General features: G+C 73.5%; 372 protein-coding genes, 5 pseudogenes and 5 riboswitches (1 of these 382 cut by a window edge). Of the genes and pseudogenes, 184 read left to right on the forward strand and 193 right to left on the reverse strand.

The features are described 5' to 3' along the window. Window positions 1-409, reverse strand: partial view of a multicopper oxidase family protein gene (locus AB0I60_RS00770; RefSeq protein ID WP_360724697.1) — the 5' portion only. The gene continues 1,655 nt to the left of window position 1, outside the view; the window shows 409 of its 2,064 coding nt (coding positions 1-409); it begins with the start codon at window positions 407-409; the stop codon falls past the left edge of the window. Further along, window positions 406-822 (reverse strand): DUF6220 domain-containing protein, encoded by a 417-nt coding sequence (locus AB0I60_RS00775; RefSeq protein ID WP_360724699.1) that lies wholly within the window; start codon window positions 820-822, stop codon window positions 406-408. The genes AB0I60_RS00770 and AB0I60_RS00775 overlap by 4 nt, the downstream gene beginning before the upstream one ends. Before the next feature lie 164 nt (window positions 823-986). On the opposite strand from AB0I60_RS00775, the gene AB0I60_RS00780 reads away from it, so the two are divergent. Further along, a complete protein-coding gene (locus tag AB0I60_RS00780) occupies window positions 987-2,246 on the forward strand; it encodes a sensor histidine kinase (RefSeq protein WP_360724701.1) in 1,260 nt (419 codons plus the stop codon). Next, window positions 2,243-2,920 (forward strand): response regulator transcription factor, encoded by a 678-nt coding sequence (locus tag AB0I60_RS00785; protein ID WP_360724703.1) that lies wholly within the window; start codon window positions 2,243-2,245, stop codon window positions 2,918-2,920. Before AB0I60_RS00780 ends, AB0I60_RS00785 begins: the two co-directional genes overlap by 4 nt. A 10-nt stretch (window positions 2,921-2,930) precedes the next feature. Here AB0I60_RS00785 and AB0I60_RS00790 read toward each other — a convergent pair whose 3' ends face one another. The 7 genes from AB0I60_RS00790 to AB0I60_RS00820 all read right to left on the reverse strand — a co-directional run bounded on the left by AB0I60_RS00790 (window position 2,931) and on the right by AB0I60_RS00820 (window position 11,315). Next, the gene (locus tag AB0I60_RS00790; RefSeq protein ID WP_360724705.1) at window positions 2,931-4,304 is read right to left on the reverse strand and encodes a cation:proton antiporter; all 1,374 of its coding nucleotides are present in this window, start codon (window positions 4,302-4,304) and stop codon (window positions 2,931-2,933) included. Window positions 4,305-4,414: 110 nt separating this feature from the next. Further along, window positions 4,415-4,699: a hypothetical protein gene (locus AB0I60_RS00795; protein ID WP_360724707.1), complete on the reverse strand. Its 285-nt coding sequence runs from the start codon at window positions 4,697-4,699 to the stop codon at window positions 4,415-4,417. A gap of 163 nt (window positions 4,700-4,862) precedes the next feature. Further along, window positions 4,863-6,080: an aminotransferase class I/II-fold pyridoxal phosphate-dependent enzyme gene (locus tag AB0I60_RS00800; protein ID WP_360724709.1), complete on the reverse strand. Its 1,218-nt coding sequence runs from the start codon at window positions 6,078-6,080 to the stop codon at window positions 4,863-4,865. A 70-nt stretch (window positions 6,081-6,150) separates the two neighbouring features. Continuing rightward, a complete protein-coding gene (locus tag AB0I60_RS00805; protein ID WP_360724711.1) occupies window positions 6,151-7,278 on the reverse strand; it encodes an acyl-CoA dehydrogenase family protein in 1,128 nt (375 codons plus the stop codon). 283 nt (window positions 7,279-7,561) lie between these two features. Then, on the reverse strand, window positions 7,562-8,323 hold the full coding sequence (locus AB0I60_RS00810) for an SDR family oxidoreductase (RefSeq protein WP_360724713.1): 762 nt from the start codon (window positions 8,321-8,323) through the stop codon (window positions 7,562-7,564). A 140-nt stretch (window positions 8,324-8,463) separates the two neighbouring features. Next, window positions 8,464-9,363 carry a ParB/RepB/Spo0J family partition protein gene (locus AB0I60_RS00815; RefSeq protein WP_360724715.1) on the reverse strand — a complete coding sequence of 300 codons (900 nt, stop codon included), beginning with the start codon at window positions 9,361-9,363 and terminating at the stop codon, window positions 8,464-8,466. Between the two features lie 164 nt (window positions 9,364-9,527). Next, window positions 9,528-11,315, reverse strand: coding sequence for a carbamoyltransferase C-terminal domain-containing protein (locus AB0I60_RS00820; protein WP_360724717.1), 1,788 nt, complete (start codon window positions 11,313-11,315; stop codon window positions 9,528-9,530). 189 nt (window positions 11,316-11,504) lie between these two features. Here AB0I60_RS00820 and AB0I60_RS00825 point away from each other — a divergent pair, with 189 nt between their 5' ends. Further along, window positions 11,505-12,989, forward strand: a complete 1,485-nt coding sequence (locus AB0I60_RS00825) for a salicylate synthase (RefSeq protein WP_360724719.1) — start codon at window positions 11,505-11,507, stop codon at window positions 12,987-12,989. A 71-nt stretch (window positions 12,990-13,060) separates the two neighbouring features. Here AB0I60_RS00825 and AB0I60_RS00830 read toward each other — a convergent pair whose 3' ends face one another. The 4 genes from AB0I60_RS00830 to AB0I60_RS00845 form a co-directional block, all read right to left on the reverse strand. Continuing rightward, entirely contained in the window at window positions 13,061-14,335 is a 1,275-nt protein-coding gene (locus AB0I60_RS00830; protein ID WP_360724721.1) for an isochorismate synthase, read from the reverse strand. A 447-nt stretch (window positions 14,336-14,782) separates the two neighbouring features. Continuing rightward, window positions 14,783-15,388, reverse strand: coding sequence for a response regulator transcription factor (locus AB0I60_RS00835; RefSeq protein WP_360724723.1), 606 nt, complete (start codon window positions 15,386-15,388; stop codon window positions 14,783-14,785). A gap of 313 nt (window positions 15,389-15,701) precedes the next feature. Continuing rightward, window positions 15,702-18,521 (reverse strand): AMP-binding protein, encoded by a 2,820-nt coding sequence (locus AB0I60_RS00840; protein WP_360724725.1) that lies wholly within the window; start codon window positions 18,519-18,521, stop codon window positions 15,702-15,704. Window positions 18,522-19,252: 731 nt separating this feature from the next. Continuing rightward, complete coding sequence (locus tag AB0I60_RS00845; protein WP_360724727.1) at window positions 19,253-21,502, reverse strand: BTAD domain-containing putative transcriptional regulator; 2,250 nt, start codon at window positions 21,500-21,502, stop codon at window positions 19,253-19,255. 1,077 nt (window positions 21,503-22,579) lie between these two features. Here AB0I60_RS00845 and AB0I60_RS00850 point away from each other — a divergent pair. Next, window positions 22,580-23,263 carry a TetR/AcrR family transcriptional regulator gene (locus AB0I60_RS00850; protein WP_360724729.1) on the forward strand — a complete coding sequence of 228 codons (684 nt, stop codon included), beginning with the start codon at window positions 22,580-22,582 and terminating at the stop codon, window positions 23,261-23,263. 30 nt (window positions 23,264-23,293) lie between these two features. Here AB0I60_RS00850 and AB0I60_RS00855 read toward each other — a convergent pair whose 3' ends face one another. The 14 genes from AB0I60_RS00855 to AB0I60_RS00920 form a co-directional block, all read right to left on the reverse strand. Further along, window positions 23,294-23,938 (reverse strand): ScbR family autoregulator-binding transcription factor, encoded by a 645-nt coding sequence (locus AB0I60_RS00855; protein WP_360724730.1) that lies wholly within the window; start codon window positions 23,936-23,938, stop codon window positions 23,294-23,296. A 148-nt stretch (window positions 23,939-24,086) separates the two neighbouring features. Continuing rightward, a complete protein-coding gene (locus AB0I60_RS00860; RefSeq protein WP_360724732.1) occupies window positions 24,087-24,701 on the reverse strand; it encodes a class I SAM-dependent methyltransferase in 615 nt (204 codons plus the stop codon). A 32-nt stretch (window positions 24,702-24,733) separates the two neighbouring features. After that, window positions 24,734-26,911 carry an aminotransferase class III-fold pyridoxal phosphate-dependent enzyme gene (locus AB0I60_RS00865; RefSeq protein WP_360724734.1) on the reverse strand — a complete coding sequence of 726 codons (2,178 nt, stop codon included), beginning with the start codon at window positions 26,909-26,911 and terminating at the stop codon, window positions 24,734-24,736. 245 nt (window positions 26,912-27,156) lie between these two features. Beyond that, the gene (locus AB0I60_RS00870; RefSeq protein ID WP_360724736.1) at window positions 27,157-28,893 is read right to left on the reverse strand and encodes an ABC transporter ATP-binding protein; all 1,737 of its coding nucleotides are present in this window, start codon (window positions 28,891-28,893) and stop codon (window positions 27,157-27,159) included. Next, the gene (locus AB0I60_RS00875; protein WP_360724738.1) at window positions 28,890-30,644 is read right to left on the reverse strand and encodes an ABC transporter ATP-binding protein; all 1,755 of its coding nucleotides are present in this window, start codon (window positions 30,642-30,644) and stop codon (window positions 28,890-28,892) included. Before AB0I60_RS00875 ends, AB0I60_RS00870 begins: the two co-directional genes overlap by 4 nt. Window positions 30,645-30,857: 213 nt before the next feature. Then, window positions 30,858-31,628, reverse strand: a complete 771-nt coding sequence (locus AB0I60_RS00880; protein WP_360724740.1) for an SDR family NAD(P)-dependent oxidoreductase — start codon at window positions 31,626-31,628, stop codon at window positions 30,858-30,860. Beyond that, window positions 31,625-33,274 carry an AMP-binding protein gene (locus AB0I60_RS00885; RefSeq protein ID WP_360724742.1) on the reverse strand — a complete coding sequence of 550 codons (1,650 nt, stop codon included), beginning with the start codon at window positions 33,272-33,274 and terminating at the stop codon, window positions 31,625-31,627. The genes AB0I60_RS00880 and AB0I60_RS00885 overlap by 4 nt, the downstream gene beginning before the upstream one ends. A gap of 13 nt (window positions 33,275-33,287) precedes the next feature. Beyond that, a complete protein-coding gene (locus tag AB0I60_RS00890; RefSeq protein WP_360724744.1) occupies window positions 33,288-34,088 on the reverse strand; it encodes an alpha/beta fold hydrolase in 801 nt (266 codons plus the stop codon). Further along, window positions 34,085-35,221: a saccharopine dehydrogenase NADP-binding domain-containing protein gene (locus tag AB0I60_RS00895; RefSeq protein ID WP_360724746.1), complete on the reverse strand. Its 1,137-nt coding sequence runs from the start codon at window positions 35,219-35,221 to the stop codon at window positions 34,085-34,087. The genes AB0I60_RS00890 and AB0I60_RS00895 overlap by 4 nt, the downstream gene beginning before the upstream one ends. Continuing rightward, the gene (locus tag AB0I60_RS00900) at window positions 35,218-39,351 is read right to left on the reverse strand and encodes an amino acid adenylation domain-containing protein (protein WP_360724748.1); all 4,134 of its coding nucleotides are present in this window, start codon (window positions 39,349-39,351) and stop codon (window positions 35,218-35,220) included. Before AB0I60_RS00900 ends, AB0I60_RS00895 begins: the two co-directional genes overlap by 4 nt. Then, a complete protein-coding gene (locus tag AB0I60_RS00905; protein WP_360724750.1) occupies window positions 39,348-47,015 on the reverse strand; it encodes an amino acid adenylation domain-containing protein in 7,668 nt (2,555 codons plus the stop codon). Before AB0I60_RS00905 ends, AB0I60_RS00900 begins: the two co-directional genes overlap by 4 nt. A 168-nt stretch (window positions 47,016-47,183) precedes the next feature. Continuing rightward, window positions 47,184-48,800: a tryptophan 7-halogenase gene (locus tag AB0I60_RS00910; RefSeq protein ID WP_360724752.1), complete on the reverse strand. Its 1,617-nt coding sequence runs from the start codon at window positions 48,798-48,800 to the stop codon at window positions 47,184-47,186. A 74-nt stretch (window positions 48,801-48,874) separates the two neighbouring features. Continuing rightward, window positions 48,875-49,444 (reverse strand): flavin reductase family protein, encoded by a 570-nt coding sequence (locus AB0I60_RS00915; RefSeq protein WP_360724754.1) that lies wholly within the window; start codon window positions 49,442-49,444, stop codon window positions 48,875-48,877. A 104-nt stretch (window positions 49,445-49,548) separates the two neighbouring features. Then, the gene (locus AB0I60_RS00920; RefSeq protein ID WP_360724756.1) at window positions 49,549-51,156 is read right to left on the reverse strand and encodes a radical SAM protein; all 1,608 of its coding nucleotides are present in this window, start codon (window positions 51,154-51,156) and stop codon (window positions 49,549-49,551) included. 187 nt (window positions 51,157-51,343) lie between these two features. Here AB0I60_RS00920 and AB0I60_RS00925 point away from each other — a divergent pair, with 187 nt between their 5' ends. The 3 genes from AB0I60_RS00925 (at window position 51,344) to AB0I60_RS00935 (ending at window position 59,007) form a co-directional block, all read left to right on the forward strand. Further along, window positions 51,344-52,318 carry a GNAT family N-acetyltransferase gene (locus tag AB0I60_RS00925; protein WP_360724758.1) on the forward strand — a complete coding sequence of 325 codons (975 nt, stop codon included), beginning with the start codon at window positions 51,344-51,346 and terminating at the stop codon, window positions 52,316-52,318. A 138-nt stretch (window positions 52,319-52,456) separates the two neighbouring features. Beyond that, a complete protein-coding gene (locus AB0I60_RS00930) occupies window positions 52,457-56,653 on the forward strand; it encodes a CHAT domain-containing protein (RefSeq protein WP_360724760.1) in 4,197 nt (1,398 codons plus the stop codon). 233 nt (window positions 56,654-56,886) lie between these two features. Next, window positions 56,887-59,007 carry an acyltransferase family protein gene (locus tag AB0I60_RS00935; RefSeq protein WP_360724762.1) on the forward strand — a complete coding sequence of 707 codons (2,121 nt, stop codon included), beginning with the start codon at window positions 56,887-56,889 and terminating at the stop codon, window positions 59,005-59,007. Window positions 59,008-59,022: 15 nt separating this feature from the next. Here the strand turns inward: AB0I60_RS00935 and AB0I60_RS00940 are convergent, their stop codons facing one another. Then, the gene (locus AB0I60_RS00940) at window positions 59,023-59,469 is read right to left on the reverse strand and encodes an ArsI/CadI family heavy metal resistance metalloenzyme (protein WP_360724764.1); all 447 of its coding nucleotides are present in this window, start codon (window positions 59,467-59,469) and stop codon (window positions 59,023-59,025) included. 81 nt (window positions 59,470-59,550) lie between these two features. Here AB0I60_RS00940 and AB0I60_RS00945 point away from each other — a divergent pair, with 81 nt between their 5' ends. Both AB0I60_RS00945 and AB0I60_RS00950 read left to right on the forward strand, forming a co-directional pair. Next, the gene (locus AB0I60_RS00945; RefSeq protein WP_360724766.1) at window positions 59,551-59,931 is read left to right on the forward strand and encodes a metalloregulator ArsR/SmtB family transcription factor; all 381 of its coding nucleotides are present in this window, start codon (window positions 59,551-59,553) and stop codon (window positions 59,929-59,931) included. A 35-nt stretch (window positions 59,932-59,966) separates the two neighbouring features. Then, window positions 59,967-60,989, forward strand: a complete 1,023-nt coding sequence (locus tag AB0I60_RS00950) for an LLM class flavin-dependent oxidoreductase (RefSeq protein ID WP_360724768.1) — start codon at window positions 59,967-59,969, stop codon at window positions 60,987-60,989. 37 nt (window positions 60,990-61,026) lie between these two features. On the opposite strand, the gene AB0I60_RS00955 is transcribed toward AB0I60_RS00950, so the two are convergent. From AB0I60_RS00955 to AB0I60_RS00965, 3 genes are all read right to left on the reverse strand, one after another. Continuing rightward, the gene (locus AB0I60_RS00955; RefSeq protein WP_360724770.1) at window positions 61,027-61,278 is read right to left on the reverse strand and encodes a hypothetical protein; all 252 of its coding nucleotides are present in this window, start codon (window positions 61,276-61,278) and stop codon (window positions 61,027-61,029) included. Between the two features lie 179 nt (window positions 61,279-61,457). Next, window positions 61,458-62,933 (reverse strand): phytoene desaturase family protein, encoded by a 1,476-nt coding sequence (gene crtI / locus AB0I60_RS00960; RefSeq protein WP_360724772.1) that lies wholly within the window; start codon window positions 62,931-62,933, stop codon window positions 61,458-61,460. Between the two features lie 187 nt (window positions 62,934-63,120). Continuing rightward, window positions 63,121-64,206 carry a polyprenyl synthetase family protein gene (locus AB0I60_RS00965; RefSeq protein ID WP_360724774.1) on the reverse strand — a complete coding sequence of 362 codons (1,086 nt, stop codon included), beginning with the start codon at window positions 64,204-64,206 and terminating at the stop codon, window positions 63,121-63,123. A 142-nt stretch (window positions 64,207-64,348) separates the two neighbouring features. On the opposite strand from AB0I60_RS00965, the gene AB0I60_RS00970 reads away from it, so the two are divergent. Continuing rightward, entirely contained in the window at window positions 64,349-65,275 is a 927-nt protein-coding gene (locus AB0I60_RS00970) for a phytoene/squalene synthase family protein (RefSeq protein WP_360724776.1), read from the forward strand. A gap of 110 nt (window positions 65,276-65,385) precedes the next feature. Further along, window positions 65,386-66,360 (forward strand): DUF5914 domain-containing protein, encoded by a 975-nt coding sequence (locus AB0I60_RS00975; RefSeq protein ID WP_360724778.1) that lies wholly within the window; start codon window positions 65,386-65,388, stop codon window positions 66,358-66,360. Between the two features lie 21 nt (window positions 66,361-66,381). Here AB0I60_RS00975 and AB0I60_RS00980 read toward each other — a convergent pair whose 3' ends face one another. From AB0I60_RS00980 to AB0I60_RS01005, 6 genes are all read right to left on the reverse strand, one after another. Continuing rightward, window positions 66,382-67,914, reverse strand: coding sequence for an FAD-dependent oxidoreductase (locus AB0I60_RS00980; protein ID WP_360724780.1), 1,533 nt, complete (start codon window positions 67,912-67,914; stop codon window positions 66,382-66,384). Next, on the reverse strand, window positions 67,911-68,630 hold the full coding sequence (locus AB0I60_RS00985) for a class I SAM-dependent methyltransferase (RefSeq protein WP_360724782.1): 720 nt from the start codon (window positions 68,628-68,630) through the stop codon (window positions 67,911-67,913). Before AB0I60_RS00985 ends, AB0I60_RS00980 begins: the two co-directional genes overlap by 4 nt. Further along, the gene (locus AB0I60_RS00990) at window positions 68,627-68,935 is read right to left on the reverse strand and encodes a lycopene cyclase domain-containing protein (RefSeq protein WP_360724784.1); all 309 of its coding nucleotides are present in this window, start codon (window positions 68,933-68,935) and stop codon (window positions 68,627-68,629) included. Before AB0I60_RS00990 ends, AB0I60_RS00985 begins: the two co-directional genes overlap by 4 nt. Beyond that, complete coding sequence (locus AB0I60_RS00995) at window positions 68,928-69,263, reverse strand: lycopene cyclase domain-containing protein (RefSeq protein WP_360724786.1); 336 nt, start codon at window positions 69,261-69,263, stop codon at window positions 68,928-68,930. The genes AB0I60_RS00990 and AB0I60_RS00995 overlap by 8 nt, the downstream gene beginning before the upstream one ends. A gap of 87 nt (window positions 69,264-69,350) precedes the next feature. Then, window positions 69,351-69,620, reverse strand: a complete 270-nt coding sequence (locus tag AB0I60_RS01000; RefSeq protein WP_360724789.1) for a DUF3040 domain-containing protein — start codon at window positions 69,618-69,620, stop codon at window positions 69,351-69,353. Window positions 69,621-69,697: 77 nt separating this feature from the next. Beyond that, window positions 69,698-69,934 carry a DUF6480 family protein gene (locus AB0I60_RS01005; protein WP_360724791.1) on the reverse strand — a complete coding sequence of 79 codons (237 nt, stop codon included), beginning with the start codon at window positions 69,932-69,934 and terminating at the stop codon, window positions 69,698-69,700. A gap of 181 nt (window positions 69,935-70,115) precedes the next feature. Here AB0I60_RS01005 and AB0I60_RS01010 point away from each other — a divergent pair, with 181 nt between their 5' ends. Next, window positions 70,116-70,568 carry a DUF4383 domain-containing protein gene (locus tag AB0I60_RS01010; RefSeq protein WP_360724793.1) on the forward strand — a complete coding sequence of 151 codons (453 nt, stop codon included), beginning with the start codon at window positions 70,116-70,118 and terminating at the stop codon, window positions 70,566-70,568. Window positions 70,569-70,575: 7 nt separating this feature from the next. Here the strand turns inward: AB0I60_RS01010 and AB0I60_RS01015 are convergent, their stop codons facing one another. Further along, window positions 70,576-71,400, reverse strand: a complete 825-nt coding sequence (locus tag AB0I60_RS01015) for a GAF and ANTAR domain-containing protein (protein ID WP_360724795.1) — start codon at window positions 71,398-71,400, stop codon at window positions 70,576-70,578. A gap of 320 nt (window positions 71,401-71,720) precedes the next feature. On the opposite strand from AB0I60_RS01015, the gene AB0I60_RS01020 reads away from it, so the two are divergent. The 3 genes from AB0I60_RS01020 to AB0I60_RS01030 all read left to right on the forward strand — a co-directional run bounded on the left by AB0I60_RS01020 (window position 71,721) and on the right by AB0I60_RS01030 (window position 73,708). Then, window positions 71,721-72,734 carry a DUF4073 domain-containing protein gene (locus AB0I60_RS01020; RefSeq protein ID WP_360724797.1) on the forward strand — a complete coding sequence of 338 codons (1,014 nt, stop codon included), beginning with the start codon at window positions 71,721-71,723 and terminating at the stop codon, window positions 72,732-72,734. A gap of 141 nt (window positions 72,735-72,875) precedes the next feature. Continuing rightward, a complete protein-coding gene (locus AB0I60_RS01025; protein ID WP_360724799.1) occupies window positions 72,876-73,322 on the forward strand; it encodes an ATP-binding protein in 447 nt (148 codons plus the stop codon). Continuing rightward, entirely contained in the window at window positions 73,319-73,708 is a 390-nt protein-coding gene (locus AB0I60_RS01030; protein WP_360724801.1) for an STAS domain-containing protein, read from the forward strand. Before AB0I60_RS01025 ends, AB0I60_RS01030 begins: the two co-directional genes overlap by 4 nt. 15 nt (window positions 73,709-73,723) lie before the next feature. Here AB0I60_RS01030 and AB0I60_RS01035 read toward each other — a convergent pair whose 3' ends face one another. The 3 genes from AB0I60_RS01035 to AB0I60_RS01045 all read right to left on the reverse strand — a co-directional run bounded on the left by AB0I60_RS01035 (window position 73,724) and on the right by AB0I60_RS01045 (window position 75,733). Next, on the reverse strand, window positions 73,724-74,620 hold the full coding sequence (locus AB0I60_RS01035; protein ID WP_360724803.1) for a glycosyltransferase: 897 nt from the start codon (window positions 74,618-74,620) through the stop codon (window positions 73,724-73,726). 52 nt (window positions 74,621-74,672) lie between these two features. Then, window positions 74,673-75,014 carry an STAS domain-containing protein gene (locus tag AB0I60_RS01040; RefSeq protein WP_360724805.1) on the reverse strand — a complete coding sequence of 114 codons (342 nt, stop codon included), beginning with the start codon at window positions 75,012-75,014 and terminating at the stop codon, window positions 74,673-74,675. 356 nt (window positions 75,015-75,370) lie between these two features. Further along, complete coding sequence (locus AB0I60_RS01045) at window positions 75,371-75,733, reverse strand: STAS domain-containing protein (protein ID WP_360724807.1); 363 nt, start codon at window positions 75,731-75,733, stop codon at window positions 75,371-75,373. Window positions 75,734-75,938: 205 nt separating this feature from the next. Between AB0I60_RS01045 and AB0I60_RS01050 the strand changes: the two genes are divergently transcribed. Beyond that, entirely contained in the window at window positions 75,939-76,298 is a 360-nt protein-coding gene (locus AB0I60_RS01050) for a hypothetical protein (protein WP_360724809.1), read from the forward strand. A 64-nt stretch (window positions 76,299-76,362) separates the two neighbouring features. Here AB0I60_RS01050 and AB0I60_RS01055 read toward each other — a convergent pair whose 3' ends face one another. Beyond that, window positions 76,363-76,758, reverse strand: a complete 396-nt coding sequence (locus tag AB0I60_RS01055) for a ChaB family protein (RefSeq protein ID WP_360724811.1) — start codon at window positions 76,756-76,758, stop codon at window positions 76,363-76,365. A gap of 240 nt (window positions 76,759-76,998) precedes the next feature. On the opposite strand from AB0I60_RS01055, the gene AB0I60_RS01060 reads away from it, so the two are divergent. The 6 genes from AB0I60_RS01060 to AB0I60_RS01085 all read left to right on the forward strand — a co-directional run bounded on the left by AB0I60_RS01060 (window position 76,999) and on the right by AB0I60_RS01085 (window position 84,524). Beyond that, window positions 76,999-77,925, forward strand: coding sequence for a UDP-glucuronic acid decarboxylase family protein (locus tag AB0I60_RS01060; RefSeq protein ID WP_360724813.1), 927 nt, complete (start codon window positions 76,999-77,001; stop codon window positions 77,923-77,925). 30 nt (window positions 77,926-77,955) lie between these two features. Further along, entirely contained in the window at window positions 77,956-79,569 is a 1,614-nt protein-coding gene (locus AB0I60_RS01065) for a carbamoyltransferase C-terminal domain-containing protein (RefSeq protein WP_360724815.1), read from the forward strand. Next, window positions 79,566-80,519, forward strand: a complete 954-nt coding sequence (locus AB0I60_RS01070) for a glycosyltransferase (RefSeq protein ID WP_360724817.1) — start codon at window positions 79,566-79,568, stop codon at window positions 80,517-80,519. Before AB0I60_RS01065 ends, AB0I60_RS01070 begins: the two co-directional genes overlap by 4 nt. Continuing rightward, entirely contained in the window at window positions 80,516-81,379 is an 864-nt protein-coding gene (locus AB0I60_RS01075) for a glycosyltransferase family 9 protein (RefSeq protein ID WP_360724819.1), read from the forward strand. Before AB0I60_RS01070 ends, AB0I60_RS01075 begins: the two co-directional genes overlap by 4 nt. Next, on the forward strand, window positions 81,337-82,587 hold the full coding sequence (locus AB0I60_RS01080; RefSeq protein ID WP_360724821.1) for a UDP-glucose/GDP-mannose dehydrogenase family protein: 1,251 nt from the start codon (window positions 81,337-81,339) through the stop codon (window positions 82,585-82,587). Before AB0I60_RS01075 ends, AB0I60_RS01080 begins: the two co-directional genes overlap by 43 nt. A 371-nt stretch (window positions 82,588-82,958) precedes the next feature. Continuing rightward, complete coding sequence (locus AB0I60_RS01085) at window positions 82,959-84,524, forward strand: hypothetical protein (protein WP_360724823.1); 1,566 nt, start codon at window positions 82,959-82,961, stop codon at window positions 84,522-84,524. A gap of 222 nt (window positions 84,525-84,746) precedes the next feature. On the opposite strand, the gene AB0I60_RS01090 is transcribed toward AB0I60_RS01085, so the two are convergent. From AB0I60_RS01090 to AB0I60_RS01120, 7 genes are all read right to left on the reverse strand, one after another. Then, window positions 84,747-86,003, reverse strand: coding sequence for an aldehyde dehydrogenase family protein (locus tag AB0I60_RS01090; protein WP_360724826.1), 1,257 nt, complete (start codon window positions 86,001-86,003; stop codon window positions 84,747-84,749). Window positions 86,004-86,070: 67 nt separating this feature from the next. Beyond that, window positions 86,071-86,751 carry an SDR family oxidoreductase gene (locus AB0I60_RS01095; RefSeq protein ID WP_360724828.1) on the reverse strand — a complete coding sequence of 227 codons (681 nt, stop codon included), beginning with the start codon at window positions 86,749-86,751 and terminating at the stop codon, window positions 86,071-86,073. Then, window positions 86,751-88,034: a D-glycero-beta-D-manno-heptose 1-phosphate adenylyltransferase gene (gene rfaE2 / locus AB0I60_RS01100; protein ID WP_360724830.1), complete on the reverse strand. Its 1,284-nt coding sequence runs from the start codon at window positions 88,032-88,034 to the stop codon at window positions 86,751-86,753. Before rfaE2 ends, AB0I60_RS01095 begins: the two co-directional genes overlap by 1 nt. Next, the gene (locus AB0I60_RS01105) at window positions 88,031-88,606 is read right to left on the reverse strand and encodes an SIS domain-containing protein (protein ID WP_360724832.1); all 576 of its coding nucleotides are present in this window, start codon (window positions 88,604-88,606) and stop codon (window positions 88,031-88,033) included. The genes rfaE2 and AB0I60_RS01105 overlap by 4 nt, the downstream gene beginning before the upstream one ends. Then, on the reverse strand, window positions 88,603-89,817 hold the full coding sequence (locus tag AB0I60_RS01110; RefSeq protein WP_360724834.1) for a glycosyltransferase: 1,215 nt from the start codon (window positions 89,815-89,817) through the stop codon (window positions 88,603-88,605). The genes AB0I60_RS01105 and AB0I60_RS01110 overlap by 4 nt, the downstream gene beginning before the upstream one ends. Next, complete coding sequence (locus tag AB0I60_RS01115; protein ID WP_360724836.1) at window positions 89,814-90,689, reverse strand: glycosyltransferase; 876 nt, start codon at window positions 90,687-90,689, stop codon at window positions 89,814-89,816. Before AB0I60_RS01115 ends, AB0I60_RS01110 begins: the two co-directional genes overlap by 4 nt. Then, window positions 90,686-91,675, reverse strand: coding sequence for a glycosyltransferase family 9 protein (locus AB0I60_RS01120; RefSeq protein ID WP_360724838.1), 990 nt, complete (start codon window positions 91,673-91,675; stop codon window positions 90,686-90,688). Before AB0I60_RS01120 ends, AB0I60_RS01115 begins: the two co-directional genes overlap by 4 nt. A 163-nt stretch (window positions 91,676-91,838) precedes the next feature. Here AB0I60_RS01120 and AB0I60_RS01125 point away from each other — a divergent pair, with 163 nt between their 5' ends. Continuing rightward, the gene (locus tag AB0I60_RS01125; protein ID WP_360724840.1) at window positions 91,839-92,357 is read left to right on the forward strand and encodes an HAD-IIIA family hydrolase; all 519 of its coding nucleotides are present in this window, start codon (window positions 91,839-91,841) and stop codon (window positions 92,355-92,357) included. A 131-nt stretch (window positions 92,358-92,488) separates the two neighbouring features. Here AB0I60_RS01125 and AB0I60_RS01130 read toward each other — a convergent pair whose 3' ends face one another. Then, the gene (locus tag AB0I60_RS01130) at window positions 92,489-93,376 is read right to left on the reverse strand and encodes a glucose 1-dehydrogenase (protein WP_360724842.1); all 888 of its coding nucleotides are present in this window, start codon (window positions 93,374-93,376) and stop codon (window positions 92,489-92,491) included. A gap of 262 nt (window positions 93,377-93,638) precedes the next feature. Here AB0I60_RS01130 and AB0I60_RS01135 point away from each other — a divergent pair, with 262 nt between their 5' ends. The 3 genes from AB0I60_RS01135 to AB0I60_RS01145 are packed head-to-tail and all read left to right on the forward strand — an operon-like array spanning window position 93,639 to window position 96,639. Then, the gene (locus AB0I60_RS01135) at window positions 93,639-94,940 is read left to right on the forward strand and encodes an extracellular solute-binding protein (protein ID WP_360724844.1); all 1,302 of its coding nucleotides are present in this window, start codon (window positions 93,639-93,641) and stop codon (window positions 94,938-94,940) included. After that, window positions 94,937-95,836 carry a sugar ABC transporter permease gene (locus AB0I60_RS01140; protein ID WP_360724846.1) on the forward strand — a complete coding sequence of 300 codons (900 nt, stop codon included), beginning with the start codon at window positions 94,937-94,939 and terminating at the stop codon, window positions 95,834-95,836. Before AB0I60_RS01135 ends, AB0I60_RS01140 begins: the two co-directional genes overlap by 4 nt. After that, window positions 95,833-96,639 carry a carbohydrate ABC transporter permease gene (locus AB0I60_RS01145; RefSeq protein ID WP_360724848.1) on the forward strand — a complete coding sequence of 269 codons (807 nt, stop codon included), beginning with the start codon at window positions 95,833-95,835 and terminating at the stop codon, window positions 96,637-96,639. Before AB0I60_RS01140 ends, AB0I60_RS01145 begins: the two co-directional genes overlap by 4 nt. Window positions 96,640-96,745: 106 nt before the next feature. Here AB0I60_RS01145 and AB0I60_RS01150 read toward each other — a convergent pair whose 3' ends face one another. The 3 genes from AB0I60_RS01150 to AB0I60_RS01160 all read right to left on the reverse strand — a co-directional run bounded on the left by AB0I60_RS01150 (window position 96,746) and on the right by AB0I60_RS01160 (window position 98,423). Further along, window positions 96,746-96,976, reverse strand: coding sequence for a hypothetical protein (locus tag AB0I60_RS01150; RefSeq protein ID WP_360724850.1), 231 nt, complete (start codon window positions 96,974-96,976; stop codon window positions 96,746-96,748). A 114-nt stretch (window positions 96,977-97,090) separates the two neighbouring features. Further along, complete coding sequence (locus tag AB0I60_RS01155) at window positions 97,091-97,831, reverse strand: GAF and ANTAR domain-containing protein (protein ID WP_360724852.1); 741 nt, start codon at window positions 97,829-97,831, stop codon at window positions 97,091-97,093. Between the two features lie 196 nt (window positions 97,832-98,027). Then, the gene (locus tag AB0I60_RS01160) at window positions 98,028-98,423 is read right to left on the reverse strand and encodes a RidA family protein (protein WP_360725740.1); all 396 of its coding nucleotides are present in this window, start codon (window positions 98,421-98,423) and stop codon (window positions 98,028-98,030) included. A gap of 135 nt (window positions 98,424-98,558) precedes the next feature. Between AB0I60_RS01160 and AB0I60_RS01165 the strand changes: the two genes are divergently transcribed. From AB0I60_RS01165 to AB0I60_RS01180, 4 genes are all read left to right on the forward strand, one after another. Beyond that, complete coding sequence (locus tag AB0I60_RS01165; RefSeq protein ID WP_360724854.1) at window positions 98,559-99,527, forward strand: WYL domain-containing protein; 969 nt, start codon at window positions 98,559-98,561, stop codon at window positions 99,525-99,527. 141 nt (window positions 99,528-99,668) lie between these two features. Beyond that, window positions 99,669-101,072 carry a neutral/alkaline non-lysosomal ceramidase N-terminal domain-containing protein gene (locus tag AB0I60_RS01170; RefSeq protein WP_360724856.1) on the forward strand — a complete coding sequence of 468 codons (1,404 nt, stop codon included), beginning with the start codon at window positions 99,669-99,671 and terminating at the stop codon, window positions 101,070-101,072. A gap of 326 nt (window positions 101,073-101,398) precedes the next feature. Continuing rightward, window positions 101,399-101,779, forward strand: a complete 381-nt coding sequence (locus tag AB0I60_RS01175) for an RNHCP domain-containing protein (protein ID WP_360724858.1) — start codon at window positions 101,399-101,401, stop codon at window positions 101,777-101,779. Window positions 101,780-101,802: 23 nt separating this feature from the next. Then, on the forward strand, window positions 101,803-102,231 hold the full coding sequence (locus AB0I60_RS01180) for an RNHCP domain-containing protein (protein ID WP_360724860.1): 429 nt from the start codon (window positions 101,803-101,805) through the stop codon (window positions 102,229-102,231). Window positions 102,232-102,292: 61 nt separating this feature from the next. Here AB0I60_RS01180 and AB0I60_RS01185 read toward each other — a convergent pair whose 3' ends face one another. After that, entirely contained in the window at window positions 102,293-102,754 is a 462-nt protein-coding gene (locus AB0I60_RS01185; RefSeq protein WP_360724862.1) for a VOC family protein, read from the reverse strand. 248 nt (window positions 102,755-103,002) lie between these two features. On the opposite strand from AB0I60_RS01185, the gene AB0I60_RS01190 reads away from it, so the two are divergent. Together AB0I60_RS01190 and AB0I60_RS01195 are read left to right on the forward strand one after the other, a co-directional pair. Then, complete coding sequence (locus tag AB0I60_RS01190) at window positions 103,003-104,415, forward strand: FG-GAP-like repeat-containing protein (protein WP_360724864.1); 1,413 nt, start codon at window positions 103,003-103,005, stop codon at window positions 104,413-104,415. 50 nt (window positions 104,416-104,465) lie between these two features. Further along, window positions 104,466-105,875, forward strand: coding sequence for a VCBS repeat-containing protein (locus tag AB0I60_RS01195; protein ID WP_360724866.1), 1,410 nt, complete (start codon window positions 104,466-104,468; stop codon window positions 105,873-105,875). 93 nt (window positions 105,876-105,968) lie between these two features. Here the strand turns inward: AB0I60_RS01195 and AB0I60_RS01200 are convergent, their stop codons facing one another. Together AB0I60_RS01200 and AB0I60_RS01205 are read right to left on the reverse strand one after the other, a co-directional pair. Next, window positions 105,969-107,126, reverse strand: coding sequence for a radical SAM protein (locus tag AB0I60_RS01200; protein WP_360724868.1), 1,158 nt, complete (start codon window positions 107,124-107,126; stop codon window positions 105,969-105,971). After that, on the reverse strand, window positions 107,123-107,365 hold the full coding sequence (locus AB0I60_RS01205) for a hypothetical protein (protein WP_360724870.1): 243 nt from the start codon (window positions 107,363-107,365) through the stop codon (window positions 107,123-107,125). The genes AB0I60_RS01200 and AB0I60_RS01205 overlap by 4 nt, the downstream gene beginning before the upstream one ends. A gap of 287 nt (window positions 107,366-107,652) precedes the next feature. Between AB0I60_RS01205 and AB0I60_RS01210 the strand changes: the two genes are divergently transcribed. Both AB0I60_RS01210 and AB0I60_RS01215 read left to right on the forward strand, forming a co-directional pair. Continuing rightward, window positions 107,653-109,314: a serine/threonine-protein kinase gene (locus tag AB0I60_RS01210; protein WP_360724872.1), complete on the forward strand. Its 1,662-nt coding sequence runs from the start codon at window positions 107,653-107,655 to the stop codon at window positions 109,312-109,314. Window positions 109,315-109,368: 54 nt separating this feature from the next. Then, window positions 109,369-109,821, forward strand: a complete 453-nt coding sequence (locus AB0I60_RS01215; RefSeq protein ID WP_360724874.1) for a VOC family protein — start codon at window positions 109,369-109,371, stop codon at window positions 109,819-109,821. Between the two features lie 10 nt (window positions 109,822-109,831). On the opposite strand, the gene AB0I60_RS01220 is transcribed toward AB0I60_RS01215, so the two are convergent. Continuing rightward, complete coding sequence (locus tag AB0I60_RS01220) at window positions 109,832-113,281, reverse strand: hypothetical protein (protein ID WP_360724876.1); 3,450 nt, start codon at window positions 113,279-113,281, stop codon at window positions 109,832-109,834. A gap of 348 nt (window positions 113,282-113,629) precedes the next feature. On the opposite strand from AB0I60_RS01220, the gene AB0I60_RS01225 reads away from it, so the two are divergent. Next, on the forward strand, window positions 113,630-113,956 hold the full coding sequence (locus tag AB0I60_RS01225) for a hypothetical protein (RefSeq protein WP_360724878.1): 327 nt from the start codon (window positions 113,630-113,632) through the stop codon (window positions 113,954-113,956). 125 nt (window positions 113,957-114,081) lie between these two features. Continuing rightward, window positions 114,082-114,663, forward strand: a complete 582-nt coding sequence (locus tag AB0I60_RS01230; protein WP_360724880.1) for a hypothetical protein — start codon at window positions 114,082-114,084, stop codon at window positions 114,661-114,663. Here the strand turns inward: AB0I60_RS01230 and AB0I60_RS01235 are convergent. After that, window positions 114,576-115,688, reverse strand: coding sequence for a hypothetical protein (locus tag AB0I60_RS01235; protein ID WP_360724882.1), 1,113 nt, complete (start codon window positions 115,686-115,688; stop codon window positions 114,576-114,578). The genes AB0I60_RS01230 and AB0I60_RS01235 overlap by 88 nt on opposite strands. A gap of 235 nt (window positions 115,689-115,923) precedes the next feature. Between AB0I60_RS01235 and AB0I60_RS01240 the strand changes: the two genes are divergently transcribed. From AB0I60_RS01240 to AB0I60_RS01255, 4 genes are all read left to right on the forward strand, one after another. Next, window positions 115,924-116,610, forward strand: coding sequence for a hypothetical protein (locus AB0I60_RS01240; RefSeq protein WP_360724884.1), 687 nt, complete (start codon window positions 115,924-115,926; stop codon window positions 116,608-116,610). A 131-nt stretch (window positions 116,611-116,741) separates the two neighbouring features. Beyond that, window positions 116,742-119,522 carry a BTAD domain-containing putative transcriptional regulator gene (locus AB0I60_RS01245; protein WP_360724886.1) on the forward strand — a complete coding sequence of 927 codons (2,781 nt, stop codon included), beginning with the start codon at window positions 116,742-116,744 and terminating at the stop codon, window positions 119,520-119,522. 160 nt (window positions 119,523-119,682) lie between these two features. Next, complete coding sequence (locus AB0I60_RS01250; RefSeq protein ID WP_360724888.1) at window positions 119,683-121,152, forward strand: MFS transporter; 1,470 nt, start codon at window positions 119,683-119,685, stop codon at window positions 121,150-121,152. Window positions 121,153-121,260: 108 nt separating this feature from the next. Then, window positions 121,261-121,872 carry a TetR family transcriptional regulator C-terminal domain-containing protein gene (locus AB0I60_RS01255; protein WP_360724890.1) on the forward strand — a complete coding sequence of 204 codons (612 nt, stop codon included), beginning with the start codon at window positions 121,261-121,263 and terminating at the stop codon, window positions 121,870-121,872. A 13-nt stretch (window positions 121,873-121,885) separates the two neighbouring features. On the opposite strand, the gene AB0I60_RS01260 is transcribed toward AB0I60_RS01255, so the two are convergent. From AB0I60_RS01260 to AB0I60_RS01285, 6 genes are all read right to left on the reverse strand, one after another. Next, window positions 121,886-123,376 carry a SulP family inorganic anion transporter gene (locus AB0I60_RS01260; protein ID WP_360724892.1) on the reverse strand — a complete coding sequence of 497 codons (1,491 nt, stop codon included), beginning with the start codon at window positions 123,374-123,376 and terminating at the stop codon, window positions 121,886-121,888. Window positions 123,377-123,699: 323 nt separating this feature from the next. Continuing rightward, window positions 123,700-125,172, reverse strand: coding sequence for a UbiD family decarboxylase (locus AB0I60_RS01265; protein ID WP_360724894.1), 1,473 nt, complete (start codon window positions 125,170-125,172; stop codon window positions 123,700-123,702). Continuing rightward, a complete protein-coding gene (locus AB0I60_RS01270) occupies window positions 125,169-125,654 on the reverse strand; it encodes a flavin reductase family protein (RefSeq protein WP_360724896.1) in 486 nt (161 codons plus the stop codon). The genes AB0I60_RS01265 and AB0I60_RS01270 overlap by 4 nt, the downstream gene beginning before the upstream one ends. After that, window positions 125,651-126,415 carry a catechol 1,2-dioxygenase gene (locus AB0I60_RS01275; RefSeq protein WP_360724898.1) on the reverse strand — a complete coding sequence of 255 codons (765 nt, stop codon included), beginning with the start codon at window positions 126,413-126,415 and terminating at the stop codon, window positions 125,651-125,653. The genes AB0I60_RS01270 and AB0I60_RS01275 overlap by 4 nt, the downstream gene beginning before the upstream one ends. 72 nt (window positions 126,416-126,487) lie before the next feature. Further along, the gene (locus tag AB0I60_RS01280) at window positions 126,488-127,999 is read right to left on the reverse strand and encodes a 4-hydroxyphenylacetate 3-hydroxylase N-terminal domain-containing protein (protein ID WP_360724900.1); all 1,512 of its coding nucleotides are present in this window, start codon (window positions 127,997-127,999) and stop codon (window positions 126,488-126,490) included. Further along, complete coding sequence (locus tag AB0I60_RS01285) at window positions 127,996-129,618, reverse strand: aromatic amino acid ammonia-lyase (RefSeq protein WP_360724902.1); 1,623 nt, start codon at window positions 129,616-129,618, stop codon at window positions 127,996-127,998. The genes AB0I60_RS01280 and AB0I60_RS01285 overlap by 4 nt, the downstream gene beginning before the upstream one ends. Window positions 129,619-129,929: 311 nt before the next feature. Between AB0I60_RS01285 and AB0I60_RS01290 the strand changes: the two genes are divergently transcribed. From AB0I60_RS01290 to AB0I60_RS01320, 7 genes are all read left to right on the forward strand, one after another. Further along, the gene (locus tag AB0I60_RS01290) at window positions 129,930-130,550 is read left to right on the forward strand and encodes a response regulator transcription factor (protein ID WP_360724904.1); all 621 of its coding nucleotides are present in this window, start codon (window positions 129,930-129,932) and stop codon (window positions 130,548-130,550) included. A gap of 2 nt (window positions 130,551-130,552) precedes the next feature. After that, on the forward strand, window positions 130,553-131,164 hold the full coding sequence (locus AB0I60_RS01295; RefSeq protein WP_360724906.1) for a UbiX family flavin prenyltransferase: 612 nt from the start codon (window positions 130,553-130,555) through the stop codon (window positions 131,162-131,164). Window positions 131,165-131,201: 37 nt separating this feature from the next. Continuing rightward, the gene (locus tag AB0I60_RS01300; RefSeq protein WP_360724908.1) at window positions 131,202-132,326 is read left to right on the forward strand and encodes a histidinol-phosphate transaminase; all 1,125 of its coding nucleotides are present in this window, start codon (window positions 131,202-131,204) and stop codon (window positions 132,324-132,326) included. Continuing rightward, on the forward strand, window positions 132,311-132,862 hold the full coding sequence (locus AB0I60_RS01305; RefSeq protein ID WP_360724910.1) for a pyridoxamine 5'-phosphate oxidase family protein: 552 nt from the start codon (window positions 132,311-132,313) through the stop codon (window positions 132,860-132,862). Before AB0I60_RS01300 ends, AB0I60_RS01305 begins: the two co-directional genes overlap by 16 nt. A gap of 45 nt (window positions 132,863-132,907) precedes the next feature. Then, window positions 132,908-133,477 (forward strand): hypothetical protein, encoded by a 570-nt coding sequence (locus tag AB0I60_RS01310; protein ID WP_360724912.1) that lies wholly within the window; start codon window positions 132,908-132,910, stop codon window positions 133,475-133,477. Window positions 133,478-133,511: 34 nt separating this feature from the next. Further along, a complete protein-coding gene (locus AB0I60_RS01315; RefSeq protein WP_360724914.1) occupies window positions 133,512-139,481 on the forward strand; it encodes an amino acid adenylation domain-containing protein in 5,970 nt (1,989 codons plus the stop codon). Between the two features lie 81 nt (window positions 139,482-139,562). Further along, a complete protein-coding gene (locus AB0I60_RS01320) occupies window positions 139,563-140,834 on the forward strand; it encodes an NAD(P)/FAD-dependent oxidoreductase (RefSeq protein ID WP_360724916.1) in 1,272 nt (423 codons plus the stop codon). Window positions 140,835-140,913: 79 nt separating this feature from the next. Here the strand turns inward: AB0I60_RS01320 and AB0I60_RS01325 are convergent, their stop codons facing one another. From AB0I60_RS01325 to AB0I60_RS01345, 5 genes are all read right to left on the reverse strand, one after another. Beyond that, entirely contained in the window at window positions 140,914-141,987 is a 1,074-nt protein-coding gene (locus AB0I60_RS01325) for a LysR substrate-binding domain-containing protein (RefSeq protein ID WP_360724918.1), read from the reverse strand. 409 nt (window positions 141,988-142,396) lie between these two features. Next, the gene (locus AB0I60_RS01330; protein WP_360724920.1) at window positions 142,397-143,824 is read right to left on the reverse strand and encodes an aldehyde dehydrogenase family protein; all 1,428 of its coding nucleotides are present in this window, start codon (window positions 143,822-143,824) and stop codon (window positions 142,397-142,399) included. A gap of 22 nt (window positions 143,825-143,846) precedes the next feature. After that, complete coding sequence (locus AB0I60_RS01335; protein WP_360724922.1) at window positions 143,847-144,038, reverse strand: 2-hydroxymuconate tautomerase; 192 nt, start codon at window positions 144,036-144,038, stop codon at window positions 143,847-143,849. Between the two features lie 33 nt (window positions 144,039-144,071). Continuing rightward, complete coding sequence (locus tag AB0I60_RS01340; RefSeq protein WP_360724924.1) at window positions 144,072-144,803, reverse strand: hypothetical protein; 732 nt, start codon at window positions 144,801-144,803, stop codon at window positions 144,072-144,074. Beyond that, a complete protein-coding gene (locus AB0I60_RS01345; protein WP_360724926.1) occupies window positions 144,800-145,759 on the reverse strand; it encodes a methyltransferase domain-containing protein in 960 nt (319 codons plus the stop codon). The genes AB0I60_RS01340 and AB0I60_RS01345 overlap by 4 nt, the downstream gene beginning before the upstream one ends. A 351-nt stretch (window positions 145,760-146,110) precedes the next feature. On the opposite strand from AB0I60_RS01345, the gene AB0I60_RS01350 reads away from it, so the two are divergent. From AB0I60_RS01350 to AB0I60_RS01360, 3 genes are all read left to right on the forward strand, one after another. Further along, complete coding sequence (locus tag AB0I60_RS01350) at window positions 146,111-146,368, forward strand: hypothetical protein (RefSeq protein ID WP_360724928.1); 258 nt, start codon at window positions 146,111-146,113, stop codon at window positions 146,366-146,368. Next, window positions 146,365-147,075 (forward strand): 4'-phosphopantetheinyl transferase superfamily protein, encoded by a 711-nt coding sequence (locus tag AB0I60_RS01355; RefSeq protein WP_360724930.1) that lies wholly within the window; start codon window positions 146,365-146,367, stop codon window positions 147,073-147,075. The genes AB0I60_RS01350 and AB0I60_RS01355 overlap by 4 nt, the downstream gene beginning before the upstream one ends. 193 nt (window positions 147,076-147,268) lie before the next feature. After that, on the forward strand, window positions 147,269-147,607 hold the full coding sequence (locus tag AB0I60_RS01360; RefSeq protein ID WP_360724932.1) for an STAS domain-containing protein: 339 nt from the start codon (window positions 147,269-147,271) through the stop codon (window positions 147,605-147,607). 135 nt (window positions 147,608-147,742) lie between these two features. On the opposite strand, the gene AB0I60_RS01365 is transcribed toward AB0I60_RS01360, so the two are convergent. From AB0I60_RS01365 to AB0I60_RS01375, 3 genes are all read right to left on the reverse strand, one after another. Then, window positions 147,743-148,186 carry a DUF3592 domain-containing protein gene (locus AB0I60_RS01365; protein ID WP_360724934.1) on the reverse strand — a complete coding sequence of 148 codons (444 nt, stop codon included), beginning with the start codon at window positions 148,184-148,186 and terminating at the stop codon, window positions 147,743-147,745. A 101-nt stretch (window positions 148,187-148,287) separates the two neighbouring features. Next, window positions 148,288-149,247: a hypothetical protein gene (locus AB0I60_RS01370; protein WP_360724936.1), complete on the reverse strand. Its 960-nt coding sequence runs from the start codon at window positions 149,245-149,247 to the stop codon at window positions 148,288-148,290. A 146-nt stretch (window positions 149,248-149,393) separates the two neighbouring features. Next, on the reverse strand, window positions 149,394-150,542 hold the full coding sequence (locus tag AB0I60_RS01375; RefSeq protein ID WP_360724938.1) for a hypothetical protein: 1,149 nt from the start codon (window positions 150,540-150,542) through the stop codon (window positions 149,394-149,396). Between the two features lie 254 nt (window positions 150,543-150,796). Here AB0I60_RS01375 and AB0I60_RS01380 point away from each other — a divergent pair, with 254 nt between their 5' ends. Then, the gene (locus tag AB0I60_RS01380) at window positions 150,797-151,942 is read left to right on the forward strand and encodes a hypothetical protein (RefSeq protein ID WP_360724940.1); all 1,146 of its coding nucleotides are present in this window, start codon (window positions 150,797-150,799) and stop codon (window positions 151,940-151,942) included. 45 nt (window positions 151,943-151,987) lie between these two features. On the opposite strand, the gene AB0I60_RS01385 is transcribed toward AB0I60_RS01380, so the two are convergent. The 5 genes and pseudogenes from AB0I60_RS01385 to AB0I60_RS01405 form a co-directional block, all read right to left on the reverse strand. Beyond that, window positions 151,988-153,394: a caspase family protein gene (locus tag AB0I60_RS01385; RefSeq protein ID WP_360724942.1), complete on the reverse strand. Its 1,407-nt coding sequence runs from the start codon at window positions 153,392-153,394 to the stop codon at window positions 151,988-151,990. Continuing rightward, window positions 153,395-153,774, reverse strand: a pseudogene (locus AB0I60_RS01390) (hypothetical protein). Between the two features lie 165 nt (window positions 153,775-153,939). After that, window positions 153,940-155,067: a chromate efflux transporter gene (gene chrA / locus AB0I60_RS01395; RefSeq protein WP_360724944.1), complete on the reverse strand. Its 1,128-nt coding sequence runs from the start codon at window positions 155,065-155,067 to the stop codon at window positions 153,940-153,942. After that, window positions 155,064-155,723, reverse strand: coding sequence for a helix-turn-helix domain-containing protein (locus tag AB0I60_RS01400; RefSeq protein WP_360724946.1), 660 nt, complete (start codon window positions 155,721-155,723; stop codon window positions 155,064-155,066). The genes chrA and AB0I60_RS01400 overlap by 4 nt, the downstream gene beginning before the upstream one ends. A gap of 369 nt (window positions 155,724-156,092) precedes the next feature. Next, complete coding sequence (locus AB0I60_RS01405) at window positions 156,093-156,569, reverse strand: hypothetical protein (RefSeq protein WP_360724948.1); 477 nt, start codon at window positions 156,567-156,569, stop codon at window positions 156,093-156,095. Between AB0I60_RS01405 and AB0I60_RS01410 the strand changes: the two genes are divergently transcribed. After that, a complete protein-coding gene (locus AB0I60_RS01410) occupies window positions 156,559-157,140 on the forward strand; it encodes a hypothetical protein (protein ID WP_360724950.1) in 582 nt (193 codons plus the stop codon). The two genes, AB0I60_RS01405 and AB0I60_RS01410, sit on opposite strands and share 11 nt — an antisense overlap. 17 nt (window positions 157,141-157,157) lie before the next feature. Next, window positions 157,158-157,310, forward strand: a complete 153-nt coding sequence (locus tag AB0I60_RS01415; protein ID WP_360724953.1) for a hypothetical protein — start codon at window positions 157,158-157,160, stop codon at window positions 157,308-157,310. A gap of 46 nt (window positions 157,311-157,356) precedes the next feature. Here the strand turns inward: AB0I60_RS01415 and AB0I60_RS01420 are convergent, their stop codons facing one another. Continuing rightward, window positions 157,357-158,661, reverse strand: coding sequence for a glycoside hydrolase family 18 protein (locus AB0I60_RS01420; protein ID WP_360724955.1), 1,305 nt, complete (start codon window positions 158,659-158,661; stop codon window positions 157,357-157,359). A gap of 193 nt (window positions 158,662-158,854) precedes the next feature. Continuing rightward, a complete protein-coding gene (locus tag AB0I60_RS01425; RefSeq protein ID WP_360724957.1) occupies window positions 158,855-159,436 on the reverse strand; it encodes a helix-turn-helix domain-containing protein in 582 nt (193 codons plus the stop codon). A gap of 148 nt (window positions 159,437-159,584) precedes the next feature. Here AB0I60_RS01425 and AB0I60_RS01430 point away from each other — a divergent pair, with 148 nt between their 5' ends. The 4 genes from AB0I60_RS01430 (at window position 159,585) to AB0I60_RS01445 (ending at window position 163,140) form a co-directional block, all read left to right on the forward strand. Continuing rightward, complete coding sequence (locus AB0I60_RS01430; RefSeq protein ID WP_360724959.1) at window positions 159,585-160,517, forward strand: alpha/beta hydrolase; 933 nt, start codon at window positions 159,585-159,587, stop codon at window positions 160,515-160,517. 64 nt (window positions 160,518-160,581) lie between these two features. Beyond that, on the forward strand, window positions 160,582-161,919 hold the full coding sequence (locus tag AB0I60_RS01435) for a serine hydrolase domain-containing protein (protein WP_360724961.1): 1,338 nt from the start codon (window positions 160,582-160,584) through the stop codon (window positions 161,917-161,919). 71 nt (window positions 161,920-161,990) lie between these two features. After that, window positions 161,991-162,503, forward strand: coding sequence for a hypothetical protein (locus AB0I60_RS01440; protein ID WP_360724963.1), 513 nt, complete (start codon window positions 161,991-161,993; stop codon window positions 162,501-162,503). Between the two features lie 310 nt (window positions 162,504-162,813). Further along, window positions 162,814-163,140 carry a hypothetical protein gene (locus tag AB0I60_RS01445; protein ID WP_360724965.1) on the forward strand — a complete coding sequence of 109 codons (327 nt, stop codon included), beginning with the start codon at window positions 162,814-162,816 and terminating at the stop codon, window positions 163,138-163,140. 63 nt (window positions 163,141-163,203) lie between these two features. Here AB0I60_RS01445 and AB0I60_RS01450 read toward each other — a convergent pair whose 3' ends face one another. Then, a complete protein-coding gene (locus AB0I60_RS01450; protein WP_360724968.1) occupies window positions 163,204-163,548 on the reverse strand; it encodes a hypothetical protein in 345 nt (114 codons plus the stop codon). A gap of 283 nt (window positions 163,549-163,831) precedes the next feature. Here AB0I60_RS01450 and AB0I60_RS01455 point away from each other — a divergent pair, with 283 nt between their 5' ends. Further along, the gene (locus tag AB0I60_RS01455; RefSeq protein ID WP_360724970.1) at window positions 163,832-164,656 is read left to right on the forward strand and encodes a hypothetical protein; all 825 of its coding nucleotides are present in this window, start codon (window positions 163,832-163,834) and stop codon (window positions 164,654-164,656) included. An 85-nt stretch (window positions 164,657-164,741) separates the two neighbouring features. Here AB0I60_RS01455 and AB0I60_RS01460 read toward each other — a convergent pair whose 3' ends face one another. The 5 genes and pseudogenes from AB0I60_RS01460 to AB0I60_RS01480 all read right to left on the reverse strand — a co-directional run bounded on the left by AB0I60_RS01460 (window position 164,742) and on the right by AB0I60_RS01480 (window position 171,640). Next, window positions 164,742-165,953 carry a hypothetical protein gene (locus tag AB0I60_RS01460; protein WP_360724972.1) on the reverse strand — a complete coding sequence of 404 codons (1,212 nt, stop codon included), beginning with the start codon at window positions 165,951-165,953 and terminating at the stop codon, window positions 164,742-164,744. Between the two features lie 135 nt (window positions 165,954-166,088). Then, complete coding sequence (locus AB0I60_RS01465; RefSeq protein WP_360725761.1) at window positions 166,089-167,747, reverse strand: hypothetical protein; 1,659 nt, start codon at window positions 167,745-167,747, stop codon at window positions 166,089-166,091. 270 nt (window positions 167,748-168,017) lie between these two features. Beyond that, window positions 168,018-168,179 (reverse strand): annotated as a pseudogene (locus tag AB0I60_RS01470) (transposase); the annotation flags it as partial. A gap of 16 nt (window positions 168,180-168,195) precedes the next feature. Next, entirely contained in the window at window positions 168,196-169,092 is an 897-nt protein-coding gene (locus AB0I60_RS01475; RefSeq protein WP_360724974.1) for a hypothetical protein, read from the reverse strand. 73 nt (window positions 169,093-169,165) lie between these two features. Beyond that, window positions 169,166-171,640, reverse strand: a complete 2,475-nt coding sequence (locus AB0I60_RS01480) for an SdrD B-like domain-containing protein (RefSeq protein ID WP_360724976.1) — start codon at window positions 171,638-171,640, stop codon at window positions 169,166-169,168. A gap of 122 nt (window positions 171,641-171,762) precedes the next feature. Between AB0I60_RS01480 and AB0I60_RS01485 the strand changes: the two genes are divergently transcribed. Then, on the forward strand, window positions 171,763-172,527 hold the full coding sequence (locus AB0I60_RS01485; protein ID WP_360724978.1) for a hypothetical protein: 765 nt from the start codon (window positions 171,763-171,765) through the stop codon (window positions 172,525-172,527). Window positions 172,528-172,585: 58 nt separating this feature from the next. Here the strand turns inward: AB0I60_RS01485 and AB0I60_RS01490 are convergent, their stop codons facing one another. After that, on the reverse strand, window positions 172,586-173,920 hold the full coding sequence (locus AB0I60_RS01490; protein WP_360724980.1) for a right-handed parallel beta-helix repeat-containing protein: 1,335 nt from the start codon (window positions 173,918-173,920) through the stop codon (window positions 172,586-172,588). Window positions 173,921-173,984: 64 nt separating this feature from the next. Here AB0I60_RS01490 and AB0I60_RS01495 point away from each other — a divergent pair, with 64 nt between their 5' ends. Then, complete coding sequence (locus AB0I60_RS01495) at window positions 173,985-175,118, forward strand: Dyp-type peroxidase (RefSeq protein WP_360724982.1); 1,134 nt, start codon at window positions 173,985-173,987, stop codon at window positions 175,116-175,118. A gap of 33 nt (window positions 175,119-175,151) precedes the next feature. Here the strand turns inward: AB0I60_RS01495 and AB0I60_RS01500 are convergent, their stop codons facing one another. The 3 genes from AB0I60_RS01500 to AB0I60_RS01510 all read right to left on the reverse strand — a co-directional run bounded on the left by AB0I60_RS01500 (window position 175,152) and on the right by AB0I60_RS01510 (window position 180,978). Next, window positions 175,152-176,759 carry a LuxR C-terminal-related transcriptional regulator gene (locus AB0I60_RS01500; protein ID WP_360724984.1) on the reverse strand — a complete coding sequence of 536 codons (1,608 nt, stop codon included), beginning with the start codon at window positions 176,757-176,759 and terminating at the stop codon, window positions 175,152-175,154. 306 nt (window positions 176,760-177,065) lie between these two features. Beyond that, on the reverse strand, window positions 177,066-179,903 hold the full coding sequence (locus AB0I60_RS01505) for a S8 family serine peptidase (protein ID WP_360724986.1): 2,838 nt from the start codon (window positions 179,901-179,903) through the stop codon (window positions 177,066-177,068). Window positions 179,904-180,075: 172 nt separating this feature from the next. Next, window positions 180,076-180,978, reverse strand: a complete 903-nt coding sequence (locus AB0I60_RS01510) for an XRE family transcriptional regulator (protein ID WP_360724988.1) — start codon at window positions 180,976-180,978, stop codon at window positions 180,076-180,078. A 120-nt stretch (window positions 180,979-181,098) separates the two neighbouring features. Here AB0I60_RS01510 and AB0I60_RS01515 point away from each other — a divergent pair, with 120 nt between their 5' ends. Then, window positions 181,099-182,064 (forward strand): helix-turn-helix domain-containing protein, encoded by a 966-nt coding sequence (locus tag AB0I60_RS01515; protein WP_360724990.1) that lies wholly within the window; start codon window positions 181,099-181,101, stop codon window positions 182,062-182,064. A 57-nt stretch (window positions 182,065-182,121) separates the two neighbouring features. Here AB0I60_RS01515 and AB0I60_RS01520 read toward each other — a convergent pair whose 3' ends face one another. Further along, the gene (locus tag AB0I60_RS01520; protein ID WP_360724992.1) at window positions 182,122-185,808 is read right to left on the reverse strand and encodes a hypothetical protein; all 3,687 of its coding nucleotides are present in this window, start codon (window positions 185,806-185,808) and stop codon (window positions 182,122-182,124) included. 322 nt (window positions 185,809-186,130) lie between these two features. Between AB0I60_RS01520 and AB0I60_RS01525 the strand changes: the two genes are divergently transcribed. After that, the gene (locus AB0I60_RS01525; protein ID WP_360724994.1) at window positions 186,131-187,129 is read left to right on the forward strand and encodes a hypothetical protein; all 999 of its coding nucleotides are present in this window, start codon (window positions 186,131-186,133) and stop codon (window positions 187,127-187,129) included. 33 nt (window positions 187,130-187,162) lie between these two features. On the opposite strand, the gene AB0I60_RS01530 is transcribed toward AB0I60_RS01525, so the two are convergent. After that, window positions 187,163-188,098, reverse strand: a complete 936-nt coding sequence (locus AB0I60_RS01530) for a hypothetical protein (RefSeq protein WP_360724996.1) — start codon at window positions 188,096-188,098, stop codon at window positions 187,163-187,165. 244 nt (window positions 188,099-188,342) lie between these two features. On the opposite strand from AB0I60_RS01530, the gene AB0I60_RS01535 reads away from it, so the two are divergent. Continuing rightward, window positions 188,343-189,104: a trypsin-like serine protease gene (locus tag AB0I60_RS01535; protein ID WP_360724998.1), complete on the forward strand. Its 762-nt coding sequence runs from the start codon at window positions 188,343-188,345 to the stop codon at window positions 189,102-189,104. 237 nt (window positions 189,105-189,341) lie between these two features. On the opposite strand, the gene AB0I60_RS01540 is transcribed toward AB0I60_RS01535, so the two are convergent. Both AB0I60_RS01540 and AB0I60_RS01545 read right to left on the reverse strand, forming a co-directional pair. After that, window positions 189,342-190,808: a trypsin-like serine protease gene (locus AB0I60_RS01540; RefSeq protein WP_360725000.1), complete on the reverse strand. Its 1,467-nt coding sequence runs from the start codon at window positions 190,806-190,808 to the stop codon at window positions 189,342-189,344. Window positions 190,809-190,857: 49 nt separating this feature from the next. Continuing rightward, the gene (locus AB0I60_RS01545; RefSeq protein WP_360725002.1) at window positions 190,858-192,384 is read right to left on the reverse strand and encodes a S8 family serine peptidase; all 1,527 of its coding nucleotides are present in this window, start codon (window positions 192,382-192,384) and stop codon (window positions 190,858-190,860) included. Window positions 192,385-192,636: 252 nt separating this feature from the next. Here AB0I60_RS01545 and AB0I60_RS01550 point away from each other — a divergent pair, with 252 nt between their 5' ends. Continuing rightward, on the forward strand, window positions 192,637-195,474 hold the full coding sequence (locus AB0I60_RS01550; RefSeq protein ID WP_360725004.1) for an AAA family ATPase: 2,838 nt from the start codon (window positions 192,637-192,639) through the stop codon (window positions 195,472-195,474). 46 nt (window positions 195,475-195,520) lie between these two features. On the opposite strand, the gene AB0I60_RS01555 is transcribed toward AB0I60_RS01550, so the two are convergent. From AB0I60_RS01555 to AB0I60_RS01565, 3 genes are read right to left on the reverse strand one after another with little or no spacing between them, the layout of a single operon-like run. Then, window positions 195,521-196,324: an NmrA family NAD(P)-binding protein gene (locus tag AB0I60_RS01555; protein ID WP_360725006.1), complete on the reverse strand. Its 804-nt coding sequence runs from the start codon at window positions 196,322-196,324 to the stop codon at window positions 195,521-195,523. A gap of 55 nt (window positions 196,325-196,379) precedes the next feature. Further along, window positions 196,380-197,549 (reverse strand): MFS transporter, encoded by a 1,170-nt coding sequence (locus AB0I60_RS01560; RefSeq protein ID WP_360725008.1) that lies wholly within the window; start codon window positions 197,547-197,549, stop codon window positions 196,380-196,382. Next, window positions 197,546-198,619: an alkene reductase gene (locus AB0I60_RS01565; protein WP_360725010.1), complete on the reverse strand. Its 1,074-nt coding sequence runs from the start codon at window positions 198,617-198,619 to the stop codon at window positions 197,546-197,548. Before AB0I60_RS01565 ends, AB0I60_RS01560 begins: the two co-directional genes overlap by 4 nt. A gap of 108 nt (window positions 198,620-198,727) precedes the next feature. Here AB0I60_RS01565 and AB0I60_RS01570 point away from each other — a divergent pair, with 108 nt between their 5' ends. Further along, the gene (locus tag AB0I60_RS01570; protein WP_360725012.1) at window positions 198,728-201,331 is read left to right on the forward strand and encodes an AAA family ATPase; all 2,604 of its coding nucleotides are present in this window, start codon (window positions 198,728-198,730) and stop codon (window positions 201,329-201,331) included. 9 nt (window positions 201,332-201,340) lie between these two features. On the opposite strand, the gene AB0I60_RS01575 is transcribed toward AB0I60_RS01570, so the two are convergent. Both AB0I60_RS01575 and AB0I60_RS01580 read right to left on the reverse strand, forming a co-directional pair. Next, window positions 201,341-202,975, reverse strand: a complete 1,635-nt coding sequence (locus AB0I60_RS01575; RefSeq protein ID WP_360725014.1) for an amidase family protein — start codon at window positions 202,973-202,975, stop codon at window positions 201,341-201,343. A gap of 138 nt (window positions 202,976-203,113) precedes the next feature. Further along, on the reverse strand, window positions 203,114-203,710 hold the full coding sequence (locus tag AB0I60_RS01580) for a helix-turn-helix domain-containing protein (RefSeq protein WP_360725016.1): 597 nt from the start codon (window positions 203,708-203,710) through the stop codon (window positions 203,114-203,116). 96 nt (window positions 203,711-203,806) lie between these two features. On the opposite strand from AB0I60_RS01580, the gene AB0I60_RS01585 reads away from it, so the two are divergent. The 3 genes from AB0I60_RS01585 to AB0I60_RS01595 all read left to right on the forward strand — a co-directional run bounded on the left by AB0I60_RS01585 (window position 203,807) and on the right by AB0I60_RS01595 (window position 206,634). Then, complete coding sequence (locus tag AB0I60_RS01585) at window positions 203,807-204,937, forward strand: NADH:flavin oxidoreductase (protein WP_360725018.1); 1,131 nt, start codon at window positions 203,807-203,809, stop codon at window positions 204,935-204,937. Between the two features lie 122 nt (window positions 204,938-205,059). Next, a complete protein-coding gene (locus tag AB0I60_RS01590; protein WP_360725020.1) occupies window positions 205,060-205,422 on the forward strand; it encodes an STAS domain-containing protein in 363 nt (120 codons plus the stop codon). 438 nt (window positions 205,423-205,860) lie between these two features. Then, complete coding sequence (locus AB0I60_RS01595; RefSeq protein ID WP_360725022.1) at window positions 205,861-206,634, forward strand: GAF and ANTAR domain-containing protein; 774 nt, start codon at window positions 205,861-205,863, stop codon at window positions 206,632-206,634. Between the two features lie 14 nt (window positions 206,635-206,648). On the opposite strand, the gene AB0I60_RS01600 is transcribed toward AB0I60_RS01595, so the two are convergent. The 6 genes from AB0I60_RS01600 to AB0I60_RS01625 all read right to left on the reverse strand — a co-directional run bounded on the left by AB0I60_RS01600 (window position 206,649) and on the right by AB0I60_RS01625 (window position 211,817). Beyond that, window positions 206,649-207,077, reverse strand: coding sequence for an ATP-binding protein (locus AB0I60_RS01600; RefSeq protein WP_360725023.1), 429 nt, complete (start codon window positions 207,075-207,077; stop codon window positions 206,649-206,651). Window positions 207,078-207,200: 123 nt separating this feature from the next. After that, on the reverse strand, window positions 207,201-208,157 hold the full coding sequence (locus AB0I60_RS01605; protein WP_360725025.1) for an acyltransferase domain-containing protein: 957 nt from the start codon (window positions 208,155-208,157) through the stop codon (window positions 207,201-207,203). Continuing rightward, window positions 208,151-209,425: a beta-ketoacyl-[acyl-carrier-protein] synthase family protein gene (locus AB0I60_RS01610; RefSeq protein ID WP_360725027.1), complete on the reverse strand. Its 1,275-nt coding sequence runs from the start codon at window positions 209,423-209,425 to the stop codon at window positions 208,151-208,153. Before AB0I60_RS01610 ends, AB0I60_RS01605 begins: the two co-directional genes overlap by 7 nt. 34 nt (window positions 209,426-209,459) lie before the next feature. After that, on the reverse strand, window positions 209,460-209,705 hold the full coding sequence (locus AB0I60_RS01615) for an acyl carrier protein (RefSeq protein WP_360725029.1): 246 nt from the start codon (window positions 209,703-209,705) through the stop codon (window positions 209,460-209,462). Between the two features lie 91 nt (window positions 209,706-209,796). Further along, the gene (locus tag AB0I60_RS01620) at window positions 209,797-211,344 is read right to left on the reverse strand and encodes an AarF/UbiB family protein (RefSeq protein WP_360725030.1); all 1,548 of its coding nucleotides are present in this window, start codon (window positions 211,342-211,344) and stop codon (window positions 209,797-209,799) included. A 218-nt stretch (window positions 211,345-211,562) separates the two neighbouring features. Continuing rightward, window positions 211,563-211,817 (reverse strand): hypothetical protein, encoded by a 255-nt coding sequence (locus AB0I60_RS01625; RefSeq protein WP_360725032.1) that lies wholly within the window; start codon window positions 211,815-211,817, stop codon window positions 211,563-211,565. Window positions 211,818-212,521: 704 nt separating this feature from the next. Here AB0I60_RS01625 and AB0I60_RS01630 point away from each other — a divergent pair. The 7 genes from AB0I60_RS01630 to AB0I60_RS01660 all read left to right on the forward strand — a co-directional run bounded on the left by AB0I60_RS01630 (window position 212,522) and on the right by AB0I60_RS01660 (window position 225,682). Continuing rightward, complete coding sequence (locus AB0I60_RS01630; protein WP_360725034.1) at window positions 212,522-213,910, forward strand: wax ester/triacylglycerol synthase domain-containing protein; 1,389 nt, start codon at window positions 212,522-212,524, stop codon at window positions 213,908-213,910. A 27-nt stretch (window positions 213,911-213,937) separates the two neighbouring features. After that, window positions 213,938-214,762: a glucose 1-dehydrogenase gene (locus AB0I60_RS01635; RefSeq protein ID WP_360725036.1), complete on the forward strand. Its 825-nt coding sequence runs from the start codon at window positions 213,938-213,940 to the stop codon at window positions 214,760-214,762. A 27-nt stretch (window positions 214,763-214,789) separates the two neighbouring features. After that, window positions 214,790-216,238 carry an acyltransferase domain-containing protein gene (locus AB0I60_RS01640; RefSeq protein WP_360725038.1) on the forward strand — a complete coding sequence of 483 codons (1,449 nt, stop codon included), beginning with the start codon at window positions 214,790-214,792 and terminating at the stop codon, window positions 216,236-216,238. Further along, window positions 216,235-222,093: an SDR family oxidoreductase gene (locus AB0I60_RS01645; protein ID WP_360725040.1), complete on the forward strand. Its 5,859-nt coding sequence runs from the start codon at window positions 216,235-216,237 to the stop codon at window positions 222,091-222,093. Before AB0I60_RS01640 ends, AB0I60_RS01645 begins: the two co-directional genes overlap by 4 nt. After that, entirely contained in the window at window positions 222,080-223,822 is a 1,743-nt protein-coding gene (locus AB0I60_RS01650) for an acyl-CoA dehydrogenase (RefSeq protein ID WP_360725042.1), read from the forward strand. Before AB0I60_RS01645 ends, AB0I60_RS01650 begins: the two co-directional genes overlap by 14 nt. 165 nt (window positions 223,823-223,987) lie before the next feature. Next, window positions 223,988-224,353, forward strand: a complete 366-nt coding sequence (locus AB0I60_RS01655) for a response regulator transcription factor (protein ID WP_360725044.1) — start codon at window positions 223,988-223,990, stop codon at window positions 224,351-224,353. 171 nt (window positions 224,354-224,524) lie between these two features. Next, a complete protein-coding gene (locus tag AB0I60_RS01660) occupies window positions 224,525-225,682 on the forward strand; it encodes a hypothetical protein (protein WP_360725047.1) in 1,158 nt (385 codons plus the stop codon). 46 nt (window positions 225,683-225,728) lie between these two features. Here AB0I60_RS01660 and AB0I60_RS01665 read toward each other — a convergent pair whose 3' ends face one another. Together AB0I60_RS01665 and AB0I60_RS01670 are read right to left on the reverse strand one after the other, a co-directional pair. Then, window positions 225,729-227,783: a TIR domain-containing protein gene (locus AB0I60_RS01665; protein WP_360725049.1), complete on the reverse strand. Its 2,055-nt coding sequence runs from the start codon at window positions 227,781-227,783 to the stop codon at window positions 225,729-225,731. A 168-nt stretch (window positions 227,784-227,951) separates the two neighbouring features. Further along, window positions 227,952-228,734 (reverse strand): MBL fold metallo-hydrolase, encoded by a 783-nt coding sequence (locus tag AB0I60_RS01670; RefSeq protein WP_360725051.1) that lies wholly within the window; start codon window positions 228,732-228,734, stop codon window positions 227,952-227,954. A 91-nt stretch (window positions 228,735-228,825) separates the two neighbouring features. On the opposite strand from AB0I60_RS01670, the gene AB0I60_RS01675 reads away from it, so the two are divergent. The 4 genes from AB0I60_RS01675 to AB0I60_RS01690 all read left to right on the forward strand — a co-directional run bounded on the left by AB0I60_RS01675 (window position 228,826) and on the right by AB0I60_RS01690 (window position 232,883). Then, complete coding sequence (locus tag AB0I60_RS01675; RefSeq protein WP_360725053.1) at window positions 228,826-229,419, forward strand: CGNR zinc finger domain-containing protein; 594 nt, start codon at window positions 228,826-228,828, stop codon at window positions 229,417-229,419. Between the two features lie 176 nt (window positions 229,420-229,595). Beyond that, entirely contained in the window at window positions 229,596-230,015 is a 420-nt protein-coding gene (locus AB0I60_RS01680) for an STAS domain-containing protein (protein ID WP_360725056.1), read from the forward strand. An 82-nt stretch (window positions 230,016-230,097) separates the two neighbouring features. Further along, on the forward strand, window positions 230,098-230,460 hold the full coding sequence (locus AB0I60_RS01685; RefSeq protein WP_360725741.1) for an STAS domain-containing protein: 363 nt from the start codon (window positions 230,098-230,100) through the stop codon (window positions 230,458-230,460). Continuing rightward, the gene (locus AB0I60_RS01690; RefSeq protein WP_360725058.1) at window positions 230,457-232,883 is read left to right on the forward strand and encodes a SpoIIE family protein phosphatase; all 2,427 of its coding nucleotides are present in this window, start codon (window positions 230,457-230,459) and stop codon (window positions 232,881-232,883) included. The genes AB0I60_RS01685 and AB0I60_RS01690 overlap by 4 nt, the downstream gene beginning before the upstream one ends. Before the next feature lie 75 nt (window positions 232,884-232,958). On the opposite strand, the gene AB0I60_RS01695 is transcribed toward AB0I60_RS01690, so the two are convergent. Both AB0I60_RS01695 and AB0I60_RS01700 read right to left on the reverse strand, forming a co-directional pair. Further along, window positions 232,959-234,743, reverse strand: coding sequence for a trypsin-like serine protease (locus AB0I60_RS01695; protein ID WP_360725060.1), 1,785 nt, complete (start codon window positions 234,741-234,743; stop codon window positions 232,959-232,961). Between the two features lie 213 nt (window positions 234,744-234,956). After that, entirely contained in the window at window positions 234,957-236,405 is a 1,449-nt protein-coding gene (locus tag AB0I60_RS01700; protein WP_360725062.1) for an APC family permease, read from the reverse strand. A gap of 138 nt (window positions 236,406-236,543) precedes the next feature. Between AB0I60_RS01700 and AB0I60_RS01705 the strand changes: the two genes are divergently transcribed. Continuing rightward, window positions 236,544-237,404, forward strand: a complete 861-nt coding sequence (locus AB0I60_RS01705) for an alpha/beta hydrolase (protein WP_360725064.1) — start codon at window positions 236,544-236,546, stop codon at window positions 237,402-237,404. A gap of 19 nt (window positions 237,405-237,423) precedes the next feature. On the opposite strand, the gene AB0I60_RS01710 is transcribed toward AB0I60_RS01705, so the two are convergent. From AB0I60_RS01710 to AB0I60_RS01725, 4 genes are all read right to left on the reverse strand, one after another. After that, entirely contained in the window at window positions 237,424-238,956 is a 1,533-nt protein-coding gene (locus AB0I60_RS01710) for an alpha/beta hydrolase (protein WP_360725066.1), read from the reverse strand. A 140-nt stretch (window positions 238,957-239,096) separates the two neighbouring features. Next, a complete protein-coding gene (locus tag AB0I60_RS01715) occupies window positions 239,097-239,636 on the reverse strand; it encodes a DinB family protein (RefSeq protein ID WP_360725068.1) in 540 nt (179 codons plus the stop codon). 197 nt (window positions 239,637-239,833) lie between these two features. Further along, window positions 239,834-240,046 carry a hypothetical protein gene (locus AB0I60_RS01720; protein WP_360725070.1) on the reverse strand — a complete coding sequence of 71 codons (213 nt, stop codon included), beginning with the start codon at window positions 240,044-240,046 and terminating at the stop codon, window positions 239,834-239,836. Between the two features lie 127 nt (window positions 240,047-240,173). Continuing rightward, the gene (locus AB0I60_RS01725; RefSeq protein ID WP_360725072.1) at window positions 240,174-240,815 is read right to left on the reverse strand and encodes a hypothetical protein; all 642 of its coding nucleotides are present in this window, start codon (window positions 240,813-240,815) and stop codon (window positions 240,174-240,176) included. Between the two features lie 148 nt (window positions 240,816-240,963). On the opposite strand from AB0I60_RS01725, the gene AB0I60_RS01730 reads away from it, so the two are divergent. After that, a complete protein-coding gene (locus AB0I60_RS01730; RefSeq protein ID WP_360725074.1) occupies window positions 240,964-241,902 on the forward strand; it encodes a LysR family transcriptional regulator in 939 nt (312 codons plus the stop codon). Window positions 241,903-241,933: 31 nt separating this feature from the next. On the opposite strand, the gene dnaE is transcribed toward AB0I60_RS01730, so the two are convergent. Together dnaE and AB0I60_RS01740 are read right to left on the reverse strand one after the other, a co-directional pair. Beyond that, entirely contained in the window at window positions 241,934-245,494 is a 3,561-nt protein-coding gene (gene dnaE, locus AB0I60_RS01735; RefSeq protein WP_360725076.1) for a DNA polymerase III subunit alpha, read from the reverse strand. Between the two features lie 174 nt (window positions 245,495-245,668). Continuing rightward, entirely contained in the window at window positions 245,669-245,953 is a 285-nt protein-coding gene (locus AB0I60_RS01740; protein WP_360725078.1) for a hypothetical protein, read from the reverse strand. A 735-nt stretch (window positions 245,954-246,688) separates the two neighbouring features. On the opposite strand from AB0I60_RS01740, the gene AB0I60_RS01745 reads away from it, so the two are divergent. The 7 genes from AB0I60_RS01745 to AB0I60_RS01775 all read left to right on the forward strand — a co-directional run bounded on the left by AB0I60_RS01745 (window position 246,689) and on the right by AB0I60_RS01775 (window position 251,983). After that, window positions 246,689-247,180 (forward strand): hypothetical protein, encoded by a 492-nt coding sequence (locus tag AB0I60_RS01745; protein WP_360725080.1) that lies wholly within the window; start codon window positions 246,689-246,691, stop codon window positions 247,178-247,180. A gap of 99 nt (window positions 247,181-247,279) precedes the next feature. Next, complete coding sequence (locus AB0I60_RS01750) at window positions 247,280-247,696, forward strand: DUF3592 domain-containing protein (protein ID WP_360725082.1); 417 nt, start codon at window positions 247,280-247,282, stop codon at window positions 247,694-247,696. A 261-nt stretch (window positions 247,697-247,957) separates the two neighbouring features. After that, window positions 247,958-248,479, forward strand: a complete 522-nt coding sequence (locus tag AB0I60_RS01755) for a hypothetical protein (RefSeq protein ID WP_360725084.1) — start codon at window positions 247,958-247,960, stop codon at window positions 248,477-248,479. Beyond that, window positions 248,452-248,592 carry a hypothetical protein gene (locus AB0I60_RS01760; protein ID WP_360725086.1) on the forward strand — a complete coding sequence of 47 codons (141 nt, stop codon included), beginning with the start codon at window positions 248,452-248,454 and terminating at the stop codon, window positions 248,590-248,592. Before AB0I60_RS01755 ends, AB0I60_RS01760 begins: the two co-directional genes overlap by 28 nt. 446 nt (window positions 248,593-249,038) lie before the next feature. Next, window positions 249,039-250,190: a hypothetical protein gene (locus AB0I60_RS01765; RefSeq protein ID WP_360725088.1), complete on the forward strand. Its 1,152-nt coding sequence runs from the start codon at window positions 249,039-249,041 to the stop codon at window positions 250,188-250,190. Between the two features lie 9 nt (window positions 250,191-250,199). Then, complete coding sequence (locus tag AB0I60_RS01770) at window positions 250,200-251,351, forward strand: ATP-binding protein (protein ID WP_360725090.1); 1,152 nt, start codon at window positions 250,200-250,202, stop codon at window positions 251,349-251,351. After that, a complete protein-coding gene (locus AB0I60_RS01775; RefSeq protein ID WP_360725092.1) occupies window positions 251,348-251,983 on the forward strand; it encodes a response regulator transcription factor in 636 nt (211 codons plus the stop codon). The genes AB0I60_RS01770 and AB0I60_RS01775 overlap by 4 nt, the downstream gene beginning before the upstream one ends. A gap of 76 nt (window positions 251,984-252,059) precedes the next feature. Here AB0I60_RS01775 and AB0I60_RS01780 read toward each other — a convergent pair whose 3' ends face one another. From AB0I60_RS01780 to AB0I60_RS01800, 5 genes are all read right to left on the reverse strand, one after another. Then, on the reverse strand, window positions 252,060-253,280 hold the full coding sequence (locus AB0I60_RS01780) for a VWA-like domain-containing protein (protein ID WP_360725094.1): 1,221 nt from the start codon (window positions 253,278-253,280) through the stop codon (window positions 252,060-252,062). Then, complete coding sequence (locus AB0I60_RS01785) at window positions 253,277-254,521, reverse strand: MoxR family ATPase (RefSeq protein WP_360725096.1); 1,245 nt, start codon at window positions 254,519-254,521, stop codon at window positions 253,277-253,279. The genes AB0I60_RS01780 and AB0I60_RS01785 overlap by 4 nt, the downstream gene beginning before the upstream one ends. A gap of 69 nt (window positions 254,522-254,590) precedes the next feature. Then, the gene (locus AB0I60_RS01790) at window positions 254,591-255,946 is read right to left on the reverse strand and encodes a hypothetical protein (protein WP_360725098.1); all 1,356 of its coding nucleotides are present in this window, start codon (window positions 255,944-255,946) and stop codon (window positions 254,591-254,593) included. Window positions 255,947-256,067: 121 nt separating this feature from the next. Continuing rightward, a complete protein-coding gene (locus tag AB0I60_RS01795; RefSeq protein WP_360725100.1) occupies window positions 256,068-256,418 on the reverse strand; it encodes a hypothetical protein in 351 nt (116 codons plus the stop codon). Between the two features lie 684 nt (window positions 256,419-257,102). Further along, complete coding sequence (locus AB0I60_RS01800; protein WP_360725102.1) at window positions 257,103-258,023, reverse strand: LysR family transcriptional regulator; 921 nt, start codon at window positions 258,021-258,023, stop codon at window positions 257,103-257,105. Window positions 258,024-258,039: 16 nt separating this feature from the next. Here AB0I60_RS01800 and AB0I60_RS01805 point away from each other — a divergent pair, with 16 nt between their 5' ends. The 3 genes from AB0I60_RS01805 (at window position 258,040) to AB0I60_RS01815 (ending at window position 263,317) form a co-directional block, all read left to right on the forward strand. Next, window positions 258,040-261,336, forward strand: a complete 3,297-nt coding sequence (locus AB0I60_RS01805; RefSeq protein WP_360725742.1) for a tetratricopeptide repeat protein — start codon at window positions 258,040-258,042, stop codon at window positions 261,334-261,336. A gap of 248 nt (window positions 261,337-261,584) precedes the next feature. Continuing rightward, the gene (locus tag AB0I60_RS01810) at window positions 261,585-262,409 is read left to right on the forward strand and encodes a hypothetical protein (protein ID WP_360725104.1); all 825 of its coding nucleotides are present in this window, start codon (window positions 261,585-261,587) and stop codon (window positions 262,407-262,409) included. A gap of 311 nt (window positions 262,410-262,720) precedes the next feature. Next, a complete protein-coding gene (locus AB0I60_RS01815; RefSeq protein WP_360725106.1) occupies window positions 262,721-263,317 on the forward strand; it encodes a hypothetical protein in 597 nt (198 codons plus the stop codon). Here the strand turns inward: AB0I60_RS01815 and AB0I60_RS01820 are convergent. Further along, complete coding sequence (locus AB0I60_RS01820) at window positions 263,274-263,957, reverse strand: response regulator transcription factor (RefSeq protein WP_360725108.1); 684 nt, start codon at window positions 263,955-263,957, stop codon at window positions 263,274-263,276. The genes AB0I60_RS01815 and AB0I60_RS01820 overlap by 44 nt on opposite strands. Before the next feature lie 219 nt (window positions 263,958-264,176). On the opposite strand from AB0I60_RS01820, the gene AB0I60_RS01825 reads away from it, so the two are divergent. The 6 genes from AB0I60_RS01825 to AB0I60_RS01850 all read left to right on the forward strand — a co-directional run bounded on the left by AB0I60_RS01825 (window position 264,177) and on the right by AB0I60_RS01850 (window position 267,992). Further along, window positions 264,177-264,365, forward strand: a complete 189-nt coding sequence (locus tag AB0I60_RS01825; protein ID WP_360725110.1) for a hypothetical protein — start codon at window positions 264,177-264,179, stop codon at window positions 264,363-264,365. An 87-nt stretch (window positions 264,366-264,452) separates the two neighbouring features. Continuing rightward, window positions 264,453-264,827, forward strand: coding sequence for an ATP-binding protein (locus tag AB0I60_RS01830; protein ID WP_360725112.1), 375 nt, complete (start codon window positions 264,453-264,455; stop codon window positions 264,825-264,827). Between the two features lie 375 nt (window positions 264,828-265,202). Next, window positions 265,203-266,564: a HAMP domain-containing sensor histidine kinase gene (locus tag AB0I60_RS01835; RefSeq protein ID WP_360725114.1), complete on the forward strand. Its 1,362-nt coding sequence runs from the start codon at window positions 265,203-265,205 to the stop codon at window positions 266,562-266,564. Window positions 266,565-266,640: 76 nt separating this feature from the next. Further along, window positions 266,641-266,919: a hypothetical protein gene (locus tag AB0I60_RS01840; protein ID WP_360725116.1), complete on the forward strand. Its 279-nt coding sequence runs from the start codon at window positions 266,641-266,643 to the stop codon at window positions 266,917-266,919. 84 nt (window positions 266,920-267,003) lie between these two features. Then, complete coding sequence (locus AB0I60_RS01845) at window positions 267,004-267,222, forward strand: three-helix bundle dimerization domain-containing protein (protein ID WP_360725118.1); 219 nt, start codon at window positions 267,004-267,006, stop codon at window positions 267,220-267,222. A gap of 341 nt (window positions 267,223-267,563) precedes the next feature. Beyond that, window positions 267,564-267,992: a hypothetical protein gene (locus tag AB0I60_RS01850; RefSeq protein ID WP_360725120.1), complete on the forward strand. Its 429-nt coding sequence runs from the start codon at window positions 267,564-267,566 to the stop codon at window positions 267,990-267,992. A gap of 120 nt (window positions 267,993-268,112) precedes the next feature. Here AB0I60_RS01850 and AB0I60_RS01855 read toward each other — a convergent pair whose 3' ends face one another. Then, the gene (locus AB0I60_RS01855; protein WP_360725122.1) at window positions 268,113-268,430 is read right to left on the reverse strand and encodes a PASTA domain-containing protein; all 318 of its coding nucleotides are present in this window, start codon (window positions 268,428-268,430) and stop codon (window positions 268,113-268,115) included. Window positions 268,431-268,636: 206 nt separating this feature from the next. After that, window positions 268,637-269,056: a MarR family transcriptional regulator gene (locus AB0I60_RS01860; RefSeq protein WP_360725124.1), complete on the reverse strand. Its 420-nt coding sequence runs from the start codon at window positions 269,054-269,056 to the stop codon at window positions 268,637-268,639. A gap of 56 nt (window positions 269,057-269,112) precedes the next feature. Between AB0I60_RS01860 and AB0I60_RS01865 the strand changes: the two genes are divergently transcribed. Then, a complete protein-coding gene (locus AB0I60_RS01865; RefSeq protein WP_360725126.1) occupies window positions 269,113-269,628 on the forward strand; it encodes a DUF6790 family protein in 516 nt (171 codons plus the stop codon). Window positions 269,629-269,695: 67 nt separating this feature from the next. Continuing rightward, window positions 269,696-270,430, forward strand: coding sequence for a class I SAM-dependent methyltransferase (locus AB0I60_RS01870; protein WP_360725128.1), 735 nt, complete (start codon window positions 269,696-269,698; stop codon window positions 270,428-270,430). Window positions 270,431-270,817: 387 nt separating this feature from the next. Here the strand turns inward: AB0I60_RS01870 and AB0I60_RS01875 are convergent, their stop codons facing one another. From AB0I60_RS01875 to AB0I60_RS01885, 3 genes are read right to left on the reverse strand one after another with little or no spacing between them, the layout of a single operon-like run. Next, window positions 270,818-271,756 (reverse strand): aminoglycoside phosphotransferase family protein, encoded by a 939-nt coding sequence (locus tag AB0I60_RS01875; RefSeq protein WP_360725130.1) that lies wholly within the window; start codon window positions 271,754-271,756, stop codon window positions 270,818-270,820. Window positions 271,757-271,765: 9 nt separating this feature from the next. Continuing rightward, window positions 271,766-272,194, reverse strand: a complete 429-nt coding sequence (locus AB0I60_RS01880) for an SRPBCC domain-containing protein (RefSeq protein WP_360725132.1) — start codon at window positions 272,192-272,194, stop codon at window positions 271,766-271,768. Next, the gene (locus tag AB0I60_RS01885) at window positions 272,191-272,511 is read right to left on the reverse strand and encodes a metalloregulator ArsR/SmtB family transcription factor (protein WP_360725134.1); all 321 of its coding nucleotides are present in this window, start codon (window positions 272,509-272,511) and stop codon (window positions 272,191-272,193) included. The genes AB0I60_RS01880 and AB0I60_RS01885 overlap by 4 nt, the downstream gene beginning before the upstream one ends. A 77-nt stretch (window positions 272,512-272,588) precedes the next feature. Between AB0I60_RS01885 and AB0I60_RS01890 the strand changes: the two genes are divergently transcribed. Next, on the forward strand, window positions 272,589-272,984 hold the full coding sequence (locus AB0I60_RS01890; RefSeq protein WP_360725136.1) for a glyoxalase superfamily protein: 396 nt from the start codon (window positions 272,589-272,591) through the stop codon (window positions 272,982-272,984). Window positions 272,985-273,138: 154 nt separating this feature from the next. Here the strand turns inward: AB0I60_RS01890 and AB0I60_RS01895 are convergent, their stop codons facing one another. Then, window positions 273,139-273,879 (reverse strand): class I SAM-dependent methyltransferase, encoded by a 741-nt coding sequence (locus AB0I60_RS01895; protein WP_360725138.1) that lies wholly within the window; start codon window positions 273,877-273,879, stop codon window positions 273,139-273,141. A gap of 115 nt (window positions 273,880-273,994) precedes the next feature. Here AB0I60_RS01895 and AB0I60_RS01900 point away from each other — a divergent pair, with 115 nt between their 5' ends. Together AB0I60_RS01900 and AB0I60_RS01905 are read left to right on the forward strand one after the other, a co-directional pair. Next, window positions 273,995-274,150 (forward strand): hypothetical protein, encoded by a 156-nt coding sequence (locus AB0I60_RS01900; protein ID WP_360725140.1) that lies wholly within the window; start codon window positions 273,995-273,997, stop codon window positions 274,148-274,150. Window positions 274,151-274,160: 10 nt separating this feature from the next. Beyond that, a complete protein-coding gene (locus tag AB0I60_RS01905) occupies window positions 274,161-276,758 on the forward strand; it encodes a lanthionine synthetase LanC family protein (protein ID WP_360725142.1) in 2,598 nt (865 codons plus the stop codon). 6 nt (window positions 276,759-276,764) lie between these two features. Here AB0I60_RS01905 and AB0I60_RS01910 read toward each other — a convergent pair whose 3' ends face one another. From AB0I60_RS01910 to AB0I60_RS01925, 4 genes are all read right to left on the reverse strand, one after another. Beyond that, complete coding sequence (locus AB0I60_RS01910; RefSeq protein ID WP_360725144.1) at window positions 276,765-277,544, reverse strand: SDR family oxidoreductase; 780 nt, start codon at window positions 277,542-277,544, stop codon at window positions 276,765-276,767. 276 nt (window positions 277,545-277,820) lie between these two features. Continuing rightward, on the reverse strand, window positions 277,821-279,197 hold the full coding sequence (locus AB0I60_RS01915; RefSeq protein WP_360725146.1) for a hypothetical protein: 1,377 nt from the start codon (window positions 279,195-279,197) through the stop codon (window positions 277,821-277,823). Between the two features lie 139 nt (window positions 279,198-279,336). After that, window positions 279,337-281,046 (reverse strand): aminotransferase class V-fold PLP-dependent enzyme, encoded by a 1,710-nt coding sequence (locus AB0I60_RS01920; protein WP_360725148.1) that lies wholly within the window; start codon window positions 281,044-281,046, stop codon window positions 279,337-279,339. A gap of 205 nt (window positions 281,047-281,251) precedes the next feature. Next, window positions 281,252-283,051 carry a S8 family serine peptidase gene (locus tag AB0I60_RS01925; protein ID WP_360725150.1) on the reverse strand — a complete coding sequence of 600 codons (1,800 nt, stop codon included), beginning with the start codon at window positions 283,049-283,051 and terminating at the stop codon, window positions 281,252-281,254. Between the two features lie 252 nt (window positions 283,052-283,303). Here AB0I60_RS01925 and AB0I60_RS01930 point away from each other — a divergent pair, with 252 nt between their 5' ends. Both AB0I60_RS01930 and AB0I60_RS01935 read left to right on the forward strand, forming a co-directional pair. After that, window positions 283,304-283,591 (forward strand): hypothetical protein, encoded by a 288-nt coding sequence (locus AB0I60_RS01930; RefSeq protein WP_360725152.1) that lies wholly within the window; start codon window positions 283,304-283,306, stop codon window positions 283,589-283,591. Window positions 283,592-283,807: 216 nt separating this feature from the next. Continuing rightward, complete coding sequence (locus AB0I60_RS01935) at window positions 283,808-284,191, forward strand: DUF1360 domain-containing protein (RefSeq protein ID WP_360725154.1); 384 nt, start codon at window positions 283,808-283,810, stop codon at window positions 284,189-284,191. A gap of 210 nt (window positions 284,192-284,401) precedes the next feature. Here AB0I60_RS01935 and AB0I60_RS01940 read toward each other — a convergent pair whose 3' ends face one another. Beyond that, a complete protein-coding gene (locus AB0I60_RS01940) occupies window positions 284,402-285,025 on the reverse strand; it encodes an LmbU family transcriptional regulator (protein ID WP_360725156.1) in 624 nt (207 codons plus the stop codon). Between the two features lie 241 nt (window positions 285,026-285,266). On the opposite strand from AB0I60_RS01940, the gene AB0I60_RS01945 reads away from it, so the two are divergent. Further along, entirely contained in the window at window positions 285,267-289,223 is a 3,957-nt protein-coding gene (locus tag AB0I60_RS01945) for a WD40 repeat domain-containing protein (RefSeq protein ID WP_360725158.1), read from the forward strand. A 27-nt stretch (window positions 289,224-289,250) separates the two neighbouring features. Here AB0I60_RS01945 and AB0I60_RS01950 read toward each other — a convergent pair whose 3' ends face one another. The 7 genes from AB0I60_RS01950 to AB0I60_RS01980 are packed head-to-tail and all read right to left on the reverse strand — an operon-like array spanning window position 289,251 to window position 294,825. After that, entirely contained in the window at window positions 289,251-290,801 is a 1,551-nt protein-coding gene (locus AB0I60_RS01950; protein WP_360725160.1) for a long-chain-fatty-acid--CoA ligase, read from the reverse strand. Continuing rightward, entirely contained in the window at window positions 290,792-291,280 is a 489-nt protein-coding gene (locus tag AB0I60_RS01955) for a 3-hydroxyacyl-ACP dehydratase FabZ family protein (RefSeq protein ID WP_360725162.1), read from the reverse strand. Before AB0I60_RS01955 ends, AB0I60_RS01950 begins: the two co-directional genes overlap by 10 nt. Continuing rightward, complete coding sequence (locus AB0I60_RS01960) at window positions 291,277-291,636, reverse strand: hypothetical protein (RefSeq protein ID WP_360725164.1); 360 nt, start codon at window positions 291,634-291,636, stop codon at window positions 291,277-291,279. Before AB0I60_RS01960 ends, AB0I60_RS01955 begins: the two co-directional genes overlap by 4 nt. Beyond that, window positions 291,633-291,893: an acyl carrier protein gene (locus AB0I60_RS01965; protein ID WP_360725166.1), complete on the reverse strand. Its 261-nt coding sequence runs from the start codon at window positions 291,891-291,893 to the stop codon at window positions 291,633-291,635. The genes AB0I60_RS01960 and AB0I60_RS01965 overlap by 4 nt, the downstream gene beginning before the upstream one ends. 51 nt (window positions 291,894-291,944) lie before the next feature. Continuing rightward, the gene (locus AB0I60_RS01970; protein WP_360725168.1) at window positions 291,945-292,736 is read right to left on the reverse strand and encodes an alpha/beta hydrolase; all 792 of its coding nucleotides are present in this window, start codon (window positions 292,734-292,736) and stop codon (window positions 291,945-291,947) included. Further along, window positions 292,733-293,692, reverse strand: coding sequence for a beta-ketoacyl synthase N-terminal-like domain-containing protein (locus AB0I60_RS01975; RefSeq protein ID WP_360725170.1), 960 nt, complete (start codon window positions 293,690-293,692; stop codon window positions 292,733-292,735). The genes AB0I60_RS01970 and AB0I60_RS01975 overlap by 4 nt, the downstream gene beginning before the upstream one ends. After that, a complete protein-coding gene (locus AB0I60_RS01980; protein WP_360725172.1) occupies window positions 293,689-294,825 on the reverse strand; it encodes a beta-ketoacyl synthase N-terminal-like domain-containing protein in 1,137 nt (378 codons plus the stop codon). The genes AB0I60_RS01975 and AB0I60_RS01980 overlap by 4 nt, the downstream gene beginning before the upstream one ends. A gap of 327 nt (window positions 294,826-295,152) precedes the next feature. Between AB0I60_RS01980 and AB0I60_RS01985 the strand changes: the two genes are divergently transcribed. After that, entirely contained in the window at window positions 295,153-297,015 is a 1,863-nt protein-coding gene (locus tag AB0I60_RS01985) for a transcriptional regulator (RefSeq protein ID WP_360725174.1), read from the forward strand. A gap of 74 nt (window positions 297,016-297,089) precedes the next feature. On the opposite strand, the gene AB0I60_RS01990 is transcribed toward AB0I60_RS01985, so the two are convergent. From AB0I60_RS01990 to AB0I60_RS02010, 5 genes are all read right to left on the reverse strand, one after another. Next, window positions 297,090-298,859, reverse strand: coding sequence for a fatty acyl-AMP ligase (locus tag AB0I60_RS01990; RefSeq protein ID WP_360725176.1), 1,770 nt, complete (start codon window positions 298,857-298,859; stop codon window positions 297,090-297,092). Window positions 298,860-298,909: 50 nt separating this feature from the next. Further along, window positions 298,910-302,902 carry an alpha/beta fold hydrolase gene (locus AB0I60_RS01995; protein ID WP_360725178.1) on the reverse strand — a complete coding sequence of 1,331 codons (3,993 nt, stop codon included), beginning with the start codon at window positions 302,900-302,902 and terminating at the stop codon, window positions 298,910-298,912. A gap of 35 nt (window positions 302,903-302,937) precedes the next feature. Continuing rightward, window positions 302,938-307,842: a type I polyketide synthase gene (locus AB0I60_RS02000; protein ID WP_360725180.1), complete on the reverse strand. Its 4,905-nt coding sequence runs from the start codon at window positions 307,840-307,842 to the stop codon at window positions 302,938-302,940. A gap of 33 nt (window positions 307,843-307,875) precedes the next feature. After that, window positions 307,876-313,083 carry a type I polyketide synthase gene (locus AB0I60_RS02005; RefSeq protein ID WP_360725182.1) on the reverse strand — a complete coding sequence of 1,736 codons (5,208 nt, stop codon included), beginning with the start codon at window positions 313,081-313,083 and terminating at the stop codon, window positions 307,876-307,878. A gap of 83 nt (window positions 313,084-313,166) precedes the next feature. Next, on the reverse strand, window positions 313,167-314,210 hold the full coding sequence (locus AB0I60_RS02010) for an LLM class F420-dependent oxidoreductase (RefSeq protein WP_360725184.1): 1,044 nt from the start codon (window positions 314,208-314,210) through the stop codon (window positions 313,167-313,169). Window positions 314,211-314,852: 642 nt separating this feature from the next. Between AB0I60_RS02010 and AB0I60_RS02015 the strand changes: the two genes are divergently transcribed. Further along, window positions 314,853-315,635, forward strand: coding sequence for an ABC transporter ATP-binding protein (locus AB0I60_RS02015; RefSeq protein ID WP_360725186.1), 783 nt, complete (start codon window positions 314,853-314,855; stop codon window positions 315,633-315,635). Between the two features lie 31 nt (window positions 315,636-315,666). Here the strand turns inward: AB0I60_RS02015 and AB0I60_RS02020 are convergent, their stop codons facing one another. Continuing rightward, the gene (locus tag AB0I60_RS02020) at window positions 315,667-318,477 is read right to left on the reverse strand and encodes a BTAD domain-containing putative transcriptional regulator (protein ID WP_360725188.1); all 2,811 of its coding nucleotides are present in this window, start codon (window positions 318,475-318,477) and stop codon (window positions 315,667-315,669) included. Between the two features lie 644 nt (window positions 318,478-319,121). Here AB0I60_RS02020 and AB0I60_RS02025 point away from each other — a divergent pair. Next, window positions 319,122-321,524 carry a helix-turn-helix domain-containing protein gene (locus AB0I60_RS02025; RefSeq protein ID WP_360725190.1) on the forward strand — a complete coding sequence of 801 codons (2,403 nt, stop codon included), beginning with the start codon at window positions 319,122-319,124 and terminating at the stop codon, window positions 321,522-321,524. A 13-nt stretch (window positions 321,525-321,537) separates the two neighbouring features. On the opposite strand, the gene AB0I60_RS02030 is transcribed toward AB0I60_RS02025, so the two are convergent. Then, the gene (locus AB0I60_RS02030) at window positions 321,538-322,110 is read right to left on the reverse strand and encodes a sigma-70 family RNA polymerase sigma factor (RefSeq protein WP_360725192.1); all 573 of its coding nucleotides are present in this window, start codon (window positions 322,108-322,110) and stop codon (window positions 321,538-321,540) included. Window positions 322,111-322,400: 290 nt separating this feature from the next. Here AB0I60_RS02030 and AB0I60_RS02035 point away from each other — a divergent pair, with 290 nt between their 5' ends. Next, complete coding sequence (locus AB0I60_RS02035; RefSeq protein ID WP_360725194.1) at window positions 322,401-324,143, forward strand: helix-turn-helix transcriptional regulator; 1,743 nt, start codon at window positions 322,401-322,403, stop codon at window positions 324,141-324,143. 325 nt (window positions 324,144-324,468) lie between these two features. Here the strand turns inward: AB0I60_RS02035 and AB0I60_RS02040 are convergent, their stop codons facing one another. Both AB0I60_RS02040 and AB0I60_RS02045 read right to left on the reverse strand, forming a co-directional pair. After that, complete coding sequence (locus tag AB0I60_RS02040) at window positions 324,469-325,974, reverse strand: alpha/beta hydrolase (RefSeq protein ID WP_360725196.1); 1,506 nt, start codon at window positions 325,972-325,974, stop codon at window positions 324,469-324,471. A gap of 42 nt (window positions 325,975-326,016) precedes the next feature. Continuing rightward, window positions 326,017-327,123 carry a serine hydrolase domain-containing protein gene (locus AB0I60_RS02045; RefSeq protein WP_360725198.1) on the reverse strand — a complete coding sequence of 369 codons (1,107 nt, stop codon included), beginning with the start codon at window positions 327,121-327,123 and terminating at the stop codon, window positions 326,017-326,019. 339 nt (window positions 327,124-327,462) lie between these two features. Between AB0I60_RS02045 and mtnA the strand changes: the two genes are divergently transcribed. Together mtnA and AB0I60_RS02055 are read left to right on the forward strand one after the other, a co-directional pair. After that, window positions 327,463-328,416, forward strand: a complete 954-nt coding sequence (gene mtnA / locus AB0I60_RS02050; protein WP_360725200.1) for an S-methyl-5-thioribose-1-phosphate isomerase — start codon at window positions 327,463-327,465, stop codon at window positions 328,414-328,416. After that, entirely contained in the window at window positions 328,397-330,319 is a 1,923-nt protein-coding gene (locus tag AB0I60_RS02055; protein WP_360725202.1) for a bifunctional aldolase/short-chain dehydrogenase, read from the forward strand. The genes mtnA and AB0I60_RS02055 overlap by 20 nt, the downstream gene beginning before the upstream one ends. 52 nt (window positions 330,320-330,371) lie before the next feature. Here AB0I60_RS02055 and AB0I60_RS02060 read toward each other — a convergent pair whose 3' ends face one another. Next, window positions 330,372-331,079, reverse strand: a complete 708-nt coding sequence (locus AB0I60_RS02060) for a hypothetical protein (protein ID WP_360725204.1) — start codon at window positions 331,077-331,079, stop codon at window positions 330,372-330,374. A gap of 257 nt (window positions 331,080-331,336) precedes the next feature. Then, entirely contained in the window at window positions 331,337-333,793 is a 2,457-nt protein-coding gene (locus AB0I60_RS02065) for a hypothetical protein (protein WP_360725206.1), read from the reverse strand. 561 nt (window positions 333,794-334,354) lie between these two features. Here AB0I60_RS02065 and AB0I60_RS02070 point away from each other — a divergent pair. Further along, the gene (locus tag AB0I60_RS02070) at window positions 334,355-335,443 is read left to right on the forward strand and encodes a BMP family ABC transporter substrate-binding protein (protein WP_360725743.1); all 1,089 of its coding nucleotides are present in this window, start codon (window positions 334,355-334,357) and stop codon (window positions 335,441-335,443) included. Between the two features lie 22 nt (window positions 335,444-335,465). Next, window positions 335,466-335,975 (forward strand): HAD domain-containing protein, encoded by a 510-nt coding sequence (locus AB0I60_RS02075; RefSeq protein WP_360725208.1) that lies wholly within the window; start codon window positions 335,466-335,468, stop codon window positions 335,973-335,975. A gap of 57 nt (window positions 335,976-336,032) precedes the next feature. Here AB0I60_RS02075 and AB0I60_RS02080 read toward each other — a convergent pair whose 3' ends face one another. The 3 genes from AB0I60_RS02080 to AB0I60_RS02090 all read right to left on the reverse strand — a co-directional run bounded on the left by AB0I60_RS02080 (window position 336,033) and on the right by AB0I60_RS02090 (window position 338,645). After that, complete coding sequence (locus tag AB0I60_RS02080; protein ID WP_360725210.1) at window positions 336,033-336,500, reverse strand: GNAT family N-acetyltransferase; 468 nt, start codon at window positions 336,498-336,500, stop codon at window positions 336,033-336,035. A gap of 117 nt (window positions 336,501-336,617) precedes the next feature. Continuing rightward, window positions 336,618-337,340 carry a barstar family protein gene (locus tag AB0I60_RS02085; protein WP_360725212.1) on the reverse strand — a complete coding sequence of 241 codons (723 nt, stop codon included), beginning with the start codon at window positions 337,338-337,340 and terminating at the stop codon, window positions 336,618-336,620. A 900-nt stretch (window positions 337,341-338,240) separates the two neighbouring features. After that, the gene (locus AB0I60_RS02090) at window positions 338,241-338,645 is read right to left on the reverse strand and encodes a spore-associated protein A (protein WP_360725214.1); all 405 of its coding nucleotides are present in this window, start codon (window positions 338,643-338,645) and stop codon (window positions 338,241-338,243) included. Window positions 338,646-338,817: 172 nt separating this feature from the next. Between AB0I60_RS02090 and AB0I60_RS02095 the strand changes: the two genes are divergently transcribed. Further along, entirely contained in the window at window positions 338,818-339,729 is a 912-nt protein-coding gene (locus AB0I60_RS02095; RefSeq protein ID WP_360725216.1) for an NBR1-Ig-like domain-containing protein, read from the forward strand. Here AB0I60_RS02095 and AB0I60_RS02100 read toward each other — a convergent pair. Continuing rightward, entirely contained in the window at window positions 339,726-340,931 is a 1,206-nt protein-coding gene (locus AB0I60_RS02100) for a GAF domain-containing SpoIIE family protein phosphatase (protein ID WP_360725218.1), read from the reverse strand. The genes AB0I60_RS02095 and AB0I60_RS02100 overlap by 4 nt on opposite strands. 193 nt (window positions 340,932-341,124) lie before the next feature. Between AB0I60_RS02100 and AB0I60_RS02105 the strand changes: the two genes are divergently transcribed. Then, window positions 341,125-341,670 (forward strand): hypothetical protein, encoded by a 546-nt coding sequence (locus AB0I60_RS02105; RefSeq protein ID WP_360725220.1) that lies wholly within the window; start codon window positions 341,125-341,127, stop codon window positions 341,668-341,670. 90 nt (window positions 341,671-341,760) lie between these two features. Here the strand turns inward: AB0I60_RS02105 and AB0I60_RS02110 are convergent, their stop codons facing one another. Then, a complete protein-coding gene (locus AB0I60_RS02110) occupies window positions 341,761-342,915 on the reverse strand; it encodes a glutamate--cysteine ligase (RefSeq protein WP_360725222.1) in 1,155 nt (384 codons plus the stop codon). 615 nt (window positions 342,916-343,530) lie between these two features. Here AB0I60_RS02110 and AB0I60_RS02115 point away from each other — a divergent pair. The 7 genes from AB0I60_RS02115 to AB0I60_RS02145 all read left to right on the forward strand — a co-directional run bounded on the left by AB0I60_RS02115 (window position 343,531) and on the right by AB0I60_RS02145 (window position 352,201). Beyond that, entirely contained in the window at window positions 343,531-344,556 is a 1,026-nt protein-coding gene (locus AB0I60_RS02115) for a serine hydrolase domain-containing protein (RefSeq protein WP_360725744.1), read from the forward strand. 200 nt (window positions 344,557-344,756) lie between these two features. Beyond that, window positions 344,757-345,935, forward strand: a complete 1,179-nt coding sequence (locus AB0I60_RS02120; RefSeq protein ID WP_360725224.1) for a cytochrome P450 — start codon at window positions 344,757-344,759, stop codon at window positions 345,933-345,935. A 67-nt stretch (window positions 345,936-346,002) separates the two neighbouring features. Then, the gene (locus tag AB0I60_RS02125) at window positions 346,003-346,197 is read left to right on the forward strand and encodes a ferredoxin (RefSeq protein WP_360725226.1); all 195 of its coding nucleotides are present in this window, start codon (window positions 346,003-346,005) and stop codon (window positions 346,195-346,197) included. A 6-nt stretch (window positions 346,198-346,203) separates the two neighbouring features. Then, window positions 346,204-348,348 carry an aminotransferase class III-fold pyridoxal phosphate-dependent enzyme gene (locus AB0I60_RS02130; protein WP_360725228.1) on the forward strand — a complete coding sequence of 715 codons (2,145 nt, stop codon included), beginning with the start codon at window positions 346,204-346,206 and terminating at the stop codon, window positions 348,346-348,348. Between the two features lie 307 nt (window positions 348,349-348,655). Further along, a complete protein-coding gene (locus tag AB0I60_RS02135) occupies window positions 348,656-349,354 on the forward strand; it encodes an antibiotic biosynthesis monooxygenase family protein (protein WP_360725230.1) in 699 nt (232 codons plus the stop codon). Between the two features lie 48 nt (window positions 349,355-349,402). Then, on the forward strand, window positions 349,403-350,602 hold the full coding sequence (locus AB0I60_RS02140; RefSeq protein WP_360725232.1) for an FAD-dependent oxidoreductase: 1,200 nt from the start codon (window positions 349,403-349,405) through the stop codon (window positions 350,600-350,602). Between the two features lie 102 nt (window positions 350,603-350,704). After that, the gene (locus tag AB0I60_RS02145) at window positions 350,705-352,201 is read left to right on the forward strand and encodes an MFS transporter (RefSeq protein ID WP_360725234.1); all 1,497 of its coding nucleotides are present in this window, start codon (window positions 350,705-350,707) and stop codon (window positions 352,199-352,201) included. A gap of 282 nt (window positions 352,202-352,483) precedes the next feature. Here the strand turns inward: AB0I60_RS02145 and AB0I60_RS02150 are convergent, their stop codons facing one another. Continuing rightward, complete coding sequence (locus tag AB0I60_RS02150) at window positions 352,484-352,909, reverse strand: nuclear transport factor 2 family protein (protein ID WP_360725236.1); 426 nt, start codon at window positions 352,907-352,909, stop codon at window positions 352,484-352,486. A gap of 483 nt (window positions 352,910-353,392) precedes the next feature. On the opposite strand from AB0I60_RS02150, the gene AB0I60_RS02155 reads away from it, so the two are divergent. The 9 genes from AB0I60_RS02155 to AB0I60_RS02195 all read left to right on the forward strand — a co-directional run bounded on the left by AB0I60_RS02155 (window position 353,393) and on the right by AB0I60_RS02195 (window position 362,552). After that, window positions 353,393-353,722, forward strand: coding sequence for a TcmI family type II polyketide cyclase (locus AB0I60_RS02155; protein ID WP_360725238.1), 330 nt, complete (start codon window positions 353,393-353,395; stop codon window positions 353,720-353,722). Further along, on the forward strand, window positions 353,719-354,990 hold the full coding sequence (locus AB0I60_RS02160) for a beta-ketoacyl-[acyl-carrier-protein] synthase family protein (protein ID WP_360725240.1): 1,272 nt from the start codon (window positions 353,719-353,721) through the stop codon (window positions 354,988-354,990). The genes AB0I60_RS02155 and AB0I60_RS02160 overlap by 4 nt, the downstream gene beginning before the upstream one ends. Continuing rightward, window positions 354,987-356,198: a ketosynthase chain-length factor gene (locus AB0I60_RS02165; RefSeq protein WP_360725242.1), complete on the forward strand. Its 1,212-nt coding sequence runs from the start codon at window positions 354,987-354,989 to the stop codon at window positions 356,196-356,198. Before AB0I60_RS02160 ends, AB0I60_RS02165 begins: the two co-directional genes overlap by 4 nt. Before the next feature lie 32 nt (window positions 356,199-356,230). After that, window positions 356,231-356,488 carry an acyl carrier protein gene (locus AB0I60_RS02170; protein WP_360725244.1) on the forward strand — a complete coding sequence of 86 codons (258 nt, stop codon included), beginning with the start codon at window positions 356,231-356,233 and terminating at the stop codon, window positions 356,486-356,488. Between the two features lie 14 nt (window positions 356,489-356,502). Beyond that, the gene (gene fabG, locus AB0I60_RS02175) at window positions 356,503-357,282 is read left to right on the forward strand and encodes a 3-oxoacyl-ACP reductase FabG (RefSeq protein WP_360725246.1); all 780 of its coding nucleotides are present in this window, start codon (window positions 356,503-356,505) and stop codon (window positions 357,280-357,282) included. A gap of 24 nt (window positions 357,283-357,306) precedes the next feature. Continuing rightward, entirely contained in the window at window positions 357,307-358,263 is a 957-nt protein-coding gene (locus AB0I60_RS02180; RefSeq protein ID WP_360725248.1) for an aromatase/cyclase, read from the forward strand. Beyond that, entirely contained in the window at window positions 358,260-359,735 is a 1,476-nt protein-coding gene (locus tag AB0I60_RS02185; RefSeq protein ID WP_360725250.1) for an FAD-dependent monooxygenase, read from the forward strand. The genes AB0I60_RS02180 and AB0I60_RS02185 overlap by 4 nt, the downstream gene beginning before the upstream one ends. Next, window positions 359,735-361,204 (forward strand): FAD-dependent monooxygenase, encoded by a 1,470-nt coding sequence (locus AB0I60_RS02190; protein WP_360725252.1) that lies wholly within the window; start codon window positions 359,735-359,737, stop codon window positions 361,202-361,204. The genes AB0I60_RS02185 and AB0I60_RS02190 overlap by 1 nt, the downstream gene beginning before the upstream one ends. Before the next feature lie 658 nt (window positions 361,205-361,862). After that, window positions 361,863-362,552 (forward strand): response regulator transcription factor, encoded by a 690-nt coding sequence (locus AB0I60_RS02195; RefSeq protein WP_360725254.1) that lies wholly within the window; start codon window positions 361,863-361,865, stop codon window positions 362,550-362,552. A 97-nt stretch (window positions 362,553-362,649) separates the two neighbouring features. Here AB0I60_RS02195 and AB0I60_RS02200 read toward each other — a convergent pair whose 3' ends face one another. Next, window positions 362,650-363,645, reverse strand: a complete 996-nt coding sequence (locus AB0I60_RS02200) for a hypothetical protein (protein ID WP_360725256.1) — start codon at window positions 363,643-363,645, stop codon at window positions 362,650-362,652. Between the two features lie 130 nt (window positions 363,646-363,775). Then, entirely contained in the window at window positions 363,776-364,738 is a 963-nt protein-coding gene (locus AB0I60_RS02205) for a phosphotransferase (RefSeq protein WP_360725258.1), read from the reverse strand. Between the two features lie 39 nt (window positions 364,739-364,777). On the opposite strand from AB0I60_RS02205, the gene AB0I60_RS02210 reads away from it, so the two are divergent. Further along, a complete protein-coding gene (locus tag AB0I60_RS02210) occupies window positions 364,778-364,924 on the forward strand; it encodes a hypothetical protein (protein ID WP_360725260.1) in 147 nt (48 codons plus the stop codon). A 108-nt stretch (window positions 364,925-365,032) separates the two neighbouring features. Here AB0I60_RS02210 and AB0I60_RS02215 read toward each other — a convergent pair whose 3' ends face one another. After that, window positions 365,033-365,167, reverse strand: coding sequence for a hypothetical protein (locus tag AB0I60_RS02215; protein ID WP_360725263.1), 135 nt, complete (start codon window positions 365,165-365,167; stop codon window positions 365,033-365,035). After that, window positions 365,164-366,780, reverse strand: coding sequence for a carboxypeptidase-like regulatory domain-containing protein (locus AB0I60_RS02220; protein ID WP_360725265.1), 1,617 nt, complete (start codon window positions 366,778-366,780; stop codon window positions 365,164-365,166). The genes AB0I60_RS02215 and AB0I60_RS02220 overlap by 4 nt, the downstream gene beginning before the upstream one ends. Window positions 366,781-367,175: 395 nt before the next feature. Between AB0I60_RS02220 and AB0I60_RS02225 the strand changes: the two genes are divergently transcribed. From AB0I60_RS02225 to AB0I60_RS02235, 3 genes are all read left to right on the forward strand, one after another. After that, the gene (locus AB0I60_RS02225) at window positions 367,176-367,634 is read left to right on the forward strand and encodes a VOC family protein (RefSeq protein WP_360725267.1); all 459 of its coding nucleotides are present in this window, start codon (window positions 367,176-367,178) and stop codon (window positions 367,632-367,634) included. Window positions 367,635-368,089: 455 nt separating this feature from the next. Next, window positions 368,090-368,515, forward strand: coding sequence for a hypothetical protein (locus AB0I60_RS02230; RefSeq protein WP_360725268.1), 426 nt, complete (start codon window positions 368,090-368,092; stop codon window positions 368,513-368,515). Then, complete coding sequence (locus tag AB0I60_RS02235) at window positions 368,506-369,387, forward strand: helix-turn-helix transcriptional regulator (RefSeq protein ID WP_360725270.1); 882 nt, start codon at window positions 368,506-368,508, stop codon at window positions 369,385-369,387. Before AB0I60_RS02230 ends, AB0I60_RS02235 begins: the two co-directional genes overlap by 10 nt. Window positions 369,388-369,430: 43 nt before the next feature. Here AB0I60_RS02235 and AB0I60_RS02240 read toward each other — a convergent pair whose 3' ends face one another. Further along, window positions 369,431-369,628, reverse strand: coding sequence for a DUF397 domain-containing protein (locus tag AB0I60_RS02240; RefSeq protein ID WP_360725272.1), 198 nt, complete (start codon window positions 369,626-369,628; stop codon window positions 369,431-369,433). A 204-nt stretch (window positions 369,629-369,832) separates the two neighbouring features. On the opposite strand from AB0I60_RS02240, the gene AB0I60_RS02245 reads away from it, so the two are divergent. Genes AB0I60_RS02245 through AB0I60_RS02260 form a run of 4 tightly spaced genes read left to right on the forward strand, consistent with a single transcriptional unit; the run spans window position 369,833 to window position 374,961 of the window. Further along, entirely contained in the window at window positions 369,833-371,230 is a 1,398-nt protein-coding gene (locus AB0I60_RS02245) for a BTAD domain-containing putative transcriptional regulator (RefSeq protein WP_360725274.1), read from the forward strand. Then, window positions 371,220-373,547 (forward strand): hypothetical protein, encoded by a 2,328-nt coding sequence (locus AB0I60_RS02250; protein WP_360725276.1) that lies wholly within the window; start codon window positions 371,220-371,222, stop codon window positions 373,545-373,547. Before AB0I60_RS02245 ends, AB0I60_RS02250 begins: the two co-directional genes overlap by 11 nt. Continuing rightward, a complete protein-coding gene (locus AB0I60_RS02255; RefSeq protein WP_360725277.1) occupies window positions 373,544-374,560 on the forward strand; it encodes a hypothetical protein in 1,017 nt (338 codons plus the stop codon). Before AB0I60_RS02250 ends, AB0I60_RS02255 begins: the two co-directional genes overlap by 4 nt. Continuing rightward, window positions 374,557-374,961 (forward strand): hypothetical protein, encoded by a 405-nt coding sequence (locus tag AB0I60_RS02260; RefSeq protein ID WP_360725279.1) that lies wholly within the window; start codon window positions 374,557-374,559, stop codon window positions 374,959-374,961. The genes AB0I60_RS02255 and AB0I60_RS02260 overlap by 4 nt, the downstream gene beginning before the upstream one ends. An 8-nt stretch (window positions 374,962-374,969) precedes the next feature. On the opposite strand, the gene AB0I60_RS02265 is transcribed toward AB0I60_RS02260, so the two are convergent. Both AB0I60_RS02265 and AB0I60_RS02270 read right to left on the reverse strand, forming a co-directional pair. Continuing rightward, entirely contained in the window at window positions 374,970-375,632 is a 663-nt protein-coding gene (locus AB0I60_RS02265) for a response regulator transcription factor (RefSeq protein ID WP_360725281.1), read from the reverse strand. Continuing rightward, window positions 375,629-376,870, reverse strand: a complete 1,242-nt coding sequence (locus AB0I60_RS02270; protein WP_360725283.1) for a histidine kinase — start codon at window positions 376,868-376,870, stop codon at window positions 375,629-375,631. Before AB0I60_RS02270 ends, AB0I60_RS02265 begins: the two co-directional genes overlap by 4 nt. 288 nt (window positions 376,871-377,158) lie before the next feature. Between AB0I60_RS02270 and AB0I60_RS02275 the strand changes: the two genes are divergently transcribed. Further along, the gene (locus tag AB0I60_RS02275; RefSeq protein ID WP_360725285.1) at window positions 377,159-378,607 is read left to right on the forward strand and encodes a hypothetical protein; all 1,449 of its coding nucleotides are present in this window, start codon (window positions 377,159-377,161) and stop codon (window positions 378,605-378,607) included. Between the two features lie 77 nt (window positions 378,608-378,684). On the opposite strand, the gene AB0I60_RS02280 is transcribed toward AB0I60_RS02275, so the two are convergent. Together AB0I60_RS02280 and AB0I60_RS02285 are read right to left on the reverse strand one after the other, a co-directional pair. After that, the gene (locus tag AB0I60_RS02280) at window positions 378,685-378,933 is read right to left on the reverse strand and encodes a hypothetical protein (protein ID WP_360725287.1); all 249 of its coding nucleotides are present in this window, start codon (window positions 378,931-378,933) and stop codon (window positions 378,685-378,687) included. A gap of 349 nt (window positions 378,934-379,282) precedes the next feature. Then, the gene (locus AB0I60_RS02285; protein ID WP_360725289.1) at window positions 379,283-379,996 is read right to left on the reverse strand and encodes a helix-turn-helix transcriptional regulator; all 714 of its coding nucleotides are present in this window, start codon (window positions 379,994-379,996) and stop codon (window positions 379,283-379,285) included. Between the two features lie 262 nt (window positions 379,997-380,258). Here AB0I60_RS02285 and AB0I60_RS02290 point away from each other — a divergent pair, with 262 nt between their 5' ends. From AB0I60_RS02290 to AB0I60_RS02300, 3 genes are read left to right on the forward strand one after another with little or no spacing between them, the layout of a single operon-like run. Then, a complete protein-coding gene (locus AB0I60_RS02290) occupies window positions 380,259-381,683 on the forward strand; it encodes an AprD4 family radical SAM diol-dehydratase (protein ID WP_360725291.1) in 1,425 nt (474 codons plus the stop codon). Beyond that, window positions 381,680-382,381 carry an SDR family NAD(P)-dependent oxidoreductase gene (locus AB0I60_RS02295; RefSeq protein WP_360725293.1) on the forward strand — a complete coding sequence of 234 codons (702 nt, stop codon included), beginning with the start codon at window positions 381,680-381,682 and terminating at the stop codon, window positions 382,379-382,381. The genes AB0I60_RS02290 and AB0I60_RS02295 overlap by 4 nt, the downstream gene beginning before the upstream one ends. Next, a complete protein-coding gene (locus AB0I60_RS02300; RefSeq protein WP_360725295.1) occupies window positions 382,378-383,523 on the forward strand; it encodes an MFS transporter in 1,146 nt (381 codons plus the stop codon). The genes AB0I60_RS02295 and AB0I60_RS02300 overlap by 4 nt, the downstream gene beginning before the upstream one ends. A gap of 38 nt (window positions 383,524-383,561) precedes the next feature. Here the strand turns inward: AB0I60_RS02300 and AB0I60_RS02305 are convergent, their stop codons facing one another. Further along, entirely contained in the window at window positions 383,562-385,949 is a 2,388-nt protein-coding gene (locus tag AB0I60_RS02305) for a polysaccharide lyase 8 family protein (RefSeq protein ID WP_360725297.1), read from the reverse strand. Between the two features lie 128 nt (window positions 385,950-386,077). Further along, the gene (locus AB0I60_RS02310) at window positions 386,078-387,391 is read right to left on the reverse strand and encodes a hypothetical protein (protein WP_360725299.1); all 1,314 of its coding nucleotides are present in this window, start codon (window positions 387,389-387,391) and stop codon (window positions 386,078-386,080) included. Window positions 387,392-387,586: 195 nt separating this feature from the next. Here AB0I60_RS02310 and gdhA point away from each other — a divergent pair, with 195 nt between their 5' ends. Then, complete coding sequence (gdhA, locus tag AB0I60_RS02315) at window positions 387,587-388,933, forward strand: NADP-specific glutamate dehydrogenase (RefSeq protein WP_360725301.1); 1,347 nt, start codon at window positions 387,587-387,589, stop codon at window positions 388,931-388,933. Between the two features lie 87 nt (window positions 388,934-389,020). On the opposite strand, the gene AB0I60_RS02320 is transcribed toward gdhA, so the two are convergent. Further along, entirely contained in the window at window positions 389,021-389,842 is an 822-nt protein-coding gene (locus tag AB0I60_RS02320; protein ID WP_360725303.1) for a serine protease, read from the reverse strand. Between the two features lie 210 nt (window positions 389,843-390,052). On the opposite strand from AB0I60_RS02320, the gene AB0I60_RS02325 reads away from it, so the two are divergent. From AB0I60_RS02325 to AB0I60_RS02365, 9 genes are all read left to right on the forward strand, one after another. Then, window positions 390,053-390,631 (forward strand): BTAD domain-containing putative transcriptional regulator, encoded by a 579-nt coding sequence (locus AB0I60_RS02325; RefSeq protein WP_360725745.1) that lies wholly within the window; start codon window positions 390,053-390,055, stop codon window positions 390,629-390,631. 430 nt (window positions 390,632-391,061) lie between these two features. After that, window positions 391,062-391,754, forward strand: a complete 693-nt coding sequence (locus tag AB0I60_RS02330) for a GntR family transcriptional regulator (RefSeq protein WP_360725305.1) — start codon at window positions 391,062-391,064, stop codon at window positions 391,752-391,754. 109 nt (window positions 391,755-391,863) lie between these two features. Beyond that, complete coding sequence (locus AB0I60_RS02335; protein ID WP_360725307.1) at window positions 391,864-392,103, forward strand: hypothetical protein; 240 nt, start codon at window positions 391,864-391,866, stop codon at window positions 392,101-392,103. A gap of 72 nt (window positions 392,104-392,175) precedes the next feature. Continuing rightward, window positions 392,176-392,321, forward strand: a riboswitch (adenosylcobalamin (AdoCbl) riboswitch). 4 nt (window positions 392,322-392,325) lie between these two features. Then, window positions 392,326-394,857 carry a hypothetical protein gene (locus tag AB0I60_RS02340; RefSeq protein ID WP_360725309.1) on the forward strand — a complete coding sequence of 844 codons (2,532 nt, stop codon included), beginning with the start codon at window positions 392,326-392,328 and terminating at the stop codon, window positions 394,855-394,857. After that, a complete protein-coding gene (locus tag AB0I60_RS02345) occupies window positions 394,854-395,714 on the forward strand; it encodes an ABC transporter substrate-binding protein (protein ID WP_360725311.1) in 861 nt (286 codons plus the stop codon). Before AB0I60_RS02340 ends, AB0I60_RS02345 begins: the two co-directional genes overlap by 4 nt. Then, window positions 395,711-396,664, forward strand: coding sequence for an ABC transporter substrate-binding protein (locus AB0I60_RS02350; protein WP_360725313.1), 954 nt, complete (start codon window positions 395,711-395,713; stop codon window positions 396,662-396,664). The genes AB0I60_RS02345 and AB0I60_RS02350 overlap by 4 nt, the downstream gene beginning before the upstream one ends. Before the next feature lies 1 nt (window position 396,665). Beyond that, window positions 396,666-397,790 (forward strand): energy-coupling factor transporter transmembrane component T, encoded by a 1,125-nt coding sequence (locus AB0I60_RS02355; protein ID WP_360725315.1) that lies wholly within the window; start codon window positions 396,666-396,668, stop codon window positions 397,788-397,790. Beyond that, window positions 397,787-399,388 carry an ATP-binding cassette domain-containing protein gene (locus tag AB0I60_RS02360; RefSeq protein WP_360725317.1) on the forward strand — a complete coding sequence of 534 codons (1,602 nt, stop codon included), beginning with the start codon at window positions 397,787-397,789 and terminating at the stop codon, window positions 399,386-399,388. Before AB0I60_RS02355 ends, AB0I60_RS02360 begins: the two co-directional genes overlap by 4 nt. Further along, complete coding sequence (locus tag AB0I60_RS02365) at window positions 399,385-400,251, forward strand: ECF transporter S component (RefSeq protein WP_360725319.1); 867 nt, start codon at window positions 399,385-399,387, stop codon at window positions 400,249-400,251. The genes AB0I60_RS02360 and AB0I60_RS02365 overlap by 4 nt, the downstream gene beginning before the upstream one ends. Before the next feature lie 46 nt (window positions 400,252-400,297). Here the strand turns inward: AB0I60_RS02365 and AB0I60_RS02370 are convergent, their stop codons facing one another. Beyond that, window positions 400,298-401,296: a prenyltransferase/squalene oxidase repeat-containing protein gene (locus AB0I60_RS02370; RefSeq protein WP_360725321.1), complete on the reverse strand. Its 999-nt coding sequence runs from the start codon at window positions 401,294-401,296 to the stop codon at window positions 400,298-400,300. 55 nt (window positions 401,297-401,351) lie between these two features. Beyond that, a riboswitch (cobalamin riboswitch) is annotated at window positions 401,352-401,489 on the reverse strand. Window positions 401,490-401,609: 120 nt separating this feature from the next. After that, window positions 401,610-401,795, forward strand: a riboswitch (cobalamin riboswitch). A 175-nt stretch (window positions 401,796-401,970) separates the two neighbouring features. Between AB0I60_RS02370 and AB0I60_RS02375 the strand changes: the two genes are divergently transcribed. From AB0I60_RS02375 to AB0I60_RS02410, 8 genes are all read left to right on the forward strand, one after another. Further along, the gene (locus AB0I60_RS02375; RefSeq protein WP_360725323.1) at window positions 401,971-403,476 is read left to right on the forward strand and encodes a CoA-acylating methylmalonate-semialdehyde dehydrogenase; all 1,506 of its coding nucleotides are present in this window, start codon (window positions 401,971-401,973) and stop codon (window positions 403,474-403,476) included. Between the two features lie 4 nt (window positions 403,477-403,480). Next, window positions 403,481-404,617: an acyl-CoA dehydrogenase family protein gene (locus AB0I60_RS02380; protein ID WP_360725325.1), complete on the forward strand. Its 1,137-nt coding sequence runs from the start codon at window positions 403,481-403,483 to the stop codon at window positions 404,615-404,617. Further along, window positions 404,617-405,627, forward strand: coding sequence for an enoyl-CoA hydratase/isomerase family protein (locus tag AB0I60_RS02385; protein WP_360725327.1), 1,011 nt, complete (start codon window positions 404,617-404,619; stop codon window positions 405,625-405,627). Before AB0I60_RS02380 ends, AB0I60_RS02385 begins: the two co-directional genes overlap by 1 nt. Then, the gene (gene mmsB / locus AB0I60_RS02390) at window positions 405,624-406,493 is read left to right on the forward strand and encodes a 3-hydroxyisobutyrate dehydrogenase (RefSeq protein ID WP_360725329.1); all 870 of its coding nucleotides are present in this window, start codon (window positions 405,624-405,626) and stop codon (window positions 406,491-406,493) included. The genes AB0I60_RS02385 and mmsB overlap by 4 nt, the downstream gene beginning before the upstream one ends. Continuing rightward, a complete protein-coding gene (locus tag AB0I60_RS02395) occupies window positions 406,490-407,266 on the forward strand; it encodes an enoyl-CoA hydratase (protein ID WP_360725331.1) in 777 nt (258 codons plus the stop codon). Before mmsB ends, AB0I60_RS02395 begins: the two co-directional genes overlap by 4 nt. Window positions 407,267-407,803: 537 nt before the next feature. Then, the gene (locus tag AB0I60_RS02400; RefSeq protein ID WP_360725333.1) at window positions 407,804-409,357 is read left to right on the forward strand and encodes an aldehyde dehydrogenase family protein; all 1,554 of its coding nucleotides are present in this window, start codon (window positions 407,804-407,806) and stop codon (window positions 409,355-409,357) included. After that, a complete protein-coding gene (locus AB0I60_RS02405; protein ID WP_360725335.1) occupies window positions 409,354-410,634 on the forward strand; it encodes an aminotransferase class III-fold pyridoxal phosphate-dependent enzyme in 1,281 nt (426 codons plus the stop codon). Before AB0I60_RS02400 ends, AB0I60_RS02405 begins: the two co-directional genes overlap by 4 nt. Next, window positions 410,631-411,929 carry an aminotransferase class III-fold pyridoxal phosphate-dependent enzyme gene (locus tag AB0I60_RS02410; RefSeq protein WP_360725337.1) on the forward strand — a complete coding sequence of 433 codons (1,299 nt, stop codon included), beginning with the start codon at window positions 410,631-410,633 and terminating at the stop codon, window positions 411,927-411,929. The genes AB0I60_RS02405 and AB0I60_RS02410 overlap by 4 nt, the downstream gene beginning before the upstream one ends. A 190-nt stretch (window positions 411,930-412,119) precedes the next feature. Here AB0I60_RS02410 and AB0I60_RS02415 read toward each other — a convergent pair whose 3' ends face one another. Beyond that, window positions 412,120-412,527: a hypothetical protein gene (locus AB0I60_RS02415; RefSeq protein WP_360725339.1), complete on the reverse strand. Its 408-nt coding sequence runs from the start codon at window positions 412,525-412,527 to the stop codon at window positions 412,120-412,122. A gap of 951 nt (window positions 412,528-413,478) precedes the next feature. After that, window positions 413,479-413,653, forward strand: a riboswitch (cobalamin riboswitch). 131 nt (window positions 413,654-413,784) lie between these two features. Between AB0I60_RS02415 and metE the strand changes: the two genes are divergently transcribed. From metE to AB0I60_RS02430, 3 genes and pseudogenes are all read left to right on the forward strand, one after another. Next, complete coding sequence (metE, locus tag AB0I60_RS02420; protein WP_360725341.1) at window positions 413,785-416,100, forward strand: 5-methyltetrahydropteroyltriglutamate--homocysteine S-methyltransferase; 2,316 nt, start codon at window positions 413,785-413,787, stop codon at window positions 416,098-416,100. 77 nt (window positions 416,101-416,177) lie between these two features. Beyond that, a pseudogene (locus tag AB0I60_RS02425) lies at window positions 416,178-417,047 on the forward strand (methylenetetrahydrofolate reductase); the annotation flags it as partial. Then, entirely contained in the window at window positions 417,047-417,355 is a 309-nt protein-coding gene (locus tag AB0I60_RS02430) for a hypothetical protein (RefSeq protein WP_360725343.1), read from the forward strand. The pseudogene AB0I60_RS02425 and the gene AB0I60_RS02430, both read left to right, overlap by 1 nt. A 66-nt stretch (window positions 417,356-417,421) precedes the next feature. Here AB0I60_RS02430 and AB0I60_RS02435 read toward each other — a convergent pair. After that, window positions 417,422-418,194, reverse strand: a pseudogene (locus AB0I60_RS02435) (short-chain fatty acyl-CoA regulator family protein); the annotation flags it as partial. 72 nt (window positions 418,195-418,266) lie between these two features. Between AB0I60_RS02435 and AB0I60_RS02440 the strand changes: the two are divergent. Continuing rightward, window positions 418,267-419,580 (forward strand): annotated as a pseudogene (locus tag AB0I60_RS02440) (malate synthase A). Here the strand turns inward: AB0I60_RS02440 and AB0I60_RS02445 are convergent. Beyond that, complete coding sequence (locus tag AB0I60_RS02445; protein ID WP_360725345.1) at window positions 419,562-420,965, reverse strand: short-chain fatty acyl-CoA regulator family protein; 1,404 nt, start codon at window positions 420,963-420,965, stop codon at window positions 419,562-419,564. The pseudogene AB0I60_RS02440 and the gene AB0I60_RS02445 overlap by 19 nt on opposite strands. 136 nt (window positions 420,966-421,101) lie before the next feature. Between AB0I60_RS02445 and AB0I60_RS02450 the strand changes: the two genes are divergently transcribed. Both AB0I60_RS02450 and AB0I60_RS02455 read left to right on the forward strand, forming a co-directional pair. Further along, a complete protein-coding gene (locus AB0I60_RS02450; RefSeq protein WP_360725347.1) occupies window positions 421,102-422,583 on the forward strand; it encodes an MmgE/PrpD family protein in 1,482 nt (493 codons plus the stop codon). 16 nt (window positions 422,584-422,599) lie between these two features. Next, window positions 422,600-423,727, forward strand: coding sequence for a bifunctional 2-methylcitrate synthase/citrate synthase (locus tag AB0I60_RS02455; protein ID WP_360725349.1), 1,128 nt, complete (start codon window positions 422,600-422,602; stop codon window positions 423,725-423,727). On the opposite strand, the gene AB0I60_RS02460 is transcribed toward AB0I60_RS02455, so the two are convergent. Continuing rightward, entirely contained in the window at window positions 423,679-424,527 is an 849-nt protein-coding gene (locus AB0I60_RS02460) for an isocitrate lyase/PEP mutase family protein (RefSeq protein WP_360725351.1), read from the reverse strand. The two genes, AB0I60_RS02455 and AB0I60_RS02460, sit on opposite strands and share 49 nt — an antisense overlap. A 240-nt stretch (window positions 424,528-424,767) precedes the next feature. Here AB0I60_RS02460 and AB0I60_RS02465 point away from each other — a divergent pair, with 240 nt between their 5' ends. The 7 genes from AB0I60_RS02465 to nrdR all read left to right on the forward strand — a co-directional run bounded on the left by AB0I60_RS02465 (window position 424,768) and on the right by nrdR (window position 433,534). After that, entirely contained in the window at window positions 424,768-425,682 is a 915-nt protein-coding gene (locus tag AB0I60_RS02465) for a metal ABC transporter substrate-binding protein (protein ID WP_360725353.1), read from the forward strand. After that, window positions 425,679-426,407 (forward strand): metal ABC transporter ATP-binding protein, encoded by a 729-nt coding sequence (locus AB0I60_RS02470; RefSeq protein WP_360725355.1) that lies wholly within the window; start codon window positions 425,679-425,681, stop codon window positions 426,405-426,407. The genes AB0I60_RS02465 and AB0I60_RS02470 overlap by 4 nt, the downstream gene beginning before the upstream one ends. Beyond that, the gene (locus AB0I60_RS02475) at window positions 426,404-427,276 is read left to right on the forward strand and encodes a metal ABC transporter permease (protein ID WP_360725357.1); all 873 of its coding nucleotides are present in this window, start codon (window positions 426,404-426,406) and stop codon (window positions 427,274-427,276) included. The genes AB0I60_RS02470 and AB0I60_RS02475 overlap by 4 nt, the downstream gene beginning before the upstream one ends. Before the next feature lie 27 nt (window positions 427,277-427,303). After that, the gene (locus tag AB0I60_RS02480; protein WP_360725359.1) at window positions 427,304-427,978 is read left to right on the forward strand and encodes a metal-dependent transcriptional regulator; all 675 of its coding nucleotides are present in this window, start codon (window positions 427,304-427,306) and stop codon (window positions 427,976-427,978) included. A 707-nt stretch (window positions 427,979-428,685) separates the two neighbouring features. Next, a riboswitch (cobalamin riboswitch) is annotated at window positions 428,686-428,902 on the forward strand. A gap of 116 nt (window positions 428,903-429,018) precedes the next feature. After that, on the forward strand, window positions 429,019-431,865 hold the full coding sequence (locus AB0I60_RS02485) for a ribonucleoside-diphosphate reductase subunit alpha (RefSeq protein ID WP_360725361.1): 2,847 nt from the start codon (window positions 429,019-429,021) through the stop codon (window positions 431,863-431,865). Further along, window positions 431,862-432,932, forward strand: a complete 1,071-nt coding sequence (locus tag AB0I60_RS02490) for a ribonucleotide-diphosphate reductase subunit beta (protein WP_360725363.1) — start codon at window positions 431,862-431,864, stop codon at window positions 432,930-432,932. The genes AB0I60_RS02485 and AB0I60_RS02490 overlap by 4 nt, the downstream gene beginning before the upstream one ends. A gap of 116 nt (window positions 432,933-433,048) precedes the next feature. Next, on the forward strand, window positions 433,049-433,534 hold the full coding sequence (nrdR, locus tag AB0I60_RS02495; RefSeq protein WP_360725365.1) for a transcriptional regulator NrdR: 486 nt from the start codon (window positions 433,049-433,051) through the stop codon (window positions 433,532-433,534). 15 nt (window positions 433,535-433,549) lie between these two features. On the opposite strand, the gene AB0I60_RS02500 is transcribed toward nrdR, so the two are convergent. From AB0I60_RS02500 to AB0I60_RS02520, 5 genes are all read right to left on the reverse strand, one after another. Next, the gene (locus AB0I60_RS02500) at window positions 433,550-434,299 is read right to left on the reverse strand and encodes an aminoglycoside adenylyltransferase family protein (RefSeq protein ID WP_360725367.1); all 750 of its coding nucleotides are present in this window, start codon (window positions 434,297-434,299) and stop codon (window positions 433,550-433,552) included. A 126-nt stretch (window positions 434,300-434,425) separates the two neighbouring features. Then, a complete protein-coding gene (locus AB0I60_RS02505) occupies window positions 434,426-434,980 on the reverse strand; it encodes a barstar family protein (RefSeq protein ID WP_360725369.1) in 555 nt (184 codons plus the stop codon). 13 nt (window positions 434,981-434,993) lie between these two features. Then, the gene (locus AB0I60_RS02510; protein ID WP_360725371.1) at window positions 434,994-435,608 is read right to left on the reverse strand and encodes an AAA family ATPase; all 615 of its coding nucleotides are present in this window, start codon (window positions 435,606-435,608) and stop codon (window positions 434,994-434,996) included. A gap of 8 nt (window positions 435,609-435,616) precedes the next feature. Then, on the reverse strand, window positions 435,617-435,979 hold the full coding sequence (locus tag AB0I60_RS02515) for a hypothetical protein (protein WP_360725373.1): 363 nt from the start codon (window positions 435,977-435,979) through the stop codon (window positions 435,617-435,619). Window positions 435,980-436,027: 48 nt separating this feature from the next. Continuing rightward, a complete protein-coding gene (locus tag AB0I60_RS02520; RefSeq protein WP_360725375.1) occupies window positions 436,028-436,627 on the reverse strand; it encodes an HSP18 transcriptional regulator in 600 nt (199 codons plus the stop codon). A gap of 102 nt (window positions 436,628-436,729) precedes the next feature. On the opposite strand from AB0I60_RS02520, the gene AB0I60_RS02525 reads away from it, so the two are divergent. Both AB0I60_RS02525 and AB0I60_RS02530 read left to right on the forward strand, forming a co-directional pair. Next, entirely contained in the window at window positions 436,730-437,173 is a 444-nt protein-coding gene (locus AB0I60_RS02525; protein ID WP_360725746.1) for an Hsp20/alpha crystallin family protein, read from the forward strand. A gap of 199 nt (window positions 437,174-437,372) precedes the next feature. Next, window positions 437,373-437,801: a DUF6292 family protein gene (locus AB0I60_RS02530; protein WP_360725377.1), complete on the forward strand. Its 429-nt coding sequence runs from the start codon at window positions 437,373-437,375 to the stop codon at window positions 437,799-437,801. On the opposite strand, the gene AB0I60_RS02535 is transcribed toward AB0I60_RS02530, so the two are convergent. The 8 genes from AB0I60_RS02535 to AB0I60_RS02570 form a co-directional block, all read right to left on the reverse strand. Further along, window positions 437,798-439,114: a tetratricopeptide repeat protein gene (locus AB0I60_RS02535; RefSeq protein ID WP_360725378.1), complete on the reverse strand. Its 1,317-nt coding sequence runs from the start codon at window positions 439,112-439,114 to the stop codon at window positions 437,798-437,800. The two genes, AB0I60_RS02530 and AB0I60_RS02535, sit on opposite strands and share 4 nt — an antisense overlap. Further along, on the reverse strand, window positions 439,111-440,349 hold the full coding sequence (locus AB0I60_RS02540; protein WP_360725380.1) for an ATP-binding protein: 1,239 nt from the start codon (window positions 440,347-440,349) through the stop codon (window positions 439,111-439,113). The genes AB0I60_RS02535 and AB0I60_RS02540 overlap by 4 nt, the downstream gene beginning before the upstream one ends. Then, on the reverse strand, window positions 440,346-440,777 hold the full coding sequence (locus AB0I60_RS02545; protein WP_360725382.1) for a hypothetical protein: 432 nt from the start codon (window positions 440,775-440,777) through the stop codon (window positions 440,346-440,348). The genes AB0I60_RS02540 and AB0I60_RS02545 overlap by 4 nt, the downstream gene beginning before the upstream one ends. Window positions 440,778-440,891: 114 nt before the next feature. Then, window positions 440,892-442,172: a SpoIIE family protein phosphatase gene (locus tag AB0I60_RS02550; protein WP_360725747.1), complete on the reverse strand. Its 1,281-nt coding sequence runs from the start codon at window positions 442,170-442,172 to the stop codon at window positions 440,892-440,894. After that, a complete protein-coding gene (locus tag AB0I60_RS02555) occupies window positions 442,172-442,981 on the reverse strand; it encodes an alpha/beta hydrolase (RefSeq protein ID WP_360725384.1) in 810 nt (269 codons plus the stop codon). Before AB0I60_RS02555 ends, AB0I60_RS02550 begins: the two co-directional genes overlap by 1 nt. Window positions 442,982-443,094: 113 nt before the next feature. Beyond that, complete coding sequence (locus AB0I60_RS02560; RefSeq protein ID WP_360725386.1) at window positions 443,095-443,505, reverse strand: ATP-binding protein; 411 nt, start codon at window positions 443,503-443,505, stop codon at window positions 443,095-443,097. 118 nt (window positions 443,506-443,623) lie between these two features. Beyond that, window positions 443,624-444,268, reverse strand: coding sequence for a transcriptional regulator (locus AB0I60_RS02565; protein WP_360725388.1), 645 nt, complete (start codon window positions 444,266-444,268; stop codon window positions 443,624-443,626). Then, a complete protein-coding gene (locus AB0I60_RS02570; RefSeq protein WP_360725390.1) occupies window positions 444,265-444,660 on the reverse strand; it encodes a DNA-binding protein in 396 nt (131 codons plus the stop codon). Before AB0I60_RS02570 ends, AB0I60_RS02565 begins: the two co-directional genes overlap by 4 nt. 59 nt (window positions 444,661-444,719) lie before the next feature. Between AB0I60_RS02570 and AB0I60_RS02575 the strand changes: the two genes are divergently transcribed. The 3 genes from AB0I60_RS02575 to AB0I60_RS02585 all read left to right on the forward strand — a co-directional run bounded on the left by AB0I60_RS02575 (window position 444,720) and on the right by AB0I60_RS02585 (window position 447,083). Next, window positions 444,720-445,868 carry a PEP/pyruvate-binding domain-containing protein gene (locus AB0I60_RS02575; RefSeq protein ID WP_360725392.1) on the forward strand — a complete coding sequence of 383 codons (1,149 nt, stop codon included), beginning with the start codon at window positions 444,720-444,722 and terminating at the stop codon, window positions 445,866-445,868. 66 nt (window positions 445,869-445,934) lie between these two features. Further along, complete coding sequence (locus tag AB0I60_RS02580; RefSeq protein ID WP_360725394.1) at window positions 445,935-446,537, forward strand: histidine phosphatase family protein; 603 nt, start codon at window positions 445,935-445,937, stop codon at window positions 446,535-446,537. Window positions 446,538-446,615: 78 nt separating this feature from the next. Then, window positions 446,616-447,083 (forward strand): RICIN domain-containing protein, encoded by a 468-nt coding sequence (locus AB0I60_RS02585; RefSeq protein ID WP_360725396.1) that lies wholly within the window; start codon window positions 446,616-446,618, stop codon window positions 447,081-447,083. A gap of 55 nt (window positions 447,084-447,138) precedes the next feature. On the opposite strand, the gene AB0I60_RS02590 is transcribed toward AB0I60_RS02585, so the two are convergent. From AB0I60_RS02590 to AB0I60_RS02605, 4 genes are all read right to left on the reverse strand, one after another. Next, on the reverse strand, window positions 447,139-447,606 hold the full coding sequence (locus tag AB0I60_RS02590; RefSeq protein WP_360725398.1) for an SRPBCC family protein: 468 nt from the start codon (window positions 447,604-447,606) through the stop codon (window positions 447,139-447,141). A 215-nt stretch (window positions 447,607-447,821) separates the two neighbouring features. Beyond that, window positions 447,822-448,031: a DUF2795 domain-containing protein gene (locus AB0I60_RS02595; protein ID WP_360725400.1), complete on the reverse strand. Its 210-nt coding sequence runs from the start codon at window positions 448,029-448,031 to the stop codon at window positions 447,822-447,824. An 85-nt stretch (window positions 448,032-448,116) separates the two neighbouring features. Further along, window positions 448,117-449,433, reverse strand: coding sequence for an MFS transporter (locus AB0I60_RS02600; RefSeq protein ID WP_360725402.1), 1,317 nt, complete (start codon window positions 449,431-449,433; stop codon window positions 448,117-448,119). A gap of 188 nt (window positions 449,434-449,621) precedes the next feature. Beyond that, window positions 449,622-450,551: an RNA polymerase sigma-70 factor gene (locus AB0I60_RS02605; protein WP_360725404.1), complete on the reverse strand. Its 930-nt coding sequence runs from the start codon at window positions 450,549-450,551 to the stop codon at window positions 449,622-449,624. A 177-nt stretch (window positions 450,552-450,728) separates the two neighbouring features. Between AB0I60_RS02605 and AB0I60_RS02610 the strand changes: the two genes are divergently transcribed. Continuing rightward, complete coding sequence (locus AB0I60_RS02610) at window positions 450,729-451,226, forward strand: carboxymuconolactone decarboxylase family protein (protein WP_360725406.1); 498 nt, start codon at window positions 450,729-450,731, stop codon at window positions 451,224-451,226. Between the two features lie 14 nt (window positions 451,227-451,240). Continuing rightward, the gene (locus AB0I60_RS02615) at window positions 451,241-451,993 is read left to right on the forward strand and encodes an NAD(P)H-binding protein (RefSeq protein ID WP_360725408.1); all 753 of its coding nucleotides are present in this window, start codon (window positions 451,241-451,243) and stop codon (window positions 451,991-451,993) included. 103 nt (window positions 451,994-452,096) lie between these two features. On the opposite strand, the gene AB0I60_RS02620 is transcribed toward AB0I60_RS02615, so the two are convergent. The 3 genes from AB0I60_RS02620 to AB0I60_RS02630 all read right to left on the reverse strand — a co-directional run bounded on the left by AB0I60_RS02620 (window position 452,097) and on the right by AB0I60_RS02630 (window position 458,549). Further along, window positions 452,097-452,513, reverse strand: coding sequence for a hypothetical protein (locus tag AB0I60_RS02620; RefSeq protein ID WP_360725410.1), 417 nt, complete (start codon window positions 452,511-452,513; stop codon window positions 452,097-452,099). A 70-nt stretch (window positions 452,514-452,583) separates the two neighbouring features. Next, window positions 452,584-457,317 (reverse strand): SDR family NAD(P)-dependent oxidoreductase, encoded by a 4,734-nt coding sequence (locus AB0I60_RS02625; RefSeq protein WP_360725412.1) that lies wholly within the window; start codon window positions 457,315-457,317, stop codon window positions 452,584-452,586. After that, window positions 457,317-458,549: an acyltransferase domain-containing protein gene (locus AB0I60_RS02630; RefSeq protein WP_360725414.1), complete on the reverse strand. Its 1,233-nt coding sequence runs from the start codon at window positions 458,547-458,549 to the stop codon at window positions 457,317-457,319. Before AB0I60_RS02630 ends, AB0I60_RS02625 begins: the two co-directional genes overlap by 1 nt. A gap of 269 nt (window positions 458,550-458,818) precedes the next feature. Here AB0I60_RS02630 and AB0I60_RS02635 point away from each other — a divergent pair, with 269 nt between their 5' ends. Beyond that, window positions 458,819-459,178 carry a hypothetical protein gene (locus AB0I60_RS02635; RefSeq protein ID WP_360725416.1) on the forward strand — a complete coding sequence of 120 codons (360 nt, stop codon included), beginning with the start codon at window positions 458,819-458,821 and terminating at the stop codon, window positions 459,176-459,178. 238 nt (window positions 459,179-459,416) lie between these two features. Here the strand turns inward: AB0I60_RS02635 and AB0I60_RS02640 are convergent, their stop codons facing one another. Next, window positions 459,417-459,794 (reverse strand): hypothetical protein, encoded by a 378-nt coding sequence (locus AB0I60_RS02640; protein WP_360725418.1) that lies wholly within the window; start codon window positions 459,792-459,794, stop codon window positions 459,417-459,419. 505 nt (window positions 459,795-460,299) lie between these two features. Here AB0I60_RS02640 and AB0I60_RS02645 point away from each other — a divergent pair. Both AB0I60_RS02645 and AB0I60_RS02650 read left to right on the forward strand, forming a co-directional pair. Next, window positions 460,300-460,626, forward strand: coding sequence for a hypothetical protein (locus tag AB0I60_RS02645; protein WP_360725420.1), 327 nt, complete (start codon window positions 460,300-460,302; stop codon window positions 460,624-460,626). Between the two features lie 347 nt (window positions 460,627-460,973). Then, window positions 460,974-461,339 carry a hypothetical protein gene (locus tag AB0I60_RS02650; RefSeq protein WP_360725422.1) on the forward strand — a complete coding sequence of 122 codons (366 nt, stop codon included), beginning with the start codon at window positions 460,974-460,976 and terminating at the stop codon, window positions 461,337-461,339. The last annotated feature ends 34 nt before the right edge of the window (window positions 461,340-461,373 follow it).

Consider the following 461,373-nt stretch of genomic DNA (forward strand, 5'->3'; position numbering starts at 1 on the left):
TCAGCGCGGTGCCGGGGGTCAGCGGGTAGCCGCCGAAGTACGTCACCGCGAAGCCCGCCACTGCGGCGAAAGCGGGGACGAACAGCGCAACGACGCCGGCGGCACCGATGCGGCCCGCCGACCGCGCACCGGACCGCAGCCGAGGGCCGGCGACCAGTGCGGCGGCGACCGAGGCCACCACGAGCACCGGCAGCCCGAACAGCGCCTTCTCCTGCACGAACCACCAGCCCCGGCCCGCCAGCACCGCCACCGACGCCACCCTCAGCGCCGTCACCAGCAGCGCCACCGGCAGCAGCACCCGGACGAGCTCGGCCCGCCCCGCTGCGGCCGTGGCACCGGCCGCGAACCACGCGACCGCGCACAGCAGCGCGGCGGCGTGGTCCAGGACGATCAGCGCGGACGTCGTCACGGCACCGGGTGCTTCGCCACGGCCGGCGGCCACGCGAGCTGCCGGGCCTGCCGCACGACCAGCGAGGTCAGCCCCAGGATGGCCAGCCCGTTGAGGGCGTGCACGCCGAAGACGAAGTGGCCCGCGGCGGCCCCCTCGCCCAGCGCCTCGGCGACCTCGCGGATCAGCGACTGGAGGACCACCAGCGCCGCGACCAGCCCGGCCTGCCCGATCACCCGGCCGGGCACCCTGGCGATCGCGGCGGCGATCGCCACCAGCGCGGAGAAGGCGATGACGGCGTTGCCGAGCAACCGGTGCAGCTCGAACGCCTGCTCGTTGGGCGCGGAGTCGAACGCGCCGGTGGCGGCGAGGTAGAACTGGGTGACGACGGCCAGCAGCAGTAATGCCGCCAGAACGGTGAATGCTTTTTTCACGCGCCGATGGTCCCGCCGGGCGGGACCACCCCGCTTCCGGCGAGGGCCGGCTCCGACTACCGCGAATCGCGTACGCGGGGCGTCGCCGAATACGTCGCGGGAAGTACCCGGTCGAGCGATTCGACGCTATTCGCGCGGGCCCGCGACCGCGCTACGATCCCCGAATGGACCTGCGGTTATCGTCGCGCCAGCCAGCCACCCGGTTCTCGCGCCGGTTCCCGGATCGGCCGGCGTGGCTGCCGGACGTCCTGCTGGCGCTGTTCGTGACCGCCGTCCAGATCCAGAGCGTCGAGGTGCAGATCCAGGGCGTCGCGGCCTACACCGAGTCCGGGCCGGTCATCCGGCTGTCGGACCACGGCAACCTGGGCTACGCCCTGCTGGTGGTCAGCGGCCTGGCGCTCGTCGTCCGCCGCCGGCTGCCGGTCGCGGTGTTCGCGGTCACCGGCGCGGTCAGCCTGGTCTACCACGGGTTCGGCTTCCCCGACCAGCTCTCCAGCCTGGCACTGTTCGTCGCCGTGTACACGCTCGCCTCCTCCGGTGACGGCCGCCGGTCGCTGCTGATCACCGGCGCGGGCACCGCCGTGCTGGGCGTCGGCTGGCTGGTCGCGGCGGCCGACATCGAACCCCGGGTGGCCGTCGGCTGGGTGTTCTTCCGGATCGGCGCGTCGGTGATCAGCATGACCCTGGGCGAGTCGGTCCGGTCCCGCCGGGTGATCGCCGCCGACGCGCAGGAGCGGGCGGAGTTCGCCGAGCGCGCCCGCGAGGAGGAGACGCGGGCGCGGGTGGACGCCGAGCGGCTCCAGATCGCCCGCGAGGTGCACGACACCGTGGCGCACGCCATCGCCATCATCAACGTCCAGTCCGGCGTCACCGCGCACGTGCTGGACAAGCGGCCGGAGCAGGCCCGCGAGGCGCTGCGCACCATCGAGCAGACCAGTTCGCGGGCGCTGCACGAGATGCGCGCCATCCTCGGCGTGCTGCGCGACGGCGACGAGCGCGAGCCCTACCCCGGCCTCGACCAGATCCACGAGCTGACCGGCAAGGCGCGCGACGCCGGGCTGGACATCGCGTTCGAGCAGCCCTCGCCGGCGGCGCCGCTGCCCAGCGCGGTGGGCGGTGCCGCGTACCGGATCGTCCAGGAGTCGATCACCAACGTGATCCGCCACGTCGGTCCGACCCGGGTGACGGTGACGCTGGAGCTGCTGGTCGACGCGCTGCGGATCAAGGTGGTGGACGAGGGCAGGCGCGGCGCCGGGCACGTCCCGTCCCGCGCCGGCCACCCGTCGCCGGTCGGCCGGGGCATCGTCGGGATGCGCGAGCGCTGCCAGCTCCTCGGCGGCGAGCTGGACGCCGGGTCGCGCCCCGGTGGCGGGTTCGAGGTCAGCGCCCGCCTGCCGCTCGCGCCGGTCGGGGCGCACCGGTGAGCGCCGGACCGCCGATCAAGGTGCTGCTCGCCGACGACGAGCGCCTGGTCCGCTCCGGGTTCAAGGTGCTGCTCGACCTGGAGGACGACATCGCGGTGGTCGGCGAGGCCACCAACGGCGCGGAGGCCGTCGAACTGGCCCGCGCCACCCGTCCCGCCGTCGTCCTGATGGACATCCGGATGCCGAAGCTGGACGGCATCCGGGCCACCCGCGAGATCGCCGGGGCGGACGGGCTGGACCAGGTGCGGGTGCTGATCCTCACCACCTACGACACCGACGAGAACGTGTTCGAGGCGTTGCAGGCGGGCGCGAGCGGGTTCCTGCTCAAGGACGCGGGCCCGGCCGAGCTGCTGCACGCCATCCGGGTGGTCGCCGCCGGCGACGCGCTGCTCGCGCCGAGGATCACCCGCCGCCTGATCAGCCAGTTCACCGCGCAGCGCCGGGCGGCGAAGTCGGGCGAGGACCGGCTCGCGGTGCTGACCGACCGCGAGCGCGAGGTGCTCGCCCTGGTCGGCCGGGGCATGAGCAACACCGAGATCGGCACCGCGCTGTTCCTCAGCCCGGCCACCGCCCGCACCCACGTCAGCCGGATCATGGGCAAGCTGTCCGCCCGGGACCGGGCGCAGCTGGTCGTGGTCGCCTACCAGACCGGCCTGAGCCAGTCGACCGCCTGACCCGCCGGTGTCAGTCCTGGGCGGTGTCGGCCCGTTCGACCGGGCGGGCCGGTCTCGGGGGCTCGTCCCGGGCCGGGTCCGGGGAACGGCGCAGGGACCAGCGGACGAGGGGGGCCGTGGCCGCCGTCGTGGTGATCGCGACCAGCACCAGGATGGTGTAGGCGAGCTGGTTGATCAGGCCCGCCTGGTAGCCGATGGTCAGCACGACCAGCTCGGTCACGCCCCGGCAGTTCATCAGGAACCCGAAGCGCAGCGCGTCGTCCGCGGGCAGGCCCGCCAGGCGGACCGCGCCGCCCGCGCCGACGACCTTGGTCGCCACCGCCGCCACCAGCACCACGGCCAGCACCAGCCAGGCCACCGGGTTCGCGCCGAGCAGGCCGACCGACATCTTCAGGCCGACGCCGGCGAAGAACAGCGGCATCAGGATGATGAGGGTGAAGCCCTCCAGCTGCCGGCCGATCCGCTCCACGGCGGGGCTGTCGCGCGGGACCGCGACGCCGAACAGGAACGCGCCGACGACCGGGTGGAGCTGGATGGACTGGGTGAGCACCGCGTAGCCGATCGCGCCCGCGATCAGCACCACCGTCAGCGACTGGCTCGACCCGAGCCGGCGGACCAGCGCCACGAGCAGCGGGCGCACGCACAGCGCCGTGACCAGCACGAGCGCCGTGGCGAGCAGCACGATCCGCCACCCCTGGTCGCCCGCGCCCTGGCCGGCCAGCAGGAACGCCAGGATCAGCCACGCCAGGCCGTCGCCGATGGCGGCGGCGGACATCGACAGCGCGCCCACGCCGGTCCGCTCCAGGCCGAGGTCGGCGAGGATGCGGGCCAGCACCGGCAGCGCCGTCACCGCCATGGCCAGCCCGACGAACACCACCGTCTGGACCGGCGAGGTGGTGCTCGGCCCGGCGAACAGGTCACCGGTGGCGAGCACGATCCCGACGCCGGCCGCGTACGGCAGCGCCATGCCGCCGACCACCGCCGCGCCGACCACGCCCTTGCGCGCGATCCGGTCGGTGCGCAGCTCGCAGCCGAGCAGGAAGACGAAGACGACGAGACCGAGCTGCGCGGCCTTGTCCAGGCCCTCCAGGACCGGCGGCGCGAACAGGAACGCGCTGCCCTGCGGCCAGAGCGCGCCGAGCAGCGTCGGACCCAGCAGCAGGCCGCCGACCATCTCGCCGAGGACCGGCGGCTGGCCCGCCCGGCGGGCCAGGGCGGCGAGCGCCTGGCAGGTCACCAGGATCACCGCCACCGCCAGCAGGAAGTGGGTGACGGAGTCGACGTGCCCGCCGTTCGCGGTCCACAGCGGCACCGTGCCCGCGAGCACCGCGAGCCCGGCGGCCACGCCGAGCGCGGTCCGGCCCCGGCGGGGCGCGGAGATCATCGCCGCGCCCCGCCGGGACCCGCGCCCGGCCGGTGCGGCACGGCCGTCCGCCGACCGGTGCGCGGTCGGGCGGATGGCCCGCTGCCGTGTGCGTGTTCCACCAGGACCCCCTAAGGGTGCTGTCGACGCCCGGACCGGCCGGACCTCTCGTACCGCTCCCGGCCGTCGACCTCGCGCACGGCGTAGGTCGCGGCGGTCACGGCGGCCCGCGCGCAGCTCATCACTTCCAGCGCGGTGCCCGGCTCGGGCTCCTTGAGCAGGGTCACCGCCTCCAGGGCGCACTCGACCAGCCGCGTGGTGGCGGCGGTGAGCGGCTGGTCCCCGGAGACCAGGGCCAGCTTCTCGCAGGCCGTGCGGAGCAGTTTCTCGGTTTCGGTGAGAAGGGTGTCCGTCATGGTCTGCGGCCACCTTCAGGACGCGGTCTCATCGAACTCCAGGCTCTCGTTGTCGAGGGTGGGGCGGGCCCGCCGGTCGCCGGCCGGCGTCGGACCGCCGCCGCCCGGGAGCCCGCCGGGGTGCGCTGACCGGGGCGGGCTCCCGCGCGGCGACGGGACCGGCTCAGAGATCCGCCGTGGCGTCCAGCGCGTTGCGGATCACGTCGGCCACCTTGGCCAGGTCGTCCGGGGAGTGCGCGGCGGACACGCACACCCGCAGCAGCGCCCGGTCGCGCGGCACGGCGGGGTGCATCGCGACCCCCACGTACGCCCCGCCGCGCAGGATCTCGTTCCAGGTGGCGATCGTGCGCGCCTCGCTGCCGATCAGGACCGGCAGGATCGGCGACCACTGGCCGTTGGTGTTGCTCTCCACCTTCACGCCGCGCTCGCCGAGCAGCGCGGCGAGGGTGCGCGAGGACTCCTGGACGTTGGCGGCCAGCACCTTGCCCTCGTCGCTCATCGTGATGCGGATGGCCTCGTTCGCCGCCGCGACGCTGGAGGGCGTCGCCGACGTGCTGAAGATGAAGCTGCGCGCCGAACCCCGCAGGGCGACCATCAGCTCCTCCGGGCCGACGATGAAGCCGCCGGTGCTGCCGAGGCCCTTGGACAGCGAGCCCATGAGCACGTCGACGTCGTCCAGGACGCCGCACTCCTCGGCCCAGCCGCGCCGGTTCTCGCCGTAGATGCCCAGCGAGTGCGCCTCGTCCACCATGATGGCGGCACCGTTCTGCTTGCACAGGTCGACGATGTCGGCCAGCGGCGACAGGCTGCCCTCCATGGAGTACAGGCCGTCCACGATGACCAGGACGTCGCCCGAGCCCTCCTTCGCCTCGGCGAGCACGGTGCGCAGGCTGTCGACGCTGTTGTGGTCGAACCACAGCAGCCGCGCGCCCGACAGCCGCACGCCGTCGATGATCGAGGCGTGCGCGTAGGCGTCCACGACCACGGTGTCCCGGCGGCTCATCAGCGCCGAGATCGTGCCGACGTTGGCGGTGTAGCCGGAGGTGAACGCGAGCGCGGCCGGAGCGCCGTACCACTGCGCGATGCGCTCCTCGATGTCGACGTGCAGGCGCACCGACCCGTTGAGCAGCCGGCTGCCGGTGGTCGCGCTGCCGAACTCGTGGATGCCCCGGTTGGCGGCGTGCAGCACCCGGGAGTCGGCGGCCAGGCCCAGGTAGTTGTTGGAGCCGAACATCAGGACGCGCTGGTCTTCCAGCATCACCGACGCGCCGGTTTCCGACTGCATCGTGCGCATGAACGGCGACTGCTCTTTGCGCTTGAGCTCGGCGATCAGCTTCGGCAGGTGCCGGGCCGCCGCACGCTGGATGATCTTGTGGGGCATGTTCAGCTCACGCTTTCACTCGGTTGTGGACGGGAACCGTGCGCCCGGCGACCCGGAGTCGTCGCCGGGGTCACACGAGCCGGAATTCGCGTTCGCCGCGCAGCCAGGCGACGAGGTGCTCCCCGGAGTCGCGCATCGACGGCGGGTGGAAGCGGTGGACCGTGCACACCTCGGCCAGGTAGCCGATGTCGGGGTTGCGCATGTAGCTGATGCCGCCCGCGGCCATCTTGACCTTGCCGACCAGGACGTCGACGCACTCGTCGAACGCCTCGCGCAGGGCGAGCAGCTCCCCCGCGCCGTCCGCCGTGACCGGCTCGGCGTCGAGCTCGGCCGCCAGTGCGAGCAGCGAGCCCTCCACCGCGCGCAGGAAGCCGGACATGGCGGTCACGCTCTTGGGGTCGATGCCGCCCTGCTTGGCCAGCGCGTCGGCCAGCAGCTTGTGGGCCGCACCCAGGTAGGTGCCGAGGATGAGCAGGCCGAACCACTGGTAGCCGAGCAGCTCGGTGGCACCGTCGGTGTCGTCCAGCGCGGCCGGCACCACCAGGTCCCCCGGCACGAACACGTCGTTCAGCTCGACCAGGCACGACTCGGCCCCGCGCAGCACCCCGGCCTGCCAGAACGGGCCGACGGTCAGGTTGTCCGACTTCGCCGGGACCAGCGCGACGGCGCGGTCGCCGGACTCCAGCTCGACGCTGGCGACGATCATGTCCATCGACTCGGCCAGCGAGCACGGCGCCTTGCGGCCGGTGAGCAGGTAGCCGCCCTCGGTCTGCACCGCGCGCATCGTCGGGCGGAAGATCGAGCCGCCCGGCCGGCCCTCGGAGAAGCCCGAGGCCAGCACGGCGCAGTCGGCCACGAGCTGCCGGATCAGCTCCCGCTCGGACTCGGCGGCGGTCTCGGCGAAGACGACCAGCGCCGCGCCGGACAGGTAGTGCATGGTCGTCGCCGCGCCGAGCGCGGGCGCGATCGAGCCGATGGCGATGTGCACCTGGACCGCCTCGACCGCCGTCGCGCCGAGACCGCCGAGGGACTTCGGCGCCACCAGCCTCGGGCCGTCGTTGCGGACCCAGGTCGGGATGAGACTGCGCGCGTCGCGCTCGGCAATCGTCGCGCCACTCGCCTCGAGCTCGTCGAGCAGCCCGGGCAGCAGCCGTTCGGTCGTCGCGCGAGCCGAGGCCAAGCTGGACTTGGCAGCCATTCGTGATTCCCTCTCTACCAGCCGGATGTTCTTCTCTGATTGATTACCGCCAGCATAACCACGGATTGTTCGGCGGCACTGGAGTTCTGCTCCGCAGGCGACCACAGGAATCATTCCGCGAATCGTCGGCAGGTATTCACCCGGGCGCACGGCGAAAAGGCGTCGGCGTCCCGGGCGGGCTTTTCCGGCGCGGTCGTCGGAATCGGCGTCGGCGGTGTCCGGCCGCGGCGGGTGCGGGCGCTCCGCACCCGTCCGGGCGGACGGGCGGTTCGGTGTCCGGTCGTCAGCGCACCGCCGCCGTCCCACCGTCGACGGGCACGACGGTGCCGGTGATGCCGGCCGAGGCCCGCGACCCGAGGAAGCGCACCACGCCCCGCACCTCGTCGATCCCGCTGTGCCGGCGCACGAGCGAGCGGGTACCGGGCGCCAGGGCCAGGTCCCGCTCGACCACGGCGGACGCGAACGGCCCGAGCGTGATGGCGTTGACCGTGATCCGGGGTGCCAGCCGGTGCGCCAGGTGCCGGGTCAGGTCGCGCACCGCCGCCTTGCTCGCGCCGTAGGAGTACGCCTCGGTGTGCGGGGCGGGCAGCCCTTCCACCGAGCCGACGTTGAGCACGCGGGCCGGGTCGCTCGGCGTGGACGCCGAGGCCAGTTGCGGGCGCAGGAACTTCGTCAGGTGCACGGCCGCGTCCAGGTTGACCGCGAGCGCGTTGCGCCACCCGGTCTCGCCGGACTCGTCCAGCGAGGTCGAGTGCAGCACGCCCGCGTTGTTCACCAGCACGTGCACCGCGTCCGACTCGCGGCCGAACCGCTCGGCGAGCGAGCGGCACCCGACCTCCGAGGACACGTCGGCGGCCAGCGACCGGCAGTCGCCCAGCAGCGACAGCTCGGCCGCCGCCTTCTCCGCCAGCACGCCGTCGGGTGCGGTGACGTACACCCGCGCGCCGGCCTCCACGAGCGACTGCGCGACCAGCGCGCCGATGCCGCGCGCGCCGTCGGTGACGAGCGCGACCTTGCCCGCCACCGAGAACAGGTCGTCGGTCATCGTGCCTCCTCCTGTGCCGCCCACCGGCTCGACGCCCCCTGCTCGACTGCCGCACCCGGCGGTGCCGGCCGCGCGCGGCCGGGGAGCACCGCCGGTGCCCGGACGTCCGTGTCGTTCATCGGGTACGGGTCCCGTCCGCGTCAGCAGGCGGTCGCGCTGCGGTTCTCCAGCGCGGCGGCGAAGCGCAGCCAGTCCTCGGCGCACATCCGGGCCAGCTCGGCGACGACGTGCTTGCAGTGCCCCGGCACGCTCCCCGCGAGCGCCACCCACTCCGCCGGGTCGGTGCCCGGTCCGTCCAGCCGGCGCAGGAGGGTGCGGCCGGACTCGGAGAAGCGCATGGACGGGTCGGCGCGCAGCCGGCGCGCGATGGTCCGCCGGTCGGGCGAGGGTGCGCCCACGGGCGTGGCCGCCCGGCCGCCGGACAGCCGGGCGCGGTGGGTCTCGGGCACGGGGTCCTCGCCGCGCCGCACCCGGGCCCGCACGTCCTTGGCCGTGGTCGCGGAGATCCCCGCGACGCGGGCGACCTCCAGCGGCGACGCCTTGGGGTTGCGCGCGAAGATCTCGCCGGCGCGGAGCCGACCGGCGACCCGGTCGCGCGGGTAGTAGCGGCCGTCGCGGCCCAGCCGCTCGAACGGCGGCGTGGCACCGGACTCGCCGCGCAGCGCGGCCACGGTCTTGTCCGAGACGCCGACCACGGCCGCGATCGCGCGGTCGGACCACTGCGGGTGGTACCCGATGACGCGCTGCGCGGCGGCCTTGCGCTCGGCCAGCGTCAGCGGCAGGCCGTGGGCGGTGTTGAGCCGGACGGCGAGCACGAACGCGTCGCGCTCGTCGCCGTCGAAGAACCGGACCGCGATGGTCCGGTCACCGCGCAGCCGGGCGGCGCGCAGCCGGTGCGCGCCGTCGATCACGCGCATCGACGCGCGGTGCACGGTGATCGGCGGCAGCGGGGCCCCCACCGCCGCGAGCTCCTCGACGTGCGCCGCGCTCGCGTCCTTCCTCGGCGAGTCCCCCGGCAGCAGGCGCGAGACGGGGACCACGGTCACACCGTCCTGTGCGGGCACTTCTCTCGACTCGGTGCAGGTGACAGCTCCCACCGTTCTCCCCCAGTGTTGCGATCGTTGCCCGGCGGACCCCCGGTCGGGGGGGTCGTCGACGTCGCCGGTGCCGCGAGCGCACCGGCGACGTCGATGTCTCGAAGGCGTCAGGCGGCCTTCCGGATCAGCAGGCGACCCAGGATCAAGCAGTCGATCTCGGTGCCCAGGAAGCAGTTGATCGCGTCCTTCGGCGAGCCGACGATCGGCTCACCCGCGACGTTGAACGACGTGTTGATCAGGCACGGGATGCCCGTGGCGCGCTCGACCTCGCGCAGCAGGTCGGCGAGCAGCGGGTTCTGCGCGTCGGTCACCGTCTGGACCCGCGACGTGGCGTCGACGTGGCAGGCACCCGGGATCTTGTCCTGGTACTCCTCGCGCACCGGCACGACGAACGTCATGTACGGCGAGTTGGGCAGCTTGCCCATCTCGAACAGCTTCTCCGCCGCCGACTCCAGCACCACGGGCGCGAACGGCCGGAACGGCTCGCGGTGCTTGACGCGGATGTTGATGATGTCCTTGATGTCCTCGAACATCGGGTTGGCGAAGATGCTCCGCGCGCCCAGCGCCCGGGGGCCGTACTCGGCGGCGCCCTGGAACCAGCCGACGACGACCTTCTCCGACAGCAGCTCCGCCGCCTTGACGGCGACCTCGTCCGCGTCCCACTCGGTGATGGTGACGCGGTCGCCGTACGAGCGCGCGGCTTCGAGCATCTCCTCGTGGGTGAACTCCGGCCCGAGGTAGGTGCCGCAGGCGGTCGGCGTGACGCCGCCGAGCGTCTGGCCGACGTAGGCCGCCGCGCCGATCGCCAGGCCGGTGTCGCTCGCGCCGTAGCTGACGTCCATGCTGGAGAAGGAGCCCTCCTCCAGCAGCTTCGTGTTGTTGACGCAGTTGAGCGCGACGCCCCCCTCGAAGACCAGGTGCGACTGGCCGGTGGTCCGGGCCAGCGCGGCGACCTGGTGGGCGGTGGCGATCTCGGTGAGGTCCTGCGCCGCGCGGGCGACCCGCGCCCGGAACTCGAAGGACTCGCGGTTCTCGTCGTTGCCGCCGAAGATCGCGTCGAAGTACTCCCGGTACGGGTGGTCGCCGCGCGCGCTGTCGGTGGTGACGTCGAAGGCCAGCCGGCCGTCGTCGAGCAGCGTGACCAGGCGGTCGATGACGCTGCGCTCGGTGGGCGTCTGGCAGTACGCCGACAGCCCCATCACCTTGTACTCGTCGTTGTTGGGCAGGAAGCCCAGGTACCGGGTGATGTTGTTGTAGAACAGGCCCACGGAGTTCGAGCTGTCCAGCGTGAGGTGGTCGAAGACGGTGATCTTGCCGTCCACGACCTCGCCGGCGATGGACGAGTTGCGCTCGCCCCGGCCGTCGCTGATGAAGAACGCCGTGTCGCCGCCGCCGCGCACCTGGTAGCCGCACATCAGGTGGGCCAGGTGGTGCGGCACGAGGATCACCTTCTCCTCGGGCACGTCGAACCCGGTCCGCTCCCGGAAGTCCTGCACGACCGCCTCGGGCGTGAGCAGGTTGGTGTAGAGCGCGCCCAGCTCCGACGCCAGGGCGAACGAGATCGTGGGGTTCGGCGCGAGGGTGAAGATGTCCTGCACCAGGGCCCGGACCACATCGTCGGTGAGGGCCCAGGGGAAGGCGAAGTAGTCGACGTCCTTGAGCTCGACGCCGCTCTTCCCGAGGCACCACTCGATGGCGTTGACCGGGAACGAAGGCGTCTTCTTCTCCCGGTTGAGCCGCTCCTCCTCGACCGCCGCCACGACCGTGCCGTCGATGATCACCGCCGCCGCTGCGTCGTGACCGAGCACGTTGTACCGGTCGATGTCGCTCGTGCCGTGGTCGGAAATCTTGAAATCCCGACTGCGGGTAAATCCGTTGTACCCCAGAACGATCATGGATTCTCCTACGTTGTCCGGCTCCGGGCACCGCAACGCCCGAACCGCCCCAGACGGCCGAATCAACCTTTGCGCCAAGGCGAATTACTCGGAGACGGTACCAACCCCGGACCCGGCTCCGACAGGTTGGTTCCGCATAACAACACGTGCGTTCCGCATATAAGCGACAACTGCGGATGAGCAATGCACATGACCGGCGTGAAAATCGCACGACCCCCCGTACAGGACGCACCGGAAGCGCGGACGAATGTCGTCTTGCCACTTCTCGACGCGCCGTGGAACACTGCGGTCAGGCTGGCAGCACAGGCCGAATTAGTCCATACCGGCCGCGTCAGTCGCTACCTTCAGGAGTCTGACGAGATGACGTCGAAAAATTCTCTCCGGTACCACCGGAGAACCGACGCGTTCGCCGGCGACCCGATGCACGCCGCGGCCGGTCTGGCCGCCTCCGGTCGGCACGACGAATACGTCCTGTACGAGGACGCGGCGCACTGGACCTACGCCGGCGGCGTACTCGCGGAAATCTACGCCGACGCGGACGGGATCCACCTGCGCGGGGTCGCGGAAGAGGACCTCCCCTGGGACGACCGGCCCTTCGAGCGCGTCCAGGCCCTGCTGCGCGCGCTGCCCGTCGACGGCTGGCACGCCTACGGCTGGGCGGCCTTCGAGCTGCACCACGCGTGCGCGCACGGCACCGCCCGGGGCGACGGGCGCTACCTCCACCTCGTCGTGCCGCGCACCGAGGTGCGCATCCGGGCAGGTCAGGCCCACCTGCGGTCGGTCGACCCGGACGACCTCGAAGCGACCTCGGCGGTCCTGTCACGGCGGGAGGTGCCCGATCGGAGCGCCGCCGCCCCGATCGCCGTGCGCGAGTACGGCGCGGCCGACTACAAGGACCGCGCGCAGCGCGCCGTCGACCTGATCAACTCCACCGCCATCGAGAAGATCATCCTGTCCCGCAAGATCCCCGTGGAGCGCGGCGTCGACTTCGTCGGCACCTACCTCACCGGCCGGGCGGGAAATCGGCCGGCGCGGTCTTTCCTGCTCGACCTCGGCGGTGTCCAGGCCGCCGGTTTCTGCCCGGAAATCGTCGTGCAGGTCGACACCGACCGGCACGTGACGGTCCGACCGCTGGCCGGCACCCGCGCGTTGACCGGGGACCGGGAGGAGGACGCGCGGCTGCGCGCCGACCTGGTCGGCGACCCGAAAGAGGTCTACGAGCACGCGGTTTCGGTGAAACAGGCGTGCGAGGCGGTGAGCGCGGTGTGCGCATCGGTCGTGGTCGAGGAATTCATGGCGGTCCGCGAACGCGGTTCCGTGCAGCACCTCGGCTCCACCATCACCGGTGAGCTGGCACCGGACCGGTCGGTGTGGGACGCGTTGATGGCCGTGTTCCCCTCGGTCACCGCCTCGGGAATTCCGAGGGAGGAGGCGTGCGCCGCGATCCGCGACCTGGAAACGCAGCCGCGCCGGCTCTACAGCGGTGCGGTGCTGTCGATCGACCAGGACGGGACTTTCGATTCCGGACTGGTGCTGCGCGGCGTCTACCGCGAGCACGGCGCGACCTGGCTCCAGGCGGGCGCCGGGATCATCGGCCAGTCCACGCCCGACCGCGAGTTCGAGGAGACCTGCGAGAAGCTGGACAGCGTCGCCCGGTTCGTCGTGCACTCCTGACGCGACCCGGGGTCGGGGTGCTCGGAGCGGACCACGCCGCTCCGAGCACCCCTCCGGCGTCCGGGCGGGTGCTACGGCCGCGCACCGCTCGCACCGGACGCCGCCGCGACCGCGCCCTGCGCGGCTTGCTCGACGAGCGCGTGGTCCAGGCCGAGGGCCGACATGAACCGCTGGAACTTGGCGCTGGTCTCGGCCAGCTCGGCGCTCGGGTCCGACCCGGGCACCACGCCCGCGCCGGCGTAGAGCCGCAGCCGGTTGTCCGCGATCTCCGCGCAGCGCAGCGCCAGCACCCACTCGCCGTCGCCCTCCGGGTTCATCCACCCGATGAGACCGCCGTAGTAGCGGCGGTTGAAGCCCTCCGAGCGGGTGATGAACCGGTGCGCCTCGGCGGTCGGCCAGCCGCACACGGCGGGCGTCGGGTGCAGGGCGGCGGCCAGTTGCAGCGCGTTCGGCACGGGCGTGGTGAGCACACCCCGGACCTGGCTGGACAGGTGCCACATGGTGGGGGTGGCGATGACCGAGGGCCGGCGCGACACGGTCAGCGCGGAGCAGAAGGGGCGCAGCGCGTCCGCGATCGCGTCGACCACGATCCGGTGCTCGCGCAGGTCCTTCTCCGAGGTGGACAGCTCACGCGCGCGCCGGCGGTCCTCGTCCGGGTCGGCGCTGCGCGCGGCGGAACCCGCCAGCGGGTTCGACACGACGCTGCGCCCGAACTTCCGGATGACCAGCTCCGGGCTCGCGCCCACCAGGACGCGGTCGCCGCCGCCGTCCGGGGTGCGGGCGCCCAGCCGGGTGGCGAAGACGTAGGAGTCCGGGTCGCCGGCCGCCAGGCTGTGGACGATCTCCGAGGTCCGGACCGGCTCGTCGGCGATCAGGTCGATGGCCCGCGCCAGCACGACCTTGTCCAGCCTGCCGGCGTCCATCTCGGCGAGCGCGCGCCGCACGCTGTCCAGGTACCGGGCCGGCCACGGCACCAGGTCCACGCGGCGGACGTCGGCCCGCAGCGGCGGGGCCGCGACCTGCTCGCGCGGCGCGGTCGGCACGCGCCGCACGTCGCGCACGGCCACCAGGCGGGCCGGGGCGGAGTCGCCGAACGGGACCGCGCCGATCAGCAGCGGCGCCCCGCGCGCGTGCTCCCGGGCGCTCACCGCGCGGGAGGCACCGGCCAGCAGGTCGCCCGTCCGCTCGGCGACCACCCGCAGCGGCTCGCCGTCGCGCGCGTCCACCTGCCCGATGACACCGCTCGCCGCCAGCGTCTGGTTCGGGCCGACGAGCACGAACTCGCTGTGGTCGATGTTGTCGATTCCGGAGGTGAAGAATTCACGTTCGAGCGCATCGATACTCATGGCCAGCCTTCCATCAGGCAGGAAAAACCACATTGACCGAACGCGACGCTAGCACTCCCCGAGTGACCCACCCAGCCACTCGCGGAGAGAGGTGAGGATCACGCGCGGCAGTATTAGGAACTCATTCCGATATCAGCAACCATGACTTCCCCGGGCCATTGCGCACCCGGTACGGTCGGTGCTGCCCCCGGTTCGCGGGCTGCCACCCGCGCATCGGGCCGGGAGCCGTTCGCAGTCGGCCGAGGAAAACGACCCCGACCGACTGCGAACAGTTGCCCGCCGGATCGACCCGATGATAAGATCGACCCTCACATCACACTTTCCGCACACCGTTCCCACTACCCCGGGAACGGTTTCCGGACGCGTGCGGCGCACGATCCACCGCACCACCACCCCGGACGGCGGTCCACCAGGCGCCCCCACCCGGGCACCGCCGCGACCGGGGCGTCAGATCCAGTGCGAGTTCTGGGCGATCCGCAACGCGTCGATCCGGTTGCGGGCCCCGAGCTTCGCCACGGCCGACGAGAGGTAGTTGCGCACGGTGCCCTCGCACAGGTGCAGCCGGGCGGCGATCTCCACCACCGTGTCGCCCCGGGAGATGTACTCCAGGACGGACAGCTGCCGCAGGCTGAGCGGGCAGTCGCCGTTGCCCAGCGCCGCGACCGTCAGCTCCGCGTCGAACACCCGCTCACCCCGGTGGACCCGGTGGATGGCCTCGAAGAACTGGCGCGGCGGCGCGCTGCGCTGGACCATCCCGTCGATCCCGCCGGTGAACGCCTGGCGGACGACCGACCGGGTGAACGCGGTGGCCAGCAGCAGGCTGCGGCAGCCGGGCAGGCCCGCGATCTTCTCCGCGATCGTGATCGCGGGGTTGTCCGCACCCTCGAAGCTCATGATCACCACGTCCGGCCGGTGCGCCTGCGCGAACTCCAGGGCCGCCGGCCCGCTGTTCGCCGCGCCGACCACCTGGATCTCCTCACTGCGCTCCAGTAACGCGGTGAGGGCCAGCCTGGACAGTTGCAGATCATCGGACACGACAACGTCGATTGACACCTGGTCCCCCATGTAATTCTTTTTTACCAGGACATGCACCAGTGGGCGCTCCGACCGCGAGCCCGGCCGACCCCGGCCACCTCGGAAGTCGCCCCCTGGCACTCAACCGTACCCGTTCGAAATGTCGGGTTCAATGTGTTCAAACCCGGAATCCCGAACCCCCGCACCGCACCGCCCGCAGCGCCGGACCGACCAGGCCGGACCGGCGGAACAGAACGGAACAATGCACGCCGCGCACTCGTCGCGCACGGCAGACCGGTGGTCGAACGTTCAAGCATTTGCGGGCACGAATGGTCCGCGAATGCCCGGCAATTCACCTCCGGCGCGCGTTACCCGACAGTTCCTCGACATCAAGCGGTTCCAGCGCGCCGTCGTGCCGGAACCGCCCGAGGTCGCCGGTGCGGTACCACCGGCGGCCCTCCCACCACACGAACGCCGCCGACGACCGCACCGGGTCGCCCCGGTAGCCCTCGGCAACGCCCAGCCCGCCGATCCACAGTTCGCCGGGCACCCGGTCCGGGCAGTCCCGGCCGGCCGGGTCCACCACCCGGTACCGCTGGTTGCGCAACGCGAAGCCCCACGGCACCGGACGCCCGTCCGGCACCCCGTCGACCTCGAAGGCGCTCGACCAGATCGCCGCACCCGCCGCACCGCCGAGCGCGACGAACCGCCCCTGCGGGCAGCGCGCGCGGAAGCGGGCAGGCAGGTCCGACCCGACCCGGCCGCCGGAGACCAGGGCCAGCCGCAGCCGGTCACCGCTCCCCCGCGCAGCCGAGAGGTACCCGGCGAACCGCTCCGGCGTGCTGTTCCACACCGTCACGCCGTGCCGCTCGCACAGCTCGGCCCACCGGCCCGGGTCAGCGCGCCCCCCGTCGTCCGGCAGCACGACCGCGCCGCCGGAGCCGAGCAGGCCGAACAGGTCGAACACCGCCAGGTCGGACCCGACCGGCGACACCGCCAGGACGCGGTCCCCCGCACCGACGCCGAACCGCTCGGTGACGTCCTCCAGCGTGTTCACCACCGACCGGTGGGACACCTCCACGCCCCCCGGCCGCCCCTCGGGACCGGTGAGCAGGACGTAGGCCGGGTCGGTCGCCCGGACGCCGACCGGACGCGGCAGCGGCGCGTGCCCGCAGGCCGTCGCCGGCACCACCCGGACGTTCGCGGGCCAGGGCCCGCAGCCCGACTCCGAGACGGCGAACGCCGCCGAGGCGATCTCCACCGCCCGCCGCCGGTGGTCGGGAGGCGCGTCGACCGCCACGGGCACGTACACCCCGCCGGCCGCCAGCACGCCCAGCGCCGCCGCGACCAGGTCGGGTCCACCGGGCACGGCCACGACGACCGCGTCGCCCGGCCGGACCCCCCGGCCCGCCAGCGCGCCCGCGATCCGCAGCGACCGGTCGGCCAGCGCGCCGAACGACAGCTCCGCGCCGTCGCCCGAGACCACCGCCACCCGGTCCGGCTCCGCCTCCGCCCACTCGTAGAAGCCCTCGTGCAGCAGCCGTCCGCTCTCCAGCCCGGCGGTCTCCGCGACGACGGCCCGGACCACCCGCTGGCTCTGCGGCAGCCCCACCGGCGGGGCCACCGACCAGTCGCCGCCGAGCAGCCACTCCAGCAGGTCGCGGTAGACCTCGAACATGCCCTCGACCACGCCGGTCTCGAACAGCCCGGCCACGTGGTCCCAGGTGAGGTACAGACCGCCGTCCAGCTCCACGAGCCGGTGGTCCAGCCAGGCCCCCGGGGTCTGCGAGATGGCGTGGCCGAGTTCGCCGAAGGACTCGCGGAACCGGTCGCCCAGCAGCTCGCCGCCGCCCATGTCCCCGGTGAACAGCACGGGCGCGGCCGGGCCGTCGTGCCCCAAGACCTCGCGGAGCACCTCGGCGGCGGAGCACGCGCCGTGCGAGGCGTCGGCCTGGAACCGGCGCTGCACGGCGCGGACGCGGTCGGCGAAGGACTCGCCGGACAGGTCGACGTCGAGCAGCACGTGGTTGGTGAAGGCGCCGATCACCCGCGGCACGTCGTCGTGCAGGGCCACCCGGTCGAACACCGGCAGGTCGAGCAGCACCCGGGTCTGCCCGCTCCACCGGCCCAGCACCTCGGCGAACGCCGTCGCCAGCACCATCGCGGGCGTCACCCGGTGGCGGCGGGCGAGCGCGACCAGCCGCCGGTACCGGTCCGGGTCCACCCAGTGCGCGAGCCGGCGGAACACCGGCTTCCCGATCTGCGCCGGGTCGCACGCCAGCGGCAACCGGGGCGCGGGCGGCAGGTCGGCGATCCGGGACATCCAGTACTCGCGGTCCCGCTCGCGCACCGGGCCGCGCGAGCGCTCCAGGTCCGCGCGGTACTGCGGGAACGTGTACGTCAACGGCGGCAACGACTCCGCCCCGCCGGCGTAGCAGGCCGCCAGGTCGTGCAGGAACACGCCGAGGCTGAGCACGTCGGCGACCAGCGAGTCCAGCTCGACGTGCAGGCGGGTCCGCCCGCCGGGCAGCGACGACAGCCGGACGTCGAACACCTCGCCCCGCTCGACCGCCAACCGGCGGTGCGACAGCTCCGACCGGACCCGGTCCAGCTCCCGCCGCACGCCGTCCTCGTCCAGCGCGCGGAGGTCGTGGTGGGTCAGGCCCGTCCACGCCGGCTCGGGCAGCACCTGCTGGGTGCCGTCCGCCAGGAACCTCGCGCGCAGCATCGGGTGCCGCCGCACCACGGCGAGCACCGCGCGCCGCAACGACTCCGCGTCCACACCGGAGCCGTCCACCTCCAGGTAGACGTGGCAGCCCACGCCCCCGAGCACCTGACCGTCCGCGCGGCCCGCCCAGTACGCGCGCTGGACGGGGTCCAGCGCGAACGGCGCGCTCGGGTCGACCTGCGGCCAGGGCACCTCGACCGGCCCGGAGACCGCGCGCCCGCCGACCAGTTCCCACCACTGCGCGAGGGTCGGCCGCTCGGACAGCTCGCAGAACTTCACGGCGAGGCCCTGGGCGTGCCAGGAACCGATGATCCGCATCATGCCGAGCGAATCGATGCCGTACTCGATCAGGTTCTCGTGCTCGTCGACGTCGTGGGGCAGCTCACCCACCACGGACGCGACCAGCGAGCGCAGCTCGCCCTTGCTCGACGGAATCCTGTGCACGATCTTGCCGGGACCCAATTTACCGGCATTTATCATGAATTCCCACCCCAGAATTCATCATGAGCGCCTAAGGCAACCAGGACAACACAACTTCCCCAGAACGACAACGCGCGACCACGCCGCCCCCGTGGTCCGGGCCGGGCCCCCAGGGACCGACCGGGCGGGTGCGCGGAACGCCTACCTCCGACCCGCGGCGCGTCGCAGCGCCGGTGGTCGCACGATTGCGGTCGAACTCACAGCTCCCCAGGCCACCGAGCTCAACCCGCCCCCCTCGCACAACGGTCCACCGCTTTATCCGATGGTGCGCGACCATATTCCAGGTCAGCACTCATGACACTCCTACCACCTTCCGACACCCGTCGCAATCCTGCCCCAATCGAGACGGAGGGGGAGCGTGCTACGCGGTTCGGCCTGGGCACGCGGATGCCCCGACCATGATCTTCAAGAATTTTCACGTTTGGCCGCCGGCCGCCCCCGCCCGCTGCACGGAGACCGAGATCCACCCAGTTAACAGACTACAACTGGCGCGACTATACACGTATAGATAGGTCCCCGGAAGGCCGGCCGCCGGTCTGCGGGAAGAGATTACCCGGCCAGGTCGGAGACGCCGGCGGGACGACAGCGGAATGCACAAGACCACCGGACTTCGTATAGACGACCCGGTGGTGGTGCCGCCGGCGGCGACCGGCGGCGCCCCCGGCAGGAGCAGCCCGGTACGCCGTCCGGTGCCCTCAGCCGACCGGGGAACCCGCCACGCCGGCGGACCTCCGCGCCGGCGGGGCGCCGTCCCGGTCCGCGTCGAGGTGGACCACCGCCACGTCGGCCGCCCGCACGGCGGACAGCAGCGCCGAGGTCTCCTCGCCGGCCCGCCCGTCGACCGCGAGCACGACCACGGTGGCGTCCGGCCGGTCACCGGTCAGCGCGCGGACCGCGACCCGCAGCCGGGAGGACAGGTCCGCGCCGCCGTCCGCCAGGCGGTCGTCCGCCAGCGCGACGACGACCACCGGCGGGGTGCCGGCACCGGTCCCCCGCCCGTCGCCGGCCGGCGAGCCGGCCTTCGGCTCGTAGGTGGCGTGCAGGCGGGCGGAGGCCGGGAAGGGCAGCACGCCGTCGGGCAGGCCGGGCGCGGGGCGGGCCGGTTCCCGCGCCGCCACGGCGTGGAACGGGCCGGTGATCCGCACCGGGGCCGGCCGGTGGGCGCGGGTCCGGCCCGGGTGGTCCGCGCGGGACCTCTCGGCGACCGGCGCGGCCGTGCCGGACGGACCGGTGCCGGCGGAGCGCAGCCGGGCGACCGGCGGCAGCTCGTCGGCCCGGTGCCGGCGCTTCGCGTAGCGGTCCGCCAGCTCGGCCGGCGTCAGGCGCGGGTTCGCCGACAGCGCCTCCGCCGCGACCCGCAGCGCAAGCGGCAGCCGCCCGCACAACCGGGCCAGCCGCGCCGCCGCGTCGGGCTGCGCCGCGACCCGCTCCGCGCCGGCCAGGCAGCCCAGCAGGTCGAGGCACTCGTCCTCGGCCAGCCGGCCCAGCCGCACCCGGTGCGCGCCCTCGTGCACGGCGAGCTCCACCTGCCGCCGCCTGCTGGTGACGATCAGCCCGGACGGGCCGGGCGGGATCAGCGGGCGCACCTGCTCGGCGTCGACCGCGTCGTCGAGCACGACCAGCACGCGCCGGCCGTGCAGCAGGCTCCGGTAGAGCGCGGCCCGGCTGGTCACGTCGGCGGGCAGCCGGTCCTCCGCGACGCCGAGCCCGACCAGCAGCAGGCCGAGCGCCTCGGGCGGGGCCACCGGCGCGCGCCGGGAGCTGCTGCCGCACAGGTCGACGTACAGCTGGCCGTCGGGGAACCGGTCGGCCAGCCGGTGGGCCGCGGCCAGCGCGAACGCGCTCTTGCCCACGCCGGCGACGCCGTGCACCACCGCGACGCGCGGCGCACCCCGCCGCTCCTCGCGGGTGAGCAGGTCGGCCAGCGCGTCGGCCTCGGCCTGGCGGCCGACGAACCCCCGCGCGGTCGGCGGAAGCTGGGCCGGTCCCGGCAGCCCCAGCCGGCCGGCACCCTCCCGTGCGGCCACCGCCGCCGAGGCGGTGCCCTCGGCCACGGGCGCGGCGACCTCTCCGCCCGACGACTGCGGCTCGCGCGGTTCCCCGGTTTCCGCACCAGTCGTACGCAGTTCTGCCGTGCGCGGTGCTGCCGTGCGCGGCTCCGGTGCGCGCAGCTCCGGGTCGCCGGCGAGGATGCGCTCGTGCAGCCGGGTGAGCTGCTCGCCCGGCTCGATGCCCAGCTCGTCGGCGAGCAGCACCCTGGTCCGCCGGTACACCTCCAGCGCGTGCGCCTGCCGGCCGCACCGGTAGAGGCCCAGCATCAGCAGCGCCGGCAGCCGCTCGCGCAGCGGCTCCTCCGCGATGGCCCCGGTCAGCACCTCGACCACCTCGGCCCGCCGGTCCAGGCCGAGCATGTCCGCCGCCCACTCCTCGACGGCGGTCAACCGCACGTCCCGCAGCCGGGCGCGCTCGACCAGCGCGAACGGCCCCGGCACGCCGGCGTAGGCGTCGCCGCGCCACAGGTGCAGCGCCGGGTCCAGCGCGGCCACCGCGCCGGCCAGGTCGCCCGCCGCGCGCAGCCGCCGGGCGGTGCCGTGCCGCCGCGCGAGCACGTGCACGTCGACCCGCTCGGGGTCCAGCTCCAACGAGTAGCCCCGGGCCGTGGACACCAGCACCGAGCCGGCGTCCTTGCGCGACCGGGCCGGTTCCAGCGCCCGGCGCAGCCCGGCGACGTAGGTGTGCACGCCGTTGCTGCACGACTTCGGCGCGTCCTCGCCCCACACCGCGTCGATGATCTGGTCCAGGGCGACCACGTCACCGACCCGGCTGGCCAGCAGGCCGAGCACCGCGCGCTGCTTCGGCGGGCCGAGCGGGACCTCGACGCCGTCGTGCCACGCGCGCAGCGAACCGAGCAGTTCGACGCGGATTCCCTCCGAATTGGCCCCCATGGCCCTGCCTCCGAATCGGATGTGGACTCTCGGATCCCGCCGGGGCGGTCGACGCGCGTGCCCGGCCGGGTGGTGCGAGGTCGGGCGGGCGGAACCGGGCGCGCGCCGCGCCGGCCCGGTCCCGGTGGACGGCGGTCACGGCCGGGCGCGAGCGGCCTCGGCTCCCGCGCCGCGCCGGGTCACCCGGCGGGGCCGGGCGCGGCGCCCGCACGGGGCCGGTGGCCGCGACGGGGTTCCCGGCGCGTGGACCGGTCGCGCACCGGAGGTGGACACGGCACCGCCCGCCGAGCGCGGTCGGGGGACCGGCCGGCGGGCGGGGTGGTCGGCGGGAACGCGGAGGTCGGACCCGGTGCGGACCCGGGTCTGCGGCGCGCGCGGCATCGAGCGCGGGCCGGGGGTTCGCCGCACGCGGCCGGAGCCGTCCCGTGCGGTCGTGCCGGAGGGGTGGTGCCGGGAGGTCGCCGGCGCGGTGCGCGCAGCGGGCCGAGCGGGCGGGTCGGCGCCGGTGACGGCGGCGGGCACGCCCGGGGAGGTAGTCGCGTCCCGGAACGGGTCGAAAGTGCGAAATTCTTTCCACGTTGCCAAGTCAATTCCCCCCGGAATCGTGCCGCCGTGACCGCCGGCATTACCCGACAAAGATCCGACCGGGCCGACGACAACGGGAAACTACCCAGCGGCCGACGTGGGTGTCAAGGACCGCAGGACGAGCGCCGAACCGCCCCGTGAAGAATGCGCACACCCATGTGCGATCTTCACGACCGGTCCCGCTCCGGGATGATTCCGGATTTACGCGGCGATCGCGGCGGAGGAGGGCGAAAGGATTCGGCACCATCGAAAGCGCAGGTCGTCCGCCGACTCGCCACCGGCCATCCGGACCAATATAGCGTGATCAACGGGAAAATCGGACATCCGTCCCGGAGTCGCCCCGTGAATTCTCTCACGTGTTATCTTTTCCGGGCACGCAGGCCCTCCCGGTGACAACGGGAAATCCCCACCCGGGGCAGCGGCACCGGCCCCCGCCGGTGCCGGCACCCGCCGGGTCTGCTCCCCCCTGAGGCGAGCGGCGAGGAGTTGTCGATGGCGAACGGGACGAGCGGCAGCGGTTCGGGCCATCGCGGGCGGCTCCCCCGGCTGTCCCAGGAGGCCATAGTCGACGCGGCCCGGACCATCCTCGAGCAGGAGGGGGTCGGCCACCTGTCCATGCGGCGGCTGGCGAAGGACCTCGACTCGACCCCGATGGCGCTCTACCACCACGTGCGCAACAAGGACGAGCTGTTACTGCTGCTGCTCGACGAGCGCGCCCGCAAGTTCACCCGGCTCGCCCTGCCCGACGACCCGCACGACCGGCTGCTGACCGCCGCGCAGGCGCTGCACGACGTGCTCGCCACCTGCCCGTGGATTGTCGAGGTACTGGCGTCCGACGACCTGATGGCCGTCTCCGCGATGTGGATCGTGGAGGACATCGTGGACGCCGCGATCAACTGCGGCATGAGCCCGGAGGACGCGATGTACGCCTACCGCGTCATCTGGTACTACACGGCCGGGCAGCTGCTGATCAACTTCACCCGGGACCGGCGGCGGGCCCAGGCCGGCGACGCCACCTACCGGGAGCGCACCTTCGCCTCGCTCGACGCCGAGGAGTTCCCCCGGCTGGTCGCCCTGGCCGAGCGGTGGCCCGAGCTCGACACCCGGGACACGCACCGCAAGGGTCTGGAGGACATCGTCACCGGCCTGATCGCGGGCAACGCGCCCGCCGGCTGAGGGCCGCCCGGGTCGGGCGGCCCCCGGCGGTCACACCAGTCCGCGCGCCCGCGCGCCCAGCAGCTCGGCCACCTTCCACTGCCGGTCGGCCGGCACCAGCCCGAGCAGCAGCACGTTCCACATCTCGTCCACCCGCCGGTCCAGGTCGCTGCGGCGGGACAGCACCGACGAGACCATCTGGATGCCCGCCAGGCCCGAGATCACCAGGTACGCCACGGCCTGCGGCGACACCGACGCGACGATGTCGCCGTCGTCGATCGCCCGGCGGACCAGGTCCTCGCACGCCTCGATCCACACCCCGTAGGAGATCGGCGGGGTGCCGGTGTAGGTCAGCTCCATCAGCAGCCGCGTCCCGGCGCGCACGATGGGGTCCTGGTCGATCTGCCGGGCCGTGGTCTCGGAGATCCGCACCATCTGCTCCAGCGCGCTGGCGTCGTTGTGGGAGATCCCCTCCACCACGGCGGACATCCGGCGGTTGTGCTCGTCGAGGACCGCCGTGGCCAGGTCCTCCTTGGTCGGGAAGTGGAAGTGCAGGGCACCCCGGGTCGTCCCCGCCAGCTTGATGATCCGGCCGAGGCTGGCACCCGCGAACCCGTCGCTGTCGAACACCGCCGCCGCGCTGTCGACGATGTGCTGCCGGGTCGCGATCGCCCGTTCCTGCCGAACCTCTCTCATCCGCTGAAGGCTCCCCACCGTGACACCACGACTCGACACAACTCCATCCGGACCAGGGAAGCGCGGACCGCTCCGCGATACCCGCGCGACCGGCATTCTACCAGGTCACCGTGGTCGCAACCGCGATCCGCGACGCCGGCGGCCCGCGCTACTTGGTGGCGACCAGGCGTTCCACGTGCCCGCCCTTGATGCGCTCGGACTCGCTGATGGTGAACCCCGCCGCGCGGACGTTCAGGATCGGCCGGCGCCGCTGGTGCTCACCGGCAGACGGCACGCTGAACCGCTCGATGAAGCCCTGGATGAGCCGCAAGATCCAGAATGGACTGACCACGTGGTCGACCATCACCAGCCGGCCGCCGGGCCGCAGCACCCGGTGGATCTCCCGCACCGACCGGTCCACGTCGGGGATCGCGCACATGCTCAGCGTGCACACCACGGTGTCGAAGCTGTTGTCCTCGAACGGCAACTGGTGCGCGTCGCCCTTGCGCAGGTCGACCTCGCGGCCGAGGTCGTCGGCGCGCAGCCGGGCCGCCTCCAGCATCCCGTCGCTGATGTCGATCCCGGTCAGCTTCACGTCGTCCGGGTAGAGCGGCAGGTTGAGGCCGGTCCCGATGGCGACCTCCAGCACCTCGCCGACCGCCCGCTCGCAGACCCACTCGCGCTGGCCCGCGTAGAGCAGCCGGTCCCAGAACTTCATCTCGTCGTCATAGCCGGCCGCAGACTTGTCCCAGTAGCTGCGCCACTTCTCCTGCTGTTCCGCCACGTTCCCCACCCGCTCCCGTCTGCTGGTCCCTGTCACTTGCCCGAGGTGTAGCGGGGCCGCGCGAGCCGGCCGGCCACGAGTTTCGACAACCCCTTCGCCGACATGGCGAAGAGCATCCTGCTGGCCATGAAGCGGTAGACGTGCCGGGGCCGGACACCGCGCATCCCGACCTCCAGGCGGCGCACCACCTCGCGGGCGTCCTCCTCCGTGGTCGCGGTCCGGTGCAGGAACCGCAGCAGGAACACGAAGATCCCGCACCGCTCGAAGACCAGCTGCGCGGTGGCCATCTCCAGCAGCACGCCCGGCTTGGACCGCTGGTCGAACGGGAAGGACCTGCGGTCGAGCATCAGCCGCAGCATCGCGCCCCGCCCCTCGACCTGGCCGAAGACCTTCGACTCGGCGGCGAAGCGCCGGACCCCGTCCTCCAGCACGCGCTGGGCGGCCATCGCCTGCCGGTGCCGCACCGGGTCGGTGAGCTGCCGCAGCGCGTGGTGGGCGAGGTGCGCGGACAGCGCGTTGCGGAAGTACCGGCGGCGCATACCGACCTGGCCCGCGTCGGTGGCCGTCGCCCGGTCGAACACCTCCTGCGTGCACAGCACCGACGAGACGGGGAACAGCATGTCGGTCATGGACTTGCCGATGGCCACCAGGTCGACGTGGTCGAGCATCCGGGAGTTGGCCAGGTAGTCCTCCCCCGTGCGCCAGCCGCCGGAGAGCACCTCGTCCACGCCCACCAGGTAGCCGCCGGACACGCGGTGCCGCTCGACCGCGCGCAGGACCGCGTCCGGCAGCGCCTGGCACAGGCCGCCCCGGACGACCTCGAACCACACCAGCGCCACCTCGCCGGAGGCGAGCACCTCCTCCAGCCGCCGGACCGCGTCCTCGGCGAACGGGTCGACGTAGACCAGGTCGTGGTAGTAGGGCCGGAAGGCGTCCGGGTCGGACTCGGTGACCTGCGGCCCCTGCTTGCTCAGGTTGATGGCGAACAGCGACTTCCCGGCGAAGTTTCCGGTGAAGGTGACCACCTTGGTGCGCGTCGGGTTGGCCAGCATCGCCAGCGCGGCGGCCTGGTCGACGGCGGTCGCCCCGCTCACGGCGGGGAACGCCTTGGCGAAGCCGGTGAGCCCGGTCAGGAACTCTTCCAGGTCGGCGTAGTAGTCGTGCTCCGGCCGGTGCACCGCGAGCACCTCGGCGGGCACGTCCGGCGGGTTGTGGCCGCGCAGGTTGCTGCCGAAACCGCCGCAGCAGTCCAGGACCTCCCGCCCGTCGTCCAGCCTCAGCCGCGCGCCGGACGCCCGCTCGACCTCCAGGTCCATGCCGACGATGGGTTCCATCTTCGCCATCGACGGGTTGACGTACCGCGCCCAGTGCTCGCGCATGACGTCCTTGTCGGCGTCGATCGCGGCCATCGCCGCGCGCTGCGCGTCGCCGACCAGGCCGTGCTCTTCGAGGGCCGCGAGCACGACCTCGGCGCAGAAGGTGTTGCCGCCGAAGGTGGAGGTCTGGGCGTAGCAGTCGACGTCGTTGTTCCAGATCTCGTACGCCGCCTCGGTCATGGTGAAGCAGCCGAACGGGACCTGGTGACCGCCCAGGTTCTCGCCGTAGACCAGGACGTCGGCGCCCAGCGGGTCGGTGAGCAGGCGGTCGTCGCCCAGCTCCAGGGCGGCGTCGCACACCACGACCATCCCGGACTGCTCGCGCACGGTGCGCAGCAGCGGGGCCAGCTCGCCGAGGACCGACTCGGTCATCGACTCGTCGCGCACGACCACGACCGCAGACCACTCGTGCTCGGGACCGACCCGCACCGCCTGCGCCACGTCGGACACCACGACCACGTGCGGCGTCATCGCCTGCTCGACGCCCTTGGAGGTCGGGTCCACGAAGGACGCGAGGTCGCCCTTGCCGTCGACCAGCAGCACCCAGCCGCCGTTGTCCCGCTGCCGGCGGACCGAGGTCTGGCGGGCCAGCTTCACCGCGCCGGACAGCGCCTCGACGGTGGAGTTGATGAGGAAGCTCCGGTAGAGCGCGGCACCACCACGCGCGGTGAGCGCCGAGCTGAGCAGGTACGCCAGCTTGGTGCTCGCCGCGTTGATGTAGTTGCTGGACGTCAGGAACGTGCACCGCTGTTCGGCGATTCGGCGGTCTATTCGATCCAACAGAGCAGTGGTCGCCGGTTTGAACACCGAACCCTCAGTCCACTGTCGGTCCACCGGTACTCCTCGAATTATCCGGAATGACGAGACGGCACGATCAGCAGGAGTCAGCCCGCTGGCCAAGATTTTCGCACACCCGATCGAGGAAGAGGCGGCCCGAGGAAAGTGGTGAGATAATTTGAAGCGATTGTGCGAAATGCACATCCGATCGTGCACCGGTAAACCGCGCGCGCCCCGGCGGGCTGCCGGGAACCGCGTTCGGGCGGTTCCCGGGCCACACCGGGGCGGCGCGCTGTCACCGGTCAGCGGGTGGCGGCCCCGGTCAGGCGCCAGCCCTGCGCACGGCGGCGCTCGCGCCAGAAGTGGGCGTACCGGCCGTCGCGGGCCAGCAGCTCGTCGTGGACGCCCTCCTCGACCGCGCGACCCCCGTCCAGCACGACGATGTGGTCGGCCTCGCGCAGGGTGTTCAGCCGGTGCGCGATCACCAGCACGGTGCGGTCCCGGGACAGGGCCGACATCGCCTGCTGGAGCGCGTGCTCGTTCTCCGCGTCCAGCGCGGCGGTCGCCTCGTCGAACAGCACGATCGGCGTGTCCTTCAGCAGTGCCCGCGCGATGGAGATCCGCTGCCGCTCGCCGCCGGACAGCCGGCCGCCGCCCTCGCCGACCGGTGCCTCCCAGCCGCCCTGGAGGCGTTCGGCGATGTCGTCCACCCGCGCCGTGCGGGCGGCGGCGTAGACCTCCTCGTCGGTGGCGTCGGGCCGGCCCAGCCGGATGTTGTCCAGGATGGAGCCGTCGAACAGGTAGACGTCCTGGAAGACGACCGAGATGACGGACGTGAGGTCCTCGGTCATCATCTCGCGCACGTCCACGCCGCCGACCCGCACCGCGCCGGCGTCGGGGTCGAAGAACCGCGCGATCAGCTTGATCACGGTCGTCTTGCCCGCGCCGGACGGCCCGACCAGCGCGGTCATCCTGCCCTGGGGCACCCGCATGGACAGCCCGTCGAGCACGCGGGACCCCCGGTAGCCGAAGGTCACGCCGTCCAGCTCGATGTCCGTGGAGCCCGCGCGCTTGCCGACGGCGGGCTCGGGCAGCGTCTCGGTGGCGAGCAGGTCGTTGATCTCGGTCAGCGCGGTCTCGGCCACCCGGATCGCGCCGCCCAGCTCGGCGGTGAGCATGATCGGTTCGACGAACCGCGCGGCGAGCACCAGCAGCGCGATCAGCTCGGCGGTGCCCAGCGAGCCGTCCAGGACCAGGTAGGTGCCCAGGCCCAGCAGCGCGATGAACGCCGCCTGCGCGATGAACACCAGCCAGACCACGCCGGGCATCCCGGCGCGCAGCATCCGGCGGCCGGCCGCGTGCTGCGCGACCAGGGCGTCGTCCAGCGCGGCGTGCCCCTCGACCGTGCGGCCGAAGGCCCGCAGGACCGGCTGGGCGCGGGCGAACTCGACGATCCGGCCGGCGGCGTCGGCGTGGATGCGGTCGGCCTCGCGGTCGGCGATCTGCATCCCCCGGCCCGCGACCCGGTAGACCACCGCCACCGCCACGGCGGCGACGGTCATCGAGATGGCCAGCCGCCAGTCGAACAGGAACATGCCCAGCACGACCACCAGCGGGGTGACGAACGTGTCGACCAACTGCCGCAGCAGGTGGGCGGGCACGCCCATGATGTCGACCACGCGCTGGGCGGCCATCCGCCCGAGGCCGCCGACGCGGTCGACGGTGAACCAGGACAGCGGGAGCTGCGCGACCTTGTCGCCGATCCGGTGGTGCAGGTCGCGGCACACGTTGGCCGCGGCGCCGTAGCCGCGCAGCGTCGCCGGGTAGCTCACCAGGGCGTAGCCGACCCACAGGACGGCGAGCGCGATCACCCACGGCCAGGCGCGGTCGGGCTCGGGCCCGAGCAGCTCGCGCAGGGCGGGGACGAGCAGGACGAACGCGATGCCCTGCATCAGCGCCGCCGCGCTGAGCCAGGCGAGCAGCTTGCGCAGCGGGCGCGCGTGGTCCGGGCCCAGCGCGGTGAACAGTCGACGGATCATCGTCCGGCCTCCTTCACGGCACCGGTCACGGCGTAGGGGTGGGGGTCGGTGTCGCCGGGCTGCGACTGCTCCTGGAGCCGCCACATCCGCGCGTACCGCCCGTCGGCGGCGAGCAGTTCCTCGTGGGTGCCCTGCTCGACCACCCGGCCCTGCTCCAGCACGACGATGCGGTCGACGCCGACCACCGAGGCGAGCCGGTGCGCGACGACCAGGACGGTGCGGCCGGCCGCCAGCTCGGACAGGGCGTCCTGGATCAGCGCCTCGGACTCCGGGTCGGCGTGCGCGGTCGCCTCGTCGAGCACCACGATCGGGGTGTCGGCGAGGATCGCCCGCGCGATGGACAGCCGCTGCGCCTCGCCGCCGGAGAAGCGGACGTCGCGCCCGACCATCGCGTCGTAGCCCTGCGGGAGGGCGGTGACGCGCTCGTCGATGGCCGCCGCCCGCGCCGCGCGCCGCACCGACTCGTCGTCGGCGTCGGGGCGGGCGAGCCGGATGTTGTCGCGCACGCTGGCGTCGAGCATCTGGACGTCCTGCAGGACGAACGACACCAGCCGGTAGAGCTGGTCCGGCGCGATCTCGCGCAGGTCGACGCCGTTGATCGAGATCGAGCCCGCCGTCGGGTCGAAGAACCTCGGCAGCAGCTTGGCCAGCGTCGTCTTGCCCGAGCCCGACGACCCGACCAGCGCGGTCACCGTCCCCGGTTCGAGCACCAGGTCGACCTCGCTGAGCACGGGCCGGTCCTCGTCGTAGGCGAACTGGACGCCGGACAGCTCGACCCGGACGCCACCGTCGCGTTCAGGGCTGCGCGGCTCGTCCGGCACCGCCAGCTCGGGCGCGGCGACGAGCGCGCCGACCCGCTTGGCCGCGAGGCCCGCCATCTCCAGGTCGGTGCCGTGGAAGTCCAGCGCCGCCAGGGGCGCGGCCACGCCCAGGCCGACGATCGCGAACGGCAGCAGCTCCTCCGGCGCGAGCGACCCGGAGGTGATCAGGGCCGTGCCGCCGACGAGGACGCTGAGCAGGATCGTGATGGGGCTGACCATGAGCGCCGACGCGGCGGTCTTGCGGTAGCCCTTGGAGATCCAGGCGATGAAGAACGTCGAGAAGTCGTCGGCGGCCTGCGCGAACTGCCGGTGCGCGCGCTTGGCCTCGCCGAACATCTTGACCACCGCGATGCCCTCGACGAACTCGATCACGCGGCTGCTGATGCGCTCCTGCGCCTCCTCGTAGGCGGCGGTCTCCGCGTCGAGGGTGGTCATCATCTTGATGAACAGCGCCACGCCGATCACCACCGGGATGAGCAGGATGAGCGCCATCCGCCAGTCCACCAGGAACAGGTAGACCAGCGTCGCCAGCGGCGTCACCAGGCTCGCGGTGAGGTTGAGCAGCGAGTGCGCGACCAGGTGGTGCATCGCGTCCACGTCGTGCTGCACGGCCTTGCCGATGCCCCCCGCGCCCTTGTCGGTGAACCACCCGAGCGGCACCCGGCCCAGCCGCTTGACCAGCCTGCGCCGCACCGAGAGCTGGAAGTCCAGGTCGGCCGAGTGGGCCAGCGCCCCGGCGGCCGTGGTCAACGCCAGCCACACCACCAGCGCGCCGGCCGCCACCGAGGCGACCGCCCACGCCCTCCCCTGGTCGACCGGCCCGTCCGCGAGCAGCACCTCGGCCAGTTCGGCCACCGCGACGAACGGGACGACCGCGGCCACCGCGCCGAGGGCCTGCAACCCGATCGCCACGCCCAGGCGCGACTTCACGGGGCGCAGCAGATCCCCGAGACCTATGGCTTCCGCCGGTTCCGCCTGAGCCGTGTTCATCGTGCCCCTGTCACTTTCCATAGCCCCTCGACCCCCGCTCTGCCCTCTGCCGGAACAGTTCGACCAGAGCACCTGGACCGGCACTCTCCGTGCCCGGGAACAGCGTAGCAGGAAACAGGTCAACCCACCTGTTTATGGGTCCGGTACCGCCTCTCACCTGGTCGCGGACAGTCCGCCGTCGAACGGGATGACCGTGCCGGTCAGGTACGCGGCGGCCCGCGAACCGAGGAAGCCCATGATCCCGGCGAGGTCGTCGATCCCGCCCGGCCGGCGCATCGGCGAGCGCAGCCCGATGTCGGCGGCCAGCTCGTCCTGGAGCATGTCCGACTCGAACGGGCCCAGCGCGATGGCGTTGACCGTCACCCTCGGTGCCAGCCGACCGGCCAGGTGCCGGGTCAGGTGGTGCATGGCCGCCTTGCTCGCCGCGTACGAGTAGATCTCGGCGGACGGCACGTGCAGGCCGTCGACCGACCCGATGTTGACCACGCGGGCCGGGTCGCCCGCGACCGAGGCCCGCTCCAGCACCGGGCGCAGGAACTTGGTCAGGTGGAAGACCGCCTTGAGGTTCACCTGGAGCACGGTGTCCCAGCCGGCGTCGTCGAACTCGTCCAGCGGCGCGGTGTGCAGCGCGCCGGCGTTGTTGACCAGCAGGTGCAGCCGGTCGACCCGGCCGGACAGCTCCTCGGCCAGGCCCCGGCAGCCCTCCTCGGTCACGAAGTCGGCGGACAGCGCGGAGCAGTCGCCCAGCACGGACAGCCGCGCGGCCGTCTTCTCCGCCGCCTCCAGGTCGCGCGAGGTCAGGTAGACCGTGGCACCCGCCTCCACCAGCGCCTGCGCGATCAGCGCGCCGACGCCCTTCGCCGCGCCGGTCACCAGCGCGGTCTTCCCCTCGACCGAGAACAACCCGGACCCGTGCTGGGTCATGACGACCGCCCCTCCTTGACCGCGAACTCGGCGGCACGTGCGCGCAGAGCCTTCTTGTCGACCTTGCCGACCGCCGTGAGCGGCAGCTCGTCGGTGAACTCGAACCGATCCGGGATCTTGTAGCCGGCCACGCCCCGGTCGCGGAGGTAGACCTTGAGCACGCGGCTCTTCAGCACGACGTCCCGGGTGACCACGAACGCGCAGATCCGCTCGCCCAGCAGGTCGTCGGGCTCGGCGACGACGGCCGCCCGGCGCACCTGCGGGTGGCTCATCAGCTGCTCCTCGACCTCCCCCGCCGAGACCTTGTCGCCGCCCCGGTTCACCAGGTCCTTGGCCCGGTCCACGACGACCAGGTGCCCCGAGGGCAGCCGGCGCACGATGTCGCCGGTGCGGTAGAAGCCGTCGGCGGTGAAGGCGCGCGCGTTGTGCTCGTCCGCGCGGAAGTAGCCCCGGATCGTGTACGGGCCCCTGGTGAGCAGGTGCCCGGGTTCGCCGTCCGGCACCGGGCGGTCGTCGTCGTCCACCACCAGCACCTCGTCGGCGGCCGACATCGGCACGCCCTGCGTCGTCTCCACCAGCTCGTCCGGGTCGTCCAGGCGGGTGTAGCAGATCAGCCCCTCCGCCATGCCGAACACCTGCTGCAACCGGCAGCCGAGCACCGGCCCGACCCGGGCCGCCGCCGCCGGCGTCATCCGGGCGCCGCCGACCTGGAGCACCCGCAGGCTGGACAGGTCGTGCCGGGTGTCGCCGGCGGCCTCCAGCCACAGCAGCGCGACCGGCGGCACCACGGCGGTGACGGTGACCCGGTGCCGCTCGACCAGCGGGAACACGTCGTCCACGCTCGGGCTCGGGGACAGCACGACCGTCGCGCCGGCGTCGAGCACGCCGATGATGCCCGGCGCGCAGAGCGGGAAGTTGTGCGCGGCGGGCAGCACGCACAGGTAGACGTCGTCCACGTCGAGCGGGCACGCGCCGAGGCTCGCCCGCGCGTTGTACAGGTAGTCGTCGTGGGTGCGCGGGATCAGCTTCGGTATCGCGGTGGTCCCGCCCGAGAGCTGGAGCGCCGCGATCGAGCCGGGGTCGGGGTCGGGCAGCGGCACCGGGTCGGCGAACAGGCCCTCCAGGGTGCGGTACGGCCCGGGGTCGCCATCCACGACGACCGTGCGCAGCGTCGGGCAGTCCGCCTGGACCCGCTCCGCCATCGCCCGGTGGTCGAACCCCGAGCGCTGGTCCGGGATGACCAGTGCGACGGCCTCGCTCTGCCGGCAGAGCTGGCGGATCTCGTGCTCGCGGTGCGCCGGCTGGACCAGGACCGGCACCGCGCCGACCCGGAACAGCGCGTAGCACAGCAGCACGAACGACCCGGTGTTGGGCAGCTGGACGATCACCCGCTCGCCGGCGGCGACGCCCGCGCCGTGCAGGCCCGAGGCGAGGCGGTCCACCTCGTGGTCCAGCTCGGCGTAGGTCCAGCTCCGGCGGTCGTCGACCAGGGCGGTGCGCCCGCCGTGCCGCGCGGCGGCGTCGCGCAGCGCCCGGCCCAGCGTGGTGCCGCTCCACAGCCCCTCGGCGCGGTAGGAGGCGGCCAGTTCCTCGGGCCACGGCGTGAGCTCGCGCTGCCGGACCTCTTCGGTCACCGGAAGGTTCATGGTCTGTTCCTGTTCAGGGCGTGGAGGGCCAGCTGGGCGGGTCGACGCGCACCTGGGTCAGCAACCACCGCACGAACTCCTCCTCGTGCTCGACCAGGTGGAAGTGGCCGCCGGGCATCTGCCGGAACTCGAAGCCCGCGCCGGTGCAGTCGCCCCAGCCGCGCGCCTCGTCGGCGTCGACCTCGACGTCGTCGTCGTTGATCACGGCGGTGATCGGCGCGCGCACCCGGGCCGGCGCGTCCGGGCGGTAGGTCTCGATGAGCCGGTAGTCCGCCCGGATCGTGGGCAGCACCAGCTCGCGCAGCGCCGCGTCCTCGAACCGGGCGGCGGAAGCGGCGTCCTGGGCGACCACGTCGGCGATCAGCCCGTCGTCGTCGCGCAGGTGCACCCGGTTGGGCCGTTGCCGGTGCGGGCCGGGGTGGGCCGAGACGATCAGCCGGGTCAGGTCCTTGCCCCGGTTCTCGACGCGCCGCGCCACCTCGTAGGCGACCGCCGCGCCCATGCTGTGCCCGAGCAGGGCGGTGGGGCGGTCCATCGCCGGCACCAGGGCGTCGGCCAGCTCGTCGGCGAGCAGGTCGAGGCGGTCGAACTGCTCGTCGCCGAACCGGTCCTCGCGGCCGGGGTACAGGGCGATGGCGAGCTCGACCCAGTCCGGGAGGTGCTGCACCCACCGGCGGTAGAAGCTGGGGCTGCCCCCGGCGTGCGGGAAGCAGACCAACCGCAGCCGCGCCGCCCGTTGCGGGCGGTACACGCGGTAGCAGGTGGCGTACCGGGCCGTGCGGCCCGGTGACGCGGTCCGGAACGGGCTCGTCATATCGCTCCTTCGTCCAGCGGCACCAAGTGGTCGAGCGGAACGTCGTGGACGCTCAGCTGCACGACGCCGGGGTCCTCGGCCAGCGTCGCGGTGGCGCGGTCCGGGTCCAGCACCTCGGCGGCGAAGTGCACGCCCGCCGGCACGGTGCCGTCGAGCACCTCGTCGAGCGTCGCCGCAGCGGCGGCGGCGACCAGTTCGGCCGCACCGGTCGCCCGCAGCACCAGCGAGCGCGTCAGCGGTCCGCCGGGCCCGGTGCCGTCGAGCTGGCAGAGCACCCCGACCTGCGGGGTCCGCCCGAGCACGTCGAAGTCGGCGGCGCGGTGCAGCCGCTCCGCCGTCGGCGCGAGGTCGGCCTCGGTGAGGGCGGGCAGCCCGCCCAGCACGGTCGACACCCGCCCGTCGAACAGCACGGTGTGCCAGTCGCCGTCGCGCAGGCCGAGCCGCTGCGCGGTCCGGCGCGCTTCCGGCGACAGGTAGGGGTGCACGGTCACCGGCTCGGTGAAGCCGGGCAGCGCCCGGTTCACCGCGCGCCGGGCGACGCCCGAGCGCGCCGCGCCGGAGCGCCAGCCCGCGAGGGACTCGTCCCGGCCCTCGATGATGCCCGCGACCAGGTCGTAGGCGCCGGACCAGCCGATCCTGTCCCGCACGCCGTGGTGCACGGTGAGCCGGTCGACCCCGGTGAACCCGCTGCCCGCGAGGTGGCGCGGGAGCAGCCCGGTCAGCCCGGGGATCATCCCGGCGGAGAGCACCGCCGCGACCGGGCACGGCGGCGCACCGGGACCGGTCATCACCTCGTGCAGGGGGTCGTCGCCGCCGACGTCCACGTAGTGCGCGCCCGCCCGGACGGCCGCCGCCGCGACGACGTCGCCGATCACCCGGGACGGGCCGGCGCAGTTGACCACGACGGTCGCGTCGGCGCAGAAGTCGCGCAGCGACGCGGGGTTGCGGACGTCGACCACGCCGGCCCGGCCGGTGCCGCCGAGCACGCCGGCCACCACCGCCTCGGCCGCCGCCAGGTCGCGCCCGCCGATCAGGACGTCCTCGACGCCGCGCGCGCGGAGCCGGGCCGCCACCTGCCTGCCCACCGCGCCGGAGCCGCCGAGCAGGCCGACGCGGTGCCGGGTGCGGGTCACCGGGCCGGCTCTTCCAGCAGGGCGGCCAGCGTGCCCATCACCGGCAGCGCCTGCCTCGGCACCACCTCCAGGTCGGGGCAGCCCGCCAGTTCGGCGGCGAGCGCCTTGCCCAGCGGTTCGCACACCGCCCCGGTGTCGATCAGCCGGACCGGTCCCGGGTACGGCTCGGGCCGGTGGCCGCGCAGCGCGCCGACCGTCTTGCGGAAGATGTCGAGCCGCGTGGTGATCGGGGTCTGCGAGCGCAGCCGGGCGGCCCGGTTGAGCGCTTCGAGCCGTTCCGAGCGCGGGCGCAGGCGCACCGGGTGGTCCTCGGGCAGCACGCCGTCGGCCGGGTAGCCGAACTCCTCGCCGCGCAACCCCAGCTCCATGGCGAACAGGGCTTCCAGCCGCAGCTCGTCGGTCACCGGCTCGTCGAAGCGGTAGCCGTCGACCAGCACCACGTCGTGCACCTCGACGCCCTGCGCGAGCAGCGCGTGCGCGAACTCCAGCGCGAGCACCGCCGCCGCGCCCGCGCCGACGACCTTGACCGGGCCCGGCCGCTCCGCGCGCACCAGGCGCGCGTAACCGGTCGCCCGCCGCCGGACCAGCGCGTCGTCCGCGACCCGCAGGTAGCCCTCCGCGTGCCCGGCGAACAGCCCGAAGACCTTGCGCGACGGGTCGAACAGGTCGCCGAGCTGCTGGTAGCGGTCGATCTCGCCGGTGGCGTCGTGCACCAGCAGCACCGTCGGCCCGGTCTCGCCGGTGCCCAGCCGGTGCAGCGGGGAGGCCGTGCGGGAGCTGTCGGCCACCTGCGGCGCGCTGTCCACCTGCGACTCCAGGTACCGGGCCATGGCGGCCACGGTCGGCTCCGGCAGCAACTGGCGCACCAGGGTGTCGAAGAACATGCCCGCCGCCTGCGGCACGCGCGCCCGCAGCTCCGCGACGAGCTGGGTGGACAGCAGCGAGTTGCCGCCCAGCGCGAAGAAGTCGTCGTTGCGCCCGACCCACTCGATCTTGAGCAGCTCGGCCCACAGCTCGGCCAGGGTCGTCTCGAGGCCCTCGCGCGGCGAGTCGCTGGCGGGCACGGCGGTCCGGTCGCCCAGCTCGCCCAGCCGGGCGGTCAGCGCGCGCCGGTCGACCTTGCCGTTGCCGGTGATCGGCAGCGCGGGCAGCGCCTGGACGAGCGCCGGGCACATGTACTCCGGCAGCAGCTCGCGCAGGTGGTCGTCGATCCGCAGCTCGTCCAGGTCCGGCGTCGGCCGGTCGCACTCCACGAACGCGACCAGCCTGCGCCGCAACGCGTCCGCGCCGTCCGCGAGCACCACCGCGCCGCGCACGGCCGGGTGGGTCAGCAGCGCCGCCTCCACCTCGGCCAGCTCCACCCGGTGGCCGCGCACCTTGACCTGGTGGTCCTCGCGGCCGAGGAACTCGATCGCGCCGCTGGGCAGGTAGCGGCCGAGGTCGCCGGTCCGGTAGAGCCGGCGGCCGGTGACCGGGTGGGTCGGGAACCGCTCGCCGGTGCGCCGCACGTCGTTGAGGTAGCCGGTGGCCAGGCCGTCGCCGCCGATGTACAGCTCGCCCGCGACCCACTCCGGGCAGTCGCGCAGAGCGTGGTCGAGGACGTGGAAGGTCTGGTTCCGCAGCGGGTAGCCGTACGGGATGCTCGGCGCGGAGGTGTCCACCTCGTCGATCGGGTAGTAGATCGACCAGATCGACGCCTCGGTCGCCCCGCCCAGCGAGACCAGCCGCACGTCGGGCACCCGCGCGCGGATCTCGTCGGGCAGGGTCACCGGGATCCAGTCGCCGGACAGCATCGCCAGGCGCAGCGAGCCGGTGCCGCGCTCGGGGTGGGCGCCCAGGTAGTGGCCGAGCATCTGGAGCTGCGCGGGCACCGAGTTCCACACCGTCACCGCGTGCCGCTCGACCAGCTCCGCCCAGTGGCCGGGGTCGCCCCGGCGCTGCGGGTCGGGCAGCACCAGCACGGCACCGAGCCCGAGCGGGCCGAAGATGTCGTACACCGACAGGTCGAACCCGAGGTTGGCCAGGCCCAGCGCGCGGTCCGAGCGCCCGACGCCGAACCGCTCGTTGATGTCGGCGACGGTGTTGGCCGCCGCCTGGTGGGTGATCATCACGCCCTTGGGCGTGCCGGTCGACCCGGACGTGTAGATGACGTAGGCGAGGGTGTCGGGCCCGACCCGGCGCACCGGGGCCTCGGGCAGCCCGCCGTCGGCCGGGACGTCGTCCAGCGCGACCACCCGCACCTGGTGCGGCACGGTGTCGTCGGCGTGGGCGCAGAGGATGAACCCCGCGCCGGAGTCGTCCAGGATGAGGTTGCGGCGGGCGGTCGGCTGCCCCATGTCGATCGGCAGGTACGCGGCGCCGGCCGCGAGCGTGCCGAGGACGGCCGCGACCTGGTCGATCCCCTTGTCCAGCGCGATCGCCACGAGCGCGCCCTCCGCGCCGACCGCGCGCAACGCCGTCTCGACGGCGCTCGCCCGCCCGCACAGCTCGCGGTAGGTGTGCTCGCCGGCGACGTCGACGACCGCCGTCCGGTCCGGGTGCCGCCGCGCGGCCTCGAACACGGGTTCGTGCAGCAGGGCGGTCGGCTGCGGGCCGCTGGTCGCGTTGACCTCCAGCCGCCGCCGGGCCTGCGCGGCGGGCAGCGGCACCGGGTCGGTCTCCGCCCAGGCGCCCCGGCCGCCGGCCAGCCGCCGCAGCAGGGCCTCGAACGCCTCGAACATCGCCTCGACCAGGCCGGGCGGGAACACGTCGTCGCGGACGTTCCAGTTGAGCAGCAGCGTGCCGTTGCGCTCCATCACCTGGCAGTCGATCCACACCTGCGGCGTCTGGGTGATGCTGAAGCCGACCTGGCCGGTCGCCCCGTCGTCCTCGCCGCCGCCGATCGCGCTGGTGTACACGACCGGCATCACCGCCTCGTCGCGGCTGCGCCGCCGCACCAGCTCGCGGATGACCTCGATGCCCGAGCAGAGCCGGTGGTCCATGTCGTCGAAGAGCTGCTGCCCCAGCCGGCGTGCCCGCTCGGCGAACGACTCCTCCGCCGCCGGCCGCACGGCCAGCAGGATCACCGAGGTGAAGTCACCGAACAGCGCGTCCACCTGCGGGTGCAGCGGCAGCCGGTTGTGCAGGGTCAGGTTGAGGGTGAACTCCGGTCGCCTGCTCCACCGCCCGACGACCTCGGCGAACGCGGCCAGCACCGCGCCGGACGCGGTCAGGCCCGCGGCGGCGGCGTGCTCCTTGAACGCCGACCAGTCGCCGGCCGCCAGCACGCCCGCGTGGCCGTGGAACGTCGGTGCCGCGTCGAGCTGGGTCGACGTCGGCAGCTCCGGGGCGGGCGGCAGGTCGTCCACGCGGGCCAGCCAGTACGCCCGGTCGCGGTCGTAGCGCGCGGACTCCAGCAGCCCGCGCTCGGCCAGCACGTAGTCCCGGTAGGTGATCCCGCACGGCGGCAGCTCGTGGTCCGGGTCGGCCTGCAACCGGTCGAGCGAGCCCAGCAGCCGCTGGATGCTCGTCCAGTCGGCCATCAGGAAGTCCAGCGACAGGTGCAGGACCGCCCGGTCCGGGGCCTGCGTGACGCACAGCTCGAACAGCGGCCACCGGTCGACCGGGTGCACCTGGTGGCCCAGCTCGTCGCGCACCTTGCGCAGCCGCGCGTCGACCGCGTCGGCGCTGTCGGCGCGCAGGTCCGCGACCGGGATCCGGTAGTGCGGGACCGTGCGCTGCACCTGCTGGTAGCCCTCCTGGTGGACCACCACCCGCAGCATGTCGTGGTGGGCGATCAGCCGGTTCCACGCCTGCTCGGTCCGCGCGGGGTCCAGCTCGGGGTACTCGACCTCCAGGTAGATGTGGCAGGCCACGCCGCCGTAGGCGTAGCCGTGCTGGCGCCCGACCAGGTACGCCGCCTGGACGTCGGTCAGCGGGAACGGCTCGTAGCGGTTCTCGGTGTCCGCGACGATGGTGGGCAGCCGGTCGACGCGCAGCGCCTCCAGCAGCTCCTCCTTCGCCGCGCGCATCCTGGCGACGCGCTCGGGCGTCAACGTCCCCTTGGGTGCCCGGTAGCGGAGCTGCCCCGCGTCCTCCCACAGGCGTACGCCCGCCGCAGCCAACTCGGCGATCAGCTCGTGAGCGCTCATAGGGTCCCGTCCTCCATCGAATCGTCTGCCGCCTCCACCGCGTCCAGGCTCGCGGCGATCGACGCCGCCACGGCGGCGACGGTCGGGTCCTGGAACATCTGCCGCAGCGCCAGCTCCACGCCGAACCGCGCGCGGATCGCCTCGGCGAAGTGCGTGGCGGACAAGCTGTCGCCGCCGAGCGCGAAGAAGTTGTGCGCCCGGCCGACCTCGGTCACGTGCAGGAGCTGCGACCACATCTGCGAGACGGTCTCCTCCATCGCGGTGCGCGGCGGCTCGCCGCCGTCGCCCGCGTCGGCCTGGTCGGCGAACAGCGCCGCGATCCGGCCCCGGTCGACCTTGCCGTTGGCGCTGAGCGGCAGCGCCGGCAGCACGGCCACCCGCTCGGGGACCATGTGCGCGGGGAGCTGCGCCCGGACGTGCGCGGTGACGTCGTCCTCGCGGACCACCGGCAGGTCGGGCGCGGTGCGCGCAACCAGGAGCAGCAGCGAGGTGCCGTCGAACCGGGTGGTGGCGACCTCGCGCAGGCCGGCCTCGTCCAGCACGTCCACCCACTCGGCGCCGTCCCGCAGCGGACCGCCGGGCCGGGCCCGCTCGCCGGAGGTGGGGGCGAAGCCGTACTCGATCAGGCCGGCGGTCAGCAGGCCGATCGGGGCCAGCTCGCGGTGCTCCAGGCCGATCAGCAGGCCCCGGGGCACGAGCAGCTGCCGGGCCAGCGCCGCGCCGGTGACCGGGTCGGCGTAGCGGTGCAGCGAGTGGTTCGCCAGCACGACGTCGAAGGCGTGCCGCAGCCCGTCGGGCAGCACGTCGTCGCGCACGACCTGGAACGTCGGGTCGTGCGGCAGGTCGGCGAGCCGCTCCTCGGCCGCGTCGAGCAGGCGCGGCGCGGCGTCGAGCAGGGTCAGCTCGACGTGCTCGGGGGCGACCGACTCCAGCAGCCGCCGGGCCGCGACGCCGGTGCGGCTGCCCAGCTCGGCCACCCGCACCGGCCGGCCCAGCTCGCCCGCCAGGGCGGTGATGGTCGCCGCCACCCCGCACAGCGCGCTGTCGGTGTCCGGCCGGGTGGCGACGGCGGCCTCCGGCGACAGCACCGGGTCCTCCAGCAGCACCAGCGGGTCGCGCTCGCCGCGCAGGATGCCGGCGACGGTGTCGGTCAGCTCGACCAGGCGGTCGGCGGTGGCGCGGACCGGCGCCCCGGCGACCGCGCGCCCGGCCTGCCACGTCGCCGGGTCCAGCGCGGCGTCCCGGCGCGGTCCGGCGGCGTACGCGTCGCCGTCTGCGGTGAGCACGTCCCGCTCGACCAGCCAGTCCAGCCAGAGCCGCAGCACGCCGCGCAGCTCGTCGGCCGCGCCCAGGGTGCGGGCCACGTCGTCGAGGGTGGTGGGGCCGTGGCCGACGCCGGCCTGCACCAGGCCGGTCACCCACGCCTCGATGAGCGTGGCCTCGACCTCGGCGTCCCCGGCGGTCGCGGCGACGGTGGCGCGGACGGCCGGCGTGAGCGCGGCCATGCCGCCCGACGCGATCGGCCCGCCGCACGGGTCGGTGACGACGGCGGCGGTGATCTTCTGCTGGGTACCGGTGCCGGTGGTGGTGACCACCGCGCGCCCGACGTGCGGGTGCGCCTCCAGGACCGATTCGATCTCGCCGAGTTCGATGCGGAACCCCCGCACCTTCACCTGGTGATCGGTACGCCCCAGGAACTCCAACGTCCCATCAGCCCAGAACCGACCCAGATCACCCGTCCGATACCACCGACCACCCTCCCACTCGACGAACTTCTCCGCCGAACGGACCGGATCACCCCGATACCCCTCCGCAACACCCACCCCACCGATCCACAACTCACCCGCAACCCAATCAGGACAATCCCGACCCGCCCCGTCCACCACCCGATACCGCTGATTCCGCAACGCAAAACCATACGGAACCGACCGCCACTCACCCGCCACCCGGTCCACCTCGAAAGCATTCGACCAGACAGCACCCTCGGTCGCCCCACCCAACGCCACAAAACGACCACCCGGACACCGCGCCGCAAAACGACCCGGCAAATCCAGACCAACCCAGTCACCCGACACCAACACCAAACGCAGACGATCAGCCAGACCCCGCGCCTCCGCCACCGACAAATACATCTCGAACAACGCCGGCACACTGTTCCACACCGTCACACCATGCCGACCGCACAACTCCACCCAACGCTGGGCCTCCCGCCGGTCACCCTCCTCGACCAACACCAGAGCCCCACCCACACCCAACAAACCAAAAATGTCATACACAGACAAATCGAAATCAGCAGCAGACACCGCCAACACCCGATCATCCGCATCCACACCAAAACGATCGTTCACATCCTCGACCGTGTTCACCGCCGCCCGGTGCGACACCTCCACACCCTTCGGCAACCCCGTCGAACCCGACGTGAAGATCACATAGGCCGAATCGGAGGTCGAGCGCCCGACGGGAGCCGGCAGCGCGTCGGGACCGACCTCGGCCAGCGCCACCAGGTCCACGCCGGCGGGCCACTCGCCGCCGGGCTCGTCCACGACCGCGCACCGCGCCTCGGCCGCTTCCAGCATCAGCGCGCGCCGGGCCGCCGGCTGGTCCACGCCCACCGGCACGTAGACACCGCCGGCCGCGAGGACGCCGAGGATGGCCGCGATCTGGTCCGGCCCCTTCGGCACCGTCACCGCGACCGCGTCACCCGGCGCGACCCCGCGTGCCACCAGCGCGGCGGCGACCCGCCGGGCCTGAGCGGACAGCTCGCCGTAGGTGCGGGTGCCGTCGTCACCCCACAGCAGCGCCGTGCGGGACGGGTCCGACTCGGCCAGCTCGAAGAACGCCTGGTGCAGCAGGTTGCCGCTCTCCGGTGCCTCGGTGGCGCCGACCCGGTCGCGCACCGCCCGCTGCGCGGCGGGCAGCGCCACGGGGGCCGTGGCCGACCAGTCGCCGTCGGCCAGCCACTCCACCACCTCGCGGTACGCCTCGAACATCCCCTCGACCACGCCCTCGGGGAACAGCCCCTCGACGAAGTCCCAGTTGAGGTAGATGCCGTCGCCGTACTCGCGGACCTGGTGGTCCAGCCACACCTGCGGGGTCTGCGAGATGCCCCAGCAGGCGTCGGCGTAGGCGTCGGCGCGCAGGTCCGGCAGGTCCTCCACGATGCCCAGGGCGCTGGTGAACACCACCGGCATGGCGACCTCGGCGGCACCGGCGCGGCGGGCCATCTCGCGCAGCACCCAGGTGGCGGGCACGGCCTGGTGGTCGAGGTCCTGCCACATCCGCTCCTGGAGCGCACGGGCGTTGTCCAGCAGCCCGGCGCCGGCCTGCGGCTGGTAGGACACCAGCAGCAGCGAGGTGAAGTCGCCCAGGATGTTGTTGATGTCGGGGTGCACCTCGCGGCGCTGGAACGTGGTCAGCACCAGCGTCATGTCCGGCCTGGTGCTCCACGCGCCGAGGACCTCGGCGTAGCAGGCCAGCAGCAGCGCCGACGGCGTCAGCTCGTGCTTGCGCGCCCGCTCGGTGATGCGGTTCCACCGGTCGATGTCCAGCCACACCTCCTTGCGCGCGAACCGGGGCTGCCCGATGCGCGCGGGGTCGGTGGCCAGCGGGAGCTGCGGGGCGGGCGGCAGGTCGTCCAGGCGGGACAGCCAGTACTCGCGGGCGGTGTCGACCTCGGTCGGCGACGGCTGCGCGTTGAGCTGGTAGTCGCGGAACGACACGCCGACCGGGCGCAGCTCCGCGCCCGGGTCGCGGTAGAGCTGTTCCAGCTCGGTCATCAGGATCAGCACGCTGAGCGCGTCCAGGACCAGGTTGTCCAGGCCCACGCCCAACCGCGTCCGCTCGCCGTAGCGCACCGCGCGGACGTCGAACAGCGGCCAGGCGGCGGGGTCGAAGACGCGGTGCGACATGGTGTCGCGCAGGCGGTCGAGCGCGGGGCCGGCGTCGGCGGCGGGCACGTCCTCGACCGGGATGGTGAACCGGGGCACGGCCGGCTGGACGCGCTGCGCGCCCTGCTCGTCGAAGACCGCGCGGAGGATGTCGTGCCGGTCGATCAGCGTGTTCCAGGCGCGTTCGAGCCGGTCGAGGTCGACGTCCACGCCCTCGAACTCGGTGTAGAAGTGGCAGCCGACGCCGCCGAGGGTGTACTCGGGCCGGCGGCCGATCAGGTAGGCGCGCTGCACGTCGGTGGTCGGGAACGGCTCGTACCGGGCCGCCTCGTCGGCGTGGAACTCCACGGGCGCCGGGGCGTCGTCGTCGAACCGGAGCTGCGCGGCGAAGTCGGCGAGCACCGGGTTGGCGAACAGCAGCCGCAGCTCCGCGCCGGCGATGCCCTCGGTGATCAGGCCGGCGATCAGCCGGGTGCCGATGAGGCTGTCGCCGCCGCAGTGGAAGAAGTTGTCCGTCCGGTGCACCTGCTCCAGCGGGAGCAGCTCCACCCAGATCTCGGCGAGCGCCTCCTCGATGGGCCCGCGCGGGGGCTCGGCGGCGACGTCGGCGGCGACCTCCTGCTCCGCGAGTTCGGCGGCGACCTTCGCGCGGTCCACCTTGCCGTTCGCGGTCAGCGGCAGGTCCGCCCGGACGGCCAGGTGGTCGGGCACCATGTGGCCGGGCAGCCGGTCGCCGGTCCAGGCGCGGACCTCGTCCACGTCGACCGTGTCGGCGGGCCACTCGGCGGTGACGGCCGCGACCAGGCGCTGCTGCGTGCCGGTGCCCGCCGTGGTCACGACGGCGCGTCCGACGTGGGGGTGCGATTCGAGCACGGACTCGATCTCGCCGAGTTCGATGCGGAACCCCCGCACCTTCACCTGGTGATCGGTACGCCCCAGGAACTCCAACGTCCCATCAGCCCAGAAACGACCCAGATCACCCGTCCGATACCACCGACCACCCTCCCACTCGACGAACTTCTCCGCCGAACGGACCGGATCACCCCGATACCCCTCCGCAACACCCACCCCACCGATCCACAACTCACCCGCAACCCAATCAGGACAATCCCGACCCGCCCCGTCCACCACCCGATACCGCTGATTCCGCAACGCAAAACCATACGGAACCGACCGCCACTCACCCGCCACCCGGTCCACCTCGAAAGCATTCGACCAGACAGCACCCTCGGTCGCCCCACCCAACGCCACAAAACGACCACCCGGACACCGCGCCGCAAAACGACCCGGCAAATCCAGACCAACCCAGTCACCCGACACCAACACCAAACGCAGACGATCAGCCAGACCCCGCGCCTCCGCCACCGACAAATACATCTCGAACAACGCCGGCACACTGTTCCACACCGTCACACCATGCCGACCGCACAACTCCACCCAACGCTGGGCCTCCCGCCGGTCACCCTCCTCGACCAACACCAGAGCCCCACCCACACCCAACAAACCAAAAATGTCATACACAGACAAATCGAAATCAGCAGCAGACACCGCCAACACCCGATCATCCGCATCCACACCAAAACGATCGTTCACATCCTCGACCGTGTTCACCGCCGCCCGGTGCGACACCTCCACACCCTTCGGCAACCCCGTCGAACCCGACGTGAAGATCACATAGGCGGAGTCCGTGCCGACCCGGCCCACCGGGACCGGCAGCGCCGGTGCGCCCAGCTCGCCCAGCACCACCACGTCGACACCCGACGGCCACTCGCCACCCGGCCGGTCCACCACCACGTGCGCCGCCTCGGCGGCCTCCAGCATCAACGCGCGCCGCGCCGCCGGCTGGTCCACGCCCACCGGCACGTAGACAGCGCCCGCCGCCAGCACGCCGAGGATGGCCGCGATCTGGTCCGGCCCCTTCGGCACCGTCACCGCGACCGCGTCACCGGGCCGCACGCCGCGCGCGACCAGGCCCGCCGCGACCCGCCGGGCCTGGTAGGACAGCTCGCCGTAGGTCAGGTCGCCGTCGTCGCCCCACAGCAGCGCGACCCGCGAGGGCTCGACCTCGGCCCGCTCGAAGAACGCCTCGTGCAGCAACTTGCCGCTCTCCGGCGCCTCCGTCGCGCTCACGACCTCGCGGACCACCTGCTGGCTCTCCGGCAGCGCCACGGGGGCGCGCACCGACCAGTCGCCCTCGACCAGCCAGTCCAGCACGCCGCAGTACGCCTCGAACATGCCCTCGACGACCCCGGCCGGGAACAGGCCCTCCACGAAGTCCCAGTTGCAGTACAGGCCGCCGTCCATGTCCATGATCTGGTGGTCCAGCCACACCTGCGGGGTCTGGGTGATCGAGTACCCCAGCTCGCCGAAGGACTTGCGGAACCGGGCGCTGAGCAGGTCGCCGCCGCCGATGTTGCTGGCGAAGACCACCGGCGCGCTGCCCGCCTCCGCGTCCGCCTGGCGCGCGATGTCGCGCAGCACCTCGACGCCCGAGTAGGCGCTGTGCGAGATGTCGGACCGGAAGCGGCGCTGCACCGTGCGCACGGAGTCCACGAAGGACTCGTCGGACAGGTCGACCGACAGCAGCACCAGGTTGGTGAAGTCGGCGATGACGCCGGGCACGTCGTCGTGCAGCGACACCCGGTCGAACACCGGCAGGTTCAGCAGCATCCGGGTCTGCCCGCTCCACCGGCCGAGCACCTCGGCGAACGCGGTGGCCAGCACCATGGCCGGGGTGAGCTGGGCGCGGCGGGCGAGCTTGACCAGCCGCTCGTAGCGGTCCGGGTCCACCCAGTGCGCGAGCCGGCGGAACACCGGCGTGCCGATCTGCGCCGGGTCGCACGCCAGCGGCAGCCGGGGCGCGGGCGGCAGGTCGGCGATCCGGGACATCCAGTACTCGCGGTCCCGCTCGCGCACCGAGCTGCGCACGCGCTCCAGGTCCTCGCGGTACTGCGGGAACGTGTACGTCAACGGCCGCAGGGTCTCGACGCCCTCGGCGTAGCAGGCGGCCAGGTCGTCCAGGAAGATGTTGAAGCCCAGGACGTCGACCACCAGCAGGTCCAGCTCGACGTGCAGGCGGGTCCGGCCGCCGGGCAGCGACGACAGCCGGACGTCGAACACCTCGCCCCGCTCGACCACCAGCCGGCGGTGCGACAGCTCGGACCGCACCCGGTCCAGCTCCCGCTCGACGCCGACCTCGTCCAGGGCCCCCAGGTCGTAGCGGGTCAGGCCGGCCCACACCGTCTCCGGCATGATCTGCTGGGTCCCGTCCTCCAGGAACCGGGCGCGCAGCATCGGGTGCCGCTCCGCCATCGCGTACACCGCGCGCTCCAGCGCGTCGGCGTCCACCCCGGAGCCGTCCACCTCGATGTAGACGTGGCACCCGACGCCACCGAGCACCTGCTCGTCGGCCCGGCCCACCCAGTAGGCGTGCTGGACCGGGCCCAGCTCGAACGGCGCGCCCACGTCGACGGTCACCGACTCGTCGTCGGCCGCCTCGGAGGGCACCCGCCCGTGCAGCAACTCCCACCACTGGGCGATGGTCGGCTGCTCGAACAGCTCGCCGACGTTGACCTCCAGGCCCTGCCGGTTCCACACGCCGACGATGCGCATGACCGAGATGGAGTCGATGCCGTACTCGATCAGGTTCTCGTGCTCGTCGACGTCTTCGGGCTCTTCATCCAACAGAGCGGCAACCAGCAGCAACAATTCATTCTTGCTCGCCGGGATGCGGTACGCAGCCCCGTTGTCGAAGACGGCTGCACCTGCGTCTGCCATGCCATACTCCAAGAATTACGAGGAACGGACCCGCCCCCGACAGTAACGAGCCGGTGACGCGACTGTCGAGGATTCGGATCCATTCCAAGCCGACTGCTGCGAAATGGATGAGGAGGCCGTGAGGAATGCACTCCGCCCGAGTACGGGCAAACCGGCCGGGCGTTGTCCCTAGCCGAAGATGCCCTTGATCCGGCCGGGTGCCTCGTGCCGACCCCAGTCCCGCACCCGCTGCATCAGGTCGGGGGTCGCCTCGAAGCAGCGGTTGTCGGGCGCGCTCAGCTCGAACGGCGCCGGGATGATGTCGGTGTCCCGCACCCGGGCGAGGATGCGGTCCGCCGCGTCCCGGGTGGTCACGGTGCCGGCCTCGACCTGCTCGCACAGCTCCCGGGTGTAGGTGAGCAGCTCGACGAGGTCCTTGCCGACCGGTGCCGGCAGCCCCGGCGGGTCGCTCTTCTCCAGCTCCCGCAGCACCCGGTCGTCACGCTTTTCCAGGAATACCCGGAAGGCGCGTTCCAGGGCCAGCGAGGGCAGCAGGCTGATGGATTTCCAGACCCGCGACACGGCGTTCCACAGCTCGTAGTCGCGGAAACCGACGAACGAGCTGTACACCAGGTCGTCGTGCACGTCGAACAGGCTCTGCTGGAGCTTGTCGACGTACTCGAAGCGCTCGGTCGACCAGTCGCCGTCCCGGGACGCCTCGATCAGCCGCCAGGCCAGCGCGTTGACCACCTCGAAGGTGTTGTTCAGGCCGCGCGAGTAGAGCGCGTCGATGAACCCCGCCGCGTGCGCGGTCAGGCAGTAGCGCTCGCCGACCGTGCGGGTGGCCGAGTACTGCAACCGCCCGGTGCTGACCCACGGGCGCACCACGCCCGCGTTGGCGAACTGCTCCGCGATCTGCGGGAACCGCGCGAGGAACGCGTCGAACTCCTCCTGCGGCGAGGAGTCGGGCTTGGGGAAGACCCGCTCGTCGAGCGTCAAGCCCACGCTGCACAGCGTGCTCAGCGCCCCGTCGTGGTTGTCGAACGGGATCACCCACAGCCAGCCGCCGTCGAACACGTGGTGCAGGGTGCCGTTGTGCCAGGGGCTGGGCTGCTTGTGGCCCGCCGCGCCCTCGCAGTCGTCGAACGGCTTGACGCCGACCATGTGCGTGAACAGCGTGCGCGAGTGGTGCCGCGCGCGGGTCGGCTCCTCGCGCAGGCCGAACTTGTCCGCGACCGGTGAGCGGAAGCCGCTGCCGTCGACCAGGTACTCCGCGCGGAACTCCTCGCCCCGGTCCGAGCGCAGCACGACCCCGCCCGGGCCGGTGTCGATGTCCTGGATGCGGGTGGCCAGCCGGCCCTCCGCGCCGTAGGAGACCGCGAGGTTGAACAGGTAGGCGTCGGTGTCCTGGCGGAACAGGTGGCTCTCGGTGCTGTGCCACTCCGGGATCATGAGCTGGTTGACCTGCTCCGGGTCCTGCGGCTCGCCCTCCCGGTGGTAGACGAACCCGAAGTGCTGCTTGCGGCCGCTCATCGGGGAGATCTTCTTCTGCACGCCCCGGTAGCTGGCCAGCGGCGCGATCTCGGGCACCTGGTAGCGGTCGGCGATGACCTTGATCATGGTCGAGGTGTAGGGGATGGTCGACTCGCCCACGGCGAAGCGCGGGTGCACGCCCGCGTCGATCACCAGCACCTTCACCCCGTGCCGGGCGAGCACGGCGGCCAGCGTCCCGCCCGCCATCCCCGCGCCGAGGATGGCGACGTCGTAGCGCTTGTCGTCCTGCGGTCCGTTGTCCGTCGTGTTCACGGTTCACCTTTCGGGAAGAGCAGTCTGTGACGGTGTTCTGCTGGTGGGGTGCGGCCGGCGCGGTCAGCCGGCCGTCACGTCGCGGCCTGGACGAAGCCGTTGCCGTCCACGACCCGCTGGGCGCGCGCCTCGTCCTCGCCGAGCGAACCCATCCGCCCCTTGAAGAAGACCAGCGGCTGCCGGCGCGGCTCCGGGACGCCCAGGTCCACCACCTCGCCGACGAAGATGGTGTGGTCGCCGATCTCCGAGGTCTCGGCCAGCCGGCAGGACAGGTACGCCAGGGCGTCGGTGAGCACCGGGACGCCGGTCGCGGACGGCCGGTGCCCGACGGTCTCCATCGACGCCGTCGCCCGGTTGGCGAAGGCCCACGCCAGCGCCTTCTGCCGCTCGGCGAGGAAGTTCACGACGTACGCGCCGGTCTCCCGCACGACCGCCCGCAGGCGGGAGTCCGCGTGCAGGCAGACCAGCACCAGCGGCGGGTCCAGCGAGACGGAGGTGAACGAGTTGACCGTGGTCCCGGCGGCCTGCTCGCCCCGACCGCTGGTGACGACCGTGACACCGGTGACGAAGTGCCCGCAGACGCGGCGGAGCGCCATCGGGTCGACCGGGCCGGCCTCGTTCGTTTCGGGGATGTCCGACGGCATCGGGTTTCTGCACCTCTCGGGTTGGGGAAGCGGCCCCGCCTGCCACGGCGGGGCCGCGCGCGTCGCCCGCGCGGCGGCGTGGTGGGACCGCCGCGCGGACGACCTCAGATCGCGTCGCGGCACAGCTCCCGGGACTCCGGGGCCACCGCGACGCCCAGGTCGCGCAGCCGGTCCACCTGGGTGCGCATCGCGTGCGCGCCCTCGTCCAGGTCCGGGTAGTCGACCGGCGCCATGCCGAGCCGCTCGACGCACTTCTCGACGGCGATGTTGGCCCGCCGGTCGTTCTGCGGCATCAGCCAGTGCTGGTAGTCGTCCTGCCACGCGTGCATGACGGCGGTCTCGCTGCGCGCCCGCACCTTGTCCAGCGTCTCGGTCTGGAGCCGGGCGGCCTCCACGCTGTCCATGCCGATGTGCGACCACGGCGCGAGCGTGTCGGTCGGGTCGGTGGCGACGATCTTCAGCTCTTCGCGGTCCTCCCACAGCGGCATGTTCTCGTCGCTGATGGAGAACTTGTTGACGTAGTAGTGGCCGACGAACTCCTCGACGAGGTAGTCGAGGGTGTCCTGGTACATCTCCGGCGTCTCGCCCGGGTAGCCCGCGATGAAGAAGATCGAGTAGGTGACGTCGCTGTCGGACAGCAGCTCGGCGGCCTTGCGGTTCTGCTTGGCGGAGACCCGCTTGCTCATCCGCTTGAGCGTGGCGTCGTTCATCGACTCGAAGCCGATGTAGAGCCGCCGGCAGCGCGCGGCGGCCAGCTTCTCCACCACCGCCTCCGAGTCGATCGTGTTGGCCCGGCTGAAGCCGTCCCACGGCGGGGTGTCGGACTGCGGCAGGATCTCCAGCAGCTTGCGCAGCCGCGTCGGCGGGATGGTGAACGTCGAGTCCATCGCGTACATCAGCGACGCGCCGTTGAGCTTCGCGTAGCTCTGCCAGTCGTCCCGGATCTTCTCCGCCGACTTGTAGCGCCACTTCGGCGACGCGGCGGGGAACGAGCAGAACTTGCAGTCGAACGGGCAACCGCGCATCGACTCGTACGGCACGATCGCGGCGTTGCCCAGCACGCTCGGCGAGGGGAAGCCGTCGATGTCGATGTACTCGATGGGGTTGATCCTGATCCGGCGGTCCTCGCGCCACACCAGGTTGGGGATGTCGCCGAGGAACGCGCCCTTCTCCATGGCGTCGAGCGTCATCGGCAGCGACTGCTCGCTGTCGCCCCGGATCACCGCGACGATCTCCGGGTGGTGGTTCATGGCGGGCATGTACTTGAGGTTGGTGTACTGCCCGCCGGCGATGATCCTCGTACCGGGCAGGTTGTCGGTGATCCAGCGGATCGCCTGGTCGAGGATCTGCGGGTTCCAGATGAACGTGGTGGACAGCAGCACCAGGTCGAAGTCGCCGGCGGGCGGGACGGCGGTGCCCGTCCACACCCCGTCCAGGCCGAGCATGTCGTAGCTGTGCCCGCTGGACTCCAGGATCGACTGGAGGGTCACGGTGGTCAGGTGCGGCGGCATGGTGTTCGACGCCGGCCGCAGGAGCCCGTACCGGGTGCCGGCGTGCTCGAACGCGAACTGGTCGAGGCTCAGCTCGGGGAGGCCCGCCCGGCGGAGCATCTCCCGGGCGCGCTCGTCGAAGGACGGCTGGAACAGCGAGCCCTCCAGGTAGGTCTCGTGCAGTTCCGCAGGCCCGAGCCCGCTCATCAGCAATACGCGCATAGTTGAGGTCGCTCCCCATGTCGACACCGGTGCGGGCACTTAGAGCACAAGTGCCGAGTCTCCGCCGGGTGCCCTGCACAGACTCTGGACGAGTTCTGTACGTCCCGACCGGCCGCGGGACCGCGCGCCGGCCGGGTCCGGGAAACTCCGGAGACAGGCCGCGCGCCCGGGATTACCGTGCGGTCGCATGTCCGGAGAACGCAGCACCCTCGCGTGGCGACCGCTCGCCCGGCACGACGCCGTCGCGTCGGCCGACCTGCTCAACGCCGTGGAGGCCGTCGACCGGATCGGCGAGAACTACACCGCCGAGGACACCCTCCAGGAGCTGGTCGACCCGTACGCGGACCTGGAGCGCGGGAGCCTCGCCGCGTTCGACGGCGACGTGATGGTCGGTTACGTGAAGGTCCGCTTCAAGCCGTCGGCGGACGTGGTGCACCGGGTGTTCCTGGACGGCGCGGTCCACCCCGACTACCGGCGGCGGGGCGTCGGCACCGCGCTCGTGGACGCCGGGGTGGCGGCGGCGGAGGTGCTGCACGCCGCGCACCACCCGGCGGCGCGGCTCGTGGTCGACGTGCACAAGTGCGAGCACGTCGCCGGCGTGGCCGAGCTGCTGCGCTCCCGGGGTTTCGCGCCGGTCCGCCACTTCCAGCGCCTGGAGCGCGCGCTCACCGGCACCACGCCCGACCCGGCGGTGCCGGCCGGGCTGCGGGTCGAGCCGTGGTCGGAGCAGGTGGACGAGGACTTCCGGGTCGCTCGCAACGAGGCGTACCGGGACCACTGGGGCGCGGTGCCGATGCCGGTGGACGCCTGGCGCAACAAGGTCGTCAACCAGACGTTCCGGCCCGGGGCGAGCTTCCTGCTGCGCGAGGTCGCCACCGGTACCCCGGTGGCCGTGTTGGTGACCGCGCACTGGGAGGCCGACGCGGAGACCACCGGCATCCGGGACGCGCACTTCGTGGTCCTCGGGACGTCCCCGGCCCACCGCAGGCGCGGTGCTGCCGGGGCGCTGCTCGCGCACGCGCTGCGGGCCGCCGCCGAGCAGGGCCACCACCGCGCGAGCCTCACCGTCGACTCGGCCGCACCCTCCGGGGCGTCGGGCGTCTTCGCGCGTGCCGGCTTCGCCCCTGCGGCGCGGTACGTGCGCTGGGCCCTCGAACGCTGACACCGGCCGCACCGCGTGCGGTGAGCACTCGCCCCTCGCCGGACCCGCGCTGCACCGCACCCGGCACCCGTGGCACGGCATACTGGCCGCCATGCTCAAGCCCGACGGGCCGTTACCCGGCCGCCTCGGCGGTGGTCCGTGCTCGTCCTGAGGGCGGAGCGGTTCACCGGCCCGGGGCGGTGGCGGTGGGTGCTCACCGACGCCGGCCGGTTCGTGGCCGACCACGAGGTGTCGCTCGACGAGGCGTGCTGGCAGCACGAGGCGTTCGCCGACGTGCACGGCTACCTCCGGGTGCACGCCGCCGCCGACGAGCGCACCGCGTCGGAGGCCCGGATCGTCGCGCGGCTCGGCCGGTGGATCGGTGAGCGGGTGCTGGGGCCGGTCGGTCCCGCGCTGCTCGCCCGCGCACCCACCACCGTGCTGGTGGCGATCCCCGGCCCCGCCCGGGTGCTCGCGTTCCGCCCGCTGGAGTTCGCCGTGGTCGACGGGCAGGCGCTCGCCCTGGCGCGGATCGCGTTCGTCACCCACCTGGAGACCGCCCCGGCGCGTCCGCCGCGCGCCGAGGTCGACCCGGCGCGGCCGGTGCGGGTGCTCGGCGTGTTCAGCCTGCCCGCCGGCACGTCGGCGCTGAACCTGCGCCGCGAGCGGCACGAGGTCGCCGCCGTGGTGCGGGAGGTCGCCCAGACCCAGGACCTGGCGATCGACTTCCGCGTCGCGCAGCACGGCGTGACCCGGCACCGCCTGCGCGAGGTGCTGGAGGACGCCGACGGCTGGGACGTCGTGCACGTCTCGGCGCACGGCTCGGGCGGCGGCCTGCTGCTGGAGGACGTCGACGGCACCCCGGACCCGGTCACCGGCCGGGAGCTGGTCGACCTGCTGCTGGCCACGGCGCACCGGGTGCGGCTGGTCGTGCTGTCGGCCTGCTCGTCGGCCGCGCCCGTCCTGGCCCACCAGCGCACCCGGCTGGGCCTCCGCCCCGCCCCCGACCCGGGGCCGACCGCGACCGACCAGGGGCCCGACGCGCTGTCCGCGCTGGCGCTGGAGCTGGTCGACCGGCTGGACACCGCCGTCGTCGGGATGCGGTTCCCGGTCACCGACGACTTCGCCATCGGGCTCTCCCGCGAGTTCTACCGGCGGCTGCTCGGGCGCGGGCAGCCGGTCGCCCAGGCGCTGGCGCTCGCGCTGCCCGACGCGGTGGGGCGCGCGGCGACCCCGTCCCGGCCCGCCGCCTCGCTCGGCACGCCGGCCGTCTTCGGCGCGCGGGCGGTCGACACGGCGGTGCGGGCCCCGCGCGCCGGCCCCGTCGTGTTCGACGAGGCGCAGGCCCGCCGGACGGCCCACCTGCCCGACCCGCCGGAGCGCTTCGTCGGCCGGTCGCCCCTGCTGACGGCGGCGGCGGGCGTGCTGGCCCCGCGCAGCCGCCGGTCCGGCCTGCTGCTGCACGGGATGGCGGGCATCGGCAAGACGGCCGGCGCGGTGGAGCTCGCGCACACCCACGGCGACGGCTTCCGCACCACCGTCTGGTACCGGGCGCCCAACGACGGCGACCGGACCGCCGACGCCCTCGCCGACCTGGCCGAGCGGCTGGAGTCCGCGCTGCCCGGCCTCGACCTGCGGCACCGGCTGGGCGACCGCCGGGAGTTCGACCGGTTCCTGCCGGTGCTCACCCGGTTCTGCGCCGCCACCCGCGTCCTGTTCGTGCTGGACAACCTCGAATCGCTGGTCACCGACGACGGGCGGTGGCGCGACCCGGGGTGGGCCGGGCTGGTCGCCGCGCTGACCGACCACACCGGCCTGTCCCGCGCGCTGCTCACCTCCCGGCGACCGATCGCCGACCTGCCCGACGCGGTGGTGAGCCGCCTGGTCGGCCCGCTGCCGCTGGACGAGTCGCTGCTGCTGGTGCGCGAGCTGCCCCGGCTGGGTCCGCTGGTGGACGGCGCGGTGCCGGGCGTCGGCGCGGAGGACGGCCGGAAGCTGGTGGCGCGGGTGCTGATGGCCGCGCAAGGCCACCCGGCACTGCTGGAACTGGCCGACCGCCAGGCGTCCGACGCCGACGGGCCGGCGGCGCTGCTCGCCCGGCTGGCCGACGCCGAGCAGGCGTGGACCGGCACGCCGACCCCCGTGCGGGACTTCTTCGAGACCGGCGACACCGCCGCCGACGCCGACCACCACCTGGGCGTGCTGCGGGCCTGGACGAGTGGCCTGGTGGCCTCGCTGCCCGAGCACGAGGCGGCGCTGTTCACCGTGCTGTGCCTGCTGGAGGACGGCGACCAGTTGCACCCGGTGGTCCTGGGGGTCTGCGACCGCCTGCCGGACACCGACGCCGCGCGGGTCGACGCCGCGCTGGCCGTGCTGGCGGGCGTCGGGCTGGTCACCACGACCCGGCTGCCCGACCAGGACGTCCCGGTCCACCTGGTGCACCCGGCCATCGCCCCGGTCGGGCGCGACCTGGCCGACGCCGGGTTCCGCGCGCGCGTCGACCGGGCCGCCGCCGACACGTGGTCGTCGAGCCTGCTGCTCGCCGTGCGGCACGAGGACGAGCCCACCCCGGACTGGTGGGTCGACAGCGGGTGGCTGGTCCGCCGCGCAGGCCGGGGTGCCGTGCCCTACCTGCTGCGGCTGGGCGACGCCCGGACGGCCCTGGCCGTGGTGGAGCAGTTCCTGGTGCGCGACATGTCACCCGCCGCGATCCGCAGCGCGCTGCCGGCCGTGCGGGCGCTCGCCGGACTGGCGCGGGGCACCGAGGTGGAGTCGCACGTCGACGCGCTGCTCGCGTCCCTGCTGTGGCCGAGCGATCCCGTCGAGGCGGAGCGGGTGTTCCACGACGCCCGCGCCGGGTCGGCGGTGCTCAAGGCGACCTTCCAGCTCGCGCACGGCTGCTTCCGGACCGGTCGGCTCGCCGAGTCGCTCGCCCTGACCGAGGAGCTGCTCGGCCACGACGTCGGCCCCCGGACGCGGGTGTCCCTGCTGGCGGACCGGGTGCTGTGCCGCGTGGAGCTGCGCGTCGAGCAGGACGGCGTGGCCGAGATGCGCGGGCTGCGCGACCGTCTGGCGGACCTGCCGGAGGACGAGTCGGACGGGCTGTTCGCGCCCTGGCAGGTGCGCGAGCACGTGCACCACGTGTCGTCCGTCGTCGCCACGCGGGCCGAGGACTGGGCGGAGGCGTTGGCGTGCAACGAGGTCGTCGCGGAGTCGGAGCGCCGCCGCGACGCGCCGCCCCTCGTCCGCGCCATCACGCGGTTCAGCCGGTACGGCCCGCTGCTGTCGCTCGGGCGGGTCGGGGAAGCGCGCGGAATCGTGGTCGACTGCCTCCAGGTGTTCGACCGGGAGGGCGACGCCGAGCACCTGGGCAAGGCGTACGGCGCGCTGGGCGACCTGGAGTTCGAGCGCGGGCACCCCGATGTCGCCCAGGAGCACCTCCGGACCGGCCTGCGCCGCCTCTACGCGACCGGCAACGCGCTCGCCGTCGCCGACAGCCACCGGGGCCTGGGCCGGCTGCTGCACCTGACCACCCCGGACCACGCCGCCGCAAACCTGCACGGGATGGCCGCGCTGCTGCTGAAGACGCTGGCCGGCGTGGCACCCGACGACGGGTGGCTACGCCTGCTGGCCACCGGTATTCGTTGGCACACCGACGTGCCGGCTTCGGTGGGTGCCCTGGTGAGCGGACTGGCCCGGGTCGACGGCCCCCGGTTCGGCGAGCTGCTCACCCGTCACGCGGAGCCCCACCGCGTCGAGGAGGCGTTCGGCCGGGCGTTGGACGCCGTGCTGGCCAAGGCCGCGACCCACGACCCCGACCTCCTCCAGTTCCTCGTCACGTGGGAGCCGGTGGTCGCCGCCATTGCCGCCGCCGCGCACGGGAACCCGCAGGCCGGCACGCTGGCGGACCGGATCCTCGAGGACTACGCGACCCGGTCGGCGACGTGGCGGTCGCTCGCCGCGACCCTGGCCCGCGTCCGGTCCGGCGAGCGCAACCCCTCGCCGGTCCGGGGCGACCGGTTCGACGTCGCCATCACCCGCCGGGCGCTCGCCGCTCTGGACGACGAAACGCTGGTGGAGCGGGAGTTGTGGCCGTTGAGCGGCTTCGGCACCGGACTCGGCCTCCTGGCGCGAGCCGTCCACGACGGGGACCGGGAGGCCGCCCGGACGGCAGCGCGGGGCCTCACCACCGAGGAGGCGATCCGCGAGCTGGGCCTGACGGACGTGGTCGAGGCGCTCGCCGTGGTGCCCCCGGCCGCGATCACGGTCGTCGGCGGCAACGCGGTGGCGATGGCGTTGGTGGCGACGTTCCGCCGCTCCCTGCCCCAGCGTGAGCCCGGCCGCGCGCGCTGGTGACCACCTCCCAGCGGTCGACCGGGGTCCGGTGGACGTGCAGGTGCCCGACCTGCCGGAGCGCGGCGTGCCTGGCGAAACCGCTTCGGCCGGCGACGTCCGACTACCGATCGTTCCGAGCGGTGACGGATTGTGTTCTGTGGGTTGGATTTCCGCGTCGAGGCGGTGGATGGGGCGTGCCCGTCGATCTCGTAGACTGCCCGACCGGATCGGATCGAACCTGGGGGCACAGCACAGTGACAGCGAACACGCACGCCGCAGCGACCGCTGTCGCCCCCGAGCAGGTGCCGCCGGCGCGGCGGGCGTTCCGGACCGACATCCAGGCGTTGCGGACCATCGCCGTGATGGCCGTGGTGCTCAACCACATCTGGCCCACCTGGCTGACCGGTGGCTACGTCGGCGTCGACGTGTTCTTCGTCATCTCCGGCTTCCTCATCAGCTCGCACCTCGACCGCGAGATCGTGCGCACCGGCCGGGTCCGGCTCGGGCGGTTCTACGCGCGCCGGGTCCGGCGGCTGCTGCCGGCCGCGTTCCTGGTGCTGGGCGTCAGCCTCGCCGCCGCCTACGTCCTGCTGCCGTACCCGCGCTGGGAGACCAACGCGCACGAGGCGCTGGCCGCCGCGCTCTACGCGGAGAACTGGCTGCTGGCGGTCAACTCGGTCGACTACTCGGCGTTCACCGCCGTGGCGAGCCTGGCCCAGCACTACTGGTCGCTGTCCGTGGAGGAGCAGTTCTACCTGCTGTGGCCGCTGCTCCTGGTGCTGCTGTTCAAGATCAGGCGGCGCACCGCCCAGGTGGTCGGCATCTGCGCGGTCGGTGTGGCCTCGCTCGCGTTCTGCGTCTACTTCACCGAGGTCGCCAAGAGCCAGGCGTACTTCGTCACGCCCGCGCGGGTGTGGGAGTTCGCCATCGGCGCGCTGATCGCGTTCGGCGGGGCGAAGCTCGCCCTGCCCCGCGTCACCGCCGGGCTCGCCGCGCTGGCGGGGCTGGTGCTCATCGTCGGTTCGGCCGTGCTGTTCGACCACCACACGGCGTTCCCCGGCTACCTCGCGCTCGTGCCGACCGTCGGCACGGCGCTGGTGATCCTCGCGGGCACCGGCGGCGGGCGGCAGTGGCACACGCCGGTCTCGGCCTCGGCACCGGTCCAGTTCCTGGGTGACATCAGCTACTCCCTGTACCTGTGGCACTGGCCGCTGATCGTGCTCGCGCCGTTCGCGCTGGCGGACACGCTGGTCGAGGGCAGGATGACGCTCGTGCACCAGGTGGGCGTCCTCGTGGTCGCGGTCGTGCTGGCCTGGCTGTCCAAAGTCCTGGTCGAGGACCGGGGCATCGCCTGGCGACCGCTGGCCGACAGCACCCGGAACACGTTCGTCGCCATGGTCGCCGGGATCGTCGCCATCGGACTGGTCGCGGGCACGCTGCTGTGGACCTTCGACCGGCACGTCGCGCAGGCGGCCCGGGAGCAGGCGCAGCAGGTCGAGACCGAGTGCCACGGCGCGGGGGCGCTGGTCCCGGGGCGGCAGTGCGCCGACCCGTTCGGACCGGCCCGGATCGCCCAGCTCGGCCCGGCCAACGCGCCGTGGGGCGCGGGCGCGGACTGGTGCACGGCCGTCGACCGGCACAAGGTCGGCGACCGCCAGACCACCTCGGTGTGCGACTTCAGCGGCGGCGCGGCGGACCCGACCTCGGTGTGGCTGGTCGGCGACTCGCACGGCGAGCAGTGGCAGGCCCCGTTGCTGGACCTGGCGCGCGAGCGCAAGTGGCGGGTCACCATGAGCCTGCTGGGCGGCTGCCCGTTCGCGAAGATCCCGTTCGTCGGCTACCAGGGCGTCGAGTCGCCCGAGGACGCCGAGCGCTGCCAGGACTGGGTCGCCGAGGTCTCCGCCGAGATCGGCAGGACCAAGCCGGACACGGTGTTCATGTCGTTCTACGCCCGGCAGCAGCTCGCGCGCGACGCGTCGGGCCGCACGCAGGCCCAGTACTACCGCGACGGCCTGGAGCCGTTCTGGGAGCAGTGGACCGGCGCGGGCGCGAAGGTCGTCGTGCTGGGCGACCCGCCGCTCAACGGCGAGGTCAGGGCGCTGGACTGCGTCGGGCTGAACCCGAGGAACCCGGCGGCGTGCGCGGTCGACCGCAACCGCGCCCAGCCCGCCGACCCGCTCGCGGAGGCCGCGCGGGCGACCCGGACGGCGGGGGTCACCTACGTCGACACGACCGACTACTTCTGCGACGACCGGAAGTGCTACGGCGTGGTCGGCGGTGTGGTGGTGTACTTCGACGCCAACCACCTCAACCGCGAGTTCAGCCGCACCCTGCGCCCGGTCATCGCCGAAGCCCTCGGTATCGCGCCGAAGTGAGCCACCCCGGCCCGGTCAGGCGCAGCAGCCGGCGGGCCGGGCCCGGTCGTCGGTGCAGCACGCGGCAGTCGTCGTGGGCTCCGCGCCGAAGGTGGCCGAGTCGTCCTTGACGACATAGACCTCCCACGGTTCGCCGCCGGGACCGTGCACCCAGACCTTGTCCTGGACGGCGTAGCAGCAGGTGGTGTCGTTCTGCACGTCGGTGAACAGCCCCAGGGCGGACAGGCGTTCGGTGGCCTGCTCGACCTGGTCGGTGCTCCCGACCTCGACGCCGAGGTGGTCCAGCACGGTGTCCTGCCCCGCCGCGCCCTCCAGCAGGACCAGCTTGAGGGGCGGTTCGGTCACCGCGAAGTTGGCGTAGCCGGGGCGCAGCTTGGCCGGTTCGACGCCGAGCAGCTTGGTGTAGAGGGCGATCGAGGCTTCCAGGTCGGCCACGCGCAGGGCCAGTTGGACACGGGACACGGGTGCTCCTTGGATAGATGAACGTCTAATCAGGGCGCCGCTCCGGTCACCTCCTGATTCGATGGATGTCAATCTAGATACATGTCGAAACAGCTTCCGGTGGTCGCAGCGGGGCCGCCGTGCTGCTCCCCGCTCGTGCGCGAGCCGCTGACCGCCGAGCAGTCCACCGGGTTGGCGCGGATGTTCAAGGCACTGGCCGACCCGGTGCGCCTGCGCCTGCTGTCGATGATCGCCTCGCACGACGGCGGGGAGGCGTGCGTGTGCGACCTGACCGACGCCTTCGACCTGACCGGCCCGACGATCTCGCACCACCTGAAGGTCCTGCGCGAGGCGGGGATCATCGACGGCGAGCGCCGGGGCACGTGGGTGTACTACCGGGCGCTGCCGTCCGCGCTGCGCACCCTGTCCGACGTGCTCACCACACCCGACCGGGCCGCGAGGGCCGTCCGGCACAGTAGTTGAGGAATCAACCAAAGCTCCGGATTGTTCCACCGGACGTGAAGAAAATCGGATTCCTGTCGTTCGGGCACTGGTCGGACAGCCCGCACTCGCGGGCGAGGACGGCCGGGGACACCTTGACCCAGTCCATCGACCTCGCGGTGGCCGCCGAGGAGCTCGGGGCGGACGGTGCCTTCTTCCGGGTGCACCACTTCGCCAGGCAGCTCGCGTCGCCGTTCCCGCTGCTGGCCGCCATCGGCGCCAAGACCGACCGCATCGAGATCGGCACCGGCGTGATCGACATGCGCTACGAGAACCCGATGTACATGGCCGAGGACGCCGGTTCCGCCGACCTCATCTCCGGCGGCAGGCTCCAGCTCGGCCTGTCCCGGGGGTCGCCCGAGCAGGTCGTCGACGGCTGGCGGCACTTCGGCTACCGGCCCGCCGAGGGCGACACGGAGGCCGACATGGCGCGCAAGCACACCGACGTGCTGCTCACCCTGCTGGAGGGCGAGGGCTTCGCCCAGCCCAACCCCCGGCCGATGTTCCCCAACCCGCCGGGCCTGCTGCGCGTCGAGCCGCACTCGCCGGGCCTGCGCGACCGGATCTGGTGGGGCGCGGGCTCCAACGCGACCGCCGTCTGGGCGGCCCGGCGCGGGATGCACCTCATGAGCTCGACGCTGAAGAACGACGAGGGCGGGGCACCGTTCCACGTCCAGCAGGCGGAGCAGATCAGGGCCTACCGCAAGGCGTGGTCGGAAGCCGGGTGGCCGCACGAGCCGCGCGTCTCGGTGTCCCGCAGCATCTTCGCGCTGACCTCGGACCTGGACCGCGCCTACTTCGGCCACGACGGCGGCAGCACCGACAAGATCGGCTACATCGACGCCGACACCAGGGCTGTCTTCGGCCGCACCTACGCCGCCGAACCCGACGTCCTGGTCGAGCAACTGGCCGAGGACGAGGCGATCGCGGAGGCCGACACCCTGCTGCTGACCGTGCCGAACCAGCTCGGCGTCGACTACAACGCGCACGTGCTGGAGAGCATCCTCACGCACGTGGCCCCGGCCCTCGGCTGGCGCTGACCGGCACGAGCCCTGACCGGCACGAGCGCGGAGCGGGTCAGCCCGGGGTGCGGTCGAGCGCGCCGGAGAGCACCTGGGCGGTCTGGGCGAGGCGGTCCTCGGTGACGGGCAGGCCGCCGGTCCGGCACAGGAGTTCGTCGCGCGACACGACGAGCGTCGCGCCCCGGTACCGGTCCGCGTCGAGGTCTTCCTGCATCACGACCTCCAAGCGGTCGGCCACCAGCACGAGCGCGGCGTCGGGCAGGTCGGAGTCGAGCAGTCGGCGCAGGTCTGCGACGTGGACGGGCACGGCACCTCCCGGGAGTGCGGGTTCTCCCGGCGGGGTGCCCGCCCCGCCGGCGTTCCATGCGGCGGTCCGCTGACGGCGGCGTGAACGCCGACCGGCGGACCGGCGCCGGCGGGGTGGAAGCCACCGGCGGACCGGTGGCGGGCGGGGTGGGGGCGATCGGTGAGCCGGCGGCGGTGCGTTCACCGGCGAGCCGCTGCCGGCGCGAAGTGGTCGCGCAGGCGGTGGGCGGCCAACCGGCCGGAGATGAGCACCGGCGGGATGCCGACGCCCGGGGTGGTCCCGCTGCCGGCCAGGACCACGTTGCCGCGCCGGAAGGGCAGGTTGCGCGGGCGGAACGGGCCGGTCTGCCCGAACGTGTGGGCGGCCGAGAACGGGGTGCCCGCCGCCTGTCCCCCGGCGGCCCAGTCGTCGGGGGTGGTGAGCGCGAGCCGGGTCACGTCGTCGCCGGAGGTGATCAGCCCGCGCCGCACCAGGGTGTCCACCAGCCCGTCCGCGTAGCGGGAGCCGTGCAGGTCCCAGCGCAGCGGCTTGCGGTCGAGGTTCGGGCACGGTGCCAGCAGGTAGTGCAGCTCGCGGCCCGGCGGGGCCAGGGCCGGGTCGGTCCGGGTCGGGGTGGTGAGCAGCAGGGACGGGTCCGACATCAGCTCGCCCCGGGTGATGATCTCGTCGAACGTGGTCTCCCACGCTTCGCCGAACGAGATGGTGTGGTGCGCGAGCCCGTCCACGACCCGCCGGGCGCTCAGGTGCGCGACCACCGCCGAGGGCGACCACCGCAGCGTGCGCCGGGGCCGGCCGCGCAGCAGGCGGGTGGTCTGCGCCGGTCCGGTCGCCAGCACGACCGCCCGGCACGGGATCCGGTCGCCCTCGACCCGCACCGCCGTGACCCGGTCCCCGGTCCGCTCCAGTGCGAGCACCTCGGTGCCGTAGCGGAACCCGACGCCGGCGGCGCGCGCGGCGTCCGCCAGGGCGGCGGGTACCTGCCGCATCCCGCCGCGCGGGAACCACACGCCCGCCACGGTGTCCATGTACGCGATGACGGCGTAGGCGGCCAGGGCGTCCTGCGGCGCGACCCCCGCGTAGAGCGCCTGGAACGTGAACACCCGCTGCAAGCGCGGGTCCCGCAGGAACCGCCCCACCGCGCCGGACAGCGAGCCGAACCCGCCGAGCCCGGCCAGCACCGCGAGGTCGCGGCCGACGAGGTCCAGCGGCGAGTCGAAGTTCGCGCCGATGAACCGGTCCCGCTGCACCTCGTACAACCGGGTCAGCCACGCCCGCAGCCGCCGGTACCCGTCGGCGTCGGCACCGCCCGCGAACTCGCGCACGGCCTGCTCCATCGCGGCGGCGTCGGTGTGCACGTCGATCGCGCTCCCGTCGGCGAACGCCGCGCGGTACGCGGGCCCGAGCGGCAGCAGCTCCAGCCGGTCGGCCAGGCGCTCTCCCACGGCCCCGAGCGCCTCTTCCACGAGGTCGGGCATGGTCAGCACGGTCGGCCCGGTGTCGACGCGGTGCCCGTCGAGGTCCAGCCTGCCCATCAGCCCGCCGGGGTGGGCCGCCTGCTCGACCACGACGACGTCGTGCCCGTCACCGCGCAGGTGCAGCGCGGCGGACAGCCCCGCCAACCCCGCACCCACCACCACGACCGGCCCGGGGCTCACCGCTTCCTCGCAACGGAGGCCGCAGACCGGTGCGCGGCGGGCGCCTCTGGCCGGCGTACGGCGGAGTGCGCCGCGCCATCCCGGTCGCCGCCCGTGGACCGCCGGCTCGCAGCAACCACCCCACCGCCCGCGGACCGGCCGGCGGCGGCGTGTGCCCCGTCACGCGGGCCGCTGCCCGTGCCGGGGTTCACCGCTTCCTCGCCGTCGCGCGCTCCGCCAGGCCGACCAGGTGGTCGCGGGCGGCCGGGAGCAGGTCGCCGTCGTCGAGCGCGCGCAGCCCCGAGGCGGTGAGCGCCGCGATGCGCTCCTCGATCGCGGCGACCGCGCCCAGCTCCACCAGCAGCGCCCGGACCTCGGCCAGGTGCTCGTCACAGGCGCCGCCCTCCAGGCAGTGGCGCAGCGCCCGGACGGCGTCGGTGCGGCCGGCGGCGCGGGCCAGGTCGAGCGCGGTCGCCATGAGCGGGGTCCGCTTGCCCTCGCGCAGGTCCTCGCCCACGGGTTTGCCGGTCAGCTCCGGGTCGCCGAACACGCCCAGCAGGTCGTCGCGGAGCTGGAACGCCACCCCGACGTCACGGCCGTAGGAGCGCAGGCACCCGACCAGGTCCGGCGGCGCGTCGGCCACCGCCGCGCCCAGGTGCAGCGGTCGTTCGACGGTGTAGGCGGCGGTCTTCAGCCGGGCCACCCGCAGGCCCGCCTCGACCGACTCGCTGCGCTGCGCGCCGCCGAGCAGGTCGAGGTGCTGGCCCGCCATCATCTCCGCCCGCATCGCCTGCCACGGCCGCCACGCGCGGGCCAGCGCGGGCCCCGGCAACCCGGCGGTGACCAGGGCGTCGTCCGCCCACACCAGGGCCAGGTCGCCGATCAGGATCGCGGCGCAGTCGCCGTAGTGGGCGGCGTCGCCGGCCCAGCGCTCACGGCGGTGGCGCGCGGCGAACGCGTGGTGCGCCGTGGGCCTGCCCCGCCGCGTGGCGGAGCGGTCCATGACGTCGTCGTGCACGAGCGCGCAGCCCTGCAGCAGTTCCAGCGAGACCAGGGCGCGCACCACCGCGTCGGCGTCGGGTCCCAGGGCCGCGCCGCCCGCCGCGCGCCAGCCCCACCACGCGAACGTGGGCCGCAGCCGCTTGCCCCCGCGCAGCACGAGGTCGCTGAGCGCGTCGACCAGTTCCGGTGCCAGGTCGACGTCCCGGCGCAGCGCCAGGTACTCGTCCAGCGCCTCCCCGAGGCGGCGAGGCAGGTCGTCGTCCACTATCGGCACGACGGCGGTGAGCGACATGCGGCCTCCTCGCAGAGTGGGGTGTCCCCGCCAACCACATCAGCCCTGCCCGGCTCCCGCACGACGAGCGCCTGCCGTGCGAGCGGGTCTGCGTGGATCTAGCGTGGGTCCCGGGTGCCCGAGGACGAGGAGTCGAACCCTGATGTCTGCGGATCGAGAGCTCGACGCGGCGAAGATCACCGCGCCGGGGCTGCGCGCTGCCTACCGGCACTGCCGGGCGCTCAACGCCGAGCACGGCCGGACGTTCTACCTGGCGACCCGGCTGCTGCCGGCCGACCGGCGGCCGGCGGTGCACGCGCTGTACGGGTTCGCCCGGTGGGTGGACGACATCGTGGACGAGGTGCACGACGGCCGCACCCCGGCCGAGCGCGACCGCGAGCTGGCGGTGGTGGAGCAGCGGCTGGCGGACGGCCTGGCCTCCGGTGCGAGCGACGACCCGGTGATCTCGGCGTTGCTGGACACCGCGCGGAAGTACGAGATCCCGCCCGCGCACTTCGCCGACTTCATGGTCTCCATGCGGATGGACCTGACGGTCACCGACTACCCGACGTGGGACGACCTCGCGGTGTACGTGCACGGTTCGGCGGCGGTGATCGGGTTGCAGGTGCTGCCGGTGCTGGGCACGACCGTGCCGCGCGCCGAGGCCGAACCGGCGGCGGCGGCGCTGGGCGTCGCGTTCCAGCTCACGAACTTCCTGCGGGACGTCGGCGAGGACCTCGACCGGGGCCGGGTGTACCTGCCGGCGGACGAGCTGGCGGCGTGCGGTGTGGACCGCGAGCTGCTCGCCTGGTCGCGCCGGACCGGGCGGGCCGACCCGCGCGTCCGGGCCGCGGTGGCGGAGCAGGTGCGGCGGGCCCGCCGCGCCTACGACGACGCCGCGCCGGGGCTGGCGGTGCTCGACCCGCGCTCGCGGCCGTGCGTGGCGACGGCTTTCCGCCTGTACGGCCGGATCCTGGACCTCGTGGAGCGCGCCGAGTACGACGTGCTGACCCGCCGGGTGGTGGTCTCGCAGGGCCGCCGGCTGGTGGTGGCGCTGCCCGCCCTCGCCCGAGCCGCCCTCGCCCGCTGACCCCACCCGACCCACCGAACCGACCCGAACCGAACCGCCGACCCGATCCGCGCCGATCCGCCGGTTCCGCACCGGCGGGTGCCGATCCCGACACGTTCCGGGGAGAACACGTGCCGAACCTCCCGCTGCGGCTGTTCCGCAGCCGCCCGTGGCCCGAGCAGGAACCGACCTGGCGGGCCGCCGCGCCGGGGGTGATCGACGCCGCGCTGACCCGTGCGACCGCCCGCCCCTCGGGCAACTGGTTCACGGTGTGCGCGAGCCGCGAGGTGCCCGACGACCGGCCGTTCGGCCGGGTGGTCGCCGGGCGCGAGGTCGTGCTGTGGCGCGGCCCGGACGGCGGCCTGCGGGCCGGGCCGGGCGTGTGCCCGCACCTCGGGGCCCCGCTGCGCGACGGCGCTGTGCACCAGGGCCAGGTGGTGTGCCGCTGGCACGGCTTGGCGTTGGGCGGCAAGAAGTTCGGGGCCTGGTGCCCCTACCCGGCGCACGACGACGGCGTGCTGGCGTGGGTGCGGCTGGACGACGTGGGCGGCGAGGAACCGCTGCCCGCGCCGGTCCTGCCCCTGCGCCCGCCGCGCGGCGCGATCGACGCGGTCACCACGGTGATCGGCCGGTGCGAGCCCGAGGACGTGGTGGCGAACCGGCTGGACCCGTGGCACGGGGCGTGGTTCCACCCGTACTCGTTCGCCAACCTGCGGGTGGTGGACACGCCGACCGACGACGAGGACCGCTTCCTGGTCGAGGTGACGTTCAAGGTCGCGGGCCGGGTCGGCGTGCCGGTGGTGGCGGCGTTCACCTGCCCGGAGCCGCGCACGGTGGTGATGCACATCGTGTCGGGCGAGGGAGAGGGCAGCGTGGTGGAGACCCACGCCACCCCGCTGGGCACCGGCCCGGACGGCGCACCGCGCACGGCGGTGATCGAGGCGACGGTGGCCCACTCGGCACGCCGGGGCTTCGCGCTGGCCCGCCCGGCCGCCCCGGTGATCCGCCCGCTGATGAGGTGGGCGGCGGCACGGCTGTGGCGGGACGACCTCGCCTACGCCGAACGCCGGTACGCGCTGCGGCACAAGGAAGTCACCCTCCCCTGACCACCCGCGCCGGAGGAAGCGCTACGCCAACGGCTGGACCGGTTGGCGGCCCCACTTGCGGGCCACGGCGCGCAGGAGGACGCCGCGTCCCCTCGTCGGCACGCTCCACAGCGGAGTCCCCCGCACGCCCCACCGGCCCAGCAGGTGGTTGGCGGCGGTGAAGCCGGTCGTCGCGGCTCGTTCCATCAGGGCCACCGGCAGGTCCACGCGGACCAGGTCGCCCGCCAGCACCAGGCCGGCTTCCGGGGTGACGACGGTCGGCCGGGTGCGCCAGCCGCCGGGCGGGAACAGCGGGCAGTCGGCGCGCAGCTCGTGGCGCTCGTCGACGATCCCCGCGCCGCGCGTCTCCGGGTACACCTCGTGCAGGTGGCCCAGCAGCCGCTTCTCCGCACCGTCCACGTCGGACAGCGCGTAGCCGTGCAGCTCCACCACCGAGCCACCGGTCCGGGCGGCCCACGCCCTGGCCTCGTGCTCGTAGTGGTCGAGCACCGAGATGTTGTCCAGCGCGCCGTAGCCGCTGGTGCCGAGGAACCCCGGACGGTCGGCGCGGACCGGGCGGTCGAACCAGTAGCGCGACACCAGGAACGGCGGCGCGGTCTCCAGGGCGGCGATCGACTCCCGCCACTGCGGGGTGCCGAGGTCCGGCGACGCCGCCACCACCGCGCGCAGGCCGGGCACCTCGGCCGCGAGCACGACCGCGTCGACCTCCACGTCGTCGGACGCGTGCACCACGAACCGCCGCGACCCGCCGCGCGACACGGCCTCGACCGGGGAACCCGTGCGCACGGTGGCGCCCAGGTCCGCGAGCCGCCGGGCGAGGGGCTGCCACAGGCCGTGCGGGAACGGGTCGGCGGCGACGTCGAACAGCAGGCCCTCGGACGAGCCGAGGAAGTAGATGTGGAACATGGTCACCAGCTCGGCCGCCGACATCCGGCCGGGGTGGGCGAAGAAGCTGCGCGAGAACACCTCGAACGCCAGCGCGTGCGCGGGCTTCGGGAACCGGACGTGCTCCAGGTAGGTCGCGGCGTCGAGGTGGTCGAGCTGGTCGTAGGTGTCGGGCACCGCGACGTCCAGCATCGGCAGCGCGGCGCGGGCGTCCACGTCGGGCAGGTCGCGCCACGCGAACGTGGGGCTGCGGTTGAGGAACGCCAGGGCGTTCCACGGCACCGCGCGGGGCAGCCCGGCGAACCCCTCGCGGTGGCCGCCTGCGTGCCACAGCGGGTAGTCCGGCAAGCCGACCAGGGCCGTGCCGGCGGGGTCGACGCGGGCGATGAGCGCGCGCAGGTTGTAGTACTGGCGGAAGAACGCGTGGAAGCCCCGGGTCATCGTGACCCGGCTGCCGTCGGCCAGGCGGGTCGGCCAGCCGCCCACCCGTCCGCCGAGGTGCTCCTCGCGCTCGTGCAGCACGACCCGCACGCCGCGTTCGGCCAGCGCGGTCGCCGCCGCCAGGCCCGCCACGCCGCCGCCGACGACCGCGACCACCTTCGTCCCGTCGCCGGACGGCTCACCGGGCGACGGGTCGATCCGCACCGCCCGCCGGTCGCGTCCCCTCACCGGGACTCCGGCGCGCGACCGAGGAACGTGTGCGTGATGCCGCGCTGCCAGCCGCCCGCACTCCCCCGGCGCACACCGGTGAAGCCGTTGCGGCGCAACCGGTCGCGGAACGCGTCGGCGTCGTCGAAGTCCAGCGCGCTGCGCCACAGGTAGGTGTAGAGGCTGCGGTCGCGGGTCACCGCCCAGCCGGCCGGGATCACCACCGACCAGCACACCGCCGTCCAGATCGCCCGGCGCAGCGCCGAGTTCGCTATCGAGTAGTCGTGCGCCACGAAGGGCGCTCCAGGGGCGAGCAGGTCCCGGACGTGCCGCAGCACCGGGTCCGGGTCGGGCAGGTTGCGCACCAGGTAGGCGGCGAACACCGCGTCGAACGGCCCGGTGACGCCGGCGGCGGCCAGGTCCTCGGCGCGCGAGTGGACGAACTCGACGCGTGCCGGCCACCGCTTGCGGCGCGCGGCGGCGAGCATCCCGGCCGACGCGTCGACGGCGACCACCTCGGCTTCGGGCGCGGCCTCCAGCAGCGCGGCCGTGGACGCGCCCGTGCCGCAACCCAGGTCCAGCACCCGCGCGCCCCGTCCCCGATCCGGCAGCCGCAGCGCGCGGGCCGCCGCGCGCAGCGCCGCGTGGTAGCCGGGGTTCAGGCCGACCAGCAGGTCGTAGCCGGGCGCTCCGGCGTCGAACGCGCCCGGCACCGTTCCGGGCGTCACCGTCGTCATCGCACGGCCTCCTTGCGGCGCTCCCACAGCAACAAAGTCAACGTGACCATCGAGAACCCGAACAGGAAGTCCTCGACGGGGATGTCCCACGGCACCCGGAGCCCGCTGATCGCCCAGTCCGCGTAGAGCACGACGGGGGCGTCCAGCTTGGTGAGCCAGCCGTCGACCGGGACCTGGAAGGCGAGGACGACGGCGAGCGCGAACCAGTAGGCGGGCTTGCGGAACAGCCCGGTGCGCAGCACCGCCGCTTCCAGCACGACCACGACCACCACCGACAACGACGCCGCCAGCAGGTACTCAGGCACGCACGCTCCCCACCGCCACGCGCCGGAGCACGCCGGTCACCGCCTCGTAGGTGGACAGCGCGCACAGCGGGATCACGAGGAAGAACAGCAGTTCCTCCACCGGCACCCCGCCGGGCAGGAACACGCCGGTGATGAACTCCGACCCGAACGTCCAGTGACCCCGGGCGATCGCCACCAGGTCCCAGGCGCCGAACACCAGGACCACGGGGAACAGCGTGCGGGCGAGCGCGCCCGCGCCGTGCCGGTACACCCCGGCACCCAGCGGTTCGAGCGGCACGGTCACCACCAGGCACAGCGCCATCAGGGCCGCGTACTGCCACCGGTCCACGTCCACCTCCGTCGTGCGATCACCTCGACCGTATGGGCCTCGCGGGGTTCCCGCACGTTCGGTGGCGGCGCACGCCGCGCCGGGTGGTCATTCCCGGCTCGCGCGCTCCTTGTGGGACACGTGCGCGCCGACCGTGCAGGCGAACGCGACGACGCTCCAGAAGACCAGCGAGAACGTGACCGTCACCAGGCCCAGCACCAGCAGCAGCGCGCCGAGGAACCACCCGGCGCGAACCGCCGCGGCCCTCGCCCGCGACGGTCGCCGGCCGGTCCGCAGCACCTCGGCGAAGGCGGGGTCGGACTCGGTGAGGCCCCGTTCGATCTCGGCGAGCCTGCGCTTCTCGTCACGGCTGAGCATCGCGGGCTCCCACCATCCGACGCCGACCTGGTCCCCCTGAGTACCCGGCGACCCCGCGCGAAAACCGGGCGGGGTGGTCAGAACAGCTTCGTCCACCCCAGGATCTCGGCAACGATGAACGCGAGGGCCAGCACGGTCACGATCAGCACCGCCACGAGCACCACGACCTGCGGCTTCCGGGACGGCATGGGCTGGGGGTGCGACAGCCCCGACGTCTGACCGGAGTCGGGCGGCGTGTCACCGGGCGTGACGCCGCCACCCGGTTCGAGGCCGGGCGTGCGGGCCGGGTCTGGGTCGGGAGGGGTCGCTGTCATGGGCTCCGGATACCCGCGCGGCCCGGTGTCAAGCACGAGGGGCGCAGCGGCCCGTCCGCCGATCGCGGGAGGGGTGTGGTGCCGGAGGGCGAGTGATCCGCTCCGCACGGGGTAGTCGACGTGGACTGCGGCACGACGGCGGGTGGTTCGCCGGGTCGTGCCCGACCGGCTGGGAGGTGCCATGACGACGGCTACGGGGACCACGCGGACACCTGTCCAGGTGGCGGCGCTGGTGGTGGGTGCGGTGTTCCTGCTGGTGGGGGTGCTGGGCTTCATCCCGGGGGTGACGCAAGGCGACATCGGGGCCGCCGGCCATTCGCGCGCGCTGCTGTTCGGCGTGTTCGCGGTGTCGGTGCTGCACAACTGCGTGCACCTGCTGTTCGGCGTCGCGGGGGTGCTCGCGTCCCGGGCACGGGGCGGGTCGCGGCTGTTCCTGATGGCGGGCGGCTTCGTGTACCTGCTGCTGTGGGTGTACGGGTCGGTCATCCACGACGGCGGGCCGCTGCCGGTCAACGCGGCGGACAACTGGCTGCACTTCGCGCTGGGAGCCGGGATGGTGCTGCTCGCCGTGGCGGCCACGGCCGGGGAGCGCTCGCGCGGTCGCTACCCCGGCCCGGAGCAGCGGGGCCGGTGACGCGCGGTCACCGGTCCGGTTCGTCGGGGAGGTTCAGCTCGGCGTGATGCCCGGCGACGGTCTCCGCGAGTTCGACCAGCTTCACGTTGAGGGTCTGCGAGGTGCGCCGGAGCAGGTCGAACGCGTCGTCGGCGCTCATCCCCCGACGCCCCATCAGGACGCCCTTGGCCTGCCCGATCACGTCCCGGGAGTCGACCGCCCGGCGAAGCTGGCTGACTTCGAGCTGCGCCGCCTCGATGGCCTGCGTGTGCGCCAGGGCCAGGGACGCGTGGGTGGCCAGCAGCAGCGTCACGGCCTGGTCGGCTTCGTCCAGGCCGTGCGGGGTGCGGGAGTAGACGTTCAGCGCGCCGGACAGGCGGGGCGGCTCGGCGTCGGGCAGGAGCGCCGTGGACAGCACCGCGCCCACGCCCCGCTGCGCGGCGGCCGGGCCGAACCGGGGCCACTCGGGCTCCACCGCCAGGTCCTGGCTCACGGCGACCGCAGGCCCCGACGCCATGGCCGCGTCCAGGCACGGCCCCTCCCCCAGGTCGTACTGCACCTGGTCCAGCTCGGCCGCGACGGCGTCGGTGTGCACGGGGGTGTGGAACCGCCCGTCCGGCGCCCGCAGCGTGATCGACACCAGTTCCGCGCCGGGCACCAGCCGCAGCGCAGCGCCCACCACCTGGTCGAGCACCCCGGCGACCGTCTCGGCGTCGAGCAGCGAGTAGGTGAGGGTGGCGAACTGCTGGGCCAGCGGACCCAGCGGGAAGCCGTGGTCGCGGGACAGCCGGTCGGCGGCGAACCGGGTCTTGTCGGCGGCCCAGTCCAACGCGGACGGCGGCATGTCGGGCATGTGGTCCTCTCGTCGCAACCCCCGCCCGTCGCGGGTGGAGGGGTGACCGGCGATCCCGGCCCTACGCTGCTGAACGCCGGACTGCCCGACCACCGGCCACCCCTCCCGACCGGCACGACGACAGCTTCGCCCGACCAGCCGCTGGGGCGAATCTACCTCGTGCCACCCGACCCGGGACGGCAGCGCCCGGTCGGGCGGGCCGGCCGGAAACTGGAGTTACCCTCGCGTACACGTCCAGGCCGGCGCACCGCCACCGGCGGGCACCGCAGACGTCCTACGTTCGGCCCGTTCGTTCCGACCAGGCTGAATGTGGGTGTCCGATGGATCGCAGGTCGTTCATGCTGGCCACGGGTGGCGCGGTCGCCGCGACCACCGCCCTGTCCACCCCGGCCCAGGCCACCGGCGGCCGGGACCCGATCGGCCCGGCCGTGCGGTTCAACATCATCAGCGACATCCAGGGCGACCTGGCCGACTTCGGCAAGGCCCTGGACGACATCAAGGCCACCAACCCCCGCAGCGCCGGCCTCGGCATCGCCGGGGACATCACCCCGCGCGGCTACGACTTCGAGTACGCCCAGGTGCGGGCCGTGCTGGACAAGCACCCACACCCGCGCACCGTCGCGTGGGCCATCGGCAACCACGAGTTCTACGTGCCGAAGTGGCGCGACCCCGACACCCTGGCCCAGGAGACCTGGCCCAACGGGACCACCGAGGACTCCCTGTTCCGCAGCTTCTACAACTTCGCCGGGCGCAACACGGTCTACTCGGAGACCTCGTTCGGCGGGGTGCCGGTGCTGACGCTGGGCACCGAGCGCTACGCCCGATACCACGACCCGAAGCTCTGGGACGAGGTGTGGCTCAGCGACCAGCAGTTCACCTGGCTGGAGCAGCGGCTCGCGCACTGGGACCGGTGGCGCAAGCCGGTGGTGGTGTTGACCCACCACCCGCTGCCCAACACCGTGTCCGGCACCCACAACAAGCTCTACCTCAACGACTACCTCCAGGCCGACCGCCTGCTCGGGGTGCTCGGCAAGTACCGGGACGTGTTCCTGTTCTCCGGCCACACCCACTGGGACCTGACCCTGTCCGACTGGGTGGTGCGCCGGGTCGTCCCGGGCACCGGCAACCTCGAAGGCTTCACGGTGGTCAACACCGGTGCCGTGCAGACCGGCTGGGTGGACGACGGCAAGGGTGGCGAGTCCTCGCTCGGTGGCAGCTTCAACCAGGGCCTCCAGGTCGAGGTGCACCCCCGGGCCGTGGTGATCAAGGCGCGGGACTTCACCACCGGCACCTGGCTGAAGCAGGTGACCGTCCCGCTGCGCGACAGCCTCTGAGCGCCACCCCGTTCTTGCCCGCGCAGGACCTCCCCCCGCGCCGCCGCCCACCCGTCACCTGCCGGGTGGGATTGCGCGGCGCGGCAATCGGGTAGCCGCATCTCGATTCGAGTCGGAACACGACTGGACAGGGAGTGGTCGATGTCCTCGCAGCAGCGCAAGTCAACTGGTCAGGACACCGGGCAGCGGGAAGTCACCCGCGATCTCGCCGACACGCCGGACCGCGCGGTCCGGGCGCTGGTGGGCGAACTGCTCGGCGGGCACGAGGGCGTGCTCGCCGACGACGCCGTCCTCGCGGCGGACGAGCTGGTCGGCAACGCGCGGCAGCACGGGGTGCCGCCGTGCACCTTCCGGGCGATCCTCGACCCGGGCCGGCGGCTGCGCGTCGAGGTCGACGACTGCTCGCCGGACCTCCCGCACAAGCGCCCGCCGGACGAGGACGGCGGCCGGGGCCTGCGCCTGGTGGAGAATTTGGCCACGGCGTGGGGCGTGGACGCGCACGAGGACCACAAGACGGTGTGGGCCGAGTTCGCCCTCGACCACCTCACCAACGACGCGCCGCACCTGACCGGGGTGGAGCCGTCATGACCTCGGTGCAGAAGGCGCTCTCGCCGCCACCGGACGGCGCGCTGTCGTGCACCGTCCGCCGCGTCCCGGACGGCACGCCGGTCGTGGAGGTGCTGGGCGACGTGGACGCGGTCACCGCCCGGGAGCTGCGGACCGCCGGCGTCGCGGCGGTGGACGACGCCGGCGGCGGGGTGTGCGTGCTGGACCTGTCGGCGGTCACGTTCCTCAACGCGGCGGGCCTGTCGGGCCTGGTGTCGGTGGTCGGGCACGCGCGCGCCCGGGGCCGGGTGGTCCGCATCGTGGTGGACTCGAACCGCCGGGTGATCCGCCCCATCGAGGTCACCGCGCTGGACCACGCCCTGTCGCTGTTCCACACCGTCGAAGAGGCCCTGGCCACCACCGCGTGACGACCCCGCGCCCGGTCAGGTCGCCGCGCGCCGGCTCGTCCTCCGCCGGGCCGGTGGGTCAGCGCGCGACACCGCCCTGACCTGCTGTTCGACGTCCGGGGGCAGCACGCGGCGTTGCCGGACCGCAGCCGGCAGCCGCACCAGGGCCGCGCCCAGGGCCGCGCGGGCGTCCCGGTCGACCAGCGCCCGCCCGACCAGTTCCGCCGTGGCGGACCACGCCGCCGCGCGTGGGCGGCGCAGCCACGTGGTCAGCAGGTCGTTGCGCAGCTCGACCCGGTGCCGGGCCGCCGCCGGACCGCGCGCGGTGGAGGGCAGGTGGTGGGCCCTGACGTCCTCGACGTAGCAGCACGCGAACCCCGCCGCCGCCAGGTCCCAGGAGAACAGCCGCTCCTCGCCGCAGAAGAACAGCAGCGGGGCGAACCCGCCCACGGCCAGGAAAGCGTCGCGGCGCACCACCGCACCGCAGCAGATGAACCCCAGCACTGACGGACCGGGAAGGCGGGGGTCGGTGCCCAGCGGCGACACCGCCATCGACCCGCAGACCGGGTCGAGGCTGCCGGAGGGCTCGACCACCACCCGTGCGGCCACCAGTCCCAGCCTCGGATGGGCGTCGAACAGCGCCTCGGCGCGAGGGAGGGCGTCGGCCGCCCACCACGAGTCGTCGTCGCAGAACGCCACGTACGGCGTGTCGGCGGCGCGGACCCCGGCGTTGCGGGCTGCCGCGCCGGCGTTGCGCTCCAACGCGATCACGCGCACTTCGGGGAACTCCCGGCGCACGCGCGGCACGGTGTCGTCGGACGAGCCGTTGTCCACCACGACCACCGGAAAACCCAGCGGGCGCACCGACTCCAGGGTGCGGACGAGACCACCGACCCGGTTGCGCGTGGCGACCACCACCGTTGTCCGCGTCATGCAGTAGATCTACCCCGCCGTGCGCAGGCCACACCGCAGGCGCGGGACACCGTCAACCGCAGCCGGCCAGCGCCTCGTCGACCGTGGCGAACACCAACATCGACCGCCGCACCGCGAACTCCACGACGGAGCGCAGGGCACCGTCCAGCACGGCCGCCACCCGCACCCCGCGCTGCGCGCAGGAGCGCGCGAACCGGCCCAGCACGTGGATCCCGGCTGCCGCGAGGAGGTCGAGCCCGCTCAGGACGACCACGACGAGCGGTGGCGGCGGCATCCCGGCGATCGCCCGGTGGAGGTGCGCGGCCGTGCTGTCCGCGTGGGCGGCGTCGAACACACCGGTCAGGTGCAGCACGACCGCTTTGCCGCCGCGTTCTTCGACTACTCCGACAGGCACCGTCCGTGCCCCTTCCCTGCGGGGAACTCCGCTCGTGGCGCGGGACGGGCAGGCCGGACGGCAACGCGGAATTTTCTACCGCCTGCCGACCCGCGTACCCGTTGTGGGGCGCAGCGACACTTCTTCGGGAACCTCGGTGCGGGAAGTGCCCCTACCGTTATGTCGTCCCGGCCACCACGGGTAGGTCCGGTCTCGGGAACGCGCGGACGCCGAACCGGCCGGGCTCGGACATCACGTCGACTGCGCACCGGTTTCCGGGGTGGCGGGCGGGTCCGCCGCGCAGGAGTCGGGCCTGGCGGCGGTCCAGTCGTTCGGCGGTGTCGCGGTGGGCGCTCCCGGCGGCGGCTTCGACCGGGTCACCGGCGGTCGGCCGGGCCGTCGAGGGCTTCTTCCAGCGTCGGCACGACGGTCAGCACGGACAGCACCTGCGTGAGTTCCAGCGGGCGCAGCACGGCGCGGTGGTCGGCCACGACGCGCAACCGACCGCCGTTCTCGGCGCACAGGCGGTTCAGGCGCACGAGCAGCGCCACGCCGTGCGAGCCGAGGAACCCCACGCGGGTGAGGTCCAGCACGACCGGGGTGGCGTGGGCCGCCACGTCCCGCGCGCGGCTCTCCAACTCTTCCGCCGTTCTCATGTCCACGTCGCCCTGCACGCGCAGGACGACACCCGCTGCGCGGGTCTCGCTGTCCACGGTGAGCATCCAAGGGGAATCGATCACGTCGAACCGCCTGTCCCGACTTCCGGCCGTGCGCCGCTGGTGGTCAGGCTGGTGACTCAACCTCTCCCCGAACCGTACTCCCCGCATTCGCCACCGTCGAGCTCCGCCCCGGCGCGTCGGGTGGCCCGGCGCGCGCCGGGATCGCGGTTTCCCGGGGTGATCAGGGGTATCCGGGGATGACCCGTCACCCGAGGGAAGGACCACGATGGCTGCGCTCACCCGGCTCCTGGGAGCCGCCACGGCGGCGTACGGTGCCGCGATCATCGCCGAACCCAAGCTGCTCGCCCGCCCGTGCGGGCTGTCCGACGCGCACGGGCGGGTCGAACCGGCCGTGCGGACGCTGGTCGGCGGGATCGGCGCGCGGGACGCCGCCATCGGCCTGGCCATGGTGCTCGCCCCGGCCGGCACGGCGCTGAAGTGGGCGGTGGCCGCCCGGGTCGTGTCGGACGCCGCCGACGCGGTGGTGTTCGGCCTGACGCTGCCCGATCGGGCCGCCCGGCGCAAGATCGCCGCGTTCGCGCTGTCCTGGGCCGCCGCGTGCGCGGTCTCCGCCCTGGGCAGGTAGCGCTGCCGTCTTACCGGGCAGGCGACGGTGCCGGCCACCGGATCCGCGGATCCGGTGGCCGGCGTCACTCCCGGGCCGCCCTCGTCTCACGCTGGTTGGCCTTGTCGATCGCATCCACCAGCTCCTCCTTGCTCATGGTCGACCGGCCCGGCACGTCCAAGCGGCGCGCGATCTCGTAGAGGTGGCGCTTGCTCGCGTTGGCGTCGACGCCGCCGGCCGTCTTCCCCGCCTCGGGCGTGCTGCGAGCGGCCTGGTCGTCGGACGGGCCCTTCTGCTCCTTGGCCTCCCAGTGGTCGCCGACCTTCTCGAAGGAGTGCTTGAGCGCGGAGAACGCGGTGCGGTGCGCGCGTTCGCCCTCTCCGTAGGTCTCCACCGCCGAGTCGTGCGTCTTGCTCCACGTGCGCTGGGCCTTGTCGGACGACCGCTCGACCGTGCTGGGCATGTCTCGTCGTGCGGGCATGGCACCTCCTGGTTGCGCGCGGACCACCGGGTTACCCCCGGCACCGCACGACAACCGTCCGGGCCGCGCGCGCCGGCCCCGGCTCCCGGGCCCCGGAACCGACACGACCGGGTGAGCGCCGCTCCTCACCGACCGTTGTCACTCGATCGGGACAGGGCTCGGAGCAGGGAGAAGCGCTGCTCTGCGTAGTCCGCCGGCTCCCCGGTGCATGAGTCGCTTCGACCGGGGTAGCTGGGAACCATGGGTTTCCGACGAGTGGTGGTCACCGGTGGCGCGGGCTTCATCGGCTCGCACGTGTGCGAAGCGCTGCTGGAGCGCGGTGCGCGCGTGGTGTGCGTGGACGACTTCCGGACCGGCTCGCCGGACAACCTGCCCGACCACCCGCACCTGGGCGTCGCGCCCGGTGACGTGACGCGGCCCATCGACCTGCTCGGCGACGTCGACCTGGTGCTGCACCTGGCCTGCCCGGCGTCCCCGGTGGACTACCTGCGGATGCCGGTGGACACGCTGCGGACCGGCGCGCTGGGCACCCTGCACGCGCTGGAACTGGCGCGGCGCAAGGGGGCCAGGATCGTGGTGGCCTCGACCAGCGAGGTCTACGGCGACCCGCTGGAGCACCCGCAGCGCGAGGACTACTGGGGCAACGTCAACCCGATCGGGCCGCGCAGCGTGTACGACGAGGCCAAGCGGTTCGGCGAGGCAGCGGTCGAGGCGTTCCGCCGCGAGTACGGCACGGACACCGGGATCGTGCGCATCTTCAACACCTACGGCCCCCGGATGCGGCCCGACGACGGCCGCGTGGTCCCGACCTTCCTGCGGCAGGCGCGCGCCGGCGAGCCGCTGACCGTGCACGGGGACGGCAGGCAGACCCGGTCGCTGTGCCACGTGGACGACCTGGTGCGCGGGCTGCTGGCCATGGCGGAGTCCCCGCACCACGGCCCGGTGAACCTGGGCAACCCGCACGAGGTGACCGTGCTGGAGATCGCGGAACGGATCATCGCGCTCACCGGCTCCACGTCGGTGGTCGAGCACGGGGCCGGGATGGTGGACGACCCGAAGCGGCGCAGGCCCGACATCTCCCTGGCGCGCGAGGTGCTCGGCTGGGAGCCGGAGATCTCGCTGGACGAAGGGCTCCGACGTTCGTTCGCCCCGCATCCCGTCGGGTGAGCGTCCACACCGGACGAAAGGAGGCGCGCTGTGCGCGTGCTCGGCATCAACGCGGTTTTCCACGACCCCGCCGCCGCGCTGGTGGTCGACGGCCAAGTCGTCGCCGCAGCGGAAGAGGAGCGGTTCTCCCGGCGCAAGCACGGCAAGCGGCCGGTGCCGTTCTCCGCGTGGGAGCTGCCCGAGCAGGCCGCCCGGTGGTGCCTGGAGCACGCCGGGCTGGGCCCTGCCGACCTGGACGCGGTGGCGTATTCCTACGACCCGGCTTTGGTGGCGGCGGACACCGCGCCGTGGGAGGAGCTGCGCACCACCTACGCGCGCCGCGCGCCGCAGTTCCTCGCCACCGCGCTGCCCGGCCTCGACCCGGACATCGTCCGGTTCGTCCCGCACCACGTGGCGCACGCGGCGTCCACGGGCCTGGCCGCGCCGTTCGACGGTGACTGCGCCGTGCTGGTGGCGGACGGTCGGGGCGAGTGCGGCTCGCACCTCTCCGGGCAGTACCAAGGCCACAGGTTGACCACGCTCGCCGCGCAGGACCTCCCCCACTCCCTCGGACTGCTCTACGAAGACCTCACCGAGCACCTGGGCTTCCTGCGCTCCAGCGACGAGTACAAGGTGATGGCACTCGCCTCCTACGCGGAGCCGGTGCACCTGGAATTGTTGCGGCAGCACGTCTTCGCCCGCCCGGACGGCGGTTTCGAGGTGCGGCCGGTGGACTGGGCGGCGCTGGCCAAGCCCCGGGGCGCGGCCGACGAGGTGACCCGGGAGCACGCGGAGCTGGCCGCGAGCGTGCAGACGCGGGTCGAGGAGGTGCTGCTGGACCTGGCCCGGTGGCTGCACGAGCGGACCGGGCAGCGCCGGCTGGCCATGGCGGGCGGCGTCGCGCTCAACTGCGTGGCCAACACCCGCATCCTGGACGAGGGGCCGTTCGACGAGGTGTGGGTGCAGCCTGCCGCCGGCGACTCGGGCACCGCGCTGGGCGCGGCGCTGCACGTCGCGGCGGAGGGCGGCGAACCGGCGGCGGCCATGCCCGGGGCGGACCTCGGGCGCGGCTTCTCCGACGACCAGGTCGAGGAGTTCCTCAAGCGCGCGGCGGTCTCCTACGAGGAGCCCGACGACATCGCCGAGGTCGTCGCCGAGGCGTTGGCGGCCAACCAGGTCGTCGCGTGGTTCCAGGGGCGCAGCGAGTACGGGCCGCGCGCGCTGGGGCGGCGGTCGCTGCTGGCCAGCCCCTGCCACGCGGAGAACCTGGGGCGGCTCAACGACGTGAAGGGGCGCGAGCAGTTCCGCCCGGTCGCGCCGATGGTGCTGGAGGAGCGGGCCGCCGAGCTGTTCGCGCGGGGACCGATCCCCAGCCCGTACATGCTGTTCGTGCACGACGTGCGCCCGGAGTGGGTGGACCGCATCCCGGCCGTCGTGCACGTCGACGGCACCGCGCGGGTGCAGACCGTCGCGCCGGACCGGGAGCCGCTGATGGCGCGCGTGCTGCGCGGGTTCGAGCGGCGCACCGGGGTGCCCGTGGTGGTCAACACGAGCTTGAACACCGCCGGCCGGCCGATGGTCGACGACCCGCGCGACGCGCTGGAGTGCTTCGGCTCGGCACCGGTCGACCTGCTGGCCATCGGCCGGTTCGCGGTGCGCCGGTGAGCGCCGACTACGCCGTGGTGATCCCCACCGTGGGTCGGGCGAGCCTGTCGGCGGTGCTGGACGCCGTCGAGCACGGCGAGGGGCCGCCGCCGCGCGAGGTGATCGTGGTGGACGACCGGCCGGTTCCCGGCCCGCTGCCCCCGACGCACTCGGCGCGCGTGCTGCACAGCGGCGGGCGCGGCCCGGCCGCCGCCCGCAACACCGGGTGGCGGGCGACGTGCTGCGAGTGGGTGGTGTTCCTGGACGACGACGTGGTGCCCGGCCCGGACTGGCGCGCGCTGCTCGCCGAGGACCTCCGGGACGCACCCCTCGACCTGGGTGCCTGCCAGGCCCGGATCGTGGTGCCGCTGCCCGCCGGCCGCCGGCCGGACGACTGGGAGCGCGGCACGGCCGGGCTCGCCGGCGCCAAGTGGATCACCGCCGACATGGTCTACCGGCGGGCCGCGCTGGTGCGGGCGGGCGGGTTCGACGAGCGGTTCCCGCGCGCCTACCGGGAGGACGCCGAGCTGGCGGTGCGGGTGCTGGACCACGGCTACCGGATCACCACCGGGCGGCGCACCACCACGCACCCGGTGCGCGAGTCGGACTTCTTCGCCAGCCTGCGGCAGCAGCGGGGCAACGCGGACGACGCCCTCGTGCGGCGGCTGCTCGGCCCGGGGTGGCGCGCGCGGATCGGCGGCCACCGGGGACGGCTGAAGTGGCACGCGGCCACGACGGTGGCCGGCGTCGCGGCGGTGGTGGCCGCGCTGGCGGGTCGACGCCGGCCCGCGCTGGCCGCCGGCGCGGTCTGGGCGGGGCTGACCGCCTGGTTCGCGGCCCAGCGCATCGCGCCCGGCCCGCGCACCTCCGGCGAGGTGTGGCGGATGGCCGTGACCAGCGCCGCCATCCCGCCGGCCGCGTGCTGGCACCGGCTGCGGGGCGAGCTGCGCTTTCGGGGGGTGCGGCGGTGAACGTGCTCGTGCTGCGCGCCCTCGGGCTGGGCGACCTGCTGACCGCCGTGCCCGCGCTGCGCGGCCTGCGCCGGGCGTTCCCGGCGGCGGTGATCACGCTCGCCGCACCGGCCTGGCTGGCCGACGCGGTGGCGCGGATCGACGCGGTCGACCGGCACTTGCCCGTCGCCGGGCTCGACCCCGTCCCGTTCGAGCGGCCGGACCTCGCGGTGAACCTGCACGGCCGGGGCCCGCAGAGCACGGCGCTGCTGCGCGCCACCGACCCCGGCCTGCTGATCAGCGCGGAGCACTGGGACGACGAGCAGCACGAGGTGCTGCGGTGGTGCGAGCTGCTGGACCGGCACGGGATCGCGTGCGACCCCGACGACCTGCGGCTGCCGCCCGTCGAGCGCAACGACCACGTCGTGGTCCACCCGGGGGCGAGCCACGGGGCGCGGCGGTGGCCGGTCGACCGGTGGGCCGCCGTCGCGCGGGCGCTGGGGCCGTCGGTCGCGGTGACCGGCAGCGAGGCGGAGCGCCCGCTCGCCACCGCCGTGGGCCGGCCCGCGATCGGGTCGCTCGGGTCCTTCCTGGACCTGGTCGGCGGCGCGCGGGCGCTGGTGTGCGGCGACACCGGCGCGGCGCACGTCGCCACCGCGTACGGCACCCCGTCTGTGGTGCTGTTCGGGCCGGTGCCCCCGGCGCGCTGGGGACCGCGCGGCGGGCCGCACCGGGCCCTGTGGCACGGCCGCGTCGGCGACACGTTCGCCGACGAGCCCGACCCCGGGCTGCTGGAGATCGACGTCGCCGAAGTCCTGACCGCACTGGGAGGTGTGCCGTGGCGCGAATCGGTGTCATCGGAGCGGGCTACGTCGGCCTGACCACCGCCGCGTGCTTCGCGGAGCTGGGGCACGACGTGGTGTGCGCGGACGTGGACGAGGGTCGGGTGCGCGCGCTGCGCCGGGCCGAGGTGGCGGTGCTGGAACCCGGGCTGACCGCGCTGGTGGAGCGCGGCCTGGCCACGGGACGCCTGCGGTTCGTGCGCGGGAACCGCGACGCGCTGGCCGGCCGGGACTTCGTCTTCCTGTGCGTGCCGACCCCGACCGGCGGCGACGGCGCGGCGGACCTCTCGGCCGTGCACGCGGTCTTGGGCGAGGGTCACCTGCTGTCGCCGGACAGCGTGCTGGTGCTGAAGTCGACCGTGCCGCCGGGCACCGCGGACACCGTCGCCGACGTGGTCGACGTGCCGGTGGTGTCGAACCCGGAGTTCCTGCGCGAGGGGCACGCGGTCGAGGACTTCCTGCGCCCGCAGCGGATCGTGGTCGGCGGCCCGGCGGCTCGGCGGGTGTCGGCGCTGTACCGGGCCGAGGGGGTGCCGGTGGTGGTGACCTCGACCGTGGGCGCGGAGCTGGTGAAGTACGCGAGCAACTGCTTCCTGGCGGTGAAGCTGTCGTACGTGAACTCCCTGGCGGAGCTGTGCGAGCAGGTCGGCGCGGACGTCGAGGACGTGACCGCCGCGATGGGCCTGGACGACCGGATCGGCACCGCGTTCCTCGCGCCCGGCCCGGGGTGGGGCGGGTCGTGCCTGCCCAAGGACACCCGGGCGCTGCTGGCCGCCGCCGAGCGGGCCGGCGTCGACTTCCCCCTGCTGGGCGCGGCGATCAGCACCAACGACCACCAGCCGCACCGGGTGGTGGCCAAGCTCCGCGACGTCGTCGGCCCGCTGGAGGGCGCGCGGATCGCGTTGCTGGGGCTGGCTTTCAAGGCTGGCACGAACGACCTGCGCGACTCACCCGCCCTGGCCGTCGCCGACCTGCTCGCCGCCGAGGGCGCCGACCTGGTGGCCTACGACCCGGGCGTGCTCGCGGCGGCCGGCCTGCGGGTCGTGGAGTCGGCCCAGGACGCCGCGCGCGGCGCGCGGGCGCTGCTGGTGCTGACCGAGTGGCCGGAGTTCGCCGAGCTGGACTGGCCGTCGCTGGCCCAGGACATGAGCGACCCGGTGATCGTGGACACCCGGAACCTGGTCCCGCCGGACAAGGTGGTGGAAGCCGGCTTCCGCCTCGTGGGCACCGGTCGCCGCAACCCCTGACCCCGCGCCGGTGGGTGGCTGACCGATGCGGCACCACCGGGCGATCGGTGCAGGCTCAGAACAGGAATCCACCTGGCCAGGTGTTGTCGACGCCCTTCCGGGCACAGTCCCGCGCGCGCAGCGCGACCACCAGGTAAGCCGTTTGGTGAAAATCAGATCGGACGGGTGAGGAACAGGGCCGCCTGCGCTGGCTGCCCGATCCGCATTCACGGGTGCGGACCACGTTCTCGGTCGGGGCCGGCGCATCGCGTGCTTTTCGAAGGCTTTCGTGGGTAACCGGACGCACTATCGGGCGGATCGCGCAGACATCGGGTTTCACCACCCGTCAAGGTGTGGTCTATTGGCTCCCGTTCTGCGGAATCGCGACCGGAATGGAGACCGAAGTGGCGCACCGCAACCTCTACACCTCGATGGACTACTACCGGGCCCTCGCCGAGAAGTCCCGCACCCTGACGGAGATCAAGGACGCACGCCCGGTCAACGTCGGGACGGCCGGTGGGTTCCCGTTCTACTTCAGGGACAAGTCGAACTGGTTCACCGAACTCGCCTGGACGTACCTCAACTACCGGCCGACCCCGAGCAGCACCGTTCCGGGCGAGTACCTCCTCGGGGCGGAACTCGCGAGCACCCGGTACCTCACCTACCTGCGCGACGTGCAGTGGCTGCTCAGCAGCGCGGACGAGCAGGCGCTGGAGCAGGGCGAGATCGACCACCAGGAAGCCGCCCAGATGCTGGTCAACGACTACGAGCGGGCGTTCGGCGAGATCACCGACGACGAGTTGGAAGCGGCGGGGTCGAGGACGAAGGTCGGGTACATCCTGGACGTCCAGATCCCGATCTGGGCGGACAAGCCGAACTTCAAGTTCCAGACCGGGAACGTGGACGACCTCGAAGAGGCGCTGCCCAACCGCCCCTCCGAGTCGGACGGCATCCTGGTGGCGCTGTGCGAGTACATCAACGCCCTGGAGAAGTACCTCCCGATCCTCAACATGCAGGGCGCGGCGCGGGGCCGCCGGAACCAGGCCATCAAGAACACCGAGAACCCGACGAAGGAGAACGGCGGCCTCAGGACGGTCGCCCCCGACGGGAAGACCACGAAGTACCGGGTCGCCTACCAGCCCTCGCGGGAACCCAAAGCGATCCGGGCGGACCTGGAAAAGGCCGCCAAGTCGTCGGTCACGATCACCATCAAGGCCCGGCACTACCAGCAGGGCGAGGCCAGTCTGGAGGTCGACGGCAGGGCCGGCGGCGTCATCGGCTGGGGCGGGCTGCTGGCGTTCGGCACGAGTTCGGCCAGCTACTCGGTGGACAGGTTCGCCGCCTCGCAGGTGTCGATCGACATCGCCATCACCATGCGGGGGCTGTCGTGGGTGCAGGCCGCGCCCGCGCTGCTGTCGGAGGACGCCAAGACCGGCTGGTTCGCCCCGGACATCCTGGAGGAGGCCGTCAAGAACGACGGCAAGGACGTCACCGGCTACCACCTGTTCCACTACCCCGCGAGCGAGGTCGCGGAGTTCTGGATGCAGCAGGGCCTGGTGCTCGGGTGCCTGCCGTCGATCAAGGTGACCTACCACGCGGGCCGGTGGAACCAGGCGGGTGAGGAGCTGCGCCAGTCCGCCGACCTCGGGGTCTCCCTGTTCGGCATCCCGCTGACCGTCGCGCACAACCGCTACAAGAAGGCGAACTTCGAGCGCAGCGTGGACGGCAAGAGCTTCACGCTGACGATCGAGCCCCCGTCCGGGTCGGAGGTGCCGAACCTCACCGACCACCGCGCGCACGTCCTCGGCGTCCAGGTGCACCAGCCGTTCAAGCCCCAGGAGACGCCCAAGGTCCCGGAGTCCCGGCGGCCCGACCTGGCGGTCGAGTTGACCACCGACCCGAAGGGCGGGCCGGCCACCGACCTGAAGGGCGAGCCCGACGCGCTCACGCCCGCCTAGCAGCCGCCGACGCGGGACGGGCTTCGTGCGCTCGGCAGCGGTGCTCGTCAGCGCCCTGCCGGTGTTGGTTCCGCTGGGCGGTTCCCCGCCGCAGCCGTCGAGCACTGCGGGAAGCAGGCGGTGGAGGGTGTGCCCTGCCGGTAGGAGGACGGGCACACCCGGCCGCTCGTCGCAGGTCGGGGTGGCGGCGGGGCCGTCGTCGGCGGGCGGCCACCGGATCGGTCAGGTGCAGGTCGGTGTGCCCAGGTGCACGACCTTGGTGGTCGTCATCTCGTCCAGCAGCTCCGGCCCGTAGCCGTAGCCCGTGCCGGACGCCCCGCGCGGCTGGGCGGCACCGCCGGGTGCGCCGCCGAACACCGCGTTGACCTTCACCGTGCCGACGGGCAGGGCCCGCCACGCCCGGTGCGCGTGGGCCATCGACGCGGTCAGCACGGTCGCCGCCAGGCCGTGGTCGCCGGCGGCGGCTTCCTCCAGCGCACGGTCGAAGGACGGCACCACGCGCACCGGGACCACCGGGCCGAATGTCTCCTCCACCATCACCCGCATCTCCGGCGTGCAGCCGGTGAGCACGGTGGCCGGGTGCACGCGGACGTCCGGCGCGCCGCCCACCAGCAGCTCCGCGCCGGCCTCGACCGCTTCGGCGACGTGCGCGTGCACGGCGGCGGCGTGGCGTTCGTCCACGAGCGGCTGGGGGTCGGCGTTCCACTCCCGCGCCAGGTCGCACAGCGCGGCCAGGAACGGTTCCGCCACCGCCTCGTGCACGTAGACCCGCTCGACCGACGTGCACAGCTGGCCCGCGTTGGTGAACGCGCCCAGCGCGGCCTGGCCGGCCGCCCAGACCGGGTCCACGTCCGCGTCGACCACCAACGGGTCGTTGCCGCCGTTCTCCAGCAGCAGCTTGGCGCGCGAGGCGGCGGCGATCGCCCGGCCCGTGGCCGTCGACCCGACGTGCGCCACCACGTCGACGTCGGGGTCGGCGGCGAGTGCCGCGCCGACCCCGCCACCGCCGTCCACGGTCTGCAACACGCCCGGCGGGAAGTGCGGTGCCAGCACCTCGCCCAGCAGCCGGCCGGTGCGCGGGCACCGCTCGCTGGGCTTGTGCACCGCGGCGTTCCCGGTGACCAGGGCCGCGCCCAGCAGGCCGCAGGCGATCGCCACCGGGTCGTTCCACGGGGTCAGCGCCACCACGACGCCGCGCGGCACGGGGATCATGAAGTCGGCCGCGCCGGGCGATCCGTGCAGCGACCGGCCCCGGTGCACCGGGCCCAGCTCGGCGTACTGGGCGAGCGTGCCCGCACCGGCCAGCACGCCCTCCCGCGCGGACGCCGCCGGCCGTCCCGTCTCCTCCTCCTGCACGGCGGCCAGGTCGTCGGCCCGCTCCTGCACGGCCTCGGCGGCGGCGCGCAGCGCGGCCCCGCGCTCGGCGGCCGGTGTGCTGCCCCAGCTGTCCTGGGCCTTCCGCGCGGTGTTCACGCTCATGTGGCCTCCTCTGCGCCAGACTTCCGGGTGCGCCGTCCCGGGCGAGCCGGCGCGGGGGGTTCTACCGTCACGGCCAGGACCCCTCTTCGGCGTGGGCGACGACCAGTTCGCGGATCTCGCAGCCGGCGGGCTGCCGCAGGGCGAACAGGATCGCGTCGGCGACCCGCTCGGGCGGGTTGAGCCTGCTGTCGTCGGGCGGGCGGTACTGCTCCTCGCGGTCGTCGAAGAAGTGCGTGCGCATCCCGCCCGGGATGACCAGGGTGACCCCGGTCCGGCCGGCGGTCTCGGCGGCCAGCGCGCGGGTGAAGCCGACCACGCCGAACTTGGACGCGCAGTACGCCGTCGCGTCGCTGACCGCCTTGATGCCCAGCGTGGACGCGATGGTGACCACCCGGCCGCCGTCGAGGTGCGGCAGCGCCGCGCGCACGACGGCGGCGGTGCCGAGCAGGTTGACCAGCACCACCCGGTCCCAGTCGGGTCCGGGCACGTCGACCAGCCGGCCGCACGCGTCCGTGCCCGCCGCCGTGACGACGGCGCGCAGCCCGCCGTTGCGGCCGGCGATCGCGGCGACCGCCTGTTCGGCGGCCCGCGTGTCGGACAGGTCGACCGACTCGAAGTCGGCCACCTCGTCCGACGTCGGCGCCGCCTTGTCCAGCACCAAGGGCGTGCCGCCCGCCTCCCGCACCGCGCTCACCACCGCCGCGCCCAGCCCGGACGCGCCACCGGTCACCAGCACCTGACCCAGCATCAAGCCCTCCTCGCCAGAATCCCCGTCGTGGACCGGCCCCGGTGGTAGGGCACCACCACGGTCCGGCCGCCCCAACCGCGCACCAGGTCCGCCTCCGGCAGGGACTCGGCGGAGTAGTCCCCGCCCTTGACCCACACGTCCGGCCGCAGCGCCCGCAGCGCCTGTTCCGGGGTGTCCTCCTCGAACACCCGCACCTCGTCCACGCAGTCCAGCGCGCGCAACAGCTCCGCGCGGTCCTCCTGACCGGTCACCGGGCGGTCCGGTCCCTTCAACCGGCGCACCGAGGCGTCGGAGTTCAGGCACACCACCAGGCAGTCGCCCAGCGCCCGCGCGGCGGCGAGCGTGCGGACGTGCCCGGCGTGCAGCAGGTCGAAGCACCCGCCGGTCGCCACCACCACGCCGCCGCGCGCCCGAACGGAGTCCACTGTGGACGGCGGGGCCACGGCGCGGAGGCCGGCGACGCCGCCCCGGGCCAGGAAGTCCGCCGCCGCCGCGACCCCGGCCGCGACCGCGTCGTCCGGCGCGGCCCCGGCCGCCAGCCGCGCGGCGGCGGTGGCGGCGAACCGGTCGCCCGCCCCGCACGGGTCGGTCACCGCGATCGCCGGTGCGGGCACCACGGCGGGTGCGCCGCCCTGGTGCAGCAGTGCCCCGTCGCACCCCATCGTCACGACGACCGCCCGCGCCCGCCACCGGTCCCGCAGCGCTTCTGCGGCGGCGTAGGGGTCGGAGGTGCCCGCGAACGCGGTCGCCTCCGCCAGGTTCGGCGTGACCAGCCGCGCGTCGGGGGTCGGCGCCGGGCCGCGCGGGTGCGGGTCCCACACCACCGGGACCCGTCCCAGCACCGCCCGCAGCCGCTCGTCGCGCACCAGCCCGCGCCCGTAGTCCGAGACCAGCACCAGGTCGGCGGCCAGCACCGCGTCCAGCATGTCGTCGGTCGCCCGGGGCGTGCCGGGCCCGCCGCCCCGGTCGACCCGGGCCACGGACGTGCCGCCGCTGCGCAGCCTGGTCTTGACCGGCGTCGCGGCGGGCGACCCGCCCAGCACCGCCGGCACGTCGAGCAGGGCGCGCAGCCGCGCGCCGTCCTCGTCGTCGGCGACGGCGCTGACCAGCGTCACGTCCACGCCGTCCGCGCGGGCGAACGCCGCCGCCAGCGCCGCGCCACCGGCTCGGGCGCGTTCGGCGGTCACGTCCAGGACCGGTGCCGGTGCGTCCGGGCACACCCGTTCCACGACGCCTTCGACGTCCACGTCGAGCAGTGCGTCACCGACCACGACCAGCTTCACGACGCCCTCCGCTCCGACGCGGGCAACGCGCTCTCGAACGCCTCGCACAGGGCGTGCACGGCGACCAGCTGGGCCTCCTGCACGTGGCAGGCCGGGCCGGGCAGCGCCAGCACGTCGTCGGCCACGTCCGCCACCGGGTTGGGCACCGCACCGGTCAGCGCCCACACCAGCGCGCCCACCTCCCGGCCGGCCTGCGCGGCGCGCACCAGGTTCGGGCTCCGGCCGCTGGTGGACAGGAGCACCAGCACGTCGCCGGGCCGGGCGTGCGCGCGCACCTGGCGGGCGAACACCTCCTGGTAGCCGTAGTCGTTGGCGATGGCGGTGACGCTGGAGGTCTCGGCGCACAGCGCGATCGCGGAGAACGCGGCCCGGTCGTCCCGGTAGCGCCCGACCAGCTCGGCGGTCAGGTGCTGCGCCTCGGCGGCCGACCCGCCGTTGCCGGCCGCGAGCAGCCGCGCCCCGCCCGTCAGCCGCCGGGCCAGGGTCGCGCCCCAGCGGGCGACGCGCGGGCCGTGCGCGCGCAGGCCGACCAGCGATTCGGCCAGGCCGTCCAGGTGGGCGTCGACGCTCATCGGGCACCTCCCACGGCCAGGTCGACCGGTTGTCCGGCACCGGCGAGCAGGTAGACCCGCTCGGTGTCCTGGGCGATCCGGTCCCACGTGTAGCGCGCCGCCACCCGGTCGGCACCGGCGAGGCCGTACGCCTCGCACCGGCCCGGGTCGGTCAGCAGGGAGGTGAGGGCCTTGGCCAGCGCGCGCCGGTCGCGCGGCGGCACGAGCACCCCGGTGACCCCGTCGACCACGGTGTCGGTCAACCCGCCCACGGCGGTGGCCACCACGGGCACGCCGCACGCCATGGCCTCCAGCGGCACGATCCCGAACGGTTCGTACCACGGCACGCACGCGACGACGTCCGCCGACCGCAGCAGCGCGGGCATCTCCGCCCGGGACACGCGCCCCACCGGCAGCACCCGGTCGCGCACGCCGCAGCGCTGCGCGTGCGCCAGCAGCCGCCTCGCCTCCGGGTCGTCCGCCAGCAGGCGCTCCTCCGGGCCGCCCGCGATCACCAGCTCGGCGCCGGGCACCGCCCGCAGCGCGCCGATCAGGTCGCCGAACCCCTTGCGCGGCACCAACCTGCCGACCGACACGATCCGCTTGCGGCCGGTCCCGGCGCGCATCCCGCACGGCGTGAACAGGGTCTGGTCGACGCCGCACGGCACCACCGACACCCTGGACCGCGGCACGCCCATCCGCACCAGCTCGGCCAGCTCGTCGGCGCAGGTGGCCAGCACCCGGTCCGCGTCGCGCCCGACCGCCCGCTCCAGGCCGAGCCGCTCCGGCGGGCTGGTGTCGGCCGCGCCCTGGTGGCGGCGCTTGACCGAGCCCAGCGCGTGGTAGGTCTGCACGACCGGCACGCCGACCGCGCGCGCCGCCGACAGCGCGACCACGCCGGACATCCAGAAGTGGCCGTGCACCACGTCGGGTGGCTCGGCGGTCCACTCCCCGGCCAGGAAGTGGGCGAAGTCGCCCAGGTGGGGCAGCAGGTCGTCCTTCGGGATGCGGCGGGCCGGCCCGGCGGGCACGTGCACGACCTCGTACCCGTCGGGCGAGCGCACCCGGTCGGGCAGGTCCGGCGAGTCGCGCCGGGTGTAGACGGTGACGTCGTGGCGCAGCCGGGCCAGTGCCGCCGACAGGGCGGCGACGTGCACGTTCTGGCCTCCCGCGTCCACCTCGCCGAGTTCCGCCAAGGGGCTGGCGTGTTCGGACACCATCGAGATCCTCATCCGGTCACCTCCGCCAAGATCCGGTCCCAGTCGCCCAGGAACGCGTCGATCCCGTAGCGCTCCAGGGCGAATTCCCTGGCCCGCGCGCCTTGCTGCCGCGCCAGCGCCGGGTCCGCCACCAGTTCGGCGACCCCGCGCACCAGCTCGTCCAGGTCGGTCGAGAGCACGCCCGCCCCGGGCGGCACCGCGCGCACCGCCTCCGTGCAGGCCAGTACCACGACCGGCATCCCCAGGTGCATGGCCTCGATCAGGGACAGCCCCAGCGACGTCCACCGCGCCGGGTGGACGTAGACGCGTCGCCGGGCCAGCTCGCGGTGCAGCGCCGGCAGGCCGTGGTCGCCCCTCCCCCACGGGAGCTGCTCGGTGCCCATGCCGAACACGTCCAGCGGCGCCACCTCGGCGAACCTCGGCAGCAGGTCGGTGCCGACCACGCGGCCCCGGCGGACCGGCTCGTTCACCACCACGGCGGCCCGTGCCAGCTCGCCGGTGTAGAGCGGCCCCGGGTCGACAACGCCGTGCTCGACGACCACCGTGCGGGTGGTCCCGCAGTCCCACATGAGGTCGTTGAAGTGGGTGACGTGCACGATCAGGCCGACCCGGTCGGCGGCCGGGTGGTCGAGGTTCGGCCGGGCCGGGGTGTTGTGCTCCAGGTAGACCACGGGCACGCCGGGCGGCACCAGGTCGAGCTGGTCGACCTCCTGCACCACGGCCACGTCCGGCTCGGCCTCCGCGAGGGCGACCTCCCGGGCGTCCGGCCAGTCGCGCCCGAGCAGGCCCTTGCCGTCCGGCGGACCGACGACCAGGTAGTCGTGCCCGCCCTGGACGAACGCGTGCGTCCACGACCCGTGCACGTGCCACAGCAACACCTTCACGCGCGCACTCCCGTCAGCTCCGCCACGGCCGCCACCACGGCGGCCGGTGTCACGTCGTCCAGGCACGGGTGGCCGGGCACCGGGCACTCCCTCGCCCGGGTGTCGCGGCACGGCGCGTGCTGGTCGCCCAGCAGGACGTGGGTGCCGTGCGGTGCCCACCTGACCGCCGGCACGACCGGCGCGAACAGCGACACGACGGGCGTGCCGACGGCGACCGCGAGGTGGGCGGGCCCGGTGTTGCCGACGACGACCGCGTCCGCGCCGCGCAGCACGCCGGCGAGTTCGGCGAACGTGGTGCGCCCGCCCAGATCGACCCCGTGCTCCCCGGCCACGCGCGCGGTCAGCGCCGTCTCACCGGGGCCGCCGGTGACCAGGACGCGGTGCCCGGCCTCGGCCAGCGCCGTCACGGCCCGCGCGCACCGGTCGGGCGACCAGGTGCGGGCGGGGGCGGTGGCACCGGGGTGCAGCACGACGTAGGGGCCGGGCAGGTGCGGTTCCGGGGCGTCGACGCGCAGCCGGCCGTCGTCGCCCGGCGGCAGCTCGAAACCGGCCGCCCGCGCCACGGACAGCGCGCGTTCGGCCTCCGGCACGTCCGGGTCGTCGCGCAGCCGGACGTCCAGCAGCGCGCCCGCGTAGTCGGTCGACCGCGCCACCACCTTCGGCACGCCCGCCAGCTTGAGCAGCAGGGCCAGCGGCAGCGGGCTCTGGTGGAACGACGTGAGCACGAGCGCCACCTCCACCTCCAGCCCCGCGAGCACGGGCACCAGCGATTCCACCTCGGCCGGCGAGAACTCCCCCGCCGGGTGGGCGATCCACGGGCAGTGCCACCGGACGACCCGGTCGACGCCGGGCAGCAACGACGCCGCGCGCTCGCCGTTCGGTCCACAAAGGACGACCACGTCGCCGGCAGCCGACGCGGCCCGGATCGCCGGGCCGGCCAGCAACACGTCACCGTCGTTGTCCAGCCGGGCGACCAAGGTCTTCATCGAACTGCCCCGCCCAAGAACTCCACACAGGAGTGTTAGCCGGCAAAACGACGGACAAACGCTTCCGGGAGAACCGGTTCTCCTACTGGCCGGTAGTGCCGCCGGAGGTGGAATTCCCCACCCGTGGTGGTTTAGCGCGCCGTTCGCGGGTTAGCACAAGCTGGTGACCTTCGACGCGGTTCTGTTCGACCGGGACGGGACGCTCGTCCGCGACGTCCCGTACAACGGCGACCCCCGGCTGGTGGAGCCCATGCCGGGTGCTCGCGAGCTGCTGGACCGGCTGCGCGCGACCGGCGCGCGGACGGGCGTGGTGAGCAACCAGTCCGGAATCGGGCGGGGCCTGCTCACCCGCGCGCAGGTCGACACCGTCAACGCGCGCGTGGAGCAGCTGCTGGGCCGGTTCGGCACCTGGCAGGTGTGCCCGCACCGGCCGGAGGACGGGTGCCCGTGCCGCAAGCCCCGGCCCGCGATGGTGGTGGCGGCGTGCGCGGCGCTGGGCGTGGCACCGGAGCGGACCGCGCTGGTCGGCGACATCGAGGCGGACGTGCTGGCCGCCCGCGCCGCCGGCGCGCACCCGATCCTGGTGCCGACCCCGGTGACCAGGCCCGAGGAGGTGACCCGGGCACCCGTGGTGGCGGCCGACCTGCGCGCGGTGATGGCCCTGGTGTGCCGCAAATCCTGAATACGACCGAATCGAGTGCGGCATTTGTGCATTCACCGCCGCGGTCAGCCCATCAGGCCCCTACATTCATCCGATCGTGAATGGCCGACCGGCGACCGGTCACCGCGCGGTGACCGGTCGGGCCGCCGGGCTCACGACAGCGGCGTGCCGCCGGTGACCGCCAGGACCGCGCCGGAGACGTAGCTCGACTCCCCCGAGGCGAGGAACACGTAGGCGGGTGCCAGCTCGGCGGGCTGCGCGGCACGACCGAGCGGGGCCTGCTCGCCGAACGAGTCGACCGCTTCGGGCGGCATGGTGGCCGGGATGAGCGGCGTCCACACCGGTCCGGGCGCGACGGCGTTCACCCTGATCCCCTGCTCCGCGAGGTCCTGCGCCAACCCCTTGGTGAACGTGACGATGCCGCCCTTGGTGGTCGCGTAGTCCAGCAGGCCCGGCGAGGGCTGCGACGCCTGGATCGACGCGGTGTTCACGATCGCCGCGCCCTTCGCCATGTGCGGCACGGTCTCCTTGCAGAACCAGAACATCGCGTACAGGTTCGTCTTGAGCACGCGGTCGAACTGCTCGGTGGTGATGCCGGACAGCCCCTTGTCCTGCGACATCTGGTAGGCGGCGTTGTTCACCAGCACGTCGACCCCGCCCAGCTCGCCCACCGCGAGCCGGACCACGTCGGCGCAGTGCGCCTCCTCGGTGATGTCGCCCGGCGCGAGCACCGCCCGCCGGCCCGCCGCGCGCACCCACTCCGCGGTGCGCTCGGCGTCCTCCTGCTCCTCCTCCAGGTAGGACAGCACCACGTCCGCGCCCTCGCGGGCGTAGGCGATGGCCACCGCGCGGCCGATGCCGGAGTCCCCGCCGGTGATCAGGGCACGCCGGTCGGTCAGCTTGCCCGTGCCCCGGTACGTGCGCTCGCCGTGGTCGGGCTGCGGGTCCATGGCCCGGCCGGTGCCGGGCGGCTCCTGGCCGCGCGGCCGCTGCTCGTCCGGGCGCGGGTACTCGTCGTGGACGCTGTGCTGGTCGGCCATTCGGGTCTACCTCCCGGTGGGGGTCGTCCTCCCAGGCGTTCCCGCGAGGAGGCCGGTCAACCCGATTCCCGGTCCCCGATTCGCGGTGACCGCGCCCGGAGGACGCACGTCGGGTGAGCGGACCGGTGTGCCGCCGCGCGGAGCACGCCGTTCACTCGCACCGCGTAGTCGACGGCGGCTCGGCTGACCCGTTCAGGCGACTCCGGTGTGGTGGCGGCCCGGGCGTGGAATGCAGGGGTGCCGCGACCGGGAGGAGCACGCCATGCGCCGGACCGCCCTGCTGGCCGCCACCCTGCTCCTCACCGCGTGCGGCGGGCTCGGACCTTCGCCGGCCGACGCGCCGAACGCCCTGGTCACCATGGGGTTCGGCCTGCCCGACGAGCACGCGACCGCGCGCGTCGAGGTGTACCGGCGGGCCCACCCCGGCACGGCGCTGCACATCGCCGAGGGCGCGTTCGACGAGCAGCAGTTCCTGTCCTCGGTCGCGGCGGGCGACCCGCCCGACGTCGTCTACGCCGACCGGCGCAAGGTCGGCGGCTTCGCCGCCCGGGGAGCGGTGCTCGACCTCTCCGACTGCCTGCGCCGGCACGGCGTCGACCCCGGCCGGTTCCGGGAGGCCGCGATGCGGCAGGTGACGGTCGGCGGCAGGCCGCACGGCCTGCCCGACTTCTCGTCGGTCCGGCTGCTGATCCTCAACAACCCGGTGCTGCGCGCCGCCGGCATCGACCCGGCGGCGGTGTCGACCACCGACTGGACCGCCGTCTCCCGGCTGGCCCGGGTCGCCGAGGTGGCCGGACCCGAGGTGCGGCGGATCGGCTTCGACCCCAAGGTGCCCGAGTTCCTGCCGCTGTGGGCCAAGGCCAACGGCGTGAGCCTGGTCGACACACCCCTGGACGACCCGAAGGTGGTCGAGGCGGCGGAATTCACCGCCGACCTGGTCCGCGCACAGGGCGGGTGGGCGTCGTTCAAGGCGTTCCGCGACACGTTCGACCTGTTCGGCGCGGGCAACCCCTTCGCCACCGGGCAGCTCGCGGTGATGCCGATGGACTCCTGGTACGTCAACACCATCGCCACCGTCACCCCCAACGCGGACGTCACCGTCACGCCGTTCACCGACCGGGAGGGGCAGCCGCTGACCGACTCCGGCGGGCAGGCGTGGGGCATACCCAAGGGCGCGCGGCACCCCGACGCGGCGTGCGACTTCCTGGTCGCGATGACCGACACCGACACCTGGGTGACCGCCGCGACCGCGCGCCGGGATGCGCTGGCCCGCGGGGGAAAGCCCTACGGCGGCACGTTCACCGCGAACCGCGAGGCGGACGAGCGGATCTTCCGCGAGGTCTGGCGCCCCGGTGGCAACCGGCTGCTCGACCAGGCGGTGCCCGTGCTGCTGTCGTTGCAGGACAAGGCGTTCGCACTCCCCGTCAGCCCGGCGGCGAGCGACCTGGTGCGGGCGTGGGAAGGCGGGGTGAACCGCGTGCTGTCCGGATCCGACCCACCCGGCGAGGCGATGGCCCGGGCGCAGCGGGAAGCGGCCGGCGCGGTGCGGCGGGTGACGCGATGACGTCCACGTCGGGGCGGGAGGCCAGAGCCGGGTACCTGTTCCTGCTGCCGTGGGTGATCGGGTTCCTGGCGTTCACCGCCGGGCCGATGGCGTTCAGCCTGTGGTTGTCGTTCACCCACTACGACATGCTCACCCCGCCCGAACCGATCGGCCTGGACAACTACCGCGAGCTGGTCGACGACGACCGCACCGCCACCGCGCTGGGCAACACGCTGTACTTCACCGCGCTGCACGTCCCCGCGCAGGTCGTGCTGGCGCTCGCGCTGGCGGTGCTCATGCAGCGCGCGGGACGGGCCGCCGGCTTCTTCCGCACCGTGCTGTACCTGCCGGTGATGACGCCGCCGGTCGCGTTGGCGGCGCTGTTCCTGTTGCTGCTCAACGGTCAGCGCGGCGCGGTCAACGCGTTCCTCGGCTGGTTCGGCTTCACCGGGCCGAACTGGACCACCGACCCGGCGTGGGTCAAACCGGGGCTCGTGGTGATGAGCCTGTGGACGGTCGGCAGCACCGCCGTGCTGTACCTCGCGGCGCTGACCCGCGTGCCCCGCGAGCGCTACGAGGCCGCCGGGCTGGACGGTGCCGGGCCGTGGCGGCAGTTCTGGCACGTGACGCTGCCCGGCATCAGCGGCACCGTCTACTTCACCGCCGTGGTGAACACGATCGCGTCGCTCCAGGTGTTCACCGAGGCGTACACGATGTACTTCGGCGCGCGGGCGACCCGGTCCAGCCAGGACGACGCGGCGCTGTTCTACGTGGTCCACCTGTTCCAGGAGGCGTTCGGCTCGCTGCGGATGGGCTACGCCTCCGCGCTGGGGTGGGTGCTGTTCCTGCTCATCGCCGCCGTGACGGTCGTGCAGGTGCGGTTGTCCCGGCACTACGTCCACTACGAGGGGTCATGAGGCGCATCCCGGCGGTCCTGGCGCTGCTGGTCGTCACGGCCGCGTTCGGCTACCCGTTCTGGTGGCTGGTCAGCGCGTCGCTGAAGGACCGGGCGCACGTGTTCGACAACGCCCTGCTGCCGACCGCGTTCTCCCCCGGCAACTACGTCGAGGTGTGGCAGGCGGTGCCGTTGCTGACCTGGGTGGGCAACAGCGTGGCGATCGGGCTGGCGGCGGCCCTGGCGGTGACGCTGTCCAGCGCCGTAGTGGCCTTCGGGTTCGCCGTGTTCCGCTTCCCCGGCCGGTCGGCGCTGTTCGGCGTCGTGCTGGCGACCATGATGCTCCCGGCGGCGGTCACCCTCGTTCCGGTGTACCTGGAGTGGCACGCGGTCGGCCTGGCGAGCACCCAGATCCCGCTGTGGGCGCAGAACCTGTTCGGCTCGGCGTTCTCGGTCTTCCTGCTGCGGCAGTTCTTCCTGGGCCTGCCGCGAGAGGTGTTCGACGCCGCGCGGGTCGACGGCGCAGGCCCGTGGCAGCTGTTCACCAAGATGGCGCTGCCGCAGTCCTGGCCGGGCCTGGTCGTGGTGTTCGTGTTCGAGCTGAAGGCGTCCTGGACCGACCTGGTGAAACCGCTGGTGTTCCTGCGCGACCCGGAGCTGTACACGCTGCCGCGCGGCCTGAAGGCGGTCCTCGACCGGTTCGGCGAGGGCGGTGAGGCGCAGTGGGAGCTGGTGATGGCGGCGAGCACGGTCGCCACCGTGCCGCTGATCCTGCTGTTCCTGGTGGCGCAGCGGCACTTCGTGCGGGGCGCGGTCGTGGGCTGAACCCGGTCGTGGGTTGGGCCGACGGGTCGAGGCCCGGACGCCCCGTGGTGCCCGCTGTCGCGAGACTGCGGGCACCACGCACTGGGGGTGCTGTCGAACGCGGGGCTCAGCCCTTCAGGCGCTCGGCGAGGAGGGCCTTGCCCTGCTCCGCGCCCTTGCGGCTCTCGCCCTGGGCGCGGCGGAAGAAGTCCGCCAGTTCGGCGTCACCGGCCCGCTCGGCGTCGGAGATGTAGTTCTCCAGGCGCAGCGCGTTGCTCAGGCACGCCTCGACGAACCAGATGATGTTGTAGTCCTTGTCCTGCGTACCGGTCGCCTGACCGGTCTCGCTGGTCGACATCGCTCCTCCTCGGTCGCTGTGCTTGCCCACCAGGTGTTCCCGCACGGCCGGTGCCGACACATCCACCACCCGGACGGCGTCGGCCCTGCGCCGGCACGCCCCCGCGTTCACGCGTCACTCGACCGGTGCGGTCCCGGTGGTGCGCGCGACGAACTGCACGGCGAGGTCGCGGACCTTGACGTTCTCCCGCTGCGACTGCTCGACCAGCAGGGTGAACGCCTCGTCGGCGGAGATCTGCCGCAACGCCATGAGGATGCCCTTGGCCTGGTCGATCACCGCCCGGTTGGCCAGCGCGGCGCGCAACTGCTCGGAGGTCTCGCGGGCCTGGAGGTAGCGGCAGTACACGCGCAGCGCGGCGGTCGTCGCACTGGTGTAGAGGTCGAGCAGCTTCCCGTCCAGTTCGGCGAAACCCCGCTGGTCGGCGGCGTAGCAGTTGATCGCGCCCGAGTGCACGCCGTCGACCGGCATCGGCGCGGACAGGAAGCTGCCGAAGCCCGCCTCGGCGGAGCGCTGCGCGTAGACCGGCCAGAGGTCGGTGATGTCGGTGATGGCCACCCGCACGACGTCCCCGGTGCGCGAGGCGCGCAGGCACGGCCCGTCACCCTGGGCGTACTGGATCGCGTCCAGCTCGACCACGTGCTCACCCGTTCCGGCGACCGTGTGCGGTCTGCCCTCGGTCAGCAGGGTGATGGTGGCGTCCGTGACACCCGGCACCGCCTGGGTGACCTGCTCGCACACCAGGCTCAACAGGGCTTCCAGGTCTTCTGCGCTGTCCAAGGCCACCGTGAGGACGTCCAACGCCCCGGTCACCTCGTCCAGCACCACGGGCCACGATTCGTTCGTCCGCTCCTCCACAGGCATTCCTCCCCGGGTAGAGAGATCGATGCTCCGCTGTGTACCCCTGTCCGGGAAACCTACTCATCACCGTCACCCCGGGTACCGGCAGCGGCGGTCCGGGAGCCGGTCAGACGTCCACAGTAGACAGTGCACCCCGCCTGCGTCGACGCTGCACGGGCAGCGGGCGGTACCGACGCCCGCTGCCCGTCCCGCGCTACGCCACGGCCGTCCCCTCCAGCTCGACCACGAGCCCGGGGACCGCCAACCTGGCCACCCCGAGCATCGTGGTGGTCGGTGCCACCCCGGCGGCACCCAGCCGTGCCGCCAGGACGCCGTAGTGCTCGAAGAGCCCGTCGACGTCGGTGGTGTAGACGGTCAGCCGGACCAGGTTCGCCAGCGCCATCCCGGCCCCGTCCAGGACCGCCTCCAGGTTGTCCAGGCTCAACGCCAGTTGCGCTGCCACGTCACCCGCGTGCCGGGGCGTGCCGTCGCCGCCCATGGCGGCCTGCCCGGAGCAGTACAGGGTGCGGGTGTGCCCGGAGACGACCTCCCCCTGGTGGTAGCCCAGCTCCACCGACCAGGGCCACGGGTTGACCGCCGTTCGCTCCACTGCCACTTCAGCTCCATCCGGTTCATCGACGCGACGCACGTCCGCCGGCTCGGCAGCCGCCGGTCCGGCGTCGTGCTCAGAGCCTCGCAACGAATCACGACACCCTCTGTCGTGTATTCCCGTAGGATTTCGGCCGTGCGCGCCGACCGCCTGGTCTCGCTGGTGCTCCTGCTGCGCCGGCACGGCCGGCTGTCCGCGACGGTGCTGGCCCGCGAACTGGAGGTGTCCACGCGCACCGTGCTGCGCGACGTCGAGGCGCTGTCGGCGGCCGGCGTCCCGGTCTACGCCGAACGCGGCCGGCACGGCGGTTTCGCGCTGCTGCCCGGCTTCCGGACCGAGCTGACCGGCCTGAACCACGACGAGGCGCTCGCCCTGCTGGTCGCCGGGTCGCGGCGCGGCGCGCAGGCGTTCGGCCTCGGCTCCGCGCTCGCCTCGGCCGTGCTCAAGGTGGTCGACGCCCTGCCCGAGAGCCACCGGCACGCGGCGGCCGGCGTGGCCGAGAGGCTGCTCGTCGACCCGGAGACGGACCTGCTCTCGCGCCGCGCGGTCGTCGACGAGGTGCCCGACGCGATCGTGGCCGAGGTCCGCCGCGCGGTGTTCGCCGGGCACAAGCTGCGCATCCGCTACGCCGCCGCCGGGCAGGGGCCGCGGTGGCGCACGGTGGACCCGATCGGCCTGGTCACCGTGCGCGACCAGGGCTACCTGCTGGCCACCCGGTCCGGTGAGGACCGCACCTACCGGCTGTCCCGGCTGACCGCCGCCGAGGAACTGGCCGAACCGGCGCAGCGGGCGGACCGGGTCGACCTGGGCCGGGCCTGGCAGGAGCGCGGCACGCGGTTCCGGACCGGCGGCGACACGGTGGCCGTGCTGGTGCGGCTGCACCCGGCGCGGCGGGAGGAACTGGTGGGCACCGCGCTGGCCGTGCACGGCGAGGAGGCCGAGGAGGACGGCCGGCTGCGCCTGGAGGTCACCTTCCAGGACCGCCGGCACGCCGAGTGGGCGCTGTGGCAGCTCTCCACCGGTGCCGAGGCCCTCGCCCCGGAGTGGCTGCGCACCGCCCTGCACGACCGGGCGACCGCGATCGCCACCCGCTACCGGGCGTGACCCCGGGGTACGACGGGCGGCGCTGGTCCGGATCGGACGGCACCGCCCGGCGTACCGCTGATCGGGTGGTCGGCACCCGAGCCGCGCCGCGCGCCACCCGCCCTCGCGCATCCTGGACCGACCGAGGACGGGAGGACCGAGATGGCCTACGCAGCGGGCGCGGCGAAGGTGGACCTGACGCCGCCGACGACCATCCCCTACCTGGGAGGTCTCCCCCGGCACTCGCCGTACGCCGGCGTCCACGACGCGCTGCACGCCCGCGCCGTCGCGTTCGGCGAGACCGGCGGCGAGACGGTGGTCCTGGTCTCCGTGGACGCTCTCGGCATCAACAACGCCATTCTCGGCCCCGGCAGGCACTTCACCGACGAGGTGCGCGCCGCGATCGAGGCGGCCACCGGCGTGCCGCCCTCGCACGTGATGGTCACCAGCTCGCACACCCACTCCAGCCCGGAGACCGCCGACTTCCGCCCGCTGCTGGACACCCCCGGCGCGGGCGCGTGGCTGGAGGGGTTCGCCGGCTCGCTGGTCGACGCGGCGGTCCGGGCGGTCGAGGACATGCGCCCGGTCACCGCCCGGCGCGGCACCGGCGAGGTGCTGCGCGGCACCCTGGCGATCAACCGCAACTCCTGGTCGTACCCGGACCCGGACGCCGCGCCGGACGACCCCGAGCTGGACGTGCTGGTGCTGGAGGCACCGGGCTGGAGCGCGGTGCTCTACAGCTTCGCCACGCACCCGGTGATCGTGCAGGTGCAGCCGTACGCCTCCGCCGACTTCCCCGGCGTGGCCTCGGACCTCGTCGAGCGCAACGTGCCCGGCTGCCGCGCGGCGCTGTTCCTCCAGGGCGCGTGCGGCAACCTCGCGCCGCCGCCCGACCCGCTGACCCACGACGAGAACGGCTCGTGGCGGTCGCCGTTCGACGCGGAGCACGAACTGGTGCCCGACAACGTGCTGGACGCCTTCGCGCACGCCGAGCGGATGGGCATGGCGCTGGGCGTGCGCGTGGTCGAGGTGGTCGAGGAGGCCGACCACGTGGTGTCCGGGCCGGTCGCCGCGCGGTCGCAACGGATCGACGTGGCGTCGCGGGACCTGCCGGACCGGGCACCGTTCCAGGCCGAGCTGGAGGCGCGTCGGCAGGCGCTGGCGGAGGCCGTCGCGTCCGGTGCGCCCCGGCTCGCCGTGGTCGCGCTCACCGAGCAGGTGCAGAGCACCGAGGAGGAGCTCGTCGCCATCGACCGGGGCACCGACCCGATCCCGGCGGAGGTGCAGGTGCTGCGCCTGGGCGACGTCGCGTGCGCCGGCCTGCCGGGTGAGCCGTTCGTGGAGCTGGGCCTCGGCCTCAAGGCCCTGTCCGACGACGGGCGCCGGGTGCTGGCCGTGGGGTACGCCAACGACTACCTGGGCTACCTGACCGACCCGGACGCGTGGGACCGGCCGCTCTACGAGGTCAGCCTCGGCGCGTGGACCCGCGTCGGCCGGACCGGCGGAGCCGAGCTGGCCGGGCTGGCCGCCGCGCTGGTCGACCAGCTCTGGTCCGACGTCGGGTGACCGGCCCCGCCACGGCCGGTGCGCGCGAAAATGCGTTGGCCGGTGGCGGAGCCGGTCGGTACCGTCCCCGCGTCCGACCGGAACTCGTGGGCGTCCGCCCGGGAAAGCAGATGATCTATGCCCCAGCACGGGCCGAGCGTGCCTCGCCACCGCACCTCGGCCGGGTTCTCCCGCTGACCGCTCCCGCGCGTCGGCCTCCCCGGCACCCCCCGGTGCGGCTCCGGGCTGCCCGTCCTCCGACGCGGCCCGCCCACTGAGCGAGGACTTCTCGGCCCCCTCCGGCCCTCGACCGTACGAAGTACGAGATCCGGCTAGGAGAGTTCCGGGTGTCCAACACCGACAAGACCACCGACCCGAACCGTTCGCGCACGTCCACGGAGACCTTCGTCTGCGTGTGGTGCGGCCTGACGGTCGCCGCTTCCGGCCCTGACGGCAAGCGGCGCAACCACTGCCCGAGCTGCGTGCACTCGCGGCACGTCCACGACCACGTCGAGGGCGGGCCGTCCGAGTGCCGGGCGCGCATGTCGCCGATCTCGATCGCGGTGCTGCGCAACGGCGACTGGAAGGTCATCCACCGCTGCACGCGCTGCGACGAGCTGACCGCGAACCGCGTGCAGGGCGACGACAACCAGCTCATCCTGATGCGGCTGGCCGTGCGCCCACTGGCCCAACCACCGTTCCCGCTGGAGCTGTTCGGCGACCTGTGAGGTCGTCGGGAACGGAGAGGACCATGCCACGCCACAACTCGCGGCACACCGACCGGGGCGTGCAGCGGCGCGTCCAGCGGCGCAAGGAGGCCCCGCCGGGCACCGACCGGCGACCCGGCGGCACGTTCCGCTGCGCGGGCTGCCGCCTGGACGTGCCGCTGGCCGCACCCGGCACGGCGCACCGCAACCACTGCCCGCAGTGCCTGAGCAGCCGGCACGTGGACGGCCGGGTACCCGGCGACCGCGCGGCCGACTGCGGCGGGCGGATGGAGGCGCTGAGCCTGTCGAGCCGACCGGACGGCGAGTGGCTGCTCGTCCACCACTGCCTGCTGTGCGGTGAGCTGAGCACCAACCGCATCGCCGGCGACGACAACCCGCTGGCCCTGCTCAAGCTGGCGGTCCGACCGCTGTCGGACCGCAGGGTCCCGGCACGGGCGCTGCTGGCGCTGTAGCACCCGGAGCCCCGACGTCACCCCCCGGTCGACGTCGGGGCTCCACCCGTGCCCGCCCGGGCTAGTCGAGGCAGAACTCGTTGCCCTCCGGGTCGGTCATCACGATGAAGCCCGACTCCATCGGCGGGGCGGGGTCGACGCGGCGCACGCGGGCGGCTCCCAGGGCCACCAGGCGGGCGCACTCGGCTTCCAGCGCCGCCATCCGCTCGTCGCCGGCGAGGCCGGGGGCGGCGCGGACGTCGAGGTGCACGCGGTTCTTCACCGTCTTGCTCTCCGGCACCTGCTGGAAGAACACGCGCGGGCCGCGCCCTTCCGGGTCCTCGATCGCCGCGCGGCTGTTGCGCTGGTCCTCCGGCACGCCCGCGCGGGCCAGGAAGTCGTCCCACGCGGTCAGCGGGTCGGTCCCCTCGGACAGTTCGACACCGGGCGGTCCGGGGTGGACGTACCCGAGCGCGTCGCGCCAGAAGGACGACAGGGCGCGCGGGTCGCGGGCGTCGAAGGTGACCTGCACCTGGCGGCTCATCGTGGTGCTCCGTTCGTCGGGTGGTCTTCGGCCCCAGCATCGCACCCCACGCGGACAGCCACTGTCCGCGATTGCGCGAGAACACGCCCGCACGGGTGCCCGTGGCGCGGCCCCGAGCACGACCAGCACCCCCTCAAAGAAGTCTGAAAAGACCTCGGCGGCCACTTTCAGGATTCCTGGAGAGCCCCTGCCTAGCGTTCCTCAGCACTGGCACGGACCACGGAAAATCGAAGCAGGGGGATTCAAGGATGGCTGGGATGAAACTGCTCGCCCGCCGGGCGGGCGCTGTCGTGGCGCTGATCGCGGCGACCACGACCCTCTCCACCGGACCGGCCGCGTCGGCCGCACCGGCCGGGGGCGGGCACGTCGGGCCGGGGCTGGTGGCGGACCGGTCCGCCGACGTCACCGAGGCGACGGCGGGCACGTCGCCGGAGGGCGTCGAGTCGTCGGCTCCCCGGATCATGGCGAACAACCCGATCGACCGGGCCGAGGTCCGCAAGCGGGCGCAGACGTGGATCGACGAGCAGGTGCCCTACAGCCAGTCGCTGTACCACTCGAACCAGTACGGCACCTACCGGCAGGACTGCTCGGGCTACGTCTCCATGGCGTGGGGCATGGACAACAGCTACACCACCTACTCGCTCCAGCCGTTCATGGACACGATCAGCAGATCCGACCTCCGGCCGGGTGACGTGCTGTGGCGGCACGACACCGCCGTCCAGCACATCGCGCTGTTCATGGGCTGGGCCGACACCGCGCAGACCCGCCCGGTCGTGTGGGAGGAGTACGACTACGGCCACTTCGCCGAACAGCGCGTGTGGGCCCAGAGCTGGGCGGACACCTTCGTCCCCAAGCGCTACAAGAACATCGTCGAGACCCCGTCCAGCCGGGCCGACCTGGTGCGGATCGAGGCCGACGGCTCCCTGACCGGCTGGTGGAACAGCAACGCGTTCGCCGGGCAGTGGAACGCGCCGGCCGGCATCGGCGGCGTCGGCAGCACCGACCACACCCGACTCCGGTTCGGCGACCTCGACGGCGACAGCCGGGACGACCTGGTCCGCATCGAAGCGGACGGCACGCTCACCGCGTGGCGCAACAACAACGCCTTCGCCGGCCAGTGGAGCGCTCCCGCCACCATCGGCGGCGTCGGCAGCACCGACCACACCCGACTGCGCCTCGCGGACCTCGACGGTGACAAGCGCGACGACCTGGTCCGCGTCGAGGCCGACGGCACGCTCACCGCGTGGCGCAACAACAACGCGCTCGCCGGCCAGTGGGGCGCACCGGGCACCATCGGCGGCGTCGGCTCGACCGACCACACCCGACTCCGGTTCGGCGACCTCGACGGCGACAACCGCGACGACCTGATCCGCGTCGAGGCGGACGGCCTGCTCACCGCGTGGTGGAACCACAACGCGCTCGCCGGCCAGTGGAACTCCCCCGTCATCATCGGCGGGGTAGGCACCACCGACCACACCCGCATCGAATTCGCCGACCTCGACGGCGACAACCGGGCCGACGCCATCCGCGCCGAAGCCAACGGCACCCTCACCGCCTGGTGGAACAACAACGCCTTCGCCGGCCAGTGGAACTCGCCCACGAACATCGGCGGCGTCGGCACCACCGACCACACCCGACTGCGCTACCCCGACCTCGACTGACCGGTCGCACTCCACCCACACCCACCACAACGTCGGAAAAGAGCGGGGACATGAACAACTCGACCACACTCGGCCGGATAGCGTCGGCAGCGGCGGTGGCGGCGGTGCTCGCCGGCATCGCCACGGGGACCGCGTCGGCGGCTCCGCCGGAGGACCCCACCGAGATCTGGCCGGCCCAGGTCAGCGCGAACTTCACCGCGCTGCCGTGCGTCGCGGGCGGCCCGAGCGCTGCGGACGGGGCGGCGGCCACGGCGCTCAACCCGCTGCTGAACAACAAGATGCGCGGCTACATGACCGCCTACAACACGTCCTGCGCCCGTGCGGTCGTGCAGAGCGTGAAGGCGCGGGGGCTCAACGAGCGGGCGGCGGCGATCGCCATCGCCACGACCATCGTGGAGACCAGCAACGCCAACCTGGACGGCGGCGACCTGGACTCGGTCGGCCTGTTCCAGCAGCGGGCCTCGTGGGGCAGCTTCGCCGAGCGCACCGACCCGGTGATCGCCACCGGCAAGTTCCTCGACGTGATGCAGAACTTCTACCCGGGCGGCTCGTGGAACACCGCGCCGATCGGCGACGTGGCCGCCGACGTGCAGCGCCCCGCCGCGCAGTACCGCTACCGGTACGGCGTCGAGGCGTCCGACGCGGTCACCATCGTCCAGCACCTGTGGAACTCCCCCGGCCAGGGCCGGGCGGACCTCGTGCGGATCGAGGCCGACGGCTCCCTGACCGGCTGGTGGAACAGCAACGCGTTCGCCGGGCAGTGGAACGCGCCGGCCGGCATCGGCGGCGTCGGCAGCACCGACCACACCCGGCTGCACTTCCCGGACCTCGACGGTGACGGGCGGGACGACCTGGTCCGCGTCGAGGGGGACGGCACGCTCACCGCGTGGCGCAACAACAACGCCTTCGCGGGCCAGTGGAGCGCACCGGCCACCATCGGCGGCGTCGGCTCCACGGACCACACCCGGCTGCGGTTCGGCGACCTCGACGGCGACGGGCGGGACGACCTCGTCCGGTTCGAAGCGGACGGCACGTTGGCCGCGTGGCGCAACAACAACGCGCTCGCCGGCCAGTGGGGCGCGCCGGGCACCATCGGCGGCGTCGGCTCGACCGACCACACCCGGTTGCGTCTCGCCGACCTGGACGGTGACGCCAGGGCCGACCTGGTCCGGGTGGAGTCCGATGGGCTGCTGACCGCGTGGTGGAACAGCAACGCATTCGCCGGCCAGTGGAACTCCCCCGTCACCATCGGCGGGGTAGGAACCACCGACCACACCCGCATCGAATTCGCCGACCTCGACGGCGACAACAAGGCCGACGCCATCCGCGCCGAAGCCAACGGCACCCTCACCGCCTGGTGGAACAACAACGCCTTCGCCGGCCAGTGGAACTCGCCCACGAACATCGGCGGCGTCGGCACCACCGACCACACCCGACTGCGCTACCCCGACCTCGACTGACCACCCGACCGACACGGCACGCGCCCGCCGGTGACACCGGCGGGCGCGTGCCGTTCCCGGAGGAGGTGGGCGCGGGTCCGCCCCCTCCGGTGGTCAGAAGGCGACCGGTTCCGCCTGCCCGGCCGTCCACCTCGGGGCCAGGTCCGGGATGTCGCGCAGCCGCCACGCGATGTGCTCGATGACCGCGCGCTCCACCACGCACGCCCGCACCGCCCCGTCCGCGAGGTCACGGGCGGACGTCTCGCCGTCGGCCACGTAACTGCCCGAGCACGCGCCGAAGAACGGGCAGGACACGCAGTTCGCCGCCATCCGCAGCTCCGCCGCCGACGCCGACCGGTCGTAGCCGGGACCGGTGAAGACCTCCCGCAGCCCGGTGGTGAAGGCGTTGCCCAGGCTGTGCCGCGGGTCGTCGAACGGGTCACCGAAGGCGTAGACCTCGCCGTCGGTGTTGACCAGGATGACGTCCAGCCACTCCCGGCGGTTGTAGTACACCGGTTCCGCGCCGGTCAGGTGGCGGATGGCGCGGTCGGTGTACTCGTCGAGCGGCGACACCTGGATCGCGCTCGGGCTGGCCAGCCACCGGTCGAACAGGCGGGTGAGCGCCGAGACGATGGTGGCGTTGTCCACGTCGTACCCCGCGTGCTGGTCGGCGAACGCCCCGTCGAACAGCGGCAGGACGCGGAACGAGGTCCCCTGCCGCTCGTAGAAGTCGAAGATCTCGTCCACCCGGTGCGCGTTCGCCGCCGTCAGGACCGTGATGCAGCCGAACCGGACGCCGTGCTCGCGCAGCCGCAGCATGTTCGCCGCGACCCCTCGGGTGCTGTCCCGGCCGGCGAGGTTGACGCGCAGCCCGCCGACCACGTCGAAGGACACCCCGATGCTGTCGAACTCGTCGCGCAGCAGGGCCAGGCGGTCGTCGTCCAGCCTGGTCAGGTTGGTCTGCACGACGTGCCGGTGGGTGCGCTCGCCGAACACCGCGCGGAGGTCGGCGAACGCGGCCCGGTAGTACCCCGGTTCGAGCATCAGCGGCTCGCCGCCGTGCCAGATGAAGTCGACGCCGGTCCGCGCGCCGTCCCTGGCGTCCACCTCGGTGAGGTGCTCGTGCAGGGAGGTGAACAGCGCGTGCAGGCGGTCCGGGTCGATGCGCTCCCGGTTGCCCAGTTCGTCGTACTCGTAGCAGTAGCGGCACCGCAGGTTGCAGAACTTGGACACCTTCACGACGACCTGCAACCGCCGTTGGACGGTGGTCACGCCAGTTGGTCGTCCAGGCGCGGCGCGCACTGCGGCCAGTCCGCCTGGCACTCCAGGAACCCGCCGGCGACGTGCTGGTCGCCCACCGACACCTGCTCCAGGTGCGCGATCTTCACCTTGGCCACGTCCACCGGTCCGGTCGCCGCGACGGCGACCGGTGCCGCCGCGACCGCCGTGCCCGTGGTCGCGGCCAGCGCGGCGAGGTAGGCGAGGTACTTGCGGCCCTGCTTCGTGCTCATCGGAAATCCCCCTTCGGATCCACTGACCAGCGCACCGTATGCTCGCGCTCCCGATGCCCACAACCGTTGTGGCACAACGGCTTCCGAAGTCCATCCGAAGGTCTTCACCGGGCTCCCCACGGCGGGTGAGGGCATTCGGGCCCCGCCCCGTTGGGCCGAACGCCCGCCCGCCCCGGCCGGGCGGACCCCCGACGTCCGTGGCGGGTCGGTCACGCGGTGCCACCACCGGTGCCCGGGAAGTGCCTCCTATCACCCGGTCGCCGGTCGCCGGTTGCTAGCGTGTCGCCGTGTCTGAGCGAGAGCACACCGGACGAATCCTCGACGGCCGGTTCGAGCTGCTGGAGAGGCTGGGCAGCGGCGGCATGGGGACGGTGTGGCGTGCCCTCGACCTCGGGCTGCACCGCGAGGTGGCCATCAAGGAGGTCCGCCCGGCCGACGCCGACCAGATCGAGGGCAACCCGGCGATGGCCGCCCAGCTCCGGGAGCGCGTGCTGCGCGAGTCCCGCGCGCTCGCCCGGCTGCAGCACCCGAACGTCGTGTCGATCTACCAGATCATCGAGTCGCCCGACTCGCCGTACCCGTGGATCGTGATGGAGCTCGTCCGGGGCACGTCGCTGGACGCGCGGCTCGCCGAGGGCGTGCTCACCCCGGCCGAGGCGGCTCGGGTCGGGCGCGACGTGCTCGCGGCGCTGCGCTCGGCCCACTCGGCGGGCGTGATGCACCGCGACGTCAAGCCCGGCAACGTGCTGCTGCGCACCGACGGCAGCGCCGTGCTCACCGACTTCGGCATCGCGGCCCTCCAGGGCTCGTCCCAGCTCACCGCGACCGGTGACGTGATCGGGTCGCCGGAGTACATCGCGCCGGAGCGGCTGCGCGGCGACGAGACGAACACCGCGTCGGACTTCTGGTCGTTGGCGATGCTGCTCTACGTGGCCGTCGAGGGCAGCCACCCGATGCGCCGCGCGACCACGATGGCGACGCTCGCGGCCGTGATGACCGAGCCGGTCCCGCCGCCGCGCCGCGCGGGAGCCCTCGCGCCCGCGCTGAACGCGGCCCTGCGCTCCGAGCCGGCGACCCGGCCGACCGGTGACGTGCTGGACCGGATGTTCGCCGTGGCCGAGCGCGAGCCGGCCCCGCCGGTCGGGCCGCCCACCCCGGCCGGGTTCCCCGTCGCGGGGCCGCCGAGCGGCCCCCAGCCGCAGCCCCACTACCAGTGGGCGTCCGGGCCGACGCCGGTCGGCGGGCCGCCCGGTCACCCGTCCTACCCGACCCCGCTGCCGGGACCGCCGCGCAGGCGGACCGGGGCGGTGGTGGCCTCGCTGGTCGGCGTGGCGCTGGTCGTCGCGGCGACGCTCATCGCGGTGAAGGTGATCGGCTCGGAGAGCGCGGCGGGCTCCGGCACGGGCTCCGGCTCGGCGACCACGCCGGTGACCACCCGGCCGGTGGTCGACCCGCCCACGGTCGCGCCGACCACCGGCCCGACGACCACGGCGGCCACCCCGGCGAAGGACGACCTGCTCACGCCCGCCGGCGCGCGCAAGGCGGTCGGCGCGCTCAGCGAGGTGATGGGCGGCACGAAGGTCTCCGAGCTGACGCTGTGGTCGGACCGCGCCACGGCGACCGCCCCGACGGCGGCGGTCGCGCACGGCTTCGACAACTTCGAGTACCGCAACGGCACGGCGAGCCGGCAGCGCCCGGACGGGGTGGACGCCGACCGGGCCGTGCTCGACCTGGACGACGTGGCGTGGGACGCCCTGCCCGCGCTGTTCGAGCAGGCCGACAAGGAGTTGGGTGTCCCGAAGCCGACCGCGCGGTACCTGATCATCGACACGGGCCTGATCGACAAGGTGCCCTCGGTGCGGTTGTACCTGGCCGACGACTACGGCGGCGCGTACCTCCAGGCGACGCTGAAGGGCGAGGTGCAGAAGACCTACCCCCGCGACAAGTGACCCGCCGCACGGCCCGCCCCGCTCCGGGCGCGGCCGGCGTCGCGGGACCGCAGAATGGTCGTGGAGGTGATCGTCTTGACCGAGCCGGAAGCCGTGCCGAGGCTGTGCCAGGTGGTGCTCGACTGCACCGACGCCCGAGCCCTGGCCGAGTTCTACCGCCGCCTGCTCGCCCTGCACTACCGCGCCGGGGACGAGCCGCCGGCCGCCGGCACGCGGGACGAGCGCGGCGCGGACTGGCTGGTGCTGCGCAACCCGGGAGGCGTCCAACTGGCCTTCCAGCAGGTCGACCGGCTCCCCCAGCCCACCTGGCCGGAGCCGGAGCCGGTGCCGCAGCAACTGCACCTGGACCTGACCGTGACGTCGACCGACCAGCTCGACGCCCAGCACGAGCGGGTCCTGTCCCTGGGCGGGAAGCTGCTGCTGGACCGCCGTGACGACCCGGACGAGCCCCTGCGCGTCTACGCCGACCCGGCGGGCCACCCCTTCTGCATCTTCGTCTCCCGCTGAACCACCGGCGTCAGGCGCGTCGCCGGGACAGCGCCGTCGCCTCCTCGAACAGTGCGAGCGCGGCGCGCGCCGAGACCTTGCACAGGTCCTGCGGTGCCGCCTGCCAGTGGCCGGTCCGCAGCGCCGACACGGCGCAGGCGACGGCCAGGTCCTCGGGGCCGCCGGTCGCCACGGCTGCCGCAGCGGCCATCCACGCCTGGCCGCGCCGGCGGGGATCGGCGATCGACCGGGCGACCTCGATGGCCAGTTCGTGGTCACCCCGCTCGGAGAGCGCGGCCACGAGCAGGACGAGCGCGCGCCCGTGCTGGTAGGGGTCGGTGACCGAGCGGAGGGCCTCGATCGCCGCCTCGTAGGCACCGGCCCGACCGAGCACCGCAGCGGCCGAGATCAGGATCTCCCCCCGGCGGTAGGGGTCGCCGTGGGTGCGCGCGAGGTCCACCACCTCGACCGCCAGCCGGGTGGCCCGGTCCGCGCGCCCCACGTCCACCGCCAGGTCGGCGACCGCCACCACCGTCCGGCACCGCTGGTCGAGGTCCGGGTTCGCCCGCGCGAGGTCGATCACCTCGTGCGCCAGGTCGGCGGTCCGGCCACCGCGCCCCGCCTCGCGCAGCGCCGCGCCCACCGCGAGCAGCGCCCTGCTCCGCTGCTCGGGGTCGGCGACGGCGCGGGCCGTGCCGACCGCGCCCGCGCGGTCGCCGAGCCGGGCGAGCGCCGCCGCCACCGGGAGCACGGCCTCGGCCCGCTGGTAGGGGTCGGTGATCGACCTCGCCACGGCGAGCGCCTCGTGCACCAGGTGCCCCGCCCGGTCGGCGTGGTCGGCTTCGGCCACGCCCACCAGCGCCCTGCTCGACTGGACCGGGTCCGCCAGGGACCGGGCCGTGTCGCACGCGCTCTCGTGCGCGCCGGCTCGCGCGAGGACGGCCGCCGCCGACGCCTGGACCGCGCCCCGTTGCTGGGGCACCGGCAAGGTGGCGGAGATCCGCACCGCCGACCGCGCCAGCGCGACCGCCCGGTCCCGCGCGCCCACCCGGGCCACCACCCCGGCCGCCGACAGCAGCACCTCGCACTGCCGGTAGCGATCGGCTGCGGCGCCGACCGCCTCGACCGCGCCCTCCACCAGCTCCAGCGCGCGCCGCGCGTGACCGGCCGCCGCCAGCGCTTCGGCGCCCGCGACCAGCACCCGGCCGTCCTGGACGGGGGTGGCCACCGCGTACGCCCCGGCGATGGCCTGCTCGACGAGTTCGGCGGCCCACTCCAGGTAGCCGACGCGGGCCACCGCCTCCGCCACGAACATGAGCGCCTGGTTCTGCTGCGGGGAGCGCGTCGGCGCGCGGAACAGCTCGATGGCCTGCTCGACCAGACCCACCACGTCCGGGCTCCCCTCGCGGGCCAGTGCCTCCGCCACCAGCAGCAGGGTCTCGCCGCGCTGGTGCGGGTCGCCGATGGACAGCGCCGTCCGGGTGGCCAGCGCGTGCTCCCCCTTCCTCACCAGCAGCTCGGTCACCACCGCCAGTGCCCGGTGCCGGCAGTAGGGGTCTTCGGCGGAGCGGGCCGCCTCGACCGCCAGGTCGTGCTCACCGACCCGCACCGCCACCTCGGTGACCGCGAGCAGCGCGTCCGCCTGCCGGTGGACCTCGACCGTCGACCGGGCGGTGTCGATCGCCGCCCTGATCAGCCGCCCCGCGTGCTCGCGGTGGCCGCCGGCGACCAGCGCCCCGGCCGCCGCCGCGAGGCTCTCGGCCTGGCGCTCCAGCTCGTCCGGGACGTGCGCGGCAGGCCCGGGCACGACCCCGCCGCGCGCGGTGGACCACGCCGCCGCGCTCTCGCGTGCGACCGAGCCGGCCGCGCGCCCGGCGTCCCGGACCGTGGCGAGGGCGCGACCCAGCTGGTGCGACGCGTGGTCGGAGCGGGCCGCCCGGATCGCCGCCTCCATCAGCTCCGCCGCCTCGTCGGCGCGGCCGGCCTTGTCGAACTCCCCCGCCACCTGCGCCAGGACCTCGCTCTGCCTTTCGGTGAGCGTGATGGCGCGGGCCAGCGCGAGCGCCCGGTCGTGGCGGCCGATGCGGGCCAGCAGGACGGGCGCTCCCGGCGGGATGCGGGTGATGCGGTCGCGGAGGTGGTCGCGGTGCGCCGCCAAGCGTGCCACCGCCGCCAGGTCGGCGGCCGGCGCGGCGGCGCGGGCGTCCAGGGTTGCGGTGACCTGCGTCAGGGCGGTGGCGTCGCTCCCGGTGGCGGCGAGCATCCGCTCGTGGCGCAGCGGGTCGGTGCACAAGGCCGTGGCCCGGTCCAGCTCCCCGGCCGCCACCAGCATCGCGTGGTAGCCCCGGAGCAGGTACTCGGGCGTGCCGGCCGGCCACCCGCGCCGGGCGTGGTCCCGCGCCCAGGCGTGCAGGCGGTCGCGGTGCTCCGGCAGCCGGTCGTGCACCAGCTCCGCCGCAGCGGCGCGGAGGTCGTCGTGGCCCAGCAGGTACACCTCGGTCCTCGGCACGAGGTCCCCGGCTCGCCGGGTGAAGCTCCGGCCGGCGACCGTCTCCAGGTGCTCCCGCACCTGCCAACGGCTCGCGCCGGTCAGCCCGGCCAGGTCGTCCGCGCTCAGCCCGCCGCCGGAGACCACCAGCAGTCCGAGCAGGTCCCGCTCCAGCGACGTGCCGGCGAGCAGCCGCTTGAGGTCGCGCTCCACCTCCCCGCGCGACGCCCGCGCGTGCGGCGAGGGGGCCAGCGCGCGCACGACCCCGGCGCACCGCAACGGGTGCCGGTCGCCGAGGTCCTCGGGCAGGGGCGGGTCGGGGCGGCCCGCGACCACGACCCGGACCCCCGCCGGGAGCGTCGCCGGCAGCAGCGCCGCGACGCTGTGCGCGTCGTGGCGGGTCGTGTAGCCCCGGTCCTCGTCCAAGCCGTCCACGACCAGCAGCAGCGCCTCACCCCGGTCCCGGCAGGAGGCCGCCGCCTCCGCCAGCAGCCCGTGCAGGTGCGATTCGCGCGTCGCGTCGGACAGCAGCGGCGGCACGCCCCGGTCCAGCAGGGTCAGCAGTTGTTCCAGCAGCGCGTCGACGAACGCGGCCCGGTCGGCCTGCCCCGGGAGGCGGGAACTGACGAAGAACGACACGACCCGCACGCCCTCGGGCGGGTGCAGCACGAACCACGACAGCAGCGCCGTCTTCCCGGTCCACGGCCCGGCCCGCCACCACCGGTAGCGGTTCGCCGCCTGCGGCGAGCGGGCGAAGTCGGCCAGTTCCGCCAGTTCGGCCTCCCGGTCGAGCAGGCGCTCCGGCGCGATCCGCTCCACCTGGTGGCGGTAGCACGCCCGGACCGGCGACCCGGCCGCCAGGGTGACGTCGCCGACGACCACGTCCCGGCCGGACTGCACGACCACCGAGCCGCCGGCGGCACCCACCCGCTGGTCGATCCCGGACAGCCCCCACCCCCGCTCTCCCGGCGCGTTCCACCCGACCGATTCCACACCGATCCGCATTACCCGTGAATCGGAAGGAACTTCGGCCCGCAATGCACGGCGGACGGATGGCGCGGAGTCGCCGAAGTATTCGACACCATTGCACTTCCCCTCGGAGAGACCCCTTCGCCGAGCGAAGTAGACAATAGCGCATTCACCGTCGTGCGGAAGACCTCCGAGGAAACCGAACCACTTGTGCGGCAAGACGAAAGGGTCTCATCTTGCGTGCACCGTCGAATGCCGGCGCTCTTTCCGCAGCATTCGAGACCATGGGGTGAACTCCCGCGCTCCCCCGCGCGCGGCCCTCGCACCCGTGATCCCATTCACGGCGAATCGATTGCGCACCGAGGAGGAAACGTGATCGGTCGGACCGCCTTCGTCCTCGCCGCCGCCGCCGTCGTGTCGACCGCTCCGGCGGCCCCGGTTTCCGCGTCCAACCCCGGCGTGCCGGCGTCGTTCACCCAGGACGAGGTCCGCATCCGGTCGGGCCCGCGCCTCGGCGCCGCCGTGCAGGGGCTCGGTCGCCGGCACCACCGGGTCACCGTCTGGTGCGAGGAAGCCGGCGACCCCGTCACCGACAACCCGTACTGGTTCCTGCTGACCGACCACACCACCGGCGCTCGCGGGTACTCCTACAGCGTCTACCTGGCGCTCGACGCCGCCCGACCGGTGCCCGAGTGCTGACCGTGAGACTCCGGGCCTGACCGCGCGCCGGAACCGCCATTCGGCGGACCCGGCACTACCGGACGGACCAGCACCACTCGCTCGGGGCAATCACAATCCGTGATCGTTTTGGGACACTGGGCTGCGTGGGACGCACTCGGGGGGCCCGGAAGCAGCACCGCAGCACCACCGCTCCGCGCAGGCGGCGGGGGTGGTGGGCGCGCCAGAGCCCCGCCAACAAGATCGCCTGCGTCGCGCTCGGGGTGGCCGTCGCGGCCTTCCTCGGCGGACTGGTCAGCTTCACCGCCGACGGCCTGACGATCATCGACAAGCTGTCCGGCGCCGCAGCGCAGAACGCGGCGCAGCACCCGGTGCCGACGTCGACGTCCCGCCCGCCGCCGCCCGACATGCCGCTGCCCACGTGCGCGACCTGCACGTCGAACGTGACCTTCACCGAGCACGCGAGCAGGTCCGCCGCGCGGACGTTCCGCGATCCGAGGGCGTTCAAGGGGGCCGGCGAGAAGCTCACCCCCGGCCAACAGGTCGAGGTGGTGTGCCGGTTCCACGACCCGGACGCGCCGCCCAGCGTGCAGCCCGGCTGGTGGTACCTGATCGCCAGCCCACCGTGGAACCGGCAGTACTACTCCCCCGCCAACTCCTTCCGCAACGGCGACCCTCCGGGCGGGCCGTACCTGACCTCCGTGGACAGCGCGGTGCCCGTCTGCTGAAGCGCCTCGCGCGGCCGGCCGCCGGCGCGGATCACCTCGTCGTAGAACGAGATCAGGCGCGCGGCAGCGGCGTTCCACGTCGGCGGGCGCTTCGGCGGGTGGGGTGCGCGGTGCGCCACGGTCAGCCAGTGCCCGATCGCGGTGACGTCGTCCCACGGCTCGACCTCGACCACGTTCGGCCCGAACGAGAGCGCGTCGGTCGGCCTCGGGCACAGGACGGGGCGGCCCGCCTGCACGGCGGCCACCAGCACGCCGCTGGAGTAGACGTGCCGGTAGGGCAGGGCCACCCAGTCGACGCCGTGCACCAGGTCGGTGAAGCTCTCGTCGTCCAGGAACCCCGGCCGGTAGGTGATGGCCGGGCACGACGCGGCCAGCCGCCGCAGCTCGCGGTCCAGCTCGACCGTGTGCGGTTCGCCGGCGACCACCAGCCGGTAGCCCGCCGGCGCGGTGCGCGCGAACGCCGCCGCGAACTCGGCGATCCGCTTGTAGGGCCGGATCCTGCCCAGGCACCCCAGCACCACCTCGCCACCGGGCGCGCGCCGCGCCGGGCGGCCCGAGGCCGGGAACGCCGGGTGCGGCAGGAGCGCCCGCCGCGCCGGCAGCTCCGGCCGGTGCAGCCGCGCCTGCCGCTCGTGCTCGGCGGAGAAGAAGTGCACCCCGGCGGTGAGCGCGTCGACCTCGCGCAGGTAGGCCGTCAGGTCGGCACCGGGCTCGTGCGGCCGGAGGTCGTGGACGGTCTGCACGACGTGCGCGCCCCGCGCGACCAGGTCGCGCAGGATCGCCAGGGCCCGGTCGACCCCGTACCGGGCGGCCAGCATCTCCGGCCAGTGCACGTGCACGACGTCCGGTCGCGGCTCGACCCGGGCGTCCGCCGGGGGTCCGGGCGGATCGGGCTCATCCAGGCACAGCCCCGGCCGCAGCACCTCGACACCCCGCGCCCCGAGGTGCTGCCCGGCGAGCGAGACGTACCGGTTCCAGTGGCAGGTCTCCGGGACCTGGAGGACCGCCCGACGATGGCGCACCACGACCGCCCTCCTGACCGCTCCACAAAGGACGCTGCTCGGACCCGCTGTGCCACAACGGTAGCCGGGCCGCCCGGTGCTGCGGACGTGCCCGCGCGAGCCGTGCCCGTTCAGGCAACGACGGTGCACCAACCTCCCGCCGAACGTGTGGATCGCTCGGCTTGATCGGGTCGAACCCTGTGTCACAATTGAAAAATCAAGCAACTGACAGTCCGCCCCCGCAGCGACGGAGCCGCCGATGACCGATTCCCGGTTGAGTGGAGTGGTCCGCGCGCTCGGGCGGACGGCGGGGACCGCGCTCCCCCGGTCGGTGGTCGCGCTGCTGCGCCGGGAGCGGGACGGTCTGCGGGCGATCGCCTCGTTGGTGCGCGGCAGGAAGGACGTCCCGGCGGGGGCCACCGCGATTCCCTGCGGCTCCGCCCAGAAGACGTTCCTGGTCGTGATGATGGTCCTCGGGCCGGTGGAGCTGGTCCTGGTCGACCTGCTCGTGCCGTGGCCGTGGTTGCGGGTGGTGCTGCTCGTGCTGGCCGTCTACAGCACCGTCTGGATGCTCGCGTTCTACGCCGGCGTGCACACGCGGCCCCACTACGTCGACGACGACCGGCTGGTCGTCCGGTTGGGGCACTTGGTGTCCGTCTCCGTCGACGTGGGCTCGGTCCGGGCCGTGCGGCGCGAGAACCACGACAGGTACACCGGTGCGGAGTACCGGGGACTCGTCACCGTCACGGACGACTTCGTGGCGGTGCCGGGGATGAGCGGCACGACCGTCACCGTGGTGCTGGAGCCCGCGACACCGGTCACCGTGCAGGGTCGGGGAACCGTTCGGGTGGCCGGGATCCGCTTCGACGCCGACGCGCTCGACGCCGCCGTCACCGCGATCGGGGAGCGGGTGCGGGAGGGCGGCGAGCAGTGCCGCGAGAGCTGATCGGGTAGTCGCCGCAAGTGCAACCCGGTGCTGCTGGGCTGTTCGTGGGAACGCGTCGCGGACGTCCTGTCGCCACCGGTCGTCGTCTGGTATCCCGGCGCGGGGCGTCAGGCGCAGGAGGTGGGTTCGTCATGGTGTGGCTGCGGTTGTTGGGCGAGATCGACGCCGAGGTCGGTGGTGCGCCCGCGAAACTGGGCTCGGCCAAGCAGCGCGGGGTGCTGGCGGCGCTGGCGGTCGAGGCCAACCACGTGGTGGGCGTCGACCGGCTGCTGGAGCACGTGTGGGGTGGACTGGTACCCGCCCGCGCCCGCAACTCGTTGCACACCTACGTCTCCGGCCTGCGCGCGGCGCTGTCCGGGCTGCCGGACGTGCGGCTGGAACGCCGGTCCGGCGGGTACCGGCTCGCCCTGGACGACCAGGGCGTGGACCTGCACCGGTTCCGGCACCTGCTGGACGAGGCCCGCGCCGAGGACGGCGCGCGGGCGGAGGCGCTGCTGGAGCGGGCGCTGGGGCTGTGGCGCGGCGAGCCGGTGGCCGACCTGCACACGCCGTGGGCCGAGGGCCTGCGGGCGACCCTCGACCTGGAGCGGCTGGCCGCCGAGCTGGACCACGCGGAACTGGCGCTGCGCCGGGGCCGGCACGCCGAGCTGCTGCCCCGGCTGACCGGCCGGGCGCGCAGCCACCCGCTGGACGAGCGGGCCGCCGCGCAGCTCATCCTGGCCCTGTACCGCAGCGACCGGCAGGCCGACGCGCTGGAGCACTACCGCCAGGTGCGCGCCCGGCTGATCGACGAGCTGGGCACCGACCCCGGCCCCCGGCTCCAGGACCTGCACCGGCAGATCCTGAACGCGGACCCCGGCCTGACCGCGCCGGCCCCGGACGTGGCGGCCCCGGTGGTCGTGATGCCGCGCCAGTTGCCCGCCCCTCCCGCGTCGTTCGCCGGCCGGGCCGGCGAGCTGGCCGCGCTGACCGCTGCGGCGGACGCCGCGACGCCCGGTGCGGCGGTGGTGATCTCGGCGTTGTCGGGGGCGGGTGGGATCGGCAAGACGTGGCTGGCGCTGGCGTGGGCGCACCGCAACCTGGAGCGGTTCCCGGACGGGCAGTTGTTCGTGGACCTGCACGGCTTCAGCCCGACCGACCGCCCGACCGCACCCGCCGACGCGCTGCGCGCCCTGCTCGACGCGCTCGGTGTCGCCTCCGACCGCGTCCCGCACGACGTCGACACGCAGTCCGCGCTCTACCGCAGCCTGGTCGCCGAACGGCGGATGCTGGTGGTGCTGGACAACGCGGCCACCGCCGAGCAGGTCGCGCCGCTGCTGCCCGGCGGCGCGTCCTGCATCGCCCTGGTGACCAGCCGCAACCGGTTGTCGGCGCTGGTCGCCCGGCACGGGGCCCGCCCGCTGCCGCTGGACGTGCTCGCCGACACCGAGGCCCGCGCCCTGCTCACCACCGCCCTGGGCACCGCCCACGCCGACGAGCCCGCGATCGCCGAGCTGGTCGCGCTGTGCGGCGGGTTCCCGCTGGCGCTGGGCCTGATCGCCGCGCGGCTGCACCACCTGCCGCCGGCCGAGGTGGTCGCCGAGCTGCGGGAGTCCGGCCTGGAAGCCCTGGACGACACCGACGACCTCGCCACGAGCCTGCCCGCCGTGCTGTCCTGGTCGTTGCGCAGGCTCAGCGAGCAGCAGCGCACCGCGTTCGCCCTGATCGGCATCGCACCAGGGCCCGACGTCGACCTGCCCGCCGCCGCGTCCCTGATCGGCCTGCCCGAAGCGCAGACGCGCAAGGTGCTGCGCGTGCTGGAGGACCACTCGCTGCTGGACCGCAGACCCGGCGGCCGGTACGCCATGCACGACCTCGTCCGCGCCTACGCCGCCACGACCGCCGACACCCTGCCCGACACCGACCGCCGCGCGGCGCTGGAACGCGTGGTCGACTTCCACCTGCACACCGCCGACGCCGCAGACCGCTTCCTCAGCACCCACGACGCGCCGCCCCCGCTCGACCCGCCCGCGCCCGGCACGCGCCCCACCCCGCTGCCCGACCTGCCGGCCGCGCTGGAGTGGCTCGACACCCACCACCCGCACCTGCTGGCCGCGCAGCACACCGCCGCCGGCCTCGGGCGGCACCAGTCGGTGTGGCAGCTCGCCCGGACCCTCTACACGTTCCACCACTGGCGCGGACACCTGCTGGACGAACTGGCCGTCGGGCAGGCCGCCCTGGAGGCCGCCGCGCACCTGCCCGACCCCGCGATCAGCATCCGGGGCCACCACTTCGTCGGCCGGGCCTACGCCGACCTGGGGCAGCACGACGAGGCCATCGCCCACCTGCACCAGGCACTCGCCCTCGCCGAGCACCACGACGACACCCTCCACCGCGCCAACACCACCCGCGCCCTCGCCCGCGCCTGGGAACAACGCGGCGACGACCACCGCGCCCTCGAACACGCCCTGCTCGCCCTGGAGCTGTACCGCCGGGTCGAGCCGCCGGTGTCGGAGTCCACCGCGCTGGCCACGGTGGGCTGGCACGCGGCACAGGCCGCCGAGTACGACACCGCCCGCACCCACTGCCGGGCCGCCCTGGACCTGTTCCGCGAGGAGCGCGACCCGGACGGCGAGGCGGCCACCCTGCACAGCCTCGGCTGGATCGACCAGCACACCGGCCACCACGACCGGGCCGTCGAGTACTACGAGCAGGCGCTGACCCTGTTCCGCACCCACGGCAACAACCGCCAGGCCGCCGCCACCCTCGACAACCTCGGCCACCCCCACCTGGCCCTGGGCCACGCGGAGCAGGCGCGCGCGTCGTGGCGGGAAGCGCTGGCGCTCTACCGGGAGCAGGGCGACGAGGCCAAGGTCGAGGAGGTGCTCCGACAACTCGACCTCCTCGACCGGGGCACCGCCGAGGTCCGCTGACCGCGCCGCACCACCGCGCCGCCACGACTCGCCGCCACGACTCGCCGCCACGACTCGCCGTCCGCCGAGCCGCCCTCGACGCCCGACCAAATCAATGTGATCACATTGATTTGCGGTACGGTGGGGCCGACCGCCGACGACGAGCGATCGGACGCCGTGCATGGACGCCCCTTCCCCCACGCCCTCCCGGTCACCGGGCCGCGCAGGGCCGTCGACCGGCGGGCCGGTCCTCGCGTTGGCGTGCGCCGCCCAGTTCATGGTGGTGCTGGACGCCTCGGTGGTGAACGTCGCGCTGCCCGCCGTCCGGTCCGACCTCGGCTTCGACCGGACGGGCCTGCACTGGGTGGTGAACGGGTACGCGCTGGTGTTCGCGGGCTTCCTGCTCCTGGGCGGGAGGCTGGCCGACCTGTACGGGCGCAAGCGGGTGTTCACCGCCGGCCTCGCGCTGTTCACCGCAGCGAGCGCGGCCGGCGGCCTGGCGGGCACCCCGGGGACCCTCGTCGCCGCGCGGGCGGCGCAGGCGCTGGGCGCGGCGCTGCTCGCCCCGGCCGGCCTCACCATCCTGACCACGACCTACCCGGAGGGTGCCGCGCGGGTGCGCGCGGTGGCGATCTGGACCGCGCTGGCGTCCGCCGGCGGTGCGGCCGGCAGCCTGCTGGGCGGCGTGCTCACCGAGTACCTGACGTGGCGCGCGACGCTGCTGGTCACCGTGCCGCTGGGGGTGCCGGCGCTGGTGCTCGCGGCCCGGTGGCTCGTCGCCGACCACCTCCCCCGGCCGGCGCGGACCTCGGGGGCGGCACGTCGGCTGGACGTGCCGGGCGCGGTGTCGGCCACGCTGGGGATTACCGCGCTGGCGTTCGCGCTGTCCGGGGTGGAGGAACGCGGCTGGGGCGATCCCCGGACCTGGGGCGCTCTGGTGGTCGCCGCAGCCGGTCTGGCGCTGTTCACCGCCGACGAGCTGTGGCTGTCGCGGTCGCCGCTGATCCCGTTGCGGCTGTTCCGCTCGCGGGCGATCGCCCTGGGCAACACCGCGATGCTGCTGGCCGGGGCGTGCCTGGTGCCGATGTGGTACTTCCTGTCGCTCTACGTGCAGGAGGTGCTGCACTTCTCGGCCGTGGCGACCGGGGTCGGGTTCCTGCCGCACACGCTGGTCACCGTCGTGGTCGGCGCGCGGCTCGCACCCCGGCTGCTCGACCGCTGTTCCGCCCGCGCGCTGGTCGCGGCCGGCGCGCTGGTCGCGGCGGCCGGGTTCTGGTGGCAGAGCCTGCTCGACGTGGACGGCACCTACCTGTCGGCGGTGCTCGGCCCGGCCGTGGTGGTGTCGGTGGGCACCGGCCTGCTGAACACCCCGCTCACCACGGCGGTCACCTCGGGGGTGCCGGCCGGCGACGCGGGCGCGGCGTCCGGCCTGGCGAACACCGCCAAGCAGGTCGGCGGCGCGCTCGGCCTGGCCGCCCTGGTCGCCGTGGCCGCCCCGCCCGGTCCGGACGCCCACGGGTCGCGGGAGCGGCTCGTGGCCCTCACGCACGGCTTCGGGACGGCGTTCGCGGTGGTGGCGGTGGTCATGGCGGCCGTCGCCGTCCTGGCCCTGGCCCTGCCCCGCACCCGGGACGCCGCTGCGGTGGGGTAGGCCCGCCTGGCCGACGGGTCGTCGGGCCGACGGGTCGTGCTCACCGCGCTAGGATCGCCGCGACCATCCGTGCGGAGCGGGCGCGCGTGGAGTGGAGGCCACCCGACGATGGCGAGACTGCGCGGACTGGGCGCGCACCACGAGCAGCGGCGTGACGACATCGCGTCGGCCGTGCTGGAGGTCGTGGCCGACTCGGGCCTGGCCGCCGTCTCGCTCAGCTCCGTCGCGGCGCGGGCCGGGATCTCGCAGGGCCGGGTCCAGCACTACTTCCCCACCAAGGAGGCCCTGCTCGAAGCCGCGTTCGACCACGCGAACGCGCGGAGCGCGGCCCGGATCAGGGCCGAGCTGGGCGAGGAGGCGGAGACCGCGCCGCCCCGGCAGGCGCTCACGGTCGTGCTCACCGAGCTGATCCCCCACGACGCGCAGTCGGCGAACCACCTCCGGGTCCGCCAGGCGTTCGCGGCGCTGGCGCTGCACCGCGAAGCCATCGCCGACCGGATGCGCGGCGAGTACGAGCGCCTGCACCACCACCACCTCGCCGACCTCGTCCGCCGGGACCAGGCCGCCTCGGCCCTGCCGCACGACCTCGACGCGGCCGACACCGCGCTGTCCCTGGTGGCGTTGGCGGAGGGGTTGGCCTACCACGTCCTCATCGGCACCTGCCCCGGCCCCACGGCCCGGCGCCTGGTCCGGGAAGCCGTCGACCGCCTCTACAGCTGACCGGCTGACGTGGTCAGTGGCTCCCGGCGCGGTCACCGGAGAGGCGTCGGTGGATCGCCGCGCTCGGGGCGTTGAGGCCGACGATTTCCACCGCCGTGCCCCTGCGTTCGTACTTCGCGGTGATCGCGTCGAGCGCGGCCACCGAGGACGCGTCCCAGATGTGCGCGCCGGTCAGGTCCACCACCACCCGGTCCGGGGCGGCGGCGTAGTCGAACCGGTGGACCAGGTCGTTGGTGGAGGCGAAGAACAGCTCGCCCGTCACCCGGTAGACCACCTGCCCGCCGTCGACCTCGGCGGTGACCTCGACCAGGTGCGCGACCCGCCGGGCGAAGACCACCACGGCGGTGAGGGTGCCGAGCACCACGCCGATCGCCAGGTTGTGGGTCACCACGACGACGGCGACGGTGACGACCATGACGCCGATCTCGCCCGGCGGCATCTTCTTCAGGGTCGCGGGGGCGACCGAGTGCCAGTCGAAGGTCCCGACCGCGACGAGCACCATCACCGCGACCAGCGCCGCCATCGGGATGTCGGACACCAGCGGCCCGAACACCACGCACAGCACCATCAGGAAGACCCCGGCCAGGAACGTCGACAGCCGGGTCCGCGCGCCCGACGTCCTGACGTTGATCATCGTCTGGCCGATCATCGCGCAGCCGCCCATGCCGCCGAACAGGCCGGTGACGACGTTCGCGACGCCCTGGCCGATGGACTCGCGGGTCTTGTCGGAGCCGGTGTCGGTGATGTCGTCCACCAGCTTGGCGGTCATCAACGACTCCATCAGGCCGACCAGCGCGAACGCGAGGGCGTAAGGGGCGATCAGGGCCAGCGTGCCGAGCGTGAACGGCACGTCGGGCAGGCCCGGCACCGGCAACGACGTCGGCAGCGCGCCCTTGTCGCCGACGGTGGGCACCGCGATCCCCGCGCCGACCGTCAGCGCGGTCAGCACCACGATCGACACCAGCGGGGCCGGCACGGCCCTGGTGACCCGGGGGAACAGCACCACCAGCAGCAGCCCGCCGGCGAACAGCGGGTAGACCGGCCACGGCACGTCGAGCAGCTCGGGCACCTGGGCGAGGAAGATCAGGATCGCCAGGGCGTTGACGAAGCCGACCATCACGCTGCGCGGGACGAACCTCATCAGCCGGGCCACGCCCAGTGCACCGAGCACCACTTGGACCAGCCCACCGAGGATCACCGTCGCCACGAGGTAGCCGAACCCGTGCTCCCGGGCCAGCGGGGCGACCACCAGCGCGATCGCACCCGTCGCCGCCGAGATCATCGCGGGCCGCCCGCCCACGACGGAGATGACCACCGCCATGGTGAACGAGGCGAACAGGCCGACGCTCGGCTCCACGCCCGCGATGACGGAGAACGAGATCGCCTCGGGGATCAGCGCGAGCGCGACCACCAGCCCGGCGAGCACCTCGGTGCGCAGCACCTTCGGCGACAACCAGGGGAGGCGTCGCCGGAGCCCGGCGGCCGAGGACTGCGAAGACGTCAACGCGGAACCTGTCGTGTTCTGGACGCGCCGGGGCGTCGCGGGGCCTGCGGATGGGATCGGGGAGGTGCCGGCGGCGTCGCCACCCGGCCGACCGACTGCACGACCCTACTAGCCCGTGCGGGGTGGAACGGAGGGGGTGTGGCTGGTGACACCCTCCCGCCCGCGCCGGGGCGTGAACCGCCAACTCCACCGCGCGCGAGTCGCGGTCGCCCTCCACTCGGTCCGCATCCGCGCCGACGTCCGAGCGCCCGGCCGGCGCCGGCGGCAGGGCCGGCCCCGGCCGCGGTCGCCGCTCCGCCCGGACCCGGAACCCCCTCCAACCCTCACCCCGGACGGTCACCGGCCGGTCGGGGCAGCAGGCCGTCGAGCACGGCGGTCGCGCGGGCGCGGACGGTGGGTGGGTACAGGTCCTCGAACGACAGGACCGTCGGGCGCGGGTCGGGGAGGAGGCAGTCGTAGACGGCCCGGTCGGCGTGGCCGGCGGCGCGTTCCTCCGGCGTGTAGCACGCCAGCAGGCGCAGGACCGGGCCGTCGTCGGTGATCGCCCGGACCGGGTGCTGACGGGTGCCGACCGCCCACAGCAGCTCGTCCACGTCGGTCGGGTCGACGTCGTCGTCCAGGAGGTAGATCTTCGGCACGGTGAACCCGAACTTGGTCCGCCACACGACCTCGCCGACGCGCCGGCACAGCGCCGCGCGGTCCGGGAACGCCGACCGCCGATCCCGGTCGACCGTCACGACCATCCAGTGGTTCGCGGTCTCGAAGGGGATCCACACCGAGCCGACCGGCAGGCCCGCGTCCCGGAGCAGGCCCAGCGCCTCGGCGGAGAAGCACACCCCGGCGACGGTGTGGTACTCGTCCACCGGTTTGCCCTCGGCGACGAACGGGAGCACGGGGTCGTCGCGGTGGGTGATCGCGGTGAGCGTGTACACCGGTTGGGTGCCCGTGCCCGACGAGGCGTAGCCGGGGAACTCCCCGAACGGCCCCTCCTCGACGCGCCGGTCGACCGACACGTGGCCCTCGAACACGATCTCCGCCGACGCGGGCACCTCCAGGTCCACCGTCTCGCACCGCACCAGCTCGACCGGTTCGCCGTGCAGCGCGCCCAGGTAGGCGACCTCGTCCACGTAGTCGCCCAGCGGCATCCCCGACACGAACGGCGCGGCCGGCGGGCCGCCCTGGAACAGCGCGAACGGCATGGGCTCGCCGCGCTCGGCCCACATCCGCCAGATCCGGGTGAGGTGCTGCCCCGGGACGAACAGGCCGGTCATGGTCGTGCGGCCGAGCTTCTGCACCCGGGAGATCGACCAGTTGGTCCACGCGCCGTCCGGCGTGCGCGCCACGATCGTGCCCCACGTGTTCACGTACGGGCCGCCGTCGCCGGGGTGGATCAGCGGGATCGGCCACCGGTCCAGGTCGACGTCCTCGGCCGCGACGACGTTCTCCTTGCACGGCCCGGTGGGCACGACGACGGGCGCGACGGGTGCCCGCGACCGCACCGCCGCCAGCGCCTCCACGATCTCGCGCCCGCCCGTGCCCGGGTCCAGGCCCAGTGACAGGGCGACCCGGGCCAGCGGCGCGTCCGGCCGGCTGCTCAACGCGGCGGGTCCGCCGAGCAGGCGGGCACCCTCCAGGTCGCAGACCGGGTTGGCCAGCAACGGGGCCGGGGCGCGGTGCTCGCAGCAGTACCGCACGACCGCCGCCGCCTCCAGCTCGGGCGAGACCGGCGCGGACACCACCACCAGGTCGCCGGCGGCCTGGAGGGCGTCGAGGTGGTCGCGGAGGTCGTTGATCACCGCAGGTCCCCTTCCCGGGTGGTCGGCGGCCCGGTCAGCCGGCCGCGCCAGAAGATGAGCGGGTCGCCCGGGAACGCCCGGGACGAGGTCACCCGGCCCACGTGCAGGACGTGGTCCCCGCCGTCGTAGCGGGCCCAGGGCACGCAGTCGATGTGGGCCAGGCAGCCGTCCAGCCACAGCCCGCCGCCGCCGTCCCGCCAGGCGGGGTCGAGGGCCGAGGGCCGCCCCGCGAAGTGGTCGGCGACCCCGCCCTGCCCCGCCGCCAGCACGTTGACCGAGAAGGGCGAACCGGCCATCGACCGGTTCGCCCGGCTGTCGCGCGCCAGCGAGACCATCACCAGCGGCGGTTCCAGCGACACCGAGGTGAACGAGTTCACCGTGATGCCCCGGACCCCGGTGCCGCTGCGGTAGGTGGCCACGGCCACCCCCGTGGCGAAGTGCCCGAACGACTCGCGCAGCGCCCGGTGGTCGGTGACGGTCACGGCCGGCTCGACCCCGGCGCGAGCACGAAGTCGTAGTCGGCCGCCACCGCCTTGTCGCCGACCACCGCCGGCCGCAGCACCAGCTCGTCCTTGACGCCGTTGGCGACGTCGGTCTCCAGCCACGGGTCGCCGGCGAAGTAGAGCTGGGTGGTCAGCGGCTCGTGGCCGGGCGCGGTGATGATGAAGTGCACGTGGGCGGGCCGCCAGGCGTGCAGGCCGAGCAGCGCGAACAGCCGCCCGGACGGGCCGTCGACCGGCACCTGGTACGCGCCGGGCACGATCGTCCCGATGTCGAAGCGGCCCTCGTCGTCGGTGACGACCCGGCCGCGCAGGGCGAAGTCCGGGATGCCGGGCGCGAAGTGGGAGTAGAGGCCGAACTCGTCGGACTGCCACACGTCGAGCACCGCGCCGGCCAGCGGCGTCCCGTCCGCCGACCGCACGCCGCCGGTCAGCCGCAGGGTCTCCGCGTCCCCGCCCCCGGCGCGCGGCAGCGAGCAGCGGGCGGGCAGCAGCGGTGACTCCGGGACGTAGAACGGGCCCTGGACCGCGCCGGGGCTCGCCGCGCGGTTGGCGTTGTGCACCTCGACGGTCGATTCGAACAGGATGTCGAGGAGGAGGTCCCACTCCCCCGCCTTCCCGACCGCGACGATGCCGCCCTTGATGCGCTCGTAGTCGTCGTAGCCGATGTCGTGCTCCACCAGGAGCGCCCGCGTGCGGGAGATCAGCTCGTCCAGGAACCCGGCGATCCGTCCTTGAGTCATCTGCACCCTCCGTGGCGCGTGGTTTCGGTGTGCGGTCCGGCGATCGGGTTCGCCGGGCGGTCCGGGGCCGGGTCAGAACAGGTCCGGGACGGTCCAGCCGTCGAGGTCGTACTCGGACAGGCACCGGTCGACCAGCTCGTCGAAACCGGTCAGGGCCCCGCCCGCCGTCATCGCCTTGACGATGTCGAGGCGGACGCTCTCGTGGTTGCCGGCGTAGTTGCGCTCGTAGAGCTCGTGGCGCCCGGCGAACTCGGTGCCGACCGAGTCCCACAGCAGCTTCATGACCTTCACGCGGTCCTGCGCGGTGTGCCCGTCGCTGCCGCGCAGGTACTTGTCGAGGTACGGCCGGAGCGAGGGCTCCCGGAAGTCGCGGACGCTGGAGTTGACGTAGATCAGGCCGCTGCCGACGTCCTGCTGGACGATCTCGCGGACGCGCGGGTAGCCGACGGTCATGAACCACCGGTAGGCCATGCCGTACTCGGGGTTGGGCAGCACCGAGCCGTCGTTCCACGGCACGGGGTCGCGCGCCATCCCCGCGCTGAGGCCGGCGAACAGGTTGCGCCACGCCAGGACCTCGCCGAGGCGGGTCTGCACGCCCCGGAAGTCGGCGGTGCCGGTGATCCTGAGCGCCTTGGCCAGCAGGCCGGCGATGAACTCCAGCTTGACCGTCAGGCGGACGCAGCCCTGGAAGGTGAACCGGGGCACGAAACCGGAGCGGGGGAAGAACGCGTTGCACTTGTCGACGTCGCCGTGGACGAACACGTTCTCCCACGGGACGAGGACGCGGTCCAGGATGAAGATGGTGTCGTTCTCGTCCATCCGGGAGGACAGCGGGTAGTCGAACGGGGCGGAGGTCGCGGAGGCGGCGGTGTAGGACGGGCGGCAGACGAGTTTCACGCCCGGCGCGTCGACCGGGACGGTGAACACCGCCGCGTACTCGGGGCGCTGGATCGCCAGCCCGTGGTGGGCGACGAAGTTGTAGTGGGTGAGCGCGGAGCCCGTGGCGACCACCTTCGCGCCGCTGACCACGATGCCCGCGCCGGTCTCCCGCTCGACGTGGACGAAGGTCTCGCCCACCTCGTCGGGGCGGCGGGAGCGGTCGGTCGGCGGGTGGATGATCGCGTGGTTCCAGTACAGGACCTTCTCCTGCGACTCCCGGTACCAGCGGCGGGCGTTGTCCTGGTAGGGGTCGTAGAAGTCGGCGTTGGCGCCGAGGGTGCCGAGGAAGCTGGCCTTGTAGTCGGGGCTGCGCCCCATCCAGCCGTAGCTCAGCCGCGCCCACGCCCCGATCGCCGCCCGGTCCCGCACCAGGTCCTCGGCGCTGCGGGGGACGCGGAAGAACGAGTGGGTGCGGCCCCCGCTGCCGGTGTCGGTCTCCGCGGTGAGGACGGGGGCCAGGTCCGGGTCGTGCAGCGCGTCGTAGAGCCGGGCCACCATGCGGGCGGGGTTGCGGAACGCGGGGTGCGCGGTGACGTCGGCGACGCGCTCCCCGTCGAACCAGACCTCGCGGCCGTCGCGCAGGCTCTCCAGGTACTCGTCGCCGGTCAGCGGGCGCGTGGTCGCCCCGGTGTGCGCTCCGGTCACGGCTGCACCGGCGCCTCGACCGCCACGGCGGCGCGCAGCCGGCCGGAGGTGATGAGCTGCTCGACCGCCGCGATGTCGTGGTCGAGCCGGCGGTCCGCGCCGACGAACGGCGAGACCTCGCGGATGGCGGCGTGCGCCCGCCTGGCCGCCGGTCCCGCCAGGTCGGCGCCGCGCAGGTCGACGGCCTGGGCCAGCGCCACCAGGTGGATGGCGCAGACCTTGCGCGTCAGCTCCACGATCGTGCGCGCGTCGCGCGCGGCGATCGTGCCCATGCTCACCTTGTCCTGGTTGTGGGCCTCGGTGGAGCGGGAGAAGACCGAGGCGGGCGCGCTGGTCTTGAGGATCTCGGCGGTCACCGCCGACGCGGCGATCTGCATCCCCTTGAACCCGTGCTCCAGGCCGGCTTCGCGGTCGTCCTCGGGCGTGGCGGCGAGGTTGGCGGGCAGGCCCCGGTTGAACTTCTCGTCCACGACCAGGGCGAGCTGGCGGTCCAGCAGGTCGGCGACGTTGGCGACGGCGACCTTGAGGCTGTCCATCGCCTGCCCGACGTGCCCGGCGTAGAAGTTGCCGCCGTGGTGCACCAGCTCGTCCTCGCTGGAGAACAGCGGGTTGTCGGTGCTGGAGTTGATCTCGGTGGTCAGCCACGGTCCGACCCAGTCCAGGGTGTCGCGCAGGACGCCGTTCACGTGCGGCGCGCAGCGCACCGAGTACTTGTCCTGGACCTTCTCGGCCTGCCGGACGAATCCGCGCCCGCCCAGGGACTGCGACCGGTCCACGATCTCCTCGTAGGACGAGGTGAGCCGCGACCCGTCGAGCAGCGCCCGGACCAGTGCGGCGCTGGTCCGCTGCCCCCGGTGGGGCTTGGCGTCGTGGACGAACGGGTGGAAGTGCGAGGCGTTGCCGCGCAGCGCCTCGCACGTCAGCGCGGTGCACAGGTCGGCGACGAAGGCCAGCTCCGCCGCGTCGGAGTGGGCGAGCGCGGCGAACGCGGCGGTGAAGGAGGTGCCGTTGATGAGCGCGAGCCCCTCCTTGGGCTCCAGCGCGAGCGGGGTGAGCCCCTCGGCGGCCAGCGCCTCGGCCGAGGGGCGCAGCTCGCCCCGGTGGCGCACCTCGACCTCGCCGAGCAGCGCGGCGGCCACGTAGGACAGCGGCACCAGGTCGCCGCTCGCGCCCAGCGACCCCAGCTCGGGGACCTGGGGGACGATGTCGTGCTCCACGCAGCGCAGCAGGAGTTCGACCACCTCGGGGCGCACCGCCGACGCGCCCCGGGCCAGCGAGTTGGCGCGGATGAGCATGGTCGCCCGCACCACGTCCCCGTCGGCGACCGGGCCGACGCCGTTGAGGTGGTAGCGCACCAGGTTGTGCTGGAGGCGGGCGGCCTTCTCGGCGGAGATGTGCCGGTCGGCGCTGTCGCCGAACCCCGTGGTCACGCCGTAGACCGGCGTGCCCTCCTCCAGGAGCTTGTGCCGCAGGCGCAGCGAGTCCTCCATCGCCAGCACGGCGTCGTCGGCGAGCCGCAGGTCCTGCCTGCCGCGCGCCCTGGCCGTGGTCACGACGTCGGCGACGGACAGGCGGTGGCCGTCCAGTTCGATCGCCCGGGTGTCCGACGGGTTCGTCATCGTGGTCCTCCTCCTCGACCCTTCACGAGCCGGAGCGGCGCCGTTCGCCGTTCGCCGCGACACGGCCGCCGGAAGAATGCTGCCGGCGGCGCGGGCGACCCGCCTCGGCCTCCGGTAGCGCTTTTCAGAGCAATTCCGCGTTGGTTTCAGCCCTGCTTGCCGGTTCACTCAGCAGGTCTGAAGACAAGTGACCTGGACGCGGCGGTCGGATTTCTATAGCGTACGACAAGGTGAAAGACGGAATGGCCGGTCCCGCAGCGGGGCGGGTACCGCGCCGGGATCGCCGCAGGACCGTCCCCATTCGACCGGCGGTGTTCCTCGTCGCCGGTTCGAAAGATCTGCCACTGGGTCGCAGGCTGCACGCGGCGAGCGGTGGCGGATTTGTCCACGTCACCGCCGAGGTGGCCTTCCGGCCAGTGGTCGGATTGGCTTCCCGACTCGGTGCGGATGTCGTCGTGTTCGATTCACGCGACAATGTCCGAACCATTCTCCAGACCATTGTCGAATTGCGCGGGAAAGGACCGGGGAACGTGGGTTCGATCCTGGTCGCCGACGATGCCGCCTCGGTGCCGCAACTCCTCGCCCACGGCGCGCGCACCCTGCTGACCAGGGCGGCGAGCCGGGAGGAGATCCTGCTGGCGACCGCCGCCGCGCTCCGGGGGGACGTCCTCGTCCCGGCCGAGCTGGCACCGCGGTTCCAGGAGGTGCTGCGCTCGCCGCCGGCCTGGCGGATCGGCGCGCAGCGGTTGACCCCGCGCCAACGGGACGTCCTCGCCCTGCTGGCGAAGGGCGTGTCGAACTCCGAGATAGCGGCGGCGTTGTCGCTGAGCGAGAAAACCGTCAAGACGCACGTCTCGAACATCCTCAGCGCGCTGAACCTGACCACCCGCACGCAGGTGGTGGCGACTCTACTCCGTGGGGACCTGATCTGAGCATGGACGAACGCAGACGACTCGTCGTGGGCGTGAGCGGGGCGACCGGCACCGCCTACGCGGTGCGGGTGCTCGACGCGTGCCGCGCGGCCGGGGTGGAGACGCACCTCGTGGTGAGCAGCGCGGGCGAACTGACCCGCGCGACGGAAACGGACCTGGACCGGTCGGCGCTGCACGGTCGCGCGGATTTCAGTTATCGGCCGAACGATTTCACGGCGGCCATTGCCAGCGGTTCCTTCCCGACGATCGGGATGGTGGTGGCGCCGTGCTCGGTGCGGACGCTGTCGGCGATCGCGTACGGGATGAGCGACACCCTCCTCAGCCGCGCGGCGGACGTGACCCTGAAGGAGCGCCGCCGGCTGGTCCTGCTGTTCCGGGAGACGCCGCTGACGCTGGGCCACATCCGGGCGATGGCGGCGGTGACCGAGTCCGGCGGCGTGGTGCTCCCGCCCGTGCCGGCCTTCTACACGCGCCCCACGACCTTGGGCGACGTCGTCGACCACACCGTCGCGCGGGCCCTGGACCTGTTCGGCCTGCCGGACGCCCTGGACGTCCCGAGGTGGGGTCTGGGCGAACTGGCCGCTCGCAACGGCGCACGGGATGCGCACCACTAGTCGTCGGCACCACTTCACCGGCAGGAGGGACCACGTCATGCAACGCCGCACCGGGGCAGGACCGCCGCAGGTCGGCCGGCCGCCGCGCGGGCCTGCGGGCTACCGCGCGCCCGTCCTGCCCCCGGGCAGCATCGTGCTGGCCAACAACGAGGTCCCGGACGGTCCCCCGCCGGGCGTCCTGGAGGCGATCGGCGCGGCGGCCCGCACCGCGAACCGCTACCCCTCCCCCCACGCCGACGCCCTGGTGGAGCGGCTGGCCGAGCGGCTGGGCGTGCCGCCGGAGCACCTCGTCGTGGGGTGCGGCTCGGTCGACGTGCTGGGCCGGGCGCTGCGGGTGGTGTGCCGCCCCGGTGACGAGGTGGCCTTCGCCTGGCGGTCGTTCGACCTCTACCCGGACCTGGTGGACGCGGCGGACGCGACCGGCAGGCCGGTGGACCTGGGCCCCGGCGGGGTGCTCGACCTCGCGGCGCTGGCGGGGGCGGTCGGCGACCGGACCCGGGTCGTCCTGCTCTGCAACCCGAACAACCCGACCTCGACGGCGGTCGAGGAGGCGGACCTGGTCGACTTCCTGGGCCGCGTGCCGTCCGACGTCCTGGTGCTGCTGGACGAGACCTACCGCGACTTCTCCGCCAACCCGCGCCTGCCGGACGGCGTGCGGCTGGCCGGGGCGTTCCCGAACGTCGCCGTCCTGCGCACGTTCTCCAAGGCGTACGGCCTCGCCGGGCTGCGCGTCGGCTACGCCGTGCTGCCCGCGCACGTCGCCTCGGCGGTCCGGCGCGCGGGACCGCCCTACGCGGTGAACGCGGTCGCCGAGGCCGCCGCCGTCGCCGCGCTGGACGCGCACGGCGAGGTCGCCGAGCGGTGCCGCCGGACCATCGCCGAACGGGATCGCGTCCGCGCCGGCCTGGTACTGCTCGGGTACCGCCCGGCGCGCAGCGAGGCGAACTTCGTGTGGCTCCCGCTCGGACCGGGCAGCGCCGCGTTCACCCGGCACTGCCGCCGCGACGGGATCGTCGTCCGGTGCTACGACGGCGAGGGGGTCCGCGTCACCGTCGGCTCCCGCGCGGAGAACGACCACTTCCTGGCGACCGCCGCGAAGTTCGAACCCGGGTCCGGGGCACCGGCCCGCGCAGGAGGGGACCAGCCGTGGGCGACGACGTAGCGGACGTGGTGGAGCGGGCGGCGGACCTGCTGCTGTCGTCGCGCTTCCTGGTGCTGGGCACCGCTTCCGGCGATCCCGCCGGGGACCCGTGGGTCGCGGCGGTCAACCACGTGGTGGCCGACGACGGCCGGCTGCTGTTCTGCTCCTCGCCGGCCGCCCGGCACAGCGGGCACGTGGCGGCCCACCCGGTCGTCGCGGTCACCGCGTACCGCGTCGGCCCGGCACCGGGGGACGTGGACGGGTTCCAGGCGCGGGGCCGCTGCGCGGTCGTTCCGCCGGACGAGCTCGCCGCGCGGCACCACGAGTTCTTCCTCAAGGACTTCCCCGACCCGGCCGTCCGCGCCCAGGTGCTCATCGACCCCGCCCGGTTCGCCGAGGGCGGCACGCACCGGCTGTACGCGGTGCGGTTGGACGAGTGCTGGGTCCGCGACCCGCACTCGTGGGGCCGGGACCAGACCGACCGGCGGCTGCCGGTGCCGGTGCCCGACCTCGTCCGGCGGCTCGGCGAGCGCGCGAGGTCCGCCTACACCGCGTGACCGGCCGCCGACCGGACGGCCGACGAGACGACGGGAGGACCCCGGATGACACCGGACCGGCACGGGCCCGACGGGCTGATCCTGGCCGAGCGGCACCCGCCGGCCGCCGCGCTGGAGCGGGCGCGCGCGGCCCGGCTCCGCCGGCGGGAGGACGACCTGTTCTGCACGCGGCAGGTGGTGATCTCCGCGCTGCCGCACGAGGTCTTCGCTTACCTGCGCGAGCCGGAGCACCTCGCCGAGTGGACCTACAGCCTGCGCGGCCTGGCCCGCGCGGCCGGGCCCGACCTGTGGCGCGCGACCGACCTGCTCACCCCCGGCTCGGAGGTCTTCCTCCAACTCGTCGCGCACGAACCGGCGCTGGCGGTGGACCTCCGCGCCGGGGCGGCCGACTACCTGTGGATCACCTCGTCGCTGCTCGTCCGCCCGGCGGGCGAGCTGCTGGCGAAGCCGGGGTCGGTGGTCTTCTGGTCCACCGCCCGGCACCCGAACTACGACTCGTTCCCGCTCGCGCCGACCCCCGACGACGTGTGGGCGTCGGTGGCGGGCTTCCACGACCTCGAACTGCACAACCTCAAGTCGATCCTCGAATCCGGAGCCGGTGCCCGGCGGGCGTGACGCCGCCGGACACCGGGAGCCACCAGGGGGGACCATGCCACCGCACGCGGACACGACCCGCGAAGACCGGCGCCTCGAAGCCCGACTGCGGGACCTGCCGACGATCGTCCACCTCGCGCGGGACCGGGCCGCCACCGCCGGGCACCGGACGGCCCTGGTCGCCGGCGGGGTCGCGCTGACCGCCGCCGAGCTGGACCGGCGGGCGAACGGGATCGCCCACGGGCTGCGCGCGCGAGGTCTGACCACCGGCGACCTCGTGGCCGTGGCGTGCCCGCCCGGCGCGCTGCCGCTCGTGGCGGTCCTGGGGGTGCTGAAGGCCGGCTGCGCGTTCCTGCCGGTCGACGTGGACCTGCCCGACGACCGCGTCCGGCACTTCCTGGCCGACGCCCGCCCCGCCCTGGTCGTCGGGACCGACGCGGCCCGCCTGGCGCGGTTCGGCGTGCCGCACGCGGCACCGGACGCCCTCGCCGAGGGCCGGCCGACCACCGACCCCGGGGTGCCCCTCACCAGCTCCGACCTGTGCTGCGTGATCTACACCTCCGGTTCGACCGGCACGCCCAAGGGCGTGCGGATCGGGCACGCGGGGGTGGCCAACTACGCCACCCCGTTCCGCGCGAACCAGGACGTGGCGGCGGCGGTGCGCCACGACGTGACCGCGATCGGCGTGGCGTCGATCGGCTTCGACGCCTTCTTCGCGGTGGCCTTCACCGCGCTGGCCAACGGGCTGCGGCTGGTGCTGCCGGCCGACCGGGAGGCCGAGGACCCGGTGCGGCTGGCGGAGCTGATGCGGCGCGAGGGGGTGACGTACCTGAACGCGACGGCGTCGCGGCTCGACGAGTACGCCCGCGCGCCGGAGTTCCTCGACGCGCTGCGCGCGTGCCGGGTCGTCGTGCAGGGCGGCGAGCCCTTCCCGCCCGCGCTGTTCGCGAAGCTGCGGGCGGCCACCGACGCCGAGGTCTACAACGCCTACGGGCCGACCGAGGCCACCATCGGCACCCACGTCCAGGAGATCACCGACGGGGCGGAGATCGGCGTCGGCCGGCCCGTGCACGCGGTCGGGCACCTGGTCGTGGACGGGCGCGGCCGGCCGCTCGCCACCGGCCTGGAGGGCGAGCTGCTGGTGTCCGGGCCGGGCCTGGCGCTGGGCTACGTCGGGGACCACCACGCCGGGCAGCGGTCCTTCGTCGTGGTCGACGGCGTGCGCCACTACCGGACCGGTGACCTGGCGCGGCTGGACGCGGCCGGCCGCGCGACGGTCCTCGGCCGGGTCGACCGGCAGGTGAAGGTCCGGGGCGTCCGGGTCGACCCGGCGGAGGTGGCGAACGCCGTGCGGACCGTGCCCGGGGTGGACCAGGCCGTGGTCGCGCCGTCCGGGGCCGGTGACCGCCTGGTCGCCTGGTACACCGGGTCGGCGGCGCTCACCCCCTCGGACCTCCGGGAGGGACTGCTGCGCGTGCTGCCGGCCGCGCTCGTGCCCTCGGCGTTCGTGCGGCTGGCGGCGATCCCGACGACGGGCAACGGCAAGGTCGACCACGACCGCCTCCCGGAGCCGGCCACCGCGCCGGGGCCGGCCGCGCGACCGGCGACACCGCTGGAGGGCAGCCTTCACGACATCGTGGCCGCCGCCGTCGGCACCGCCGGGTTCGGCACCACCGACAGCCTGGTCGAGCGGGGCATGACCTCGCTCACCGCGATGACCATCGCCGCCGGCATCGGCCGCGCGCACGGCAAGGCGGTGTCGATGCGCGACGTCGTCGCCGCCGACACGGTCGCGCGGCTGGCGGCGGTGGTCGGGCGGGCACCGGACCGGACGGCCGACGTGCCCGCCGCCGGCCGCGCCGACGCGCCGCTGACCGCCGCCCAGCTCGGGGTGTACCTCGAAGCGGAGCGGTCGCCGTCGCTGCGGTACAACCTGCCCGCCCGGATCGACTTCGGCCCGGCCGACCGGAGCGCGGTCGTCGCGGCGCTGGAGGCGACCTTCGCCCGGCACCCCCACCTGTCCACCCGGCTGGAGCAGCGCGCGGGCGTGCTGGTCCAGGTCGCGGCGGACGACCCGGCACCGGAGATCACCGTCGTGCCAGACGGGGACGCCGACGCGCTCGCCGAGGGGTTCGTGCGGCCGTTCGACCTCGTCGGCTCCCCGCTGCACCGGGTGGTGGTCGTGGAGTCGGCGGGCGAGGTGGTCGTGCTGGTCGACTTCCACCACGTGATCTTCGACGGCCGGTCCTGGTCGATCTTCGTGGAGGACCTGCTCGCCGCCTACGAGGGGCGGCCACCCGCCCCGGCCGGCCCCACGGCGCTCGACCTGGCGCACCGGGCACCCGACCGGCGCGAGGCCGACCGGCGCTGGCACGCGGACCGGATCGGCGACGGCGAGGGGGCCACCCGGCTGTCCAACGCCGAGCTGCGCGGCGAGCCCGGTCCCCGCGAGCGGGCCGACGCACGGGTGGCGCGCGCCGCCGTCGCGGACCGGGCGTCGCTGATGGGCGTCACCGCCGCGACGTTCTTCCTCGGCGCCACCGCGCTGGTCGTGGGACGCCTGGGCCGCACGGCGGACGTGCGGATCGCCACCGTGTGCGACGCCAGGCCGGACGAGCACGCGCGGACCGTGGGCATGTTCGCCACCACCGTCCCGATCGTCCTCGACGCCGCCGGCGGCCGGTCCGTGCACACCTACCTGCGCGACGTCGGGCAGCGGCTGCACGAGGTCACCGGCCACCAGGACTACCCGTACGCGGACGCCGTCCGCGAGTTCGGCTACGAGCCGCAGGTGCTGTTCGCCCACCAGGACGACCACCGGGCGGCCCACCCCACCTCGCGCGGGGTCGTCCGCGTCCGGTCGCTGTCGGAGCGCGCCACGAACTTCCCGCTGCTGGTCGCGGTCGGCTCGGACGGCGACGACGTCACGGTCCGGGTGGAGACCGACACCCGCGCCTTCCCCGCCGGCACGGCGGCCACGATCGCGGAGTGCCTGGTGGCGGTGTGCGCGGCGTTCACGCGGGCCGATGCCTGGCAGCGCCGCCTCGGCTCCGTGCCGATCTCCTCGGCCGCGCAGGTCGAGCGGGTGCGGCGGTTCGGCGACGGCGGCGAGACGGCCAACCGGGACCGCAGCGTGGTGGACCTGCTCCAGGAGCACGTCGAGCGCACGCCCGACCGGGTCGCCCTGATCACCGGGGCGGAGACCCTGACCTACCGGGAGCTGGCCGAGCGGTCGGACCGGGTGGCGCGCGGCCTGGTCGACCGGGGCATCGGCCGGGGCGACTGCGTCCCGCTGGTCCTCGAACGCACCTCGGCGCTGGTGGTGGCGATGATCGGGGTGATGAAGGCGGGTGCGGCGTTCCTGCCCGTCGACCCGAGGCTGCCCGCCGACCGGACGGCCCGGTTCGTGGCGGACACCGGGGCGGTGGCCGCGCTGACCGACGAGGCGAACCGCAGACCGGGCGGCGTCGTGGTGGACGTGCTGCTGCGCGAGCCGGCACCGGGCGGCCCGCGCGTCGACGCGCGCACCGCGCCGGACGACCCGTGCTGCTACATCTTCACCTCCGGGTCGACCGGGACACCCAAGGGCGTGGTGCTCACCCACCGCAACCTGGTCAACTACGTGTCGCCCTACCGGAAGAACACCCACATCCGGCTGTACCGGGACATCCGGGCGGTCGCCCTGTCGATCATCACCGTGTCGTTCGACGGGTTCCTGCACGAGTGCTTCTCCGTGCTGGCCAACGGGCTCACGTTCGCGCTGGCGGGCGACGACGCGGTGCAGAACCCCGCGCTGCTCGCCGAGTTCGGCCGGCGCAGCGGGGCCAACGCGATGGCCTTCACGGCGTCGCGGTTGCGCGAGCTCCTCGGCTACGCGGAGCTGCGCGACCTGTTCGCCGGCCTGGAACTGGTGGTGCAGGGTGGCGAGCCGTTCACCGACGACCTGCTCGACGCCGTGCGGCGGCGCTCGGCGGCCACCGTGCTCAACATCTACGGCCCGACCGAGGCGTGCGTCTCCACCAACCAGGCCGTGCTGGTGCCGGGCGCGGCCATCACGGTCGGACCGCCGCTCAACGGCGTCCGGGAGCAGGTCGTGGACGCGGAGGGCCACCCGCTGCCGGTCGGCGTCACCGGCGAGCTGTGGATCGCCGGCGACTGCGTGTCGCCCGGGTACGTCAACCGGCCCGACCTCAACGCGCGCAGCTTCACCGACCGCCTGGGCGAGCGCCACTACCGGACCGGCGACCTCGCCCGGTGGACGCCCGGCGGCGAGGTGGTGGTGCTGGGCCGGGTCGACCGGCAGGTGAAGCTGCGGGGCGCGCGGGTCGAACTGGAGGAGGTCGAGGCCGCGATCCACCGGCTCGACGCGGTGGCCGACTGCGCCGTCGCCGTCCGCGACGTCGCCGGGCGCGAGCACCTGTGCGCGTGGTTCGTCACCGGCTCCGCCGACCTGACCGGTGCCGACCTCAGGACCCGGCTCGCGGCGAGCCTGCCCAGCTACATGGTGCCGACGCAGTTCGCGCGCGTCGCGGCGATCCCGCGCAGCCCGCAGGGCAAGGCCGACGTGCGGTCGCTGCCCACCCCGGCCGAGGACGCCTCCCGGGTCGAGTTCGCGGAGGCCGCCGACGAGGTGGAGAAGTTCTTCTGCCGGCTGTTCGAGGAGGTGCTGTCGGTCGACCGGATCGGGGCGACGCACGACTTCTTCGAGTGCGGCGGCACGTCGCTGGACGTCGCGCGGATCACCCTCGCCGCCTGGCACCGGGGCCTGTCGCTGACCTACGCGGACGTGTTCGCCGCGCCGACCGCACGGGCGCTCGCGCGCACCGCGCAGGACAGGGCCGAACCGGGGCCGGCGCGGCCGGAGGCCGGGCACGACGACCACGGGCGCGTCGCGTCGCTGCTCGCCGCGCGCGGTGCCCCCGCGACGGTGGCCGACGCGGAACGCCGCCCGATCGGCGACGCGCTGGTGCTGGGCGCGACCGGTTTCCTGGGCAGCCACGTGGTGTTCGAGCTGCTGCGCGACCCCGCGCGCACGGTGCGGTGCCCGGTCCGGCCCCGCCCCGGGGCGTCCGCCGGGCAGCGGCTGCGCGACCGCCTGGACACCTACTTCGGCAGCGGGTTCCACGACTCGGTGCGCGACCGCCTGGAGGTCGTCGAGGCCGACGACCTCGCCGACCTCGGCCCCCTCGCCTGCGACACGGTGTACAACTGCGCGGGCTCGGTCAAGCACTTCTCCGCCGCCGACGACATCGAGTCGACCAACCTGCGGACCACCCGCGCGGCCGTCGCGCTGGCCGCGCGGCCGGGGCGCCGGCTGGTGCACGTCTCCTCGATCAGCGTGGCGGGCGACGCGCGGCGGGCCACGACCGGCACGTTCACCGAGGCGCACTTCCACGTCGGGCAGGACCTGTCCAACCAGTACGCCCGCAGCAAGTTCCGGTCCGAGCAGGTCGTGTTCGAGGCCGTGCTCGACGGGCTGGACGCGCAGGTGATGCGGGTCGGCAACCTGATGCCGCGCTTCTCCGACGGCACGTTCCAGGTCAACGGGGCGGAGAACCGGTTCGCCGCCGGCCTGCGGGCGCACGCGCTGCTCGGCGTCGTCCCCGCCGGGTCCCCGGCGGAGGCGGTCGAGCTGTCGCCGGTGGACCTGACCGCGCGCGCGGTCGTCCTGCTCTCGACCGCCTCGGCCGGTCCGCTGGTGTTCCACCCCTTCAACCCAACCTCGACCGTCCGGGCCGAGGTCCTGGCGAGCCTGGCCGAGGCGGGCCGGCCCGTCCGCCCCGTCGACCCCGGGGAGTTCGAGGAGGCGTTCGAGCGCCTGTCCCGCGACCCGGCGCACGCGGCGGACCTGGCACCGCTGATCGCGTTCCGGGGATCGGCCGGGGACGGCGGGCACGGCGTCGAGTTCTCCTGCGCCGCGACCGACCGGCTCCTGGCGGCGTGGGGCTTCCGGTGGCCCGTCCTGGACCGCCGCTACCTGTCGTCGTTCGTCGCCGGGCTGGCGGCGTCGGGCGCGCTGCGCTGACGGGGTGGCGGGCAGCGCCGCCCGCCACCGCACCCACTCCCGGTCCGTCCGCACCCTTCTCGCGAAATGAGGATGAGTTTGATGAATCTGTCGAAGTACGACGTCGTGGTCCTGGGCGGCGGACCGGCGGGGTCGGTCGCGGCGCGGCAGTCGGCGCTGTCCGGCCTGACGACCCTGCTGGTGGAGAAGGCGGAGTTCCCCCGGTTCCACATCGGGGAGTCGCTGCTGCCGCACATGATGGCCATCCTGGAGCAGCTCGGGCTGCTGGAGGCCCTGCGCGCCGAGGGCCACCCGGTCAAGCGCGGCGCGGAGTTCTGCGACAGCTCCGGGCGCGACTTCCGGGTGGGGTTCGACCTCCAGGGCCCCGGCCGCCACCACAGCGCCGTCCAGGTGGAGCGCGCGCGGTTCGACAAGCTGCTGTTCGACTCCGCCTCGGCGGCGGGCGCCGAGGTGGTGTCGCCGGTCGAGTCCGCCGACGTAGAACTCGCCGAGGGCGACGCGGACCACCGGGTCACCGTGCGCCTGCCCGGTGGCGAGCAGGTCGGGGTCGCCGCCCGGGTCGTGATCGACGCGACCGGGCGCGCGGGGCTGATCGCGAAGAAGCTGAAGCTGCGCCACCGGGTGGAGCGGCTCAACAACATCGCCCTGTTCCGGCACTTCCACGGTGTCGACGAGGCGGACAACCCCGGCGTGCGGGGCGACATCCAGGTCGGGCTGCACCCGGACGGCTGGGTGTGGGCCATCCCCATCAGCGAGGACGTGCTGAGCATCGGGACGGTGATGCACCGGACGACCCTCGGGCGGGGCCGCTCCTACCAGGAGGTGTTCGACCGGTTCCGGGTCCGGGTGCCCCGGATCACCCAGCGGCTGGGTGCCGCCACCGCGACCGGCCCGGTGCGCATGGAGGTCGACTTCGCCTACTTCGCCGAGCACGCGGCGGGCAACCGGTGGTTCCTGGCGGGCGACGCGGCGGCGTTCGTGGACCCGGTCTTCTCCGGCGGCGTCTACCTGGGGATCGCCACCGGGCGGCAGGCCGCGCTGGAGGCCGCGCGCGTCCTGTCGGGCGAAACGCCGGTCGCCGTCGCCGGCGCGCGCTACGACTCGTTCTACAAGACCGGGTACGACACGTACTTCCGGCTCGTCCAGTCGTTCTACGAGCACAAGTTCGACTTCTGGGCCTTCATGGACACCTTCGGCGACATCGTGGACGACGAGGCCGCGTCGCTCATGCTGAGCGGTGACCTGTGGCGCGAGGAGAACGTGTTCGCCAAGCGGCTGCGCACCATCGACCGGCTGGCCGTGTTCCCGCCGTTCGAGCTCTACACCGGCTGCCCGGCCTACCCGGGCGTCTGACGCCGGCGTCGGTCCCGCTGTGCGGTGGCTCCGGTCCGGGTGGCGGTCACGACCGGCCCGGAGCCAGCACGGCGGGCCGCTACCCCGCCGAGGACCGGACGAGCAGGTCCTCGGCGCCGCCGAGCAGGTCCTGCATCGCCAGGACCGGCACCGACGTGGACGGCACCGACGCCGTGGCGGTGTAGAGGGTGCGCACGACGGGGTCACCCGCCAGCGGCACCACCACGACGTCGCTGCGCAGGCTGGAGCGCGACAGGCTCGACGTCAGCGCCACCCCGACCCCGGCGGCGGCGAGACCCGGCAGGTCGGTCTCGTCGTCGCACTGGAGGACGACCCGGGGCGCGAACCCCGCCGGGCGCGTGGCGCGGGCCAGCACGTCGAGCGTCCACTTGCCGGTGCAGTGGATCCACGACTCCTCCGCCAGCTCGGCCAGGGCGACCTCCCGGGCACCCGCGAACCGGTGCCCCTGCGGCAGGAGCACGTGGAAGCGGTCCTCCATCAGCGCGGCCAGCTCCACCCCGGCCGGGACCGTCAGCTTCTCGCCGCAGAACTCGTGCACCACGGCGATGTCCAGCTCGCGGTCGACGACCAGGTCGAGGGCCGCCTCCGACTCGACCCGCCGGACGGAGATGTCGACCGACGGGAAAGCCGCGCGGAAGCGGGCCACGGCGGTGGCGACGATCGTGGCGTTCGCCTCGGCGAAGGCCCCGATCCGCACCAGGCTGCCGGTGCCCAGGTTCACCCGCTTCACGGCCTGCCGGGCCGACCGGTACTCGTCCAGGATCTTGTCGACGTGGGCGAGCAGCACGTTGCCCGGTTCGGTCAGCGTGACGCCCCGGGGCATTCTGTGGAACAGCGGGGCCCCCAATTCCCGCTCCAATGCGGACAGGTTCTGGGAAACGGCCGAGGTGGTGTACATCAGGTCCTTCGCCGCGCGCGTCAGCGAACCGTGGCGCGCGACCGACCGGAAAACCTCCAGGCGAGCGATCGTAGACAATTGACCCCCGGTTGTGTGCCACCAACTGTCACATCGTTCGTTCAGCAGTCCAGCAGGAGTCCGCCCGCCGGACCGAACGGCACGGCGGGCGGTTCGACCGTCAGCGGTCGGTCCGGCCTGCGATTTCGCGGCCAGTGGCCGCACGAGCACCGACACCCCCTGTCAGCGACGCCGTCGACCGGCGGGAACGAGGCCGCCCGGAATGGGCCGGCGAACAGCGGAACTGCTGTCGGTCGACGTAGGCGGAACGGCGTCGAATCGCGTTCCGCGCGGTGGCCCCCTGCCCCGCGGTTCCGAATCTAGCGAAACACCGGGCGTTCGGCCAGATCCGTCGTGGGGTTTCCCGAACCGGCCCACCTGGCGGAACGTCAATACCCCGACCGATTCAGGAATATTTAACGCGACCCGGGTGGTACCATCCGCCGGAACGTGCGACGACGCCGGGCGGTGATTTTCCCACCGTCGACAAAGGGCGTCGCCGGGGTCCGGGTCGGCAATGCGCGGAGCCCGGGGCGGCTGGGCAGCGCACCCCGGGCTCCGCGCCGACGCGTCGGCCGCGTCCGGCTCAGCCGGGCACCGCGATCGTCACGGTCTTCGGCTCGGTGAAGAAGTCTCGGCTGTAGGAGCCGCCCTCGCGGCCGATGCCCGAGGAGCCCGCACCGCCGAAGGGCGCGCGCAGGTCGCGGACGAAGAAGCAGTTCACCCACACCGTGCCCACGCCCAGCTTGCCCGCGACCCGGTGGGCGCGCGCGACGTCCGTGGTGAACACCACGGCGTTGAGCCCGTACCGGGTGTCGCCGGCCAGCGCGACCGCCTCGTCCTCCGAGTCGAACGCGGTCACCGTCGCCACCGGCCCGAAGACCTCCTCGCGCCACACCTCCGAGCCGGTGGCGCCGCCGAGCAGGAGGGTCGGCCGGACGAACCGGTCGTCGTGGCCCGCCCCGATCGCGGTCCAGCCGTCGGCCGCCGCCCGGTCCAGGTGACCGACCACCTTCGCGTGGTGCTCGGCCGTCGCCAGCGGGCCGACCGCCGTGGCGGGGTCGCGCGGGTCGCCGGTGGCGCGCGAGGCCGCCGCCTCGGCGAGCCGCTCCACGACCACGTCGAACACCTCGCGCGCCACCAGGATGCGCGACCCGGCCAGGCACATCTGGCCGGCGTTGCCGAACGCCGCCTCCGCCGCGCGGTCGACGGCGACGTCGAGGTCCGCGTCCGCGAAGACCAGGGCGGCGCCCTTGCCGCCCAGCTCCATGCTCACCGGGGTGAGGTTCGCCGCCGCCGCCGTCGCCACGGCCCGCCCGGTGGTGGAGGACCCGGTGAACGTCACCCGGTCCACGCCCGGGTGGCCGACCAGGTGCTCCCCCGCGCCGGCCCGGCCGTGGCCGTGCACGACGTTGAGCACCCCCGGCGGGAACCCCGCCTCCAGCGCCAGCGCGGCCAACCGGGTGACCGAGCCGGGCGACTGCTCGGCGGGCTTGAGCACGACCGCGTTGCCCCACGCCAGCGCGGGCGCGATCTTCCACGACGCCAGCATCAGCGGGTAGTTCCACGGCGACACCGCCGCGACCACGCCGGCCGGCTCGTGCCGGGAGTAGGTGTGGAAGCCCGCGTCGGACGGGTAGCGCTCGGCGGTGCCCAGGCGCGCGTGGTCGGCGAAGAAGCGGAAGTTGCGCGCGGCGCGCGGGACGTCGTGGTCCCGGACGGCGGCCAGCGGGCGGCCGACGTCGGAGGTGTCCGCCTCGGCCAGCAGCCCGCCGTCGCGCACGACCAGGTCCGCGAGGGCGTGCAGCAGCGCGCCGCGCTCGGCGGACCCCATCCTCGGCCACGGCCCCCGGTCCGCCGCCCGCCGGGCCGCGCCCACGGCGGCGTCGACGTCGTCACGGCCGCTGCGCGGCGCTCGTGCCCACGCGGTCCTGGTCCACGGGTCGATCGAGTCGAAGAGCCCGCCGGCCGAGTCCCGCTCCCGGCCGTCGATGATGTTCGGGAGAAACCGCATGGCTCGCTCCTGGTCGAGTGGTTCACTTCCGCCGGTCGGAGAGGATCACCCCGCCGGCGATGACAGCGGAGGGGTCGACCTCGGTGATCCACGCCCGGACCGACTCCCGGGGCGTCCCGGTGGTCTCGTGGACGGCGTCGGCGACGGCCGCCAGCAACGCCCGCTTCTGCTCCGGCGTGCGCCCGGTGGCCATGGTGATGTGGATGAACGGCATGTCCGGTCCCTCCCGTGCTCGGTGGTGCGCGCTTCAGCGGAACCCGACCTCGATCTCGGTGCCGAACCCGACGACCCGGACCGCGCCGGGCACCACCGGGGTGGCGGGGACGGGCGACCCGAGCAGGACCACCTGGCCCGCCCGCAGCCCGCCGGTCGCCCCGGCCAGCCACGCGAGGTTCTCGCCGACGTCGGTGACCCGCCCGCCGCCGAGGCGGGTGCCGTCCAGGTGGACCTCCAGCACGCCGTCGACGCCGTGGACGGGGACGGACCCGCAGACCGCCACCCCGCCCGAGGCGTTGTCCGCGATGACGTGCCCGATCCGGAACCGGTAGTCCCGCCACACGCTGTCCAGCACGTCGAGGGCGAGGACGAAGTGGTCCACCGACCGCAGCGCGTGGCCGGGGTCGGCACCGGGCGGGACGTCGCGGCCGAGCCACGCCGCCGGTTCCGGTTCGAAGCGGGGCTGGATGAAGCTCCCGACGTCCAGCCGGGTGACCCGGCCGGGTTCGGCGCGGACCACGTCACCGCGCGAGAGCCGGCCGTGGATCGGCTGCGACAGCCCCATCTGCTCCTGCTTGGCGCGGCTGAGCAGGCCGAGCTTGTAGCCGACGAGGTCGTGGCCGAACAGCTCCCGCTGCACCCGGTAGGCGTCCTCGACGCCCGGCGCGACCTCGGGTGCCTCGACCGTCGTGCGCGCGGCGCGGGCCGCGCGCACGGTCTCCCGCAACCGGTCCACCTCGTCGCCGCCCGCCACCGCGCTCACCGGGCGTTCCCGGCCAGCAGCAGGAGCCCGCTCGGCATGGCGCAGTCCTGCTCGCGCACCACGCGGAACCCGCCCTCGGCCAGCACCGCGAACCACTCGTCCCGGCCCAGCAGCGTCTGCCCCATCATCGAGTGCACGAGCGTGAACTCGGGTGCGAACGGCCCGGAGTGCGCGCCCTCGGCCGGGGCGACCTCGGCGATGAGCAGGTGGGCCGACGCGGGCAGCCGGCGCGACAGGCCCCGCAGGTAGCGCACCAGCGCGTCGCGGCCGGACGCCAGGATCTCGTGCAGCAGGAAGAACGCGATCACCAGGTCGAAGCGGTCGGCGTCGAGCACGGCGCCGACCTCGGCGGCGTCGGCCCGGACGATGCCCACCCGGTCGGCGAGCCCGCGGGCGTCCACCTCCCGCCCGGCCTCCGCGCACGCCTCGGCGTTCTCGTCCACCCCGACCCCGGTGATGCCGAACCGCTCGCAGACCGCCATCAGCAGGTGGGCGTTGCCGCAGCCGAGGTCGAGCGCCCGGGAGGGTTCGACCGTGCCCAGCAGCTCCATCGCCTGCGGCACCAGGTCGCCGCGCCCCACCACGGCCGAGCCGACCGCGACCGCGCGCCCGTCGCGGCCCGCGTGGTCGCCCGGCGCGCGGGCCCCGGTGACGAACGACGCCGCCGAGCGCAGCGGCACGCCGTACCCGCCGGACAGCCAGATCAGGTACCCGATGTCGGCCCGCACGCACTCGCCGAACGCCGTCAGCGCGTGCCCGTCCCCGCGCTCCTCGGCGATGCCGCGCTGGACGAGGTAGCGGAGCACGGCGTCGGGGAACCCGCCCGCCGGGTCGTCGACGAGGCGGCCGGTGCCCGCCAGCCGGTCCAACAACCCCTCGATCTCCAGGGAGGACAGCACGGCGGACAACGCGAACCCCTCGAAGAGCTGGAAGGCCAACCGGCCGTCGGCGTTCATTCCCACCTCGCAGAAGAATGGGGAAGGCTTTGTGGCCAGATTACGACCGGCCGGCACCGGCGACAATTTAGACCTCATTCAGGCAGCGTTGAGCACGACTTCAACCGACCACCCGATCGTTGAGCCGCCCTTCACACCGGTTGCGGAGTTCTTCACACCTCGCACCCCGCGCCGCCCGGTGACACGTCCGATCCGTGCTGCTAGCGTGGACGTGTGGCAAACACGCAATCACCCGAAACCGCCTTGGTGGTGGCCCACCACCGTGCCCTGCAATCCTGGCTGAACAATTCCGACGAAGCGGGACTGCGCCGTTTCACGGAGGCCCACGACCCGGAATTCACCCTGGTCGACGTGGAGGGCGCCCGGATGGACCTGGCCCGTTTGGGCGAACTGCTGCGCAGCGTCGGCGGGAAGATGCCGGACCTGGTCATCGACATCTCCGAGGTGACCGTGCTGGCCGAGTCGGGCGGCCTGAAGCTGATCAGGTGGGAGGAGCGGCACCGGGGTGCCGGCGACGCCACGGCCCGCATCGCCACTGCGGCACTCCGCGACGACAAGTGGCTTTCCGTGCACGAGACGTGGGCGGGCTCCGGTACCGTCGCCCCATGAGCCAGGAGCCGACCGCGCCCTCCCCGGTGGCCGCGCACCCGCGCCTGCTGTCGGTCATCACGCCACCGGGGGTGGCGGCGGCCGAGCTGTTCGAGGACCCGCCGGGCCTGTTCTGCCACCCCGCCGAACTGGCCCAGGTGGAGAGGGCCGTGGCGAAGCGCAGGAATGAGTACATCTCGGTCCGGCACTGCGCGCGGGTGGCCCTGTCCGCCCTGGGTCACGAAAGCGCGGTAATCCTGAAAGACGCCGACGGTGCGCCCGTCTGGCCGCAGGGGGCGGTGGGCTCGCTGACCCATTGCGCCGGTTACCGGGGAGCGGTGGCGGCTCCCGCCGGGTTGGTGCGCGGAATGGGCATCGACGCGGAACCCAACGTGCCCCTGCCGGACGACGTGCTGCCCGCCGTGAGCCTCCCACCGGAACGCGCTTTCATCGCCGGCGCGACCGTCTCCGGCGTGCACTGGGACAAATTGCTGTTCTCCGCGAAGGAATCCATCTTCAAGACGTGGTTCCCGCTGACCCGCCGGTGGCTGGGTTTCGACCAGGCGGAAATATCTTTCACCGCGGAAGCGGCCGACCGGGGCACGTTCGACGCCACGATCCTGGTGGACGGGACGACCACCGACGACGGCCCCCCGCTGACCCACCTGTCCGGCCGCTGGACCGCGACCCGGGACCTGCTGGTCACGTCGATCGTGCTGCTCCGGTAACCCGCCCTTCCAGGCCACCCCGTCCCCGCACCAGCCCGGAGCGCGACCCGCCCTTCGGGATGCGGGCGTGGCGCGTTTGGCGGTGGGTGGGACGGGGAACGGGTACGGCGATGGCGGTCTCGCCTTCGGGTGGCGTCGGCGTGGTGGCGGAGGGGCTCAAGTGGGACTGCGGGTTGACGTTGACGGTGTGGTCGTGTCGCTCGAACAGACGGGGACCGTGGCGGTGCTGGCCGTGCGGGGGTGCCTCGACTCCGGGACCGCCCCGGTCGTGCGCGGGCGCGTGGAATCGGCGTTGGAGGGGTCGCGGGGGGTGGTGGTCGACCTGAGCGAGGTCACCTTCTTCTCCGCCGACGCCGCGACCGCGCTGGCGGCGGCGAGCCGGCGGGGGCGGCTGCACGTCGTGGTGACGCCCCTGGTCCGCCGGGTCCTGGACGCGGCGGGCGCGACCGGCTCGCTCGACCTCCACGACTTCCCGGCCGAGGCCCGGGAGGCGGCCGAGGCCACCGCCCGGCCGTTGCTGATGGTCGGCTGACCGGTCCGGGCGTGCTCGGGTTCGGGCGTGCTCGGGTTCGGGCGTGCTCGGGTTCGGGTTTGCTCGGGTTCGCCTCGGCCCGACCCCGATCGCCCGCATCCGCTCCACGTGACGGTCGGGGCCCGGCCGGGGACGTCAGGCCGAGGTGCTGCGGCGGCGGCTCGACGACCGGGCGAGTCGCCAGGTCACCACCGGGATGGACAGCGCGGCGGCCAGGGTGACCCCGAACATCAGGAACGTGACCGAGTGGTCGTCCCGGGCCCGCACGTCGTCCACGTCCGACGTCGGGTCCGCCGGGTCGTAGACGATCTCGACCTGCTCCCCCACCGCGAGCTGCGGCCCCGACAACCGCTGGCCGATCAGGGCGTGGACCTGCTCGCCGTCGGCCGTGCGGAACTCGACCTCGTCGCGCTTCCCGGTGTCCACCACGCGCGCCGACGTCTGCTGCCCGCGTTCGGACAGCGCGACGTCGTTGCGCCACATCGTGAAGGTCGCGTAGGCGAAGCCCGCGATGACCACCGCCCCGACCAACCCGAACAACCACGCCGGCGGACGCTTCTTGGACACCAAGATCCCCATGGGACTGCATTCCTCGCCGCGGGGTCCGCCAAACCCCGCCACGCCAGGCGACCGAGTGCGACGAGACCCGGGCGAGGGCGGGAAGCGGGCGGGGCGCGGACCTAGCCGGGCAGGCCGGCCCACTTCCGGGCGGCGGCCCGTACCTCGTCGCCGGCCGGCACGTCCAGGCGGTGGACGGTGCCGCGCTGGTCGCGGAAGGTGGCGATGACCCCGGCGTTCTCGGCCGCGACGGCGACGTGCTCCATGCCGAGTTCCAGCTCGTCGAGCGACGGGCGCCGCGCCCCGAGGATCGCGGTCGCCTTGTCGACCACGTCGACCACGTGCCGGCGCATCGCCTCCATCACCACGTGCAGCGGCTCCACCCGGTCGACCTCCTCGCCGACCTGGACCACGGGCGAGTAGGCGAAGGTGGGCACCAGGTTGACGCTGCGACCGCCCACCGGCCGCTTGAACGTCAGGCGCGCGACCACGGCGTCGTCCTCGACGGGCCCGGTGAACCGGGCTTCCTCGACCATCTCGTACCGCTCGCCGTCGAAGATCACCGGTCCCATGTCGAACGCCATCTGGCCGATCACCCGGACGGCGCGGTGCTTGTCCGCGTTGGACACCCAGCGCAGCCACTCCAGGGGCTCGTCCATGGGCCGCTCGGAGCGGAACGGCTGGACCGCCTCCACCAGTTCCCAGAACTCCGGCGCGACCAGCGGCCTGAGGTTCTTCACCTTGTCCTTGAAGATCTTGTCGTGGGCGACGGACAGCGGGAAGGTCACCAGCTGCGGCTTGGGCGGCATCCCCGTGTGCGCCATGACGGCGGCCCAGAACGTGTGGTCCAGGGCCGCGCGCAGGTTGGTCAGCACGTCCCCGACCACCGCGCCCCACCGCTCGGGGAAGGGCTCCAGGACCTTCAGCCGCCACTGCACCCGCACCACCGGGTCGGCGACGTCCCCCACGTTGTCCGTCCGCTCGTAGGCGTACGCCTTGCTGAAGTCGAACTCCCGCACCGCACGGGCGAGAACCTGCTGGTGCTCCACGCCGCGAGCCCACTTGATCCACGCCGACCGCATCGCACCATGCTTCCAGACCACCTCACGCCGACCCCGCCGGTGGACGGGACTTCACCCGTCAGGTTCGGAAAGACCGCCCGGTCGGCAGCCCGCGCGGCGTGCGGCACTCGATCGGGGCGGCCGTGCCCACCACCGCGCGGCGCGGGTCAGGTGTTCGGGAAGAGCCTGGCCATCTCCGGGTCGCCCATGTGCTGCCACGCCTCGCGCCCGTACCAGCTCGGGTTGGCCAGCGCCTCCGGCGTGCGGCTGCCGCCGAGGTTGTACTCGGTGGCGATGATCTGCGCGGCGCGCTCGGAAGCGCCGAACACGGCGCGCGGCAGGCCGGGGTAGCGGTGCACGCGGTTCTTCAGGCCGGCCAGGAGTTGCGCGGCGATGGCGATGTTGGACTTCGGCCAGCTCAACAACGTGACCAGGGTCCGCTGCCGGGCCGGGGCCAACGCCATGAAGCCCCGCTGGATGCGGTCGCGGCCCGGGGCCCGGTTGGCGCGGTCCTGTTCGATCGGCGGTGTGTCGCCGAGGAGCATGGCCGCCGTGCTCGGCTTGACCTGGCCGACGCCGATCGACGCGTCGAGCTCGCCGGCGGGCACGTCCTCGCCGGCTTCCCGCCTGCGGACGGCTGCCTGCGACCGGGCGACCTCGCGGTCGCGTGCCGCCGTCGGCGACATCAGGGGCAGGGGCGCGGTGTTGCCGATCTCGATGCGCAGCACCGAGGCCAGGAAGCGCGCGGTGATGCCGTTCGGGCCGGTGGCCGTCGCGGCGTCCAGCACGTACTGGGACAGTTCGTTGGCCAGTTCGTCCAGCGCGGCGGTGTCCTGCCCCCCGCTCCCGGAGACCCTGACCCGGGCGCGGGTGTCCTGGTCGAGCGACACCCGGGTCAGCTCCGTGCGCCCGTGCGTGACCGCGCACGTGATCCGGTAGCGCGCGACACCGGGCAGGCGCAGGTCGACCACCGGCGAGGCGCTGTTCAGCAGCCGCACGACCGTGCCCGACGACCGGTCGGTCACCGTGAACCGGAACCCGGTGAAGCCCGGCACGGGCAGCGGTTCGGCTTCGTAGCGGACCAGCGCGTTCGCGGGCACCGGGGACGACAGGGACGCGGTCAGCCCGACGACCCCGTTGCCGACGTGCTGCCCGTGCTCGTCCCCGAGCCGCTGCACGCCGGCGATCCGCCCGGCGACTGCGCGGTTGCCGGCCTGCCGCTGCAACGCCGACAGGCCGTGGGCGTCCCGGGAAGCGCGCCGGTCGGGCACGTGGTCCCCGGTGCCCACGCACCGGGCTGCGCGCGCTCGCTCCATGCGGCGACGGTAATCGCCCCGTGCGGGCACGAGCGGCCCGTCCGGGCAGCCGCGAGGGCGGCGTGCGGTGCCCTCGCGGCTGCCCGGACGGCTCGTCAGGCGAGGTGGCCGATCCGGTGGTGCGCGCAAGGGGCTCGTGCGGGAGTTCGTGCGGGCAACGAGAGTGCCCGGAAGTACCGGCGGAGGGTGATAGTCCGCGCTTTTCGGGTTTCCCGGACCACGATCGGTCGCGTCGAGACAGTGAAGGGGGAACCGTGAACAGACGAGTGCTGAGGCGGGGCGCGGCGTTGTTCGCCTGCGTGCTGGCCATGTCGGGGGTGCAGGGGGCCGACGCGTCGACCGCCGTGGTCAGGACGTCACCCGCCGGCGTGATCTGCGAGGGCGACGGGACCACGGGCAAGCGGGTGCAGCTGATGTACGTGCACGCGACGGGCGAACCGGACCGCTTCCCGGAGGTGGAGCCCCTCGTCCAGGAGTGGGCGGACCGGATCGACGCGGCGGTGCTGGAGTCCGCGCAGCGGACCGGCGGGGTGCGGCACATCCGGTTCGTGCACCACGCCGACTGCCGGCCGGTCGTGCTCGGCGTCGCCGTGCCGGCGTCGGAGATCGACGACGCGGAGCGGATCGCCACCGCGCTCAAAGCGCAGGGCCACGACCGCGTGGACCGCAAGTACCTCGTGTTCGACGACGGGTCGCACGACTGCGGCCTGGGGTGGAACGACCCGGGCGACCGGGACGAACCGGGGCCGGACAACCCGCTCAACTCCGGTCCGGGCTGGGCCGTGCTCGACCGGGGCTGCTCGGACTGGGCGCCGGGCGGTCACGAGCTGCTGCACGCCCTCGGCGCGGTCCAGAGCAGCGCGCCGCACGGGACGCCGATCGGGCACTGCTGGGACGACCAGGACATCCTCTGCTACGACGACGACAGCCTGCCCGACCACGGGCTGAAGATCGAGTGCCCGTCGGCCGACGAGGACATCGTGGACTGCAACAACGACGACTACTTCAACACCGCGCCACCGCCGGGCTCCTACCTGTCCGACCACTGGAACCTGGCGAACAGCCACTTCCTCACCGCACGGGGTCCGGGCGCACCCGTCGCCACGACCAGCCGAACCGTCACCACGGCCCGTGCCGGGGCGACGGCGAACGTGACGAAGTACCGCCTCCCCGACGGCCGCTGGACCGCGAAGGCGGCGATCTCCACGAGCGCCGGGAGCCCGTTCCCGTCGTCGGTGCTGGCGGTGCGCACGTCGACCGGAACCCGGTACGTGCCGATATCCGGAGTGCCCCGGGCCACCACCACGCACGTCACGGTGGAGGCGAACGACGTGGTGCAGGTGAAGCTGTGCGAGGGAACCCAGGCCGCACCACGGGGGTGCACCGCCACCTGGTGGTGACATCTCGTCGGCTGTAGAGGTGAGGCCCGGTCGTGCGGCCGGGCCTCACGCGGGACTGCTTTCCCCCATTGCCCGTCTCCGGTTGCGGATCGACAGGACGAACAGGGCCGCCAACCCGAACAGGATGCCGGTGCTCGACACGGTCGTCGCCACAGCGCTTCCCGAAGTGGCGGCCGGCGCGGACGAGGACCCGGCGACCATCGCCGTGGCCGTGCCCAAGAGGATCAGCAGCGCGATGACCGACAGGAAGACCGGTATCCGCACCAACGGCCGGAACAGGACGACGTCGAGGGCTTGCTCGTGGGTGAGCGGCCACCGACCGGCGCGCAGGTGGGCGATCGGCCAGCGGAGGACCACGGCGCAGAACAACCCGAGCAACAGCACCGCGAAGCCCATGCCGAGGTCGTAGGAAGCGGCCTTGCCCGCCGGCGGGTCGCCGAAGAGGAAACCGAGCACCCCGCCGACCACGGCGCTCACACCGCAGACCACCCCGAGCCACAGCGGGATCAGCAGCACCCCGCTGACCACCCGGGACGCTTTTCTGGTGAAGCCGGACAACTCGCCGCGCCGCGGGGCGACAGCGCTCGCGGCCGGCGGTCCGAGAAGTACCGAGCTCGAGCCGGGGACGACCGGTGGTCCGGGATCGGGCCGGAGTTCCGCCGGCGGGACGGCCGGTGCGGTGGGCGAGGTGGGAGCGGTCGGTGCCGGTGCGGTCGGCATCTCCTTGCGCAGCAGGATGTCGGCGCTGGTGTCGGTGCACTTGAACTTCGGTTCGGGGAGACCACGGACGGCGGCGACGGCCCGCAGGGAGCGGTAGAGGGCGCTGACCGTCAGCGGTGAGCCGGGCAACGAGGTGCCCCGGTGCAGCAAGGTGATCAGCTCCGACGTGAAGGCGGTGTTGCGCGCGCCGGGCGGGGCGTGGGACACCGCGTTCATGGGTGACGACGTGATGACCGACGTCCCGGCGATCTTGATGTCCCGCGTCCCGATACCGTTGCCGGACATGGCACCGAGCGCCGTTCCCGAGTAGCAGCAGTCCAGGATGAGCAGCTTGACCCGGGCCGGGCTGTCCGCCAGCACCTCGCGCACGAAGTCGAACGGGACGGCCGAGCCGGCCAGGCCGTCGCGGTCGGTGTGCCGGACGGTGAGGTACAGCTCGTCGCGGGTGTCGTGCCGGACGCCGTGCCCCGCGTAGTAGACGATCAGGAGGTCCTCGGCCTGGTTGACCGACTGGCGCAGGCGTTCCATGAAGCTGCTCACCGAGTCGGGCGAGTCGATGACGACGCACTGCTGCCACCCCAGGATGCCGGTGTCGGCGGCGGACAGCGCCGACACCAAGTCGAGGAGGTTGTTGCGCACGGCGGGCAACGCGGGGAACTGGTCGGCCCGCCGGAAGTCGCTCGTGCCGATCAGCACGGCCCGGGAGCGCGCAGCGTCGGGGAGGATCGCCACCTATGCCTCCAGGAGGTCCTGCACCGCAGCCAGCGCCGCCCGCGCGTCGTCGCCGGAACCGCAGGTCAACTCCAACTCCCGCCCCTTGTCGTCGCGGACCTTGAGGATCACCTTCGCTGTCGTGCGCCGGTGCGCGAGGTAGGTGAACACCGACTTGACGAGGATCGGCCCGGTGCCGCTGGACAACACGATCACGGCTGCGTCGACCACCGCGCCATCTCCCCCTGAGCCGGGGGTTTCGCCGCCAGGCTGACCCGTCCGCGCAGACCGTCTTCGTCGCGCAGCCAGCGCACCAACGCACGAAGGTCCTCATCCGGGTTTTCCGTCACGAGACTCGCCGTTGCGGTCGCCACGCTGCCACCTCCCGTCGACGGAGCCACCCGCTCCGTTCGGACCAACGATGGTCGTCGGCAGCTATGTCGCGTGCGAATCAGGTGACGTTAGCCCCCGATCGGGTGATGCGGCCCCGCTCGACACCGCCGACCAGATGCCGCCGAAGCCATCCACGCCGTGCCCCGCACCCGCCCCCTCAACCGACAACCGCCTCACCCCACCAACGTGATCAGGGCTCCGATCACGCCCGCCCCGACCAGCGCGGTGACCACGCCTCGGCGCAGTGCGAGCAGCCAGACCAGGGCGGCGGCAAGGAGGGCGTACTGCCACGGGGTGTGCAGGGCGGCGGTCAGCGGGAGGGTGGTGCCCGCGATCGCGCCGATCGCCGCCGCGCCCGCTCCGGTGAGGAACGCCTGGGCCTTGGCGTTGTCGCGCAGCCTCTCCAGGCGCGGTCCGGCCAGGATGATCATCGCGAACGACGGCGCGAAGGCCACGAACGCGGCCAGCAGGCCGCCCCACACCCCCGCTGCCGCGTAGCCGACCACGGCCACGGTCTGCACCACCGGGCCCGGCGTGATCTGGCCCAGTGCCACCGCGTCCAGGAACTGCGCGTCGGTCATCCAGCCGTACGTGGTCACGGCGTCGTGCCGCATCAGCGGGATGATCACGAACCCGCCGCCGTAGGACAGCGCGCCGACCTTGGCCGCCACCCACGCCACGGCGGGCAGGCCCCCGGTCGCGGCCGGCAGGGCGAGGACGGGCAGCACGGCCTGCGCACGGCCGGACGGCACGCGCACCGCGACCTCGACCAGGCCCGCGACGACGAGCACCAGCACCAGCCACGGCCCGGTGACCGCCGCCGCCACGACGCCGACCAGCACGTAAGCGCACCACCGCGCCCGCGCCGGGGTCCCGCTGCCCGCGCGCTGCCAACTGCCGGGGATCAGGCCCCACGCGGCGTGCGCGGCCACCGCCGGCACCGCCGCGCCCGCGCCGGCCGCCGCGCCCAGCACCCACGGCGGCGGCTGGGCGGACAGGAAGAGCGCCGCGAGGGCCAGGATCAGCACCAGGCCGGGCACGATGAAGCAGAAACCACCGACCAGCGCACCGCTCGCGCCGCGCAGCCGCCACGCGCACAGGATCGCCAGCTGCGTGGACGCCGGGCCGGGCAGCAGGTTGGTGACCGCGATGCCGTCCTCGAACTCCTTCTCGCCCACCCACTCCCGCCGGCGCACGCACAGGTCGCGCAGCAGGGCGATGTGCGCGGGCGGGCCGCCGAACCCGGTGCAGCCGATGCGCCCCCACTCACGGGCGATGGTGGCGAGGCCGACCCGCTTCACGACGCCTCCGCGATGGCGGCCAGCCGGTCCACGCGCTCGGTGAGCAGGGCGAGCACGTCCTCGAACACCTCGTCGGTGTCGACCGGCCCGGGGTCGGGCACCGACCAGTGCACGCACCGGTCCGACGGTCCCATCTCCTCGTACGCCCGGTCGCACACCGCGACCACCAGGTCGTCCGGCTCGACCACGTCGCCGACGTGGGCGGTGGTGCCGCGCCCCAGGGTCAGGCCGTGCCGGCGGGCGGTGGTGATCGCGCGGGGGTTGAGGCGCGGGCCGGGGTGGGTGCCGGCGGAGGTGGCCGGGATGCGGCTGCGCGCGCTCCACGCCGCTGCGGCCAACGGCGAGCGCGCGGCGTTGCGGGTGCAGACGAACACGACCCTCGGCGCGGTGACGGTCGGGGTGGGCCGCAGGCCGTCGAGCGCGGCGGGCAGCAGCCGGACGTATGCGCGGCGACCGTCCGCGTAGGACTGCGCGCGGGCCACCAACCCGACTTCGCGGAGCACCTTCAGGTGGTGGGCCAACAGGTTCGAGGTGAGGTCGAACCGCCGCGCGAGCTCGCCCGGCGAGCGGTCGCCGACGGTGAGCAGGTCGACGATCCCCAGGCGGACCGGGTCGGACAACGCCTGGTGCACGGCGGCCCGACTGCGCAGAGTCATGTCGATCTCCATTGAGGCAATCCTCGTTGAGGTGCTCACACGAGTCAACAGCGGTCAACCCCCGGGAGGCCCCAGGCAGCCGACCCCCTCGGAACTCCACACGCCGCACGCGCCCTCGCGGACCACCGGGTCGCCCGGGGCCGGCGGGGGCACGCCCACGGCCGGGCCGCCGGAACACCCCCTGCCGAATGGCGTGCGAATCACGCCCGCGCCTCGCGGACGCAGACCGCCGCACGATTCGGAATACCCGCTGGACCTTTTTCCCTTAGCAACCGAGTACCTCGGCCACGGCTGGGCCGGCCTGAGCCGGTCGCGGGCGTGGCTGCCCTATTACGACCTGTTCGGCATCTCCGCCGACGCGGCGGTCGACTACCTCATGTACGTCACGGGGCGGTCGACATCACCGTCGGCTTGGTCGTGCTGTTCTTCCCTCTGCGGATCGTGCTGCTGCACGCCACGGTGTGGGGCGTGTTCACCGCCCTGCTGCGGCCGACCGTCGGCGAGGGCTGGTGGGAATGCCTGGAGCGCGGCGGCAACTACGAGATGCCCCTGGCGCTGCTGGTGCTGGTCGGCGGCGGCGGGTGGTCGCTGCGCCGCTGGTTCACCCGCGCCGACGCCCCGGACGTCGTCCCCGACCGCGCCGTGGTGATCTCGCACTGGGCCGCGCGGGGCGGGCTCGCCCTGCTCCTGATCGGCCACGGCGGGTTCGCCGCCTTCGAGGACAAGCCCTACTTCTACCAGTACTTCGCCTTCTTCGGCCTCGACCGGGGCACGGTCGAAGCCCACCACCTGATGCCCGCCCGCCTCGGCCGGCGCCGCGAAGGGGCGGCCGGTCGTGCTGGGCACGATCCCGACCGGCCCCGACTCGCGCATGGTCGCCTTCACCTCCGACCACGAGCCGGCCTACGTCGCCAACGGCGGCTCGGACAGCGTCTCGGTCCTCGACCCGCGCCGCCGCACCGAAGTCGCCAGGATCCCGGTCGGGAAGTTCCCGTACGGGGTCGTGTTCGACCGCCACGGCGAGCACGCCTACGTCTCCAACCGCGATTCCAACGAGGTCAGCGTCATCGACACGGCCGCGCGCTCGGTCGTGAAGACCATCCCGGTCGGCACCGCGCCGCGACTGGGCGCCCTCGAACCGGGCGGGGGCGAAGTCTGGTTCAGCAGCACGGCCTCCAACGCGGTGACCGTGATCAGCACCCGGTCCCGGACCGTCACCCACACCATCCCGGTCGGCAAGGCCCCGCGCGGCATCGCGTTCACGCCCGGCGGCCGGCACGCGTACGTGGCGGACTCGGACTCCGACACGATCTCCGTGGTCGACACCGCCCGGCACGCGGAGATCGCCACCATCGCGGTCGGCCGCACGCCCCGGGCATCACGCTCGCCGCCGGCGGCCGGATCGCGTACGTGGTGAACTCCGGCTCCAACTCGGTGAGCACCTTCGACACCCGCACCAACCAGGTGCTGGGCGAGGTCGCCGCGGGCGTCGACCCGCACTGGTCCGCGCCCGGCTCCGGCCACCGCTACGTCCTGGTCGCCAACTCCGGCTCGTCCACGGTCTCCGTCGTGGCGCTGGACTGCTGACCGGACCGTGGGGCGGGCCGCGCCCGCCCCACGGTCACCGGTCGGCTCAGCGCCGGCGCAGGCCGGCGTCCAGGGCCTTGATCAGCTCGCCCTGCGGCGTGTCGCCGTCCAGCGACCAGATCATCGCGCCGCCGAGCTTGCGGTCGCGGATGAACTTGCCCTTCCGCTTCAGCTCGGTCGGGTCGTCGTAGGTCCAGAACGTGGTGCCGTCGAACAGCCAGGCGTGGCCGGCCTTGTTGTCGCGGTGGAGCTTGTACTTGCCGCCGGCCAGCAGGGTTTTGAGGGTGCGGTAGTCCTCGAAGCCCGCTTCGTAGGAGCCGGGAGCCGCGCCGGTGGACTGCTGGAACAGACCGTTGTTCTGGTTGGTCACGCCGGTCCAGCCGCGACCGTAGTACGGCACGCCGAGCGTGATCTTGTCACGCGGTGCGCCGCGCTGGATGTGCGCGTCGACGACGATCTCGCTGCTGTCCTTGGGCGTGGTGGGGTCGCCGTCGGGCACGCGGATCGCCGACTGCTGGTTGGTGGTCTTCTCCCAGGTGCCGTGGTAGTCGTAGCCCTGCACGGTGGCGAAGTCCAGCAGCTTGTAGACCTCGGCCAGCTCGTAGCCCCGGTCCATCGCCTCGCGGTTGGCGGGCAGGAACGCGGTGAGGGCGTAGCCCCGGCGGTCCTTCGCGCCCTGCTTCGAGAGCTGCGAGCGGTACTCGCGCAGGAGCTGGGTGAAGTTCTGCTTGTCCTCGGGGCGCACGACGTTGCCGGCGTTGCCCTCGGTGGCGGGCCACTCCCAGTCGAGGTCGATGCCGTCGAACACGCCCTTGGCCGCGCCGGCGGGCGCACCGGGCAGGTTGCCCTTGAGCCACAGGTCGATGCACGACTTCACGTGCGCGGCGCGCGACTGCGGGGTGAGGGCGGCGTTGGAGAAGTACTTCGAGCCGGTCCAGCCGCCGAGCGAGATGTAGACGCGCAGCTTGGGGAACTTCTGCTTGAGCTGCTTGAGCTGGTTGAGGTTGCCGGCGAGGGCCTGGCCGGGCCGGTCGGCTTTGCCGCTGACGGACTGCTCCGCCGAGAACGGCCGCTGGTAGTCGGCGTACGGGTCGGAGCTGACGCAGCCGCCCTTCTCGTCGAGCAGGCCGAAGGCGTAGTTCAGGTGCGTGAGCTTCGCCGCCGTGCCGTTCTCGACCAGGTAGCGCACCGGGATGCCGCGATCGGCGACGCTCCACTGGGTGTAGTACCCGACGGTGCGCACGGCACCGCCGCCGTGGTGGTCATGGGCCTGGGCGGGCGCTTGGCCGACCGCCAACCCGACGGACAAGGCACCCGCCAGCACGGCGGCACCCCACCTCTTCATCGACATCGTTCTCCTCGCGCAGACAACGGCGGTCACTGGTGCAGACCACGCTAGATCGAGGTCTAGACCACTGGTACGCCCAGATGGTGCAACCGGCGCCATTCACCACCAAACGGGACGGAACCGGCGGTACAGCCGGACGATCGCGGCCGTCCTGACAGGGTGGGCCGGCCGTCGCGGCGCAGACGCTTCCCACGCCCTACGACCGGCACCCGTCGAGCAGCAGGCGGACGGTCAGGCGCGCGTCGTAGTCGGGATCGACCCGTTCCGCACCTGCGCAGATGTCGCCGACCGCGCGGAGGAGCTGGTGGGCCGTGACCTCGGCGGTCACCTCCCCCGCGTCGCGGGCGGCGGCGAGGACGTCGGCCAGGACCGGCACCAGGCGGTCGAGGAAGAGTGCGTGCAGGGCCGCGAAGCCGTCCGGGTCGTCGCGCATCGCGGCGGGGAGACCGTGCTTGGTCACCAGGAACTCCACGAACAGGTCCACCCACCGGCACAGCGCCGCGAACGGTGACGACGCCGTCGCGAGCAGGGCCGGCCCGGCTTCGGCGCAGGCGTCGACCTGGTGCCGGTAGACGGCCACGACGAGGTCTGCGCGCGTGGGGAAGTGCCGGTAGATCGTCCCCATGCCCACGCCTGCCTCGGTCGCGATCCGACGCACCGGCGCGTCCACCCCGTGGGTGACGAACACCGAAGCCGCCGCGTCGAGCAGCGCTTTCTCGTTCCGACGGGCGTCCGCGCGCTTGGTCGGACTCCCGGGCGACGGGTTCTGCGCACCCACGTGGCACTCCTCTCCCTGCTGGCGGGCTTGCCAAAGCGGAACACTGCTCCGTATATTCGGAACAGCGCTCCGCTTGAGAGCCTACCCCGAACCCCCTCGACTCCCGCGCCGACGTGGCGCCCCCGAGCGACCCAGGGAGAAGCCGCACATGCCCGCACCCGCCCCCACCGCCGTGCCCGCCTTCACCACTCCGATCGTCAGCGTCACACCGGTCGTCCTGCCCGCCCCGGAACGCGGTGACGACCTCCAGGTGCGCGTGGCGGCACCCGTCTCCGGCACCGACCTCCCGGTCCTCGTCCTCGCGCACGGCTTCGGCAAGTCGATGCTGTCCTACGCCCCGCTGGTCGACTACTGGGCGGGCAACGGCTTCGTCGTCGTCCAACCCACCTTCCTCGACTCCCGCACCCTCGGCGTCACACCCGACGACCCCCGCCACCCGGACATCTGGCGCGTCCGGGTCCACGACGTCGTCCGGGTGCTGGACGACCTGGACCACGTCCTCGCCGCAGTACCCGGCCTCGGCGAGCGGGTGGACCGCGAGCGCATCGCCGTCGCCGGCCACTCCTGGGGCGGGCAGACCGCCGGCGCGCTGCTCGGCGCGCGCGTCGTCGGCCCGGACGGGCTGCCCGGCCCCGACCTGGCCGACCCGCGCGTCAAGGCCGGGGTGCTGCTCGCCACCGCCGGCCTCGGCGACGACCTGACGCCGTTCGCCAGGGAGAACTTCGCCTTCATGCGCCCGGACTTCACCGGCTTGGCGACGCCGACCCTGGTCGTGGCGGGCGACCGCGACCAGTCGGCGCTCTCCACCCGTGGCCCCGACTGGTTCACCGACGTGTACCGGCTGGCTCCCGGGGCCCGCAGCCTGCTCACGCTGTTCGGCGGCGAACACCTGCTCGGCGGCATCCACGCCTACGACGCCGCCGACACCACCGACGAGAGCCCCACGCGCGTCGCGCTGATCCGCCGCGCGAGCCGGGCGTACCTCCGCAGCGCCCTGGGCATCGACCGCGACGGGTGGGAGCAGGTGCAGACCGAACTCGCGGCGGCCGACGACCCGGTCGGGCGCATCGACAACAAGTAGGATGGAGCGCGCCGTCCATCCACAAAGGACGGTTGACGGCTCGTGCGGATGCCAGGGGGTTTCGATGCGACCGGGGGAATGGCCTGCGGCACTGGAGCGGTTGGACCGCCAGTCGAGGTGGCTCGGCCGCTCGCCGGACCGAGTCGGTCTGGCGGAGCTGATGCGGCTCTACGACGTGCCGGCCGTGAGCATCGCCGTGCGGCAGGACGGCTCCGAGCCCTGGGAGCACGCCTACGGGACGACCGGTGCCGACGTCCCCGGCGCGGTGGGCCCGAGGACGCTGTTCCAAGCCTGCTCGATCAGCAAGCACGTGGCGGCACTGGGCGTGCTCCGACTGGTCGACCAGGGCGTCCTGGACCTCGACGGGGACGTCGACCGGTACCTGGTTTCGTGGCACCTGCCGCTGTCCGACGGGTGGCGACCGGTGATCACGGTCCGCCAGCTGCTCGCGCACACGGCCGGGCTGTCCTACAACTGGTTCCGGGGTTTCGGCCGGGGCGAGGCGGTGCCGACCACAGCCGACGTGCTGCACGGCCGAGGGCCCGCGACGAGCCCGCCCGTGCGCGCGGCCATGCTGCCGGGCAGCGGGTTCCGCTACTCGGGCAGCCACTACGCGGTGCTCCAGCAACTGGTGGAGGACGTCACCGGGCAGGGGTTCGCCGACCACCTCCGGTCGTCCGTGCTCGACCCCCTCGGCATGGCGGACAGCAGCTACGACCAGGACTTCCCGCACCGCCGCGAGGACGTGGCCCGGGGGCACCACCTGGACGGCACGCCGCTGCGCGGCGGGTGGCGGGTGCAGCCGGAACTCGCCGGTGCCGGGCTGTGGACGACGCCGGCGGACCTGTGCCGGGTGGGCGTCGAGGTCGCCCGCGCGGCGGCCGGGCGGTCCGCGTTGCTGTCCTGCCGCCTGGCGACGGAGATGACCACGCCCCAGGTGCCGGGCGGCTTCGGCCTGGGCACCTCGGTGCACACCGGCCTGAGGTTCGGGCACACCGGCGGCAACGCGGGCTACGGCTGCTGGCTGTTCACCTGGCCGGCGACCGGGACGACCATGGCCCTGATGGCGAACAACGAGCTGGCCGACGAGGTGCTGTGGGCCGTGCTCGCCGCCGCCGACCACCACCACGGCGGGACCGCCGGGCCGCCGCACCCCGACCCGGCCGACCTCGCGGGCGCGTACCGCCTGCGGGACGACTACACCGTGGAGATCGCCACCGACGGGCAGACCATCACCCTGCACGCACCCGGCCAGCCCCCGCTCCCCATGCACCCGCTCCCGGCGGGCCGCTACCGGACCACGGCGCTGGACTGCGAGATCACCCTCGACACCGAAGGCGGCGAACGAGTCCTGCGCCTGCGGCAGCAGAACACCACCCAGACCGCGACCCGCATCCCCTGACCACCCGCGTCGCCGATCTCGGCCTGCAACGGCCGGAGCGGTGCCGGCGATACAGGGACCGGAGGGGTGCCATGGCGTGGTCGGACAGGCTCCTGGACGAGACGGGCGCACGGCCGGTCGCGGTGACGTGCGCCGCGGTGCTCGGTGCGGTGACCGGGTTCGGCACGCTGATGGGCGGGGCGCCCTTCCTGCTGGTCGTGCCGGCGACGGGGTGGGCCGGGTCCCTGTTCGGGCCGCTGGTCGCCGGTCACGCCGCCGCAGCGGTGCTGCTGGTCGCCGGCGCGGCGCGGATCGCCACCGGGGCCGGGCGTGCCGCGCTAATGGCCGGGGCCGCCCTCGAACTGCCGGTGTGCGCGGTCCACCTGCTCTACGCCGTGACCGCCGCCGCGCCGAGCGCCGACACCCCGGCGCTCACCTCCTCGGTCATCGTCGCCGTCCCCCTGGCCGTCGCCGCGATCACGACGACCACCCTGGTGCTCGCCCGGCACCCCACGACGACCGGCTACCTGCGCCGGCGGGTGGACGAGCGACCGAGCACGGCGCCACGCGAGCCGCTCGCAAACACCGACCACCCGGGACGGTAGCCGGCCGGGCGCGGAGGCGGTCGACGGGCACCCGCTGTCAGGGGGCCCTCGGGTGAGACCACCCGGAGGGTTGGTTTGCTTGTGCGGCAACCGGGTCAGCGCTTCCGCGCCGGGTGACGGGGGCCGCGCCCCCGACGTCCGGTCACCGGATTCCCGGCGGGGTGAGGACTTCCACTCGCACGTGTGGTGTCCGGAGCGGACGGGCTCCGGCGGTGGTGTGGTGGGTCGGGGACCGAGGGTTCCCGGCGCGGGGCGGTGCCTCGCGCCTCACCGGGTCCGCATCCGGGCCCGTCACGGAGGAGTGGTGCACATGGACAAGTCCCGACTGGTCGCGCGCGTGATCCGGCAGGCCGGTGCCGCAGCGGCGATCGCGGCGGCGGCGACCGCCGTGCTGGTCGTGCCGGCCGGCGCGTCCACCGGCACGGCCAGGACCGCCGACCCGGGCCCGGAGATCGTCTGCCAGCGGGTCGCCGGCCCGGACGACGGCATGATCCGCGGCTTCGCCTGCCGACCCAACCCGCGCGAGGAAGAGGAGGGCGTGATCGTGCGGGACTCCCGCCGGAGCTTCTTCTGCGAAGTGGTCCGCCCCGTCAACGTCCGGGACCTCGTCGGCGAGGGGTGCACGCAGATCAACTGACCGCCGGGTCGCGCGGGCCGGCCGGGCGCGCAGCACCCGGCCGGCCCACCCCCGGGGTACCGGTCACCTGCTCCGGCGGCAGTCGTCGCCGCGCACCCACAGGGAGCCTTCCGCCCACCCCTGGCGGCACCGGTACGCCTGACCGTTCGCGCCGGTGAGGGTGAAGGACGCCAGTCCGCCCCAGTGCTCGGTGTCGCAGTCGTAGCCGAACACCGTGCGGCCGTCCGCCTCCAGCTCACCGCAGGCCAGGTCGACGCTCGCGGGCAGCACCACCTCCTGCGCGACGGCCTCGGCCTGGGTCTGCGTCGCCGCCCCGCTCCCGGGCACCAGCGCGGTGATCGCCACCGCCGCCACCCCGACGGCCCAGACCCGCGCGCGCCGACCGCCGCTCCCCTGCGTGTTCTCCATGGTCTTCCCCCTTTGCTGCGCTGGACGAGTTCTGCCAGGCCGGTCGGCCGGCAGCCCCGGTCACGGTGCGCACCAGCGCACCACTTCGCCGTGGGACAGCGGAAGCCCACTGCGCGGGACCGGTCCGGAGGGGAAGCCGGGATAGCCGTTCGGGCAGCTTTCCCCCGTCCACAACAGGAACGTTGCCCGAAAGGGAAGCGGTCGTTGCCCGATCTTCCCCCGGTCTGCGACAGCTCCCACCCGCGCCGACCCGGCGTCCTGGGGTGCCGGCACGACCTCCGGGATGGTGGACGGGTTCGCGCCCTTCCGCGAAGAAGCGCTCAGACAAGGCATTCCCCTCCCCGACGTCGAGCGGTGGATCGCCACCGCCCGGCCGTGCGCGACACTGGCACCGACCGGCGACGGTCCGGTGGCCGCCCGGTTCGGTGGCCCCGCGCTGCTGCCCGCCGACGCCCCGGACCCGTGGTTCCCCCTCGTCGCCACGATCGACTGCGCGGCCCTGCCCCCGGACGCCACGGACCTGCCGCTGCCGTCCGACGGGCACCTGCTGCTGTTCGCGTTCCCGGACGTCTCCGGCCCGGACGACGCCGGCTCGGGGGGCACCGCCGCGTACGTCCCCGCCGGGACGGCCGTCGAGGAACGCGCCCGGAACCCCTACTTCCACGGCGAGGTCCCCGACTACCGCCGGATCACCGCCGCGTACCCGGAAGGCCCCCTCCGGGCGTCGGTGAACTGGTCGCTGCCCTACCACGGCGGGGTGGAGATCCCCGAACCCCCTTACCTGGCACCGCTTCCCGGCCACCCGCACTCCGAGCGGCTGCGGGACGTGTGGCTGGAGGTGTCCGGCGAGATCGCCGGGGACGGCCCGTTGCAGGTGGGCGGGTACGCGCTGGAGGAGTCCCTCGAAGCGGACCCCGTCCCCCCGTCGCCGCCGGACGCGCGGTGGACCGGGACCGGCGACGAGCAGGACGAGTGGGCGTTGCTCGCCGACTGGTACGTCGACATCCCGGGACGGGAAGGTGCGGCGGTCCACTGGGTGGTGCGCCGCGCGGACCTGGCCGTGCAACGCTTCGACCGGGTCTTCGCCGGCCTGGCGTGGAACCCCTGAGCCGTGGCGGACCCGGCGCGCGGAAGCCCTGGGCGGCACCGGGTCGGCACGGTCCGCCGCGCCGACCCGGTGCCGTGCCGCCAGGTCAGTCGCGCGCGGGGATCAGGCCCCGCAACTGGATCGCGTAGATGCCGAGCGGACCGCACTCGGTGACCCACGGGCACCGCTCCTCCACCACGGCCACCCGCGCGTCCCCGCTGATGGTGGGCGAGATGATGAACGCCGTGCCCGGACGCGGTTCCGGCAGGGTGATCTCCCGGCCGGTCCGCCGGTCGTGGACCAACGCCCGGGAGTCGGCGAACGTGTCCTGGGCGCGGCTGAGCCAGTAGTGGCCGACCAGGTCGCCGGTGCGGTCGGCCGACGTCACGCCCGCCGCCCAGGTCGCCGTGTCCTCCGCCCACGTCCGCAGGACCACCGGGGTGGCACCGGGCGCGGTGGAGACCTTCTTGAGCTCGAAGTGGTATTCGCCCGTGCGCACCACGGAGAAGATCCACGCGCCGTCGCCGCTGAGGGTGTACGAGCCGCTCTCCGGCAGCGAGTGCAGGGTCCCGGTGACGGCGTCGAGGACCGTCAGCACCAGGGGGTCGCCGGGCTTGGCCCGGTAGCGGAACAGCAGCTTCGTGCCGTCGTCGGACACCAGCGGGCCGTCCGAGCGCCAGCAGCCGCCGAACGGGACGGCGGCGTCGCACCGGACCGGGACGGTCGTCTCGCCGGACGTGAGGTCGTGGCGGTAGATCCGGTTGTCGCGCCCCTCCTCCTCCAGCCCGGACCAGGTCAGCCAGCGCCCGTCCGCCGACAGGTCGATGGCGTCGAAGTACCAGCGCCCCTCCATGGTCGCCACGCGGTGGACGCCCGTGTCCAGGTCGCGGTGGAACACGCCGCCCTCGTAGCCCGGGTCCAGCCCGCTGATGCCGGTGGCGTAGGCGAACGTGGTGCCGTCCCACCCGATCGCGGAGTAGCGCCACTCGGCCCGCAGCGGGCTGCCGTCCTCCTTCACGCTCACCAGCAGGGTGCCGCCGGTCCGCAGGTCCTTGCGCACCAGGAACGTGCCGAGCGGGCGGTCCGTCCGGTGCGGTTCGGGCACCATGTTGCTGTCGCTGCGCACCGAGAACAGCGCGTACCGGCCGTTGCCGGACAGCTCGACGAACGTCCGCTCGCCCGCCGACTCGGGGGCGCCGCCGGCGTCGGTGTCGATCCTGGTGAACCGGGGCCGGGTCTCGGCGGCGGCCTGGGCGGTGGTGGCGATCCCCGCCGTGGCGGCGACCAGCGCGACGATGATCTTCCGTAAGATCCCCATGGAAATCCTCTCGGGAGCCGTGCGGCGGCAGACGAGAGTCTGGCAGCACCACCGTTGCCCGAAAGTGCACACTTTCCCGGGGGGGGGGGGACGGCAGGATCGGTCCGCGACGCGCGGCCGCCGGGTCGGGCGGTGTCAGCCCGGCAGGTCGAAGTGCGTGCCCTCCTCGCGCACCCGCCCCAGGTCGGCCTCCGAGAAGCCCCTGCCGACGAAGCGGGAGATGACCGTCAGCCCCATGGCGAGCCGGTACCGGTGATCCGCGAAGTCCATGCCCTCGGCCTGCGGCGGGCTCCCGTCGTAGACGGGGTCGCCCTGGTAGACCAGCTCACCGCCTTCCGCGAGCATCAGCCGGTAGTTGCCGTTGACGTTCCAGTACAGGCACCCCGCGCGGCCCGCACCGGACAGCGCGGGCAGCCGCACGTGGTCGGCCGCGCGGAAGTTGTTCTCCTCCACCACGAGCACGTGGCCGTCCACCTCCAGCACGGCCTGCAACGGCTGGTAGCCCACTCCGGCGGGCTCGGCTCCGCGCGGGCGGGCGTCGAGCACGCCGAGCACCTCCTCCGGCGCGAGGCCGCGCACGACCGCGACCGTGGCGGCCACCTGGAGCGGGCTCTCCCCGATCCAGCGGTGCACCGCGTACGGCGGGACCACGATCGGCGGTTCGGGCTCGCCGCGCAGCCGGTGGCCGAGCCGGTCGGTCCGCCGGTGCACGACGCCCGGCGCGGCCGGTGCCGGCCAGATGTTGAGGTGGTAGTACTCGTCCTGCCCGTCCGGCTCGTCGCGGCCGGATGCGTGCACGCGCACCCGGTACTCCCCCGGCCACGGTGGCGCTTCCCACCACGTCGAACGCGGGAGGAACGGGCTGGTGGGCCCGTCCGGCATCCCCTGCACGCGCGCGCCGCCCTCCGGCGCGGCCCAGCCGACCTCGGCGACCTCGTCCCACCCCACCGGGTCCACCTCCTCCGGCGGGCCGGCGAGCACCGCGACCGACACCCGCACGTGCCCCTCGGCGAGCCCGGTGCGGACCGCCACGCCGCCCTCGACCGCCGCCACCAGACCGTTGCCGGAGAAGTCGACCTCGCCGGGCACCCGGCCCTCGGTGATCAGGAACCGGTGGTCGACCACCGGAGCCGACGTCGAGGAGCGCCTCGGGACCCGGTACTCGGCACGCCGCTCGGCCAGCACGGCCGCCGGGTAGGCGGCCGGTTTCGGCGCGTGCGGCAGCACCAGCACGGCAGCGCCCAGCGCGACGCCGACGACCGCCGCCGGCCCGGCCACCGGCAGCGGTCCGAGCGAGCGCAGCACGGCCGCCGACACGACCACCGCGAGCGCGAGGTGCGCCGCGCCGTGCCGGGCCGCGATCTGCTCCTCGTCACCGGTCGCGTCGGGCACCGAAGCCCTGTCCCGCAGTGCTTCCACCAGCTCCAGCACCTGGTCGGAGGCTCCGGGCCGGAGCTGCTCCACTGTGGACGCCGCGCGTTTAACAGCGCTTCCCCCCTCCCCCACCCACCCCATCACGAACCCGTACCCGTCCGGCGGCGGCACGTCGGCCACCAGCGCCGGCGGCACGTGCACGGTCAGCCTTTCGAGCGCCAGTTCCAGCGCGCCGAGCACCCGGTCGGCCAGTGCGTCGTCGACCCCCTCGACGGCCGACCGCACGCGCGACCCGTGCTCGTGCCGCGCCCGGCCCGCCTCCCACCGGCCCAGGCGGGCAGCGGGTTCGGTCGGCACCAGCGCGGCGATCCCCGGCAACGCGGCCGAGACGGTCTCAGCGAACTCCTCGATGTTCCCCACCGCGCCATGGTGCCGGCGGGCACCGACAATTCCCGTCGACGCGGCCGGCCCCCGTGGACACCGGTTCGTCCGGCACCGGTCGGCGGGGTGCGGGGCTCCGGGCGGCGACCCGGTCCTGCGTCGAGGCCGGGGCACCAGTACCGCCGACAGGAAACCGACGGTGGCGGCGGCGCGCACCGACTGCGAGTGCACGATCGCCGCCGACGGCGCGGCCGTCCGACCATTCGAGAGCAGGGCCCGGTCACGCAACCCGTCGAGCAACCGTTGTGTGGCACCGGCCCTCTCCCAGAGGGTGAAACGCTTGTAGACCGCAGGCCAGGGCGGGAAATCCACGGGCAGGGCACGCCACTTGATGCCGTTGTCGACCACGTAGAGGATCGCGTCCACGATCACCCGGCGGCAGTGTGCACCGAAACCCCTCCACCAGCCCAAGCCCGGAAACGGGCACTCAGAGCCCGCCCAGGCCCGGTGAGTCGAAGTTGAAGTCCGGCGGTGGTTGGCGGACCGGTTCCGGCTCGGCCGGTCGGGGTGGGGCCGGCGGGCCCGGTGCGGGGCGGAGCGGGTGGTCCTCGGGCAGGTGGTCGAGGCCGAACAGGGCTACTTTGCGGACCAGGTCCTCCTTCCCCGTCAGGGGGCGGTTCCTGGCGGAGTCGACCATCGCGCGGCGGAACCTCAGCGTGGCGCCGTTGGGGTAGAAGCGGTTCCGCGACACCGGGATCGCCACCGCCAGGAGCACCGCGTGCACGATCAGCGGCAACCACGAGCCGAAGACCACCGCGACCGGCACGCCGAGGCCGAAGAACACCGGCGGGACGCCGGACGCCACGACCACCAGCCGCTGCCGCCGGACCCACCACGCGTCGATCGCGTCCTGGTCGGTCACGCCGGGAGGCGGCTCGCCGGCGACGAGCCCGTCGGCGAGCAGGCGGTGCGGCACGGCTCGCACGCGCGGGTCCTTCCCCAGCGCCCACTCCCCCTCTCGCGTGAGCACACCGCCGTGCTCTTCGAGGTGGTCGAGCACGGCGGCTTCCTCGTCGTCGCGCGGCACCCGGTCGACGACCTCGAAGCGGTACTCGCGGTACTTCTTCGACACGACCCGGAGCCGGCCTTCGGTGTGCATCCGCGCCAGGGCGACGTGCACGACGTCGTCGGACGAGTACCCGAGCCGGGTGAGCGTGGCCAGCTCGTAGAAGTCCAGCCCCGCCTCGAACGGCCGGCGCGGCCCGGCGGTGGCCGCGAGCGCCCGCCAGTCCCGGTAGCGCCACGCCGCGCAGCCCAGCACCACGAGGAGCGAGGCGATCACCAGCACGCCACCGACGAGGTCACCCGTCGAACCGTCCGTCATGCGCCCTCCCCGCGTCGGGTCCTGTATAGCGCACCCCGACGTGGTCCGGGACCACCCGACTGCGGACCCGCGCTCAGTTCCGCTTCACGCGGCGCTTGCGGCTCAGGTACGCGAGCACCGCGCCCACCACGACCGCCAGGCCGCCGGCCAGCAGCGCCCACGGCAGGCCGGAGACGCCCGTGTCCGCCAACGGGTCCCGGGGTCCGGGCGAAGCCTGGGCCGTGGTCGTCGGGGGCGTGGTCGGGTCGGACGTCGCCGGCGGGGTCGTGGTCGGGTCCGGCTGCGGGATGTGGACGCCCGCGTCGATCGTGTGGTCGACCTCCCCCGCGTTGGCCGGTGCCGTGACGGGCGCGACACCGCTGCACAGCTGCCCGGTGGTGGGTGGCACGACGTTGGAGTCGTGCACCCGGTCGTCGCCCACCACGGGGAGCGTGAACCGCAGGTCGGTGGCGGCGGGCCGGCTCGGCACCTTGTCGGTGTTCGCGGTGCAGACGTCGAACTGCACCGTGTAGTCCGCGCCGGGGGTGAGTTCGTACGCGGCACCGACTCCGCCGAAGTAGTACTCGCCGGCCGCGTCGGTCTTCGTCGTGGCGACCTGCTTGCCCGAGGTGTCCAGCAGGGTGATCGTCGCACCGGGCAGCCGCACGTCCGCCGGGTCCTGGACACCGTTGCGGTCGCCGTCGAACCACACCAGGTTGCCGATCTGGATCGGCGCGTTCGCCGCCTGGTACGCGATGGCCCCGAGCCCGCCGGCCTTGCCGAACCCGTTCTGGTTCGACGCGACGAACTCGTAGGCGTTGGCCCGGGGGTTGTGGCCCGGCCCCTCACCGCTCGTGACGCCGTAGTAGCCCGTGCCGCCGGTCGCCACGTTGACCGTCGGGTCCATCTGGGTGCTCACGACCCACTGCTGCTGCGGGATGTAGGCCACCGACCCCTGCGCGGCCTCCTGGTGCGCCGCGCGCCCCGCCGGGCCCTGCTGGGAGAAGTAGTCCCCGGGGAAGTACTCGACCACGCTCGCGGCCTGGCCGCCGTCGTTCAGCCCGCCCGCGTGGTCGGGGCACGTCCCGGTGCCCTCCCAGGTGTACCCGCCCGCCGGGTCGGCGCACGCCATGCTGATGTCCCCGCCGGAGAAGCCGTTCTCGGTGGAGTCGTCACCCGGCCTCGGGTCCAGCGCGCCCCAGCCCACCACGTCCATGAACCGGTCGCGGAAGCCGAGGACCATCGAGCCGTCGCGGGTGAACGCCACGCTCGCCACCTGCGGCTGCGGGTCGATCAGCACACCGCTGCCGCCCACCTCGTGCGAGTTCCAGGTCGCCAGGTCGGTCTCCCACGGGTTCCAGCCGTTGGTCTGGCCGGGCGCGGACCGACCGGCCAGGACCTCGCCGCGCTCGTGGTCGAGCGGCCGGCTGAGCACCTCGGTGAACTTCGCGCCGTCGTAGGCGTATACGACCGCTTTCAGGTCCGCGCGGTTCTGCGTGCTCTCCGCGCTGCACACGCCGCCGACGTACAGGGCGGCGTCGTGCGCGTGAACGGCGAACGGCCGCCAGTCGGACGCAGCCGCGCAGCCCGGGTCCGGGATCGGCACCGTCGCCGAGGGAGCCGCCGCCGTGGCCGCCGTGGCGTCGAAGCTGACCAGCGAGCGGGTCAGCAGGTTCACGGCGTGCAGCGTGGCACCGTCCTCGGACAGGGCCAGCCCGCCGATGCTCTCCTTGCCCGGTGCCTGGGTGAACCCGGCGTCCTTGATCGTGTTCGCGGTGTCGTGCGGCGTCACCGACGCGCCGGGCACCGTGGCGAACGGGGTCGGTGCGCCGCCGTCGAGCGGCACGGCGTAGATCGCGTCCCCGCCGCCGGGGCCGTAGAGGGCGTGCCGCCGCGCGAACGCGCTCTGGAACAGCCGCTTCCGGTGCCGGTCGTAGGCCAGGCCGAACGTCGTGCCCACCTGGGCCTGGGTGGCGAGCGCGGTCGGGCACCCGACGTCGCCGGGGCACGTGCCCCGGGTGTCCACGCCGAACGCCACCAGGGCGCGGGTGTCCCTCCCGGCGGCGCCGTTCTGGACCGGCACGAAGTACCGGGTGTCCGGCAGGGTGTAGTGCGCGGGGTTCCACACCCCGGTGATCACCGAGTCGTCCCGGCCCGCCGACACGTCCACGAACGTCGTGAAGCTGTCGAAGTGGTTCTCCGCCGTCGAGGCGGGCGCCGCGCGCAGGTAGGCGCTGTAGGGCGCGGGCACGGTGACGTCGACGCGGTAGTGCCCGCCGACCAGCTCCCGGGACGGCGGCACCACGACCTTCCCGGTGGCGTCCGTGACGCCCGTGACGTGGTGGCCGGCGCGGTCGGAGACGTCGACGCGCATCCCGCGCTGCGGCACGTCCATCGCCGTGTTGATCACGCCGGTGCCGAAGAAGTCCCGCAGCACCTGGACCGTCAGCGTGCCGTCCTCGGCCGCCGACGCGGCGGTCCCGGCGGTCAGCCCGGTGACGGCGCTGCCCGCCAGCAGCAGACCGGCCAGCCCCACCCGGGCCGTTCTGCTCCTGCGCCTCCGGCTCATCGCCATCCCCTCGCCGAACGTCGTCGTGAACCGAACCAGGAAACCAGAACGGCGTTCGCGCGTGGCCGGGGTCGTCGGGTGAATCAGGGGGTGAAACGGGGGTCCTGTTAGGGTCCGGCCGCGTGCCGAACACACGAGTCCCGCACCGCCTCCGGTGGTCCCGGTCGCGCCTGGTGGTGGCCGCCTGCGGCGCCGTGGCGGTCGCGGTGGTGGCGTTCCTGGTCGTCGGCCCGGGTGAGGAGCCCGCCGGGCCGCGCGCGCTGACGTCGGACGAGGCGAACCGGCTGGCGATCACCCGGTACCGCAACTACGAGGCCGGCGGGCGCGCGCTGACGATCACCGTGCCGACCACCGGGGGCGGGCTGGTCGTGACCGGGTCCGTGGACTACCGGGCCGGCCTCGGCTACGCGGTGGTGCGCGGCACCGGGCGCGACACGTCCAGCGACGGGCTGGTGCAGTGGAACACCACCACCGTGTTCGTCCACCCGCTGGCGGACGCCCCGGCCGAGCCGCCGGCGGACCCTCCCGGGACGGGGTGGCACCGCCGTCCGCTCCAGCCGGCCGGCAGCGCGCTGGACAGCGCGCTGGCGATCGCGCTGGGCCTCGGCAGCGACCGGCCGGACAACGCCGGACTGCTGCCCCAGAACGGGGCCGCGTGGGTCGGCCGGGAGGAGGTCGGGGGCCGCCAGGTCGACGTCCTGAGCGGACCGGCCGCCCGGGGCAGGCCCGGCACGGCCGGCAACGTCCGCTACTGGGTCGACGCGGACGGCACCACGCACCGCGTGCGGGCGGACGTGGCCTCCGAACCGGAGCCGGTCGTCCTCGACTTCGACGCTCGACCGTACGTCCCGGTCCGGCCCGCACCCGGCGTGGCTCCGACGCGGTAACCGCCGATCGGCGGTTCTGCGGCAGCACGATCACCGCTGATGTGCGGTCACCGTCCCATCAGGACGTCTGCACCACCGCGCGGTCGGCCAGCAGCGACAGCGGCGGCAGCACGACCTGCGCCACGGCCGGCAGCACCGGCACCTCGGCAACCGCCGTGGCACGAGCCGTCGTGGCGTTCGGGAACTCGGGCTGTGCAGCGGGACCGGCCACCTCGGAGAACGGGATGCCGCGCGGTGGTCGGGGGCTCGGCCACGTGCCGGACGGGGACTCGTCGGCGATCGGGCAGGCGGCGTCCGTGGCGAGCTGCGCGGGCGCCGTCGCGGTGAGGTCGTTGTCGCGCAGGCAGTTGTCCCGGCCCCGGGTCGCGGTCGGGAAGGTCCAGCCGACGTCGACACCGTTGCCCGCGAACGAGTTCTCCACGATCCGGTTGCCGTTCGGCGGCAGGTCGGCGGTCGCGGTGAGCACCAGGCCCGCCGTGGCGTTGCCGGTGATCCGGTTGCGGACGACCTGGTTGCCGCTGCCGCCGTCGATGCCGATACCGACGCCCCACCCGCCGTCCGCCTGCTCGGGCGTCGGAGCTTGCTGGTTGGCCGCGACCAGGTTGCCGGCGACCACGGCGTCCTGCTGCGGCAGCAGCTTCTCCTGGTGGTCGGAGCTTATGGTGAGCCCGACCCGGTTGCCCACCAGGCGGTTGCCGACCACGTACACGTCACCGCTGGCGTTGGTGCCCTCGTAGCCGACCGCGTTCAGCTCGGCGACGTTGTCGCGCACCACGATGCGGCAGGGTTTGCACTGGCCGACGTAGATGCCAGAGTCGGCCGACCCGGACGCGTAAGAGTGCTCGATGACCCCGTCCTGAGCCGAGAACGCGTAGATGCCGTACAGCCCGTTGCGGGTGGCGGTCACGTGCGACACCGCGAACGACTTGAGGAAGGTGACCGGCTCGTCCCCCGTGTCGTAGCCGCCCTCCCCCGGCGTCCCGGAGGCCGCCTTCGCCGAACCGGTGAGCAGCACGCCGTTCTGCGTGTTGTGCCGCACGGTCAGGTTCTCCACGGCAACCCCGGGCGCGGTGACGACGATCCCGTTGGGCTGCCGCAACCTGCCGTCGATGACGACGCCGTCGCGGGACTCGCCGCGCAGCGTGACCCGGGGCCGGTCGACCTCCACCGACTCGTGGTAGACGCCCGGTGCCACCAGCACGAGGTCGCCGGGCTCGGCGAGGGCCACGCCGGCGGAGATGGTCGGGGCGTCGGCCGGCACCCGGATCGTCACGTCGGCACCGGCCGGTCGGACGCCGGCCGGGCGCGCGTCGGCACCCGGCCCGCCGTCGCCGCAGCCGGCGAGCACGAGCGCCGGCACCGCCACGACCGCGGCAAGTCGGGGACGAAGCATGGGGCCAGTGTGGCACGGCCGGCGGATTCGCCTGGGGCAGGGCGGTTCTGGCACCCTCCACCCCGTGCGCCGAGTCGAGGACCACCCGTCGCGCCGCGCCTTCCTCGGCGCCGGTGCCACCGCGCTGGCCGCCGGTCTCGCGGGCTGCGAACCGGGTGTCACCCGACCGGAGCAGCGCGCGGCGGGCGTGCCGCCCACGGGTCGGCACCAGGCCGGGGTGGCGCTGCCCCGCGAAGCCCAGCCGCACCTGCTGGTCGTGGTGGCCGACGTCGGCGACGGGGTGGCGGTCGGCCCGCTGCTGGCCGACCTCGGCGCGGCCGTCCTCGACCTCGCCGCCGGCGCGGACGCGCGGCTGCTGGGCCTGCCGCCGGGCGACCTCACCGTGACGGTCGGGGTCGGTCCCCGGCTGGTCCGCGCGGTCGACCCCGCCCTGCCCGGCGCGGCGGACCTCCCGGCGTTCGCCCACGAGCGGGTCGTGCCGCAGGCCCGGGGCGGCGACCTGCTGGTGCAGCTGTGCGCCGGCGACCCGGTCGTCCTGCCGGTCGCGGCCGGCGCGCTGCTGGCCCGCGCCGGCGACCGGGTGCGCGAGCGGTGGCGGCAGTCCGGTCGTCGCGGTTCGACCGTTCCGGTGAACCAGGAGGTGTCCGCGCCACGCAACGTGTTCGGCTTCGTCGACGGCGTCGTCGGCCCGCACACGGCGGAGCGGCAGGAACGCGACCTGTGGCTGGCCGGACCGGGCCCGGTCGCCGGCGGCACGCTCGCCGTGCTCCGGCGCATGGAACTGGACCTGGCGCGGTTCGCCGCGCTGCCCGTGGCCGCCCAGGAGGCCGTCTTCGGCCGGCGGCGGGACACGAGCGCACCCCTGTCCGGCGGCACCGTCGCCACCGACCCGGACCTCAACGCCAAGACACCGGACGGCCGCTACCTCATCCCTGCGGACGCCCACCTGCGCCGGGCGCACTCCGCAGCGGTCGGCGTGGGCCTGATGCTGCGCCGTTCCTACAGCATCGACGAACCGTCGCCCGGCCTGCTGTTCATGAGCTTCCAGAACGACATCCGGACGTTCACCAGCACCCTCACCCGGATGGAGAACGGCGACGCGCTGCTCCCGTTCACCACCACGACCGCCACCGCGACCTTCCTGATCCTGCCCGGTTTCGACCGCGACCACCCGCTGGGCGCCGCGCTGTTCGCCTGACGCACCGCAACGGCGGTCGAAGTGCGCGGCGCGCTAGAGCACGCCGAGTTCGTAGGCGCGCATGAGTGCACCCTCGCGGTTGGACGCGTGGAGTTTGCGGTAAGCGCTTTTCACCTGTGTGCGCACCGTGTTGACGGATACGACGAGCTTGCGCGCCACCTCCCCGAGGGTCAGACCGGCGTCCAGTTCGGCCAGCACCACCTGTTCCCGGGTGGTCAGCTCCACCAGCTCCACCCGGTCGGGGAACACCGGCCGGGCGCGGGACAGGCGGTCGGCGGCCTCCTCGGTCAGCGGCAGGTCGCCGAGCCCGATGACCTCCTCGCGGTCGGCAGCCGGCAGGGAGGCCAGCGACAACACCTCGTCCGGCGCGCGCACGCGGCGGACGAGCAGCAGCGCCCGGCGGGCCTCGTCCCGGTCGCCCATGCGCAGCGCGGCGACCGCCTTGAGCAGCAACACCTGCCGGACGTCGCGGCGGGACGCGGTCTCGTGCCAGGACGTGCGCGCGGCCGTCGCGCGGACCGCCTCGTACTCGCCGTTGAGCAGGCGGAGCCGGGCGGCGGGCAGCGCCAGCCACGTGCCGTGCGGGTCGGCCTCCCTGATCACCCGCAGGGCGCGGGTGGCCTGGCCGGTGGCGATGAGCAGGTCGACGTGGGCGCGGCGGAGCACCCGGGCGGCCGTGCCCTGCGCGACCAGGGCGGGTGCGTGGCTGAGCGGGAGCGCGCCGAGGTGGGCCAGCGCCGCCGCCGGGTCGCCCAGGTGCACCCCGTGCGCGGAGGTCAGCGCCGCGACGAACGGCCACACCTCCAGCGGCCGGGTGCCGTCGCCGGTGACCTCCAGGCACGCCGCGAGGCGGGGCCCGTCGTGGCGGTCGAGCGCGTCCCAGCCCTCGGCGATCGTGCCGCCCACGGTGAGCAGCAGCCGGACCCGCTCGGAGGGCGGCTCGAAGCGCCGCATCCGGTCGAGCCACTGGCGGGCGGGTGCGTCGTGGCCGAGGTGCGCGAAGATCATGGCCAGGTGCGCGGCGGCGTTGATCGCGGTGGCCTCCGCCGCCGGTTCGACCGTCGCGCGCTCGTACGCCTGGCGGGACAGCTCCACCGCCGCCGGGAAGTCGTCCATCAGCGACCGGGTCAGGCCGCGCTGCATGGCCAGCCACCCGGTGCGCGGTTCCGCGTCGCCGCCGGGCAGCGCGCACAACTGCGCCGCGCGGGTGGTGAGCCGCTCGCCCAGCTCCTCGGCCTCGGCACCAGCGCCGCGCAGGCGCAGCCCGACCATGGCGGCGGTGCCGACCGCGACGAGGGTCGCGGCCGAGGTCTCCTGCCCGACGTCCATGCCCGCCGCCAACCTGGTGCCGAGTTCGGCGTAGTGGCGCAGGTGCGGCCTCAGCTCGCCGGCGTCGGACCCGTTCGTCGCGTAGTAGGCACCGATCCACGACAGCATCAGGCGCGGGCGGGCGCGCAGCTCCTCATCCGGCACCTGGCCGAGCACGACGAGGAGCCGACCGGCCAGTTCGCCCTCCACGGCGAGGATGTGCCGGTCGCACAGGGCTTCGAGCGCCGTCCAGTCGCGCTCGTCGGCGATCCGGGCGAGCGCCGCCGGCAGGTCGGTCCCGGGCCGTCGGCCGGGCTTCGTCTCGGGCAGCACCGCATCCGCCCCCCGAAGGCCAGGCCGGTGGAACTCGGTCGCGGAGCGGGGCGCCGCGCCCCGCCCACCGATGTGGACAAGACATCACCTTGGCACCGTGGGACAAACCCGTCATCCCCGACAACCGGGTGAACTTGGCCACCACCAGGTGAACACGCGCCGGGGTAGTCGAGCACCCCTCGACTCCGGACAGGACGGTCGCCGCGTCGGCCCGGCGGCCCGGCGGCCCGGCGGCCCGGGACCGACGCCGGACCGGCCCGTGACCGGGGTGGTCACGGGCCGGCCGTCCGATCGGGACGTGCCCGGTCAGGCGGGGAACACGAACCAGTAGAACGACACGGCGGCCTTCGCGCCGGAGCTGTCCACCACGGTCACCGTCGGGTGGTAGTTCGCCCACGTGCTCGGGCTGCCGCTGATCACGCCCGTCGCCGCGTCGACGGAGAGGCCGGCGGGCAGGCCGGTCGCGGTGAAGCGGTAGCCGCCGCTGCCGCCGGTCGCGGTCATCCGCAGGGACACCGGCTTGCCCTTCGCGGTGGTCTGGGTGCCGGGGTCGGCCAGGGCGATCTTGGTGGTGCCGCCCCCGGTCACCGTCAGGGTGTAGGTGGTCTGCCGGGTGACCGTGCCGCGCGTGCCGCTGATCGTGACGCGGTACTCGCCGGCCGGGGTGGACGCCGACGTGCCGATCCGCAGGGTCGAACTGCCCCCGGCACCGATCGAGGACGGGGTGAAGGCGGCCGTGGCACCGGAGGGCAGGCCGGTGGCGGACAGCGCGATGTCACCGGTCGGCGGGGTGCCGCCGATCTGCTCGTTGGCCCAGTCGCCCATGACGCCCCACAGCTTGCCGTGCGCGTTGTAGGCGGCGCAGTCCGTGCGCAGCCACGAGAACACGCCCCAGATCTTGCCGTTGGCGTAGTACGGACCGCCGGAGTCGCCCTGGCACAGCCCGGCGCTGCCGTTGCCGTAACCGTCGCAGAACATGTACCGGGCGTCGAACTGCGAGTTGATGCTCTTGCAGTTCTGGTCCTCCACCGTGGGCAGGACGACCTCGCGCAGCTTCGTGTTGCGCTGGGCGTCCTGCGCGTCGGTCTTGCCGTAGCCGATGGCGGTGCCCCGGGTGCCCAGCGGCAGGGTGTCGCCGGAGCGGGCGATGGCCGGGTAGGCCGTGCCGGGCGGGACCGGGATGTCGGTCCTGGTGAAGATCACCGCGACGTCGTGGCCGGTGCGCCACCCGTCGGCGGGGTCGTAGTCCGGGTGCACCCGGTACTCCTCGATCTCGACCCGGGTCCCGGCGGAGGTGTCCGCGAGGTCGTCGCGGCCGTAGACGAGGTACTTCGGGTCGCCCTGGGAGAACTTGCAGTGCGCGGCGATCAGCACCGCGCGCTTGGCCACGACCGAGCCCGTGCAGGACTGCTCCTGCGGGCGCGCTCCCCCGGTGCGGTGCTGCGAGATGATGAACGGGTACTTCGCCACGGTGGTGGGCGTCCCGCCGATGACGGCGGGGCTCGCACCCGGTTCGGAGCGGGTCACCGGGCTCGCGCCGACCGTGGTCGACACCGACGAGCCCGCCGGCACCGAACCGGCGGCCGGGTCGGCGGTGAGCCGGAAGTCGTCGGGCACCTGCCCGGTGACGGTGAGCGTCACCTCGGCGCTGCGGGTGGCATCGGCGCCCTTGCCCGTCACGCCGACGCGGTACGTGCCGGGGCTCGCCGAGGCCGCCGCCGTCAGCGTGAGCCTGGCCGAGTCGCCGGCCGTGACCGAGTTCGGCTCGAACGCCGCCGTCACGCCCTGGGGCAGGCCGGTGGCCGTCAGCGCCACGGTCTGCGCCGACCCCCGCGTGACGGTGGTGCCGATGGTGGTGGACACCGCCGTGCCGGGGTCGGTGCGGACCGACGACGGCGTGGCCGTGACCGCGAAGTCGTTGCCGGGCTGCGGCGCGTTCGGCACGTGCAGCAGCCGGTTCGGCGTGCCCGACCGGATGTTGGTCATCTTGCCGGTGGTGGCGTTGTCGACGACCCACTTCTTCAGGTCCGCCGGCGTGGCCGAGGGCTGCTCGGCCAGCCGCAGCGCCATCGCGCCCGCCACGTGCGGGGCGGCCATGGAGGTGCCGGACTTCTGGCCGTAGGAGGTGTCCGAGGTGTTGACCGACGAGTCGATGTTGCTGCCCGGCGCGAACAGGTCGGTGCACGGGCCGTCGTTGGAGTCGCCGGCGCGCTGGTCGGAGCTGGTCGAGTTGGCGACCCGGACGCCGGTCTCGACGCGGCTGCCCGGCCCGTAGTCGCACGAGTTGCCGCCGTTGTTGCCGGTGATCAGCGACCACTGCACGCCGGAGGCCACCGCGCCCTTGATCGCGGCGACGCCGACCGTCGGGTCGTCGGCGTACACGCTCATGTTCACCACGGCGGGTTTGACCGCGTTCTTGGCGATCCACTCGGCGGCGACGACGATGTCGGTGTCCTTGCCGCTGGACTGGCAGTTGAGGATGCGCACCGCCCAGAGCGTCGCCTTCTTGGCCACACCACGGGTCTTGCCGCCGGCGATGCCCGCCACGTGCGTGCCGTGGCCCTGCTTGGCCGAGTCGCAGTCGTTGCCGTTGGTGGGCGGCACGACGAAGTCGGCGGCGTACTTGGCGCGTCCCTCGAACTCCTGGTGGCCGAACCGGATCCCGGTGTCCACGACGTAGATGTTGACGCCCGCCCCGGCGTTGCCGGGATAGCTGTACTTGCGGTCCAGCGGCAGGTCCCGCTGGTCGACGCGGTCCAGGCCCCAGTTCGGTGGGTTGTCCTGGACGTCGGCGGCGCGCGCGGTGCCGGACTGGGTCACCGAGGCGACGTCGGGGTGCGCGGCGAGGCGGCGGGCCTGCCGCTCGTCGAGGCCCTCGGCCACGAAGCCGCGCATGACCTTGTCGAGCACGTGGGTCGCGGTACCGCCGTAGCGGCGGGTCAGGGAGTCCGCGCTGCCCGCCGCGCCGGCGCTGCCGACGCGGTCCTTCAACGAGACGAGGTAGACGCCGGGCACGGGGTTCTTCGCCGCGACGCGCACCTCGCCCTCGGGTTCGGCCGCCGAGGCGGGTGCGGCGAGGGCCGTCATGGCCAGCACGGCCAGCACGGTCACCAACGCCGACGTCGAGCGTGATTCGCAGGGCATGGATCCACTCCTCTTCCGGCTCCGCACCGGTGTTCGGCGCGGAGCGTGGGAAGCGGAAGGTAATCCGGGGGCGGTCGGCGGGTGAAGGTATCTGTTCCCGGTCGGCACCGCGCACCGAAGCGCGGCGTCGCCGCAGGTCAGGGGGTGTGCGACGAAACAGAGTTACGGTGTTTCACCACTCCCACCGGATGCCGACGGTGCCCGGCCGGACCGACGGGCTGACCAGCGCGGTGGCCCCGGTCGCGCCCAGCCACAGGTCCTCGACGTGCCGCTCCGGGCCGCGCAGCCCCAGTCGGTCGTAGCGGCGCACGCGGCCCGGCGAGCCGCCCACGAACCTCAGCTGCACGGTGTAGAGGCCCACCGGGCGCGGGAACCGCCGGTAGAAGTGGTCCAGCGGCAGCCCGTCCGGCAGGCGCATCTCGTACTCCAGCACGGTGTGCTCGCCCCGGTCGAGCGGCCGGTCGAACAGGAACTCCACGACCACCGACCGGCTCGCCGGGTCGCGCCGGACCCGACCGCGCCGGGCGTGGGCGACCCCGACCAGCTCCGGTGCCGGGAACGCCGCGTCGTCCACCTCGTGGCACACCAGGTGGCGGTCGACCCGGTCGGCGGTGGCGCGCGCCACCAGCCGGGTCCGCTGCCGGCGCCGGCCGGTCTCCTCGTCCACGACCAGCGCGTCACCGACGCTGAGCAGCTCCAGCCGGCCGTCGCCCGACGCGTCCAACCCGGACAGCAGCGGCCCGCACGCCGGCCACAGCGCGCGCCGCGACAGCGTGCCCGGCGGGCGGGCGGCCGGTCGCCCGCGCGGTCGGCGCGCTCCCAGCAGGACGACCAGGGACGCCGGCGGCAGGCCGAGGACCCGCTCCAGCCCGCTCAGCGCGGCCAGCGACTCGGCGCGCTCGGGGCGGCTGCGACCGTTGCGCCAGTAGGAGATCGCCGTGCGGCTCACCGTGACGCCGCCGTCGGCCAGCCGGCCGCACAACCGGTCCAGGGTCAGCCCGGAAGCCTCGATGGCCGCGTCGAGCGCCACCTCGAACGGGCCGGTGCGCAGCAGCCGTCGCAGTTCTCTGTCCATCGTCTTCCGTTCACCGTCGGTACCCGCAGGCGGAAGAGGTGTCCAAGGTAGACCGCGCGCGGACCGCCGGGAAGGGCACAGCCGGCCACTGGCCACAAGTGGCCGCTTAGACTGGGCCGCGTGGACACCGTCGACGCCGGGTTCCTGGAACCGGTCGGGCTGGGCGCGACCGAGGGCGCGGTCTACCTCCGGCTGCTGCGCAGCCCCCGGTCCGACGCGGGCGAGCTGGCCGGGGCGCTCGACCTGCCGGCCGGCCGGGTGGCCCGCGCCGCCGCGAACCTCATCGCGGCCGGGCTGGTCACCAAGCTCGCGGGCCGGCCCGTCCGGTACGTGCCCGCGCCACCGCAGGTCGCCCTGGACGCCTTGGCGCTGCGCCGCGCCGAGCAGCTCGACCGGCTGCGCGCGACGACCCACCGCCTGGCCGCGCAGTACGAGGACGCCCCGCGCGGCGAACCCGGCGACCTGGTCGAGCTGCTCGAAGGCGGCCCCGCCGTGCGGCACCACATCGCCCAGCTCCAGCTCTCCGCCCGCGAGGAGGTGCGGCTGGTCGACTGCCCGCCCTACCTGGGCGGCGTGCCGGAGCACAACGTCGCGGAGTTGCAGGCGCTGCGGCGCGGCGTCGCGTACCGCACGATCTACCACGTGCCCGCGCTGGACAACCCGGCGCGGCTGGCCGAGATCGCCGCCTACACCGAGGCGGGCGAGGAGGCCCGTGCCCTGCCGGACGTGCGGATGAAGATGATGATTGCCGACCGGCGGGTGGCGCTGATCCCGCTGAGCTTCGAGGCGTCCGAGACCGGCGTGCGCATCCTGGTGCACCGCTCGCCGCTGCTCGACGCGCTGATCACCTGCTTCGACCTGCTGTGGGAGCGCGCCACGCCGATCGGCACGGCCCTGCGCGGCACCCACCGCGACAAGGAGGTGCTCGCGCTGCTGGCGGCGGGGATGAAGGACGCCGCGATCATGCGCTCGCTGGGCATGACCCAGCGGACCCTGACCCGCCGGGTGGCGGCCCTGCTGGACGACCTCGGCGCCACCACGCGCTTCCAGGCCGGCATCCACGCCGCGCGCCGGGGCCTGGTCTGACCGTCCCGCCACGCGGCGGCGGGCCGGCTCTCCGCCGGCGCGGTCGCGGTGGCGGGCTCAGGGGCAGGCGCGGGTGGCACCCCGGCGCACCAGGTCGCACAGCCGCTCCTGCCAGAGCCGCTCGTCCACCACCGCCGGGCCGTCCTCCAGCAGGACGGTCGAACCCCGCAGCGCCTCGGCCCGCACCGGGAGCTTCAGCTCCTGGTAGACCACGGTCCCGTCCCCGTCGATCTCCGCCAGCGCGGACGAGCTGATCCAGCGGAGGTGCCCGCCGCTCGCGTCCATTCTCGCCCGCACCGACTTCTCCCGGCCCTCGTCCTCGCCGAGCAGCAGCCACAGCGGGGGCGCGTCGGACCACAGCTCGACGTAGGAGCGGGGGCCGCCGTCCCGCACCACGACCAGCACGCCGCCCGGGGCGGCCACGTCGAGGACCGGCAGCCCCCGGTGGCTCTGCCCGGGACCGGCCCGGCCGGTGGTCAGGTCCCACTCCCGCACGCCCTCCCGATCGGCGGTCACCACCACCGCGCGGTCGTCGGCCAGCAGGTCGAAGCGCACCTCGCCGTGCCGGTCCGCCGGGACCGCCACCCGCCGGGGCGGCGCGGTGCCGGTCGGCTCCCACGTCGTGATGGCCGCGGAGTGCCCGACGTGCAGGCGGTCGCGCTCGTCGAACCGGAGCACGGGGAAACCCCGAGCGCCCTCCAGCGGCAGCGCGGCGACCAGCGCCAGGTCGGCCGCGCTGCGGACCTCGACCCGAGCCCGGTCGGTGAAGCCGACGGCGACGTACTGCCCGGAGGGCGACAGCCAGGCGGTGTCGACGTTGCCGTCGGTGCGCGCGACCGCCTGCCGCCGCTGGTCGGACGTCCGCCACAGGGCCAGTTCGTCGTCCCGGTCGCGGCGGTGGACGGTCAGCACCCGGTGGCCGTCCCGGCTGAAGTGGGCCGCCCGGACCGGCGCGGCGGAGTCGGCGAGCTCGTCGGGCGAGAGGTACTCGGCCACGACGGTCGAGGCGGACCGCCCGACGACGAGCAGTCGGCCGTCCGGGCCCGTGACGAGCGCCTGCGGCTCCTGGTCGGCGCGCAGCACCGCCGTGGCCGTGCCGGTCGCCAGGTCGACCAGGGTGGGCGGGTCGGCGTGCAGGGCGGTCCGCCCGTCCGGGGCGAGCACCTCCGCGCACTGCGGGTGCGGGCCGGTGAACTCGGCGACCCGGTCGCCGGACGGCAGGGCGAACACCGCCGTGGACACCGGGGAGCCGGCCGCCGAGCCGACCCGGCGGCAGGTGGTGGCGACCGTGCCGGCCGCGTTCACCGCGACCGCGACCCGCCCGGTGCCGAGCAGCGCGCTGCCGCCCGTGGCCAGGTCGACCAGGTACAGCCGGGGGTCGTCACCGCGCTGGTGCACGAGCAGCCGGTTGCCCGCGACCAGGTGGAACCCGACGTCGGTCCGGCTGCCGCCGAGCGGCACGGCGCCGGCGGGCGTGCCGTCGCGGTGCCACAGCAGCACCTGCGAGTCCCCGCTCCGCCAGGTCGCCACCCGGTCGGGGGCCGGTGCGGCGACCACCGCGCCCGGCCCGCCGGGCACCACGAACCCGCCGGCGGGCGTGCCGTCGCGGTGGACGAACCGGACGCCGTCCTCGTCGGCGAAGGTGACCCCGGAGCCGTCCGGGTCGATCCCCGCGACCCGGCCACCGGTGTGCACCACCACGGGGGCCGGTGCGCCGACCGACCACAGCAGGGCACCCGAGCGGGTCCCGACGGCGACGAACGAGCCGTCCGGGGCGGCGAGGACCGGGCCGGTGCCGCGCCCGCCCGGGTCGGGCACCGTCCACGCCACCCGGCGGGTGCGCAGGTAGGCGGCGAACAGGTTGTGCCGGGCGGTGTCGACGTCCGGCCGGTCGCGGTACCGGGTCAGCACCTCCCACAGCGCCTCGTCGGACAGGTCCGGGGCCAGGTGGTAGTCGCCCCGGAACACGGTGGGCGCTCCCCTGTCGTCGTCGACCAGCAGCGACAGGGCCGCGTACGGCAGACCGACCACGAGGGCGATCACCAGCACCACGGCCGCGCGGCGGTGCCAACGCCGGTCGTGCGCCCGGCGGGCGTCGGCCGCGCGCCGGGCGAACAGCCGCTCGTCGTCGGGGAGGTCGTGCTCGCGGTCGGCCAGCCAGCGGGCCGCGTGGGCGGCGCCACCTCCGGCGCGCAGGACCTTGTCGGTGGGCGTCGCGCCCCACCGGGCGCGGTCGCGGCGCAGCTCCGCCCGCCACAGCTCGAACTCCCGGTCCTGCTCCACCGACTCGCGCAGGCGGTGCCACAGGGTGATCAGCGCCTCGTGCGCCAGCTCCACCGTCCCGTCCCGCCCGCCGACCAGCAGCCCGGCCGCCAGCAGGCGGTCGGCGAGCCCGCGCTCCGGGCCCGTCAGGTCGGCGGCGGTGGCGGCGGCCCGCGTGGTCGGCAGGTCGTGGGTGACCCGCACCAGGCGGGAGAACAGCCTCGGCGCGACCGCGCGCTCCGCCTCCGGCAGCCGTGACCAGACCTCGTCCTCGGCGTAGTGCGCCAGCGCGCCGCCCGCCTCGCCGAGCTGCTCGTAGGCCGCGTGGGTCAGCACGCCGGCGACCTGCCGGTCCCACAATCGCTCCAGGGTGAACTGGAGCAGCGACAACTGGCCCGGCGCGTGCTCGACGTCCCGCGCGATCCGCCCCGCCAGGCCCTTCTCCAGGCGCACGTCGACCGGCAGCGGGCCGGTGATCGCCGACAGCAGCTGCTCGCGGGTCAGCACCCCCAGCGTGTCGCACGAGCGCAGCACCCGCGCCAGGTCCGGGTGGTCCAACGCCGGTTCGAGGAAGTCCGAGCGCAACGCCACCAGCAGCTTGCCCGCCGCGCCGCGCGCCAGAGCGGCGAAGGCGTCGTCGGACGATCCCACCAGCTCCTCCGCCTGGTCCACGACGACCAGCGCGTCGGCGGCGGTCGCCGGCACCGGGTCGCCGGGCCGCCACACCACCACCGGCAGGTCTCCCAGCCTCGGCAGCACACCCGCGAACACCAGCGACGACTTGCCCCGCCCCGAAGGCCCGACCAGTGCCACGACCCGCTCGGCCCGCACCTTCGCCGCGAGGTCGTCGGCCATCCCGTCCCGGCCGAAGAACCGGCCCGAGTCCTCGAATCGGAACGGCCGGAGGCCCCGGTAGGGGTTGGCACCGGGCGTGCGCGGCGGCAGGCGCGCGATGACCGCCGTGCTGGACAGCAGGAACGCCGTCCGCGCGGACGCCCGGCCCGCCACCTGCACGACCACGCCGACCACACCGCCCGCGACCGGGTCCCACGCCGGCCCCCCGCTGAACCCGGGCGCCACGGCGAACCCCGCCACCCGGTCGTCCTCGACCACCAGCAGCCCGCGCGCCTGCCGGCCCAGCACCGACCCCGTGGCCCACACCCCGTCGTCGTACCCGGCGGGGAACCCGAAGCAGCGCACGGGCGTGCCCCAGGCGGGCGGCACGGGGAGCAGCGGCAGCGGGGTCACCCCGTCCGGCAGCGCCCCCGGCCGCAGCACGGCCAGGTCGTCGGCGGCGAACACCGCGACCGGCTCCACCTCCACCCGGTGCGCCCCGTCCACCGTGCTGAACACGGCGCCGTCGAGGACGTGCTCACACGTCAGGACGCGGGGGCCGTCCGAGGTGTCGACCACGAACGCCACGCCGACCGGCCGCATCCGACCGTCGAGGACGCGCAGCAGCGCGGAAGTGGATAAGTCCACGCGACCCAGCCTAGGTGGTGTCCCCCGGACCGTCGATCAGACCCGCGTGGTCACAGCGAGCAGACGGAGGCGGGACGGCGGGCACAGGTCGGGCGCGGCGGAGCGCGGCCGGCGGACGCGGGCGAGGCGGTGCGTGGCGCGGGACCGGAGGGGGCGCGGGGTGCCGCCGTGGAAGACCACGCCGCCTCATCCGGTGCGGGCACCGGGTTGCAGCGGTTCACCCGTGGCGGGTGTCGCCCGTCCCCCGCGCCGGCCGCGACGCTCGACGAGGCGGGTCGACACCCGCCGCCACCTGGTACCCGGACCGAAGGAGACGACACCCGTGCGCAACCCCACGTTGCTCGGCAGGCGCGACTTGGTCGACGTGGTGCGGCCCGTGCACCCCGTCGCGTCCGTCCACTTGGGACCCCCGTCGGACGTGCCGTGGCCGGACCGGCTCGACGCGGTGGTCGGCGAGCTGCGCCGGGACGGTGCGGACGAGGCGACGGTCCGCGACCTGCACACCGCCGTGCCGACCGACCCGGGCACCCCGGTGGTGGTGTTCGCGGACGGCGGGCACGTCCCGGCCGTGTACGCCACGCCCGGCCGCACCGGGCCGGACACCGCGCGCTTCACCGCTCCCGCCCACGTGCTGCCGCTGATGGCGTGGTCGCAGGAACGGCCGCCGTGCGTCGTGGTGGTGGCCGGGCGCGACCACGTGAAGGTCTCCACCGCCGGCGACGGCGTGGAGCCCGGACCCGTGCGGTGCGCGCCGGCCGACGTGCCGGAGGTGTCCCGGGCCGCCCTGGACCGCATCGGCGCGCGGCTGGTCGTGGTGTGCGGCGACGACCTGCTGGTCGGCGTGCTGCGCGCCGCGCTGGCGCCGGACGCCACCGTGCGGCGCACCGCCCGGCCGTGGGGTGAGCGGCTCGCCGACGTGGCGCGCTCGACCTCCCGCCTGTGGACCGCGCAGAGCCTGGCCGACCTCGCCGGGCAGTCCCCGGAGCGCGCGGTGCGCGGCGTGGAGGCGACGCTCGACGCGCTGGCGCGGAGCCGGGTGCGGGAACTGCTCGTGGTGAGCCCGCCCCCACCGGGCGGCACCGCGTGGTTCGGGTCCCGGGCCGCGCAGGTCGCGCGCCGCACCGCCACGCCCGGCACGGGCGCGGTGGTCGACGTCGCCCCGCCGTGGTCGCGCGGCGAGGGCACGGCGGTCGACGTGGCGGTGCGCTCGGCGCTGGTCGGCGGAGCGTCCGTGCGGGTGCTGCGACCGGGCACGCCCGGCACGCCGGTCGGCGGCATCGGCGCGCTGTGCCGGTTCCCGCTCACCGTGGTGCGGCCGTGAACCCGGCGGCCGGACCACGCCCGCCCGCCGGGTTCACGGCCACTCCCAGCGGACGCCCCGGATGCCCGGTGCCACGTCGGTGGCGAACACGTGGGCCGGGATGCCGGGCGCGAAGGCCAGGTCGGTCACCTCGCGTTCCGGGCCGGTCCGCGAGGCGAGCTGGTAGGAGTGGCAGGAAAGCGGCTGGGCGTCCGGCGCGAAGCGGATTTCCAGCAGGTGCGTGCGCAGCGGATAGCGGAACAGGCGGTTCGTGGTGGTGTCCGGCTCGTCCCCGGTGTAGTCGTACTCGTATTCGACGATCGCCGTCTCCCCGCGCGCCAGCGGGCGGGGCAGCAGCAGTTCCATGATCGTGAATCCCTGGTCGGGCAGCGTTTCGACGCGGCCCGGCGCGCAGTAGCGGGTCGCGGCCAGCCGGGGCGCGCGCCCCGGGCCGCCCCGCGTCGGGACCACCCGCTTGTGGGCGTCGTCGGCGGTGGCGCGCACCACCTCGCGGACGCGGTGGCGGCGCTGCAACCGGTCGGCGTCGACCTCCACGGACTCCCTCAGGTCCACGACGACCAGCGGCAGCTCCTGGGTGCCGGTGAGGGAGGCGAGCAGCGGCAGCACCCCGCTGTGGCTGCCCCACAGGCGTTCCTCGCCGACGACGCGGCGCGGGAGGTCGGCGTGGCGCGGTCCGGCGTGGTCGAGCAGCGCGGTCAACGACCCGGCGGGCAGGCCGAGCACGGCTTCCAGGACGCCGACCGCACGGCGGGAGCCACCGCGCGCGGGCGCGGTCCGGCCGCACCGCCAGTTGCTCAGCGTCGTGACGCTGACCGGCACGCCCGCCCCGTCGAGCCGGTGCTTGAGCCGGGCCAGGCCCAGCCCGCTGCGGTCGATCGCCAGCGACAGCGCGTGGTGGAACGGCCCGTCGGCCAGCGCGCGGTCCAGGCGCTCGCGCGGACCCGGCCAGGGCCTGCTGATGATCGTCATACCGCCTCGTCCACGCGTCGGGAAGCGGCCCCGCTGCCACTTCCGCGCACTCCTTTTCGTGCTACCACGGCGAATCCGGGGCGACAACCCCGCGTACGGCTGGCCGTTTTCAGTTGAAGGCGGTGCGACTTCCAGCGGGGTCATTCCCGCCGGCCACCGACCTACGGTGGACCGGTCCCCACCGGATCACCCGATCCGGACCCTGCACCCTGCACCCTGCGGGTCACCACTCCGAGGAGAACCCATGCGTGAGTCTCATGGGCGGTTCGTCCGCGCGGCCACCCTGCTGGCCGTCGCCGCTGCCGCGCTGAGCACGCTCACCACCGGTACCGCCGCCGCCGCGCCCGCGCCGCCGACGGTCCCGTCGGAGCCCGCCATCATCGGCGGCAGCACGGCCCAGAACCCGGGCTACATCACCAGGTTCAACGGCCACTCCGGCAACTACACCTTCTTCTGCACCAGCACGCTCATCGCCTCGCGGTGGGTGCTGACCGCCCGGCACTGCCTGTTCGACGACAACAACCGCCAGATCACCGACATCGACCTCTACGTCGGGTCGAACCAGTCCAACGGCGGGCGGCACGTCAAGGCGTCGGCCACCTACCTCTACAACCGGGGCGACCTGGCCCTGCTCAAGCTCAACGCCGACGGCGGCAGCACGTTCGCCAAGCTGGCCGCGAGCAGCGCCGACGCCAAGGTCGGCGACGCCGCCACCGTCTACGGCTGGGGCGCGACCAGGAAGGACAACGAGGGCTCGAACCAGTCCCCGGTGCTGAAGAAGGCCGAGGTGACCATCTCCAGCGTCAACTCGCAGGACTTCGTGGGCGGACCGTCCATCCAGGCCCGCACCCCGAACGGCGCGGTGGCGGGCGGTGACTCCGGCGGCCCGATGCTCGACAAGGGCGTCCAGGTCGGCGTCGCCTCCACCAGCAACCGCTCCAGCGTCACCGACTACGCCTCGGTGAGCGCGGCCCGGAGCTGGATCCGCCAGATCTCCGGCGTCTGACAGGTCTTCGCGGTCCGACAGCACTGAACCGCGCCGTGGGGTGGATCCGCACACCCCACGGCGCTTCGGCGTGCCCGGCCTGGATTGCGGGCCTTCGCCATCGGGGCTCCACGTCGGCAAGAAGGTCGATTCCCCGGTACGGCGGGGAAAGCGTCGAGCCCGTGGCCGCCGAAGCGGTCACGGGCTCGACGGGGCCGGGTGGCCGCGCCGGGGTCTCCGGCACGGCCACCCGGTGCGTCACCGCACCGTGAGGGTGTACTCGGCAGTCCCTGTCCTGCCGGTGCTGTCGGTCGCGGTGACGGTCACCTTGTAGGTGCCGCGCTGGTACGGGCCCATCACCGTCATCCGGGACGTGCCGCCCGGGTTGACGCTCTGCGGCGAGAACATCGGCGCGTGGGTCAGGCCGGTGCCGGTGAGCCGGATCGGGCCCTTGCCACCGGTGACGGTGATCGTCGCGTTGGCGTACCCGCCGGGCGGCACGGTGCCCGAGGCCGGCGAGACCGACGGCTTGGGGCCGTCCGTCGTGCCGCCACCGCCGACCGTGAGCGTGTACTCGGCGGTCTTGGAGCCGGAGGTGCCCTTGGCCGCGACGGTCACCTTGTAGGTGCCCGCCGGCGTGCTCGCCGAGGTCTGGAGCGTCAGCTTGGCCACCTCGCCGGAGTTGACGGTGGTCGACGGCTGGAAGGTGGCCGTCGTGCCGGCGGGCAGGGTGGACGCGCTCAGCTCCAGCTTCTCCGGGCCCTGGTCGCCCGCCGTGGTGGTCACGCTGGTCGAGACGTGCTTGCCGGGATCGGCCTTGCCCGACGACGGCGACAGCGCCACCGCGAACTTGCCGTCGCCCGGCTGGGTCCCGCCGATCTCGGCGCGGGCCCAGTCGCCCATCTCGTTGGTCAGCCGCGCCATCATGCTGTAGCGGTCGCACTTGCTGGAGCCCCACGACGAGACGCCGACGATCACGCCGTCCACGATGAACGGTCCACCGCTGTCACCCGAGCAGTTGGCGGTGCGGCCGTCGTTGTAGCCGGCGCACACCATCAGGTCGCCGTTGACCGTGATGTCGAAGACCTGGCAGCCGCCGGGGTCGTTGACCGGCAGCGTGGTCTTGCGCAGCTCGCCGGAGCCACCGCCGGACGAGGTCTTGCCGTAGCCGATCGACGTGCCGGACTTGCCGGGCTTGGTGAGCGCCACGTCGGCGGAGCCAGCGACCTTCGCCCACTGCGCCTGCGGCACCGGGAGGTCGTCGGCGGTGGTGACCACCGCGACGTCGTATCCGGTCCGCCAGCCGCCCGAGCCGGTGTACTTCGGGTGGGTCTTGAACGAGGCGACGGCCGTGCGGAACGTCTCGTCGCCCGGCGTGTTCAGGTCGTCGTCGCCGTAGATGTAGCTCTTATCGCCCGTGGCGTCGATCATGCAGTGCGCCGCCGTGAGGATCTTGCGCTTGCCGACCACGGAGGCGGTGCACGACTGCCCCTGCGGGCCGCCGCCGCCGACGCGCATCCCCGCGATGATGAACGGGTGCTCCTTGACGGTGGTGCGCTCGCCGTTGACGATCCGGGTCCCGACGTCGCCGGTGTGCATTTGGTCGGTCGGGGTCGCCGCGATGCTGGTCCCGCCGGCCGGCGCGGCGCCGGCGGCGGTCGTGACCGGCAGGGCCACCGCGACCAGTGCCAGCGCGAGCGCCGGGGCGAAGCGTGGTGCTTTCATCGTTCTCCTTCAATGGCAGGGGTGGAGAGAGGTCGTGCGTCCCGAGTGGTCAGAACGTGATGGACCAGCCGGTCAAGGTGCCGACGTCGAACCGGTAGATGTCTCGGACCGAGAGCCGCCACGTGCCGTTGGCGTCCTCGCGCGAGGCGTCCACGGTGAAGCTCTGGTGCACGCCGCCGGACTCGCCGACGCCGCCCGCGCGCTTGAGCGGGTAGGACGTGCCGCTGGGCCCGACCAGGTCGACGGCGAGGTCGCCGGTGTAGCCGTGGTCGATGTCGACCCGGACCGCCAGCGCGGCCGACGCCTTGCCGGGGCAGGAGTCCTGGCTCACCGAGGTGCCCACCGCCGTGCCGTCGTCGGGGACGGCCACGTCCTCGTCGTTGGCCTCGGCACCGCACTCGGACGGCGTGCCGCCGCCGATGTCGCCGACGTAGAGCACCTTGTTGGGCGAGCCCGTGCCGGGGTTGGTGACCAGGTCCGGGCTGGCGCTGCGCACCAGCGCGTCGCCGACCTGCTGCGGGGTGGCGTCGGGCTTCGCCGCCAGGTACAGCGCCGCCGCGCCCGCCACGTGCGGGGACGCCATGGACGTGCCGCTGGCGGTGCGGAACGAGCCGCTGTTGTCGCTGGAGTAGATGTTGCCGCCCGGCGCGAACAGGTCGACGCAGCGGCCGTAGTTGCCGCCCCGCGTGCGGTCCTTGTTGAACCAGCCGACGGTGAGTGCCTCGGGGACGCGCGCCGGGCTGACGCCGCACGCGTCCTTGCCGTCGTTGCCGGCCGAGACCGCGACCACGAGACCCTTGGCCACCATCGCCTTGATCTGCTCGTCGCCGACGCCGAGGGTGTCCATGCCCAGGCTCAGGTTCACCACGGCGGGCCGCACGGCGTTCTTGGCCACCCACTCCATCGCGGCGACCGTGGCCGAGTCCGGGCCGGACCCGCTGCAGTTCAGCGAGCGCACGGCCACGACCTTGGCCTTCTTCGCCACGCCCACGGTCTTGCCGGCGATGGTGCCCGCCACGTGCGAGCCGTGCCAGTAGCAGTCGCTCGCGTCGGCGTCGTTGTCGAGCACGTCGTACCCGTAACCGGCCCGGCCCTCGAACTCCGGGTGCTGCTTGTCGATGCCGGAGTCGATGACGTAGGCGGTGACGCCCTCGCCCTGGTTGGGGTAGGTGTACTTCTTGTCCAGGGTCGCGGTGCGCTGGTCGACCTGGTCCAGGCCCCACGACGGCGGGTTCTGCTGCTCGCCGGTCGCCCGGGTGGTGCCGTCCTCGTGCACCGAGGCGACCGCCGGGTCGGCGGCCAGGCGCCGCGCCTGCTGCTCGGTGAGGTTGCGGACCGCGAAGCCGTTCAGCGTCGCCGAGTACGTGGCGGTCACCTCGCCGCCGTAGCGCTGGGCGAGGCTCGCGGCCTGGCCGTCCGCCGCGGCGCGGGCCCCGCCGCCGAGCACGACGATGTACTGCCCCGGGTAGTGCTGCCGGGCCTGGACGACGGGCGCTTCCTCCTGTTGCGCCACGGCCCCGCCTGCGGTGGCCGTCACCGCGACGGCGGCCACCGCCACGGTGAACAGGCCCGACATCCATCGTTTCCTGCGCGCTTGCATCGGTTCCTCCACGGTGCTGTCGAGCGGCCGGTGCAGGGTTGGTACGTCAGGCCGCTCGGGGATCACCATTCGGCTTGGCCGGTGGGGGAACAAGCGTGGTCGTGACCCGTAGGGGTACGGGATCGTGCGCCGCGCAGGTGCCGTAGCCGGCAGGGGTTACCCCGCCGCGCCCGGCCGACCTATCGTGTCGGTTATTCCGCTGCGGGTGGATCACCGACAGGAGCGAGCATGGGCGATGTCCGCGTGAACCCCCTCGCCGTCCGGTCCGGCGCGGTGCCGATGGTCGGCCGGGACGCGGAGCTGGCGGCCCTGCTCGACGCGGTGCGGCGCGCGCCGGCGGTCGCCTTCGTGGAGGGCCAGGCGGGGGTGGGCAAGTCGCGGCTGGTGGCCGAGTTCGCCGCCGTGGCCCGGGGCGAGGGCGCGTGCGTGGTGGTGGGCACGTGCCAGCCGCTGCCGGAGCCGTTCCCGTTCGGGGTGCTCCTCGACTGCCTCAGCCGGTGCGGCGACCGGCTGGTCGACCCGGGCCCGGTGACCGGCGCGCTGCGCGACCACCTGCCCGAACTGGCCGACCGCCTGCCGCCCGCGCCGCGCGCCCTCGGCGACCCGCACGCCGAGCGGCACCGGGTCTTCCGGGCCGTGCGCGACCTGCTCCGCTGCCTGGGGCCGACCGTGCTCGTGCTGGAGGACCTGCACTGGGCGGACGAGGAGACCCGCCGGGTGCTGCGGTCCGTGGTGGGCGACCCGCCGCCGGGGCTGTCGGTCGTGGCGACCTACCGCCGCGAGGACCTGCCGTGCCCGGCCCCGCTCGGCCGCACCGTCCACGTCCCGCACGGCGTCACCGGGGTCGACCTGGTCCTGCGCCCGTTCGGCGCGGCCGACGTGCGTGCCCTGGTGGACGCCGTCGTCGGTGCCCCGGTGACGTCGGAGCGGTTCGCCGAGGCCGTCCTGCGCGAGACGGCCGGGATCCCGTTCGTGGTCGAGGAGACGGTGCGCGGGCTGCGCGACCCGGTGCGGGACGTGCGCGCCGAGGGCGACCTCGCCGCGCGGCTCCTCGACGGGGTCGGCGTGCCGGCGCTGGTCGCGGACGCGGTCCGGGAACGGGTGGGCGCGCTGACCGCCGCCGCGCGGTCCGTCGCCGAGGCCGCGTCGGTGCTGGGCGTGCCGGAGGCGGCCGACGTCCTGGGTGCCGTGGCGGGGCGGCCGGCGGAGCACCTGACCGCGCTGGTGGAGTCCGGCTTCCTCGTGGAGGGGCCGCCGAACAGGTTCGGCTTCCGGCACGACGCCGCCCGGCGCGCGGTGTGCGCGGGGCTGTCGGGCCTGCGGCGGCGGGAGCTGCACGAGCGCGCCGTGCCCGTGCTGGCCGCGCTCGACCCCGTGCCGGCCGCGCGGGTGGCCGCGCACGCCGGGGCGGCGGGGATGAAGGCCGAGTGGCTGCGGTACAGCGAGCTGGCCGCCGACGCCGCCGAGGAGGCCAAGGACGTGCCCACGGCCGTCGACCTGCTCTCCGGCGTGCTGGCCGACCCGTCCACCGGCCCCGAGGACGCGAACCGGCTGGCGGCCAAGCTGTGCGGCTACGCCCTGACGGGGCTGCCCGGCGGGGTGGTGACCGCGCGGGTCGAGGGCCTGCTGTCGGACCCGAGGCTGGCGCCGGGCGTCCGGGGCCAGGTGCACCTGTGGTTCGGGCTGCTGCTCCAGCGCGAGACCGGCGGGCTCGACCGGGGTGCCGAGGAGATCGCGCACGCCCTGGACCTGCTCGGCGACCAGCCGGAGCGCGCCGCGCGCGGCCTGGCCGCGCTGGCCGGGCCGTACCTGGGCACCGCGTCGGTCGCGGAGCACCGGGCCTCGCTCGGCCGGGTGGAGGGCATCGCCGACCACCTGCCCACCCAGGCCCTGCGCACCGCCCTGCTGGCCACGACGCTCGGCGGCCGGCTCGTGGTCGGCGACCCGAGCGCGTGGGACCGCATCGGCGACCTGCCGTCCCCGGCGGACGTGCGCGACCCCGAGGAGATCCACCACCTGGCCCGCGCGCACTGCAACCTGGCGGACGCGTGCTCGTGGATCGGGCACTACGCGCGGGCGCGGGAGTTCCTGCGCAAGGGCGTCGCGCTGGCCGAGCGGGTCGCCGCCTCCTACGTGGTCGGCACGGCCGAGGCCACGGCGGTCCGCCTCGACTGGCTCAGCGGGCGGTGGTCGGGGCTGGGCCGGCGGATCGACCGCCTGGTCGGCACCTACGCGGACCTGCTGCTCACCACCGACCTGCACCTCACGCGCGGCTGGCTGGCGGCGGCACGCGGGGAGTGGGTGCTGGCCGAGGGCGCGTTCCGGGCGGCGGCGGGACCGACCGCGCAGGTGTTCCCGGTGGGCGTCTCGGCGGCCGGCGGCATGGCCGGGATGCTGCTGAGCCGGGGCCAGGCGGCCGAGGCGGAGGAGCACGTGGAGCGCGGGGTGGCGGTGCTGCGGGGCAAGGGCGCGTGGGCGTGGTCGGGCGACATCCTGCCGCAGGCCGTCGACTGCTACCTGGCGGTCGGCCGCGCCGACGCCGCGCGGTCGCTCGTCGCGGAGACGGCCGCCGGCCTGCGCGGGGTGGACGCCCCGCTGGCCGGCGCGGCGCTGACGGCGTGCCGGGCGCGGCTGGCCTCGGCGGCCGACGACCACGACGAGGCGTCCCGGCTCTACCGGGAGGCGATCGACCTGCACCGCGAGCTGGGCCTGTCCTACCGGGCCACCCAGCTCGCCGAGCAGGCCGGGGCGGACGCCGACACCGACGCCGGGGCGCTCGACGCGCTGGCCCGGTCCTACGACTCGCTGGGGGCGACGGTGGACGCCGCCCGCTGCCGCCACCGCATCCGGAGCACGGGCGCGACCACCCCGTCACCGCGCGGGAGGCGCGGCTACGGCAGCGAGCTGTCCCCGCGCGAGCGGGACGTCGCACGCCTGCTGGCCGGCGGCCACACCAACCGGGAGATCGCCCAGGCCCTGTTCCTGTCCCGCCGCACGGTGGAGGAGTACGTGGTGAAGGTCCGCCGCAAGCTCAACGCCCCCTCCCGCCACGACGTCCACCTGTGACGCGGGCCGCCGGGGCGTGGCCGGACCGCCACGTCCCGGCGGTCCGTCACCGGAAGCGGTCGACGTGCTCGTCCACCCACTGCGCGAACGTGCGGGCGGGGCGGCCGGTCACCCGCTCCACGGTGTCGACCACGCGGCTCGCCTCAGGTGGCGGGTCGGCGTGCCAGCCGACGACGTACTCGGCGTCCGCGCGGGTGACGCCCTGGGCGAGCAGGCGCTCCACCGCCTGGTCGTGGGTCAGCTCGACGAACCGGATGTCCCGCCCGAGCGCGGCGGCGAGGACCGCAATCCGTTGGCGTGGCGTGAACACCTCGGACCCGGTCAGGGTGTAGGCCCGTCCCGAGTGCCCGTCCTCCACGAGCGCGGTCGCCGCGACGGCACCGATGTCGGCCTCGTGCACGACCGCGCCGGGGAGGTCGTGGGGCTCGCGGACCACGCCCTCGGTCCGGATCGAGTCGACCCAGGTGAGGGTGTTGGACATGAACTCCTGCGGTTCCAGGCGGGTCCACTCCGCCCCGGAGTCGGCCACGGCCTGCTCGGTCGGCCCGACGTACCCGCCCCACACCACCGTCATCCGGCGCACGCCGGCGCGCACGGCGCGATCGACCAGCTCCGCCCCGACGTCGGCGAGCCCGGCCGTGACGGTGATGTGCAGCCGGGTGACGCCGCGCAGGGCGTCGGTCAGGGTCGCGGGCGCGGTGTGCGTGCCCTCGACCAGCTCGACCCCGGCCGGGAGCCCGGCGCGGGCGGGGTCGCGGGTGAGGGCCCGCACGCGCTGCCCGCGCCGCACCAGCTCGGAGACCACGTGCCGACCGGTGTTGCCGGTGGCTCCTGTCACCAGGACGGTCATGCTCAACTTCCTTTCGCAGCAACGGGAGGATAACGCGTGAAGGCCCCTGCCGGGCTCACAGGAGCGCGGCGATCGCGGGTCCGAACGCGGCACCCAGCAGGTAGGACAGGTTGAACAACCCCATCGCCGCCGGGCGGTGCGGGCCGGCGGCGTCCCCGGCGCGCACGGCGTAGACGCCCTGGCCCGACGCCGCCGCGAGCGAGGACAGCGCCTGCGCGGCCAGCAGCACGACCGGGGCGACGCCCAACGCCGCGAGCACCAGCCCGCCGGCGGCGAGCGCCGGGAACAGCACCGCCACCACCCGGAACGGGGTCCTGGCCGTGGCCGCGACGACCGCGTAGGACGCCAGCCCGCCGAACAGCATCGGCCACAGGACGGCGAACCCGACCTCGCCGCTGGTCCAGCCGGAGTGGTCGGTCAGGCGCGGCGGCAGCACGTACATCAGCCCGAAGTTGACCACCGCCAGCACGAACGCCACCCCCGACGCGACCAGGAAGACCGGTGTCCGCAGCAGCGCGGCGGGCACGAACCCGTCCGGGCGCGACCGCAGGTGCACCGCCGGCGCCGCCGCGACGACGACCACCGCGATGCCCGCCGGCAGCCACGCGTGCGGCACGAACACCAGCGCGGTGACCAGCGCCGTCACCAGGACCGCGCCGACCGGGTCGACCCTCGGCGGTGCGACCGGCGCCCCCGGTGCCGACCTGAGCGCGGCGGGCACGGCGAGCAGGCTGAGCACGGGCAGCGCCAGCGCCCGCTGCCAGCCGAGCGCGTCGCCGACCAGGTCGCCGACCAGCGGCGAGGTCGAGCCGACCACCGCCAGCGACGCCGTCACCAGGCCCATCGCCCGCGCCGACCCGGCCAGGCTCATCGCCACCGTGGTGAACCCGGCGGTGCCCAGCCCCTGCACCGCGCTGCCCGCCACCAGGACCGGCAGCCACGCGACGGTCGCCACCGCGACCGCGCCCGCCGACACCAGCGCGGCGCAGGTGAGCAGCGCCGCCCGGACGCCCCGCCGGCCCTGCAACCCGGCCAGCAGCGGCGTGCCGACCGCGATCCCCCAGCCGAACGCCGTCACCACCCACGTCACCTCGGCGGTGCCGGTGCCCAGCGCCGCCGCGGCGTCCGGCAGGATCAGCGCCGGCCCGGCGATGCCGAACGACAGCGGGCCGGCCAGCAGGGCGAGCCACGGCCCCGGGGTGCGGGCGCGCACCGGGGCGCTCACCGCGCGGCCAGGGTCGGGTAGTCGGTGTAGCCGACGTGGTCGCCGCCGTAGAACGTGCCGGGGTCGGCCCCGGTGAACGGGCCGCCGGCGGCGACCCGCGCGGGCAGGTCCGGGTTGGCCAGCCACAGCCGGCCGAAGCTGATCGCGTCGGCGACGCCCTCGGCCAGCGCCTCCAGGCCGTACCCGACGGTCGCCGGTTCCGGGCTCGCCGGGTGCGGGTTGAGGATCAGGGTGCCCGGCCACTCGGCCCGGATGAGTTCGGTGGTGTCCCGCGTGCCGAACTCCGAGATGTGCAGGTAGGCCGCTCCGCCCGGGACGAGCGCGCGGACGAGCGCCGGGTAGAGCAGGTCGGTGTCGCTCTCGCGGGTGCCGTTGAGGGTGGAGCCCGGCGACAGCCGGAGGCCGGTGCGGTGCGGGCCGATGGCGTCGCCGACCGCCCGCACCACCTCCACCGCGTACCGGATGCGGTTGTCGATCGTGCCGCCGTAGGCGTCGGTGCGCCGGTTGGTGTTGTCGGCCAGGAACTGGTGGATCAGGTAGCCGCTGGCGCCGTGCAGCTCGACGCCGTCGAACCCGGCGTCGACCGCGAGCCGCGCGGCGGAGGTGAAGTCCTCCACGGACCGGGCGATGTCCGCCGAGGTCATCTCCCGGGGCCTGGGGTGGCCGAGCGGTCCGTCCGGGGTGTGGAGGCGCTCGCCCGACGGGATCGCCGACGGGGCCAGCGGCAGGCTGCCGTCCGGGTACAGGCACGGGTGCCCGATCCGACCGGAGTGCATGAGCTGCACGAAGATCCGGCCCCCGCGCGCGTGCACGGCCCCGGTGACCGCCCGCCACGCCTCGGCCTGCTCCTCGGTGTGCAGGCCGGGGGTGTCGATGTAGCCCTGGCCGATGACGCACGGCTGGGTGCCCTCGGTGATGACCAGCCCGGCGCCCGCCCGTTGCGCGTAGTACTCGGCGGTCAGGTCGGTGACCAGGCCGCCACGGGCGCGGCTGCGCGTCATCGGTGCCATCACCAGGCGGTTCGGCAGGGGCAGCGGGCCCCCGGTGAGCGGGGTGAGCAACGCGTTCATGCCGTCCAGGCTGGTCGGGGCGGGCGCGCACCGAATCGGTAAGGTTTCGGTACCGGGTACTGGTGTCCGACCGCGTGCCCGTTCCCGTACTCGGATCCGGGGGTCTGCGTGCTGTACGGCCGGGCCGGCGAGCAGGCCGCGATCGAGGCGCTGCTCGCGGCGGCCCGCGCCGGTCGCAGCGGCGCGCTGGTGCTGCGCGGGGAGGCCGGCATCGGGAAGTCGGCCCTGCTGAGGTGGGCGGCCGACGCCGCCGCCGGGCTGCGCGTGCTGTGGGTGACCGGGATCGAGGCCGAGGCCGACCTCGCGTTCGGCGGGCTGGTCCAGCTGCTGTGGCCGGTGCAGGACCGGCTGGCGGCGCTGCCCGGCCCGCAGGCCGAGGCGCTGCGCGCGGTGCTCGACGCGGACCGCACCAGCGGGCAGGACCGGTTCGTGTCCGGGCTCGCCGTGCTCACCCTGCTCGCCGACCTCGCCGACGACGGCCCGGTGCTGTGCCTGGTGGACGACGCGCAGTGGCTGGACCGCGCGACCGCCGACGCGCTGCTGTTCGCCACCCGGCGGCTGGCCGCCGAGCGGGTCGCCGTCCTGTTCGCCGCGCGGGACACCGGTTTCGCCGCGCCGGACCTGCCGGAGCTGCGCCCGGCCCGGCTGGGCGCGGCGGACGCCGCGCGGCTGCTCGCCGAGCGCGGGCAGGCACCGCCGTCGCCGGAGCGGGTGATCGCGGAGTCGGCGGGCAACCCGTTGGCGCTGCTGGAGTTCGCCGCCGCGCAGCCGGAGCACCACGTCGTCGCCGGTCCGCTGCCGGTCGCCGACCGGGTGCTGGCCGGCTTCCGCGCGCAGATCAGCGCGCTGCCCGAGCGCACCCGGCTGATGATGCTCATCGCGGCGGCCGAGGGGCGCGGGCACCTGCCGACCCTGCTCGGTGCGGCCGACGTGCTGGGCGTGGGCATCGACGACCTGGCGCGGGCCGAGACCGCGCGGCTGCTCGACGTCGCCGGGACGGTGATCACCTTCCGGCACCCGCTGGTCGGCACGGCCGCCTACCAGGGCGCCGTGCTCGCGCGCCGGGTCGCGGTGCACCAGGCGCTCGCCGACTCCACCACCGACGCCGACTGCCGCGCGCGGCACCTGGCCGCCGCGACCACCGCACCCGACGAGCAGGTCGCCGCCGAGATCGCGCGCTCCGCCGGCCGCGCGCGGGCCCGCACGGCGTTCATCGCCGCGTCCGGGCTGTACCGGCAGGCCGCACACCTCACCGCCGACCCCGGCGTGCGGGCGGCCCGGCTGGCGGAGGCGGCGTCCCTGGCGCTCGCGGCCGGGTACGGGCCGCAGGCCGCCGAGCTGGTGCGGCAGGCGGAGCCGCTGACCGAGGACGCCGAGGCGCGTGCCGGGCTGGTCCAGGTGCGGGCGGCGGTGGAGTTCGAATCGGGCGACGGCCGCGCGGCGGCGCGGCTGCTGGTCGAGCAGGTCCGCGCGGCGGGACCGGGCACGGCGGTGGCCATGGCGCGCAGCGGCGCGCGGTACGCCTGGTTCTCCGGCGACCGGCAAGCCGTGCGCGACGCGGACGCGGCGCTGGGCGGCGGCGACCCGCTGGTGCGGGGCATGGCCGCGCTGGTGGACGACGACTACGCGACCGGGCTGCCGCTGCTGGCCGGTTTCGTCGCGCGGGCACCGGCTTCCGACCCCGCCACCACCTACAGCGCGATGATCCTCGGCGACGACGCAGCGGCCCTGGCGCTCGCGTCCGCCGAGGTGGCGCGCTGCCGCCGGGAGGGGCGGATCGGCGAGCTGCCCCAGGTGTTGCAGGACCTCGCGGGCGCGCAGGTGTCGGCGGGGCTGCACCGCGACGCGGTCGTGGCCGTGACCGAGGCGGTGCGGATCTCCCGGGACACCGGGTCGCACCAGCGGCTCCCCCGGCTCAACGCGGTGCTGGCGCGGGTGGCGGCGATCGAGGGCGACGAGCAGCGCTGCCGCGCCCTGGTGGAGGTGCCACCGGACGCGGGCGGTGCGGCGAGCACGGCCGCGCTGGCGTTGCTGGACCTCGGCCTCGGTCGGCACGAGTCCGCTGTGGACCGGGTGGAGGCAGTGCGGCGCGGGCCGCTCGGGTACACGACGGCGGTGGTCGTGGCCGCACCCGACCAGGTGGAGGCGGCGGTGCGCCTGGGCGACCCGGACCGCGCCGAACCCGCGCTCCGCCGCTTCGAGGCGTGGGCGGAGGCGGGCGGCCAACCGTGGGCGGAGGCGGTCGCGGCCCGCTGCCGCGCCCTGCTGGGCGACGACGAGTCGCTCTACCTGCGGGCGCTGGACCTGCACTCGCGCGGCACCCGGCCGTTCGAGCAGGCGCGCACGCAGTTGCTCTACGGGGAGTGGCTGCGCCGCGTCAAACGCCGCAGCGACGCCCGGGTGCCGCTGCGCGCGGCGCTGGAGGCGTTCGGGCGACTGCGCGCGACGCCGTGGGCGACCCGCGCCCGGACCGAGCTGGACGCCACCGGGGAATCGGGCCCGCCGGCCGTTCCCACCGCCGACAACCCGTTGGACCGCCTGACCTCACAGGAGCTCCAGGTCGTCCGGCTCGCGGCGGAGGGCGGCACGAGCCGCGAGATCGCCGCCCAGCTGTTCCTCAGCCCCCGCACGGTGGAACACCACCTGTACCGGGCCTACCCGAAGCTGGGCGTGCGCTCCCGCCGCGAACTGTCCCGCCTCGACCTGGGCTGACCGCCCGGGTCAGTGGACCAGCGGCGGGGTGGTCGGCGGGGGACGTCGGTGGTGGGTGGCGCGCTCGTAGGCGTGGCCGAGGCCGAGCAGGGTCGGTTCGCTGAACGGCGTGCCCAGCAGTTCCACGCCCACCGGCATCCCGTCCGGGGTGAAGCCGGCCGGGACGGTGAGGGCCGGGAAGCCGGTGTTCGCGGCCAGGGCGCAGGACCTGCCGCCCGGCTGCGGTTCGCCGACCCGGGCGGCCTGCTGCGGGACGGTCGGGTAGACCAGCGCGTCCAGGTCGTGGTCGGCCATCAGCGCCCCGAGCAGCCGTTGGGCCTCCGCGCGCAGGGCGAGCCGCTGGTGGTACTCGTCCTGCGGGCCGGTCGAGCGGCCCAGGCGGATGCGCAGGCGCTCCAGCACGGTCGGCGTGACCTGGCCGGAGGTGACGATGTCGGCCAGGGTCACCACGTCCGCCGGCGGTTCCAGGCGGGCCAGGGAGCGCGGGAAGCGGGAGCCCGGCGCCGCCAGGTAGCGGTTGAGATCGCGCTCGTGCTCGTCGTTGATCAGCCACGACCCCTCTACGGCCGCCAGCAGCGCGGGCTGGGACGGCACGTCCACGACGGTCGCGCCGCGCGCCGCCATGTCCGCGACGGCCGACCGGACCAGCGCCGTCGTCGGCTGCTCCGGGGCCGACGTGCCCAGGTAGTCGGTGAACACCCCGATCCGGGCACCGGTCAGCGCGGTGTCGCGCAGCCCGGTGGTGTAGGTGCGCGGGACCCGGCCGAGGGACGCCCGGGTGGACGGGTCGTCCGGGTCGTAGCCGGCGGTGGCGTCCAGGACCAGCGCGACGTCGCGGACCGACTTGGCCATGGGCCCGCCGACGTCCTGGGTGTCCGAGATGGGCGCGATGCCGTCGCGGCTGGACAGCCCCTGGCTCGGCCGCAACGCGACCAGGCTGTTGTGCGCGGCGGGGCTGCGGACCGAGCCGCAGGTGTCCGAACCGAGCCCGACCGCGCCGAAGGCCGCCGCGAGCCCGGCGCCCGTGCCGCCGCTGGAGCCGCCCGGGTTGCGGGACTGGTCGTAGGGGTTGCGGGTCTGCCCGCCGAGCGAGCTGATCGTTCCGACGCCGCTGGCGAACTCGTGCAGGTTGGTCTTGGCGACGACGACCGCGCCCGCCTCGCGCAGCCGCGCCACCTGCTCGGCGTCGTCGGCGGTCCGCCAGTGCCGCAGCGCAAGCGACCCGTTGGACGTGGGCAGGTCGGCGGTGTCGTAGTTGTCCTTGATCAGGATCGGGATGCCGTGCAGGGGGCCGCGCACGTGCCCGCGCCGGCGCTCGGCGTCGAGCCGGGCCGCGACGGCGAGGGCGTCGGGGTCCTCGCGGATCACCGCGTTGACGCCGGGCTGGTCGCCGTAGGGCTGCTCGTAGGCGTCGATCCGCGCCCGGTACGCCTTGACCAGGTCGACGGAGGTGACCCGGCCGTCGGCCAGCAGCTCGCCCAGCGCGGTCGCGTCGGCGTCCACGACCCACCGGGCGATCCGGTCCGCCGGCACCCGGCCCGCGTCGCCGGCCGCGCCGGCCGGGAGGGTGGGGGTGGTGAGGACGACGACACCCGCGACGAGTGCCGCCACGCGGTTGCGCCGACCGTGCGGTCGCTGTGCCATCCCGGTCCCCTCACCGCCGCTCGGCCCTCGGGCAGCCGCCGGCCGCTCGCCGGACTGCCGGGCCACGAGTGGTAACGACCGATTCTGACCCGACCCGCGCTGTGCGGACCATCCGGCAAACGGGGTCCGCGCGGGGCGCTACGAGGTGGGCAGCGGTGGGCCGTCCAGCACGCCGAGGCCGTCGAGGGCGATGCGCAGCTGCCGCCGCCACACCCCCGTGCTGCCGGCCACCAGTTGCACGGTGTGGCTCAGCGTGGCCAGCAGCAGCGCCAGGTCGCCGGTCGTCACGTCGGCGCGCAGCACCCCGGCGTCCTGGGCGCGGGCGCGCAGGTCGTCCAGCACGGGGTACAGCAGGCGCGTGCAGTCCGGGGCCGGACCGCTCCAGGTGTCGCCGTACGCCTCCACGACGGCCCGGTGGTACGCCTGGGTGGCGAGGGCGTGCTCGTAGAACCCCTCCAGCGCGTCCCGGGGGTCGTCGGTGGTGTCGGCGGCCTGGCGCGCGGCTCCCGCCCACGCGGTGAACTCGCGGTCGAGGACCGTGCCGAGGAGGTCGTCCTTGGTCGGGAAGTGCCGGTAGAGCGTGCCCATGCCGACGCCGCTGCGCTGGGCGATCTCCCGGACGTCCACCGCGCTGCCCTGCTCGGCGAGCACCTCGGTGGCGGCCTCGATGATCGCCGCGCGGTTGCGCTCGGCGTCCGCGCGCAGCGGTCGACGGGACGACGGTTCGGTCACCACCAGGTCAGCATAGTCGCCCGGCTCATAGCGGAGCACGCGCTCCGCTTGTGCTAGCGTCAAGAGGAGCAAGCGCTCCGCTTCGACCCGAGGATGGACATGACCGTGCCCACGCGCACCGCCGTCGACACCGCGCCGCTGTTCCGCCCCTTCGCCGTCGGCCCGCTGCACCTGCCGAACCGCGTCGTGATGGCTCCCATGACCAGGCAGTTCTCCCCCGGCGGCGTCCCGGGCGAGGACGTCGCCGGCTACTACGCCCGGCGCGCGGCCGGCGGCGTCGGCCTGATCGTCACCGAGGGCACCTACGTCGGGCACCCCAGCGCCGGCGAGAGCGCCGACGTGCCCCGCTTCCACGGCGAGGACGCGCTCGCGGGCTGGGCGCGCGTGGTCGACTCGGTGCACGCCGAGGGCGGCCGGATCGTGCCGCAGCTCTGGCACGTGGGCGCGTCCCGCAAGCCCGGCGCACCACCCGTGCCGGAGGCCCCCGTCTTCACGCCGTCCGGCCTCGACCTGACCGGTGCCCCGATCGGCGAGGCCGGCCCGGTGCCGGCCACCACCGACCTGGACGCCGTCGTGGCCGCGTTCGCCGAGGCCGCCGCGAACGCGCGCCGGCTCGGCTTCGACGGCGTCGAGCTGCACGGCGCGCACGGCTACCTGCTCGACACCTTCCTGTGGGAGGTCACCAACCGCCGCACCGACGGCTACGGCGGCAGCGCGGTCGCCCGGACCCGCCTGGTCGCCGAGGTCGTGGCCGCCGTGCGCGCGGCGACGGCACCGGACTTCCCGGTCGTCCTGCGCCTGTCGCAGTGGAAGCCCGGCGCGTACGACGCCAAGCTCGCCGGCACGCCGCAGGAGCTGGAAGTGCTGCTGGCACCGCTGGTGGACGCCGGCGTGGACGTCTTCCACGGCTCGACCCGCCGCTACTGGGAGCCCGAGTTCGAGGGGTCCGACTTGAACTTCGCGGGCTGGATCAAGAAGCTCACCGGTCGACCCGTGATCTCGGTCGGCTCGGTCGGCCTGGACGGCGAGTTCCTGGGCACGTTCGCCGGGCGCGACCCGTCGCCCACCGGCATCGACGGGCTGCTGGAGCGCCTGGGCGCCGACGAGTTCGACCTCATCGCCGTGGGCCGCGCGCTGCTGGCCGACCCCGAGTGGGCGCGCAAGGTCGAGAAGGGCGACGTGGCGGGCGTCACCCCGTTCACCCGGGACGCGCTGACCACCCTGGTCTGACCGGCCTCGCCGCCCACGACGTGCGACACCTCGACCACCACCCGCCGATCTCGCCCGGGTCGGCGACGCCCTTCACTGCATCGGTCTAGCAGGACAGCGCCCAAGGAGTCAGAATGCGCACTATGAGTAGAGCGGATGCCACACCGAACGGCGTAACCGCCGGGGCACGGGACGACGTGGCCCTCCTGCACGTGGTCGGCGAGGTCGACATGTCCAACAGCGACGACCTGCGCGACCGGGGCGCGGAGCTGCTGGACGGGTCGCCGGCCCTCGTGCTGGACCTGTCGCAGGTCACGTTCTTCGCCTCGTCCGGGATCGCCGCGCTGGCGCACCTGCGCTCGTTGGGCGGAGACCCCGGCCCGCAGCGCGTCCACGTCGTGGCCAGCGACGCCGTGCGGCGGTCGTTGGAGGTCACCGCGATGACCACCCTGCTGCCCCTGCACCCCTCGGTCGACGACGCGGTCCAGGCCGCCCGCGCGACCTGACCTGACCAGGCCGGAGGCGGGCCGCCGGCGCGGCGTTGTCGATCGTGCGGTGATCGTCGCTTAGATCGGTCGGCGGCGGGGTACGTGACTGGTTACCGTCAAGACGACGTCTCAACGGTAGGCCCGTCCACGGCACTTCTGGCGGACGGGCCGGGGCCGGACCGGCCGGGACGTTGAATCCACCAGCGCCCGGCCCGGTCCGGCTTTTCCGTTGCACCCCGTCCGCGCCCGCTGCCCACCCGGGCGGTGGCCGACCGGCGGCAGAACCCGCCGACAGCCGACCCCGGCGGCGGCCACCGGGCCGGACGGCAGGGTCCGCCGACCCGGCCGGGGAACCCGCCGGCGGTCGTGCCGTAGAGTCCGTGCACCGGATGTTCAGCAGTGCAGCATCCCCGCAGCAGTGGTCCGGCCGACCGGCCGGTGACGGGGAGGGCGCTCGTGGTGGAGTCCGTGGTGACGTTGGCCCAGGACCTGGTCGAGGTGTCGCGGCTGGTCGAGGACGACGACATCGACGCGGTCACCGGGCGCTTCCTGGAGCGCGTGGTGCGCACGGTGCCGGACTGCGACCGCGCGACCATCACCGTCGTCGGCCGGGACGGGGTCCTGGAGGTCGCCGCCGTGCGGCCGGGCGCCCCGGTCGCGCCCGACGCGGACCCGACCTCCGGTGACGAGGACTCGGACCTCGTCGCCGACGGCCCGGTGGCGGAGGCGCTGCGGTTCCGCGAGCCGCGCCGGATCGCCGACGTCGAGGCGGAGACGCGCTGGACGGCGTTCACGGGCGCGCTGGCCGCACGCGGCTGCCGGTCGGCGATGGTGCTGCCGATCCCCTCCCGGCACGGTCCCCCGACGGTGCTGACCCTCACCTCGCGCAAACCGCACCGGTTCGACGACCACGCCTTCGACGTGGTCCTGCTGCTGACGCTGCACGCCGGGGCCGCCTTCGACAACGTGCACGTCTACGACAGCAGCCGCACGCTGGTCGGCCACCTGACGACCGCCTTGCGCAGCAGGCACGTCATCGGCCAGGCGCAGGGCATCCTCATGCGCCGGTTCGCGATCGACGCCGAGGGCGGCTTCGCGGCGCTCAGGCGGGCGTCGCAGCACCGCAACGTCAAGCTCCGCGACGTGGCGCGGGACGTGGTCGCCGCGCAGGAAGCGGGCGACCTGGACGCCGCGCTCGTCCGGTACGGCGTGCTCGACGCAGGTCGCTGACCGCCCGGTGGGTGCTACCGGCTCCCGGCCGCGTCGGCGGACGGGACGGGGTGCAGCGGCAGGTCGGCCCAGACGGTCTTGCCGTCCACCCGGCCGGTGGTGCCCCAGTCGCCGGACAGCGCCGCCACGATCAGCAACCCCCGACCCCGGCTGTCGGCGATCCGGGACCGGCCCGGCACCGGAGGGGCGGGCGAGCTGTCGTCGACCTCCACCCGGACCCGGCCGGGCCACCTCGTCAGGCGCAGGGCCCCGGGCTGGTGGCCGTGGTCGTAGGCGTTGCCGACCAGCTCGGTGACCAGCAGCAGCAGGTCCGCGAGCAGGTCGTCCGGCAGGTGCGGCACGGCCCGCTCGGTCCAGCGGCGCACCGCGCCGATCGCGGGCCGCTCCCCCAGGTCGAGCACGTGCGGTTCGCCGTCGGGCGCGACGTCCGCCTCGGCGGTCACCTCGGCATCACGGTCTGCTCCCCCGGTCGGCGCGGACGGGTCTCCGCGTCCCGTCCTCCCGGGTAATCGGTCGCCCCGGTCCCGGTGTTTCACCGACCGCCGCCGGCGGCCCGTGCGGTCGGGTCACGCGGTCGCCCCGAGCACGGCGGCGAGCCGGTCCACGGTCGTGCTCCGGGGCAGCACGGACACGGCGCGCGCGCCGGGGACGGTCGCCCTGGCCAGGGCGGTGAGGACGTTGCGCGGGCCGGTTTCCAGGAACGTCGCGGCCCCCGAGGCGTGCAGGCCCTCCAGGGCCCGCCGGAAGTGCACCGGCCTGGTCAGGTGGTGCGCCGCCGCCTCCCGCAGCTCCGCCGCGCTGCGGTAGGGGCGCAGCAGCGGCGCGGAGTACACCGGGGTGTGCGGCGGGCGGACGGTGACGGAGGCGATGCGGGCCAGGAAGTCGCGGGCCGCGCCGGCGAGCGCCCGGTTGTGGAACGTGATCGCGGTGGCCAGCCGCGCCGTCCGCCGACCGGCCCGGACCGCCGCGTCCGCGAGGGCCGCCAGCTCACCGGCCTCGCCCGACACGACGCACTGGTCCGGCGCGTTGTCGCAGGCCCGTTGCAGCGACGGCAGGTCGACCTCGGCGAGCAGCCGGTCCACCTCGGTCGCGGACGCGCCCACGACGACCAGGCCGCCCGGCGGCGCCGCGCTCTCCGCGATCGCGGCGTCCCGGGCGAGGACGACGCGGGCCCCGTCGCCGACGTCGACGCCCCCGGCGGCGGCCAGGGCCGCGATCTCGCCGGCGCTGTGGCCCACCACCGCCCGCGCGCGCACGCCGAACCTCCGGCGCAGCAGCGCGGCCACGGCCACGGCCGCGGTGTAGACGGCCAGGTGCGCGGCGGTCGGGTCGTGCACCGCCAGGTGGCGTTCGTCCGGGGCGCCGGGGTCGAGCAGCAGCCGGGGCACCCCGTGCCGGCCGTGGTCCGCGCGGTCCACCGCGTCGACCACCGAGTGGACCTCCGGGACGTTCCCCAGGCCGTGCAGGACACCCGGGCGGTAGGAGCCCACTCCGGGCAGCAGCAGCACCGGCCCGGTCAGCACGAGCGCAGCAGCAGCGACACGTCGTGCCCGCCGAAGCCCATCGCGTTGTTCAAGGCGGTGATCGGCCCGGCCGGCAGCGGGCGCGGGACCGGGCCGACGACGTCGAGGCCGACTGCGGGGTCGAGGTCCACGAGGTTCGTGGTCGGCGGCGCGACGCGGTGGTGCACGGTGAGCGCGGCCAGCACCGACTCGACGCCGCCGGCCCCGCCGATGAGGTGTCCGGTGGAGGACTTGGTGGCCGAGACGCACGGCACGTCGGCGTGCCGGCCCAGCGCCCGGCGGATCGCGCCCGCCTCGGCCACGTCGCCCAGCGGCGTGGAGGTCGCGTGGGCGTTGACGTGGGTGACCTCGGCGGGCGGGGTGCCGGCGTCGCGCAGCGCGGCGGTGACGGCCCGCGCCACGCCCGCGCCGGAGGGGTCGGGCTGGGCGATGTGGTGGCAGTCCGCCGCCAGGCCGTAGCCGGCCAGCTCGCAGTAGACGCGCGCGTTGCGCGCCCTGGCGTGCTCGGCGTCCTCCAGCACCAGCACGCCCGCGCCCTCGCCGAGCACGAACCCGTCGCGGCCGGTGTCGAACGGGCGGGACGCGGCCGGCGGGTCGTCGTTGCGGCAGGACAGCGCTCCCATGCGGGCGAACCCGGCCAGCACCAGGGGGTGGATCGTGGCGTCCGCACCACCGGCCACGACCACCTTCGCCCGCCCGGACCGGATCATCTGCACGCCGTAGGCGATCGCCTCGGCCCCCGCCGCGCAGGCGCTGACCGGCGCGTGCACGCCGGCCCGCGCGCCGACCAGCAGGCCGGCCTCCGCGCTGGGCGCGTTCGGGATCATCATCGGGATGCAGTACGGCGACACGCCGTCCGCCCCCCGCTGCACCAGCAGCTCGTACTGCCGGACCATCGAGGTGAGGCCGGCCATGCCGCAGCTCACCACCGCACCCACCTCGACGGGGTCCAGCGGGCTGTCGCCGCTGGAGGCGGGTGCGGTGAACCCGGCGTCGGCCCACCCCTCGGCCACCGCCACCAGCGCGAGCTGCGTCGCCCGGTCGGTGTGCCGGACCTGCTTGGGCGACAGGGCGGCGGACGGGTCGACGGCGACCGGCGCGACGATGCGCACCGGGAGCTGGTCGGCCGTCCAGGGCGGCGGGACGTCGAACGCGCCGATGCCGCTGTCGCCGGCGAGGAGGGCCGACCACGTCGCGCGGGCGTCGCCGCCCAGCGGGGTGGTGGCCCCCACTCCGGTGACGACGACCTGGGTGGCGGTGCCGGGCATGGGGACTCCCTCGTGTCGGATGGCCGCGCGCCGGTCAGACCCTGCGGCGGAGGTAGGCGACGATCTCGCCGACGGTGGTGAGCGCCTGGGCGTCCTCGTCCGGGACCTTCACCCCCCAGCGGGACTCGGTGACGTCGAACAGCTCCACGATCGCCAGGCTGTCGACGTCCAGGTCGCCCTTGAGCGTGGAGTCGTCGTGGATCCTGTCCTCGGGGACCTCGGCGATCTCGGACAGCAGCTTGACGAACTCGGTGGCAACGGTGTCGGGGTCGATCGGCATGGGTCAGCGCCTCCCGCGCGTCGGGGTGCACGGACCGGGGCGGCCGTGCACGGTGGACTTGTCTTCCGGCGACCGCGCGGTGCGGTCGCGCTCACGGCGCGGACGGCCCGGGGGCCGCGCGCGCCCGTTCGCGGGCCAGCAGCCGGGCGAAGCGCTTCTGGCCGGACCACAGGAAAGCGCCGGCGGCGACGGCGGCGAGGGTGCGCCTGCCGCGCGTGCGGCGGTCGAGCCGGCTGGCCTGCTCGACGCGGAACACGAACTCGCCGCCGATGAGCTGGCGCAGGGCGGTGTGCACGTACTGGAGGGTCTGGGTGCCGTTGGTCAGCAGCTCCAGCGTGACGTCGGCCCGCCGCGCCTCGGAGACGGTCTCGTCGGCGATGTCGATCATGATGTCCTGGAGCTGGTCCTGGAACGTGCCGACGACGCTCAGCTCGGGCGCCAGGTAGCGGATGGAGCCCTCCAGGTTGGCGAAGGACTTGCCCAGCACCGCGATGGCGGGGTTGGTGCGGATGCCGTGCCGGGTCGAGCTGCCCAGCACCGAGGTGAAGGTCGCGCCGAAGTTGAGCCGGTCGAGCGTGACGGCGGTCAGGGTCGGGACGAGCAGCTCCATGTCGTTGCGGAACGCGGCGACGTCCGCGCGTTCGGTGGCACGCCCCATGTCGACCCACGCGCGGGTCACGCCCAGGGCGTCGTTGAGGGCGACGTTGAGCAGCACCCGCAGGATGCCCAGGCTGGTCCGGTGGTCGATGCGGCCGACCATGCCCCAGTCCAGCAGCGACGCCTTGCCGCCCGGCTGGACGAACACGTTGCCCGGGTGGGGGTCGGCGTGGAACACCTTGGTGCTGAAGTAGCCCCGGAACATGAACGCCATCAGGTCGCGGCCGATGCCGGTGCGCTCGGCGGTGGTGAACTCCTCGGGGCGGGCGTCGCCGATGGAGCAGCCCGGGGCGAGGCTCTGCACCATCACCGTCGGGGTCGCCTCGTAGACCTCGGGGACGTCGAGGTGCTTGAAGTCCTGCACCTCGGCGCGGGCCCGGTCGGCCTCGGCGGCCTCGCGGGTGAAGTCCAGCTCCGCGCCCATGGCCTCGAACAGCATGTCGAGCATCGCCCGCACGTCGACCAGTTCGGTGAACTCGGGCGCGGTCACGGCCAGCAGCCGGGCGGCGCGGCGCAGCAGCGCCATGTCCTCGGCGATGAGCGGGGCGATGCCCGGGCGCTGCACCTTCACCGCCACCGGCCGCCCGTCGACCAGGGTGGCGGCGTAGACCTGGGCCAGCGACGCGGAGCCGATCGGGTGCTCGGTGTCGAAGTCGGCGAACATGCCGCGCCACCCCCGGCCGAGGCCGGCCCGCAGGACGGGCTCGAACTCGCCGAAGGGGCGGGCCGCGACCGTGTCGTGCAGCCCGCGCAGCTCGTCGGCGGTCGCCTGGGAGACGATGTCCGGCCGGGTGGACAGGATCTGCCCGACCTTGATGTAGAACGGTCCCAGCCGTTCCAGCGTCGACCGCACCCGGCGGGCGCGGGCACCGTCCGCCGATCCGTCCCCGGACGGGGTCCCCCGGCCGGTGCCGGGGACCAGCTCCGACCGCAGCAGCGACAGCAGTGCCCGGGCGAGTTCACCGACGCGGTGCCGGCCCATGCCATCCCCCTCCTCGCTGCACGCTGCCCACCCCACGCCGCACCGGGGGACCTGTCGGGAGCCGCCGCACCCGTGACGGCGCTGTCGCGGGTGCGGCCCCTGCGCGGACCCACGGCCCGCCGGTGGGCGGGCCAGGCCACGTGCAGGTCGGGACGCCGGGCCGGCACGACGCCGGACCCCCGTACCGCGACCGGTCGCCGCCGTTCGGGGCCTGCTTCCTACTTCTTGTCCGCGAGCTGCCGGCTGCCGAGCTGGTCCAGCTTCGCCGACAATTCGTCCAGCGAGGTCTTCAACGCCCGCAGGTCCCGGTGGATCGCCGCGCGGTCGTCCTGTTCCAGCCTTTCCCGCCTGCCGTCGTACGAGTCGTCGTCGTCGCGGTCGAGGATGTCGTCCACGAAGTCCTTGGTGTCGTCGACCACATCGCCCAGGTACCGGAAGAACCCGATCCCGTTGCGCCGCCTGTACCGGCCCATCACTTCCTCCGTCTCCGCACTTCTCTCGGTTCCACCGCGATCACCTGTTTCACTGCCATTCCGGAAAAGACCGGCCCACACCCCTGTTGCGGACGATTCGACCGATCATTTCCCGAGGAGCGGAGCACACCGGGTTCGGCCGCCCGATCGCGTTTTCCGGCCGGCTCGACCGCTGCCCGGTCACCGCTCCCCGGCCCGCCCGGCTGCCGCGACCACCGCCGCGAACCGCCGTGCGAGCACCGGTTTCGGGTCCGAGCCTGCCTCCGGGACTGGCCCCTTGCTACGGGACTTTCGGACCACTCGGCTCCCCGGGCCGATCGGGTGACGGTGAATCGGACCACGAATTCGATGGATTTCACCCGCACGCCACTTGCGAGACGAACCGGTCTTGCGATGCGCACGGACCGTGAAGGCGCTGATCGGACCACTCGCCCATCCGGGCGGTGAACGCTTGTCCGCCGCCACACGATGGGCCATGCCCAAAAGTACCTGCCGAACGGTCGGACCGGCGTCCGGACGGAATTCGCATCACACCGATGGGGGTACACATCGGCGGCGGATGTATGTGAGATGCGAATGTTGCCGTGTTCGCGCCGTCGACCGCGAGTCACGTCGGACGACCCATTCCACCGAGCGTGAGGATAGCCATGCCCCATCGCGGCACCGATCTGCCCCACCACGGTATCTGGCGTTCACCGAGTGAGATGAACGCGCTGGAAACGCTGTTCTGGCGCGCGGAGAATTACCCGGGAATGCGGTCGAACATGGTCGGCGCGTTCGTGCTGGACCGGTGCCCGGACTGGGACCGCTTCGTGGCCCGGCACGAGTGGGGCACCCGCATCGTGCCCCGGCTGCGGCACCGGGTGCTGGAACCGCCGCTGCGGCTGGGCCGGCCGTTCTGGGTGCCGGACCAGACCTTCGACGTGCGCAACCACGTGCACCGGGTGCGGCTGCCCACCCCCGGCACGACCCGCCACCTGCTCGACCTGGTGCGGGCGGTCGCCTCCCGCCCGCTGGCCCCCGAACGCCCGCTGTGGGAGGCGACCCTGGTCGAGGGCCTCGACGACGGGCACGGCGGGAAGGCCGCCTACCTGCTCAAGCTGCACCACAGCCTGAGCGACGGGGTGGGCGCGGCGCAGCTCGTGTCCGTGCTGCTGGGCGAGTCGCCGGCCTCGGCCGCCGAGCCGGCGCTGCCGCCCGCCCACACCCGCCGCGCCGCGCCCGCCACCGCGCTGCTCGCCGGACGCCTCGGCCGGCTGCTGCTCGCCCTGCCCCCGGCCGCGACCCGTGCCGCGCGGAATGCCCGCGCGGCACGGATCAAGGTGCCCTCGGCCAAGCGGGTCGTGGACCGGGTGGTGTCGTTCGCCAGGACGACGCTCGTGCCCCCGGTGCCCGCCTCGCCGCTGCTGCGCGGGCGCAGCCACGCCGTCCACCTCGACGCGCTCGACTTCCCCCGGCGGGCGTTCCGGGCGGCGGGCCAGGCCGGCGACGGCACCCTCAACGACGTGTTCGTGGCCGGTCTGATGGGCGGGTTCGACCGCTACCACCGCCGCTTCGGCGTCGACCTGCCCGAGCTGCCGCTGCTGATCCCGATCAGCGTCCGCAAGCGCGACGACCTCCCGGCGGGCAACCGGCTGGCCAGCACGCGGCTGGCCATGCCGGTGTCCGGCCCGGACCCGCTCCGGCGGATCGCCGAGGCCGGCCGCCGGATCGCCACCGTGCGCACCAAGCCGACGCTGCGGGCGCTGGACCTGCTCACCCGACCGGTCACGCCCCTGCCGGGCCCGCTGGTGCGGTTCGTCTTCACCCAGATGTTCCGGGGCAACGACCTGATCGCCACCAACTTCACCGGCCCGCCCGGCCCGCTCTGCCTGGCCGGCTCCCGCGTGCTGGGCATCCTGCCGTTCCCGCCGCTGCTGCGCGGCGCGACCAGCATCGCGCTGACCACTTACGGGGACCGCTGCCACATCGGGATCACGGTGGACACCGGGGCGTTCACCGACCCGGACGCCTTCGTCGCCTCGCTGCGGGAGAGCTTCGAGGAGCTGTTCGCGCTCACCCCGCGCAGCCGCGTCACGCCCCTGACCGCGTGACCGCCACCGCACCCGTCTGGAGGACCGATGTCGTCCGCGTTGGACCTGTTCGACCTGAAGGGCAAGACGGCGCTCGTCACCGGGGCGTCGAAGGGCATCGGCCGCGCGATCGCCACCGGCCTGGCCGAGGCGGGGGCCGACGTCGCGCTGCTCGCCCGCAGCACCACCGCGCTGGAGGAGGTGGCCGGCGAGGTCGAGGAACTGGGCCGTCGGGCGCTCGTCCTGACCTGCGACGTCACCGAGGGCGAGCAGATCCGGGCCGCCGCCCGGACCGTGCTCGCCGAGTTCGGCGGCCTGGACGTGCTGGTCAACAACGCCGGCGGCATCGGCCACGCGGGCCCGTTCCTGGACCTGGAGTTCGACGACTGGACCCGGGTGCTGCGGCTGAACCTGGAGTCCACCGTGCACGCCTGCCAGGTGTTCGGCCGGCACATGGTCGAGCGGGGCACCGGCTCGGTGGTCAACCTCTCGTCCATCGCCGGGCTGGGCGGCACGCCGATGCTCTCCCACTACGCCGTCACCAAGGCCGCCGTGGTCTCGCTGACCCGGACGCTGGCCGCCGAGTGGGCCCCGGCCGGGGTGCGGGTGAACGCCCTGGCGCCGGGGTGGGTCCGCACCGACCTCACGTCCACCTTCTTCGCCGACCCCCGGGCCACCGAGAACCTGCTGGCGGCCGTCCCGTCCGGCGCGTTCGGCGTCCCCCGCGAGGTGGTCGGCTCGGCCGTGTACCTCGCCGGCGACGCCTCCCGGGGGGTGACCGGCAGCTGCCTGGTCGTCGACGGCGGCACGACCTGCTTCGTCGGCGGCCCGCAGATGCTCGGCTTCCTCCAGCACGGCCGCATCCCCGCCTGACCCCACCACGCACCCGGAGGACCCACCGTGCCCGATCGCCCCGTGTTCCTGTTCCCCGGCCTCGGCGCCTACTCGCCGGGGGTGCTCCGGCAGGCCAGGAACTCCTACGACGAGGTCGACGCCACCTTCGAGGAGATCGACGCCGCCGCCGCGCGGCTCGACGTGCCGCCGGTGCCCCCGGTGCTGTTCGACGGCGAGCCCCGCTCGATCCGGCGGCTGCTGGCCGAACCCGCCGAGGTGCTCCAGCTCGCCATCTTCGGCGTCTCGGTGGCCGTGCACCGCATCCTCACCGCGCGCGGGGTGCAGCCCCGGCTGCTGGTCGGCCACAGCTTCGGCGAGATGGCGGCCCTGGTCGCCGCCGGCGCGTTCAGCCTCGCCGACGGCGTGCGGATGGTGTGCGCCCGCGCGGCGGCGCTGCGGCCGTGGGAGGGCCGGGGCGGGATGGCCGCCATCGGCGTGGACCACGGCACCGCCGGGCACGTGGCCGGCGTGCTGGACGAACCGGACCTGGTGGTCGCCTGCCTCAACGCGCCCCGGCAGACGGTGCTCGCGGGCCCGCTGCCGGCGCTCGACCGGGCCGAGCGGCTGGCGACGACGCTCGACGTGCTGTTCGCCCGCCTGCACCTGCCCTACGCCTCGCACCACCCGTCCATGCGGCCCGCAGCGGCGGACTTCCTGGACAGGATGCGCGGAATGCGCCAACTGCCGCTCCAGCACGCCGTCTACTCGCCGATCCACGGCCGCCGCTACACCGACGACGACGACCTCAAGGCGGCCCTGGCCGAGTGCCTGGTGCTCCCGGTGCGGTTCACCGACGCGGTGCGCGAGCTGCACACCAAGGGCTGCACCGCGTTCGTCGAGAGCGGGGCGCTCAACGCGCTGACCAAGTGCGTCGAGCAGACCGTCCCGGGCGTGCGGACGGTCGCGCCCCTGGTCGACCCGGAGGAGGAGGTCGAGGGTCTGCGTGCCGCCGTCGACGGCACGGCGCAGCCGCCGACGCGCGCGTCCCGCAACGGCCGTTCCCGACCGGACCCCTCGCCACCGGAGGTCCAGGTGGTCGGCGTGGTCGGCGACGACCCGCAGCCCGCCCACCCGCGCACCGCCGGGCGGGTGCCGGAACCACGGGACGTCCGCGCGCGGGTCCCCGAGGACCGGGACGTCGATGCGCAGCCCGGGGAAGGGATTCGACCGTCGCAGCCGGCACCGGTCGGCCCGGAGGCGGGCGCACCCGACCGGCACCGGGTGCTCGCCGAGCTGCGCGAGCTGTACGCCGACGCGCTGGAGTACCCGACCGACCTGCTGACCGAGGACGCCCTGCTGGAGGCGGAGCTGGGCGTGGACTCGCTGAAGCAGACCTCGCTGCTGGGCCGGGTAGTGCAGCGGTTCGACCTGCCCGAGCGCCCGGCCGAGCTGCCGGTGTGGGAGCTGCCCACCCTCGGGCGCATCGCCGACTACGTCACCGGGGCGTCGCGGTGAGCGGCGCGTTCGACGGCCGGGTCGTGCTGGTCACCGGGGGCGCGCGAGGGGTCGGCAGAGCCGTCGTCACGGCGTTCGCCCGGCGGGGCGCGCACGTGGTCGTCAACCACTTCCACACCACCGCGCAGGCCGCGCGACTGGTCGAGGAGCTGACCGCGCAGGGCGCGTCGGTAAAGGCGCTGCGCGCGTCGGTGGCGGACCGGGAGCAGGTCGACGCCATGTTCGACGAGGTCGAGCGGCGGCACGGCGCGGTGGACGTGCTGGTGAACAACGCGGCGTCGGGGGCGCTGCTCCCGCTGGACCGCCTGCACGAGTCGCACTGGCAGCGGGCGGTGGACACCAACCTGCGCGGCAGCCTGTGGTGCGCCCGGCGCGCGGCGGCCCTGATGGCTCGGCGCGGCGGCGGGGCGATCGTCAACCTGTCCTCGATCGGCAGCTCGCTGGTGATCGGCGACTACGCCACCGTCGGCACGACGAAGGCGGCGGTCGAGGCGCTGACCCGGTACCTGGCGGTGGAGTTCGCGCCCGACGGCACCCGGGTGAACACCGCCTCCGGCGGCCTGCTGGACGGCGCGGTCGCCGGCCTGTTCCCCGAAGCGCGGCGGCTGGCCGACCGGGTCCGGGAGGCGACCCCGCTGGGCCACCGGCTGGGGCGGGAGGAGGAGCTGGCCGAGCTGGTGGTGTTCCTGGCCTCGCCGGCCGCGTCCTGGATCACCGGCCAGACCGTGGTGGCCGACGGCGGCCTCTCCCTCGGCGCGGCGATGCTCGCGCCACCACGCGAAAACCCCGCCCCCGCAACGGAGTCCGCCCCGGCCGGTGAGCCCGCGCCACCACCGGGACCCGTCTCGTCCCGGACGGCGGGCTCACCGGGACCGACCGGGTCGCGGGAAGAAGCCCGCCCGGCCGGGAAAGTGCGCGCGACAGTGGAAGTGCGTGCGGTGGGGGAAGCGCGGCCGGCGATGGCGGTGTCACGCCCGCGTGCGACGCCCGACCTCGACGCCGCCGTCGCCGTCGTCGGTGTCGGCGTGGTGACCCCCGGCGCGAACGACCCCGAGCAGTTGCGGCGGCTGCTGGCCGACGGGCGCAACGTGTTCCGCCGTCCCGTGCTGTTCGACGTGGAGTCGTTCTACTCCGCCGACCCGTCCGCCGAGGACCGGACCTACTCGCCGGAGTCCGGTTTCATCACCGACTTCCGCCCGCACCCGGAGCTGGCCGCCGAGCTGGCCGACGACCCCGCGCTCAGCCGGGAACCCACCACGCTGTGGCTGCGGCACTGCCTGCGGTCGGCGCTGGGGCACGTCCGGCGCGACGCGCGGGACCGGTGCTTCGCCGCGTTCGGGTACACCGCCGACGGCAGCCAGGACCTGGAGGCGCGGCTCGTGCTGACCGGCTACCTCGACCGCTTCGGCGACCGCCTGCCGGACGCGGCGGCCCGCGTGCTGCGCGAGCGCTACGACCGCCTCGGGCAGCCCGCTCACGAGTTCCTGCCGCACCGGGTCGGCCGCAACGCCGTCGCCGGGCTGCTGCCGGACGACACCGAGGTGGTCATGGTGGACACCGCCTGCTCCTCCTCGCTCTACGCCCTCGACCTCGGCGTCAAGGCGCTGCGCGAGGGTGCGGCGGAACTCGCCGTGTGCGGCGGCGCGTTCGCCTACAGCGCGCGCAACCTCGTGCTGTTCTCGAAGCTCCAAGGGCTCTCCCGGTCCGGCACCGTGCGCTGCTTCGACCGCGCGGCGGACGGCGTGCTGTTCTCGGACGGGGCCGGTGCCGTGGTCCTCAAGCGGCTGGACCGCGCGCACGCCGACGGCGACCGCGTGCTGGGCGTGGTGGAGGGCGTCGGCCTGGCGGGCGACGGCCGGGGCAAGGCCATCTACGCGCCCAACGCCGAGGGGCAGGCGATCGCCCTGCGCCGCGCCTACCGCGCGGCCGGAGTCGACCCGGCGGACGTCGGCTGGGTCGTCGCGCACGCGACCGGCACCCGGGCCGGCGACAGCACGGAGGTGGCCGCGCTGCGCGAGGTCGCCGGGCGCGGCGAGCCGGCGCTGCTGTCGTCCAACAAGGCCGTGGTCGGGCACACCGGCTGGGCGGCGGGGCTGATCTCGGTCAGCCACGCGCTGTCCGGGCTGGTCCACGACGACGTGCCCGCCCAGCCGTACCTGCGCGACCCGATCGACGCGGTCGCGCAGGGCCGGTTCGCGCCGCCGGCCGGCGGGGCGAGCGCCGTGCCGAGGCGGAACGGGCAGCGCCACGTGGGCATCTCGTCGTTCGGGTTCGGCGGCACGGACGCGCACCTGGTGCTGGGCGACGACCGGCCCGACCGGACGAACCGCGCCACCACCGCGCCGGACGACGACGTCGTGGTCGTGGCGTGGGCCGCCGACCTGCCCGGGGGCGACCCGACCGCCTGGCTGCGCGGCACCGGACCGGCTCCCGCGCCGTCGTTCGGCGACGACTACCCGCTGCCGGGCTGGCAGGAGGTGAAGCTGCCGCCCGCGACCCTGCGCGGCATGGACCGCACCCAGATCATGGTCCTGCGCGCGACGGCCGCGCTGCCGGCCGCGACGCTGAAGGCGTTGGAGGAGCTGCACGACACGACCGGTGTCGTGGTCGGGCACATGGGTCCCACGCGCCGTGCGGTGCACTACGCGCTGCGGTGCTACCTGGGCGACCTCGACCGGGCCCTGGACGACCACACCGCCGCGGACGCCGACCTGGCCGAGTCCGTGGCGCGGCTGGGCGCGGACGTGCGCGCCCTGGTCCCCGCCGCCACCGAGGACTCCTTCCCCGGCATCATGCCCAACATCATCCCGTCGCGCGTGGCCGCCGTCCGGAACTTCCGGGGGCTCAACGCGACGGTCGACGGCGGCCCGGACTCGGGCCTGGACGCCCTGCGCACCGCCGAGCGGTACCTGCGCCACGGCGACCTGGACGCCGTGGTCGTCGCCGGGGTCAACGGCAACACCACCCCGGAGTTCCGGCACGTGCTGGAGTCGGCGGGGCGGACCGACCAGCCGGCCGAGGGCGCCTTCCTGGTCGTGCTGGCCCGGGGGTCGACGGCGCGGGAGCGCGACCTGCCGGTGCTGTGCCGGCTGCGGACCCGCCTCGGCCCGGCCGACCCGGCAACCAGGCCGCACCGGCACGCCCCGCTGGCCGGCTCCGGCCGCACCTACCCGGGAGCCGACCCGCTGCTGGCCGTCCTCGCCCACCTGGCACGCGGTGGCGGCGACACGACCGTCGGCTCCTCGGCGGACCACGGCCCCCAGCTCGACCTCACCACGGCCCCCGAGCCCGATCCGACTGCCGCCGCCACAACTGATCCCGCCGCCACCGGACCCACGGCCGCCGAGCCCGCCACCACCCAGCCGGCCGGCATCGGCACCGCCACCGCCGGGTCCACAGCCACGAACCGCGCCGCGACCCGGCCGGCCGGCGCGAGCGCCGACTCCGGCGCGGCGGTCCCCGGTGCCCGGCCCGGCGACGTCCCGGTGCCGAGGTCGGAGCCCCGTCCCGCGCCGACCCGCGTGGTCCGCCGGCTGCTGCCCACCGCGCCGCGCCGGCTCCGGTCCGCGCTGCCGGCCGTGCCGCCGGGCAGCCTGGTCGTGCTCTCCCACCCCGACCTGGCGGAGTGCGTCGCACTGCTCCGGGACGCGCACGTCGTCGTCGCACCCGCCGTCGAGCGGGGGCGGGTGCCGGCGGCCGACGACCTGGCGGCCCTGCTGCCCGCCGCGAAGGTGCCCTTCGACCACGTCCGCGTCCTGGTCCGGCCGGACGGCCCGGCGACCGACCTCTCCGGCCTGGACCGGGTGCGCGGTGCGCACGACCTGGCCTTCCTCGCCGCCAAGGCGTGGCACGGGCGCACGACGTCCTCCTACGCGGTGCTGCTGGCGGGTGCCGTCCGCGCGGGCGTCCCGCACCCGGCGACCGGCCCGTTCACCGGGCTGGTCAAGGCGCTCGCCCGCGAGGCGCCGCAGTCCCTGGTGTTCGCCGTCGCCACCGACCTGTCCGGCGCGGCGGCGGCGGACCTGCTCGCGCAGGAGTCCGCACGGGCGCACGACCTGGCCGTGGTGGTGCACGCGGGCGGCCGGCGCCAGGAGTACCGGCTCGTCGAGGACGCCGGGCCGCCCGGCGGCACCGCCCTGTCGCCCGGCGGGGTCGTGGTGGCGGCGGGCGGGACCCGGGGCCTGACCGCCCGGCTGCTCGCGCGGCTCGCCGAGGAGACCCGCCCGGAGGCGGTGTACCTGCTGGGCCGGCACGCCCCCGAGGCCGGCGGGCTGCCGCCCCGGGCCGCGTTCCTGGCCGAACGGCGCCGGGAGGACCCGATGGCGGCGGTGGCGGTCCTGTCCGCCGAGTACGACCGCCGTGCGGCGTCGGCGCGCGCGGCCCGCACCGTCGAGGAGCTGGCGGGCATCCTCGGCGCCGACCGGGTCCACTTCGTCCGGTGCGACCTCACCGACGCCGCGCAGACCCGCGCCGCCGTCGACCGGGTGCACGCGGCGCACCCGACAGTCGACCTGCTGGTCAACGCGGCGGGCACGCACTCCGGCGGGCGGGTGGCCACCACGTCGCTGGACACCGCGCGCGCCGTGCGCGACACGAAGCTCCTGACCTACCTCAACCTGGACGCGGCGTTCGAGGGCCGCCCGCCGGCCCGCCGGCTCAACGTCGGGTCGCTGCTGGCGGTGCTGGGGTGGCCCGGGGAGGCGGCCTACTGCGCGGCCAACGACGTGCTCGGCGCGGCGGCGCACTGGCGGGCCGCGCTGCGCGGCGGCGCGGAGACCACGGTCGCGTCGCCGCTGTGGGACGAGTCCGGGTTCGCCGCCGAGCCGGTGGTGCGCGACCTGCTGCGCCGGCAGGGCGCGCTCACCGGGGTGTCCGACCGGGAGGGCGTCGACCTGGTGCTGGGCGAGCTGCGCCGGGGGCTGCCCGACCCCGAGGTGACCTTCCTGGGCACCGCCGAGCGGCGGTTGCTCGCCACCGGCAGGCGGCACGCCGTCGAGGTGGTGCCGGGCGTCGACGGGCGCACCGCGGTCTGGTGCCCGGACCCGGAGGAGGACGGCTACTTCCGGCAGCACCGGCTGCACGGGGTTCCGACGCTGCCCGGCGCGTGGGTCACCGAACTCGCGGTGGCCGCGAGCCTGCGCGGCGACCGCGCCGGCGTCCCGGTCGCGGTGAGCGGACTGGAGTTCCACGTGCCGCTGACCGTGCTGGGCCGGGCGGGCCGCGCGTGCTCGGTCGAGGTGTCCGACGACGGACGCGACCGGACCCGGGTCCGGGTGCTCGCCGACGTGGTGGCACCCGGCGGGCGGGTGGTGCGCCGCGACCGCGCGCACGCGCAGGCCGTGGTGCACTTCGGCCCGCGCCTGCCCGCTCCGCCACCGCGCGTGCCGCCCGGGGGCTCGGTGCCGGAGTCGGGTTTCCGCTACGACGCGGTGGGGCCGGTGGAACTCGGCGTGCCGTTCGCGTGCCTCGCGGACGTGCGCGCCGGCGGGGGTCGGGCGCAGGCGCGGTTCCGGCCCGCGCCGGGCCGGTGGGCCGAGCGGCTGGCCGGGCTGCGGCTGCCCGTGCTGCTCGTGGACGCCCTGATCCAGTGCTCGCTGATCCGGGACGTGCTGGGCACGGGTGACCACGGGGCCGCAGGGCCGTTGCCGGTGCCGGTCGGCGTGGACCGGGTGGAGCTGTTCACCGACGCCAACGACGTGGGCCTGCTCGACCGGCACGGGGACGGTGTCGCCGTGGTCGCGGACGGCGGCGGTGCCGTCGCCGTGGCACCGGACGGCACGCCCCTGGTCCGGCTGACCGGCGTGCGCGCCGCGAGCCCGACGCCCGCCCGGGAGGTGAGCCGTGCTGCCCGATGACGACTTCCGCGAGGTGCTGGCGAAGCTGTTCCGGCACGAGGTGTTCCGCCCGCGCACCGGTTTGGACTACCAGGCTCGCTGCGAGCTGACCTACGAGCGGCTCCGCGTGGTCGGCGAGCACCTGCCGCCCGGCAGCGAGCTGCTGCGGGACCTGCGCAAGCTGTTCGCCGCGCTGGAGTGGGCGGCGGTCGCCGACCCGCCGCTGTTCCTGGCGCTCACCCTGCACGTGTGCCTCGGCCTGGGCGCGGTCGTGGAGTTCGGGGGCGGCCGGGCCGAGCGGCACGTGCGCGAGCTGGACGACATGACCGCGTTCGGGGCGCTGCTGGTCACCGAGGTCGGGCGCGGCAACAGCCACCTCGGCATCCGCACCGTGGCCGAGCACGACCCGGAGACCGGCGGGTTCCGGCTGCGCACCCCGGACGGGGCGGCGCGCAAGTTCATGCCCAACGTCGGCCTGGCGCACGTGCCGAAGACCGGCGTGGTGTACGCGAGGCTCCGCGCGGCGGGACGGGATCACGGCGTCTTCCCGTTCGTCACCCCGATCCGCACCGCCGACGGCACCCCGGACGGCATCCGGGTGACGCCGCTGCCGGAAGCACCGCTGCTGCCGCTGGACTACGCGGTCATCGAGTTCGACGGCCTGCTGCTGCCGCCGTCGGCGCTGCTGTCGGACACCGCCCGCTTCGACCCCGGCGGGACGGTGGACGACCCGCTGGGCGACCCGCAGCACCGGCTGCGCCGGTCGCTGGACATCCGGCACAACGCCTGGGTGGCGTCGGCGGCGGCGCTGGCCGCCGTGGCGCGGGCGGGCGTGGTGAACGCCCTGCGGCACGCGCGGACGAGGGACACCGTGTCGCCGTTCACCGGCGAGCGCAACGTCCTCGACCACCGCGCCCACCAACGCCCCCTGTTCGGCGCGCTGGCCGACTGCTACGCGCTGAGCTGCGTGGTGGACAAGGTGAAGGAAGCGCGGGTCCGGTCGCAGCAGCCCGGGACGACCGGGGAGGACGATCCCGCGTGGACGCCCGGACCGGCGTTGAACCGGGTGTACGGGCTGGTGAAGGCGTACGCGAGCGACGCGGCGGGCAGGATCGTCACCGAGTGCGGGCACCGGTGCGGGGCGCACGGCGTGTTCGCACCCGGCCGGTGGGTGGAGTACCAGGGGATGGCGCACATGCTGGGCCCGGCCGCCGGCGACGGCCACCTCATCGTCCTGGAAGCGGCCCGCGCCCTGGCGTCCGCCGACCACTACGAGCCCCCGCCCGACGAGCGCATCGCCCACGACCCGCTCGACCCCGCCGCGTGGCCGGGCCTGTTCCGCGCCCGGGAGCGCGTGCTGCACGGACGGCTGGTCGAGCGGATGGCGGTGGCCCGCCGGCGCGGGCAGACCGGGTTCGAGGCGTGGAACAACCGGGCCTCGGCGGGGGTCGAGTTCGTGCAGGCGCACGTGGCCCGGCTGGTGCTCGACGCCGTGCGGGAGGCGCGGGCGGCGGTGCCGGCCGGACCGGCGGCCCGCCTGGCGGACGCGGTGCAGGAGGTGCACGCGGTGCGCGGGCTGGTCGCGCACGCCGGCTTCCACCTCCGGGAGGGCCTGCTCACCGCCGCGCAGCTCGACCGGCTCGCCGAGCGCGACAACGAGCTGTGCGACCGCGTGCTGGCCGACCTCGCGGCCGTGCCGCAGCTCCTGGACGCACCCGAAGAATTGCTCGGCCACCCTTTGTGGCACTGAATTCGAGGAGACCCGAATGTCTGCCCGCCGTCCCGGGCATTCGTCCTGGGGAGTCATAGCGGTTTACGTGAACGACCGAATGGAGGATTACTCGGATCCCACCGGCGTGGGACACTTCTCCGACAGGGGCAGGATCGGGCTCTGTGCGGTCAAGGGGATTCGCTCATGTCTCCACACGCCTCCGAGCAGGACGACGGGAATGCACACGACCTGGGGGAACTGCTCCGACAGGCACGCGCCCACCAGCGGGCGGCCCACCAGTTGATAGCCCGTGCGGAAGAACTCAGCCAACGGGGTTCCGCCACCGTCCGGAGCCCGCCGGACTGCCGTGGCAGCGCCGCGTGGGACCGGTTCACCGAGCGCGAGACCGGGGTGGCCGAATTGCTCACCCAGGGCATGTCGAACCGCATCATCGCACGCCGCCTGGACATCTCCGAGCGGACCGTGAAGAACCACCTGAACTCGATTTTCCAGAAACTGGGCGTCGCCGACCGGACCCAGGCCGTGATCGTCCTCATGCGCGGGGCCTGACCCGGGGCCGCCACCCCGGCCGCAATTCACCCGGTCGGCGACGATGCCGCGATTACCCCGATCGTCACCATTCGAGCCGAAACACCGTGCCGTAACGTTGTCGGTCGAGAACGGCCGACGAGTTAGCCCGTCCCCCGCTCGTCGGATTCCCCGGCCAAAGGTGCGTGATCGATGAGCCGACGATTGATGATCGCGGTGGCGGCGGGGGTGGTCGCCGCGCTCGTCCCGGTGCCGCCGGCTGCCGCCGGCGCACCCGTGATCACCGTCCTGGGCATCCTGCCCGGCCACACCGACAGCAGCGTCTCGGGCCTCACCGACACCGGCACGGTCATCGGGCAGTCGTTCGACGGGCTGTGGTGGAACCCCAAGACCGCCCGCGCGGTGAAGTGGAGCCGCACCGGGGCCGTCACCGCCCTGCCCACCCCGCCCCGCGACCCGAACCCGCACAGCAGGGCCGTCGACGTCAACGAGGCGGGCACCGCCACCGGGTACACCTACGGCGGGCCGGACTACCACGGCCTGCGCTGGAACGCCGACGGCAGCTACACCGAGCTGCGCCCGCTGCCCGGCGACAACTCCAGCCGACCGGTCGCCATCTCCGCCGACGGCACCGTCATCGGCGAGTCGTTCGGGCCGTACCGCTCGTACCGCGCGGTGCGCTGGGCACCCGACGCGACGGTCGCACTGCTGCCCGTCCCACCGGGGCAGACCGACTCCAGGCCCGAATTCATCGACGACCACAACACGATCGTCGGCGGCTCGTACAGCTGGGAGCAGCGGTCGTACACCCTGCGGTGGGACCCCGACGGCACGTACTCCGACATCAGCGGGCTGATCTCCGGCCCTCTGGCCATGAACAACGCGGGCACGATCACCGGCTTCCACGCGGGCCGGGGCTACACCGAGACCGTCCGGGTGCACGCGGACGGCAGCCGGGACGAACTCGGCTGGTTGGCGGCACCGGTCGCCCTCAACGCCGCCGGCACGGCCGTGGGCGGCTACGAGGGCGACGAGGAGTACGGGCACGCAGTGCGGTGGGCAGCCGATGGCACCGTGACCTCTCTGCCCGAGCTGCCTTCCGACACGGACAGCTGGGCGAACGCCGTCAACGACGCGGACATCGCGGTCGGCACGTCTTCGTTCTCCCTGGACGAGCACAGTGTCGAATCGCACGCCGTGTTCTGGGATGCCGCCGGGAAGGTGACCGCACTGCCCCTCCTGCCCGGGGGGAAGGCCGGGAACGCGAGCCACATCAACGCCTCGGGCACCATCGCCGGCGGGGCCAACACGACGAGCGGGCACCTGCGGGCCGTCCTCTGGCGGCGGTGACCCCCGAGCAGTCGGTCGCGGCGCCGATCCCACCCGGCGGACGCGGTCAGCTCGACAGCCAGAGGCGCACGGCCGTGGGCAGGGGGACCTCGATCGTCGTGTCCTCGGTGCCCTCGTCGAGGTCCCACACGACGACCGACCTCGGCCTGGCCTCCACCAGGCGGGTCGGATCGGGTGCCCAGCCGAGCAGGGGGCTCGCGTGGTTGTCGGTGCTGCGGGGGACGTCGGCGACCTGGGTGCCGTCCGCGACGCGCCACGCCTTGATCACGTCGCCGGTCGAGCCGACGACGCTCGTGCCGTCCCGGGCCCAGGCCACCGCCGGGGTGCCGCCGGCCGCGCCCTTCTGCAGGAGCAGCGTGGACGGTGCGCTCGGGGCGTCGACGCGCCACAGCCACACCTTCACGTCGAAGCCCTCGGTCACGGCGGCCAGCGCTCGGCCGTCCGGTGACCAGACCGCATCCTCGACCACGCCGGTCGAGCCGACCACGTCCGTGCGGCCGGTGCCATCCGCGTCGAGCAGGACCAGGTGCGGCGAGCCGCCCTGCCGCACGAGGAGCCGCTCGCCCGTGGGCGACCAGGTGATCGACACGGCCTCGACGTCCGGGACGGGCTGCGGGTCCGTCGCGCCGAACCGGGTGACGACCAGCCCGCCGAGGGTGTCGACCGCCGCGACCAGGTCCGGTTGGCGGGGAGCCCAGGCGAGCAGGCTGATCCCGATGGGCGCGACGCGGAAGGCGGCCACCGGTCGTGAGCTCTCCCGGGTCCACACCCGCACGACGCCCTTGTCGTCGCCGACCGCCAGTCGCGTGCTGTCCGAGGACCACGACAGGGCGCGCACGGTCTCGGCCTGGCCGGGGAACTCCTGAGCGGTCAGCGTGTCGCGGTCCCAGACCACCAGGCTGCCCAGGACGCCGCCGGTGGCCAGCCACCTGCCGTCCGGCGACCAGGACAGCGCGGCGACCGTGGCCAGCGGCGGGCTTTCGCGGACCAGGTCGCCCGTCGTGGTGTCCCACAGGCGCACGGTGGTGCCGGCGGTGGCGACCAGCCCGCCGTCCGGTGCCAGCGCGGCGTTGTGCAGGTCCCGGTGGGAGCTGGTCGCCTCCTGGAGGCCCAGCAGCGCCGGCTGGGCCACCACGGTGACCGCCACCAGCGCCACCCCGAGCCGCCAGCGCAGCCGTCGCCGGGGCGCGTCCCGGAACGAGGTCCGGACGTGCACCCGGAACCGGTCCTCCAGGCGCCGCGCCAGCTCGCCGACCTCGCCCGCGATCGCGTCCGGTGCCGAGGCCAGCACGCGCGCCTGGAGGTGGTGCAACGGCCGCAGCGGCTCCGGCAGCGCGTCCGGTCCGGGCAGGGTCGCGCCACCCACCAGCAGCGGCACCACCGGCAGGCCGATCGCCAGGGCCGTCCCGATCTCCAGGCGCACGTAGTCGGCGGGGTCGTCCAGCCGCCGGCCGCCGTCGTCGGCGGGGGCGTCGAGCCAGTCCGGCCCGATCACCGCCAGGACCAGGTCGGTGCGCCGCAACGCGGTGGCCAGCTCGGCGCGGAAGTCCTCCCCCACGGCGATCGACTCGGTGTCGACGAACACGTTGCGGGCACCGTACCGCCTGGCCAGCAGCGGACCCAGCTCCGCGACGAACTCCCGGGAGTCGTCGCGCCGGTAGGACACGAACACGCGCGGCGCGCGGCGCAGTTGGACGAGGTCGCCCAGCCAGAACACCGCCGCCACCGCCGCCGCCCCGACCACGACCCCGGCGGTCAGGCCCTCGTCGGTCTCGCCCCGGGACATCGTCCCCCACACGCCGCCGCACACCACCGGCACGACCACGTTGGCCAGCACCAGGCTCAACGGCCGCAGCAGACCGCGCAGCCAGGTGACCTGGACGAGCACGAACAGGCCGGAAACGGCGAGGATGAACGCGACGAGCCCGTCCACGTCGCTGCCCCGCAGCCCCTTGGCGGTGTAGGACCACGACAGCGCCGTGTAGGGGACGAGGACCAGCGCGACCCGCCACGGCAGGGTGGGCCCCGGCACCGGGACGATCCCGTCCCGCTCCCCCAGCTTGGCCGGCATCGCGGGCGCACGGCGTTCGTCCACGGCCATGTTCGATCGCTCCTGTCCGGCGAAAGCCCGTCAGCGACCCTTGCGCACCGCCGATCGCGTCACAGTAGCCAACCCGCCGCGCGAGCGGGAACGACTGCGCCACAACGGCTTCGTCACCGCACTACGGCGGTCGCACGAGCCGCCCGCCGGAAACCTGCACGCCGTCGCTCAGCCCACGTCGAGGCGGTCGACCAGCCCGGCGGCGGTGAAGGCGGCGACCAGGTCGTCGATGCCCTCGGTGAAGTGGGACCAGCTGTTGTGGTGGACCGGGACGACACGGCGGGCGGCGAGGATGCGGGCGGCCTCGGCGGCCGACGCGCTGTCCAGGACGAGCGCCGCGCCGTCGAACACGGCGGGGACGCGCGGAGCGCCGGCGAACAGGATCGCGGTGTCGATCGACGGGAAGCGCTCCGCGACCTGCCGGACGGCGTCGAGCGAGGCGTTGTCGCCGCTGACGTAGACGGCGGGCAGGTCCGGCGCGGTCAGGACGAACCCGACGACCTGGCCGGTGACCGGCTCGACCTCCTCCCGGCTGCCGGGGCCGTGCACGGCCGGCACCGCCGTCACGGTCACCGCGCCGCCGTCGGGCCGGGTCAGCTCGACGGCCTCCCAGTCCGCCAGGCCCCGCGCCGTCCCGCCCAGCCGCTGCCCGCCGCCGGGGGTGGTCAGGGTGAGCGGGACGTCGGCGAGCAGGGCGCGGCCGGCGTGGTCGAGGTTGTCCGGGTGCTCGTCGTGGGACAGCAGGACGACGTCGACGCGTCCCAGCTCGGCCGGGGTGACGGCGGCGGGCGCGGTCTTGGACAGCTCGCGGCCGGTGCCCGGGAGGTAGGTGCCGGGGCCGTCGAAGGTCGGGTCGGTGAGGAAGGCGAGGCCGCCGTAGGTGAACAAGGCGGTCGGGCCGCCGAGCACGCGGACGGGGACCTGCTCGGCGGTTGCGTCGGTGGACGTCACAGGACTGAGTCTCCTCACGGATGGGTGGGTACTTATCCGTGAGGAGACGGTAGTGGCTCTCACGGATGGAAGCAAGCTCTACCATGAGGACATGCACGAGGACGTCGACGCCGCGGTCCGGCCGGCACCGGGCGCGGAGCAGTACCCGGCGCTGGACTTCGCCAACAGCGCGATGGCCCTGCCCGGCGGGCAGTACACCGACCTGCTCGGCACGCCCGCGTCCGCCGACCGGTGGCTGACCGACCACGACCTCGCGCCGCCGGACGCCGGCCTGGCCGAGATGTGCACCTCCCAGCTGCGCTCCCTGCGCGAGCAGGTCAGGTCGCTGCTCGCCGCCCGGGTGGCCGGCGTGCCGGCCCTGCCCACGGCGGTGGCCGCCGTCAACGACGCGCTCACCCGCGTCCCGACCGCCGCCCTGCTGCTGTGGGACGAGAAGACCGGCCCGCACCGCGCGGCACCGCACCCGGTCAACCAGGTCCTCGACCACGCCATGGCGGCGCTGGCGGCCAACGCGGCGGACCTGCTCACCGGCCCGGACGCCGCACGCCTGACCGCGTGCGGCTCCCCGCCGTGCAACCGCTTCCTGCTGCGCCACGGCCGCCGCCACTGGTGCTCCACCCGCTGCGGCGACCGCGCCCGGGCGGCCCGCGCCTACGCCCGCCGCACCCGACCCCCGGACGACTGACCCGCGCCGACGCGGTCCGGCCGCACCCTCGACGTGATCGACCTGCGGTGGGCCGCCGGCGGGCCGCCCCGGCGTGCGCGCTACCGTCACGGGCATCCGGGGTGGGTTGAGCAGCGAGCCCGACCGGCGCACGCGGCGGGCGTCCGCCCGCCGTGCCGCGACCGTGGGGAGTTCCCGTGCACCGCTGCACCGACCGCGTCACACCCGCCTCCGTCCGGGCCGAGGGCCCCGTGGCGTTCCTGCGCGTCCTCCAGCAGCTCCGGGACGGTGTCGTGCACGTGCGGGTGGTGGGCGAGGTCGACCTGGCCACCGCGCCCACGCTCGACCGCTGCCTGCACGCGGCGCGCTCGCACGCGCCCGACCCGGTCGTGCTCGACCTGACCGGGGTCCGGTTCCTCGGCACGCCGGGCCTCGACGTGCTGGCCGAGCACCACCACGGTTGCGCCGCCCGGGGCTCGGTCCTGCGGGTCGTGGCCGCGCACCGCCCGGTGCTGCACCCGGTCCGGCTCAGCGGCCTGGACCGGCTCCTGCACCTGTTCCCGGACCTGCACCGCGCGACGACCGCCCCGCACACCCCCGGGCAGCCCGACGCCTGAGCCCCGGGCACCGGGCCGCACGTCGGCTGCCGGTGCCGGTTCGTCACCGGCCGGCGGATGTAGGAGAGTTCTTCACGTGTGGATGCCGGAGGAGGCGTGGGTGGACGAGGCGCTGCCGTTGCAGGTCGACGTGCGTGATCGCGCGAGCGACACCGTGGTGGTCGTGTCCGGCGAGCTGGACTTCGCCACCACCCCGCACCTGTGGGAGGCGGTGGGGCCGCTCGCGCGCTCGGGACGGCCGCTGGTCCTCGACCTCGCGGCGCTCTCGTTCTGCGACTCCAGCGCCCTGAGCATCCTGGTGCGGCTGCACCGGACCGCGCAGGGCAGCGGCGGCTCGCTGGTGCTGGCCGCGCCGCAGCCTCAGGTCGAGGCCGCGCTCACGGTCACCATGCTGCACCGCCTGCTGACGATCCGGCCCGAGCAGCCCGACGGGGACCCGGTGTGACCGGCCGGACACCGCGGGCCCAGCCCGACCACGACATCGCCCGGTTCGGCCCGCCGGAGATGGTGCGCCTGGCCGCCGAGCTGCGCACCGTCGCCGAGCACGCGACCGGTTTCGCCGACGCGGCGCGGCGGGTGGTGCGCCGCCTGTGCGACGGGTTCGCCGACGAGCACGGCGAACCCGTCGTCCTGCGGGCCGGGCTGTACACCGTCCGGACCTCCGCCGCGCTGGGTGCCGCGCTGCGCCGGCACCTCCCCGACGACGCCGACCCGGCCAGGCGCCACCTGGTGCCCGAGGCGTCGTGCGGGACCGGCGCGCGGGGCCCGGCGGCCGACGAACCGGCCCTGCCGACCGGCGTGGTCGCACTGGACGACCTCGCCGTGCCGAGCGCCCCGGCGTCCACCGGCCCGGTCGCGGACCTGGTCACCGGCCTGGTCGCGGACCTGGACGCGCGCGCCGCGCCGGGCCTCGCGGTGTCCGACCGGGTCGGCGTGCGGCACGTGCCCGGGATCGCGTCCCGGGGTGGCGCGCGGTCGGTCTTCGGGTTCGGCGGCGTGCTGGACGACGGCACGCTGTTCTGCGTGGCGCTGGTCGTCGCCGTGCCGGTCCCCGCCGCGACCGTCGAGCTGTTCCGGGCGGTGGCCGTGAGCGTGCAGGCGGGCCTGCTCGTCCACCCGCACGCCGACGGCACGCCGGACCCCGCCGCGCGGCTCGACGCCCTGCACGCCCACCTGCGGACGCTGGAGCAGGTGTCCGACGACCAGGCCGCCGCCCTGGACACCGTGGTCGGCCGGCTGAGGGCCGAAGCCGGGCTGGTCGACACGTTGCAGGTGGTCGGGCAGCGGCTGACCGCCCAGCTCGACCTGGACGTCCTGGTGCAGGAGGCCACCGACGCGGCCACCAAGGCGACCGGGGCGGCGTTCGGCGCGTTCTTCTACAACCTGATCGACCAGTACGGCGAGTCCTACACCCTCTACACGCTCTCCGGCGTGCCCCGGGAGGTGTTCTCCCGGTTCCCCATGCCGCGCAACACGGCCGTGTTCGCCCCCACCTTCACCGGCGAGGGCACCGTGCGCTCCGACGACATCACCCGGGACCCCCGGTACGGGCGCAACGAGCCCCACCACGGGATGCCGGAGGGCCACCTGCCGGTGCGCAGCTACCTCGCGGTGTCGGTGGTCTCGCCGTCCTCCCAGGACGTGCTGGGCGGCTTCTTCTTCGGCCACCACGAGACCGGCCGGTTCACCGCCCGGCACGAGCAGCTCGCCGAGGGCATCGCGGGCTACGCCGCCATCGCCTTGGACAACGCCCGCCTGTTCGCCGCGCAGCGCGCGACGGCCGCCGAACTCGCCCGCAGCATGTTGCCGATCGTGCCGCACGTCCCCGACCTGCGCATCGCCTCCCGCTACCTGCCGGCGGCGACCGGGTCCGAGGTGGGCGGCGACTGGTTCGACGTGATCGAACTGCCCGCCGGGCGCACCGCGTTCGTGATCGGCGACGTCGTGGGGCGCGGGGTGAAGGCCGCTGCGGTGATGGGCCAGATCCGCACCGCCGTGCGCTCGTACGCGATGCTCGACCTGCCGCCCGGCGACGTGCTGCGGCACGTGTCGGCGCTGGCCGCCACCGTCCCGGGGGCCACGTTCGTGACCTGCTTCTACGCCGTGCACGACCCCGTGGACAACACGCTCACCTACGCCAACGCCGGCCACCTGCCCGCCGTGCTCACGCACCCGGACGGCGCGGTCGACCTGATCGGCGAGGGCCTGGACATGCCGATCGGGGTCGGCGAGACCTTCACCCAGCGCCGGGCGTCGTTCCCCGGCGGCGCGCGGCTGACCCTCTACACGGACGGCCTGGTCGAGAGCCGCCGCCGGGGGCTGACCGACGGCCTGCGGGAACTGGTCGCGGGCCTGCGCGACTTCCCCGGCGGGCTCGACCTGCAAGTGGCGTGCGACAAGCTGATCGACCGCCTGACCGACGGCAGGCACGACGACGACGTGGCCCTGCTGCACGTCCACCACCAGCCCACCCACCGCCGTGCCGCCACGACCCCGCTGGAGCGGGGCCCGCTCGTCGCCGCCAAGGCCCGCGCGTTCGTCGCCCGGCACCTGGCGGAGTGGGGCTTGACCGGGGTCAGCGACACCGCGCTCACCGTGACCAGCGAACTGGTCACCAACGCGGTGAAGCACGCCGACAACCCCGGAGTGCTGCGCCTGCACCACGACGGCACCCGCCTGACCGTGGACGTGGCCGACACCGGCACCTCCACACCCCGGGTCCTGGAGACCACCCTGGACGAAGAAGGAGGCCGGGGCCTCTACCTGGTCAACGCCTTGACATCGCGCTGGGGCACGCGCGGCACCCCGGACGGCAAGGTGGTCTGGGCCGAGATCCGCACCCCCGCACCGCCACGACCGGAGGCGTGAGCCGAACCGTTGCGGTGCAGGGGTTCCGGGCACGGCCGGACGCTCACCGGCTGCTGATCACCGGGTCACCGGGCTTCACCACGTGCTCGCGCCGGCCGGGATCTCGCTTCCGGCGGCGAAGAAGCCGTGCCACCACCGGGCGACGCCGAAACCCGTGCGAGTGCTCACCGCCACCCACACGTCCGCACTCTGCCCCCGCTGGAACGTCACGACGTCGTCCATCCCGTCGCCGTCGAAGTCGCCCACGCCGGGGATCTCGCTGCCCGCCGCGAAGTAGCCGTGCCACCACTGGGGCGTGCCGAAACCGGTGCCGGTGCTCAACGCCACCCACACGTCCGCACTCGACCCCCGCTGGAACGTCACGATGTCGTCCCTGCCGTCACCGTTGAAGTCCCCCACTGCGGGAACCTCGCTGTTGACCGCGAAGTAGTCGTTCCAGTTCGCGGCGGTACCGAAGCCCTGGCCGTTGCTCAGCGCCACCCAGACGTGCGCCCCCGGCCCCCGGGTGAAGGTCACGATGTCGTCCTTGCCGTCGCCGTCGAAGTCCCCGACTGCGGGAACCTCGCTGCCTGCGGCGAAGTAGCCGTGCCACCACCGTGCCGTGTCGAAACCCGAACCCGTGGACAACGCCACCCACACATCAGCACTCGCCCCCCGCTGGAACGCCGCGATGTCGTCCTTGCCATCGCCGTCGAAGTCCCCGACAGCGGGTATCTCGTTGCCTGCGGCGAAGTAGCCGTGCCACCACCGCGCCGTGTCGAAACCCGAACCCGTGGACAACGCCACCCACACATCAGCACTCGCCCCCCGCTGGAACGCCGCGATGTCGTCCTTGCCATCACCGTTGAAGTCCCCGATCAGCGGGACTTCTTCGTTGGCGGCGAAGTAGCCGTGCCACCACTGGGCCGCGTCGAAACCCGTCGCGCGGCTCAACGCCACCCACACGTCGGCGCTCTGACCCCGTTGGAAGGTGACGACGTCCTTCCTGGCGTCCCCGTCGAAGTCACCGCTGCGGCTGATCGCGCCGTCGTTGGCCAGACCGGGGATCTGCTCGACGACGAACCGGGACAGGTCGCCCTCGCCGACCCGCGCGTAGACGCCGGGCCGGTTCACCCCGGCGCACCCCCTGCCCCAGCTCACCACCCCGACCTGCCGGAAACCCAGGTGCGAGGAGGCGAACAGCGGACCTCCCGAGTCGCCCTGGCAGGAGTCCCGGCCGCCCGCCAGGACGCCGGCGCCCACCATGGTCGCCGGGTGGAACGCGCTGCCGTACACCGTGGACGACGCCATCGTCGCGTCGTCGATGATCGGCACGGTGACCTTCAGCAGGTCGTTCGAGCGCCCACCTCCGGACGACGTGGCACCCCAGCCGATCACCTGGGTGCTGTCGCCGGCGTCCCACAGGTCCCGGTTGGAGCCGAAGGCCAGTGGGATGGTCTGCCGGGTCGACGGTCTGGACAACCGCAGCAGCGCCACGTCGGCGTCGTAGGTGGATGCCGAGAAACCCGAGTGCTGGACGACCTGCGCAACCGCCCGGGTCTCGCCGGCGACGTCGGTGAGCCGGGTGCGGCCGATGACCACGGTGAACTCCGAAGCGGGCAGCCCGTTCGTGCAGTGCGCCGCGGTGAGCACCCAGTTCGGGTCGATGAGCGTGCCGCCGCACCAGTGCTTGGCGAAGTCGTCGCCCGACCAGGAGTTGCGCTGGATCGAGGCCATGAACGGGAACTCGCCGTTCACGGCGGGTGTCCCGCCCACGATGTCGGGCCCGACCCCGCCGGCCTGCGCGACCGGTGCGACGGGGAGGAGGAGGATGGCGGCCAAGGCCGCGCCGAAACGGGAACTGCGGTGCGGTGTGCGCATTCGCGTGCCACCTCGGTTCGCGGTGTCGATCCGGGCGATCTCCCGGATTGCTAGAGGTTGGCACCGGCGAACCCGCCCGGGGTAGCGCCCGTCAGGCCAATCGCACGTGGGCAACGATACCCAGGCCGCCCGGGACGAACAGCGGTGTCGCACCTGATCGGCGACCTCGCCGAGGCGGGAAGTCGACGGCAGGTGGGCGGCGGCGGGCGACGGTCACGGTCGGGGCGGGTCGCGTTCCAGGTCCGCGCTCAGCGACTCGTAGACCGACGGGCGGTGGTGGCGCAGCCACCAGGCCGTGGCCAGGCCCGCCACCGCGACGAGCGGGAGCAGCCACGGCAGTCGGGCGACGACCGGGTTGTCCGAACCCGCCAGGGTCGGGAAGTTCAGCACCGCCAACCCCACGATGACGGTCAGGCCGAGCGCTCCCAGGCCGGGCGCGAGCACCGTGCGCGCGATGCGGCGGTCGCCGACCCGGCGGAAGTGGACCACGATCGCCACCGCCGCCAGGAACTGGAGGGCGAGGATGCCCAGCGTGCCCAGGCCGGTCATGCTCGCGGTCAGGGCGGTCACCGGGTCGAGGTCGGCCAGGCGGAAGGCCAGCGCCACCAGGGAGGCGAACAGCAGCTGCGCGATCGCGGCGCGGCGGGGCACGCCGGTGCCCGGGTGGGTGCGCCCCAGCCGGCGCGGCAGCACGCCCACCCGGCCCAGCGCGTACAGGTAGCGGGTCGCCGAGTTGTGCAGCGCGAGCAGCGCGGCGAACAGGCTGACGACCAGCAGCACGGTCATCACCCGGGTCAGGCCGTCGCCCAGGTACTCCCGCGACACGGAGAAGACCAGGTCCCCGGTCGACAGGTGCGCGACGGCGACGTCCTGGGCCTGCGCGACGCCGATCGCGCTGACCACGGCCCACGTCGTGACCGCCGCGAAGACCCCGATGAACCCGATCGCCAGGTAGGTCGCCCTCGGGATGGTCCGGTGCGGGTCCTTCGCCTCCTCGCCGAACAGCGCCGTGGCCTCGAACCCGATGAACGCGTTGGCGGCGAACAGCAGGGCCAGCCCGCCCGCGCCCTGCGCCACCACCGACGGGTCGAACACCGACAGCGAGAAGCCGTGCCGGACCAGCACGCTGACGTCCAGCACCAGCAGGATCGACACCTCCAGCACCAGGCACACCGCGAGCACCCGGGCGCTGACGCCGATCCCGCGCCGGCCCAGCAGGAAGACCAGCACCACCGACAGCGCGCTCCACGCGATCCAGTCGAGTTCCGGCCCGAACACCTCGGCGATCCCGGTGGAGGTGAAGAACCCGCTGGTGCCGATCGCGCCGGCGACGAAGCAGTTGTAGCCCAGCATGGCGACGAACCCGGCGACCAACCCGAACGTCCGGCCCAGGCCGCGCACGACGAACGCGTAGAAGCCGCCCGCGTTGGTGAGGTTCTTCGACATCTGCGCGTAGCCGACCGCGAACAGCAGCAGCACGACGGTCGCCGCGACGAACGCCACGACCATGCCGCCGCCGTTGCCCAGCGCGATACCGAGCGCCGCGATCACGACCATCCCGGTCAGGGGTGCGACGGCGGCGAGCACGAGGAAGACGATTCCGGGTACCCCGAGCACGTTGCGGGCCAGCGCCGTGTCGTCCCGGGACTCGCTGCGACTCATGGCTGGCGAGTATCCAACCGGTCACCGCCCGCAGCCTTGCCCCTGCGCGCACACGTCTTGCTCCTACGCGACCCGCACGCCGTCCCCTGCGCCACCCGAAAACCCCGCCGCGCCACGGGGCGCTTGCTACGGTGACCCATGCTGTCGGTGAAAGCCAACGACGTCGAAATCGGTGTGGAGACCTTCGGTCGCGACACCGACCCACTCGTGCTGCTGGCGGGCAGTACCACGATGCTGTCCTGGCCGGACGCGCTGTGCGAGCGGCTCGCGGCCGGTGGGCGGCGCGTGGTCCGCTACGACCTGCGCGACTGCGGCGGCTCCACGACCGTCGACCCGGAGCAGCCCGGTTACACGCTGCGCGACCTCGCCTCGGACGCGGCGGCGCTCGTCCCCGCGCTCGGGGCCACCACCGCCCACCTCGGCGGCATCGGGGTCGGCGGGATGGTCGCCCAGGTCGCCGTGCTCGACCACCCGGCGGTGTTCTCGGCGCTGACCCTGGTCGGCACGCGCCCGGTCGCGCCGGGCCCCGTCGACGACGACCTGCCCGACCACGACGCGAAGGCGATGAGCGGGGTCTTCTCGCTCACGATGCCGGACTGGCACGACCGGGCCGCCGTCGCCGCGTTCGCCGCCGAACGGGCCGTGCGGCTCGGTGACGACCCGGAGCAGGCGCGGGTGCGGGCGGGCCGGATCTGGGACCGCACCACGCCGGGCACCCCTGCGGCACACGCGGCGAACCAGCTCGGGATGGTGTTCGCGCGGCTCGACTGCACACCGCGCTGGCGCGAACGGCTCGCCGACGTGGCCGTGCCGACGCTCGTCGTGCACGGCCGCGACGACCGCTTCTTCCCCGCCGGCAACGGCGAGGCGCTCGCCGCCCAGATCCCCGGCGCCCGGCTGCTCGTCCTGGACGGCGCGGCCACCGCGCTGCCCGACACCGCAGCCGACGAGGTCGCGGCTGCGATGCTCGACCTGCGGGGCGGTTCACCGGGCGCGTGACCGGTTCCCCGCCCCGGGGTCACCACCCGGTGCGGACGGGGCGGGGTGCCGTCGTCCTCGCGGACGTCGGGATGGGCAGTTCGGGCGATTCGGCGGGCGCGCACCGGGTGCCGTCGGCTGGGGTGCGCAGTGAGATCAGGTAGCGGTCGGCCGTGTCGCGCACGCAGTCCGTCCGGATGTACGAGCCGTGGCCCCAGCCCTCGTAGGTCAGCAGCACGGTGTCGGGACGGGTCTGGCGGTGCAGCGACTTCGCCCAGCCGTAGCCGGTCGACGGGTCGTGGAGGTTGTTCAGCAGCAAGACCTTCGGCGCACCGTCGAAACGCGGGCGTTGCTGCGGGTTGGTCGCGTCCGGCAGACCGACGCAACCGTGCCGCACCTGGTGGCCGAGGAAGGCCCGCGACATGTGCGGCGCGAGTTCGTCGGCGCGGCGCAGCAGGCTCGTGTACTCGCGCAGGGAACGCGGCCGGATCTGCCAGTCCTGGCAGAACGTCGGGATGAACGGGAACGCCACGACCTCGTCGGTCCGGGCCGCCCCGGGAGCGTCGGCGGGCCGGGCGGTGGCCGTTTCCGCGCGGGCGACCAGCCAGTGCGAGAGCTGGGTCCAGCTCGGGTCGTAGAAGGACAGCAGCGCGTAGTCGACGATCTGGTCGGCCGTCACCGGTCGCGTCGGGTCGCCCGGTTCGGAGATCTCGCCCCGGTCGGCGCGGGCGATCAGGTCGTCCCAGAACGCGCCGACGTCCCGGCCGTGCAGCGCGCAGGTGACCGTGGTGTCGCACCACCGCACGAACTCGCGGAAGGAGTCCTCGGAAGCGGTCGCAGTGCCCTCGTTGAACTTCCACGCGTCGGTGCCGTGGTCCAGGTTGGAGTCGCCGACCATGGCCCGGAGGTTGCGGCCGTACCGCTCGGCGTACTGCTGGCCGACCAGCGTGCCGTAGGACAGGCCGTAGTAGCTGATCTTCCGCTCGCCCAGCGCGCGGCGGAGGGCGTCGATGTCCTCGACCACCGACCGGGAGTCGGCGTGGTCGACCACCGGCCCGCTGCGCGCGCGGCAGTCGGCGAGCAGGTCGCGGTTGTACCGGCCGAGGGCCTCGAACCCGGCCTGCGTCGTCGGGTACGTCGAGGGCCTGCGGGCGACCAGGTCCGCCGAGCACGTGATCGGACTGCTGCGCCCGACGCCGCGCGGGTCGAAGCCGATGATGTCGAACCGCTCCGCCAGGCGCGGGCTGAACCAGCCCGGCGCGGCGAAGGCGAACTCGACGCCGGACGTGCCGGGGCCGCCGGGGTGGATCACCAGGCTGCCGATGCGCTTGGCCGGATCGGTCGCCTTGCGCCTGGCCAGCGCGAGGTCGAACTTCGCGCCGCGCGGCCGGGACCAGTCCACCGGGAGCCGCAGCGTGCCGCACTCGACCTCGGGCAGTTCGGGGCACGGCGACCAGTCGACGGGGGCCGGCCGGAAGTCACCCTCCGGCGCGGCCGAAGCCGTCGTCGTCATCCCCGCGACGAGCGCGACTGCCGCAACCAGGACGCCGAACGTCCGGGACGTCGTTCTCACGGGCTTCCTCCTGAACTCCCTGATCAAGCCCACGCAGTGTTCAGGAGTGCGCAAACGGGCACAATCGGCCTAACGGACTCATCCGCAGGAGTGAGGTGCCCTGGTGGACGCCCCGGTGACGGGCGGCGGCAGCCCCTCCCCTACGCCGGACGCCCCGCCGCCGCGGGCCGAGCGGTGCCGCCGGGCACGGGCTGCTGCACGGCCCGGTCGAGCTGCTCGCGCAGGATGTCGCCGTGCCCGGCGTGCCGGGCGAACTCCTCGACCATGGCGAGCAGCGTCCACCTCATGCTGATCGTGCCCTCGGACGGGATGTCGAGCGTGTCGTCCAGGTCGAAGCGGGCGGCGATCTCCCGTGACCGGCGGCTCGCGCGCTCGAACTCGGCGATCACGTCGGCCAGGGTCTCGTCGTCGTCGACCGAGAAGGTGCCCTCGTCGCGCTTCGAGTAGCCGTCGCACGCGGACTCGTCCAACCCCGCCCAGAACCGCTGGAACCAGATCCGCTCGGCGGCTGCGGCGTGCTTGAGCAGGGAGATCGGCGTCGTGAGCGACGCGACGAGCCGGCGGCGGGCGTCGACCTCGGAGAGGCCGCGCACGGTACTGATGAGGGCTTCCCGGTTCCGGTCGAGCATGTCCTCGATGATCGTGCGCTCGCTGCCATTGGTGATCCTGGTGGTGCTCAAGGGTTCCGCTCCGTTCTTGTGGCGCGCGCTCGAACCCGCACCTCGTCACGTCCGACCGGTGCGGTCGGTGACGAGGGCGCGGTTCAACGCGGGGTTCCGGGAAGAGGCGACCCGTCCGAGAGGCGGACGAAGCCGAAACGTCGAGACACTCGACGCACACACCGCTGTGGGTGAGCGGGCAACAGCATCCTACCGCGCTACCGCACGCGGCGTCGACTCAACCGGAGAACACCAGACGCCGCCTGGAGCGGCTGTGGCTCAGTCGGCGTGCTTGACGCCTCCACGCAGAGCACCCCGCCGTACAGCTTCCCCAGGCTCAGGTCGACCGACTCCTCCGCCACGAGCAGGTAGCCACCCGGCTTCCGGACCACCTCGACACCGTCCACGCCGCCCACCGCCTGCCTCCCCACCCGTACTCCCCGGATCACGCCCCAGCGGATCAGCGCACTGCCTGCCCGGCGTCCTCCCCGCAGCCGACCGGATGCCGGGTGCCGGGTGCCGGGTGCCGGGTGCCGGGTGCCGGGTGCCGACAAGCTCTCATTCAGGCAGCGGAACGGTGTCGCGCGGTGGTTCGATTTCGAGGTGGGGTGCCGGGCCTCCGGCCAGTTCCTCGCGCCGGGTGATCGTGTGGTCGAGTTGCTTCGCCAGGCGGGGAATCGCCGTGGCGGCCAGGTACGTCTCCGCGCCCGCGTCGAGCAGTCGGCGGATGGGGCCCGGGTAGCTGATGCCCGACGCCCTGTCCTCGAAGTCCGTGACGATGACGCGGGCCTTCGGGAACAGGGCGCGGAGGTGTCCGATCAGCTGGGGGCTGATCGGCGGCACCAGCAGCACGTCGGCCGTCTTCGGGGCCGCGTCCAGGTCGAGCACGATGTAGTCCGGGCCGAGTTCGGCCGACAGCGACGCGCGGGCGGACGCCGGCAGCTTCATCGCCGTGGCCACGACGGTCACGTCGTCGTACGCCACCGCCGGTCGCTGCGCGGTCTCGTCCGGACGGCCGGGTGCGGAGACGGCGTCGTCCAGCCCGTCATAGGCGCTCGAAATCGTCGCTATCGCGTTGCCGTCCCGCGTGACGATCACGTCTTCGCCCGGCCTCAGCGCGTTGATGAGCGCCACGACGTCCGCAGGCAGGCGCGTCACGTCGATCCGTCTCGCGGACGGCGCGGTGCGGTCGTCCGTCATGGCGAAGTCGGCTTCGTCGTCATGACACCCGATCTTCCCACAACGGCCGGAACACCGTCCCGGGCGAGCGGCGCGGGGGTCGGCGGTTGTTAGGGTGGCCGCCGACCTGGGGGCGCGTGCGGGTCGACCGGTGGCCGGGGAGGCGTGGATGGCGGAGTTGGACCTCGGGTCGGTGCGCGCTTTCGTGGCGGTCGCGGACAACCGGCACTTCGGTGAGGCTGCCGCGCAGTTGGGCATCACGCAGCAGGCGGTGTCCAAGCGGGTTGCCAGGCTGGAGTCGACGGTGGGGTCGGTGCTGCTGTCGCGCCTGCGCGCCGGGACCGGGCTGTCGCGCGCGGGAGAGGTCTTCCTGCCCCACGCGCGGGCGTTGCTGGCCGCTGCGGACCACGCCCTGGTCGCGCTGTCGGGGCGGGACCGGCCGCTGCGCGTGGACGTGCTCGACACCCGGTTGGCGTCGGCCGACCTGGTGCGCGAGTTCTACGCCGCCGCCGACCGGCCCGCCGTCGACATCGTCACGTCCACCGGGCTGCAAGCGGCCCGCCCGGCGCTCAAGGCGGGCGCGATCGACGCGGCGTTCGCCCGGTTGACCGGTGCCGTCGGGGACGGGGTGCGCGGCATTCCCGCGCACGTCGAGCGCACGCTCGTCGTCGTGGGCCGGGGCCATCCGCTCGCCGGGCGCGACCGGGTGGGCATGGCGGAGCTGGCCGGTGCCACGGCGTGGATGCCGGGCAACGCGCCGGACAGCGAGTGGGCCGAGTTCTGGGACGAGGTGAGCGCCGCGTTCGGCGTGCGGATCGACACCACCGGGCCGAACTTCGGCTACGAGCACTTCGTCGGCGGGATCGCGGCGGACACCGACCGCATCGGGTTCATCGGCGAGCAGTGCCGGGTGCCGGACCACCCCGACGTGGTGCGGGTGGCGATCACGCCGCCGTTCCCCGCCTACCCGTGGTCGGTGCTGTGGCACCCCGACAACGGGCACGCCCTGCTGCCGGACCTGGTCGAGCACGTCCGCAGGCGGTTCCGCGCGCGCGACCTCGCCGGCGCCTGGCTGCCCGAAGGCGACCGGGCGGCGTTCCTCCGCTGACGCTCACGGCCCGGCACAGCCCGGCTCGGGTTCAGGGCGTCACGCGCACCCCGGCGATGGACCTCAGCTCGGCCAGCAGCGCCGGGGTGACCGACACCGGGTAGTCGTCCACGGCGAGCGTGACCGCGCGGTCGCCGCTGCCCACCACGACGTGGACCGGCGTGCGGCCCCGGTGCGACTGCAAGGTCGAGCGCAGCTCCAGCACGCTGTCCGCCGACGTCGCCGCCACCGCCACCGCCAGCACGAGCGGGGGCTCGCCACCGTCCGGTCGGACGCTGCCCAGGTCGAGCGGAGCCACGTCCGAGCCGAAGACGGACATCCTGTCCTCCCGCCAGTTCACCCGGCCCTTCACCACGACCGCCGCGTGCTCCACCAGGTCGTCGGCCAGCACGCCGTAGCTCTTGGGGAAGAACAGCACCTCGACGGAGGCGTCCAGGTCCTCGACGGTGGCGATCGCCCACGTCTCGCCCTTCTTGTTGACCCGGCGCTCCAGCGCGGAGATCATCCCGGACACCACCAGCTCCCCTTCGCGCGGCGGGTGGGCGAGCACCGCGCCGATCGACCGGGGCGCGGCCCGGCGCAGGACGTGCTCGGTGCCGTCGAGCGGGTGCGCGGAGACGTAGAGCCCGAGCATCTCCCGCTCGTGGGCGAGCACCTGCTCGCGCGGCCACTCCTCGGCGTCGAACCTGAGGTGCGCCAACGGAGACGTCCCGGGGTCGGGATCCTGCCCGTCGTTGGTGCCGAACAGGTCGAACTGCCCCATGGCCTGCTGCCGCTTGAGGCCGACGACCGCGTCGACGGCTTCTTCGTGCACGTCGAGCAGCGCCCGCCGGCCGTGGCCGAAGGAGTCGAACGCGCCCGCTTTGATCAACGACTCGACGACCCTCTTGTTGCAGCACACCAGCTCGGACTTCTCCATGAAGTCGGAGAAGGAGGTGTAGCCGCCCTTCTCCCGGCGGGTGGCGATGATCGAGTCGACCACGTGGGCACCGACGTTGCGCACCGCGCCGAGGCCGAAGCGGATGTCGTCGCCCACTGCGGCGAAGCGCAGCGACGACTCGTTGACGTCGGGCGGCAGCACCTTGATGCCCAGCCGCCGGCACTCGGCCAGGTAGACCGCCGACTTGTCCTTGTTGTCCCCCACGGACGTCAGCAGCCCGGCCATGTACTCCGGCTGGTAGTTCGCCTTGAGGTAGGCCGTCCAGTAGCCGACCAGGGCGTAGCCCGCCGCGTGCGACTTGTTGAACGCGTACCCGGCGAACGGCAGGACCGTGTCCCACAACGCCTGCACGGCCCCGTCGGAGAAACCCTTGGCGCGCATGCCGTCGCGGAACCCCTCGAACTCCTCCTCCAGCACCTCCTTCTTCTTCTTGCCCATCGCGCGGCGCAGCACGTCCGCGCGGCCCATGGAGAACCCCGCGACCCGTTGCGCGATCTGCATGATCTGCTCCTGGTAGACCACCAGGCCGTGGGTCTCGGCGAGGATGTCGTGCAGCGGTCCGGCCAGTTCGGGGTGGATCGGTTCGACGGCCTGCCGCGCGTTCTTGCGGTCGGCGTAGTTGTTGTGCGTGTTCATCGCCATCGGCCCCGGCCGGTACAGGGCGTTGACGGCGACGATGTCCTCGAAACCGGTGGGCCCCATGCGCCGCAGCAGTTCCCGCATCGCGCCCCCGTCGAGCTGGAACACGCCCAGCGAGTCGCCCCGGGCGAGCAGGGCGTAGGTGGCGCGGTCGTCGGTGCCCAACCGGTCGAGGTCCACCACCTCGCCCCGGTTGGCCTCGACGTTGTCGATGGCGTCGCCGATCACGGTGAGGTTGCGCAGCCCGAGGAAGTCCATCTTCAGCAGGCCGATGGCCTCGCACGACGGGTAGTCCCACCCGGTGATCACCGCGCCGTCGTCGCGCCGCCAGAGCGGGATCACGTCCACCAGCGGCTCCGACGACATGATGACCGCGCACGCGTGCACGCCGGCGTTGCGGATCAGGCCCTCCAGTCCGCGCGCGGTGCCGAAGATCGTGGCGACCTCGCGGTCGGACTCGACCAGCGCCCGCACCTCGGCGGCCTCCGCGTAGCGCTCGTGGCCCGGGTCCACGATCCCGCCGAGCGGGATGTCCTTGGCGGCGACGGGCGGCGGCAGCGCCTTGGAGATCCGGTCCGCGATGGCGTAGCCGGGTTGACCGAAGTGCACGCGGGCGGCGTCCTTGATGGCCGCCTTGGTCTTGATCCGGCCGAAGGTGATGACCTGGGCGACCCGGTCGGCCCCGTACTTCCCGGTGGCGTAGCGGACCATCTCGCCCCGGCGGCGGTCGTCGAAGTCCATGTCGATGTCGGGCATGGACGTGCGCTCGGGGTTGAGGAACCGCTCGAAGAGCAGGCCGTGCGCGATCGGGTCGAGGTTGGTGATGCGCAGCGCGTACGCGACCAGCGACCCCGCCGCCGACCCCCGGCCGGGCCCGACCCGGATGCCCACCTCGCGGGCGTGCGCCATCAGGTCGGCGGTGATCAGGAAGTAGGCCGGGAAGCCCTTCTGCACGATCACGTCGACCTCGAACGCCGCGCGCTCGACGTACTCCGGGGGCACGCCGCCGGGCAGCCGCCACTCCAGGCCGCGCCGCACCTCGGCGCGGAACCACGAGTCCACGTCGTGCCCGTCGGGCGGCGTGAAGACCGGCATCCGGTCGCGGTGCTCCCACACCTCGGCGTAGGACTGCACCCGTTCCGCGACCAGCAGGGTGTTGTCGGCGGCGCCGGGCACCTCCGCGTCCCAGTAGGCGCGCACCTCCTCGGCCGGCTTGAGGTGGTAGCCGTCGCCGTCGAACTTGAACCGGGTCGGGTCGCCGAGGGTCTTGCCGGACTGCACGCACAGCAGCGCCGAGTGCGTCTCCGCCTGGTCGCGGGTCACGTAGTGGGAGTCGTTGGTCGCCAGCGGCGGCAGGCCGAGCCGGCGGCCGACGTCCAGCAGCCCCTCGCGCACCGAGCGCTCGACGGGCAGGCCGTGGTCCATCAGTTCGAGGAAGAAGTTGCCACGGCCGAAGATGTCCCGGTAGTCGGCCGCCGCGGCGACCGCCTCGGCGTGCTGCCCGAGTCGCAACCGGGTCTGCACCTCGCCGGACGGGCACCCGGTGGTGGCGATGATCCCGGTCGCGTGGTCCGCCAGCAGCTCGCGGTCCATGCGCGGTTTGCGGTAGTGCCCTTCGAGGCTCGCCAGCGAGGACAGCGCGAACAGGTTGCGCAGACCGGTGGCGTCCTCGGCGAGCATGGTCATGTGGGTGTAGGCACCGCCGCCGGAAACGTCGCCCCCGACCCCCTCGTCCGTGGTGCCGCGCTGCCCGGACCGCCCCCAGAACACCGGTTTGCGGTGGTGCCTGCCGGCCGGCGCGAGGTACGCCTCGATGCCGATGATCGGCTTGACGCCCGAACTGCGGGACAGTTGGTAGAACTCGTCCGCCCCGTACACGTTCCCGTGGTCGGTCATGCCGACGGCCGGCATCCCGAGCCGGGACACCTCGTCGAACAACGGCCCGATCTTCGCCGCTCCGTCGAGCATCGAGTACTCGGTGTGCACGTGCAGGTGGACGAATGACGACGACACGACTCCCCCGGTGCTTTCGCTGGATTGACCGGCACCATCCCAGCGAAATGACCGGAGAACGGCAAACAAACGACACGCGTGGGTTGACAACCAGCGGTTGTCAACCCACGGGGAATGGCTCCCCCGCCCTCGCGGGACGACACCCGGGTCGTCGAGGACGCGTGCCGGGTCGGGTCAGGCCACGCAGATCGCGCTCGCCCGGACGGTCGCGGTGTACAGCACCACGCTCGGGTGTTCTTCCAACTTGACGATGGCGTACCGCCAGCCGACGCAGTCGATGCCGTCCGCGAGGACCGCGCCGCGCGCCAGCGCGCCGGCACCCTCGATCGCGGCGCTGCTGCTGCGCGCGCTGGCCATCTGGGTGGCGGAACGGGGCACCGTGTAATCGGCCGCAGAAGCGGACGCCACCGGGAGCAACAACGCCGCGAAGACGGTTGCCGAGAGCAGGAGTGGTTTCATGAACGCGATCCTGACAGCCCGGCCCCCGGCGTGAAACGGCCGTTTCGGGCAATGGTCGGCACCGATTCAGGGGAGGTCCTGTTGCGATCTCCGCGTCGGCACCGCGATCCGGCACGGACGAATTCCGCCGCGTCCCGTGGAATGGTGATCACCCCCTGATCCCACGGGTCACCCCGGGAGCGCGATCCCGGGTTCGGCGAGGATCGCGGTCAGCGCGGGCCCCGGCTCCGCGCCCTCGGCACGCGGCCACTCGGCAACCGGCGTCACTTTGACCACTACGACGGTGGTGGGCCACAATTCCCGCCCAGAGGGGAGTACCCGCTCGGCTCGTGATCGTCATTCCGGTCGCTCCACGGCGACCCGGTCGCGGCACCACCGCTCCGGTGGTCGGGGAGACCTCGGTTCGCACCAGGAACCGGAGGACCCCGCCATGCTCCCCGCACCCCTTCCCGCTCCCGCAGCGGTTTCCGGCGTCCGCCGACCGCAGGACGCCCTCCGCCGTGCCGACACCGCGTCGCCGACCTATTCCCGGACCGGCCGCGCGGTGCCCGCCCCGGACCGGATCGGCACCGCGTCGCCGGTCTGATCTCCGCACGGACTCCCGGGTCCGCCGGACCCGGAAGCCGGTTCGGCGCCTGCTGAGCGCCCGGACCGGATCCACCCACACCCGATCTCCGCCGGCGGGACGACGTGCGGTCTTCCCGTGCTCCCCGGCGCGTCAACCAAGGGGGAATCGTGAAACACAGTGCCCGTGGACGTCTGCTGGGCGTCCTGCTCTGCGTCCTGGTCGCAGCGGGGTGCGCCTCGCTCGCCGCACTGGGCGACCTCAGGAACCGCGTCCAGGACGACGGCTACACCAGCGTCTCGGTCGAGCACAACACCCGCAACGGTTTCGACACGCCGGCGGTCACCGCCTACCGGACCGACCGGCAGACCGATGACGGGGAGGCGATCTTCCGGCTCGTCCGGGACACCTACCCGGAAGAGGTCGACCGGGTCGTGGTGGTGGTGAACGACAAGGTCAGATCCGCCACGGCGGCCGAACTCGACAGGGTGTTCGGGCCGCGCAAGGTGCAGCCTTCGGGCAGTTCCGGGGCGGGAACCGTCATCGCGGTCGTCGTCATGGTGGTCCTGTTCATCATCGGCATGACCGCAGCGGTGGTCGTCCGCCGACGCCGACGCCGCGCGCAGGCGCAGCCGCCCTACCCGCAGCCCTACCAGCCTTAACGCACGGGGGTTCGGTTCCGCCTGCGGTGGAACCGAACCCCTGCTCCGCGACTGTCACATTTGGACGCGGCGCGGCGATGAGCGGGAGAAGGAGGCGTGGTGGCGAATTCACTGAAGTCGCGGACGGGCCGGTTCATGGCCGGGGTCGTGCTGGTCGGCGCGATCGCGGGACTGGTGCTCGTGATCCGGTCGTCGGCCGAGCAGCGGTCGTGGGCCGGTACCGAGGGGACCGTGCAGGAGAGGATCCGGTCGGGGAAGAGCTTCTCGGTCCGGGTCGAGTACGCGCTGCCCGACGGCGCGCGGCAGGAGGCGACCCTGTCGGAGAACGGCCCGGCCCGGCACCCCGGAGACCGCGTCACGGTCCGCTACGACCTGGAGGACGGCCGCGTGGTGGACGCCGCCCTGGCCGACAACGACCAGGCGCACTGGGTCACTGGCGGCATGTTGGGCGTCGTCGCCCTCGGCGGGCTCTACCTGAACTTCCGGGCGTGGGCATCCCGACGCCGACCCGAGTAGCGCCCCGCCCGAACGTGGCGAAACCCGGCACGGTCCCGCTCACCGCGAATCGCTGGACCGATCGGCCCCACGGCGGGAGCACGATCCGTTCGGTTCTTCGACCCTGCCGGCCGACCCGGGGCGCGATGACCGACAGTCACCGGCGAACGGCTGCCAGATCCGCGTGGGACGCGGCGACGTACCGCACGACCCGGCCCGGCTCGCGGTCCCCCCTCGACCGCGAGCTGCCCGGATCTCCCACGAACGGAGGCAGGAGAAGCCATGTCACGGACGAAATCCCGGTCCGCGTTGGCCGCCGCGATCGCGCTGCTGCCGGCGGTGGTGCTCGCCCCGCCGGCCGAGGCGTTCACCACCCGGGAGATCTGCTGGAAGAAGTGGACCAACCCCTACGTCCCGGACGTCGTCTGCACCTGCTCCGTCGAGGTCGAGTGGATCTTCGACCCCTTCCCCGACCCCGGCGTGTGCCCGCAGTGCGGGATCGCCTTCGACTGGGCGTACCGCCCCGAGATCTCCGTCAGCCGCCGTGACGTCTTCGGGGACCGGGTCGTCAACGGCCTGGCCCTGCTGGGCGCCTCGGCCCGCGCGGGCACACCCGCCTGGCGGGCCGAACTGCGGGCGGCGGCCACGCAGTCCTTCGTCGATGCCTCGACCGCCGGCGTGTCCACGAGGCTGGTCACCCTCCAGTCGGTGGGCTGGGCCGACGCCGCGCACGACACCTGCACCCGTCGGGCGGCCCCCTGCCGTGGGTGGCCGCCGTGGGCAAGGACCTGGTCGACGGGCTGACGCTGCTCCAAGCCGGCGGTGGACCCCCACCCGGCACCGGGACCGCGCGGGCGATGGAGCAGTTCGACGAGGCGTACGCGGAGTTGGCGCAGCAGCGCGTGATCGGCAACTGAGCCCGCCACCGTTCGCCCGATCCCGTTGTGGGTGGACGCACCCACCGGCCGCTGAGGTGGACGTCGCAGTGGCCCCGATGAACCGGAGCAATTCCGGCCGGAACGCTGATCCGTTGGAGTGCGAAGGGATTCGCGCACCTTGCCTGCGGTGCGCGGTGACGTGACGATTGCGCCGTCCCCGGGACCCGCCGAGGGACGGCAGACCACGTGGAGGAGCGTCCCGTGCCGAAACCGAGTCCGCCTCGCTGACACCCGCAGCGGCGCACCCCGGCGCGACGCCGCACAGCCCACGGGGAGGGACGGGGTCCGGCCCGGTCGTCGCCGCGACCGGACCGGACCCCGGCACCGCCCTACGCCCGTCCGGGCGAGTGCGGTCCGGGCGGTGACCGCCCAGACTTGGCGCCGTGGGGTCGATCGGGTCGTCGGACGCCGTTGCCGGGAGACCGGTGCTCACCGAAACCCTGGGAGCGCAGGTCGCGTGGTGGCAGCTCGGGTTCGCCGCGCGCCGGGAGGTGCTGCGGGCCGCGCGCCTCGGGTGCCGGGTGGCCGACCCGGACGTCCGGCAGGTGTCCGCCGACTGGGCGCGGCAGTGGCTGACCGCCCCGCGCTGGTGGTGGGCGGTGCGCGGGGTCGGCACGGCGGTGGTCGCGGTGGTGTGCCCGGCCGGCGCGGCGATCTCGCTGGTCGAGGTGGACGGGCTGGTCGCGCTGCTCGGCGCGGTGGTCGGGTGCGGGCCGCCGTGCGCCTGGTGGTTCGCCCGGCAGTCCCGGAACGCCCGCGCGATCGTGCGGGCCCACCGCGACCCGCAGGTCGAACCGGTGCCCTCGCCGGGCCTGGCGCTGCGCGCGGCGGCGGTGGTGGTCGCGGTCGGCGCAGCGGTGGCGTCGCTGGCCGTCGCCATCACCTACAACCGGTCGGTGAAGCCGGAGTGCCCGCCGTTCGCCGTCGACCAGGAGGTGCGCGAATGGCGGGAACGCGACCAGTTGGGCTGCCCGACCGGCGACACCCTGGTCGGGCCGGGCGGCGTGCGCCACACCCCGTGGGCGCACCCGGACGAGCCGATCCACCCGAAGGACGACGTCGTCTACGTCACGCCGGATGCCGGCCCGGTCCTGATGCCCGCCCCCATCTTCCACGCGTGGACGGCCACCGGCGGTCCGGCGGGACCGCTCGGGGAGCCCGAGGAGGGCGCGGACACCGGATCGGTGACCTACTTCAACTTCCGGGGCGGCTCCGTCCTGTTCCCGCCGGGCGGGCAGCCGGAAGTCCACAGAGGACGGAAGCACTCGTGGGACCGCGCACCGGGCGGGCCCTGCGAGCAGCACGACCGGCCCTGCGTCACCGACGCCCGCGCCGACGGCACGGACGTCCGCATCTCCTGGCGGTACGGCACGGCGGACGCGTTCAACGTCCGCTGGGGGCCGAGGGACCGGCAAGGCGCCATGGTCCAACGGGAGTCGGCCGGCTTCGAGTTCACCCTGCCCGACCTGGTCCCCTCGACCGCGTACGTGGTCACGGTCTCGGCGTGCCGCAAGCAGTTCCTGCGCCGGTCCGTGTGCACCCCGTTCTCGGTGCCGGTGATCGTCCGGGCCGGTTAGGCGCCGGCGGTGCGACCCGGGCACACCGCGCCGATGCTGCTCGTGCTCGCCCTGCGCTGGCTGGCGTTCGGCTGGATGCTGCTGCTGGCGCTGCTGGGCGGGCAGGTGCAGCGCCCGGTGGAGGCGGGCGTGGCGCTGGTCGTCACCGGCTGCTGGACGGCCTGGCTGACCCTGGCGGCCGTGCGGCGGACCGAACTCGTGCTCGTGGCCGACCTCGCGGTCGCGGTGGCCCTGATCCTGGTGTACGGCCACGTCTACCCGGCCAACGCGCTGCTGACCAGCCACCCGTCGTTCATGGGCGCGTACCCGACCGCAGCGGTCGCCGCGTGCGGCGTCGCGTACCGGATGCGCGGCGGGGCCGCCGCCGGCGCGCTGCTCGGGCTCTCGCTGCCGTTCGCCTACGCCACCAACGACGTCGCGCTGGCGGACGTGTCGTTCCTCCAGGTGCTGGCCATGCTCGGGTGGGGGTTGTCCTACGTCCTGCTGGGCAGTGCGGTGGGCGCCGCTGCGGCCCAGGTCGACGCGCTGCGGGGACAGGCCGCGCGGAGCAGCGAACGCGCCGCGCGGATGGCCGAGCGGCAGCGGCTCGCCGCCCAGATCCACGACGACGTGCTCCAGCAGCTCGGCCGGCTGCGGGCCCGGATCGGCGAGCTGTCCGACGACCCCGGGCTGGACGCCGTCGCGGAGGGCATCGCCCGGCAGGAGCACGCCCTGCGCGACCTCGCCCGCCACGACCCGACCCCGCCGCCGCAGGGCAGCACGTCGTTGCGGGACCGGTTGACCGCACTGGCCGAACGGCTCACCGAGGTCCCCGTCCGCCTCATCGCGAGCGGCACGGTCGTGCTGCCGTGCGACGTGGTGGACGAGATCGGCGCGGCGGTGCGGGAGCTGCTGACCAACGTGGTGAAGCACGCGCAGGCGCGGCAGGTCTGGCTGACCGTGGTGGACGACGGCACGGAGGTGGTGGTGAGCGTGCGGGACAACGGCGTCGGGTTCGCGCCCGACGACGGGACCGACGGGCTGGGGTTGCGGCTGTCCGTGCGGGCCCGGGTGGAACGCCTCGCCGGGCGCGCGCACGTGCGCAGCCGACCCGGCCACGGCACCGAGGTGGAGCTGCGCGTGCCGGTCGGCGCGCGCCGGACGCGGGGAGGGGCGGGGTGACCGAGGCGGTGCGGGTGCTCGTCGTGGAGGACCACCCCGTCACCCGGGACGGGGTCCGGACCGGCCTCGAACGCGGCGGGCGGGTGGTGGTCGTCGCCGAGGCCGTGGACGCGGCGTCGGCGTGCGCGGCGGCCGACCGGGTGCGGCCCGAGGTCGCCGTCGTGGACCTGCGGCTGCGGGACCGGCACGGGCGGCCCGCCGGGCACGGCACGGACGTGATCCGCCACCTGCGGCGCACGCTGCCCTCGGTGCGGGTGCTCGTGCTGTCCCAGGCGGACCCCGAGGAGGTGGTGGCCGCGCTCCGGGCCGGGGCCCACGGCTACGTCGCCAAGACCGCCACGTCGGCGGAGCTGGCGCGGGCGGTGGAGGCGGTGCTCACCGGCCCGGTGCTGCCGCCCGAGCTGGCCGCGCACCTGATCGGCGAGCTGAGGCAGGAGTGCCGGCCGCTCACCGGGCGGGAGCGCGAGGTGCTGCACTGCCTGGCGAAGGGCTGCGACAACCGCGAGATCGCCGAGGAGCTCGGCATCGCCGTGCGCACCGTCAACCGCCACCTGGAGAACATCCGCGGCAAGCTCCGCTCCCGCCGCCGCTCACACCTGATCCGCCTCGCCCGCGACCTGCGCGACGACTGAGCCGACCGCGCTGCCGCGATCCGGGGTGTTCCTCGGGCAGCACCCCGGATCGCGGCGGACGCGCGTGGTCGCCGCATCAGCCGATGGTGACCACCCGTGCCCAGGTCGGTGGTACGTCGGGCACGGGGTCGGCGTCGTGCTCGTCCCACCGGTCGTCACGGGGGAACAGGCCCACCACCGTGCGGCACGGTGGTGCTGCGTCCGGCCACGGCGTCTGGCCGTCGGTCAGCACGACGACGACGTCCGGGCGCGGACCGGTGCGCAGGGCCTGGGCGAAGCCGCTGCGCAGGTCCGTACCGCCGCCGCCCACCAGCGGGATGCCCTCCGCCCGGCACAGCGGGTGGGTGACGTGCGCGGCGGCGTCGCACGACAGCACCGAGACGAGGTCGCGCCCGCCGCCCACGGCGTGCACGATCGCGGCGATCTCGACCAGCGCGCTGCCCAGCTCGGCGTCGCTCACCGACGCGGAGGTGTCGACGACCACCCGGACGCGCGGCGGGCGTCGGCGCAGGCTGGGCAGGACGACGCCGGGCAGGCAGGACGACCGGCGCGCGGGCCGGCCGTAGGTGTAGTCCTCGCCCGCGCCGGAGCCGGCGACCGATGAGCGGACCGCCGCGCCCAGCAGGTCCCGCCACGGCTGCGGCGGGTGGAACGCCTCTTCCGCCCACCGCTGCCAGCGCTTCGGGACGCTGCCCGGTCGGGCGGTGATGCCGTGCGCCACCCGGAAGCGGACGGCGTCCCGCTCCTGGTCGCTGAGCCCGTGCGCGCCACCGGGTCCGACGTCCCACTCCCGCTCCAGGCCGTCGGCACCGCTGCCGCAGTCCAGCCAGGAGAAGCCGTCGGTGCGCGGCCCGAGCCGGAACTGCCGCAGGTAGTCTTCCATGAGCTGCCCGCCGGGCAGCGTGAGCATCTCCGGCCGGATCGCGCCCCGGGGTTCGGCCAACCCGTCGCCGAACACGTCGTCGTTGATCTCGAAGTCGGCCGCGAAGTTCATCCGCAGTCGCTCCCCCGGCCCGCTCAGCCCGTGCTCCACCGCGAACCGGTCGCTGCGCCCGTGGTGGTCGCGCAGCAGGTGGGACACCTCGTGCACCCACGCCCCGGCCAGCTCCTCCACCGGGGTGCGCGCCACGAACGCCGGCGAGGCGTAGCAGCGCCAGTGCCGGTCCACGGCCATCGTCGGGACGTGCCGCGACTCCACCACGTGCAGCGCGAACAACGCGGTCGCCAGGTACGGCCGGCACCGGACCGCGTGCAACCGGGCGGCGTAGAGCTTCTCCTCGTCCAGGCCCCGCGTCACCGGCGGACTCCCGCTCCGGCGGCGGCGCGGTCGGCCCGCCGGGACAGCGACACCGCGCCCGCCAGCCGCTCGACCGCCGCCGGGACCTGCCAGCCGTCACGGCGCAGCGCGGCGAGGGTGGCCGCCGGCACGACCACGAGGTCCGGTGCCCCGGTGTCCAGCGCGCGCACCAGCAGCGCCCACGCCGCGTCCCAGCGGTTCTGGTCGGGGCGTGCGCGCACGGCCTCCACCACGCCGTCGAGCACCACCTGGCGCAGGTCGCCGCGTTCGGGCAGGACGGCCGCCGCCGGGTCCGCGAGCAGGGTCTCGGGGTCGGGCAGGTCCAACCGGTCCATGCCGGCCGGCAGCTCCAGGCCCGGCCCGTCCCCCACCGTGCCCCGCACCAGCGTCGACAGCACGTCCCGGGAGGTGCCCGCCGCCGTGGCGAAGGCGACCAGCCGCAACGCCATCTCCCAACTGCGCGGTGAGGGCCACGGGCCGCCGCGGCCGGCCTCGTTCTGCGGCAGCCGGTGAACGAGCCCGGGGCGCGCGGCGAGCAGCGCGCACACCGCTCGACGGGCGAACGCGACGGCCTCGGGCAGCCGTGCCGGGTCGAGCACCGGCAGCGCCGACCGTGGCCACGTGCCGCCCAGGCCGCGCACGACGACCTCGTGGTCGTGGGCCCACTGGAGGTGGACGAACCGGTTGGCCAGCGGGGCGCTGAGCTCCCAGCCGTCGGCTGCCGAGGAGCGCGGGTTGGCGGCGGCGACGATCCGGACGCCCGGTGGGAGCCGCAGGGCGCCGATCCGGCGTTCGAGGACCACGCGCAGCAGCGCGGCCTGGACGGCGGGCGGCGCGGTGGACAGCTCATCCAGGAACAGCAGCCCGTGGCCGGCCCGGACCAGGCGCACGGCCCAGTCGGGCGGGGCCATCGGCACGCCCTGCACGGCCGGGTCGTCGCCGACCACCGGCAGGCCGGCGAAGTCGGAGGGCTCGTGCACGCTGGCGATCACGGTGGTCAGCGGCAGGTCCAGCGCGTCCGCGAGCTGGGTCAGGGCCGCGGTCTTGCCGATCCCCGGCTCACCCCACAGCAGCACCGGCAGGTCGGCGGACACGGCCAGCGTGAGGGCCTCCAACCGGGGGTCGGCACGCGGCTCGGTGGAGGTGTCGCGGAGCAGGGCGAGCAGGTCGGCGGCGGTGTCGAGCGGTCGGGCGGGAGCCGCCTCGGACGGGGAGTCCACTGCGGCGAGGTGTGCGGACACGGGTGATCACCTTAAGGTCTGTCGTGGGGCCGTGCGTCGGCCCGAGCGGGGGTACGGCGAGGTTCGAGGTCAGCGACGGGTCGCGTGACGCGGGCGGGCGCGGAGGTCACGGCGGTCCGCGTCCCGGGTGGACGGGACCGGCCCGGGACCCGCGAGCCCCGTGCGGTACAGGCCGTGCGCGACTCGGCGGCGTACCGCCGTTTCCAGCGCGTCGCGCAGCGGGCCGTCGCGCAGGAGCGCGTCGGGACCGAGCAGGTCCTCGACGGCGGCCAGGGCTCCGGCGGTGTCGCCGTGGTCCAACCGGGCCTGGACGTCCACAAGGGACTCCGGCGTCCGGTGCACGTCGTCGATCGCCCGCAGGCACGGCAAGGGCGTGCCGCCCAACGCGACCAGCAGCTCTTCGCGGCGGATCTCGTCGGGGTCGTGGTCCAGCGGCACGAGCACGCCGCCCGCCACGCCGATCCGGTGCGTGGCACCACGGCACTCGACCAGGCGCGGGCCCTCCGGGCCGTCCGGGCTCCGCGCCGCACCGGTCGGCAGCCGCTCCGGCAGGAGTGCTTGCACGACAAGGGGATGCAGCCGGTCGACGTCGACCAGCCCGGCGTGCAGCAGCTCCAGGTCGGGCAGGACCCAGGTCGCGGCGTCGGGCAGGACCGGCCGGCCACGGTCCCGGTCGGTCGGAGCGGTCGCCGTGAACTGCCCGGCGGGTCTCCCCGGTACCACGACCACCTGGTGCCGGTGGTCGAGCCGCACGGTCACGCTGCCGTCCGCAGACGCTTCCGCACGCAGCACCAGCGCGGCTTCCGCCGCCCAGCGGTGCACGGCGCAACCGATGCCTCCGAGCCCGGCGGGCGTTGCGGCGTCAGGGCTTCGGGGCCACTGCCCGGCCCCGCTGCGCTCCGCCAGCTCACCGGCCCTGCGGGCGTCCCACAGGTGGCGGTGCAGGTCGAGGCGGAACCGCCGGTGGGGCCGGGGGTGCGGGTGCCCGCGCGCGGTGGCCACGGCCGGTTCCCACAGCGCGAGGCCGATCCGCTGGCCAGCACCCGCCCACGCCGGCGGCGTGCGCGCCACGAGGTGCACCTCGTGGCCGTCGTCGGTCGGCGGCGCGTACCGGGCCAGGGAGACGGTGAGCCCCGGCCGCAGCAGTCCGTCCGGGCGGACCCTCGGGAAGTGCCAGCGCAGCAGGTCGGGGGCCAGGTGCCGGAGGTCGGCCCGGACCTGGTCCGCGAGCCGCCGGCCGTGCGAGCGCCGCACGGCCCCGAGGGAGAGGTCCACGTCGACGCGCGCGGCGGCACAGGCCCCGGCCCAGTCGCCCACCGCCCGGCGGGCAGTGGCCGCGTCGATCGTGGAGGATGGCACGGCGAATTCGCGCACGTGCGACCAGAACAGCAGGCGGGAGTTCTCGTTCGCGGTGGTGGGGTGCATCAGCACTCACCTTTGGCGAACGAAACCCCCGATCCGATCGAGTGGGTAGTCATCGTGGGTGAGCGCAGCAAAGGATCTTCGCGGGGCACGCCCCTCGTCAGACCACGACCGGGGTGGCGGGCTACAGGTCGGCCCACGACCTCGACCCCGTGGCGTCCTCCTGCCACGGGGCCCACCGGACGACGCCGTGGTCCGACGCGAACACGTCCAGGTGGTCGGCGTACCGGGCGACCGCCGTCACCGTCGCCCCCGGTGCGGCAGTGCCGCCGGGGCCGGGGATCCAGGCGTGCCACCGCTCGGCGAGGTTCCCCCACGTGGTCCGGGCGTTGCCGCCCGGGTCGACGGTGACCAGGTCCAGTTGCAGCGGGTTGCGGGCCACGACCGACACGGTCGCGCCGGGCGGGGCGACGCCGTCGGTCACCTGCGGCCAGTCGACCCGGCGGTGGAAGCACACCGGCAACTCGGAGTGCACGAGCAGGTTCGGCGAGCCCGCGCCCGGGTCGCGGACCTGGTGGAGCGTGACCTTGGCGAGCAGGGCCTCCTTGACCTGGCGCGGGTCGCCAAGGGGCTGAGGGTCAGGTAGCGCGCGACGACGCCCGCGACGTGCGGGGAGGCCGTCGACGTCCCGCTGAGCACGGCGGTGTCCCGGTCGTGCCGGTTGTACACGGGCACAACGTTGACGCCGGGCGCGAACAACGCGACGCACGGCCTTCGGCACCCGCACCGAGACCAGGCAAACGTTCTTGGCGACGCCGTGGGTCCTGCCGCCGAGGGTGCCGGCCACGTGCGTGCCGTGAGTCCGGCAGTCCTGGCCGCCGCCGGTGGCGTTGTGGCCGTTGATCGCCCGGCCGCCGAAGTCGTGGGCGTACGACCGGGACAGCGGGAGTGCGCGCTGGTCGACCCGGTCGAGGCCGGTGTCGGCACGGCTCGACCAGGCGCGGCGACAGGGCGGCGGCCCGCGCCTCCGGTGACCGCGCGCCCGGCGGTTCCCGGAGCACGACGAGGAAACTGCCGACCACGGACCACATGAGCACTCCTGTCCGGCAGGGAGAACCACCGGAGATCGGGGTCCACCCGGCCGGCCGGCGCTGTCCAAGTCGTGGTTCCGATGCGCGCAGAGGTCGGCGCTGTGCGCGTGGCCGGCCCTCGGCCGTGGTCAGACCTGCGGCATCAGGCTGCGGGCGACGGTGGCGGCCACCTCGTAGAAGGCGGTGACGTGCCGCCGGTGGTCGCCTTTGCGCCGGGCGATCACCGCTTCGCTCAGGCCCGCCTCGGGCACGTCGAGGAACCGCAGCGGGGCACCCGGTGCCGGCGGCCGGCTGCGCGCGATCTCCGAGCACATGGCGATGACGTCCGGGTTGTGCGCGAGGGTCTGCGCGATCTCGGGCACCGACCACGCCTCGGTGACGTACTGCGCGGGCGCGTCCCCGTTGCGGAAGTCGTTGAGCAGCCAGTGGTCCCCGACCTCCGGCGGGGTCCGCGCGGGGCGGGCGGCCAGGATGGTGAGCGGCAGGACGTCGGCCAGGGCGACGGACCCGGCGTCCGCGAGCGGGTGCCGCTCGTGCACGACGACCACCCGGCGCTCCCGGTACAGCGTGTGCCACGAGTGCCGCGCCGGGTTCAGCGGCAGCCTGGTGAACGCCACGTCCACCTCGTCCCGCACCAGCGCGGTGTAGGCGCGGGCGACCGGCAGCTCGGCGCGGAAGTGCAGGCGGACGTCCGGGAACGCGGCGGCGAACGCGGCCAGGATCGACTGGGTCAACGAGCCCGCCGCCGCGTAGATCATGCCCACCCGCAGGTCGCCGGACGCCTTCATGGCGGCTTCCCGCGCGGCGCGCACGCCGTCGTCCACGGTGGTGAGCGCCCGGCCGGCCGGTTCCACCAGCGCCCGCCCGGCCGGGGTGAGCCGGGGACCACCCGGCAGCCGGTCGAACAGCGCGTGCCCGAGCACCCGTTCCAGGGCGCGGATCTGCTGGCTGAGCGTGGGCTGGCTGACGTGCAGCCGGGCGGCGGCGCGGGTGAAGCCGTTCTCCTCCACCACGGCCAGGAAGTAGCGCAGGTGACGCAGCTCGACCATGATCATCCCCCTGCGGATGCGGCCCTGCGCCGACAGTATCGGCCCGAGCTGCCGACGAACCCGGCCTATCGGCGCATTGTCGCCACCTCTCCACCTCCCCCCTGCCGGTGGCACCGCTCCCCCGCCCGGCTGTCCCGCAAGTTCCCTTGACCCGTCCGGTGGCTACCGCTATGCCTGTCCGGGGGATACCGACCACAGGGGGGACGTCGGTGGTGGAGTTCCGTTTGCTCGGCGGTGTCGCGCTGCACGTCGACGGCCGCGAGGTGGACCTCGGTCCCGCGCGGCAGCGGTGCGTGCTGGCGGTGCTGCTGGTCGAGGCCAACACCACGGTGTCGGCCGAGAACCTGATCGACCGGGTCTGGGGCGACCGGCCGCCGGTGCGCGTGCGCGGCGCGCTGCACAGCTACGTGGCGCGGCTGCGGCGCGCGCTGGCCCCGGAGTGGGCGACGATCAGCCTGCGGAGCGGCGGCTACCTCCTGACCGTGGACGAGCAGACCGTGGACGTGCACCGGTTCCGCCACCTGGTCGGCCAGGCGCGCGCGGCGACCGACGACCGGCAGGCGTCGAACCTCGGCGGGCAGGCGCTGGAGCTGTGGCGCGGCGACCCGTTCACCGGGGTGGAATCGGCCTGGCTGGCGTCGGTCCGCGTCACCCTGGAGCGGGAGCACTTCGACGTCCGCCTGGACCAGTACGACCGGCGGTTGCGGGTCGGCGGGCACTCCGCGCTGCTGCCCGCGTTGCGGCCGAGGTGGGCGCGCACCCCCTGGACGAGCGGCTGGCCGGGCAGCTCATGCTCGCGCTGTACCGGAGCGGGTGCCAGGCCGAGGCCCTCGACGTCTTCCAGGAGACCCGGCGGCGGCTGGCCGACGACGTCGGCGTCGAACCCGGCCCGGACCTCCAGCGCCTCCAGGCGCGGATCCTGCGCGCCGACCGCGACCTGACCGCGTCGCCCGCCGGGGAGGTGCGGCGGCACAACGACCTCCCCGGCGACCTGCCGGACTTCACCGGGCGGGAGGAGGAGATCGCCGCGCTGCGGTCGCTGCTGCCGACCGGCGACGGCCGGGGCGGCGCGGCGGTCGTCGTCGCCGTCGACGGCATGGCCGGTGTCGGCAAGACCGCCTTCGCCGTGCACGTCGCCCACGGCCTGGCCGATCGCCACCCCGACGCGCAGCTGTTCCTGGACCTGCACGGCCACACCGCCGGGCGCGAGCCGCGCGACCCCTCGGACGCGCTGGACGCGCTGCTGCGCGGGCTCGGCGTGCCCGGCAGGAGGATCCCGGACGACCCGGAGGCGCGGGCGGGCCTGTGGCGGTCGGTGCTGGCCGACCGGAAGGCGGTGGTGGTCCTCGACAACGCCGTCAGCACGGCGCAGGTCCGGCCGCTGCTGCCGGCCAACCCGGACTGCCTGGTGCTGATCACCAGCCGACGCCGGCTCACCGACCTGGAGTCGACCCGCACGCTGAGCCTGGACGTGCTGCCGCCGGGCGACGCGGAGGCGCTGTTCGCCCGGATCGTCGGCGACGACCGCGCGGTGGCCGGGTCGCGGGCGGTCGGCGAGGTCGTGCGGCTGTGCGGCCGGCTGCCGCTGGCGGTCCGGATCACGGCGGCCCGGCTGCGCTCGCGCCCGGCCTGGACGACCGCGCACCTGGTGCAGCGCCTGCGCGAGGAGCGGCGGCGGCTGGGCGAGCTGACCACCGGCGACCGGAGCGTCGCCGCCGCGTTCGGGCTGTCGCACCGCGACCTCGCGCCGACCCACCAGCGGCTGTTCCGGCTGCTGGGCACCCACCCCGGCACCGACTTCGACGCCCACCTGGCCGCTGCCGTGGCGGATTCCGACCTCTACGAGGCCGAACGGCTGGTGGAGGACCTGCTCGACGTCCACCTGCTCCAGCAGCGCACTGCGGGCAGGTACCGCTTCCACGACCTGCTGCGCGCCTACGCCGCGCAGTCGACCGCCGACACCGACAGCCCGGACGTCCGGCACGCGGTGCTGACCCGCATCCTGGACTACTACCTGCACACCAGCTCCGCGGCCATGGACGTCGTCGCCCCGGAGAAGCGCGGGATGCGACCCGGTTCGCCGATGCCCGCGACGCCGGTCCCTCCCGTGTCCGACCACGAGCAGGCGCTGTCCTGGTTGGAGGGCGAGCGGGCCAACCTCGTCGCGGTCGCCACGCAGGCCGCCGACCACGGCCGCCCGACCCAGGCGGGCCACCTGTCGGCGACGCTGTGGCGCTACCTGCTGGTCGGCGGCTACTTCGACGACGCCCTCGCCCTGCACACCGTGGCCATCACGACCGCGCGCAGCACCGGAGACCGGTTCCGGGAGGGTGAGGCGCACTTCCACATCGGGTTCACCTACTGGCGGCTGGGACGCTCCGAGCAGGCGCTCGCCCACCTGGAACGGGCGCTGGTGCTGGCCGAGGAACTGCGCGACCACGCCCTGCACGCGCGGGCGCTGTTCGGCATGGGCCTGGCGCACTGGGGGCTGGGCCGCTACCACGAGGCGCTCGACCGCTACACGCGCGGGCTCGCCCTGGCGCGGCAGCTCGGGGACCGGGGACTGGAGGGCCAGGCGCTGGTCGGCATGGGGTTCAACCACTGGGGCCTGGGCCGGTTCGCCGACTCGATCGAGCACCACCGGCAGGGCCTCGACGTGGCCCGCGACACCGGCGACCGGGGCCTGGAGGGCTACCCGCTGGTCGGCACGGGGCTCGCGCTCGGGAGCCTGGGCCGGTACGAGGAGGCCCTCGATTACCACGTGCGCGGGCTCCGCCTGGCGCGGGAAGCCGGCGACCGCAGCCTGGAGGGACGCGCGCTGACCGGCTCGGGTGCGGCCTGCCGGGGCCTGGCGCGGCACGAGGAAGCCCTCGACCACGACCTGCGCGGGCTCCGCCTCGCCCGGGAGATCGGCGACCGGAGCCTGGAGGGGCGCGCGCTGACCGGGCTGGGCTCGACCTGCCGGGGCCTGGGGCGGCACCGCGAGGCCCTCGCCCACTTCGAGCAGGCGCTCGACCTGGCCCGCGCGACCGGCAACCGCAACCTGGAGACCGAGGCGCTGAACGGACTGGGCGAGACCACGCGCGGCACCGCCGACCCGGCCGCCGCCCTGGCCCACCACCGGGAAGCGCTCGCCCTCGCGTGCGAGACCGGCAACCGGGCCGAGCAGGCGCGCGCCCACGGGGGCATCGCCCACGCCCACGACGACCTGGACCGGCCCGACGAGGCCCTCCGGCACCGGCACCGCGCTGCGGCCCTCCGGCACGAGCTGGGCACGCCGGACACCGACGGGACCCGCGTCCTGAAGGGGTGAAGCCGACCCCCGGACGTGTCGGGTTGTGCCGAACGGGACCGGGAGGCTCACCGCCGGTCGATCTCGCCGGCCCGGGGCGCAACGCCATCGGGCGGTCGGCCACCACGTCCGGTCGACGCCCCTCGACAGGGCCGTCGCGCCACCTCCACCCTGGTCGGCGCGCGGCCACGCCCGGACCGCGCCCAGGACGCGCGGGTCGGCCCGCGCCGGTGCCGGGAGGAGGGGACGTGGTCGCTACCCTGCGCCGCGTGACCACCGACGACGCCGTCACCGAGCGGCCCCCCGCCCCGTCCGCCGAGGTCCCGCCGACGGCGGACGGCAGAGCACCGCACCCGTTGGTCGGCCTGGTGTCGGTCACCGGGGCGCGACGCCCGCGCAACTGCGACCGCGCCGCGCACGAGGTGGTCGGCGGGGTGGTGGCCGGCGCGGTGGTGGACGGGTCGGGTTCCACGCCCGAGTCGGCGCGGCTGGCGGCCGACGCCGCCCCGGTCGCCGCACGCGTGACCGCGCGCCGCCGCAGCCCCGTGCACGGCATCGCCACGGCGTCCGAGCTGTGCTTCGACCCCGACGACCCGCTGTCGGGTGCGACGGGGGCGATCGTGGCCGCCGTGTCCCGCCCCGGCCTGCGGTGGCTGGTCGGCTGGGCCGGTGACAGCACCGCCACCGCCGTGCGCGACGACGGGCGCGCGCACCGGGTCACCACACCGCACACCTACGGCCAGAAGCTGCGGGCACGCGGCGAGCAGGAGTCCGTCGCGCGCACGCACGACCACCGGCTGGTCAACGACCTCGCCCGGGTCGGCTGGTACGGCGTGTCCGGCGTCGAGGTCACCAAGCCCACGCCGGTGCTGGTGCTGGCCTCCGACGGGCTCAAGATCACCGTCGAGCAGGTCGCCGGGATCGCGGCCGACCACCCCGCCGACCCCGGCGCGTGCGCCCGCGCGCTCGTGTCGGCCGCCCAGGCGGCGGGGTCGGGCGACGACATCACCGTGCTGGTCCTGCACCACCCAGACCACCCGGGCGACGGTTCCGGGTCGGAGCGCACGACCGAAGTGGAGAGGGACGGGACATGACGAGCAGAGCAGGCCGCGAGGACGACACCGAGGACACCGTCGAGTTCGAGGGCAACAACGAGATCACCGACGTGTTCCCCGTGGTGGAGGGCGACTGACCAGCACCACCGACCGGTCCGGGGACGGGACCGCCGGTCCTCGCCGCCCCGGGCCTCCTCCGCCGCCGGGGCGGGAGCGCCGGGCGCCGGGTCCGCGCGAGGGGTTCCGGCGTTTGGCGGTCCACCCCGGCGGGGATACCCGGGTGCACGGACGTGCGCTCGGGGGGCGGGATGGACGACGAGGTTCGGCGGGCTCGTGACGAAGTGACCAACATGGTCGCACTGCGCCCGGACGTCACCAGAGCACGGGAGCCGGTGCCCCGTGGGCTGCTGTGGCGCGACATCCGCTGGGCGCTGGCGGCCGGCGTCCTGGACCTGTCGGCCGGGGCGGCGGTGGTCGCCACCGGAACGGACACGTGGCACACGTCCGCCGCCGGTACCGTTCTGGGCATCGCGGGCGGGCAGGCGATCATCGAGGGCTTCCACGAAGTGCACCGCCGGACCCGGCACGCCGCCCGCCTGCGGGAGCACGGCCCGGACGCGGCCGACACCCTCCTAGCGCTCCAGGCCGACCGCCCGTTACCGCGCTGGGCCTTGGCCGTGCGGGTGGTGTACGAGCTGCTGCTGACCGTCCTGGCGGTGATCGCCCTGTTCCACGCGTGGCCCGAAGGCGCTCCCGGCTGGGCGCTGACCGCTGCGGTGCTGACCGGTCGGCTCGCCGCCGCCGCCTCGCACGCCCACTACGTCCGGCGCGGGCGCCTCTGGTACCGCGACTTCGCCCGCCTCGACGGCATCGCCCTGCCGCCCCTGCCGGACCGCTGGCGCGTCATCGCCCGACCGCGATCCGGTAGCCCGAGCCCCGGACGGTGAGCACCAGCGTGGGGTCGTCGGGGTCGGGCTCGACCTTGCGGCGCAGCCGGCGGATGTGCACGTCGAGCAGCCGGGTGTCGCCGAAGTAGTCGTAGCCCCAGACGCGTTGCAGCAACTGCTCCCGGGTGACGATCCGGCCCTGGGCGGCGGCCAGCTCGACCAGCAGCCGGAACTCCGTGCGGGTGAGGTGCACCTCGACGCCCGCCCGGTGCACGGTGCCCGCGTCCGGGCGGACCTCCAGGTCGCCGAACCGCAGCACCTCGTCGTGCCGGCCGCCGCCGCGCCGGCGCAGCAGCGCCCGGATGCGCGCCGCCAGCTCGCCCGCGACCAGCGGCTTGGTCACGTAGTCGTCGGCACCGGCCTCCAGGCCGGCGATCACGTCGGCGGTGTCGGTGCGGGCGGTGACGATGATGATCGGCAGGTCGCCACGCGCCCGCAGGGTGCGGCAGACCTCCAGCCCGTCCACGCCGGGCAGCATCAGGTCCAGCAGCACCACGTCGAACGTGCCGTGGTCGAGCGCGCGCAGGGCGTCCTCGCCGGAGACCGCGTCGGAGACGGCGAACCCCTCGTCGCCCAGCGCGAGGCCGAGCGCCTGCCTGATGTGCTCGTCGTCCTCGACCAGCAGTACCGAGTGGTCCATGTCCCGCCGATCCTCGCCCGTGGGCCGCACCCGACGCCACCCCCGCCCGCCGGCGACCGGGGATCGCAAGCCGATCGCAAGGTTGCGCCACGGGGTCGTCTGCCACTGTTGACGCCGGCAGCCGCCACGATCGCAGGCGCTGCTCCCGTGCCGGCCGCCGAGGCGTGCCGGCGCGTGCCCGACACCCCCCGGACCGTCCCGAAAGTCGATGCTTCCGCTGTGACCGCCATCCCCGGTGAACACGACCCCTCCACCCTGCTCCTGATCTGCGACAGCTGCGGTCAGGCGTTCCACGGTGACCCCCACCCGCGCACGTGGGAGGCGCTGTGGGCCAGAGCGGTGGGGGTGGGGTGGCGCGGGCACGACCGCCGCGTCGGCCCGCACAGCTGCCTGCGCTGCGTCGCCTGACCCCGTGCCGCCGGATTCCGTACCGCCTGATTGCGTGCCGCACCGCACCGGAGCGGCACCACGGACCCGCACGGAAGGGATCGCGCGGTGACCGCCCACGAAGACACCGCCATGCTGGTGATGGTCGAGCCCGGGACGCCGTCGTCCGACGAGGTGACCCGGTGGCTGCGGGAGCGGCTGCACGGCCGGCCCGACCACGAGGTGACCCGGGTCGGCGTCGTGGCGGGCGAGCTGGTCGACAACGCGTGGCAGCACAGCGGTCCGCCCTACGTCCTGCGGTTGACCTGGGCCCCGGACCGGGACGTGCTGGTGGTCAGCGTGTTCGACCACCCGACCACGCCCATCGGCCCGTGGCGGCCCGGCGCGGGGCTGGCCCTGGTCGAGGTCCTGTCGGCCGGCTGGGGCGTGGAGACCGCCGGCAACGGCGCGGTGGTGTGGGCCGAGCTGCGGTTCGAGGACTGACTCCGCGCGGCGGCCCGGCCACAGGTGCCGGCCGCGCCTGTGCGGCCGGCACCTGGTCCTGCACCCGGAAGGCTCGTGGCGGTGCGGTGCGCCGGTGGTGCTCTCGTGGCGGTGGGCTCGTGGCGGTGGAGTCCACGGTGGCGGACAATCGCGCTGCGGGACCTTGCGATCGGCTTGCGATCGGCGTGAGCCGGTGGGACGCGTTCCCGCTCCACGTGAAGATCGGGAGGCCATGGACCGTCGCACGCCCTCCACCGAGCACGTCGGGCACGTCGGGCACGTCGGGCACGTCGGGCCGGCACCCGGCCGGACGGCGGCGGCTCCGGGCCCCGGCGGTCCGAGGGGTGCCGCCGGGCCGGGCCGATCGGCGGCGGCGTGCCCAAGCTGACGTTGCGCTGGCGGGTGGCGGTCGTCCTCGGCGTCGGGTCGCTGCTGCTGACCAGCACGCTGGCGATCGCCGTGTGGAACCTGTCGTCGGGCTACCTGCTGCGCCAGCGCGAGCAGGGCGCGAGCCGCCAGGCCGAGGTCAACGCGCGGCTGGTCAACGAGTCGCTGCGCACCGGCTCGGACGGGCTCAAGGAGCTGCTGACCGGCCTGACCACGGTGGCCGACTCGACCGTGCTGCTGTTCCGCCCCGGCGAGGTGCTGACCAGCGGGCGGCAGATCGACACCGCCGAGGTGCCCCGACGGCTGGTCACCCTCGGCCGGGACGGCGTGCCGGCGTCCCAGCGCCTCGTCGTCGGCGGCATCCCGGTCCTGGCGATCACCCTGCCGATCACCGCCGCCGACGGCGCGTACGTGGAACTCGCGCCCCTGACCCAGCTCGACCGCACGTTCCGGTTCCTCAGCGCGGTGCTCGTCGCGGGGACCGTGGTCAGCGGGCTGCTCGGGGTCGCGCTCGGGTCGTGGGCGTCCCGGCGCGCGCTGCGGCCGTTGCGGGAGCTGACCGACGCCGCGTCCCGGATCGCGGGCGGCGACCTGCGCGCCCGGCTGCCCACCCAGACCGACCCCGACCTGACACCGCTGGCCACCACCTTCAACGCCACCGCCGAGGCCCTGGAGCGGCGGGTGGTCAAGGACGCCCGGTTCGCGGGCGACGTCAGCCACGAGCTCCGCTCCCCGCTCACCACCATGGTCAACGCCGCCGCCGTCCTGCGCCGCCGCCGCGACGAGGTCCCCGGCACCGCCGGCAAGGCGTTGGAGCTGCTCACCTCCGAGGTCGACCGGTTCGCCCGGATGGTGGTCGACCTGCTGGAGATCTCCCGGGGCGACCAGCGGCCGGACGACGAGGCGCTGGAACCGATCGACGTGGCCGTGCTGGTCCACAACGTGATCGCGTCCCGGCCCGGCGCGGGGGTCGGGGTGGAGGCCGACTCCCCCGCGCCCCAGGTGCTCGGCGACCGGCGGCGGCTGGACCGGGTCGTGGCCAACCTGCTCGACAACGCCGACCGGCACGCCGGCGGCGCGGTCCGGGTCGCGGTGACCCGCCGCGCGGGCGCGGTGCGGCTGGAGGTGGACGACGCCGGCCCCGGCGTGCCCGCCGACCTCCGCGACCGCATCTTCGACCGGTTCGACCGGGGCCACCGCGCCGGCAGCCGAGGGGGCGACACCGGCAGCGGGCTCGGCCTGGCCCTGGTCGCCCAGCACGTCCAGCGGCACGGCGGCCAGGTCCGGGTGGAGGAACGCCCCGGCGGCGGCGCCCGGTTCGTCGTGGAGATCCCGGAGTCGGAGCGGTGACAGGCAATGATCAGGAGCGGTGGCCGGGGTGTCCGGGGTGATGGTTCGGTGCGTTGAACGGGGAGGTGGTCGGGCGGTGAGGAACCTCGTGGTGCTGCTCGCGGCGGCGGCGGTCGCCTCGGGCGTGCTGGGCGGGTGCGGGGTCACGACCCAGGACGAGCCCCAACCGCTGGTGACGTCCACCGCGAACCCGGCGGCCACCCCGACCCTGACCCAGCGCCCGGACCCGCCGTCGACGTCCTCGACCACGACGACCCCGGGTGAGCCGACCGACGGGTCCGCCACGGCGGCCGGGGCCGCGTCGAGCACCCCCGCCGCGCCCGGGGTCGTGACCCCGCCGCCCCGGCCGGGGTGACCGATCGTCAGGGAGTCGTCAGGTCCCCCACCTGCCGCTTCCCGCACCATGGTTGACGATCGGTCCCCCACCGCCGGGAGAAGCATGAACCCCCACGACGACGATCCGGTGTGCAGAGACGTCGCAACGCGCCTGGCCGCGCAGTTCGGCGGAACCCTGTCCGGCCGGACCGTGACCACGACCGTCCGCCAGGCCCACGCCGACCTGCGGGGGCAGATCGTCCCGGAAGCGCTCGGCGAGATGCTGCACCGACTGGCGCACCACCGCCTCAACGACCTCTGCCGGACCGCGCGGAGCCGATGACCCGCGTAGTGGGCTGATCGCGCACGAACGGTCCGCAGTCGGCCTCCGCCACCGCCCGCACCGAATCCGGACAGGGTCGCAAACCATCCGTTGCGGTGCTCTTGGCTGACCGCCCGTGCCTGTGGTCATTGTGGGTTACCGCCACCTCCGCAGTGAGGTGACGGCAGCCGGGACACCGTCCCCCTCCGCCAGATCCGGGAAGCACCCGATACCGGCAAGAGTTGCAAAAGCCGTGAACCGGGTGACAGCCCCGAATCCGCCTTCCGCGCCCGGTGCTCGGCGACTGCACTGGTCGGCGAGGACCCCGGTCAGCCGGGGTCGACCACCGGAGAGGACGGAAGATGCCCATTCTTCGCAAGGTCGTGACCAGTGGGGTCGCGGTCGTCGCAGCACTGGCCATGGTGACCGGTACCGGTTCCGCCGCACCGGCGGACGAGCTGGACCACCAGCTTCCCGCCTGCAACGTCAAGAACTTCCCGAACCAGGTCTGGAAGACGGTGTGGACGGACGCGCCCGCCTACTACCTGCTGGGCAACGGCAAGAAGGAGAAGAAGGGAACCCTGACGAAGGGCAACCGGTACGTCTACTGCCAGAAGAACTGGGGGAAGGACTACCGGCAGTCGGTGACGGACGGTACCGGCAGGACTTACACGAACACGTGGTGGGCGCTGACGAACATCCCCAACGTGCGGAACGTGTGGGTGAACGTGATCTACCTCAAGGGCGGCAACAACGACCAACCCGAACCCGGCGTGCCCCAGGGCAGCTGAACACCCGGCGTCCCGGGGGCGGGGCCTTCCTCGCCCCCGGGCGGGAGTCGGTCGCAGCCGTGGAACTCGCGCCCCCGGTTCCTGCGACGGGTACTTGCCGGTGATCAGCTCAATCCAGGATCACGGGCAGTGCTGGCCTGGAGACGGCTGCCGGTTCACCCGCAGGGTGACGGTCGACCCCGACACCGCCGCAGAGCCGCCCGCCGGGGTCTGGGACTGCACGTAGGGCGGGCCGCAGTCGACGTAACCCGGAGCGGACCTGGCCACGAAACCCGCGGCTCGGACCGCTGCGACCGCGTTGGCGAGGTCCTGCCCCACGACGTTCGGCACGATGCCCGTCGAGTACGGCGACGTCTCCTGCGCGGCCTGCGAGACCCCCGGTGACGGGCTCGCGGACGCAACACCGCCCGGCACCAGCAACGCCAGGGCGGCAATCACCGCAGCCGCACCACCGGACAACCGTCGGCGACCTGTTCCACGCATGGGCGCACTCCTCTTCTACAAGTGACGAGCCGCAACCATTCGACGTTCCGCCGTGCCAGGCGCGTAAATCGTGCCGTGGCCACGTGTTTCATCGTACGGGGCCACGGCGGTGTGATCGGCCGCCACATGGAGCCACCACCTTGCGCCGTTGTAGCGAATGCTCAGCCCGACGCGAGGAAGTCGGCCAACCGCTCGGTGTCCTCGAGGTAGCGCTCGTACGGGAAGCCGGCCGCGACGAGCCCGGCGCGGAGCTCGTCGTAGAGCGGCTTCCCGGCGGTGTGGAAGGCTTTCCGGCCGGCTTCGGTGAGGCGGACCAGCCGCCGCCGCGCGTGGTCGGGGTCGGTGGTGATCTGCACCAGGCCGTCGGCTTCGAGCGGTCGCAGTGCGCGGCTGATCGCCGGGTCGGACACCGACAGGGCCTGGGCGAGTTGGTGCTGCGTCGCCGGCTCGACGCCCTCCAGCGTGCCCAGCAGCCGCAGTTGGCTGTAGCTCAGGCCGTCGAGGTCGTCGACGCGCCGTCGGGCCGCGTCGCCCAGCAGCATGACCACGCGGTGCAGCAGGTCTGCGAGTCCGTCATCCACGGCACCACCCTACCCTAGTGTTGACTGATTAATATTAACTAGGTAAGACTGACGTCGTGGACACCTTCTCCTTCCTCGCCCGCTCCGCCTTCCCGCTGGTCTGGATCGTGGTCCCAGCCATCGGGGCGTACCTGCGGACCCGCCGCTCCCCGTCACCCCGGCACGCGCTGGAAACCTGGCAGCGCTGGTGGGCCATCGGTGCCTTCGGCTTCGGCAGCCTGTGGATGACCGTCGCGTTCCTGACCGTCCCCGACGAGATGGCGGCGGTGATCGGCTTCGAGCGGACGCCCTTCATGACCGAGATCGCCTTCGCCAACCTGGCGCTGGCCGTCATGGGCTTCCGGGCCGCCTCGGCGTCCGCGCGGGAACGCATCACCATCGGGCTCGGCGGCGGGATGTTCCTGTGGGGAGCCGCGATCGGCCACTTCCACCAGTGGTTCGCCAACGGCAACCACGCCCCCGGCAACACCGGTGGCGTCATCGTCAACGACATCCTGATCCCGGCAGTCATGATCGTCCTGGCCATGCGCTCCCGACGACTGGCGGCCACACCCCAGCCGGCAACCGCCTGACACCGGGCGAGCCGGCCTCGGTGACGATCTCCTGGCGGCCCGGTTGATCACTCGGCAGTATGGGACCATGCCAGCCGATCACCGGAGTTCTCCCGACGTGGCCGTGGAGAACGACTACGACAGCTTCGCCGAGGCGTACACGGTCGAGAACGACACCAGCCTCATCAACGCCTACTACACCCGGCCCGCGATCGTGGACCTGGCCGGGGACGTGGCCGGTCGGCGGATCCTCGACGCCGGGTGCGGCTCCGGCGCCGTGTCGGTGGCGCTGCGCGAGCGCGGCGCCCTCGTCGCCGGCTTCGACCGCAGCGCGAAGATGGTCGAGGTGGCCCGGCAGCGGCTCGGCGCGGACGCGGACCTGCGGGTCGCCGACCTGACCGGCCCGCTGCCGTACCCCGACGGCGCGTTCGACGACGTCGTCGCCGCCCTGGTGCTGCACTACCTGGAGGACTGGACCGCGCCGCTGGCCGAGCTGCGGCGGATCCTGAAGCCCGGCGGCCGGCTGATCGTGGCCGTCAACCACCCCATCGTCCTGAAGATGGCGCACCGCGAAGCCGACTACTTCGCCACCACCAAGTGGTCCGACGAGTACACCTTCAACGGCCAGAAGGCCGTGCTCACCTACTGGCACCGACCGCTGCACGCGATGACCGACGCCTTCACCGCCGCCTGCTTCCGCACGGCCGTCATCAGCGAACCGCCGCCCGCGCCGGAGGCACACGACCTGTTCCCCGACGAGATGGCGAGGTTCCCCTCCGGTTCGTTCCTGGGCTTCCTGTTCTTCGTCCTGGAGGCCGCCTGAGTGCGATACGGCCCGCCCTCGGGAGGACGTGCCCGCGCAGGGACGTCTTCGCGAGGTCGCCGCTCCGGATGGCGCGGGCCGCCCTCTGGTCCAGCGGGCGGCCTTCCACGACCTGACGACCGCACCGGCACTCGGCCACGAGGAACGCCGGCAGCAGGCCGCCGGATCCGACAGCGTCGACTGCGGGCCGGATCCGCAAGCGTCGGCACCGGCTCAGGCGTGCCCCACGCGCTGCCCACCGCTCTCCCCCGACCGGCGTGCCGGCCGCGACGCCGGAGTCCTGCCGGCCGAGCGGGAAGCGCGTCCGTCGCGCCGCTCATCCCCGAGTTGCCGACACGCGCCCGGAGACGTCAACCGGTCGTCAGCCTCCGGGCCGATCGGCCCGGTTCACGCCGAGGAGCTGTCCGCGCCCGGCCAGACCTCACCGGCACGCCAGGTTTCCAGCGACGACGACAGGCCGTCGACCAGCAGCGGGAGCTGTGGGGCCAGGGCCAGGCAGGCGACCATCTGGAGGTCGCGCAGGCGTTCCATCGCCCGCAGCACGCCCGGGTCGACCGCGCGCAGGCCGAGGTCGACTGCGGCGGCGTCGTAGGCCGCGATCGCTTCCTCGCCGGTGTGCGCGAGGTCCCACTCGACCGGGGCGACGCCGACGTGCTCGTAGTCCGAGTACAGCAGGGCGTCGGCGGTCTCGATCACGTTGAAGAACGGGGCGTCGCCGTGCACCACCTGGACCGACACGCCCGGGAACGCCTGTGCGAAAGCGGAAGGCGACGTGACGACCGGCGACAGCACGGCCCACTCGGCACGGGCGCGGGCCAGGTCGGCGGCGGGCAGCAGGTCCTCGCGGCCCTCCAGGTCGTCGAACGCGAGGTCGACGTAGCCCTGCATCCCCGGGAAGAAGCCGGTCTCACCGGGGTACTCCGCCAGGATCGAGTGCAGGCGGGCCACGGTGGGCATCTGCCTCAGCGCGTTGTAGTCGCCGGGGACCACGCCCTCGACCTTCTCCCAGAAGGTCATGGTGAACCCGTCGCGCTCGACGGGCTCCGCCGGGACCAGCGCGCTGGGCACGACGGTCGGTTCGCCGCGCGACGCCATCCACCTCGACACCGCCAGCTCCGTGCGCTGGAAGCCCGCCGAGGTGACGCCGCGCGGGGTCACCACCGGCACGCGCGCGACGACCGGTGACGGTGCGAGGTCCACCACCACCGAGAAGACGTCGTACAGGACCTTCGCCTCGGACGCGTCCAACCCCAGCGCCGTCGCGGCGGCGACAGCGGCGTCGCGGGCACGGTGCGAACGAGCGGCGCGCTCTTCCTCGGTGATCACGAGGACACCTTAAGTCCTCGGTCCACCGCTTTCCGCGAGGTGGTCGGCCAACCTGGCGAGCACCGCGCTCCGCCAGCCGCCGCCCATCCCGTTGAACGCCCGTCGCTGCGCGGGGTCGTCGAGGTCGAAGCCGTGGTGTTCCAGCAGGACCCGGGTTCCGGTCCCCTCGGGCACGAGCCGCCAGGTGACGACCGTGTCGAGTGGACCGTTGCGCCACGTGTAGCGGAGCAGCCTCTCCACCTCCACGGCGGTCACCACGCACCGGGTCGCACCCCATGGTCCGGTGTCCAGCGTGAAGTGGTGCCCGACCTCGGGGCGGAAGTCGGTGGCCACGAACCACCGGGCGAGTTCGCCGGGGTCGACCAGCGCGCGCCACACCCGCCGGGCCGGGTGGGGCAGGAACTCGTCCACCTCGATGGTGCGCACTCCGGCGGTCACGGCTCGGGGTTCCGGTCGAGGTGGGCGCGCAGGTCGCGGAGCGCGTCCCGCCAGTACGCCTCGTAGGGGGTCAGCCAGTCGGCCACCGGGCGCAGGCGTTCGGCGTCCACCCGGTAGACGCGTTCCCGGCCGTGGCGCTCCTCGCTGACGAGTCCGGCGTCCCGCAACACCTTCAGGTGCTCGGACACGCTGGGCCGGCGCATGTCGAAGTGCGCGGCGAGGGCGTTGACCGACTGGGGTTCGGCCAGGAGCAGGTCGAGCAGGCGACGGCGGTGCCGGTTCGCCACGGCGGCGAACACGTCGTCCGTGGTGGGCATGACCGCACCCTACCGGTAGGTGATAGCCTACCGGTAAAGCGTAGGAGATCCCCTACGCGTTCAGGAGGAGGTAGTCGATGCTGACGCACGTGCAGGTCGTCCACATCCCGGTGTCGGACCAGGACCGCGCCAAGGAGTTCTACGTCGACCGGTTGGGCCTGGCGGTCGTCGCCGACCTCCCGGGAGGCCCCCATGGCCGCTGGCTCCAGGTCGCCCCGCCGGGTGCCGCCTCCACGCTCGCCATCGTGCCGGGCAGCGGCGACAACCAGCCCGGGAGCGCGGCCGTCGTGTTCGAGACCGACGACATCGAGGCCGACGTGGCGGCGCTGCGCGGGCGCGGGGTGGACCTCCCCGAGCACGTCGAGGAGATGTGGTGGGCCAGGTCGGTCCGCTTCACCGACCCCGACGGCAACCACCTCGCACTCCAGACCCGCACCACCGCGCAGCAGGCCCGCACCACCGCGCAGCGCTGAACCGGGCGGGGAACGGCGCGGTGCGGCGACGAGCACGCGCCGGTGGCGGACGGGGCGCGACCGATCACGCGGCATTGTCCTGAGCGGGCGGTGGATTCGTCGGAAGGGGCCGGAAACGCTCGCACCCCGAAGGAACGCACCGCATTCCGCCGGTTCACGTCTTCCGGTACACCGACACGTGCCTGCCGATGGCCGGGTCGAACGCGCCACCCGTCCAGTCGCTGTGCCGGGCCGCCGGGACCAGGCCCGCGAGGGCCGCCATCAGGTCCAGCTCCGGCAGGTAGACCATCCGGTGCGTGGTCGGCATGACCTTGATGCCGTCCGCGCCGATGAAGATGTGCCGGTAGTGCACGAGCTGGTTCACCACGTCGTACTTCAACGCCTGCAACGACACCTCTTCCAGGTCGTCCAGCGGCCCGACGAACAGGGGCCTGCGGTCGGCGAACAACCAGTTCGGCAACGCGGCCTCGACCACCAGCCGACCACCCGGCCGCAACAACTGCGCGGCGGCGCCGACGCACGCCACCTGCGATTCCTGGGTGGTCAGTTCGAACAGCGAGTTCGCTATCACGTAAATGAGGTCGAAATCGCCGTCGACGGCCGGTTCCGCCATATCGGAGAGAACCGTGCGCACGGTTGCGCCGACGTCTTTCGCGCGGAGCACGTCGAGCATGTCCGACGACGCGTCGAGACCGGTGACGTCGCAACCGCGTGCAGCGAGCGGGATCGCGACCCGCCCCGTCCCGACGGCGAGTTCGAGCACCCGACCGCCGTCCGCGAGTTCGTCCAAAAAGGACACGGCCGCTGCGCCGTCCGCGTCGAACGGGTACAAGCGGTCGTACCGCGCGTGCAGTTCCCGGTATCGCTGCTGCGCCGTGCCGTGCACGTCCGACATCCGCCCACCCTTCGCCGGTGACTCCGATCGAGGTATACCCGCTCCGGGTGCGCGGTGCTACGGTCGAAAACAGGAGGATCACGGGGAGCTTTCTTGACACGAGAAAGGATCGACCATGCCCGCACTGCTGGAGATCGAGCCTCGGGACGCCGGCACCGAAGTGGTGGAACCGGACGTGGAATTCGAGAAGAAGTGGGATCGCCTCCCGGTCGACTGCGCGGTCAGCTCACCGCACCAGACGGTCCCCGTCACATCGCCGATCTGCTGCTGACCGGCCGCGCGTGATCTCGGGGGACCCGGCCACCGGCACGGTCGAGGCGGGTTCCCGGGCCTGGGTCGAGCGGCTCGTCCGGGACGCGGTGGGCACCGGGTACTCGGTCGCGGTCGGCTCCGCCTGGGTGGTCGCCCGGCCGGCCGGCGCGTCCCTCCCCGACCAGGGGTGGAAGCTGCACGTCTCCTCGCGGGTGTCGACCTTCCCGGCACTGGTGGCGAAGCTGGTGCCGCTGCTCGCGGCCGAGGGGTGCCTGTTCAAGCTGGCGTGCTCGCAGGAGGTCCTGCGCGACCTCAACGGCGGGCTGGTCGCGCCGGCGGCCGTCGGCAAGGCGTTCACCGTCTACCCGGCCGCGTCCCGGGTCCGGGAGCTGGGCCTGGCGCTCGCCCGCGCGCTGCGCGGCCACGAGGGCCCGCGCGTGCTCAGCGACCGGCGGGTGCTGGCGAACTCCCCGGTGTACTACCGGTACGGGTCGCTGGCCGAGGCGCTCGGCCGGGACCGGCTCGGGCGGCCGGAGATCCGGTTGCCCGGCCCGGCCGGCGAGGAGTTCGACGGCGTGGCGGGGCTGAGCTACCGGCAGCCGCCCTGGGCCGTCGACCCGTTCGCCGGTGCGGGCACCGCGCCGGTCGGCACGGACCTGCTGCTGGGCGGGCGCTTCCGGGTCACCGGCGGCATCCGGCAGGCCGCGCAGGGCAACGTCTTCCGCGCGGTCGACACCCGCGACGGCCGCCCGGTCGTGGTGAAGCAGGCGCGGGCGCACGTGGCGGAGTACGGCGAGCGCAACGACGCCCGCCTGCGGCTGCGCAACGAGCGCCGCGTGCTGGCCGTGCTCGCCGGGGTCGACGGCGTGCCCCGGTTCGTCGACCACTTCCGGCACGGTGACGACGAGTTCCTGGTGACCGGCGACTGCGGGCCGCGCACGCTGGCCGACGACGTGCAGCGGCACGGCCCGTGGCCGCCCGGCGGCGGGCCGCGCGGGTGGGACCGGCTCGCGGCCGACCTGGCCCGCGTCCTGGCCGCCGTGCACGACCGGGGCGTCGTGATGCGGGACCTGTCCCCCAACAACGTCGTGGTCGGCGATGGGATCCGGCTGGTCGACTTCGGCCTGGCCGCCCACGACGGCGTGCACCTGCCGGGGAGCACGCCGGGCTACGCGCCGGCCCGGCAGGCGCGCGACGAGCCACCGCAGGACACCGACGACCTGCACGCGCTCGGCGCGGTGCTGCTGTTCGCCGCGACGGGTCTGCACCCGGTCACCCTCGGCACGGACCCGGACCTGCCGCGAACCCGTGCCCTGCAAACGATCCGCCGCCGCTTCGGCCCCGCGCCGCACGGTGTCGCGGGTGCGGTGGTGGACCTGCTCTCCGGTGACGCCGACCTCACGCGCGACGCGGCGCGCGGGCTGGCCGCCGGCGGGCACCGCCGCTCGGTCGCGTCCATTCCAGTGCCGGCTGTGCCGGCGGTGGCTGTGTCGGTTGTGAGTGTGCCGGCTGTGCCCGAGGTGACGGTGGACTTGGCCGCCGACCTGACCGGACGCCTGCTGGACGACCTGCTCGGACTGGTCGACCGGGTGGTGCACGCGCCGGAGCACACGCTGGCCGCCAACGACGTCAGCGCGTACACCGGCAGCGCGGGAATCGGGCTGGAGTTGATGCGCCACTTGGAAAGCCGGCCGTCCGTCGGGCCGAGAGCCCGCGAGCTGGCCGAGTTCACCCTGCGGGTGGCCGCGCGAGCCGACCGACCACCCGGGCTCTTCGGTGGCTCGACCGGGACGGACCTGTTCCTGTCCGAAGCGGCGCGGCGCGGTCTGGGCGCGAAGGGCTGGTCTGGTCGTGGCCTGCCGGCTGACGACCCGGCGGATGACGGGGACGTGCCGCCGTGCGACCTGGTCGACGGGCCGGCGGGGGTGGGCCTGGGCCACCTGCACCTGCACCGGCTCACCGGGGGCGCGGCGGACCTGGAGGTGGCCCGGCGGTGCGCCGACGCCGTGCGCGCGGATCCGGTGGCCGGCCGGACCAGCGCTCCCGGTGAGGCGGACGCGGGACTGGGCCGTGCGCACGGCCTCGCCGGCGGGATCGCGCTGCTGCTCGACCTCGGGCACTTCGCCGACCAAGGTCTACTTGAGTGCGCGGCCCGCCGGGCGCACCACCTCGCCGGGTTGGCCGACACCCTCGTCGCGGAGGCGGGAGCGCCCGGTGCGGAGCCGATGACGGTCTCCTGGTGCCGGGGGCTGGCGGGCATCGGCCGCACCCTGGCGCACGCGGGCGCGGTGCTGGACGACCGCCGGCTGACCGCCGTCGCCCACGCCGCCGCCGACGCGTGCGCGGCGCGGGTGCCGGGACTGGGCACGCTCGGCCGCTGCTGCGGTGCGGTGGGCGTCGGCGAGTTCCTGCTCGACCTGGCCGACTCGGAACGTCACCGGCAGGCGGCGTTCGACGTGGCGACCCACCTCCTGCTGCGCAGCAGCGGCCCACCCGACCACCCCGGCTTCACCGCCCCGCAGGCGACCGTCACCAAGGCGCTGTCGTGGGCCCACGGCCTCACCGGCATCCTGGCCTTCTTCCGCCGCCTGTCCACCGAGTCCACCGACGGCCACCCCTTCACGTGACGGGGATCAGGCCGACGAGGACGGGCCGCCGACGAGCACGCCGAAGCCGGCGTCGACGCGCAGCAGCCCGCCGGTGACCGCGCGCAGGCCCGGCTGGACCAGCAGGGCGATGGCCGAGGCGACGTCCTCGGGCTCGACCAGGCGGCCCAGCACGGAGTTGTCGGCGAGGTAGCGCTTGCGGTCGTCGGTGAGGACCTTGGCACTGGCCTCGGTCAGCACCGCGCCCGGCGAGACGGTGTTGACCGCGATGCCGTCGGCCGCCGCCTCGGCGGCCACGTGGCGGGCGAAGGTGTTGAGCGCGGACTTGGCGGTGGACTGGGTGATCCGGCCCGAGCCCACGTAGTCGGCGGCGGTGCTGGAGATGTAGACGATGTGCCCCGCGCGGCGCGGGCGCATCACGTCGAGGGCGGCCCTGGTGACGAAGAAGGCGCCGGCGAGTTCACCGGTCACCTTCCCGATGAAGTCCCGCCAGTCCAGCGCGGCGAACGGCTGGAAGCTCGGGTTGACCGTGTTCGCGTTGCACACCAGCACGTCCAGCCGGCCGTGCTCGGCGACAGCGGCCTCCAGCAGCGCCGTCACCTGGACCTCGTCGGTCACGTCGGCCGCGATGGCCGTGGCGGAGCCGCCCTCGGCCGCGATGCCCTCGACCACCGACCGGGCGGCGTCGGCGTCACTGCGGTAGTTGACCACGACGTGGTACCCGCCACGCGCCAGCTCGCGGGCGGTGGCGGCACCCAGGCCCCGACCGCCACCGGTGACCAGCGCTACCCGGGTCGTTGCCCCCACGGTGCTTCCCTTCGGGTTGGTTCCGGGCGCGCTGCGGCGTGACCGGAGTGCGGCTGCGGACACGCTGCGGCGCGGCCAGTGCACCGAACGTAACAGGAGCTTGTCCACGATGTGGGTGGGGGGAGGGTTTCAGGGCGGCGCTCGCCGCGCGGCAGGCCGCCAGGGGAGGGCGTCGCGGGAGGAAGCGCAGCTGGGGGGTGGGGGTGCAACCTGGAAGGAAGGGGTTGAGGGGCGGGTGGGGTGTTGCGGTGGCGGGTGGGTGGGGTGGTGGTGTGTTCACAGTTGGATTTTGTAGATGTGGTAGGTGGTGTCTTCGGGGAAGTCGTCGGTGAACTCGCCGTCCTTGACGGGGAGTGTGCGGGACTCGTCCACCACCTCCACCGAGGTTCCCCGGACGTCCGGCGGAAGGGTCAGGGTGAAGGAGCCCGTCGCGGTTCCGCCTGGGATGCCCTTGCCCATGGCGAAGATGTAGGCGCTGCCGTCGTGGACCTTCAGCATGGTGTCCGCCGACGGGGTGAATTCCCATTCGTGGCTCGGGGAGTTGAGCACCGGGGCCAGTGCCTTGATCTGGCCGTTGACCTTCGTCGCGGCCTTCGTCATCTCCGCGTAGCAGTCGCCGCCCTGCTGGGCGGTGTAGCGGAAGTTGTTGCTGCTCGGGCACCAGTCACCATAAGTGTGGTTGAAGTAGTTGATGCCGCGCGCGCCGTGGATCAGCATGTTCATCACCGCGCCTCGGAGCTGGTCGGGCTTGATCGCCGCGTTCTCCGCGTACGGACGGCCGTTCTCCACGAAGCCGAACACGCTCTCCATCTTGCCGGAGGAGGCCGCGATCTCCCGTTGCTTGGCCACGCCGTAGCCGTAGTTGGAGGGGCGGTAGCACTCGGCTTCGGTGAGCAGCGCCGGGTTCAGGGCCGGGAAGTCCGGGTAGGACGGTCGGTCGCAGCCCATGTACCTGCCGTACCAGTAGGTGTCCAGGGACGCCGCGCTGTTCACGTCGAGCCACTGGCCGGCGGTCTCGCTCTCCGGGGCGTAGTTCGGCCAGATCATGTTCGCCGTGAAGTTGGTGTAGCGCATCCGCCCGTCGGCGGGGAGGCCGGATGCGGTGGTGCGCAGCAGGTTCAGCGCGTCGTGCTGGCCGAACTGCTCGGGCTCGTCGGCCAGCAGCCAGCCCACGGTTTCGGTTCCGAGGTGGGGGTTCGTCGTCTGGTCGTGCAGCGCGAACATGCCCGCCTTGCGGATCAGGTCCAGTCTGGGGGTGTCGTAGAGTTCCAGGTAGGTGTTGATGCCGACCGCTTTGTCCAGGTCGATGTCCTCCTGGTTCCCGACCGTGGCGCCCCACACCGCGATGGGGAAGAAGTTCGGGTCGGTCCACGCCTGGGCGCCGGCGAACTGCCCGTAGTACGTCGGGCCGCCCTCCCAGGGGATCAACGGGAGGTCCAGCTTGGTGCGTGGGGGTGTGGTGGTGGTGGGCGGTGGTGTGGTGGTGATCGGTGGTGGTGTGGTGGATGTGCAGTTGGCCGGCGTCGTCGGGACGCAGGGGGACGTGCTGCTGTCGGCGACGGTCTGCGGGGTCGAGTCCCACGGCTTGGCGACTACCAGACCAACCACTGCCAGGACGACGACCGCGACCAGTCCGATCACGCGCTTTGTCACGGGGGCTCTCCGGGTGCCGAGTCCGCGTGCGCCCCGTTCGCACCCGGATGGAGGTCGTGTGTTCGCACCAAGTTGACCCCAGATCACGGCGGACGGCAAGCCCCAACCCGACCAAAGGTGTTCCTGCGACGTCACCCCGTCACACGAGGTGACGGCCCGGTGCCGTGATGCGCCCGTGTCGGGCCGCTGCGAGTTCGAACCACCGCAGCTCCTCGAACGCGCCCGGCAGGTCCCCCGTGTCCGGGTCGGGCACCCGGTCGCCGAGCGACGCGAACAGGGTGCGCGCGAAGTCCAGGTAGCCTCGCAACACCTCCTCCGACGCCCGGCTGTCCCGGCGCGGGTACTGCATCCGCCCGTCGGCCCGGTAGCGGACCTGGTGCAGCCGCAGCACGGGCGGCGCGGAGCCGTGTCGGCTGCGCCACAGGCCGGTGCGGGGGTCGAACCGGTAGTCCGGCAGCAGCTTCCAGCCGTGCACGGCGACCAACCGCACCGCCGCCACGAGGTAGTCGAGCACGGCCTCGGACAGGAAGTAGGAGAAGCTGATCCGCACCCACCCGGGCTTGATCCCCCGGTACCCGGCGCGGATCTGGCCCCGGAACCGCCTGGAGCGCTCCGCGTCGATCTTGAGCAACCGGTGCCCGTACGGCCCGGCGCACGAGCAGCCGCCCCGGACCTGGATGCCGAACAGGTCGTTGAGCACCGCCACCACGAAGTCGTGGTGCAGGAACCGCCCGCTCGGCCCCCGCACGAGGAACGACACGATCGGCAGGCGCTCGGCACCGGTGTCCCCCAGCACTTCGATCTCCGGGACGGTTCGCCACGCGGTGAGCGCGCGGTGCAGGAAGTGCTGCTCCCGCGCGCGGATCACGCCCACGCCGACCGCCTCCTTGAGACCGAAGACGAGCCCGGCGCGGATGCCGCCGACGATCGCGGGCGTCCCGCCCTCCTCGCGGTGCTCGGGGTCGGTGACGTAGTCGTGCTCGCCTTCCGGGTTGACGTAGTCGACCGTGCCGCCTCCCGGCACCACCGGGACGCTGTTGCGCAGCAGCTCCCGGCGGACGACCAGGACGCCCGACGTCCCGGGGCCGCCGACGAACTTGTGCGGTGACAGGAACACGGCGTCCTTGTACGTCGTCGGATCCGCCGCGCCGAGGCCGTTCACGGCGACGTCCACGTGCGGACCGGCGGCGGCGAAGTCCCAGAACGACAGCGCGCCGTGGGAGTGCAGCAGCCCGGCGATCGCGTGGGTGTCGGACAGGATGCCGGTGACGTTCGACGCGGCGGAGAACGACCCGATCTTCAGCGGGCGGCGGGCGTGGCGGCGCAGCGCCGACTCCAGGTCGGCGACCGAGATCCGCCCGTCGTCGTCCGCGCCGATCACCACCACGTCGGCGTCGGACTCCCGCCAGGGCAGTTCGTTGGAGTGGTGCTCGTACGGCCCGATGAACACCACCGGCCGTTCGTCCGCCGGGATCGCGCCCGGCAGCCGGTGGGTGGCGGGCGGGGTCAGGCCGAGCACGCCCAGCATCGTGTGGATCGCCCCGGTCGCCCCGGAGCCGGTGAAGATGACCGCCGTGCCGTCGTCGCCGCCGACCGCGTCGCGGATCATCCGGCGGGCGTCCTCCCGCAGCACCGTCGTCTGCCGCCCGGTGTCGGAGGACTCGGTGTGCGTGTTCCCGTACCACGGCAGGACTTCGTCGAGGACGAACTCCTCCACGAACGTCAGCGCCCGCCCCGAGGCGGTGTCGTCGGCGTAGGTCATCCGCCGCGCGCCGAACGGGCCGGCCAGGACCCGGTCGTCCCCGATCACGGCTTCCCTGATCCGTCGGATGAGCTGGTCGCTCGCCATCGTCGCACCACCCCCGGAAGTCCCGCGCCGCAGTCCGCAGGCGGCCGTCCACTCCGTTCACGTCCCACAGTAGGAAGGCTGGACCGGAATGTGGGGGGCCGGAGCGCCCTGGTGCCTGAAAGGGCACGAATCAGTGCCCTGCGGACTGGGAATGCGGTGCGGTCGCCCGAAAAATCGGGCGACCGCACCATGAGGGGGCCTCGGATCAGGCGTCGAGGGTCCAGTTGTCGATGCGGCCCGTGTCGGCGCGCGCCCGGTCCTGCACCCGGAGCGTCCAGGTGCCGGACGCGGTTTCCGAGGAGGCGTCGACGGTGTAGGTGCGGCTGATGTCGTCCGCGCTGCCGCCGGAGCGGTTGTGCAGGTTGTAGACCGTGCCGTCAGGGGCCACCAGGTCGACCACCAGGTCACCGATGTAGGTGTGCGCGATGTTCACGGTGACCGCCGTCGTGGCCGACGCGGTGCCGGGGCAGGCCAGTTCGATGGGGCTGCTGACGTCGGACAGGTCGCCGATGGCGACGTCGGTGTCATTGGTGACCGGGTCGCAGCCGCTGCCGGGGTCGCGGATCGTCCAGGTCAACGACGCGGTGCCGGACCTCGCCGCCGAGTCGGTCACCGTCACCGTCACGGCGAAGGTGCCGGCCGTGGTCGGGACGCCCGTCACCAGACCCGCTTTGCTGCCTTCCAGACCGGTCGGCAGGCCCTCGAAGTAGAACGCGTAGGGGGCGGTGCCGCCCGTCGCCGTGACCTGGAGCTCGACCGCCTTGTCCACGGCACCGGACTGGTTGCCGGGGTTGACGACGGCCGGACCGTCCGGTGTGCCCGCAGCGACCTGGAGCAGCTTGTTCGGCGAGCCGGTGCCGGGGTTGGTGATCTTGCCGGACGCCGCCGCGCCGACGATCGCGGTCTGCACGGCGGCCGGGCTCGCGGTCGGGTTGTCCGCCAGGTACAACGCCACCGCGCCTGCCACGTGCGGAGACGCCATGGACGTCCCGCTGATCGTCTTGGTGGACGAGTCGTCGGTCATCCACGCCGAGGTGATGTCCTGGCCGGGGGCGAAGATGTCGGTGCAGGTGCCCCAATTCGAGAACGACGCACGCGCGTCGGTCCTGTTCGAGGCGTTGGTGCTGATGGCCTCCGCCACGCGCGCGGGCGAGTAGTTGCACGCGTTCGCGTTGGAGTTGCCGGACGCGACCGCGTAGGAGATGCCGGAGGCGATCGAGTTGCGCACGGCCGTGTCGAGCGCGTTGTCCACTCCGCCACCGAGGCTCATGTTCGCCACGGCCGGCTTCACCGCGGTCCTGGTGACCCAGTCGATGCCGTTGACGACACCCGACGTGGTGCCGGAACCCTGGCAGTTCAGCACTTTCACGCCGATGAGCTTGACTTCCTTGGCCACGCCGTACGCGGTGCCGCCGACCGTGCCCGCAACGTGCGTGCCGTGGCCGTTGCAGTCGGTGTTGTTGGAGTCGACGGTGTTGGTCCCCCACGTCGCGCGCCCGCCGAAGTCCCGGTGGCTGGTGCGGATGCCGGTGTCGATGATGTAGGCGCGGACGCCGCCCGCCGTGTTCGGGTACGTGTAGCTGTTGTCCAGCGGCAGGTTCGCCTGGTCGAGGCGGTCCACGCCCCACGACGGCGGGTTCGGCTGCACGCCGTCCACCTGGACCTCGAGGTCGGCCTGCACGAACTCGACCCGGGGGTCGGCGGCGATGCGGCGGGCCTGGGTGGGCGACAGCGAGGCGTGGAAGCCGTTGAGCGCGTGCTGCCAGGCCGTGCGCACTTCGCCGCCGTACCGGCCGACGAGGGCGCTCGCCGCAGCGGCGGAGCTGGAGCTGGGTGAGGCGGTGTCGCGCAGCGCGACGACGTACGAGCCGGGCACGGCGTCGGCGCGGTCGGCACCGAGCACGTCGGCCTCGGCCGCTGCGGCGACACCGGTGTTCAACCCGGCGGCCACGATCGCGGCCAGGCCGAACACCGCCGCTCTTCTGGTGTTGCGAACGTCTCCCATGACGGGCTTCTCCCTCAAGGCAGGGCCGCCCCGCCACGCCGGCGGGAATGCCGACGGGCCGGGCTTGCAGGGTGCGGTGGACGTTCGCGCGAACGGGTGGTGCGACCGGGTCTCTTTGCATGGTCGGGAAGAAACGGTCGCGCGAGTAGCACCGTTGAGCGTAATTACCTGCGGCTATAACATTTCCGACGAGGAGAAGCGGGAAGCGGGGTTTCGGGCATCGTTTCGCGCCCTGGCGGGTACGTCCACGGCATGACCCACGAAGAACCACTCGACCTGGGCACGACGGAACTGTCCGAGGCGGAGGAGGCGAGGCTCCGGCGGGAGCACGACCTCGACCGCCCCGACGTCTTCGACGAGCGCAACGGCATCGACGAGCGCGAGCGGACCCGCGCCACGCTCCTGCCCGAGGAGGCGGAGACGGGCAGTGCCGACGCGGAGGCGCAGGCGCGCGAGGTGCTGCGGGATTCCGACGTGCGCACCGAGGTCCCCGAGTCCGCGCCCGACGCGGTGTTCGAACACCGGGAGTCCGGCACCTGACCGCCGCCGGTCACTCGACGGTGATGCCCGAAAGCTTTTACTCCGCGTCCACGTCGAGCAGGTTCAGGTGCACGTCCGGGGACGCCTCTTCGCGGATCTCCGCCTTGACCGGTGAGGCCACGCGGGGCGGCACGACGCTCGGAGGCGACAGGCCGGTGGCGGGAAGGCGCGGACAGGGCGGGCCGGGTCACGTCCGGCCGCGCGATCCAGTCGCCGGTGCGTTCGACCGGCCGGCACCGAGACGCGCTGCGCCTGCTCGTCTGCCTCCCGGCCGATGCGCTCACGCACGTCACCGACGACGTGCTTCGCCTGGTGCTCCGTCTCGTCCGCGACCTGCCGGGTCTGCTCGCGCGCAGTCGAGTGGCCCGGCACTGTCGCGGCCGTGGCGGTGGGCAGGGCGCGTGGCGCCCGCCTGCCCGAGCGACCTGCCCGTTCTGCTCCGGCGTCCGGTTGGCCACGGCCCTCACCGCCGGTCTGGTGCCGGCCCCTCGCGCGACGCGCCTGGTCGCTACGTCCTTGGTCGCCGTGGCAGGCTCAAATTTCCTGCACCTGGCCTACGACAAGGCGAAATCCGCCGTCGCGCGGGGCTCTGACGATTGATTCTCCGGCTGCGGAATGAACCGCGCCGCATCGGTTTCCGGGCTCAGGGCAGGGCTACTACGGACAGGGCTGCTACCGGCCCACGAGACTGTTCCTTCCACCGCCGCCGCATCTGGAACCCGGCGCGCAGAATGAAACGTTCGTGGCGAGCGGCGGGCCGGACGGCGAGTCGACGCCGTCCGGCCCGTCCACTACCCCTCGCCGGAATTCCTAGTTGTCCCCCGTGCCGTCATCGAGGACCGCCGAGGCCGCGCGGTCCAGAACGCTGACGATCCACGCCTCGAAATCCGTCTCCGCCCCCGACGCGGCACGCCGCCAGCGCTCGACGTTCTCCGACGACACGGCGAGCCGGGGCAGCGCCACCGAATTCCCGGCCGTTCCGATCGAGCCCCGGGACAGCCGGATCTCCTGGCGCAACCGGCTGCGCGACCACCCGTTCCGGGCCGCCGAGTCCAGCCAGCGGGTCTGGTCCTCGGGGTTCAGCGCCGCCACTTCCGCGTGGTGCTGGAAGCTCAGCTTGTCGTTGCGGCGCGAGTAGTCCACGTTGCGGGCGACCCACGCGTAGTTGCGCAGCGTCTGGTAGTCCAGGCCGATCTTCTCGATCGCGCGGCGGTAGCGGTTGTAGTACCGGTTCTGGCCGAAGACCAGCCAGTCGCCCAGGCACCAGCCGGCCGTGTTCACGATTCCCGCTATGCGGCGGCCCGCTCGTTCCCACGTCTCGAACGTGATGTTCTGCGGGAAGCCGAGTCCGGTCGACGTCGCGAGAATCCGGTCCGCCTGGCCGGCGGATCCGCCCGACACGTTCCACGCCAGCTCTTGGTGTTCCGCGCGCACAGCTCCCCCTCGTCCTCGCATGGTCGTCCCACTCCCTCGGCACGTGAGCCCCGGTCCCGCCGCCCGCCGGCGCGCACGTCTCACCGCGTCGAGCGGCCGGGCCACCGAGCATTGCACTGTGTGGAACTCGAGTGCACGCGCTGTGATCGGCTGGTAGTAGTAGTCGGTGGTCAGGGCACTGCGGCCGGTTTCCCGGTCCGGGGGCGGACGCGGGGCCGACACACTGGAGGACATCCGGCTCATGGCAGATCGCGGGGTCGTCCCCACGCCCAGGGAGGCGTTCGCACAGCTCTTCTCGCTCCTGCACGTCACGGCGGGCGAGCCGCTGCTGACCCGCATCGCGGAATCGGTGGCGCGGGCCCGGAGGCTCGACGAGCGGGGTCGCCCGGTGCGCGTGTCCAACCAGCGGATCAGCGACTGGCGGCGCGGGCGCAACGTGCCCGCGAAGTTCTCCGCTCTGGCCGCCGTGCTGGAGGTCCTCTTCGGGTTGGCGAAGGCAGTCGAGCCCAATCCCGCCGTGACCGGTCTCTACGACCTCGGAACGTGGCGGAACTGGTGGAGGGAGGCACTGGAAAGCCCGGCCGGCCCGGGAATCCCGAATGACGACCCGGGAGACGACGACGTGCGCCCGGCCGCCGCCGATGCCGTCAACGTCTGCCCCTACCTCGGTTTGACGCCTTTCACGGCGGAGAACGCGACGTGGTTCTTCGGCCGGGAGCGCAGCACGGCGGAGTTGGTCGAACTGCTCACCACGGCGGCGAGCACCGGCGGAATGGTGGTGCTGACCGGCGCGTCCGGTGTCGGGAAGTCGTCGCTGATGCGCGCCGGGCTGCTACCGAAGATCGCGGGCGAAGAGCTGTCCGGCACTGCCTCGGTCGTCCGCACGATGGTGATGTCACCCGGCGCTCACCCGATGGACCAGCTCGTGCGAACGCTTCCGGCGGACCCGCCGGAAGGGCGGCAGCTCCTCATCGTCGACCAGTTCGAAGAGGTTTTCACGCTGTGCGCCGACGACCGGGAACGACAGCAGTTCATCGGAACGCTGGCCGACCTGGCGACGCAACCCACCGGAACGGACGCCACGACGGGATCGGGCCAGGCAGGGAAACCGACGGTGGTGTTGTTGGGCGTGCGGGCGGATTTCTACGCCCGGTGCCTCGAATACCCCGAACTCGCGGAAGCGCTGCAACACCGGCAGATGGCCCTCGGGCCGATGACCGCGCAGGAGCTGCGCGCGGCCATCACCAAGCCCGCGAAGGCCGTCGGCCTCGACCTGGAGCCGGGCCTGCCGCAACTGCTGCTGACGGACTTGGGCGTGGACGAGCGGCGGCCCCGGGCGCGCGGCGGCGCGTACCAGGCCGGCGCGCTGCCCCTGCTGGCGCACGCCCTGCTGGCCACCTGGCAGCACCGGAGCGCGGGCCGGCTCACCATCGGGGCCTACCGCGCCGCCGGGGGCATCCACGGGGGTGTCGCCAGGACCGCCGAGAAGACCTACGCGCGGTTGGACTCCGCCGGGCAGGCGGCGGCCCGCGCGATGCTGCTCGGGCTGGTCCGGATCGGCCGCGACACGCAGGACACCCGCCGGCGGACCACGCGCGAGGAGCTGGTGTCCTCGACCGCCGACCCGGCGGCGGCCGACCTCGCGCTCGAAGCGCTGGTCGAAGCGCGCCTGGTGGCGCTGGAGGCCGACACGGTGCAGATCACCCACGAGGCGCTGCTCCGGGCGTGGCCGAGGCTGCGGCACTGGGTGGACGACGACCGGGCCGGCATCCTCGCCCGGCAGCGGCTGGAAGAGGACGCGTCGGACTGGGACGGGCACGACCGCGACCCGTCGCTGCTGTACCGGGGAGCGCGCCTGGGGACGGCCCGCAGCGCGATGGCCGGGCAGGCCACGGTGTCCGGTCGCGCGCACGCGTTCCTGACCGCCTCCACGGCGCACCAGCGGCGCAACACCCGGCTCCGCCGCGCCGGCGTGGCCCTGGTCAGCGTGTTCGCGCTGGTCGCGGCAGCCGCCGCGAGCGTGGCGATGCGGCAGCGCGACGACGCCCAGTTCGCCCACCTGCTGGCCGAAGCGGACCACGTGCAGCAGTCGGACCCGTCGCTCGCGGCCCAGTTCCTGCTGGTGGCCAACAGGATGCGGCCGGACGACCGCAGTGTCCACACGCGACTGATCTCCACCCAGCACAGCTCCCTGGCGACCGTGCTGGCCGGGCACGTCGGCGCGGTGAACGCGGTCGTGCACAGCCCCGACGGCCGGGTGCTGGCGACCGGCGGCGACGACGGCACGGTCCGCCTGTGGGACGCCGGGTCGCCCGGCCGGTGGACCCCGGTGGGCGAGCCGCCGGCGGGTCCGGCCCGCGCCGTGCGCTCCGTGGCGTTCAGCCCGGACGGGCGGGTGCTGGCGAGCGCGGGCGACGACCGCGTGATCCGGCTGTGGGACGTCTCGGACCCGGCGCGGCCCCGGCCCGCCGGCCGTCCGCTGGTCGGCCACGGCGACGCCGTGTGGTCGGTGGCGTTCAGCCCGGACGGGCACACCCTCGCCGGCGGCGGCCAGGACGGCACCGCGCGCCTGTGGGACGTCCGCGACCCGGCGGCGGCACGACCCACCGGGCAGGTGGTCCACGGGGCCCCGGTCCGGCCGGTGGCGTTCAGCCCGGACGGGCGCACCCTGGCGACCGGCGGGTGGGACGACGCGGTCCGGCTCTGGGACGTGGCCGACCCGACCCGGCCCGTCCCGGTCGGCGAGCCGGTGACCGGGCACGGCGGGGCGGTGTGGTCGCTCGCGTTCAGCCCCGACGGGCGCACGCTGGCGTCGGCGGGCGACAGCACGGCGATCAGGCTGTGGGACGTCGCCGACCCCCGGCACCCGGTACCGCTCGGTTCACCCGTGGCCGGACACACCGGCGTGGTCACCTCGATCGCGTTCAGCAGCAACGGCCGGCGGCTGGTGACCGGTGCCCACGACCAGACGGTGCGCCTCTGGGACACCCGGGACCCCGCGCACACCACGTCCCTCGGCCCGCCGCTGACCGCCCAGATGGGAATTGTCAACGCGGTGGCGTTCAAACCGGGCGTCTACAGCGTGGCGGTGGGCAGCGGCGACAGCAACGTCCGCCTGTGGAGCAAGCCGCTCGGGCTGCTGTCCGACCACAGCGGGAGCGTGCTGTCCGTGGCACCGAGCCCGGACGGGACGCTGCTGGCCACCGCGAGCCAGGACCGGACCGTCCGCCTCTGGGACGTGCGCGACCCGACCCGGCCGACGCCCGTCGGACGGCCGATCGCCGACCACGGCGACGCCGTGCTGTCGGTCGCGTTCAGCCCGGACGGCACGGTGCTGGCCACCGCGAGCCAGGACCGGACCATCCGGCTCTGGGACGTGCGCGACCCGGCGCACCCGACCCCCGCCGCACCGCCGATCACCGACCACGCCTCGACGCCGCAGCAGGTCGCGTTCAGCCCCGACGGGCGGCTGCTGGCCGCCGGGAGCAGCGACCGGACCGCGCGCATGTGGGACGTGCGCGACCCGACCCGCCCGACGCCGGTCAGCCGGCCGCTCACCGGCCACACCGACGCCGTGCGGGCCGTCGCCTTCAGCCCCGACAGCGAGGTGCTCGCCACGGCGGGCGACCGGACCGTGCGCCTGTGGCACGTGCGCGGCGGCCGGCTGCCCGCGCCGGCGGGGCCGCCCCTGGACGCCCACACCGGCACGGTCTGGGCGGTCCGGTTCAGCCCGGACGGCCGCACCCTGGCGACGGCGGGCAGCGACGGCACGGTCCGGCTCTGGGACGTGCGGGACCCGGCCCGGCCGACGCCGATCGGCCGACCGCTGGCCGGCACCACCGACATCGTGCGGGCGGTCGCGTTCAGCCCCGACAGCCGCACCCTGGCCACCACCGGCTACAACCGGTCGATCCAGCTGTGGGACCTGGCGGAGCCCGACGCGCCCGCGCAGGTCGGCCGGCCGGTCACCGGCCACACCGACACGGTCTGGGCCGTCGAGTTCAGCCCGGACGGCCGCACGATCACCTCGGGCGGCAACGACCGGATGGTGCAGATCTGGGACCTGGACGAGCGCCACGCGGCGGCCAGGGTCTGCGCCACGACCGCCGGCACGCTGACCGAGCCCCTGTGGGCGCTGCACGCACCGCAGTTCCCGTACCAACCGCCCTGCGACCCGGCGACCGCTCCGCGCGGGTAGCCGCGCGGAGCGGTCGCCGGGTCCTCGTCAGCGCGGCCGGCCGGTGCCCGCGCGGGCGGCCAGGTACTCGTCCCGGAGCACCCGCTTCAGCACCTTGCCGGCCGCCGACAGCGGCAGGGTCGACACGAACTCGACGCCGGCGGGCACCTTGTAGCCGGCGATGTGCCGCCGGCAGTGCGCGCGCAGCTCCTCGGCGTCGACCCGCGCCCCGTCGACCGGCCGGACGACGGCGTGCACGCGTTCGCCCCACCTCGGGTCCGGGACCCCGATCACCGCGCACGACGCCACGGCCGGGTGCCGGGCCAGCACGTCCTCCACCTCGACGGAGTAGACGTTCTCCCCGCCCGAGATGATCATGTCCTTGATCCGGTCGACCAGGAACAGGTAGCCGCGCCCGTCCAGGTAGCCGACGTCCCCGGTGTGCAGCCACCCCCGGCGGAGCGCGGCGGCGGTCTGGCGGGGCTTGCCCCAGTAGCCCCTCATCACGTTGTCCCCCCGCACGACGACCTCGCCCGGCACCCCCGTGGGCACCTCGACCCCCGTGTCGTCCACGACGCGGAGTTCCACGTGCGGGGCCGCCCGTCCCACCGACCGGCGCAGGGCCGGGTCGTCGTGGTCGGTGGCGCCCAGCACCGTGGCGACCGGCGACAGCTCGGTCATCCCGTACGCCTGGGTGAACCCCACCTGCGGCAGGACCGCGCGCGCGTGCTCCAGCACGGCCGACGGGATCGGCGAGCCGCCGTAGACGATCCCGCGCAGCGAGTCGAGCGGCAGCCCGGAGTCCTCGACCCGGTCGAGCAGCATCCCGATCATCGTCGGCACGAACAGCGCGTCGGTCACGCGGTGCTCGTGGACGGCGGCGACGACCGCGACCGCGTCGAAGCCGGGCAGCACCACGTGCGTGCCGGCGTGGAGGCTGCCGGCCAGCCACAGCGAGAAGCCCGCCATGTGGAACAGCGGGGCGGCGTGCAGGAACCGGCCGCCCGGCCGGCCGAAGCCCAGGGCCGTGCTCCCCGCGCCCGAGGTCATCACGTTGCGGTGGCTGAGCATCACGCCCTTCGCGCCCCCGGTCGTGCCGCCGGTGTAGAAGACGCCCGCCAGGTCGTCGCCGCCGCGTTCCGCGTCGCCGACAGGCCGGCTCACGTCGACCAGGTCCTCGTAGGACGGCAGGTCCGCCGGCGGTGGCCCGTCACCGCAGTGGACGACGGCGGTGAGCGCGGGCACCTCGCGCCGCAGCTCCGGCACGAGGTGCGCGAACCCGTCGTCCACGAAGAGCACCGCAGTGCCCGAGTCGCGCAGCGAGTAGGCGATCTCCTCCGGGCTCCAGCGGGTGTTCACCGGGTTGAGCACCGCCCCCGCCCACGGCACCGCGCTCAGGTACTCCACGTACCGGTCCGAGTTCCGGGCCAGCATCGCCACCCGGTCGCCGCGCCCGACCCCGAGGTCGAGCAGCGCGGACGCCAGCCGGGCGACCCGGTCGCCGTGCTCCGCCCAGGTCCGGACGCGGTCGCCGCACACGGTCGCCACCCGGTCCGGCACCGACGCCAGGGCGCGGCGCAGCGGTGCTGTCAGGCCCACCGGTCGGCCCCTCTCCCGGCGTGCGCGGCGGGACGCCTGGCGAGGTCCCGCAGGTCCCGCAGCGCCAGCACGAACGAGCCCACCGTCAGCACGGTCGACGTGCCGACCCGGGACTCCCCCGCCAGCACCGCCGTGTCGCCGATGGCCTTGACCACCTCGGCCCGGTGCTCCAGCACGTCGCCGGGGACGACGGGGTCGCCGAGCACGGCGTTCTTGATGCTCCCGGCCAGTTCCACCTTGCCCGCGACGACGTCCGGGTTGGGCTGCTCCCACACCGCGAGCAGCACCGCCGCCTGCGCCCACGACTCGATCAGCAGCGGGGCGGGGAGGCAGCGGTCCTCCCCGTACCAGGGCTCGTTGCAGGTGACGGCCTTGATCGCGGTCAGCTGCCGGCCGACCTCGACGTCCAGGACGCGGTCCACCAGCAGGATCGGGTACCGGTGCGGGATGATCCGGGCGATTCCCTCCGCCGTGGTCACGACCGGTCCCCCTCGCGGTAGCGCAGCCGGATCTCGGCCGCCCGCTCGGCACCGACCACGACCGTGGCGGCCCACTGCCCGTCCTCCCCCGGCCGGCGCACGACGTCGATGCGGATGTCGTCGCCCGGGTACACCGGGGCGAGGAAGCGGCAGCTCACCACCTCGGCCAGGCGCGGCGCGCGGCCGGCGCCGCGCAGCCCGCGCACCACCTGGTCGGCGAAGCGCACCAGGTAGAGGCCCGGCAGGACGGGGAAACCGGGGTAGTGGCCCGCGAAGACGGGGTCGTCTGCGTCGACGTGCCGGGACGCGCTCCCCCGGTCCGCCGGGACCTCGACGACGCCGGCCCGCGCCGTCACCGGTCCACCTGCTTCGCCCGCACCAGGTCCGCGCACCGGCGCACGGTGGTGATCTCGCCGAGGTCGCCCTCCGCGAGCCGGATGCCGTACTCCCGCTCCAGGTGCACCGCGATCTCCATGGTCAGCAGCGAGTCCATCTCCAGGTCGTCCTTGAAGTGCGCGTCGTCCGCCACGCTGTCCGGCGCCAACTCCGCCAGCCCGGCGATCAACCGGCGGATGTCCTCGGTCTGCTCGTCGTTCACAACCGGTTCGGCCACGATCACTCCCCTGCTCGTCGTCCAGCCGTGCTCTGCGCGCCCGCCGTGCCGTCAGGCGGCCACCGGGACCGTCGACTCCACGAACCCCCGCACGACCTCGGCGAACCGCACCGGGGCCTGCGTCATCGGGAAGTGCCCGCACCCCGCCAGGACCTCGACCCGACCGGCGGGCAGCCGCCGGGTCAGCTCCCGGCACTGCTCGGCGGTGGCCGCCACGTCGTCCTCGCCCGCGACCACGAGGGTCGGCGTGCGCAGCTCCGCCAGGTCCAGGAACGGGGTCCCGAGGTAGCTGCCGAAGAACCGGGCCCAGCCGTAGGGGCCGATCCGCTCCCGCGCCCACCGGCCCATGCGCCGGACGACCTCGGGGGACGCCCGGGTGGCCCGGTCGCCCCTCGGGGCCCGCAGCCCCTCCTCCAGGACCGCGTCGACGTGGGCGAGGCTGAGCGCGACCGACGCCCGGTCGAAGTCCTCCGCGCGGGCCCGGTGGAACGGGGCCACGAGCACCAGCGCCTTGGGCGGCGGGACTTCGGCGGTGGTGAGCAGTTCGAGCACCAGCGTCGCGGAGAACGAGTGCGCCACCACCACGTCCGGTCCCCCGTCGACCGCGCGCACCGCGTCGGCCACCCAGGACGACGCGGGCACGTGGTGGCTCCAGGTGGCGTCGCCGCCGGGTGCCCACGGCAGCAGCGCCTCCCACAGCCGCCAGTCGTCGCCGACCCGCGCGGCGAGCGGCGCCCACGCGAGGTTGCCGCCGCCCAGGCCGTGCAGGAGCAGCACCTGCGGCGCACCCGCGCCCGCCGCCCCGGGCCGGCGCACGGCGGCCCGCCGCCCGCTCCCGGTCACCGCCGTCCCCCCGCCCGGCTCAGCGTGATCGCCGAGGCCGCGTCGTCGTCGGGCGCACCCCGGCCGGCCGTGGCCAGCACGGTGCCGCCGCCGTCCGCCAGCCAGGCCGTGCCCGCCACGCACTGCACGACCCCCAGCGCGCCCGAGCACTCGCCGAGCAGCCGGGTCACGTCGAGGTGCGCGGCGGCGTCGACCACGGCGCGCGGCCCGGGGTCGACGCCGCCGGGCGTGCACCACAGGTCCACCTGGCCGGGACCGCCCGGCAGCACGGTCGCCACGCTCTCCGCCCAGTCGGCCCGGCGGGAGTAGGGCCCGAGTTCCGCCAGCACCTCCGCGCGCCGGGACCGCGCGGCGGCTTCGGACTCGACCACCAGGCCGGCGGCCCCGTCCATCAGGTCGTGGCCCGGCACCCCGGACAGCGACTCGACCTGCCGGTTCGCCGGTTCGACGCCGATCACCAGCACCCGCTCCACCCGCGACGCCGCCACCAGCACGCGGGCCCAGTGCACGGCGTCGATGCCCGAGGTGGGGCCGTTGCACAGCGTCACGTTGGCCCCGCGCAACCGGAAGCGGATCGCGACGGCGGACGCGGTCACGTTGCTGGCCGTGGCGGGCAGCCGCATCGGGCTGGTGCCGAGGTAGGTGTCCCGGGTGATCGCGTCCACGGTGTCGCAGAACGTGTCGACGTTGCCGTAGTTGGAGCTGACGACGACCCCGGTGCTCTCCTCGGGGACCGCGCCCCCGGCGAGCAGGCCGGCCGACTCCAGGGCGTCCCGGGCCGCGCACAGGGCGAGCTTCGTCGCCCGGTCCGCGTACCGCAGGCCGCGCCCCGTCAGCGCGTCGGCCGGGTCGGCGGCCCCCGGCCGCGCCGGCCGCCCGCCGGCCAGGTCCGCCGGACCGTCCACACCGGACAGTGCCGTGGCGATCCCGGTGACGACGACCGACTTCCCGTTCACCCGCGCACCTCCTCGACCAGCGCGACGGCGTTGAGCCCGCCGAACCCGAAGGAGTTCACCTGCGCCACGGCCAGTTCCGCCCGCTCGGCGCGGTCGCGCACCAGGCGCAACCCCGAGACCGCCTCGATCGGGTCGTCCACGCCCACGGTCGGCGTCACCGTCGAGGTGCGCAGCGACTCGACGGCCGTGATCAGGCTGTGCAGGCCGGACGCGCCGGCGGTGTGACCGGTCATCGACTTGATCGCCGTGGTGCGCGGGAACGGGTCGACGCCGGCGAACACCTCGCCGACCGCCTCGGCCTCGGCGTCGTCGTTGAGCACGGTCCCGGTGCCGTGCAGGAGGATCAGGTCCACGTCGCGCGGGTGCAGCCCGGCCCGTGCGTGCGCCTGCCGCATGGTGCAGGCGATGTTGCCGGTGTCGGGTGCGGAGGGGTGCACGGCGTCGCAGTTCACCTCGACGCCGCGCAGGCGGGTGCGGGCCCCGCGCCCCGGTGCGTCCCGCTGGAGGACCACCGCCGCCGCGCCGTCCCCCTGGATCATGCCCCGGCGGTTGCGGTCGAACGGGCGCACGGCGTCCGGGGGCAGCGGGTAGCACCGGTCCAGCAGGCCGTAGATGCTCTCGGTGATGGTGTCGGCCCCCGCGACCACCACCGTGTCGGCCGCGTCGAGGTCGAGCAGGTCGGTGGCCAGGCCGAGGGCGTAGAGCGACGCGGCGCAGGCGTTGCCCACGGTGTAGGTGGCCCCGGCCCCGAACCGGCGGCTCAGCGCCGTGCCGAAGTGCGCGTCGCGGGGGTCGAGCGGGACGCCGTCCCGCCAGTGCAGCTCCACCGAGCGCATCTCCCGCTGCGTCGTGCCGACGAGGATGGGCACGTCGTCCAGGCGGTCGTCCAGACCCGCGTCGCGGACCGCCTGGTCGATCGCCTCCACGAGCCAGTTCGTCGTGCGGCCCGGCGCGTCCAGGACGCCGACCGGGCGGTCGTCGATCTCGTAGGCGTTGCGCGCCCGGAAGCGGCCGGGGTCGAACCCCCGGTGCGGCGCCACCCCGCTCCGGCCCGCCCGCAGGGCGTCGAACATGTCCGCCACGGTGCCGCCGATGCTGGACACCGCGCCCGTGCCGGTGATCAGCCAGCTCATCCGGTCCTCCTCGAAGGTCTGCCGCCACGGCGACCGGTGGTCGGTGCGCGGGAACCGCCGGCCGCGCGTCGACCACGCGAACGGCCGAGCGCGCCGCGTCCGGCGGGTGCGCTCCGGATCCGGCGGGGCCGCCCGGCGGGCGAATGGCCGCCGGGCTCCCGCGAACCGGTGATGCCCACTCGACACAGCGTGCGGAATCGGCCACACCGGCACCCACACATTTCCCATACTCGCCGGACCGGGACTTCGGCGAACGCCCGCGACACCCGAATCCGGCACTCCTCCGTGATATTCTCCGGATACCGCGGGCAGGGTATTGGAGTTCATGTGGACATCAAGCTGCTGGGTCCGGTAGAAGTGCACCAGAAGGGCGAGCCGGTCGAGCTCAGCGCAGCCAAGACCAAGACGGTGCTCGCCGCGTTGCTGCTGGCCAGGGGCCAAATCGTGGGTGACGCCAAGTTGTTCGAGGTGCTGTGGGGCGACGACCCGCCGGCCACCGCCGAGGCGCAGGTGCAGAACTACGTGTCCCGATTGCGCAAAAAGGTCGGACCGGCCGCCCGGATAATTCGCCAACGGCCCGGTTACCTGCTGCGGATGTCCGATGGCCGGGTGGACCTGTTCGAATTCGAGCGGCTGGCCGGGGAGGGCCGCGCCGCGCTGGCCGGGGGCCGGCCGGCCGAGGCCGCCGACAAGCTGACCGCCGCGCTCGTGCTGTGGCGGGGTCCCGCGCTGGCCGGCGTCACCGAGCACCTCGCGGAGGTCGAGCGGGCGTCGCTGGAGGAGACCCGCGCGGCGGCCCTGGAGACCCGGATCGACGCGGACCTCGAACTCGGCAGGCACGCGGAACTGGTCCCCGAGCTGACCTCGCTGGTGGCGGCCGAACCGCTGCGCGAGCGGTTCCGCGCCCAACTGATGATCGCCACGCACCGGAGCGGCCGGCAGGCCGACGCGCTCAAGGTCTACCAGGACTACCGCGCGGTGCTCGTGCGCGAGCTGGGCCTGGAACCCAGCAGCGACCTGCGCGACCTGCGCCAGCGCGTCCTGACCGACAGCCTCGACGCGCGGGCGGAGCCCCGCCCGGCCGTGGTGGTCCCCGCGCCGAGGCGGCCCCTGTTCCCCGTGCCGCCCGCCCCGGCCGACTTCACCGGGCGCGACGAGGAGGTGCGGTCCGCGCTGCGCGACCTCGCCCCCGGGGCACGCCGCCGGCGCAGGCACGCGGCCCACGTGGTCACCGGCATGGCCGGGGTCGGCAAGACCGCGTTCGCCGTCCACCTGGCGAACCTCGTGCCCGAGGACGACGCCGGCGTGCGGATCTTCATCGACCTGCGCGGGACCGACCCGGTGCCCGCCGCACCCCGCGACGTGCTCGCCGACCTGCTGCGCGCGCTGGGGGCCGACCACGCGGAGATCCCGGACGGCGTCGAGGACCGGCGGCTGGCCTACCTCTCGCGGCTCGCCGGCCGGCAGGTGCTGCTGCTGCTGGACGACGCGGCCGACGAGCGCCAGGTGCGGCCCCTGCTGCCGGACGGCCCGGACTGCGTCGCGCTGGTCACCAGCCGGCAGCGGCTGCCCGCGCTGGAGGGGACCTGGTCGGTCGACCTGCCCGTGCTCGACCTGGCCGCCTCGCTCGACCTGCTGGCCGGGATCGTGGGCGCGCGGCGGCTCGCCGCCGAACCCCGGGCCGCGCGGCGGGTCGCCGAGCTGTGCGGCGGCCTGCCGGTCGCGCTGCGCATCGCCGGTGCGCGGCTGGCCGCCAAGCCGCACCAGCGGGTGGAGTGGCTCGGTGACCGGTTGTCGCGCCCGCAGGACGGCCTGGACGAGCTGGGGGTCGCCGACCTTGACCTGCGCTCGGTACTCGCGCCCAGCCTGGCCGGCCTGCCCGACCCCGCCCGGCGGGCGTTCCGGCTGCTCGCGCTGCCGGTGGTGCCCAGCCTGTCGGTGTGGGACGCGGCGGTCGCCCTCGACGTCACCGTGCAGGAGGCGCGGGAGGTGGTGGAGCGGCTGGTCGACGTCCGGCTCCTCGACGTGACCAGGACCGGAGACTCCGGCGAGCTGCGGTACTCGTTCCACGGCCTGGTGCGGCGCTACGCGGCGGAGCTGGCCGCCCGCGAGGAGACCCCGACCGAGCGGCACGCCGTGCTCAGCCGTTCGCTGGGGCCGAGTCCCGTGCGGTTCACCGACGAGTGGTGACCGCCGGCCCCGGACCGACGACGTCAGCCGGTCCGGCGCACCGGCGTCAACCGGCCCGGGACCACCGCCGGGGGTCAGCCCGCTTTCCGGCCCGTGGTCGCCAGGGGCGCGGGGCGGCGGGACGGCTCCCGGGTCCGGGGGCCGGGGAGCGCGTCGAGGGGGGTGAGCGCGTCGGCGAGGAACAGCTCCTCCACCAGTGCCCGCTGCACCTTGCCCCGGGTGCTGCGGGGCAGCCCGCCCGGCGGCACGAACACCAGCCTGGAGACCAGGATGCCCATCCGCCGTCCCACCGACCTGCGCACCGCGTCGGCCAGCCGGGCCACCCCGTCCCGGCCGACGCGGTCGGCGTCGACCTCCTGGACGACCACCACGTTCCGCGAGCCCGCGAGCAGGAACGCGGCGGCGGCCAGGCCGGTGGACGTCCCGTCCGCCGCCAGCGCCGCCTGCTCGACGTCGCGCGGGTGCAGCGTCCGGCCCTGGAGGAACATCATGTCCGCCAGGCGGCCGAGCACGTACAGCTCGCCCCCGTGCCGGACCCCGAGGTCCCCGGTGCGCAGGAACCGCCCCTCCCCCGAGCCCAGCACCCCGCCGAAGGCCGCCTCCGTCTCGGTGCCCCGCCGCCAGTAGCCGGCCGTGACGCTGCCGCCCCGGACCCAGATCTCGCCGAGGCGCCCATCCGGCAGCTCGGCGGCGAGGTCCGGCTCGACGACCCGGACGTCGAGGCCGTCGATCGTCCCGCTGCTCACCAGGGGCTTGCCCTCCGCCCCAGGCGGCACCGGCTCGAACCGGCCGTTCTCCAGCTCGCGCGGGTCCACCCGCACGACCGTCGGGGCCCGGTCGGGCCCAGCCCCGGTGACCAGCAGGGTGGCCTCGGCCAGGCCGTAGCCGGGCCGCAGCGCGGTCTCCCGGAACCGCGCCGGCGCGAACCGGGCGGCGAAGGCGGCCAGCGTGCCGGGGTCGATCGGCTCCCCGCCGTTGCAGGCGTGCCGCCACCGGGACAGGTCGACCCGACCCACCTGCTCGTCGGTCACCCGCCGCACGCACAGCTCGAACGCCGAGCTGGGGGCGAAGCTGATCGTCGCGCCGGACCGGTCGATCAGCTCCAGCCACCGGTGGGGCGCGCTGACGAAGGCGTGCGGCGGCATCACGACCGCCGTGCCGCCCAGGTGGAGCGGTTCCAGCAGCGAGGCGACCAGCCCCAGGTCGCTGTGCAGCGGCAGCCAGGTGCAGAACGTGTCGGTCGCGGTGAGCCGGTAGGTGCGCTGGATGAGCCGGAGGTTGTCCACCAGGCAGTCGTGGGTCACCACCACGCCCCGGAGCCGGTTGTTGGCCCCCGAGCTGTACTGGAGGTAGGCGGTGGTGCCCGGGTCGGTGCGCACGGGTGCCGTCAGCGACCGGCCCGGGTGGGCCACGTCCGTCGCGGTGACGGGGAGGTCCGCGATGCCGTCCTGGTCCAGCCAGTCCGCGATGGTCACCAGGTCCCGGGCCTGGGTGAGCACGGCGCTCACGTCGGCGTCCAGCGCGATGCCCGTGGTCCGGTCGAGGTGGTGCCGGGGCCCGGTGGGCAGCGGTGCCGGGACCGGCACCGCGCCCGCGTACAGGCAGCCCAGGAAAGCGATCAGGAAGTCGGGGCCGGACGGGTAGAGCAGCAGCACGCGGTCCCCGACCTCGCAGCTCCGCCGCAGGTGGCTGCCCAGGGACAGCGCGGCGGCGTGCAGCTCGCCGTAGGTCAGCACCTGGTCGGCGGGAGCCGTGCCGTCGTAGGAGACCGACACGAGCGCCTTCCGACCGGGGAACCGCTGCGCGTGGCCCATGACGACTTCCGGCAACGTCGGCCTGTCCATCCTCGCCCCTCCTCGGTGGGAACCGTCCACAACGCGCACCCGTGCGGCCGTCACCCCGGCAGCCCCCGGATCCAGCCCTCCACCCGGCGCGCGGTGGTCCCCGCGTGCTCCTCCACCATGGTCACGTGGTCGCCGGGCACCTCGGCCAGGTCGTGGGCCAGCGGCCACGAGGCCCGCCACGCGGCGTGCCCGTCCCGGACCTCCGGGTCGACGCAGTCCTCCGGCCGCACGAACAGCGTCGGTGTCCGACCGCCCTGCGGCGCCCAGTCCGCGAACACCCTGGCGTAGCCGGCCATGGCGGTCAGCCGCGCCCCGCTGGTCAGGCCGAACCGCTCCTGCCTGGCCAGCAGCTTGCGGTCCATCGCCGACCGGACGAACCCGTACTGCGCGGTGCCGGGGACGTAGGTGTCGAGCAGCACGGCGGCGGCGGGTGCCGCGCCGGCGCGCTCCAGGTGGCCGGACACGGCGTGGGCGAACCAGCCGCCCGACGAGTGCCCGACGAGCACCACCGGCCGGTCGGCGAACCGGGCGCGGACCAGGTCCGCCTGGAGGCCCACGACGTCGTCCACGCCCGAGGGCAGCGGCTCGTCGTCCACGTACCCGGGCAGGGGCAGGAACCACGTGTCCCACGCGCCGTCCAGCGCGGCGGCGAAGTAGGAGTACTGGTACAGGCTGGAGGAGGCGTCGATGGTCGGCAGGCAGACCAGGACGGCCGCGCCGTCGCCCTTCGCCAGCCGCACGAACTCCGGTGCGCGGTCCAGCCCGTGCGGGCCGTGGAAGGTGGGCCGGATCCGGGCGGCGGCGTCGAGCAGCCGGTCCACCGCCTCGACCTGGCCGGAGCGGTGGCCGTAGGCGGCGAGTTCGCCGAGGCCGACGCCCGCGAGCGCCGGCCGCGCGGCGGGCTGCGGGCGGTCCGGTGCCCCCTCGGCGGCGAGCCCGCCCTCGGCGATCCTCCGGTCGAGGTGCGCGGCCAGGGCGCGCGGGGACGGGTGGTCGAAGACGACGCCGGCGGGCAGGTCGAGCCCGGTGCCGTGGCGCAGCCTGTTGCGCAGCTCGACCGAGGTCGCCGAGTCGAACCCGAGGTCGCGGAACGCGCCGGCGCTGTCGAGCTGCTCACCGGGGTCGTGCCCGAGCACGGACGCGGCCTGGGCGAGCACCCAGTCCGTCAGCACCGACACCCGGTCCTCGTCCGGGACGGCCGCCAGGCTCTCCCGCAGGCCCGGACCCGCGCCGACGTCGGGACCGGTGTCGGCGACGGGGTCCGCGCCGGTGGTGGCGGGTGCGTGCGGGGTGAGCCAGTAGTGGCGGTGCTGGAAGGCGTAGGTGGGCAGGTCCGTGCGGACGGCCGCCTCGGGCAGCACGGTGGTCCAGTCGACCGGGACGCCGTTGGCCCACACCTCGGCGAGGGAGGTGAGGAAGCGTTCCCGGCCGCCGTCCTTGCGGCGCAGGGTGCCCAGCGCGGTGCCGGTGTCGCCGGCCGGCAGGGAGCCGTCGAGCGTCTCCTGCACCCCCAGCGTCAGCACCGGGTGCGGGCTCGCTTCGACGAAGACCCGGACGCCCTCCTCGGCGGCGTGCCGCACCGCGTCGTGGAAGAGCACCGTCTGCCGCAGGTTGCGGTACCAGTACTCGGGTCCCAGCTCCGCCGTGTCCAGCGGGCGACCCGTGACGGTGGAGCAAAACGGGACGGCACCCGATCGCGGGCGGATCGGGGACAGTGCGCGCACCAACTGCTCGCGGATGCCCTCCACGGCAGGCGAGTGCGAGGCGTAGTCGACCGCGATCCGCCGCACGCGCACCTGCTCGTCCTCGCAGGCGGCCACGAACTCGTCCAGGGCGGCGGAGTCACCGGACACCACGACGGAGAGCGGGCCGTTCACGGCGGCCACGGACAAGCGCCCGCCCCACCTTGCCAACGCCCCGGCGGCCCGGTCGGCGGGGAGGGCCGCCGACACCATCCCGCCGCTGCCGGCGATCTCGCGCAGGAGCCGGGAGCGCAGGCACACCACCCGGGCACCGTCCTCAAGGGACAGACCTCCCGCCACGCACGCGGCGGCGATCTCGCCCTGCGAGTGCCCGATCACGGCCGAGGGCACCAGCCCCGACGCGCGCCACAGCTCCGCCAACGACACCATCACGGCGAACAGCGCGGGCTGCACCACGTCGACGCGCTCCAGGGACCCGTCCCCGACCCCCTTCAGCACGTCCCACAGCGACCAGTCCACGAAGTTCCCCAGGGCTTCGGCGCAGGCGCGCAGGCTGCGCGCGAAGGGTTCGGAGGTCTCGGCCAGCTCGACCGCCATGCCCACCCACTGCGACCCCTGGCCCGGGAAGACCAGCGCGGAACGCACGTCCGGGCGGGCGATCCCCCGCACCACGCCCGCGTCGGCACCGACCACGTCCGGCCGGTCACCGGCCACCGCGTCCAGTCCGCGCACGAAGTCCTCGTGCCCCTGCGCCAGGACGACGGCCCGGTACTCGAAGGCGGACCGGGACACCACCAGCGAGCGCCCCACCTCCGCCAGAGCGCGCCGGCCGCCGTCCTCCCCGGCCACGAACTCGCCGAGCCGCCGGGCCTGGTCCCGCAACGCGACCGCAGTGCGCCCGGACACCAGCCACGGCAGCACACCACGGGGAACCGGCTCAGCGTCCACCACTGCCGGGAGGTCGCCCTGCTCCAGGATCACGTGGGCATTCGTCCCGCTCATCCCGAACGACGACACCCCGGCCCGTCGAGGACGGCCCGTCTCCGGCCACGCGATCGAGTCCTTGAGCAGGGAGATGTCACCCGAAGACCAGTCCACATGCCGCGAAGGCCGATCCACATGCAGCGTCTTCGGCAGAATTCCCCTGTCCAGCGCCAAAACCATCTTCATCACACCGGCCACACCCGCCGCAGCCTGCGTATGCCCGATGTTCGACTTCAACGACCCCAACCACAACGGCACACCGTTCCGACCACGCCCATAAGTCGCCAGCAGTGCGCCGGCCTCGATCGGATCACCCAACGCCGTACCCGTGCCGTGCGCCTCCACCACATCCACATCACCCGACGACAACCCCGCCGCACCCAACGCCAACACGATCACCCGCCGCTGAGCCACCCCACTCGGCGCAGTCAAACCATTACTCGCACCGTCCTGATTCACCGCCGAACCCCGCACCACCGCCAACACCCGACGACCAGCACGACGCGCATCCGACAACCGCTCCACCACGAGCACGGCAACGCCCTCCGCCATGCCCATCCCATCGGCGTCGTCGGAGAACGCCTTGCACCGGCCGTCCGGAGCCAGACCGCGCAGCCGGCTGAACCGCACGAACGCGGTAGGCGTCGACATCACCGTCGCCCCGCCCACCAACGCCATCGAGGACTCACCGCGGCGCAACGAATCACACGCCAAGTGCAATGCCACCAAGGACGACGAGCACGCCGTGTCAACGGTGAGCGCCGGCCCTTCCAACCCCAGCGAGTACGCGACCCGCCCGGACAGGACGCTCCCCGCGCCGCCGGTCAGCAGGTGAGCCTCCAACCCGGCGACACGGGACGTGGTGTTGACGCCGTACTCGTGGATGCTGCACCCGGTGAAGACGCCGGTCCGGGAACCGCGCAACGAACGCGGATCAACACCCGCCCGCTCCACCGCCTCCCACGACACCTCCAACAACAACCGCTGCTGCGGATCCATCGCCACCGCCTCACGCGGCGACACACCGAAAAACCCAGCATCAAACCCACCCGCACCCGCCAAAAACCCACCCTCACGCACATACGTGAACCCCGGACGATCCGGATCAGGATCGAACAAACCCCCCACGTCCCAACCCCGATCGGCCGGAAACCCCGACACCACATCCCGACCCGACGCCACCACATCCCACAAACCCTGAGGAGACACCACATCCCCCGGAAAACGACACCCCATCCCCACGATCGCAATCGGCTCCCGCGCCGCCTCCTCCACCGACCGCAACCGCCCACGCACCTCGGCCAGCTCAGCAGCCGCGCGCTTGAGGTAGTCGAGGAGCTTGTCTTCGCTGCTCATCCCGGATGCATCCTTCGTGACGTCGCGGACGTCGGTCAGAGGGAATCGGACTGGCGGTCGAGGAAGGCGAACACGTCCTCGGCGGTGGCCGCCCGGAGGTCGATCGCGTCCGCACCGCCCGGGTCGGCGCGCGGCACGGCACCGAGCCGGGCCAGCCCCTCCCGGAGCACCTCGACGGCCTCGGGCACCACCGCGTCGTCCGGCGCGAGGGACCGCACGGCGGCCGTCAGCTCGGCCAGCACGTCACGCGGCGGCCGGTCGGCGTCGCCGGTGGTCGGCGGCAGGTGCTCGCCGACGTGCCGCGCCAGCGCCAGCGGCGTCGGGTGGTCGAAGACGACGACGGCGGGCAGCCGCAGTCCGAACACGTCGTTGAGCCGGTTGCGCAACTGGAGGCCGGTGACCGAGTCGAGCCCCTGCTCGCTGAAGGACCGGCCCGGGTCGACGGCGCGGCCGTCCGGGTAGTCCAGCACGGCGGCGAACGTCGCGCGGACCGCTTCGAGCACCAGTTGCTCCCGCTGCCGCTCGGACGCGCGGCCGAGGCGGTCGAGCAGGTCGTTGGCGGCGGGCTCCTCCGGCCCGGTGTCCGGCGCGCTCAGCGAGGTGGCCGCCGTCCCCGCGAGCAGGGGGCTGGGCCGGACGGACTCGAACAGCGGGAAGAACGTGTCCCAGTCGATGTCGGCGACGACCGGGCACGGCTCGCCGTCGGCCAGTGCCTCGGCCAGGGCGGTCAGCGCGGGTGCCGACTTCATGGCGGGCAGGCCCTGCCGGCGGGCGCTCGCGTTCAGCGCGACGCGCTTGGCGACGTCATCGGGATCGCTGTCCACGCGGGCGTCCCACACCCCCCAGGCGATCGAGGTCGCGGGCAGCCCGCGCGCCCGGCGCTGCTCGGCCAGGGCGTCGAGGAAGGCGTTGGCCGCCGCGTAGCCGCCGTGCGCGGCACTGCCCCAGATGCCCGTGATCGAGGAGAACAGCACGAACGCGTCGAGGGTGTCCGGGCCGAAGACCTCGTCCAGCGCCCTGGCACCGTCCACCTTGGCCGACACGGTGTCGGAGAGGTCGGCGACCGTGGTCTCCTCGATGGTGCCGAGGGTGATGACCGCCGCCGTGTGGACGACCGAACGGACCGGGTTCCCCTCGGCGGCCAGGTCGTCGGCGAGCCGGCGGAGCGCCGCCCGGTCGGTGATGTCGCAGGCGACCACGCGGACGTCCGCGCCGGCGTGCCGCAACTCCGCTTCCAGCTCGGCGGCACCGGGTGCCGCCGCGCCCCGCCGGCCGACCAGGACGATCGGCGCGGCGGTCTCCGCCGCCAGCCACCGCGCGGTCTGCGCCCCGAGCGCCCCGGTGCCGCCGGTGACCAGCACGGTCCCGGTCGGCGTCCACCGGTCCGGGCGCGGCTGCCGGCGCGGGGGCACCCGGACCAGCCGGCGGCCGTGGGCTCCGTCCGGCCGCAGGGCCACCTCGTCCTCCCCGTGGCCGCCGGTCAGCACGACCGCGAGGCGCGACCACGTGCCGTCGTCCGGCGCGTCCGGGAGGTCGACCAGGCCACCCCAGCGCCGGGGGTGTTCGAGGGCGACGACCCGGCCCAGGCCCCACAGCTGCGCCTGGTCCGGGTCGACCGGCGCGACCTCCTCGGCAGCCAGGACCGCACCCCTGGTCACGAGCCACAGGGGTGCCTCGACGCCGGCGTCGCCCAGCGCCTGCACGAGCGCGGTGGTGGCGGCCAGCGCCGACGACAGCCCGGAGTGCTCCGCGTGGGCCGAGCCGTCCACGGCGAGCAGGGACACCACCCCGGACACCGCCGGGGAGACTTCTTCGCGCAGCCGCCGGGCGACGCCCTCGCGGTCGGCCCGCGCGGTGTCGACGACGACCGACCGGACCGAGGCACCGAGGTCGGTCAGCACCCGGTCGAGCGCGGTCACGTGCCGGTGCTCCTCGTGCCCGGCCGGGACGACGAGCAGCCAACGGCCGCTCACCGGAGCGGCGTCCTCGACCGCCACGGGCGTCCACCCCACCCGGTACCGCCACGAGTCGAGCACTGCCCGGTCGGCTCGCCGGTGCCGCCACGAGGCCAGCGCGGACCAGACCTCGGTCGCGGGTGCCTCGTCCCGGACGTCGAGCTCCGAGGCCAGGCGCGCGGTGTCGCCCTGGTCGACCAACGCCCAGAACTCGCGCTCGCGGGGGTCGCCGATTGCCGACGTCGGGGCGGTGAGCCAGTAGGGGTTGCGTTGGAAGGCGTACGTGGGCAGGTCGACGGGTCGGGTGGCCTCCGGGAGCGCGGTGGTCCACTTCACCTCGGCGCCGTGGACCCACGCTTCCGCCATCGCAGCGAGCCCCCGTGCCCGGCCACCGTCGCCCCGGCGCAGAGTGCCCAGCGCGACACCGCTGTCGCCGTCGTGCAGCGACTCGTCCAGGGTCTCCTGGACGCCCAACGTCAGCACGGGGTGCGGGCTGGCCTCCACGAAAACCCGGACCCCGTCCTCGGCCGCGCGCCGCACCGAGTCCTGGAAGAGCACCGTCTGCCGCAGGTTGCGGTACCAGTACTCGGGTCCCAGCTCGGCCGTGTCCAGCAGCCCGCCGGTCACGGTCGAGTAGAACCGGAGGCCGGTCGACTTCGGGCGGATCGGTGCCAGCGACTCGACCAGGCGGTCGCGCACGCCCTCCACCGCGACCGAGTGCGACGCGTAGTCGACGGCGATCCTGCGCGCGCGCACGCCTTCCGCCTCGCACGCCTCGACCAGTTCGTCGATCGCCACCGAGTCGCCGGACAGCACGACCGAGGCCGGCCCGTTCACCGCCGCCACGGACAACCGCCCGCCCCACCTCTCCGCCAGCCGCGCGGCCCGGTCACCTGGCACGGCCACCGACACCATGCCCCCGTCGCCCGAGATCTCGCGGAGCAGCCGGGAGCGCAGGCACACCACCCGGGCACCGTCCTCAAGGGACAGTGCACCGGCAGCGCACGCGGCGGCGATCTCGCCCTGGGAGTGCCCGATCACCGCCGACGGGGCCAACCCCGAAGCACGCCACAGCTCCGCGAGCGACACCATGACCGCGAACAGCGCGGGCTGCACCACGTCGACGCGCTCCAGTGCCCCGTCGTCCGCCCCGGTCAGCACGTCCCACAGCGACCAGTCCACGAACCGGTCGACGGCTTCGTGGCACTCCCGCAGGGTGCCGGCGAAGATGTCGGAGGTCTTGATCAGCTCGGCAGCCATGCCGACCCACTGCGACCCCTGGCCGGGGAAGACCAGGGCGGAGCGCACGCCGGTCCGCGCAACTCCCTGCACCACGGTCGTGTCGACCAGGCCCGAGCCGGCCCCGGACAGGGCGTCCAAGCCCCGGAGGAAACCTTCGCGGTCGTCTCCGAGTACCACCGCCCGGTGCTCGAACGTCGACCGGGACGTCACCAGCGAACGCCCGACCGCCGCAACACCGTGGCTCTCCTCCGCCGCGAACTTCCGCAACCGCAGCGCCTGGGCCCGCAACGCCCCCGCACTGCGCCCCGACACCACCCACGGAACCACACCACCAAAAGACGAGTCGCCGGCTTCCGCAACCGGATCCCCCTGCTCCAGGATCACGTGCGAGTTGGTCCCGCTCATGCCGAACGACGACACCCCCGCCCGGCGAGGACGCCCCGTCTCCGGCCAGGGAATCGACTCCGTCAACAACGACACCTCACCCGAAGACCAGTCGACGTGCCGTGACGGCTGATCCACGTGCAGCGTCTTCGGCAGAATTCCCCTGTCCAGCGCCAGAACCATCTTCATCACACCGGCCACACCGGCCGCAGCCTGCGTATGCCCGATGTTCGACTTCAACGACCCCAACCACAACGGCACACCGTTCCGACCACGCCCATAGGTCACCAGCAGTGCGCCGGCCTCGATCGGATCACCCAACGCCGTACCCGTGCCGTGCGCCTCCACCACATCCACATCACCCGACGACAACCCCGCCGCACTCAGGGCGGATTCCAGGACCCGTCGTTGGGAAACCCCGTTCGGCGCAGTCAGGCCGTTGCTCGCACCGTCCTGGTTCACCGCCGAACCCCGCACCACCGCCAACACCCGACGACCAGCACGACGCGCATCCGACAACCGCTCGACGACGAGAACGCCGATCCCCTCTCCCCAGTTCGTGCCGTCGGCGTCGTCGGAGAACGCTTTGCACCGGCCGTCCGGGGCCAGGCCGCGCAAGCGGCTGAACCGCACGAACGCCGACGGGGTCGACATCACCGTCGCGCCGCCCACCAACGCCATCGAGCACTCACCACGGCGCAACGCGTCGGACGCCAGGTGCAGCGCCACCAACGACGACGAGCACGCCGTGTCAACGGTGAGCGCCGGCCCTTCCAACCCCAGCGAGTACGCGACCCGCCCGGACAGGACGCTCAGCGCACCGCCGGTCGCCACGTAATTCTCGAACTCGCTGCCCAGTTCGGCGGTGATGGGCACGTAGTCCTGTCCGTTGGTGCCCATGTAGACGCCGGTCCGGGAGCCGCGCAACGAACGCGGATCAACACCCGCCCGCTCCACCGCCTCCCACGACACCTCCAACAACAACCGCTGCTGCGGATCCATCGCCACCGCCTCACGCGGCGACACACCAAAAAACCCAGCATCGAAATCACCCGCACCCGCCAGGAAACCGCCCTCACGCACATACGTGAATCCCGGACGATCCGGATCAGGATCGAACAGGCCGTCTACATCCCAACCCCGATCGGCCGGAAACCCCGACACCACATCCCGACCCGACGCCACCACATCCCACAAACCCTGAGGAGACACCACATCCCCCGGAAAACGACACCCCATCCCCACGATCGCAATCGGCTCCCGCGCCGCCTCCTCCACCGACCGCAACCGGCCACGCACCTCGCCCAGATCAGCAGCCGCGCGCTTGAGGTAGGCGCGCAGTTTCGCTTCGTCAGCCATTCCCAGCCGCCTTCGGAGTTCCGGGGAAAGAGGTCACCGCTCGTCGTGCGCGCGGTCGAGCAGGTCGAACAGCTCGTCGTCCGACGCGCCGTCCAGGTCGGGCCGGGCCGGCACCGCCGCAGCGGGTGCCAGGGCGGCCAGCATCTTCTCCAAGCGGCCCGCGACGGCCCCGGCCTCGGCGTCGGGCAGCTCCAGGTCCGCCAGCGCCCGCACCGCCGCGTCCAGGTCGGCCAGGGCCGAGTGCAGCCGTGCGTCGTCGGAGACCAGGTGCGACCGCAGGTGCTCGGCCAGGGCGGACAGCGTGGGGTAGTCGAAGACCAGGGTCGCGGGCAGCGCCAGGCCGGTCGCACCGCCCAGCCGGTTGCGCAGCTCCAGCGCGGTCAGCGAGTCGAACCCCAGGTCCATCACCCCGCGCGTGGGGTCGAGCGCGCCGCCCGTCGCGTGCCCGAGCACCTTGGCGGCCTCGGCCTGCACGAGTTCCACCAGCGACCGCACCTGCTCCGCCTGCGGCAGCGCGCTCAGGCGGTCCCGCAGGTCGTCGGCGTCCGAGGTGGCGACGGCTCCCGCCGGTGTCGCCCGTGCGACCTCCGGCAGCTCGCCGAACAGCGGCCGGGGGCGGTCCGATCCCAGCCAGGACGGGGCCGCGTCCCACTCCACGTCGGCGACGACCGAGCACGCCTCGCCGTCGCCCAGCGCCCGGCCCAGCGCCGCGAGGGCGGGCGCGGCCTCCATGCCCCGGAAGCCCTTGCGCTGCACGTTCTCCTCCACGCCGGCGCGCACCGCCATCCCGAGGTCCGCCCACGCGCCCCAGGCGATCGAGGTCGCGGGCAGGCCGCGCGCCCGCCGCTGCTCGGCCAACCCGTCCAGGAACGCGTTGGCCGCCGCGTAGGCGCCCTGGCCCGCGTTGCCCAGCGTGGCGGCGACGGACGAGAACAGCACGAACGCCGTCAGCTCCAGCGACGAGGTCAGCTCGCTGAGGTTCACCGCCCCCTGCACCTTGGGCCGGAACACCGCGTCCACGCGCTGGGGGGTGATCGAGTCCACCACCCCGTCGTCGAGCACACCGGCCGCGTGCACGACGGCGGACGGCGGGAACTCGGCGAGGAGCGCGGCGAGCTGCGGCCGGTCCGCGACGTCGCAGGCCCGGACCGTGACCCGGGTGCCGCCGCGCTCGACCTCGGCCAGCAGCGCGGCCACGTCGTCGGACGCGACCCCCGACCGGCTCACCAGCACCAGGTGCGCGGCCCCGTGGGCGGCCAGCCACCGGGCCACCTGGCCGCCCAGCGCGCCGGTGCCCCCGGTGACCAGGACCGTCCCGCCGACCACCCGGTCCGGCAGCTCGCGGTCGAGGTCGGAGGTGACCCGCAGCAGCCGGCTCCCGTACAGGCCGCACGGTCGCACGGCCACCTGGTCCTCACCCGAACCGGCCGCAACCACACCGTGCAGCAGGGCCGCAGCGCGCTCGTCCACCACCTCCGGGAGGTCGACCAGCCCTCCCCACCGCCGGGGCTGCTCCAGCCCCACGGTCGTGCCCAGGCCCCAGACCTGGCGCTGGCGGGCGCCGGCCACGGCGTCCGACGCCGACGTGGCGACCGCGCCCCGGGTGACGCACCACAGCCGGGCGTCGGGGAACGACTCCCCCAGCGCCTGCACCAGCGCGACGCTCGACGCGAGCCCGACCGGGACCGACGTCCCCTCGACGCACTCCTCGTCGGCCAGGGCGAGGAACGACAGCACGCGCGTCACCGGCCGGCGGTCGTCGGTCACCACATCGCCGAGGGTCGCCGCCACCGCGTGGCGGTCGGCGTGCGCGGCGTCCACGACGAGCGGGAGCGCGCGGACACCGCGCTCGGCCAACGCGGCGTCCACCAGCCGCACGGCCGGGTCGTCGGCGTGGCTCGCGGGCACGACGACCAGCCAGGTGCCGTGCCGGTCGCCCGGCGTCGGCTCGGCGAGCTGCTTCCACACGACGCGGTAGCGCCACGCCCCGGCGGTGTGCAGGTCTCCGCGCCGCTTCCGCCAGGAGGCCAGGGCGGGCAGCAGCGCGCTGAAGGGCTGGTCGGTGTCCACGTCGAGCAGGCCGGCCAGCAGTTCGCGGTCCCCGCTCGCCACGGCGTCCCAGAAGCGGTCGTCGCCGCCGAGCGCGACCGCAGGACGTCCCGACGGGACCTCCAGCCAGTACCGCTCGCGCTGGAAGGCGTAGGTCGGCAGGTCCACCAGGCGGGTGTCGCCGTCGAACAGCCGCGTCCAGTCCACGTCGACGCCGGTCACGAACACCCGGGCGACGGAGTCGACGAGCGAGCGGGGTTCGGCGTCCCCGGCCACCACCGCCGGCACGCACACCGCGCGCTGCTCGGGGTCGACGGGACCGTTGCCGTCGTGATTTTCCAGGCACTGGCGGGCCATCGTGGTCAGGACTCCCGCGCCACCCAGCTCCAGGAACACCTCCACACCCTGCGACCGCAGCCAGGAGATGCCGTCCCCGAACCGGACGGCCTCCCGGACGTGACGGACCCAGTACCGGGGATCGCACATGTCGGCCGGCGCGAGCGAGCCGGTCAGGTTCGACACCACGGGGATGCGGGGCGGGCGGAAGGTGGCGTGCTCCACGACGCGCAGGAAGTCGTCCAGCATCCCGTCCATCTGGGGCGAGTGGAACGCGTGGCTCACGCGCAGCCGCTTGGTGCGGCACCCCCGCCGCGCGAACTCCTCGGCCAGGGCGAGCACGTCGGCCTCGGTGCCGGAGACGACAACGCTGCGCGGCCCGTTGATCGCGGCCACCGCGACCTGCCCGGCGCACTCCGCCACGGCCGCGAGCACGTCCTGCTCGTCGGCCTGGATGGACACCATCGCCGCCGAGCCGGTCAGCCGCTGCATCAGCCTGCCCCGGGCGACGACCACCGCGCAGGCGTCGGGCAGCGAGAGCACCCCGGCGACGTGGGCTGCGGCCAACTCGCCCACGGAGTGCCCGAGCAGGAAGTCCGGGGTGACGCCCCAGTGTTCGAGCAGCCGGAACAACGACACCTCGAACGCGAACAGGGCCACCTGCGTGTACTGGGTCTGGTCCAGCAGCAGCGCCGACTCCGTGCCCTCGTCGGCGAACGCGACCTCGCGCAGCGGTCGCTCCAGGTGGTCGTCCACCTGCTCGCACACCGCGTCGAAAGCCGCCGCGAACACCGGGAAAGCGTGGTGCAGCGCGCGTCCCAGACCGTTGCGCTGCGCTCCTTGACCGGGGAACAGCAGGGCCGAGCGAACGCCCGCCCGCGCAACTCCCTGCACCACGGTCGTGTCGACCAGGCCCGAGCCGACCCCGGACAGGGCGTCCAAGCCCCGGAGGAAACCTTCGCGGTCGTCTCCGAGTACCACCGCCCGGTGCTCGAACGTCGACCGGGACGTCACCAGCGAACGCCCGACCGCCGCCGCATCGAGGTCCTCCCCCGCCGCGAACTCCCGCAACCGCAGCGCCTGGTCCCGCAACGCCCCCGCACTGCGCCCCGACACCACCCACGGCACCACACCACCAAAAGACGAGTCGCCGGCTTCCGCAACCGGATCCCCCTGCTCCAGGATCACGTGCGAGTTGGTCCCGCTCATCCCGAACGACGACACCCCCGCCCGGCGAGCACGCCCCGTCTCCGGCCAGGGAATCGACTCCGTCAACAACGACACCTCACCCGAAGACCAGTCCACATGCCGCGAAGGCCGATCCACATGCAAAGTCTTCGGCAGAACTCCCCTGTCCAGCGCGAGAACCATCTTGATGACACCGGCCACACCCGCCGCAGCCTGCGTATGCCCGATGTTCGACTTCAACGACCCCAACCACAACGGCACACCGTTCCGACCACGCCCATAAGTCGCCAGCAGTGCGCCGGCCTCGATCGGATCACCCAACGCCGTACCCGTGCCGTGCGCCTCCACCACATCCACATCACCCGACGACAACCCCGCCGCACTCAACGCCGACACGATCACCCGCCGCTGAGCCACCCCACTCGGCGCAGTCAAACCATTACTCGCACCGTCCTGATTCACCGCCGAACCCCGCACCACCGCCAACACCCGACGACCAGCACGACGCGCATCCGACAACCGCTCCACCACGAGGACACCGACGCCTTCACTCAGGCCCGTGCCGTTCGCGCGGTCGGAGAACGCCTTGCAGCGGCCGTCCGGCGAGAAGCCGCGCATCATGCTGAACTCCGGGAAGATGCCCGGCAGGGACATCACCGTCGCGCCGCCCACCAACGCCAACGAAGACTCACCACGGCGCAACGAATCACACGCCAAGTGCAGCGCCACCAACGACGACGAGCACCCGGTGTCGATGGTCATGGTGGGACCTTCCAGCCCCAGCGCGTACGCCACCCGGCCGGAAGCCGCGCTGATGATGGTGCCCGTCAACCGGTGGCCGGCCACGTCCGCCGGGGTGTCCCGCAGTGCGGGGCCGTACCCCTCCAGGGCGACCACGCCGGTGAAGACGCCGGTCCGGGAACCGCGCAACGAACGCGGATCAACACCCGCCCGCTCCACCGCCTCCCACGACACCTCCAACAACAACCGCTGCTGCGGATCCATCGCCACCGCCTCACGCGGCGACACACCGAAAAACCCAGCATCGAAATCACCCGCACCCGCCAGGAAACCGCCCTCGCGCACGTAAGACAGGCCCGCCTGACCGGGATCGGGGTCGAACAGGCCCTCCACGTCCCAGCCGCGATCCACCGGCAGCCCGGACACCACGTCCCGCCCCGACGCCACCAGGTCCCACAAGCCCTCCGGGGAGTCCGCACCGCCGGGGAAGCGGCACCCCATCCCCACGATGGCAATCGGTTCGTCGGTCTGCCCCAGGGGCCGCAGGGCGACAGCGGCCTCCTCGACCCCGAGCAGCCTGTTCCGGAGGTGCTCGGCGAGCGCCTCGGCGGAGGGGTGGTCGAACAGCGCCGTGGCCTCCAGCCGGACGCCGGTGCGCGCACCCACCTCGGTCCGCAGCTCGCCGGCCGCGCGCCGGGAGAAGCCCAGGTCGTGGAACGCCCGGTCGGCACGCAACCGGAAGCCCGGACCGCTGCCCAGCACGGCCGCAGCGGCCTCGCGGATCACCTCGACCAGCATCCGGCGCTGGATGCCCTCGGACGCGCCGTCGAGGCGTTCGCGGTACTCGGACCGCGTTGCCGCGTCGGCCTCCTCCGAGAAGTCGGCGGCGGACCGCCGCGCGGGCACGCCGGGGTTTCCGTGGGACATTGACTCCACCTCGGGTTTCGCTGGAACAGGGGACGCACGGTCGGACGCCGGCCGACGCCGGGACCGGTGCGGTGACGTGGGGGTCAGCCGTGCACCAGGTCGCGCAATAGCGCGAACTGCCGCAACCGCTGCCCGCTGTCGGCGGTCGGCATCTGGACGCTCAGGGTCGTCACGCCGGACTCGGCGAACGCGGCCAGCCGTTCCCGCACGAAGCCGGGAGGACCGATGAGCGAGATGCCCTCGATCAGGCTGCGGGGCACCGCCGCGCAGGCTTCCTCCCGGCGGCCCGCCAGGTAGAGGTCCTGGACGAGCTTCGCCTCGGCCTCATAGCCGTAGCGGCACGCGAGGTCGTGGTAGAAGTTCCGGCCGCGCGCGCCCATGCCGCCGATGTAGAGCGCCAGGGTGGGGCGCAGCGAGTCCACCACGTGGTCCACTTCGGACCCGATCGCCACGGTCACCGGGACGACCACGTCCAGCGCGCCCAGCCGGGCGTCGCGCCGGGCCGCGCCTTCCGCCAGCGACCGGCCCCACACGTCGGCCGCCTGTTCGGGCAGGTAGAAGATCGGCTGCCAGCCCTCGGCGATCTCGGCCGCCAGCGCGACGTTGCGCGGCCCGGTCGCCGCGAGCGTGATGGGGATCCGCTCGCGCAGCGGCCGGTTGATCAGCTTCAGCGGCTTGCCCAGGCCGGTCCCCTCCCCTTCCGGCAGCGGGATGCGGTAGTGCTCGCCCCGGTGCACCAGGGGTTCACGGCGCCACACCTGCCGGCAGATCCCGACCAGCTCGCGGGTGCGCGCCAGCGGCGAGTCGTACGGCACGCCGTGGAACCCCTCGACCACCTGCGGGCCGGAGACGCCGATGCCCAGCGTGAACCGCCCGCCCGACACCGAGTCGAGCCCGGCGGCGGTCATCGCGGTCAGGGCCGGCGTGCGGGTGTAGAGCTGGAGGACGCCGGAGGCGAGTTCGACCCGGTGGGTGCGGGCGGCGAGGTACCCGATGCGGCTCACCGCGTCGAAGCTGTACGCCTCGGGCACGTGGACCACGTCCAACCCGGCGCTTTCCAGCTCCACCACCTCGTGCACGGCGGATTCGAAGTCCTCCGCGACGTGCACACTCGTACCGATGCGCATAATTCACCTCCCGTTCAACGCGCACCCGATCGGCGCGCGCACGCCGAAAGCGTCGCGCTGCGCTGCGCGATGAATAGTCCCGATCGCGCGACCACGGCGTCGCCCGCATTACCCACCCGCCGTCCCGCCGGCGGGACGGCGGGATCCACGACGCACGTCCCACCACGCCGAGCGCGGACCCGACCACAACTCGACGCCATCGAGGAACAGCGGAAAACCCCAGTTCAACCGGTGATCAGCCGCCCTCCCCCGGAGCGGGCACCGCCCTTTTTCCCGCACTCACCAGGGGGACTACGACCACCAGCGGCCGACGACTCGGAGCATCGTCCGCAATTGACCCTAGGACGGCTTCATCGGCTCCGTAAATACCGCCCATCAGCTTCACTCGTTCAGACCAACTGGTCACCGGGCGCGACACCACATCGCCGCGCGTGCGCTCCCGTGCGCAGCGGTAAAAGCCCTGAATCGGACAGGTCGAACCTGCGGAAATCGCGCCGAATCGGTATGTGGTAAGGTTCTCGCGGTATCCCTCGATAGCCGCCGACTGCCGGCACGACCACTGGCGACCCGGCACCGGGGGACTATCTTCCGGATTGACCGCGCGGCACTCCGGAACAGCAGACCTCAACCGAGACAAGGACCATGGTCAGCATTATCGTTCGTGACGCGTCGGTGGATTTCCCGATTTTCGACGCCAAGAGCCGGTCGTTGAAGAAGATCGTGTTCGGCAAGGTCGGCGGCAAGATCGAGACCGACCACCGGGTGCCCGTCATCGCCGCCCTGCGCGACATCACCCTGTCCCTGAAGGAGGGTGACCGGGTCGGCCTGGTCGGCCACAACGGGGCCGGGAAGTCCACGCTGCTGCGCGTGCTCGCGGGCATCTACGAGCCGAACCGGGGCACCGCCGCCGTGCGGGGCCGCGTCGCACCGGTCTTCGACCTGGGCGTCGGCCTGGACCAGGAGATGACCGGCCTGGAGAACATCCTCATCCGGGGGCTCTACCTGGGCGTGTCGCGCAAGCAGATGGAAAAGCGCGTGGACGACATCGCCGACTTCACCGAATTGGGCGACTTCCTCCACATGCCGCTGCGCACGTACTCGACCGGCATGAGGGTGCGCCTTGCCCTGGGCGTCGTGACCTCGATCGACCCCGAGATCCTGATCCTGGACGAGGGCATCGGCGCGGTCGACGCGGCATTCCTGGCCAAGGCCAAGCAGCGGCTCATCGAACTGGTGAAGCGCTCCGGGATCCTGGTGTTCGCCTCCCACCACGACGAGCTGCTGATGGAGCTGTGCACGTCGGCCGTGTGGATGGACGAGGGCCGGATGAAGATGACCGGCAGCCTGCAGGACGTGTTCACCGCCTACCGGAGCGGGAAGCTCCCGGAACCCGCTGCCGCCGAGGAGCTCGAACGGGTCCGCTGACCCGAGCGCGCCGCCCTGCCACGGGCCCGGTTCAGGACGGGGCGGCGAGGTCGCCGAGTTGTCGTCGCACGCGGTCGACGTCGGCGTTCCGGCCCTGCTCCCGGTACAGGGCCAGAGCTTCTTGCCACGCTTGTCGGGCCTGGTCGAACCGGCCGAGGGCGGCGAGGGGGTGACCGAGCCCGTCCAGGGTGTTGGCGACCTCGTAGGTGTTGCCCTGGGCCGCGAACAGCGCGCGTGCCTGCCGGTAGTGCTGCACGGCTTGCTCGTGGCGACCGCTGAGGTGGTCGACCAGCCCCAGGCTGTCCAGCGTCGCCGCCTCGCCGGCGGGGTCCTCGTGGTGCCGGAACAGGGCGAGTGCGGCTCGGCAGTGCTCGCGGGCGGTGTCGAACTCGCCGACCCGGGCGGCGAACCAGCCCACCTGGTTGAGCGCTTCGGCTTCCCAGACCGGGTGGCCGATGGCGCGGTAGAGGTGCAAGGCGTGCCGGGCGTGCTCCAGCGCCTTCCGGTCGTCCGCGCACTGCCCCCACGCCCAGCCCAGCTCGAAGTGGGTGGCGGCCTGTTGGACGGTGCTCTCGTGGCGCTCGGCCAGGTCCAGCGCCCGGTGCATCTGCCGGATGGCTTCCGCGTGCCGGCCCAGGCGGGAGTCCGCTTCGCCGAGGTAGCGGTGGACGCGGATGAGCGCGTCCGGGTCCGGCAGGTGCACGGCGGAGTCCAGCGCCGTGCGCCACACGTCCTGGTGGTCGTGGTCGTACCCCCGCCGCTGGTGGAAGGCGCTCAGCACCCAGGCCAGGTGCCAGACACCGCGGTGGCGACCGCTGTCGGCGGCGGTGCGCTGGGCGGCGAGCAGGTGGGCGTGCTCGGTCTCCAGCCAGGCCATCGCCGTGTCCGGGTCGGGCAGCGGGAGCGGTCGCGCGCCGGGTTCGGGTGGGCTCGGCGGGATCAGCTCGCGGTGCGGGTCCATCAGGCGGTCGGCGGCGAACGCGGTGTGCAGGTAGAAGTCGACCACCCGGTCCAGCGCCGCCCGCCGCACCGGTTCGGGGAGCGCCTGGGCGTTCATGGCGGCGTAGGCGCGCACGAGGTCGTGCATCGCGTAACGGCCGCCGGGGGTGCGGTCGAGCAGGGACGCGTCGACCAGGGCCCGCAGCACGGCGCGGGCTTCGCCCTCCGGCAGGCCGGTGAGGGCCGCGACGGCGGGCAGGCCGGTGTCGGGGCCGGGCGCGATGCCGAGCAGCGCGAACGCGGTGCGGTGCCGGTCGGTGAGCCGGCGCAACGACCAGGACAGCACTGCGGGGATGCTGGCGGCGGGGTCGTCGGCGTGGTCGAGCGCCGCCAGGCCGAGGTCGCGCAGTTCGGCGACGCTGTCCTCCAGCGGCAGGTGCGGTTCGGCGGCGGCGCGGGCGGCGATCAGGCCGAGTGCCAGCGGGAAACCGCCGCACAGCCCGATCAGCTCGGTGACGGCGGCCCCGTCGGCGGCCACCCGCTCCGCGCCCAGGGCCGATTCCAGCGCGGCGCGGGCTTCGGCGTCGGCGAGGACGTCCAGGTGCAGCGGACGGGCACCGAAGCGCGCGACCAGCGCGTGCAGCCGGCTGCGGCTGGTGACCAGCACGGCGCAGGAGGCGGTGCCGGGCAGCAGCGGCACGACCTGGTCGACGGTCGCGGCGTTGTCCAGCACGACCAGCATCCGCTTCTCGGCGACCAGGCTGCGGAACAGTGCTGCCTGCGCTTGCTGGTCGTGCGGGACCCGGTCCTGCTCGACGCCCAGCACGGCGAGGAAGCCGCGCAGCGCGTCCGCCGGCTCGACCGGTCGGCCCGTGGGGCTGAACCCGCGCAGGTCCACGAACAGCTGACCGTCGGGGAACCGGTCGGCGTTGCGGTGCGCCCAGGCCAGGGCGAGCCAGGTCTTGCCGATGCCGCCCGCACCGCCGAGGGCCGAGATCACGCCCGTCACCGGACCGGACGCCGTCGCGCCACCGGCCGGGCCCGCGCCGGCCAGGGCTCGGTCCAGCTCTGCCAGCTCCGCCACGCGCCCGGTGAACAGCGCCTGTGTTGAGGGGAGCTGCCTCGGCACCGGCGGTCGCGGGGTGGCCGCCCGGGGTTCCGGACCGGCGGCCAGCGCCGGGTCGGCGGCGAGCACCCGCTGGTGCAGCCGTTGCAGGGCGGGCCCGGGATCGGTGCCGAGGTCGTCGACCAGCCGGGTGCGGATCCGCTGGTAGTGCGCCAGCGCTTCGGCCTGCCGGCCGTCGAGGTAGAGCGCGTGCACGAGCTGGGCCGCCACCCGTTCGCGCAGGGGGTGGTCGTCCGCCCGCGCGGCCAGTTCGGGCAGCAGGCCGGCGTGCCTGCCGAGGCGCAGGGCGACGTCGCAGCGGTCCAGCTCGGCCGCGAGGTGCTCCTCGTCCAGGCCGGCCCGCAGTTCGACCGCCCAGGGCGTGTCCAGCTCCGGCAGCGGGTCGCCCCGCCACAGCAGCGAGGCCGACTCGAACAGCTCCAGCGACCGGTGGTCGTCACCGCCCTGCCTGGCCCGGTCGACCAGGGTGCGGAACCGGTGCAGGTCGACCGAGTCCACGGGGACGTCCAGCCGGTAGCCGCCGGACCGCCGGGTCACACCCACGCCTGAGCCGGCCAGCGCCGCCCGCAGCCGGGACAGGTAGTTGTAGAGGGTGTCCCGTCCCTTCGCGGGCGGGTTCCCGCCCCACACGCGCTCCAGCAGGCGGTCCACGGTCACCGCCCGGCCCGCCTCGACCAGCAGCACCCCGAGCACGCCGCGCTGCCTCGGGTAGCCCAGTTCCACCGGTGTCCCGTCGTCCTCCGCCTCGACCCCGCCCAACAGCCGGAACCACACCACCCCCGCCCTCCCCTCCCGCCGGTTCCGAGTCGCCCCGTCCGGCATACCAGGATCGCCCGTCTCGATCACCCGCACGATGTGCCGGGATCACGACTCGGGAGGGGCGGGCGCTGGGTTGTCGCCGCGAGCCCGGGGCACTCGGCGACGCGTCCCCGCCCCGGTCCGGGGGTGGGGACGCGTGCGACCGGTGCCGGCTCCGGGCGGGGCGAGGTCACCGGCTCGCGGGGAAGCCGTGCCGGCGACCGCTCGTCAGCGCCCCCTGCGGCCGGCGCTGTCGTCGCAGGCGAATCGGCGGGTTGGCCAGCTGTGGTCGTCGTCCGAGGTGCCGGTGCCCGAGGTGGTGCGCATCGCGTTCCTCCGAGTGTCGTGGGTGGTCGGCCGCTGGGGCCGCGCCACTGACGCTGCACGGTCGACCGGGGAGGAACCGTGCCGGAAACCTACAGGTCCGGCGTGCGCGGGCGCGCGCCGGCGGAAGGCGACCGCGACCAGAACTGTCCACAGTGGAGTGTCCAGCTCCCGGGCGTCCACCGCACTCGTCCTGCCGGAGTATCCCGTTACGCAAAGTAGGTGACCGCACACGGAGCGCTGTAGCTCGTGGCAGAATCACGCCGGCAGGCGTCCGGTCGCGGAAGGGGAGCAACAGCGTGGGGGGCTCCGCGTTCGGCGACTTTCTCCGCTTCTACCGGTTGAAGAACGTGCTGACCCAGGAGCAGTTGGCCGAGCGGACCGGCATCAGCGTGCGGGCGATCAGCGACATGGAACGCGGTCGGGCGCGCACCCCCCACCGGCGCACGCTGGACCTGCTCGCCGGAGGTCTGGACCTCTCCGGTGAGGATCTCGCCCGGTTCACCGACCTGGCCCGCGCGGTGCGCCACCGGGCGGAGGCCCCGCCGGGACCGCGTGGGCAGTCTTCCCCGGCCGCCGGGGCGTGCGTGCCGCCGCCGGTGCTGATCGAGGTCACCGGGCGGGAGGACGAGCGGCGGGTGCTGGACGCGTGCGCGCGGGCGGCCGAGTCCGCGCCCGTCGTGCAGGTGGCGCTGGTGCACGGGCTGCCCGGCGTCGGCAAGACCGCGCTCGCCGTGGACGCGGCCCACCGGCTCGCCGACCGGTTCGCCGACGGCTGTCTGTTCCTCGACCTGCGCGGTGTGCACCCCGACCCGCTCACCACCGGGGCGGCCCTGCACCGCCTCCTGCGGGCCTTCGGCGTCGAGGAGCGGCGGATCCCGCCGGACGAGGAGGACCGCCTCGCCCTCTACCGCTCGCTGTTCCGCGACCGGGCCGTGCTCCTCGTGCTCGACAACGCGGCCACCGAGGCCCAGGTCCGCCCGCTGCTCGACGGCGGACCGGGATCGATGGTGCTGGTCACCAGCCGGAGCACCCTGGCCGGGCTGGGAGCCGGCCACCGGCTGGCGCTGGCCCTGCTGGACGTCGACCGCTCGGTGCGCCTGTTGGGCCAGGTCGTCGGGCAGGACCGGATCGACGCCGAAGCCGGCGCCGCACGGCGGGTCGCGTCGCTGTGCGGCGGGATGCCGCTGGCGCTGCTCATCGCCGGCAACCGGCTCACCAGCCGCAGCCGCTGGACGATCGCCCACCTCGCCGACCGGCTGGCCGACGAGGCGCGGCGGCTGTCGACGCTGACGGCGGGCGACCTCCAGGTCCGCGCCGCCTTCGAGCTGTCCTACCGGCACCTGCTCCCGGAGGTCGCCCAGGTGTTCCGCCGGCTGGCGCTGGTGCCGGGCGGTGACACGTCCACGGAACTGGCCGCCGTGGCGTCCGGCCGGTCCCCCGCCGTGGCGGAGGACGCGCTCGACGCGCTCGCCGACGCGGGCCTGCTCGGCCTCGCCGAGACCCCCGGCCGCTACACCTGCCACGACCTGGTCCGCGCCTTCGCGCGCGAACACCTCGACGCGGACGAGCCGGCCGCCGAGATCGAGCGCGCGACCACGGCGCTGCGCGCCTGGCTGCTCCGCGTGGCGACCGGGGCCGCCCGCTTCTTCGACCACGAGCACCCCGGGCTCGCCCCCGCCGCCGAGGAGTACGGCCCGGTGCGGGACCGCCGGTCGGCGGGTGCGTGGCTGGAGGACGAGCAGGCCAACTGGCTGGGCGCGCTGCGGGCCGCGAGCGAGGCCGGCGACCACCGCCCGGTCCTCGACCTCGCGCAGGCCGTGCACTGGTACTCCGACCTGCGCGGCAGCGGCGAGCTGTGGCGGGAGGTGTTCCAGGCCGGGGTGGAGGCGGCGGTCGCCGTGGGCAACTGCCGCGACGAGGCCGAACAGCTCAACTACCTGTCGTGGGCGTTGTCCGCGCTGTGCGGGCAGCGCGGGCGGGCGCTCGACGTCAACCACCGGGCGCTGGCAGCGGCCCGCGAGTCCGGTGACCTGCTCACGCAGGCGTGGGCGTTGCGCCACCGGGCGGGCATCACGTCGCACCTGGGCACCGCCGACCTGGCCGTCGAGCACGCCCGCCAGTCGGTGGCGCTGTTCCGGCGGGCCGGCCACCCCAAGTGGCTGCACCTCCAGCTGTCCCACCTGGGCAGGGCACTGCACCGGGCAGGGCGCTTCGACGAGGCGGTCTCCGTGCAGCGGCAGGCCGAGACCTACTACCGCGACAGCCGGACGCCGGGGCAGCCGGGCGAGGACGAACTGCTGTCGATGGTGTTGAGCCTGTTGGCGGACAGCCTGGTGGCCACCGGCGACACCACCGCCGCGCTGGAGCTGTTGGACGAGTCCGAAGCGCTGTTCGCGCGGCACGGCGCGGACGCGGGGGTGGCCCGCGTCCGGTACCAGCGCGGTCTCGCGCTGGTGACGGCGGGTCGGTTCGCCGAAGCGCGCGAGGACCTGCTGCTGTCGCTGGACGAGGCCCGCCTGTCGGAGCACCGGGTCGAGATCCTCGTCCAGCTCGCCGAGGTGGCCGACGACCCGGACGAGCGCCGGGAGTACCGGGTGCGGGCGCTGGCCGAGTGCGACCGCTACGACAGCCCGGCGGTCCGGGAAGCCGCGACGGGCCTCGCCGCCGCGCTCGGGATCCGCCTGCCGGGGATCGCGTGAGCGACGGGTGCCATCAGCCGCCCGCAGTCACCCCGCAGCCCGCCAGCGCCTCGGTGAACGCGATGACGGCGTGGTGCAGGCGGGACTTGACGGTGCCCACCGGCACGCCGAGCGCGACCGCCGCGCGCCGCCGCGTCCGGTCCAGGTGGTAGACCTGCCGGAGCACCTGGCGCTGCGCCGGGGTGAGCCGGGCGAGTCCCTGCTCCACCACGCGCCGCCGCAGGACCTCGTCGGCGGGGTCGACCGCACCGGGCAGCCGGTCGAAGTCCTCGTCACCGAACTCGACCGGTCTGGCGTTGTCGCGCCGGGCCCAGTCGATGACGACGTTGCGCGCCACGGTGAACAACCAGGACCGCACCGTGCCCCGCGTCCGGCGGAGGACGTGCTCGTGCCGCCACGCTCGCAGGAAGCACTCCTGGACGACGTCCTCGGCGCGGTGCGGGTCACGGGGCAACAACCGGCGGACGAACCGGAGCAGCACGGCGTGGTGTTCGGCGTACAGGGCGGTGACGAAATCCGCCGGGCGCGGACCGCGCCGGGAGGACTGGTCGACGACGGCTGCGTCGTACTCGCTCTGGGAGACCACGGGCGACCTCTCATAGTCGTAGCGGCGGGAGGTGGCTCAAGTCCAGCGGGCCGGACACCGGTCCGACCACGTGGAACCACCGGCAGAAGAGCAGAACCGCCGGGTTTCTGCCGGTGCGGTCCAGGGCAGCGCCAAGGGACTCCCCACCGGGCCGCCTGAGCCACGGGAGGAGGGCCTGCGACCGGCACCGGGCTGAACCCTCCGTGAACCGTCCCTCGTTGGCCCGGGTGCCCACGAGCGACGCTCCGGGGGCGTGTGGTGGGCGAGGCTGCACAGGGGAGGTGGCTCGGATGCCCAGAGGTGAGCGACCGCTCGACCCGGGGGACGGCCCGCTGCTGCGGTTCGCGGCGGACCTGCGCCGGTTGCGCGCGGCGGCCGGCGGACCGAGCTACCGGGCGATGGCCGGCCGGGCGCACTACTCGTCGTCCACGCTGTCGGACGCGGCCGGCGGGCGGCGGCTGCCCGGCCTGGACGTCACGCTGGCCTACGTGCGGGCGTGCGGCGGCGACGAGCCCGAGTGGCGGCTGCGCTGGGAGGGGCTGTCGGTCGACCTCGCGGAGGCGCGGGTCGGGCCGGACGAGCCGCAGGACGGCACCGGCGCGGCGTACCCCGGCCCGGCGGCGTACCGGGCGCAGGACGCCGAGCGGTTCTCCGGTCGGGAGGCCGTGGTGCAGCGGTTGCTGTCCAGGCTGGCGCTGCGGCGGGTCGTCGCCCTGCTCGGCGCATCCGGGGAGGGCAAGACGTCGGTGCTGTGCGCGGGCCTGGTGCCCGCGTCGAAGCACGGCCGGTGGTGCTCGGTGCTCACGCCGGGCACCGATCCCGTCGGTCGGCTGGCGGCCCGGCTGGCGGAGGTGACCGGTCGGGGACCGGACGAGCTGGCCGCCCGACTGGTGGCCGACCGGCGCGCCCTGCACCGGATCGCCCGCGCGGCGCTGGCCGACGAGCCCGACGACGTGGACCTCCTGCTGGTGGTCGACCAGTTCGAGGACCTCTTCACGCTGTGCCGCGACGGGGGCCGGGCCGCCGCGTTCGTGGACCTGCTGCTGGTCGCGGCCACCGCGACGGGCAGCCGGGTCCGCGTGGTGCTGGGGGTGCGCGCGGACTTCCACGCCCACTGCGCGCGCTTCCCCGGGCTGGTCGAGGCGGTGGACGCCGGCCGGGTGCCGCTCGGCGCGATGGCGCCGGAGGAGTTCCGGCGCGCGGTCACCCGGCCGGCCCAGTCCGCCGGGTGCGCGGTGGAGGCTGATCTGCTGGTCCGGCTGGCCGTCGACGCGGCGGGCCGGCCCGGCGTCCTGCCGCTGGTGTCGCACGCCCTGCTGGAGACGTGGCGGCGTCGCCGCGGCAACGCCCTGACCCTCGCCGGCTACCAGGCGGCGGGCGGCATCTGCGGCGTGCTCGCGCAGCGGGCCGAGGCGGTCTACCGCGAGATGAGCGGGCAGCGCCGTGAACTGGCCCGGCAGGTGCTGCTGCGGCTGGCGTCCTCCGGTGGGATGACCGAGGACATCGGCCACCCGACGAGGCCGGGCCCGCTGAACGAGGTCGTGGCCGCGCTGATCGGGGCCCGCGTGCTGACCGCGACCGAGAACGGCACCGCACTCGCGCACGAGGGGCTGCTGCGCGCCTGGCCCCGGTTGCGCGAGTGGCTGGACCAGGACGGCGCGGGCGTGCGCACCCAACGGCAGTTGACGGACGCGGCGCAGCTCTGGAGGAGCTTGGACCGCGACCCGGGCGCGCTCTACCGCACCTCCCGCCTGGCGACTGCGGTGGCGTGGGTGGCTCGCGCCGACCCCGTGCTCACCGCCGTCGAACGCGAATTCCTCAGGCAGAGCACCACCGCCGAGGCCGCGGCGCGGCGAGCCGCCGCCCGGAACCGGCGGTACCGACAGGTGCTGGCCGCGGCCGTCGCGGCGCTGCTGCTGGTGGTGGTGCTGGTGGCAGCGCGGGTCGTGCAGCAGGACTTGGAGCACGACCAGGCCCGCTCGCTGCCCGGGGTCGTGTGCGTTCCGGGCTGCGGCGGCGGCGTCCTGCCGTGATCCAGGGCCGCGATGCCGCCGGGCCGGCGTGCGGGACACGGCCCGGACCCCGTGAACGCGGGATTCCGTCGGCGACTGCGCCCGGTCAGCTCCGGCCGGTGGGGCGCGTGCTGCGAAGCGGGCTGCGGGTCGAGGCGTGCAGGTCCCGGTCGCCGCGATCGCGGTGAGGTGGTACCTGACCCGGTCCAGCCGACCGCGAGGGCACCGGCAACCTCCCCACGACAACGCCCCCGTCACGACCGGGTGGTCATGTCGAGGGCGTCGCGGTGATCAGTCCGCCGACGGCATCCCGTGGGCGCGGGATCCGGGCCGCAGCGCGACGGGGTCAGTCCGATCGACAGGTCCGATCGGCCGCCGGGAGCGCGCCGGCGCGGAAGTAGCTGTTGACGATGTCGTCCACGCAGCGGTTGGGCAGCCGGCCGAAAACGGCGTGGATGCGCACGTCCGCCAACGTGACCAGGCGGGACTTCGGCAGCCTCCGGTGCAGCGCGACACCGGATTCGTAGGGGGTGCGCGTGTCGCCGGTGGCCTGGATGATCAGCGTCGGCACGTTGTTGCGCACGCGCGTCGGCGGCTCGCCCGGACGCGTGGGCCAGGACATGCACGCGGGCGGGGCGTAGGCGACCGGGCCCGCCACCGGGGCGACCGCCCGGTGGCGCTGGAGCTGCTCCCAATACCACTCCGGGTCGCGGGGGAAGGCCCCGTCACCGCAGATGACCGCCAGCTGGCCGGCGTCGCCCGGGGTCGGTCGCTGCGGGAACACCACGGCCAGGATCTCTTCCAGGGACGCGGGGACCGGCGTCGCCCGCCCTTCGGCCGCGTCCTGGAACGCCCGCACCCACGAGGCGAAGTCGGCATCCAGCCGGCTGTCCATCAACGGGGTGAAGTAGAGCACCTGCAACAGGAGGTGGTCGACGCGGTAGCGGCCCAGCCGGAACGGCTCCCGGGAGGCTTGCCGCACCAGGCCCTCCACCAGCGCGCGCACCTGCGCCCGGGTGGTGCCGAAGTGGAGTTCGGCGTCCCGGGCGGCAGCCCAGTCGGCCCAGTCGTCCAACGCCTCCTCGTTGGGTCGTGCCATGCCCTGGAACATGCGCAGCGGGTACTCCGCCGGGTCGATGGCGCTGTCCAGGACCAGGCGGTCGACGCGGCGCGGGAACATCTGGGCGTAGACCGCGCCCAGGTAGGTGCCGTAGGACCAGCCGAAGTAGCTGGTCCGCTCCTCGCCCAGCGCACCTCGGACGACGTCCAGGTCCCGCGCGGTGTTGCGGGTCGAGATGTGCGGGAGCAAGTCGCCGGCGTGCTCCGCGCACAGCCGGGCGAGCCGGGACTGCGTTGCGACGTGCCGGTCGAAGTCCGCCCGGTCGAGACCGGCGGACGACAGGCCGGGACCGGTGGGCCACCGGCAGTCGACGGGGTTGGACCGGCCGATGCCGCGCGGGTCCACGCCGATCAGGTCGAAGCGCGCCCGCACGTCCGCCGCCAGCGACGGCGCGATCGTCAGCGGCATGTCCAGGCCGGGGCCGCCGGGACCGCCGGGGTTGGTGAGCACGATGCCGTGCCGGTCGGTCCCGGTGGCCTCGAGCCGGGAGATGGCGACGGTGATGGTGCGGCCGCGCGGGGCCGAGTAGTCCAGGGGGACGGTGATGTCGGCGCACTCGGCGCCTGCGGCGTCCAGCTTCTCGTGGTTGCAGGACTTCCAGGTCACGCGCTGGTGGTAGTACCAGGACAGGCCCCCCTGGCCCTCCGGTGTTCGGGCGGCGGCCGTGATCGGGGCGATCGAGCCGATCCCGAGCACGGCGGCCAGTAACGCGGCGAATGCCTTTGTTGCCACGGTTCCACTCCGTTCCGTAGAGGTTGCGGCGGCGCGTTCGGATCAGTCGCACACGGCGGCTTCGGCGACCTTGTACGGGTTCGACGACTGTTCGGCGGTGGTGATGTGCCGGTTGACGGTGACGTTCACCGCGCGCCCGTCCTCCGTCACGCCGCCCCGGGTGAGGAAGCCGGGCAGTCCCCCGCCGTGGCCCCACAGGTCCTTGCCGCACGACGTGGGGATGCGGACGAGGCCGAGCCCGTAGTGGGCACCGGGGATGAGGTCCATCGGGACGGTGCGCTTCATCTCGGCCAGCAGCGCGGGCGGCAGCAGGCGGCCGGCCAGCAGCGCGGTGAAGAAGCGGTTGAGGTCCTCCCCCGTGCCGACCATCGCGCCGGCCGGGCCCGCCCACGACATGTTCTGGTCGGTGTAGTCGACCAGCCCGCCGTCCTGCAGGTGGTAGCCACGCGGGTGCGGGCCTCGGACACCGGTCTCGTCGCGGCGCGGGTAGTAGGTGGAGGCGAGCCCGAGCGGCACGAGGACCCGCCGCGTGATCTCCTCGCCGATCGACCGGCCGGTGACCGCCTCGACGATCAGGCCGGCCAGGACGTAACCCGTGTTCGAGTAGCTCCACCTCGTTCCGGGCTCGAAGTCGGGCGGCAGCGTCATCGCCGCCCGCACCAGCTCGACGGGCTCGACGTGCGTCCACCGGAGTTCGTGGAGGTCGACCACCCTCAGGTACTCCGGCAGGCCACCCGTGTGCTGGAGCACATGCCGCACGGTCACCCGGGTGCCGTCGTTGCCGTTCCCGGTCACCAGGCCCGGCAGGTACCGCTCGACCGGCGCGTCCAGCCCCACCCGCCCCTGGGCCACCAGCTGGAGCACCACCGTGGCCACGAAGCTCTTGGTGTTGCTGCCGATGCGGACCCGCGAGTGCCGGGGGAACGGCTTCCCGGTGCGCAGGTCGCCCGTTCCCCGGCCGATCTCCCGGCTCCGGCCCCGCTCGGTCACCACCGCCTGCGCGCCCGGTGCCTCGTTCGCCTCCACCAGCCACTCCAGCGCCGCACCCACCCGGCCACCCGGCTCGGCGTGGGCGGGCACCGCACCCACCAGCACCACCAACGCGAGCGCGCCGGCGAGCACGCGCCGCCGCACTGTTTTCCGTTCCACTTCGGCTCCTTCCGAGTTGTTCGACAGGGCGTCGCCGACGGCACCCCTGCGCACCGCCGGCGACGCAACCCGTGTCTAGCGCCGTGACGTTGTCCGACATCGGGCGAGGAACGGCCGGCCTACGAACACCGGACAAAGATCGACATTTAAGTCCACACTGAAATCATTCAGTGGAATAAATGATCGGTCCGGGGTGGGCCGGACGCGTCCGCAGCCGACCCCGGACCCGTGCCGGTCGATCACGACTGCCTGCCCCGGCGACCCGGCACGTGGTCGTCCGACCGCGCGGGTGCGGTGCCGTACTTCCACCCGCCCCGCGCCGACCGGCACACTCGGGCCATGCGGACGATCGACTGGGTGGACGGCCGGATCATCGCCATCGATCAGACGCTCCTGCCGGACGCGCTGACGACCCTGGACATCCACACCGTCGACCAGCTCGTGCACGCCATCCGGCGCCTGGCGATCCGGGGTGCGCCCGCGCTCGGCGTGGCCGGCGCGCTCGGCGTGGCGCTGGCCGCGCGCGGCGGCGGGGACGTGCGGGCGGAGGCGGCGCGGCTGCGGGCCGCCCGGCCGACGGCGGTGAACCTCGCCTGGGGCGTGGACCGGGTGCTGGCGCGGCTGGAGCACGGCCCGGCCGCGGTGCTCGCCGAAGCCGTGCACGTCCTGGAGGACGACGTCCGCCGCAACCGCGAGCTGGGGCTGCGCGGCGCGCGGTGGTTGGTCGAGCGGCTCGGCCGCACCCCGGTCAACGTGCAGACCCACTGCAACGCGGGCGCGCTGGCCTGCGTCGAGTGGGGTACCGCGCTCGGGGTGGTCCGGGCGCTGCGGGACGCCGGCGCGCTCGGCCACGTCTACGTGGACGAGACCCGCCCACTGCTCCAGGGCAGCCGGCTGACCGCGTGGGAGCTGGCCGGGATGGGGGTCCCGCACACCGTCGTGGTCGACTCGGCCGGGCCCACGGTGATCGCCCGGGGCCTGGCCGACGCGGTCGTGGTCGGCGCGGACCGGATCGCGGCCAACGGCGACGTCGTCAACAAGATCGGCACCTACCCGCTGGCCCTGGCCGCCGCGCGGGCCGGCATCCCGTTCGTGGTCGCCGCGCCCGAGTCGACCATCGACCCGGCGACGCCCGACGGCGCGCGGGTGGAGATCGAGGTCCGCGACCCCGCCGAGGTCGTCGGCGACCGGGCGACCGCCGCGCTGAACTACGCCTTCGACGTCACCCCCGCCGACCTGGTCTCGGCCATCATCACCGACGAGCGGACGATCAGTGGAAAACCTGTGGGCTGAAGCGCATCCCGACCCCCTGGACGCCTGCGTGTACGGGTCCCGGCTGCTCGGCCGGGAACCGGACCTCGTGCTGCACGGCGGCGGCAACACGTCGGTCAAGGCGGTCGTCACCGACCTCACCGGCCGGCCGGTGGACGTGCTGCACGTCAAGGGCAGCGGCTGGGACCTGGCGAGCATCGAGCGCGCGGGGTTCGCGCCGCTGCGGCTGGACCGCCTGCGCGAGCTGGTGACCGTGCCGGAGATGCCCGACGACCGGATGATGAACGAGCTGCGGTGCGCCCTGCTGGACGCGCGGGCGCCGGACCCGAGCGTGGAGACGCTGCTGCACGCGGTGCTGCCGCACCCCGCCGTGCTGCACACCCACGCCGACGCGGTGATCACGCTGACCAACCTGCGCGAACCGCTCGTGGAGGAGGTCTTCGGCGACCGCGTCGTGGTGGTCCCCTACGTGATGCCCGGTTTCGGCCTGGCCCGTCGGTGCGCGGAGCTGTTCGCCCGGCACGCCGGCGAGCGGACCACCGGCGTGGTGCTGGCCAACCACGGCCTGGTCACGTTCGGCGCGGACACCGAGGAGGCGTACGCCCGGCACATCGAGCTGGTCAGCGCGGCGGAGGAGTTCCTGGCTCAGCGCCGGCCCGCGCGGGCGAACGCGTCCCTGCCGCCCGTCGAGCCGAGGGAGCTGGCCGCCCTGCGCGCGCGGATCGCCGACGCCGCAGGCCACCCGGTGATCGTCAGCAGGCACACCGACCCCGCCACGGCGGCGTTCGTGGCCCGGCCGGACCTCGCCGAGGTCGCGGGTCGCGGCCCCCTGACCCCCGACCACGTGATCCGCACCAAGTCGGTCCCGCTGGTCGGCCGGGACGTCGAGGGCTACGCGGCCGAGTACGGCCGCTACTTCGAGCGGCACGCCCGCCCGGGGCTGACCATGCTCGACCCGGCACCGCGCGTCGTGCTCGACGCCGAGTGGGGGATGCTCACGGTCGGGCGGCGCGCGCGGGACGCCGACATCGCCCGGGACATCTACGCGCACACGATCGACGTCATCGAGCGCGCCGAGGAGCTGGGCGGGTACCGCGCGCTGTCACCGCGCGAGCTGTTCGAGATGGAGTACTGGGAGCTGGAACAGGCCAAGCTGCGGCTCGCGGGCCCACCGGCCGAGTTCACCGGAGAGGTCGCGCTGGTGACCGGGGCCGCGTCCGGCATCGGCCGCGCGTGCGTGGAAGCGTTGCGCGCCAGGGGTGCGAGCGTGATCGGCCTGGACCTGACGCCGACCGGCAGCCGCCCGGACTACCTGGGCCTGCAAGTCGACGTCACCGACACGGTTGCGGTGGAGGCGGCGGTCGCACGCGGCGTGGAGCGCTTCGGCGGGTTGGACGTGGTGGTCGCGTCGGCCGGGGTCTTCCCGGCCACCACACCGATCGCCGACCTCGACCCGGAGTCGTGGCGGCGCACGATGGCGGTCAACGCCGACTCCACCGCCATGCTGTTCCGCGTGGCGCACCCGCTGCTCGAGCTCGCCCCGCGCGGCGGTCGCGTCGTCGTGGTGGCGTCGAAGAACGCACCCGCGCCGGGACCGGGCGCGGCGGCGTACTCGGCGTCGAAAGCCGCAGTCACGCAACTGGTGCGGGTCGCCGCGCTGGAGTGGGCTTCCGACAACATCCGCGTCAACGCGGTGCACCCCGACGCGGTGTTCGACACCGGCTTGTGGACCGACGAAGTCCTCCTGCAACGCGCTGCGCACTACAACCTGAGCGTCGAGGCGTACAAGCGGCGGAACCTGCTCGGCGCGGAGGTGACGAGCGCAGCGGTCGGCAGGCTGGTCGCGGAGCTGTGCTCCGACACCTTCGCCTGCACCACCGGAGCACAGGTACCGATCGACGGCGGCAACGAACGGGTGGTGTGACAGTTCGTCAGCCCTATATGTCCAATGTGGACTTATGGCACGTCCGGAGTGCTCACCGGCTGCCGAGTGGGCCGGTGAGGTCGGGGCAGTCGTTCTCGTCCGGGAGTAGTGGGCGGAGTTCCAGGGTCGCGGTGCGCGTGCCGTCCGTCCACGCGGAGTGCTGCGGGGTGTCGGCAGCCTCGGCGGTGACGGTTGCGGCGGCATCGCCGCGTAGCACCGCACAGGTCATGGTGCGCTGTCCGCTGCCGGATGGCGAGCCGGAGAACGCGAGCGGGCCGACCGACCACCGCCGGGCAGCGGGGTCCGGCACGGGTTCGTCCCGCCGGAGGACGGCAAGTGCGTCCGAGCGGTACGGGGTCGTCTGGATGGTGCCGCCGAGCCAGTCCACGGGGTCGCTCAACGCCCGGAACAGTTCGCCGCGTGCGCCGTCCTGTGCTTCGGGCACGCTGACCGTGACGGAGTGACGCTCGCCGTTCTTCCCGTCCGGCAACACAAACCGCGCAGCACTGCCATCGGCAGGCGGAGTACCCGTTGGCTGTGAGCCGGCCGGGTCAGCGAGGCCGGCGGCGCGTGCGGCCTGCACCAGGCGTTGGATCCCGGCCGCGTCGGTGCGCATCTCGCGTGCGCGCTGCCAGCCGCCCGGCGCGGCCGGCGCGGCGGGGTCGATGTCGGCGGTGATGATGCGGCCGTCGCCGTAGAGCGAGAACGCCGGGAGCGGGGCGTTCTCGGGCACCCGCGCAACACCGGGGCTGTAGTCCATGCGCAGCACCAGGTCCCGTGCGCCGGTCGGCAGGGCTCCGGTCTCCGCCGTGGCTCCCCCGGTCGCGGGACCCCCGTCCGGGCCGGGTCCGCAGGCTGCGGCGAGCACGCCCACCACCAGCACGGCGATCATCCTCGGGATTCGCATCGGCATACCGCTGAGACGGCACGCGGCGGCCGGGTGGTTGCACGCACGGCACCGCCCGCCCCGCCGCGCGGGCGACGGGACGGGCGGTGCCGATGTGCAGCGGGCGCTAGTCATCCGCCTTGGCGGCTCAGCTCGTAGGAGCCGCCGCCGGACCGGTTGACCACGACGATCCCGTAGAACCCGGTGGTCGGCGCGGTGAACGTGATCGTCTCGGTGTCCCCGGCACCACCGCCCGTCGCCTGGGCCACGGCCTGGGCCCGGCTGCGGACGTAGGTGTCGGGTTGCCCGGCCGTCGAGCCCAGCAGGTACAGCTCCGGGTTCTGGCCGGCCGTCGCCGGGTCCACCTCGATGGTGACCTCCCGGCCCTGCGCCAGCAGGATGTCGCGGACCACGACCACGTCACCGGCCGCCATGGCGAACGTCTCGCGGTTGACCAGCTGCGTCGCGCTCTGGGCCAGTTCGACCTGGTACCCGCCCGTGCCGCCGGCCTGGGTCACGCGCGGGTAGTAGTCGCCCAGCGCGCGGCGGTTGGAGTCGACGGCGATGAACTCGGTGCCGGCCCCCGGCTGCGTGCTGGTGCCCAGGCTCCGGGTCTGGTTGCGGTCGTCGAACAGCTCCAGGTCCTGCTCACCGCCCGGCCCCGGCCGCACCGCCACGACCTGCCAGAAGGCCACGTTGGTGGTGAAGCTGAAGTTGTGCGCCACGATGGCCTGCGGGCGCTCCAGCTCCGCGTAGTCGCCCAGCGGGTCGCGGAAGTCGAAGTCGATGGTGCTCTGGAACAGCGATGCCTTGGCGCGCGCGTCCGACACGTCGTGGCGGTCGGCCGCCCGGTGCACCGTGAAGAACTCCTTGAAGTTCGCCGACCGGTGGTTGAGGAAGGTGTTCCAGATGTTCGTGGCGGGCTCGCCGTAGCGGTCCCAGAACCTCTCGTTGCGCGCGCCGCCGTCCACCAGGTCGATCATCGCGCCCGCGACCCGGCCCTCGGTGTCGTCGCCGTCGTCCCACCCCCGGGTGCCCCAGGTCGGGTTCTCCAGGTTGAGCGTCCTGTCCGCGATGGGGGTGCGCCCCGGGAACACGTACGTCGGGGTGCCGGTGACCTGCGCCGGGTACCACTCCGCGAAGCCCTCGCTCCACGCGCACCCCACCTCGGACTGCCCCTGCACCGCGTGCGGGCTGGGACAGTTGGTGGCCGGGTAGTTGTCGTCGTAGACGTCGTCCATCACCGCGTGACCGATCTCGTGGATCGTGGTCGTGGTGGAGGTGTTGACGTCACTGCGCAGGTAGACCTCGTTCTCCCGTGGGCAGTCCGGGCCGCCCTCCTCCGTGCAGTAGTGGTTGCCGGTGTTCGAGGTGGGCGTCCAGTTCACCGGGATCCGCCGGCACGCGCTGTCCAGCCGGTCCCAGCAGTCGCCGGGCGTCCAGTTGGAGGCGGCGTTCACCTGGTCGTACAGCTCGACGACCGGCATCAGGTTCCGGTCCGTCGGCCGCTGCGCACCGAAGTCGGTGGTGCTGCCGTCCGCGACGTCGTCCCGGGTCTCGGTGCGGAAGTCGTACGGGTCGTCCTCGCCCCGCTGGATGTTCCACAGCGGGCTCTCGGCGACGAACCGCACGAACACGTCGTTGCCGCCACCGCCGATGCCGTCGTCGTTCTCGAAGCAGACGGTGAAGTCGCCGCCCGCGCCGGTCATCACGGTGCCCAACAGGTCGTCGCTGACCGGGTCGCTGTCCCAGACCTGCACCTGGAAGTTGGCCGACTGCCGGAACACGCCGTCGCGGTCCGTGTAGTTCCACGTGCCGCGCACGCAGGAGGTGGCCTGGACGCCGGGAGCCCGGTCCGGGTCGTCGTTGTGCGGTTGGCGCAGGCCCTCGGTGCCGACGGGCTGGTGCTCCAGGTGCGGGTACATCGGCCGGGGCGTCGCACCGGCGGGCAGCGCGGTGGTGCCGGACTCCTCGGCCACCGCGATCGTGAGCGACGCGTCGACCCCGTCGCCGCCCACCGTCAACCACGTGGTGGCGTCACCGCCCGGCACGCCCGGCTCCGCGCCGTGCGCGCGCACGTTGATCGAGGCGGGACCGGCCTGCACCCCGGTGATCCTGGCGGAGTAGGTCAGCGTCCGACCGTCCGCGACGTCCTGCCGGGCGGTGATGCGGTGCCACGTGCCACCGCTGGCCGGTGCCGCGTCGGCGGTGCTGGTGGCCGCAAACCCGCTGGGCGCTTGCGCCCACACCAGGTTGGCGGGCAGTTCGGCGGTGATGGTGACGTCCTTCTGGTCACCCTGCGCCGTGACGGTGAAGGAGACGTCCGTCGACTCCCCCACTCCCACCGCGCCGGCGACGGTGACACCGGCCTGGAGGCAACTGGCCACCTGGTCGGGCCCGTGCGAGTCGGTGGACGGCGTCAGGCTGCACCTCGGTGCCGCTCCCGGCTGCCGCACGCCGGCTCGTGGGTCCGGCGCGGCGGACGCGGTCACCGGGACGGTCGTGCCGGCCAGTCCCAAGGCGATCGCGGCGACCAGCCCCAGCGCCCGTCGCACCCCGGATCTCCTGTTGCGCAAGTTGTCCATCATCGTTGCATTCCCCCGTGAAATGTACGAGATGATCTTTTTCCGCGAACATGACGAAGCGTCGGAGTGTAGTGGGCATGGCAGGCAAAGAGTCAACACTGCACGGAATAGTCGCCGGTGGAACTGGTCGCCCACACCGTTGCGCCGCACCGGAACGTGCCGCGAAGAGCAACGTCAGAGCTGTATTCCACTCCACCTCGCGGCGGGTGACCGGTGATTTCCCGTGCTACTTCTTCCGCTGTGGCGCAAGCATTGCATCCAGTCATGGGTTCTGCCGATGTCTACGTCAGGCATGAACCAGGAATCAATCGCACGGCGCCTCCGAATGAGCACGAACCGAAACTTTCCTGCTCCGGCACCACTCCGCTGGGCACGGCCGCTCCAGTCCGGGACCGTCCCAGTGGATGAGCGCCCACCTTGCCGATCGTGGTGGGAGGGTACGGTCCGTCGCGCAAGCCCGATGCGCCTTCGGGGGGAATGTCTGCTCTACGAGCAGGGGGGAGACGAGCCGTGCGCCGTCGTGCTTCCGGCACCGTTGGTGCCGCTGTCGCGCTGACCATCGTCATGGTGGTGAGCGCCTGCGCGAAGGACTCCGGTGGCAGCGCCGCGTCCACGGACAACGCCGGTGCCGCGTGCGAGTTCGCGCCGCCGCCCAGTTCCCCTCCCACCTCGGGCACCAGCGCCGCCGACGGGGTGAAGGTCGACGGGAGCGCGTTGAGGATCGGGCTGGCCTACGACCTCGGCGGGCGCGGCGACGCGTCGTTCAACGACCTGGCCGCCGCCGGCTTCGACCGGGCGATCAGCGACCTGGGTGTGGTGAAGGAGAACACCCGCGAGCTGTCCGCCTCGCCGAACGAGGACGAGTCGGTCAAGCAGACCCGGCTGCGGCAGCTGGCGCGCGAGGGCTTCAACCCGGTCATCGGCGTCGGGTTCGCGTACACCGAGTCGTTGAGGGTCGTCGCACCGGAGTTCCCGGACGTGCGGTTCGGCCTGGTGGACTCGGCGGTCGACGGCGCGGCCAACGTGACGCCGCTGGTGTTCGCCGAGCAGGAGGGCGCGTTCCTGGCCGGGGTCGTGGCGGCGTACCAGAGCAGGAAGTGCCACGTCGGTTTCATCGGCGGCGTCGACATCCCCCTGATCCGGAAGTTCGAGGCCGGTTACGTCCAGGGCGCGAAGGCCGCCGCGCCGAAGATCGCGGTCGAGAAGAAGTACATCACGCCCGCCACCGACTTCTCGGGCTTCAAGGACCCGGCCAAGGGCTTGGAGACCGCGAAGGGCCTCATCGACAAGGGCGCGGACGTCCTCTACCCCGCCGCCGGCGCGTCGGGCATCGGAGTGTTCTCGGCGGTGAAGCAGGCCGGTGTGCTGGCGATCGGGTGTGACGCCGACCAGTACAACCAGCCGACACTGGCCGACACCAGGGACGTCATCGTGGCGTCGAGCCTGAAACGCGTCGACGTGGCGGTGTACGACTTCATCAGCGCCGCCGCGAGGAACGACCTGGGGTCCCTGCCGAAGGTCTTCGACCTGAAGGTGAACGGCGTCGGCTACGCCACGTCGGGCGGCAAGATCGACGCGAAGCTCCAGGGCATCCTCGAAGGCTTCAAGGCCCAGATCATCGAGGGCAGGATCAAGGTCGCGGACAAGCCGTAGCGCGTTGAACTACCTTGAGGCCGTGAGCGATCCCGAACCACGTCCGCTGCTCTTCCTCGACGTCGACGGACCGCTCATCCCGTTCGGCCTCCCGCCCGAGAGCTATCCGGTCCACCGAGGTGAGGACGACTCGAACCCCCTGCTGGGCAGGGTCGACCCGGCACACGGGTTGCGCTTGGCCGCGCTGCGGTGCGAGCTGGTCTGGGCGACGACCTGGATGCAGGACGCGAACGAGTGCATCGCGCCGATCATCGGACTGCCCGCGCTTCCCGTCGTGGCGTGGCCGGACCCCTCCGACAGCGACGACCAGGACGAGCGGGCCGGGTTGCACTGGAAGACGCGGGCGCTCGTCGCCTGGGCGGCGGGTCGCCCGTTCGCCTGGGTGGACGACGAGCTCACCGACACCGACCGGGCCTGGGTCCTGGCACACCACCCCGGCCCGGCGCTGCTCCAGCGGATCGATCCGAGCAGGGGCCTGACATCCGCCGACTACGCCGCACTCCACCACTGGGCTTCTCGCCTGACCACGTAGAACACGGCAGAGCAGCTGCCCTGCCGCACTTCTGCCCCTTCGTGCGTCACCGGGTGCTCAAGTTTCAAGGCTCTTCACCAAGAACCGCGCAGGATCGGCGATGTCGAGAACGGTTCCGTCCGGGTCGGTGTACTGGTAACGATCGAGGTAGTGACGGCCGGTCTCCCGGTAGCCGAGCCGGAGGTAGAGAGCCGATGCCCTGGGGTTCTCGTCATCGACACCCAACCCGATCCGGGGGTAACCACGCTCGCGCACGAGATCCTCGGCGGCGGTGATGAGGGCCGTGCCGATGCCCTGGGAACGGAGTTCAGGCGGCCAGACGTCCAGACCGTTCAGTTCGGGGCAATCGGGGTAGTGCTCGTTGATCTCGGGCGCAGCGCAACCCCGCCACAGGACCTCCCCCGCCCCGACGGGGAGGTCGTCCACCCAGGCGATCAGGAACGAGCTGTGCCCGCGCTGCTGACGCGCGAACCGCACGGCGTGACGGTCCGGGTCACCTGGCGTGGGGATGTGCGCGCGCAGCACAGCGAGGTCTTGTTCCCGGCAGGGACGGACGAGAACCATTTGAGCCCTTCCTGGACAGCGGCTATCCGCACGGCGTGGTGGTTCTGGACGAAGTGGCCGGCGCGCATACCTCGCAGATCAGTTGCGTCGAGTCACGACGACTACGCCGAACTCGCGGAGAACCTCCATGATCGCGGTCAAGTGAACCTCGTCGACCGCCCTCCGGGTCACCTCGAAATCCTGCCAGACGATCTGCACCGGAGGCGTCTCGCCAACCTCGGAGGACAGGAAATCCGCCAAGGCGTCGAGGTTCGACCCGTAGTACCCGCCGGGGCCGTGAACAGCCTCACCCAGAGTGAGGTAGAAACCTTCCTTCGTGGTGATGCGTGAGCCGTCCAGGCGGACTACGTCCCCGACTCCGTACCGCGCCACCCGACGTCCGGTGGCGAACCAGGAGTTCTGCACGACATCCAGCCAGGCTTCCAGGTCCGAGACGGGTCGACTACACCACTCACCCGGCTCCAAGGGCTCGCCAGACGTCCAACGGCGCCAGACTCCAGCGGCTGCCGGGTACGCGCAGCGGTTTTGGAATGTCCGGAACGCGACACTCGCCCCCTTCCGGCCTGGTGACGCCACCTGCACATCTCCGACCACCACCGTGCCGACGGAGTACTCCCCGATCTGCCGACCACCACGTCCGATCACCTTCAGGACGGCATCCGCAGTTCTCCGGATCCTCTGGTTCACCTCGCCGACGTCGTGGAAGACCACCTGCGGGAGCCCCGCCTCCGGGTCGATGAAGAAGCCATTTACCTCCTGCGCCGCGACCAGCACCTCGCCGGACTCTTCCTCGGCCAGCACGTACCGCGAAGCACTCAACACAGATACTCCCGGAGATCGCGTCCGACATTATGTACGGCGACCCGGTTCCGGTGACCTCGGAAAGATCCTCAACCCCGCCGCCATGGACCACGCGACACGGTCTGCACGGCACCAACGGACCGGGAAGGGCCGCGAACGCATCCTGAGAGCGTGAGGGTGACGTGCCGGTACGAGCGGCGTGTGCTCTGCAGCAGATTCACAGGACCGCGTCGGTCTTCGAGTTGGTCCTGCCCCCGTCTGCCGATGGGTGCCAATCTGGATTGAACCGGTCGACAGGTCGGTCACGCCGCTGACGAAGCCCTTGGTGGTCGCCGCCGAGTGAGGTCACCTTGCCTGCGCCCTCGTACCGCCACGGTCCGGCCGTCCCACCGGCAGTAGCGGGCGACGGTCAGGTCGCGGCGGATGACGACGAACCAGGGACCCGCACGCCACCCACGGTGGAGAACGGGGCGCCCGGCAGGGCCGGCGGCGGGATCCCCGACAACCCGACGGGTGATCGATTCACCAGAAAGCCATCAAGGCCGTTGGAACCGAACACGGAGCGTCGACGCCGGGCCCCGAAGAGCGCTTTCGCTATTCCACACAGCCGGATATGGACCCGCGAAGTGGAATCAACGAGCAACCTTCTCAGGAAGTGTTCGATTCACGGGATTGCCCGCCCGGAACCCACTGCGCGGTCCGAAATATCCCGGTATACCTGGGACGGCGGGGCCAAAAGGGGGATGGGTCGTGCGGAATGGAATCACGCCGGTTGCCGCCGGTCGGTCCTCGGCGTCGTGCACGACGGCCGTGGTCACCGGGGCGGTCCGTGGTCGTCGGAACGTCCGGTCTTCGCGGAGGTGGGTGGGCCCGTCGCGCGGACCCACCCACCTCACCCCCCTAGCCGCAGTTCGTCCGCCATACCGTGACGTCGGAACCGCTGATGCCACCGCCCCAGTCCACACACTCCCCGTTGGCCGCCCGGTACACCGGACCGGCGTACGTGCCGTAGTTGCCGACGTCCTGCTGCCACGACGAGTCGCTCGACCTCTTCAGCCACGCCCCCATCGACAGCTTGCCGCCGGGGTTGTTGCGCACCGTGACGACGCAGTTCTTGCCGGTGCCGCTGCTGTAGGTCAGGTACACCGTGCCGCCGGACACGTTGCGCTGGTTCACGACGCCGTAGCCGCTGCCGCACACGCCGTTGTACGAGGCGGCCGAGGCGGTGCCCGGGACGAGCACCGCACCGCCGACCGCGAGCGCGATGGCCGCGAGCCCCGCCGACGCCAATTTGCCGGTCTTCATCGTTGACCTTCCGAGTTGAAGTATTCCGATTTCATCTTCCGATTCCGAGAAAGGGCCGTCCATGCGTTCAGGTGATGCCAGGACCAGCCCCGCCACACCAGGTTCGGCTCCTGCCGGTGTTGTCCGACAGGGGCTGACGGGATCTGACAACAGGTCCGAACAGGGAGGACCCGTGACCGGCACCGAATTGCCCGGTGGCGACGGCCGGCGGCGGGAAGTCATCGCGGAGTTCGCCGCGCGGCTGCGCGCGCTCCGGGCCGCTGCGGGCAACCCGTCGTTCCGCGCGATGGCCGGCCGGTCCGGCCGCATTTCCCACACGACGCTGCACGAGTGCGTTTCCGGCGTCCGGTTGCCGTCGTGGGAGACGACCCGCGAGTTCGTGCGGTCCTGCGGCGGTGACGAAGCCGACTGGGGCGAGCGGTGGTCGACGGCGGCAACGGCGACGACAGCACCCGCCGCCACCCCGCCGCTCGCCGCCTCACCGTCCGTGACCGAACCGCCCGTCACCGAACCCCCCGCCACCAAAGCGACCGTGGCCGAACCGCCTGCCGAACCGGCCGCCGAGCCCGCCGTCACCACGTCGAGTCGGCGGCGGGCGTGGGTTGCCGCCGCCGTCGGCGCAGTGCTGCTGCTGGGCGGCGCAGCGGTGCTGCTCTTCCTCCCCGACCCGGACCAGGGCCAGGGCACGTCGTCGGACGCCTCCACCTCGGCCGCGCCCGGCCCGCGCGTCCCGGGCGACGCGACCAGCTTCATCGGCGACGTCACCATCCCGGACGACACCGTGGTCGCCCCCGGGCAGCAGTTCACCAAGGTCTGGGAGATCGTCAACCGGGGCACCGTGCTCTGGCGTGGCCGCTACCTCCAGCGCACCGACCTGCCGCCGGCACCGGGGACCTGCGCGACGCCCGACCGGGTGCAGATCGGCGACACGCTGCCCAACGAGCGGATCAAGATCAGCGTCGCCGTCACCGCGCCGACGACGCCCACCACGTGCATGGTGAAGTGGAAGATGGTGGACGAGGCCGGCGAACCGTTCTTCCCGTCGTCCCGCCCCATCTACTTCCTGGTCCGGGTCCAGCCCTAGGCGGCGGGGTTGTGCCGGACGGTCAGCAGGGCGATGTCGTCGGGGGCGGCCTGGTCGCCGACCAGCTCCGCCATGACCCGCACGCACGCGGCCTCGGCGGGCATCGGGGCCACGGCCCGGCGCAGCAGCTCCAGGCGCTCGTCCAGGTCCTGCCCGCGCCGCTCGACCAGCCCGTCGGTGTACAGCGCGACCAGCGCCCCCTCGGGCACCTCGACGTCGGCACCCGTGCGCCCGGTGACGGCCAGGTCGTAGCCGATGGGCGGGCCGACCGGCGCGTCCACGAACGCGGCCGGCCGCCCCGGCACGGCCAGCACGGGCGGCAGGTGGCCGGCCAGGGCGAACTCCAGCCGCGACGCCGCCGGGTCGATCACCGCGTAGGCGACCGTGGCCATGGTGTGCCGCTCGAAGTGGCTGGCCTTGCGGTCCAGCTTGCCGAGCACCTCGGCCGGGTCGGGGAACTCCAGGGCGTAGGCGCGCAACGCGCTGCGCAGGCGGCCCATGACGATCGCGGCGGCCAGCCCGTTCCCGACCACGTCGCCGATCACCAGGCCGATCCGCCCGCCGGGCAGGTGGAACACGTCGTACCAGTCGCCGCCGACGCCGCTGTCGGTGCCGGGCACGTACCGGGCGGCCATCTGCCAGCCCTCGGTGGTCGGCAGCCGGCTCGGCAGCAGGCTCTCCTGGAGGATCGCCGCCGCCGCCCGCGCGGACCGCGACCGGTGCGCGTGCGCGGCCGTGGCGAGCCGGTCGGCGACCAGTTGCAGCAGGTCGACGTCCTCGTCGGTGAAGGGGCGGTAGTCGGTGCGGCCGACGTGCAGCACGCCGGTCAGCTCGCCGTGCGCGACCATCGGCACGCCCAGCAGCACCCGCAGGCCGCGCTGCCACAGCAGGGGGCTGGAGACGGTGGACTCGTCGACGTGGTCGATCTGCAACGGCCGGCGGCGCTGGGCGACCTGGCCGGAGAACCCCGTGCCCACCGGCACCCGGACGCCCTGGAAGACCTCCTCCTCCAGGCCGGCCGCCGCCGTGGTGACCAGCTGCTCACCGCCGGTGTCGGCCAGCATGACGGTGACGGTGTCGACCACGAACAGCTCGCGCACCTGGAGGAGCAGCACCTCGAAGAGCTTGTGCAGGTCGAGTTCCCGCAGGGCGCTGTCGGTCACGGCCTCCAGCACGCGCGACCGCATCTGCGGCTCACCCATCCGTCAACCCCGTCCCGAACATCCCTACCAAGCGAAGTGCCGACCGTGTGACGGGTGCCGTACGCGTCGGTGCCGAATGCGCAACCTTACCCCGGACGGCCGCACGAGCACCGAGTGAGACCCTCCCGGCAAGTAGCCGCCACCGGGGTGGCGGCCTTGCAGGTGCCAAGCCGGAGATCCTAGCTTCACCCCGGTGAACGCGACCACCGTGCTGAGCCTGGCCACCCTGACGATCTCCCTGACCGCGCTCGTGGTCTCGATGCGGTTGACCGTGCGGCAGTTGCGCCTGACCAGTGGCGGGAACCACCGGCCGGTGGTCTTGGACGCCTTCCGGGAGACCCGCTCCCCGGCGTGGTTCGAGGCGCAGGAGTACGTGCTCACCGAGTTGGCCCGGGACCACGAGCCGAGCGGCGGCCACCGCGGCCTGCCGGAGCCCGCGCGCGCTCGTGCCAGCACGATCGGCCTGTTCCTGGACGACCTGGGCAAGCTCGTGGCCCACGGGATGGTGGACCAGGACTTGGTGATCGGCGCGTACGGCACGAACATCATGCGGCTCTGGGACGCGCTCGCCCCGTACGTCTACGCGGAGCGCGCCGCGCACGGGCTGCACTTCTGGATCTACTTCGAGGACCTCGCGGCGCGCACGGCGGCGACACCTCCGGAGGTCGTCTACGCCGCCCTGCGCTTGCAATCCCGCCCCCCACGGCCGAGGCCGACCACGCTCGGACCACCCGGCTAGGGCCGGGCAGTCGGCCGGCCGCCGCGACGCGCGTCCGTCGCGGCGGCCTCGGCGATCAACAAGCAAGCCGTTGCAGGGCAACGGTTCCGGTCAGCGTTCCCCGTGCAGCGCGGCGGGCACGGACGGGCCGTTGCGGTCGCAGCCGGCGACGGTTCGCGTGGTCAGGGCGTGCACCACGCCGGCCACGTCGGCGCTGTCCTGGAACGCGCGGTGCTGGCGGTCGGCTCCGGTGCCGTCGCGGTGCACCGCCGCGAGGAGGCGCTCGACCAGCGCCAGGTCGCCGCTCGCGGTGAGCGCGTCGTGCACGCGGTGGCAGAGCCGGGCGACCAGGAGGCGTGCGGGGACCAGTTGGCCCGAGTCGACGTCGAGCGCCTGACCGGCCAGGCCGTCCCGGGCCGTGCGCCACGCCGCCGCGCGCAGCCACTCCGACGGGACCTGCGCGGCGCGCACGCCCCGGTGCAGGTCGGCGAGCGCGGTGGTGACCAGGGCGCGGGTGAGGGCGGCCAGCAGGACGGCTTCGTCCACTGTGGCGGCCACGTCGGAGACGCGGATCTCCACCGTGGGCAGGTGGGAGGACGGCCGGACGTCCCAGTACACCATCCGCTCGTCCTGGGCCGCGCCGGACTCGGTGAGCATGGCGGTGGTTCTCTCGTAGTGCTCCAGCGACTCGAAGTACGGCGGCGGCCCGGCGGACGGCCAGCGCGACCACACCACCGAGCGCCAGCTCGCGTAGCCGGTGTCACGTCCCCGCGTGTACCGGGAGTTGGCGGTGAGCAGGCTCAGCACGGGCAGCCACGGCCGGAGGTGGTTGCCCACCTGCACGGCGGTCTCGGGGTCGGGCACGGCGACGTGCACGTGGCAGCCGCAGATGGACTGCTCCTCGGCCAGCAGCCGGTACTCCTCATGGAGGTGCTGGTACCGGGTGTCGTCGCTGACCTCGGACTCCAGGCCGCCGAGCGGCGGTGCGCCGGCCGCCAGCAGCCGCGCTCCGGCCTTGCGCGCCGACTCGGCGGCGACCGACCGCAGGCCCAGCAACTGCTCGCGGACCTCGGCCAGGTCGTGGCACACGGCGGTGTTCGTCTCGACCTGCGCGGCGGACAGCTCGGTGTCGAGCGGGACGCCGAACCCGTCCTTCGCGTGCTGCGTGACCTCTTCACCTCGCGCGACGGGGCGTCCGGTGTCCGGGTCAACGAGCAGGAACTCCTCTTCGACGCCGAGCGTCGGTACCTCGCGGTGCGCGTTCATCAAGATCCTCCAGGCGACAGGGCCCACCGGGTACCCGGTTCGGCGAAACCCAAGCCGGCTGCATTGTGGACTCCCGTTCTTGGCCGGCTCGTCGGCCCGGGAACCCGCTGTGGGTCTCACTTCTGCCGGACGAGGGCGCAAGTCGCGTTGTCCCGCAGGTAGACCTCGCCGGCGTAGCTGCCGTCGGAACTCCACGCGGTGGTGCGGAAGGGCGGTCCGCCGGCAACGGCTTCGCGACGCCGTCCGCCGAGGTCGCGGTGAGCCGGCCGGGTCGTCCAGGTCGACGCCAACCTGCTCCACGTCGTTGGCACCCTCGCCGGCGTACACCAGGAGCGTGCCGCCCGCGCGGCGACTTCTCCAGCACCCGTGCCCGGATGTCGACCACCCGGACCTGCTCCCGCCGGTTCCCGACCAGTGGGACCAGGTGCGTGGTGGAGGATTTCACCTCGCGGCCGGCGTGCTCGCCGGCAGCGTGGCCGTCTCGTCCGGCGTGAGCCGGGCCGAGTACAGCGGGATCGCTCCGCCCACCAGCAGCGGGGGTGTGGATTTCCGCAGTGCGGTGGGTGGTCGTCCTCATGGTCCCCGGTCTTCGCCGTCCGTAGCGTCGGGCCGGTGATGATCAAGACTCTGGTACTGGCCGCGTCCCTGGCAGCGGGCACCGTGGTGCCCGGCGCGCAGGTGGACTCCTGGATCGCCGCCCGGCAGGCGTCCGCCGCCGTGCTCCGGGTGGACGACGGCACGGGCGTCGCCTCGCACGCGGCAGGCGAAGCACAGGTCGACGGGCACTTCCGCATCGGCAGCGTGACCAAGACCTTCGTCGCCACCGTCGTCCTGCAACTGGTGGACGAGGGCCGGGTCGGGCTCGACGACCCGATCGCCCGCTACGTCCACGGTGTGCCGAAGGGCGAGGTGATCACCGTCCGCCAGGTCCTCGACCACACCAGCGGCCTCTACGACTACGCCCACGAGCAGGGCTGGTCCACCAACCGCTGGCGCGGCGCCGCGCGGTTCCGCTCCTACCGACCGCGAGACCTGCTCGACGTCGCCTTCAGCCACCCGTCGAACTTCGAGCCCGGCTCGGGGTGGCGCTACTCCAACACCAACTACGTCGTGGCGGGCCTGCTGGTCGAGCGGGTGACCGGGCGGCCGTACGGCGCGGAGGTGACCCGCCGGATCATCGATCCGCTGGGGCTGCGGCACACCAGCGTGCCCGGCCACCTGCCGTGGCTGCCCCGGCCCCACGCGCGCGGCTACGCCGAGGTGGCCGGCCGCCTGGTCGACGCCACGCTGATGAACCCCTCGCTGGACTGGGCCGCCGGCGAGATGATCTCCACGACCGCCGACCTGGACCGCTTCCTGGACGCGCTGCTCGGCGGCCGACTGCTCGAACCGGCGTCCCTGGCGGCCATGCGCACCACCCGGGAGACCGGCTCGATCTTCGGCTACGGCCTGGGCCTGCAACGCTTCGACCTGCCGTGCGGGCGGTCGGTGTGGGGCCACGGCGGCGAACTGATCGGCTACCTCACCTACGCGTTGCGCGACGACGAGGGCAAGAGCGCGGTGCTGTCCTACAACCCGCTCCCGGGCGGCGTGCCCGGCGAGTCGCTGATCACGTTGTTCAGCACCGTGTTCTGCCCGTGACGACCGCGCCGGCCGGCCTGCGACGCCGAATTGACAGCGGACCGGCGAAAGTTTGCGAAGACCTGAAGTTGGCGGCCTTGACGCTGCTCGGCGCGGTACTCGACCATTGACCGGGTGAAGATATCCGCGGCACTCGACCGCGGTTCCCGACCGGCGCAGACCGCAAAATCTCCGCCCGCAGCCCGGGAAGGCAGTCGACAGTGACCACGACAAGCCCCGCGTCCGCGATCGACCTCTATTCCGACGAATCGGTGCTGGAGCCGTACGAGAACTACCGGCTGCTCCGCGAACTCGGCCCCGCCGTGTGGTTGGAGCAGTACGGCGTGTGGGCCGTCCCGCGCTTCCGCGAGGTCTACGACGCGCTGCACGACCACCAGGCGTTCTCCTCCGCGTCCGGCGTCGGCCTGAGCGACGAGCTGAACCGGGTGATGGCCGGCGGCACCATCGGCAGCGACCCGCCGGTGCACGACGACCTGCGCCGGGTGCTCGGCCGGCAATTGACCCCGAAAGCGCTGCGGCAGCACCAGGAATTCATCCGGGTGAAAGCGGCGAAACTGGTGGACGAGCTGATCGGGCGCGGCACCTTCGACGCCGTTCCCCATTTCGCGCAGTGGTTCCCGGTTTCCCTGGTGCCCGATCTGCTGGGGTGGGCGGAGAGCGACCACGCGAAGCTGCTCGACTGGGCGTCGGCCGGGTTCAACGCGCTCGGCCCGATGAACGACCGCACCCTCGCCGGGATGCCTGTGCTCCGCTCGCTGTGGGGGTACCTGGACCGGATCGCCACCGAGCGCGACCTGCGCGAGGGGAGCTGGGGCGCGAACCTGGCCGCCGCCGTGGACGCCGGGGAGATCCCGGCCGAGCGGCTGCCCACCCTGCTCGGCGACTTCCTGGTGCCGTCGCTGGACACCACGGTCAGCGCCCTGGCCAGCACGCTGTGGCTGTTCGGCACGCACCCCGACCAGTGGAACCGGGTCCGCGCCGACCCGTCGCTGATCCCCAACGCCTTCAACGAGGTCGTCCGCCTGGAGACGCCCGCGCGCGGCTTCTGCCGGCTGGTGACCGCCGACCACGACCTGGGCGGGGTCACCCTGCCCGCCGGCTCCCGGGTGTTCCTGCTCTACGCCTCGGCCAACCGCGACGAGCTGCGCTGGGAGGACCCGGACACCTTCGACGTCGGCCGGCGCGACGCGGCGGCCCACCTCGCCTTCGGCCACGGCGTGCACGGCTGCGTCGGCCAGGGCCTGGCCCGGCTGGAGGCGCACGCGCTGCTCGCGGAGCTGGCCGCGAAGGTGCGCCGGATCGAGGTGGCCGAGCCGACCTGGCGCAGGCACAACACCATCCGGGGCATCGCCGCCCTGCCGACCACCCTGCACACCTGACCCGGCACTCCGGACCCCGCACCGCCGACCCGGTGCAGCCGACCGACACCCGAGGGGGATGGCCACGATGAGGCTGATCGTCGACCGCGACCGCTGCGAGGGGCACGGCGTGTGCGAGAGCGCCGCGCCCGACCTGCTGGAGCTCGACGAGCACGGCGACCTGGTCCTGCTGGCCGAGGGCGAGCTGGCGCCGGAGCACCGGCAGCAGGCGGCCGACTCGGTGGTCATCTGCCCGGTCGCCGCCCTGAAGCTGGAAGGCTGACGCCCGGTGGAGAGCACGGCGCGCACGGTGTTCCGCCCCGCCTCGGCGCGCACCGTCGAGCTGATCGCCGAGCACAACCGGCGGCAGCGCTGCACGTTCATGATGGCCAGCAACTACGTCAACCCGGCGGCGGCGAAGCTCGGGTACCTGCTCGACCGGCTGGTGCCCGCCGGGCAGTCCGGTCCGAGGGTGTCCTACCTGCTCAGCTCCGGCCTGGAAGCGCTGTCGGCGGCGATCAAGCTGGCCCGGCACTCCGCCGTGGCGGCCGGCCGGGACGACGGCGGCTGGGTGCTGCTGGTGGACCGCCACGAGCGCTACCAGGAGTTCATGGACCCGCTCGGCGCGGGCGTGGAGCAGGCGCTGATCCCGCACGTGGTAAGCGCGCCCACCGGCGCCGACGCCGCCGCGCGGTTCCCGGGCACGCCGTGGGCGGCGGTGGTCGTGGTCCGGTACGAGGACACCGACCTGCGGGAGCCGGCGCTGGCCGACCTCGCCGCCGCGTGCCGCCGCCGTGGTGGCGTGGTCGCGCTGAGCTGCACCGAACTCGACCTGTCCACCCCGGACCTGTTCGCCAACCCGTTGGCCGCCGAGGTCGTGGTGCACGGCGAAGGTCTGACCGACCGCCAGCTCCCGTTCGGCTCCATCACCATGTCGCCCGGGGCGCACGAGGTGTGGCGCAACCACGTCGACTGCTTCGCCCACACCTCCACCTACGGGGGCAACACCCTGTGCGCGGAGGTGGCGCTCGACGCGCTCGACCGCGCCGGCCTGGTCACCCCGCCCGTGCGGGCGGTGCTGGACCGGATCGACGCCGACCGGTCCGTGGCGGCCGAGCACTGGACCCGGCACGTCAACCCGAACATCGGCGAGATGGCCAAGGTGTTCAACCTCGACGTGGACGTGCGCACGGCCTCGGGCGGGCGGTTCACCACCGGCGACGGCCGCGACGTCATCGACTGCGCGGGCGGGTTCGGCAGCAACCTGCGCGGCCACAACCCGCCGGACCTGGTGCCCGACGTGCTCGACGTGCACGACCCCGACCACGACTACCTCCCCGACTTCGAGCGCAAGCTGGCCGGGCTGACCGGGCTGGGCCGGGCGTTCCCGTCGGTCAGCGGCGCGGTGGCCAACCACGCGGCCGTGACGCTCGCCGCGCTGGCCCGCCCCGACCGGCGGACCGTGGTCACGTTCACCGGGAACTACGGCGGCAAGACGCTGTTCTCGCTCAACCTGAGCAAGCACGGTCCACAGAGGACGGAATCGGTTGCGGACGCGTTCCGGCCGTACTACGCCGACCTGGTCTACGTCGACCCGTTCGCCGACGACGCCGTCGAGCAGTTGGTGCGGCACGTGCGCGGTGGTGACGTGGCCGTGGTGTGGTTCGAGTACGTGCAGGGCGCGAACTGCCGCCCGCTGCCGGACGCGCTGCTGGCCGCCATCGACCGCCACCGCGACGAGCACGGCTACCTGGTCGCGGTGGACGAGGTGCTCACCGGTGGCTGGCGCACGGGCCGGGACTACCTGGCCCACCAGGGCGTCATGCGCACCGCCGACGTCGTCACCCTCGGCAAGACCATCAGCGACATGACCGTGCCCGCCGCCGCCGTCGTCGTCAGCGAGGACGTCTACGCCCGCGCGGTGGCCACCGCGCCCGAGCACGTCGAACGGCTGCGCACCGAGTTCCGCCACAACCTCGGCGTCCACATCTCGTTGCACGCGCTGGAATCGGTGGACCACCCGGAGCTGCGCGCCCAGCACCAGGCGGCCTACGCCGAGCTGCGGACCGAGCTGGACCGGCTGTTCGCACCGTCGAAGGTGTTCGGCCCGGTCGCCGGGTCCGGCGCGCACCTCAAGCTGACGCTGCACGAGCGCTTCCCGCGCGGCGGCACGCTCGGCACGCTGCTCACGCTGGCCCTGTCCGACCTGGTCCACCAGCGCTGCCAGGTGTACGTGCCGCTGCTGGCGATCCGCCACCGGGTCGCCGCCGATCCGGCCGACCTGCGCGAACTGGCGGCACGGCTGGCCAGGGGGACCAGGGGGATCACCCCGCTGACGGTGTACAAGCACCTGGCGGGCTGCCTGCTCGGGTCGAAGTTCGCGCCGCTGGGCCGACTGCTCAAGGGCCGGGCGGCCCGGAGCCGGGTGTCCTAGCGGCGCACCCCGCCCGACACGAGGAGGAAGGCCGACCTCAGGGCCATGCACCAGGACTTCGGGAACACGACCGCCACACGAGCGCGCTCGGTCGCCGTGGGCCGGATGCCCGCCGCGCGCAGCCCGCGACCGGGCCGGGCACCACGGCGGCCCGCCGGTCGAGGCGGTCGCACAGGACGACGTCGCACCGCCGCCGACCGTCGAGCCGATGGACCAGGGCGCACCGACCAAGTGCGCGCCCAGCGCGAACAGGGAGGCTCCCATGCCGGTAATCGCGGCGAATGACGGCTGTCTGACCGTCTTCACGATGTTCACCACCGACACCACGGACCAGCAGCGGGAACTGCTCGACGAGATGCGGCAGGTCATCGACGAGGGCGACTTCACCGGGTGGCGCTCGTCCACGCTGCACGCGGGCCAGGACGGGTGCGGCACGGCCGGCGTCACCCAGTGGCGCAGCCTGACCGACCTGGAGGAGCGGTACGCGGGGCTCGGCCGCCGGAACGGGACCGTGCCGCCGTTCAAGCGGATCTCCACCTCGGTGCACCTGCTCAAGACCGAGGTGGTGTTCGCCCAGCACCGGTCCGACCTGCCCGGGATCGAGATGTCCCCGGAGCGCGACGACTACACGGTGATCATCGTGCTGGACGTCGCCCAACAGGACCAGTCCGCACTGGTGCAGGTGCTCGGCCGGCCGGACGAGTGGATCAAGACCGTGCCCGGCTACCGCTCGCACGCGCTGTGCCGGGGCATCGACGGCACCTTCGTGGTGCTGTACGCGCAGTGGGAGAGCAAGGCGCACTACGACGCCTTCCAGGCCATGCCGGAGTCGGCACGCCCCCAGTCCGTGCGCCACCGGCGGGCCTTCACCGATACCTTGGTCACCGCCCAGTGGTCGAGCACCTACCGGGTCGTGCACGCGCGCTCCGCCGGCTCCCAGGCCGTCTCGATCACCAGCCAGAGGGGTCCGTGGCAGGCCGGGGCGACGTCGGTGCGGTCGAGTTGACCGGTCGACGGCCCACACCCGCAGGTTCTTGAGGAGAGGACGCTGGAGATGAGCGCACGACCGTCCCTGGTCGTCGTCGGCGCGTCCCTGGCGGGCCTGCGGGCGGTCGAGGCCGCGCGCAGCAGCGGGTTCGACGGCGGGATCACGCTCGTCGGCGACGAACCGCACCTGCCGTACAACCGGCCGCCGCTGTCCAAGGAGTTCCTCGCCACCGGGGCCGGGCCGGACTACTTCCGCACCGAGGCGTCCCTGCGCGACGACCTCGGCGTGCGCCTCCGGCTCGGCGCACCCGCCACCGCGCTCGACACCGACGCGCGGGTCGTGGTCGCGGGCGGCGCGGAGATCCCCTACACGGCGGCGGTCCTGGCCACCGGGGCCACCGCGCGGACCATCCCCGGCACGGCCGGGCTGTCCCGCGTGCACGTCCTGCGCGGCATCGACGACGCGCGGAGGCTGCACGCCGAACTCGTGCCCGGCGCACGCGCGGTGGTCGTCGGGGCCGGGTTCGTCGGCGCGGAGGTCGCCGTGGCCGCACGCCGGCGCGGGGTCGACGTGACCGTGGTGGAGGCCGCGCCCGTGCCGCTGGTGCGCGCCGTCGGCCCGGAGATGGGCGCGGCGCTGGCCGGGCTGCTCGCCGCGCTCGACGTCCCCCTGCTGTGCGGCACCGGGGTGGAATCGGTGTCGCAGCACGGCAGCACCGCCACCGTCCGCCTCGCGGACGGCCGCGAACTGGTGGCGGACGTGGTGGTGGTCGGCATCGGCGCCACGCCGGCCACCGGCTGGCTGGCCGGGTCGGCCGTCGAGGTGCGCGACGGCGTCGTGTGCACGGCCGACCTGGCGACCACGGCGGCCTCCGTCTACGCGGCCGGCGACGTCGCCCGGTGGCACAACCCGGTGTTCGGCGCGACCATGCGCCTGGAGCACTGGACCACCGCCGCCGAGCAGGGCGCGACCGCCGCCCGCAACGCGGTGTCCCCCGGCACCGCGCGCCCGTGCGCCGCCGTCCCCTACTTCTGGTCGGACTGGGGCCACCACCGCATCCGGTTCGTCGGCATCCCGGACGCCGACGAGGTCACCGTGGCGCAGGGCGACCCCGCGGCGGAGGGCTTCGTGGCCCTGTACCGCCGGGGCGACCGGCTGACCGGCGCGCTCGGGCTCAACCGCAACCGTGCGGTCGCCAAGCTGCGCGCGGCCATCGCCCGGGGCGTGGCGTGGTCGGACGCCGTCACGTCGCTCGGGCAGGATTGAAGCGGTGCCCCGTTCCGGAGGCGCACCGCCGCCGGCCCGGGACCGCGCCGCGCACCGCACGAGGTCCGAGGATGTCCGAGTGATCGACCACGGGGGGAAGAGATGACCGAGCACGTGGACGCGCCCGCGCCGGCCAGGGCCGGGCGGCGGGAGTGGGTGGGGCTGGCCCTGCTCGCCCTGCCCGCGCTGCTGGTGTCGATGGACCTGACCGTGCTGCACCTGGCGGTGCCCGCGCTCAGCGCCGACCTGCACCCCAGCAGCTCGCAGCTGCTCTGGGTCGTCGACGTCTACGGCTTCATGATCGCGGGCTTCCTGGTCACCATGGGCACCCTCGGCGACCGGATCGGCCGCCGCAGGCTGCTGCTGATCGGCGCGGCGGCGTTCGCCGTGGCGTCCGCGCTCGCCGCCTACTCCACCAGCGCCGGGATGCTGATCGCGGCCAGGGCGCTGCTGGGCGTCGCGGGCGCGACCCTCGCCCCGTCGACGGTCGCGCTGATCCGCACCATGTTCCACGACCCGCGCCAGCGGTCCCTGGCCATCTCGCTGTGGTTCATGGGGTTCATGGCGGGGTCCGCGCTGGGACCGCTGGTCGGCGGCGCGCTGCTGGAGTTCTTCTGGTGGGGCTCGGTGTTCCTGATCACGATCCCGGTCATGGTGCTGCTGCTGGTGGTCGGCCCGCTGGTGCTGCCCGAGCACCGCGCCGACCTGCCCGGCAAGCTCGACCTGGTCGGCGCGGTGGCCGCGCTCGCCGCCGTGCTGGGCGTGATGTACGGGCTGAAGCAGGTCGCCGAGCACGGGGTCGCGCTGCCGCCGCTGCTGGTGGTCGTGGCCGGGCTGGCCGTGGCGGCCTGGTTCGTCCGGCGGCAGCACCACAGCCGGGACCCGCTGGTCGACCTGAAGCTGATCCGGGTGCGCGCGGTCGGCGTGTCGCTGGGCGTGCTCACCATCGGCGCGATCGGCATCGGCGGGCTGGGCTACCTGACGCCCCAGTACATGCAGCTGGTTGCGGACCTGACCCCGTTCCAGGCCGGCCTGTGGATGCTCCCGCCGCTGGGCGCGGGCATCCTGGCCACCGTGGCGGCGTCCGCCGCGATCCACCGCGTGCGGCTGGGCGTGGTGTTCGGCGCCGGCCTGGCGACGGCGGCGGTCGGTCTGGTCGTGGCCGCCCTGCTGGTGCGGCCGGACCAGCCCCTGCTCGTGGTGGTCGGGCTGGTGCTGGTCTTCGGCGGCCTGATGCCGATGCTGGCGATGGGCGTGGACATCGTGGTGGCGGCGGCGCCGGCCGAGCGCACCGGGGCGGCGTCGGCGCTGTCGGAGACGACGCAGGAACTGGGCATCGCGCTGGGCATCGCGTTCCTGGGCAGCATGGCCACCGCCGTCTACCGCAGCGAGTTGCCGGTGACCTCGGATGAACTGTCCACATTGGGCAGTGCGAAGGCCGCGCAGCTCGCACCGGACGTGATCGCGGCGGCCGAGTCGGCGTACTCGGAGGGGTTGCGGGTGGCGTCGTTGATCACGGCCGCCGTGCTCGCCGTGTCCGCGATCCTGACGGTGGTGCTGCTGCGCAAGGTCGGCCCGTCGGCGCGCGCCGAGCACTGACCGGTCTCTCCGGCGGGCGAATCGGATGTCGGGCGGAAGAGCTGTCCAGGCGTGACAGCTCTTCCGCCGTCAGTTCCACCGCCGGTGCCGCCACGTTCTGCCCCGGGTGCGCCACCTCCGTGGTGCCCGGGATCGGCACGACCGCCACGCTCCACCGCGTTCCCTGCTGCCGCACCCGAGCCGGGGCCACCTGAACCGGCCGGGCCCTGCGGGCAATACGGCACCGCACCGATCCCCAGCTCCGCGCACACCGGGAGAGGTCCACTGCCCGGCACCGTGAACTCAGGCGGGGTGCGGTGACCCGGTCGACCAGATCAGGTGGAACGACAGGCTGCGCAGCCGCCACCCGCTCGCGGTGCGCGACGCCACACCGTCGGCGCGGGTACCGGTGGTGAACAGGGCCCCGTCCGGGCGGACCTGGGTGGAAACCAGGTTCGCCCGCAGTTCCGCCCGGTCGCCGTCCAGCTCGACCACGGCGGGCGAGTTCAGGTGCTGCGTCGACGCGAACTTCGCCAACGCCGTCCGGTGGAACGCCGCCAAGCCCTCGACGCCCTCGTGCCTGCCCACCGGGAACGCCACCACGGCGTCCTCGGTGAACAGCGACCGCGCCCACGCCTCGTCCAGCCCACCCCCGTCCAAATCGAGCAGGTAGCGGTCGAGCAGTGCGCCCACTTCGGCGCGGGACGACAGGTCGGACTCGGCGGTCATGGCGCACTCCCCCACGGGCGGTTCGGTTCCGCCCAGCGTCCGAGACGGACCCGACCCGGGGCAAGCCGACCGGCCGGGATCTGTGCAAGAGCTGACACACCACCGCACCGGTCTGCCGCATCCCCGCTGCGCGCGCAGCGCAGCGGACACTCCTCTGACATGCCTCGCACCTGCCGGCCGCTCCCGCGCGGAAACCTGCGAGGACCTGACGCAACTCTGAAACCGGTCGTCTTGAACGGTTTCCGGCCCCGCCCACATGATGGCAGGGCACCGGGCGACCGGGGCTCCGGGCCGGTGCCGCCGCCGTAGAACTCCCACTCGTCGCAGCCCGCTGAACGAACCAGGAGGCCGTGGTGCGCGAGGTCCCGATCGCCGCCCGGCCACCACGGGGACGCGGGCGACCACCGTCACCAGTCGCGGTCCAGGACGCCCTGCGAGGACTTGGGCGCACGACAGCCGCTTTCCGGAGGGAAGAGACCACCAATGTTCAGCACGTTGATCGTCGCGCGGATGGACGCGGGTTCGCGCCAGGACGTCGCGGAGTTGTTCGGCAGCTTCGACACCACGGAGATGCCGCACCTGATGGGCACCCGCCGCCGGCAGCTGTTCTCCTACCGGGGTCTGTACTTCCACCTCCAGGACTTCGAGTCCGAGCGCGGGCACGAGTCGATCGAGGCGACCAAGACCGACCCCCGGTTCGTCCGGATCAGCGACGACCTCAAGCCGTTCATCGAGGCGTACGACCCGAGGACGTGGCGCTCGCCCGCCGACGCGATGGCGGACCGCTTCTACCACTGGGAGGCGGCCGAATGAGCGCGCGGCGGGTCGTCATCACCGGGATCGAGGTGCTCGCGCCGGGCGGTTCGGGCGTGAAGGGCTTCTGGGCCCTGCTCAGCGAGGGCCGCACCGCCACCAGGCGGATCAGCTTCTTCGACCCGTCCCCGTTCCGGTCCCGGGTCGCGGCCGAGGTCGACTTCGACCCGGCCGCGCACGGCCTGGGTGCGCAGGAGGTCCGCAGGATGGACCGGGCGGCGCAGTTCGCCGTCGTCACCGCGCGCGGCGCGGTCGCCGACAGCGGCATCGAGCTCGACGCGCACGACCCGCACCGGGTCGGCGTCACGGTGGGCAGCGCGGTCGGCGCGACCACGAGCCTGGACGAGGAGTACCGGGTGGTCAGCGACAGCGGCCGGCTGCACCTGGTCGACCAGGACTACGCGGTACCGCACCTGCACAACCACCTGGTGCCCAGCTCCTTCGCCGCCGAGGTGGCGTGGGCGGTGGGCGCGCAGGGGCCGACCACGGTGGTCTCCACGGGCTGCACGTCCGGGATCGACTCGGTGGGCTACGCGGCGGACCTGATCCGCGAGGGCTCGGTCGACGTGGTGGTGGCGGGCTCGTCCGACGCGCCGATCTCGCCGATCACGGTGGCCTGCTTCGACGCGATCAAGGCCACCACGCCCCGGCACGACGACCCGGGCACCGCGTCGCGGCCGTTCGACCTGTCGCGCAACGGTTTCGTGCTCGGCGAGGGCTGCGCGATGTTCGTCCTGGAGGAGCTGGGGCACGCCCGCCGGCGCGGCGCGCACGTCTACGCCGAGGTCGCCGGCTACGCCACCCGCAGCAACGCCTACCACATGACCGGGCTGCGGCCGGACGGGGTGGAGATGGCCGAGGCGATCCGGGTCGCGCTCGACGAGGCCCGGCTCGACGGCGACCGGATCGACTACGTCAACGCGCACGGCTCGGGCACCAAGCAGAACGACCGGCACGAGACGGCGGCGTTCAAGCGGAGCCTGGGCGAGCACGCCCGCCACGTGCCGATCAGCTCCATCAAGTCGATGGTCGGCCACTCGCTCGGCGCGATCGGCGCGATCGAGATCGCCGCGTCCGCGCTGGCCATGGAGTACCACGTGGTGCCTCCGACGGCGAACCTGCACACCCCGGACCCGGAGTGCGACCTGGACTACGTCCCGAGGACCGCCCGCGACCACACCACGGACGCGGTGCTCACCGTGGGCAGCGGGTTCGGCGGGTTCCAGAGCGCCATGGTGCTGGCGCGGCCCGACCGGGCGGCGGCATGAGCGCCCCGGTGGTGGTGACCGGCATCGGCGTCGCCGCGCCGAACGGCCTGGGCACGGCGGAGTACTGGGCGGCGACCCGCGCCGGGCGCAGCGGGCTGGGCCGGCTCACCCGCTTCGACCCGTCCGGCTACCGGTCGACGGTGGCGGGCGAGGTGCCGTGGTTCGTCGCCGAGGACCACCTGCCGAGCAGGCTGCTGCCGCAGACCGACCGGATGACCAGGCTGGCGCTGGTGGCGGCGGACTGGGCGCTGGCCGACGCCGGCGTCCGGCCGGCCGACCTGCCCGCGTTCGACATGGGCGTGATCACCGCCGCGTCGTCCGGCGGGTTCGAGTTCGGGCAGGGCGAGCTCCAGGCGCTGTGGAGCAAGGGCGGCCAGCACGTCAGCGCCTACCAGTCGTTCGCGTGGTTCTACGCGGTCAACAGCGGCCAGGTGTCCATCCGCAACGGGATGAAGGGCCCGAGCGGCGTGGTGGTCAGCGACCAGGCGGGCGGGCTCGACGCGATCGCCCAGGCACGGCGGCAGATCCGCAAGGGCACGCCGCTGATCGTCTCCGGCGGGGTCGACGCCACCCTGTGCCCGTGGGGGTGGGTGGCGCTGATGGCCTCCGGCGACCTGAGCACCGCCGACGACCCGTCCCGCGCCTACCTGCCGTTCGACCGCGCGGCGGCCGGGCACGTGCCCGGCGAGGGCGGGGCCATCCTCGTCCTGGAGTCGGCCGAGGCGGCGGCGGCGCGCGGCGCGCGGGTGCACGGCGCGATCACCGGCTACGCGGCGACGTTCGACCCGCGTCCGGGCAGCGGCGGGGAACCCGCGCTGCGCAAGGCGATCGAACTCGCGCTGGCCGACGCGGGCACCGACCCCGGTGACGTGGACGTGGTGTTCGCCGACGCCTCGGGCACGCCCGCGCTCGACCGGGTCGAGGCCGACGCGCTGCGCGCGGTGTTCGGCCGCGACGGCGTCCCGGTGACCGCGCCGAAGACGATGACCGGCCGGCTCTGCTCCGGGGCCGCGCCGCTCGACGTCGCCGCCGCGCTGCTGAGCATGGCCGACTCCGTGCTGCCGCCGACGGTCGGCGTCGAGCCCGCAACCGAGTACGGGATCGACCTGGTGACCGAGCCCCGGCCGGCGGCGGTGCGCACCGCCGTGGTCGTCGCCCGTGGCCGGGGCGGCTTCAACTCGGTCGTGGTCGTGCGCGCCGCCGACTGACCGACCACACCTGATCGCAGAGGAAGGGAACCATGCCGCACAACGACTTCACCATCGAAGACCTCAAGCGGATCCTGATCGCGGGAGCGGGCGCGGACGAGGGCGTTGACCTCGACGGGGACATCCTCGACACCGACTTCACCGACCTCGGCTACGAGTCCCTCGCGCTGCTGGAGACCTGCGGCCGGATCGAGCGCGAGTTCGGCATCACGCTGGACGAGTCGCTCGACGGCGTCACCACGCCGCGCACGCTCATCGACCTGGTCCACGCCGAGCTGGCCGCACGCTGAGACGAGGAGGAGCCATGACGCAGCACCGAGTCGCCCTGGTCACCGGGGCCACCAGCGGGATCGGCCTGGCCGTCGCCCGGCAGCTGGCCGGGAGCGGCCACCGCGTGTTCATCGGCGCGCGCACCGCCGAAACCGTGGCCACCACGGTGAAGCAGCTCCGGGAGGAGGGGTTGGACGTGGACGGCCGGGCCGTCGACGTGCGTTCCTCCGATGAGGTCGCGGAGTTCGTGAAAGCGGCCGTCGACCGCTTCGGCGAGGTCGACGTGCTGGTCAACAACGCGGGTCGCAGCGGGGGCGGCGTCACCGCCGACATCGCCGACGACCTGTGGCTGGACGTGGTCGAGACCAACCTCAACAGCGTCTTCCGGCTGACCCGCGAGGTGCTCAACGCCGGCGGGATGCGCACCAAGCCGTGGGGCCGGATCGTCAACATCGCCTCCACCGCCGGCAAGCAGGGCGTGGTGCTGGGGGCGCCGTACTCGGCGTCCAAGCACGGCGTCGTCGGCTTCACCAAGGCGCTGGGCAACGAGCTCGCGCCGACCGGCATCACGGTCAACGCGGTGTGCCCCGGCTACGTCGAAACCCCGATGGCGCAACGGGTCCGGCAGGGCTACGCGGCGGCGTACAACACCACCGAGGAGCAGATCCTGGCCAAGTTCCAGGCGAAGATCCCGCTCGGCCGCTACAGCACCCCCGACGAGGTGGCGGGCCTGGTCGGCTACCTGGTCTCGGACGTGGCCGGCTCGATCACCGCGCAGGCGCTCAACGTCTGCGGCGGCCTGGGCAACTTCTGACCCTCCCTCCCCGAAGGAGCACCCATGTCAGCGAACGTGGCAGAACCCGTCCTGCGCGAGGTCGAGCACGAGATCGGGATCGCCGCCCCGGCGCAGGCCGTCTACCGGTTCATCGCCGAGGTCGGGCACTGGCCGAGGATCTTCCCGCCGACCATCCACGTCGAGCACCTGGAGCGGGGCGAGCGGACCGAGCGCATCCGCATCTGGGCCACCGCCAACGGGGCGGCCAAGAGCTGGACCTCCCGGCGCGTGCTCGACCCGGACCTGCTGCGGGTGGACTTCCGCCAGGAGGTGTCCGCCCCGCCGGTGGCCGCCATGGGCGGCGCGTGGCTGATCGAGCCGGTGGGCGACGACGCCTGCCGGGTGCGGCTGCTGCACGACTACCGCGCCGTGGACGACGACCCGGCCGGGCTGGCGTGGATCGACGAGGCGGTGGACCGCAACTCGCGCTCCGAGCTGGCGGCGCTCAAGGTCAACGTCGAGCTGGCCCGGGACACCGAGGACCTGACGTTCTCGTTCGTGGACACCGTGCGGATCGACGGTTCGGCCCGCGACGCCTACGACTTCGTCAACGACGCCCGGCTGTGGCAGGAGCGGCTCCCGCACGTGGCCCGGGTGGAGTTCACCGAGGACGCCGCCGGCCTCCAGACGCTGGAGATGGACACCCGCGCCAAGGACGGCTCCACGCACACCACGAAGTCGCACCGGGTCGCGTTCCCGCACCGCAAGATCGTCTACAAGCAGGTGACGCTGCCCGCGCTGATGACGCTGCACACCGGGTACTGGACCTTCGAGGAACGCGACGGCGGGGTCGAGGCGTCGTCGCAGCACACCGTCACGCTCAACACCGACAACATCGCCCGCGTCCTCGGTCCGGACGCCGACGTGACGACGGCGCACGAGTACGTGCGCACCGCGCTGAGCACCAACAGCCGGGCGACGCTGGCGCACGCGAAGGCGTTCGCCGAGAACGCGCGGTGAGCGCGCCCGGCCCGGACGCCCGGGTCGTCGTCGTCGGGGCCGGCCCGGTGGGGCTGATGCTCGCCGGCGAACTGCGCCTGGGCGGCGCGGAGGTCGTCGTGGTGGAGCGGCGGGAGACCCCGACGACCGAGTCCCGGGCGTCCACCCTGCACGCCCGCACCATGGAGATCTTCGACAGCCGGGGGCTGCTGGAGGGGCTGGGCGAGCCGCCGCACGTGCCGCGCGGGCACTTCGGCGGCCTGCCGCTGGACCTGACCACGCCCAGCCGCCACGCCGGGCAGTGGAAGGTCCCGCAGGCCACGACCGAGCGGCTGCTCGCCGAGTGGGCGACCGGGCTGGGCACCGAGGTCCGGCGCGGCTGGGCCGTGCGGGACGTGGTGGACGACGGCGACGGCGTGCTGGTCGTCGGCGGGTCCGGGCAGCGGCTGCGGGCCGGCCACGTCGTCGCGTGCGACGGCCAGGACAGCACCGTCCGCGAGGTGGTCGGGGCGGCCTTCCCCGGCGTGCCCGGGTCGCGCCGCCTGGTCCGCGCGGACGTCGCGGGCATCGACGTGCCCGACCGTCGGTTCCAGCGGCTCGACGCCGGGTTGGCGGTCGCGGCCCGCACCGGCGACGGCGTCACCCGGGTGATGGCGCACGAGTTCGGCTCCGCGCCCGGCGCGGCACCCGACTTCGCCGGGTTCGCCGCGCTGTGGCGGCGGCTCACCGGCGAGGACATCAGCGGCGGCGACCCGCTGTGGGTGGACGCGTTCAGCGACCGCAACCGGCAGATGCAGCGGTACCGGCACGGCCGCGTGCTGTTCGCCGGCGACGCCGCCCACGTGCAGCTGCCGGTCGGCGGCCAGGCGCTCAACCTCGGCCTGCACGACGCGGTGAACCTCGGCTGGAAGCTCGCCGCCGTGGTGCGCGGCGACGCGCCGGACGCGCTGCTGGACACCTACCACGACGAGCGCCACCCCGTCGGCCGGCGCGTGCTGGCCAACATCCGGGCGCAGTCGCTGCTGCTGCTCGGCGACCGCTCGGTGGAGCCGGTGCGCGACCTGCTCGCCGAGCTGATCACCACCGAACCGGTCCGCGCCCTGCTCGCCGGGATGATCAGCGGCGTGGACGTCCGCTACCCGCACGACGGGGACGGCGGGCACCCGCTGTCGGGCGCGCGCCTGCCGGAGCTGGCCCTGGCGACCGCGACCGGCACGGCCACGACGACCACCCTGCTGCGCACCGGGCGCGGGCTGCTGCTCGACCTCACCGACGACGGACGCCTGCGGGGCGCGGCAGCCCCGTGGGCGGACCGCGTCACCGCCGTGGCGGGGCGCGCGGACCCGGCGCCCGGCGCGGCGGGGCTGCTGGTCCGCCCGGACGGCCACGTCGCCTGGGCTGGTGACGAAGCCGGCGGCGCGCGGGCCGCGCTCGTCCGCTGGTTCGGACCCGGCCGACCCACCGCACCGCACGAACCTGGAGAGGAAGTCTGATGGACGCCGATGTGATCGTCGTGGGAGCCGGACCGACCGGCCTGATGCTCGCGGGCGAGCTGGGGCTGGCCGGCGTCCGCGTCGTCGTGGTCGAGCGCCTGGCCGAGCCGACCGGCCAGTCGCGCGGCCTCGGGTTCACCGCCCGCGCGATGGAGACCTTCGACCAGCGCGGCATCCTGCCGCTGTTCGGCGAGCTGGAGACCAGCCCGGTCGGCCACTTCGGCGGGGTGCGGTTCGACTACAGCGCACTGGACGACTGCCACTTCGGCGCGCGGGCCGTCCCGCAGTCCCAGACCGAGGCCGTGCTGGAGGAGTGGGCGGGCAAGGTCGGCGCGCAGGTGTGGCGGGGCTGGCAGGTGCTGGACCTGGTCGACGACGGCGAGGCGGTGACCGTCACCGCCGACACCCCGGAGGGCGCCCGGACGCTGCGCGCGGCCTACCTGGTCGGCTGCGACGGCGGCCACAGCGCGGTGCGCAGGCTGGCCGGGTTCGACTTCCCCGGCACCCCCGCCACCCGGGGCATGTACCTCGCCGACGTCGTGGGCTGCGACCTGCGCCCGCGCTTCCTGGGCGAGCGGCTGCCCCACGGCATGGTGATGGCCGCGCCGCTCGGGCGCGGCGTGGACCGGATCATCGTCTGCGAGCACGGCACCCCGCCCGCCGACCGCGCCGAGCAGGTCGACTTCGCCGAGGTCGCCGCCGCGTGGCAGCGGATCACCGGCGAGGACATCAGCGGCGGCCGGGCGGACTGGGTCAGCTCGTTCACCGACGCCACCCGCCAGGCCGCCGAGTACCGGCGCGGCCGGGTCCTGCTGGCGGGCGACGCCGCCCACATCCACCTGCCGGCCGGCGGGCAGGGCCTGAGCACCGGAGTGCAGGACGCGGTGAACCTCGGCTGGAAGCTCGCCGCCGTGGTGCGCGGCGACGCGCCGAACGGGCTGCTGGACACCTACCACCGCGAGCGCCACCCCGTCGGCGCGCGGCTGCTGATGAACACCCGCGCCCAGAACCTGGTGTTCCTCGGCGGCGAGGAGGCCGACCCGCTGCGCGAGCTGATGACCGAGCTGATCGCGCTCGACAGCACCAAGCGGCACCTCGCCGGGATCGTCAGCGGCCTGGACATCCGCTACGACGTGGCGTGCGACCACCCGATGGCCGGGCTGCGCATCCCGCCGCGCGCGCTGCGCGGTGCCGACGGGGAGACCACGACCACCGAGCTGCTGCACGCCGGTACCGGTGTGCTGCTCGACCTGGACGACAACGCGGCCGTCCGCGCCGTCGCCGAGGGCTGGGGCGACCGGGTGCGCACGGTCACCGCGACCCCGGTGTCGCCGTCCGCGCCGCCGGCCACCGCCGTCCTGGTCCGGCCGGACGGCTACGTGGCGTGGGCCGGCGAGGACGTGGACGGCCTGAGCACCGCCCTGCTCCGGTGGTTCGGCACCCCCGTCACGGCGGCGGCGCGGCGCTGACGGGCGACGCTGACGGCGGCACCCCGGCCGGCCTGATCGGGCGCACTGCGTCCCACGCCTCCGAACCGGCGGCAATGCAGGGCGAGGCAGTCGCAAAGCACCGTGTCCGCACCGAGGTCGACAGGTAATAGATCGGTCTGCGCACGACATTCCCCGAGTTCCTCGGCGACCCCCTCACCGCCGAGGAACTCGTCGCGCTCACCACCGCGCCGCCGACCCGGGCCTCTCCGGACGTGGTGCGACCGGGAGTCCCAATCACATTCCCCGCGTGCGCCGGCAGCGCCCGGAACGCACTGCGGTATGCCGAAGCCCGCCCGAGCGGCAATAGTGCGGATTCCTATTCCACCCGAAAACCTCCTGGTCATGCCGCCGATCCCGCTCCGGGGAGCCAATGGAACCAATCGAGACCTCCACGGAGATTGTGATGACTGCCGTCGACGGCGTGACGCAGGGGGACATCATGAGTGCGTTTCTCACTCATGGACACATTGGAGAGCGCCTCCTTTCACCCGTAGGATGAGACAGGAGAAGATCGAAGACGGAGGGTGAGGTGCCGACTGCAACCGGAAGGTGAGAGGCCGTCTGGTCACAGCGGGTATTGCACCCCGGGGGGGATAACGTGGTAGGACAACGAGCCGGTGACTTAGCGAGCACTTGGGTGCCCGCGCCGAGTGGGCGGAACGTCTCGGCCACGTGGCGCGTGCTCGTGGTCGAGAGCAACGTCAGCGACAAGGAGAACCTGGTCACCTGGCTGCGCAGGCAGGGCCACGACGTCTACAGCGTCGAGACCGGTTCCGAGGCCGTCCGCCTCCACCACAACGCCGACCTCGTGCTGCTCGACCTGGAACTGCCGGACCTGGACGGCATCGAGGTGTGCCGGGCGATCCGCGCGGTGTGCGACGTGCCGCTGATCGCCGTCACGGCGCGCAGCGCCGAACTGGACTGCGTGCTGGGCCTCCAGTCCGGTGCCGACGATTATCTGGTCAAGCCGTACGGGTTCCGCGAACTCATGGCCCGCATCGACGCCGTGATGCGCCGCGCCCGCCCCAGGGCCGCACCCGCGCCCACGGTGTCACGCGGCTCATTGCGAATCGACGCGAAGCTGCGCGAGGTGATACTCGCGGGCAAGCGGATCGAACTCACCCGAAAAGAATTCGACCTGCTCTACCTGCTGGCGTCGCACCCCGAGACGGTGGTGCCGCGCAGTGCGATCATGGAACAGGTGTGGGGGGACTCCTGGTCGCGTCGCACCGTCGACACGCACGTGAGCAGCCTGCGCAACAAGCTCGGCTCGAACGAGTGGATCGTCACCGTGCGCGGTGTCGGCTTCCGCCTGGGCGAGGGCTGACCACGGAGGAGGGCCGCCCGCCGCCGCAGCCGGTCACCACCACTCGGGGCACCTGGTCCCCACCCGGCGCGTCGGCCGGTCGGCCCTCCTCGGCCGGTCAGAGCGGGCGGGGACCGGTCGGGAGGCGCATGATCGGGTTGCAGCGCTCGCAGAGCACGCGGCCGGGGCGCGTCCAGAGGAGCCGGTTGCCGCACCTCGCGCACTCCGCGCGGGAGCCGGTGCCGCGCGACGGCGTGCGGCCCCCGGTGCCGGCCGGCAGCCCCGGGGCGTAGCGGGCGGACCTGCCGGTCAGCGACTCGTAGAGCCGGAGGTCGTTCGCGGGCACGAGGTACACGGAGCGGCCGGTGGTCAGCAGCGGCACCGCTCGGCCGGCGGGGACCAGGGCCGCCACGTGGTCCAGGGTCAGGCCCGCCCACGGCCTGAGCACCGGGTGGTCGCCCCCGCAGTGGCGACGGCGGTGGTCCGGGCACCTGGCGAAGTTGTGCACGGTGCACCTGGCGGCGTCGACCCGGCGCAGGCCGGTGGCCACGGCCGACCCCCTGGGCGGCAGGTCGTCCCACGGGAGGTGGTTGCAGCCCACCGAGGGCACCCGGTGGAACCACTTCGGCGAGCGCTCCGCGGCGGTGAACCACAACGACAACCAGCCGGCCCGGTGCGACCGGGCGGTGCGGTCGCCCGCTGTCGACAGGGTGGTGCGGGAGCGCCGCACCTCTACTCCGGTGGGAGCGGGGCCGTGGATCGCCACGTCGAGGACGCTCCCCGTGCTCGTCGTCAGCCCGGTGTCACAGCGGTAGCCGGCGTCGTCGCCGGCCCGGTGCCAGTAGTCCTTCTGCCGCTTGTGCTCGTCGCTCTCCCGCGCGATCTCGTGCGCGCCGTGGCCGCCGCTCACGAAGTGGCTTGCGCAGTACTCCCCGTCGCGCACCCGGACGAACAGCTCGTCCTGGCCGGGCACCGCCGTTTCCAGGCACAGCAGCACGCGGTCACCGCGCCCGATCCGGCCCGGCAGCGAGGTGACCTTCCGGTAGTCGTCCTCGGAGAGGCAGGACAGGTCCAGTTCACGGTTGTCCGGGACGAACAGCACACGTGTCGTCATGACGACCTGCCTTCTCACGACCCGGAGGTGGTTGAGCGAAGACCCGCGTGCCGCGATCGTACGACGCCCGGCGGGCGACATGGGGGTGAACCACCACGTCCCATCCGACCCCTCGGCCGGTCGGCGGCGGTCAGCCCCGGTCGAGCCCGCGCAGCCAGTCGTCCCGTTCGGCCAGGGCGTAGCAGAGGTCGAGCGAGAGGCACTCGGACAGCTCGAACGCGTCCGGCCGCTCCCGGTGGGTGCGCAGGACGTACTCGGCGGCGTCCGCCGCGGTGAACACCCGCACCGCGAACGGCAGGACCGCCCGCTCCCCCGGCGTGAGCGGCCGGACCCGCTCGTACGCGCCGAGCAGGTCCCGCATCACCCGGACGTCGAACCAGTCGCCGTCGCCCCTGCCCCACTGGGTGAGCACTGCGGCGACGTCGAACACGAACGGCCCGGCGTAGGACTCGTCGAAGTCCAGCAGGGCGGAGACCGACGTGCCGTCGTCGCCCGTGCGGACCAGGACGTTGCCGGCGTGGTAGTCGTGGTGCACCGCACCGGAAGGCAGCCGCGCCGCCCGGAGGTCGGCGAGTCCGCCCAGCAGCTCGCGCACGTGCCCGGCGAGCCGGTCGGCACCCTGCTTCCCGCCCAGGCCGGGGTCGTCGGTCAGGGCGTCGAGCAAAGCGCGCAGCCGCCCTTCGTCAGACCGTGAACGCTCGCCGCCGGTGAAGCCGGTCGTGGCGGTGTGCAGGCGGGCGGCCAGGTCGGCGACCAGGGCCGCGCTCTCCGGCCGGCTCGGGTCGATCGCGGTACCCGGCGCGAAGTCGAACAGCACCGCCTGCACCCCACCCACGAAGACCCGCCGCCCGCCGGCGGGGGTGCGCACGACGGCCGGGACGGGGAAGCCGGTGCCCACCAGGTGGTCGACCAGGTCGAGCTCGAAATCGATCTCGTCGGCGGCGGTCACGCCGTAGCACCGCAACACGTACCGCTGATCGCCTGAGCCGACGAAGGCCGTGAGGTTGTCCGCGCCCTGGTCGGGGAACGAGACGGGTTCCTCGGCCAACCCGAACCGGCCCAGCGCCGTCACCACGACGTCGACGTCGATCACCGCGCAACCGTACCGACACCGCGCCGACCACGACGACCCATGGGTTTCCGCACAGTCACGCTGGTCGCCACGGCAGCGGTGGCGTTGCTCGGCGGGCCGGCCCTGACCGCGCAGGCCGAAGCGCAGGTCGCGTCGCGAACGGACGCCGCGTCCGCGCCCGCCCATATCGGTCGCTGTGGCCGGTGAGGTCGGTGAGGTCGGGACCGGAGACGCAGGAGCCGTCGAGACCGCCCGGCACCGTTCGTGCGTTGCGGGCGGTTCACGCGTCCGAGATCGGCGTTCACGACCTCCGGATCACCGCACGGTCAGGCGGATCGGCACACCGATGCTCGGCGTACCGGGACCGGTCGTGACCAGTTCCAGCGCGGCGTTGTGGACGCCCGGCCGCAAGTTCGTCGCGTCGACGGCGGCGAGCACCTGGCCGGTCACCCCCGGCGGGATGGAGGCGGGCGACGCGAGGACGGTGAGCCACGGCAGGTCCGTGTGCACCGGGAACCGCGTCTGGAGCAGGCCGACGTTCGCCGGGCCCTTCCCCGGGGTCGGGCGCAGGAGCGACGGGTGGGTGTACACCCAGACGTTGCCCGCCGCGTCGGCCTCGATGCCGGCCGCGTTGAGCGGACCCGCGATCGGGGCCGGGGCAAGGGTGCTCCCGTGCCGGCAGTCGGTCGGGTCGATCGCCTCGATCCGGCCGCTGCGACCGATGTAGTCGCCCGTCGCCAGGTAGACCCAGACGTCGCCGTCCGGGCCGAGGGCAGGTGGAAGACGTCGGCGCGCGGGTTGTGGGCCAGGCCGCTCGGACCGCCGACGACCTGGGGCGCGGTGGTGAGGTGCGGGACGACCTCGCCGGTCAGGGGGCGGACGCAGTGGATCACGGTGCCGCCGGCTGGTGTCGACTCGGTGACGTAGCACAGCCGGTCGCCGACCACCGCGAGATCCGAGGGGTTCTCGGTGTCGGGCAGCGTCGTGCGGCTGCGCACGATGCCGTCCGGGGTGAGCCGGACCAGTTCGTGCTTCGACGGCACGCTGACCCACACGTCCCCGGCGAGTTCGGCGACGCCGTAGCCGTCCTCGACGCCGGAGGCTTCGGGGTCCCACGAGCGCAGCGCACCGGTCGTGCCGGGACGCGGCGGGGTGGAGCCGCCGTCGACCTCCCAGGCCGCCGAGAACCACCCGGCCGAGGTGCCGGTGTTGCGGATGGGTGCCGACGCCGAGGTCTTCCGGCCGGCCGGCACGGTGATCTCCAGCGTGCCCGGCGGCGGTTCGAGGATCGGTGACCTGATGGCCAGGTCCGCCGTGACCGCACCGTGCTCGGGAGCGGGTGCCGGTGTCAGGGTGTCGGTCGCGTAACCGGGCGCGCTCACCGTGACGCGGGCGTCGGTCGCGGGGATCTCCAACTGGTAGCGGCCTTCGTAGTCGGACCTGGTCGTCGCGGTCCGCCCGCCGGCGGTGGCGCTCAGGACGGCGTCGGAGAACGGTGTGCCGGTGTTGGCGTCGGTGATCAGGCCCCGGGCGATCGCGGTGCCGGGCACGTGCAGCCGCACGGCGGCACTGTCCGACAGCCGGTCCTGGTGGTCGGACCACACGACGGCACTGGTGCCCTCGGGGTTCTCGATCCCGACGGGCGCGGTCGCGCAGCGCTCGGCGGCCTGGTCGAGCCCCCGGTACTGGAGCAGGATCACGCCGTTCTCGCCGAACACCAGCTCCGCGCTCAACCGGCTGCCGGGCACCGACTTGAGCGTCACGTTGCGCCACTCGACGATGTAGCGGCGATTCGGCGCGACGCCGTCCGCTCCGGTCCACACACCGGCCTGGTCGTCCACGACGAAGTCGTCCCAGAACGCGTACACGGCGGCGTTGGGCCGGTTCGGTGACGGAATCTGCTTCGGCGGCTGCGGGTAGCCGGCGTTGACGAAGGTGAGGAAGCCGTCGACCTCGTGCAGGGCGTAGCGGTACGTGGTGCCGTAGAAGGTCAACGGGAACGGGAGTTGGAGCGACCGCGCGTCGTTGTCCCCGGTTAGGGTGGTCTTGTTCGTACCCTCCACATAGGACGGTGTGACGGCGGAAGCGGTGTAGCCGTAGGTCTCGGTCGCGGGTACCGCGATCGCGGGGACGGGCGCGGCGAAGGCGAGGAGTGCAGGACGAGGGCGGCGAGGAAGGGGCGCATACACGCACTCCTAAGGGGGTGGGGTGGGCGATCTCACCTACGGTGCCGAGTGCGCGACCTCGTTCACAAGGCACCTGACGGACGCTGCGTCGCCGCCGAAGGCACAGCATCCCTGTACCGGTCGCCATGCGAGACGGGGCCGCGAGGAAGTCGGCGCAGTGCCGGCCCAGTGGCCGTCGAGGGTGCCTGAGTACTGTCGCGTTCGTCAGTGGATCGAGGAGTCGGCGCGCGGCAGGCTGCTCGGACGCGTCCCAGTACCGAAGGGAAATCCCCATGAACGACACCGACAAGCGTGGGACGGTACAGCGATTGGACAACATCGCCATCGTCGTGGACGACCTCGCAGCGGCCAAGGCGTTCTTCGCCGAACTCGGGCTGGAGCTGGAAGGCGAAGCGACGGTCGAGGGCAGCGTGGTGGACCGGCTCGTCGGGCTGGGGGGAGTCCGGTCCGACATCGCCATGATGCGCACCCCGGACGGGCACGGGCGGCTGGAGCTGACCAAGTACCACACGCCGCCGAGCCGGGACGGTGACCCGCACGCCCCGGCGAACACGCTGGGAGCGCACCGGGTCATGTTCGCCGTGGAGAACATGGAGGACGTGCTCGAACGCTTGCGGCCCCACGGAGCCGAACTCCTCGGCGAGCTGGTGCAGTACGAGAACAGCTACCGGCTGTGCTACCTCCGTGGCCCTGCGGGCATCCTGGTCGCGCTGGCGGAGCAGATCGGATGACCGGTGAACGACCGACGCCGGAACGGGATCTGAAGGCCGGCACACCGGGGATGGCGATGCGACGACCGACTTTCAGCGACGACCGCGCGGCCCGCGGCTGGAGGTGCTCCGACCGTGCCGGCGTGAGGCTGTCGACGTTCGGCAGCCACGGGTTGTGGAGGTCGAGGGCGGCGGAACCACCGCGTACGAAGGTGGCCGCGAAGGTCCGGTAGTCGCCGCGCCCGGTGACGACGCGGAACTCGCTGAGCGAATCCTGCCACCCCCTTGATCCGGCTGATCGCACCCACTCCGAACAGGAACAGCAGCGCCTCTTCATTCTCCTCGTCCTCGATGCCGAAGGACGTGGTGTCGGCGGCAACACCGACCAGAGCCGCCGGTCCCTGCGCACCGGCGGACGGGCTGGTGTCCCAACTGGAGCAGAACTCGGCGGGCATCGAGGACACGGGGTCGGAAGGATGTTGGATCCCTTCCTCGCACCGGCGGACGTCACGCCCGCCGCAGTCGCGGAGGCAGCGGACCGGTGGGGCGCCGAGGACATCGCGCGAGGCTTCGCGCTCGACGAGCAGCAGCCGGTGAACGCGCCGCTCGACTGGGAGGCAGTGGACCGCTTCTGCCGGTTCTGGGCCGACTCCGGCTACAACGACCGCTGGGCGTGCACCACGTCCCGCGCGCGACGCGCCGGACTACCGCCCGCGTCGCCGAGCGTCATCCACGAAGTCGAGCACAGCTCAGGTAATTCTCTTTCACCAGGACTATCCGGCATCCGGCCGAAGGCGCTTGACACGGGAATAGCGCACTGCTTGAGTGTCGACTCAAATCGAATCACTTCAAGTCATGTCGAATCAACGTTCGGAATGGGGTGGAGTGCCGGATGGACGTGACGGCGGAGGGCACCGACTCGGCGTCGACCGGGCGCGCGCGGCTGGCCGTGGAGCTGCGCCGGCTGCGCGGGCTGTCCGGCGTCTCGGGCCGCGAACTCGGCCGGCGCATCGAGATGAGCCAGTCGAAGGTGTCGAGGATCGAGGCGGGGACCGTGCTCCCCTCGCTCCCCGAGGTGGCCGCGTGGGGCGCCGCCCTGGACGCGTCCACCGACACCAGGGAGCGCCTCGACGCGTTGACCAGGATCGCGCACCGCGAGGCGCGGCACTGGCCCGCCCTGCTCCAGGACCGGGGCCACCTCCAGGACGAGGTGCACGCCCTGGAGACCATGGCGGTCCGGGTGCGCACCTACCAGCACTCGGTGGTGCCCGGTCTGCTCCAGACCGCCGACTACGCGCGCCGCGTCTTCTCCCTGTTCCAGGTGCCCTACTCCGACGAGGACCGGGGGGCCGCCGTCGCCGCGCGCCTGCGCCGCCAGCACCTGGTGTTCGAGCCGGGGCGGCGCTTCGACTTCCTGATCACCGAGGCGGCCCTGCGCTGGCGGCCCGGCCCGTCGCGGCTGCTGCTCGCCCAGCTCGACCGGCTCGCCTCGATCAGCACGCTCGACAACGTGTCCCTCGGCCTGATCCCGCTCGGGGTCGAGGCGTCGACCACCCTGTCCCACGGGTTCGTCCTCTACGAGGGGCCCGACGAGCGCCGGGGGACCTTCGTGGCGGTCGAGATGATCCACGGCCCCGTCGAGGTGACGGACGCCGAGGGCATCGAGCTGTACGAGAACCACTGGTCCCGGCTGGAGCGGATGGCGGTCTTCGGCGACCGCGCCCGCTCGTTGCTGGTCTCCCTCGCCGAGGACGTCCGCTCGGCCACCGGCTGAGCCGGGTGCCGCGACCAGCGCGGGCACCCGACCCACCGGCTCGTCACCGCAGGCCGAACTCGCCGGCCATCGCACCGTAGAGGAAGGCGATCCACTCCAGGGAGGTGAACCACAGCTCCGGTCCGCCGGGGTTCTTCGAATCCCGCACGAGCACGCCGTTCGAGACCATGGCCACCTCGACGCACGCGCCGCCGCCCTCGCTGAACGAGCTCTTCTTCCAGTTCCTGTTCTGCGCGTCCACGATCGTTTCTCCCGTTCCGCTCCGGCTTTTCCGATGCATGGGCAGAGCGTGGATCGCCGAACTGGCCGAACAGCCCGCCGTGGCACTGGGAGCGACTGGCAGGACCGCTGCGCCCGACTGGCAGCTCCGCTGCACCCGACCGGCAGGACCGCCGCGCGGGCGCACACCCATCCACGGCGGAACACCCGAACCGAAAGGGCGAAGATGACCGGTCGACCAGTCGAATTCCGGCTCTGGGGCGAGGTGGCGGCGTACCACGGCGGCGAGCGCGTGGACCTCGGCACCGAGAAGGAGAAGTGCCTGCTCGTCGCGCTCGCGGCCAGTGGCGCCCCGGTGCAGCGCGACGCGTTGCCCGAGTGGCTCTGGGACGACGCCCCGGACGGTGCCGCGTCGGAGATCGACCGGTACATGACGCGGTTGCGCGGTCGGCTCGTCACGGCCGGCATCGGTGACCTGCTGGAGAACAGGAACCGGCTCTGCCGGTTGGCCGTGGAGGACGAGCAGGTCGACGTCCGCCGGTTCGAGGCGTTGACGGCGCGGGCCCGCTCCGCCGGCGACGGCCAGGCGGCCACGCTGCTCGCGCAGGCGCTGGAACTGGCCGAGGGGGTGCCGCTGGCGGCGTTGCGGAGCCGGCGGGTCGACGCCTACCGGGCCGCGCTGGTCGAGCAGCGGCTCGCCGCCCGGATCCGCCTCGCCGGGATCGAGATCGACCAGGGGCGGTACCGCGAGTGCGTACCGGGCCTGGTCCACCTGTTCCTGGAACACCCCGACAACGCCGAGGTCACCCGCCTCGCGATGCGCTCCCTGCACTTCTCCGGGCGCACCCAGGACGCGCTCGACACCTTCGCCACGCACCGCAAGCACGTCGTCGACAACGGAGGACTCGTGGTGGACGCGGAACTCGTCAAGTTGCAGCGGCTGGTCATGGACAACGCCGAGGGAGCGCGCCGGCCCGTCGCGCCGCGCCCGGCCCACGCGGTCCCCGTGCCGCTGCCGCCCGTCCGGGAAGCCCGGCGGGAGCTGGTCGTGGTGTTGCGGCCCGACGACGACGTGGCCGCACTGCGCGCGGCGATCTCGCGGACGTTCCACCGGGCCGGCGTCGACATCGGTGTCGTGGACGACCGGTTGGTCTGCGTGGTGCCCGCCGACGTGCCGCGCGAGGAGGTGGTCACGTCGTGGCTCGACCGGATCGCCGCCGAGGTCCGCTCCCCGGTGCAGGTGGGCGTCTGCGTCGAGGACGAGGAGTCGGCCACCGAGCTGGCCGGTTCCGACTACGCCAGGCGGGTGCTGGCCGCCGCCCGGACCAAGAACCTCGTCGTCGTCGTGTCGGACGAGCTGCACGAGTCGGTCGTGCGCCGCCGGGGAGCCCCGAACGAGCTGCGCTCCTACCGGCAGGTCGAGGAGCCCTCGGGCGGGTGGGTGCGCGTGCCGGGCTACTCGGTGCCGCCGAGACCGGTCCGGGACGACGAACCACGTCGCGGAACCCGCTCGGGGGACGTGCTCACGGGACCCAACGTGTACGTCCAAGGCCGGGCACGGGTCGGAAAGCTCTACAGCGCAACGGTGATCAACGTGGACGAGCGGGGTCGCGATGAGCGGTGACGGCGCGAGCGGGGGTTCCGACCGGCCGGCGGACAGCGGCACCCCCGGCAGCGGACCCGCGAAGGGCGGCGAGCGAAGCCCGGGTCCGGCCAAGGGCGGCGAGAAGAACCCGTCGGCGGCCAAGGACGGCGCGGGCACCGGCAAGGCGGCTGCGGACAGCGGCGACCCGGACGCCTCGTACGGGTCGGACCGGCGCGCGTTCGGCGAGGCGTACGACGAGGGCCGCAACCTCACCACCGACGGCCCGATGGCGTTCATCCGGGATTCCCTGGTGGACGAGATGCACGTCGGGGACCGGCACTACCACTACGCGGCGGGCCGTGGCGGCAAGCGCCGGTCCGGTTCGGTGCACGAGGACGAGCTGGAAGCGGTGCGCGCCCGGTACGTGCCGGTCGCCGAGTACGACGAGATGCTGTCGACCCTGGGCGACCGCCGGGTGCTGGTGCTCTGCGGCGAACCCGGCACGGGTCGCTTCACCACGGCCGTGCGCCTGCTGGACGACGTGGGGTGCGAGGTGATCTCCCGGTTCGACGCCGGGCAGGACATCGGCGCGCTCACGTCGGACGACTGCGCGAGCGGGCACGGCTACGTCGTGGAACTCCTCGGCGCGGCGGGCGCTTCCACGAGCGAGACCCAGCTCGACAAGCTGCGCAACCTGATGGAGGACAACGGCAGCAGCATCGTCCTGATCGCCGAGCGCGGCGACCTCCAGGGGCGGCACCTGGACGGCTACGCGGTGCCGTACAGCCCGCCGGAGTCCGACCGGGTGCTGGAGAACCACCTCGGGGAAGAGGTGCGCGAGGACGGCCAGGACGCGCAGGTCCTGTTGCGCAGGCTCGAAGAATCCCACCGGTTGCGCCGGGCGCTCGGCCCGGCCCCACGGCCGGTGGAGGTCGCCCGGATGGCCCGCCTGCTCGCCGAGTACGGGCGCAGGGCCATCAGCCTGGACGAGGTCGAGGCCCAGGCCGCCCAGCTCGTGCACCGCCAGGTCGTGGAGTGGTTCGCCGGGCTGGCGGGGCTCCGCTCGGCGGCGCTGGGCGACGCGCTGCGGCTGGCGGCGTTCCGCATCGCGCTGGCGGTGCTGAACCGGTCGCCCTACAACATGGTCGCGGAGGCCGGCCGCCGGCTCGCCGACCTGTTCGTCAAGGACGCCAAGGGGGTGTCCACCGGCCAGTCCTCGCTGTTCGCCGACGACCACCAGAGCCGGTTGCCGAAGTCGCGGGCCGAGGTGGTGGAGGGCCTGCTGTCGGTCGGCCTGGAGCGGGTGCCGGTCGGGCTCGCCAAGTACGCCGACGACCGGCTCCCGGTGGTGCTGCTCAGCTACGTGTGGAAGAACCACCACGGCCTGCGCAACCACATGGTCGGGTGGCTCAAGTCGCTGAGCAAGGACGGCCGCCCGATGGTCTGGGTGCGGGCCGCGCAGGCGACCGGGCTGTTCTGCTCACTGGACTTCCACTCCACGTTCGAGGACATGATCCGCCCCGGTGCCGCGGCGACGGGCAGGCGGAGGAGGCAGCGCAGGCTGTTCGCGGCCGTCGCGCTCGACCAGGCCGCGCGGGACGAACGGGTCGCGGACGCGGTGGACGAGCGGCTGCGGAACTGGCGCCGGTACGGCACGGACGCCGAGCGCTGGACCGCCGCGTCGGCGCTGGGCTACGACCTCGGGCGGCGGTCGATCGACTCGACGTTCGAGGAGCTGCGCGTCCTGGGCACGCCGTCCGAGCAGCAGTCGGCGCTGGACGAGTGGACGAACCTGGACCTGGTGCGGATCTCGGGCTACAGCGTGGCGAACCTGTTCGCGTTCGGCGAGGTGGAGCCGGTGCTGGGCAAGCTCGCCGAGTGGACCTCCAGCGACCGGCAGAGCGTCCGCAAGCTCGCCTGGTGGGCGATGCTCCACCTGATCCACATGCACGGCTTCACCCTCGACCAGCTCGGGCTGTCCGCCGGGCGGGTGGAACGCCCGACGCCCCGGACCCGGGAGCACTGGCCGCTGCTGCTGGCGCTGCAGGACGAGCAGCCGCACCTGGCCGCGCCGATCGCCGACCTGCTGCGGTGGGGGCTGCGCGGGCGGCGGGGCGACTTCGTGGCCAGGTACCTGTTCGGGCCGTGGATCCGGGCGGCGGAGAAGGACGGCGAGTGCCTGCGCGCGCTGACCGCCTTCGTGCCGCACCTGGTGCACGACGAGGTCGACGTGCGCCGCCTCCACCACCTGGTCAACCGTCTGCGGCACGACTGGAGCGACCCGCTCAAGGACGACGCCGCCCGGCTGCTCGAAGCCGCCATCCGCGTCCCCGCGCCCAGAGAGGAAGCGTCATGACCCAGTCGGAGCCCCGGCCGTCCCCCGAGCCGGACGCCGGACCGGACGCCGCACCGGACCGCGCGCAGCAGGAGCAACGGCCGCCGGAGGCCGAGGGCGTGAAGGACCGCGCGCAGCCGCCCGCGCCCGTCGCGAAACCCGACCCGGGCAGCCCGATCGTGGACGAGCTGCACGTCAAGCGGTTCGAGCTGCTCTACCGGCGGCTGCCGGTCGGGGCCCGGGTCGCCCGGGTGTTCGTCACGCGGTCGGGGAACTGCCTCACCTACCCGGCGACGGGCCAGCCCACCACCGGCGAGCTGGTGTGGAACCGGGTCCGCACGGTCTACGAAGTCGACCTCGGCATCCACGTGTCCACCGTCGAGGCCGAGCTGCCCAGTCGCGGGGACAAGGTCCACTTCAAGGCGACGGTCGACCTGGAGTGGCAGGTGACCGACCCGGCGCAGGTCGTCCAGGCCGGTGTCACCGACGTGCGCAGGGCCCTGTCCCCGCGCCTGCTCGCCCGGCTGCGGGCGGTGACGCGCCGGTTCGACATCGCGGACGCCGCCGAGGCCGAGAACTGCGCCAACGAGGAGCTGGACGACGACTCGCTGGGCGCGGACCGGGGCCTGCGCGTGCGACCGCACGTCCGCCTGGCGATGGACGACACGAGCATCGGGCAGTCGGACATCCAGCGGAAGGTCGACCACTTCCGGACCATCATCGCCGAGGGCGACTTCGACCAGTTCGCGTTGCAGCTCACCCTGCAACCCCGGGACATCGGCACCGTGGTCAAGGTGCTCGTGGACGAGCGGGACAGCCGCCTGCGGGCGACCTTCGACTTCATGAACCGCCTGCTCGAATCGGACGCGCTCGACCGCTGGCAGATCGACGACCAGGTGCGGACCGCCCTCCAGATGGCGCAGGAGTCGATCTTCCGGGTGCTCACCGGCAGCGGGCAGCCGCGCCGGATCCCCACCGCCGAGGCGATCAGGGAGACGGTGGCGAGCGGCAACGGCAGCGCGGGCCTCCCGTGACGCTCGCCGTCAGGGTCGTCGGCCCGCTCGTCCCGCCGGACGTCCTGTTCGTCGCGGCCGTGGCGGGGTGCGCCTGCCTGGCCACGCGCTGGGCGATGCCGTTCCTGCTGCGCCTGGCGGCGGCGGTGCTGCGCGGTGCCGTCGCCGCTGCGGCCGTGCTGCTGATCTTCCCCGAGTACCGCTGGAGCACCCGGAACCGGCGCGGCGAGAAGACCCCGTCGTCGTTCGCCTACACCTACGGGGACTTCGTCGGTCGGACCACGTTCTGGATCAACCGGTCGCTGTCGGCCGTGCTGCACACCGCAGCGGGGGCGTTCCAGGCGCTGCCTGCGCCGCTGGTGGCGGTCCTGACGGGGTTGTTCGCCGCAGCGCTGTCGCTCGACCTCGTGACGCCCTGGTGAACGGGGCGTCAGGACGGGTGGATGAGCCGGCTCTCGTAGGCGAAGACCACGGCCTGGATCCGGTCGCGGAGTTCGAGCTTGTGCAGGATGCGGCCGAGGTGGGACTTCACGGTCGCCTCCGCCAGGTGCAGGGCGGCTGCGATCTCGGTGTTGGACAGGCCGGAGCCCACCTGGACGAGCACCTCGCGCTCGCGGGCGCTGAGCCGGCCCAGCCGCTCGTCGCGGTCGGTGCGGGTGCGGTCGGGGATGTGCGGGCGGAACTTCTCCAGCAGGCGGCGGGTGACGCGCGGGGAGACCACCGCGTCGCCGGCGGCCACGGTGCGGATCGCGGCGAGCAGCTCCTCGGGCCTGGTGTTCTTCAGCAGGAAGCCCGACGCCCCGGCGCCGAGCCCGGCGAAGGCGTACTCGTCCAGGTCGAACGTGGTCAGGATCAGCACCCTGGTCTGCGGGCTCGCCCGGACGACCTGCCGGGTCGCCTCGATCCCGTCGGTGCCGGGCATCCGGACGTCCATGAGGACGATGTCGGGGAGCAGCTCCCGGGCGAGGCGCACGGCTTGGGCGCCGTCCTCGGCCTCGCCGACCGGTGCCATGTCGGGCTGCGCCTCCAGCACCGTGCTGAAAGCCATGCGCAGCAGCGCTTCGTCGTCGGCGATCAGGACGCGGATCGTCATGCGGGCACCGCGCCGCTGCCGCCGAGCAGCAGTCTGGTGTGGACTCCCCAGCCGCCGCCCGGGAGCGGTCCGGCCTGCAGCGCGCCCCCGTAGGCGGCCGAGCGCTCGCGCATCCCGGAGATGCCGTGGCCGGGTGGTGCGGTGCCCGGACGGGGCGTGCCGGGGCCGCTGTCGGTCACGTCCACGGTGACGGTCCCGGTCGAACACCGGATGCGGACCTCGGCGCGGGTGCCGGCGGGCGTGTGCTTGAGGGTGTTGGTCAGGGCTTCCTGCACCAGGCGGTAGACGGTCAGCTGCGCGGTGGCGGGCACGTGCGCGTGGTCGCCGTGGACGTCGAGGCGGGTGGGCAGGCCGGCCGCGCACATCTGGTCGGCGAGGGCCTCCAGTTGCGCGATGCCGGGCAACGGGTGGCGGTCCGCGTCCGGTTCGTCGGCGCGCAGGATGCCCAGGGAACGCCGCATGTCGGTCAGCGCTTGGCGGCCCGTCTCGGAGATCTGGAGCATCGCGGCGGTGGCCTTGTCCGGCGACCGGTGCTGCGCGTAGACGGCGGCGTCGGTGAGGGCGACCATGACGGACAGGTTGTGGGTCACGATGTCGTGCATCTCGCGGGTGATGCGCGTCCTCTCCTCCGCGACGGCCACCCGGGCCTGCTGCTGCTGCTCCTGCTCCAGGCGCACGGCCCGTTCCTCCACGGCCGCGAGGTAGGCGCGCGTGGTCCGCACGTTCACCCCGAGCACGGCGGCGGCGACGACCATCGCGGTGACCGCGACGAACGGGGTCAGGAACGCGCCTTCCGCGGACCAGCGCAGGCACGCCAGGACGGCCCCCGCCTCCACGATGGCGGCGGCGACGAGCGTGCCGCGCCGACCCGAGTTCGCAGCTGCCGTGTAGAGGGCCACCAGCAGGGCGATGTCGGCCGGCAGTTGGACGTCCACCAGCCACTGGACGAGGGCTGCGGCGGCCACCACGCCGAACACCGCGAGCGGTGCCCGTCGCCGCCACACCAGGGGCAGTGACAGGGCGGCGGTGAGGGACACGGCGAGCGGCAGCTCCTGCGCCGGGTAGGTGGTCACGACGTTGAGCAGGAGGAGCGCCGGCAGCAGCGAGTCCCACAACACGGGTGGCAGCCGCCCGGCGGCTCCCACCAGGAGCGCCACCCGCGCGGACACCAGGTCGGCGCACCTCGCCAGGGCCGGTGCCCCCCGGTGGTCGACGGGCCCCGCAGCCACCTCGGTCATCACACGTCCTGTCGATCCGGCGCGAGAGCGGCCCCGGCCGGGGCCACCGCCCACGGTAGGCCGCAGGCCCGCGCTGCACATGAACCCGGCGTCTGATGCCGCCGCGCCGGACTACGACCGCAGGAGGAGTCCCCGTACCTCCCGTGGTCGCAAACCGGGCGCTGATCCGGGGTGCTCGCTTGCCACTGGCGAGGGCACGCGACCGGCCCCGGACTGCCACTGCGGTCTGCACGCAGCGACGACCCGGGAGCGATGTGGACGGGCACGCCCGGCACCGACGATGGCCTGGTGAACGAGATCATCCCGGGACTGCACGTGTCCCTGCCCGAACTGCTCGCGTTGCTCGGCGCCGTCGCGCTGGTGGTGGCGCGGTGGCTCCCCGCCGCCGCCCGCCCCCGCGCCACGATCGCGGCGGGAGCCGTCTTCCTGCTGTCCGCACTCGTGGTGGTGGTCGGGGGGCTGCGCTGGCAGATGGTGCCGGTGCTGGCAGGCGCTGCGCTCGCGCTGCCCTTCGCCCTCTCCCCCCTGCTGCGCCGCCGCACCGGCCGGACGGCGTGGCGGGCCCGCTGGTGGCTGGCGCTGCCGGGTTCGCTGGCCTGCGTCGGCCTGGTCGCCACCGGCCCGGTGGCCGCCTGGGCGTTCCCCGTGCCCGTGTTCCCCGCACCGTCGGGCGAGTTCGCGGTCGGCACCCGCGTGCTGGAGTGGACCGACCCGGACCGGCCCGAGACCTTCACCGCCGACCCGAACGACCAGCGCACGGTCGTCGTCCAGCTCTGGTACCCCGCGCAGCAGAGCCCCGAAGACGCCCGGCGCGCCCAGTACCTCGGGCGCACGGAGGACGAAGCGCGCACCGTCGCCGAAGCGCTCGCGCGCGGAGTCGGCCTGCCGGACTTCCTGATGGACGGAGTTCCGCGCGCCCGCACCCAGTCGGTCTTCGACGCCCCGGTGGCCGACGGACGGTTCCCCGTCGTGCTGTTCTCCCCCGGGGCGACCGGGGTGCGCACCCAGAACACCGCGTGGGCCGAGGAACTGGCCGGCCACGGCTACGTCGTCGCCGCGCTCGACCACCCGTACGACTCGGCCGCCGTCGTCCTCGCGGACGGCCGGACGATCGGCAGCGCCACCGTCTCCACCGGCGACCGCGACCAGGACGCCGTGCTGTCGGTCGAGTGGACGGCGATCCGGGCCGCCGACCTCGGCTTCGCCCTGACCCGCCTGGAGGGTCTGGACCGGGGCGAGGCCGCCGACCCGCTGACCGGACACCTCGACACCAGCCGGGTGGCCGGCACCGGTCACTCCATGGGCGGGGCCGCCGCGCTCCAAGCGGCCCGGCAGGATCGGCGGATCGACGCCGTCGTCAACCTGGACGGCTACCCGCACGGCCCCACCGAGCCCGCCCTCGACCAGCCGACGCTGGCGCTCACCCAGGCCATCACCCCGGCCACCGACCCGCGCTACCTCCCCCGCCTCACCGAGGTGCTCGCGCTCGGCACCGCGACGAACTACCGCCTGACCGTCCCCGACTCCGCGCACCTGACCTTCATGGACGGCCCCCTGTACCTGCCGCCCGTGCCGTCCATCGTCGGCTCCCTGGGTCGCACCGACAGCCCCCGCGTCGTCGCCGAGACCACGCTCGCCTTCCTGGACACCGTGCTCCGGGACAAGCCCGGCGACCTGGCCGACGTGCTGTCGGCGTACGGCGACCTCGAAGTGCACCACCCGGAGAAGACCCGCTGACCGGGTGCGCCAGCCTGGTCGGCGGAGGTCGGCGCGGCGTTCACCCGAACACCGGCCGACCTCCCCGGTGGGTCCGTTCAGGCGCGGATCGCACCCTGGATGTGCGCGGTCCGACCGTTGTGCACGCAGATCCACTCGTTCGGCCCCTCCCAGGAGCCGTTGACCTTCCACTTGAAGCCGCTCGGGACGTGGAAAGCGTCGACGTCGAGGTTGCTGTCCGAGTGACCTCGGGCCGGAACCACCTTCTTCGGCCCCGAACCCTGGCAACTGGTCGAACTCACCCGGTTGCCGTAGACGTCGACCGGCGTGTTCAGGTCGTTGCGCACCTGGCCGCACGGTTTCGGCGCAGGGTCGCCATAACACGTCTCCCAGCGGGCACTCCCACCCGTTCCCTCGTCGGCCGATGCCGCAGCCGCCCCGGTGAACAGCGCCAGGGCGACCACCGGGATGATTGCTGCCGTACGGTTCCCACGTCGTTGTGCGGTCATTGTTATTCTCCTCCTGGAATGGATTCCCACAGCCTCGCCGCCGGGCCTTCAGGCCCCAAGGCGGCTCTCGTCGGGCCGGGTCCCCACCAGGTCAGCACGGAACAGCCGCGCCGTTCAACCTTGTGCGACGTCGCCCGTGTCGGGCTTGTCACGTGACGTCGTGACCTGCACGAACACCTCGCCGACGTCAGGTGTGCTTGTAGGCGTTGAAGTCGACCTCGCGCTCGACAGCGCCCAGGTGCTGGAGCACCGTTCCCGCGTCCGAACAGTCGGAGTTCGCATAACCGCGCTGACGTTCCCGGGAGTTGTTCATCACCGACCGGACGCTGTGCGGCAGCCGGATGCAGTGGGTGGTGCTGATCCAATCCGGCGGTTGCTGCAATTTCCGACCGCCGAAGTCCGCCTCCGACCAGAAGCAGATGAAGTTCTCGGCACATTCCGGTTCGACCGGCTTCCCAACACCGACCAGTGCCACCGTGGCGGCGGAAAACCCGACGACCGCGACCACTCCCCCGACGAGCCGCACCCATCGCGGAACCCTCGGACCACCACGTCGATCCGGGCCGGCGTCGGTGTCCTGCCCATCAAGCCTGCACACTTCACCGGACCGGGTCTCCACAGCCGCTCGAACGGCGTCCAATTCCTCGAACAGGTCACCCCTGCCACAGCCGTGGAGGAAACACCGCAACTGGTCGCGCGTCGGCAACAGCCCGTTCTCGATGTTCGAGGTCCGCTGCCGCGTCAACGCCGAACGCCCCACCACCGACCGCCTGGCCACCGCCGCCTGGGTGAGCCGACCGCGCACGTCCCGGAGGTGCGACCCGAACTCGGCGGAGGTGGTGATCGGTACCGCAACACCTTCTGTGGTCATCCGCTTCCCCCGATCACGTGCGCCGGCCACACCGGTCCCCACCGGGCGGCGTGGGCCACGGCGCTACCAACGTCCACAGTGCTCGTCGCCGCGGACCCCGGTACATCCCCGGAAAGGAGCCTCTGGCCACACGTACGAGTGACGCGCGCCGGCGGGGCGCGCCAGTCCACCCGCGACCCGGCCACGGTGACCGCGAATAGGAATTGATGACAAGCGGGTTGGCACATCTGCTCCATTCGAGCAGTTCTGCCATTCGTCCGGGGCCAGGAACCGTCGCCGGTGATAGACAGGGATGCGGGACCGGAGCGGTTCCATATCCGATGTCGGGTCAGCCGGAATTCGGGGGCGCAGCGTGGCCGGAGATCGACGGGTGCATTTGGTGAGCCCGAGGACTTCCTTCGGCCGCAATCTCCAGCGGACCTACGCGGGTGGGCTGGGCACGGTCAACCCTGCGGAACGGACCTTCCTGCCGCCGCTGGACCTGCTGCGGTTGGCGGGGGTGCTGCGGCAGGCCGGGCACGTGCCGGTGGTGGTGGACGAGGAGGTGACCGGGCCGGCGCAGCCCGAGCCCGGCGACGTCGTGATCGGCCAGGTGGCGTTGGCGAGCCTGCGCGAGGACGCCGAGCGGCTGGCCGCGCTCGGGGCGGCGGGTGCCACTACCTACGCCTACACGAGCGTGCGACACCTCGACCAGTGGGCGGAACTGCTCGACCGCAGCGGGTGCGCGGGCCTGCTGCTGCCCGAGGCCGTACCGGCGGTGACGCGGGTGCTGGCGGGAGAGTCCGTGCCGGGCCTGGTGAGCCCCGGCGGACCGATGAGCACCGCGCACGCCTTCGGTCCCGTCGAGGACGAGCCGCTGCCCGCGCGTGACCTGGTCGACCACCGCGACTACACCTTCCCCCAGCTGCCGGGGCACTTGGTCACCACCATGAACTCCGGGTTCGGGTGCCCTTACCCGTGCCGGTTCTACTGCCCGTACCCGCTGGGCGAGGGCACCAGGGTCCGGATGTACCCGGTGGCGCGGGTCGTGGCGGAGTTCGAGCAGTGCGCGGCGCTCGGCATCACGGCGGTGGTCTTCCGCGACCCGGTGTTCACGTTCGACCGGCGGCGGACGGTGGAGTTGTGCGCGGCCCTGGAGCGAGCGAACACCGGCATCCGCTGGTGGTGCGAGACCAGGGTGGACCGGCTCGACCCGGAACTGGTTCGGGCGATGGTGGCCGCCGGGTGCGCGGGGGCGGAGGTCGGGGTGGAGAGCGGCGACGCCGGGCTGCAGTCCTCTTCCGTGCGCAAGCGCCTGCGCCTGGACACCGTCCGGGCACTGCACGCCACCGCCGCTGAATCCGGGCTGCGGTTGTTCTTCCTGCTGCTGTTCGGCCTGCCGGGCGAGACCCGGCACTCCATCGCGCACACGCTGGAACTGGTGGTCGAGCTGGGTCTGCCCGCCGACCGGTTCCACATCAGCGTCATCACCCCCTACCCCGGCACCGAGCTGCACGACCTCGCGCTCGACAAGGGCTGGATCTCCGGCGACCAGTCCGGCTTCACCAGCTTCGACGCGGTGATGCGCACGGACCACCTGGACGAGCGGGACCTGGTGGAGGCGCTGGAACTGGTCGCCGAGCTGCGCTCCATCGGCGGCGGCCAGGCTCCCCGTGATGCCCTGGCGGGGTACGCGCGACGACTGCGCGGCTGGGTCGACGCCCCGCACGCGTCGTGACCTCGGCGCTCATCACCGGCGGCAACCGGGGCCTGGGCAGGCGCACTGCGGAGGTGCTGGCCGCGCGGGGATGGCTGGTGCTGGTCGGGCACCGCCGTGAGCACGCGGCCGACGAGGTCGTGTCCGGGCTGCGTGAGCGGGGTTGGCGCGCCGAAGGCGTCCTGCTGGACGTGACCGACCCGGCATCCGTGGCGTCTGCGGAGCAGAGCGTGGCCGCCCGCACCGCCGGCCTGCACGCGGTGGTGAACAACGCGGGCGTGTACCCGGCGGACGACGGCGGTCTGGACGGGGTGACGGCACAGGTGTGCTCCTCCACGCTGGCGACCAACTGCGTCGGCCCGCTGCTGGTGGTGCAGGCGTTCCGATCGCTGCTCCGCGCCTCGGGCAGCGGCCGGGTGGTCAACGTCAGCAGCGCCGAAGCGCGCGCCGACCGCGCCGACGGGACCCACAGCGCCTACCGGATGTCGAAGGCGGCGCTGGACGTCCTGACCGCCAACCTGGCCGTTGCGCTGCACCGCGACGACATCCTGGTCAACTCGGTCGACCCCGGCTGGATACCCACCGACATGGGCGGGCCGGACGCACCCGACGACCTGGACACGGCTGCGGAGCTGGTGGCCTGGGCGGCGAGCGCGGTGCGGCGGACCGGAGCGGTGCTCACCGCGCGTGACCTCCCGACGCGGTCCGCGCGACCGTGACGCGGCTGCCGTCGGAAGAGGACAGGGCCCTCGGCCCCCGCGTGGCCCTGGCGGTCGTGTTCGGCTGCTACGGGATCGCGTTGGGGAGTTGGTTCGCCCGCATCCCCTGGGTGCAGAGCACCCGGGGCCTGTCCGCCGCCGAACTGGCCTTCGTGCTCGCGGGGGCCGCCATCGGCGGAGTGGCCGCGATGCCCGCGACCGCCCGCCTGGTGGCCCGGTGGGGCAGCCGGGTCACGACGTCGAGCGCGGTCGCCGTGACGGCGATCACCACGGCTGCCATCCCGCACGCGCCGTCCGCAGCGACGCTGTTCGTCGTGCTGCTGTCGTTCGGAGCCGCCGGCGGCGCGCTGGACGTGGCGATGAACGTGCACGCGGTGACCGTGCAGGAGCACTACGGCCGCCCGATCCTGTCCCGGCTGCACGGCCTGTGGAGCATCGGAGCGCTGATCGGCTCCTCGACGTCGGGTGCGGTGGCAGAGGCGGGCGTGAGCGCGCCGGTCAACCTGGGTGCGGCGGGTGCGGTCCTGCTCGTGGTCGCGGTGTGCACCAGGCGTGGGTTGGCCGGTGTCCCCCCACGCCCGCGCACCCCACCGGGCCGGGTCTTCGCGGTTCCCGACCGGAGCCTGCTGGTGCTGGGCGCGACGGCGTTCTGCGGCCTGTTCGCGGAAGCGGCGATGGCCGACTGGAGCGCGGTCTACCTCGCCTCCGCCCTCCGCGCCCCCGAAGCAGTCGCCGCGTGGGGGTACTCGGCGTTCATCCTGGCGATGGCCGTCGGCCGGTTCGCCGGCGACCGGGTGGCGGCCCGCGTGGGCGCACCGCGCCTGCTGCGCACCACCACGCTGGCCGGCGGCATCGCCCTCGCCACGGCCCTGCTGGCACCCACCCTGCCGGTCACGATCGCCGCGTTCGCCGTACTGGGGCTGGGGGTGGCCACGGTCCTGCCGCTGACGTTCTCCGCCGCCGGTCGCGGTGGCTACGACCTGGGCACGTCCATCGCCGCCCTGTCCACGGCCGGGTACACCGGCTGGCTGCTGGCTCCGCCGGTGATCGGTCTGGTCGCGCACACTGCGTCGCTCCAAGCCGCACTCGCCACCATCGGCCTGGCAACCGTCCTGGTCGCGTGCACCGCGAGCAGGGTGTGACCGGGCTTCGCGTGGCAACGACGCCGCCGTGCCGGCGGTCAGAGGCGGAGGTGGAGGGATTGGGTGGCCCCGTTCGTGGTGCTCAGGTCGCCGAAGTCCACCGCGAACGACTGGCCGGTGCGGGTCGCGGTCACGGTGGGTGGGGTGGACAGGACTGCGGTCACCGGGTGTTGCCAGGTCACGGTCAGCGCTCGGACGTCACGGGTCGGGGCCGCGACGCAGAGGGTGGCGGTGCCGTCCTCGTCGACACGCACGAGCACCGAGCACGGCGCGGTCGCCGTCAGCGGTGGCACGGTGCCGGCGGTCCAGAAGTTCACGGCGGTCACGCCGATGCGCGGTAATGCGACGCCTTGGGCGCTCGCGGTGTTGGACAGGACGGTCAACCAGTCCGCCGCAGCCGCGCGGGTCGCGGTGCTCTCGGCGGTGGCACCGGGGAGCAGGACGTAGCGGTACGCGCCGGCGCTCGGAGCAGTGCCGTGGTCGTACCAGAGGGTCTGGTAGCGGCGGGTCACCGGATCCGTCGAGCCGCCGGTGTTGATGTCGCGCCAGCGGCCCGTGCGCTGCTCGCGCTGGGCCCGCACGGTCGGGCGGTCCGGGAACAGGTAGCCGCCGTGGCCTGCCAGGTGCGCCCAGCCGACCTTCTCCAGGCTCGCCGACCAGGGGAACCCGGTGGGTTGGGCCGTGCCGTCGACGGTGAGCACGGCGGTCCCCGCCTCGCCGAGGTTGCGGTTGTCCACCACGGTCCGCACGGTGGCGTTGTCCCGGCAGCCGATGCCGGCACCGAGGCAGACGACGGCGTCGTCGGCGAAGAACCAGGACTTGCGGGCGCTCAACGTGGAGTTCAGCCCGCGCAGGTGCTGCCCGACGGCGGCGCAAGTGCCGTCGGTGGTGCCGCCCACCCAGTCCGCCTCGGGCGTGGGCAGGCCGTACTCTCCGCCGTGGCCGTCCACCAGCTGCTTGGCGGACGCCGTGGTGCCGGGCAGCCGGTAGGGGTCGACGGTGGGCCAGAACCCGTCGGAGTACTGGCCGCGATCACCCCACCACGACAGCATCCCGGAACCGGTGTGCCAGCCGCGCAGGTTCTCCCCGTTGCCGTACTCGTAGTGCGCGATCCGGCGGGACGCCATGCTCACCACCGCCGCCCACCCCGACCCCCGGTGCACGGCCCGGTCGGTCTGCGGGAACAGGCGGTGCTCGACCGGTTCGGGCAGCGCGGTGACGGCGGGGTCGGCGGCGATGGCGGTCAACCGGGTCAGGCTCGCGAAGTCGACCGCGCGGTCGGTCAGCACCGGCCGGTAGGTGTCGCGTTCGACCCAGCCCTTCACCAGGCGGTGCCAGCAGGCGCGCTCGTTCGCGGGCACGCCCTTCGCCAGCAGGGCGATCCCGGCGATCAGCGCGTGCCCACGGGCGTGGTCGTCGTCCTGGGCGCTGCCCGGTCCCGTGCCGGCGCGCAGCCCACGGCTGATCGCGCGTCCGGATACCGCGTCGAACACCAGGCCGTCGAAGATCAGCGGCGCCCAGGTGCGCTCCACCGAACCGAGCACCACCTGCCGGTTGGGGTGGGTGACCTGCCACGTCGAGTCGGCCAGCAGGGCGAACAGCAGCCCCAGGCCCGTGAGGTAGTCCACGCCGTAAGCGCCGGCGTAGGGCAGCTTCCCGTGCTGGATGAAGGACCCGTCGCGGTAGATGCCGTCCCCGCTGGTGACGTACGCCATCGCGGCGGTCAGCGCGTCCCGGGCCAGCTCGACCTTGTCCGCCCGCTCACCGAGCACCCCGCGCAGCGCGAGCACCTGGCAGTGGTTGACCCGGTTGGACCCCAGGCTCACACCCGGACGGTCCTCCACCTCCCGGTTGGGCACGAAGTGGTCGACGGCGGCCAGGTAGCGGGCCAGCGCGTCGGCCGGGATGTGCTCGTACAGCAGCACGCAGGTGTCCAGCAACGCCTGCGGGGCACCGATCCGCCAGTGGTACCAGTTGCCGTAGGTGCTGCCGTTCGCGTGGTAGACCTCCTTCTCCAGGTGCACCAACCCGTCGAGGGTGGCCTTGAGCAGCTTGGTGTCGTGGGTGTACCGGGTGCCGGGCTGGTTGTAGGCGAAGGCCATGGTGCGCAGGCGGTCGTAGCTGTCGCGGATCTTCCCGGAGTACCCGACCGACTCCGGGTCGTCGTCCGGTTCCGGATCGGCGAACACCGCGTCCGGCCACAACGACCCCGATACCGGTTTGATGCTCTTCAGGTACCGCTCGGCGGAGTTCCCCAGCCCCTCCAGCCGCGACCGGAACGGTTCCACGGTCGGGTTGAACCCCGTACCGAGCAACAGGTCCCGCCACCGCACCCGCAGGCCCGCGAACTCACTGGCCGACGCGGGCGCCGCTCCCGCGAGCAACCCCCCGCCCACCGCCGCAGCCAGGAACAACCGCCTCGACACCGGACTCACCAGGACCCCCGACCTCGCTGAGGTGACGCACGTGCACCGACGGTAACCGTTGGGAACGATCCCACAACACCGACCGCTCCGACCACCGAATGTGTCCACTATGGACAGACAGGAACCGGTCAGCGGCCGAACAGCGAGCGGGCCACCTCGCGCACCGCCCCCAACACCGAAGGCTCCGGCTTCGGCCACTGCGCCGCCGGCAGGATCCTCGACAGGTCCGCCTCGGTGGCCGGGTGCGCGGCCAGCACGGCGGCGCGCAGCACATCCCTGCCGACCGCCATCCCTCCTCGGACCCTCACCTCCGTGGTCCCCACCACCCGCACGTACTGGTGATCGACCTCGGACCGCACAAAGCGCAACGAGGGCGACTCGACCTCGCACGCCTTCTCCTCCGGCAGGCAGCCGCCGGGCTGCGTGCCCGTCACGGGCTGCGTGGTGAAGCCGATGTCCCGCGCACCGGGCAGCAACGTCCGGTCGTTCGGCAGGAAGCTCGTCCCCGCCGCAGACGCGTAGGAGACCGAGTAGCCGGGCACGTCCGTGACCACCGTGCCCTCCGGCTCGACCCAGCGCACCGCGAGCACCGATTGCCGCAACGCCGCACGGTCGACCGACTGCGGCGCGGTGAGCGCGATCCGCACGCCGCGCACGCGGTGGTAGTACGTGTGCTCGCGCTCGCCCTTCACGTACGACAGGCCCGGTTGTTCCTGCTCACACGGATCTTGACCTTCGTAGGTGACCGGCAGGCAGTCCGGCGCGGTCGGCACCGTGTCCTCCAGCGCGTGCAACGTGACGTGGACCGGCGGCGTCGGCGGGCCCGGGTCGTCCGGCCGCAATTCCCACGTGGTCCGGTTCGTCTCGGGGTGGTACCCCGGCACGTCGGCCACGTACAGCTCATAGGGCGGCGCGGCGCTCAACCGCTGCTCACGGTCGGACGGCATGGTGGCCGCGACGGCGTCGAGCACGAACAACCCGACCCCGGCGAGCACGGCCAACGACCCCAGCGACAGGTACCACCGCCGCAGCAACAGCCCCGCCACCAGCGCGAACGGCACCACCCCCGCCGGTACCCACACCGACGACGACCGGCTGAGACCCCATCCGAGTTCGTCGCCGACCGCCCACCCGAGCAGCCACAGCGCGTACCCGGCGCCACCGACCAGCAGTGCCCAGCCCACGCGACCACCGCGCCTGCCGCACAGCCGCGCCTCCCCGGGCACCACCAGCGCCACCGCCGCCAACGCCCCGGTGAGCACGACCGCGAAGCCCACCACCATGACGGCGAGGACGGGCCACCCGCCGAACAGGCCGGCGACCAGCATCACGCTGCCGACCGGCGCGATCACCGCGCCGACCAGCCCGGCCAGCGCGACCTGCGCCAACGCCCACCGGACACCACGCCGCGCCGGCGCGGAACGCTCCCCCACGTCGCTCACGCGCCCAGCCTGGACCGCCGGCCCCGCCCGTGCATCCGTGCAACTACTCAACGGGGCGGTGTCCGCCGGGTGTCCGGCCCGCGATGACGAGGGTCACCGGGGCGCACCCTGGCCGGATCGTGCCTTCTGAGGTGGAATGTCGGAGTGGGACGCTTGTCCCACTCACGGCGGTGACGGTGATCGAGGAGTGGACGGGTGCCGATCCTGGACGAGAAGTTGGGCGACATCTACGACGAGGTGTTGCGCCGCAACCCCGGTGAGGACGAGTTCCACCAGGCGGTGCGCGAGGTCCTGGACAGCCTCGGCCCGGTCATCGCCAAGCACCCGGAGTACGCCGAGGCGGCCGTGATCCGCCGGCTGTGCGAGCCGGAGCGGCAGATCATCTTCCGCGTCCCGTGGGTCGACGACGCCGGGTCCGTGCGGATCAACCGGGGTTTCCGGGTCGAGTTCAACTCCGCGCTCGGCCCGTACAAGGGCGGCCTGCGCTTCCACCCGTCGGTCTACCTGGGCATCGTCAAGTTCCTCGGCTTCGAGCAGATCTTCAAGAACTCGCTCACCGGGATGCCGATCGGCGGCGGCAAGGGCGGCTCGGACTTCGACCCCAAGGGCCGTTCCGACGGCGAGGTCATGCGCTTCTGCCAGGCGTTCATGACCGAGCTGTACCGGCACATCGGCGAGCACACCGACGTGCCCGCCGGGGACATCGGGGTCGGCGGCCGGGAGATCGGCTACCTGTTCGGCCAGTACAAGCGGATCACCAACCGCTACGAGTCCGGCGTGCTGACCGGCAAGGGGCTGACCTGGGGCGGCTCGCAGGTGCGCACCGAGGCCACCGGCTACGGCACGGTGTTCTTCGTCGAGGAGATGCTCAAGACCCGGGGCGACTCGTTCGACGGCAAGAAGGTCGTGGTCTCCGGGTCCGGCAACGTCGCCATCTACGCGGCGGAGAAGGTCCGGCAGCTCGGCGGCACGGTGATCGCCTGCTCGGACTCCAACGGCTACGTCGTCGACGAGCAGGGCATCGACCTCGACCTGCTCAAGGACGTCAAGGAGAAGCGCCGGGCGCGCATCTCCGCCTACACCGAGGCCCGGCCCGGCACCCGGTACGTCGAGGGCGGGTCGGTGTGGGACGTGCCCTGCGACGTCGCGCTGCCCTGCGCGACCCAGAACGAGCTGAACGGGCGCGACGCCGCCACCCTGATCGGCAACGGGTGCGCCATCGTCGCCGAGGGCGCCAACATGCCGTGCACGCCCGACGCGGTGCGGTCGTTCGCCGACGCCGGCGTCCTGTTCGCCCCGGGCAAGGCCGCCAACGCCGGCGGCGTGGCCACCAGCGCCCTGGAGATGCAGCAGAACGCGTCCCGGGACTCCTGGGGCTTCGACCACACCGAGCGGCGGCTCGCCGCCATCATGCACGGCATCCACGACCGCTGCCTGGAAGCGGCCGACCGGTACGGCAAGCCGGGGAACTACCTGGCCGGGGCGAACATCGCGGGCTTCATCCAGGTCGCCGACGCGATGCTGGCCCTCGGCGTGATCTGACCCCCGCCCGCGCCGGGCGCGGGCACCGGGCGTTGCCGCGCGAGGGGCCGCGGCAACGCCCGGTCACGTCGGACGGGCCGACGTGGGTCAGCGGTTCGACTTGATCGTCTTCTCGATCCAGTCGGCGTACTCGGTCACGTTGGTGTACAGGCCCGGACCGTTGCCGCAGACGTTGTCCGCGTCACCGGGGCCGGAGGTGACGCCGATCAGCTCCCAGCGGCCCCACTTGCCGCGCTGGACCTGCGGCCCGCCGGAGTCGCCCATGCACGCCATGGCACCGGCCTTCCGGCTGACCGTGCACAGCCGGGTGCGGTCGGCGTAGCCGGGCGCGCACTCGGACCCGGTGCCGCGACGGGTGTCGAGCTGCTGCAACCGCTCGGCGAACCTCCACTTGGTGAGGTCGGGGTCGTCGACCGTGGTGCCGAAGCCCAGCAGCCGGGTCGGCGTGCCGGGCTTGCCCGCCCGGTGGGCGATCCGGATCGGCTCCTCGCCGACCGGTCGGTCCAGGCGAACCAGCGCGATGTCGCCCCGGTTGGGCTGCGCCAACCGGTAGCCGGGGTGGCGCACCACGCGGTCGATCTTCCGGACGGTGCCGCCGGAGGTCCGGCGGTCGCTGCCGATGCGCACGGTCCCGTCCGGCACCGCGCCCGTTCCCTCCGCGTCGACGCAGTGCGCCGCCGTCACGACCCAGCGCGGGTGGACCAACGACGCCCCGCAGACGCCCTTGGCGTTGTCCGCGCTCGGCACGGTCTCCGGGATCGAGGCCATGAACTCGTAGCGCTCGGTGGAGTTCTTCCCGTTGACGATCGCACCGGCGGTCCCGGTCATCGCGGTGGCGCAGAACGCGCCCAGCACCACGACACCGGCCGCTCGGACGAACCCACGGCGCACGGACTTCAGTCTCGACATGGTCTTCCTTCACACGTTGGCGACGAACGAGGCAATCCTGTCCGTTCACAGTGGACGGTTCCATCCGGACACCCGGTCCATCGGCGGTGGCAGCAGCCCGACCCCCGTGGTCGTGCCGGCGCTACCAAGGGCGGGCCGGCGCCGTGCCGGGGGTGGGCATCGACCGGACCCCCGCGGCTACCGCTGCCCGTCGCGGAGGACGCGGTCGACCTGCACCGGTTCCGGCTGCTGGTGGGCAGGTCGCACGCCGAGGACGACGACGGGCGCGCGCTGCACCTCGTGCAGCAGGCGGTAGACCTGCCACGCAGCCCGGCGCTCGGCGGCTGGGCGGAGGCGGTGCGCCGTTCGCTGGACCGGGAGCGGTGGGCCGCGCTGCTGCACCGCAACGACATCACCCTGCGCCTGGACCGGCACGAGCCGTTGATCGCCGGGTCGGCTGCCGCAGCGGAGGACGACCCGTTGGACGAGCGCCTCGCCGGGCAGCTCGTCCTCGCCGAGGAGCTGGACAACGCCCACGACGAGGCGCAGGTCACCCGGCTGCTGCCGGGCAGGCTCGACCTGCACGGTGCTGATCATCAGCAAGCAGTGGCTCACCGCGCTCGCCACCGAGTGCGGCGCGCACCACTCGACTCTGGGAGCCCGATGACCGCAGCGGAGTCCTCGCACCTGCTGGTGCGGCACCTCGGCCGGCTCATCGCGGCAGCACCCGGACCCGACATCGACGTGCGCGGTCGGCGCGCTCACCGGAATGCCACCGGCCGCGCGCGGATCACGATGCGGCACCCGTGATCGGCGGACATGGTCGAGCGGCGCGGGTGCCGCACCGCCGCCGGATGCACGACCCCCTGCGCCTCTTTGCCGTCCAAGCACCACGAGCCCGTAGCCATCAGCGGCCTGGTCCACTTCGCCGAGGCGACCGCCCATGCTGTCGGCCCCTCGCCCTGTGTGCCGCCGAGCGGGCCGTGCTGCCACAAGGCGGTGCAGCTGGTCGGACGTAGTCCGGCCAGCTGTTGGCTGCGTTGCCGGATGGCGGTGATGGCGGCCGTCGCCGTTCAGCGGGGACCGCAGGAGCGGCGGCCGTCGACCAGGGTCGGCGTTGCCGCACCCTCCTCGGCGTCATCGGCGAGGGAGCGGTCCGGGAAGGAAGGGAGCAGCACCAGTTCACCGCCTTCGACGGCAGCACCAGCCGCCACCGTTTGGCATACTGACGGTATACAGCGTGTCGACTGAATGGATGCGTCGCGTGGGGCAGGCCGACAAGGCGTACGAAGCGTTGCGCGAGGAGATCGTGCGCTGGGAGCTGTCGCCGGGGACCCACCTCAACGAACTCACGCTCGCCGCACGGCTCGGGGTGTCGCGCACACCTCTGCGAGAGGCCGTCCAGCGCTTGGCGCGCGAGAACCTGGCGCGGGTCGTGCCGGGGCGCGGGGCGTTCGTGACGGAGGTGGGACTGACCGACGTGGTCCACCTGTTCCAGTTGCGAGAGGCGTTGGAGACGCACGCCGCGCGGCTGTGCGCCCGGCAGCCCGAGCGCTCCGAGTTCGAGCGGTTGCACGAGCGCTTCGCGACTGCGGCTCCACTTGATCAGGACAGGTACTACGTCCTGGTGGCGGAGTTGGACCGGGCGGTGGACGCGACGCTGGGCAATCCGCACATGGTCGACGCGTTGCGCGCGGTCCGGGGGCAGCTGCGGCGGTTGCGGCAGCTCGCTCGGCGTGACCCGGAGAGGCTGGCGCGCAGTGCGGAGGAGCATGCCGCCATCTGCCGTGCCGTGGCGGACGGGGACGAGGAGGCGGCGGCGAGGGAGACTCGCGGGCACGTGGACGCGGCGTTGCGCGGAGTGCTGTCCGCACTGCCGTCCCGGCTGGGGGCGGGGCCACGCGCGATGGACGGTTCCTCGCACGACGGATAGCCCGCGCGGCTATCGTTGCGTGACCGACCGTGTCGCTTCCGACAACCTTCGTCCAGGTCGGGCATCGCGAAAGGGCTCTCCGTTGGCCAGGCTTCCCGAACCACGCCGAATGCGGGTCAACGGCATCGACGCCGTCCTGCTCGACGCCGCGGTCTATGAGCAGCTCAGCACCTCGCGTCGACAGGCCGGCGCCCAATCGGCCCAGATCCACCGGCTCAAGGCACGGCTGACGAGCGCGGAGAGCCTGCTCGACGCGGTGGCCGAGGCGGTCGCCGCCACCGCGGACGACGAGTGCGCCGTCCGTCGATCGGTCTTGGACCTGCTGGCCACCCGCGCCGTCGTGAAGTAACGCACGGCACTCCGGATAGCCCGGCCGGTGGTGTCCGATCGGGTGAAAACGGTGTTAATCTCGCCACGCTCCACAACTCCATACGCCGCCCTGTGTGAGGAAGCCGGTCGAAATCCGGCACTGTCGCGCAACCGTGGGTCGCCGTGAGGCGACGAGTCGGGTCAACACCCGGGCGGATGACCTGACCAACCACTGTCGCGAACTACAGGGGTGACGTTCGACATGCGGTGTCGATCCGTCCTTCGCGCAGGCGACGACGGGAAGGCCCGCAGGCTCACCCGGTCGTTCGCCGCGCTGTCCGCCGTGCTGCTGCTCGGCCTCGTCGCCACGTCCGGCGTAGCGCTCGCCCGGGACCGGCCGGCGGCGAGCGCCAACTCCCACTGGCTCGCGCGCCAGTTGTCGGCCGAGGGCACCTACGACAACCCGCTGGGCGGCGCTCTGCCCGACCACGGGCTCATGATCGACGCGCTGTTCGCCATGCACGCCTCGGGCGACGCCGCGCTGGCCGCGCCGATCGTGTCCTACCTCGACGACCAGGGCCACGCCAGCGACTACTTCACGTGGGACGGCCTGGTCCCCGACCAGGGCTTCGACGCGATCATCGTCGGCGGGGCGGCGGCGAAGGTGCTGGTCGCCGCCGAGGTCTCCGGCCGCAACCCGAGGAACTTCGACGGCTACGACATGGTGGTCGAGACCGAGCGCGCCATCCGCCGCTCCGGCCCGGACATCGGACGGGTCAGCGACTACTCCAAGAAACCCGAGTTCAACGACATCGTCAGCAACAACGCCAACATGTTCGGCCAGGCGCTGGCAGTGATCGGGCTGGCCGCGGCGGGCAGCAACGACGCCATGGCCATCGACAAGATGGTCTCCCAGCAGTGCTCGGAGGGCTTCTTCCGGATCTTCTTCGAGTACATCCCGACCACCGAGACCGGCGACCACGTCACCTCCACCGGGATGAAGATCTCGACCTGCGACGAGGGCAAGGAGTTCGGCAAGTCCGCGCCCGACCGCGACACCACCGGGCTGGCCCTGTCCGCCATGCTGGCCGCCCGCAAGGCCGGTTACCGCGGTCTGGACGGCCCGATCGACCGAGCCGTGACCTGGCTCAAGGGCGAGCAGGACGAGAACGGCGGCTGGGGCGGCGGCGTGAGCACCGAAGCGCCCAACACCAACAGCACCGGCCTGGTCGTGCAGGCGCTGGCCGAGGCCGGTGGTGCGGAGGCCGAGGTGACCGACGGTCTCGCGTACCTCAAGGCGTCCCAGGCCACCCCGGCGGACGCGGAGACCCCGCTGGTCGACGACATCGGCGCGATCGCCTACAACCCCGAGCAGTACCAGCAGGCCCGCACCGGCGGGATCGCCGGCACGGACACCTGGATCCGGGCCGGGGCGCAGGCGTCGCTGGGCCTGTCCCAGGTCGGGTTCTTCGCCCTGGCCGAGGGCCGCGTCCCACCCGGCGATCCGACGCCCCAGCCGGAACCCGAGCCGGAGCGGACACCGCGCACCGCCGGGCCGGAATCGGATGCGCCCACCGTGCGGCAGGGCAACCCCGCGCCACCACCGGGCCGGGGTGTCCGCGCCGTGGTCACGCCGGAGGCACCCCCACCCCCGCCCGGCACGGCGACCCCGGCCGGCCGGCTCGGCGCGTACCTGGCGGGCGCACTGGTCGGCGGGGACCACGTCGAGGTCACCCAGGACGGCTCGACCTTCACCGACTACGACGCCACCGCCGACCTGGTGCTGGCGCTGCGCACGCTGGGCGAGCAGGGCGAGGCGGTCGAGCGCGCCACGCGGTTCCTGCTGCGCCCGGAGTCGATCGACGCCTACGCCCACGGCAAGCCCTACGAGGCCGGCGGTGCCGCGTACGCCGAACCGCTGGCGAAGCTGACGCTGATCGCCCGCTTCGACCAAGCCGACGACCAAGCCCCGCTCGACCTACCCGTGATCGTCAACCGGCTGGCCGAGGACCTGGCTGCCCTTCGCGGCGACGACGGCCGGTTCACCGACACCGGGTCGCTCGCCGACACCGACCACTCAGCGCGGCGGCAGGCGTGGGCCATCGCGGCGACCGTCGCAGTTCCCGGCACGCCGCAGGCCGAGCAGGCGGTCGACGTGCTGGTCGGATCGCGCTGCGACGACGGCTCCTTCCCCGTCGAACTGGACGATCGCGACTGCGCCGCAGGTGACCTGACCGCGACCGCGACCGCTCTTGCGGCGCTGAACCTCCGCCCACGCGACCGGGGGAAGACCGAGGACAGCGCGCCCGAGAACTGGTCACCGGACCGTGCGGCGGCACTCGTGGACGGCGTGAAGTCGTTGAACTCCGCGCTCGACGAGGACGGCCTGGTGCTCGACGGCGACGGCAACACCGATGTCGTGAAGAGCGCCGCCGCCGCGTCCGGGCGACAGGTGGTCGGGTTGGACGCGAGCACGACCGCGCGGTCGCTGGGCGCGGTGCTGGAGGAGGTCCAGGGCGACGCCGAGAACGGCCTGGCTCTCGGTGTCGCGGCGGCACCGGGCGTGGCCGCGCGGTCGTGGGTGGACGCCGAGGGTTCACCGGTCGCCGCCGCCGTACGGCTCCCGCTGACCCAGCGAACCGCGGCCACCTCGGTCGCGTCGGAAGAACGCGCCGTTCCGGTGTGGACGGTGGCCGTGCTGAGCGGGATCGTGCTGGCCGTCGCGCTGGGCCTGCTGCTTCACCGCTCCCACACGCGGAAGAACAACAACAACACCCTGGGGGTTTCACCGTGAGACGAGTCCTCGCCACGTTGTCCGCGCTGGCCGTGTCGCTGACGGCCGCCGTCGCGCTCGCGTCGCACGCGGGCGCGGTCGACCCGACCAAGGGTTACAACGGGATCTGCACCGGCGGTGATGCGCTGACCGGGGTCACCGTCGTGATCGACTTCCAGGAGCTGGACGGCAACGGCGGCACCGCCGCGCCCACCATCACCCGCTGCTCCCCCAACGCCAACCCGGGTACGTCGCGCACCGGCATCAAGGCGTTGCAGGACGCCGGGATCGCGGTCGCCGGGGTGGCGCAGTGGGGTCTGGGTTTCGTGTGCCGGTTGGAGAACCGACCCGCCTCCACCGAGACGATCCCGCGCGCCACGAACCCGAACTACAAGGAGGCGTGCGTGGTCACGCCGCCCGCCGAGGCGTACTGGTCGTACTGGCACGCGAACGGCGCGGGTACGACGTGGACCTACAGCAGCTACGGCGCGCTCAACCGCAACGTCATCCCGGGAGGGTTCGAGGGCTGGTCGTTCTCGCTGAACAAGACTGCCACCACCAACCCGGTGCCCGGCGTGACCCCGACCAACCCGGCGGTCGGCCCGACCAACCCGACCGTCAGCCTGTCCGTGGACGACCTCGACCGGAAGATCACGCTGGGCCAGAGCACGACGCTGACGTGGTCGTCCACCAACGCCACCGCGGTCACCGCCCACGCCGCCTCCCCCGCCACCGGCGGCGGCAGCTGGACCGGCACCCTGACCGCCAGCGGCACTCAGAGCATCACGCCGACCGCGAAGGGCACGTACACCTACACGATCAAGGCGGCCGGTGCGGGTGGCACGGTCTACAGCACCGCCGTCCTGACGGTCCAATGAGGCGTACCGCGCGACGCGCGTCGGGCGCGGTGGCCGCCGCCTTCCTGGTGGTGGCCACCGCGCCTGGCGCGCACGCCGTCGACCAGAGCAAGGGCCAACCGGGGTTCTGCCCGTCCGGCACCGGCGTCACCGTCGTGATCGACTTCCAGCAGCTGGGCGGCACCACCCTGGTCCGCTGCAACCCGCAGACCACGAGGGGGACCGGTCTCGACGCCATGAAGGGCGCCGGTTTCCAGGTCAACGGCGTGCAGCGGTGGGGCGAGGCGTTCATCTGCCGCATCGAGAACCGGCCCTCGGCCGTGGAGGCGATCCCCGTGAAGGGGAACGAGGGCTACCAGGAGGCGTGCCTCGACACGCCGCCGGCCGCGGGGTACTGGTCGTACTGGCACGCGGGCAACAACTGCGCGTGGGAGTACAGCCAGTGGGGGGTGAAGAACCGCAAGTTCGTCCCCGGCGGGTTCGAGGGCTGGTCGTTCTCGTTGAACGCCACCGCCGACACCAACCCCGTCCCACGCGTTGCGGCGGTGCGCCCCGGCACGGAAGGCCAACCCTGCGTCGCGCCGGACGAGGGCAGGCCCAGTTCCGACGACCCGGACGAGCAACAACCAGACCTCCCCTCCGACCCGCAGGGCGAGCAGGGACGGACGGGTGGCCGGGGACAGGACACCGAGGCCCCGGAAGCTGCCGGCACGACCGCGCGCGGCACCGGGACCGCGGCGCTGCCCCCGCCCAAACCACGCCAGAGCCCGTCGCCCAAGTCGGCCGCTCGGGACCCAGGCGAGAATGTGGCGTTCGACGGCGGGCAGAACGCTCCGGACATCAACCAGGTCGTCAAGGAGCAGTCGGGAGCGAGCGACTTCGCGCCGTGGGCGGCCGCCGGGCTGGTCGCGTTGCTGGGTGCGGGGACGTTGCTGATGGCCGGTCGTCGCAGACGGGCGCGGGATTCCTAGCGTGCGGGCGACGTACTTCCTGCCGCGCGACCTGCACCCCGCTGCGTGGTGGCTGTGGGCGCTGGGGTTGGCGGTCGCGGCGAGCCGCACGACCAACCCGTGGCTGCTGCTGACCGTCGTCGCGGTCGTCTGCTACGTCGTGGTCGCCCGGCGCACCGAAGCGCCGTGGGCCTTGGCGTTCCGGATGTACCTGGTGCTGGGCGCGGTGATCGTGGCCGTGCGGGTGTTCTTCCGGTTCGTCTTCGGCGGCGCGGAGGGGAGCACGATCATCCTGCGGTTGCCCGAGGTCCCGCTGCCCGAGTGGGCGGCGGGAATCCGGCTGTTCGGCGACGTCTCGGCGGAATCGGTGCTGGGCGGGCTCTACGACGGGCTGCGGCTGGCCACCATGGTGATCTGCCTGGGCGCGGCCAACGCACTGGCCAACCCCAAGCGCCTGCTCAAGGCGCTGCCGCCCGCGCTGTACGAGATGGGCACCGCCGTGGTGGTCGCCCTGTCGGTGTTCCCGCAACTCGCCGAGAGCGTGCTGCGGGTCCGCCGTGCCCGCAAGCTGCGCGGCGGTGTGAGCCGGAAACGCTTCCAGGCCATCCACACGATCATGATCCCGGTGTTGGAGGACGCTCTGGACCGCTCGCTGCGGCTGGCCTCCTCGATGGACTCGCGCGGCTACGGGCGTTCGGCGCTGGTCGACGCGCGGCAGCGGATCGCCACCGGGACGTTGATGATCGTCGGCCTGATCGGGCTGTGCGTCGGCGTCTACGCCACCCTCGACGGCTCCACCCCGAGGTTCCTCGCGGCTCCGATGTTGGCGCTCGGCACGGCGGTGGGGTTGGTGGGCTTCCACTTCGCGGGCCGGCGGGTCCGGCGCACCCGGTACCGGCCCGACCGCTGGCACGCGCCCGAGTTCGTGGTCGCCGCCTGCGGGATCGGGGTGGCGGTGGTGCTGTTCACGACCTCCAGCGTCGACCCGACCAACCTCAACCCCTCTCTGATCACCCTGTCCTGGCCGCTGCTGTCGTGGCCGCCGCTGCTGGGCGTGGTGCTGGGGGTCGCGCCCGCGTTCCTGTCCCCGCCGCCCGAACCGCCGCACGCCCACGCGGCCCCTGACACCGTCGAGGTGACTGCGTGATCGAGTGGAACGAGGTCTCCTTCTGGTACCACGGGCAGTCCGAACCGGTGCTGTGCGATGTGGACCTCCGGGTCGAGGAGGGGGAGCTGGTGCTGGTCGCAGGCCGCACCGGCACGGGCAAGTCGACCCTGCTCGGCATGGTCAACGGCCTGGTGCCGCACTTCACCGGCGGGCACCTGGACGGGTTGGTCTCGGTCGACGGCGCGACCACCCGGTCACGCCCGCCCCGGGAGTTCGCGCACCTGGTCGGTGTGGTGGGCCAAGACCCGCTGGCGGGTTTCGTCACCGACACCGTCGAGGAGGAACTCGCCTACGGCATGGAACAGCTCGGCCTGGCCCCGCAGGTGATGCGCCGCCGGGTGGAGGAGACGCTGGACCTGCTGGGCATCGCCGACCTGCGCCGCCGCGCCCTGCGCAGCCTGTCGGGCGGCCAGCAGCAGCGGGTGGCCATCGGCTCGGTGCTCACCACCCACCCCAAGGTGCTGGTGCTCGACGAGCCCACCTCCGCGCTGGACCCGACCGCCGCCGAGGACGTCCTGGCCACCCTCGCCCGACTGGTGCAGGACCTGGGCACCACAGTGCTGATGGCCGAACACCGGATGGAACGGGTCGTGCCGTTCGCCGACCGGATGGTGTTCGTGCCCGGGGACCGGTCCGTCGAAGCCGGATCGCCGGCCGACATCCTGCGCACCGCCCCGATCGCGCCACCGATCGTGGAACTGGGCAGGCTCGCCGGCTGGGAACCGCTGCCGCTGTCGGTCCGCGACGCCCGCCGCCTGGCAGCGCCCCTGCGCGACGCTCTCGGCTCTCCCCCGGTGCGCAGCAACTCGCTTGGTGAGACCGTGCTGGCGGCCCGTGACGTCGTCGTGCGCTACGGGCCCGCTGTGGCGGTGCGCGGCGTCGACCTCGACCTGGCCGCCGGCGCGGTCGTCGCACTGATGGGCCGCAACGGGTCCGGCAAGTCCTCACTGCTGTGGGCGTTGCAAGGCTCCGGCCCCCGCCACGCCGGCTCCGTCCGCGTCTCGGGCAGGGATCCCAAGGCCGGGAGCGCGGCGGACGCCCGCAGGCTCGTCGGCCTGGTCCCGCAGACCGCGAGCGACCTGCTGTACCTGGAGACCGTCGCCGGGGAGTGCGCCGCCGCCGACGCGGAGTCGAACGCCGCGCCGGGCACGTGCCGCGCGCTGCTGGACCGGATCGCCCCGGACATCGTCGCCGACCGGCATCCCCGTGACCTGTCCGAGGGTCAGCGGCTGGCGCTGGTGCTGGCGGTGCAGCTCTCGGCCGCGCCGCCGGTGATGCTGCTCGACGAACCCACCCGGGGCCTGGACTACACCGCGAAGGCCAACCTCGCCCGGATCATCGCCGACCTGGCCGCCGAGGGGCGGGCGGTCGTGGTCGCCACCCACGACGTCGAGTTCGTCGCCACGGTCGCGGATCGGGCCGTGGTGATGGCCGAGGGCGAGATCGTGTCCGACGGGCCGACCACCGAGGTCCTGGGCGGCTCCCCCGCGTTCGCCCCGCAGGTCGCGAAGATCCTGGGCCCGGACTGGCTCACCGTCGCCGACGTCCGTGCCGCGCGAACCGGGGTGGCGTCGTGAGCCGGGACTGGAGCGACGCAGGCCGGGTGGTGCGAATCGGCCCGCGCTCGGCGGTCGTGCTGGGACTGGCCTCGCTCGCCGGGCTGATGATGTTCGTGTGGCCGTTGCTGGTGCGGGTCGAACCGCAGTCCATGCAGCACGGGCCGGACGCGCCGTTCATCTTCCTGGGCATCCTGCCGGTGCTGATCGTCATCGTGCTGGCCGAACTGTCCGAAGGCGGCATGGACGCCAAGGCGTTGGCGCTGCTGGGGGTGCTGTCGGCGGTCAACGCGGCACTGCGGCCGTTGGGCGCGGGCGTCGCGGGGATCGAGACGGTGTTCTTCCTGCTGGTGCTGGCCGGGCGGGTGTTCGGCGCGGGCTTCGGCTTCGTCCTGGGCTGCACGTCGCTGTTCGCGTCCGCACTGCTCACCGCCGGCGTGGGGCCGTGGCTGCCGTTCCAGATGCTGTGCTCGGCCTGGATCGGGATGGGCGCGGGCCTGCTGCCCCGCCGGGTGACCGGCAAGGCCGAGATCGCGATGCTCGTCGGCTACGGCATCTTCGTCGCCTACGTCTTCGGCTTCCTCATGAACCTGTGGTTCTGGCCGTTCATCACCGGAGCCGAGGTCGACTACTACGACGGCCACATCTCCTACGTGCCGGGCGCACCGGTCCTGGACAACCTGCACCGCTTCGCCGTGTTCACCCTGCTCACCTCCACGGCCGGCTGGGACACCGGACGCGCGATCACCAACACGGTCGCCATCCTGGTGATCGGCCCGGCCGTGCTGTCCACGCTGCGACGCGCCTCGCGCAAGGCGTCGCACGGCGTGCTGCCGACGTTCGGCGACATCGGGTCGCCCGCACCGGCGAAGTCGTCCCGCTGATCGTGCGCGGCGGTCCGGGGACCGCCGCGCACGACCGTTCAGCCGGTCACGCGCACGCGAGAACCGGGGCCTCGCCCTGGCCGCCGCTGTGCAGGTCGAACAGCGCGACCCCGGCAACGCCGAGGACCGCCTGCGCGGTCGCCCTGGTCACCGTCGCCGGATCGAAACCCGTGGCCTGGTAAGCGATCGCACCACGCTGCTCCACCGGGCCGGAGCAGCCGACCTGGAGGCTCTTGAGGAACTGCTTGGCCTTGTGCGCGGCCACGAGCCGGCCACCGGCCTTGAGCGCCTGCCCCGCGAGGCCGGTGCTGTTCGAGTTGGGCGGGTTCGCGCCCACGCCGAAGCCGCCGTTCACGTTCTGCACACCCACCAGCCAGGACAGGCCCTGCTGGGCCCTGAGCGGCCGGCCGACCGCCTGCAACGCCTGGGTGACCATCGCAGTGGAGTCCACGTCGCTCACGCACGGCGTGGCCGCGAGATCGAGCGGGAACCCGCCGTCCGGGCACTGCGTACCGACCAGGAAGTCCACCGCCACGACCGGCGCACCCGCCGCCGTGCGGTCCAACGCCAGCAAGGCCAGCGACTGGCTGAACGCGTTGCTGTAGTCACCGAACGCAGAGACGTCGGAGAACCGGCCCGACGGGGTGAGCAGCGCGCGCAACCCGGCCTCCAGGTCCACGCCGCCGAACGAGTTCGGGTTCTTCCCCGCCACCTCGGCGGCGAGCAGGAGCTTGGCGTGCGCACCCGCGTACGCCTCACCGCCCGAGCCCACGTAGCCGGTGGTGACGGCGGGTTGCCCGAGCCACGCGATCGCACGGTCGGCGTAGTCGTCGGCCGTGCGGGTCGCGGCGAACGCGAACACCGCGTCGATCGTCAGCCCCTGACTCGGGTAGAGCACACCACCGAAATCGACTTCGAGCCGTTCGCCGTCGGCCATCTGGCGGGCCAGCCAGCCGGCGGCGGCGTCGGCGCGGTTGTGGGTGACCGGCGTGGCGGAGGCGACCGCCGGCGCGAGCAGCAGCAGGCCGCACAACAGGGTGAACACAGCAGAAACACGACGTCTCATGGACGATGGGACCTTTCCCGCGAACCACGACAGGAGTGGGCAGAAGGCACGGAGCGGGTACTCGGGCTCGCCGTCCACCCGGGACGGCACACCGTTGCGGGTCAGCGCCGGACTCCCACCGGCTTCCCCCACCACCGCGCATTCAGTTGATGCGACAAGCGTGCCACTCGTGGCCGCGTGAAGCATCGGCCATTCGGTGCGCCGGGTACGGGTACCCGGAGCGGTGCGCCGGTTGCCGGCGAGACCTGGGTCACCGGTCACGATCCAGGCGGATCGCCACCAGTCGACATAGTCGGACTTCCTACTTTATGGTGTCCTCAGGTCCGCGGTGCAGGGAAGCCGGTGCGAGTCCGGCACGGTCCCGCCACTGTGACCGGGGAGTCCGTCCCCACGCGATGGCCACTGGCGCGAGCCGGGAAGGTCGGGGACGGGTGGTGATCCGGGAGTCAGGATACCGGCCGCGGATGTCCCGTGTAGTCCACGAGGATGGAGCGACACGCATGTCCGCATCGGCATGTCACGCGTCAGCAGGCCCGCGTCGTCTCCAGGTGCCCGGGTAGCGGCTCCTCCTCGTCCCCGGCCGCCGAGGCAGCGGTCGGCTCACCTCGCGCCGCGCCCACGAGGCGGCGGCGCCCTTTCCACGCGGAGTGAGCATGTCCAGCACACCCGAGTTGACCCATTTCATCGGCGGCAAGCGGACCCCGGGCTCGTCCGGCCGGTTCGCCGACGTGTTCGAGCCCAGTTCCGGCAGTGTCGTCGCGCGAGTCCCGCTGGCCTCGGCGGAGGAGGTGCGCGCCGCAGTGGTCGAGGCCGGTCGTGCGCAGACCGAGTGGGCGCGGTGGAACCCGCAGCGGCGGGCCAGGGTTCTGATGCGGTTCCTCGAACTCGTGCGCGACGAGGTCGACTTCCTGGCCACGGTCCTGGCCTCGGAGCACGGCAAGACGATCGCCGACGCGCGTGGCGACGTCCAGCGGGGGCTGGAGGTGGTGGAGTTCGCGGCCGGCATCCCGCACCTGCTCAAGGGCGAGTTCACCGAGTCCGCGGGTACTGGGATCGACGTGTACTCGATGCGGCAGCCGCTGGGCGTGGTCGCCGGGATCACGCCCTTCAACTTCCCGGCGATGATCCCGCTGTGGAAGGCCGGTCCGGCGATCGCGTGCGGCAACGCGTTCGTGCTCAAGCCCTCCGAGCGCGACCCGTCGGTGCCGTTGCGGTTGGCGGAGCTGTTCTCCGAGGCCGGGTTGCCGCCGGGGGTGTTCAGCGTGGTCAACGGCGACGCGGTCGCGGTCGACGCGCTGCTGGCCGACCCGGACGTCGCCGCCGTGGGGTTCGTCGGCTCGACGCCGGTCGCCAAGCACGTCTACGACACCGCGACGTCGTCGGGCAAGCGGGCGCAGTGCTTCGGCGGTGCGAAGAACCACATGGTCGTGATGCCGGACGCGGACCTGGACAACGTGGTGGAAGCGCTGGTCGGCGCGGGCTACGGCTCGGCGGGCGAGCGCTGCATGGCGATTTCGGTGGCCGTGCCGGTCGGCGAGGAGACCGCCGACGCGCTCGTGGCCAAGCTCGCCGACCGGGTGCGGACGCTCAACGTCGGCGCGTCGCACGACGAGAACGCCGACTTCGGTCCCCTGGTGACCGCCGACGCGGTCCGCCGGGTGCGCGAGTACGTGGACAGCGGCGTCGCCGAGGGCGCGGAGCTGGTCGTGGACCGGCGCGACGTCGCGGTCCCGGGCTATGAGAACGGGTTCTACCTCGGACCGGTGCTGTTCGACCGGGTCACGCCGGAGATGCGGATCTACCGGGAGGAGATCTTCGGGCCGGTGCTGTCGGTCGTGCGCGCGGCGGACTACGAGGAGGCGTTGCGGCTGCCCAGCGAGCACGAGTTCGGCAACGGGGTGGCGATCTTCACCCGGGACGGCGACACCGCGCGCGACTTCACCTCCCGGGTCAACACCGGCATGGTCGGGGTGAACGTGCCGATCCCGGTCCCGGTCGCCTACCACACCTTCGGCGGCTGGAAGCGGTCCGGTTTCGGCGACCTCAACCAGCACGGCCCGGACTCGATCCGCTTCTACACCAAGACGAAGACGGTCACGCAGCGATGGTCGGGCGGGGTCAAGGAACAGGCCGGCTTCACCATCCCGGTCATGGGCTGAGCCGATGCGACTCAACGACGACCAGCTCGCGCTGCGCGAGACGGCGGCCGACTTCGCCGCCGAGCACCTGGCCCCGCACGCGGTGGAGTGGGACCAGGCCAAGCACTTCCCGGTGGACGTGCTGCGCAAAGCGGCCGAGATCGGCATGGGCGGCATCTACGTCGCCGAGGATGTCGGCGGCTCGGGCTTGGGCCGCCTGGACGCCGCAGTGGTGTTCGAGGCGCTGGCGGGCGGCTGCCCGTCCATCGCCGCCTACCTGTCGATCCACAACATGGTGGCGTGGATGATCGACCGGCACGGCACCGAGGAGCAACGCGCCACGCTGCTGCCCGACTTGTGCTCGATGCGGATCTTGGGCAGCTACTGCCTGACCGAGCCCGGCGCGGGTTCGGACGCGGCGGCGATCCGCACGACCGCCCGGCGCGACGGCGACTCCTACGTCCTCGACGGGGTGAAGCAGTTCATCTCCGGCGCGGGTGCCTCCGACGTGTACGTGGTGTTCGCCCGCACCGGCGCGGCCGGGGCAAAGGGGATCTCGGCGTTCGTCGTGCGCGGTGGCGAGCCCGGGCTGTCCTTCGGCCCCAACGAGGTCAAGATGGGGTGGAACGCCCAGCCGACGCGCCAGGTCGTGCTGGAGGGCGTTCGGGTGCCGGCGAGCGCCCGGATCGGCGCGGAGGGCGGCGGTTTCGCCGTCGCGATGTCCGCGCTGGACGGCGGTAGGCTCAACATCGCCGCGTGCTCGCTCGGCGGCGGACAGGCCGCGCTCGACAAGTCGGTCGCCTACCTGGGCGACCGCGAGGCGTTCGGCGCCGCACTGAGCACCGCACAGGCTCTGCGGTTCCGGCTGGCCGACATGCGCACCGAACTGGAGGCGGCCCGGACCTTGTTGTGGCGGGCCGCTTCCGCGCTGGATGACGGCACACCGGACGCGACCCAGTTGTGCGCGATGGCGAAGCGGTTCGCCACCGACACCGGCTACAAGGTCGCCGACGAGGCGTTGCAACTGCACGGCGGCTACGGCTACCTGGCCGAGTACGGCGTCGAGAAGATCGTCCGGGACCTGCGGGTGCACCGGATACTGGAAGGGACCAACGAGATCATGCGGGTCATCGTGGCACGCGGAATGCTGGGGGCTGCCTGATGGAGGACGTCCTGATCCGGGTCGAGGGCCGACTCGGCCGCATCACCCTCAACCGCCCCAAGGCGCTCAACGCGCTCGACCACGCCATGGTGCGCGCCATCGACGCCGCGCTGGTCGAGTGGGCCGACGACGACGGTGTGCGCGCGGTGGTCGTGGACGGCGCCGGCGAGCGCGGGCTGTGCGCGGGCGGCGACATCCGGCCGATCCACGACGACGCGCGCGGCGGCGGCACCGGCACCCTCGCGTTCTGGGCCGACGAATACCGCATGAACGCCCGCATCGCCCGATTCCCCAAGCCCTACACCGCGTTGATGGACGGCGTGGTCATGGGCGGCGGCGTCGGCGTCTCCGCGCACGGCTCGGTGCGCGTGGTCACCGAACGCACCAAGCTCGCCATGCCCGAGGTCGGCATCGGGCTGGTGCCCGACGTGGGCGGCACCTACCTGCTCTCCCGAGCCCCCGGCGAACTCGGCACCTACGCCGCGCTGACCGGCGCGGTGCTCGACGCCGCCGATGCGGTGCACTGTGGGCTCGCCGACCTGGTGGTCCCGGCCGAGCGGCTCGACGCGCTGCGCCGCGGCGAACCCGCCGCCGAGCACGCCGTGCCGGCCGGGACGTCCCGACTGGCCGCCCAACGGTCCTGGATCGACGCGTGCTTCTCCGTCGACACCGTCGAGGAGGTCCTGCGCCGGCTCGCCGAGCACGGCGAGGACGCCACCGCCAAGGAGATCCGCGCCAAGTCGCCCACCTCGCTCAAGGTCACCCTGGCCGCGCTGCGCCGCGCGAAGGCGCTGCCCGACCTGGAATCCGTGCTGGAGCAGGAATACCGGGTCTCCGCGGCGTGCCTGCGCGGCCACGACCTCGCCGAGGGCATCCGGGCCCAGATCATCGACAAGGACCGCAACCCGCAGTGGCGGCCGGCCACGCTGTCCGCGGTGGACGAGGAGCTGGTCGCCGCACACTTCGCCGAACCGGAGATCCCCTTCACGCTGAACGGAGGCGGGCGGTGATCATCGGGTTCCTCGGACTGGGCAACATGGGCGGCCCGATGGCCGCCAACCTCGTCGCGCACGGCTACCAGGTGGACGGCTACGACCCACTCCCCCAGGCCGGCGCGGAAGGGGTGCACCGCGTCCCCGGCGCGGCCGAGGCGGTCCGCGAGGCCGATGTCGTGGTCACCATGCTGCCCAGCGGCCGACACGTGCTGGAGTGCTACGCGGAGATCCTGCCCGCGCTCAAACCCGGCGTGCTGCTCATCGACAGCTCCACCATCGACGTCGCCGACGCCCGCGCGGCGGCCGGACTGGCCGCCGCCGCCGGGCACCGCGCCGTGGACGCCCCGGTGTCCGGCGGCGTGGTCGGCGCGGCGGCGGGCACCCTGACCTTCATGGCGGGCGGACCGGCGGAGTCGGTGGACGTGGCCGAGCCCGTCCTCCTGGCGATGGGGTCGCGGGTGGTGCGCTGCGGCGACACCGGTTCCGGCCAGGCGGCGAAGATCTGCAACAACATGATCCTCGGCGTGTCGATGATCGCCGTCGCGGAGGCGTTCGCGCTGGGCCGAGCGCTCGGTCTGACCGACCAGGCGCTGTTCGACGTGGCCAGCACCTCCTCGGCGCAGTGCTGGGCCCTCAACACCAACTGCCCGGTGCCCGGCCCCGTCCCCACCAGCCCGGCGAACCGCGACTACGCCGGCGGTTTCGCCAGCGGGCTGATGCTCAAGGACCTCGGCCTGGCGGACGAAACCGCCCGCCGGCACGGCGTGGACACCGCGTTCGGCCGTGCGGCCTTCGACGCCTACCGGCGGTTCGTGGAGCACGACGGCCCCGGCCGGGACTTCTCCGCGATCGTCACCACCTTGCGGAAGGACCGCGCATGACCACCTACGACACGATCCTCCTCGACCGCCCCGCCGACCGCGTCGCGGTGATCACGCTCAACCGGCCGCAGGCGCTCAACGCGCTCAACCTCCAGGTGATGACCGAGCTGACCGGGCTCGCGGCCGAACTCGACCGCGACTCGTCCGTGGGCGCGATCGTCGTCACCGGGTCGGCCAAGGCGTTCGCCGCCGGTGCGGACATCAAAGAGATGCAGGACCAGACCTTCGACGACGTGTTCGCCGCCGACTGGTTCGCCGGGTGGGACGCCCTCGGACGCGTCCGCACCCCGCTGATCGCCGCCGTCTCGGGCTACGCCCTGGGCGGCGGCTGCGAGCTGGCCATGATGTGCGACATCCTGATCGCCGCCGACACCGCGAAGTTCGGCCAGCCCGAGATCACCCTCGGCGTGCTGCCCGGCATGGGCGGCTCGCAGCGGCTGACTCGGGCGATCGGCAAGGCCAAGGCCATGGACCTCGTGCTGACCGGGCGGCGGATCGACGCCGCCGAGGCCGAACGCGCCGGCCTGGTCTCGCGGGTGGTGCCCGCCGACCGGCTGCTGGAGGAGGCGGTCGCGGTCGCCTCCACCGTGGCCGGCATGGCCACCACCGCCGCGCGGCTGGCCAAGGAGGCGGTCGGCCGCGCCTTCGAGACCACGCTGTCCGAGGGAATCCTGTTCGAGCGCAGGGTCTTCCACGCCACTTTCGCCACCGCCGCGCAGAAGGAAGGAATGGCGGCGTTCTCCGAGAAGCGCCCGGCACGCTTCCACGGGTGACGGCGTGCCGGGCCGGACGGTGTCCGGCCCGGCACCCCGGAGACGCGCGATGATCCCGCCGTGGAAGAGCGGTGTGCCGCATCGATCGGCTGTGGCTGCCCTCCCGCGGGTGGACGCCGCCGTCGACGGCGCTCACGTCGCGCTGCGCGGCGACCGGGTGGTCGGCACCCGACACCGCTTGCGCCACACCTGGCCGCTGCCACCGCGCCCGGCACCTCCCGGCTCGCTCCCCACCCGAACCCGCTCGTCCTCGCTCGGCGGGCAACGCCGCACGTGCCCTCGGACCGCATCTCAGGCTGAGGGGTGTGCACGGCGGAGTTCTCTTGCTATAAACGAAGCGTAAAGACGAGGCCGGGCATGAGGCCCGGCCACCGGTCGAGATCCACGACGATGGAGTTCACCGATGGGCCCCTTCAGCGAACGGCGACTCTTGATGCCGCGTGCGCTGGGCGGCTGGACTTCTTCCTGACGTCATCCTCCTGTGTCACGCCTGCCATCCGGTAGGCGTCCTTCGCCATGCCCTGAAGGAGAAGCACGATGACGTCCCGGTTCCGCGTGACCTACGCGACGCTGACCGCAGACAACGAAGACCTGCACACCGCCTACGAGCACGGCGTCCGCACCGCGAAATCCTGGCTCGGCACGACCGTGACGGGCGAGTTCGCCACCGGACCCGCCTTCACCGTCACCAGCCCAAGCGAAACCTCGATCCTGCTGTGCACCGCGCACTCCGCCACGCAGTCCGATGTGGACCGGGCCGTGTGCTCCGCCGCACGCGCCGCGAAGACCTGGGCCGCGACACCGTGGCCGGAGCGGGTCGCCGTGCTCCGCGCCGCAGCCGACCTGATCAGCGAGCGCTCCAGCGAGCTCGCCGCCCTGATGAGCATGGAGGTCGGCAAGAACCGGCTGGAAGCACTCGGCGACGTCGAGGAGTCCGCCGACCTGATCCGCTACTACTGCGCGCAATTCGAGCAGCACGACGGCTTCGCCCAGGACATGGAACAGCTGTCCGAGGTGGAGCGGACGCGCAGCGTCCTGCGCCCGTACGGGGTGTGGGGCGTGATCAGCCCGTTCAACTTCCCCATGGCACTGGCCGCCGGACCGGCCGGTGCAGCCCTGGTCGCCGGCAACGCGGTCGTGCTCAAACCCAGCCGACAAGGCACTTTCACCGCCGCCAAGCTGGTCGAGTGCCTGCGCGAGGCGGGCCTGCCGGAGCCGGTGCTCGCCTTGGTGCCCGGCGGTGACGAGGTGGGGCGGGCGCTCGTCGCGCACCCCGGTGTGGACGGGCTGACCTTCACCGGCTCCTCCGCAGCGGGCAAGGCGGTGCACCGCGAGTTCTCCACGCGCCACCCCAAGCCGGTGCTGTGCGAGATGGGCGGCAAGAACGCGGCGATCGTGACCGCGAGCGCCGACCTCGACGTGGCCGCCGCCGGCATCGCGCGGTCCGCGTTCGGGTTCTCCGGGCAGAAGTGCTCGGCCTGCTCCCGGGTCTACGTCGACCGGGCCGTCCACTCGGCGTTGGTGGACAAACTGGCCGCGCGGGCGGGTGAGCTGGTGGTCGGCGATCCGACCCAGCGCAACGTCTTCGTCGGGCCGGTGATCGACGCGGACGCCGTGGACCGCTTCCGCGACGCCGTCGAGCACGCCCGTGAGCACGGCCGGGTCGTCGCGGGCGGCGAGCTGCTGCGCCGGGACGAAGGACGGGCGGACGGGCACTTCGTCCTGCCCACCGTGATCACCGACCTGCCGACGCAGGACCGGTTGTTCCGCGACGAGCTGTTCGTGCCGCTGGTCGCCGTCGCGCCCGTGGACTCCCTGGACGAGGCGCTGGCACTGGCCAACGACACCGACTACGGCCTGACCGCAGGGCTGTTCTCCGGTGACGACGCCGAAGTCGAGCGCTTCCTGGACGAGATCGAGGCGGGTGTGGTGTACGTGAACCGGGCGGCCGGCGCGACCACGGGCGCGTGGCCGGGCGTGCAACCGTTCGGCGGTTGGAAGGGGTCGGGCAGTTCGGGGAAGGCGGGCGGCGGAGTGCACTACGTCCAGCAGTACCTGCGCGAGCAGTCCCGCACGGTGGTGGCCCGATGACCACCACGCGCACCGCACCGCTGATCCGCACCGAACTGCCGGGCCCGCGCGCCCGCGAGGTGCTCGACCGCGACCTGGCGGTGACCAGCCGGTCGCTGCCCCGGGCCTACCCGCTGGTGCCGCGCCGGGGCCGGGGCTGCGTCATCGAGGACGTGGACGGCAACCTGTTCCTGGACTTCAACGCCGGCATCGCGGTCAACTCGACCGGCCACGCCCACCCCGGGGTGGTCGCGGCGATCCGGGAGCAGAGCGGGGAGCTGCTGCACTACTCCGCCAGCGACTTCTACCTGCCGATCTACTCGCGCATGTGCCGGGCGCTCGCGGACACCGCGCCGATCGACGGCCCGGTGCGGGTGTTCCTGACCAACTCCGGCGCGGAGGCGGTCGAGGGCGCGCTCAAGCTGGTGCGCCACGCCACCGGGCGGCCGTACGTGATCAGCTTCTTCGGCGCGTTCCACGGCCGCAGCTACGGCGCGGTGACCCTCACCGCGTCGAAGGCCAAGTATCACAAGGGGTTCGGCCCGCTGCTGCCCGGTGTCGTGCACGCGCCCTACGGCAGCGACGCCACGTTCGACCACATCGAGAACGTCCTGTTCCGCCACCAGGTGCCCGCCGACGAGGTCGCGGCGGTGTTCGTGGAGCCGATCCAGGGCGAGGGCGGCTACCTGGTGCCGCCGCCCGGCTGGCTGGCCCGGCTGCGGGAGCTGTGCGACCGGCACGGCATCCTGCTCGTGGCAGACGAGGTGCAGTCGGGCGCGGGGCGCACCGGGAAGATGTGGGCGATCGAGCACACCGGCGTTCGGCCGGACGTGCTGATCAGCGCCAAGGGGCTCGCGTCGGGCCTGCCGCTGGGCGCGTTCCTGGCCCGCGCCGAGCTGATGGAGAGCTGGGGCGCGGGCGCGCACGGCTCGACCTACGGCGGCAGCCCGGTGCCGTGCGCGGCGGGCCTGGCCACGCTGGCGGCCATCGAAGAGGAGGGCCTGCTCGCCAACGCCACCGCAGTCGGCGACCGGCTGCTCACCGGCCTGCGCGCGCTGCGGGCCCGGCACCCCGGTCTGGTGGTGGACGTGCGCGGGGTCGGGTTGATGATCGGCGTCGAGTTCGACACCGCCGAGCACGCCGAAGCCGTGCAGCAGGAGGCGTTCGAACGCGGCCTGCTGGTGCTGGAGTGCGGTGAGAGCAGCATCCGGCTGTCGCCGCCGCTGGTCGTGACCGCCGAGGAGGCAGACACCGCGCTGCGGCTGTTCGCCGACGCCGTCGACGCGGTGGCCGGGTGAGCCGACACGTCTTCGGACGGGGCACGGGGCTGCCCACCGCGTCGCACGCCGAGGGTGCCGTGATCGTCGACCGCGACGGCCGGCACTACCTCGACGGGTCCGGCGGCGCGGTGGTCACCTCCGTCGGCCACGGCGTCCGGGAGGTGGTGGACGCGATCGCCCGCCAGGCCCGGCAGGTCGCCTACGTGCACGGCACCGCGTTCCGCACCGACGAGCTCGACGCCTACGCCGACGAGCTGGCCCCGCTGCTGCCGGTGGACGATCCCCGCGTCTACCCCGTGTCCGGCGGCAGCGAGGCCGTGGAGACCGCGTTGAAGATGGCCCGCGCCTACCACCTGGCGCGGGGCGAGGACCGGCACGTGGTCATCGGCAGGCACGGCTCGTACCACGGCAACAGCCGGGGCGCGCTGGACGCGTCCGGGCGCACGGGCCTGCGGGCCCCGTACCTGCCGTGGCTCGGCCAGGCCCGGCACACCACCACGCCCTACGAGTACCGGTGTGCCGCGCCGTCCCACCCGACCGGGTGCGGGCGCTGGCACGCCGCGCAGCTGGACGCCCTGATCGGCGACGACGTGGCCGCGTTCATCGCCGAGCCGGTGGCCGGCGCGGCGCTGGGCGCGTGCGTGCCCGACGACGAGTACTGGCCGGCCGTGGCGGAGGTGTGCCGGCGGCGGGGCGTGCTGCTCATCGCCGACGAGGTGATGACCGGGTTCGGGCGCACCGGCCGATGGTTCGCCTGCGAGCACTGGGGACTGCGGCCGGACGTGTTGGTGGCGGGCAAGGGCGCGGCGGCGGGCTACTGGCCGCTCGGCCTGGCGGTGTGCTCGGGACGCGTGCACGACACCATCGCCGCCGGCGGGTTCACGCACGGCTTCACCTACTCCCACCACCCGGTCGGGGCCGCCGCCGGGCGGGCGGTGCTTCGCGTGCTGGCCGGGCGGGACCTGGTGGCGCGGTCGGCCGGGCTCGGTGACGCGCTGGACCGCGCGCTGCGCGACCGGCTCGGCGACCACCCGGCCGTGGGCGACATCCGGGGGTTGGGCCTGCTGCGCGGCGTGGAGCTGGTCGCCGACCGCCCGAGCCGCCGTCCGTTCCCCCGGTCGGCGCGCGTCGCCGAACGCGTCGTGGCGGCGGCCAGGGACCACGGCCTCCTGCTCTACCACTCCACGGGTTGCGCGAACGGGTCGGACGGCGACGTCCTGCTGTTCGGCCCTCCTCTGGTCGTGAGCACCGATCAGGTTGAGGAGATGGCGCAACGGTGCGCCGCCGCTGTCCGCGTGGTTCTCGGGCAGTGACGGACGACGTATCCCGGAACAGCTTCCACAATAATGTGTGACATTTCCACGGGGACTGCGACAGTCCGTTATTGATTTACCGGCGACGCGTCGCGCCACCCCCGGAACGAACGCCGAAAGGGGGTCGGGCGGCTGGTGGCCGCCCGACCCCTTCGACCCGGCACTTGTGCCACCGGGCGCGGCGGTCCGGTCAGAGGATGTCGACCAGGACCTTCGAGATGTCGATGTCGTCGATGATGTCCGCGTTGTTCAGCGCGTCGACCACCGCGCTCTTGAAGATCAGGTTGTCCTCCACCGTCAGGTTGTTCAGGACGTCCTTGATGACGACCTGGACCGCGTTGAGCTCGGCGTTGGTGAGCACGTCGATGTCGTTGCCGCTGGCGATGTCGCCGATGGTGATGACCGAGTCGGGCAGGTCGATCGGCACCTGCACGGTGGTGTTGATGGTGCACACGATGACGTTGACCAGGCCGGTCGGGTCGGAGTTGATGCAGGAGGCGCTCGGCGTGCCGGTGGCGGAGGCGGTACCGGCGGTACCGAGGGCGGCCAGGGCGGCGAACGTGACGGCGGTGGCGGCGGTGGCGATGCGCTTGAACAACTCGGTCTCCGTTTCCTGAAGGGGTGGTGCGATCTGCCAGGAGAAAGAAACCAGATGCCGACCGGGGCATGGAAGAGGCAATTTCTTCGAGTACCGTTCACCTGCCGTTGGATTGATCCGCTCGTCCGCGCGGCGTTGCGCCGATCGTCCGCCGGAACCGATCAGGGCCGTATCGCCGATTTTTACTCTTATGACGGCGACACGGGTTCAAACTACGCCACAGGTGTGATCCGGGGAACGAGCCGATGGATCGGCCACCGATGTGCTGGTGTAAACCGTGGAGTTCGCACAAGCGCCCCCGGAAGGCCACTCGAAAGGCGGTGCTGCGCTTTGTCATCCCCATCGGCCGCCCGAGTGCGTCCCACTCCCCCAAACTGCTCCGGACGGGTGATGAATCACTTCCCGGACACCGACCCGGAAAGGTGTGTGACCCGAGTCACAACCACAAATCGGGGCGCATGTTGTTCAACCGCCTCCACCCCCGTTGCGCGTGCGGACACGACGGCGTGCGCGGCGGTCGGCCGGTGGCCAGCCCGGAACGGCCGCTCGACCTGTCATGTGCCCGGTCGAGGTGCACCACGCCATCGCGGTCGGCGGGTTCACGCACAGCTTCACACCACCCGGTCGGGGCCACCCCGGACGGGCGGTCCCCTGCAGGCCGACCGGGCGGAACCTCGTCACGCGCCACGGGTCGTGGCAACGGGTCGGACGGCGATGCCTGCTGTTCGGTCCGCCGCTGGTCGTGAGCGCGCATCAGGTGCGGGAGACCCCCGGGCGATGCGCCGCCGCGATCCCCGCGACGCGGGCCCCGTCGGGGAGGGGCGACCGGCTGAACGGTCCCGTAGCGGCGACCAGACCGCGGTGTCCGCAGGCTGGGACCGATCGGGTGCCACCGGGCCGCGAGCCGCTACAGTGGCGGGGCAGCAGGTTCGGCCGCCGCAGGAGGAGTGCGGTGGCCGAGGCAAGAGGGAACCCGGTGCGAGTCCGGGACTGCCCCGCAGCGGTGAGTGGGAACGACCGCCGTCTGTCTCCGCGGAGACGAGCACTGGGCCCCGCCGGGCCTGGGAAGCGACGGCCAGTAGGAACCCGGCGTGCGCCGGAGCGCCCACGAGTCCGAAGACCTGCCCGCTGTGCACCCTGCGACCGCGGGGTGCTGGCAGCGACCTCGCGGGTGGGTCATCGCCGAGTCCGACCGGTGTCGGTCGTGGCTTGTCGTGCGCTCCCGCAGGTCCACGTGGACTCGCGAAGGAGAGCCCCGTGACTTCCCCCAGCCCGACCAGCCGCGCGACCGTGCACGGTTATCCCCGCCAAGGTGCCGACCGGGAGCTGAAGAAGGCGATCGAGGCGTACTGGAAAGGCCGCGTCGACGCAGACACCCTGCTCGCCACCGCCCGTGAACTGCGGCTGCGGAACCTGGCGGAGCTGCGCGCCGCCGGCGTGGACGAGATCCCGAGCAACTACTTCTCGTTCTACGACCACGTGTTGGACACCGCGTGGCTGCTCGGCGCCGTCCCGGACCGCCACCTCGCGGCCGTCCCGGACGTGACGACCGCCGCCGGCGAGTTGGACCGCTACTTCGCCATGGCGCGCGGCACGGCGGACGCGCCGCCGCTGGAGATGACGAAGTGGTTCGACACGAACTACCACTACCTGGTGCCCGAACTGGGCCCGGACACCCGGTTCGCGCTGAACGCCGGCAAGCCGCTGGCCGAGTTCGCCGAGGCGCTGGAGCAGGGAGTGCGCACACGGCCGGTGCTCGTCGGCCCCGTCACCTTCCTGTTGCTGGCCAAGGACCCCACCGGCACCGACGGATTCCGGCCGCTGGACCTGCTCGACCAGGTGGTCCCGCTCTACGCGGAGCTGCTGGGCCGCCTGCGCGAGGCGGGCGCGGAGTGGGTGCAGCTCGACGAGCCCGCGCTGGTCACCGACCAGCCGGCAGAGGTGCTGGCCGAGGTCGCCGACGTCTACGCCGCCCTCGGCGCGCTGGAAACCCGTCCGAAGCTCCTGGTCGCCTCCTACTTCGACCGGCTCGGCGACGCGCTGCCGGTCCTGGCCGCGGCGCCGGTCGACGGCCTGGCCCTGGACTTCACCAACTCCGCCGCGGCCAACCTGGACGGCCTCGCCGCCGTGGGCGGCATTCCGGACAAGCGTTTGGTCGCGGGTGTCGTCAACGGGCGCAACGTCTGGGCGGCGGACCTGAGCGCCGCCCTGGGCACCTTGGGCACGCTGCTCGGCCTGGCCGGTTCGGTGGACGTCGCGGCGTCCTGCTCGCTGCTGCACGTGCCGCTGGACGTCACGCTCGACACCGACCTCGCCCCGGAGACGGCCGGCTGGCTCTCCTTCGCCCGCCAGAAACTGGACGAGATCGTCACGTTGCGGCGTGGTCTGACCGAGGGCCGCGCCGCGATCGGCAACGCCCTGCACGTCAACCAGAGCAGGCTGGCCTCCCGAGCGGCGTCGCCGATCGTGCGGGTGCCCGCCGTGCGGGACCGGGTTGCCGCGATCACCGACGCCGACCTGCACCGCGCCGGCCCGTACGGCAAGCGCCGCCTGGCCCAGCAGGACCGCCTCCGGCTGCCCGAACTGCCGACCACGACCATCGGCTCCTTCCCGCAGACGCCCGAGCTGCGCAAGGCCCGTGCCGCGCTGCGTGCCGGCGCGCTCGACCAGGACGCCTACCAGGAGGCGATGCGCGCCGAGATCCGCGCGGTCATCGCCGAGCAGGAGCGGATCGGCCTGGACGTGCTGGTGCACGGCGAGCCGGAGCGCAACGACATGGTCCAGTACTTCGGCGAGCAGCTCACCGGCTTCCTCGCCACCCAGCACGGCTGGGTCCAGTCCTACGGGACGCGCTACGTCCGCCCGCCGATCATCGTCGGCGACGTTGCCCGGCCCGCACCGATGACCGTCGGGTGGACGACCTACGCGCAGAGCGTGACCGAACGCCCGATCAAGGGAATGCTCACCGGACCGGTCACCATGCTCGCCTGGTCTTTCGTGCGCGACGACCAGCCCGAAGCCGACACCGCGCGCCAGGTCGCGCTCGCCCTGCGCGACGAGGTCGCCGACCTCGAACGCGCCGGGATCGCGATCATCCAGGTGGACGAGCCCGCGTTGCGCGAAACCCTCCCCCTGCGCACGGCGGACCGCGCCGACTACCTGTCCTGGGCGGTCGACTCGTTCCGGCTGGCCACCTCGGGCGTGCGCGACGACACCCAGATCCACACGCACATGTGCTACGCGGAGTTCGGTGACGTGCTCCAGGCCATCATCGACATGGACGCCGACGTGACGAGCCTGGAGGCGGCCCGGTCGAACATGGCCATCGTCGACGGACTGGTCCGCGCGGCGTACCCGAACGAGGTGGGCCCGGGTGTGTGGGACATCCACTCGCCGCGCGTGCCGTCGGTCGAGGAGATCGCCGATCACCTGGGCATCGCGGTCGGGTCGTTCCCCGCCGACCGCCTGTGGGTCAACCCGGACTGCGGGCTCAAGACGCGCGGCTACCCGGAGGTGCGAGCCACGCTGGCCAACCTGGTCGAGGCCACCGCCCGCGTGCGGGCTCGGGCGTGACCAGCGGGCAACTCTCCCCGCGGCGGGCGGTCCCCCCGCCCGCCGCGGGCCTCGCGCCGCGGACCGCTCGGCCCCGCACGGTCCGGGAACGCCTCGCCGCCGGGACCCCGGTCCTCTCGTTGGAATTCATGCCTCCGCGCGGGACCGACGACGCGGAGCGGATCTGGCAGACCGTCCGCCGGCTGGAGTCGCTGCGACCGGGCTTCGTGTCGGTCACCTACGGGGCCGGCGGGTCGACGCGGGACCACACGATCGCGGTCGCCGCGCGGATCGCCCGCGAGACGACGATGCTGCCGGTGGTCCACCTGACCGCCGTGGACCACTCGGTCCGGCAACTGCGGTCGTTGATCGGGGTCCTGGCCGACGCCAAAGTGGTCAACGTGCTGGCCCTGCGGGGCGACCCTCCGGGCGACGTCACCGGCAGGTGGGTGCGTCACCCCGAAGGTCTGGCGCACGCGAGCGAACTCGTCGGGCTGCTGCGCGATCACGGCGACTTCTGCGTGGGCGTGGCCGCCTTCCCGCACGGGCACCCGCGCTCGGCGAGCATCGAGGACGACACGGCGCACTTCGTCGCGAAGTGCCGGGCGGGCGCGGACTACGCGATCACCCAGATGTTCTTCGACGCCGACGACTACCTGCGGCTGCGGGACCGGGTCGTCGCGGCCGGCTGCGACACCCCGATCGTCCCCGCGCTGATGCCGATCACCACCATGCGCACTATCACCCGGTCGGAACAGCTGTCCGGAGCACCGTTCCCGGCGCACCTGGCCGCGCGGTTCGCCGCCGTCGCCGACGACCCCGAGGCCGTCCGCGCGCTCGGGATCGACCAGACGATCCTGCTTGCCCGGCGGCTGCTAGCCGAAGGCGTACCCGGGCTGCACTTCATCACCTTCAACCACACCCAGGCCATCACGGAGGTCGTCACCGAGCTGGCGGTTTCCTGGTAATGCCGCCGAAACCGCGCCGGGTCCAGGTCGACGGGACCGAGATGGTCGTCCTCACCGGCAGCGCCTACGAGAGCCTGGCGGGTCAACGCCGCCAGGCCGGGGCGCAAGCAGCCCGGGTCCGGGCGCTGCGCACCCAACTCGACCAGCTCATCTCGTTCGTGGACCGGCTCGACAGCCTCGTGGCCGCGCTGCCCGGATGCCCGCCCGCGCTGTGCTCCACCTGCCTGCCGACCGGGGCCGGATGCGCGCGGGACGCGCTGGTCGCAGAGTTGGCACGTCGCCCGCGAACCGGCAACCACACGGACTGATCTCGTGGAACTCCCCGGTCCGGGCACGACGGGGACGCCACGGCCGTCAGCCCCCGCCGCGTCGATCGGGTACGGCACGAAGGTGCCGCGGTGTTCGTCCACGCGTAGGGGCTCGCCGATGGGCGGGGCCGAGCGTTGCGGGCACAGGGGGCGGTCGCAGGTGCGGCAGCCGGGGCTGATCGGGGTGGCCGCGGCGGTGTCGTCGAGGTCGACGCCGGCGGAGTACACCAGACGGCTCACGTGCCTGATCTCGCAGCCCAGGCCGACGGTGAAGGTCTTGCCGGGATTGGCTTAGCCTCCCGGCCCCGGGACACGGTGCGGGCCACCCAGAGGTAGCGGCGGCCGTCGGGCACGGCGGCGACCTGGGTGACGATGCGGCCGTGCGAGCTGAACGCGCCGTAGACGTTCCACAGCAGGCAGGTGCCGCCGGAGCGGGAGAAGTGGAAGCCGGTGGCGGACTGGCACTTGGAGACGTTGCCGGCCCGGTCGGCGCGAAGGAAGGAGAACGGCACGCCGGGGGTGCCGGGGCGTTGCAGGGTGGTCAGGCGGTGGCAGATCGTCTCGAAGCCCAGGGCGAAGTGGTCGGCGAGCAGTTCGACGTCGTAGCGCAGCCGTTCGGCGGCCCGGTGGAACGTGCCGTAGGGCAGGACGAGCGCGGCGACCGCGTAGCGGGTTAGGCCGATGCGGATCAGCGCGCAGACCTGCGGATCGGATTCGCCGCTGTCGGCGACGATCGCGTCGAGGGCGTCCGCGAATTCGAGCAGCGCTAGTTGGGTGACCATGCGGAATGCCTGGCCGGGGCGCAGGTGAACGGACAGGCACAACGTCCGGGTGCCGGGCGAGACGGACCGCGCTGGCCGGGTCCCAGCAGGGCCGAGGTCACCGGCCCGTGGGGCGAGAGGTTCGGCGGGATCCCCGCCCGAGGCGATCGAATCCGTGGTCCGGCTGGACGACCGGTTCGCCGGGCGGCGGGCCGACCTGCTCACCGCCCGGTAGGAGCGCCGTGAGTGGTTCGCGCAGGGCGGCACACCGGACTTCCTCCCGCGAACCCGCGCGGTCCGTGAGGACGGCACCTCGCGGGTCGCCCCCCGGGCACCCGAGCCGGCCGACCGCGGGTGGAGATCACCGGGCCGCCTGATCGGAGGATGGCCGTCAACGCCCTCAACTCCGGCGCGAAGGTGTGGACGGCGGGCCTTGAGGACGCCACCTCGCCCACCTGGCACAGCGTCGTCACCGGGCAACTCACCCTGCTCAACGCGGCGCGGCACCGGATCGGCTTCACCGCCGAGGGCGGCAAGCGGTACGCGTTGGCCGCCGAGACCGCCACGGTCGTGGTGCGGCCACGCGGCTGGCACTCGGTGGAAAAGCACCTCGCGGTGGAGGGCCGGCCGATTTTCGGCGAGCCTGTTCGACTTCGGTCTGCACTTCTTCCACTGCGCCCGCAGGCAGATCGATGGCGGCACCGGGCCGTACTGCTACCTGCCCAAGCTGGAAGGTCGCCTGGAGTCCCGGCTGTGGAACGACGTCTTCGTGTTCGCCCAGGAGGTGCTGGGCGTTCCGCGCGGCACGATCCGCGCCACCGTGCTGATCGAGACCATCACCGCGGCGTTCGAGATGGAGGAGATCCTCCACGAGCTGCGCGAGCACAGCGCGGGGCTCAACGCGGGCCGCTGGGACCACGACTTCAGCGTGATCAAGAATTTCGGCCGCCGTCCGGAGTTCATCCGGCCCGACCGCGCGGGTGATGATGACCGTGCCGTTCATCCGCGCCACACCGAACTGCTCTGCTGGTGCGCACCTGCCACAAGCGCGGCGCGCACGCCAACGGCGGCGGACCTGCTCGCGGCCGACCGCACGCCGGGCCGGGTCACCGAAGCCGGTTTGCGCGGCAACGTGTCGGTGGCGGCCCGCTACTTCGAGGCGTGGTTGGACGGTGTGGGCGCGGCGTCGCCGGGCGGGCTGGTGGAGGACGCGGCCACCGCCGAGATCGCCCGCTGCCAGATCTGGCAGCGGCTGCGCCACATCACGCCCCGGCCGAGGGCGGCATGGTCACCGAGGAAACCGTGACGGCCATGCCGGACAAGGAACTGCTGGAGGTCCGGCCCGAGCGGCGGGCGGCGGTGCGGGCGCTGTTCGCGGACAACGCGCTCGGCGAGGACCTGCCGACGTTCTTCACCACCGAGGCATGCGCCGGGCACCTGGCGGGTCAGCCCGCAGGCGGGTAGGGCAGCAGCGAACTGGAGTTCTCGTCGACCCGCAGCGGCTTCCCGATCACCGGGAACGCCCGCTGCGGGCAGGCGGTGCGCTCGCACACCTTGCAGCCCATGCCGATCGGCGTGACGGCGGCGTCCGCGCCCAGGGTCAACCCCGTGGAGTAGACCAGCCGGCGGGCGTGGCGCAGCTCGCAGCCCAGCCCTACCACGAACGACTTGGCCGGGTCTCCGTGTCCGCCGGCGGCGCGGGTGACAGTGCGGGCGATCCAGAAGTACTTCGTGCCGTCGGGCAGCTCGGCGATCTGGGTCAGCACCCGGCCGGGAGAACCGAACGCCTCGTAGATTATCCACAGTGGACACGATCCGCCGGAGCGGGAGAAGTGGAAGCCGGTGGCGGACTGACGTTTCGAGATGTTGCCGGCCCGATCGACCCGCACGAACGAGAACGGCACGCCGCGCGCACCGCGCCGCTGCAGCGTGGACAGCCGGTGGCACGCCGACTCGAAACCGACGCCGAAGTGGTCGCACAGCCGCGCGATGTCGTAGCGGAAGCGCTCGGCCGCTCCGAGGAAGACCCGGTAGGGCAGCACGAGCGCCCCGGCGAAGTAGTTGGCCAGCCCGATCCGGGCCAGGCTGCGCGCGGTGTCCCCGCTGTAGGGCCACGCTCCCGTCAGCCGGTCGATCACGTCGCCGGCTTCCAACAGGGCCAAGTGCGAGGCCAGGCGGAACGCGGCCTGGCCCGGGCGCAGGGTGGGCGAGAGCCGCAGCACCCGTTCGCCGACCTCGTAGCGGTGCTGGTCTACACCGAGGCCCGCATCCGCCACCACGCGCACGTCGTGCCGCTCCGACAGCGCCGACACCAAGCCGGTCCGGGTCTCCCCCGGGCGCAGGCGCAGCTGCGCGGCCAGCCGCTCGGCGGGCTCGTCCAACTCGGCGACGTAGTTGCGGCGCTGGTAGAAGTAGTCGCGCACCTCCTCGTGGGGCTGTTGGGCGGCTGTGCGGTCCAGCCCCTGTTCGGCGACCAGCGCGGCGATGTTCTCGGTGGCCTCCCGGTAGCGGCGGTGCAGACCGACCAGGGCGTGCGCGACGACCGGCAGGTGGGCGGTCAGCTCGTCCAGCTCCGCGGCCGACAGCGCGCCGGCGATGGTGTCGTCGGCGAACACCTCGCGCACGTCGGCGATCAGCCGGGCGGTGTCGCGAGCGGCGAAGAACTCGACGTCCACGCCGAACACCTCGGTCAGGCGCAGCAGGACCGGCAGGGTCAGCGGCCGGGTGTTGTGCTCCATCTGGCTGACGTAGCTCGGCGAGACCCCGAGCGCGCCTGCCAGTTGGACCTGGCTCATCGACCGGGCTTCACGCAGTTGCCTCAGCCGGCCGCCGGCGTAGGTCTTCTCCACACTGGCACATTAACAAACTTCACAACCGCCTCTCGTTTCTGCACAACTCTTGACATGTCCGAACGGTTACGGGACAGCTCCTCCACAAGGCAGCCTTGAGCCGGCATCGCAACCTTCACAAGGTCGAGGAGTCGACGTGATCGACCACAGTGTCCGCGCCCACCGCTCCGCCGAGAACCCGCCCCGCCACGAGCAGCTGGCGTGGAAGCTCGCGGCGGTCGCCACCGACCCCGTGCCGGTGGAGCCGGACGTGGTCGAGATGGTGGTCAACCGGGTGATCGACAACGCGGCGGTGGCCGCCGCCTCCCTCACCCGCGCGCCGGTGCTGGCGGCGCGCGACCAGGCGCTGCGACGGCCCGCCGCTCCGGGCGCGACCGTGTTCGGCGCCGCCGGCCGGTTCTCTCCGGAGTGGGCGGCGTGGGCCAACGGGGTCGCGGTCCGGGAACTGGACTACCACGACACGTTCCTGGCCGCCGACTACTCGCACCCCGGCGACAACATCCCGCCCGTGCTCGCGGTGGCCCAGCACACCGGGCGCACCGGCGCGGACCTCGTGCGGGGCATCACCGCGGGTTACGAACTCCAGGTCGACCTGGTGCGCGGGATCTGCCTGCACGAGCACAAGATCGACCACGTGGCCCACCTCGGCCCGTCGGCAGCCGGGGGGATCGGCGCACTGCTGGGCCTGGACACCGAGACCGTCTACCAGGCGATCGGGCAGGCCCTGCACACCACGACCGCCACCCGCCAGTCCCGCAAGGGCGAGATCTCCTCGTGGAAGGCGTACGCCCCGGCGTTCGCGGGCAAGGTCGCGGTCGAGGCGGTGGACCGGGCGATGCGCGGCCAGGACTCGCCCAGCCCGGTCTACGAGGGCGAGGACGGCGTGATCGCCTGGCTGCTGGGCGGCCCGGATGCCCGCTACACCGTGCCGCTGCCCGCGCCGGGCGAGGCCAAGCGGGCGATCCTGCGCACCTACACCAAGGAGCACTCCGCCGAGTACCAGAGCCAGGCGCTGATCGACCTCGCCCGCCGGCTCGGACCGCGCATCGGCGAGTTCGACGAGGTGGCCCGGATCGTCATCCACACCAGCCACCACACCCACCACGTGATCGGCTCGGGCGCAAACGACCCGCAGAAGTACGACCCGACCGCGAGCCGGGAGACGCTCGACCACTCGATCCCCTACATCTTCGCCGTCGCGTTGCAGGACGGGGTGTGGCACCACGTCCACTCCTACGCGCCCGAACGGGCCGCGCGCCCGGACACCGTCGAGCTGTGGCGCAAGATCACCACGATCGAGGACCCGGAGTGGACCCGCCGCTACCACGCCCCCGAGCCCGCGTTCGGCGGACGGGTCGAGGTGGAACTGGTCGACGGCACCGTGCTGACCGACGAGATCGCGGTCGCCGACGCCCACCCCGCCGGGGCGCGACCCTTCGCGCGCGCGCAGTACGTCGCCAAGTTCCGCGCGCTCACCGACGGCATCGTCGCGCCCGCCGACCAGGACAGGTTCCTCGACCTGGTCACCCGGCTGCCCGAACTGACCGCCGACGAGGTCGCCGCGCTCGCGCTGCCCGCACTCGTCGAGACCCCGCCTGCCACCACCGGCATCCTCTGAGCACGACGGGAGCACCATGTCCGCGCCTACCATCCACAAAGGACTCGCCGGGGTCGTGGTCGACACCACCTCCGTGTCGATGGTCAACCCCGCCACCAACTCGTTGACCTACCGGGGCTACCCCGTGCAGGACCTCGCGGCGCACTGCCGGTTCGAGGAGGTCGCCCACCTGCTGTGGCACGGAGAACTGCCCACCGCCGCGCAGCTCGACGCCCAGAACGCGGCCGAGCGCGCGCACCGCGCGCTGCCCGACCACCTGGTCGCCACGCTGCTCGCCCTACCGGCGTCCGCGCACCCGATGGACAGCCTGCGCACCGCCGTGAGCATCCTGGGCGCGAACGACCCGACCGAGGACGACAACTCCCCCGCGGCGAACCACGCCAAAGCGCTGCGCCTGTTCGCCGCCCTGCCCGCCGTGGTCGCGCTGACCCAGCGCCGCCGCCGGGGCCTGCTGCCGCTGCCGCCCCGCGACGACCTCGGCTACGCGGAGAACTTCCTGCACATGACCTTCGGCTCGGTGCCCGAACCGGTCGTGGTCCGCGCCTTCGAGACCTCGCTGGTGCTCTACGCCGAGCACAGCTTCAACGCCTCCACCTTCACCTCCCGCGTGGTCACCTCGACGCTGTCGGACCTCTACAGCGCGGTCACCGCGGGCATCGGCGCGCTGAAGGGCTCCCTGCACGGTGGCGCGAACGAGGCCGTCATGGCGGTCTTCACCGAGATCGGCACCCCGGACCGCGCGCGGGCGTGGCTGGACGAGGCGCTGGCGGCCAAACGCAAGGTCATGGGTTTCGGCCACCGCGTCTACAAGAACGGCGACTCCCGCGTCCCGACGATGCTGGCGGCGCTGCACGACGTCGCCGGGGTCCGCGACGGCGGCCGGCTGCTCGACCTCTACGAAGCGTTGGCGGACGCGGTGCACGACGCCAAGGGCCTGCACCCGAACCTGGACTACCCGGCGGGCCCGACCTACCACCTGATCGGCTTCGACACCCCGATCTTCACGCCGATCTTCGTCGCCTCGCGGGTCACCGGGTGGACCGCGCACATCGTCGAGCAACTGGCCGCCAACAGCCTCATCCGGCCCAGCAGCACCTACACCGGTTCCGCCGAGCGTTCGGTGAAGACCGCGCCGGAGAGGTAGTCGCGGGTCCGCACGATCTCCTCGCGCCGGGAGAACGGCGTCAGCTCGCCGGACAGCGACGAGCTGTCGCCGTCCTCCCGGATCGCACGCAGCGTGCGCTCCACGGCCGCGACGGCGGCGCGCTGGAGGTCGGACGGCACGATCACCAGCCGGTAGCCCAGCTCCCGCAGGCGCTCCAGCGGCACCACCGGGGTCTTGCCGCCGTGGAACATGTTGATCAGCTTGGGCTCCGGGATCGCCTCGGCAACCGCCTCGACCTGCTCGACGGTCTCCGGGGCCTCCACGAAGATCACGTCCGCGCCGGCGTCCAAGTAGGCCCGGGCACGGTCCAGCGCCGCGTCGAGGCCCTCGACCGCGATGGCGTCGGTGCGGGCGACCACCACGAAGTCCGGGTCGGTGCGCGCCGCGAGCACGGACCGCAGCTTGAGCACCATCTCCTCGACGGGGACCAGGGACTTGTCGTCCAGGTGCCCGCAGCGCTTGGGGAAGGACTGGTCCTCGATGTGCAGGCCGGCCATCCCGATCCGCTCGTAGGCGCGAACCGTCCGGGCCGCGTTGACCTCGTTGCCGAACCCGGTGTCCGCGTCGGCCAGGATCGGCAGCGAGGTCACCTCGGCCATCGAGGTCAGCCGATCGACCACCTCCGCGAAGCTCACCAGCCCGATGTCGGGCACCCCGGCGCTGCGCGCGATCGCCCCGCCACTTGCGTAGACCAGGTCGAACCCGGCCCGCTCGACCAGTCGGGTGGTCAGCCCGTCGAACGCGCCCGGTGCGACGTGCACGTCCTCGCCATCGATCATCCGCCGGAGCCGGGTCGTTGCCCGCACAGTTTGCATACACACTGTATACAGCGTGTCGACGGCTTTTGTCAGTGCGATGCGACACTGCCGAGCCGGTAGCGTCACAAGGTCCGCCACCCCCTGAACGGACCTCTTCGCCACGCTCCGCACCTGACGCGATCGTCCGACGGAGTGATCACCGAGCAGACTTCCGGATGACCCGCCAACGAAGTTCGGCACACCGAACTCTATGCTTCGATCATGCCGAAGTTTGTTCGCGCCCTCGGCGTGCTCCTCTCCTCCGCCCTGGTCGCGACCGCGTGCGGGAGTGCCGGCGGTGCGCGGTCCGACGGCAAGCCAGTGGTGCTGACGACGTTCACGGTGCTCGCGGACATCGCCGCGAACGTCGCGGGTGAGCACCTCGCGGTGGAGTCGATCACCAAGGTGGGTGCGGAGATCCACGGCTACGAGCCCACACCGGAGGACATCAAGAAAGCCGCCAGAGCGGAACTGGTCGTCGACAACGGGCTCAACCTGGAGGCGTGGTTCGCGCAGTTCGTCGCCGAGGCGGACGTGCCCCACGTGGTCGTGAGCGAGGGTGTCACCCCGGTTCCGATCGCCGAGAGCACCTACGCCGGCAAGCCCAACCCGCACGCGTGGATGTCCCCGCTCAACGTCCAGGTCTACGTGGACAACCTGGTCCGCGCGTTCAGCGACCTGGACCCCGGCCACGCCGCGGACTTCCGCGCCAACGGAGAGCGCTATTCCGCCGAGCTGCAACGCGTGCACGACGACCTGGTGACGGCACTGCGCGAGGTACCGGAGGGCAGACGGGCTCTGGTGACGTGCGAGGGCGCGTTCTCCTACCTGGCCCGCGACGCCGGGCTGGCCGAGCGTTACCTGTGGGCGGTCAACGCCGAGCAGCAGGCCACCCCGCAGCAGATCACCCGCGCGATCGACTTCGTCCGGGACAACGGGGTGCCCGCGGTGTTCTGCGAGTCGACCGTGTCCGACGCGCCGATGCGGCAGGTCGTGTCCTCGACCGGCGCGGCGTTCGGCGGCGTGCTCTACGTCGACTCGCTGTCCGGTCCGGGCGGCCCGGTGCACACCTACCTGGACCTCATCCGGCACGACGCCCGCACCATCGCCACCGCGCTGACCGGCGACGCCCGGTGACCGCGATCGAGGTGCGGGACGTGGTGGTCTGCTACGGGGAAGTGCTCGCGCTCGACGGCATCACGCTGACCCTCGCGCCCGGCCGGGTGTGCGGGCTGGTGGGCGTCAACGGGTCCGGCAAGTCCACCCTGTTCAAGGCGATCACCGGGGCGGTGCGGCCGGCCCGGGGCGAGGTGCGGGTGCACGGCGTCCCGCCGTCCCGCGCCCGCAGGTCCGGGGCGGTGGCCTACGTCCCGCAGAGTGAGGCCGTGGACTGGGCGTTCCCGGTGTCGGTGCGGGACGTGGTGATGACAGGGCGCTACGGGCGGCTCGGGTTCACCCGCCGGCCGCGCCGGGCCGACCACGAGGCGGTGGACCGCGCGCTGGACCGGGTGGGGCTGTCCGACCTCGCCGGCCGGCAGATCGGGGCGCTGTCGGGCGGGCAGCGCAAACGGGCGTTCGTCGCGCGCGGCATCGCGCAGGAGGCGCGGGTGCTGCTGCTGGATGAGCCGTTCGCGGGTGTGGACAAGCGGTCCGAGGCCACGATCACCCGCCTGCTGCGGGAGTCGGCGGCCGGCGGGGCTACGGTGCTGGTGTCCACGCACGACCTGCGCGCGCTGCCCGCCCTCGCCGACGAGGCGGTGCTGCTGATGCGCCGCGTGCTGGTGCACGGCCCGCCGGACGAGGTGCTGCGGCCCGACAACCTGGCGCGCGCGTTCGGCCTCGACGAGGAGCACGTGGGGTGAACCTGTACGACCTGGTGGTGGAGCCGTTGAGCTACGGGTTCATGGTCCGCGCGTTGACCGCGACGGTGGTCGCCGCCGCCGTGTGCGCGGTGCTGTCGTGCTGGCTGGTGCTGGTCGGCTGGTCGCTGATGGGTGACGCGGTGTCGCACGCCGTGCTGCCGGGCGTGGTGCTGGCGTACGTGGTGGGTGCGCCGTTCGCGGTGGGTGCGGTGGTGTTCGGGTTCCTCGCCGTCGCGCTGATCGGCCTGGTGCGCGACACCAGCCGAGTCAAGGAGGACGCGGCCATCGGGATCGTGTTCACCACCCTGTTCGCGCTGGGGCTGGTGCTGGTCTCGGTGACGCCGAGCCAGACCGATCTCAACCACATCGTGTTCGGCAACCTGCTCGGGGTCGACCGCGGCGACCTGGTCCAGATCGTGGTCCTGGGCGCAGTGGCGTTGGCGGTGCTGGTGGTGAAGCGGCGCGATTTCACGCTCTACGCGTTCGACCCGGTGCACGCGCACGCGATCGGGCTCGACCCGAGGCTGATCGGCGCGGCGCTGCTCGGGCTCCTGGCGCTGACCTGCGTCGTGGCGTTGCAGGTCGTCGGCGTCGTGCTGGTCGTGGCCATGCTGATCATCCCCGGGTCGACCGCGTACCTGCTCACCGACCGGTTCGGGCGGATGCTGGTGATCGCGCCGGCGTTGTCGGTGGGCGCGGCCGTGGTCGGCCTGTACTTGTCCTACCACCTCGACACCGCGTCCGGCGGGATGGTGGTGCTGGTGCAGGGCTCGGTGTTCCTGCTGGTGTACCTCTTCTCGCCCCGGCACGGTGTCGTCGGCAGGCGGGTGGCCGCCGCCCGAGGGCGGGTCGGCCCGTCGACGGGGTGACCGTGCCCGGCGGGATACCCTGAGGACATGTCGGTGGCGGAACTGCCGGAGAGCGCCCAGAACTACCTGAAGGTGGTCTGGGCGTTGCAGGAGTGGTCCGACGCGCCGGTCACCACCTCGGTGCTGGCGCAGCGGATGGGACTCAAACCGTCGACGGTGTCCGACGCCGTCCGCAAGTTCACCGAACAGGGGTTGATGCTGCACGCCCGCTACGGCACCGTCGGACTCACCGAGACCGGCCGGGAGCACGCGGTCGCCATGGTGCGGCGGCACCGGCTGATCGAGACGTTCCTGGTCGAGACCCTGGGCTACCGCTGGGACGAGGTGCACGACGAGGCCGAGGTGCTCGAACACGCCGTGTCCGATCGGCTGGTCGAGCGCATGGCCGCAGTCCTGGGCAACCCGACCCGCGACCCCCACGGCGACCCGATCCCGACCGTGGACGGCCTGGTCCACCGCCCGCGTGCCGTGCCGCTGCCCGACGTGCCGGCGGGCTCTTCGGTGCGGGTCGCCCGCATCTCCGACAGCGATCCCGATCTGTTGAAGCACTTCGCCGACCACGAGGTGGTCCTGGACGCGGAGCTGCGGGTGCTGGAGCCCGCGCCCTACGCCGAGGACGTCGCGGTGCTCGTGGTCTCGACCGGTCACCGGGCGGAGCTGGGCCGCGCGGCGGCCGGCGCGGTGTGGGTCTCCCCGCTCTGACAACCGCCCTCGCCGAGCGCAGCTCGCCTCGGGAACGAACCGCGGTGCGAGGAGTTCCCGTCCGGAGTCGGCAGGGTGCTCTGTGACGACCGGGAGCCACGTGACCGGTGAGGTGGCCGCGACCGCGTTGGCGGGACTCTCCGGCTCGCCGTACCGGGAGTGCTTCACCGAAGTGCCCTGGTTCGACCCCGAGGAGCGGTTGGCGCGGTTCAGGGCCGCCTTCGCCGAACACTTGGCGACGCCGGGTGCGCGGCGTGCCGGCGAGTCGGTGGCGGGTGTTGTCCACCGCCGGCCCGAGCCCGCGGAACCACCGGCCACCCCGTGCTGCGCCAACGTGTTCGGCGTGGTCAACTCCGCCGCCCACCACCGGCTGCGCCCACCAGTCCTGGAGGTCGTGGAGCTCATGGCGGGACACCGGGGTCGCGGGCTCGCGCGGGCGCTGCTCGGCAGCTTCGTCGCGGGCGTCGACCGGGCCTGGAGCTGTGCACCCACCCGAATGAGCCGGTCTGTGGTCCCCACGAGCCCGGGGGCGGTCGGTGGCGAGGTCGTGCACCACCGACGGCGACGCGCCCCTGCGGGTGCACCTGCTCGACCGGGCTTGGGCTCCGAGTGGCCGGGACCGCCCGGCAGGAGATGCACATCACTCGACTGTGTCAGGTTGCGACACGCCCATGTGGGGCCGTGTTGCACTCCGCTCTACAACATGTAGTGTTCCGCCCGTCGATGGTTCCGACGCCCGCCCGAGGGCCGAGGAGGCAAGAGGGAACCCGGTGCGAATCCGGGACTGCCCCGCAGCGGTGAGTGGAAACGACCGCCGTCACACAGCACTGGGAGCACCGCTCCCGGGAAGCGACGGCCAGTAGGTTCGGCTGGACAGCCGGGTGTCCGCGAGTCCGAAGACCTGCCAGCGATGCGCGCACCGGCCGGTGCGCGCGTGTCCCGGGGCCTCGTGGGCGGGCCGACGCGGATGGTGCGCCGACGTGCGCCTTCTGTGTGGTTGCCGCGTGCTCCGGGCCGTCGAGGTTCACGAGGAGAGGGCTGTGTCGACCACAACCACGGCTACCGATGTCGCGCAGGTGCGGGTGATCCGCCGCGGCGGCGACGTCTCGGCGTTCGACGCCGGCAAGATCCAGGTGGCGATGACCAAGGCGTTCCTGGCCGTGGAGGGTGACGTCGCGGCGGCGGCGTCGCACCTGCACCCGCTCGTGGCGGAGTTGACGGCCCAGGTGCAGGCCGCGCTGCTCAAGCACGCGCGCCCGGACACCGCCCTGCACATCGAGCAGATCCAGGACCAGGTGGAACTGGTCCTGATGCGCGGCGGGCACCACAAGGTCGCCCGCGCGTACGTGCTCTACCGCGAGGAGCACGCGAAGGCTCGCGCCGTCGTCCCGGTCATGCCCGAGTTCCAGGTCAAGGGGCCCGACGGGCAGCTGCGCCCGGTGGACTGGGACCGGATCGCGGCCGTGGTCGGCGAGGCGTGCGAAGGGTTGGACGACGTCTCGGCCGAACCGGTGCTCGCCGAGGTGCGCCGCAACCTCTACAACGGCATCTCCGTGGACGAACTGGCCGTCGCGCTGGTGATGTCGGCCCGCACGCTGGTGGAGACCGAGCCGAACTACTCGTTCGTGGCCGCCCGGCTGCTGCTCGACCAGCTCCGCCGCGAGGTGCTGACCAGGGTCGCGGGCCGCCCGGTCGAGGCCACCGGCGAGCAGATGTCCTATGTGGACTACTTCCCGGAGTACGTGCGGCTGGGCATCGAGCTGGACCGGCTGGACCCCGAGCTGGCGTCCTTCGACGTGCCCCGGCTGGCGGCGGCGATCCACGCCGACCGCGACGCCAAGTTCGACTTCCTGGGGATGCAGACCCTCTACGACCGCTACTTCCTGCACGACCACGGCGTCCGCTACGAGCTGCCGCAGGCGTTCTTCATGCGCGTGGCCATGGGGTTGGCGCTGCGCGAGGACGACCGGGAAGCGCGCGCGATCGAGTTCTACGAGCTGCTGTCGTCGTTCGACTTCATGTGCTCCACGCCGACCCTGTTCAACTCGGGCACGACCCGGGCGCAGCTCTCGTCGTGCTTCTTGACCACGGTTGACGACGACCTGGCGAGCATCTTCCAGGGCTACCAGAACAATGCGCTGCTGGCCAAGTTCTCCGGCGGGCTGGGCAACGACTGGACCCCGGTGCGCGGCATGGGCGCGCACATCAAGGGCACCAACGGCCAGTCGCAGGGCGTCGTGCCGTTCCTGAAGATCGCCAACGACACGGCGGTCGCGGTCAACCAGGGCGGCAAGCGCAAGGGCGCGGCGTGCGCGTACCTGGAGACGTGGCACGTCGACGTCGAGGAGTTCCTGGACCTTCGCAAGAACACCGGCGACGACCGGCGGCGCACGCACGACATGAACACCGCCAACTGGGTGCCCGACGAGTTCCTGCGCCGGGTCGAGGCGGACGCCGAGTGGACCCTGTTCTCCCCGGACGAGACGCCCGACCTGCACGACTCCTACGGCCTGGACTTCGCCGCCCGCTACCGCGCTTACGAGCAGGCGGCGGACCGGGGCGAGATCCGGGTGTTCAAGCGGGTCCGGGCGGTCGACCTGTGGCGGCGGATGCTGACCGTGCTGTTCGAGACCGGCCACCCGTGGATCACCTTCAAGGACCCGTGCAACCTGCGCTCGCCGCAGCAGCACGCCGGCGTCGTGCACTCGTCCAACCTGTGCACCGAGATCACCCTGAACACCAGCGCCGACGAGGTCGCGGTGTGCAACCTCGGCTCGGTCAACCTGGCCAACCACGTCACCGCGCGGGGCCTGGACCACGCCCGGTTGGAACGCACCGTGCGCACCGCCGTGCGGATGCTCGACAACGTCATCGACATCAACTTCTACACCATCCCCGAGGCCCGCCGGTCCAACCTGCGCCACCGGCCGATCGGCCTGGGCCTCATGGGCTTCTCCGACGCGCTGTTCACCCAGCGCATCGCATACGCCTCCGCCGAGGCGGTGGAGTTCGCCGACCTCAGCATGGAGGCGATCAGCTACCACGCCCTGTCGGCGTCGGCCGACCTCGCCCGCGAACGCGGCAGCTACGAGTCGTTCGAGGGTTCGCTGTGGAGCCGGGGCATCCTGCCCCTCGACTCCATCGAACTGCTCGCCGAAGCACGCGGCGCGGACGTCGACATGGACCGCTCGTCCACCCTGGACTGGGACGCGCTGCGCGACAAGGTGCGCGGCGGCATCCGCAACTCCAACACGATGGCCATCGCACCCACCGCGACGATCTCCAACATCTGCGGCGTCGGCCAGTCCATCGAACCCCTGTTCCGCAACCTGTTCGTCAAGGCGAACATGTCCGGCGACTTCACCGTCCTCAACCGGCACCTGGTCGCCGACCTGAAGGCGCTGGGCCTGTGGGACGAGGCCATGGTCTCGGACCTGAAGTACTTCGACGGCTCGCTCGCGCCGATCGACCGCGTGCCCGACGACCTCAAGGCGCTCTACGCCACCGCGTTCGAAATCTCCTCGGACTGGCTGGTCGAGGCCGCGTCGCGCCGGCAGAAGTGGATCGACCAGGCGCAGTCGCTCAACCTCTACATCGCCGCGCCCAACGGCCGCAAGCTGGACAACCTCTACCGGCTCGCCTGGCACAAGGGCCTCAAGACCACCTACTACCTGCGCTCGACCGCCGCCACCAGCGTGGAGAAGTCCACCCTGCGCGGCACCGACGGCAAGCTCAACGCCGTCCAGCCGGTCGCCGCCCCACCCGCACCCGCGCCGACCCCGGCCGCACCGCCGGCCGCGAAGCCCCCGGCGTCGATCCCCACCGTGACCTCCGACGACGCACTCGTCTGCTCCATCACCGACCCCGACTGCGAGGCCTGCCAGTGACCACGAACCTCCCCGACACCTCCGGCCTCGGGGCCATCGACCGCGACGGTGGCCGCGTGCACGTCGACGACAAGGCGATGATCAACGCCCGTGCCGACGTCAACCAGCTCCTGCCGCTGAAGTACCACTGGGCGTGGGAGAAGTACCTGGCCGGGTGCGCCAACCACTGGATGCCCACCGAGGTGTCCATGCAGGCCGACATCGCCCTGTGGCGCTCCCCCACCGGGCTCACCGAGGACGAGCGGCACACCATCAAGCGCAACCTGGGGTTCTTCGCCACCTCGGAGTCGTTGGTGGCCAACAACATCGTGCTCGCGGTGTACCGCCACCTCACCAACCCCGAGTGCCGCCAGTACCTGCTGCGCCAGGCGTTCGAGGAGGCCGTGCACACCCACACCTTCCAGTACATCTGCGAGTCGCTCGGCCTGGACGAGGGCGAGCTGTTCAACATGTACCGCGAGGTCCCGTCGATCACCGACAAGGCCGCGTGGGCGCTGAACTACACCCAGCACCTCGAAGACCCCGAGTTCCGCACCGGCACGCCCGAGACCGACCAGGCGTTCCTGCGCGACCTCGTGGCGTTCTACGTCGTGTTCGAGGGGATGTGGTTCTACACCGGCTTCGCGCAGATCCTCTCGTTCGGCCGCCGGAACAAGATGGTCGGCATCGCCGAGCAGTACCAGTACATCCTGCGCGACGAGTCGATCCACCTGAACTTCGGCATCGACTCCATCAACCAGATCAAGATCGAGAACCCGCACCTGTGGGGCGAGGGCTTCCAGGCCGAAGTGCGGCGGATGCTGGCCGAGGCGTGTGAGCTGGAGGTCGCCTACGGCCGCGACACCATGCCCAACGGCCTGCTGGGGCTCAACGCCGACCAGTGCGAGCAGTACATGCACTTCATCACCAACCGCCGCTGCGCGCAGCTCGGCCTCGCCCCGGTCTTCGGCCCCGCCGACAACCCGTTCCCGTGGATGTCGGAGGCGATCGACCTGAAGAAGGAGAAGAACTTCTTCGAGACCCGCGTGACCGAGTACGCCTCGGGTTCGTCCCTCGACTGGGACTGACCCCGCGCCGGGCCCGCTCCCCACCCGGGTGGGGGGCGGGGCCCCCCCGGCGCCCCCGGCCCCCCCCCCGGCGACGATGTCGACCACCGCGCCACGCCGTGGAAAGGTGCCCAGCAGTGCGCTGCCCGTTCTGCCGCCACCCGGACTCCCGCGTGGTCGACTCCCGCGAGGCCGACGACGGCCAGGTCACCCGCCGACGCCGGTCGTGCCCGAACTGCTCCCGCCGGTACACCACCGTCGAAGAGGCCGTGCTCGCGGTGGTCAAGCGCTCCGGCGCGACCGAGCCCTTCAGCCGCGACAAGGTGCTCAACGGCGTGCGCCGCGCGTGCCAGGGCCGCCCGGTGCACGAGGACGCCTTCCACCTGCTGGCCCAACGCGTCGAGGAGTCCATCCGCGCGACCGGCGTCGCGGAGGTGCCCAGCCACGAGGTCGGGCTGGCCATCCTCGGTCCGCTCAGCGAACTGGACGAGGTGGCCTACCTCCGCTTCGCCAGCGTCTACCGCTCCTTCTCGTCGGTCGAGGACTTCGAAGAAGCCATCGCCCGACTCCGAGCCGTCAAAGCCCGCACGGCCGGCAAGGACGCGCCCCCGCCCGGCACGTAGAGCGCCTGGAGTCGGTCAGCCCCTGGTCAAGTCCTCGATGCGGGTCAGCACGGCATCGACGTGCGGGCGCACCTGCGCCTTCAGCTCGTCGGTCCAGGTCTCCTCGGCGTAGCGGCGGGTGAGGTAGAGCTGCCTGGCGCGCGCGAGGACCGGTCGGTGCTCGGGTGCCAACCTCCGGAGCGCCCACTCGGCGGCGGCGTCCTTGGACCTGATCTCCCCGGTGGCGAGGGTGGTCCACACGCGGGCGAGGGTCAGCACCACGTTGCGGGTGTCGCCGGCCAACTCCTCAAGCAGGTCGGGGATGCCCGCCACGCTGCCCCGGACGACATCGGCAGCCGGAACCGGATCGAGCAGCACGGCGGCGGGAGGGCCGTGGAGGGCGTGGTCGGCAGCCAGCACCGAGGAGAGCGCAATCGCCAGGTCCGGCATCGACGCCGGTCGCGGGAGGTGGCCGGACTCGAACTCGTCGCGCATCCACTCGCCGTACTGGAAGTCCGCAGCCGCCGGGTACCGCCAGGGCCGGACCTCCGAGTGCACCACGACGGTCAGTTCCACCGGCCGCGTCCCCGGCCCGGAGATTCCTAGAAGCCCGTCCACGAGCGCCCGGCGCTCGTGGTCGTCGAGGCTGTGCCGGGTGACGACGAGGACGTCCACGTCGCTGGCCGGCTTGAGGCCGCCGAGCACGGCGGAGCCGTGGAGGTAGACGCCGAGGAGCTTCGCGCCGACCGCTCCGTCGACCGCCCGCACGATCGTCGCTGGATCCATCGCGCCAGCATCCGGGAGCACGCCGACCACGCGCATCCCGATTAAGGGCCTCAGGTGGAGACGTAGGCACCAGGAACCGCAGGCCGGGTCCTGGCCGGAACTGAACCGGCCGCTCAGCGAGCGTCTTCAGTAGGGCCAAACCTCCGGGTTCAACCGGACGGTGACGAAGTCTCCTCGTGATTCGACCACCAGGTCCGGATGCTCCACATTCTCAGCCACCTGATGAGGGGACTTCTCGTCCAGGACGAAGTAGAAGTGCAGTGCGATCGCCGGGCGTTCCTGAGCTTCGCCATCCAGATCAACACTCGAATTGGCCCGACCCGCCCCCAAGGAGAGCACGGAGACAAGGGTGGGCAAACGATCCCAGTCCACCAGGGCGTCGGCACCGAGGATGAGGCCGGCCACCCCGAACCCGCCCGTGATGTCGACAGGAAGATCATCGAGACAATCCACCACAGCGTCCCAGTTCCAGCCGAAGTAACCTGGGAACTCGAGTTTCCGGAAGAGTTCCCGGAAGACCGTTCCACAGTCCGGAGGATCATCGAACCGCAGTTCGACAACTCGCCCGCCCGCAGCCTCCACCTCCTCCAACTGCGCCCGGACAGCCCGATCCACCCCGCGCCCAAAGATCACCCATGGCGCGGACTGGCTTGTCAGGTCGAACGAAGCCAACTCATCCACCGTTCGTAGAGTTTCACCAGGCCAACGGAGTTCTACCGGATTGTCTGCGCAGCACGGCAGCGGCCAGCTCGGCAGGCGTGCCCGTGGTGCTGTCGACGGTCATGTCGTAGGCCGTCCCGTGGTCGTGAACCATGCTGTAGTGGCCTCGTGCGAGCCCGTTCGGGTTGCGTCGGCCGCGTTCACGCTCTTCTGCCACCGCAAGCGGGCACGTGACGGACACCAGCAGCACCTCCAAGCCCGCCAACGCCTCCATCCACGTCGACAGCAGATCCGGCGTCAGCAGCATCTCGTCGACGACCAGGTCGTCGCCGCCGTGGGCGAACGCCGATGCTGCGGTCTGGGCGGCCTTCAGCATCCGACGACCCACCTCGCCGTAACGGACGACCACCGACGGGTGCCCGTCCGCGTCGCGGCCGGTCCGGTCGTACCAGAAGCCCTCACGGCTGAGCGGACCGTCGCGTCCGCCACCCCAGTTCGGCGGCACCAGGCTGAACAGCGTGTCGATGCCCCAATAGACGACCGGGGTGTCGCTCTCGTCCTGGATCGCCCGCGCCAAGGTCGTCTTGCCCGCACTCGACGTCCCGTTGAGGAGGATCACCCGGCCGGCACGGCTACCCGATCTGCCCATCACTCCCACTACCAGAGGGTGGACGGTCCGGCCACGACCCAGCCGCCGTCGACCGGTTTGACCCAGAAACCCAGTGACACTTCGATCACCCTCCCACCCCAGGTGAGTTCGACGTAGCAGTGGCTGCCGGTGGGACCCCAGGCGAAAGCCCCGAGGTCGAGTTCCCGGAGCCACGAAAGGTCGTCGCCGACCTCGCCGTCGACGCCCGCTCCCACGGAGCCGGCCCACAGCGCCTTGAGCACGTGCGGGACCGAGGCGTGCTCGACAAGCCGCCCGGCCTCGGCCACGTTCCCGGCGCGGAAGAGGGCGAAGTAACGACGGACCACCTCTTCGACGTCACCCACGGCAGGGCGCTCCGTCCAGATCTGCACCGTCGAACTGTAGAGGTCGCCGTCAGGCCAAGTGATCGTGAAAGGCGGTCAGGGGGTGCGACGTCTCCGGTTGGCACCAGCCTGGCGGCGCAGGTGGTCGGTGTGGTCGGTGATGGCACCGATCTGGTCGGCCAGGTCACCGTGGTCGCAGGCGAGGTGGGGCCGGGCGGCGGCCAGCGGGGGCAGCAGGGTGGCGGGGTCGCTGTCGGCCAGGGCCTTGTCGACCTCGTCGGCGTGGGCGCGCGCGGTGGTGCCCAGGTCGTCCAAGTCGCTGACGCGGCCGGCCAGCCGGCGCAGGACGCCGGCGTTGTGACGGGCCCACTCGGCGACCGCGCGGTCGCCCGCCCGCCGGTCGCGCTGGGCGTCCACGCGGGCCTCGCCGGTGGTCTCGCCGGTGCCGGTGGGTTGGAGGCGCAGGTACCGGCGTTCGGCGGCCTGCCTGCTGGCCACGCCGAGCGCCGGGGCGAGTGCCGCCCAACTGGTGCCGTCCAACCGTGCTGCGGAGATCAGCTCGGGCTCCCAGGCGGCGAGGGTGTCGCGCAGCAGCCGCAGGGTCTCCAGGGCCGCCAGCACCTCGGTCGGCGTTCCCCGTCGGGCATCGGCCACCGCAGCGGCGACCGCGCGCATCCCGCTCACCGGATCATCCATGTCATCCCCTCGACGACCAACCACTTGTCATCCTCTGGACGACATGCTACAACAGTGGGGCGTGTTGACGAGACCCCGATCCACGAGGAGGAGGCACCACCGATGTTGATGCGCACCGACCCGTTCCGCGATCTGGACCGCCTGACCCAGCAGTTGCTCGGGACGGTGGCGGGGACCTGGTCGAAGCCCGCCGCCATGCCCATGGACGCCTACCGCGCGGGTGACGAGTTCGTGGTCTGCTTCGACCTGCCCGGCATCGACCCGGACGCCATCGAGCTGGACGTCGAGCGCAACGTGCTGACCGTGAAGGCCGAGCGCCGTCCCCTGCCGTCCGCCGAGCAGGTGCAGGTGCAGGTGTCCGAACGCCCGCTCGGGGTGTTCTCCCGGCAGTTGTTCCTGGGCGACAACCTGGACACCGACCACATCACGGCCGACTACGAGGCCGGCGTGCTGACGCTGCGCATCCCGGTCGCGGAGAAGGCCAAGCCCCGGCGCATCGCCGTGGCGAGCCCACCGCGCGACCAGCGCAAGGAGATCAACAGCTGAGGTGGCCGTCCGGCCGACCCCCGCCGCGTCGACCCCGCAGCGCCGAATCCCGCAGCGCCGACATCGGCAGCGCGGGTCGACGCCCGGACCCCCTCCCCCGGTACCGGGAGCGGTGGCCACCGCCGCCGCTCCCGGCGATCCCCCGCACCCCGGGACGGGCGCACCGCGTCCTCCCGCACTCCCCGGAAGGCATCCACCGGTGACCGTCGCCCTCGCCCCGCCCACCGACCAGCACGCGGCCGTCCACGCCCTGCACCGCTACGTCGGCGACGTCGCCGCCGCACTCGGGGTGGGCCTGGAGAGCTGCACGGTCGACCAGGACTCGCCGGTCTCGGCCTACCTCGCCCTGGACACCCGGCTGCCCACCCACCCGCACCGCGACCTGGCCCTGCTCTGGCACGAGGAGCACGGCTGGTCGGCGGCGATCGAGACGCACTCCGGCGAAGACCTGCTCGTCGTCGACCACCTCGGCGGACCCGACGTCCTACCGCCGCCGCACCGCGTGGCGCGCTTCGTGCAGGACCTGCGGACCGCAGGCCCCCGCCGCACCGAACCACCGCGCCTGCGCACCAGGGGCACCCACGCCGACCTGGCGCGACTCCTGCACCGGTACGCCGAAGTGGCCTAACCCGTCGGGCGCTGCGGTGTCGACGCCGCGACCCGGCGTGCCGGTCGCGGGTCCGGGCCACCGAAGTCGACCACCCGGTCCCAGACCCAGTCGGCCATCGACTCGGCGACGGGCTCGTCGGGTCGCCCGGGTCGGCGCGTGACCACCGCCCCGAACGCGACGACGACCAGGTACGCCCCGGCGTCGTCGGTCATCACCTGCTCCCCCACCTCGTTCTCCGGCCAGTCGGGGTGCCCCTCCGGGTCGGCCTCGATCTCGGTGCACAGGGCGATGATCTCGGTCGCCGACATCAGGCGGAACGGCTCGGCCAGGCCCCAGACGCTGCCGGAGCCGGGCTGCTGGCCGTCGCGCCAGACCACCAGGTCCTCAGCGACGGCGGAGCCGAGCTTGTCGCTGTCGGGCACGTCGGCGAGCGAAACACCCGGGCGCAGCGCGGCACGCAGGTCGGCGGGCATCACGTCGTCCAACGCCGCCAGCGCGGACACCAGGTCGGTGCCGAGCATCCGGTCACGCAGTTGGCGCCACCCCAGCTCGATCACCCCGGTGCGGCGGATGTCCTCCATCGTGATGTCCTTGGCGTGGGCGTTCTCGACGATCCGCAGCATCGTCCGAGCCGTGCCCACCAGCCCGTGCAGCAGTTCTTCCGTCGGGTTCTCGCGCAGCAGTCGCAGACCGAGCTGTTCGGCGTCGGCGAACCGGTACTGCACCAGGTAGGACCAGCCGAGCATCACGGCGACCCAGTGGTTGGCCGCATCGGCCCGGATGGCGTCCTCGGCCGTGGGGACGAACCGGTCGGGCGGCGCGAAGGTCCCCAGCAGGTGCGCCGCGCGCTTGCCGAGCGCGGTGGGGAGTTCGTCCGGGGCCGTCCGGGAGCACAGTGCCACCGCGTCGTCGAGTTGGCGCCACCCGTCCTCGTGCTCCCCGCAGAGCGCTTGGGCGAAGCCCAGCTCCATCCAGTCGTCCCACTCGTCGTGCTCCTCGCCCAGCACGGTGCGCGCCCAGTGCAGCGCTTCGGGGTGATCGTGCTCGGCCAACGCCAGGTGCCGGAGGGCCCGGGCCGCGTTGACGAACTGGTGGTCGCGGCGACCGGCCACCTGGAGGTAGAGGCGCCGGGCCTCACCGGTCTCGCCGCAAACCTCGCGGTGGTTGGCGAGCAGCAGCGACACGCTGCTGCGCTCCGGCTGCGCCGCGAGCACCTGCAACGCCAACTCGGCCACCTTGGGGTGCGTCGGCTGCGCTTCGAACAGCTCCCAGGCCAGGTCCAGGGTCCGCTCCACGGCGTCGTCGGCGGTCGCGCGGCCGGCGTGGCTCACCGCATCCCCCGCTTGACCCGGTACGTCCGGAGCTGGTCGAAGGTGCCGTCGTCGACCCCGTACTCCAGCACCGGTGCCACCTGGTCGAACCAGGACGTCGTGGACGGGACGATGCCGCCGACAGCGGCCAGCACCGCGTCCGTGGTCACCGGCACCAGCGCACCGCTGCTCATAGACTCGACCATGGCCTGTTGCAGCACGGTGGTCGTCAGGTGCGCGAGGTCGGCACCGGAGAACCCCTCCGTGGCCACCGCGACGGCGACCACGTCCACCCCGTCAGCGGGCTTGCCCGCCAACGCGCCCTGGACGATGGCCGCCCTGGCGACCGCGTCCGGCGGCAGCACCAGCACCGTCTTGTCGATCCGGCCCGGTCGGCGCAGCGCGGAGTCGATGTCCCACGGCCGGTTCGTGGCGGCCAGGAAGTAGACCCCGTCGTTCACGCCGGCCACGCCGTCCAGCTCCTCCAGCAACTGCGTGACGAGCATCCGCATCGCCTGCGAGCCGCCGCCACCGGAGGTCCGCCGTCCGCCGAGGGCGTCGAACTCGTCGAAGAAGATCACGCACGGCGCTGCCGCGCGGGCGTTGCGGAACACGCTCTGGATCGCCTTCTCGCTCTCCCCGATCCACTTGCCGAGCAGGTCGGCGAGGGTCACGTGGAGGAAGGACGCTCCGAGGTCGCCGGCGATCGCGCGGGCGATGAACGTCTTGCCGCAGCCGGGTGGTCCGTACATCAGCAGGGACCCGCCCGGCTTCTGCCCGAACGCCGCCGCCAGCTCGGGGTTGCGCAGCGGAGCCAGGAACGCGGTGTCCAGGTGCCGCTTGACCTCGGCCAGGCCCGCGACGTCGGCCAGCGTCACCGCCGGGCGTTCGGTGTCCCACAGCGACGCCGCAGCACCGCCGTCCTGACGGTCCTCGGAGGACGGAGCGGGAATCGGCCCGCTCCTTCCCGACCGTGCTGTCGGGGCGGACGACGCGGCCGGGGGCGTGGTCTCGGCGGGCGGCAGCGGGTTCGACGTGCGCAAGCGCGCCGCCATCAATCGGGCGCGCAGCAGGCGCACCCGCGCCGGGTCACCACCGAGGGCCTCGAACGCCCCCAGTTCGGCGGCGGCGCGCTCCGGGTCCTGCCCCAGCAGCAGCGTGACGAAGTCCTCGCGCAGAGCCAGGTTGCCGGGGTCGGCCTCCACCTCGCGCGCGATCACCTCGACGAAGCCGTCCCCCTGGTCGGCACCGCTCACCGCCCGGCTCCTTCGACCCAGCCCTTGAGCAGGGCCAGGTTCGCCAGCGGGATGTGGTGACCGAGCCGAGGGTGGTCCAGCGTCACACCGAACACGCCGGCCGCGCTGAACGAGGCGACGTAGTCGATCGCAGCGGGCGTCGGCACGCTGAACAACGGTGCCGCGTCGGCCAGCCCGAGGGTGCGTGCGGCTTCACCCGCCCGTGCGGCGCTGCTGTAGAGGCAGATCATCGGTCCCTGCTCGGCGGCCACGGCATAGGGGCGGGGCTGGTCGGCCGAGCCCCGCGCGAGGAAGAACCAGCGCTCCAGCGCGGTCGTCTGCCGCCACAGCGCGATCTGCGCCGCCAGGTCTCCTGCGGGCGCTGCTCTGACCGCCGCGTCGAGGCGGTCGATCTCGGCGACTGCCTCTGGGGTGTTGTCTCCGGTCATTCGGCTTTCTCTCGACTCGGCTGTCCACAGTGGCGGTTGCGACCCGGGACGGCGGGGTCGTCAGTGCGGAGCCGGACAGGGTTGTTCTCGACAGTCGATCTCGCGGCCACCACGCTAGTCGAGCGGTGGACCGGTCGTGTCGGTCGTTCGCACCACACCGCCGTGGTCGCGGGACGCGGGGATGCTCAGGGCGAGCAGCGCCGTGTCGTCCTCCACACCGTCGCCGAAACCGGTGAGCAGCGCCGTCAACGCGTCGATGACCTCGGACGCGGTGCCCGCCCGCGACTCCGCGAGGAAGTCGAGCAGCTCCTCCTCGCTGTAGCGCTCGCCGCCGGTGCCGGCCGGGCGGGCTTCGGTGAGGCCGTCGCTGTAGAGCAGCAGGGTGTCGCCCGCCGCGAGGCGCACCGAGACCTCGGTGAACTTCGCGCCGGGGACGGCACCGACGAGCATCCCGCCCTCGGTGTGCAGGAACTCCGCCGCACCGTCGGCGCGGATCACGACCGCCGGCGGGTGCCCGCCGCTGACCAGGGTGATCGCGCAACCCGTGTGGTCGGGGACGAGCGAGCCGTAGATGACCGTGCAGAAGCGGGTGCCGCCGCCGCTGTACTGCTGGAGCAGCACCGTGTTCAGGTTGTCCAGCACCCCGACCGGTTCGGCGTCGTACACCGAGGCGGCGCGGAGGGTGTACCGCGCCAGCGACGTCACCACGGCGGCCTCCGCGCCCTTGCCGGAGACGTCACCGAGGAAGAAGCCCCAGGTGTCACCGGTGAGGGGGAACAGGTCGTAGAAGTCGCCACCCACCTCGTCGACCGAGGCCGGGTGGTAGTAGGCGGCCACCTCCATCCCCGGCACGGTCATCAGCACGGGCGGCAACAGGGTCCGTTGCAGCGTGGACGCGAGCCGCCGCGCCCGGTCACGTCCGGCATCGGACTCCCGGCGTGCGCGCAACAACTCGCGTTCGTACGCGCGGCGGTCGCGGGCGTCGAAGATCGTGGTGCGGATCAGCTGCGCGGCACCGTCGTCGCCCTTCTTCACCTTCGACGTCACCAGCACCGGCAGCCGCGTCCCGCCGGCGGCCTTCAGCTCCAGCGCGAGACCGCCGGCCTCGCCGTGCATCGCCAGCATCGGCCCGATGTGGGTCTCGTAGTAGATCCGGCCGCCGACCGTCAGCAGGTCGCCGAAGCTCCGCCTGCCGACCAGCTCGTCACGCCGCAGCCCCAGCCAGCCGAGCAGGGTCCCGTTGACCTTGGCGATGGTGCCGTCCATCAACGTGGAGAGGTAGCCGCACGGGGCGTTCTCGTACAGGTCTTCGACGCTGTCCTCCAGCAGGGCGGAGAACGACGCGCCGACGCCGTTGTCGTCGTCGGCGCCCCTCGCGTCCTCCACCCCGGACATCATCGGGCGCCGGCGAACGCCAGGATCGCCGCAGCGGTCGCTTCGGGAGCGCTCAGCTGAGGGCAGTGCCCCGTCGCGTCCAGCGTCACCAGCTCGCTGCCGGCGATCCGGTCGTGGACGAACCGGCCGACCTCCTGCGACGCGATGGCGTCCTGCGCGGTCTGGACCACGAGCGTCGGCACGGAGACCTCCGGCAGGTCCGCGCGGTTGTCGGACAGGAACGTCGCCTCGGCGAACACCCGGGCGACCTCCGGGTCGGTGCGGCAGAAGCTCTCGGTCAGCTCGCCGCCCAGTTCGGGGCGGTCCGGGTTGCCCATGATCACCGGCGCCATCGTCGCCGACCAGCCGAGGTAGTTCGAGTCGAGCGACTCCAGCAGCTCATCGATGTCGGCGCGGCTGAACCCGCCCCGGTAGTCCCCGTCGTCCAGGTAGCACGGGGACGGCGTCAGGAGCACCAGCTTCGCGAACCGGTCCGGCTCGCGGTTCGCCGCCAGCACCGCGATCATCGCCGACACCGAGTGCCCGACCAGCACGACGTCCCGCAGGTCCAGCTCCGCGCAGATCTCCAGCACGTCCTCGGCGTAGGCGTCCAGCGCCGAGTACCGCTGCGCCGACCACGTCGACGCGTCCGACCGACCGCACCCGACGTGGTCGAACAGCACGACCCGGAACCGCTCGGCCAGCGCCGGCACGACCAGCCGCCACAGGTGCTGGTCACAGCCGAAGCCGTGCGCGAGCAGCAGGGTCGGCTCGTTCCGGTGGCCGAGCACGGTCACGTTGTTCCTGGCGGTCACGTCCACCGTGCACATCTTGCCGGCGGTTCCGCTCCCGGCAAGTGAGCCCCGCCCTCCCACACGGTGGCGCATCGTCCGCACCCACCGCTGCGACCTGGCCTTTCCAGGTCTATCCGTCATCGGGACCGTCAATTCGACACGGGGCAGCTCACGTCGGCCCACACGACCTTGCCGGTCGCGGTCGCGTCGAAGCCCCAGGAGAGGGCGAGCTGGTCCACGAGCACCAGACCACGTCCCCGTTCCCCGCCCAGCCGCGAGACGCCCACCTGCGGGAGGTTCGCCCGGTCCCCGTCCTCGACCTCGATGTGCATCACCGACGACACCGAGCACAACCGGATGGCGATCGGCGGGTGCCCGTGGTCGTAGGCGTTGCTCACGAGTTCCGTCACCAGCAGCTCGGCGTCCTCCACGCACTCGTCCTCCAGGTGCGCCATGGCACCTCGGACCGACTGCCGCAGCTCGCGCAGGGGAGGCGTCTCGGCCCCGGTCAGGCTGACGTCCAACACCACCTCGCCGCGCTCGTGGGAAGAGCCGACCATGAGTCCCTCCAGAGCATCGTCGCGCAGGCGCGGTCCTCTACGGGTACCCGAGCACGGCCGTCCGACACGCACGACTGGCTCCCTGGTGCCCGTGCCGGCGGTGTCCTCCCCCACTCCGCTACGGGACGGTGCTCTCCGTGCCGCGATCGACACCGAGCGTGGCGATCAGGTCTTCGTGGAGTTGGAACCACACCCGGTGGCAGGAGTCGATGTTCGTCCTGTCCACCCAACCGCGGTCTCCCTCCCGCGCCCGGCGGAGGGCCGCCGCGAAGCGGGTGTCGTAGCCGTCGAACCTCGTCAACACCCCGGTGAGGCGACCGCAGAGGGGAGGGAGTTCGTCGTCGAGGGCGGCGAGTTCCGCCAGGATGCGCCCATCCCAGGTCGTGTCGACGTGGTCGTTGGGTGCGAACCGTTCCTCGGCGGTCGGCCTGATCTGCCAGTCGGTGACGGCGCGGAGCAGCCGGGCGTTGAGCGGGAGGAAGTCGCGGTGGACGGCCGCGATCCGGTTCTCCGGGTCGGCACTGCCGCGTTCGACCGCGAGTCGGCGCTCGTTCTCGGCCTTGCCCGCGTCGGTGAGCGACCAGCCGCCCAGGTCGGCGAACTCGACGTGCTGCACCCAGCCCTCGCGTTCCGCTCCGCGCAGGACGCGCAGAGCCTCGTCCAGGTCGGTTCGGGCGCGCGCGGCGATTTCGGCGCTGTTCGCGAAGCCCAGGAGCCGTACCGCGTGCAGGACGAGCAGCTCCGGCGTCGATCGGCGGGTCATGACTGCTTGTCCTGCCTGGCGCTGAGGCGGGTGACGTACTGCTGGCACGCCTGCGGGGAGTGGAAGCCCATCGCGTCCGCGATCTGCGCCCAGGTCAGGCCCTCGCTCCGGGCCGTGAAGAGCAGCCCGACCTCCACGCCCTCGACCTCCGCCCGCGCCGCCGGCAGCAGCGCAAGGGCGCTGAGCAGTTCGTCGCGGTCGAGGTCCGCCGACCGCCAGAGCGCGTACTGCGTCAGGTCCAGCGCCGTCGGTGGGACCGGATCAGGCCGCCACGGACGCCGCTCCAGCCGGTCGGCGCCCAGCGCCATGAGCCGGTCCCGGGCATCGCGCTCGCGTTGGCCCTTCGCCTGGTCGGCGCTCCCGGCTCGGTCCAGGTCGTGCTTGCGCTCCATGCCACCCACCCTGCTACCTTCAACATAATGTTGTCAATGTTTTGTTGATGGACGGTGTGATGCTGACGAGGCTTTCCGACGCGACCCGCTCGACCTGCGGAGGCAAGGCGGCAACGCTGGGCGTGCTGCGTCGCCACGGCGTCCCGGTGCCTGACGGCTTCGTCGTGCCCGTCGGCGAACAGCACACCGACTCCGGGCAGGCACTCCGCACGGCCGTGGCGCGGGAACTCCACCGGCTGGGTGATCCGGTGGTGGCGGTCCGTTCGTCCGCAGCCAACGAGGACACGGCGGGTGCTTCTGCGGCGGGCCAGTACGAGAGCGTCATCGGCGTTCGGGGAGCACGTGACGTGTGCGAGGCGATCTCGGTGTGCCGGGCGTCCGCCCGCGCCCCGCGAGTGGCCGACTACCGGAAACGGACCGGTGGCAGCCCGCACTCCGCTGCCGGCATGGCCGTTCTCGTGCAGCGCGTGATCCAGGCGCAGGTGTCGGGCGTTCTGTTCACGCCCTGGCAGCCAGGCGATCCGACCCGCATCGAGGCGTCCTGGGGCCTGGGGATCGCCATCGTGAGCGGAACCGTCACCCCCGACCGTTATGAGGTCGCACCGGACGGGTCCATCGGGTGCACGATCGGCAGGAAGGAGCTCCGTGCCGACCCGGGCCACTCCGGCGTCGTCACGAGCGTTGTCGCACAACGGACTCGGACCGCACGAACCCTGGACGACGACACGACAACGGCCCTGGCGAACCTGGGACACCGGATCGCCGCCGTGCTCGACGGCCCGCAGGACATCGAATGGGCCGTTGTGGACGGTGAGGTGTGGATCGTGCAATCGCGCCCGATCACCGCTGCACTCCCCGCGATCCCCGCTCCCGAGGCGGCCACGTCCTCCCCGGCGTTGAGGGGAACACCGGGTTCCCACGGGGCCGTCACCGCACCCGCGCGAATCGTGCGCGGCCCGTCGGGCTTCCGCGCTGTCCGCCCCGGTGAGGTCGTGGTCTGCCGGTACACCGACCCCGCGTGGACACCGCTGTTCACCATCGTCTCCGGGGTCGTGACCGAGACCGGCGGTTCCCTCTCCCACGCCGCGATCGTGGCCCGGGAGTACGGGATCCCCGCCGTGCTGGGCGTCGCGGACGCCACGACCCGCATCCGGACCGGTGACCGGATCGCCCTCGACGGCACAGCCGGAACCGTCACCGTCCTCTGATCCCCCACCACGCCGAGGAAGGAGACCGGGAGGTCCGCACGCGCTGTGCACCCTCCCGATGCGCTCATGGCAACCAGGCACCTCTACATCGCCCGGCACGGCGACGCCGACGCGTTCGGCACCTTGACCGACACCGGCCGCGAGCAGGCCCGACTCCTGGGCAAGCGCCTGGCGCACCTCCCCATCACCGCCGTCTGGCACTCGCCACTGCCAAGGGCAGCCGACAGCGCGCGGCAGCTCAACATCCTCCTCAGCGGGAGCGCACCCGTGGCCGAGGCCCCGGAACTGATCGACCACGTGCCCTACGTGCCGCCCGTCGCAGAGATCCCGCAACCGTGGAAACCGTTCTTCGACGGCTACGACCCCGAGGAAGCCGCTGCCGGGAACAAGATCGCGCAAGCACTCACCGCGCGGTTCGCCACCGCACCCGAAGGCGACATGGACGTGCACGAGGTGCTCATCACCCACGCGTACCCCATCGCCTGGCTGATCCGCGACGCCCTCCAGTCCCCGCCCATCCGGTGGCTCGGCCTCGACAGCGCCAACGCCGCGCTCACCGTCATCGAGCACCGGCCCGGGACGCCGCCCACCATCGTCATGGTCAACGACCTGAGCCACCTGCGCCCCGACCTCCGCTGGACCGGCTTCCCCCCGACCACACGCCCCTGACCGCGCGTCACCACGACTTCACCACCGAGCGCAGCAACGACGCCCGTCCGTGGCACCGCGAGATGGGTCAATGGACCCATGCGCCGACTTCTGCTCTCCTTGACCGCCCTGCTCCTCGTCGCACCGGCCGCGCACGCAGCCGACGACCCGTTCGACTACCTGGAAATCAGGAGCGTGGGCAAGCCCGCCTCGGTGCTCACGGCGGACCCGGGCGGCCTGGTCACGCTGCGCCCCGGGAACGGCGCACCCGGTCAGCAGTGGCGGATCTTCCCCGCGGACACCGACCCGTACGTCACGGTGCTGGTCAAACCGGCGGTCGACTGCCTGACGGGCTACGAGCCCCAGGACGTCCGGATGCTCCGCTGCATCGGCGCGCAATCCCAGACCTGGGCGAAACGCGTCCGGCCGGAAGGCTCGTTCGCGCTGGAGAACAGCGTCCACCCCGACACGTGCCTGACGGCGATGCGCCCGGCCGCCCGGGTCGAGCTCACCCCGTGCAACGGCACACCCGACCAGCTCTGGATCGCCAAGCCCGTGAACCGCTGACACGACCGGAGGCCGCCACGTCGAACGCGGCGGCCTCCGGTGGTCACGTCAGCCGTCAGTGCTGACCGGGGCGGGCGACGTCGCCGCGCCACGCACCGGTCTCCTGCCCGTCGCGGTGCTCGATGAAAGTCTTGAACCGCTGCATGTCGCCCTTGACCTTGCGGTCCAGGATGCCCAGCTTGTCGGCGACGTTCTCGACGAAACCGTCGGGGTCGATGTCCATCTGCGCGGTCACCCGCGTGGTGGTGTCGTCGATGCGGTGGAACGTGATCACACCCGCGTGCGTGGGCCCGGAGTCGGAGGTCCACGCGACCCGCTCGTCCGGGTGCTGCTCGGTGATCGTCGCGTCGAACTCCTTCGTCACCCCGGCGACGGAGATCTTCCAGTGCGTGTGGGTGTCGTCGATCTGCCGGATCTCCTCCACCCCGTCCATGAACCGGGGGAAGGACTCGAACTGGGTCCACTGGTTGTAGACGGTGGAGACGGTGGCCTTCACGTCGACGGACTCGGTAATGGTGCTCATCGAACAGAACTCCCGTTCATGTCGGACGTTGAGGGCGTTCGGGGCCGGTGGCCATCCACCGGATGTTCGACCCCGACGTACTCAGGCATACCCCCTGCCGTTGCCACGAAACGGCGATCACTGCACGCCACCCGATCAGGCAGCGACAATCACCTTCCTCGGTGAACGAGGGCGGGCAAGCAGCAGACCGTCACCACGGCGCACGCCTTCCGACGTCAGGCGTCCCGCTCCTCGTCCACCGGCACGGATCGGACCACCTCGTCAAAGGACTCGTAGACGCCTTCGGGGATGGAACGCAGTGCGTGGACGGTGTCCTCATCGGCGTTGTTGCGCGACGCGTGGTCGGCCAACTGCTCCTTAGCGGCCGGATACCCGACATCGCCCAGAGCGGTGCGCAGCCGGTCTGTCGTGGTCGTACTGTGCATAGCCGTTCCTCTCAGGTAGAAGAGCCTGCCCACGACATACCCCTGTGCCGCCGCCCCAATCGCGCCACCGGCGGCCACGCCCGTTTCACAGGCCCATTCGCACGCGAGGACGCACCTTCCGCCGCGTTCGCCCTCCGGGCCGGGCCGGCGTGGGACGGCCGGAAGGGGTCGGGTGGCCGGGCGCGCGCACCGTCCGTCGACGGCGGAGCACCCGGTGCGCCAGTACCGTCCGCACGTGCGGCGACGCGGAGAACACCACGGCGGCGAACACGGTGGCGATCAGGGTCAGAGTTCCCGCCAGCACCAGCGTTTCGGGGGCCCCGAGGCGTTCGCACAACCACCCCAGCAGCGGCGCACCGACCGCACCCGCCGCCGCGCCGACCGAGTTGTTGACCGCCACCAGGCGACCGCGCATCCCGTCGGCGTTGTCCAGTTGCAGACGGGTGCTCATCGTCGTGTCGATCACCACGGCGCCCGCCGCGATCGGCACCAGCACCAACGCGAACCCCAGCGCACCCGGCACCAGACCACTCGCGGCCTGCAAGACGCTCGTCACGGCGGCCACCACCAGCAGCAGCCGCACGCTCAACGTGCGCCGCGCCGACGCCGCGAGCCCACCCAGCACGGTGCCCACCGCGAACACCGTGGACAGCACTCCGTAGCCCGACGCGCTGTCGCTCATCGCCGCCATCGTGACCTGGTAGTTGCGGCCCAGGCTGGACAGCACGAACCCCAGCGCGAAGAGCAGCAGCAGCCGCCCGGAACCGCCGATGTAGCGCAGGCCCGCCCGCACACCCGCCTGCTCACGCGGACTGCCGGCCAACGGGTGCAGCTCACCACGCCGGATGGTGAGCACGGCCGCGATGACGGCCACGAAGCTCACCGCGTTGATCAGGAACAACACCGGCGCACCCAGCACCGCAGCGAGCACTGCGGCGCTGCTCATGCCGAGGATGCGGCCGGTCGAGCTGAGCACGGAACCGAGCGCGAGCGCGTTGCCCAGGTCCTCCCGGGGCACGACCTGGCTCCCGAACCGCGCCAGCGCCGGCCCGTCGAACACCGACACCAGCCCGGCGGCGGCGGTCAACGCGAAGATCACCTGCATCGGCTCCCGCCACCACACCGCGAGGGCGAGCGCGACGGCCAGCAGGACGTGCAACGCCTGGCACGCCACGATCACCCGGAGCACCGGCACCCGGTCGGCGAGCGCACCCGCCCACGGACCGAGCAGAACTGCGGGCAGCGTGCCGACGAGCACGGAGAGCCCGACGGAGGCGGCGGAGCCGGTGCGCTCCATCACCACCCAGTTGAGGCCGATCAACTGCATCCACGAACCGGTCACCGACACGAGGTCGGCGAAAGCCCAGCGACGGAAGTTTCGGCCGCGCAGCGCGCGGAACATCAAGAACTCCAAGGAAACGAATCCGGGGCCGATGGCCCTCCGGGTGAACCCCGTACACGCTAAACGTCGGTTCTCGGAAAATATGCGTCTCGGGCAGGTGAATTGCTTCACGTCACATGCGGTGCGGCAAGCGCTTCACACCGTGCCGCCACGGCGGTCGTGGCGACGGAGTGAGGCAGTCGCCGCCATCAGCGGCTCACAGTGATCTCCCGCTCCACGCGCGACAACTTCTCTGGATTGCGGACGTGGTAGGCACCGGTGACGAAGCCGTTCTCGACCCGCACCGCCAGCACGCCGTCGATCTCCCCTCCGATGCGGATGAGCAGCGCCGGGCCGCCGTTGACCTGCACCGGCTGGATCGACCGGTCCGCGTCGCGCTTCCACCAGCCGACCGCCAGCAGGCGGGCCACTTCGTCCGCGCCCACGACGGGCCGCAGCAGGGCGTGCTTGACCCCACCGCCATCGCTCAGGGCGACGACGTCGGGTGCCAGGACGTCGAGCAGGCCCTGCAAGTCACCGTTCTCGACCGCCGACCGGAAGGCGTCCAACGCCGCCCGGTGCTCGGCCGGGGAGCCGGTGCCGCGCGGTCTGCGCGCGGCGACGTGCGCCCGTGCCCGGTGGGCGATCTGACGGGTTGCGGCCGGGGTCTTGTCGACGGCTTCCGCGATCTCGTCGTAGGACAGGTCGAACACCTCGCGCAGCACGAACACCGCCCGCTCGGTCGGCGCGAGGGTTTCCAGCACCAGCAGCATCGCCATCGAGACGCTCTCGGCGAGTTCGACGTCCTCGGCCACGTCCGGGGAGGTCAACAGCGGTTCGGGCAGCCACGGGCCGACGTAGGACTCCTTGCGCCGAGCCAGCGTCCGCAGCCGTTTGAGCGCCTGCCGGGTGGTGATCCGGACCAGGAACGCGCGCGGGCTCAGCACCGTGGCCAGGTCGACGCCCACCCAGCGCAGCCAAGTCTCCTGGAGGACGTCTTCGGCATCGGTGGCCGAGCCGAGCATCTCGTAGGCGACGGTGAACAGCAGGTCGCGATGGGCCACGAACGCCTCGGTGGGCGCGTCCACCCCGTGGGTCGCGTGGCCCTCGCCGGCGGTGCCCGGCGCTTGCTCGCCCACCGCTGGTGCTTGCCTGTCCGTTCGCGACCGTGCCATGCCCATACGATCCCGGCTCGCACCGCTCTGTGACACCCACGGTCGGTGGTTCCCGTCACATCGCCGGGTTGTCACAACGGCCAGTTCGCCGGGATCTCCTGCTCGTACCGAAGCAACACCTACGAGCCAGGAAGTCCGATCATGACACCAGACAAACCGACCGGCCTGCGGTCGAGGATGCCCAGCCCCCTCCGGTTCGTCCCCGAGATGGCGCCTGTGGCCGAAGCCCTGCACAACGTCCTCAAGAACGGCGCGGTGCCCCCGACGACGGTGAGCCTGTTGCACCTGCGCGCCGGGCAGATCCTCGGCAGCACGTACTTCACCGTCCGGGAGACCGGAAACCTCCGCAGGACCGGCGAGCCAGAGGAGCGCATCACCGCCGTCTGCACCTGGCGGGATGCCACCTGCTTCACCGACGCCGAACGGGTCGCGCTGGAGCTGGTGGAGGCCGTCCTCACGCCGAACCCGCTCGGCGAACGCGTCTCCGAAGAGCTCTATGCCAGGGCATCCGTCCACTACGACGACAAGGCGCTCTGGACACTCATCATGGCGATCGCGCACATCGGCTTCTTCACCCCCGCCGCGCTCATCGCCAAGCCGATCCCCGGTATGCCCCCCGGCCGGAACTACAGCGAGTGAGGAAGGCGATGAGCATGAGCAGGTTCGCGGTGGCCGGAGCGACCGGGCGGCTCGGCCGCCACGTCGTCGACGTCCTGACCGAACGAGGACACGAAGTCGTGCCGGTGGCCCGGGCCACCGGCGTGGACATCATCACCGGCGAGGGCCTGACCGAGGCGCTCACCGGGGTGGAGGTCATCGTCGACGTCGCCTCGTGGCACTCCTCCGACCAGGAGGCGGCGACGGAGTTCTTCCGCACATCGGCCCACAACCTCCAGGAGGCCGGGCGTGCGGCAGGGGTCGGCCGGATCGCCGTGGCGTCCATCATCGGCGTCGACAAGGCCACCGCCGGCTTCATCGCCGCGAAGAAGGTCCACGAAGAACTCCTGCTCTCCGGCCCGATCCCCGTCCGCATCCTGCGCGCCGCGCAGTTCCACGAGTTCGTCGGTCAACTCCTGGACTGGCAGCAGGGCGACGTCGCCCACGTCCCGGCTCTGCCCACCCAGCTCGTGGCCTGCCGCACCGTGGCCGAAGCACTGGTCGACCTGGCCACCGACCAGGACGCGCCCACCCCGGGAACACCGATCCCCGAGATCGCCGGGCCCCGCCGGGAGATCCTCGCCGAGGCGGCCCGCCTCCTCGGTACCCGCCGGGGCGTCGAGGTCGTCCCCGTCGACGGCTCCGGCATCCCCGACGCCGAGATCGCCGCCGAGGGCGGATTCCTGCCCGGTCCGCACGCCACGCTCGCCGGACCCACCTTCCGGGAGTGGCTCGACACCCGCTCCTGACCGGTCGCGCGGCACGGCTCCGTCCTCCCGACGGGGAGGCGGAGCCGTGGTCGGTCGTGAGCAGACGCTGCCGGTGGTCCCTGCCAGAGCAGCAGCGGCCGGGTCAGAGCCAGTCGGCTTCGATGCCGCGAGCGCGCAGCATCTCCAGCGCTTCTTCGTTGCCCGTGAAGAGCAGCGTCATCGACTTCAGGTTGGGGAAGTGCTGCACGTCCGCGAACTCGTCCACGTCGAACAGATCGTCCTCACCGTCCCAGTTCGGCGCGATCTGGAGGTAGATGTCGTTGCCGCCGTCCATCTCGATCTCGGTGACCTTCTCCGCCAGCTCGACGGGGACCTCAAGCGCCTCGAAGTAGGCGAGGGCCTCGGGCACCGCCTCGACGCTCGCGGCGTCGTAGGTGAAGCCCTGCTCGGCGGCGTGCACGGTCAGGCGGAACTTCGGCAGGAGGCCCTGGTTGTACATCAGTTCCTGGACCACGGCGAGCTTGAAGTTGAGGTCGGTGAACTGGATCGACTGGCTCATGCCCGAACCATATAAGGCGGGTACGACATCGCCGTCCCAGCGTCTCCACCGCGTCGACGTCCGACCACGTTCACTGCGAGGTCGAAGTGTCCGCTCGGTACACACGGCTGTCCTCGACAAGTGGTGTCGCTCTGTGCCGCACCTGACCGAACGGTGCGGTGTCCATGTCGATGATGCGGGCAACCAGCGAACCATCGGACGCCAGTGCGGACCAGGTCGCGGTGGGTCCGGTCCAGTGCAGCTGTATCCCGTCCGGGTACAGGCTCGCCAGCTCCGCGTCGCTCGCCGGAATCTCCAACTCGATGCGGCGCACGCGCGTGGGGATGATCACTTGGTGCACGCCGTCCACCACGTGGAGGGCTTTGGTCCTGGCGAGAGCGTCGAGCAGCAGACTGGGGATCGGAAGTTCGGCGAACACCTCGGGCAGCCCGTCGACATCCGGCTGCCACAGGGCGGTCGCGCCGAGGTCGTGCGTCTCCCGGTTCCGAGTCGGCCGGAACGGGCCTGCCAACCGCACGCGCGATTCGTCCCCGTAGTAAGGGTCGTGGACCGGCTCCGCGTTCGGGGCACGCCACCACCCGGTTCGCGTCGCCTGGGGCGGGGGCGGGAGGTCCGTGTCCACTGTGGCACGGAAGTGCTCCTGCTCCTTGAGCAGACGTCCGTCCGGCGTCGTCACGCGGGACAGCAGGCGGACCAGGACCGCGCCACCGGGGACTCTCGCAGCTTCAACGGCGTATTCACGCGCCTTCCGACCACGCACCCACACCGGGAAGCGGATGTCCCGGAAGGACCGGACAGGAACGCCCGGGGCGAAGTGCCCGGCCGCTTCGGCAGCGATCGCAACGAGCATCGTGCCGGGCAACGTCGGCACGCCGTCCACCAGGTGGTCGGCGAGGTAGCGCTCGGTCCCCGGGTCCACGGTGAGCCGCCAGGTCGCCCGGTCACCCCGCTGCGCGAGAGGTTCGCGCAGGAAGTGCCCGGCCCGGCCGTGGCGCAGGAAGCCGGGGAACAGTCGCGCCGACGACCGGTGGTCGTGCTCCCCGATGAACGTCACCAGGGCGTCACGCGGAGACCGTTGCGCCAGTTCGGCGAGGAAGTGCGTGACGCCCTCGTCCTTCGACATGTCCGACGAGTGCCGGGCGCGGTCCAGGAAACCTCGTGCCAACTCTTCGGCGGCGAGGCCGACCTCCTTCCAGATCGCCCAGGCAATCGTGTGCTCGTCGTGGCCGTGAACCGCTTGCCCGTGCTGCGCGGCGTGGGCCAGGAAGTCGTTGGCGGACGAGTAGTCCACTTCGCCCGGGTGGCCGACCAGCCCCGTCACCGAGCCGAAGTTGCACCACAGCCGGACGTCGGGGAAAGCCTGCCTGAGGTTGCGGTAGCCCTCGACCTTGACGTCGCGGACCAGCCGGAACGACGCGAGGGTCTTCCGTTCGAGGTCGGCGGGCCGGTGCAGGCCGACGCCGTTGATCAGCAGGTCGATCGCGTCGTGCTCGGCGGCGACGGTCGCGGCGGCCCGCCGCACCGCCTCGGCGTCGGTGACGTCGACCGGGAGGTACCGCACCGCCTTGGCACCGAGCCGTTCCCGGAGCCGGGCGACCGTGCAGGCCGTCTCCCGTGCCCGGACGAGACGGTCGAACTCCCGGTTGAGATCGGCGATCGGACGCGGGTCGGTGCCGCCGGCCCGCTCGGCGATGAAAGCCGCCCGGTGCCGCTGCAAGTCATCATCCGGTGCCGCGAGCAGTTCCGGTGGCACCTCGTCGGGCTGTGATGAACCGAGGAGCCAGACGGTCAGCGGGATGTCCCGGGCGAGCGCTTCGACCACTGCGGCGGTGATCCCGCGTGCGCCGCCAACGGCCACCACGACCGATCCCGGGCGCAACGGGAGCGTTCCCGTCGTGCCCGTGACCGGGGTGATGCGTTGCCGATGGCGCACACCGCGCTGGTGGAGGGTGACCGGCAGCCCACCGCGCAGGACGAGTTCGGTTGCCAGTTCTTGCAGTGCACCCACCGGATCGGCGTCGGTGATGGTGGTGTGCGAGGCACAGCCCGGAAGCTCCCACGCCATGCTCTTGACGAATCCGGTGAACAGCCCGGTGTGCGGCGCGGGCACACCAGCGGACAGCTCGTCCAGGACCGCAACGCCGATCGACCCACCGTCGCCCAGCGTCCGGTGGTTGCGTTGCACGGCAAGGAAGAGCACCTCGTGCAGGCGCAGGGCGGACGGAGGTGCCACGTCCTGCCCCGCCCGCGCCACGATCACCCGCAGGTGCCGGAGCGAGCCGGGCAATCGGTCGACAGCGGTGACGGGATCTTCGTTTCCACGCAGGACGAAGACGGAAGCCGTGGGGTCGAGCAGGCCCGCCGTCACCTCGTCAGTGAGAATTGCATCCGGCGCGGACGACGGCTCCGGCGTGCGCTCCGAGGCCGGATGGCGTTCCCAGAACGTCACGTGACGCGCGGTGGTCGCTCCAGGAGTAGCAGCCGGGGTGGTGGTCGCTCCGGTGCCGGCCGCCGGGGCCGTGACCGGGGTGAAAGTGATGGCGGGTGCCTCGGAGAGCGTTCCGGTCTGATCACGGGCCACCAGCTCGACCAGGTCGACGGCACCCTCAGCGGCCGAGTACGTGCGCCGGCGCGGCCGACGCGTGGCGGATGCACGCCCGTGCAGGTCGGAGGAGAGCGTGCCCACGACCGGCCAGCCGTGCCGCGCCGCGTCACCGGACCTCGCCAGTGCGAACAGGAACGCGCCCTCGGCGAGTTCGCCCGGTCGCGCCCCTGCACAGCTCGCGGCCTCGTCGGTCGTGGCACCGTTGAGCGCCAGCACCAGCGCGAGGTCCACCTCCCGCGTGGACAGGTACCGGATCGCGGTGTGCACGGCGAACTGGGTGGACGACGTCCCGGCGTCCAGGGTGACGGCGGGCCCGTGGAGGTCCAGGTGGGCGGCGATGCGCGCCGGCACCACGTTCGGCATGTGCCCCGCGAGCGTGTCTTCGTTGGTGGGCGGTCGTTCCCGGCGCAGGGCGGCGACAGCGTCCGCGACTGCGCGCGCCCAGTGGTCGGGCCTCAGGCCGTCGAGCGTCACCGGCAGATCGGTCAAGTCGTGGCGGTAAGCGCGCATCGTGACGTCGCCCAGCACATCCGGCGGGCCGCTGTGCGCGGTGAAGACACCGATCGTCTCGGTGAGTCCGCCCCACAGCGCGCCGTGCTCGGCGGCGAACCGGTGGGCCACCGCGAGTGCCATCAACTGGGTCCGGTCGACGGTCCGCACGGTGATCGGGGTCAGCCGCCCGGCCCCGGCGGGCAGCTCGGGGTGCGCGGGGCCGAACGAGGCGTCGGACAGGGCGAGCCCGGCGCGGGCCCTGGCGAGGACGTCGTGCGACGAAGGCGAACCGGGCAGGTGGGCGGACCAGGCGACGAGCACGACACCGTCGTCGTCCCGGGCCGGCCCGGAGCGCGGTACCGCCTGTCCCGCACGGGGTTCGTCGCGGACGATCTGGTAGGCGTTCGTCCCACCGAAGCCGAAGGCCGCGACACCGACCGCGCGCGGGCGGTCCGGCCGAGTGGCGAAGGCGACCGGCGTCCGGGGGACGGTGACCTTGGCGTCCCGCAGTTCGGCGCGGACGTCACCGATCGGGTTGTGGGCCGGCACCACGTTGTTGCGCAGGCCGAGGATCGCGTGGATCAGCGACACCGTCCCGGCCGCCCACCCGGTGTGCCCGAGCACCGCCTTGGTGGACGTGCACAGGTGGCCCCGGGTGGTCAGGCTCCCGTTCAGCACACCGATTTCCACTCCGTCGCCGGTCGGGGTGCCCGTGGCGTGCGCGACGCACCAGTCGAGGTCGTCGACGGCGATCGCGCCGGCCTCGCACGCACGGCTCAGCGCCCGCTGCTGCCCGCTCGCGCTCGGTGTGAAGACGGCCTTGCCCCTGCCGTCCGAGGCCGCGCCGAACCCGCCGAGGACCGCCAGCACCGGATCACCGTCACGACGCGCCTTGGCCAGGCTCTTGAGCACGACTGTGGCGGCACCCTCCGCGAACAGGGTGCCGTCCGCGTCGTCGCCGAGCGAACGCACGTGACCCAGGCGGCTCAGGCCGCCGAGCTTGGAGAACTCCACGCAGTTGCGGATGGTGAGGTTCTGGACGCCCGCGCACACCGCGACGTCGACGTCACCGGCGAGGAGGGCCTTGGCGCCCAGGTCCACCGCGTACAGGCCCGACGAGCAGGCGGTGTCGACGCCCACGACCGGCGTCGACTCGGGGAGCAACCCGGCGATCGACGCGCGCAACGCCTCGTGCGGCGCGTGAGCGCGGAGGTGGTCCGAGGCGTTCGGGTAGTGCACGCGCAACTGCTTGCGCACCAGTTCCAGCACATCCGCCGCACGTTCGGAGCCCGGCCAGTGAGCGGCGATCCGCCGCGCGGCCACGTCGACCAGGAGCGTCTCCTCGAACGCCTCGTTGGCGTCGGCGGTGGTTGCGACGTAGGCCGCGACCCGATCCCCCGCGCCGACCGCGATGTTCGCGTACGCCTGCGCTATCGAGTGCCGCAGCCAGCGGACCACCGCGTCCGGTTCGGCGCTCGCAGTGGGGTTCAGCTCCGGGTTCCGGACGAACCCGCCACGGCACGTGTAGGCGCGGTCCTCGGCGTCCGAGTCGGGTGAGAGGAAGTTCCCGGCACGCGGCCACCGCTCCCCCGGGTCGTCGACGACACTGCGCCCCTGCCCCAGCAGTGCCCAGAACTCGTCGGGGTCGGCCGCGCCGGGCACCACGATCCCCATGCCGACGACAGCGACGGGATCCGAGAGCGGCATCACGCCACCTCGCGTCGCGCGGCGAGGTCGCCGACCAGTTGCGCGACGGATCGCAGCGTCGGGTATCCGGCGGGCCTCGGCGCTTCGCCGTCCACAGCCAGGTCGTAGGTCTTGAGGACCCGCATCACCAGCTCGGTCTGCTTCACGCTGTCGACGCCCAGATCACCTTCCAGGTCGGCGTCGGGCAGCAGCACCTCGTGCGGGTAGCCCAGCGCCGTCGCGTAGATCTCCCGGGCCTTCTCCAGCACGCTCGCCTCGTCCTCGGGACGCCGTCGCGCGGGTTCGGGCACCGGCGGGGCGGCTTCTTCCTCGACGGACCCGCGCGGCACGACAGCAGTGTTGACGTGCGGCACAATCCGGTCGACCAGGTCACGGCACGTGGACCGGGGACCGCACTCCACGAAGCTCCGGACACCGTCGGCGTGCACGGTCCGCACGGCGTCGAGGAATCGCACCGGACGGACCAACTGGTCGGCGATCAACGCGTCCACGTCGCCCGGCCCGTCCAGGTACCGGCTCAGAATCGGCGAGTAGACCGGTATGCGCGGACGCCGCTTGAGCATCGAGGAAGCCCGCTCCGCAAAGTCCTCGGCCGCTGCCGCAAGCAGGCGACTGTTGTGGAACGCGTAGCCCACCGGGAGCCTGGTGACGCTGATCCCGAGCGCCTCAGCGGCGCTCACCAGCGCGCCGAGTTCGGCGTCCGGCCCGGAAACCACGACCTGGTCCGGTGAATTGTCGACGGCAACGGCAAGTTCCCACGAATCGACCGCGCCGAGCAGGTGGCGGGCACGCCGGTACCCCGTGCCCAAAACCACCAGGCCGCCCGCCACGCCACCGTGCCGACGCAGCGCTTCGTCCCGGTGTGCGACCAACACGGCACCCTGCTCGACGGTGAACACGCCGGCCGCCGCCAGAGCCGCGATCTCGCCGAAGCTGTGGCCGATCAGCACGTCCGGACGCAGGCCGGACGCGACGAGGAGCCGGAACGAGGCGACCGCGATGCCGTAGAGGGCCAGGTGCAGCGTCTCCGGGTCGCTCTCAGCCAACACGTCGGCACCCGGAGCATCCGGGTCGCACAGCACCGACGAGATCTCCGCACGCCCGAAGCTCCGCGCCACCGCGTCCAACTCCGCGACGACCTCGGCCACCTCCGGGTGGCTGTCCCGCGACTCCGCGAGCGCGCCGGGGAGGTAACCACCCTGGCCTGGGAACAGAAACGCCGTCCTGGTCATCGGAGCAACCTCCTGCCGGGTCCTGGCATGACGCCCCGACGCTAAGCCAACCCGGCCCGGTGGTTGCGAAACCCTGCCCTCACGCCTCCGATCCAGGGCGCTTTCGGGCAATCGGCATCCCACCCTCTGCTCGTTCGCCCATCGGGGTGATCGAAACTGCACAACTGCGCTCCGGGCGGCCCCGAAATGGTTTGGCAACGAGATCAACGCCCCGTAGGGTGCAACGACGAAGAGCCGACGGAGTCGGCCAAGCGACAGGAAGGCACACGGTGACCAAAGACCGGAAGACGCCGACTACCGTGCTTTGGCGCCCTACCGGTCCGGAGGAATTGGAACTCGTCCGGCAGTCCGGCTGGCGCGCTTGGCCACCCCGGCTTCCGGATCAGCCGATCTTCTACCCCGTGCTCAATGAGGATTACGCGATCCAGATCGCCCGGGATTGGAACGTCCCCCACAGCGGAGTCGGCTACGTGACCCGTTTCCGGGTCGACTCCGAGTTCCTCCAGCGCTACCCGGTTCGGCAGGCCGGAGGTCGGACCATCCTGGAATTGTGGGTACCAGCAGATGAACTTGACGAGTTCAACACCCACCTGGTCGGGTTAATCGAGGTCGTGCACGAGTTCAGATGACCGGAGTTCGACCCACCCGGGTTGAGGTGGCCAGCCGGTGCGAAGAAGCAGGTTCGCCGGTCAGCGGCCGTCGAGTCCCGGCCTGAGGATGATCATGGCCAGGCTGCCGGACCTGCTTCCGCACTCCTGCGGACTGCACCACACTTAGCCTGCTGAAAACTCCTTGCGCCTTCCGACAAGCGCCGCGGGGTGCGGCGACGACGCGCGCCGTGCAAGGGGCAGCGCCACCGGCCGCGCTCTACTCGTCGACCAGCACCTTCGGGTCATTCGACGTGTAGACGCGCGCTTCGCCCCAGGAACCGCCGATCAGCCAGTGGTCGCCGACCCGCTTGAGGTAGTCGATGTTGTCGAGGTCGATCTCCCCATTTGCATCGGTGAAGACCTGGTAGGACCTCCACGCCCACTCGACACGGGCGGCCTCGGACAGAATGAGCCAGCCGTCGGCGTAGCAGTGTTGCTTGTCCGGAGCCGCCGGTCGGTACAACGGGTGAGACTCGGTGAGGACCAGTTCGACTCGGAAGCGCAGCTCGGACGGGGCCTGTTCAATGGCGAGAACGAAGCTGTCCTCCAGGTAGTAGGTGGACAGCTCCGGAATCTCGACATAATCGGTCGTCATAACCGGTCCTCGTCACCTCAGCGGGGTTCCCGGATCGTATCTGGAAGCACGGGTTCCGGCGACGCAATTCCTCCACCAGTTCAAGGAGGTGCACCTCCTCTGCCGAGACGGACGCCTGACCGTCAACGGGAGCTTCCGGACCGAGGGCGTGGAGGTACCGAGTTCACGCCGAACGGTCGTGACGGGTCGCGGTCCGGCGACAGCCGCACGGAGAAGTATCCACTTTCAGGGCGTACCCGCCCTTCGCCGACGACACGCCCGGAGATCGACACCCGGATGGACGATTGAGATGCCGACGAACGGAGCGCACGCTGTGCTTCCACCCGGCAGACTTCGCCTCTCCGGGCACCACCCCGCCTCCGTGCGGCCTCTTCCTCCGTCGGGCACTCCTCCGCCGGCCGCCACCGTCGCCGCCTCAACGGCATAGACCGTTCCCGGCACATCGCGGTCGACCACGTCCTCGAAACCGACGGAAGAAGGGCGCCCACCAGTCGAAGGAGTCCACATGAGACACGCGATCCGCACCGCATCGGCGGCACTGAGCGCGACCGCGCTGCTGCTCTGCACCACCGCGATCCCGGCGTCCGCCTCGACCGACGTCGCCAACGGCACGTTCTACACCTCCGACCTGCTCAACGGATACGGCGAGTTGAACGACCCGACCATCGGAGCCTGCTACACCCTCACTCCGCTGATCCTCAGCGCCTCCAACCAGACCGACGCCACCGCCGTCGTCTTCAGCGACCCGTACTGCACCGTGGCCGGCTTCCGCGTCGACCCCGGCAACACCACCACGTTCCAACTGTGGTCCGTCCGCTTCACCCGAAGCTGACCACCAGACACGCCCCCCGGTCGTCGAGTGCGCGCCCTGCGCGCAAACCTCGAAGGCAAACCCAACCCTGCGGCCCCCTCCAGGAGGCGCGCATCACCGAGTCAATCATTCTGCGCGTACAAGAATTTCGACGGTCGACCTCGGGACGCATCGACAACATCGACGCCCCGATCAAACAGCCAAGCGGATGATCCAACGTCAGAGCCTCTGCACCAAAGTGCAGCCTCCTTGCCCGAAAAGACTGCGGGCCACCTGAACGCCAATTCTGCCGATATGGTTCACCTGACGGACATTCGACCCCAGGGCGGTGACCGTCACGTTTTCCGCAGTCCACGGAGGAACTTCACATGAGACAGATAGTCAAACGGGCGGTCATCGCCGCACTTGCGGCGATCCCCGTGATGGCCGCGCTTCCCGCCGCCACCGCGACGGCCGCGCCGCTGCCGATCAACCGCGTTTCGTGCAACCGGGACGATTTCCTCTGGGTGTACGCGCACCAGAGGGGACCCCAGTTCATCCACTGCTACGCCAACGGCGGCACGGCCCACTACCCCGGCGGCACCTGGCTCGACCGGATCTGGACCGGCAACAACCGCGTGCAGTGGTTCGGGGACGGCAGGTGGCAGCCCGCCACCCCGATCGGGAAGAACACCGACTTCCGGTTCCCGAACCACCCGGGGGGAGTCCGCATGGAAGCGATCAGGATCGTCTGATCCGTCGGTGCACCAAGGGCGGCGAGCCGAACCG

The organism is Actinosynnema sp. NPDC050436 (genome assembly GCF_040655415.1).
Classification (GTDB): domain Bacteria; phylum Actinomycetota; class Actinomycetes; order Mycobacteriales; family Pseudonocardiaceae; genus Actinosynnema.

What these genes read in the sequence shown, in the direction of transcription:
- AB0I60_RS00830 (WP_360724721.1), bottom strand. Translation starts at nt 14,335, where the DNA reads ATGAGTATCGATGCGCTCGAACGTGAATTCTTCACCTCCGGAATCGAC.
- AB0I60_RS01530 (WP_360724996.1), bottom strand. Translation starts at nt 188,098, where the DNA reads ATGACGATCATCAGCAGGCCCTGGCCGGGTCCGCGCGAGCGCCTGGAC.
- AB0I60_RS01025 (WP_360724799.1), top strand. Translation starts at nt 72,876, where the DNA reads ATGTCCTCGCAGCAGCGCAAGTCAACTGGTCAGGACACCGGGCAGCGG.
- AB0I60_RS02005 (WP_360725182.1), bottom strand. Translation starts at nt 313,083, where the DNA reads ATGTCCCACGGAAACCCCGGCGTGCCCGCGCGGCGGTCCGCCGCCGAC.
- AB0I60_RS01420 (WP_360724955.1), bottom strand. Translation starts at nt 158,661, where the DNA reads ATGTCGATGAAGAGGTGGGGTGCCGCCGTGCTGGCGGGTGCCTTGTCC.
- AB0I60_RS01035 (WP_360724803.1), bottom strand. Translation starts at nt 74,620, where the DNA reads ATGACGCGGACAACGGTGGTGGTCGCCACGCGCAACCGGGTCGGTGGT.
- AB0I60_RS01845 (WP_360725118.1), top strand. Translation starts at nt 267,004, where the DNA reads ATGAACCCCCACGACGACGATCCGGTGTGCAGAGACGTCGCAACGCGC.
- AB0I60_RS01240 (WP_360724884.1), top strand. Translation starts at nt 115,924, where the DNA reads ATGACCGATTCCCGGTTGAGTGGAGTGGTCCGCGCGCTCGGGCGGACG.
- AB0I60_RS02035 (WP_360725194.1), top strand. Translation starts at nt 322,401, where the DNA reads ATGCCCAGAGGTGAGCGACCGCTCGACCCGGGGGACGGCCCGCTGCTG.
- AB0I60_RS02575 (WP_360725392.1), top strand. Translation starts at nt 444,720, where the DNA reads ATGCTGACGAGGCTTTCCGACGCGACCCGCTCGACCTGCGGAGGCAAG.
- AB0I60_RS02060 (WP_360725204.1), bottom strand. Translation starts at nt 331,079, where the DNA reads ATGGACTACAGCCCCGGTGTTGCGCGGGTGCCCGAGAACGCCCCGCTC.
- AB0I60_RS01150 (WP_360724850.1), bottom strand. Translation starts at nt 96,976, where the DNA reads ATGTCGACCAGCGAGACCGGTCAGGCGACCGGTACGCAGGACAAGGAC.
- AB0I60_RS02065 (WP_360725206.1), bottom strand. Translation starts at nt 333,793, where the DNA reads ATGATGGACAACTTGCGCAACAGGAGATCCGGGGTGCGACGGGCGCTG.
- AB0I60_RS01215 (WP_360724874.1), top strand. Translation starts at nt 109,369, where the DNA reads ATGGTCGTGGAGGTGATCGTCTTGACCGAGCCGGAAGCCGTGCCGAGG.
- AB0I60_RS01850 (WP_360725120.1), top strand. Translation starts at nt 267,564, where the DNA reads ATGCCCATTCTTCGCAAGGTCGTGACCAGTGGGGTCGCGGTCGTCGCA.
- AB0I60_RS01695 (WP_360725060.1), bottom strand. Translation starts at nt 234,743, where the DNA reads ATGCGCACACCGCACCGCAGTTCCCGTTTCGGCGCGGCCTTGGCCGCC.
- AB0I60_RS01320 (WP_360724916.1), top strand. Translation starts at nt 139,563, where the DNA reads ATGAATCTGTCGAAGTACGACGTCGTGGTCCTGGGCGGCGGACCGGCG.
- AB0I60_RS02180 (WP_360725248.1), top strand. Translation starts at nt 357,307, where the DNA reads ATGTCAGCGAACGTGGCAGAACCCGTCCTGCGCGAGGTCGAGCACGAG.
- AB0I60_RS01930 (WP_360725152.1), top strand. Translation starts at nt 283,304, where the DNA reads ATGACCCACGAAGAACCACTCGACCTGGGCACGACGGAACTGTCCGAG.
- AB0I60_RS01335 (WP_360724922.1), bottom strand. Translation starts at nt 144,038, where the DNA reads ATGCCGTTCATCCACATCACCATGGCCACCGGGCGCACGCCGGAGCAG.
- AB0I60_RS01050 (WP_360724809.1), top strand. Translation starts at nt 75,939, where the DNA reads ATGGCTGCGCTCACCCGGCTCCTGGGAGCCGCCACGGCGGCGTACGGT.
- AB0I60_RS01315 (WP_360724914.1), top strand. Translation starts at nt 133,512, where the DNA reads ATGCCACCGCACGCGGACACGACCCGCGAAGACCGGCGCCTCGAAGCC.
- AB0I60_RS00780 (WP_360724701.1), top strand. Translation starts at nt 987, where the DNA reads ATGGACCTGCGGTTATCGTCGCGCCAGCCAGCCACCCGGTTCTCGCGC.
- AB0I60_RS02565 (WP_360725388.1), bottom strand. Translation starts at nt 444,268, where the DNA reads ATGACCCGCCGATCGACGCCGGAGCTGCTCGTCCTGCACGCGGTACGG.
- AB0I60_RS02160 (WP_360725240.1), top strand. Translation starts at nt 353,719, where the DNA reads ATGAGCGCGCGGCGGGTCGTCATCACCGGGATCGAGGTGCTCGCGCCG.
- AB0I60_RS01135 (WP_360724844.1), top strand. Translation starts at nt 93,639, where the DNA reads ATGCGCCGGACCGCCCTGCTGGCCGCCACCCTGCTCCTCACCGCGTGC.
- AB0I60_RS01455 (WP_360724970.1), top strand. Translation starts at nt 163,832, where the DNA reads ATGGTGGACGGGTTCGCGCCCTTCCGCGAAGAAGCGCTCAGACAAGGC.
- AB0I60_RS00970 (WP_360724776.1), top strand. Translation starts at nt 64,349, where the DNA reads ATGTCTGCGGATCGAGAGCTCGACGCGGCGAAGATCACCGCGCCGGGG.
- AB0I60_RS01375 (WP_360724938.1), bottom strand. Translation starts at nt 150,542, where the DNA reads ATGGAGCGAGCGCGCGCAGCCCGGTGCGTGGGCACCGGGGACCACGTG.
- AB0I60_RS02090 (WP_360725214.1), bottom strand. Translation starts at nt 338,645, where the DNA reads ATGAAGACCGGCAAATTGGCGTCGGCGGGGCTCGCGGCCATCGCGCTC.
- AB0I60_RS01590 (WP_360725020.1), top strand. Translation starts at nt 205,060, where the DNA reads ATGAGTAGAGCGGATGCCACACCGAACGGCGTAACCGCCGGGGCACGG.
- AB0I60_RS01555 (WP_360725006.1), bottom strand. Translation starts at nt 196,324, where the DNA reads ATGACCGTCCTGGTGACAGGAGCCACCGGCAACACCGGTCGGCACGTG.
- AB0I60_RS01015 (WP_360724795.1), bottom strand. Translation starts at nt 71,400, where the DNA reads ATGCCCGACATGCCGCCGTCCGCGTTGGACTGGGCCGCCGACAAGACC.
- AB0I60_RS00850 (WP_360724729.1), top strand. Translation starts at nt 22,580, where the DNA reads ATGGCGAACGGGACGAGCGGCAGCGGTTCGGGCCATCGCGGGCGGCTC.
- AB0I60_RS01110 (WP_360724834.1), bottom strand. Translation starts at nt 89,817, where the DNA reads ATGAGGATCTCGATGGTGTCCGAACACGCCAGCCCCTTGGCGGAACTC.
- AB0I60_RS00820 (WP_360724717.1), bottom strand. Translation starts at nt 11,315, where the DNA reads ATGATCGTTCTGGGGTACAACGGATTTACCCGCAGTCGGGATTTCAAG.
- AB0I60_RS01370 (WP_360724936.1), bottom strand. Translation starts at nt 149,247, where the DNA reads ATGCGGTCGGCGTGGATCAAGTGGGCTCGCGGCGTGGAGCACCAGCAG.
- AB0I60_RS01355 (WP_360724930.1), top strand. Translation starts at nt 146,365, where the DNA reads ATGAGCCAGGAGCCGACCGCGCCCTCCCCGGTGGCCGCGCACCCGCGC.
- AB0I60_RS01085 (WP_360724823.1), top strand. Translation starts at nt 82,959, where the DNA reads ATGGAGACCGAAGTGGCGCACCGCAACCTCTACACCTCGATGGACTAC.
- AB0I60_RS01890 (WP_360725136.1), top strand. Translation starts at nt 272,589, where the DNA reads ATGCTGACGCACGTGCAGGTCGTCCACATCCCGGTGTCGGACCAGGAC.
- AB0I60_RS01450 (WP_360724968.1), bottom strand. Translation starts at nt 163,548, where the DNA reads ATGGAGAACACGCAGGGGAGCGGCGGTCGGCGCGCGCGGGTCTGGGCC.
- AB0I60_RS02615 (WP_360725408.1), top strand. Translation starts at nt 451,241, where the DNA reads ATGAGCAGGTTCGCGGTGGCCGGAGCGACCGGGCGGCTCGGCCGCCAC.
- AB0I60_RS02140 (WP_360725232.1), top strand. Translation starts at nt 349,403, where the DNA reads ATGAGCGCACGACCGTCCCTGGTCGTCGTCGGCGCGTCCCTGGCGGGC.
- AB0I60_RS01610 (WP_360725027.1), bottom strand. Translation starts at nt 209,425, where the DNA reads ATGCCCGGCACCGCCACCCAGGTCGTCGTCACCGGAGTGGGGGCCACC.
- AB0I60_RS00920 (WP_360724756.1), bottom strand. Translation starts at nt 51,156, where the DNA reads ATGCGCGTATTGCTGATGAGCGGGCTCGGGCCTGCGGAACTGCACGAG.
- AB0I60_RS01435 (WP_360724961.1), top strand. Translation starts at nt 160,582, where the DNA reads ATGCGACCGGGGGAATGGCCTGCGGCACTGGAGCGGTTGGACCGCCAG.
- AB0I60_RS00805 (WP_360724711.1), bottom strand. Translation starts at nt 7,278, where the DNA reads ATGGCTGCCAAGTCCAGCTTGGCCTCGGCTCGCGCGACGACCGAACGG.
- AB0I60_RS01145 (WP_360724848.1), top strand. Translation starts at nt 95,833, where the DNA reads ATGAGGCGCATCCCGGCGGTCCTGGCGCTGCTGGTCGTCACGGCCGCG.
- AB0I60_RS02245 (WP_360725274.1), top strand. Translation starts at nt 369,833, where the DNA reads ATGACCGGTCGACCAGTCGAATTCCGGCTCTGGGGCGAGGTGGCGGCG.
- AB0I60_RS01490 (WP_360724980.1), bottom strand. Translation starts at nt 173,920, where the DNA reads ATGCTTCGTCCCCGACTTGCCGCGGTCGTGGCGGTGCCGGCGCTCGTG.
- fabG (WP_360725246.1), top strand. Translation starts at nt 356,503, where the DNA reads ATGACGCAGCACCGAGTCGCCCTGGTCACCGGGGCCACCAGCGGGATC.
- AB0I60_RS01700 (WP_360725062.1), bottom strand. Translation starts at nt 236,405, where the DNA reads ATGAGTCGCAGCGAGTCCCGGGACGACACGGCGCTGGCCCGCAACGTG.
- AB0I60_RS01090 (WP_360724826.1), bottom strand. Translation starts at nt 86,003, where the DNA reads ATGAGCGTGAACACCGCGCGGAAGGCCCAGGACAGCTGGGGCAGCACA.
- AB0I60_RS02335 (WP_360725307.1), top strand. Translation starts at nt 391,864, where the DNA reads ATGCGGGTCAACGGCATCGACGCCGTCCTGCTCGACGCCGCGGTCTAT.
- AB0I60_RS01505 (WP_360724986.1), bottom strand. Translation starts at nt 179,903, where the DNA reads ATGCCCTGCGAATCACGCTCGACGTCGGCGTTGGTGACCGTGCTGGCC.
- AB0I60_RS02145 (WP_360725234.1), top strand. Translation starts at nt 350,705, where the DNA reads ATGACCGAGCACGTGGACGCGCCCGCGCCGGCCAGGGCCGGGCGGCGG.
- AB0I60_RS01190 (WP_360724864.1), top strand. Translation starts at nt 103,003, where the DNA reads ATGGCTGGGATGAAACTGCTCGCCCGCCGGGCGGGCGCTGTCGTGGCG.
- AB0I60_RS00900 (WP_360724748.1), bottom strand. Translation starts at nt 39,351, where the DNA reads ATGAGCGCTCACGAGCTGATCGCCGAGTTGGCTGCGGCGGGCGTACGC.
- AB0I60_RS02125 (WP_360725226.1), top strand. Translation starts at nt 346,003, where the DNA reads ATGAGGCTGATCGTCGACCGCGACCGCTGCGAGGGGCACGGCGTGTGC.
- AB0I60_RS01575 (WP_360725014.1), bottom strand. Translation starts at nt 202,975, where the DNA reads ATGGCACAGCGACCGCACGGTCGGCGCAACCGCGTGGCGGCACTCGTC.
- AB0I60_RS02165 (WP_360725242.1), top strand. Translation starts at nt 354,987, where the DNA reads ATGAGCGCCCCGGTGGTGGTGACCGGCATCGGCGTCGCCGCGCCGAAC.
- AB0I60_RS02650 (WP_360725422.1), top strand. Translation starts at nt 460,974, where the DNA reads ATGAGACAGATAGTCAAACGGGCGGTCATCGCCGCACTTGCGGCGATC.
- AB0I60_RS01180 (WP_360724860.1), top strand. Translation starts at nt 101,803, where the DNA reads ATGCCACGCCACAACTCGCGGCACACCGACCGGGGCGTGCAGCGGCGC.
- AB0I60_RS01295 (WP_360724906.1), top strand. Translation starts at nt 130,553, where the DNA reads ATGGACGAACGCAGACGACTCGTCGTGGGCGTGAGCGGGGCGACCGGC.
- AB0I60_RS01800 (WP_360725102.1), bottom strand. Translation starts at nt 258,023, where the DNA reads ATGGTCGAGCTGCGTCACCTGCGCTACTTCCTGGCCGTGGTGGAGGAG.
- AB0I60_RS01815 (WP_360725106.1), top strand. Translation starts at nt 262,721, where the DNA reads ATGGTCGCACTGCGCCCGGACGTCACCAGAGCACGGGAGCCGGTGCCC.
- AB0I60_RS01665 (WP_360725049.1), bottom strand. Translation starts at nt 227,783, where the DNA reads ATGGCCGTGGACGAACGCCGTGCGCCCGCGATGCCGGCCAAGCTGGGG.
- AB0I60_RS01250 (WP_360724888.1), top strand. Translation starts at nt 119,683, where the DNA reads ATGGACGCCCCTTCCCCCACGCCCTCCCGGTCACCGGGCCGCGCAGGG.
- AB0I60_RS01140 (WP_360724846.1), top strand. Translation starts at nt 94,937, where the DNA reads ATGACGTCCACGTCGGGGCGGGAGGCCAGAGCCGGGTACCTGTTCCTG.
- AB0I60_RS00925 (WP_360724758.1), top strand. Translation starts at nt 51,344, where the DNA reads ATGTCCGGAGAACGCAGCACCCTCGCGTGGCGACCGCTCGCCCGGCAC.
- AB0I60_RS01990 (WP_360725176.1), bottom strand. Translation starts at nt 298,859, where the DNA reads ATGGACAGGCCGACGTTGCCGGAAGTCGTCATGGGCCACGCGCAGCGG.
- AB0I60_RS02645 (WP_360725420.1), top strand. Translation starts at nt 460,300, where the DNA reads ATGAGACACGCGATCCGCACCGCATCGGCGGCACTGAGCGCGACCGCG.
- AB0I60_RS01010 (WP_360724793.1), top strand. Translation starts at nt 70,116, where the DNA reads ATGACGACGGCTACGGGGACCACGCGGACACCTGTCCAGGTGGCGGCG.
- AB0I60_RS02545 (WP_360725382.1), bottom strand. Translation starts at nt 440,777, where the DNA reads ATGACCGGAGACAACACCCCAGAGGCAGTCGCCGAGATCGACCGCCTC.
- AB0I60_RS01020 (WP_360724797.1), top strand. Translation starts at nt 71,721, where the DNA reads ATGGATCGCAGGTCGTTCATGCTGGCCACGGGTGGCGCGGTCGCCGCG.
- AB0I60_RS00800 (WP_360724709.1), bottom strand. Translation starts at nt 6,080, where the DNA reads ATGCCCCACAAGATCATCCAGCGTGCGGCGGCCCGGCACCTGCCGAAG.
- AB0I60_RS01205 (WP_360724870.1), bottom strand. Translation starts at nt 107,365, where the DNA reads ATGAGCACGAAGCAGGGCCGCAAGTACCTCGCCTACCTCGCCGCGCTG.
- AB0I60_RS01300 (WP_360724908.1), top strand. Translation starts at nt 131,202, where the DNA reads ATGCAACGCCGCACCGGGGCAGGACCGCCGCAGGTCGGCCGGCCGCCG.
- AB0I60_RS01885 (WP_360725134.1), bottom strand. Translation starts at nt 272,511, where the DNA reads ATGCCCACCACGGACGACGTGTTCGCCGCCGTGGCGAACCGGCACCGC.
- AB0I60_RS01565 (WP_360725010.1), bottom strand. Translation starts at nt 198,619, where the DNA reads ATGAACGCGTTGCTCACCCCGCTCACCGGGGGCCCGCTGCCCCTGCCG.
- AB0I60_RS01060 (WP_360724813.1), top strand. Translation starts at nt 76,999, where the DNA reads ATGGGTTTCCGACGAGTGGTGGTCACCGGTGGCGCGGGCTTCATCGGC.
- AB0I60_RS02135 (WP_360725230.1), top strand. Translation starts at nt 348,656, where the DNA reads ATGTTCACCACCGACACCACGGACCAGCAGCGGGAACTGCTCGACGAG.
- AB0I60_RS01130 (WP_360724842.1), bottom strand. Translation starts at nt 93,376, where the DNA reads ATGGCCGACCAGCACAGCGTCCACGACGAGTACCCGCGCCCGGACGAG.
- AB0I60_RS02255 (WP_360725277.1), top strand. Translation starts at nt 373,544, where the DNA reads ATGACCCAGTCGGAGCCCCGGCCGTCCCCCGAGCCGGACGCCGGACCG.
- AB0I60_RS02405 (WP_360725335.1), top strand. Translation starts at nt 409,354, where the DNA reads ATGACCACCACGCGCACCGCACCGCTGATCCGCACCGAACTGCCGGGC.
- AB0I60_RS01790 (WP_360725098.1), bottom strand. Translation starts at nt 255,946, where the DNA reads ATGCACCCCACCACCGCGAACGAGAACTCCCGCCTGCTGTTCTGGTCG.
- AB0I60_RS02550 (WP_360725747.1), bottom strand. Translation starts at nt 442,172, where the DNA reads ATGTCCGGGGTGGAGGACGCGAGGGGCGCCGACGACGACAACGGCGTC.
- AB0I60_RS02015 (WP_360725186.1), top strand. Translation starts at nt 314,853, where the DNA reads ATGGTCAGCATTATCGTTCGTGACGCGTCGGTGGATTTCCCGATTTTC.
- AB0I60_RS00855 (WP_360724730.1), bottom strand. Translation starts at nt 23,938, where the DNA reads ATGAGAGAGGTTCGGCAGGAACGGGCGATCGCGACCCGGCAGCACATC.
- AB0I60_RS02510 (WP_360725371.1), bottom strand. Translation starts at nt 435,608, where the DNA reads ATGGGCAGATCGGGTAGCCGTGCCGGCCGGGTGATCCTCCTCAACGGG.
- AB0I60_RS01740 (WP_360725078.1), bottom strand. Translation starts at nt 245,953, where the DNA reads ATGAAACCACTCCTGCTCTCGGCAACCGTCTTCGCGGCGTTGTTGCTC.
- AB0I60_RS01440 (WP_360724963.1), top strand. Translation starts at nt 161,991, where the DNA reads ATGGCGTGGTCGGACAGGCTCCTGGACGAGACGGGCGCACGGCCGGTC.
- AB0I60_RS02610 (WP_360725406.1), top strand. Translation starts at nt 450,729, where the DNA reads ATGACACCAGACAAACCGACCGGCCTGCGGTCGAGGATGCCCAGCCCC.
- AB0I60_RS02375 (WP_360725323.1), top strand. Translation starts at nt 401,971, where the DNA reads ATGTCCAGCACACCCGAGTTGACCCATTTCATCGGCGGCAAGCGGACC.
- AB0I60_RS02170 (WP_360725244.1), top strand. Translation starts at nt 356,231, where the DNA reads ATGCCGCACAACGACTTCACCATCGAAGACCTCAAGCGGATCCTGATC.
- AB0I60_RS01625 (WP_360725032.1), bottom strand. Translation starts at nt 211,817, where the DNA reads ATGGGCCGGTACAGGCGGCGCAACGGGATCGGGTTCTTCCGGTACCTG.
- AB0I60_RS02270 (WP_360725283.1), bottom strand. Translation starts at nt 376,870, where the DNA reads ATGACCGAGGTGGCTGCGGGGCCCGTCGACCACCGGGGGGCACCGGCC.
- AB0I60_RS01725 (WP_360725072.1), bottom strand. Translation starts at nt 240,815, where the DNA reads ATGACGGACGACCGCACCGCGCCGTCCGCGAGACGGATCGACGTGACG.
- AB0I60_RS00795 (WP_360724707.1), bottom strand. Translation starts at nt 4,699, where the DNA reads ATGACGGACACCCTTCTCACCGAAACCGAGAAACTGCTCCGCACGGCC.
- AB0I60_RS01535 (WP_360724998.1), top strand. Translation starts at nt 188,343, where the DNA reads ATGCGTGAGTCTCATGGGCGGTTCGTCCGCGCGGCCACCCTGCTGGCC.
- AB0I60_RS01585 (WP_360725018.1), top strand. Translation starts at nt 203,807, where the DNA reads ATGACCGTGCCCACGCGCACCGCCGTCGACACCGCGCCGCTGTTCCGC.
- AB0I60_RS02525 (WP_360725746.1), top strand. Translation starts at nt 436,730, where the DNA reads ATGTTGATGCGCACCGACCCGTTCCGCGATCTGGACCGCCTGACCCAG.
- AB0I60_RS01550 (WP_360725004.1), top strand. Translation starts at nt 192,637, where the DNA reads ATGGGCGATGTCCGCGTGAACCCCCTCGCCGTCCGGTCCGGCGCGGTG.
- AB0I60_RS01445 (WP_360724965.1), top strand. Translation starts at nt 162,814, where the DNA reads ATGGACAAGTCCCGACTGGTCGCGCGCGTGATCCGGCAGGCCGGTGCC.
- AB0I60_RS02580 (WP_360725394.1), top strand. Translation starts at nt 445,935, where the DNA reads ATGGCAACCAGGCACCTCTACATCGCCCGGCACGGCGACGCCGACGCG.
- AB0I60_RS01475 (WP_360724974.1), bottom strand. Translation starts at nt 169,092, where the DNA reads ATGACGGACGGTTCGACGGGTGACCTCGTCGGTGGCGTGCTGGTGATC.
- AB0I60_RS01685 (WP_360725741.1), top strand. Translation starts at nt 230,098, where the DNA reads ATGCCGGAGGAGGCGTGGGTGGACGAGGCGCTGCCGTTGCAGGTCGAC.
- AB0I60_RS01630 (WP_360725034.1), top strand. Translation starts at nt 212,522, where the DNA reads ATGAACGCGCTGGAAACGCTGTTCTGGCGCGCGGAGAATTACCCGGGA.
- AB0I60_RS02465 (WP_360725353.1), top strand. Translation starts at nt 424,768, where the DNA reads ATGCCGAAGTTTGTTCGCGCCCTCGGCGTGCTCCTCTCCTCCGCCCTG.
- AB0I60_RS01245 (WP_360724886.1), top strand. Translation starts at nt 116,742, where the DNA reads ATGGTGTGGCTGCGGTTGTTGGGCGAGATCGACGCCGAGGTCGGTGGT.
- AB0I60_RS01255 (WP_360724890.1), top strand. Translation starts at nt 121,261, where the DNA reads ATGGCGAGACTGCGCGGACTGGGCGCGCACCACGAGCAGCGGCGTGAC.
- AB0I60_RS01170 (WP_360724856.1), top strand. Translation starts at nt 99,669, where the DNA reads ATGGCCTACGCAGCGGGCGCGGCGAAGGTGGACCTGACGCCGCCGACG.
- AB0I60_RS02380 (WP_360725325.1), top strand. Translation starts at nt 403,481, where the DNA reads ATGCGACTCAACGACGACCAGCTCGCGCTGCGCGAGACGGCGGCCGAC.
- AB0I60_RS01195 (WP_360724866.1), top strand. Translation starts at nt 104,466, where the DNA reads ATGAACAACTCGACCACACTCGGCCGGATAGCGTCGGCAGCGGCGGTG.
- AB0I60_RS01660 (WP_360725047.1), top strand. Translation starts at nt 224,525, where the DNA reads ATGAGCCGACGATTGATGATCGCGGTGGCGGCGGGGGTGGTCGCCGCG.
- AB0I60_RS01400 (WP_360724946.1), bottom strand. Translation starts at nt 155,723, where the DNA reads ATGACTCTGCGCAGTCGGGCCGCCGTGCACCAGGCGTTGTCCGACCCG.
- AB0I60_RS02265 (WP_360725281.1), bottom strand. Translation starts at nt 375,632, where the DNA reads ATGACGATCCGCGTCCTGATCGCCGACGACGAAGCGCTGCTGCGCATG.
- AB0I60_RS01330 (WP_360724920.1), bottom strand. Translation starts at nt 143,824, where the DNA reads ATGCGGTTTCTCCCGAACATCATCGACGGCCGGGAGCGGGACTCGGCC.
- AB0I60_RS02010 (WP_360725184.1), bottom strand. Translation starts at nt 314,210, where the DNA reads ATGCGCATCGGTACGAGTGTGCACGTCGCGGAGGACTTCGAATCCGCC.
- AB0I60_RS00880 (WP_360724740.1), bottom strand. Translation starts at nt 31,628, where the DNA reads ATGACCCAGCACGGGTCCGGGTTGTTCTCGGTCGAGGGGAAGACCGCG.
- AB0I60_RS02235 (WP_360725270.1), top strand. Translation starts at nt 368,506, where the DNA reads ATGGACGTGACGGCGGAGGGCACCGACTCGGCGTCGACCGGGCGCGCG.
- AB0I60_RS02290 (WP_360725291.1), top strand. Translation starts at nt 380,259, where the DNA reads ATGCGGGACCGGAGCGGTTCCATATCCGATGTCGGGTCAGCCGGAATT.
- AB0I60_RS02595 (WP_360725400.1), bottom strand. Translation starts at nt 448,031, where the DNA reads ATGCACAGTACGACCACGACAGACCGGCTGCGCACCGCTCTGGGCGAT.
- AB0I60_RS01755 (WP_360725084.1), top strand. Translation starts at nt 247,958, where the DNA reads ATGTCACGGACGAAATCCCGGTCCGCGTTGGCCGCCGCGATCGCGCTG.
- mtnA (WP_360725200.1), top strand. Translation starts at nt 327,463, where the DNA reads ATGCGGACGATCGACTGGGTGGACGGCCGGATCATCGCCATCGATCAG.
- AB0I60_RS01805 (WP_360725742.1), top strand. Translation starts at nt 258,040, where the DNA reads ATGCGGCCCTGCGCCGACAGTATCGGCCCGAGCTGCCGACGAACCCGG.
- AB0I60_RS01095 (WP_360724828.1), bottom strand. Translation starts at nt 86,751, where the DNA reads ATGCTGGGTCAGGTGCTGGTGACCGGTGGCGCGTCCGGGCTGGGCGCG.
- AB0I60_RS01275 (WP_360724898.1), bottom strand. Translation starts at nt 126,415, where the DNA reads ATGACTCAAGGACGGATCGCCGGGTTCCTGGACGAGCTGATCTCCCGC.
- AB0I60_RS01430 (WP_360724959.1), top strand. Translation starts at nt 159,585, where the DNA reads ATGCCCGCACCCGCCCCCACCGCCGTGCCCGCCTTCACCACTCCGATC.
- AB0I60_RS02570 (WP_360725390.1), bottom strand. Translation starts at nt 444,660, where the DNA reads ATGGAGCGCAAGCACGACCTGGACCGAGCCGGGAGCGCCGACCAGGCG.
- AB0I60_RS01005 (WP_360724791.1), bottom strand. Translation starts at nt 69,934, where the DNA reads ATGACAGCGACCCCTCCCGACCCAGACCCGGCCCGCACGCCCGGCCTC.
- AB0I60_RS01540 (WP_360725000.1), bottom strand. Translation starts at nt 190,808, where the DNA reads ATGAAAGCACCACGCTTCGCCCCGGCGCTCGCGCTGGCACTGGTCGCG.
- AB0I60_RS01705 (WP_360725064.1), top strand. Translation starts at nt 236,544, where the DNA reads ATGCTGTCGGTGAAAGCCAACGACGTCGAAATCGGTGTGGAGACCTTC.
- AB0I60_RS01365 (WP_360724934.1), bottom strand. Translation starts at nt 148,186, where the DNA reads ATGGGGATCTTGGTGTCCAAGAAGCGTCCGCCGGCGTGGTTGTTCGGG.
- AB0I60_RS00870 (WP_360724736.1), bottom strand. Translation starts at nt 28,893, where the DNA reads ATGATCCGTCGACTGTTCACCGCGCTGGGCCCGGACCACGCGCGCCCG.
- AB0I60_RS01730 (WP_360725074.1), top strand. Translation starts at nt 240,964, where the DNA reads ATGGCGGAGTTGGACCTCGGGTCGGTGCGCGCTTTCGTGGCGGTCGCG.
- AB0I60_RS01510 (WP_360724988.1), bottom strand. Translation starts at nt 180,978, where the DNA reads ATGGACAGAGAACTGCGACGGCTGCTGCGCACCGGCCCGTTCGAGGTG.
- AB0I60_RS01655 (WP_360725044.1), top strand. Translation starts at nt 223,988, where the DNA reads ATGTCTCCACACGCCTCCGAGCAGGACGACGGGAATGCACACGACCTG.
- AB0I60_RS01925 (WP_360725150.1), bottom strand. Translation starts at nt 283,051, where the DNA reads ATGGGAGACGTTCGCAACACCAGAAGAGCGGCGGTGTTCGGCCTGGCC.
- AB0I60_RS02150 (WP_360725236.1), bottom strand. Translation starts at nt 352,909, where the DNA reads ATGACCGCCGAGTCCGACCTGTCGTCCCGCGCCGAAGTGGGCGCACTG.
- AB0I60_RS02210 (WP_360725260.1), top strand. Translation starts at nt 364,778, where the DNA reads ATGGGTTTCCGCACAGTCACGCTGGTCGCCACGGCAGCGGTGGCGTTG.
- AB0I60_RS02555 (WP_360725384.1), bottom strand. Translation starts at nt 442,981, where the DNA reads ATGTGCACGGTGGACGTGACCGCCAGGAACAACGTGACCGTGCTCGGC.
- AB0I60_RS02520 (WP_360725375.1), bottom strand. Translation starts at nt 436,627, where the DNA reads ATGGATGATCCGGTGAGCGGGATGCGCGCGGTCGCCGCTGCGGTGGCC.
- AB0I60_RS02230 (WP_360725268.1), top strand. Translation starts at nt 368,090, where the DNA reads ATGTTGGATCCCTTCCTCGCACCGGCGGACGTCACGCCCGCCGCAGTC.
- AB0I60_RS01820 (WP_360725108.1), bottom strand. Translation starts at nt 263,957, where the DNA reads ATGGACCACTCGGTACTGCTGGTCGAGGACGACGAGCACATCAGGCAG.
- AB0I60_RS02115 (WP_360725744.1), top strand. Translation starts at nt 343,531, where the DNA reads ATGATCAAGACTCTGGTACTGGCCGCGTCCCTGGCAGCGGGCACCGTG.
- AB0I60_RS01105 (WP_360724832.1), bottom strand. Translation starts at nt 88,606, where the DNA reads ATGAGCGTCGACGCCCACCTGGACGGCCTGGCCGAATCGCTGGTCGGC.
- AB0I60_RS00885 (WP_360724742.1), bottom strand. Translation starts at nt 33,274, where the DNA reads ATGAACCTTCCGGTGACCGAAGAGGTCCGGCAGCGCGAGCTCACGCCG.
- AB0I60_RS01615 (WP_360725029.1), bottom strand. Translation starts at nt 209,705, where the DNA reads ATGCCGATCGACCCCGACACCGTTGCCACCGAGTTCGTCAAGCTGCTG.
- AB0I60_RS02225 (WP_360725267.1), top strand. Translation starts at nt 367,176, where the DNA reads ATGAACGACACCGACAAGCGTGGGACGGTACAGCGATTGGACAACATC.
- AB0I60_RS01345 (WP_360724926.1), bottom strand. Translation starts at nt 145,759, where the DNA reads ATGAACGCCGACGGCCGGTTGGCCTTCCAGCTCTTCGAGGGGTTCGCG.
- AB0I60_RS02250 (WP_360725276.1), top strand. Translation starts at nt 371,220, where the DNA reads ATGAGCGGTGACGGCGCGAGCGGGGGTTCCGACCGGCCGGCGGACAGC.
- AB0I60_RS02460 (WP_360725351.1), bottom strand. Translation starts at nt 424,527, where the DNA reads ATGATCGATGGCGAGGACGTGCACGTCGCACCGGGCGCGTTCGACGGG.
- AB0I60_RS02500 (WP_360725367.1), bottom strand. Translation starts at nt 434,299, where the DNA reads ATGGATCCAGCGACGATCGTGCGGGCGGTCGACGGAGCGGTCGGCGCG.
- AB0I60_RS02200 (WP_360725256.1), bottom strand. Translation starts at nt 363,645, where the DNA reads ATGACGACACGTGTGCTGTTCGTCCCGGACAACCGTGAACTGGACCTG.
- AB0I60_RS00985 (WP_360724782.1), bottom strand. Translation starts at nt 68,630, where the DNA reads ATGACGACGGTGACGCCCGGAACGGTGCCGGGCGCGTTCGACGCCGGA.
- AB0I60_RS00790 (WP_360724705.1), bottom strand. Translation starts at nt 4,304, where the DNA reads ATGATCTCCGCGCCCCGCCGGGGCCGGACCGCGCTCGGCGTGGCCGCC.
- AB0I60_RS02320 (WP_360725303.1), bottom strand. Translation starts at nt 389,842, where the DNA reads ATGTCGAGACTGAAGTCCGTGCGCCGTGGGTTCGTCCGAGCGGCCGGT.
- AB0I60_RS01030 (WP_360724801.1), top strand. Translation starts at nt 73,319, where the DNA reads ATGACCTCGGTGCAGAAGGCGCTCTCGCCGCCACCGGACGGCGCGCTG.
- AB0I60_RS00965 (WP_360724774.1), bottom strand. Translation starts at nt 64,206, where the DNA reads ATGTCGCTCACCGCCGTCGTGCCGATAGTGGACGACGACCTGCCTCGC.
- AB0I60_RS01920 (WP_360725148.1), bottom strand. Translation starts at nt 281,046, where the DNA reads ATGGCGAGCGACCAGCTCATCCGACGGATCAGGGAAGCCGTGATCGGG.
- AB0I60_RS02000 (WP_360725180.1), bottom strand. Translation starts at nt 307,842, where the DNA reads ATGGCTGACGAAGCGAAACTGCGCGCCTACCTCAAGCGCGCGGCTGCT.
- AB0I60_RS01055 (WP_360724811.1), bottom strand. Translation starts at nt 76,758, where the DNA reads ATGCCCGCACGACGAGACATGCCCAGCACGGTCGAGCGGTCGTCCGAC.
- AB0I60_RS02590 (WP_360725398.1), bottom strand. Translation starts at nt 447,606, where the DNA reads ATGAGCACCATTACCGAGTCCGTCGACGTGAAGGCCACCGTCTCCACC.
- AB0I60_RS01900 (WP_360725140.1), top strand. Translation starts at nt 273,995, where the DNA reads ATGCCCGCACTGCTGGAGATCGAGCCTCGGGACGCCGGCACCGAAGTG.
- AB0I60_RS01480 (WP_360724976.1), bottom strand. Translation starts at nt 171,640, where the DNA reads ATGAGCCGGAGGCGCAGGAGCAGAACGGCCCGGGTGGGGCTGGCCGGT.
- AB0I60_RS02585 (WP_360725396.1), top strand. Translation starts at nt 446,616, where the DNA reads ATGCGCCGACTTCTGCTCTCCTTGACCGCCCTGCTCCTCGTCGCACCG.
- AB0I60_RS01995 (WP_360725178.1), bottom strand. Translation starts at nt 302,902, where the DNA reads ATGAGCAGCGAAGACAAGCTCCTCGACTACCTCAAGCGCGCGGCTGCT.
- AB0I60_RS02190 (WP_360725252.1), top strand. Translation starts at nt 359,735, where the DNA reads ATGGACGCCGATGTGATCGTCGTGGGAGCCGGACCGACCGGCCTGATG.
- AB0I60_RS02600 (WP_360725402.1), bottom strand. Translation starts at nt 449,433, where the DNA reads ATGTTCCGCGCGCTGCGCGGCCGAAACTTCCGTCGCTGGGCTTTCGCC.
- AB0I60_RS00890 (WP_360724744.1), bottom strand. Translation starts at nt 34,088, where the DNA reads ATGACGAGCCCGTTCCGGACCGCGTCACCGGGCCGCACGGCCCGGTAC.
- AB0I60_RS00825 (WP_360724719.1), top strand. Translation starts at nt 11,505, where the DNA reads ATGACCGGCGTGAAAATCGCACGACCCCCCGTACAGGACGCACCGGAA.
- AB0I60_RS02560 (WP_360725386.1), bottom strand. Translation starts at nt 443,505, where the DNA reads ATGGTCGGCTCTTCCCACGAGCGCGGCGAGGTGGTGTTGGACGTCAGC.
- AB0I60_RS01620 (WP_360725030.1), bottom strand. Translation starts at nt 211,344, where the DNA reads ATGGGCCGGCACCGCGTCGGTGAACTCGCCCGGGCACTGCTGTCGCTG.
- AB0I60_RS02110 (WP_360725222.1), bottom strand. Translation starts at nt 342,915, where the DNA reads ATGAACGCGCACCGCGAGGTACCGACGCTCGGCGTCGAAGAGGAGTTC.
- AB0I60_RS01285 (WP_360724902.1), bottom strand. Translation starts at nt 129,618, where the DNA reads ATGACGAACCCGTCGGACACCCGGGCGATCGAACTGGACGGCCACCGC.
- AB0I60_RS02385 (WP_360725327.1), top strand. Translation starts at nt 404,617, where the DNA reads ATGGAGGACGTCCTGATCCGGGTCGAGGGCCGACTCGGCCGCATCACC.
- AB0I60_RS02625 (WP_360725412.1), bottom strand. Translation starts at nt 457,317, where the DNA reads ATGCCGCTCTCGGATCCCGTCGCTGTCGTCGGCATGGGGATCGTGGTG.
- AB0I60_RS00905 (WP_360724750.1), bottom strand. Translation starts at nt 47,015, where the DNA reads ATGGCAGACGCAGGTGCAGCCGTCTTCGACAACGGGGCTGCGTACCGC.
- AB0I60_RS02340 (WP_360725309.1), top strand. Translation starts at nt 392,326, where the DNA reads ATGCGGTGTCGATCCGTCCTTCGCGCAGGCGACGACGGGAAGGCCCGC.
- AB0I60_RS02070 (WP_360725743.1), top strand. Translation starts at nt 334,355, where the DNA reads ATGGTGGTGAGCGCCTGCGCGAAGGACTCCGGTGGCAGCGCCGCGTCC.
- AB0I60_RS01870 (WP_360725128.1), top strand. Translation starts at nt 269,696, where the DNA reads ATGCCAGCCGATCACCGGAGTTCTCCCGACGTGGCCGTGGAGAACGAC.
- AB0I60_RS00945 (WP_360724766.1), top strand. Translation starts at nt 59,551, where the DNA reads ATGTCGAAACAGCTTCCGGTGGTCGCAGCGGGGCCGCCGTGCTGCTCC.
- AB0I60_RS01000 (WP_360724789.1), bottom strand. Translation starts at nt 69,620, where the DNA reads ATGCTCAGCCGTGACGAGAAGCGCAGGCTCGCCGAGATCGAACGGGGC.
- AB0I60_RS02350 (WP_360725313.1), top strand. Translation starts at nt 395,711, where the DNA reads ATGAGGCGTACCGCGCGACGCGCGTCGGGCGCGGTGGCCGCCGCCTTC.
- AB0I60_RS00915 (WP_360724754.1), bottom strand. Translation starts at nt 49,444, where the DNA reads ATGCCGTCGGACATCCCCGAAACGAACGAGGCCGGCCCGGTCGACCCG.
- AB0I60_RS02430 (WP_360725343.1), top strand. Translation starts at nt 417,047, where the DNA reads ATGCCGCCGAAACCGCGCCGGGTCCAGGTCGACGGGACCGAGATGGTC.
- AB0I60_RS02400 (WP_360725333.1), top strand. Translation starts at nt 407,804, where the DNA reads ATGACGTCCCGGTTCCGCGTGACCTACGCGACGCTGACCGCAGACAAC.
- AB0I60_RS02100 (WP_360725218.1), bottom strand. Translation starts at nt 340,931, where the DNA reads ATGGGTGAGCCGCAGATGCGGTCGCGCGTGCTGGAGGCCGTGACCGAC.
- AB0I60_RS01675 (WP_360725053.1), top strand. Translation starts at nt 228,826, where the DNA reads ATGCACGAGGACGTCGACGCCGCGGTCCGGCCGGCACCGGGCGCGGAG.
- AB0I60_RS01460 (WP_360724972.1), bottom strand. Translation starts at nt 165,953, where the DNA reads ATGGGGATCTTACGGAAGATCATCGTCGCGCTGGTCGCCGCCACGGCG.
- AB0I60_RS02640 (WP_360725418.1), bottom strand. Translation starts at nt 459,794, where the DNA reads ATGACGACCGATTATGTCGAGATTCCGGAGCTGTCCACCTACTACCTG.
- AB0I60_RS01635 (WP_360725036.1), top strand. Translation starts at nt 213,938, where the DNA reads ATGTCGTCCGCGTTGGACCTGTTCGACCTGAAGGGCAAGACGGCGCTC.
- AB0I60_RS02630 (WP_360725414.1), bottom strand. Translation starts at nt 458,549, where the DNA reads ATGACCAGGACGGCGTTTCTGTTCCCAGGCCAGGGTGGTTACCTCCCC.
- AB0I60_RS02395 (WP_360725331.1), top strand. Translation starts at nt 406,490, where the DNA reads ATGACCACCTACGACACGATCCTCCTCGACCGCCCCGCCGACCGCGTC.
- AB0I60_RS01980 (WP_360725172.1), bottom strand. Translation starts at nt 294,825, where the DNA reads ATGAGCTGGCTGATCACCGGCACGGGCGCGGTGTCCAGCATCGGCGGC.
- AB0I60_RS01945 (WP_360725158.1), top strand. Translation starts at nt 285,267, where the DNA reads ATGGCAGATCGCGGGGTCGTCCCCACGCCCAGGGAGGCGTTCGCACAG.
- AB0I60_RS01185 (WP_360724862.1), bottom strand. Translation starts at nt 102,754, where the DNA reads ATGAGCCGCCAGGTGCAGGTCACCTTCGACGCCCGCGACCCGCGCGCC.
- AB0I60_RS02455 (WP_360725349.1), top strand. Translation starts at nt 422,600, where the DNA reads ATGTCCGCGCCTACCATCCACAAAGGACTCGCCGGGGTCGTGGTCGAC.
- AB0I60_RS01545 (WP_360725002.1), bottom strand. Translation starts at nt 192,384, where the DNA reads ATGTCGGGCCTGTTCACCGTGGCGGTGGCCGCCGTCGCGGTGACGGCC.
- AB0I60_RS02155 (WP_360725238.1), top strand. Translation starts at nt 353,393, where the DNA reads ATGTTCAGCACGTTGATCGTCGCGCGGATGGACGCGGGTTCGCGCCAG.
- AB0I60_RS00845 (WP_360724727.1), bottom strand. Translation starts at nt 21,502, where the DNA reads ATGGGGGCCAATTCGGAGGGAATCCGCGTCGAACTGCTCGGTTCGCTG.
- AB0I60_RS02620 (WP_360725410.1), bottom strand. Translation starts at nt 452,513, where the DNA reads ATGAGCCAGTCGATCCAGTTCACCGACCTCAACTTCAAGCTCGCCGTG.
- AB0I60_RS00810 (WP_360724713.1), bottom strand. Translation starts at nt 8,323, where the DNA reads ATGACCGACGACCTGTTCTCGGTGGCGGGCAAGGTCGCGCTCGTCACC.
- AB0I60_RS01895 (WP_360725138.1), bottom strand. Translation starts at nt 273,879, where the DNA reads ATGTCGGACGTGCACGGCACGGCGCAGCAGCGATACCGGGAACTGCAC.
- AB0I60_RS01310 (WP_360724912.1), top strand. Translation starts at nt 132,908, where the DNA reads ATGACACCGGACCGGCACGGGCCCGACGGGCTGATCCTGGCCGAGCGG.
- AB0I60_RS02480 (WP_360725359.1), top strand. Translation starts at nt 427,304, where the DNA reads ATGTCGGTGGCGGAACTGCCGGAGAGCGCCCAGAACTACCTGAAGGTG.
- AB0I60_RS01120 (WP_360724838.1), bottom strand. Translation starts at nt 91,675, where the DNA reads ATGAAGACCTTGGTCGCCCGGCTGGACAACGACGGTGACGTGTTGCTG.